398 protein-coding genes, 4 tRNA genes, 1 rRNA gene, 5 pseudogenes, 1 riboswitch and 1 other annotated feature are annotated in these 444,546 nt (G+C 52.8%); of the genes and pseudogenes, 230 read left to right on the forward strand and 178 right to left on the reverse strand.

All coding sequences use genetic code 11. The features are described 5' to 3' along the window. Positions 1-171 precede the first annotated feature (171 nt). The 3 genes from iolB to J4650_RS10660 are packed head-to-tail and all read right to left on the reverse strand — an operon-like array spanning position 172 to position 2,829. Positions 172-981 carry a 5-deoxy-glucuronate isomerase gene (iolB, locus tag J4650_RS10650; protein ID WP_000002010.1) on the reverse strand — a complete coding sequence of 270 codons (810 nt, stop codon included), beginning with the start codon at positions 979-981 and terminating at the stop codon, positions 172-174. Between the two features lie 24 nt (positions 982-1,005). Then, on the reverse strand, positions 1,006-2,511 hold the full coding sequence (iolA, locus tag J4650_RS10655) for a malonate-semialdehyde dehydrogenase IolA (RefSeq protein ID WP_000450729.1): 1,506 nt from the start codon (positions 2,509-2,511) through the stop codon (positions 1,006-1,008). A 15-nt stretch (positions 2,512-2,526) separates the two neighbouring features. Then, a complete protein-coding gene (locus tag J4650_RS10660; protein WP_071790412.1) occupies positions 2,527-2,829 on the reverse strand; it encodes a hypothetical protein in 303 nt (100 codons plus the stop codon). Positions 2,830-2,951: 122 nt separating this feature from the next. Here J4650_RS10660 and reiD point away from each other — a divergent pair, with 122 nt between their 5' ends. From reiD to iolI1, 5 genes are all read left to right on the forward strand, one after another. After that, a complete protein-coding gene (gene reiD / locus J4650_RS10665) occupies positions 2,952-3,776 on the forward strand; it encodes a myo-inositol utilization transcriptional regulator ReiD (RefSeq protein ID WP_000332219.1) in 825 nt (274 codons plus the stop codon). A 258-nt stretch (positions 3,777-4,034) separates the two neighbouring features. Continuing rightward, positions 4,035-4,955, forward strand: a complete 921-nt coding sequence (iolE, locus tag J4650_RS10670; RefSeq protein ID WP_012601329.1) for a myo-inosose-2 dehydratase — start codon at positions 4,035-4,037, stop codon at positions 4,953-4,955. A gap of 18 nt (positions 4,956-4,973) precedes the next feature. Continuing rightward, a complete protein-coding gene (iolG1, locus tag J4650_RS10675) occupies positions 4,974-5,984 on the forward strand; it encodes an inositol 2-dehydrogenase IolG1 (protein WP_000172704.1) in 1,011 nt (336 codons plus the stop codon). A 97-nt stretch (positions 5,985-6,081) separates the two neighbouring features. Beyond that, positions 6,082-7,425 carry a lysosomal glucosyl ceramidase-like type III secretion effector SrfJ gene (srfJ, locus tag J4650_RS10680; RefSeq protein ID WP_023250006.1) on the forward strand — a complete coding sequence of 448 codons (1,344 nt, stop codon included), beginning with the start codon at positions 6,082-6,084 and terminating at the stop codon, positions 7,423-7,425. After that, positions 7,426-8,259 (forward strand): 2-keto-myo-inositol isomerase IolI1, encoded by an 834-nt coding sequence (gene iolI1 / locus J4650_RS10685; protein WP_000976927.1) that lies wholly within the window; start codon positions 7,426-7,428, stop codon positions 8,257-8,259. Between the two features lie 4 nt (positions 8,260-8,263). Here the strand turns inward: iolI1 and J4650_RS10690 are convergent, their stop codons facing one another. Next, positions 8,264-9,430 carry an MFS transporter gene (locus tag J4650_RS10690; RefSeq protein ID WP_023993581.1) on the reverse strand — a complete coding sequence of 389 codons (1,167 nt, stop codon included), beginning with the start codon at positions 9,428-9,430 and terminating at the stop codon, positions 8,264-8,266. Positions 9,431-9,490: 60 nt separating this feature from the next. Then, positions 9,491-11,428, reverse strand: a complete 1,938-nt coding sequence (gene iolC, locus J4650_RS10695; protein WP_014343940.1) for a 5-dehydro-2-deoxygluconokinase — start codon at positions 11,426-11,428, stop codon at positions 9,491-9,493. A gap of 416 nt (positions 11,429-11,844) precedes the next feature. Between iolC and iolD the strand changes: the two genes are divergently transcribed. The 5 genes from iolD to iolH all read left to right on the forward strand — a co-directional run bounded on the left by iolD (position 11,845) and on the right by iolH (position 18,200). Beyond that, on the forward strand, positions 11,845-13,785 hold the full coding sequence (iolD, locus tag J4650_RS10700; RefSeq protein WP_023993580.1) for a 3D-(3,5/4)-trihydroxycyclohexane-1,2-dione acylhydrolase (decyclizing): 1,941 nt from the start codon (positions 11,845-11,847) through the stop codon (positions 13,783-13,785). Between the two features lie 180 nt (positions 13,786-13,965). Further along, on the forward strand, positions 13,966-14,988 hold the full coding sequence (gene iolG2, locus J4650_RS10705; protein ID WP_000736098.1) for a D-chiro-inositol-2-dehydrogenase IolG2: 1,023 nt from the start codon (positions 13,966-13,968) through the stop codon (positions 14,986-14,988). A gap of 72 nt (positions 14,989-15,060) precedes the next feature. Then, on the forward strand, positions 15,061-16,287 hold the full coding sequence (locus tag J4650_RS10710; protein ID WP_000661780.1) for an MFS transporter: 1,227 nt from the start codon (positions 15,061-15,063) through the stop codon (positions 16,285-16,287). A 160-nt stretch (positions 16,288-16,447) separates the two neighbouring features. Next, positions 16,448-17,263 carry a 2-keto-myo-inositol isomerase IolI2 gene (iolI2, locus tag J4650_RS10715; RefSeq protein WP_001019386.1) on the forward strand — a complete coding sequence of 272 codons (816 nt, stop codon included), beginning with the start codon at positions 16,448-16,450 and terminating at the stop codon, positions 17,261-17,263. Between the two features lie 52 nt (positions 17,264-17,315). Further along, positions 17,316-18,200 carry a sugar phosphate isomerase/epimerase IolH gene (gene iolH, locus J4650_RS10720; protein WP_000683955.1) on the forward strand — a complete coding sequence of 295 codons (885 nt, stop codon included), beginning with the start codon at positions 17,316-17,318 and terminating at the stop codon, positions 18,198-18,200. A gap of 55 nt (positions 18,201-18,255) precedes the next feature. Here iolH and yjgA read toward each other — a convergent pair whose 3' ends face one another. Next, positions 18,256-18,807, reverse strand: coding sequence for a ribosome biogenesis factor YjgA (gene yjgA, locus J4650_RS10725; RefSeq protein ID WP_000166287.1), 552 nt, complete (start codon positions 18,805-18,807; stop codon positions 18,256-18,258). Positions 18,808-18,902: 95 nt separating this feature from the next. Here yjgA and pmbA point away from each other — a divergent pair, with 95 nt between their 5' ends. The 13 genes from pmbA to J4650_RS10790 all read left to right on the forward strand — a co-directional run bounded on the left by pmbA (position 18,903) and on the right by J4650_RS10790 (position 29,041). Beyond that, positions 18,903-20,255 carry a metalloprotease PmbA gene (gene pmbA / locus J4650_RS10730; protein ID WP_000852989.1) on the forward strand — a complete coding sequence of 451 codons (1,353 nt, stop codon included), beginning with the start codon at positions 18,903-18,905 and terminating at the stop codon, positions 20,253-20,255. Between the two features lie 98 nt (positions 20,256-20,353). Beyond that, complete coding sequence (gene cybC, locus J4650_RS10735) at positions 20,354-20,740, forward strand: cytochrome b562 (RefSeq protein WP_001232231.1); 387 nt, start codon at positions 20,354-20,356, stop codon at positions 20,738-20,740. Positions 20,741-21,017: 277 nt separating this feature from the next. Continuing rightward, entirely contained in the window at positions 21,018-21,356 is a 339-nt protein-coding gene (locus J4650_RS10740; RefSeq protein ID WP_001255103.1) for a glycine dehydrogenase, read from the forward strand. 10 nt (positions 21,357-21,366) lie between these two features. Then, positions 21,367-21,729, forward strand: a complete 363-nt coding sequence (locus J4650_RS10745; RefSeq protein ID WP_000435389.1) for an SFCGS family glycine-rich protein — start codon at positions 21,367-21,369, stop codon at positions 21,727-21,729. After that, a complete protein-coding gene (locus J4650_RS10750; RefSeq protein ID WP_000975187.1) occupies positions 21,729-22,031 on the forward strand; it encodes a DUF4312 family protein in 303 nt (100 codons plus the stop codon). The genes J4650_RS10745 and J4650_RS10750 overlap by 1 nt, the downstream gene beginning before the upstream one ends. Before the next feature lie 22 nt (positions 22,032-22,053). Beyond that, positions 22,054-22,830, forward strand: coding sequence for a DUF4311 domain-containing protein (locus tag J4650_RS10755; RefSeq protein ID WP_000478578.1), 777 nt, complete (start codon positions 22,054-22,056; stop codon positions 22,828-22,830). Between the two features lie 11 nt (positions 22,831-22,841). Then, complete coding sequence (locus J4650_RS10760) at positions 22,842-23,486, forward strand: DUF4310 family protein (RefSeq protein WP_000392128.1); 645 nt, start codon at positions 22,842-22,844, stop codon at positions 23,484-23,486. A gap of 58 nt (positions 23,487-23,544) precedes the next feature. Then, the gene (locus tag J4650_RS10765) at positions 23,545-24,678 is read left to right on the forward strand and encodes an amidohydrolase/deacetylase family metallohydrolase (protein WP_023993579.1); all 1,134 of its coding nucleotides are present in this window, start codon (positions 23,545-23,547) and stop codon (positions 24,676-24,678) included. Continuing rightward, entirely contained in the window at positions 24,662-25,780 is a 1,119-nt protein-coding gene (locus tag J4650_RS10770; protein ID WP_023993578.1) for a DgaE family pyridoxal phosphate-dependent ammonia lyase, read from the forward strand. Before J4650_RS10765 ends, J4650_RS10770 begins: the two co-directional genes overlap by 17 nt. After that, positions 25,777-26,517: a KDGP aldolase family protein gene (locus tag J4650_RS10775; RefSeq protein ID WP_023993577.1), complete on the forward strand. Its 741-nt coding sequence runs from the start codon at positions 25,777-25,779 to the stop codon at positions 26,515-26,517. The genes J4650_RS10770 and J4650_RS10775 overlap by 4 nt, the downstream gene beginning before the upstream one ends. 16 nt (positions 26,518-26,533) lie before the next feature. Further along, a complete protein-coding gene (locus J4650_RS10780) occupies positions 26,534-28,447 on the forward strand; it encodes a BglG family transcription antiterminator (RefSeq protein ID WP_023993576.1) in 1,914 nt (637 codons plus the stop codon). Positions 28,448-28,524: 77 nt separating this feature from the next. Continuing rightward, complete coding sequence (locus J4650_RS10785; protein ID WP_023993575.1) at positions 28,525-28,767, forward strand: type II toxin-antitoxin system RelB/DinJ family antitoxin; 243 nt, start codon at positions 28,525-28,527, stop codon at positions 28,765-28,767. Next, on the forward strand, positions 28,757-29,041 hold the full coding sequence (locus tag J4650_RS10790) for a type II toxin-antitoxin system RelE/ParE family toxin (protein WP_023993574.1): 285 nt from the start codon (positions 28,757-28,759) through the stop codon (positions 29,039-29,041). The genes J4650_RS10785 and J4650_RS10790 overlap by 11 nt, the downstream gene beginning before the upstream one ends. A gap of 3 nt (positions 29,042-29,044) precedes the next feature. On the opposite strand, the gene nrdG is transcribed toward J4650_RS10790, so the two are convergent. From nrdG to treR, 5 genes are all read right to left on the reverse strand, one after another. After that, a complete protein-coding gene (nrdG, locus tag J4650_RS10795; protein WP_023993573.1) occupies positions 29,045-29,509 on the reverse strand; it encodes an anaerobic ribonucleoside-triphosphate reductase-activating protein in 465 nt (154 codons plus the stop codon). Between the two features lie 216 nt (positions 29,510-29,725). Continuing rightward, positions 29,726-31,864, reverse strand: coding sequence for an anaerobic ribonucleoside-triphosphate reductase (gene nrdD / locus J4650_RS10800; RefSeq protein WP_000187818.1), 2,139 nt, complete (start codon positions 31,862-31,864; stop codon positions 29,726-29,728). Between the two features lie 408 nt (positions 31,865-32,272). After that, positions 32,273-33,925 carry an alpha,alpha-phosphotrehalase gene (treC, locus tag J4650_RS10805; RefSeq protein WP_023993572.1) on the reverse strand — a complete coding sequence of 551 codons (1,653 nt, stop codon included), beginning with the start codon at positions 33,923-33,925 and terminating at the stop codon, positions 32,273-32,275. Positions 33,926-33,974: 49 nt separating this feature from the next. Further along, a complete protein-coding gene (gene treB / locus J4650_RS10810; RefSeq protein WP_023993571.1) occupies positions 33,975-35,393 on the reverse strand; it encodes a PTS trehalose transporter subunit IIBC in 1,419 nt (472 codons plus the stop codon). A 137-nt stretch (positions 35,394-35,530) separates the two neighbouring features. After that, the gene (gene treR / locus J4650_RS10815) at positions 35,531-36,478 is read right to left on the reverse strand and encodes a trehalose operon repressor TreR (RefSeq protein WP_001181297.1); all 948 of its coding nucleotides are present in this window, start codon (positions 36,476-36,478) and stop codon (positions 35,531-35,533) included. A gap of 383 nt (positions 36,479-36,861) precedes the next feature. On the opposite strand from treR, the gene mgtA reads away from it, so the two are divergent. Further along, on the forward strand, positions 36,862-39,570 hold the full coding sequence (gene mgtA, locus J4650_RS10825; RefSeq protein WP_023993570.1) for a magnesium-translocating P-type ATPase: 2,709 nt from the start codon (positions 36,862-36,864) through the stop codon (positions 39,568-39,570). A gap of 115 nt (positions 39,571-39,685) precedes the next feature. Here mgtA and J4650_RS10830 read toward each other — a convergent pair whose 3' ends face one another. The 5 genes from J4650_RS10830 to pyrL all read right to left on the reverse strand — a co-directional run bounded on the left by J4650_RS10830 (position 39,686) and on the right by pyrL (position 42,216). Beyond that, on the reverse strand, positions 39,686-40,132 hold the full coding sequence (locus J4650_RS10830; protein ID WP_000251086.1) for a transposase: 447 nt from the start codon (positions 40,130-40,132) through the stop codon (positions 39,686-39,688). A gap of 74 nt (positions 40,133-40,206) precedes the next feature. Further along, on the reverse strand, positions 40,207-40,593 hold the full coding sequence (gene ridA / locus J4650_RS10835) for a 2-iminobutanoate/2-iminopropanoate deaminase (protein WP_000047544.1): 387 nt from the start codon (positions 40,591-40,593) through the stop codon (positions 40,207-40,209). Between the two features lie 76 nt (positions 40,594-40,669). Beyond that, entirely contained in the window at positions 40,670-41,131 is a 462-nt protein-coding gene (gene pyrI, locus J4650_RS10840) for an aspartate carbamoyltransferase regulatory subunit (RefSeq protein WP_000148566.1), read from the reverse strand. 12 nt (positions 41,132-41,143) lie between these two features. Continuing rightward, positions 41,144-42,079: an aspartate carbamoyltransferase gene (pyrB, locus tag J4650_RS10845; RefSeq protein ID WP_000013055.1), complete on the reverse strand. Its 936-nt coding sequence runs from the start codon at positions 42,077-42,079 to the stop codon at positions 41,144-41,146. A gap of 35 nt (positions 42,080-42,114) precedes the next feature. Next, on the reverse strand, positions 42,115-42,216 hold the full coding sequence (pyrL, locus tag J4650_RS10850; RefSeq protein ID WP_000249504.1) for a pyr operon leader peptide: 102 nt from the start codon (positions 42,214-42,216) through the stop codon (positions 42,115-42,117). Between pyrL and J4650_RS10855 the strand changes: the two genes are divergently transcribed. Beyond that, a complete protein-coding gene (locus J4650_RS10855) occupies positions 42,196-42,336 on the forward strand; it encodes a hypothetical protein (protein ID WP_001518160.1) in 141 nt (46 codons plus the stop codon). The genes pyrL and J4650_RS10855 overlap by 21 nt on opposite strands. Here J4650_RS10855 and J4650_RS10860 read toward each other — a convergent pair. From J4650_RS10860 to arcA (J4650_RS10880), 5 genes are all read right to left on the reverse strand, one after another. Then, positions 42,306-42,794 (reverse strand): arginine repressor, encoded by a 489-nt coding sequence (locus tag J4650_RS10860; protein WP_000666051.1) that lies wholly within the window; start codon positions 42,792-42,794, stop codon positions 42,306-42,308. The two genes, J4650_RS10855 and J4650_RS10860, sit on opposite strands and share 31 nt — an antisense overlap. 186 nt (positions 42,795-42,980) lie before the next feature. Next, positions 42,981-44,384: a YfcC family protein gene (locus tag J4650_RS10865; RefSeq protein ID WP_000514424.1), complete on the reverse strand. Its 1,404-nt coding sequence runs from the start codon at positions 44,382-44,384 to the stop codon at positions 42,981-42,983. Positions 44,385-44,439: 55 nt separating this feature from the next. Continuing rightward, the gene (gene argF / locus J4650_RS10870; protein WP_000237031.1) at positions 44,440-45,444 is read right to left on the reverse strand and encodes an ornithine carbamoyltransferase; all 1,005 of its coding nucleotides are present in this window, start codon (positions 45,442-45,444) and stop codon (positions 44,440-44,442) included. 111 nt (positions 45,445-45,555) lie between these two features. Beyond that, entirely contained in the window at positions 45,556-46,488 is a 933-nt protein-coding gene (gene arcC, locus J4650_RS10875) for a carbamate kinase (RefSeq protein WP_000428751.1), read from the reverse strand. Between the two features lie 10 nt (positions 46,489-46,498). Beyond that, on the reverse strand, positions 46,499-47,719 hold the full coding sequence (gene arcA, locus J4650_RS10880; protein WP_000410844.1) for an arginine deiminase: 1,221 nt from the start codon (positions 47,717-47,719) through the stop codon (positions 46,499-46,501). A 675-nt stretch (positions 47,720-48,394) separates the two neighbouring features. Here arcA (J4650_RS10880) and J4650_RS10885 point away from each other — a divergent pair. Next, on the forward strand, positions 48,395-48,847 hold the full coding sequence (locus tag J4650_RS10885) for a YhcH/YjgK/YiaL family protein (protein ID WP_023194706.1): 453 nt from the start codon (positions 48,395-48,397) through the stop codon (positions 48,845-48,847). Positions 48,848-48,920: 73 nt separating this feature from the next. Here J4650_RS10885 and argF (J4650_RS10890) read toward each other — a convergent pair whose 3' ends face one another. After that, positions 48,921-49,925 (reverse strand): ornithine carbamoyltransferase, encoded by a 1,005-nt coding sequence (gene argF, locus J4650_RS10890; RefSeq protein ID WP_000103041.1) that lies wholly within the window; start codon positions 49,923-49,925, stop codon positions 48,921-48,923. A gap of 165 nt (positions 49,926-50,090) precedes the next feature. On the opposite strand from argF (J4650_RS10890), the gene rraB reads away from it, so the two are divergent. Beyond that, the gene (rraB, locus tag J4650_RS10895) at positions 50,091-50,507 is read left to right on the forward strand and encodes a ribonuclease E inhibitor RraB (RefSeq protein ID WP_000002940.1); all 417 of its coding nucleotides are present in this window, start codon (positions 50,091-50,093) and stop codon (positions 50,505-50,507) included. 11 nt (positions 50,508-50,518) lie between these two features. Further along, positions 50,519-51,330, forward strand: a pseudogene (miaE, locus tag J4650_RS10900) (tRNA isopentenyl-2-thiomethyl-A-37 hydroxylase MiaE). A 233-nt stretch (positions 51,331-51,563) separates the two neighbouring features. Here the strand turns inward: miaE and J4650_RS10905 are convergent. Further along, positions 51,564-52,052, reverse strand: a complete 489-nt coding sequence (locus tag J4650_RS10905; RefSeq protein ID WP_023234359.1) for a DUF3617 domain-containing protein — start codon at positions 52,050-52,052, stop codon at positions 51,564-51,566. Between the two features lie 106 nt (positions 52,053-52,158). Continuing rightward, complete coding sequence (locus J4650_RS10910; protein WP_001532041.1) at positions 52,159-52,662, reverse strand: GNAT family N-acetyltransferase; 504 nt, start codon at positions 52,660-52,662, stop codon at positions 52,159-52,161. Positions 52,663-52,856: 194 nt separating this feature from the next. Between J4650_RS10910 and J4650_RS10915 the strand changes: the two genes are divergently transcribed. Beyond that, entirely contained in the window at positions 52,857-54,044 is a 1,188-nt protein-coding gene (locus J4650_RS10915) for a YjgN family protein (protein WP_001534452.1), read from the forward strand. A 141-nt stretch (positions 54,045-54,185) separates the two neighbouring features. On the opposite strand, the gene J4650_RS10920 is transcribed toward J4650_RS10915, so the two are convergent. The 3 genes from J4650_RS10920 to pepA form a co-directional block, all read right to left on the reverse strand. Continuing rightward, a complete protein-coding gene (locus tag J4650_RS10920) occupies positions 54,186-57,041 on the reverse strand; it encodes a valine--tRNA ligase (protein WP_023993569.1) in 2,856 nt (951 codons plus the stop codon). Then, positions 57,041-57,484, reverse strand: a complete 444-nt coding sequence (holC, locus tag J4650_RS10925; protein ID WP_001523689.1) for a DNA polymerase III subunit chi — start codon at positions 57,482-57,484, stop codon at positions 57,041-57,043. Before holC ends, J4650_RS10920 begins: the two co-directional genes overlap by 1 nt. 136 nt (positions 57,485-57,620) lie before the next feature. After that, a complete protein-coding gene (gene pepA, locus J4650_RS10930; protein WP_000397158.1) occupies positions 57,621-59,132 on the reverse strand; it encodes a leucyl aminopeptidase in 1,512 nt (503 codons plus the stop codon). Positions 59,133-59,412: 280 nt separating this feature from the next. Between pepA and J4650_RS22830 the strand changes: the two genes are divergently transcribed. The 3 genes from J4650_RS22830 (at position 59,413) to lptG (ending at position 61,710) form a co-directional block, all read left to right on the forward strand. After that, positions 59,413-59,463 carry a hypothetical protein gene (locus J4650_RS22830; RefSeq protein ID WP_212724070.1) on the forward strand — a complete coding sequence of 17 codons (51 nt, stop codon included), beginning with the start codon at positions 59,413-59,415 and terminating at the stop codon, positions 59,461-59,463. Between the two features lie 64 nt (positions 59,464-59,527). Beyond that, complete coding sequence (lptF, locus tag J4650_RS10935; protein WP_000584132.1) at positions 59,528-60,628, forward strand: LPS export ABC transporter permease LptF; 1,101 nt, start codon at positions 59,528-59,530, stop codon at positions 60,626-60,628. Beyond that, positions 60,628-61,710 carry an LPS export ABC transporter permease LptG gene (gene lptG / locus J4650_RS10940; protein WP_001182242.1) on the forward strand — a complete coding sequence of 361 codons (1,083 nt, stop codon included), beginning with the start codon at positions 60,628-60,630 and terminating at the stop codon, positions 61,708-61,710. Before lptF ends, lptG begins: the two co-directional genes overlap by 1 nt. A 195-nt stretch (positions 61,711-61,905) precedes the next feature. On the opposite strand, the gene J4650_RS10945 is transcribed toward lptG, so the two are convergent. The 4 genes from J4650_RS10945 to idnD form a co-directional block, all read right to left on the reverse strand. Then, positions 61,906-62,904, reverse strand: a complete 999-nt coding sequence (locus tag J4650_RS10945; protein ID WP_001244065.1) for a LacI family DNA-binding transcriptional regulator — start codon at positions 62,902-62,904, stop codon at positions 61,906-61,908. A 63-nt stretch (positions 62,905-62,967) separates the two neighbouring features. Continuing rightward, positions 62,968-64,287, reverse strand: a complete 1,320-nt coding sequence (idnT, locus tag J4650_RS10950) for a gnt-II system L-idonate transporter (protein ID WP_023993568.1) — start codon at positions 64,285-64,287, stop codon at positions 62,968-62,970. 61 nt (positions 64,288-64,348) lie between these two features. Continuing rightward, positions 64,349-65,113 carry a gluconate 5-dehydrogenase gene (idnO, locus tag J4650_RS10955; protein WP_023993567.1) on the reverse strand — a complete coding sequence of 255 codons (765 nt, stop codon included), beginning with the start codon at positions 65,111-65,113 and terminating at the stop codon, positions 64,349-64,351. Between the two features lie 24 nt (positions 65,114-65,137). Further along, positions 65,138-66,169, reverse strand: coding sequence for an L-idonate 5-dehydrogenase (gene idnD / locus J4650_RS10960; RefSeq protein ID WP_000453354.1), 1,032 nt, complete (start codon positions 66,167-66,169; stop codon positions 65,138-65,140). 216 nt (positions 66,170-66,385) lie between these two features. On the opposite strand from idnD, the gene idnK reads away from it, so the two are divergent. Then, positions 66,386-66,916 (forward strand): gluconokinase, encoded by a 531-nt coding sequence (idnK, locus tag J4650_RS10965; protein WP_000896756.1) that lies wholly within the window; start codon positions 66,386-66,388, stop codon positions 66,914-66,916. 27 nt (positions 66,917-66,943) lie between these two features. On the opposite strand, the gene J4650_RS10970 is transcribed toward idnK, so the two are convergent. Further along, positions 66,944-67,963, reverse strand: coding sequence for an NAD(P)-dependent alcohol dehydrogenase (locus tag J4650_RS10970; RefSeq protein WP_000152563.1), 1,020 nt, complete (start codon positions 67,961-67,963; stop codon positions 66,944-66,946). Between the two features lie 222 nt (positions 67,964-68,185). On the opposite strand from J4650_RS10970, the gene J4650_RS10975 reads away from it, so the two are divergent. The 3 genes and pseudogenes from J4650_RS10975 to J4650_RS10985 all read left to right on the forward strand — a co-directional run bounded on the left by J4650_RS10975 (position 68,186) and on the right by J4650_RS10985 (position 70,495). Next, a tRNA-Leu gene (locus J4650_RS10975) sits at positions 68,186-68,270 on the forward strand. A gap of 187 nt (positions 68,271-68,457) precedes the next feature. After that, positions 68,458-69,707, forward strand: a pseudogene (locus tag J4650_RS10980) (integrase arm-type DNA-binding domain-containing protein). Positions 69,708-69,802: 95 nt separating this feature from the next. After that, positions 69,803-70,495, forward strand: a complete 693-nt coding sequence (locus tag J4650_RS10985; protein WP_023214691.1) for a SinI family restriction endonuclease — start codon at positions 69,803-69,805, stop codon at positions 70,493-70,495. A 31-nt stretch (positions 70,496-70,526) separates the two neighbouring features. Here J4650_RS10985 and J4650_RS10990 read toward each other — a convergent pair whose 3' ends face one another. Further along, positions 70,527-71,906, reverse strand: a complete 1,380-nt coding sequence (locus tag J4650_RS10990; RefSeq protein WP_001581717.1) for a DNA cytosine methyltransferase — start codon at positions 71,904-71,906, stop codon at positions 70,527-70,529. 201 nt (positions 71,907-72,107) lie between these two features. On the opposite strand from J4650_RS10990, the pseudogene J4650_RS10995 reads away from it, so the two are divergent. Further along, positions 72,108-73,206: pseudogene (locus tag J4650_RS10995) on the forward strand (IS3 family transposase). Between the two features lie 196 nt (positions 73,207-73,402). Here J4650_RS10995 and J4650_RS11000 read toward each other — a convergent pair. The 3 genes from J4650_RS11000 to J4650_RS11010 all read right to left on the reverse strand — a co-directional run bounded on the left by J4650_RS11000 (position 73,403) and on the right by J4650_RS11010 (position 76,572). Beyond that, entirely contained in the window at positions 73,403-74,119 is a 717-nt protein-coding gene (locus tag J4650_RS11000) for a YebC/PmpR family DNA-binding transcriptional regulator (RefSeq protein WP_000532939.1), read from the reverse strand. A gap of 559 nt (positions 74,120-74,678) precedes the next feature. Beyond that, on the reverse strand, positions 74,679-76,310 hold the full coding sequence (locus tag J4650_RS11005; RefSeq protein ID WP_023994342.1) for a class I SAM-dependent methyltransferase: 1,632 nt from the start codon (positions 76,308-76,310) through the stop codon (positions 74,679-74,681). A 4-nt stretch (positions 76,311-76,314) separates the two neighbouring features. Then, positions 76,315-76,572, reverse strand: coding sequence for a YjhX family toxin (locus J4650_RS11010; protein ID WP_001054380.1), 258 nt, complete (start codon positions 76,570-76,572; stop codon positions 76,315-76,317). A gap of 487 nt (positions 76,573-77,059) precedes the next feature. On the opposite strand from J4650_RS11010, the gene J4650_RS11015 reads away from it, so the two are divergent. The 3 genes from J4650_RS11015 to J4650_RS11025 all read left to right on the forward strand — a co-directional run bounded on the left by J4650_RS11015 (position 77,060) and on the right by J4650_RS11025 (position 79,599). Then, positions 77,060-77,668: a DUF1062 domain-containing protein gene (locus J4650_RS11015; protein WP_023993203.1), complete on the forward strand. Its 609-nt coding sequence runs from the start codon at positions 77,060-77,062 to the stop codon at positions 77,666-77,668. 353 nt (positions 77,669-78,021) lie between these two features. Then, a complete protein-coding gene (locus tag J4650_RS11020) occupies positions 78,022-78,933 on the forward strand; it encodes a hypothetical protein (protein WP_000556768.1) in 912 nt (303 codons plus the stop codon). A 204-nt stretch (positions 78,934-79,137) separates the two neighbouring features. Continuing rightward, positions 79,138-79,599, forward strand: a complete 462-nt coding sequence (locus tag J4650_RS11025) for a DUF302 domain-containing protein (protein WP_001654330.1) — start codon at positions 79,138-79,140, stop codon at positions 79,597-79,599. Here J4650_RS11025 and J4650_RS11030 read toward each other — a convergent pair. After that, the gene (locus tag J4650_RS11030; protein ID WP_023993202.1) at positions 79,596-80,270 is read right to left on the reverse strand and encodes a dienelactone hydrolase family protein; all 675 of its coding nucleotides are present in this window, start codon (positions 80,268-80,270) and stop codon (positions 79,596-79,598) included. The two genes, J4650_RS11025 and J4650_RS11030, sit on opposite strands and share 4 nt — an antisense overlap. A gap of 349 nt (positions 80,271-80,619) precedes the next feature. On the opposite strand from J4650_RS11030, the gene uxuR reads away from it, so the two are divergent. Next, positions 80,620-81,393, forward strand: coding sequence for a Uxu operon transcriptional regulator (gene uxuR / locus J4650_RS11035; protein WP_000841654.1), 774 nt, complete (start codon positions 80,620-80,622; stop codon positions 81,391-81,393). On the opposite strand, the gene trpS is transcribed toward uxuR, so the two are convergent. Further along, positions 81,394-82,407, reverse strand: a complete 1,014-nt coding sequence (trpS, locus tag J4650_RS11040; RefSeq protein ID WP_023994341.1) for a tryptophan--tRNA ligase — start codon at positions 82,405-82,407, stop codon at positions 81,394-81,396. A gap of 717 nt (positions 82,408-83,124) precedes the next feature. Between trpS and J4650_RS11045 the strand changes: the two genes are divergently transcribed. Next, on the forward strand, positions 83,125-83,655 hold the full coding sequence (locus J4650_RS11045; RefSeq protein ID WP_000907671.1) for an Hcp family type VI secretion system effector: 531 nt from the start codon (positions 83,125-83,127) through the stop codon (positions 83,653-83,655). A gap of 238 nt (positions 83,656-83,893) precedes the next feature. Continuing rightward, positions 83,894-84,628, forward strand: a complete 735-nt coding sequence (locus J4650_RS11050; protein ID WP_000683247.1) for an aspartate/glutamate racemase family protein — start codon at positions 83,894-83,896, stop codon at positions 84,626-84,628. A gap of 5 nt (positions 84,629-84,633) precedes the next feature. Here the strand turns inward: J4650_RS11050 and hypT are convergent, their stop codons facing one another. From hypT to mdtM, 7 genes are all read right to left on the reverse strand, one after another. Continuing rightward, entirely contained in the window at positions 84,634-85,542 is a 909-nt protein-coding gene (gene hypT, locus J4650_RS11055) for a hypochlorite stress DNA-binding transcriptional regulator HypT (protein ID WP_000383511.1), read from the reverse strand. A gap of 118 nt (positions 85,543-85,660) precedes the next feature. Next, positions 85,661-86,833 (reverse strand): beta-aspartyl-peptidase, encoded by a 1,173-nt coding sequence (gene iadA, locus J4650_RS11060; RefSeq protein WP_001113057.1) that lies wholly within the window; start codon positions 86,831-86,833, stop codon positions 85,661-85,663. Positions 86,834-86,845: 12 nt separating this feature from the next. Further along, positions 86,846-87,307 (reverse strand): YjiG family protein, encoded by a 462-nt coding sequence (locus J4650_RS11065; protein ID WP_000211979.1) that lies wholly within the window; start codon positions 87,305-87,307, stop codon positions 86,846-86,848. Beyond that, positions 87,304-87,975, reverse strand: a complete 672-nt coding sequence (locus tag J4650_RS11070; RefSeq protein ID WP_000068750.1) for a nucleoside recognition domain-containing protein — start codon at positions 87,973-87,975, stop codon at positions 87,304-87,306. Before J4650_RS11070 ends, J4650_RS11065 begins: the two co-directional genes overlap by 4 nt. An 869-nt stretch (positions 87,976-88,844) precedes the next feature. Continuing rightward, positions 88,845-90,029: an MFS transporter gene (locus tag J4650_RS11075; protein WP_000233263.1), complete on the reverse strand. Its 1,185-nt coding sequence runs from the start codon at positions 90,027-90,029 to the stop codon at positions 88,845-88,847. Positions 90,030-90,237: 208 nt separating this feature from the next. Then, positions 90,238-91,509: a DUF445 domain-containing protein gene (locus J4650_RS11080; RefSeq protein ID WP_023993201.1), complete on the reverse strand. Its 1,272-nt coding sequence runs from the start codon at positions 91,507-91,509 to the stop codon at positions 90,238-90,240. A gap of 86 nt (positions 91,510-91,595) precedes the next feature. Then, on the reverse strand, positions 91,596-92,837 hold the full coding sequence (gene mdtM / locus J4650_RS11085; RefSeq protein ID WP_001188918.1) for a multidrug efflux MFS transporter MdtM: 1,242 nt from the start codon (positions 92,835-92,837) through the stop codon (positions 91,596-91,598). 478 nt (positions 92,838-93,315) lie between these two features. On the opposite strand from mdtM, the gene J4650_RS11090 reads away from it, so the two are divergent. Both J4650_RS11090 and J4650_RS11095 read left to right on the forward strand, forming a co-directional pair. Beyond that, the gene (locus tag J4650_RS11090) at positions 93,316-94,269 is read left to right on the forward strand and encodes an Rpn family recombination-promoting nuclease/putative transposase (RefSeq protein WP_000749993.1); all 954 of its coding nucleotides are present in this window, start codon (positions 93,316-93,318) and stop codon (positions 94,267-94,269) included. A gap of 180 nt (positions 94,270-94,449) precedes the next feature. Continuing rightward, a complete protein-coding gene (locus tag J4650_RS11095; protein ID WP_023993200.1) occupies positions 94,450-95,820 on the forward strand; it encodes an NAD-dependent succinate-semialdehyde dehydrogenase in 1,371 nt (456 codons plus the stop codon). Positions 95,821-95,915: 95 nt separating this feature from the next. On the opposite strand, the gene J4650_RS11100 is transcribed toward J4650_RS11095, so the two are convergent. Next, entirely contained in the window at positions 95,916-96,059 is a 144-nt protein-coding gene (locus J4650_RS11100; RefSeq protein WP_001541460.1) for a hypothetical protein, read from the reverse strand. Between J4650_RS11100 and yjiS the strand changes: the two genes are divergently transcribed. Continuing rightward, on the forward strand, positions 96,026-96,190 hold the full coding sequence (gene yjiS, locus J4650_RS11105; protein WP_000397917.1) for a DUF1127 domain-containing protein YjiS: 165 nt from the start codon (positions 96,026-96,028) through the stop codon (positions 96,188-96,190). The genes J4650_RS11100 and yjiS overlap by 34 nt on opposite strands. A 74-nt stretch (positions 96,191-96,264) precedes the next feature. Here the strand turns inward: yjiS and J4650_RS11110 are convergent, their stop codons facing one another. The 7 genes from J4650_RS11110 to btsT form a co-directional block, all read right to left on the reverse strand. Then, a complete protein-coding gene (locus tag J4650_RS11110; RefSeq protein WP_001237617.1) occupies positions 96,265-96,966 on the reverse strand; it encodes a hypothetical protein in 702 nt (233 codons plus the stop codon). Positions 96,967-97,039: 73 nt separating this feature from the next. Further along, positions 97,040-97,372 (reverse strand): endoribonuclease SymE, encoded by a 333-nt coding sequence (symE, locus tag J4650_RS11115; RefSeq protein WP_000210980.1) that lies wholly within the window; start codon positions 97,370-97,372, stop codon positions 97,040-97,042. 325 nt (positions 97,373-97,697) lie between these two features. After that, a complete protein-coding gene (locus tag J4650_RS11120; RefSeq protein WP_023227822.1) occupies positions 97,698-98,339 on the reverse strand; it encodes a LysE family translocator in 642 nt (213 codons plus the stop codon). Between the two features lie 47 nt (positions 98,340-98,386). After that, on the reverse strand, positions 98,387-99,202 hold the full coding sequence (locus J4650_RS11125) for an AraC family transcriptional regulator (RefSeq protein WP_001627708.1): 816 nt from the start codon (positions 99,200-99,202) through the stop codon (positions 98,387-98,389). A gap of 37 nt (positions 99,203-99,239) precedes the next feature. Then, a complete protein-coding gene (gene yjiA, locus J4650_RS11130) occupies positions 99,240-100,196 on the reverse strand; it encodes a GTPase (RefSeq protein WP_023993199.1) in 957 nt (318 codons plus the stop codon). A 10-nt stretch (positions 100,197-100,206) separates the two neighbouring features. Continuing rightward, positions 100,207-100,410, reverse strand: a complete 204-nt coding sequence (locus tag J4650_RS11135) for a YbdD/YjiX family protein (protein ID WP_000460616.1) — start codon at positions 100,408-100,410, stop codon at positions 100,207-100,209. A gap of 94 nt (positions 100,411-100,504) precedes the next feature. Beyond that, the gene (gene btsT, locus J4650_RS11140) at positions 100,505-102,655 is read right to left on the reverse strand and encodes a pyruvate/proton symporter BtsT (protein WP_000379929.1); all 2,151 of its coding nucleotides are present in this window, start codon (positions 102,653-102,655) and stop codon (positions 100,505-100,507) included. Between the two features lie 366 nt (positions 102,656-103,021). Here btsT and tsr point away from each other — a divergent pair, with 366 nt between their 5' ends. After that, on the forward strand, positions 103,022-104,683 hold the full coding sequence (gene tsr, locus J4650_RS11145; protein WP_000919517.1) for a methyl-accepting chemotaxis protein: 1,662 nt from the start codon (positions 103,022-103,024) through the stop codon (positions 104,681-104,683). A gap of 169 nt (positions 104,684-104,852) precedes the next feature. Here the strand turns inward: tsr and opgB are convergent, their stop codons facing one another. The 6 genes from opgB to J4650_RS11175 form a co-directional block, all read right to left on the reverse strand. Then, positions 104,853-107,144 carry a phosphatidylglycerol--membrane-oligosaccharide glycerophosphotransferase gene (opgB, locus tag J4650_RS11150; RefSeq protein WP_017441756.1) on the reverse strand — a complete coding sequence of 764 codons (2,292 nt, stop codon included), beginning with the start codon at positions 107,142-107,144 and terminating at the stop codon, positions 104,853-104,855. Positions 107,145-107,425: 281 nt separating this feature from the next. Continuing rightward, the gene (locus J4650_RS11155; RefSeq protein WP_001090314.1) at positions 107,426-107,887 is read right to left on the reverse strand and encodes a DUF2501 domain-containing protein; all 462 of its coding nucleotides are present in this window, start codon (positions 107,885-107,887) and stop codon (positions 107,426-107,428) included. A 57-nt stretch (positions 107,888-107,944) separates the two neighbouring features. Continuing rightward, positions 107,945-108,682, reverse strand: coding sequence for a DNA replication protein DnaC (gene dnaC, locus J4650_RS11160; protein ID WP_000799924.1), 738 nt, complete (start codon positions 108,680-108,682; stop codon positions 107,945-107,947). Positions 108,683-108,684: 2 nt separating this feature from the next. Then, on the reverse strand, positions 108,685-109,224 hold the full coding sequence (dnaT, locus tag J4650_RS11165) for a primosomal protein DnaT (RefSeq protein WP_000098578.1): 540 nt from the start codon (positions 109,222-109,224) through the stop codon (positions 108,685-108,687). Between the two features lie 92 nt (positions 109,225-109,316). Next, positions 109,317-109,790, reverse strand: coding sequence for a threonine/serine exporter (locus tag J4650_RS11170; RefSeq protein WP_000511329.1), 474 nt, complete (start codon positions 109,788-109,790; stop codon positions 109,317-109,319). Next, complete coding sequence (locus J4650_RS11175; RefSeq protein WP_001674846.1) at positions 109,781-110,557, reverse strand: threonine/serine exporter ThrE family protein; 777 nt, start codon at positions 110,555-110,557, stop codon at positions 109,781-109,783. The genes J4650_RS11170 and J4650_RS11175 overlap by 10 nt, the downstream gene beginning before the upstream one ends. A 712-nt stretch (positions 110,558-111,269) precedes the next feature. Between J4650_RS11175 and J4650_RS11180 the strand changes: the two genes are divergently transcribed. Next, a complete protein-coding gene (locus J4650_RS11180; RefSeq protein WP_000936655.1) occupies positions 111,270-111,995 on the forward strand; it encodes a response regulator transcription factor in 726 nt (241 codons plus the stop codon). Continuing rightward, the gene (gene bglJ / locus J4650_RS11185) at positions 111,956-112,630 is read left to right on the forward strand and encodes a DNA-binding transcriptional activator BglJ (protein ID WP_000431547.1); all 675 of its coding nucleotides are present in this window, start codon (positions 111,956-111,958) and stop codon (positions 112,628-112,630) included. Before J4650_RS11180 ends, bglJ begins: the two co-directional genes overlap by 40 nt. Positions 112,631-112,680: 50 nt before the next feature. Here the strand turns inward: bglJ and J4650_RS11190 are convergent, their stop codons facing one another. From J4650_RS11190 to J4650_RS11200, 3 genes are all read right to left on the reverse strand, one after another. After that, on the reverse strand, positions 112,681-113,139 hold the full coding sequence (locus J4650_RS11190; RefSeq protein ID WP_000058276.1) for a YbaK/EbsC family protein: 459 nt from the start codon (positions 113,137-113,139) through the stop codon (positions 112,681-112,683). A gap of 150 nt (positions 113,140-113,289) precedes the next feature. Beyond that, entirely contained in the window at positions 113,290-114,078 is a 789-nt protein-coding gene (fhuF, locus tag J4650_RS11195; RefSeq protein WP_023993198.1) for a siderophore-iron reductase FhuF, read from the reverse strand. Between the two features lie 120 nt (positions 114,079-114,198). Further along, entirely contained in the window at positions 114,199-115,263 is a 1,065-nt protein-coding gene (locus J4650_RS11200) for a GGDEF domain-containing protein (protein ID WP_023993197.1), read from the reverse strand. Between the two features lie 250 nt (positions 115,264-115,513). Here J4650_RS11200 and J4650_RS11205 point away from each other — a divergent pair, with 250 nt between their 5' ends. After that, positions 115,514-115,750 (forward strand): DUF1435 domain-containing protein, encoded by a 237-nt coding sequence (locus J4650_RS11205; RefSeq protein ID WP_000941879.1) that lies wholly within the window; start codon positions 115,514-115,516, stop codon positions 115,748-115,750. 31 nt (positions 115,751-115,781) lie between these two features. Here the strand turns inward: J4650_RS11205 and J4650_RS11210 are convergent. The 4 genes from J4650_RS11210 to rsmC form a co-directional block, all read right to left on the reverse strand. After that, positions 115,782-115,868: transfer RNA gene (locus tag J4650_RS11210), tRNA-Leu, on the reverse strand. 31 nt (positions 115,869-115,899) lie between these two features. Further along, positions 115,900-115,986: transfer RNA gene (locus tag J4650_RS11215), tRNA-Leu, on the reverse strand. Positions 115,987-116,013: 27 nt separating this feature from the next. Further along, positions 116,014-116,100: transfer RNA gene (locus J4650_RS11220), tRNA-Leu, on the reverse strand. Positions 116,101-116,290: 190 nt separating this feature from the next. After that, positions 116,291-117,319 (reverse strand): 16S rRNA (guanine(1207)-N(2))-methyltransferase RsmC, encoded by a 1,029-nt coding sequence (gene rsmC, locus J4650_RS11225; protein WP_001272273.1) that lies wholly within the window; start codon positions 117,317-117,319, stop codon positions 116,291-116,293. Positions 117,320-117,421: 102 nt separating this feature from the next. Between rsmC and J4650_RS11230 the strand changes: the two genes are divergently transcribed. The 8 genes from J4650_RS11230 to J4650_RS11265 all read left to right on the forward strand — a co-directional run bounded on the left by J4650_RS11230 (position 117,422) and on the right by J4650_RS11265 (position 123,906). Beyond that, complete coding sequence (locus tag J4650_RS11230; protein WP_000203996.1) at positions 117,422-117,859, forward strand: DNA polymerase III subunit psi; 438 nt, start codon at positions 117,422-117,424, stop codon at positions 117,857-117,859. Then, complete coding sequence (gene rimI, locus J4650_RS11235; protein WP_001092435.1) at positions 117,804-118,250, forward strand: ribosomal protein S18-alanine N-acetyltransferase; 447 nt, start codon at positions 117,804-117,806, stop codon at positions 118,248-118,250. The genes J4650_RS11230 and rimI overlap by 56 nt, the downstream gene beginning before the upstream one ends. 21 nt (positions 118,251-118,271) lie before the next feature. Then, complete coding sequence (gene yjjG, locus J4650_RS11240; protein ID WP_000870686.1) at positions 118,272-118,949, forward strand: pyrimidine 5'-nucleotidase; 678 nt, start codon at positions 118,272-118,274, stop codon at positions 118,947-118,949. 91 nt (positions 118,950-119,040) lie between these two features. Then, positions 119,041-120,630: a peptide chain release factor 3 gene (gene prfC, locus J4650_RS11245; RefSeq protein ID WP_000175965.1), complete on the forward strand. Its 1,590-nt coding sequence runs from the start codon at positions 119,041-119,043 to the stop codon at positions 120,628-120,630. 401 nt (positions 120,631-121,031) lie between these two features. Continuing rightward, positions 121,032-121,649 (forward strand): molecular chaperone OsmY, encoded by a 618-nt coding sequence (gene osmY, locus J4650_RS11250; protein ID WP_000178963.1) that lies wholly within the window; start codon positions 121,032-121,034, stop codon positions 121,647-121,649. 128 nt (positions 121,650-121,777) lie between these two features. After that, positions 121,778-121,939, forward strand: coding sequence for a DUF1328 family protein (locus J4650_RS11255; protein WP_000490276.1), 162 nt, complete (start codon positions 121,778-121,780; stop codon positions 121,937-121,939). Positions 121,940-122,062: 123 nt separating this feature from the next. After that, positions 122,063-123,136, forward strand: coding sequence for a patatin family protein (locus J4650_RS11260; RefSeq protein ID WP_000531546.1), 1,074 nt, complete (start codon positions 122,063-122,065; stop codon positions 123,134-123,136). Next, positions 123,133-123,906 (forward strand): metal-dependent hydrolase, encoded by a 774-nt coding sequence (locus J4650_RS11265; protein WP_000119009.1) that lies wholly within the window; start codon positions 123,133-123,135, stop codon positions 123,904-123,906. The genes J4650_RS11260 and J4650_RS11265 overlap by 4 nt, the downstream gene beginning before the upstream one ends. A gap of 32 nt (positions 123,907-123,938) precedes the next feature. Here J4650_RS11265 and J4650_RS11270 read toward each other — a convergent pair whose 3' ends face one another. Both J4650_RS11270 and J4650_RS11275 read right to left on the reverse strand, forming a co-directional pair. Then, the gene (locus J4650_RS11270) at positions 123,939-124,802 is read right to left on the reverse strand and encodes a YjjW family glycine radical enzyme activase (protein ID WP_023993834.1); all 864 of its coding nucleotides are present in this window, start codon (positions 124,800-124,802) and stop codon (positions 123,939-123,941) included. After that, positions 124,774-126,324 carry a YjjI family glycine radical enzyme gene (locus J4650_RS11275; RefSeq protein WP_023993833.1) on the reverse strand — a complete coding sequence of 517 codons (1,551 nt, stop codon included), beginning with the start codon at positions 126,322-126,324 and terminating at the stop codon, positions 124,774-124,776. Before J4650_RS11275 ends, J4650_RS11270 begins: the two co-directional genes overlap by 29 nt. Positions 126,325-126,583: 259 nt before the next feature. Between J4650_RS11275 and deoC the strand changes: the two genes are divergently transcribed. From deoC to yjjJ, 5 genes are all read left to right on the forward strand, one after another. Continuing rightward, positions 126,584-127,363, forward strand: coding sequence for a deoxyribose-phosphate aldolase (gene deoC / locus J4650_RS11280; RefSeq protein ID WP_001519713.1), 780 nt, complete (start codon positions 126,584-126,586; stop codon positions 127,361-127,363). Between the two features lie 123 nt (positions 127,364-127,486). Continuing rightward, positions 127,487-128,809 (forward strand): thymidine phosphorylase, encoded by a 1,323-nt coding sequence (deoA, locus tag J4650_RS11285; protein ID WP_023993832.1) that lies wholly within the window; start codon positions 127,487-127,489, stop codon positions 128,807-128,809. Positions 128,810-128,860: 51 nt separating this feature from the next. Next, positions 128,861-130,084 (forward strand): phosphopentomutase, encoded by a 1,224-nt coding sequence (deoB, locus tag J4650_RS11290; RefSeq protein ID WP_000816454.1) that lies wholly within the window; start codon positions 128,861-128,863, stop codon positions 130,082-130,084. 209 nt (positions 130,085-130,293) lie between these two features. Beyond that, positions 130,294-131,013, forward strand: a complete 720-nt coding sequence (gene deoD / locus J4650_RS11295) for a purine-nucleoside phosphorylase (RefSeq protein WP_000224865.1) — start codon at positions 130,294-130,296, stop codon at positions 131,011-131,013. 178 nt (positions 131,014-131,191) lie between these two features. Beyond that, a complete protein-coding gene (gene yjjJ / locus J4650_RS11300) occupies positions 131,192-132,520 on the forward strand; it encodes a type II toxin-antitoxin system HipA family toxin YjjJ (protein WP_023258239.1) in 1,329 nt (442 codons plus the stop codon). A 4-nt stretch (positions 132,521-132,524) separates the two neighbouring features. Here yjjJ and lplA read toward each other — a convergent pair whose 3' ends face one another. Both lplA and J4650_RS11310 read right to left on the reverse strand, forming a co-directional pair. Further along, complete coding sequence (lplA, locus tag J4650_RS11305; protein WP_023993831.1) at positions 132,525-133,541, reverse strand: lipoate--protein ligase LplA; 1,017 nt, start codon at positions 133,539-133,541, stop codon at positions 132,525-132,527. A 33-nt stretch (positions 133,542-133,574) separates the two neighbouring features. Beyond that, positions 133,575-134,219: a YtjB family periplasmic protein gene (locus tag J4650_RS11310; RefSeq protein ID WP_000090067.1), complete on the reverse strand. Its 645-nt coding sequence runs from the start codon at positions 134,217-134,219 to the stop codon at positions 133,575-133,577. A gap of 116 nt (positions 134,220-134,335) precedes the next feature. Here J4650_RS11310 and serB point away from each other — a divergent pair, with 116 nt between their 5' ends. The 3 genes from serB to nadR all read left to right on the forward strand — a co-directional run bounded on the left by serB (position 134,336) and on the right by nadR (position 138,153). Then, positions 134,336-135,304 carry a phosphoserine phosphatase gene (serB, locus tag J4650_RS11315; RefSeq protein WP_001132983.1) on the forward strand — a complete coding sequence of 323 codons (969 nt, stop codon included), beginning with the start codon at positions 134,336-134,338 and terminating at the stop codon, positions 135,302-135,304. 83 nt (positions 135,305-135,387) lie between these two features. Next, complete coding sequence (gene radA, locus J4650_RS11320; protein WP_001029710.1) at positions 135,388-136,770, forward strand: DNA repair protein RadA; 1,383 nt, start codon at positions 135,388-135,390, stop codon at positions 136,768-136,770. Between the two features lie 150 nt (positions 136,771-136,920). Next, positions 136,921-138,153 carry a multifunctional transcriptional regulator/nicotinamide-nucleotide adenylyltransferase/ribosylnicotinamide kinase NadR gene (gene nadR, locus J4650_RS11325; RefSeq protein WP_001532645.1) on the forward strand — a complete coding sequence of 411 codons (1,233 nt, stop codon included), beginning with the start codon at positions 136,921-136,923 and terminating at the stop codon, positions 138,151-138,153. A gap of 117 nt (positions 138,154-138,270) precedes the next feature. On the opposite strand, the gene ettA is transcribed toward nadR, so the two are convergent. Then, a complete protein-coding gene (ettA, locus tag J4650_RS11330) occupies positions 138,271-139,938 on the reverse strand; it encodes an energy-dependent translational throttle protein EttA (RefSeq protein WP_000046770.1) in 1,668 nt (555 codons plus the stop codon). A 208-nt stretch (positions 139,939-140,146) separates the two neighbouring features. On the opposite strand from ettA, the gene sltY reads away from it, so the two are divergent. Both sltY and trpR read left to right on the forward strand, forming a co-directional pair. Further along, positions 140,147-142,084 (forward strand): murein transglycosylase, encoded by a 1,938-nt coding sequence (gene sltY, locus J4650_RS11335; RefSeq protein WP_000373271.1) that lies wholly within the window; start codon positions 140,147-140,149, stop codon positions 142,082-142,084. A gap of 57 nt (positions 142,085-142,141) precedes the next feature. Then, a complete protein-coding gene (gene trpR, locus J4650_RS11340) occupies positions 142,142-142,468 on the forward strand; it encodes a trp operon repressor (RefSeq protein WP_000192003.1) in 327 nt (108 codons plus the stop codon). 100 nt (positions 142,469-142,568) lie between these two features. Here the strand turns inward: trpR and yjjX are convergent, their stop codons facing one another. Continuing rightward, positions 142,569-143,084 (reverse strand): inosine/xanthosine triphosphatase, encoded by a 516-nt coding sequence (yjjX, locus tag J4650_RS11345; RefSeq protein WP_000554310.1) that lies wholly within the window; start codon positions 143,082-143,084, stop codon positions 142,569-142,571. Positions 143,085-143,132: 48 nt separating this feature from the next. Here yjjX and gpmB point away from each other — a divergent pair, with 48 nt between their 5' ends. Further along, positions 143,133-143,780, forward strand: coding sequence for a 2,3-diphosphoglycerate-dependent phosphoglycerate mutase GpmB (gene gpmB, locus J4650_RS11350; RefSeq protein WP_000942363.1), 648 nt, complete (start codon positions 143,133-143,135; stop codon positions 143,778-143,780). On the opposite strand, the gene robA is transcribed toward gpmB, so the two are convergent. Beyond that, positions 143,777-144,646, reverse strand: a complete 870-nt coding sequence (robA, locus tag J4650_RS11355) for an MDR efflux pump AcrAB transcriptional activator RobA (RefSeq protein ID WP_000371685.1) — start codon at positions 144,644-144,646, stop codon at positions 143,777-143,779. The two genes, gpmB and robA, sit on opposite strands and share 4 nt — an antisense overlap. 211 nt (positions 144,647-144,857) lie before the next feature. On the opposite strand from robA, the gene creA reads away from it, so the two are divergent. Genes creA through creD form a run of 4 tightly spaced genes read left to right on the forward strand, consistent with a single transcriptional unit; the run spans position 144,858 to position 148,864 of the window. Beyond that, positions 144,858-145,331, forward strand: coding sequence for a protein CreA (creA, locus tag J4650_RS11360; RefSeq protein WP_023993830.1), 474 nt, complete (start codon positions 144,858-144,860; stop codon positions 145,329-145,331). Positions 145,332-145,343: 12 nt separating this feature from the next. Beyond that, positions 145,344-146,033, forward strand: coding sequence for a two-component system response regulator CreB (gene creB / locus J4650_RS11365; protein WP_001187046.1), 690 nt, complete (start codon positions 145,344-145,346; stop codon positions 146,031-146,033). Continuing rightward, positions 146,033-147,457, forward strand: coding sequence for a two-component system sensor histidine kinase CreC (gene creC, locus J4650_RS11370; protein ID WP_001728172.1), 1,425 nt, complete (start codon positions 146,033-146,035; stop codon positions 147,455-147,457). Before creB ends, creC begins: the two co-directional genes overlap by 1 nt. Positions 147,458-147,514: 57 nt before the next feature. Further along, a complete protein-coding gene (gene creD, locus J4650_RS11375) occupies positions 147,515-148,864 on the forward strand; it encodes a cell envelope integrity protein CreD (protein ID WP_023226892.1) in 1,350 nt (449 codons plus the stop codon). Positions 148,865-148,921: 57 nt separating this feature from the next. On the opposite strand, the gene sthE is transcribed toward creD, so the two are convergent. The 8 genes from sthE to arcA (J4650_RS11415) all read right to left on the reverse strand — a co-directional run bounded on the left by sthE (position 148,922) and on the right by arcA (J4650_RS11415) (position 157,197). Further along, complete coding sequence (gene sthE, locus J4650_RS11380) at positions 148,922-150,007, reverse strand: fimbrial major subunit SthE (protein WP_023993829.1); 1,086 nt, start codon at positions 150,005-150,007, stop codon at positions 148,922-148,924. A 40-nt stretch (positions 150,008-150,047) separates the two neighbouring features. After that, entirely contained in the window at positions 150,048-150,605 is a 558-nt protein-coding gene (locus J4650_RS11385; protein WP_023993828.1) for a fimbrial protein, read from the reverse strand. 17 nt (positions 150,606-150,622) lie between these two features. Further along, positions 150,623-153,160 (reverse strand): fimbrial outer membrane usher protein, encoded by a 2,538-nt coding sequence (locus tag J4650_RS11390; RefSeq protein WP_001160707.1) that lies wholly within the window; start codon positions 153,158-153,160, stop codon positions 150,623-150,625. 45 nt (positions 153,161-153,205) lie between these two features. Further along, positions 153,206-153,889 (reverse strand): fimbrial biogenesis chaperone SthA, encoded by a 684-nt coding sequence (sthA, locus tag J4650_RS11395; protein WP_000680522.1) that lies wholly within the window; start codon positions 153,887-153,889, stop codon positions 153,206-153,208. Between the two features lie 70 nt (positions 153,890-153,959). Next, positions 153,960-154,505, reverse strand: coding sequence for a fimbrial protein (locus tag J4650_RS11400; RefSeq protein WP_000482235.1), 546 nt, complete (start codon positions 154,503-154,505; stop codon positions 153,960-153,962). Between the two features lie 338 nt (positions 154,506-154,843). After that, positions 154,844-155,515, reverse strand: coding sequence for a winged helix-turn-helix transcriptional regulator (locus J4650_RS11405; RefSeq protein WP_000811635.1), 672 nt, complete (start codon positions 155,513-155,515; stop codon positions 154,844-154,846). Between the two features lie 384 nt (positions 155,516-155,899). Continuing rightward, the gene (locus J4650_RS11410) at positions 155,900-156,214 is read right to left on the reverse strand and encodes a hypothetical protein (RefSeq protein WP_000749515.1); all 315 of its coding nucleotides are present in this window, start codon (positions 156,212-156,214) and stop codon (positions 155,900-155,902) included. A 266-nt stretch (positions 156,215-156,480) separates the two neighbouring features. Next, positions 156,481-157,197 (reverse strand): two-component system response regulator ArcA, encoded by a 717-nt coding sequence (gene arcA / locus J4650_RS11415; RefSeq protein ID WP_001194359.1) that lies wholly within the window; start codon positions 157,195-157,197, stop codon positions 156,481-156,483. A 95-nt stretch (positions 157,198-157,292) separates the two neighbouring features. On the opposite strand from arcA (J4650_RS11415), the gene yjjY reads away from it, so the two are divergent. The 6 genes from yjjY to thrC all read left to right on the forward strand — a co-directional run bounded on the left by yjjY (position 157,293) and on the right by thrC (position 163,563). Further along, positions 157,293-157,433 (forward strand): protein YjjY, encoded by a 141-nt coding sequence (gene yjjY, locus J4650_RS11420; RefSeq protein ID WP_001541509.1) that lies wholly within the window; start codon positions 157,293-157,295, stop codon positions 157,431-157,433. 399 nt (positions 157,434-157,832) lie between these two features. After that, entirely contained in the window at positions 157,833-158,519 is a 687-nt protein-coding gene (locus tag J4650_RS11425; RefSeq protein WP_023993827.1) for a tRNA/rRNA methyltransferase, read from the forward strand. Positions 158,520-158,732: 213 nt separating this feature from the next. Continuing rightward, positions 158,733-158,798: a thr operon leader peptide gene (gene thrL, locus J4650_RS11430; protein ID WP_001575544.1), complete on the forward strand. Its 66-nt coding sequence runs from the start codon at positions 158,733-158,735 to the stop codon at positions 158,796-158,798. Continuing rightward, positions 158,734-158,854 (forward strand) — a sequence feature (Thr leader region). Its footprint overlaps the gene before it by 65 nt. Before the next feature lie 25 nt (positions 158,855-158,879). Beyond that, on the forward strand, positions 158,880-161,342 hold the full coding sequence (gene thrA, locus J4650_RS11435; RefSeq protein WP_001264677.1) for a bifunctional aspartate kinase/homoserine dehydrogenase I: 2,463 nt from the start codon (positions 158,880-158,882) through the stop codon (positions 161,340-161,342). Position 161,343: 1 nt separating this feature from the next. After that, positions 161,344-162,273, forward strand: a complete 930-nt coding sequence (gene thrB, locus J4650_RS11440; RefSeq protein ID WP_000241685.1) for a homoserine kinase — start codon at positions 161,344-161,346, stop codon at positions 162,271-162,273. Positions 162,274-162,276: 3 nt separating this feature from the next. After that, a complete protein-coding gene (thrC, locus tag J4650_RS11445; RefSeq protein ID WP_023993825.1) occupies positions 162,277-163,563 on the forward strand; it encodes a threonine synthase in 1,287 nt (428 codons plus the stop codon). A 93-nt stretch (positions 163,564-163,656) separates the two neighbouring features. Here thrC and yaaA read toward each other — a convergent pair whose 3' ends face one another. Further along, on the reverse strand, positions 163,657-164,430 hold the full coding sequence (gene yaaA / locus J4650_RS11450) for a peroxide stress protein YaaA (protein ID WP_000906175.1): 774 nt from the start codon (positions 164,428-164,430) through the stop codon (positions 163,657-163,659). Positions 164,431-164,508: 78 nt separating this feature from the next. After that, on the reverse strand, positions 164,509-165,939 hold the full coding sequence (locus tag J4650_RS11455) for a sodium:alanine symporter family protein (protein WP_023238147.1): 1,431 nt from the start codon (positions 165,937-165,939) through the stop codon (positions 164,509-164,511). 268 nt (positions 165,940-166,207) lie between these two features. Here J4650_RS11455 and tal point away from each other — a divergent pair, with 268 nt between their 5' ends. Both tal and mog read left to right on the forward strand, forming a co-directional pair. Further along, on the forward strand, positions 166,208-167,161 hold the full coding sequence (tal, locus tag J4650_RS11460; RefSeq protein WP_000130175.1) for a transaldolase: 954 nt from the start codon (positions 166,208-166,210) through the stop codon (positions 167,159-167,161). A gap of 110 nt (positions 167,162-167,271) precedes the next feature. Then, on the forward strand, positions 167,272-167,862 hold the full coding sequence (mog, locus tag J4650_RS11465; RefSeq protein ID WP_000380372.1) for a molybdopterin adenylyltransferase: 591 nt from the start codon (positions 167,272-167,274) through the stop codon (positions 167,860-167,862). Between the two features lie 56 nt (positions 167,863-167,918). Here mog and satP read toward each other — a convergent pair whose 3' ends face one another. From satP to J4650_RS11480, 3 genes are all read right to left on the reverse strand, one after another. After that, positions 167,919-168,485, reverse strand: a complete 567-nt coding sequence (satP, locus tag J4650_RS11470; protein ID WP_000528527.1) for an acetate uptake transporter — start codon at positions 168,483-168,485, stop codon at positions 167,919-167,921. A 149-nt stretch (positions 168,486-168,634) separates the two neighbouring features. Beyond that, entirely contained in the window at positions 168,635-169,348 is a 714-nt protein-coding gene (gene msyB / locus J4650_RS11475) for an acidic protein MsyB (RefSeq protein ID WP_001103477.1), read from the reverse strand. Between the two features lie 35 nt (positions 169,349-169,383). After that, entirely contained in the window at positions 169,384-169,788 is a 405-nt protein-coding gene (locus J4650_RS11480; protein ID WP_001258086.1) for a DUF2541 family protein, read from the reverse strand. A 347-nt stretch (positions 169,789-170,135) separates the two neighbouring features. Here J4650_RS11480 and dnaK point away from each other — a divergent pair, with 347 nt between their 5' ends. The 4 genes from dnaK (at position 170,136) to J4650_RS11500 (ending at position 174,976) form a co-directional block, all read left to right on the forward strand. Continuing rightward, complete coding sequence (gene dnaK / locus J4650_RS11485; RefSeq protein ID WP_000516126.1) at positions 170,136-172,052, forward strand: molecular chaperone DnaK; 1,917 nt, start codon at positions 170,136-170,138, stop codon at positions 172,050-172,052. An 85-nt stretch (positions 172,053-172,137) separates the two neighbouring features. Continuing rightward, positions 172,138-173,277 carry a molecular chaperone DnaJ gene (gene dnaJ, locus J4650_RS11490; protein WP_001119009.1) on the forward strand — a complete coding sequence of 380 codons (1,140 nt, stop codon included), beginning with the start codon at positions 172,138-172,140 and terminating at the stop codon, positions 173,275-173,277. Positions 173,278-173,557: 280 nt separating this feature from the next. Beyond that, positions 173,558-174,505 carry a LysR family transcriptional regulator gene (locus tag J4650_RS11495; RefSeq protein ID WP_000534910.1) on the forward strand — a complete coding sequence of 316 codons (948 nt, stop codon included), beginning with the start codon at positions 173,558-173,560 and terminating at the stop codon, positions 174,503-174,505. A gap of 126 nt (positions 174,506-174,631) precedes the next feature. After that, on the forward strand, positions 174,632-174,976 hold the full coding sequence (locus tag J4650_RS11500) for a phage holin family protein (protein WP_000026889.1): 345 nt from the start codon (positions 174,632-174,634) through the stop codon (positions 174,974-174,976). 60 nt (positions 174,977-175,036) lie between these two features. Here the strand turns inward: J4650_RS11500 and J4650_RS11505 are convergent, their stop codons facing one another. Continuing rightward, positions 175,037-175,570, reverse strand: a complete 534-nt coding sequence (locus J4650_RS11505) for a glycoside hydrolase family 108 protein (RefSeq protein ID WP_001068132.1) — start codon at positions 175,568-175,570, stop codon at positions 175,037-175,039. Between the two features lie 16 nt (positions 175,571-175,586). Further along, positions 175,587-176,030 (reverse strand): transcriptional regulator, encoded by a 444-nt coding sequence (locus J4650_RS11510; protein WP_000860681.1) that lies wholly within the window; start codon positions 176,028-176,030, stop codon positions 175,587-175,589. Positions 176,031-176,410: 380 nt separating this feature from the next. Here J4650_RS11510 and J4650_RS11515 point away from each other — a divergent pair, with 380 nt between their 5' ends. The 12 genes from J4650_RS11515 (at position 176,411) to J4650_RS11570 (ending at position 190,988) form a co-directional block, all read left to right on the forward strand. Next, on the forward strand, positions 176,411-178,510 hold the full coding sequence (locus tag J4650_RS11515) for a glycosyl hydrolase family 18 protein (protein WP_023993824.1): 2,100 nt from the start codon (positions 176,411-176,413) through the stop codon (positions 178,508-178,510). 91 nt (positions 178,511-178,601) lie between these two features. Beyond that, on the forward strand, positions 178,602-181,598 hold the full coding sequence (locus J4650_RS11520) for a hypothetical protein (RefSeq protein ID WP_023993823.1): 2,997 nt from the start codon (positions 178,602-178,604) through the stop codon (positions 181,596-181,598). Between the two features lie 279 nt (positions 181,599-181,877). Then, on the forward strand, positions 181,878-182,582 hold the full coding sequence (locus J4650_RS11525) for a winged helix-turn-helix transcriptional regulator (RefSeq protein WP_000738617.1): 705 nt from the start codon (positions 181,878-181,880) through the stop codon (positions 182,580-182,582). Positions 182,583-183,011: 429 nt separating this feature from the next. Beyond that, positions 183,012-183,554 carry a fimbrial protein BcfA gene (locus J4650_RS11530; protein WP_000743357.1) on the forward strand — a complete coding sequence of 181 codons (543 nt, stop codon included), beginning with the start codon at positions 183,012-183,014 and terminating at the stop codon, positions 183,552-183,554. 100 nt (positions 183,555-183,654) lie between these two features. Beyond that, positions 183,655-184,341: a fimbrial biogenesis chaperone BcfB gene (bcfB, locus tag J4650_RS11535; protein ID WP_000739906.1), complete on the forward strand. Its 687-nt coding sequence runs from the start codon at positions 183,655-183,657 to the stop codon at positions 184,339-184,341. A gap of 4 nt (positions 184,342-184,345) precedes the next feature. Continuing rightward, positions 184,346-186,967: a fimbrial usher BcfC gene (bcfC, locus tag J4650_RS11540; protein ID WP_023993822.1), complete on the forward strand. Its 2,622-nt coding sequence runs from the start codon at positions 184,346-184,348 to the stop codon at positions 186,965-186,967. Further along, a complete protein-coding gene (locus J4650_RS11545) occupies positions 186,968-187,975 on the forward strand; it encodes a fimbrial protein BcfD (protein ID WP_000701247.1) in 1,008 nt (335 codons plus the stop codon). It abuts the gene before it with no gap. After that, positions 187,976-188,521 (forward strand): fimbrial protein BcfE, encoded by a 546-nt coding sequence (locus J4650_RS11550; protein WP_001082038.1) that lies wholly within the window; start codon positions 187,976-187,978, stop codon positions 188,519-188,521. It begins immediately after the preceding gene. A 15-nt stretch (positions 188,522-188,536) separates the two neighbouring features. Then, positions 188,537-189,055, forward strand: coding sequence for a fimbrial protein BcfF (locus J4650_RS11555; protein ID WP_001243232.1), 519 nt, complete (start codon positions 188,537-188,539; stop codon positions 189,053-189,055). Continuing rightward, positions 189,021-189,752 (forward strand): fimbrial chaperone BcfG, encoded by a 732-nt coding sequence (bcfG, locus tag J4650_RS11560; protein WP_023994349.1) that lies wholly within the window; start codon positions 189,021-189,023, stop codon positions 189,750-189,752. Before J4650_RS11555 ends, bcfG begins: the two co-directional genes overlap by 35 nt. Before the next feature lie 64 nt (positions 189,753-189,816). Further along, on the forward strand, positions 189,817-190,662 hold the full coding sequence (locus tag J4650_RS11565) for a DsbA family protein (RefSeq protein ID WP_000291393.1): 846 nt from the start codon (positions 189,817-189,819) through the stop codon (positions 190,660-190,662). 38 nt (positions 190,663-190,700) lie between these two features. Next, positions 190,701-190,988 (forward strand): hypothetical protein, encoded by a 288-nt coding sequence (locus J4650_RS11570; protein ID WP_000839833.1) that lies wholly within the window; start codon positions 190,701-190,703, stop codon positions 190,986-190,988. A 99-nt stretch (positions 190,989-191,087) separates the two neighbouring features. On the opposite strand, the gene J4650_RS11575 is transcribed toward J4650_RS11570, so the two are convergent. Further along, complete coding sequence (locus tag J4650_RS11575; RefSeq protein ID WP_001248821.1) at positions 191,088-191,537, reverse strand: transcriptional regulator; 450 nt, start codon at positions 191,535-191,537, stop codon at positions 191,088-191,090. 799 nt (positions 191,538-192,336) lie between these two features. Here J4650_RS11575 and J4650_RS11580 point away from each other — a divergent pair. After that, positions 192,337-192,498, forward strand: coding sequence for a hypothetical protein (locus J4650_RS11580; RefSeq protein WP_001658456.1), 162 nt, complete (start codon positions 192,337-192,339; stop codon positions 192,496-192,498). Between the two features lie 117 nt (positions 192,499-192,615). On the opposite strand, the pseudogene J4650_RS11585 reads toward J4650_RS11580, so the two are convergent. Further along, positions 192,616-193,014, reverse strand: a pseudogene (locus J4650_RS11585) (5'-nucleotidase C-terminal domain-containing protein); the annotation flags it as partial. 440 nt (positions 193,015-193,454) lie between these two features. On the opposite strand from J4650_RS11585, the gene J4650_RS11590 reads away from it, so the two are divergent. The 8 genes and pseudogenes from J4650_RS11590 (at position 193,455) to nhaR (ending at position 201,119) form a co-directional block, all read left to right on the forward strand. Next, complete coding sequence (locus J4650_RS11590) at positions 193,455-194,219, forward strand: outer membrane protein OmpK (protein WP_000052612.1); 765 nt, start codon at positions 193,455-193,457, stop codon at positions 194,217-194,219. Between the two features lie 20 nt (positions 194,220-194,239). Beyond that, positions 194,240-195,733 (forward strand): sulfatase-like hydrolase/transferase, encoded by a 1,494-nt coding sequence (locus J4650_RS11595; protein WP_000754366.1) that lies wholly within the window; start codon positions 194,240-194,242, stop codon positions 195,731-195,733. 103 nt (positions 195,734-195,836) lie between these two features. After that, entirely contained in the window at positions 195,837-197,033 is a 1,197-nt protein-coding gene (locus J4650_RS11600; protein ID WP_001189145.1) for an anaerobic sulfatase maturase, read from the forward strand. A 17-nt stretch (positions 197,034-197,050) separates the two neighbouring features. After that, positions 197,051-198,304, forward strand: a complete 1,254-nt coding sequence (locus tag J4650_RS11605) for a hypothetical protein (protein ID WP_000457885.1) — start codon at positions 197,051-197,053, stop codon at positions 198,302-198,304. A gap of 118 nt (positions 198,305-198,422) precedes the next feature. Then, positions 198,423-198,680 carry a hypothetical protein gene (locus J4650_RS11610; protein ID WP_023993820.1) on the forward strand — a complete coding sequence of 86 codons (258 nt, stop codon included), beginning with the start codon at positions 198,423-198,425 and terminating at the stop codon, positions 198,678-198,680. Then, positions 198,602-198,829, forward strand: a pseudogene (locus J4650_RS11615) (arylsulfatase); the annotation flags it as partial. The gene J4650_RS11610 and the pseudogene J4650_RS11615, both read left to right, overlap by 79 nt. 162 nt (positions 198,830-198,991) lie before the next feature. Then, entirely contained in the window at positions 198,992-200,158 is a 1,167-nt protein-coding gene (gene nhaA / locus J4650_RS11620) for a Na+/H+ antiporter NhaA (protein WP_023993819.1), read from the forward strand. Between the two features lie 61 nt (positions 200,159-200,219). Beyond that, on the forward strand, positions 200,220-201,119 hold the full coding sequence (gene nhaR, locus J4650_RS11625; protein WP_000062872.1) for a transcriptional activator NhaR: 900 nt from the start codon (positions 200,220-200,222) through the stop codon (positions 201,117-201,119). A gap of 54 nt (positions 201,120-201,173) precedes the next feature. On the opposite strand, the gene J4650_RS11630 is transcribed toward nhaR, so the two are convergent. The 3 genes from J4650_RS11630 to rpsT form a co-directional block, all read right to left on the reverse strand. Next, positions 201,174-203,213 (reverse strand): glycoside hydrolase family 31 protein, encoded by a 2,040-nt coding sequence (locus J4650_RS11630; RefSeq protein ID WP_023993818.1) that lies wholly within the window; start codon positions 203,211-203,213, stop codon positions 201,174-201,176. A 39-nt stretch (positions 203,214-203,252) separates the two neighbouring features. Next, entirely contained in the window at positions 203,253-204,626 is a 1,374-nt protein-coding gene (locus J4650_RS11635) for an MFS transporter (RefSeq protein WP_000099989.1), read from the reverse strand. 455 nt (positions 204,627-205,081) lie between these two features. Further along, entirely contained in the window at positions 205,082-205,345 is a 264-nt protein-coding gene (gene rpsT, locus J4650_RS11640) for a 30S ribosomal protein S20 (RefSeq protein WP_001518655.1), read from the reverse strand. A 105-nt stretch (positions 205,346-205,450) separates the two neighbouring features. Here rpsT and J4650_RS11645 point away from each other — a divergent pair, with 105 nt between their 5' ends. The 8 genes from J4650_RS11645 to rihC all read left to right on the forward strand — a co-directional run bounded on the left by J4650_RS11645 (position 205,451) and on the right by rihC (position 213,887). Next, positions 205,451-205,666, forward strand: coding sequence for a DUF2575 family protein (locus J4650_RS11645; protein WP_001726890.1), 216 nt, complete (start codon positions 205,451-205,453; stop codon positions 205,664-205,666). A gap of 7 nt (positions 205,667-205,673) precedes the next feature. Then, positions 205,674-206,612, forward strand: a complete 939-nt coding sequence (gene ribF, locus J4650_RS11650; RefSeq protein ID WP_000767311.1) for a bifunctional riboflavin kinase/FAD synthetase — start codon at positions 205,674-205,676, stop codon at positions 206,610-206,612. Between the two features lie 44 nt (positions 206,613-206,656). Continuing rightward, complete coding sequence (gene ileS / locus J4650_RS11655; protein ID WP_001674865.1) at positions 206,657-209,491, forward strand: isoleucine--tRNA ligase; 2,835 nt, start codon at positions 206,657-206,659, stop codon at positions 209,489-209,491. Beyond that, a complete protein-coding gene (lspA, locus tag J4650_RS11660; protein ID WP_000042736.1) occupies positions 209,491-209,991 on the forward strand; it encodes a signal peptidase II in 501 nt (166 codons plus the stop codon). Before ileS ends, lspA begins: the two co-directional genes overlap by 1 nt. Before the next feature lie 154 nt (positions 209,992-210,145). Then, positions 210,146-210,595 carry an FKBP-type peptidyl-prolyl cis-trans isomerase gene (gene fkpB, locus J4650_RS11665; RefSeq protein ID WP_000047269.1) on the forward strand — a complete coding sequence of 150 codons (450 nt, stop codon included), beginning with the start codon at positions 210,146-210,148 and terminating at the stop codon, positions 210,593-210,595. Positions 210,596-210,597: 2 nt separating this feature from the next. Continuing rightward, complete coding sequence (ispH, locus tag J4650_RS11670; RefSeq protein WP_001166428.1) at positions 210,598-211,548, forward strand: 4-hydroxy-3-methylbut-2-enyl diphosphate reductase; 951 nt, start codon at positions 210,598-210,600, stop codon at positions 211,546-211,548. Between the two features lie 200 nt (positions 211,549-211,748). Beyond that, the gene (locus J4650_RS11675) at positions 211,749-212,951 is read left to right on the forward strand and encodes a hypothetical protein (RefSeq protein WP_023993817.1); all 1,203 of its coding nucleotides are present in this window, start codon (positions 211,749-211,751) and stop codon (positions 212,949-212,951) included. A 15-nt stretch (positions 212,952-212,966) separates the two neighbouring features. Beyond that, positions 212,967-213,887: a ribonucleoside hydrolase RihC gene (rihC, locus tag J4650_RS11680; RefSeq protein WP_023993816.1), complete on the forward strand. Its 921-nt coding sequence runs from the start codon at positions 212,967-212,969 to the stop codon at positions 213,885-213,887. A 21-nt stretch (positions 213,888-213,908) separates the two neighbouring features. On the opposite strand, the gene J4650_RS11685 is transcribed toward rihC, so the two are convergent. The 6 genes from J4650_RS11685 to citS all read right to left on the reverse strand — a co-directional run bounded on the left by J4650_RS11685 (position 213,909) and on the right by citS (position 221,194). Further along, entirely contained in the window at positions 213,909-214,595 is a 687-nt protein-coding gene (locus tag J4650_RS11685) for a response regulator (protein ID WP_023993815.1), read from the reverse strand. Position 214,596: 1 nt separating this feature from the next. Continuing rightward, entirely contained in the window at positions 214,597-216,216 is a 1,620-nt protein-coding gene (locus tag J4650_RS11690) for a sensor histidine kinase (protein WP_001670823.1), read from the reverse strand. Positions 216,217-216,350: 134 nt separating this feature from the next. Beyond that, positions 216,351-217,652: an oxalacetate decarboxylase subunit beta gene (locus J4650_RS11695; protein WP_039515628.1), complete on the reverse strand. Its 1,302-nt coding sequence runs from the start codon at positions 217,650-217,652 to the stop codon at positions 216,351-216,353. A 15-nt stretch (positions 217,653-217,667) separates the two neighbouring features. Then, complete coding sequence (gene oadA / locus J4650_RS11700; protein ID WP_023993196.1) at positions 217,668-219,437, reverse strand: sodium-extruding oxaloacetate decarboxylase subunit alpha; 1,770 nt, start codon at positions 219,435-219,437, stop codon at positions 217,668-217,670. A 15-nt stretch (positions 219,438-219,452) separates the two neighbouring features. Further along, on the reverse strand, positions 219,453-219,695 hold the full coding sequence (locus J4650_RS11705) for an oxaloacetate decarboxylase subunit gamma (RefSeq protein WP_023993195.1): 243 nt from the start codon (positions 219,693-219,695) through the stop codon (positions 219,453-219,455). A gap of 158 nt (positions 219,696-219,853) precedes the next feature. Continuing rightward, entirely contained in the window at positions 219,854-221,194 is a 1,341-nt protein-coding gene (gene citS, locus J4650_RS11710) for a citrate/sodium symporter CitS (RefSeq protein WP_000183596.1), read from the reverse strand. A gap of 244 nt (positions 221,195-221,438) precedes the next feature. Here citS and citC point away from each other — a divergent pair, with 244 nt between their 5' ends. From citC to dapB, 7 genes are all read left to right on the forward strand, one after another. Further along, positions 221,439-222,482 (forward strand): [citrate (pro-3S)-lyase] ligase, encoded by a 1,044-nt coding sequence (gene citC / locus J4650_RS11715; protein ID WP_001181444.1) that lies wholly within the window; start codon positions 221,439-221,441, stop codon positions 222,480-222,482. A gap of 29 nt (positions 222,483-222,511) precedes the next feature. Then, the gene (gene citD / locus J4650_RS11720) at positions 222,512-222,805 is read left to right on the forward strand and encodes a citrate lyase acyl carrier protein (RefSeq protein ID WP_000691461.1); all 294 of its coding nucleotides are present in this window, start codon (positions 222,512-222,514) and stop codon (positions 222,803-222,805) included. After that, entirely contained in the window at positions 222,802-223,671 is an 870-nt protein-coding gene (citE, locus tag J4650_RS11725) for a citrate (pro-3S)-lyase subunit beta (protein WP_023993194.1), read from the forward strand. Before citD ends, citE begins: the two co-directional genes overlap by 4 nt. A 10-nt stretch (positions 223,672-223,681) precedes the next feature. Continuing rightward, a complete protein-coding gene (gene citF, locus J4650_RS11730; protein ID WP_000665573.1) occupies positions 223,682-225,202 on the forward strand; it encodes a citrate lyase subunit alpha in 1,521 nt (506 codons plus the stop codon). After that, the gene (citX, locus tag J4650_RS11735) at positions 225,202-225,753 is read left to right on the forward strand and encodes a citrate lyase holo-[acyl-carrier protein] synthase (RefSeq protein ID WP_000679050.1); all 552 of its coding nucleotides are present in this window, start codon (positions 225,202-225,204) and stop codon (positions 225,751-225,753) included. The genes citF and citX overlap by 1 nt, the downstream gene beginning before the upstream one ends. After that, on the forward strand, positions 225,731-226,639 hold the full coding sequence (citG, locus tag J4650_RS11740) for a triphosphoribosyl-dephospho-CoA synthase CitG (RefSeq protein ID WP_001103238.1): 909 nt from the start codon (positions 225,731-225,733) through the stop codon (positions 226,637-226,639). Before citX ends, citG begins: the two co-directional genes overlap by 23 nt. A 179-nt stretch (positions 226,640-226,818) precedes the next feature. Then, on the forward strand, positions 226,819-227,640 hold the full coding sequence (gene dapB, locus J4650_RS11745) for a 4-hydroxy-tetrahydrodipicolinate reductase (protein WP_000544032.1): 822 nt from the start codon (positions 226,819-226,821) through the stop codon (positions 227,638-227,640). A 126-nt stretch (positions 227,641-227,766) separates the two neighbouring features. Here dapB and J4650_RS22835 read toward each other — a convergent pair whose 3' ends face one another. Further along, complete coding sequence (locus J4650_RS22835) at positions 227,767-228,042, reverse strand: hypothetical protein (RefSeq protein ID WP_023993193.1); 276 nt, start codon at positions 228,040-228,042, stop codon at positions 227,767-227,769. A gap of 636 nt (positions 228,043-228,678) precedes the next feature. Here J4650_RS22835 and carA point away from each other — a divergent pair. From carA to caiF, 3 genes are all read left to right on the forward strand, one after another. Next, entirely contained in the window at positions 228,679-229,827 is a 1,149-nt protein-coding gene (gene carA, locus J4650_RS11755) for a glutamine-hydrolyzing carbamoyl-phosphate synthase small subunit (RefSeq protein WP_000597280.1), read from the forward strand. 18 nt (positions 229,828-229,845) lie between these two features. Continuing rightward, complete coding sequence (carB, locus tag J4650_RS11760) at positions 229,846-233,073, forward strand: carbamoyl-phosphate synthase large subunit (RefSeq protein ID WP_001126305.1); 3,228 nt, start codon at positions 229,846-229,848, stop codon at positions 233,071-233,073. 273 nt (positions 233,074-233,346) lie between these two features. Further along, positions 233,347-233,742, forward strand: a complete 396-nt coding sequence (gene caiF / locus J4650_RS11765) for a carnitine metabolism transcriptional regulator CaiF (protein WP_000333324.1) — start codon at positions 233,347-233,349, stop codon at positions 233,740-233,742. 77 nt (positions 233,743-233,819) lie between these two features. On the opposite strand, the gene caiE is transcribed toward caiF, so the two are convergent. The 6 genes from caiE to caiT all read right to left on the reverse strand — a co-directional run bounded on the left by caiE (position 233,820) and on the right by caiT (position 241,004). Continuing rightward, a complete protein-coding gene (gene caiE / locus J4650_RS11770; RefSeq protein WP_023993192.1) occupies positions 233,820-234,416 on the reverse strand; it encodes a carnitine operon protein CaiE in 597 nt (198 codons plus the stop codon). 109 nt (positions 234,417-234,525) lie between these two features. Continuing rightward, positions 234,526-235,311, reverse strand: a complete 786-nt coding sequence (gene caiD, locus J4650_RS11775) for a crotonobetainyl-CoA hydratase (RefSeq protein WP_000004383.1) — start codon at positions 235,309-235,311, stop codon at positions 234,526-234,528. Between the two features lie 53 nt (positions 235,312-235,364). Then, positions 235,365-236,918 carry a crotonobetaine/carnitine-CoA ligase gene (gene caiC, locus J4650_RS11780; RefSeq protein WP_000355805.1) on the reverse strand — a complete coding sequence of 518 codons (1,554 nt, stop codon included), beginning with the start codon at positions 236,916-236,918 and terminating at the stop codon, positions 235,365-235,367. A gap of 62 nt (positions 236,919-236,980) precedes the next feature. Beyond that, positions 236,981-238,198, reverse strand: coding sequence for an L-carnitine CoA-transferase (caiB, locus tag J4650_RS11785; RefSeq protein WP_001016212.1), 1,218 nt, complete (start codon positions 238,196-238,198; stop codon positions 236,981-236,983). A 111-nt stretch (positions 238,199-238,309) separates the two neighbouring features. Continuing rightward, positions 238,310-239,452 carry a crotonobetainyl-CoA dehydrogenase gene (gene caiA, locus J4650_RS11790; RefSeq protein ID WP_000347134.1) on the reverse strand — a complete coding sequence of 381 codons (1,143 nt, stop codon included), beginning with the start codon at positions 239,450-239,452 and terminating at the stop codon, positions 238,310-238,312. Positions 239,453-239,486: 34 nt separating this feature from the next. Next, positions 239,487-241,004, reverse strand: a complete 1,518-nt coding sequence (gene caiT, locus J4650_RS11795) for an L-carnitine/gamma-butyrobetaine antiporter (RefSeq protein ID WP_000787073.1) — start codon at positions 241,002-241,004, stop codon at positions 239,487-239,489. A gap of 480 nt (positions 241,005-241,484) precedes the next feature. Here caiT and J4650_RS11800 point away from each other — a divergent pair, with 480 nt between their 5' ends. The 7 genes from J4650_RS11800 (at position 241,485) to J4650_RS11830 (ending at position 247,354) form a co-directional block, all read left to right on the forward strand. After that, positions 241,485-242,255: an electron transfer flavoprotein FixA gene (locus J4650_RS11800; protein ID WP_000692190.1), complete on the forward strand. Its 771-nt coding sequence runs from the start codon at positions 241,485-241,487 to the stop codon at positions 242,253-242,255. A 15-nt stretch (positions 242,256-242,270) separates the two neighbouring features. Further along, positions 242,271-243,212: an electron transfer flavoprotein subunit alpha/FixB family protein gene (locus J4650_RS11805; protein ID WP_023193565.1), complete on the forward strand. Its 942-nt coding sequence runs from the start codon at positions 242,271-242,273 to the stop codon at positions 243,210-243,212. 49 nt (positions 243,213-243,261) lie between these two features. Then, positions 243,262-244,548, forward strand: coding sequence for an FAD-dependent oxidoreductase (locus J4650_RS11810; RefSeq protein ID WP_023213706.1), 1,287 nt, complete (start codon positions 243,262-243,264; stop codon positions 244,546-244,548). Beyond that, positions 244,545-244,832, forward strand: coding sequence for a ferredoxin-like protein FixX (fixX, locus tag J4650_RS11815; protein ID WP_000203736.1), 288 nt, complete (start codon positions 244,545-244,547; stop codon positions 244,830-244,832). Before J4650_RS11810 ends, fixX begins: the two co-directional genes overlap by 4 nt. Before the next feature lie 146 nt (positions 244,833-244,978). Next, a complete protein-coding gene (locus J4650_RS11820; protein ID WP_001670709.1) occupies positions 244,979-246,319 on the forward strand; it encodes an MFS transporter in 1,341 nt (446 codons plus the stop codon). Between the two features lie 88 nt (positions 246,320-246,407). After that, positions 246,408-246,638 (forward strand): YgdI/YgdR family lipoprotein, encoded by a 231-nt coding sequence (locus tag J4650_RS11825; RefSeq protein ID WP_001172089.1) that lies wholly within the window; start codon positions 246,408-246,410, stop codon positions 246,636-246,638. Between the two features lie 299 nt (positions 246,639-246,937). Next, entirely contained in the window at positions 246,938-247,354 is a 417-nt protein-coding gene (locus J4650_RS11830) for a hypothetical protein (protein WP_161460226.1), read from the forward strand. Positions 247,355-247,577: 223 nt separating this feature from the next. Here the strand turns inward: J4650_RS11830 and srfN are convergent, their stop codons facing one another. Next, a complete protein-coding gene (gene srfN / locus J4650_RS11835; RefSeq protein WP_000745961.1) occupies positions 247,578-247,868 on the reverse strand; it encodes a DUF1471 family virulence protein SrfN in 291 nt (96 codons plus the stop codon). A gap of 897 nt (positions 247,869-248,765) precedes the next feature. On the opposite strand from srfN, the gene J4650_RS11840 reads away from it, so the two are divergent. The 4 genes from J4650_RS11840 (at position 248,766) to folA (ending at position 254,261) form a co-directional block, all read left to right on the forward strand. Then, positions 248,766-250,655, forward strand: coding sequence for a sulfatase-like hydrolase/transferase (locus J4650_RS11840; protein WP_000066315.1), 1,890 nt, complete (start codon positions 248,766-248,768; stop codon positions 250,653-250,655). Positions 250,656-251,197: 542 nt separating this feature from the next. Beyond that, complete coding sequence (gene kefF, locus J4650_RS11845; protein ID WP_000600706.1) at positions 251,198-251,728, forward strand: glutathione-regulated potassium-efflux system oxidoreductase KefF; 531 nt, start codon at positions 251,198-251,200, stop codon at positions 251,726-251,728. Further along, positions 251,721-253,583, forward strand: coding sequence for a glutathione-regulated potassium-efflux system protein KefC (kefC, locus tag J4650_RS11850; RefSeq protein ID WP_023993190.1), 1,863 nt, complete (start codon positions 251,721-251,723; stop codon positions 253,581-253,583). The genes kefF and kefC overlap by 8 nt, the downstream gene beginning before the upstream one ends. Positions 253,584-253,781: 198 nt before the next feature. Beyond that, positions 253,782-254,261 (forward strand): type 3 dihydrofolate reductase, encoded by a 480-nt coding sequence (gene folA / locus J4650_RS11855; protein ID WP_000624379.1) that lies wholly within the window; start codon positions 253,782-253,784, stop codon positions 254,259-254,261. A 95-nt stretch (positions 254,262-254,356) separates the two neighbouring features. On the opposite strand, the gene apaH is transcribed toward folA, so the two are convergent. From apaH to lptD, 6 genes are read right to left on the reverse strand one after another with little or no spacing between them, the layout of a single operon-like run. Next, entirely contained in the window at positions 254,357-255,205 is an 849-nt protein-coding gene (apaH, locus tag J4650_RS11860) for a bis(5'-nucleosyl)-tetraphosphatase (symmetrical) ApaH (RefSeq protein WP_000257211.1), read from the reverse strand. A gap of 10 nt (positions 255,206-255,215) precedes the next feature. After that, complete coding sequence (gene apaG, locus J4650_RS11865; RefSeq protein ID WP_000610894.1) at positions 255,216-255,593, reverse strand: Co2+/Mg2+ efflux protein ApaG; 378 nt, start codon at positions 255,591-255,593, stop codon at positions 255,216-255,218. A 2-nt stretch (positions 255,594-255,595) separates the two neighbouring features. Then, positions 255,596-256,417 carry a 16S rRNA (adenine(1518)-N(6)/adenine(1519)-N(6))-dimethyltransferase RsmA gene (rsmA, locus tag J4650_RS11870; protein ID WP_001065397.1) on the reverse strand — a complete coding sequence of 274 codons (822 nt, stop codon included), beginning with the start codon at positions 256,415-256,417 and terminating at the stop codon, positions 255,596-255,598. Next, positions 256,414-257,403, reverse strand: a complete 990-nt coding sequence (gene pdxA, locus J4650_RS11875; RefSeq protein ID WP_000093001.1) for a 4-hydroxythreonine-4-phosphate dehydrogenase PdxA — start codon at positions 257,401-257,403, stop codon at positions 256,414-256,416. Before pdxA ends, rsmA begins: the two co-directional genes overlap by 4 nt. Beyond that, positions 257,403-258,689: a peptidylprolyl isomerase SurA gene (gene surA, locus J4650_RS11880; protein WP_000800482.1), complete on the reverse strand. Its 1,287-nt coding sequence runs from the start codon at positions 258,687-258,689 to the stop codon at positions 257,403-257,405. The genes pdxA and surA overlap by 1 nt, the downstream gene beginning before the upstream one ends. A 53-nt stretch (positions 258,690-258,742) precedes the next feature. Beyond that, positions 258,743-261,103 (reverse strand): LPS assembly protein LptD, encoded by a 2,361-nt coding sequence (gene lptD, locus J4650_RS11885; protein WP_000746116.1) that lies wholly within the window; start codon positions 261,101-261,103, stop codon positions 258,743-258,745. Between the two features lie 253 nt (positions 261,104-261,356). Here lptD and djlA point away from each other — a divergent pair, with 253 nt between their 5' ends. Next, positions 261,357-262,169 carry a co-chaperone DjlA gene (djlA, locus tag J4650_RS11890; RefSeq protein WP_001200595.1) on the forward strand — a complete coding sequence of 271 codons (813 nt, stop codon included), beginning with the start codon at positions 261,357-261,359 and terminating at the stop codon, positions 262,167-262,169. A gap of 94 nt (positions 262,170-262,263) precedes the next feature. Here djlA and rluA read toward each other — a convergent pair whose 3' ends face one another. From rluA to J4650_RS11910, 4 genes are all read right to left on the reverse strand, one after another. After that, the gene (rluA, locus tag J4650_RS11895; protein WP_000525196.1) at positions 262,264-262,923 is read right to left on the reverse strand and encodes a bifunctional tRNA pseudouridine(32) synthase/23S rRNA pseudouridine(746) synthase RluA; all 660 of its coding nucleotides are present in this window, start codon (positions 262,921-262,923) and stop codon (positions 262,264-262,266) included. Positions 262,924-262,934: 11 nt separating this feature from the next. Beyond that, positions 262,935-265,841, reverse strand: a complete 2,907-nt coding sequence (gene rapA / locus J4650_RS11900; protein ID WP_001116978.1) for an RNA polymerase-associated protein RapA — start codon at positions 265,839-265,841, stop codon at positions 262,935-262,937. Positions 265,842-266,014: 173 nt separating this feature from the next. Beyond that, the gene (gene polB, locus J4650_RS11905; RefSeq protein ID WP_000035715.1) at positions 266,015-268,366 is read right to left on the reverse strand and encodes a DNA polymerase II; all 2,352 of its coding nucleotides are present in this window, start codon (positions 268,364-268,366) and stop codon (positions 266,015-266,017) included. A gap of 43 nt (positions 268,367-268,409) precedes the next feature. Continuing rightward, positions 268,410-269,030: a YdcF family protein gene (locus J4650_RS11910; RefSeq protein ID WP_000877511.1), complete on the reverse strand. Its 621-nt coding sequence runs from the start codon at positions 269,028-269,030 to the stop codon at positions 268,410-268,412. A 517-nt stretch (positions 269,031-269,547) separates the two neighbouring features. On the opposite strand from J4650_RS11910, the gene J4650_RS11920 reads away from it, so the two are divergent. After that, positions 269,548-269,967, forward strand: coding sequence for a DUF4751 family protein (locus J4650_RS11920; protein ID WP_001103155.1), 420 nt, complete (start codon positions 269,548-269,550; stop codon positions 269,965-269,967). A 5-nt stretch (positions 269,968-269,972) separates the two neighbouring features. On the opposite strand, the gene araD is transcribed toward J4650_RS11920, so the two are convergent. The 3 genes from araD to araB all read right to left on the reverse strand — a co-directional run bounded on the left by araD (position 269,973) and on the right by araB (position 274,031). Continuing rightward, positions 269,973-270,668 carry an L-ribulose-5-phosphate 4-epimerase gene (gene araD, locus J4650_RS11925; protein WP_023993189.1) on the reverse strand — a complete coding sequence of 232 codons (696 nt, stop codon included), beginning with the start codon at positions 270,666-270,668 and terminating at the stop codon, positions 269,973-269,975. Positions 270,669-270,808: 140 nt separating this feature from the next. Continuing rightward, a complete protein-coding gene (gene araA, locus J4650_RS11930) occupies positions 270,809-272,311 on the reverse strand; it encodes an L-arabinose isomerase (RefSeq protein ID WP_000151693.1) in 1,503 nt (500 codons plus the stop codon). A gap of 10 nt (positions 272,312-272,321) precedes the next feature. Next, on the reverse strand, positions 272,322-274,031 hold the full coding sequence (araB, locus tag J4650_RS11935) for a ribulokinase (RefSeq protein ID WP_000951817.1): 1,710 nt from the start codon (positions 274,029-274,031) through the stop codon (positions 272,322-272,324). Between the two features lie 340 nt (positions 274,032-274,371). On the opposite strand from araB, the gene araC reads away from it, so the two are divergent. Further along, a complete protein-coding gene (gene araC / locus J4650_RS11940) occupies positions 274,372-275,217 on the forward strand; it encodes an arabinose operon transcriptional regulator AraC (protein ID WP_000852385.1) in 846 nt (281 codons plus the stop codon). Positions 275,218-275,335: 118 nt separating this feature from the next. Further along, the gene (locus tag J4650_RS11945; RefSeq protein ID WP_001148369.1) at positions 275,336-276,103 is read left to right on the forward strand and encodes a DedA family protein; all 768 of its coding nucleotides are present in this window, start codon (positions 275,336-275,338) and stop codon (positions 276,101-276,103) included. A 38-nt stretch (positions 276,104-276,141) separates the two neighbouring features. Here J4650_RS11945 and thiQ read toward each other — a convergent pair whose 3' ends face one another. The 4 genes from thiQ to sgrR all read right to left on the reverse strand — a co-directional run bounded on the left by thiQ (position 276,142) and on the right by sgrR (position 281,238). Continuing rightward, positions 276,142-276,849 carry a thiamine ABC transporter ATP-binding protein ThiQ gene (gene thiQ / locus J4650_RS11950; protein WP_000915973.1) on the reverse strand — a complete coding sequence of 236 codons (708 nt, stop codon included), beginning with the start codon at positions 276,847-276,849 and terminating at the stop codon, positions 276,142-276,144. Continuing rightward, positions 276,833-278,443, reverse strand: coding sequence for a thiamine/thiamine pyrophosphate ABC transporter permease ThiP (gene thiP, locus J4650_RS11955; RefSeq protein ID WP_000235631.1), 1,611 nt, complete (start codon positions 278,441-278,443; stop codon positions 276,833-276,835). Before thiP ends, thiQ begins: the two co-directional genes overlap by 17 nt. Further along, on the reverse strand, positions 278,419-279,402 hold the full coding sequence (gene thiB, locus J4650_RS11960; protein ID WP_000915326.1) for a thiamine ABC transporter substrate binding subunit: 984 nt from the start codon (positions 279,400-279,402) through the stop codon (positions 278,419-278,421). Before thiB ends, thiP begins: the two co-directional genes overlap by 25 nt. Before the next feature lie 31 nt (positions 279,403-279,433). Continuing rightward, positions 279,434-279,533, reverse strand: a riboswitch (TPP riboswitch). A gap of 46 nt (positions 279,534-279,579) precedes the next feature. Then, the gene (gene sgrR / locus J4650_RS11965; RefSeq protein ID WP_001139040.1) at positions 279,580-281,238 is read right to left on the reverse strand and encodes an HTH-type transcriptional regulator SgrR; all 1,659 of its coding nucleotides are present in this window, start codon (positions 281,236-281,238) and stop codon (positions 279,580-279,582) included. A gap of 92 nt (positions 281,239-281,330) precedes the next feature. On the opposite strand from sgrR, the gene sgrT reads away from it, so the two are divergent. Further along, the gene (gene sgrT, locus J4650_RS11970; protein WP_001248755.1) at positions 281,331-281,453 is read left to right on the forward strand and encodes a glucose uptake inhibitor SgrT; all 123 of its coding nucleotides are present in this window, start codon (positions 281,331-281,333) and stop codon (positions 281,451-281,453) included. A gap of 317 nt (positions 281,454-281,770) precedes the next feature. Further along, positions 281,771-282,052, forward strand: coding sequence for a DUF5339 family protein (locus J4650_RS11975; protein WP_000755259.1), 282 nt, complete (start codon positions 281,771-281,773; stop codon positions 282,050-282,052). A gap of 53 nt (positions 282,053-282,105) precedes the next feature. Here J4650_RS11975 and leuD read toward each other — a convergent pair whose 3' ends face one another. The 5 genes from leuD to leuL all read right to left on the reverse strand — a co-directional run bounded on the left by leuD (position 282,106) and on the right by leuL (position 286,961). Then, the gene (gene leuD, locus J4650_RS11980) at positions 282,106-282,711 is read right to left on the reverse strand and encodes a 3-isopropylmalate dehydratase small subunit (protein ID WP_000818265.1); all 606 of its coding nucleotides are present in this window, start codon (positions 282,709-282,711) and stop codon (positions 282,106-282,108) included. Positions 282,712-282,721: 10 nt separating this feature from the next. Continuing rightward, positions 282,722-284,122 carry a 3-isopropylmalate dehydratase large subunit gene (leuC, locus tag J4650_RS11985; protein WP_001140634.1) on the reverse strand — a complete coding sequence of 467 codons (1,401 nt, stop codon included), beginning with the start codon at positions 284,120-284,122 and terminating at the stop codon, positions 282,722-282,724. 2 nt (positions 284,123-284,124) lie between these two features. Next, positions 284,125-285,216, reverse strand: a complete 1,092-nt coding sequence (gene leuB / locus J4650_RS11990; protein WP_000042336.1) for a 3-isopropylmalate dehydrogenase — start codon at positions 285,214-285,216, stop codon at positions 284,125-284,127. Beyond that, complete coding sequence (gene leuA / locus J4650_RS11995) at positions 285,216-286,787, reverse strand: 2-isopropylmalate synthase (protein ID WP_000082819.1); 1,572 nt, start codon at positions 286,785-286,787, stop codon at positions 285,216-285,218. The genes leuB and leuA overlap by 1 nt, the downstream gene beginning before the upstream one ends. 87 nt (positions 286,788-286,874) lie before the next feature. After that, positions 286,875-286,961: a leu operon leader peptide gene (gene leuL / locus J4650_RS12000; protein WP_001575587.1), complete on the reverse strand. Its 87-nt coding sequence runs from the start codon at positions 286,959-286,961 to the stop codon at positions 286,875-286,877. A gap of 656 nt (positions 286,962-287,617) precedes the next feature. Between leuL and leuO the strand changes: the two genes are divergently transcribed. From leuO to mutT, 23 genes are all read left to right on the forward strand, one after another. Continuing rightward, positions 287,618-288,562, forward strand: a complete 945-nt coding sequence (gene leuO / locus J4650_RS12005; RefSeq protein ID WP_001115420.1) for a transcriptional regulator LeuO — start codon at positions 287,618-287,620, stop codon at positions 288,560-288,562. A gap of 321 nt (positions 288,563-288,883) precedes the next feature. Then, entirely contained in the window at positions 288,884-290,608 is a 1,725-nt protein-coding gene (ilvI, locus tag J4650_RS12010) for an acetolactate synthase 3 large subunit (RefSeq protein ID WP_000425604.1), read from the forward strand. A gap of 2 nt (positions 290,609-290,610) precedes the next feature. After that, positions 290,611-291,102, forward strand: a complete 492-nt coding sequence (gene ilvN / locus J4650_RS12015) for an acetolactate synthase small subunit (protein ID WP_001563086.1) — start codon at positions 290,611-290,613, stop codon at positions 291,100-291,102. Between the two features lie 283 nt (positions 291,103-291,385). Beyond that, positions 291,386-292,390, forward strand: coding sequence for a catabolite repressor/activator (gene cra / locus J4650_RS12020; RefSeq protein WP_000762392.1), 1,005 nt, complete (start codon positions 291,386-291,388; stop codon positions 292,388-292,390). Between the two features lie 605 nt (positions 292,391-292,995). Then, positions 292,996-293,454, forward strand: coding sequence for a division/cell wall cluster transcriptional repressor MraZ (gene mraZ / locus J4650_RS12025; RefSeq protein ID WP_000488296.1), 459 nt, complete (start codon positions 292,996-292,998; stop codon positions 293,452-293,454). Position 293,455: 1 nt separating this feature from the next. After that, positions 293,456-294,397: a 16S rRNA (cytosine(1402)-N(4))-methyltransferase RsmH gene (gene rsmH / locus J4650_RS12030; protein WP_000970444.1), complete on the forward strand. Its 942-nt coding sequence runs from the start codon at positions 293,456-293,458 to the stop codon at positions 294,395-294,397. Further along, positions 294,394-294,759 (forward strand): cell division protein FtsL, encoded by a 366-nt coding sequence (ftsL, locus tag J4650_RS12035; protein ID WP_000625651.1) that lies wholly within the window; start codon positions 294,394-294,396, stop codon positions 294,757-294,759. The genes rsmH and ftsL overlap by 4 nt, the downstream gene beginning before the upstream one ends. A 15-nt stretch (positions 294,760-294,774) precedes the next feature. Continuing rightward, complete coding sequence (gene ftsI, locus J4650_RS12040) at positions 294,775-296,541, forward strand: peptidoglycan glycosyltransferase FtsI (RefSeq protein ID WP_000642235.1); 1,767 nt, start codon at positions 294,775-294,777, stop codon at positions 296,539-296,541. Further along, positions 296,528-298,015, forward strand: a complete 1,488-nt coding sequence (murE, locus tag J4650_RS12045) for a UDP-N-acetylmuramoyl-L-alanyl-D-glutamate--2,6-diaminopimelate ligase (protein ID WP_000775065.1) — start codon at positions 296,528-296,530, stop codon at positions 298,013-298,015. Before ftsI ends, murE begins: the two co-directional genes overlap by 14 nt. Further along, the gene (gene murF / locus J4650_RS12050) at positions 298,012-299,370 is read left to right on the forward strand and encodes a UDP-N-acetylmuramoyl-tripeptide--D-alanyl-D-alanine ligase (protein ID WP_000626626.1); all 1,359 of its coding nucleotides are present in this window, start codon (positions 298,012-298,014) and stop codon (positions 299,368-299,370) included. Before murE ends, murF begins: the two co-directional genes overlap by 4 nt. Beyond that, positions 299,364-300,446, forward strand: coding sequence for a phospho-N-acetylmuramoyl-pentapeptide-transferase (gene mraY / locus J4650_RS12055; RefSeq protein ID WP_000964138.1), 1,083 nt, complete (start codon positions 299,364-299,366; stop codon positions 300,444-300,446). The genes murF and mraY overlap by 7 nt, the downstream gene beginning before the upstream one ends. Positions 300,447-300,448: 2 nt before the next feature. Next, positions 300,449-301,765, forward strand: a complete 1,317-nt coding sequence (gene murD, locus J4650_RS12060; protein ID WP_000796443.1) for a UDP-N-acetylmuramoyl-L-alanine--D-glutamate ligase — start codon at positions 300,449-300,451, stop codon at positions 301,763-301,765. After that, the gene (gene ftsW, locus J4650_RS12065) at positions 301,765-303,009 is read left to right on the forward strand and encodes a cell division protein FtsW (protein WP_001239803.1); all 1,245 of its coding nucleotides are present in this window, start codon (positions 301,765-301,767) and stop codon (positions 303,007-303,009) included. The genes murD and ftsW overlap by 1 nt, the downstream gene beginning before the upstream one ends. Continuing rightward, positions 303,006-304,073, forward strand: coding sequence for an undecaprenyldiphospho-muramoylpentapeptide beta-N-acetylglucosaminyltransferase (gene murG / locus J4650_RS12070; protein ID WP_023203617.1), 1,068 nt, complete (start codon positions 303,006-303,008; stop codon positions 304,071-304,073). Before ftsW ends, murG begins: the two co-directional genes overlap by 4 nt. A 118-nt stretch (positions 304,074-304,191) precedes the next feature. Next, positions 304,192-305,667 (forward strand): UDP-N-acetylmuramate--L-alanine ligase, encoded by a 1,476-nt coding sequence (gene murC / locus J4650_RS12075; RefSeq protein WP_001096072.1) that lies wholly within the window; start codon positions 304,192-304,194, stop codon positions 305,665-305,667. Further along, positions 305,660-306,580 carry a D-alanine--D-alanine ligase gene (locus tag J4650_RS12080; protein ID WP_000763894.1) on the forward strand — a complete coding sequence of 307 codons (921 nt, stop codon included), beginning with the start codon at positions 305,660-305,662 and terminating at the stop codon, positions 306,578-306,580. The genes murC and J4650_RS12080 overlap by 8 nt, the downstream gene beginning before the upstream one ends. A 1-nt stretch (position 306,581) precedes the next feature. Beyond that, entirely contained in the window at positions 306,582-307,412 is an 831-nt protein-coding gene (ftsQ, locus tag J4650_RS12085) for a cell division protein FtsQ (protein WP_000075728.1), read from the forward strand. Beyond that, positions 307,409-308,671, forward strand: a complete 1,263-nt coding sequence (gene ftsA, locus J4650_RS12090) for a cell division protein FtsA (RefSeq protein ID WP_000588463.1) — start codon at positions 307,409-307,411, stop codon at positions 308,669-308,671. The genes ftsQ and ftsA overlap by 4 nt, the downstream gene beginning before the upstream one ends. A gap of 60 nt (positions 308,672-308,731) precedes the next feature. Then, positions 308,732-309,883, forward strand: coding sequence for a cell division protein FtsZ (ftsZ, locus tag J4650_RS12095; RefSeq protein WP_000462785.1), 1,152 nt, complete (start codon positions 308,732-308,734; stop codon positions 309,881-309,883). Between the two features lie 100 nt (positions 309,884-309,983). Then, positions 309,984-310,901, forward strand: a complete 918-nt coding sequence (gene lpxC / locus J4650_RS12100; RefSeq protein ID WP_000595487.1) for a UDP-3-O-acyl-N-acetylglucosamine deacetylase — start codon at positions 309,984-309,986, stop codon at positions 310,899-310,901. A 278-nt stretch (positions 310,902-311,179) separates the two neighbouring features. Further along, positions 311,180-311,677, forward strand: a complete 498-nt coding sequence (gene secM / locus J4650_RS12105) for a secA translation cis-regulator SecM (RefSeq protein ID WP_000014336.1) — start codon at positions 311,180-311,182, stop codon at positions 311,675-311,677. 61 nt (positions 311,678-311,738) lie between these two features. Then, positions 311,739-314,444, forward strand: a complete 2,706-nt coding sequence (gene secA, locus J4650_RS12110; RefSeq protein WP_000905756.1) for a preprotein translocase subunit SecA — start codon at positions 311,739-311,741, stop codon at positions 314,442-314,444. A gap of 152 nt (positions 314,445-314,596) precedes the next feature. Continuing rightward, positions 314,597-314,992 carry an 8-oxo-dGTP diphosphatase MutT gene (mutT, locus tag J4650_RS12115; protein WP_000736058.1) on the forward strand — a complete coding sequence of 132 codons (396 nt, stop codon included), beginning with the start codon at positions 314,597-314,599 and terminating at the stop codon, positions 314,990-314,992. A gap of 33 nt (positions 314,993-315,025) precedes the next feature. Here mutT and J4650_RS12120 read toward each other — a convergent pair whose 3' ends face one another. Next, positions 315,026-316,015 (reverse strand): aldo/keto reductase, encoded by a 990-nt coding sequence (locus J4650_RS12120; RefSeq protein ID WP_023993187.1) that lies wholly within the window; start codon positions 316,013-316,015, stop codon positions 315,026-315,028. Between the two features lie 85 nt (positions 316,016-316,100). Here J4650_RS12120 and J4650_RS12125 point away from each other — a divergent pair, with 85 nt between their 5' ends. Next, a complete protein-coding gene (locus J4650_RS12125; protein ID WP_023993186.1) occupies positions 316,101-317,042 on the forward strand; it encodes a LysR family transcriptional regulator in 942 nt (313 codons plus the stop codon). Here the strand turns inward: J4650_RS12125 and yacG are convergent. From yacG to coaE, 3 genes are read right to left on the reverse strand one after another with little or no spacing between them, the layout of a single operon-like run. After that, positions 317,039-317,230, reverse strand: a complete 192-nt coding sequence (gene yacG / locus J4650_RS12130) for a DNA gyrase inhibitor YacG (RefSeq protein WP_001286419.1) — start codon at positions 317,228-317,230, stop codon at positions 317,039-317,041. The two genes, J4650_RS12125 and yacG, sit on opposite strands and share 4 nt — an antisense overlap. Before the next feature lie 9 nt (positions 317,231-317,239). Beyond that, positions 317,240-317,983, reverse strand: coding sequence for a cell division protein ZapD (zapD, locus tag J4650_RS12135; protein ID WP_000557443.1), 744 nt, complete (start codon positions 317,981-317,983; stop codon positions 317,240-317,242). Then, positions 317,983-318,603 (reverse strand): dephospho-CoA kinase, encoded by a 621-nt coding sequence (coaE, locus tag J4650_RS12140; protein WP_001270913.1) that lies wholly within the window; start codon positions 318,601-318,603, stop codon positions 317,983-317,985. Before coaE ends, zapD begins: the two co-directional genes overlap by 1 nt. 225 nt (positions 318,604-318,828) lie before the next feature. Between coaE and J4650_RS12145 the strand changes: the two genes are divergently transcribed. Beyond that, the gene (locus tag J4650_RS12145) at positions 318,829-319,872 is read left to right on the forward strand and encodes a GMP reductase (RefSeq protein ID WP_001217365.1); all 1,044 of its coding nucleotides are present in this window, start codon (positions 318,829-318,831) and stop codon (positions 319,870-319,872) included. Between the two features lie 30 nt (positions 319,873-319,902). On the opposite strand, the gene hofC is transcribed toward J4650_RS12145, so the two are convergent. From hofC to nadC, 4 genes are all read right to left on the reverse strand, one after another. After that, the gene (gene hofC / locus J4650_RS12150; protein WP_023993185.1) at positions 319,903-321,105 is read right to left on the reverse strand and encodes a protein transport protein HofC; all 1,203 of its coding nucleotides are present in this window, start codon (positions 321,103-321,105) and stop codon (positions 319,903-319,905) included. Next, the gene (gspE, locus tag J4650_RS12155; RefSeq protein WP_000650596.1) at positions 321,095-322,480 is read right to left on the reverse strand and encodes a type II secretion system protein GspE; all 1,386 of its coding nucleotides are present in this window, start codon (positions 322,478-322,480) and stop codon (positions 321,095-321,097) included. Before gspE ends, hofC begins: the two co-directional genes overlap by 11 nt. Positions 322,481-322,489: 9 nt before the next feature. Next, complete coding sequence (gene ppdD, locus J4650_RS12160; RefSeq protein WP_000414989.1) at positions 322,490-322,927, reverse strand: prepilin peptidase-dependent pilin; 438 nt, start codon at positions 322,925-322,927, stop codon at positions 322,490-322,492. 221 nt (positions 322,928-323,148) lie between these two features. Next, a complete protein-coding gene (nadC, locus tag J4650_RS12165; RefSeq protein WP_001135135.1) occupies positions 323,149-324,042 on the reverse strand; it encodes a carboxylating nicotinate-nucleotide diphosphorylase in 894 nt (297 codons plus the stop codon). A gap of 87 nt (positions 324,043-324,129) precedes the next feature. Between nadC and ampD the strand changes: the two genes are divergently transcribed. Beyond that, positions 324,130-324,693: a 1,6-anhydro-N-acetylmuramyl-L-alanine amidase AmpD gene (gene ampD / locus J4650_RS12170; RefSeq protein WP_000936326.1), complete on the forward strand. Its 564-nt coding sequence runs from the start codon at positions 324,130-324,132 to the stop codon at positions 324,691-324,693. Further along, positions 324,690-325,544, forward strand: coding sequence for a beta-lactamase regulator AmpE (ampE, locus tag J4650_RS12175; RefSeq protein ID WP_000172039.1), 855 nt, complete (start codon positions 324,690-324,692; stop codon positions 325,542-325,544). Before ampD ends, ampE begins: the two co-directional genes overlap by 4 nt. A 91-nt stretch (positions 325,545-325,635) precedes the next feature. On the opposite strand, the gene J4650_RS12180 is transcribed toward ampE, so the two are convergent. The 3 genes from J4650_RS12180 to aroP all read right to left on the reverse strand — a co-directional run bounded on the left by J4650_RS12180 (position 325,636) and on the right by aroP (position 329,529). Beyond that, positions 325,636-326,586, reverse strand: coding sequence for a family 43 glycosylhydrolase (locus J4650_RS12180; RefSeq protein WP_001622553.1), 951 nt, complete (start codon positions 326,584-326,586; stop codon positions 325,636-325,638). Next, positions 326,586-327,992, reverse strand: coding sequence for an MFS transporter (locus tag J4650_RS12185; protein ID WP_000357540.1), 1,407 nt, complete (start codon positions 327,990-327,992; stop codon positions 326,586-326,588). The genes J4650_RS12180 and J4650_RS12185 overlap by 1 nt, the downstream gene beginning before the upstream one ends. 163 nt (positions 327,993-328,155) lie before the next feature. Continuing rightward, positions 328,156-329,529 carry an aromatic amino acid transporter AroP gene (aroP, locus tag J4650_RS12190; protein WP_000969487.1) on the reverse strand — a complete coding sequence of 458 codons (1,374 nt, stop codon included), beginning with the start codon at positions 329,527-329,529 and terminating at the stop codon, positions 328,156-328,158. 562 nt (positions 329,530-330,091) lie between these two features. On the opposite strand from aroP, the gene pdhR reads away from it, so the two are divergent. The 5 genes from pdhR to J4650_RS12215 all read left to right on the forward strand — a co-directional run bounded on the left by pdhR (position 330,092) and on the right by J4650_RS12215 (position 337,778). After that, the gene (gene pdhR / locus J4650_RS12195) at positions 330,092-330,856 is read left to right on the forward strand and encodes a pyruvate dehydrogenase complex transcriptional repressor PdhR (protein ID WP_000331771.1); all 765 of its coding nucleotides are present in this window, start codon (positions 330,092-330,094) and stop codon (positions 330,854-330,856) included. A 159-nt stretch (positions 330,857-331,015) separates the two neighbouring features. Further along, entirely contained in the window at positions 331,016-333,679 is a 2,664-nt protein-coding gene (gene aceE / locus J4650_RS12200; protein WP_000003852.1) for a pyruvate dehydrogenase (acetyl-transferring), homodimeric type, read from the forward strand. Between the two features lie 14 nt (positions 333,680-333,693). Then, a complete protein-coding gene (aceF, locus tag J4650_RS12205) occupies positions 333,694-335,580 on the forward strand; it encodes a pyruvate dehydrogenase complex dihydrolipoyllysine-residue acetyltransferase (RefSeq protein ID WP_023244800.1) in 1,887 nt (628 codons plus the stop codon). Between the two features lie 200 nt (positions 335,581-335,780). Further along, entirely contained in the window at positions 335,781-337,205 is a 1,425-nt protein-coding gene (gene lpdA / locus J4650_RS12210) for a dihydrolipoyl dehydrogenase (RefSeq protein WP_001519338.1), read from the forward strand. 288 nt (positions 337,206-337,493) lie between these two features. After that, positions 337,494-337,778 carry an outer membrane protein gene (locus J4650_RS12215; protein ID WP_000765363.1) on the forward strand — a complete coding sequence of 95 codons (285 nt, stop codon included), beginning with the start codon at positions 337,494-337,496 and terminating at the stop codon, positions 337,776-337,778. Between the two features lie 37 nt (positions 337,779-337,815). On the opposite strand, the gene J4650_RS12220 is transcribed toward J4650_RS12215, so the two are convergent. Next, a complete protein-coding gene (locus tag J4650_RS12220; protein WP_023993184.1) occupies positions 337,816-338,607 on the reverse strand; it encodes a DUF2950 family protein in 792 nt (263 codons plus the stop codon). 12 nt (positions 338,608-338,619) lie between these two features. Next, positions 338,620-340,242 carry a DUF3300 domain-containing protein gene (locus J4650_RS12225; RefSeq protein WP_023993183.1) on the reverse strand — a complete coding sequence of 541 codons (1,623 nt, stop codon included), beginning with the start codon at positions 340,240-340,242 and terminating at the stop codon, positions 338,620-338,622. Positions 340,243-340,630: 388 nt separating this feature from the next. Here J4650_RS12225 and acnB point away from each other — a divergent pair, with 388 nt between their 5' ends. Next, positions 340,631-343,228 carry a bifunctional aconitate hydratase 2/2-methylisocitrate dehydratase gene (gene acnB / locus J4650_RS12230; RefSeq protein WP_023234440.1) on the forward strand — a complete coding sequence of 866 codons (2,598 nt, stop codon included), beginning with the start codon at positions 340,631-340,633 and terminating at the stop codon, positions 343,226-343,228. 39 nt (positions 343,229-343,267) lie between these two features. Here the strand turns inward: acnB and J4650_RS12235 are convergent, their stop codons facing one another. Then, the gene (locus tag J4650_RS12235) at positions 343,268-343,732 is read right to left on the reverse strand and encodes a hypothetical protein (protein ID WP_023993182.1); all 465 of its coding nucleotides are present in this window, start codon (positions 343,730-343,732) and stop codon (positions 343,268-343,270) included. Between the two features lie 416 nt (positions 343,733-344,148). After that, a complete protein-coding gene (locus J4650_RS12240; RefSeq protein ID WP_001101536.1) occupies positions 344,149-344,472 on the reverse strand; it encodes a hypothetical protein in 324 nt (107 codons plus the stop codon). Positions 344,473-344,742: 270 nt separating this feature from the next. Between J4650_RS12240 and yacL the strand changes: the two genes are divergently transcribed. From yacL to J4650_RS12265, 5 genes are all read left to right on the forward strand, one after another. Further along, on the forward strand, positions 344,743-345,105 hold the full coding sequence (gene yacL, locus J4650_RS12245) for a protein YacL (protein ID WP_000384308.1): 363 nt from the start codon (positions 344,743-344,745) through the stop codon (positions 345,103-345,105). A 234-nt stretch (positions 345,106-345,339) separates the two neighbouring features. After that, positions 345,340-346,293 (forward strand): 2-keto-3-deoxygluconate permease 1, encoded by a 954-nt coding sequence (locus J4650_RS12250; protein WP_001022089.1) that lies wholly within the window; start codon positions 345,340-345,342, stop codon positions 346,291-346,293. Then, positions 346,290-347,561 (forward strand): D-threonate kinase, encoded by a 1,272-nt coding sequence (locus J4650_RS12255; protein WP_001748934.1) that lies wholly within the window; start codon positions 346,290-346,292, stop codon positions 347,559-347,561. The genes J4650_RS12250 and J4650_RS12255 overlap by 4 nt, the downstream gene beginning before the upstream one ends. Continuing rightward, on the forward strand, positions 347,551-348,534 hold the full coding sequence (locus tag J4650_RS12260; RefSeq protein WP_000448745.1) for a D-threonate 4-phosphate dehydrogenase: 984 nt from the start codon (positions 347,551-347,553) through the stop codon (positions 348,532-348,534). Before J4650_RS12255 ends, J4650_RS12260 begins: the two co-directional genes overlap by 11 nt. Before the next feature lie 9 nt (positions 348,535-348,543). Beyond that, complete coding sequence (locus J4650_RS12265; RefSeq protein WP_000678254.1) at positions 348,544-349,311, forward strand: DeoR/GlpR family DNA-binding transcription regulator; 768 nt, start codon at positions 348,544-348,546, stop codon at positions 349,309-349,311. Between the two features lie 29 nt (positions 349,312-349,340). Here the strand turns inward: J4650_RS12265 and speD are convergent, their stop codons facing one another. From speD to J4650_RS12280, 3 genes are all read right to left on the reverse strand, one after another. Further along, entirely contained in the window at positions 349,341-350,135 is a 795-nt protein-coding gene (gene speD, locus J4650_RS12270) for an adenosylmethionine decarboxylase (protein ID WP_000734276.1), read from the reverse strand. 20 nt (positions 350,136-350,155) lie between these two features. Beyond that, entirely contained in the window at positions 350,156-351,016 is an 861-nt protein-coding gene (gene speE / locus J4650_RS12275; protein ID WP_000829968.1) for a polyamine aminopropyltransferase, read from the reverse strand. Between the two features lie 106 nt (positions 351,017-351,122). After that, positions 351,123-351,470, reverse strand: coding sequence for a YacC family pilotin-like protein (locus J4650_RS12280; RefSeq protein WP_000846613.1), 348 nt, complete (start codon positions 351,468-351,470; stop codon positions 351,123-351,125). Positions 351,471-351,671: 201 nt separating this feature from the next. Between J4650_RS12280 and cueO the strand changes: the two genes are divergently transcribed. Beyond that, complete coding sequence (gene cueO, locus J4650_RS12285) at positions 351,672-353,282, forward strand: multicopper oxidase CueO (protein ID WP_000946058.1); 1,611 nt, start codon at positions 351,672-351,674, stop codon at positions 353,280-353,282. A gap of 84 nt (positions 353,283-353,366) precedes the next feature. Here the strand turns inward: cueO and J4650_RS12290 are convergent, their stop codons facing one another. Then, entirely contained in the window at positions 353,367-355,757 is a 2,391-nt protein-coding gene (locus J4650_RS12290) for a pyrroloquinoline quinone-dependent dehydrogenase (protein WP_023993181.1), read from the reverse strand. Positions 355,758-355,962: 205 nt separating this feature from the next. On the opposite strand from J4650_RS12290, the gene hpt reads away from it, so the two are divergent. Further along, complete coding sequence (hpt, locus tag J4650_RS12295; protein WP_000683342.1) at positions 355,963-356,499, forward strand: hypoxanthine phosphoribosyltransferase; 537 nt, start codon at positions 355,963-355,965, stop codon at positions 356,497-356,499. 57 nt (positions 356,500-356,556) lie between these two features. On the opposite strand, the gene can is transcribed toward hpt, so the two are convergent. Beyond that, positions 356,557-357,219, reverse strand: a complete 663-nt coding sequence (gene can / locus J4650_RS12300; RefSeq protein WP_000651591.1) for a carbonate dehydratase — start codon at positions 357,217-357,219, stop codon at positions 356,557-356,559. A 108-nt stretch (positions 357,220-357,327) separates the two neighbouring features. On the opposite strand from can, the gene J4650_RS12305 reads away from it, so the two are divergent. Together J4650_RS12305 and J4650_RS12310 are read left to right on the forward strand one after the other, a co-directional pair. Further along, on the forward strand, positions 357,328-358,254 hold the full coding sequence (locus tag J4650_RS12305) for an ABC transporter ATP-binding protein (protein ID WP_000150619.1): 927 nt from the start codon (positions 357,328-357,330) through the stop codon (positions 358,252-358,254). Continuing rightward, positions 358,251-359,021, forward strand: coding sequence for an ABC transporter permease (locus J4650_RS12310; protein ID WP_000983418.1), 771 nt, complete (start codon positions 358,251-358,253; stop codon positions 359,019-359,021). The genes J4650_RS12305 and J4650_RS12310 overlap by 4 nt, the downstream gene beginning before the upstream one ends. 119 nt (positions 359,022-359,140) lie before the next feature. Here J4650_RS12310 and J4650_RS12315 read toward each other — a convergent pair whose 3' ends face one another. From J4650_RS12315 to J4650_RS12330, 4 genes are read right to left on the reverse strand one after another with little or no spacing between them, the layout of a single operon-like run. Then, positions 359,141-360,220, reverse strand: a complete 1,080-nt coding sequence (locus J4650_RS12315; protein WP_023993180.1) for a fimbrial protein — start codon at positions 360,218-360,220, stop codon at positions 359,141-359,143. Between the two features lie 8 nt (positions 360,221-360,228). Beyond that, complete coding sequence (locus tag J4650_RS12320; protein WP_023993179.1) at positions 360,229-362,775, reverse strand: fimbrial outer membrane usher protein; 2,547 nt, start codon at positions 362,773-362,775, stop codon at positions 360,229-360,231. A 26-nt stretch (positions 362,776-362,801) separates the two neighbouring features. After that, positions 362,802-363,485 (reverse strand): fimbrial biogenesis chaperone StiB, encoded by a 684-nt coding sequence (gene stiB, locus J4650_RS12325; protein WP_001086414.1) that lies wholly within the window; start codon positions 363,483-363,485, stop codon positions 362,802-362,804. 47 nt (positions 363,486-363,532) lie between these two features. After that, a complete protein-coding gene (locus J4650_RS12330) occupies positions 363,533-364,072 on the reverse strand; it encodes a fimbrial protein (protein WP_023993178.1) in 540 nt (179 codons plus the stop codon). A gap of 370 nt (positions 364,073-364,442) precedes the next feature. Between J4650_RS12330 and J4650_RS12335 the strand changes: the two genes are divergently transcribed. Together J4650_RS12335 and J4650_RS12340 are read left to right on the forward strand one after the other, a co-directional pair. Beyond that, entirely contained in the window at positions 364,443-364,883 is a 441-nt protein-coding gene (locus tag J4650_RS12335; RefSeq protein WP_000901960.1) for a PTS sugar transporter subunit IIA, read from the forward strand. Between the two features lie 61 nt (positions 364,884-364,944). Continuing rightward, complete coding sequence (locus J4650_RS12340; RefSeq protein WP_000245316.1) at positions 364,945-366,174, forward strand: polysaccharide deacetylase family protein; 1,230 nt, start codon at positions 364,945-364,947, stop codon at positions 366,172-366,174. A gap of 6 nt (positions 366,175-366,180) precedes the next feature. On the opposite strand, the gene panD is transcribed toward J4650_RS12340, so the two are convergent. The 9 genes from panD to thpR all read right to left on the reverse strand — a co-directional run bounded on the left by panD (position 366,181) and on the right by thpR (position 373,431). After that, positions 366,181-366,561, reverse strand: coding sequence for an aspartate 1-decarboxylase (gene panD, locus J4650_RS12345; RefSeq protein ID WP_000621526.1), 381 nt, complete (start codon positions 366,559-366,561; stop codon positions 366,181-366,183). Positions 366,562-366,655: 94 nt separating this feature from the next. Continuing rightward, positions 366,656-367,510 (reverse strand): pantoate--beta-alanine ligase, encoded by an 855-nt coding sequence (panC, locus tag J4650_RS12350; protein ID WP_000905350.1) that lies wholly within the window; start codon positions 367,508-367,510, stop codon positions 366,656-366,658. Positions 367,511-367,635: 125 nt separating this feature from the next. Further along, positions 367,636-368,427 (reverse strand): 3-methyl-2-oxobutanoate hydroxymethyltransferase, encoded by a 792-nt coding sequence (gene panB / locus J4650_RS12355; protein ID WP_023993177.1) that lies wholly within the window; start codon positions 368,425-368,427, stop codon positions 367,636-367,638. A gap of 120 nt (positions 368,428-368,547) precedes the next feature. Beyond that, positions 368,548-369,027 (reverse strand): 2-amino-4-hydroxy-6-hydroxymethyldihydropteridine diphosphokinase, encoded by a 480-nt coding sequence (folK, locus tag J4650_RS12360; protein ID WP_023993176.1) that lies wholly within the window; start codon positions 369,025-369,027, stop codon positions 368,548-368,550. Further along, on the reverse strand, positions 369,024-370,421 hold the full coding sequence (gene pcnB / locus J4650_RS12365) for a polynucleotide adenylyltransferase PcnB (RefSeq protein ID WP_204367155.1): 1,398 nt from the start codon (positions 370,419-370,421) through the stop codon (positions 369,024-369,026). Before pcnB ends, folK begins: the two co-directional genes overlap by 4 nt. Before the next feature lie 161 nt (positions 370,422-370,582). Then, a complete protein-coding gene (gene gluQRS, locus J4650_RS12370) occupies positions 370,583-371,479 on the reverse strand; it encodes a tRNA glutamyl-Q(34) synthetase GluQRS (RefSeq protein WP_000132295.1) in 897 nt (298 codons plus the stop codon). Positions 371,480-371,547: 68 nt separating this feature from the next. Beyond that, a complete protein-coding gene (gene dksA, locus J4650_RS12375) occupies positions 371,548-372,003 on the reverse strand; it encodes an RNA polymerase-binding protein DksA (protein WP_001155232.1) in 456 nt (151 codons plus the stop codon). A gap of 176 nt (positions 372,004-372,179) precedes the next feature. Then, on the reverse strand, positions 372,180-372,884 hold the full coding sequence (gene sfsA, locus J4650_RS12380) for a DNA/RNA nuclease SfsA (protein ID WP_000899412.1): 705 nt from the start codon (positions 372,882-372,884) through the stop codon (positions 372,180-372,182). A gap of 16 nt (positions 372,885-372,900) precedes the next feature. Continuing rightward, positions 372,901-373,431 carry an RNA 2',3'-cyclic phosphodiesterase gene (thpR, locus tag J4650_RS12385; protein WP_001294175.1) on the reverse strand — a complete coding sequence of 177 codons (531 nt, stop codon included), beginning with the start codon at positions 373,429-373,431 and terminating at the stop codon, positions 372,901-372,903. Positions 373,432-373,503: 72 nt separating this feature from the next. Between thpR and hrpB the strand changes: the two genes are divergently transcribed. The 13 genes from hrpB (at position 373,504) to stfH (ending at position 392,254) form a co-directional block, all read left to right on the forward strand. Next, positions 373,504-375,933, forward strand: coding sequence for an ATP-dependent helicase HrpB (gene hrpB / locus J4650_RS12390; protein ID WP_023993175.1), 2,430 nt, complete (start codon positions 373,504-373,506; stop codon positions 375,931-375,933). Positions 375,934-376,073: 140 nt separating this feature from the next. Beyond that, positions 376,074-378,596, forward strand: a complete 2,523-nt coding sequence (gene mrcB / locus J4650_RS12395; protein WP_000918127.1) for a bifunctional glycosyl transferase/transpeptidase — start codon at positions 376,074-376,076, stop codon at positions 378,594-378,596. 292 nt (positions 378,597-378,888) lie between these two features. Then, complete coding sequence (fhuA, locus tag J4650_RS12400; protein ID WP_023993174.1) at positions 378,889-381,078, forward strand: ferrichrome porin FhuA; 2,190 nt, start codon at positions 378,889-378,891, stop codon at positions 381,076-381,078. A 48-nt stretch (positions 381,079-381,126) separates the two neighbouring features. Further along, on the forward strand, positions 381,127-381,924 hold the full coding sequence (fhuC, locus tag J4650_RS12405; protein WP_023993173.1) for a Fe3+-hydroxamate ABC transporter ATP-binding protein FhuC: 798 nt from the start codon (positions 381,127-381,129) through the stop codon (positions 381,922-381,924). Continuing rightward, on the forward strand, positions 381,924-382,814 hold the full coding sequence (gene fhuD / locus J4650_RS12410; protein ID WP_023993172.1) for a Fe(3+)-hydroxamate ABC transporter substrate-binding protein FhuD: 891 nt from the start codon (positions 381,924-381,926) through the stop codon (positions 382,812-382,814). The genes fhuC and fhuD overlap by 1 nt, the downstream gene beginning before the upstream one ends. A gap of 14 nt (positions 382,815-382,828) precedes the next feature. Next, positions 382,829-384,868: a Fe(3+)-hydroxamate ABC transporter permease FhuB gene (gene fhuB, locus J4650_RS12415; protein WP_088884177.1), complete on the forward strand. Its 2,040-nt coding sequence runs from the start codon at positions 382,829-382,831 to the stop codon at positions 384,866-384,868. Between the two features lie 939 nt (positions 384,869-385,807). Then, entirely contained in the window at positions 385,808-386,368 is a 561-nt protein-coding gene (stfA, locus tag J4650_RS12420) for a fimbrial major subunit StfA (RefSeq protein WP_001090553.1), read from the forward strand. A gap of 85 nt (positions 386,369-386,453) precedes the next feature. Further along, positions 386,454-389,111 (forward strand): fimbrial biogenesis outer membrane usher protein, encoded by a 2,658-nt coding sequence (locus J4650_RS12425; RefSeq protein WP_000951677.1) that lies wholly within the window; start codon positions 386,454-386,456, stop codon positions 389,109-389,111. 17 nt (positions 389,112-389,128) lie between these two features. Continuing rightward, positions 389,129-389,881: a fimbrial chaperone StfD gene (gene stfD, locus J4650_RS12430; RefSeq protein ID WP_000982721.1), complete on the forward strand. Its 753-nt coding sequence runs from the start codon at positions 389,129-389,131 to the stop codon at positions 389,879-389,881. Between the two features lie 18 nt (positions 389,882-389,899). Then, a complete protein-coding gene (locus tag J4650_RS12435) occupies positions 389,900-390,412 on the forward strand; it encodes a fimbrial protein (RefSeq protein ID WP_001250313.1) in 513 nt (170 codons plus the stop codon). Next, positions 390,409-390,885: a fimbrial minor subunit StfF gene (stfF, locus tag J4650_RS12440; protein WP_023244813.1), complete on the forward strand. Its 477-nt coding sequence runs from the start codon at positions 390,409-390,411 to the stop codon at positions 390,883-390,885. Before J4650_RS12435 ends, stfF begins: the two co-directional genes overlap by 4 nt. Then, a complete protein-coding gene (locus J4650_RS12445) occupies positions 390,885-391,415 on the forward strand; it encodes a fimbrial protein (RefSeq protein ID WP_023993170.1) in 531 nt (176 codons plus the stop codon). Before stfF ends, J4650_RS12445 begins: the two co-directional genes overlap by 1 nt. Further along, a complete protein-coding gene (gene stfH, locus J4650_RS12450; protein WP_023243417.1) occupies positions 391,415-392,254 on the forward strand; it encodes a fimbrial adhesin StfH in 840 nt (279 codons plus the stop codon). The genes J4650_RS12445 and stfH overlap by 1 nt, the downstream gene beginning before the upstream one ends. 107 nt (positions 392,255-392,361) lie before the next feature. On the opposite strand, the gene hemL is transcribed toward stfH, so the two are convergent. Continuing rightward, positions 392,362-393,642 carry a glutamate-1-semialdehyde 2,1-aminomutase gene (gene hemL, locus J4650_RS12455; RefSeq protein ID WP_023993169.1) on the reverse strand — a complete coding sequence of 427 codons (1,281 nt, stop codon included), beginning with the start codon at positions 393,640-393,642 and terminating at the stop codon, positions 392,362-392,364. A gap of 169 nt (positions 393,643-393,811) precedes the next feature. Here hemL and clcA point away from each other — a divergent pair, with 169 nt between their 5' ends. Both clcA and erpA read left to right on the forward strand, forming a co-directional pair. After that, complete coding sequence (clcA, locus tag J4650_RS12460; RefSeq protein ID WP_000845430.1) at positions 393,812-395,233, forward strand: H(+)/Cl(-) exchange transporter ClcA; 1,422 nt, start codon at positions 393,812-393,814, stop codon at positions 395,231-395,233. 81 nt (positions 395,234-395,314) lie between these two features. Then, complete coding sequence (gene erpA / locus J4650_RS12465) at positions 395,315-395,659, forward strand: iron-sulfur cluster insertion protein ErpA (protein ID WP_001278668.1); 345 nt, start codon at positions 395,315-395,317, stop codon at positions 395,657-395,659. Between the two features lie 100 nt (positions 395,660-395,759). On the opposite strand, the gene J4650_RS12470 is transcribed toward erpA, so the two are convergent. The 3 genes from J4650_RS12470 to mtnN are packed head-to-tail and all read right to left on the reverse strand — an operon-like array spanning position 395,760 to position 397,911. Continuing rightward, on the reverse strand, positions 395,760-396,383 hold the full coding sequence (locus tag J4650_RS12470) for a TRIC cation channel family protein (RefSeq protein WP_000964234.1): 624 nt from the start codon (positions 396,381-396,383) through the stop codon (positions 395,760-395,762). Between the two features lie 36 nt (positions 396,384-396,419). Then, entirely contained in the window at positions 396,420-397,220 is an 801-nt protein-coding gene (btuF, locus tag J4650_RS12475; RefSeq protein ID WP_001118838.1) for a vitamin B12 ABC transporter substrate-binding protein BtuF, read from the reverse strand. Next, positions 397,213-397,911, reverse strand: a complete 699-nt coding sequence (gene mtnN / locus J4650_RS12480) for a 5'-methylthioadenosine/S-adenosylhomocysteine nucleosidase (protein ID WP_023993168.1) — start codon at positions 397,909-397,911, stop codon at positions 397,213-397,215. The genes btuF and mtnN overlap by 8 nt, the downstream gene beginning before the upstream one ends. Before the next feature lie 84 nt (positions 397,912-397,995). Between mtnN and dgt the strand changes: the two genes are divergently transcribed. The 3 genes from dgt to cdaR all read left to right on the forward strand — a co-directional run bounded on the left by dgt (position 397,996) and on the right by cdaR (position 402,380). Further along, positions 397,996-399,513: a dGTPase gene (gene dgt / locus J4650_RS12485; RefSeq protein WP_000146450.1), complete on the forward strand. Its 1,518-nt coding sequence runs from the start codon at positions 397,996-397,998 to the stop codon at positions 399,511-399,513. 129 nt (positions 399,514-399,642) lie between these two features. After that, positions 399,643-401,070 (forward strand): serine endoprotease DegP, encoded by a 1,428-nt coding sequence (degP, locus tag J4650_RS12490; protein WP_000753959.1) that lies wholly within the window; start codon positions 399,643-399,645, stop codon positions 401,068-401,070. 152 nt (positions 401,071-401,222) lie between these two features. Then, a complete protein-coding gene (gene cdaR / locus J4650_RS12495) occupies positions 401,223-402,380 on the forward strand; it encodes a DNA-binding transcriptional regulator CdaR (protein WP_000929458.1) in 1,158 nt (385 codons plus the stop codon). An 88-nt stretch (positions 402,381-402,468) separates the two neighbouring features. On the opposite strand, the gene J4650_RS12500 is transcribed toward cdaR, so the two are convergent. Then, entirely contained in the window at positions 402,469-402,855 is a 387-nt protein-coding gene (locus J4650_RS12500) for a DUF3461 family protein (protein ID WP_000272193.1), read from the reverse strand. A 246-nt stretch (positions 402,856-403,101) separates the two neighbouring features. On the opposite strand from J4650_RS12500, the gene J4650_RS12505 reads away from it, so the two are divergent. Next, positions 403,102-404,403, forward strand: a complete 1,302-nt coding sequence (locus tag J4650_RS12505; protein WP_000017192.1) for an MFS transporter — start codon at positions 403,102-403,104, stop codon at positions 404,401-404,403. A gap of 36 nt (positions 404,404-404,439) precedes the next feature. Here J4650_RS12505 and dapD read toward each other — a convergent pair whose 3' ends face one another. The 3 genes from dapD to map all read right to left on the reverse strand — a co-directional run bounded on the left by dapD (position 404,440) and on the right by map (position 408,998). Next, positions 404,440-405,264 (reverse strand): 2,3,4,5-tetrahydropyridine-2,6-dicarboxylate N-succinyltransferase, encoded by an 825-nt coding sequence (gene dapD, locus J4650_RS12510; RefSeq protein WP_001186673.1) that lies wholly within the window; start codon positions 405,262-405,264, stop codon positions 404,440-404,442. A gap of 29 nt (positions 405,265-405,293) precedes the next feature. Continuing rightward, complete coding sequence (gene glnD, locus J4650_RS12515) at positions 405,294-407,966, reverse strand: bifunctional uridylyltransferase/uridylyl-removing protein GlnD (protein WP_001094519.1); 2,673 nt, start codon at positions 407,964-407,966, stop codon at positions 405,294-405,296. 237 nt (positions 407,967-408,203) lie between these two features. Next, a complete protein-coding gene (gene map, locus J4650_RS12520) occupies positions 408,204-408,998 on the reverse strand; it encodes a type I methionyl aminopeptidase (protein ID WP_001018214.1) in 795 nt (264 codons plus the stop codon). A gap of 450 nt (positions 408,999-409,448) precedes the next feature. Here map and rpsB point away from each other — a divergent pair, with 450 nt between their 5' ends. The 21 genes from rpsB to tilS all read left to right on the forward strand — a co-directional run bounded on the left by rpsB (position 409,449) and on the right by tilS (position 435,111). After that, on the forward strand, positions 409,449-410,174 hold the full coding sequence (rpsB, locus tag J4650_RS12525; RefSeq protein WP_000246886.1) for a 30S ribosomal protein S2: 726 nt from the start codon (positions 409,449-409,451) through the stop codon (positions 410,172-410,174). 257 nt (positions 410,175-410,431) lie between these two features. Beyond that, positions 410,432-411,283 carry a translation elongation factor Ts gene (tsf, locus tag J4650_RS12530; protein WP_000808106.1) on the forward strand — a complete coding sequence of 284 codons (852 nt, stop codon included), beginning with the start codon at positions 410,432-410,434 and terminating at the stop codon, positions 411,281-411,283. A 144-nt stretch (positions 411,284-411,427) separates the two neighbouring features. After that, positions 411,428-412,153 (forward strand): UMP kinase, encoded by a 726-nt coding sequence (gene pyrH, locus J4650_RS12535; RefSeq protein WP_000224567.1) that lies wholly within the window; start codon positions 411,428-411,430, stop codon positions 412,151-412,153. Between the two features lie 146 nt (positions 412,154-412,299). After that, positions 412,300-412,857, forward strand: a complete 558-nt coding sequence (gene frr / locus J4650_RS12540) for a ribosome recycling factor (RefSeq protein ID WP_000622423.1) — start codon at positions 412,300-412,302, stop codon at positions 412,855-412,857. Between the two features lie 140 nt (positions 412,858-412,997). Then, complete coding sequence (gene ispC / locus J4650_RS12545; RefSeq protein ID WP_000811905.1) at positions 412,998-414,194, forward strand: 1-deoxy-D-xylulose-5-phosphate reductoisomerase; 1,197 nt, start codon at positions 412,998-413,000, stop codon at positions 414,192-414,194. 312 nt (positions 414,195-414,506) lie between these two features. After that, positions 414,507-415,265, forward strand: a complete 759-nt coding sequence (ispU, locus tag J4650_RS12550) for a (2E,6E)-farnesyl-diphosphate-specific ditrans,polycis-undecaprenyl-diphosphate synthase (protein WP_000947413.1) — start codon at positions 414,507-414,509, stop codon at positions 415,263-415,265. Between the two features lie 12 nt (positions 415,266-415,277). Then, positions 415,278-416,135: a phosphatidate cytidylyltransferase gene (gene cdsA / locus J4650_RS12555; protein WP_000922422.1), complete on the forward strand. Its 858-nt coding sequence runs from the start codon at positions 415,278-415,280 to the stop codon at positions 416,133-416,135. Positions 416,136-416,146: 11 nt separating this feature from the next. Beyond that, entirely contained in the window at positions 416,147-417,499 is a 1,353-nt protein-coding gene (gene rseP, locus J4650_RS12560; RefSeq protein WP_023993167.1) for a sigma E protease regulator RseP, read from the forward strand. A gap of 31 nt (positions 417,500-417,530) precedes the next feature. After that, positions 417,531-419,942: an outer membrane protein assembly factor BamA gene (gene bamA, locus J4650_RS12565; protein WP_023993166.1), complete on the forward strand. Its 2,412-nt coding sequence runs from the start codon at positions 417,531-417,533 to the stop codon at positions 419,940-419,942. A gap of 122 nt (positions 419,943-420,064) precedes the next feature. Continuing rightward, complete coding sequence (skp, locus tag J4650_RS12570) at positions 420,065-420,550, forward strand: molecular chaperone Skp (protein ID WP_000758966.1); 486 nt, start codon at positions 420,065-420,067, stop codon at positions 420,548-420,550. Positions 420,551-420,553: 3 nt separating this feature from the next. After that, positions 420,554-421,579: a UDP-3-O-(3-hydroxymyristoyl)glucosamine N-acyltransferase gene (lpxD, locus tag J4650_RS12575; RefSeq protein ID WP_001139265.1), complete on the forward strand. Its 1,026-nt coding sequence runs from the start codon at positions 420,554-420,556 to the stop codon at positions 421,577-421,579. 105 nt (positions 421,580-421,684) lie between these two features. Continuing rightward, positions 421,685-422,140, forward strand: a complete 456-nt coding sequence (gene fabZ, locus J4650_RS12580; RefSeq protein WP_000210741.1) for a 3-hydroxyacyl-ACP dehydratase FabZ — start codon at positions 421,685-421,687, stop codon at positions 422,138-422,140. A 3-nt stretch (positions 422,141-422,143) separates the two neighbouring features. Beyond that, positions 422,144-422,932: an acyl-ACP--UDP-N-acetylglucosamine O-acyltransferase gene (gene lpxA / locus J4650_RS12585; RefSeq protein ID WP_000565950.1), complete on the forward strand. Its 789-nt coding sequence runs from the start codon at positions 422,144-422,146 to the stop codon at positions 422,930-422,932. Then, positions 422,932-424,080, forward strand: a complete 1,149-nt coding sequence (gene lpxB, locus J4650_RS12590) for a lipid-A-disaccharide synthase (RefSeq protein ID WP_000741216.1) — start codon at positions 422,932-422,934, stop codon at positions 424,078-424,080. The genes lpxA and lpxB overlap by 1 nt, the downstream gene beginning before the upstream one ends. Continuing rightward, a complete protein-coding gene (gene rnhB / locus J4650_RS12595) occupies positions 424,077-424,673 on the forward strand; it encodes a ribonuclease HII (RefSeq protein ID WP_000569412.1) in 597 nt (198 codons plus the stop codon). The genes lpxB and rnhB overlap by 4 nt, the downstream gene beginning before the upstream one ends. 23 nt (positions 424,674-424,696) lie before the next feature. Continuing rightward, positions 424,697-428,179 carry a DNA polymerase III subunit alpha gene (gene dnaE, locus J4650_RS12600; protein WP_001294817.1) on the forward strand — a complete coding sequence of 1,161 codons (3,483 nt, stop codon included), beginning with the start codon at positions 424,697-424,699 and terminating at the stop codon, positions 428,177-428,179. 12 nt (positions 428,180-428,191) lie between these two features. Continuing rightward, positions 428,192-429,151, forward strand: coding sequence for an acetyl-CoA carboxylase carboxyl transferase subunit alpha (gene accA, locus J4650_RS12605; protein WP_000055753.1), 960 nt, complete (start codon positions 428,192-428,194; stop codon positions 429,149-429,151). A 179-nt stretch (positions 429,152-429,330) separates the two neighbouring features. After that, on the forward strand, positions 429,331-431,094 hold the full coding sequence (locus tag J4650_RS12610; protein WP_023993165.1) for a chitinase: 1,764 nt from the start codon (positions 429,331-429,333) through the stop codon (positions 431,092-431,094). Positions 431,095-431,169: 75 nt separating this feature from the next. Continuing rightward, positions 431,170-433,311, forward strand: coding sequence for a lysine decarboxylase LdcC (ldcC, locus tag J4650_RS12615; RefSeq protein WP_001021045.1), 2,142 nt, complete (start codon positions 431,170-431,172; stop codon positions 433,309-433,311). 55 nt (positions 433,312-433,366) lie between these two features. Continuing rightward, complete coding sequence (locus tag J4650_RS12620) at positions 433,367-433,756, forward strand: VOC family protein (RefSeq protein ID WP_000901088.1); 390 nt, start codon at positions 433,367-433,369, stop codon at positions 433,754-433,756. 62 nt (positions 433,757-433,818) lie between these two features. Next, on the forward strand, positions 433,819-435,111 hold the full coding sequence (gene tilS / locus J4650_RS12625; protein WP_023993164.1) for a tRNA lysidine(34) synthetase TilS: 1,293 nt from the start codon (positions 433,819-433,821) through the stop codon (positions 435,109-435,111). An 83-nt stretch (positions 435,112-435,194) separates the two neighbouring features. Here tilS and rof read toward each other — a convergent pair whose 3' ends face one another. Next, positions 435,195-435,455, reverse strand: a complete 261-nt coding sequence (gene rof, locus J4650_RS12630; RefSeq protein WP_000062330.1) for a Rho-binding antiterminator — start codon at positions 435,453-435,455, stop codon at positions 435,195-435,197. Then, positions 435,442-435,642 (reverse strand): YaeP family protein, encoded by a 201-nt coding sequence (locus J4650_RS12635; RefSeq protein ID WP_001518678.1) that lies wholly within the window; start codon positions 435,640-435,642, stop codon positions 435,442-435,444. Before J4650_RS12635 ends, rof begins: the two co-directional genes overlap by 14 nt. A 197-nt stretch (positions 435,643-435,839) precedes the next feature. On the opposite strand from J4650_RS12635, the gene J4650_RS12640 reads away from it, so the two are divergent. The 3 genes from J4650_RS12640 to nlpE are packed head-to-tail and all read left to right on the forward strand — an operon-like array spanning position 435,840 to position 437,537. Beyond that, complete coding sequence (locus J4650_RS12640) at positions 435,840-436,385, forward strand: YaeQ family protein (protein WP_001185319.1); 546 nt, start codon at positions 435,840-435,842, stop codon at positions 436,383-436,385. Then, positions 436,382-436,804: an alternative ribosome rescue aminoacyl-tRNA hydrolase ArfB gene (gene arfB / locus J4650_RS12645; protein ID WP_000560523.1), complete on the forward strand. Its 423-nt coding sequence runs from the start codon at positions 436,382-436,384 to the stop codon at positions 436,802-436,804. The genes J4650_RS12640 and arfB overlap by 4 nt, the downstream gene beginning before the upstream one ends. A gap of 31 nt (positions 436,805-436,835) precedes the next feature. Further along, on the forward strand, positions 436,836-437,537 hold the full coding sequence (gene nlpE, locus J4650_RS12650; protein WP_000252580.1) for an envelope stress response activation lipoprotein NlpE: 702 nt from the start codon (positions 436,836-436,838) through the stop codon (positions 437,535-437,537). Positions 437,538-437,610: 73 nt separating this feature from the next. Here the strand turns inward: nlpE and proS are convergent, their stop codons facing one another. The 6 genes from proS to metN form a co-directional block, all read right to left on the reverse strand. Further along, positions 437,611-439,329 (reverse strand): proline--tRNA ligase, encoded by a 1,719-nt coding sequence (proS, locus tag J4650_RS12655; RefSeq protein ID WP_023993163.1) that lies wholly within the window; start codon positions 439,327-439,329, stop codon positions 437,611-437,613. A gap of 110 nt (positions 439,330-439,439) precedes the next feature. Next, a complete protein-coding gene (gene tsaA, locus J4650_RS12660; protein WP_000093988.1) occupies positions 439,440-440,147 on the reverse strand; it encodes a tRNA (N6-threonylcarbamoyladenosine(37)-N6)-methyltransferase TrmO in 708 nt (235 codons plus the stop codon). Next, positions 440,144-440,548, reverse strand: a complete 405-nt coding sequence (gene rcsF, locus J4650_RS12665) for an Rcs stress response system protein RcsF (protein ID WP_001202315.1) — start codon at positions 440,546-440,548, stop codon at positions 440,144-440,146. Before rcsF ends, tsaA begins: the two co-directional genes overlap by 4 nt. Positions 440,549-440,666: 118 nt before the next feature. Continuing rightward, positions 440,667-441,482: a methionine ABC transporter substrate-binding lipoprotein MetQ gene (metQ, locus tag J4650_RS12670; RefSeq protein ID WP_000874215.1), complete on the reverse strand. Its 816-nt coding sequence runs from the start codon at positions 441,480-441,482 to the stop codon at positions 440,667-440,669. Between the two features lie 38 nt (positions 441,483-441,520). After that, entirely contained in the window at positions 441,521-442,174 is a 654-nt protein-coding gene (locus tag J4650_RS12675) for a methionine ABC transporter permease MetI (RefSeq protein ID WP_001287486.1), read from the reverse strand. Further along, positions 442,167-443,198, reverse strand: coding sequence for a methionine ABC transporter ATP-binding protein MetN (gene metN, locus J4650_RS12680; RefSeq protein ID WP_000594015.1), 1,032 nt, complete (start codon positions 443,196-443,198; stop codon positions 442,167-442,169). The genes J4650_RS12675 and metN overlap by 8 nt, the downstream gene beginning before the upstream one ends. A 189-nt stretch (positions 443,199-443,387) precedes the next feature. Between metN and gmhB the strand changes: the two genes are divergently transcribed. Both gmhB and J4650_RS12690 read left to right on the forward strand, forming a co-directional pair. Beyond that, positions 443,388-443,954: a D-glycero-beta-D-manno-heptose 1,7-bisphosphate 7-phosphatase gene (gene gmhB, locus J4650_RS12685; RefSeq protein WP_023993926.1), complete on the forward strand. Its 567-nt coding sequence runs from the start codon at positions 443,388-443,390 to the stop codon at positions 443,952-443,954. Positions 443,955-444,324: 370 nt separating this feature from the next. Beyond that, positions 444,325-444,546 (forward strand): 16S ribosomal RNA (locus J4650_RS12690); the annotation flags it as partial.

The raw sequence follows: 444,546 nt of genomic DNA on the forward strand, positions 1-444,546 counted from the left end.
TGTTGAACTTTTGCAGTTGCCAGACCGCAAGATGTTTTAACAAATCAAAAGGGGTTTTAATAACTGGCTTAAAGCTGAAAGCTTTCCGGAACCCCCAGCCTAGCTGGGGGTTTTCCATAGACAAAAAGCCAGCCGCAGAGGACGGCTGGCAAAGTACCACTCAACGAAGTGTTATCGCGGGTAGTCTGGTGAGTTAATCCACGCGTGGTTCTCTTCCCAGGTGAAACGCCATTTTCGTAGCGGGCCGGCCATCACGTTCAGATAGTAGTTATCGTAACCCGCGATGGTGGCAACCGGGTGGTAGCCTTTAGGTACTTTCACTACATCCCGGTTATAGACCGCCATACATTCATCCAGGCTGCGATCGTCGGTGTAGACGCGCTGTAAGCAGAATCCCTGAGGTGGATTGAAACGGTGATAGTACGTCTCTTCCAGATAGGTCTCCTGGCCTTCAACTGCCGTATCGTGCTTGTGCGCGGGCCAGGAGCTGGTATCGCCTTCATTAGTGTACACTTCAACGACTAGCAGGCTGTCGGCGAGCTGGCTATCAGGAAGGATGTTATGCACCAGGCGCTGATTGCGCCCTTTTCCCCGATGCTCTACCCCGACCTCTTGTGGCGAGATCAGACGTACCGGAAGCTCTCCGAATCCCGGCGCGCTGCATACGGCCAGCTCAAGGTCGGTTTCGGCTGTCACTTTCGCCTCCGTATGATGGGGGAGGTAAACCGAATAAGCCGGAATGCGTTCAAACGGACTCATGCGCTGACCAATCCGATAGAAAAAACTGTCGGCGGCCTTAACGCTGGCCAGCCCGGCAACCAGCACCAGACAGCGTTCACGCTCATCGGACGGCAGGGTTATCGACTCTCCAGCCTTCAACTGCCAGACATCAAAACCGACATACTCCCAGCCTGCATTTTGAGGGGAAATGTGTTGGATATTTCCCGACTCAGAGGTACAGGTACTCAGCAAGTTGGCCATAATCTTCTCCTTCCTGAAAGCGTATTAACCGAGAGTCGGCATACTGAACTCCGATACGATCTGCTGTCCGTTCGGCCAACGCGAGGTAACGGTTTTCATCCGGGTATAGAAGCGCACGCCATCCGGCCCATGGACGTTCAGGGCGCCAAACACCGAGCGCTTCCAGCCGCCAAAAGAGTGAAATGCCATCGGAACCGGAACTGGAATATTAATACCGACCATCCCGGCTTCAACCGACTGGGCGAATTCGCGCGCATAGTGACCGTTGGTGGTGAAAATCACGCTGCCGTTGCCGAATTCATGGGAGTTTACCGTGCTAATGGCGGTGGCATAATCCGGGACGCGCACAATTCCGAGAACCGGGCCAAAAATTTCTTCACGCCAGATGGTCATCTCAGGCGTGACGTTATCAAACAGAGTGCCGCCGACATAAAAGCCTTCAGGATATCCCGCCACGCTATAGTTGCGGCCATCCATGACCAGAGTTGCTCCCTCGCTCACCCCTTTGTCGATGTAACCCAACACTTTCTGTTGGTGAGCACGTGAAACAACCGGGCCCATTTCATTTTCATCTTTGCCGCGCAGCTCTCCCGGGCCGATACGTAGCGCCGCAATCAGCGGTTTCAGGCGTTCGATCAGACGGTCCGCCGTTTCATCGCCCACCGCGACCACTACCGGCAGCGCCATACAGCGTTCGCCCGCGGAACCAAATGCTCCGCCCATAATGGCGTTGACGGTGGCGTCCAGGTCTGCATCCGGCATGACGATTGCGTGATTTTTGGCGGCCCCGAAGGCCTGTACGCGTTTGCCATGGGCGCTGGCGGTGGTATAGATATGTTCCGCGACGGCGGAGGAACCGACAAAGCTGACGGCCTGTACGCGAGGGTCGCTGGTCAACAGGCTAGCCGCCTCATTGCCACAGTGAACAACGTTAAACACGCCGTCCGGCAGGCCAGCCTCCTGCAGAAGCTGCGCCATACGTAACGATGCGGACGGCACCAGTGCGGGCGGCTTCAGGACGAAGGTATTGCCGCAAGCCAGAGCAACCGGGAACATCCACATAGGCACCATTGCCGGGAAGTTAAACGGTGTGATGCCTGCCACAACCCCAAGCGGCTGCATTAATGAAAAGCTGTCAACGCCTGAGCCGACGTTAAAGGAGTACTCTCCTTTGCTGAGGTGCGGGATCCCGCAGGCAAATTCGACAACCTCTATGCCGCGCGTCAGTTCGCCAAGCGCATCTGACCAGACCTTGCCATGCTCGCTGACGATCAGCGCCGCCAGTTCGTCCCGATGCTTTTCCAGTAATACTTTGAATTCAAAAAGGATACGTGCCCGGCGTAGCGGAGTCATTTTACTCCATGCCGGAAAAGCCTCATGTGCGCTTTGAATTGCCGCCAGCATCTCCTCTCGGGTGCTCTGGGTGACCTGACGAATTACTTTACCGGTGGCCGGATTAGTCACCGGTAGCGTCTCGCCGCTGCTGCTCAGTGTCGTTTTACCATGAATAAAATTGCCGACTGTTTCCATCTCTTTTTTATCCTCTTAAACCGATGTTGACGACGTTCTGACTGAGCGGTCACAGGAAAACCTGGTTATCTTCAGCCTAAAACGCATACCGTATTCAATGTAAATTTTAGGATTAAAAATTTCAAATTTATTTTTATGAAATTTTATTTTGAAAATTTGACGACTGATTTTTATACGAGGGTATGTGCAGTAAGAAATCAAAAATCTAATTAACTTATTGATTTTTATTGTTTTTATTTGGTGTGGTATCAATGGTTGTCTGTTGTGACGAGGAAAGATTTGGAAAAAATTATGATCTATATAGCATTTTTGTTTCATTTGGTGTGGTATAAAAATTCAAATTTCAGGGGTGTTTCGGCACTACAGTTTCGGATATTGGAGGGTAAATCATGCGCTTGTGCTTCTGTCCTTCAGAACGAGAGAATAAGGCTCAGCCCCAGTTGGCGTATGTGAGTCAGGTCAGTGAGAGCAATGGTCCGTTTGTCCGGTTCATGCATATGCACCCACAGACCGTTGAACTGATTCTTATCACCGAAGGAGACGGGGAGTATTTCATTGGCGATCGCATCTACCCGGTTCGTAAAGGCGACCTGGTCATTTATAACAGCCAGGTGGTGCATGATGAGTATCTGGAAAGCGGGCGGCCAATTGGCACTATTTGTTGTGGGATTAACAATATTTCGTGTCCGGGTCTACGTGAGAATGCGCTAATACCGGATGATATTGTGCCGGTTATTCCACTGTATCACCATTATGCGACGGTGGAAAAACTGATGAGCTCCGTGTTTACCGTTATTAATCAGCATGCGGTAGAAGGGCCAGCAATGGCGCAGCTATTGACCCAGGTAGTACTCAAATACATTGAGGGAAATGTCTTATTACGCACAGGTAACGATGCCATACAGCGCCATGAAAATTTACTTGATTCAATAAAATCCTATATTGATCGCAATTTCTATGAGCCAATTCGGCTGGATACACTGGCGACGAAATTTAATGTCAGTCCTTATTATGTTTCCCATGAATTTAAACGCCGCTATGGTTATTCACCGATGGATTACCTGATAAAACGTAGGCTGGGGGAGGCGCAATCGTTACTAACCACGGATGAAGGCGGGCGCGAAAAGATCACCTCTATTGCTTATCGTGTTGGCTTTAGCAACCTTAGTCATTTTCAGAATTACTTCAAAAATAAAGTGGGGAAAACACCCGGTCAATATCGAAAGGACTATCGTAAAGCTAATTATTTATTATTTGAATATTAATGCTTGCTAAAATTTAATCGTCATGAGAATGGTCGCAATACTGCGGCCATTTTTATTTGTCGGTATATTTTATGCGTTTATCTATAGCGCGAAAAGTCTGGCAATATCATTAAAGAGTGATGATTTTTTTGTGATACCTGACGCATTTATCCCACTTCTTCAACCAGGATAGATAAAGTTTTTCAGGCTACAAAAAGTAATATGTTGTCCATCAAAGGTTAATTTGCATCGCGGTATGCAGTAAAAGCGTTTCATTAAGTGGGAGCCAGCAACATGTACAATGTAAAAAAGAGCATTAAGTTGGGGATTGCGCCTATCGGTTGGCGCAATGATGATATTCCTGAGATTGGTAAAGAAAATACATATAAACAAATACTTAGTGATGCCGCGCTCACCGGTTTTTCCGGGACGGAAGTTGGCGGTTGTTATCCGCAGGATCCTGCTGAGTTAAATAAAGAGTTAATGCTTCGCGGACTGGAAATACCAGGCCAGTGGTTTTCTTCCTTTATTATTCGCGACGGTATTGCATCTGCGATGAATGCTTTTGAACAGCATTGTGCTTATTTGCAGGCAATACATGCATATGTCGCCGTTGTTTCTGAACAAACTTATAGTATTCAAGGTATTATCGATAAGTGCGTTTATACAGAGAAGCCTAACTTCAGCGACAGCGAATGGCAGCTTTTATGCGAAGGACTTAATGCGCTTGGGAAGATTGCCAATGCGCACGGGCTGAAGCTCGCTTTCCATCATCATATGGGCACCGGTGTGCAGACTCTGCCAGAAGTGGATCGACTCATGGAGAATACCGATCCGCAATTTGTACATCTGCTGTTTGATACCGGGCATATATATGTTTCTGACGGCGATGTCATGCCGCTACTGAGTAAACATTTTGATCGTATTAAACACGTTCATTTTAAAGATGTGCGTAATGAAAAACTCAAAGCATGTCGCCTCGCGAAGAAATCATTCCTCAATTCTTTCCTTGATGGTGTGTTTACCGTCCCCGGCGATGGAAATATTGATTTTAAATCCGTATTAGCTTATCTGGTCGGGCATCAATATTCTGGCTGGATTGTTGTTGAGGCCGAGCAGGATCCTAAGAAATATAACCCATTGGAATATGCGCAAAAAGGTAAAAAGCATATTGATGAGTTACTGAAAAATTATCTTTAATTGAAAAGGAAACAGAAAATGACTTTAAAAGCAGGTATTGTAGGTATCGGCATGATCGGCTCCGATCACTTAAGACGTCTGGCCAACACCGTGTCGGGTGTAGAGGTTGTTGCCGTATGTGATATCGTCGCGGGTAGGGCGCAGGCGGCGCTGGATAAGTATGCGATCGAAGCCAAAGATTATAATGACTATCACGATCTGATTAATGATAAAGACGTTGAAGTGGTCATCATTACCGCATCAAATGAGGCGCACGCCGATGTAGCCGTTGCCGCGCTAAATGCTAACAAATATGTTTTCTGTGAAAAACCGCTAGCGGTGACGGCTGCGGATTGTCAGCGTGTGATTGAAGCAGAGCAGAAAAATGGTAAGCGCATGGTGCAGATTGGTTTTATGCGCCGCTACGACAAAGGTTACGTTCAGCTGAAAAATATTATCGACAGCGGCGAAATCGGTCAGCCATTAATGGTTCATGGACGTCATTACAATGCCAGCACGGTGCCAGAATACAAAACGCCACAGGCTATCTATGAAACATTGATTCATGAAATTGACGTTATGCACTGGCTGCTTAACGAAGATTATAAAACCGTTAAGGTTTACTTCCCGCGTCAGTCCAGCCTGGTGACCACTCTGCGTGATCCGCAGCTGGTTGTAATGGAAACCACCTCCGGCATCAATATTGTGGTTGAAGTGTTTGTGAACTGCCAGTATGGCTACGACATTCACTGCGATGTTACCGGCGAGAAAGGAATGGCGGAGCTGCCAACCGTCGCCAGCGCCGCGGTACGGAAAGCGGCGAAGTATAGCACCGACATCCTGGTTGACTGGAAACAGCGCTTTATTGATGCCTACGACATTGAGTTCCAGGATTTCTTCGATCGCCTGAACGCAGGATTGCCGCCGGCAGGCCCAACGTCATGGGATGGTTATCTGGCTGCGGTTACCGCTGATGCCTGCGTGAAGTCTCAGGAAACAGGGAATACCGAGATTGTTGAATTACCCTCAAAACCTGATTTCTACAAATAAACCTTCCGCGTATTAAAACCTTCTGCCGGATAGCGATGCTTAAGCGTCCTATCCGGCATATCACAATTTATTATCTTCTTTTATCCGGAACTTCCCTATGAAAGGCAGACTCATCTCTTCCGATCCGTATCGTCAGCAATTCCTTGTTGAGCGTGCGGTCTCTTTTTCGCATCGTCAGCGTGATTGCAGTGAATTAATCAGCGTCTTACCGCGCCACACGTTACAGCAGATTGACGGATTCGGCGGCAGCTTTACCGAAGGTGCGGGCGTGGTATTCAACAGCATGAGCGAAAAGACGAAGGCGCAATTTCTTTCCCTTTATTTTTCTGCTCAGGAACATAATTACACTCTGGCGCGGATGCCAATTCAGAGCTGTGATTTTTCCCTGGGCAATTACGCGTATGTCGATTCCAGCGCTGACCTGCAGCAGGGACGGCTCTCCTTTTCCCGCGATGAAGCGCATTTAATACCGCTGATTTCCGGGGCGTTGCGGTTAAATCCACACATGAAGCTGATGGCTTCGCCGTGGAGTCCGCCGGCGTTTATGAAAACTAATAACGATATGAACGGTGGCGGCAAGCTGCGGCGCGAATGCTACGCCGACTGGGCCGATATCATTATCAACTACCTGCTGGAATACCGCCGCCACGGCATTAATGTGCAGGCGCTCTCCGTGCAGAATGAGCCGGTGGCGGTAAAAACCTGGGACTCCTGTCTGTATAGCGTGGAAGAGGAGACAGCCTTTGCTGTGCAGTATCTGCGTCCGCGCCTCGCCCGGCAGGGTATGGATGAGATGGAGATCTATATCTGGGATCACGATAAAGATGGCCTGGTAGACTGGGCTGAACTCGCCTTTGCTGACAAAGCTAATTATAAGGGAATTAACGGGCTGGCATTCCACTGGTATACCGGCGACCATTTTTCGCAAATACAGTATCTGGCCCAGTGCCTGCCGGATAAAAAACTCCTGTTTTCCGAAGGCTGTGTGCCAATGGAGAGCGATGCCGGTAGCCAGATTCGCCACTGGCATACCTATCTCCATGACATGATTGGTAATTTCAAATCGGGTTGTAGCGGGTTTATCGACTGGAATCTGCTGTTGAACAGTGAGGGTGGGCCGAATCATCAGGGTAATCTGTGTGAAGCGCCCATTCAATACGATGCGCAAAACGACGTGCTGCGGCGTAACCACTCCTGGTATGGTATTGGCCACTTCTGCCGCTATGTGCGTCCGGGGGCGAGGGTCATGCTTTCTTCAAGTTACGATAATCTTCTGGAAGAGGTGGGATTTGTGAATCCCGACGGCGAGCGTGTGCTGGTGGTGTATAACCGCGATGTCCAGGAAAGGCGTTGCCGGGTGCTGGATGGCGATAAAGAGATCGCGTTAACGCTGCCGCCGTCAGGCGCCAGTACGTTGCTATGGCGGCAGGAGTCGATCTGAATGATGAAGCTGGGATTTAATGAAGCGACCTGTATGCGAAACTCCACGCTGGCACAGGATGTTGTGTTGGCGGAACGTTTTGGCTATGACTACATCGAAATCCGTCTGGATATGTTGCAGGAGTGGTTACAGAAACATACGTTAAGCGAGCTGGCAGACATTTTTGCCGTCGGCCACCTTAAGCCCTGGGGCTACAATTCGCTGGAAGACATTACGTTTTGTGATAGCGAAAGCTGGGCGGAGAAACGGCGGCAGTTGGCTTTCGCCTGCCATGCTGGCTCAGTGGTGGGGGGTGATTGTCTGGTCGTGGTGCCCACCATTCGTCAGGGGGGAAATTTTCCGCCGGGGGAAACGGTGAAAGATTCAGTGAAGCGTCTGCGCGAGATGGCGGCAGTGGCGGAAGAAAGCCAGATGCGGCTGGCCTTTGAGCCGATCGGTTCCGCAGGATGCTGTGTGCGCAGTCTTGCCATGGCGATGGAGATCGTAGATGCGGTCGATCGCAGTAACGTCGGGCTGGTCGTCGATGCCTTTAATCTTTACCTGCACGATCAATGGCGGGATCTGACCACGCTTCGCCAGATCCCTGTGGAAAAGATCTTCGTTTACCATATTGATGACGCCGATAATCTGCCGCTGGCAACGCTGGAGCATTGCCATCGTCTGTTTCCTGGCAACGGCGTGATCCCACTGCATGAGATCACGCATGAGCTAGTGCAGAAGGGCTATGAGGGGATCTGTTCGCTGGAACTGTTTAACCCTGGCTACTGGCAGATGGCGGCCAGCGAAGTCTTTGCGATAGGGGCGGAAAAGACTCGCCCCTTCTTAACAGCTTAACAGCTTAATGTTGCCGCAGCAGGAGATGGACAACCGCCGCGCCCAGCAGCGCGCAGGCCGCGGCCAGAAGAAAGACCTGCTGATAGCCGATAAACGGCGTCAGCAGGCCCGCTATTGGTCCGGTAAATCCGTAGGCCAGATCCTGAAACGCTGACCAGACGCCGAGGGCCGTACCACGAATCTCCGGTGGCACTCTGCGCACAACCTCTACGCCCAGCGATGGGAACATCAGCGAACAGCCGCAGCCGGTAATCGCCGCGCCAATCAGCGCAGCGCCTGCTGACGGAGCGGCCCACATTACCGCCAGTCCGGTCCCCTCTACCAGTAGTGAAAAGGTTGCGACCGTGGCGCCGCCGTAACGGTCGGGAAATTTGGCGCAGAAAAAGCGGACAGCGATAAACGCAATGCCAAACAGCGTCATCGCAAAACCGGTGTTATCCCAGTGACGCTCGTTGAACCAGAGGGCGGTAAACGCGCTTAGGGTGGCAAAACCAATGCCCTGGAGCACAAGCCCTGTTCCGGGCCGCCACACCAGGCCGACGACCCGTAGCACTGGCACGCGGGGACGGGCTGTTGGGATATTCCCCGGAATGCCATAGATGACTCCGCTGGCGATGATCGGCAACAGCACGACGAGGAGCGCCGGAAGCGCCAGGCCGGCCCTGGCGTAAAGCGACAGCCCCAGCGGCGCGCCGATAGTCAGCGCACCGTAGGTCGCCATGCCGTTCCAGGAAATAACCTGACCCGCGTGGGTCGAGCCCGCCAGCCACATCCCCCAGGTTAAATTACCGGTCAAAATGAAACTTTCACCGATGCCCAGCAGCACACGACCAACAATCAGTATGGCCCATGCGAGCAGCGGAACCGGGTGAGCGATTAGACTGACCAGCATCAGCAGACCTGATGCGGCGCAGTAGAACTGACCGGTGATAACCGTCCGACGTCCGCCTGACGTGTCGGCTTTTCGACCCGCGGCGCCCCGGGTAAGCAAGGTGGCGATAAACTGGCTACCTACCGCGATACCGATCAACAGATCGCTCAGATGCAACTGCTGCTGAACGTACAGCGGCAGCATGACTAACGGGATGCCAATAGTCAGATAGTTGAGAAACATCGCGGCGCTGATGCGAAACAGCGTGATCGATGTGGAATGTTGTGTGAGAGCTGGCATGGAATCGTCCTTGAACACGCCCCTTGTCCGATGCAGACACGGGGCGTGATGAGGCAGGCATTAACGTGCCGGGCGGTATTCGCGCCAGTAGTCGATAAGCATGCGGTATTTTTGTTTCACCGTTGCGATGAGCTGTTCATCGTTAAGCTGGCCGCCTAACCACTGGCGTGACGGTTCGCCAAAGATGGTCCGGCCGACGGCGAAACCTTTCACCCAGGGCATATCCGCTGCTGCGGCGAATCCTGACTTCAACTCGCTTTCCGGTGCGTCCAGGCCAAGTATCAATATACCGCGACATTCAGGGTCATAATGCTCAATATGCTGGCTGATTTCTCGCCAACGATCTGGGCTTAACGGCGGCAGTTTCCACCAGTCCGGCAGGATCCCCAGTTGATAAAAACGTTCCACAATCTGAGGATAGTATTGCTCATTTTGGTCTGCCGCATCGCGCGGCAAGATGACTTCCAGCAGCAGATCGTGACCAGACTGGCAGCAGGCGCGGTAAACCTCGTCAATGAGCGCCTCTTGTTCAAGACGTACCGACTCTGCATCGAGTGGATGATAGAAGACCAGACATTTCACGACGTGCTCTTGCGGCCAGCTGACAAGCTGAGAGCCAATATCGCCATGTTCCAGCTTCAGCGGATACGAACCGGGCATCTCAACCGGTCGGCCAATCCACCATCCCTGGCCGGTCACGTCGTTAAGCGCCTGCTGACCAAAGGTGGTATCGGCAAGGATGCCGCTATTATTCTGTAAACCGGCCTCAAGCGCCGCCTGACGCGCCCCTTCCAGCAGTAGCATCTTCAGGGGAGGGATCGCGGATTCACTGGCGCCGACTTCATTTGCGATATCCACCAGTTGCTTGCGATGGTCAAAGGCGAATACGCACAGCTCCGGCCAGTGCTGTTTACGGGTTGTGACCCGATGAAGGTGATTCAGCCGCGGGTCTTTGTCTGGCCGGGTGATGGATTGTTCACGCGCGAGGTAGTCGTCCAGCTCTTTTTTGGTTGGCATGGCGGGGGCACAACCGTGGCGCGATACCACTAACGCGCCGCAGGCGTTTGCATAACGGCAGGCTTGCTCCCAGCTTTCATCGTTCAGGTATCCCCGCAGCAGTCCTGACATAAAGGCATCGCCCGCGCCCAGAACGTTCAGAACGTCTACGCGAACGCCGCTATGTATCTTCACCTGCGACCAGTCATCGGCGATGTTGCCTTCAAAGACTGAGCAGCCCAGCGCGCCGCGTTTGCACACCAGTACGGCCTGGGTCAACTGACGGACGCGCCGCAGGGCGGTCAGCGTGTCGGTACTGCCGCCGGCGATATGGAATTCTTCTTCGGTCCCAACGATCAGATCGAAATGGCGCAATACCTGCTGGAGCTGTTCGGTAACCTGTGATGAGGCGATGAAACGCGTTTCACCGTCTCCTAGCGACGTCAGGCCCCACAGTACGGGGCGGTAGTCGATATCCAGCGCCCGCCGCAGCCCGTGTTTTTGCGCATACTCCAGCGCTTTAAGAACGGCGGCGCGCGTATTGGGGTGAGAAAGATGGGTACCGGTGACGGCTAATGCGCGTGAAGAAGCGATGTAATCTTCGCGGATATCCTCGGGTGTTAGCGCCATGTCCGCGCAGTTATCGCGGTAGAAGATCAGAGGAAAGGTGTCCTGATCTTTAATGCCGAGGATCACCAGCGCGGTCAGACGATCGCGATCCGACAGCAGGCACTGCGTATCCACACCAACGCGGTTTAATTCTTCACGAACGAAACGTCCCATATGCTCATCGCCGACGCGGGCCAGCATAGCGGAACGTAATCCCTGAATGGCCGTGCCGTAGGCAACATTGCCTGACGATCCCCCTAAATATTTAGCGAAAGTCGTCATATCCTCCAGCCGCGACCCGATTTGTTGACCATACAAATCAACGGCGACTCGTCCCAGACAGATAACGTCCAGCGGCTTTTGCTCACTACTGACTGCTTTATTCATTGACATATCCCCTAACAGAAGACGGTGTTATTTTTGCCCATACTAAGGTTTGGTGATTTCATTTTCAATAAAAATGGAAATAATGTTTTCATTTATTGTTTGAACAAGATCACAGAAATGGCATTTCCGGGCAACGCGCATGATCGTTTTTTGTTGTGTTTTTTGTTTTAATTGATTGATTATTAATGTGTTATTTCTTTTAAAAGCACATGGAAGATAAATTTCATTTTCATGAAAAATACGCCTAAATGGCGAAATTTTTTAACCGTTTTTTGATCTCCTTCCCATAAATGAAATATAAATTCCATATAATTGTGAGAACGGAAATTTTGATCCTATGATAAGTCTCTGTGTTTTTGGGGCTGAAGCGATGCATAAGCAGGCAACGACAGCCGAACGGTTGATAAAAGCAGGTGGGGTACATGAAAACAATCAGGTTGACCATGGCGCAGGCTTTGGTGCGCTTTCTTGATAATCAGTACATCGACGTAGACGGCAGCGAAATCAAATTTGTAAAAGGGATTTTCGCTATTTTTGGCCACGGGAACGTCGTCGGATTGGGGCAAGCGCTGGAAGAGGACTGTGGCCAACTTAGCGTTCATCAAGGGCGTAACGAACAGGGAATGGCGCATATCGCGACGGGATTTGCCCGCCAGATGCGTCGCCATCAGATTTATGCCTGCACCTCCTCAGTGGGGCCAGGGGCCGCCAATATGATCACCGCAGCGGCGACCGCGACGGCTAACCGTATTCCACTGCTTTTGCTGCCGGGCGATGTGTACGCATCGCGTCAACCCGACCCGGTTTTGCAACAGGTTGAACAAGAACACGATCTGACGTTGAGCACCAATGACGCTTTCCGTGCAGTTAGCCGCTACTGGGATCGCATTACGCGTCCGGAACAGCTAATGAGCGCCTGTATCAGCGCGATGCGGGTGTTAACCGATCCGGCGGATACGGGGGCCGTGACGCTTTGCCTGCCACAGGATGTGCAGGGTGAAGCCTGGGATTATCCGGATTATTTTTTCGCTCGCCGGGTCTATCGTCTTGAGCGTCACGCGCCGACGGAGCCGATGCTGAACGAGGCGGTTGCGCTGATTCGCCGCCACCAGCGGCCGCTGATCGTTTGCGGTGGGGGCGTGAAGTACTCGCAGGCTGAAGAGGCGCTGCTGAGATTTGCCGAACGCTGTCATCTGCCGATTGCTGAAACCCAGGCTGGCAAGGGAGCGCTCAGTTCTGCACACCCGTTGAACGTCGGCGGGATTGGCGAAACCGGTTCACTGGCGGCGAATCTGCTGGCGCAGGAGGCCGATCTGATTATCGGTGTGGGGACGCGCTATACCGATTTCACCACCTCCTCAAAGTGGATCTTCCAGAATCCCGACGTGCGCTACTTAAATATCAACGTTAGCCGCTTTGATGTCTTCAAGCTGGATGGCGTACAGATGCAGGGTGATGCTCGCGTCGCCCTGACGCAGCTTAGCGAACGGCTGGCCCAGGAGCATTATGCTTCGCAATGGGGTGAGACTATTCACCGCGTCCGCTCGCAATATATGGCGGAAGTTGAGCGCGTCTATGCTGTGGAATATAGCGGAGAGGACTTCAAACCTGAAATTGAGGATCATATGGATACTCAAAAGGTGTTTGAAGAGTTTAATGAGATTACGCGGTCGTGGCTGACCCAGACGCGCGTGTTGGGCGTGCTTAACCGGATGTTGCCGGAAAACGCGCTGGTGGTGGCGGCGGCGGGCAGCCTGCCGGGCGACCTCCAGCGTGTCTGGCAAAGCCGCGGCGAGAATGATTACCACGTCGAGTACGGCTACTCCTGTATGGGCTACGAAGTCAATGCCGCATTGGGGGCCAAACTGGCGCAGCCGGAGCGCGAGGTGTACAGCTTCGTGGGCGACGGTTCGTTCATGATGCTGCACTCTGAGTTGGTCACTTCCGTCCAGATGGGGAAAAAGATTACCGTCATTTTGCTCGATAACATGACCAACGGCTGTATCAATAATCTGCAAATGGAACACGGTATGGACAGTTACTTCACCGAGTTTCGTTTCCATCAGCAGGAGAGCGGTCGTCAGGAAGGCGGGTTTATCCCGGTCGATTTCGCTCGCATCGCTGAAGGATATGGCTGTAAAAGCTATCGCGTCACCACCATTGAACAACTGCATGAGGCGTTGGAAGATGCTCGTAAACAGACCGTGAGCACGCTGATAGACATAAAAGTGCTTCCCAAAACGATGGTGCATAAGTACCTGAGCTGGTGGCGCGTTGGTGGGGCGCAGGTATCCCGTAGCGAACGTATCCAGGCGGTAGCGCGTATGCTTGAGAAACATATCGGACAGGCCCGGCAGTACTGATTAATTTGCCGTCGTTCAGGTTGCAGAAGTGTGGTTATTGTTCTGCAACCTGAACGATACAGCGTCAACGCATTGTTTGCTTTTCAGAACGGCAAAATAAAACGATCCGTTTTTCGCAGAATTACGGATGCTTTTCTTTTGCGGTTTTAAATTTACTATTCATGAGATTAAGAGGTACGAATGAAAAAGCTTCGATGTGGTGTTATTGGCCTCGGTCGGGTAGGTAAAATGCATGTTGAGAATATGTATTTACTGCCTCAATTAGATATTATCTGCGCCGCCGATTATTTTATTGAGGAGATGAGCGATTGGCTTTATTCGGTAAATATAACTTCAGGGTATAAAAATTATCAGGAACTTTTACAGCGTGATGATATAGAGGCAGTTTTTATTTTCACCTCAACGGATATGCACGAAGAGATCGTCACGGCGGCAGCGCAGGCGGGGAAGCACATTTTTTGTGAAAAACCGCTCAGCATGAATGAAGATGAGCAGGCCTCAATGGCGGTGCTGAGAAAAGTGAAAGAGAAGGGGGTGACGCTGCAGGTTGCCTTTAACCGCCGTTTTGATCCTCAGTTTCACGAGGTCTTTGAGCTGGTGCGCAGCGGCAAGATTGGTCGGCCCCAGATGATAAAAATCACCTCCCGCGATCCGGACCTGCTACCCCATGATCTGATCAAACGTATTGGCGGTCTGATTTTTGACTTCACCATGCATGACTTTGATATGGCTCGTTTTATGATGCAGGATGAAGTCAGCGAAGTCTATGTTAAGGGCAATACGCTGATTGATCCCAGCCTGAAAAATATTGATGATGTTGATACGCTTGCGGTGATGCTGACTTTCAGAAACGGCGGCTACGCGCTCATTGATAACAGCCGTCGGGCGGTATATGGCTATGACCAACGGGTGGAGGTTTTTGGCTCAGAAGGGATGGCGTATGCGGATAACGTTAGTGAATCGACGGTGAAAGTTTTCAACAGCCAGCACTGCATAATGAAAAATCCCCTTCCTGATTTCACGGTTCGTTATCGCGAAGCTTACCGAACGGAAATATTACACTTTATTGATTCAGTCCTGCATCATACGCCGGTTGTCTGTACCGGCGAAGACGCATTATTGGCCCAGCGTATCGCTATTGCCGCGCAGCAATCATTAAAAAGCGGGCTGCCGGTGAAAATAACAAGCGATATTTATCTTTAACTGCATCTGTTAATAATGAATAAACTCTCGCACTGAAAAGTGTGAGAGCTTTTCTATACCGAGGGTAATAAAATGAAAGAAATGCAGGCAACGCTGCCCCAGACATTTTATATAAAACCAGGTAAGTTTATCTGGAGCTACCTGGGAACATTTTTATTTATGTTGGGCGGCTGTATTGAGAACAGCTGGTTATCTGCCTGGCTAAATACGCAGGGATTTGATCAAGCGCATATCGGGCAGATTTTTGCCGGATATGGGATTGTGGTCGCGATCACCTCCTGGCTATCCGGCGTCTGTGTGGACGTTTTTGGTCCTAAAAAGGTGATGGTTACCGGTTTTATCGTCTATCTTCTGGCTTCCGTCGCGTTTCTGAACTTTGCGCTACCCAGCCATGATTTTGGCGCCATTCTCGTGACCTATATGCTGCGTGGCGTGGGGTATCCGCTGGTCTGTTACTCCTTCCTGGTACGCCTGACCATCCAGTTGGATAATCACCAGCAAGGGATCGGCACCTCGCTGTTTTGGGTGGTCTATAACCTTGGTTTTACCATCATTGGGCCGGTGGTGGCGGCGTCGTTAATTCCTGCGTTGGGGCATATCAACGTGATGTGGGCCGGGATGGGCGTTGCGCTGCTGGGGGTTCTCTTCATGCTGGTGCTGGAACGCAATGAATTCATTCTGAAACCGCGAACGACGCCGGTCTTCAAAGAGTTATCTGCGGGTATCTCCATTATGTATGAACGGCCACGGATCGGTCTGGCGGTGATTGTCAAAACTATTAACGGTCTTGGCACCTATGGTTTTGTTGTCGTATTACCTCTGTTTCTGCTGGATAAGCACTTTACGCTTGAGGAATGGGCGAGTATTTGGGGGATTACCTTTATCTCTAACCAGGTCTTCAACATTATCTTTGGCTGGATGGGCGATAAAATTGGTTTTCGCCGAACCATCCAGATTTTTGGCAGCATCCTGACCGGTGTCGCTACGCTGATTGTTTACTGGGTGCCGATGATATGGGGGCATAACTATGTCGCCTTTATGCTGGCGATGTGTTTGTGGGGAGCCGGGCTGGCTGGCTTTGTGCCAATGACGCCGCTGGTGCCGATGATGGCGCCGGATAAGAAGGGGGCGGCGAACTCGGCCGTGAACTTTGGCTCCGGCCTGGGAAATTTCGTTGGGCCAGCGCTGGTCTCTGTTCTGGCAGGGTTCGGCACCGGCGTGGTGATGTATACTATGGCGGGGCTCTATTTATTCAGCGGCATCCTGGTGCAGTTTCTTAAAGTGCCTGGCGAGAAATAGCTTCAAATATTCTTCAAAAATCCCTTATAGCCTGTGATGTTCATCACTAAATTAAACCGGTTTTTATCAAGATTGATAAAGCCGGTTTTTTCACCCTACGTTAAATTGTACTAACGGATTACGGTTATTTACCCACTCATATACGTTCAGGGAGAAAATAATGAATATCGAGAAAACACGGTTTTGTATTAACCGGAAAATTGCACCGGGTCTAAGCATAGAAGCATTCTTTCGACTGGTTAAACGTCTTGAGTTTAATAAAGTGGAATTGCGTAATGATATGCCAAGCGGCAGCGTTACTGATGACTTGAATTATAATCAGGTGCGTAACCTGGCAGAAAAGTATGGACTTGAAATTGTCACAATTAATGCGGTCTATCCCTTCAACCAACTGACCGAGGAGGTAGTAAAAAAAACGGAAGGATTATTACGAGACGCACAGGGAGTCGGCGCGCGGGCATTAGTTCTTTGTCCGCTGAATGATGGAACGATTGTGCCGCCGGAGGTTACGGTTGAGGCAATAAAACGACTGAGCGATCTCTTTGCCCGGTATGATATTCAGGGGCTGGTTGAACCTTTGGGATTCCGCGTAAGTTCGCTGCGTTCTGCCGTCTGGGCTCAGCAACTGATCCGGGAAGCAGGTTCCCCCTTTAAGGTTTTGCTGGATACCTTCCATCATCATCTGTACGAAGAGGCCGAAAAGGAGTTTGCGTCGCGCATTGATATTTCTGCTATCGGGTTGGTGCATTTGTCCGGTGTGGAAGACACCCGACCAACGGAAGCATTGGCTGATGAGCAGCGTATTATGCTGAGTGAAAAGGATGTAATGCAGAATTACCAGCAGGTGCAGCGTCTGGAAAATATGGGATATCGCGGTATTTACGCTTTTGAACCTTTTTCTTCCCAGTTGGCTTCCTGGAGTGAGGCGGAAATAGAGGAACAAATTAATCGCAGCGTGTCATTGCTGTTGCAATGATACAGCTAATTTCCAGGTGACCGTTTTCAGTTTCCGCAGCGTGGTATTTACAATGAAAATTGCTTTTGATGTCGATGTTATTAAACATTTACCCATTACCCAAATGGTACGGCAGGTTTCCGAGTGGGGGTATAAATATATTGAGCAGTCGCCGCACCCGCGTATTAATCCGTTTTATAAACACCCTAAAGCTGGTCGCGATACCATGCAGGAATATAAACGCGCCTTGCAGAACTACGGTGTGGAAATCTCGTCATTTATTGTGGTTTATCGTTGGTCCGGCCCCGATGAAGAGCGTCGGCGCGCCGCGGTAACCAACTGGAAGCGGATGATTGAGATTGCCGTTGATATGGGCGTACAGGTGATTAATACCGAGCTTTCCGGGACGCCGGATGAGCCGGAGATTTGTGAAGAGATGTGGTATCGCTCCATGGAGGAACTGCTGCCGATCGTGGAACGAGAGGGAATTCGAATCGAAATTCAGTCTCACCCCTGGGATTTCTGCGAACTGAACGATGAGACGGTCGACATGGTGCAGTCTTTGCGTAGTGATAACGTGACCTATCTGTACAGCGCACCGCATGGCTTCTTTTACGATAAAGGGCAGGGCGACGTCGCAAGGATGCTGAACTATGCCGGGGCCGATCTTTCGCATGTTCTGCTGGCCGATACGCACAACCACACGCTTCCCTGCCGCTATATCATGAACCCGCCTGGCGTGAATGCGACGATTCATCAGCACATCGGGCTGGGAGAAGGTGAGGTCGATTTTGACGCGCTATTCCAGGCGCTGCGTGAAATGGATTTTGCAAACCGCACGTTTAAGGTGGGCGGTGAGGCAATTATCACCACGTCGCTGTTTGGTTATCCTGAAAAAATGAGTGTTCAGGCGGTGGAAACGCGCGAGCGGATCGAGCGGGAGCTACTCGGACGTTAAAAACGGGTGAATTTGCCTGTACCGCGCCACAGGCTGGCGCGGTTATTTGCGGCAATTACCCTTCGTTTTCCGCCAGCTCGCGCAGATACTGGAAAATCTGACGCGCTGATTTCGGCGGTTTGTTGCCTTCTTTCTCTTTCTTCGCATTGCGGATCAATGAACGAAGCTGTTGACGATCGGCGTGCGGCCACAGGGTCAGTACTTCGGCTACCGCGTCATCGCCTTCGACGATCAGACGATCGCGCAGATGCTCAAGCTTGTGAAACAGCACCACCTGCTGATTATGGCGGTTCTTCAGCTTGTCCAGCGCCTGGCGAATAGGTTCAACGTCGCGTTGGCGCAGCATTTTTCCGATAAGCTGCAACTGGCGGCGGCGTCCTTCCATTTTGATACGCTGGGCCAGTTCAATGGCGTCGCGCAGATCGGCGTCCAGCGGGATCTTATCCAGCGCGTTTTTCCCCAGATCCACCAGTTCCGCGCCCAGGCGTTTTAATTCCTCGGCATCGCGTTTAATTTCACTTTTACTGACCCAGATAATTTCATCGTCTTCGTCTTCGATGTCATCACCGGGAACGTCGTCGAGCCAGTCTTCGGGCTGCTTTGTCATGTCAGGCTCCTTAAAAAAAGAGGCTAATGTTACCAGTTAAGATGCGCACTGAAAAACGGTTCTCTGTTAGACTTCAGAGAAACTCTCTCTACATTATGGCATTTGCAATGAAAGTAATCTCACAAGTTGAAGCGCAGCGTAAGATTCTGGAAGAAGCAGTTTCGACAGCGCTGGAGTTAGCCTCAGGCAAATCGGATGGGGCGGAAGTTGCCGTCAGCAAGACCACCGGCATTAGCGTCAGCACCCGTTATGGTGAAGTAGAGAATGTCGAATTTAATAGCGACGGCGCGCTGGGCATTACGGTGTATCACCAGAACCGCAAAGGCAGCGCCTCTTCGACGGATTTAAGTCCGCAGGCGATTGCCCGTACCGTGCAGGCCGCGCTGGATATCGCGCGTTACACGTCGCCGGACCCGTGCGCAGGCGTGGCGGACAAAGAACTGCTGGCGTTTGACGCGCCGGATCTGGACTTGTTCCACCCGGCAGAGGTTACGCCAGACGAAGCCATTGAACTGGCCGCGCGTGCGGAACAGGCTTCTCTAAAGGCGGATAAACGCATCACCAATACCGAAGGCGGTAGCTTTAACAGCCATTACGGCATTAAAGTGTTCGGCAACAGCCACGGCATGTTGCAGGGATATTGCTCCACGCGCCATTCGCTCTCAAGCTGCGTCATCGCTGAAGAGAACGGCGACATGGAGCGTGATTACGCTTACACCATCGGTCGGGCAATAGCGGATCTGCAAGCGCCGGAATGGGTCGGGGCCGAGTGCGCGCGCCGCACCTTATCCCGCCTGTCGCCGCGCAAGCTCTCCACCATGAAAGCGCCGGTCATTTTCGCCAATGAAGTGGCGACAGGGCTATTCGGTCATCTGGTCGGGGCGATTGCCGGCGGCGCGGTATACCGTAAATCCACTTTTCTGCTCGACTCGCTGGGCAAACAAATTCTGCCGGAATGGTTAACCATCGAAGAACACCCGCATCTGCTAAAAGGGCTGGCGTCTTCGCCGTTCGACAGCGAAGGCGTGCGTACGGAGCGCCGGGACATTGTGAAGGATGGCGTACTGACGCAATGGTTGCTGACCAACTATTCCGCCCGCAAACTGGGGCTGAAAAGTACCGGTCATGCCGGCGGCATTCATAACTGGCGTATCGCCGGGCAGGGGCTGAACTTTGAGCAGTTGCTAAAAGAGATGGGCACCGGCCTGGTGGTGACGGAACTGATGGGCCAGGGCGTCAGCGGTATTACCGGCGACTACTCCCGCGGCGCTGCGGGATTCTGGGTTGAAAATGGTGAAATCCAGTACCCGGTAAGTGAAATTACCATTGCCGGTAATTTAAAAGAGATGTGGCGTAATATTGTCACCGTAGGTGATGATATTGAAACGCGCAGTAATATACAGTGCGGTTCGGTATTGTTACCGGAGATGAAAATCGCCGGACAATAATACCCGTCATACTTCAGGCTGCAGGCGCGTTGGCTGCCTGCAACCCGAATTATTCAGGGTATTACACTTATCGTTAATAATAAAAAAGGAAGTGAGCAATGCGTAAAAGCCTGTTAGCTATTCTTGCTGTGTCATCGCTGGTATTCGGTTCGGCTGTTTTTGCTGCCGATCTTGAAGATAATATGGATATTCTCAATGATAACCTGAAAGTTGTTGAGAAAACGGATAGTGCCCCTGAACTGAAAGCGGCATTAACCAAAATGCGCGCGGCCGCGCTGGATGCCCAAAAAGCTACGCCGCCAAAGCTGGAAGATAAAGCGCCGGATAGCCCGGAAATGAAGGATTTTCGTCACGGTTTTGACATTCTGGTCGGCCAAATTGATGGCGCGCTGAAGCTGGCGAACGAAGGTAACGTTAAAGAAGCGAAAGCGGCGGCGGAAGCGCTAAAAACCACCCGCAATACGTATCATAAAAAGTATCGTTAATTTTTGTGGGATGGCGGCTTCGCTTTATCCGTAGGTCGCCATCCGGCAAAATGTAATACCCATCACACTTTCTCACTTTATACGACAACGTCATTGTTTCGCCATTTCCTCTTTATGCCGCGATAGATCTCACACTTTCCCGGCGATAATTCATTAATGCCGCCTTTTCTGTGGCGCAGATCACCTATCCCACTCGCGTTTCCACTTCGAGGTGGAAAATAACTCGCTACAAACTTTTAACCCTTGCCGCTAGTTTTATCTCATTGCCATTAACGGGGTGAGACGCGTGGATAACGGAGCAGTAAAACACGATGCCGGTGAGCGAATTAACGAACTGGCTGAACAGGTGTTAACGCAGGTGGATGGCCTGCTGGGGCGACATCACATTGTCCCCAATGCGGTACAGACGCAAATGCTGACCTCGCACGTTCGCGCGATGGCGCACCGATCAATTACCGGCGAGCCTTTACCGGAAGTCGATGCCAGCTTGTTTGATGAAATCTCAGCCGAATCAATGGCGCTCGCCCGCGAAATCGTGGCGGCGTTTGGCAACCTTCCTGACGAAGAAGCCTGGCTATTATCGGTACATTTTGAAGTCGCGAAAGACAACCTCTAAGGAGCAAAAAATGGAACAGATTACCGTCGTGATTGGCGATCGCCTGGGTAAAGGCCAGAAAGTGGCGGCAGGCGTGGAAAAAGCGGGCGGTCGCGCGGTCGTCGTACCGGGCGTCGCGGCAGACATGAAGCTGGGCGATGTGATGAAAGCGGAAAACGCCACCTTCGGCATTTCATTTTGCGGCAGCGGCGGCGCGGGCGCTATCACCGCGCAAAACAAGCATGGCTACAAAGCCAAATATGGAATGCGGTCAGTGGATGAAGGCGTCACCGCTATCAATGAAGGCTGCAACGTGTTGGGTTTCGGCTTTATGGATAAAGAAGAGCTCGGCGAGCGCCTGGTGCAGGCGTGGCAAAAGAAATACGGCGCCTGATGATGAAAGAGCAATTCACCACCACGGTGAGAGTAAAAGGCAAGGGCGACGCCAAAGCACGCGCCTTTGCCGATGCGCTGAACCATGTTCAGTCGGCGGTGATGAGAGAGTCGCCGTATATCTTATTGCGTATTGAGCCACAGGATGTGCGGATTGTTCAGGCGCATGAGTCGGTGCGTAAAGAGGCCTTTCTGTTTTTCTTTTTGCGCCGGGAACGACGCACTTACAGCGTGGAGCTGGATGTGACCGTCAACGTGACCGCCATCAATCTCGACAGGGTGGATTTCGTCGCGAAACGCTGATTTTTATTAAAAAGGCATAGTTATGTTCCTGATAATACTAATTAAATCGCTCATTATCGGCGCGCTGGTCGGCGTAGGGGTGGGCGCTGGGGCTGCACGCATGTTTCACGCGCCAACCACGCAGGGGATGGGCGCGTTCCGTACGTTGGGCGAACTCAACTCTTGTGAAGGCGACCCGGCATCTCACTTCTCCTTTGGACTGGGTTTCTTCTTTAACGCCTGGGCGTCGTCTGTGGCGGCCGGATCGTTCACCCAGGATGTCGATCACCGCATCATCCCTAACTGGGGCGCGGCGGCGCTAATGATCAAAAATCGTAACGTCGGCGAGACGCTGCACGACCCGAAAAAAATGGCGATCGCCTGCGCCGTCATCGGCATGATCGTCGTGACGTTCCTTAACCTGACCGCCTCATCCGTGCCAGAAGCGCTACAGGTGACGGCGGTTAAGGTGCTGGTACCGGCGGCAAACCTGCTGGTCAATATCGTCATGCCTGTGATCTTCTGGTTAGCGGCGATCGACGCTGGTAAAAAATCGGGCTTCTGGGCCACCGTTTTCGGCGGCGCGGCGCAGCTCATCATGGGGAACGCCGTACCGGGGCTGGTGCTGGGTATTTTGATCGGCAAAGGCGTAGAAGAGAGCGGCTGGAACCATGTCACCAAAGTGATGATGGTCGCCATCGTTTTGCTGTTTGTGTTGAGCGGCTTCTTCCGCGGCTTCGACATGAAAATGATCGAGTCTTTCAACATGACGGTACCGAACTGGCTTGAACTGATCCACAACTCGCTCAGCGGCAAATAACGGAGGCCACAATGGAAGAGAATAAAGGTTTTTGGTATGCCGACTGGTCGTTCCCGATCTTTGTTGGCCTGCTCTCCTCCGGCGTTTTCGCCGGGACGCATATGTACTATCTGTACGGTATCGGCGCATTTAACGAAGTCGCTTTTGTGGCGATGTTGAAAGCGGGGATGGATACCGGCGTCTACGGCGCGGTCGCCGCTTTCGGCGCCAGCTTTTTATTTGCCCGCATTATCGAAGGTTCGCTGGTCGGGATTCTGGATATCGGCGGGGCAATTCAGACCGGCGTGGGCTTAGGGGTTCCGGCGTTACTGCTGGGGGCTGGCTTTGTCTTCCCGGTGGCGAACTTTATCGCTTCGCTGATAACCGGTCTGGTGATTGGCCTGGCGATTGGCTACATCATTATTCTGGCGCGTAAGTTCACCATCAATCAGAGCGACTCCACGTACGGGGCGGACGTCATGATGGGGGCCGGTAACACTTCAGGCCGTTTTCTGGGGCCGTTGATTATCCTCAGCGCCATGACGGCATCGATTCCCATTGGTCTGGGCTCTCTGGTGGGCGCGCTGCTGTTTTATATCTGGCAGAAGCCGATTACCGGCGGCGCGATTTTAGGCGCGATGATCCTCGGTTCCATCTTCCCGGTTGCGATTAGCTAACTGTTGATTTGTAGGCCGGATAAGGCGGTTGCGCCGCCATCCGGCAAAGGAGAGAGCGATGTTTGATTTACTCCTGCGCCATGCGCGTCTGGTCGATGACACGCTGACTAATCTTGCCCTGCAAGATGGCAAAATCGCGGCGTTGGGTGACGTTGATGGTCCGGCGGTGAAAACCATTGACCTGCGCGGCGAGTGTTACGTTAGTGCGGGTTGGATTGATTCTCACGTTCACTGCTACCCGACATCACCGATTTATCACGACGAACCGGACAGCGTGGGTATTGCCACTGGCGTTACCACAGTGATTGATGCCGGCAGCACTGGCGCAGATGATATTGACGATTTTTACACCCTGACCCGTCAGGCGACCACCGACGTTTATGCGCTATTGAATGTTTCACGCGTTGGGCTTATTGCCCAAAACGAGCTGGCTAACATGGCCAATATTGACGCCGATGCGGTCCGGCAGGCGGTAAAACGCCATCCGGATTTTATCGTCGGCCTCAAGGCGCGGATGAGCAGCAGCGTGGTAGGCGTTAACGGTATCACGCCGCTGGAACGCGCTAAAGCCATGCAGCAAGAAAACGGCAACCTGCCGTTGATGGTGCATATTGGCAATAACCCGCCGGATCTGGACGAAATCGCGGAGCGTCTGACGGCGGGCGATATCATTACCCATTGTTACAACGGTAAGCCGAACCGTATTCTGACGCCGGAAGGCGAGCTGCGCGCCTCGGTGACACGAGCGCTGGCGCGCGGCGTGCGTCTGGACATTGGACATGGTACCGCCAGCCTGAGCTTTGCGGTGGCGAAACGCGCTATTAGCCTGGGGATTTTACCGCATACCATCAGTTCCGATATCTACTGCCGTAACCGCATTAATGGCCCGGTGCATTCGCTGGCTAATGTGATGTCGAAATTCCTCACCATCGGCATGTCGCTGCCGCAGGTCATTGCGTGCGTGACGGCCAATGCCGCCGATAGCCTGAATCTGAAAACCAAAGGGCGTCTTCAGCCGGGTCTGGATGCCGACCTGACCCTCTTTACGCTTAAACGCCAGCCCACCGTGTTGGTAGACGCGGAAAACGACAGCTTACAGGCTGAAGAATTGCTGACGCCGCTTGCCGCGATACGCGCAGGCAAGGGCTATATGACCGAACAAGGGAGCGCGGAACATGCCTTCGATTTTTGAGAAGTATCAATTAAAACAGGTGATTAACGCCTCCGGACGTATGACGGCGCTCGGTGTCTCTACGCCGCGCCCGGAAGTGATAGACGCGGCGATGGCCGGAATGAATCAGTATTTCGAGATGAAAGATCTGGTGAATAAAACCGGTGAGTACATTGCGAAATTGTTGGAAGTGGAAGGGGCGACGGTAGTCTCCTGCGCCAGTGCGGGCCTTGCCCAGTCGGTTGCCGCGGTCCTGGTTCAGGACAGCGACTGGCTGCTGGAAAACCTGCACGTTACACCGATTGAAAATAACGAAATCGTCCTGCCAAAGGGCCACAACGTCAACTTTGGCGCGCCGGTGGGAACGATGGTGGCGCTGGGCGGCGGCAAACTGGTGGAAGCCGGTTACGCCAACGAATGTTCCGCCGCGCAGTTGGCGGCGGCGATTACGCCGCGCACGGCGGCTATTCTCTATATCAAATCTCACCACTGCGTGCAGAAAAGTATGCTCAGCGTGGAGCAGGCTGCGGTGGTGGCGCGCACGCATAATCTCCCGCTGATTGTGGACGCGGCGGCGGAAGAAGATTTGCAGTGCTACTACCGCGTGGGCGCAGATCTCGTTATCTATAGCGGCGCGAAAGCGATTGAAGGGCCGACCAGCGGGCTGGTGATTGGCAAAACGCAGTATGTTGAGTGGGTAAAACGTCAGTCAGCGGGCATTGGCCGGGCGATGAAGGTCGGCAAAGAAGGAATTGTTGGCCTGACCTGCGCCATTGAATTGTACCTGCGGGCGCAAAAAGAGAGCGGCGCGGAGATGGTAGAAAAAATGGCGCCCTTTATCGACACGTTGAACACGTTTAAAGGCGTCAGCGCCCGCGTGGTGTGGGACAGCGCCGGACGCGACATCGCGCGCACGGAAATTAAGTTTGATGAAGCCGTTACCGGCATCGCCACAGGCGACCTGGTCGACGCGCTGAAGCAAGGGGAATACGCGATTTACTTTCGCGGATACAAAGCCAACGAAGGGATTATTGAAGCGGATGTCCGCAGCGTCGATCGCGCGCAGTTAGCGATTGTGGCGCGTCGTATTGGCGAGGTGATTAATCAGGAGAAAAAAGCATGAAACTGACCCCTAACTTTTACCGCGATCGCGTTTGCCTGAACGTACTGGCCGGTTCGAAAGATAACGCCCGGGAAATCTACGCGGCGGCGGAAGGTCATGTGCTGGTTGGCGTGCTCTCCAAAAACTATCCGGATGTGGCAAGCGCAGTCGCGGATATGCGTGAATATGCGGCGCTTATCGACAATGCGCTCTCCGTCGGACTGGGGGCAGGCGATCCTAACCAGTCGGCGATGGTGAGCGAAATCTCGCGTCAGGTACAGCCGCAGCATGTCAACCAGGTGTTTACCGGCGTAGGGGCCAGCCGGGCGCTGCTGGGGCAAAATGAGACGGTGGTGAACGGTCTTGTCTCGCCGACCGGCACGCCGGGACTGGTGAAAATTTCCACCGGCCCGCTAAGCAGCCGCGCGCCGGACGGCATCGTACCCATAGAAACGGCGATTGCGCTACTCAAAGACATGGGCGGCAGCTCTGTTAAATACTTTCCGATGGGAGGACTCACCTGTCGCGACGAGTATAAAGCGGTGGCTGAGGCCTGCGCCCGCCATGATTTCTGGCTGGAACCGACGGGCGGCATCGATCTGAAAAACTTCGCCGAGATTCTGCACATCGCCCTTGATGCAGGTGTAAGCAAAATCATTCCTCACATTTATAGTTCGATTATTGATAAGGTGAGCGGCAACACCCGTGCGGACGATGTGCGTCAGTTACTCGCTATCGTCCGGTCGCGTGTCGGCTAATCATGAGGAGAGAGACGTGCGATTCCCCAACCAACGTTTAGCGCAGCTATTTGCGATGCTGCAAAACGAGACGCTGCCGCAGGATGAGCTGGCGCAGCGGTTGTCGGTCTCCACGCGTACCGTTCGGGCGGATATCGCCGCGCTGAACATGTTGCTGACGCCGCATGGAGCGCAATTTACTCTCAGCCGCGGCAACGGGTATCAACTCAAAATTGATGATCCGGCACGTTATCAATCCCTGCAAACGCAGCAATCTCCCGCCCTGGCGCGCGGTCCGCGCACCAGCCAGGAGCGGATACTCTATTTGCTGGCGCGTTTTTTAACCTCCGCCTTCTCGCTGAAGCTGGAGGATTTGGCAGATGAATGGTTTGTCAGCCGTGCGACGCTGCAGAACGACATGGCGGACGTGCGCGAGCATTTGCTGCGTTATCATCTGACGCTGGAAACGCGTCCGCGTCATGGCATGAAATTGTTTGGCGGAGAGATGGCGATTCGCGCCTGTCTGACCGACCTTTTATGGACGCTGGCGCAGCAGGAGCCCTCCCATCCGTTAATTGTTAGTACCACGCTGAACACCGAGGTGTCTCAACGGCTGCAGTCTCTTTTGCCGGATATTTTCTCTCATTGTCAAATCCGCCTGACCGATGAGAGCGAGCTGTTTCTGCGTTTGTACTGCGCGGTGGCGGTACGGCGTATTCGCGAGGGGTATCCGTTATCGGAATGCGTGGCAGAGGAGGTCGATGAAAAAGTGCGCCATGCGGCGCATGAGATTGCGGAGCTACTACAACAGCTGGCCGATAAGCCGCTGTCGGAGCCGGAAGTAAGCTGGCTGAAGGTGCATATTGCCGCCCGCCAGGTACAGGAAATTGCCCCCAGCGCCATTAATGCCGATGATGAAGAGGCGCTGGTGCGCTATATCCTCAATTTTATTAATACCCAGTACAACTATAACCTGTTGAATGATAAACAGCTTCACGCGGACTTGCTGACCCACATCAAAACGATGATCACCCGCGTGCGCTACCAGATCATGATCCCCAACCCACTACTGGAAAATATTAAGCAGCACTATCCGATGGCGTGGGATATGACGTTGGCGGCGATATCGAGTTGGGGAAAATACACGCCGTATACCATTAGCGAAAACGAAATCGGTTTTCTGGTGCTGCATATTGGCGTTGGGCTGGAACGTAGTTACAACATTGGCTACCAGCGGCAGCCGCAGGTACTGCTGGTGTGCGATGCTGGTAATGCGATGGTGCGGATGATTGAAGCGGTACTGGCGCGGAAATACCCGCAGATTGAGATTGCCCGCACTCTGACACTACGCGACTATGAGGCGCGGGACAGTATTGTGGAGGATTTTGTGATTTCCACGGCGCGGATCGGCGAAAAAGATAAACCGGTTATCATGATCGCCCCCTTTCCTACCGACTATCAATTGGAGCAGATCGGTAAGCTGGTGCTGGTGGACAGAACCCGTCCGTGGATGCTGGATAAATATTTCGATGCCTCGCATTTTCGCATCGTGGAGGGGGAAATAGATCAACAGACGCTGTTTAAAACGCTGTGCGATCAGTTGCATGAGGAAGGCTTTGTTGATGCGGCGTTTCTCGATTCGGTTATTGAACGTGAAGCTATTGTCAGTACGTTATTAGGCGACGGGATTGCCTTGCCACACGCGCTGGGGCTGCTGGCGAAGAAAACGGTGGTTTATACGGTGCTCGCGCCGCAGGGGATTGTCTGGGGTGATGAAACGGCGCACGTTATTTTTTTACTCGCCATCAGCAAAAGTGAATATGAAGAGGCGATGGCCATCTACGATATTTTCGTCACTTTCCTGCGCGAACGCGCCATGACGCGCCTCTACGCATGTCAGAATTTTACGCAATTTAAAACGGTCGCGATGGAGTGCGTGAGTCGTTTTTGAGAGGCGTTATCCAGAATTCGATGTAATGCGAATGTAATGCTAAACTGCATTACACATTCGATTCTACTGGAGGCATAATGGCCACGCTGAACGTCCGTCTGGATGACAAACTCAAAAATGAGGCTTATGCCGTGCTGGAAAAACTGAACATTACTCCAACGGAAGCCGTGCGATTACTGTTCCAGTACGTCGCGGAAACGGGGCGCATGCCAGTGAAAACCCTCACTCTTAGCGACAGTGAAGATGCATTGATTCAGACAGTTCGGGAGAGGCTGTCTAGTCCGCAAAAGGGAATCAAGGTTAGTCTGGATGAATTATGAACTGGAATTCGACCCGAGGGCCTTAAAAGAGTGGCATAAGCTGGGCGATACGGTGAAGGCTCAGCTTAAGAAAAAGTTGGCTGATGTGCTATTGAACCCCAGAATCGACTCTGCCCGTTTAAACGATCTTCCTGACTGCTATAAAATTAAGCTTAAATCGTCCGGTTATCGTCTGGTGTACCAGGTTCGGGATGACGTTGTGATTGTGTTTGTTGTTGCGGTCGGCAAGCGAGAACATTCAGCCGTCTATCACGATGCAAACAAACGGCTTTAGCGATCAACGCAAATGATGCACTACCTGGTTGCTGCTACCGCGCCAGATAAGCGCCGGGTCTTTCAGATCCTGCACAAATTTGCCATCGACCAGCACGTTGATGAGATCGACCACCTGCATCTGCGCGGCGTTGAGTTCATCGAGCTTGTAGCCGGTCCACACCCAGATATCTTTCCCAGGACACTCTGTGTGGATACGTTGTACCAGTGCCAGGATATCCGGTACGTTTTGCGGATGCAGCGGATCGCCGCCCGACAGCGAGATCCCCTGACGGTGAATGCGCGTGTCGTTCAGATCGGCAATGATCTTATCTTCCATCTCTTTGGTAAACGGCTGGCCGGAATTGAGCCGCCAGGTGCTTTTGTTGTAGCAGCCAGGGCATTCATGCACGCACCCTGACACAAACAGGGTGCAGCGGGTGCCGGGGCCGTTAACGATGTCTACGGGGTAGTATTGGTGAAAGTTCATGTTTCCTCGTTGCATTTGGCGCTGTAGCGGCGTTGGCCGCTCTCACTTACCCAGGTCACTTACTTATGTAAGCTCCCTGGGATTCGTTCGTTTGCCGCCTTGCTACAACACCAACTGCTTAGAGGAAACTCATGAAATTGGAACTATAGCCAGCGGTTGTAGGCCGGATAAGGTGTTTACACCGCCATCCGGCATTTACGCATTGCAAACGGAGAATTAACCTATCTGCCCATTGCCTAAATGCTTCACGCGGCGCTTCACTTCTTCCTGCTTGCCGGCGTTAAACGGACGCGCGTCCGGGCTGCCTAAATAACCGCACACGCGGCGGGTGACCGAGACGCGGGCGGCGTCGTGGTTGCCGCATTTCGGGCAGGTGAAACCTTTACTGGTACATTCGAACTCGCCGGTAAAGCCGCACTCGTAGCATTCATCGATCGGCGTGTTGGTGCCGTAATACGGTACATGCTGATAGCTGTAATCCCAGACATCTTCCAGCGCTTTCAGGTTGTGCTGAATGTTCGGGTATTCGCCGTAGCAAATGAAACCCCCGTTCGCCAGCGGCGGATACGGCGCTTCGAAATCGATTTTGTCGTACGGGTTAACCTTCTTCTCCACGTCGAGGTGGAAGCTGTTGGTGTAGTAACCTTTATCGGTTACGCCCGGCACCACGCCGAACTCGGCGGTATCCAGACGGCAGAAGCGGTCACAGAGGTTTTCACTTGGCGTGCTGTACAGGCTAAAGCCGTAGCCGGTCTCGTCTTTCCACTGATCCACGGCCTGGCGCAGACGCTCCACAATCGCGATGCCTTTAGCGCGAAGTTGCTCGCTGTCGTACAGGTGTTCGCCGCCAAACAGCGCGTTAATGGTTTCATGGATACCAATGTAGCCCAGAGAGATGGACGCACGACCATTTTTAAATATTTCAGACACGTCGTCGTCCGCTTTCAGCCGCACGCCGCAGGCGCCTTCCATATACAGGATAGGCGCGACGCGGGCTTTCACGCCTTCAAGGCGGGCGATACGGGTCATCAGCGCCTTCCGCGCCAGCGCCAGACGTTCATCCAGCAGTTTCCAGAATGCGGTTTCGTCGCCTTTTGCTTCCAGCGCGATGCGCGGCAGGTTAAGGCTAATCACGCCCAGGTTGTTACGCCCGTCGTGGATCTGCTCGCCGTTTTCGTTCTCCCACACGCCGAGGAAGCTGCGGCAGCCCATTGGCGTTTTGAACGAACCGGTGACTTTGACCACCTGATCGTAGTTGAGAATGTCCGGATACATGCGCTTGCTCGCGCACTCCAGCGCCAGTTGTTTAATGTCGTAGTTCGGATCGCCAAACTTGTGGTTCAAACCATCGCGGATAGCGAAGACCAGTTTCGGGAACACGGCGGTTTTGCGATTTTTACCCAGACCGGCGATACGGTTACGCAAAATAGACGCCTGGATCAGACGCGACTCCCAACTGGTGCCGAGGCCAAAACCAAAGGTAACGAAAGGCGTCTGGCCGTTAGCGGTGTGCAGCGTGTTAACTTCGTATTCCAGCGACTGGAAGGCGTCGTAGCACTCTTTTTCGGTGCGAGAACGCGCATACCCTTCGGCATCCGGAATCTGCCACTCATCGGCGGTTTTGCGATGCTTGTTGTAGCTTTCGGTGACAAACGGCGCCAGCACTTCGTCAATACGGTTAATGGTGGTGCCGCCATAAATATGGCTGGCGACCTGCGCGATAATCTGCGCGGTAACGGCAGTGGCGGTAGAGATAGATTTTGGCGGTTCGATCTCGGCGTTACCCATCTTAAAGCCCTGGGTCAACATGCCTTTCAGGTCGATCAACATACAGTTGAACATCGGGAAGAACGGCGAATAGTCGAGATCGTGATAGTGGATATCGCCGCGCTCATGCGCTTGTACTACGTCACGCGGCAACAGGTGCTGGCGGGCATAGTGTTTGGCGACAATCCCGGCCAGCAAATCGCGCTGGGTGGGAATGACTTTACTGTCTTTGTTGGCGTTTTCATTGAGCAACGCGGAGTTGGTTTGCTCTACCAGGCCGCGAATTTCCTGGTTCAGACGACCACGCTTTTCACGCTGAATGTCGCGATCGTGACGGTATTCGATGTAGGCGCGGGCAAGCTGTTTGTACGGGCCGGACATCAGTTGGTTTTCAACCGCAGTTTGGATCTCGTTAATATCCACCTGACTGCGTGCGTTCATTTGGCTGCTAACGACTTCTGCGACGGTGGCACAGTAATCTGCGTCATCGACTCCCGCTGCTTTAGCTGCACGTAGAATGGCTTCCTTAATGCGCTCTGATTTGAATGGCACTTTACAGCCATCTCGTTTCATCACATGCGGTGTCATGATCACTCCATATTTGTAAGAACAGGTTATCCACAGAGGCCGGGGAAGCCATAACAGGTTTATTCATCTCTTTTCCAACGACTTCCCGCAATCCTGACCCAGGTTATCCACAATTCACCTTGTGTCGAGTGAACAGGTGTTGTAGCAATTGTAGTCAATTAATACAACATATTGGGTCGGCGTGCATTTTAAAGTCTATATGTAGTGATTTGCATCAAGGATGTTTGCAATTTTATTGATGTAGAACAAGGTAAAAATCAGAGCGTACAGATGGCGGGCGCTGTAGCGTTTGTAAAAGATAGCAAGAAAAATCTGATTAATTATTCAACAAAAACAGACAGTAACCTGGAGCAACGCCACAGCCCGTGTCAATAGGTTTGTGGCGTTTATCCGTATAAGGACGTCGCGTTAGCGTTGTAACCACCAGATGGCTTCAAATGGGCGGAGCGTCATCGCGGCTGGCTGGCTGGCGACCTCGCCATAATTATGCAGTAGCGCCTGCCACTGTCCTTTGATATGCGGCGGATGCCACTCCTGGCACTGGTCGCTCAGATTGGCGACAACCAGCAGGGTTTGCCCCTGCCACTGGCGGCGATAACACCATACTGATGGGCTATCCGGGAGGAGATCCTGATAATCGCCCCAGATCAGTACAGGCTGGGTTTTACGTAGCGCAATCAGCTTTTGATAGGTGTAAAACACCGAGTTTTCATCGCGTAATGCCGCCGCGACGTTAACCTCCGTATAGTTATCGCACAGGCTTATCCACGGCTCGCCTTGGGTGAAACCGGCGTTTTTACCGTTGTCCCATTGCATCGGCGTGCGGCTGTTGTCGCGGGATTTACTGGCCAGAATAGCCAGCAGTTCGTCGGGGTCGCGCCCGGCGGCGCGTAGCGCGGCAAACATGTTATGGCTTTCCACGTCGCGATAATCGGTGATGCGGGTAAAGTGTGGGTTGGTCATGCCGATTTCTTCGCCCTGATAGATATAAGGCGTCCCTTGCATACCGTGCAGCGCCATCGCCAACATTTTCGCGGCTGGAACCCGGTATTCACCCTCGTCGCCAAAGCGGGAAACGATGCGCGGCTGATCGTGATTACACCAGAATAACGCGTTCCAGGCGACGTTATGCATCCCCTGTTGCCAGTGGCGGAACAACGCTTTCAGCGCCACATAATCAGGTTTTGCCAGCGTCCACTTTTCGCCATTGGGGTAATCCACCTTCAGATGATGAAAATTGAAGGTCATCGAGAGTTCGTCGCCGCTAAGCGCGGCATATTGCTGGCAGTTTTCCAGCGTGGTAGAGGACATTTCGCCTACCGTCATCAGATTACGCGGCGTAAAAACGTCACGGTTCATTTCGCGTAAAAACGTATGCGCGCGCGGTCCGTCGGTATAAAAGCGGCGTCCGTCGCCCGTCGGATCGTCAGGAAAATTCTGATCTTTGGCGATCAGGTTCACCACGTCCAGACGCAGGCCATCCACGCCGCGATCGGCCCAGAATTCGCAGACCTTTTTCAGCTCGGCGCGTACGGCGGGGTTTTCCCAGTTCAGGTCGGCCTGTTCAGGCGCGAAAAGGTGTAAATAATATTGTTCGCTCTGGCTATGCCAGCGCCAGGCGCTGCCGCCAAATTTGGATTGCCAGTTATTCGGGCAGACATCCGGCGTGCCATCGCGCCAGATATAAAACTGACGGTATGGACTCTCTTTGTTCAGCGCTTCGCGAAACCAGGCGTGCTGGGTAGAAGTATGGTTAAACACCATATCCAGGATGATACGAATACCGCGTGCTTTCGCCTGCGCGACCAGCTCGTCAAAATCATCCAGCGTGCCGTAGGTCGGGTCGATGGCCGTATAATTTGCGACGTCATAACCGTTATCCACCTGCGGCGAGATATAAAACGGCGTGAGCCAGATGGCATCTACGCCGAGTCGCTGTAGATAGTCAAGGTGCTGCGTGACGCCGCGTAAATCGCCGGTGCCGCTGCCGGTCGTGTCCTGAAAACTTTTCGGGTAGATCTGATAGATAACGCCGTTTTGCCACCAGTGGGGAATAGTCATTGTTGTTTCCTGCAAGTGCGTTGGGACGCAACTGCGCCCCGAAGAAGTATTAGACAATTTGTAATGTGCCCTGACGATGCTTACGCTGATAGATAAAGGTGGTCAGAATCACCGGGATAACGATCGCGATAACCATCGCCATCGCAAACACCTGCCAGTAAGTCGGCTGGATAGAGAGAATGCCCGGCAGGCCGCCAACGCCGATGCCGTTTGCCATTACGCCATTCAGACCACAGAGCAGACCGGCAAGGCCAGAGCCGATCATCGCGCACAGCATCGGGAAGCGATATTTGATGTTGATGCCGTACATTGCCGGTTCGGTCACCCCCAGATAGGCGGAGATCGCCGCCGGAACGGAAATTTCACGTTCATTGTGTTTACGGCTGGAGATGATAATGCCCACCACGGCGGAGGCTTGCGCGATATTCGACAGCGCAATCAGCGGCCAGACTGGCGTACCGCCCATGCTCTGAACCATCTGCATATCGATAGCGAGCGTGGTCTGGTGGACGCCGGTAATGACCAACGGGGCATACAGGAAGCCGAACAGCGCCGCGCCTATCGGGGCGAAACTGCCGGTCATCAGATAACGTACCGCAAAGGCCACGCCGTCGCCGATCATACGACCAAAGGGGCCGATAAAGGTGTGGGCGAGAAAGACGGCCAGTATCAACGAACACACCGGGACGACGACCAGGTAGAGATAATCCGGCACGATGCGTTTCAACCGCGTTTCAATAAACCCAAGCGCCAACCCTGCCAGTAGCGCCGGGATAACCTGCGCCTGGTAGCCCACTTTCTCAATGCTAAATAAGCCGAAGTTCCAGACGTCCGGCGTTTGCTGGCCCAGCAGATACGCATTCATCAACTGCGGCGACACCAGCGTCACGCCGAGCACGATACCAAGAATCGGCGTGCCGCCCATTTTTTTCACCGCCGACCAGCAGATCCCCACCGGCAGATAGAAAAAGATCGCTTCGCCGATCAACCATAAAAAATCATAAAGCGTTTTTAGCGCCGGATGCATCTGCGCCAGCGTTTGGCCGTTGCTCATCGGCACATCGCCGATCACGTTACGAAAGCCTAAGATCAAACCGCCGCTGATCAACGCCGGTAGTAGCGGAAAGAAGATCTCCGCAAAGTGGGAAATTAACTGCTCATGCCATTTCATGTTCTGGCGAGCGGCTTTTTTGGCCTGCTCTTTATCAGCATACGCTTTGCCGGTGGTCTCCAGCAGCGCGTTATAGTAATCGCCAACGTCGGTGCCAATCACCACCTGAAACTGACCAGCGTTGGTGAAACAACCTTTAACCATCGGTAATTGTTCGATCTTTTTTGGCCTGGCGTTCGCGGGCTGGTGGAGCACAAAGCGCAGGCGAGTAATGCAGTGGCTCACCGTGGCGATGTTGTCGCGCCCGCCGACCAGGTCAATCAGCCGGTCGATATCGGCTTGTTTTACTTTGCTCATCGTAAAGCCTCATGGCAGAGGAGGTATGTTATGGGTTGGCGCAAGAGTATCTCTTCAACGTTGGTTTAAAAATGGGAACGTTCCCGAAACGCAGCGACGATCACAAATTACTCGTGGTATTCCGTTTAATCAGTCACTCAGGCGAGGGTAGAAGGAATGACGATCCGGCGCGGATCGCAGCGGCCATTGATCTGTTCGATCAGCTGCGAAGCCGCCTGCCGTCCGGCTTCAGCATAGCCAGGATCGACAGTGACGATCTCCGGGTGCAGGAATTTTATCAGCGGCGTGTTCCCGACGCTTGCCAGTTGCAGCGTCTCAATACGTTGCTCCTGTAAATACTTACTGGCGCCCAACGCCAGCGTATCGGTGGCGCAGACTAACGCGGTGGTATCCGGCATGATGACGCTTGCCGTATGCTCATAGCCCTGCTTCATGGCAAGACCGGGCAGGGCGGCGACGGGATGAAGTTTATGTTTTTTGCAAAACGCCAGGTATGCGTCATGCCGACGTTTGCCGGTGGTAATATCGCTATGGGGAACGCCCAGAAAGCTAATGTTGCGGTGTCCCTGCTCATACAGCCGCTGCATAAGGATATGAATCGCGCCCTCGTCGTCGTAACAGACGGAGGCAAAACCTTGCGCATCTCTTGCCAGCAGCACCAGCGAGGCTTTCCAGGGGGCGATCAACTCTTCTGTGATGCCGGTAAAGCCAAACAGCACCACGCCATCAATGTTACGTCGTCTGAGCATGCCCAGATGTTCCATTACCAGCGTCGGCGAGAACTGACTTTCCATCATAATAGGGTCGTAGCCCTGTTCATAAAACGCAGGCAGCATGGTTTGAACCGCGAGGTTTTCAGACAACGAATCAAGGCGAGTGACGATAATAGCGACCACTTTATCGCTTTGTCCCCGCATCGCACGGGCGGAGCGGGACGGGGAGAAACCGTGTTGATTCATCACCGCTTCGACACGCTCGCGGGTACGTTCGCTTACGCCGCTTTCATTGTTAAGCACGCGGGAAACGGTTGATTTCCCTACGCCGCTCAGGCGGGCGATGTCTTTGATAGTGAGCCGGTTTTGCATCCTGTTTTCCCGTGGCATGACGCTGATGGTGATAAAAAGAGTAACTTTACTCAAGCGAAGGGCAATGGGCAAAGTCTGGTTTATCGTTGGTTTAATTACGTAACGGTATGATACCGCCATAATTGCCACAAAACTTATGGATTTATGCGTATAATCCGCGGCGCAAATTATTTACTTACCGGAGGCGACATGGACCCTGAACCCACCCCTCTCCCGCGATGGAGAATTTTCCTTTTCCGGTAAGCCTGCCTCTGCTGTCTTACCGGTGTGTAAGACAGTGACACAATAACGTCCCTGTTTTTATTTAAACATTGCTCATCGGGCAAGGCTTTGCCGCGCCTGAAGAATTTTCTGCGCCTGACTTCGGCGCGGAGGGATTACCTATGCTAAAAACCATTACCCGCCAGCTTTTTGCCCGGCTTAATCGTCATTTGCCTTATCGTCTGGTTCACCGCGATCCGCTGCCCGGCGCGCAGACCGCGGTAAATGCGACTATCCCGCCTTCGCTGAGCGAGCGCTGTCTGAAAGTCGCGGCAATGGAGCAGGAGACTCTCTGGCGCGTTTTTGATACGCACCCGGAGGGATTAAACGCCGCCGAGGTGACGCGCGCGCGTGAAAAGCATGGCGAAAACCGCCTTCCGGCACAGAAACCCTCGCCGTGGTGGGTGCATCTGTGGGTATGTTATCGCAATCCTTTCAACATCTTACTCACGATTCTTGGCGGCATTTCTTATGCCACGGAGGATCTGTTTGCCGCAGGCGTTATCGCCCTGATGGTCGGTATCTCAACGCTGCTGAATTTTGTGCAGGAAGCGCGCTCGACGAAAGCGGCGGACGCGCTAAAAGCGATGGTGAGCAATACCGCTACCGTACTGCGGGTTATTAATGAAAATGGCGAAAACGCCTGGCTGGAATTGCCCATCGATCAACTGGTGCCCGGCGATATTATTAAGCTGGCGGCGGGGGATATGATCCCGGCGGATTTACGGATTATCCAGGCGCGCGATCTGTTTGTCGCCCAGGCGTCGCTGACCGGCGAATCTCTGCCGGTCGAGAAAGTCGCTGCGACGCGTGAGCCCCGGCAAAATAACCCGCTTGAGTGCGACACGCTGTGCTTTATGGGGACGAACGTCGTGAGCGGAACGGCGCAGGCCGTGGTGATGGCGACCGGCGCCGACACCTGGTTTGGTCAATTGGCGGGGCGCGTGTCGGAACAAGATAACGAGCAGAACGCTTTCCAGAAAGGAATTAGCCGCGTCAGTATGTTGCTGATCCGCTTTATGCTGGTCATGGCGCCGGTAGTACTGATTATTAATGGTTACACGAAAGGTGACTGGTGGGAAGCGGCGCTATTTGCGCTTTCGGTAGCGGTAGGGCTCACCCCGGAAATGTTGCCGATGATCGTCACCTCCACCCTCGCGCGCGGGGCGGTGAAGCTCTCGAAACAGAAAGTTATCGTGAAGCACCTTGATGCGATTCAGAACTTCGGCGCGATGGATATTCTGTGCACCGATAAAACCGGCACTCTGACGCAGGATAAAATTGTGCTGGAGAATCATACGGATATCTCTGGTAAGCCCAGCGAGCATGTACTGCATTGCGCCTGGCTGAACAGCCATTATCAGACCGGTCTAAAAAATTTACTGGATACGGCGGTCCTGGAGGGAGTAGACGAAACCGCCGCGCGTCAGCTCTCCGGACGCTGGCAGAAAATCGATGAGATCCCGTTTGATTTTGAGCGTCGCCGGATGTCGGTGGTGGTCGCCGAAGATTCGAACGTGCATCAACTGGTCTGCAAAGGCGCGTTACAGGAGATCCTGAACGTGTGTACTCAGGTGCGCCACAACGGCGATATTGTGCCGCTGGACGACAATATGCTGCGCCGGGTGAAACGCGTTACCGACACGCTGAACCGTCAGGGGCTACGCGTGGTCGCCGTCGCGACCAAATACCTGCCTGCGCGTGAGGGCGATTACCAGCGTATCGATGAATCTGACCTGATCCTGGAAGGGTATATTGCTTTTCTCGATCCGCCGAAAGAGACCACCGCGCCGGCGCTGAAAGCGCTGAAGGCGAGCGGAATTACGGTGAAAATTCTCACCGGCGACAGCGAGCTGGTAGCGGCAAAAGTTTGCCATGAGGTTGGGCTGGATGCGGGCGATGTCGTTATTGGCAGTGATATTGAAGGGTTAAACGACGACGCGCTGGCGGCGCTGGCCGCCCGTACGACGTTGTTTGCGCGTCTGACGCCGATGCATAAAGAGCGCATCGTCACTTTGCTCAAACGCGAGGGGCATGTGGTCGGTTTTATGGGCGACGGGATTAACGATGCCCCGGCGTTGCGGGCGGCGGATATTGGTATCTCGGTAGATGGCGCGGTGGACATCGCCCGTGAAGCCGCCGATATTATCCTGCTGGAAAAGAGCCTGATGGTGCTGGAAGAAGGCGTCATTGAAGGTCGTCGTACTTTTTCTAATATGTTGAAATATATCAAGATGACGGCCAGCTCAAATTTCGGTAACGTGTTTAGCGTACTGGTGGCGAGCGCCTTTTTGCCGTTCCTGCCAATGCTGCCGCTGCACTTGCTGATTCAAAACCTGCTGTACGATGTATCCCAGGTGGCGATTCCGTTTGATAATGTCGATGAAGAACAAATTCAAAAGCCACAGCGCTGGAATCCGGCGGATTTGGGGCGCTTTATGGTCTTTTTCGGTCCGATCAGCTCGATTTTCGACATTTTGACCTTTTGCCTGATGTGGTGGGTATTTCATGCGAATACGCCAGAAACGCAAACTTTGTTCCAGTCCGGCTGGTTTGTGGTGGGATTACTGTCGCAAACGCTGATTGTGCATATGATCCGTACCCGTCGTCTGCCGTTTATTCAAAGTCGCGCCGCCTGGCCGCTGATGGCGATGACATTGTTGGTGATGGTCGTGGGAGTCTCGTTGCCGTTTTCGCCCCTGGCGTCTTACCTGCAGTTGCAGGCGCTGCCGTTAAGCTATTTCCCGTGGCTGATTGCTATTCTGGCGGGCTATATGACGTTAACCCAGTTGGTGAAAGGGTTTTACAGCAGACGTTATGGCTGGCAGTAAACACTTTCGTCGGGGATTCGCCAGCGTGCTTAATCCCCGATATCGCTAACCAGGCCAGATGCCCGTAAAGCTCGACAAGTTTTACGCGATCGGCTTTATATTTAAATTTCAGGGCTTATTCAAGCAGCTGTAGAATGCTATATGCAGGAATAAAAAAGAGGAATGTCCAGCTAAGTTTGTAAAATACATTCTCTGCTCCCGAGCCAGAACGAGAGGAGGAGATGTCCCACCGCCGGATATGTTTTGCGGATATGCGACGAAAGCGGCGAATATAGCTAATGCAATAAACTAAGTAAGGAGGAATCGCTAAGGCGGCAGTGGGTTTAGGAAACATAAGGGTAAGCAATATGGCTGCGACAATGAAGCATAAAAAGACTATCTTCGCGGTAGATTCTATCTGTTTTAATTCCTGGCGTATGCTTTCAGCATGTTTCTCCTGCCAGCGACGGAGCGTGCTGTTGCTAAATCCATATTCTTCGCATAACGCCTTATTCGGCACGCCGTTTTTAGACTGTTGCAGAAAATCGGCGATTTGCTCCTCGGTAAAACGCGCTCTTACCATTGCCGCCTCTCCATGGCTGTTGGTACCCCGAACCGGGCAAACTTGCGCCGCCCGGCGGGGATGACGTCCGGCGCTTAGCGACGAACAGCGATCGCTTCAATCTCAATTTTCACGTCTTTCGGCAGACGGGCAACTTCCACGCAGGAACGCGCCGGGAAGGTGGCGTTGTGCTCGGTGAAGAAGGCTTCGTAGGTGGCGTTGACGGTCGCGAAATCGTTCAGGTCTTTCACGAATACGGTCGTTTTCACAATGTCGCCTACTTTCAGGCCAGCGGCTTCCACGATAGCTTTAACGTTTTCCAGCGACTGACGTGCCTGAGCGGATACGTCTTCCGCTACGGCACCGGTTTTCGGATCGACCGGAATCTGACCGGAAGTGATTACCATGCTACCCAGGTCAACGCCCTGTACGTATGGGCCGATTGCTGCTGGTGCATTTTCCGTCGCAATAGTTTTGCTCATGATTTCTCCTGAATTACAGCGGTAATAGAATGTCCCCGCTCATTATAGGGAGCCGGGATCTCATAACCAACCCAAATTAGTTGGCCAGCACCACATTATGCGAAAACTCTTTTTCACAGTATTTGCATTTGAGGGCGATATCATTGGCACGTTTTTTCACTGCAAAGCTGGAGGATACCGGTTCCGCGTGGCTGATGCAGTTGCTGTTCGGGCAAACCAGCACATTATTAATACGCTCTGGCAGGCTGGGGCGTGATTTCCCGACTACGTCGTAGTTGTCGATGCGGTTAACGGTGGCCTGCGGCGCGTACAGAGCAAGTTGGTTAACCTGCTCATCGGTGAGGAAGGTGTTTTCTATTTTGATTAAGTCTTTACGCCCCATCTCGCCAGACGGGAGATTCAGACCGATAGTGATTCGCTGATCGGTCTCGGTCAATTTAAACAGACTCAGCAGTTTAAAGCCTACCTGCGCAGGGATATGGTCAATCACAGTGCCGCATTTAATGGCTTCAACCTGCAGTTTGTTATCGTGTGTCATCGCTTTTCTCCCTTACAGACTCAGTTCGCTATTCAGTACCAATGCCAGTAACGCCTGGCGAGCGAAAATACCGTTGCCCGCCTGTTGGAAGTACCAGGCGTGTGGCGTTTTATCCACATCCGTGGTGATTTCATCAATCCGCGGCAGCGGGTGCAGCACTTTCATATTTTCACGCGCGCCGTTCAGGTCGCTGGCGCGCAGAACAAACTGCGCCTTCACATTGGCGTACTCCGACGGGTCGAGACGCTCTTTCTGTACGCGAGTCATATAGAGGATGTCGACGTCGGCCATGACCTCTTCAATAGAACCATGCAGGCTCCAGGCCATTCCTTTTTCATCCAGCATATCCAGAATGTACTGCGGCATCGCCAGCGCGTCCGGCGCGATGAAATAAAAACGGTTGCCGCTAAATTTCGCCAGCGCCTGGGTTAGCGAATGCACGGTGCGGCCATATTTCAGATCGCCGACCATCGCGATATGCAGGTTATCCAGACGGCCCTGCGTTTCCTGGATGGTGAACAGATCCAACAGGGTCTGCGTCGGATGCTGGTTCGAACCGTCGCCCGCATTGAGCACCGGCACCTGACCGGAAAACTCCGTCGCCAGACGTGCCGCGCCTTCTTGCGGATGGCGCATCACAATCGCGTCCACGTAAGTGCTAATCACTGAGATCGTGTCGGCTAACGTTTCTCCTTTTTTCCCCAGCGACGTGTTGGCGCTGTCGGAGAAGCCCACTACGCTGGCGCCCAGGCGATGCATTGAAGTTTCAAACGACAGGCGGGTACGCGTGGAGGCTTCGAAAAAGCAGCTGGCGATCACTTTATGTTTCAAAAGCTCCGGCTGCGGGTTGGCTTTTAATTTCGCCGCCGTCGCCAGTACCAGATTAAGATCGTCGCGGCTGAGGTCGTTTATGGAAATGATATGTTTTTGATATAGCGGGTTAGCCATGTTTATCTCCTGACGCCTGGGCAAAAAAAAGCCCCTCAATTGAGGGGCTTGGTATTGGTTTTCAACGGAAAGAAAAACGGCAGGCCTGCGTCCTTTTTCAGACGCGGTAAGACAGAATGTCGTACACACTGAACCATGCTTCCTCCCGGCAAATTGTCCGCGATTATACTCAGCTCTGTTTGGGGATCAAGCGATTAATGCATGATTTACTCATCGCAAACGGTTCTTATGAATTTAAATTCATTTTAAGCAAATAATTAATTTGTTTGTGTACCAGCGCCGTGCGCTGAACGACCCGTGGTGCGACCCAGACAATACTGCTACCGGCAACGACGCCGAGAATTTCCGGCAATGCGTGGTAATCCAGAATTCTTGCGACGGCGCGACCATAACCTGCTGCCGTATGGATAAGGATAAATTCGCTATTATGTTCAACGCTGACGACCATTTCGGCTATTGAACGTCCGGCATCCGGCGAAGGTCGCCGCTGGGGATTTACGGAATAAATCTTTTGTCCCTTCGTGTTTCTGATTTTTATTGCGCCCAGCAGCTTGAGCAGGCGCGAAACCGTAGACTGGCTGATACCTTCAAATCCCTCATTTTGTAAATCGCGGCGAATCTCCTCCTGGGACAGGTAACTTTTTTCACTAATCAGGCGCTGACAAACCGCCAGTTGCTGTTGTTCTTTGGCGGAGTAATCATCGTATTCCTTCATAAATGCACCTTATCTTTATTATTGATATCAACGGACTGGCGAAATTCATCACATTTGTCACATTGATTGCGGATCAATCGGGCGGTTTTGCAGGAAAATGAGAAGCCGATCAAAAAAGGTGACGGCGTGCCTGATGGCGCTGTGCTTATCAGTCCTGTCGGATAAGACGCGTCGCCATCTGGCTCGTTACATCATCGCTCCGATGCTCAGTACCGCCATATTCAGCAATGTCAGGATCAGCAACAGCGGCGCGACCCATTTCAGATAGCGGACATAGGGAACCCGCGCGATCGCCAGACCGCCCATGACCACGGCGGAGGTGGGCGTAACCAGGTTCACAATCCCGGAGGCCGACTGGTAGGCGGTTACGACCAAATCCCGCTGTACGTGGGCAAAATCCGCTAACGGCGCCATAATGGGCATTGTCAATACGGCAAGACCGGAAGAGGAGGGCACCAGGAAGGAGAGCAATACTTCCAGCCAGTAGGTTACGTTTATGAAAATGGTGGTAGAGAGGCCGGAAACCAGACTTTCCGCGCTGTGCAAAATGGTGTGGGTAATCATACCGTTATCCATGACCACCACAATGCCGCGCGCGATACCAATAATTAGCGCCACGCCGAGCAAATCCCGTGCGCCGTCGATAAAGGTACTGGTGAACGCTTCCTCGCCCATCCGCGTTATCACGCCAACGATAATCGCCGCCGCCAGAAAAACGCCGGAGATTTCCGCCATCCACCAGCCGAGAACCGCCACGCCGTAAATCATCACCGCGAAAGAGGCGGCGAAGATCAGCAGCACCCATTTCCGGGTAGCCGTAAACTCCAGCAGTGTATTGGCGCGATTGCCAAGGAAATGGGCGCGATTTTCCTCCATTTTATCCGCCACGATAGAAAGCTCAGGATGGGCGCGGACTTTGCGCGCATAGCGCATTACCCAAAACACGCACAGTACGTAGCCGACAATTAACAGCAGTACGCGCATCAGCATTCCCTGAGTAAAAGGGATGCCGGCGGCGTTGGCGGCAATGACCGTGGCGAAAGGGTTAATGGTCGAACCGAGCGTGCCTATCCCTGCGCCGAGCAGTACGGTTGCCGCCGCCACTAACGGATCGAAGCGGGCCGCCATCATGACTGGTACCAGCAGCGTGTAGAAGGGCAACGACTCCTCCGCCATGCCATAGATAGTGCCGCCTGCGGCGAACAGCGCCATCAGAATGGGGATCATCCACTCATCTTTGCCGTTGAGTTTGATCGTTACCCGTTCAATACCGGCATCAATCGCCCCCGTTTTATTCACCACCCCCAGAAAGCCGCCGATAATCAAGACAAACAGCGCGACGTCAATGGCGCCGGCAGTGTAGGTTTCGTGGTTATAGAGGCCGTCAATCGGCGCCAGTAAAACAGCGGTAATCCCTTGCGGATGCGCGTCCACGGGGGCATACGTTCCCGCCACCGGCACCTCTTTTCCCAGCGTGGCGTTCATCGCCATTTGGTATTTTCCCGCCGGCACAATCCAGGTCATCACTGCGACCAGGGCAATAAGAATAAACAGGATGGTATAAGCGGTGGGAAATTTAAATTTACCCATGATGTTCTCTCCTGATATCACGGATATGCGCCGCGAGGGCGCATATCCTGTGGGATTAGTCGCCGAGCGTCGCCACCATGACCGCTTTGATGGTGTGCATCCGGTTTTCCGCTTCATCGAAGACTATCGAGCCTGCGGACTCGAACACCTCTTCCGTGACCTCCAGTCCTTTCAGGCCGTAAGCCATTTCGATTTCGCGTCCCACTTTGGTGTGCTCGTTATGGAAGGCGGGCAGGCAGTGCATAAACTTCACATCAGGATTACCGGTAGCGTTTACCACCTGCTGGTTGACCTGATATGGCGTCATCAGACTGACGCGTTCCGCCCAGGCTTCTTTGGGCTCTCCCATCGAGACCCAGACGTCGGTATAGAGGAAATCCACACCGTGAACGCCGTCTTCAACGCTCTCCGTTAAGGTGATACGAGCGCCGGTAACGCTGGCGATTTCCCGGCACTGCGCGACCAGCGCGGCATCAGGCCAGAAGGACTTTGGCGCTATCAGGCGGATATCCATGCCCATCTTCGCCGCGCCCACCATCAGCGAGTTGCCCATGTTGTTGCGCGCGTCGCCCAGGTAGGCGAAGCTCAGTTCCGGCAGCGTTTTGCCCGGCGCATGTTCCAGCATGGTCATCAGATCGGCCAGGATCTGTGTGGGGTGAAATTCATCGGTCAGGCCGTTCCAGACGGGAACGCCCGCGTATTCCCCCAGCTCTTCCACAATGTGTTGACCAAATCCGCGATATTCGATGCCGTCATACATCCGCCCCAGGACGCGAGCAGTATCTTTCATGGACTCTTTATGGCCGATCTGCGAGCCGCTTGGGCCGAGATAAGTCACCTGCGCGCCCTGGTCGAACGCGGCGACTTCAAACGCGCATCGGGTGCGGGTAGAGGTTTTTTCAAAAATCAGCGCGATGTTTTTGCCGATCAGTGTTTGCTTTTCGCATCCGGCTTTTTTTGCGGCTTTCAGCTCAATAGCCAGATCGATGAGGTGTTGGATTTCCGCCGGGGTGTAGTCAAGCAGCTTCAAAAAGTTACGATTTTTCAGTGAAATAACCATTACAATATCCTTGTTAAAATGAATTGCCTGATGGCGCTGCGCTTATCCGGCCCACGGTTATGCGCGCTCTGTAGGCCGAATAAGGCGGAAGCCGCCATCCGGTAAAAAGCCTTATGCGTCAACGTCGGCGGTTTCACACCGAATCAAAGTACCTTTCTCGCCCGCGAGAATGGCTTGCCCATCCGCCAGCGAGCCGATTCCGGCAATGCCGCGGCAATGGCTGACAAACTCAGCGCAGGCGGTCACTTTCGGGCCCATCGAACCGGCGTCGAACTGCATTTCACGAAGCAGCTCCGGCGTAACCTGCGCCAGCGGGCGTTGGGTGGGTTTGCCCCAGTCGAGATACACCGCGTCGGCATCGGTCAGAATGAGCAGCGCGTCGGCGTGAATTTGGCTGGCAAGCAGGGCGGCGGACAGATCTTTGTCGATCACCGCCTCGATACCGTGGTAGCCATCGGCTTTTTCCACGACCGGCACGCCGCCGCCGCCGTTACAGATAACCAGGTGATCGCGGCTAATCAGCGCGCGGATGGCATCGTTTTCCACAATGCGTTTCGGCTGCGGGGAGGGCACAACGCGGCGGAAGGCGTTACCGTCGGCTTTGAATACCCAGCCCTTTTCTGCCTGTAACGCACGGGCCTGCGCTTCGTCGTAAATGGGGCCGATATATTTGGTTGGATTGAGGAATGCCGGGTCGTTGGCATCGACTTCGACCTGGGTGAGCAGGACGCTGATTTCACGCTCCGGCAGATGATTCTTCAGCGCCTGTTGCAGCATGTAGCCAATCATGCCCTGGCTTTCCGCACCGAGAATATCGAGCGGGTAGGGCGTAACGTTAGCGTAGGCGCTATTTTGTAGCGCCAGCAGTCCTACCTGTGGGCCGTTGCCGTGCACTAACACCACGCGCCATTGCCGCGTAAGCTGGGCGATGGTTCTGGCCGCCAGTTCGATATTTTTACGCTGAATATCAGCCTCCAGCGGTTCGCCGCGTTTGAGCAGCGCATTGCCGCCCAGCGCGACGACCAGTGTGCGTTTGTTTTCCATAACGTCTCCTTTAAATACCATCGCGTTCCAGTGGACAGCTCATGCAGCGTGCGCCCCCGCGCCCGCGACCCAGTTCATCGCCGGGAATGGGAAGGACGGTAATGCCGGCTTTGTCGTATTTTTCGTTGGTCCAGATGTTGCGCTCATAGCCCACCACCACGCCGGGACGCAGGGTGAGCACGTTATTGGCGTCATTCCACTGTTCGCGCTCAGCTTCAAATGCGTCGCCGCCAGTGGTGATTAAGCGCACCTGATCGATGCCAAGCGCTTTTTCAAGAGCATGAACCAGCGTGCTCTCCTGGGTTCGTTTCAGACCGCCGCGTCCGTCTGGCGTCAGCGTCCAGCACTGAACGTCCGGGCGAACGACTTCCGGATAGACGGAGAAGGTGTCGATATCAATGTGGGTCATGACGGTGTCAAGGTGCATGCAGGAGCGATGTTTTGGCAGTTCAACGGCAATGACGCGTTCCGCCTGACGATGTTTAAACAATGCCTGCGCCAGGAACTCGACGCCCTGCGGCGTAGTACGTTCAGACATACCGATCAACACCGCGCCGCGGCCAATCACCAGCACATCGCCGCCCTCTAAAGTGGCGTGGTCGTAATTAATGTCCTCGTCGCCGAAATATTTAATGAAATCACCGCCTGCGAATTGAGGATGCCAGCGATAAATAGCACGTAAATTATTTGTTTCACGTTGGCGTGCAGGTTTCGCCATGGGGTTAATTGAGACGCCGTTATATATCCAGCAGGACGTGTCACGGGTAAATAGGTGATTCGGTAATGGCTTCATAATAAAGTCATTAATATCGTGAGTATCGACCACCATATTTTTTATGGAGGCGGGAATTTCGCCGTAAGTTAAACCGCCGCTTAAATGGCGAGCCAGTTCACGGTGCGGCATATCCGCCAGCCAGGCGCGAATATCTGCGGCAAAGGTGGGCCCAAGGCGATAATCGGAAATTTGCGTATCCAGTAGCCAGGCTTTAGCGTCAGCCACATCCAGCGTTTGGGTGAGCAGGTCGGTTAACAGCAACACTTCTATCCCTTGCTGGCGCAGCGTGTTGGCAAAAATGTCATGCTCTTCGCCAGCGCGCTCTACGGATAATACATCGTCAAAAAGTAATTCCTGACAATTTGAAGGGGTAAGTCTTTTTAGGCTGAGATTGGGCCGATGCAACATTACGCTGCGTAATTGACCGATTTCAGAACCGACAAAATGCTTTTCCATCATTATACCTTTTACATAATTTCAAGAATAAAGAAGGAGTGGCTGCAAATATTTAGCGTGCTTGCAGTCGCGGCGTTTCAGTTAAATTCGGGAGCAATGATTGAATTTTATTTGGGTTGTTAATGTGATGAGATTCACATCAATCAAGGAGTGCTATTTTTCTTACTTAATATATGAGCCGGGTCAGAGAAATTCAAAAAACAATAAGGCATTAAATGAATTACTACGCAGCTATATGGTTTGTTATTTTTTTATTGTTAATTATTTGTTTGCTGTATTGAATGATGTTTAAATTTTAACTCATTGAAAATAAAGTGATTATTTTTAATGGTTGCATAACTATGCGTGAGGGGGATTTTATTATCGGGGATATTTAAATAATTTAAAAATAACTATGGATAGAGAAGTCATTTATGCAGGGAGAGCGAATTGTGATCGCTAAAACGTTTTTATGTTAACGCCTTTAATATCAAAGCGTTGTTAGTGGTGGCAATTTGGCGCCGCTGGGGTTTATGCATAGGTACTGCATAAAGTTGGGCGAACTATTAACAATATAGAAACACCGCTGGCGATAAACATGCGCTGGCGCAAAATCGATGAGAGTAAGGGTAGTATGGCAGCCATTTTTCTCGTATAAAGAGAAAAATAAAACGCTGTTTTAACTAAGGGGATGCGATGATTGTTGGCAATATTGAATATCTGGAGGCCTGGCTGCCGACGGCGTTACGGCAGGCGATTGAGCACGTCAATGCGCATGTCACGGCAACGACCGCGCCAGGTAAGTATGACATTGACGGCGACAGGCTGTTTTATATGATTTCTGAAAATATGACGGAGCCGGGCGAATCGCGCAGCGCAGAGTATCACGCCCGTTATCTTGATATTCAGATTGTGCTACAAGGTCAGGAAGGGATGGCATTCAGCACCCGGCCTGCGGGAACGCCGCACACGGACTGGCTGGCGGATAAAGACATTGCATTTTTACCGACGAGCGTCGACGAGAAAACCGTCGTCCTGAACGAAGGTGACTTTGTGGTGTTTTATCCCGGCGAAGTGCATAAGCCCCTGTGCGCGGTGGGAGAACCGGCGCGGGTACGTAAAGCGGTTGTGAAAATGCTGATGGCGTAATATTTTGTGCCGGATGGCGGCGCCTGCACGTTGCGATTTTGTAGGCCAACCGCCATCCGGCATCATAACGACATTATTTAGACAGCGTCGCTACCATTACTGCTTTGATGGTATGCATTCGGTTTTCCGCTTCATCAAAGACAATGCTGGCCGCAGACTCAAAAACCTCGTCGGTCACTTCCATCCCGCCATGTAAACCGTACTCTTCGGCCATTTTTTTGCCGAGCGTGGTTTCGTCATCATGGAACGCAGGCAGACAATGCAGGAACTTAACCTGCGGATTGCCGGTTAACGCCATCATCTGGCTGTTGACCTGATAATCACGCAGCAGGGCAATACGCTCCGCCCATTTCTCTTTGGGTTCGCCCATAGAGACCCAAACATCGGTATAGATAAAATCCGCACCTTTTACGCCCGAGGCGATATCTTCGGTCAGGGTGATGGCGCCGCCGTTCTTTTTCGCCATGGCGCTGCACTCCGCCACTAACGCGGCTTGCGGCCAGCAGGCTTTTGGCGCGACCAGACGGAGATCCAATCCTGTTAACGCGGCGGCTTCCAGCATGGAGTTACCCATGTTATTACGCGCGTCTCCGGCATAGACCAACGTCATCTCGTTAAAGGCTTTACCCGGCAGATGTTCCTGCATGGTGAGCAGATCCGCCAGTAATTGCGTTGGGTGATACTCATCGGTTAAACCGTTCCATACCGGCACACCGGAATATTCAGCCAGCGTTTCGACGATCTCCTGGCCATATCCTCGATACTGAATACCGTCAAACATCCGGCCCAGGACGCGGGCAGTATCTTTGATGGACTCTTTATGGCCGATCTGGCTCCCGCTGGAACCCAGGTACGTCACGCGCGCCCCCTGATCGTATGCGGCAACTTCGAAAGAGCATCGTGTCCGGGTCGAGTCTTTTTCGAAGATGAGCGCAATATTCTTACCCACCAGCTTTTGTTCTTCTTTACCGTTTTTCTTATCGGCTTTCAGTTTGGCGGCAAGCTGCAACAGAGCAGTGAGCTCGCTGGCGGTGAAATCAAGTAACTTTAAAAAAGGTTTTTGGTAAAACGTAGACATACTTCCCTCACATGGCTTAGGCCTCTCATTGAATTAAAATTCACTTTATATGGATGATTATTCATTTGCAACCCTGTTTGATAAAACTTTTCTCGATAAGGTGGAGGCAACGTCGGCGGTATGTGACAATAAGAGTATCGGCAGGACATCTATGAGGAACGAGCTATGGCAAACCCGGAATTACTGGAAGAGCAGCGTGAAGAAACGCGCTTAATTATTGAAGAGTTACTTGAGGACGGCAGCGATCCGGATGCGCTGTACACTATCGAGCATCACCTTTCCGCTGACGATTTCGAAACGTTGGAAAAAGCCGCGGTAGAAGCCTTTAAACTCGGCTATGAAGTGACGGAGCCGGAAGAGCTGGAAGTGGAAGAGGGCGATACGGTTATTTGTTGCGACATCCTCAGCGAGTGCGCGTTGAACGCCGAACTCATCGACGCTCAGGTTGAGCAACTGATGAACCTGGCGGAAAAATATGATGTTGAATACGACGGCTGGGGAACCTATTTCGAAGACCCTAATGGCGAAGAGGGTGATGACGACGATTATGTCGATGAAGATGACGACGGCGTGCGTCACTAAAGCTGCATAGTATGACGGTACGGCAGCATCTGCTGTCGTATTTTTTTACAGGTTACGTATGAATTACCCGCAAATACTCTCTCCAGTGCTTAATTTCCTGCATTGCCCGACGCCGCAGGCGTGGATTGTCCAGGCCCGCGATCCGCAAAATCTTCCTCTTCTGCTTACCGATCACTTGATCTGCGAACTGAAGGCTGCGCAAACCGCGTTGCTGTTGGTGCGTAAATATGTCGCCGATAAATCGGGCGCCGACGCGCTGCTCGCCTGGCTGCAACCTTACGAGGCGTTCGCGTTTCGTCAGGGGCCGGAGCCGGATTTTGTTGCCCTGCATAGACAGATTAGCAAAAGCGCCATGCCGCAAACTGATGACCCCTGGGGTCGTCAGCTTATCGACCGTATGGTGTTATTGATTAAAGAGGAGTTGCACCATTTTTGGCAGGTACGCGAGGTCATGCAGGCCAGAAACATTCCTTATGTGAAAATCACCGCCAGCCGCTACGCGAAAGGAATGTTGAAAGCGGTACGCACGCACGAACCGCTCACCTTAATTGATAAGCTGATTTGCGGGGCGTATATCGAAGCCCGCTCCTGCGAACGTTTTGCCGCTCTGGCGCCCTGGCTGGATGAGGATTTACAGACGTTTTATCTCTCGCTTCTGCGCTCCGAAGCGCGGCATTATCAGGATTACCTGGCGCTGGCGCAGCAGATTTCCGCCGAGGACATTTCTGCGCGCGTGCGCTATTTTGGCGAGGTGGAAGCTGACCTTATCTTGTCGCCAGACCGCGAGTTTCGTTTTCATAGCGGCGTGCCAGCCGCCGGATAAAGGGTAAAATTAAAGATTAGCGTTTTTATCTTTTACGCTGTTGCCACCTGCGTGGTCATCCGCCCGGCATCAAACTGCTGGCGAGCAGGAAAAGTCATTTTCATGATATTCTGTCCTGAGTAAAGCCTGCCCTGAGGCAGGCAAAAAGAACTCACTCAGTGTTATATTCCCGAAAGGTGACCGTGAACAATGCCCTTTTTGCATCATCACTACGGGTTCTTGTGTTGAAATACTTACTGTTTCACGCCTTTTGACGCTTCAGAGCAGGTCTTGCCAACAAAGGTTTGTTTAATTTTGTTGATGGAGGTTGTTTTATTACCTCCTGCATCGACATCCGATTTCATGGTCATCGCAAATTCTGTATCGCTTATTTTCGTCGTTTCTACAATAGAGTGCGATTTGACATCAGGATTATTACACACAGTCTCATTGATCAGTTTGGTATCCGTACTTTCTACAAATGTTGTCGTGCAACCGCCTGCACTGGTAGAAAAACCCTTCACCATTTTCTTAGAATCTTCAGACATTTTAGGGGTGTAACACATAAGCGTCGCTATGCCCGAATTTTTTTCATCCATTAATACTTGTTTTGTATCTGGATTGATGGTGCGCATTTCTATATTTTCCATTTTCCATTCGCCGGGCTGTATATCTAATGCATATACATTAGAGATACTAATAAACATAGCGGGGAAAACAATTGCTGATAATAGGCGTTTCATTTATAACTTCCTTGAATAATAAGTGATTCCCGGATAACAGGATGTTTCCGGGATTACTTATATCAGCAAAAATAATACCTGGCGAGGATAAATAAACGCCTGGCTTTCAGAGATCCTTTAACATCCTCACTTCGCAATCGACATGTCCGGTGCAGCCGAGCGGTTCGCTAATATGTTCAAATCCTAAACGTTCGTATAGCGCAATCGCCTCGCGTAAAAAAGCCGTTGTTTCCAGATAGCAGCGTTTAAAACCCTGTTCACGGGCATGATCCAGCGCCATCAGCGCCAGCTTTTTCGCCAGCCCCTGGCCACGAATCACCGGTAAAAAATACATTTTTTGCAGTTCACAAATGTCTGGTTCGCTACAGGATAACGGCGCCACGCCGCCGCCGCCCACCACACAACCGTTTTGCTCTACCACCCAGTAGGCCGCGCCCGGTTGGCTATAAACCTGATACAGTTCATCCAGATTGGGGTCGGCAACGGTATAACCTTTATCGGCGGTAAGTCCGTATTCCGCTGAAACCTGACGGATGACACGGGCAATAGCGGTATTGTCGGCGGTAGTGATTCGGCGCACCGTGAGCGTTGGCGAGGCGACATTATTCATAATATGGCTCAATTTTTAAAATTTATTTATAGATTACTTTAATACCACCGTCTTGAGTCACGCGCAAGGAGATCCTGAATCAGACAAAATAAAAGGCGGAAAAATTAAACAAAAATAGTATCGTAGTCAAATCAGTAACAATTTACTGGTTTTTATTATTAATTCTAATAGATTGTAATTCAGGGATATGATTCATGAATAACGTTATCAGTAGTAAAGATAACCATAATCACACGTTGGTGTTTACAGGCAAGGGCGGAAAGTATTTTGTTATTTGCCTTGTGAATTTCTTGTTGACGTGTATCACGTTTGGAATCTATGCGCCGTGGGCGATGGTGAAATGTCGACGTTATATTTATACTAATATGACGCTAAACAATCAGCCTTTTGCTTACAAAGCCACGGGCGGCGCATTATTTATTAGTGTGTTGTTAGTTTTTATTATTTATATTGTTAGCCTCTCTCTTATTGAACACGGTCATCCCGGTCTCGGTTTTACGCTATTCGGCTTATTAATTGCGATTATTCCTTTTATGGCGGTGAAAGGATTACAGTATCAGGCGATGATGACTTCGCTTAATGGCGTACATTTTGGATTCCAGTGTTCCATGCGGCGCGCCTGGTGGTACATGTTCGCTCTCCCGGTACTCCTGATGGTGGCGCTTTATATTGTTCTTTATATTATCTCACTGGTAACCATCGCCGTCGGCGGTTTAGTGTTCAATATCGTTTTTCTCGGTTTGCTGGCTATTATTGGGATAGGGGTCATTAACGGTATTACCTACAGCAAATGGATGACCTTGTTTGGCAATGGCGCAAACTTTGGCATTCATCGTTTCTCGATTCAGGTTAATGTTAAAACGTGCATCAGAGGGTGCGTGTTGGCAATGTTGACCCTTTTCCCTTTTGCTGTCGTGATTGGTTATCTAATCGCGCCGGTGTTCACCGACATGATTCTTTTGAGTATGATGGGGAATGCGCAGGCAGGAGGGGCGCTTATTCTGCAATATTATGGCCAGATAATGGCATGTTATTTCCTCTATTTTCTCGCGATTATTGTGGTAACCAGTTACTTATATGTGGCGTTACGCAACCTGTTTTTAAACAATTTGTCACTGGCGAACGATTCGATTCGTTTTCATTCCTCTGTCACTGCACACGGTATGCTGTGGCGGTTACTGGTGGTGTTTGTGATTTCCGGCGTGACCTTAGGGCTGGCTTATCCGTGGTTGAAAATTTGGCTGGTGAGCTGGCTGGCGCAGAATACACAGGTCCAGGGCGATCTGGATTCGCTTGAGTTAACCAATGATGAGAAGCCGCTGGAAAACAGCCTGCTAATGTGGATTTCTCGTGGCATCATGCCTTACTTCCCGTTTATCTGATGTAAAAAGGCCGACGTTTACGTCGGCCCATAATTCATGTTGTCGGATGGCGGCGTGAATGCCTTATCCGGCCTACCGATCGCGCCATGTCAATAAGCGAACGTGTAGGCCTGGTAAGCGAAGCGCCATCAGGCTTTCAGATTACAGCGCGCTAATAACCGCCTGCTGCTCAATCAGCTTCGCTTTCGCTTCTGCGTAACCGTCCAGCTTCTCACGCTCTTTGGCAATGACCGCTTCCGGCGCGCGGGCGACGAAACCTTCGTTGGAGAGTTTGCCTTCGATACGGGCAATCTCACCTTCGATTTTCGCCACTTCTTTCGCCAGACGCGCCAGCTCATCTTCTTTGTTGATGAGGCCAGCCATCGGGATCAGCAGTTCGGCGCCGTCGATGATTTTGGTCACGGAAACCGGACCTTTGTCATCGGCTGGCAGCACGGTGATGCTTTCCAGACGCGCCAGGGTTTGCAGGAAGCTACGGTTGTCGTTAACACGACGAACGGCTTCTTCACTACAGCCGCGCAGCAGCAGTTCCAGCGGTTTGCCCGGGGCGATGTTCATTTCCGCACGAATGTTACGTACCGCAACGATCGCCTGCTTCAGCCACTCGGTATCGGCCAACGCGGCTTCATCCACCTGTGCGGCGTTATATTCCGGGAACGGCTGCAGCATGATGGTGTCGGCAGTAATACCGCAAATGACCTTCACACGCTGCCAGATGGTTTCGGTGATAAACGGAATGATCGGGTGCGCCAGGCGCAGCAGACCTTCCAGTACGGTGACCAGCGTATGGCGGGTGCCGCGCAGTTCAGACTCGGAACCCCCGGTCATCACCGGCTTGGTCAGCTCCAGATACCAGTCGCAGAACTGGTTCCAGGTGAATTCATACAGAATGCCCGCGGCGATGTCGAAGCGGAAGCTGTCCAGCGCGTCGCGGTAGGCTTTAACGGTCTGGTTGAATTCCGCCAGGATCCAACGGTCAGCCAGCGACAGCGTCATTTCGCCGCCGTTGAAGCCGCAATCCTGCTCTTCGGTGTTCATCAGCACAAAGCGGCTGGCGTTCCACAGCTTGTTACAGAAGTTACGGTAACCTTCCAGACGCTTCATATCCCAGTTGATGTCGCGACCGGTCGAGGCCAGCGCCGCCAGGGTAAAGCGCAGGGCGTCGGTGCCGTGCGGCTCGATGCCGTTCGGGAACTGCTTCTCGGTACGCTTGCGAATTTTCTCCGCCATCTGCGGCTGCATCATATTGCCGGTGCGTTTTTCCAGCAGTTCCGGCAGGGAGATGCCGTCCACCATATCCAGCGGGTCGATAACGTTACCCTTGGATTTGGACATCTTCTGGCCTTCGTCGTCGCGAATCAGACCGGTCATATAGACGGTATGGAACGGCACCTGCGGCTTGCCGTTTTCATCTTTGATGAAGTGCATGGTCATCATGATCATGCGGGCAATCCAGAAGAAGATGATATCGAAGCCGGACACCATCACGCTGGTGGGGTGGAACTGACGCAGCGCGTCGGTGTTTTCCGGCCAGCCGAGGGTGGAGAAAGTCCACAGCGCGGAGGAGAACCAGGTATCAAGAACGTCTTCGTCCTGACGAAGCGCAACGTCGGCGCCGAGGTTATTTTCCTGACGCACTTCGTCTTCGGTGCGGCCAACGTAGACGTTGCCCGCTTCGTCGTACCATGCCGGGATACGGTGACCCCACCACAGCTGACGAGAGATACACCAGTCCTGGATATCACGCATCCAGGAGAAGTACATGTTTTCGTACTGCTTCGGCACGAACTGAATGTCGCCGTTTTCAACCGCTTCCACCGCCGGTTTCGCCAGCACGTCGGCACGGACGTACCACTGGTCGGTTAGCATCGGTTCGATAACCACGCCGCCACGGTCGCCGTAAGGGACGGTCAGATCGTGCGGTTTAATTTCTTCCAGCAGGCCGAGCGCGTCAACCGCAGCGACGATGGCTTTACGGGCAGCAAAGCGTTCCAGCTTCTGGAACTCAGCCGGAATCTCGCTGGAATAAACGTCAGATTCTTCACCTTTGGTATCGAACACTTCCGCGCTTTCGCGAATGTCGCCGTCAAAGGTCAGGATGTTGATCATCGGCAGGGCGTGACGTTTCCCGACTTCATAGTCGTTAAAGTCGTGCGCCGGGGTGATCTTCACGCAGCCGGTACCTTTTTCCATATCGGCGTGTTCGTCGCCCACAATCGGAATGCGGCGGTTAACCAGCGGCAGAATAACGAATTTGCCAATCAGATCTTTATAACGCGGATCTTCCGGGTTCACGGCCACGCCGGTATCGCCCAGTACGGTTTCCGGACGGGTGGTGGCGACGACCAGGTAATCTTTACCGTCTGCGGTTTTCGCGCCGTCGGCCAGCGGATAGCGGATGTGCCACATCGAGCCTTTGGACTCGCGGTTTTCCACTTCCAGGTCAGAGATGGCGGTGCGCAGCTTCGGGTCCCAGTTCACCAGGCGTTTGCCACGGTAAATCAGGTCTTCTTTGTACAGGCGAACGAAAACTTCTTTCACGGCATTGGAAAGACCTTCGTCCATGGTGAAGCGCTCGCGCTCCCAGTCAACGGAGTTGCCGAGACGGCGCATCTGACGGGTAATGGTGCCGCCGGATTCCGCTTTCCACTGCCAGATTTTGTCGATAAACGCATCGCGGCCGTAGTCGTGACGGGTTTTACCTTCTTCAGCGGCAATCTTACGCTCAACCACCATCTGGGTCGCGATCCCGGCGTGGTCGGTGCCGACCTGCCACAGGGTGTTTTTACCCTGCATACGCTGGTAACGGATCATGGTATCCATGATGGTTTGCTGGAAAGCATGTCCCATATGCAAACTGCCGGTGACGTTCGGCGGCGGGATCATGATGCAGAAGGACTCTTTGCTTTCGTCGCCGTTAGGCTTGAAATAGCCCTGCTTTTCCCAGTGCTCGTAAAGCGGCTGTTCGATATCTTGGGGGTTATATGTCTTTTCCATTATTTCCAGGTTGCCGTATTCAGGTTAAAACCAGCCACGCGGTAGGCTTTGTAGCGTTCGCGCGCCAGTTGTTTCAAAGTTTCTTCGTAAGGGACGAAGTCTACCACTTCTGTGAAAGCGGTGGCAAAATCTGCAAAGCTTGTACGCAGGCTGATTAAAATATCGCGTGGGCTGCTGTTGCGTTTTTGCGGCCAGGCGATTTCAACCGGCGCGCCGCCGCGTGGGCCTTCGCCTGCCAGATTGTGCGGGACAAAACTTTCCGCCGGTCTCGCCCACAGCGCTTCATCCAGCCGAATGGCCTGCTTCTCATCTTCGCAGGCGATCAGCACGCGCTTGCCGGCGCGCCAACGTTCTGCGGCAATTTCACACACCAGTTGTTCAACGGCGCTTAAACCGTTGACGGTAGTGTCATTATCCAGAAGATAGAACGTCGCATTCTTCATATATGGGGCTTCTTGTGGTGGATTTAAATGCGTTGCCATGATGCCTCCCGTAGGCCGGATAAGCGCAGCGCCATCCGGCAAAACGCCTGATGGCGGCGCTAATACGCCTTATCAGGCCTACGGGGTAATCTCAAACTTACTCTTCGCCGTTAAAGCCCGCACGATTGAGCAGGAACTGCGACAGCAGCGCTACCGGACGACCCGTCGCGCCTTTCGCTTTGCCGGAGCGCCAGGCGGTGCCGGCGATATCCAGGTGCGCCCAGTTATACTTACGGGTAAAGCGTGACAGGAAGCAGCCCGCGGTGATAGCGCCGCCAGGACGACCACCAATATTCGCCATATCCGCAAAGTTGGACTCCAGTTGTTCCTGGAACTCATCGCCCAGTGGCAGACGCCACGCGCGGTCGCCCGCTTGTTCGGACGCGCCGATCAGCTCATGCGCCAGCGGGTTATGGTTCGACATCAGACCGGTAATGTGATGGCCCAGCGCAATCACGCAGGCCCCGGTTAGCGTCGCGACGTCAATGACGGCCTCCGGTTCGAAGCGCTCAACGTAGGTCAGCACGTCGCACAAAACCAGACGGCCTTCAGCATCGGTATTCAGCACTTCAACCGTCTGACCGGACATGGTGGTCAGCACGTCGCCCGGACGATACGCGCGTCCGCCCGGCATGTTTTCACAGCCCGCCAGTACGCCGATAACGTTAATCGGTAGCTGAAGCTCGGCAACCATACGCATCACGCCGTACACCGCCGCCGCGCCGCACATGTCGTACTTCATCTCGTCCATCCCTTCAGATGGCTTGATGGAGATGCCGCCGGAGTCGAAGGTCAGGCCTTTACCCACCAGCACGATCGGGCGCGCGTCTTCGGACGGATTGCCCTTGTACTCAATCACCGACATCAGCGATTCATTCTGCGAACCGTGGCCGACCGCCAGATAAGCGTTCATACCCAGTTCGCGCATTTGCTGTTCGCCGATGACGCGGGTGATGACATTTTTGCTGTAGCTGTCAGCCAACTGGCGCGCCTGTGACGCCAGGTAGGCGGCGTTACAGATATTGGGCGGCATGTTGCCGAGATCTTTCGCAGCCTTAATCCCGGCGGCGATGGCCAGACCGTGCTGAATGGCGCGTTCGCCGCTGGTGAGCTCACGGCGGGTCGGCACATTAAAGACCATCTTACGTAGCGGGCGGCGCGGCTCGCTCTTGTTGGTCTTGAGTTGATCAAAGCTATAAAGCGTCTCTTTGGCCGTTTCGACGGCCTGACGCACTTTCCAGTAGTTGTTGCGGCCTTTAACGTGCAGTTCGGTCAGGAAACAGACGGCTTCCATCGAACCAGTATCATTCAGAGTATTTATCGTTTTCTGAATAACCTGCTTATACTGACGTTCATCAAGCTCGCGCTCTTTGCCGCAACCAATGAGGAGGATTCGCTCGGAAAGAACGTTAGGAACATGGTGCAGCAACAGAGTCTGCCCCGGTTTTCCTTCCAGTTCGCCGCGACGCAGCAATGCGCTGATGTATCCGTCGCTAATTTTGTCGAGCTGTTCTGCAATCGGAGAAAGGCGACGCGGTTCAAAGACGCCCACGACAATGCAGGCACTCCGCTGTTTCTCCGGGCTACCGCTTTTTACACTGAACTCCATGCACTATGCTCCTGAATCTTAAAGACAACAGTGGTGGCTACAGCTATACTCGTCGTCTTTCAAGTTGCAGATGCGTTGGCTGCGCCTGCTCACCCCTGTCACTTACCTGATGTAAGCTCCGGGGCTCCACAGTCCTGCCGCCTGCCTGCAACTCGAAATCCATTAGAGTATAGAAATTGAAAGCTTTCGTAACTCATGTCCGCTGTTGCGGTGACTTCGTGTTAATCTTAACGTTATTACGGCATTGGCACGTCAGAACAAGTTCTGAGAGGTGAATCCGCTGAGTATAATGATCTTAGCGATGATTTCGACGACTCAAGAGAATAAATGACGTTTAAGCCATGAAACAAGCTAAATTCCAGCAAAAAAAATGGGTTTTTACGGGCGTATTTAAAGTGATAATCATAAGATATCTGGTGCGGGAGACGCTCAAAAGCCAGCTGGCGATACTCTTCATCTTACTTTTGATCTTCTTTTGTCAAAAGTTAGTGAGGATTCTCGGCGCGGCGGTTGACGGCGATATTCCCGCAAATCTGGTGCTCTCGCTTCTGGGGCTGGGCGTACCGGAAATGGCGCAGCTCATCCTGCCTTTAAGCCTGTTCCTGGGGCTGCTGATGACGCTGGGCAAACTGTATACCGAAAGTGAAATTACGGTCATGCACGCCTGTGGGTTGAGCAAAGCCGTGCTGGTAAAGGCCGCCATGGTACTGGCGTTATTTACCGGTATCCTTGCGGCGGTTAACGTGATGTGGGCCGGCCCCTGGTCGTCAAAACACCAGGATGAAGTGCTGGCGGAGGCGAAAGCGAACCCCGGTATGGCGGCGCTGGCGCAGGGGCAATTCCAGCAGGCGACCAACGGCAGCTCGGTGCTGTTTATCGAAAGCGTTGACGGCAGCGACTTCCACGATGTTTTCCTGGCGCAAATTCGCCCTAAGGGCAATGCTCGTCCTTCTGTGGTAGTGGCCGATTCCGGACACCTTACTCAGTTGCGCGATGGTTCCCAGGTTGTCACCTTAAACAAAGGGACGCGTTTTGAAGGGACGGCGTTGCTACGCGATTTTCGCATCACCGACTTCCAGAACTATCAGGCGATTATTGGCCATCAGGCCGTGGCGCTGGACCCGAACGATACTGACCAGATGGACATGCGCACGCTGTGGAATACCGACAACGATCGCGCTCGCGCCGAGCTGCACTGGCGTATCACGTTAGTCTTTACCGTATTTATGATGGCGCTGATGGTCGTGCCGCTCAGCGTGGTGAATCCACGTCAGGGGCGTGTCTTGTCTATGTTGCCCGCCATGCTGCTTTATCTGCTGTTCTTCCTGATCCAGACCTCCATTAAATCGAATGGCGGTAAAGGCAAACTGGACCCGGTTATCTGGATGTGGGCGGTCAACCTGATCTATCTGGCGTTGGCGATTGGTTTAAACCTGTGGGATACGGTGCCGGTCCGCCGCCTGCGTGCCCGTTTTCTGCGTAAAGGAGCGGTATAATGCAGCCATTTGGTGTACTTGACCGCTATATCGGTAAAACCATTTTTACCACCATCATGATGACGTTGTTCATGCTGGTGTCGCTCTCCGGGATCATCAAGTTTGTCGATCAGCTGAAAAAAGCGGGGCAGGGTAACTACGACGCGCTGGGCGCGGGTATGTACACCCTGCTCAGCGTACCTAAGGATATCCAGATCTTCTTTCCTATGGCGGCGCTGCTTGGCGCGCTGCTGGGACTGGGGATGCTGGCGCAGCGTAGCGAACTGGTGGTGATGCAGGCATCGGGTTTCACCCGTATGCAGGTGGCGCTGTCGGTGATGAAAACGGCTATCCCCCTGGTGCTGTTGACCATGGCGATCGGCGAATGGGTCGCCCCGCAGGGCGAGCAGATGGCGCGTAACTATCGTGCGCAGGCGATGTATGGCGGTTCGCTGCTTTCCACCCAGCAAGGTCTGTGGGCGAAAGACGGGAATAACTTTGTCTATATTGAACGGGTGAAGGGCGACGAGGAGCTGGCCGGCATTAGTATTTACGCTTTCAACGATCAGCGTCGTTTGCAGTCAGTGCGTTACGCCGCTTCGGCAAAATTCGACCCGGAGCATAAGGTCTGGCGTTTGTCGCAGGTGGATGAGTCCGATCTGCAAAACCCGAAACAGATCACCGGTTCGCAGACGGTGAGCGGCACCTGGAAAACGAATCTGACGCCGGATAAGTTAGGCGTGGTGGCGCTGGACCCGGATGCGCTTTCCATCAGCGGTCTGCATAACTACGTTAAATATCTGAAGTCGAGCGGACAGGACGCCGGACGTTATCAGCTCAATATGTGGAGTAAAATCTTCCAGCCGCTCTCCGTGGCGGTGATGATGCTGATGGCGCTGTCGTTTATCTTTGGCCCGCTGCGTAGTGTGCCGATGGGCGTGCGCGTAGTGACGGGGATTAGCTTCGGCTTCGTCTTCTACGTCCTCGACCAGATTTTTGGCCCGCTGACGCTGGTATACGGCATTCCGCCGATTGTCGGCGCGCTGCTGCCGAGCGCGTCTTTCTTCCTGATTAGCCTGTGGCTAATGCTGCGTAAGTCGTAATCACAGTAATCGTAGGCCTGATGGCGCTGTGCTTTTCAGGCCTACTCCGGACCCGTAGGCCTGATAAGTCCTTTCCGCCGCCATCCGGCAGATAGCATGGTATTCCTCGAATGATGTAGTGCGTAACCTGACGCGTGGCGCTTTTGGCTACGCGTTAAGCTCAGGTAAGCTGCGGGAAAAAGTAGATCAAAAAATTTATAACGTGCTGCCGTGATAAATCTGATAACCCAAATCAATCGTATTATGGTTGAGATCGTTATTTTTAATTTTGTTGAGCAACATCTGCGCGGCTCTGCGCCCGATCTCAAAACGAGGGGTAATTACGCTGGCGAGACTCGGTATCATTTGCCTGCCCATCTCCAGACCGTGGAAGCCGGCGATGGAGATCTGCTCCGGTACGGCCAGTTGACGCTCGCGGCACCACAGTAGAGCGCCCATTGCGATATCGTCATTTGTACAAAAGACGCCATCCACGTCCGGGTGCGCAGTAAGCGCATCACGCATTAGCTGTATCCCCAGATGGATAGAGGAGATAGCGCGGGGATTGATGCGCAACGGCGCCAGCCCCCGGCGCGTCATCGCATCGCAGTAGCCGTGATAACGCTGCTCATCTCGGATATCGTCTTTTGAACCCAGATAGAGGATTTTTCGCCGCTGGCGTTTATCCAGCATGGTGCTGACCATATCAAAGGCGGCCTGACGGTTATCAAACCCCACCTCCATATCTAAGCGATCACCCTGGATGTCCATGAGTTCTACAATTGGAAGGGTTGCTGAGCGCAGGAATTTGACGGTTCTGAGGGTATGATATTTTTCTGAAAGAATAATGCCGTCGATATTGTAAGACAGTAAATTGATAACGGACTCTTCTTCCGAATCGCGATTGTAATTGTAATTCGCAATGAGAGTTTGGTAGTTATGACCCGACGTTACGGATTCAATCCCGGCAAGAATGTCGGCAAACAACTGGTTCTGAAAAGAGGGGATCAGCACGCCCAGAGTGTAACTTTGCGCGTTTAACAGCATAGCTGGCGCGCGATTTGGTATGTAGTTAATTTCCTCCATGATCTGCGCAATACGCTCGCCGGTTTCCCTGGCGACTTTTTTCGGCGAGCGGATGTAACGGCTCACCGTCATTTTTGTCACGCCAGCAAGCGTAGCGATATCCTGCAAAGAAATTCTGTGATTCCTCATGTTTTCTCCAGTACCGGGGGCGGGAACGTCGCCCCCATGGTTAATTGGGCTGCGGATGATGAATTAATGCAGAACCGCATTCAGCGCCAGTACGCCCAGCAACCCCATGACAGAAATCAATGTTTCCATAACGGTCCAGGTGCGTAGGGTTTCCCCGACGCTAAGATTAAAATACCCTTTAAACAGCCAAAAACCGGGATCGTTAACATGTGATGCAATAACGCTTCCCGCGCCTGTCGCCAGTACCATTAACGCCGGATCGGCGTGGGTTACGTTAATAATCGGCAATACGACGCCCGCTGTGGTTATCGCAGCCACGGTCGCGGAACCTAACGCAATACGCAGCACGGCGGCTACCGTCCAGCACATTAATAACGGAGATAGCGAGGTGCCAGTCATTAATTGCGAGATATATTGACCCACGCCGCTATCCACCAGCACTTGCTTAAACGCGCCGCCGCCCGCGATGATAAAAACAATCATCGCAATAGCGCCAATGGACTCGCCGACGATATCCATCACCTGCTCAACCGTACGTCCATTGCGTCGCCCCAGCGTAAAAATGGCGATGATAATGGCAATAAACAACGCCACTGCTGGATTACCGAGAAATTCGAAGAAAACCCGCACGGCATTCGTTTTTGGCAGCGTGATTTCACATACCGCTGCGATGGCCATCAGAATGACCGGGATCACGGCGGCAAAAATACTGTTCCAGAATGACGGCATCTCCTCTTCACTGAATAGGTGAGGATTAAATAATCCTTCAGGCGGCGCTTTCTCAAAGCGCGCCAGCAATTTTGAAAACAGCGGGCCGGCAACAATCACGGTCGGTATGGTAATGATTAACCCATACAGCAGGGTCGTACCGAGATTTGCCTCAAAAATTGTCGCAATAGCGGTAGGGCCGGGATGCGGCGGCAGGAAGCAGTGCGTAACGGATAAGGCGGCGACCATTGGAACCCCGACATACAGCAAGGGCAGTCCCGATGAGGCCACAATCGTAAAAACGAGCGGCAACAGCAGTACGAATCCGACTTCAAAAAACATTGCCAGGCCGACGATAAGCCCGGTGATCACCAGCGCCCATTGCACGCGTTTTTTGCCGAACGTATTAATGAGCGTCGTCGCAATGCGCTGCGCTGCGCCGGTATCGGAAATTAATCTTCCCAGCATCGCGCCAAAACCGAGGATCATGGCGAGTCCGCCCAGAGTACCGCCAATTCCGTTTTGTATGGAGTGCAGGACGTCTTGCGCGCCCATCCCTTCGGCAAATCCCACCACGGCGGCAACCAGAACAAGGGCGATAAAGCCGTTAACTTTAAAGCCAATCATTAAAACCAACAGCAGCGCAACGCCTGCCGCAATAATTATTAATGGCATATTCGTCTCTCTTATTAGCGCCAAAATAGCAGCGCTTACGCGCTGCGTCGCATTTCCCTGGTCAGACGGCAACCAGCATACCGCCATCGACAAACAGCAGATGTCCGTTAACAAAGTCGGAGGCTTTTGACGAGAGAAACACCGCTGCGCCAATAAGCTCCTGGGGATCGCCCCAGCGTGCGGCAGGCGTACGTTTGCATAGCCAGGAGGTGAAGGCTTCATCTTCAACCAGCGCTTTGGTCATCTCCGTTTTGAAGTATCCCGGCGCAATACCGTTGACCTGGATATTATGACGCGCCAGCTCCACGCACATGCCGCGAGTCAGCATCTTCACGGCACCCTTCGACGCGGCGTATGGCGTAATCGTGTCGCGGCCCAGCTCGCTTTGCATCGAACAGATGTTGATCACTTTTCCTGCCTGCCGCGCCACCATACGGCGCGTAACGGCCTGAGAGACGAGAAAAACCGCGGTCTGATTTACGGCGATGACGTCATTCCACTCCTGCTCGGGAAACTCAGTAAACGGATGACGGCGCTGGATACCGGCGTTATTTATCAGGACGTCAATGATGCCGATATCTTTTTCGATATGTTCAACCGCAGCTTCAATATCCTGTTTATGGGTGACATTAAAAGGAGCGGCAATAGCCTTTATCCCTTCCTGCTGAAGTTTCGTCACGGCTGTTTCGGCGCGCTCCGGGGTGATATCGTTAACAATAATGCGCGCGCCATAGCGACCAAGACCGGTCGCCAGCAAATAACCAATTCCCTGAGCGGCTCCGGTGATAAGGATATTTTTACCTGCCAGTGAAAAAAGATCGTTCATGATAGTGTCCCTTATTTTACTTTCTCAGAAAACGAGCTGAACTTTTGCCGCCTGTGTTTTGTCTCCGGCAAAGATCAGCGCCGCTTCCAGGTCGGTAAATGGATATTCCGCGCTCAGTAACGGCAGCGGATTGATAACGCGGTTGGCAAGCCAGGAAACCGCAGTATTAAATTCGGTAGTAAAGCGGAAAGAGCCTTTCAGGGAGATCTCTTTGCTTATTACCATCATCATCGGGAAGTTGGGAACTGCGCCGCCCATGCCAACCTGCACCATCACGCCTTTTGCCCGTGTGACTTCCAGACACGTTGAGATTGAGGAAGGATGCCCAGAGACTTCAAAACTGATATCGAAATACCCTTTTTCTGCTTTCCAGCCATCGAGAGAATCATGCTGTGGGTTCACCAGCGTATCCGCGCCCATCTGCCGGGCCAGCGAGAGAGAACGGGTACTGATATCGGCACATACCACTTCCGCCGCGCCCAGCGTTTTTACCGCGCTAACAATCAGGCAGCCGATAGGGCCAACGCCGGAGATAAAGACGCGTTTGCCCTGCAGATCGCCCGCCTCATGAGCCGCATGAATGGCAACCGCCAGCGGTTCGGCAAAGGCCATGGCTTTTTCGTCCGCCTGTTCCGGCCAGGGAATGCACTGAGCGGTATCGACAGCTTTAAATCGGGTAAAACCGCCATCGACATGCGGAAAATACATGGCGCTGCCAAAGAAACGCATTTCAGTACAGTGGTTTTCTTCATGCTGCAGACAGTATTTGCAATGACCGCAAGGCTTCGATGGATTAATCGCTACCGGTTGTCCTTCACGTAATAAATCTGAGTCGCTATGAACGATTTTGCCAATCACTTCATGACCTAAAATCATTGGCGCTTTTACTGTAAAATTGCCGACTTTACCTTCCTGATAATAATGTAAGTCAGACCCACAAATGCCACCACGGGTAATTTGTACGAGTGTTCCTTTATTATTCCATTCAATATTTTGTTCCGTAACGGCAACAGCACGCTTACCCGCAACAACGCAGGATTGAGTTTTTACTTCCATAAATTCCTCACTGGTCAGGTAGTTACCCTGAACGCATTTAAGCGGTTTTATTTGTCACTATTTGTGACTTATGTCACGCTGGAAAATTGTTACACTACAATGTTACGCATAACGTGATGTGCCTTAGAGTTCTTCTCTATGGAAATTAAAAAACGTGAAATTGTCGAACGTAGAGGCGTAATATTGTGTTGTGGAATATGACTCAGAGGTATTTAAATGGCCGGGGAAAGCTATATTTTAATGGGTGTTTCAGGTAGTGGTAAGTCTTTAATAGGCAGCAAAATTGCAACATTATTTTCTGCGAAGTTTATTGACGGCGATGATCTCCATCCGGCGAAAAACATTGATAAAATGTCTCAGGGAATACCGTTAACTGATGAAGACCGTTTACCCTGGCTGGAACGATTAAATGACGCTTCATACAGTCTTTATAAAAAAAATGAGACGGGATTTATTGTCTGCTCGTCATTAAAAAAACAGTACCGCGATATTTTACGTAAGAGCAGCCCTAACGTACATTTCCTGTGGCTGGATGGCGATTACGCTACCATTCTGCAGCGAATGCAGCGTCGTGCCGGGCATTTTATGCCGCCAGACCTGCTGCAAAGTCAGTTTGACGCGCTGGAGCGACCGTGTGCCGATGAACATGATATTGCGCGTATCGATGTTAATCATGACATCGAGCACGTGACGGAGCAGTGCCGACTGGCTGTACAGGCTTTTCGTCAGGCACTCAGCGCTTCCTGATCATTGTCAAAGCGCTGAGTCAGGCGGTCAGAAGTCAGCTTTTAGCACTACACGATAGCGGGCTTTGCCGTCGCGAACGTGCTGGATAGCCTCGTTGATTTGTGACATTGCGAACAGTTCCGTGGTGGGCGCGACTTTGCTGCGTCCGGCGAATTTCATCAGTTTGCGAAGTTCATATGGCGTTCCGGTTGCCGAGCCTGAGATACTGCGATCGCCGGCAATTAATGTAAACGCCGGTACGGGCAGCGGCTTCAATACCGCCCCAACGGTATGGAAGTTGCCGCCATACGTCAGCGCTTCGAAGTAGGGCTGCCAGTCGAGATCGACGTTGACCGTGTTGATAATGAGATCGAACTGACCCGCCAGTGCTTTTAACGCTTCCGGATCGCGGCTGTTCACCACGTTATTGGCCCCCATCGCCAGCACTTCCTGCTCTTTCGATGGATTTGAGCTGAACGCGGTGACTTCGCAGCCCATCGCGTGTAACAGCTTTATGGCGATATGCCCCAGCCCGCCAATACCGATGACGCCAACGCGGCTGGTAGCAGTAATATGGTGCATCAATAGCGGTTTAAAGACCGTAATGCCGCCACATAACAGCGGGCCTGCGGACGCCATATCTATATTCTCCGGAAGAGGAATTACCCACTGCCAGCCCGCGCGAAGCTTCTCGGCAAAACCGCCACGATTGAGGATAGTGGGCACTGCGCCTTCCTGGCAGTTAATTTGATTGCCGCTGATACAGGCATCGCAGTGTCCGCAGCTGCGCGCCGTCCAGCCGATTCCAACGCGCTGGCCGACTTTTAGCCCCTTATCCTGTGCCGCGCTGCCGAGTGCGGCCACCCGACCGATGACCTCATGTCCGGCAACCAGAGGGTATTGAGAGAACCCCCATTCATTGTCGATCATCGACAGATCGGAATGGCAGATCCCGCAGTAGTCGACCCGTACCTCGACATCTTCCGGTTGGAGTTCTCCCGCGTCATATTCATAGAGTTCGAGCTCGCCGCCCGCCTCTTTGGCGGCGTAGCTTTTTATTATCGTCATTGTGTTTCCCTTAATGTGGTGTTGAACTGAAAAGTGTAGAGCATGGAGGCAAGGGACGCCCGGCGTTAATCTGCTGGAGAAGGCGGGAAGTAGCCTGATTATTCTATTTAATACTCAATGCTGCTGAAATTTTCAGCACTTAGCGAAACAGGTGTACGCTCGTGCTTGCATGGCGGCGTATGACAGGTATAATCCACAACGTTTTCCGCATACCTCTTCAGTGCCGAAGTGGCGAAATCGGTAGACGCAGTTGATTCAAAATCAACCGTAGAAATACGTGCCGGTTCGAGTCCGGCCTTCGGCACCATACAAAGCTTTTTTAAGTCTACTAAAGTCTATTTACGTATACAAAATCAATAAGTTAGATATCCTACTTCTTGTTTCAGGTCTATTAAAGTCTACTATCGTATATCAACATCTACCAACAAATGATGGTATAACTGTTGGTAGCTTCGGTTCGATTGAAATTGATACCAACAAGGGGAGGGGGATCTATGGCTCTTACTGATATCAAATTCAGAACATTAAGCCTGCAGACAAACCTTTCAAACTTACCGATGGTGAGGGGATGCACCTGTTGGTTAACCCCAATGGCTCAAAATACTGGCGTCTTCAATATCGTTTTAGTGGCAAACAGAAGATGCTGGCGTTAGGGGGTTATCCAATGGTTTCATTGGCAGAGCCTCGTAAGAGGCGAGATGCTGCAAAGAAACTGGTATCTGAAGGTATCAGATCCCTCTCAAAAGAAAAAAGAGGACAAGATTGAGAAAGCGGAGCACTAACCTTTGAGGCTGTAGCAAGAGATTGGCATGCATCCTGTAGCAAAAAATGGTCGGAGTCCCATAGTGAGCGGGTGCTTAAAAGCTTAGTGGATAATCTTTTCTCTGCGTTGGGTAAACGTAAGATTTCGGAACTGAAAACTCGGGATCTACTCGCTCCAATAAAGGTAGTAGAGGCGAGTGGGCGGTATGAAGTAGCTTCGCGTCTCCAACAGCGAACGACTGCAATCCTGCGTTTTGCGGTACAAAATGGTCTACTTGAATATAATCCAGCTCAAGACATGGCTGGCGCAATCGCTGTAGCTAAACGTGTGCATCGCCCAGCTCTGGATTTCGAACGCTTCTCCGAATTGCTCGATCGTATCGAATGCTTTAAAGGTCGAAAGTTGACTAAATTGGCAGTGAAACTAACAATGCTGGTATTCATACGTTCAAGTGAACTGCGTTTTGCAAGATGGGAAGAAATCGATTTTAAAAATGCGCTTTGGACGATACCTGCAGAACGAGAACCTCTAAAGGGTGTAAAGTACTCACATCGTGGTTCTAAAATGCGTAGCCCTCATTTTGTACCTCTAAGCCGTCAGGCACTGAAAATATTAGAAGAGATAAAACAAATCAGTGGGGATTACGAGTTGGTCTTCATTGGTGATCACCAGCCGGATAGGCCGATGAGTGAGAACACTGTTAACAAGGCTCTGCGCTCAATGGGCTACGACACTAAAACGGATGTTTGTGGACACGGGTTTAGGGCGATGGCCTGTAGTGCGTTAGTCGAATCAGGTTTATGGTCAAGGGATGCTGTTGAGCGACAAATGAGCCATCAGGAGCATAACAACGTCCGCGCTGCTTACATCTATCTTGCGGAGCATCTTGATGAACGGAGGCTCATGCTTCTGTGGTGGGCTGATTATCTTGATATCAATCTTAACGATATGGTCAGGCCGTTTGAGTTTGCAAGCAGGTGATAATTCACCTGATGTAAATGAATAGGTCATGCTAGTTTTGACTGTAACTTTTTGATTTAAAGAATTATACTGCCTTAATACATAAGGAGGTTGTGATGTCAGAGGCAGTGTTTTTCGTCGAGAATGCTGAAGAGTTGGCAAAACAGAAAATGGATAATATTAATCCTGAACTTTCTGAAAAATTCCAGCTTTTAATTAAATTTCTTTCAAGATTTCCTGAAAGTTGTTCAAATCCGCGCTCGAAACAAGTTAGAAAAAACTTTGGTAAAGCAGAACATATAGAATATTTAGCTCAAAATTTCAATGAAAGTCGGCTTCCGAAAAAGCCAACGCCACCTACTACTATCCCTGATGAGGTTGTCAGTTTAGTCCTTAATGTAAGCTTTGATATACCGCAAGAAAATCTCAATAGAATTAAAGAAGAACATCGACTCTCTATGGCTTCTGAAAACATTGTTGGAGATCTTCTGGAAAGATATCTTGCTGAAAAATTAGAGCCATGTGGATGGATATGGTGTTCAGGAACAAGTGTAAAAGCAGTAGATTTTATTCATTATGACAATGAAAAAGATGAGTGGGGTCTTCTACAAGTAAAAAATAGAGATAATACTGAGAACTCTTCAAGTAGCAAAATTCGCGACAATACGCCAATTAAAAAATGGTTTAGAACATTCTCACAAAGAGATGCTACAAATTGGGAAAATTTCCCTGACGAAGTTTCATCCAAAGACCTCAATGAAGATGATTTTAGAGCTTTTGTTGAAAGCTACTTACGAAAAATTAAATAACAATGGAAGGGGGATTCCCCTTCCTAATAATTTAGACCAACTCTCCAAATATATCCAAGTCAGAAGTGTTTTTATATCGAGAGTAACGAAAATTTGGGAATGACTCGATTTTCCTTCCATTCATATGATCTAAAATGTTTTTTCCAACAGCTAACCCTAAACCAATGGGCACAGCATTACCCAATTGTCTGTATTTATCCAGAAGTTTACCTTTGATAACCCATTCTTCAGGAAATTGTTGGATCACTTTATATTCTTGAACTGATAATGGTCTCAATTCATCTGGATGAGCAAGGTCAGTAGCTGGCATCGCTGGGTGCGTCACCAATGTGGGTGATGGACGATCCCATGCAACTCGTCGTAAGAAACCTGTTTTACCTCCGCCAAGAAAGAACGATTTACCTAATGCTTCCTTTTGCAAATCCTCAGGTAAATGTTTCCAATATTGACCTTCTTTTAAAAGTCTGTAATATTTTAATCTTTTCTCTGGGAATAGCACATGCTCATGCGTGATATTTTTTAAATTAGTTATGGTTTCACGCAACGTTATCCATTTTGGAAGGCCATATTCACCTTTTTCACTATGTGTTGGTTGTAGAAAGGGAACTCTACTGCCGTCCCGCGAACATATTATTATTACCCTTTCTCTAATTTGAGGAACGCCGAAATTAGCAGAGTTATATAAGTTAAAAGAAACAGAGTATCCTGCACTTTTTATTATTCTGATAATATAATGAAGTACTCCACCAGGCTGTTCTTCAGATTTTAAAGGTGGCAAACCTTCACCACGTTCATTGTGCGGCCTATGCTTCATTGGCGCAGATAATAACCCTCTAACATTCTCGATTACAATATACTTAGGTCTGATATCCAAGGCGACATCTAAATATTTAATGAAAACGTTCCCTCTCTCATCTTCTAGACCTAAACGTTTTCCCGCTGTTGAGAACGCTTGACACGGTGGGCCGCCCATAATCAAATCAATTTCATTACCAGAAGAAACTCCAGCTAATTTTAAAATATCCTCTGTTGTGTAATCACGAATATCTCCGATAAGGGCCATGTTGGGCCTATTAGATAAAATAGTATCTCTTGCGGCTTTATCTATTTCACTCGCTAGTAGGGTTTCAAACCCTGCTTGTTCTATACCAAGGTCTAGCCCCATAGCCCCACTGAAAAAACTTAACGCTTTTGGTTTGTTTTTTGGCTCAGAGGCCAACATGCTGTAGCTATTTTGAGCATCGCTTAGGCTATTAACAAGCATCAACTTTTCAACACTCGAACTTTTTATTAACCAAGTTCTACCGGATTGATATGCATCAATGCTCCCCTGCTTGCACATAGTTCTTACACGTTGAGGAGTTAGCTCAAGCAACTGTGCTGCTTCTGTTACGGTAATGATGTCATTCATTATCATGCATTCTTTTTGTTTCCAATTGGAAACAAAATTATGTACCAAGTGCGTTTTATAGTCAATAAAATTATTACAACGATTTGAATAACGGCTGAATAATACCAACCTGCCGCGCCTGATGACCTTCCCCCTGTAAACAGTGCCAGTCTAAACTGAAGTTTCCGGTCTTTCTTCCATCTCACAGAGAAGCGCATTGTCATGAAAAAGACCCGTTATACCGAAGAACAGATTGCATTTGCCCTGAAACAGGCTGAAACCGGCACCCGCGTCGGGGAAGTCTGCAGAAAGATGGGAATTTCTGAGGCCACATTTTACAACTGGAAGAAAAAATTTGCCGGGCCGGGCGTGACCGAACTGCGGCGTCTGCGGCAACTGGAGGATGAGGATCAGCGGCTGAAGAAGCTGGTCGCTGAGCTGAGTCTGGTCAAGGAGATGCTGCAGGAGGTACTGAAGCAAAAGTTCTGAGGCCGGCTCAGAAGCGCCAGGCGGTGACATTTTTGCTGGAGGCTTACCGTATCAGCGTCCGGCGGGGATGCGGGTTGCTGATGCAGATCAGAACCGTTTACCACTGGCAGAGCCGGTGTGACGATCGGGCGATAACCCTGCGTATCCGGGAAATAGCGGAAACCCGGATACGCTACGGTTGCCCGCGTATTCATATCCAATTGCGCCGGGGGGATGGCCTGTTAACCACAAGAAAACCCACCGGATTTATTGTCCGGAAGGCCTGAACCTGCGCAGAAAACGCCCCCGCAGACATGTCAATGCAGCACGCTGTCAGCAGCGCCCGGTTCTGACGCATGTCGATCAGTGCTGAAGTATGGATTTTGTGTCAGATAATCTGTTTAACGGGCGGCGTTTTCGGGCGCTGACTGTAGTGGATAATTTTAGTCGGGAATGCCTGGCGATCCATGCCGGAAAATCGTTAAAAGGCGAGGATGTGGTCAGAATAATGGAGGGACTGCGGGTGCCGGATAAGCGGCTGCCGGTACGAATCCAGACGAATAACAGCAGCGAGTTTATCTCAAAAAGTCTGGATAAATGGGCGTATGAACACGGCGTCATAATGAACTTCTCGCGCCCCGGAAAGCCGACAGATAACCCGTTTATTGAATCATTTAACGGCACTCTATGGGATGAATGCCTGAACATTCACTGGTTCCTGTCACTGGAAGATGCGCAGGAAAAACCCGACAACTGGCGCAGGGAATACAATCATGAGAGAACGCATTCATCATTAAATGACATGACTCCGGCTGAATTTATCCGAAGTCTCCGGAAAGACGAAGGTCTCTGATTTAGCACTGTACTGAATTTGGGCCAGGGTCAATTTGGCCGGGATCTCAAAAAATGCATGGAACTAAAACGGGTCTATTTACAGCGACTCATAAACATAAATTTAAAGATCTATATATCTGGCCAGATAGACTTTTTTATAACAGCTTTATAAATTAAACAAATCTGTCATAGAGACAGATTTGTTTAATTTATAATTAGAGGTTTGCAACGTTATGATATACTTTTTGCACATCATCATCATCTTCAAGGGCATCAACAAGTCCTTCAAAGATTTCTAAATCTTCTGGTGAAAGTTCAACTTCTGATTGAGCAATCATTTCTAATTCTGTTGTTGAAAATTCAGTAATTCCAGCTGCTTTTAGAGCTGCAATTCCTTTGTGCAGGTCTGTAGCTTCAGTATAAATAACGATGTTTCCTTCTTCTTCGGTTACATCACGAACATCAACTTCAGCATCAAGCAAAATTTCGAAAATATGGTCAGGGTCTGTTCCTTTAAATACAATCACTCCAGTATTGTCAAACATATAGCTGACAGCACCTGCCGCTCCGATATTCCCGCCTTTTTTATTAAAAATTGTGCGGATATTAGCAATCGTACGGTTAACATTAGACGTCAACGTTTCAGCGATAACCATTGAACCATTGGGTCCAAAGCCTTCATAACGCCCTTGCACGAACGTTTCATCTCCGCCACCTTTGGCTTTATCAATGGCTTTATCAATAACATGTTTTGGAACCTGTGCTTGTTTCGCACGTTCAATAACGAATTTTAAAGCTGAGTTTGATTCCGGGTCTGGTTCACCTTGTTTAGCCGCAGCATAGATTTCTACACCAAATTTTGCATATACTTTAGACGTTGCACCGTCTTTAGCCGTTTTTTTAGCAACAATATTTGCCCATTTACGTCCCACTGGAAACATCTCCTCAAAGAATTATTTACATTAATGGCAGGTTAATAACCTGCATGTTTTTCTGCCGTATTATATCATAATATATAAATTCTCGTCTATGAGAAATAAAAAGTTCCAGCTTTTACGGAGGATTACTTTGATTTTAACAATGGCTAATATGGTGGGTAAGTCATTTTTTAATTTTCTTCTGGTTCTTTTTTTATTTTTAATAATTGAATCGCAGCAATAACGTCTTATTGATGGTGGTTTCGCTCATCAGGTGAGGTGGAACGCTTGCACGTCTTGCGACATATTGTGGCAGAAACTTAATGGCGAAATTAAGAGCCTATCCCATTAGGGCTATTTTACTTGCCATTTTGGACCTGGGCAGTGCTCAAAATCCTCACGTACTACGTGTACGCTCCGGTTTTTGCGCGCTGTCCGTGTCCAAACTGGCTGCGCCAATAACGCCTGGTGGGATAGTCTCTAAGACGATATATTCCCGCCTTGAGCCGTGTTAATTTGTTGCATACTTTTAAACGGAGGTATACCTCTTGTAGGGTATACCTCCTGCTTTACGTTATCGCGCGATTAACGCAAATACGCCCCAGCCAAAGTATTCTCGCGTCCAGGTGACGTGACGTTTGGGGGCTACCGTCAGTTCTGTTCGAACCTCCTGCGCAAACTCATCGTCAGGGTTTTCCTCCAGCCAGCGGCGCATGGTCATCCACTTCGCGGCTTCATATCTGTCCCAGCCTTGCGGGTCCGCCAGCACCATTTCCACTACGTCATAGCCAAGTTGGTCAAAAAAGGCGACCAACTCGGGCAGGGGACGAAAATCGGCGACGGATGAGACGCCACAGGCGTGGGCGATCTCTTCCGTTGCGGGGATCCGACGCCAGTACGGTTCACCGATGAGAATGATCCCGCCAGGTTTGAGGCTTTTGGCCAGCAGATCTATTGTCCCCGCGACACCGCCCGCAATCCAGGTAGCGCCTACGCAGGCCGCCACGTCATATTTTTCCTCGTCGATATAACCGGCCGCGTCGTTATGAATAAAATGTACGTATTCACTGACGCCGAGCTCTTCTGCACGTTGTTTTGCCTGTGTGGTGAAGAGCGGGCTTATGTCAATGCCAGTACCTGTAACACCGTAATCGCGAGCCCAGGTGCAGAGCATCTCACCCGAGCCGCTACCGAGATCGAGAATCCGCGTGCCTGGCTTCATGCGTAACGCATGGCCCAGCGTGGCGTACTTTTCCGCTGTAAACGGATTATGGATACGGTGTTCGCTTTCGCTAATGGTAAAAATACGTGGGATATCCATTGGGTTATTCCTTTTACTGAGGGCGATTCCCTCAGCGGGAGGGGCTTTTTCAGCCAGCAGCGCAAACAGCTTGCCTGCAAAAGTCTCGCCGACCGGCCAGGTGTGACTGTCCGGGCGCTGCAACACAGTGAAGCCAGCATCACCAAGCAGGCTGATATATTCATCATCGCGCCAGGCCTTCATTTGACTGCCGAAACGGGTGGTACAGCCGTTTTCCGCTATCGCCCAGAACTGCGTTGAGCTGGTTTGGGCCTCTTCATCCCAGGCATTTTCCGTTAACAGCAGATGAGGCTCGGCAAGAAACAGGCCGTGCGGACAACGCTGCCAGCCTGGCTGCGCCATGCCCTGGCGTTTAACTTCATCGAAGGTATGCACTTCAACAAGCAGTTTGCCGTCCGGTTTCAACCACTGCGCGCAATGACTGATGAGGCTTTGCGCATCCGCAGTGCTAAAGACATTCAGTTCCCCAAACGTCATCATAATGAAATCGAAAGGTTCCGTGGGGTGGTATGTACGAATATCCTGCTGAATGTAGTCAATATTCAGGTTTGCAGCTTGTGCCTGCTGGCGAGCCCATGTGATGGATGCCGGAGAGAAATCTACGCCTGTGCAGTGAAACCCACGCTCCGCTAACAGGCGGGTATAAAAACCGGGTCCACAGCCGAGATCCAGAATGCGGGCGCCAGCGGGTAACTGACGGGTAATCCATGTTACCTGTTGCTCAATCACGGTTAGCCGACGGCTGGCCCAGTCGTGGTCCTGCGACAGATGATTTTCCAGCATGCGTTGGCTGAAGGCTGGCTCGTCCCAGGGGATTTTGCCTTCATCGGGTAATAGCCGAATGCGATGCGTTGCAAAAATAACGGCGCTGATATCCATCATCATCTCCTTAGCGATTGTCAGGCTGGGCGCGAACGTTGTTCAGCCCGGTTGTATTAATGCGGTAGGGCTGACCGTTAACGGATTTGATCAGCTTTTTGGTTTTGAGTTTTTTGAATACAGCGAGCGTGCAATCGGCGAGCAACAGCCCTTCGCGGCTATAGCACTCAACGGCGGTGACGCGGCCTGACGCATCGCGGATGTGCGTAATGCGTCCGCCTTTGGCGAGAACGTGTAAGGTACGTTGTTCCTGACGGGATAAATTCATGCTGAAGAACCTGTTTAATCATCATAGGCAAAACGTGCAAACACACTGCGGTGTCCGCATTCGATTTCGGCGCATTGATAATCAGTCCGGCCTGAAAAGGTCGGGGAACTGATTATCAGATGATGACATTCTCCAGCATCAAAGCCTCGGGTTGAGTTGAAAGGTATTTACGTCGTGAATGATAACACCTGATTTCTGTAAGTGAATAACCGGGAGTGAAAAGTGTGATCTCAAAGGGAGGATCATGCGTTTAGCGTATCAGATGAATAGCTCCCGCAATTACCATAATGAATATTGATTAAACTCATATACCCGATAATGGCCGCTTTGATAGTCTCGGCGTATCTTTTTAGCCATTGACAGGGTTGTTGCGTTGGAAATCTTTTTTTAACCCACTGAAAAATATCACTTAAATATTTTTCATACATAAACATTTATGGTCCGCTGAGTTCGGATCCGGTTTTGTATGGGTTAAAAAAGGTACGTTATGAAAGTCATATGGACTGTCACTCCTGTGGGGTATCAGCGCATAGCGAAACGTTGCCCTTCATGCAGCGTAAAACGGGACTTCACGCCTTCTGGGGCATTTCGGGTTAATTCGCAAAAGAAGGTACTCGATGTCTGGAGTATCTATAAATGCACACACTGCAATTACACCTGGAATATCTCCCTGTTCTCGCGCCTGCCAGTCAGCAAAATTAACCGCGATCTTTATGGCCGACTGATGGCGAATGATGCCGCCACGGTGCAATATTTTGCTTATGACAACGCGATCCTGAAGCGAAACAATGCTGAATTATCGGGGCAGCCTGATTTTCACATTCAGGAACGGTGGCTGGTCAGTATCGCCTCCCACAAGCAGGTCAGTGTTAGTGTCAGGATTTCCCGTTCTTTTCAGGTCAGCCTGCTGTCGATTTTGAAGAAGCAACTCCTGTTAAGCGCAGCCGAAATCAAGAGACAGATTGAAACAGGGCAAATAAGTGGCGTCACGGTGAAAATGCTTAAATCGCGAAAACTGAAGAATGCAAAATATGATTTGCAGCTCTCAGTTGAAACACTGTATGACCGGCGAAGGATTGTTCTGACCCGTCGATAAAAACAATAAGCTCACCTTACGTTTAAGTGTGCTGGTATGGCAACGACGCAACGGAATGAAAGAAGGACTAAGGGACAGGTGAGCTTTAGTTGAATAACCCTTGTCTGTGGCATTCAGTGAAGACTGAATGCCATGGATAATCCAGACGTTTTCGCACCAGTGATGATCAGCAGAATGACAAAGGGCGATGGGATATAATTATCTGTAGAGTAAATAAATATTCACGCAACACCATTAAAAAATAAGAAAAAATGGCTCACTGTTGAGCTGATATTAATACCTGAACCACTTAATTAGAGTAATGTGGCGCTATTCATAGCGTAATTTTTTCTGTTGCGGTTACAGGGGGAGGAATGCACACCTTTAGACCATACTCACTAAGGCATAGCGATCTGTTATATGAAGATATTCCGTTAGAAATACGCGAGCAAATAATCTTATTGATTATTAATACGTTAGGGAATTGCTCCTCTTTTTATGATATGACATTATACTGCTATCATAATAGTCATTCTGACGAAGTTTATCGAAGAATATGTAAAACGTTGCGCAAAGAGTATGGCTTATTCACCTTATATGCGCATTCAACGTCATATCTGGATGAAATGAGTAATCTGTTATTAAAAACAGATGATAAAAGAAAGCATATTGATACCATTGAGCTTGCTTTTAACTATATAGATACCTACCTTCGGACCTATGAAGTTACGCTTGGGTTAGAACCGGATAAGGCGATTAGTGAATTAAATAATATATTTCATGAGCATGGTTTAAAATATCGATATGAAAATGGTAGGATTGTAAGGTTGCGCAGAATAAAACGGCTTAAAAACATATGTTATTATTTGTACTCCCCTGGAGAGTATGGCTTTGTCGAATATGATCTTATGGAAGCGTATAATCGCCTGATGCTTAATGATTTTGCCTGTGTCGTAAAGGAATGTCATGCTGTCTTCAGAAGCGTTCTTCTCAGAATTCATGAGAGAAAAGGTATCGCATATCATGAACAAGATAGTTTAAATACACTAATGGCTAATCTGATGGCGAGAGGCGTTATATCTGCTGAATATGCACATAAATTTCATTTTTTAAGTAACGTGCTGGAGTCAGAAATATTTCTGCCGATGGCGCCAGAAAAATCGCATCATCACTACGCAATGATGCTCCGTATCTCTGAAGAGTTGGCCTGTAGTATTTATTATCTTACTGAGCGGAGTATATTCTTTCTTACCCAGCGGGCTGAAGAAGACAGTGTCGCGCCATAATAATGATCTCGCTGTCGCTCAGTCAGACTGGATCATCGTTATTTAAATTTGTTCAGACGTCGGAATTTTTTGTTGTGCCGTCTGTTTTTTTAGTGATGAGCTGTTCAGTGCAATAATAAGGGGTACAGTACGATGACTGATTTTTAAACTGCATATCATCTGTGTCGCATTTACTCATGGGTATTGGGTCAGGGAGAGAGAAGAATGAGCACTATTTTAAAGCCTTTTTTATTGGCAGTAACCCTGATGTTAATCTTAATAAGGCCTGGCTTTGCAACGGAGGATGGAGCGATAACCATGGTTAAAACCTACAGCGCTTATGACTATTTGCAGACCCGAGCGCGGTTGATGCACGCTGTCGCCGATCACGGTCTGGTGTTATTTGGGGAATTTGATCATGCCAGAGCGGCACAGAATGTTAACCTGAAAATGCCGCCGACAACGGTTCTGGTCTTTGGCAATCCTAAAGGCGGAACGCCTCTCATGCTGGCGCATCCCGAACTGGCACTGGATTTACCGTTTCGGGTGCTCATTAGCCAGCAAGCCGATGGGCGAACGTTAGTCAGTTATCATCCCGCTGAAACGCTGCAACGTTATGGTCTTGATGCCGCAGATATACAGGCTTTGAAAAAACTGGAACAGCTCGTTGAAAAAAGTCTCCACTAAAGCTGAAAATCGGGCGATGTGTTTGCACGGGTGATGTCGCGAATAAATGCGCTCACATCGTCCATTACCTGATGCGACAAGGCGGCATCGAACGTGGCGCTATCAGCATCACAGAACCCGTGCCGCGCATCGTACATTTTACACTGCACCCGGGGGCGCTTTTCCAGCGCCTGTCGCATGGCGAGGGGATCAAACGCCGGCTCATAACGCGCGATAATAACCAGTGTCGGACAGAGAGGCGCAAGATGAAGGTACTGGCGTATACGGGAACCGTAATAGCAAACGACGCCATCGCATAACCCACTGGCTGCACTTAGCCATGCGAGCGTTGCGCCGACGCTATATCCTACGACGATTAGCGTCTCGTACTGCGTTCTGAGCTCGTGGAGTAACGTGGTAACGACGGCGGGATCAAAGCCGACATTTGCTGAAAAGTGACGGTAAGCCTCCTGCTGCTGTTCATAGCGAAAGGGGGTATGGTGAGGAAACAGCGCGGGAATATAGATGTCGAATCCGCGCGTCATCCATTCATGGCCTGCGCGTTGGATATGAGCGTTAATACCATAAATTTCATGCAGAATAATCGCTGCCCGGCGATGGCGGCTCGACAAACTGGAGGCGTTGCTTCCCCCGGATACGCCTGGGGCGAAAAACACGGTGTCTTTTATCATAACGCGTTCTTGATACAAAGAGAGCGGCTGGATTTTCGCCGATCACGCTATGTCAGAGGCGTTGTTCCTGTCAATGTACAGACACATTTTATGGCCTGATTTTTGGTTGATAAATTTTATATTGGTAAACCAATATGCTGTTCATATTCAGGCATCAGGGCTAAAGGTGGAACATCAGTCGTGTATTGTCTATTGCCTTTCCTTTCATCTGGCCTCACTAGCGAAACGGGGCGCATTATTGTTTTGTTGGTTGACCAGTTTCGCGTTTTTGGTGTGCTACGCGTGCTATCCCTATTTACAAATGCTATAGTCTGATACCGGGAAATCGCATCGGACGGGCACGACCAATATGAAATCAAACACTTCTCAGCAAAGACCTTACCAGGAAGTGGGCGCAATGATACGGGATCTGATTGTTCAGACGCCGTACCGCCCCGGGGAGCGCTTGCCGCCGGAAAGAGAGATCGCTGAGAGGCTCAATGTGACGCGTACCGTCGTGCGTGAAGCGCTGATCATGCTGGAAATTAAAGGTCTGGTTGAAGTCCGCCGCGGCGCCGGGATCTACGTGCTCGACAGCGCGGATAATAACGAGATGGAAGGCGCTGACGTCAATCACTGTAATGACGCCGGGCCTTTTGAACTGTTGCAGGCGCGTCAGTTGCTGGAAAGCAATATCGCTGAATTTGCCGCTCTGCAAGCCACCCGCGAAGACATCATTAAAATGCGCCAGGCGTTACAACTGGAAGAGCGAGAGCTCGCCTCCAGCGCGCCGGGCGGCTCAGAAAGCGGCGATATGCAGTTTCATCTGGCCATTGCCGAAGCGACCCATAACAGTATGTTGGTAGAGCTCTTCCGTCAGTCCTGGCAATGGCGTGAAAATAATCCGATGTGGCTCCAGCTTCATAGCCATCTGGGCGATACGCTTTACCGTAAGGAGTGGCTGGTCGATCATAAGCAGATCCTCGCGGCGTTAATTAAGAAAGACGCCCGCGCAGCGAAGCTGGCGATGTGGCAGCACCTGGAAAACGTGAAGCAGCGTCTGCTGGAGTTTTCCAATGTTGATGACATCTACTTTGATGGCTATCTGTTTGAGTCATGGCCGCTGGACAACGTTGATGCCTGATTATACCTGGAATAGCGTGGGCAGGCCCAGTCCACGTTTTACTTCCTGTAACGTCTTTTGAGTGACCTCATGGGCCCGCTCGCTACCTTTTTTCAGCAATTCCATTAGCATTCCCTTATCTGCAATAAAGGTTGCCCGTCGTTCGCGTATGGGCGCGATCAGTTCTTGCAGGCAGGTCTCCAGCTCATTTTTACAGACACGGTCGCCTAATCCGCCTTGTTGATAATGTGCTTTCATCGCCGCGACTTTGGTTTTATCCGGATGGAACGCATCCAGCCACGTAAAGACGACGTTACCTTCTATTTTTCCCGGATCGCTAATTTTTAAATGACCGGGATCGGTGTACATCGCGCTGACCGCACGGTGGATGGTCTCTTCGCTGGCGGAAAGAAGCAGGGTATTGCCGAGCGATTTCGACATCTTGGCGCTGCCGTCAATGCCTGGCAGACGGCCCGTATCGCTCAGGAGCGCCTGACAGGGTCGCAATACCGGCGAGGAGAAAAGACTATTCATCTTATGAACGATCTCATTCGTTTGCTCAATCATGGGCAATTGGTCGTCGCCAACCGGTACCATTTCGGCCTTAAAGGCGGTGATATCTGCCGCCTGGCTAATGGGATACGCCATGAACCCGACCGGCAGGGAACGGGTAAAGCCTTTTTGGGCAATCTCATTTTTTACCGTAGGATTACGCTCCACTCGGGCGACGGTAACAATATTCATATACAGCACCGTTAATTCAGCGAGGGCGGGTAATGCGGATTGCAGGCAGATCGTCGTTAGCGCGGGATCGATGCCGACGGCCAGATAGTCAGCTAACACCTGCGGAATATTATCGCGGATTTTTTGCGGATTACTGCCGTTATCGGTGAGTCCCTGCAGGTCGGCAATCAGGACATACTGTTGGTGATCCTGCTGTAGCGCGACGCGCTGGCGCAGTGAACCGACATAATGGCCGAGGTGCAGCGAGCCAGTGGGGCGATCGCCAGTCAGAATGATAGGAAGGGTGTTCATTAAGGACTCCTTTATGCTTACTATAAAGCCGAAAGACGTCCCGAAACGCAGTAGCCGCCTTTCGGCGGCTACTTAAAAAGGGATAGTGATCCGTGCCGCCTTCAGGAAGGCAGCCACCAGCGGAGATGACGTTGCGTAGCGTTGGATCGTTTCGTGTTCATGTGATCTAACGTATCACGACTAAACGTAAGGGTAAAGCGGCTGGCGTGTCGTCCGGGCATAAAGTCATATCGCCTGAACAGAGAACATGTCACTGACTTTGAAACGCGATTTTATAATTTGCTGCCCAAAAATACGTGGCGCTGAAAGGCGCATTTTTGATGCAAATCATTTATTACTGTGATAACACTGCGCGCGATAAAAACATTAAATATATTCACATAGTAAATATGTTCTATTGGAATGGTTGTTTTCGATATGACAAAAGTCTAAAAAACCCATTGATGTGAAAAGGAATAAGAATTGTCTATATTCCGATTCGGTGGAATTAAGTAATTTCTCGGATAAAAATAAGAAATGATATTGATATTTCTTTTTTGATATGGTTCTTATAGCGGCTATGGTTATTCAGGAAACGATGCTTGAATGCCTGGCGTAATAGATTTCAGGTCAGTAGCGCTATTGTAAAATGGATTGTTGATGGCAGAAGGTATTTAGCAAGAATCCAGTTATAGCAGATTGTCGGTATTTAATCTGGTATACAGAGACACCAACGAAATGGCTGGAAAATGGAACGTTCTTTCATTGTTGGCGTTCCGTCCTTGTCAGCCTGCTTTGCCGCATGATAATCACGGAGGGGGGATGGACGCCATCTATTTAAAACTGGACGGTATTGAAGGCGAAAGCCGGATCAAAGGTTTTGAAAACCAAATAAAACTTATTGCTTACAACCACAACCCGACGAAACGGGAGTCCGGCGAAGCGAGAGGGACATATATTGGAGGGTTGACGCTGACAAAGCCAGTCGATCTTGCTACGCCTGGCCTCTATGAGCACTATTGTAACGGGAAAACGGTGAAAGAAGGCGTGCTGACATTATGCCGTCGTGATAAGGGCGCAATGCTGCCATTTATTATTTATACGCTCACCAATGTGCGAATTTCACGCATGAGCAATCATGGCGACGCCGAAGGCAGCGCCACGGAGACCGTGGATTTGGTTTATAGCCATATTCGCTGGGATATTCCCGCATTAGCGTCGAAAAGCAAAACACGGCGGCCCCTTCACCGGCAGGCGCTGTGGCGATGAGGACAAAACAAGCTTGCGGACTCGCAGTGGGCGATGCTGTATAGCGAAATGGCATTTAGCGGCTTGCGAAGGTCGATGAGCGCTCATGTAACCAATCGATTGCCTGAAAAGGCGATAACGCGTGGCCATTACACCCGTTATGATTTTTACGCATAGCCGCTAATAAAACGGCATTTTTTATATACACATCAAGTTGATAGTGTGTTTCTGACCTTGACGTAAATAAGCGGGAAAAGCGATGAAACACACCATTGGGATACTGGGGGGGATGGGACCTGCGGCAACGGCGGATATGTTGGAAAAATTTGTTGAATTGCGACATGCCAGTTGTGATCAACAACACATCCCGCTCATTGTCAGCTCTATCCCTGATATTCCCGATCGTACAGCATGTCTGTTATCCGGCGGGCCTTCGCCATACCGTTATCTGGAGCGTTATCTGCATATGCTGGAAGACGCCGGGGCGGAGTGTATCGTTATCCCATGCAACACTGCACATTATTGGTTTGATGATTTACAGAACGTCGCGAAAGCGCGAATGATCAGCATCCTGGACGCCACCCTGGGGGATATTCCGCCATCGGCGCGGCACGTTGGTCTGCTGGCGACCAATGCGACGCTGGCAACCGGGTTATATCAAAAGAAAGCGCTGGCGCGGGGGCTGACGTTAATTCAGCCAGAAGACGCGGGGCAGGCGTTGGTAATGCAGGCTATTTATACGCTTAAACGTGGCGATAAAACTGCGGCGCAAGCGCTGCTGCTGCCGCAAATCGATAGCCTTATTGCCCGTGGCGCTCAGGCAATTATTATGGGGTGTACCGAAATTCCGCTTATTGTGGCCGGACATGAACGCGCGATAGCGTGCCCGATGATTGATTCCACAGCGTCGCTGGTGCGCGCGGCGATTCGTTGGTATGAGTCCTGGCCAGACACCCGCGCCTCTTTGACCGGGGAACAACGCCTTACCGCCTGATGTGTTTACAGCGCGGCCTGAAGCCCACGCAGGTTGCGCCAAAATGTTTCGGCTACCTGACTCATGCGGGTATTCATGCGATAAGCATAAGCCTGGATCGGGATAACCAGTTCGTCGGCATCAAGCACTATCAGGCGCCCGTCGGTAATCTCCTGACGGATAGCATACTCGGGCAACCAGGCGATTCCGCAGCCGTCCATCGCAACCTGTTTTAACAATTCACTCATCGAAGAGACGAAAAATGTACTGAAACTCAGTTCAGCATGGCGAGTCAGGGTACGATTTATCAGCCGGCCCATATAGGAGTTCTGACTGTAATTAAGCAGGGGAAAGTGCGGCTGCTCAAGCGTATAGCGCGGCTCGCCCCGGCCATTGTTGGCGCAAACCGGAAACAGTCTCGACTCAAACAGGCGGATATTATCAAACGGCGCTTGTTGCAGGTTTTCATCGTGATAGGAAAAGATAAAATCGCTTTGCCCCTCACGTAACATATCCACCGCTTGGTCGACATCTATCGCCTCAACGGCGTAGGTAAACTGCGTCGGCATCTGCTTAACGATGGTCGGCAACAGGCCGAGGGAGAGCGAGTGGGCGGCGGCAATCTTGATTTTACGCAGCGTATAATCGCTGCCGCCGCGCAGTTCGGTCAGATTGCTTTCCAGCTGCTGTAACAGGTGGCGAACCTGAGAGTGAAAGATTTTACCCTGTTCGGAAAGCTGTAGCGGTGAGACCTGCCGGTTAAACAGTTCAACGCCCACGGCATGTTCCAGGGCGCGAATCCGCCGGCTAAAAGCGGGTTGCGATACGTTGCGGATAATGGCGGCCTGAGAGAAATTGCGGCACTTTTCCAGCGTCAGAAAATCATATAGCCATTTTGTCTCAATATTGTGCAAACCTGCTCCAGTTACATCCATTTACCGTTATCCTGTCAGCCGCCCGAAGGGGCATTCTACGTCCATTCGGGCGGCTGACAACCGCTTATCCCGTCCTCTTTCAGAATGCCGTGATGGGGCAGCCTGAAACTAGCGGGAATTACGCCGGTTCAAAGGTACCTTTTACGCAGGCTTTCCCCTCATTGACCATGCGTTTGCCGCGCGCATACACCTGCTCAATGCGTAAATCTGCGCTAAAGACGAGCAGATCCGCATCGTTACCGGGACGGATTTCGCCTTTGCCGTCCAGACTGAGGAAGGCGGCTACGCTGGTCGTCAGCGGACGCAAAGCATCGGTCAGGCTGAATCCGTAGTGGTTAACCAGCGTCTGCAACGTCTCCAGCAAACTTTCGAAGCCTGCGACGCCGATACCCGTCAGATTTCCGGCAGCGTCAAATAGCGGCTGGCTGCCGTTACCGTCTGAACTGAGCGTCACTCGGGAAAGCGGGACGCCGGCTTTTACCGCTCTGGCAATGCCCTCCGCCGGCGCGACGGGATCCGGGATACTGGTGGTAATGTCGATTACGCCGCCTTTAAGCGCAAACGCCAGCGCCTGCTCGAAAAGAGATTCGCTACGGTTGACGTGGGTAGGCAGCAGTTTACCGATCGGCACGTCGCTGTTTTCCAGGATGTCATACAGCGGCTGTAACCCTTTTTTGCTGCTGCCCATATGAAAAACGCTGACACCGGGTTTACCGCCCAGCAGGCCTCCAACGCGTGATTCAGCGGCCATGCTGGCGAGTTGATTCCCGCTGGGCGCGGCGGAACGGTGGTCGGAGACTGCGCATTTCACGCCAATGACGCGATCGATCAGCGCGACGTCTTTTTCTACCGAGCCAGTAATGGTCGGCGACGGAACGTGATAAGCGCCCGTGAGCATCCAGGCGGTGATCCCCTCCTCATTTAGCGCTCGCGTTTTGGCTAACAGCGACGCGGGATGACGGCTGACGGAGTCGGTGCCAAGCAGGCCGACGACCGTTGTTATCCCGGCTTCCGTCAGGCGGCTCAGGGAGACTTCCGGCGTCCGCGTCGTCGGCCCCGCTTCGCCGCCGCCGCCGATCAGATGAACGTGTTGGTCGATAAAGCCCGGGCACAGCATACGGCCGCTAAGATTAATCACCGCACAGTCCGGTACGATATCGCCGGGGATGTCAGCGCCGACGGCAATAATTTTGCCATTCGCGAGTAGAACATCGCAGATGCCCCGGTCTTCTGGCGCAAACAGGTGCGCACCCTGTAATAAGGTAAACTCCGCGGCGGATAAATCAGGCATGATAACTCCTTATTAAACAATAAGCTGCATGACCCAGATCGACAGCAGCGCATTGATGGCGCAGACTGCGATAATATGCGGGTAATATTTGGCGTTGACTTCGGCAGTACCGAGACAGCGGCCGACATTCTGTACCGGGTTTCCCATCAGGTAAATGGCTGGCAGTAGTACGGTAACATCGTGGCCGCTTAGCGCGCCGGCGGTAGCCAGACTGGCCGCCACGCCAACGGCGCCGCCCATACTCATCAGCGAAGCCAGAAGCACCGTAGCCGCTTCGCCGGGAAGCCCCCACAACGCCATCACGGGCTGGCAGATATGGCCTACCCAGTCGAGCAGACCGGTAATTTTCAGCGCCTGAATAATGACAAATGCCATGACCACATTGGGTAACAGGTTGGTCGTGGCGATGGTAAAACCGCGGCGTGCGCCATCGATAAACATATCCATGACATTCTTACGTACCTGAGTCGTCATGATTGGGCTCCTTGCGCAGGGTGACGGCGTTCTTCGATGTTAATCCAGATGCGCAAAAGGTTTGCGCCGATAAATTTGAATAGCAGAATGACCACCAGCGGAATGATGACTGACGTCCCCAGAAAGGCGAATACCGCAACGCCGGAGGAGAAATAGTTGGTGATAATAGCGCTGCCGCTGGTCTGCCAGGCGGCAAAAATCACTTTATCGCGTTCGGTGATTTCACCTTCCTGCGCCAGCTCTTTAGTCATACCCGCCGCGGCGTCGGTATTTTGCAGGTTGGCGATCAGCGCCAGTGAGCAAATGCCGGGAATGCCAAGCAATGGTTTCAGGATAGGCGTCATCAGTTGCTGTGCCGCCCGCAGACCGCCCAGTCCATCCGTAATCGCGATGATACCCAGAGAAAGGATAACCGACGGTGCCAGCTCCAGCGCAAAAAGGAAGCCATCTTTCGCGCCCGTTCCGCCCGCGCCGCGAAAGGTCTGCGTACCGGTCACATGACCGAATGACCCGTTGAGTACGGTAAAATCAAAAACGCGCCACCAGCCTTCGCTTCCGGAAAATACGCCGGAAAAGAAAATAATGGTGAGAAAAAACGCCAGGTATCCCTTTATCCCGACCTTTTCTGTATCAAGCGGCATGGCCGCCCCGTCCACTTGTTGCGCCATAGCGATCCCCGAATTTTTTTGATGATGTGTTGGTTGTAGCCACAGGCCAAAAAGCCCGAAACAGAAAGACCTTATCAGCCCTAAGGGTAAGGACAAAATGCAAGTATGTATCGTGCTATGCGTTTCTTGCATAGCAGCGCGAAAAATCACCATCCTCGCTACTGCCGGAGGCGCGGGGAACCGTGGACGGTATAACGCGCGGTAAAAAAGCAAAGAAACAGGTGTTGACGCAGGCCAGAGCCGGGAGCAGGAAAAAGGGGAAATAAATTTGACGTTAGTCAATTTCACGCCACTTAATTATCGTTGTTAAAAAATAGGATTTTTTAACCTAAATTTTACTTTTTTACTGTAATTTTTCACGCCTTAAGAGGAATTGTCACGGTCAGGTCAGTAGCCGCTGATGGGGCAGCTTGCGCCCTAAGAATCCTGCGGGCAGGTAATAAAAAACGAATAATCGAATTAATTTCATAATGTGATTTATTTATAATTGTGATGATTTGAGAGGGAACGATAATCATCATAATGGAATATATAGCCAAAATAATTCGAGTTGCTTAAAGGCGGCAAGGGAGTGAGTCCCCAGGCATAGATAACGATGTGACTGGGGTGAGCAACGGCCCGTCAGGGCGAGGCCCATGGATGGGCCGAGTAATCCGTAGCCAACACATAAGCCACTTGAAGTATGAAGGGTATATAAAATAATAGGCAGTTTGATAACACTAAAAACCATAGAATAAGTATAGTTTTTAGTGGCATCTTTACCCTGAAATAACGTGTTGAGGATGTGCTATTAAAAACAGCTCCGCATTGCGCCGCGAATAGCGTTAAAGATACAACCCGGTGCGGATAGCGCGGGTTTACTCTACCGCTTATTCACGTATCACAAACCGTTTTTGTTTTATCTGCTGCGCGGCGCTGATCAGCGCGGCAAAAAAGAGCGCCGCGGCGCCGCAAAGCGTGGCGTTGATAATTGCCGACGCGCCATTGCCTGACAGACTGGCGGCGAGCGGACCGAGAATTTGCCCAATACCATACGTTAGCGTCACCAGGCCTAACAAATTAATATTGCCCGGCGCGCTGAGTTGTCGGGCAAGCGGCATCACCAGCGAGGTTGTGCCCATAAACGTGGCGCCAAAACCAATACTGCTCAGTATTAACAGCAACAACGAGTCGCTGGCGAGAGACAGCAGCACGCAGGCGCTCTGGATCAACAGATTCGCGGTCAGACATGGCAGGACGCCCCAATGTTTTGCCGCCCACAGCCAGCCGAAGCAGCCGGGAATGATCGCCAGGCCGACCAACGACCAAAGGTGCGCCGTGAGTAGCGGAGAGCCCGCGCTTTTCGCCATCAGCGGCAAATAGGTAGCGACAATGATGTAGCCGAATCCGGCGAAACCGTACAACAGCGCCAGTTGCCACCAGGGCATAGGCTGATTTTCGATTCTTGCTAAGGGCGCAGGCGGCAGCGCATGAGCGCGGGGGGGAATCAATATTGCCACGATTAATAGCAATATACCGGCGAGCGCCCCGGCCCCCAGCCATAGCGAATGGGCCGAAAGCGCATAATGTAAACCGCCAATGACATATTCGTTGCCCAGTGCAATCCCGGCCCCGACGCCGGAAAAGAGCGCGGCGATCACAAACGGATGGCGGGTATGATGCAACACAATCATTGATCCAAAAATCATCATTCCCGCACTCGCGACGCCTGCCAGGAAGCGTACCAACATGACGACCGCGGGCTGAGTAAATATCGCCATAGACAGAATAAGAATACCGGTGGCGACCGCCGAAGCCAGCAGCATGGGGCGTAGACGAGAGGGGAGATGAAAAAGGCCAAAGGAAAACAGTAAGCTTCCCGCCAGGTACCCTGCATAATTGGCGCTGGCAATCCAGGAGAGCTGATTAAACGTTAGCTGCTTTTCCGCCAGCATTACCGGCAGCATGGGCGTATACAGAAAGCGGCCAACTCCCATCCCCAGCGTCAATACCATCATACCGAAAAGCGCCGTAAAAATGGGATGGCGAGGTGAAGCGCTCTGAGCATGAACCATGGTTTTTCTCTTTGCTAAAGTAAGGCAAGAATGCCGGATTGTTGTTGCAAATGATAATAAAAAGTAAAATTAATGTTTAAAATTTGCAAGAAAAGAAAGTGAGGCGCAGGCGAATAACGGATTGAGAAGAGGGACATCGGTGGGAAATGGCATTAAATTAATGCCTCCCATGTGCGGGGTTTGGCAGTTAATCTGAACGAGAACGGCGTTAGATACTGAGCAGTGCCGGTATTTGCGACAGTAAATATAACACCAGACCAATAGCGCCGCCGACCAGCGTGCCGTTCACGCGGATAAACTGCAAATCTTTACCGATATTAAGCTCAATCTGCTGCGACATATCGCGCGCATCCCAGCCTTTTACGGTATCGCTGATGTGGCGCGTCAGGAAGGCGGCGAATTCCGGCGCGACGCGGTGCGCGGCCTGTTCCAGATGACCGTTAAGCGAGGCGCGTAATGCGTCGTCGGCGATCAGCGTCTCGCCAAACCATTGTCCGGCATGAGCGATGCGCTGCTTCACCTTTGAGTCTTCGGCGTTGATATCTGTTTTTAACCACTGGCGTAGATCCGCCCAGATTTCGCCGAGATAACGGTTAAACGCCTCATCTTCCTTCAGGTAACTTTTAATGTTTTCTGCCCGGGCAGCCATTTCCGAATCATGTTTAAGTTTATCGATCAGCTTATACGTCGCGCGATCGAAGGCATGACGAATCTGATGCGCGCGGTCGTGACTGATATCATCCAGCAGAGAATTCACCGCGTCGGAGACCAGTTCAGCGCTGTGTTCTCCCAGCCATTCGGTCGGCAGAATCTTCGCTTTTAACGGATGCTCGGTTTCCAGCCAGCGTATGATCTGTCTGGCGATAAATGTTCGGGAGCTGTCACGCTGTAACAGGGCGATAAGCTGGGCGATCAGCGTATCGAGTAACACCTGGTGACGATCGTTTTTGGTCATGCTTTCCAGCATCAGGGCGCTGGTGCCGGAAAGATCCACTTTATCAATCGCCTTATGTACCGCTCGCTTGAGCAGCCGCTGAATACGGGCGTCATCGGTCAGTTCCAGAAAGCCGCTCATAATTTGCAGCAGATGCTGCCCGACCCGGCTGGCGTTGTCCGGCTGGCTGAACCAGTTTCCGATAAGCAGCGCGGGTTCATGGCGGCGGATTAGCGCGATCAGCGACTGCGTATCAAGGAACTTCTCCTGCACAAATTGCCCAAGATTTTCGCCGATTCGGTCTTTATTACGGGGAATAATCGCCGTATGTCGTGAAATAAACGGAATGGGAATGCGGCGAAACAGCGCCACCACGGCAAACCAGTCCGCCAGCGCGCCAACCATCGCCGCTTCGGCAATAGCTTTTACGCCCAGCACCCAAAAACTGGGCGGCAGGAAAAGCGTGGTTACAAACGTCGCGGCGGCTATCAGCAACAGTGAGAGCGCCAGGCGTTTGGCGCGTTTGAGTTCGGCGATTTTATTCATAGGGTTAAGGATAGAGCCAGACGGCAAGAACGTGCAAAAAACATCAGATTATCCTGTGCCGGATAAGCCTCTATCCGGCAGAGTGTTTACTTCTCAGCGGCCAGTTCTGCCGCCTCATGCTGGCGCACGCGCTGTAATAATGTCGCCAGGGTGAAGACCACAATCACCCCGGCCACCGCTGCCAGCAGGTGAAACGGCAGTCTCCCGCCGTGAAACCACAGCCAGCGGCCAACTTCGACCGACACCGCCATCACCGTCAGAATCACCATGTTCAGCGAGGCTGAAACCGTCCCTTTTGGCAAGTTGTTGGAGAAAAGCGTGAAGCGAAACAGCGTCGGGAAAATCATTCCAATGCCGAACGCGTACAGGCTGGTGCCCAGCACAGACCAAAGCCAGACGTGCGGCAGAAGAAGATTACCGAGGAGCAATGTCGCCAGCCCGCTTAACTGAATTGGTACGGCGCGCCAGATAAAACGCGGTCGGGTCGGATCTTTCACCAGGCGCACAACGATCATATTGGCCACGATCACCGCGCCGAATACGGGCACCTGCGCCCAGGCGAATTGCGAAGTACTCATCCCGCCGGCATCGATCAGGATCACCGGCGACACCGCCACCCAGCTCATCATCGGGATGTAGCTCAACGACAGCGTCGCCGCCCCGGTGAGAAAAATCGGGTTGCGAAACACATTACGAAAATCGCGCAGTACGCTCACCGCGCTGAACGGCACCGCGCCGCGTTGCACCGTTTCCGGCATCGCCAGCAGCAGGCCGCACAACGCCAACAGTCCCATCACCGCAATAATACCGAACAGCACCTTCCAGTGAACGAAGTGCATCAGCGCGGCGCCGGAGAGCGGGCCGATAACCGGAGCGACCAGCACAATGGAGGTAATAATCGCCATCAGCTTAATGGCTTTGGTTTGACCGAAGGCCTCCTGTACCGTGACGTAGCCGACCGTTGCGATAAAGCAAATGCTGGTGCCCTGCACAAAACGGGCAACCAGAAACTGCGTCATTGAGGTCGTCAACAGCGTTGCCGCGCAGGCGAGAGTAAAAATTAATGCCCCTGCAATCAGCACTGGCCGGCGGCCAATCCTGTCGGATAGCGGCCCCAGAAGCCATTGCAACGCCATTCCGCCCGCCAGATAGAGACTGACCGAGGCCGGCGCAAGACTGACGTCAGCATTAAAATCGCGCACGACGTTAATGATGCCAGGCTGAATCAGATCCGTCGTCAGATAGGCGGCAAAATCGTACAAAATCAGCGCCATCGGGAAAAATAACGTTGTGGCGCGTTGGGAGAAAAACTGAATAATCCGTTGCATAAAAAATGCGCTCCATGTCGGAGAACCCCATGATGGGATAGCGAAACTCAATACCGTCATCGTGACGTCAGGCAGGCGATGGAAACAGCGGCTGCGGATGTACTGAATTTCATGTAATCAAAAACGCTGCCGGTGAAAACACAGACAGGAAGAGACGCGTTCTGAATCTCGTCAGAACGTGTGGCGATTACAGATAACAATCAGCACATCACACCTCGGGAAATTTACGTTGCACGGAAAATATACACATTAAGTGTAATTAAATTTTGATGTTAATCAAAAGAGTTTGTCTGGTTAATAAAGATAAAGGCAGGGCGCGCAGACTGGCATTTTGCGTGTTCAGTTCCGAAAATGTATGTGCATTACAGATAACAGGATTTATCTTCCGTCGCGCCTCGCAATGCTGAAAAGGTACGGATGAGAAAGGAATTTTCAGGAGGTAGAGTCGCAGCATCCTGGTTTGGGATGACGGAGCGCCATGAAAAAATCGACGACCTCAACACCGCATGATGCGGTGTTTAAAACCTTTTTGCGCCACCCGGAAACCGCCCGCGATTTTATGGAGATTCATCTGCCGGTGTCGTTACGCCAGCTTTGCGACCTGCGGACGCTAAAGCTGGAGCCCGGCAGTTTTATTGAAAAAAATCTGCGAGCCTATTATTCCGATGTGCTTTGGTCGCTGAAAACGCGCGAGGGCGACGGTTATATTTATGTCGTGATTGAACATCAGAGCACGCCGGATGCGCATATGGCGTTTCGGCTGATGCGGTATGCGATGGCGGCAATGCAACAGCATCTGGATGCGGGGCATAAGCATCTTCCGCTGGTGGTGCCGATGCTGTTTTATCACGGTGTTGATAGCCCGTATCCTTTTTCGCTGTGCTGGCTGGATGAGTTTGCGAACCCGGAAGTGGCAAGAAGACTCTATGCCGCTGCCTTTCCGCTGGTCGACATTACGGTGGTATCGGATGATGACATTATGCAGCACCGCCGCATTGCGCTGCTGGAGCTCATCCAAAAACATATCCGCCAGCGCGACCTGCTGGGACTGGTTGAACGAATTGCTTCGCTGTTAGTTACTGGTTGCGCTAATGACAGGCAGCTTAAAGCGCTGTTTAATTATCTTATGATTCAGCACGGACATACGCCTCGTTTCACCACGTTTATTCGTGATGTGGTAGGGCATGTCCCGCACACTAAGGAGAGACTGATGACGCTGATAGAGAGGATCCGCGCAGCGGATCGCAGAAAAGGGGAACGGCAAGGAAGACAGCTCGGTCTGGAGGAAGGATTAGAAAAAGGGCTGGAAAAAGGTCAGCATGTTGCCGCATTGCGTATCGCCAGACAGATGCTGGCGGACGGACTTGACCGCGAGACTGTCCAGCGGTTCACCGGCCTTACGGCTGAAGAGCTTCAGGATGTTAGTCACTAACACGGTTCCAGTCTGAATGTTGCAGGCCCGGTGCCCGCCGGGCAACGCGCTCTATAATTATCGTTGATAACCGCACGAATATACCGAACTTTACCGATAGCGCCAGCCATCTCTACTACCCTTATTGTTCTGAGCGGCATTTACGGCTGCCTTAATGACGATAACAAGGAGACATGTGATATGGCTTACCAGACAGTGAATCCTGCCAATAATCAGCTCATTAAAGAGTATCCCCCGCACACGGACGCGGATATTGAAGCCGCGCTGCAAAAAGCTGACGCGCTCTATCACTCCGACTGGTCCAGGGGAGAGATTGACCAACGTCTGCCGGTACTGCATAAGCTGGCTGACTTGATCGACAGCCGTGTTGAAGAACTGGCAAAAATCGCCAGCCAGGAGATGGGCAAGCTCATCGAGCAGAGCCGTGGCGAAGTCAAACTGTGTGCGCAGATCGCTCGCTATTATGCGGATAACGCGAAGCAGTTTCTTGCCCCGGTGCCTTATAAAACCGAGTTTGGCGACGCGTGGGTAGAACATCATCCGATTGGCGTCATCATGGCTGTTGAGCCGTGGAACTTCCCGTACTATCAGTTGATGCGTGTGCTGGCGCCGAACCTGGCCGCAGGTAACCCGGTGCTGGCGAAACATGCCAGCATCGTACCGCACTGCGCCGAGACGTTTGCCCATCTGGTGCGTGAAGCCGGCGCGCCGGAAGGCGCATGGACCAACCTGTTTATTTCCTCCGATCAGGTGGCGAACATCATCGCTGACCCGCGCGTGCAGGGCGCGGCGCTGACCGGATCTGAAAAAGCGGGGAGCGCCGTGGCGGCACAGGCGGCGAAGCACATTAAAAAATCGACGCTGGAACTGGGCGGGAACGATGTGTTCGTCGTGCTGGACGATGCCGATCTTGAGAAAGCGGTGAAAATTGGCGTGCAGGCACGGCTCACTAATGCGGGGCAGGTATGTACGGCGGCGAAGCGCTTTATCCTGCATGAGAAAATCGCCGATCAATTCCTCAGCCAGTTCACCGAGGCGTTCAGGAAGGTGAAGGTGGGGGATCAGATGGACGCTTCTACCGAACTGGGGCCGCTGTCGTCGAAAGATGCGCTGGAAACATTGACCAGACAGGTCGAGGAAGCGGTAAAAAATGGCGCGACGCTACACATTGGCGGCAAGCCGCTGGAAAGCAAAGGCAACTTCTTTGAGCCGACCATTCTGACCCACATTACGCGTGACAACCCGGCGTACTTTGAAGAGTTCTTCGGCTCGGTGGCGCAGATGTATGTGGTGAAAGACGATGACGAGGCGGTAAAACTCGCCAACGATTCCCACTACGGCCTGGGCGGTGCGGTGTTTAGTCAGGATATTGAGCGTGCTAAACGCATGGCCTCCCGGATTGAAACCGGGATGGTTTATATCAACTGGCTGACCGACACCGCAGCGGAGCTGCCGTTCGGCGGCGTTAAGCGTTCGGGCTTCGGACGCGAGCTATCGGATCTGGGGATTAAGGAGTTTGTGAACCAGAAGCTGGTAGTGGTGCGCCGCTAATCCCTGTTGCCCCTCTGAAAACGGGAGGGGCCTGGCTTTTTTGCAGCGAAGGACGCGGATCTTAAATCAGAACGAAATAAGCGAACAAAACACCTTCAATCGCCCTCCTTATTTATCCACGTTGCACTAACCGTGCTTTTTATCCCGATATTGTTTGTACAGACATTCATGATGCCCGCATTTTCTGTTCTATGCGGAGGCCGGTATGGAATTTTACGAGAACCGCCCCAGACAACCATTCATTGGCTTTGTGCAGCTCAGACGGGCGCTAAAAAGGTGGTGGCTGCGTAAGCGAGCCTGTCAGGCGCTGCGACGAATGAGTGACGAGCAGTTAAGGGATATTGGGTTGGAAAGGAAGGATGTGGAATAGTGGATCTATTCAAGGGCAATAGTAGTTAAAGGATTTTATGATATATTACTATGCCCTTATGTTATGCATGCTCACTATTTTATATCATTAATATTAATATCATTAATCTTTTTCTCAATATATTTTTCTGGTTTCACCTTAGTTTTTTGCTCAATCGCATGATATTTTTCCTTATCAATGGTTATAGTCATTTTTTCTTTTTTGTTAAACATGCCAGGGATAATAATCGCGGCTGCAATTATCAGTAATATTATTATTGCTGCATGAATTTTGCCTTTGGGAAATGCTTTTAATAGAGTACACAGGATTGTTATACCCTTATGTATAAGATAAGGAAAAGATAGAAATAAAACAAATGGGTAAGCGAAATTTATGACATGTTTCCCATAGTAATTATTATTTATTGTTAGCGAACCAATACAGAATGCCATCACACAAAATAGAAATATTCCGAAGCATAAGAAGGATATAATGAAAGAACCTTGCATAATTCTTTTATGCAACTCTTGCAAAATACTATTTGTGAGCTTTTCCAGTTTAGTGTTATGACAAATCACTACCAACATCGCAAAAAAAATCTCAGATAAAGCAAGCGAAAATAACGTATTGAAGGCCATGTAGCTCATCAGCGTTTCGAAAAATATACTTTGCTGAAGATAGTATGGTAATAGAGCGTTGACCTCCATAAAAAAAGTACATAGAAATCCAAGGGCGACATAAGCAATTAAACCTTCACTTCTCCAAAGCGTAATGTTTTCTTTTACTTTTAGCCGCATGATTTTCCTTCACTCATTGATATGAATTATAATTAAAGCTGGCAAGGGTTCTTTGCCAGCTTATTTTATGCGTTTACTTAGAACCTGCCATCACGTCGATAAACGCCTGCACCTGCTTTTGCTTACGCGCCGATAGCTTGCTCACCTGGCGCAGCGACTGCATCAACTCGCTTTCTTCTGGTTGCGGCTGCTGTGCCGTCAGCACAATACAGCCGTTCATCACCCTCACATCGACCTGCGTACCGGTGGTAAACCCGGCGTCTTCCAGCCACTGACCTTTCAGGGTAATGGCGGGAATACGAGTGTATTCCGGGTAGCGGCTCGCATAACTCACGGTCAGATGACGGTTATTTGCCGGGAAGACTTCTGGATCGGTGGATTCTGCAATAGAATGCGGGGTAGTCATGGTCTCTATTCCTTTTCAATAGGGATTGTGATTAGCGGTGCGGGCGTGTTGGCGCACGCTCGCACCGCGCTAAATACCTGGATATATCATCAGTAAATAAAAGAAAAGTCCAGCTGAAAATCAATGAAAATAAGCCGCTGGATGAGAGGTGATATTATATTTGGTGATGAGAATAAAGCGGCTATTTAGTCGCTTTATTGGTTTCTGGGGGCAGGTTAATTTATGGCGGCGTCAGCATTATAAGAAGGAAAGGGTTCGAATGATGTAGACCCTATTCATCTGCCCGGGCAGCGTTGACCACCGTATAAAGCTGCTCCTCATCGATTTAACTGGTAATGAACTGCCACACAATCCAGCAGCCAAAGGCGATCAGAATGCCGCCGGCGGCGCGTTCAATTTTCCAGACAAGATTACCCAAGCGACGTTGACTTTGCGGCAGGGCGATAAGCGTTATCAGCAGCAGATCCCAGAGTAACACTACGCTTGTCATCCAGATTCCACATATGGCCTGCTGTGTAACGGTCACGTTTGGGCCCAGCAGGGCGGTCATTAGCGCCAGATAAAACAGAGCATTTTTCGGATTCAACAGCGATGAACCTAGCCCCAGTAATAGTTGTTTTGCCAGTGACGGACATGCCGATGCGGCGTACCGCCACTCCAGCGGCCCGGCGCGGCTTTTCAACAGTTGACGGCCCACCCATAGCAGGTAGGCGGCACCCAATAGTTCGATGATGGTAAAGAGCAGCGGCGTCTGACGTAGTAGCCCTGACCCAATCACCACCAGCAGAATATAGAGCCCATTTCCCGCCGCAATGCCGAGGCACAGCCCGACGCTGCCGCGCAGCCGATAGCGTACGGCGTAACCGACCAGCAAAAAGAAGTCCGGACCCGGGCTGAGCAGTGCCATAAAATGCGCCAGCGCCAGTGCGGGAAACGCCGGGGGAAATAACGTTGTAACCTGTTCCATAGTAACCTCAGTGATGATACTGAGGTCAGCCTATACCTGCGGATGCGCTATTTATTGTCGGATATTGATCTGTTCTGCGCGTACTGACGCGGCGTTGCCGCCGTGTAGCTGACGAAGGTTTTGTGGAAATGACTTTGATCGGCGAAACCGGTCTGATAGGCAACATCGGCAATATCGTCCCCGGCGCGCAATCGGTGCCGGGCATATTCAATGCGGGCCATATTGGTAAAGCTGACAGGAGTCAGGCCTGTATCCTGCTTAAAAGTGCGAATCAGAGTCTCCTTACGGAGCGCAAACTCCTGTGCCAGTGTGTCCAGCGTCGGCGGTTTCTGAAGGTTGCTGACTAAGCGGGCAACCAACTGGCGGCTGATGGCGCATGGCGGTTCGGCGTCGGCACTTTGTAGCGGCAGGGCGCGCAACAGGTGGATAATAAGCGCCGGAAGTCCGGCGGTTTGCTGTTGAGTAATAGACGTCACAATTTGCTGATAAAGCTGGAAAAGCTGCGGGTTCTGCAACTGTGGCTGCGTGGTATGCAGGCGGCTATCCGCCGGCAAATGGGGGAGCTGCGTCAGGCACCAGTCCGCATCGAGATACAGCATATGATAGCTGCGTGGTCGCTCGTGGAGCGGGTTACAACTGTGTGGAGATTGCGGGGGGATCAGGATCAGCTCGCCGGGGCGTAACAGATACTCTTGCCCGTTACTGATGCAGCGGGTTTCTCCGGCGATGATCGCGCCCAGCGACAGTTGCGGGTGGCTGTGGCGCTTATAGGCCTGACGGCTTTCACTGGTGGTACGTAGCTCCAGCCACGGCAGTTGTGGCAGACGCCAGAAGCGTTGGTGAATATCTCGGATAAGGGGCATACAATCTCCTGTGCGGTCCTGGCTTTTTTGCGACCGTTTACTTCCTTAACCCCGCAAACGCCGCTCTGATCTCGTCTTCCGGCAACTGGATCCCGATAAATACCAGCGTGCTGTGCGGCGTTTCGTCGCCCCACGGTCTGTCCCAGTCGGCGCTGTAGAGACGCTGCACACCCTGGAACAGCAGACGGTTGGGTTCGCCGTCGATCCACAGCATCCCTTTGTAACGCAGCAGTTTATCCGCTGATTCCAGCAGCAGGTTTTCCATCACCCGCGAAACCTCGCTGATATCCACCGGGTAATCCAGTTCCACCACAATTGACGACACATCGTTCTGTTTATCGGCAATAAAGTGGAAACGCGGTTGGCTTGCCAGCACGTTCTCTTCCAGCATAAAGCCGCTGGTATTAAACAACTGACTCAGGTCAATATCGCCGTGTACCACGGTGTAAACCGGGGCGCGGGCGTTGATACGCGCCAGCCGCTCGCGCAGTTTCTCGCTGTCGCCTGCCACGTCGGTTTTGGTCAGCAGGATACGGTCGGCGTAGCCTATCTGCGACTGGGCGATGGTGAACTGGTTCATCTGCTCGTTAGCGTGCACCGCGTCGACCAGCGCAATCACGCCGTCTAACAGGTAGCGTTCGCATAATACGTCATGGGAGAAAAAGGTCTGAATAATCGGGCCGGGGTCAGCCATGCCGGTGCATTCAATCACCAGACGGTCGAAAGTAATATCGCCGCGGTCGCGGCTGTCGAGCAGGTCTAATAGCGCATCTTCCAGCTCGTTGGAGCGGGTACAGCAGATGCAGCCGTTGGTCAGGGTTTTGATCTGTGTGGCGCGATCGCCAATCAGTTGATCGTCAACGGAGACTTCGCCAAATTCGTTTTCGATAACGGCGATTTTAAAACCATGTTGTTCGTTGAGGATATGGCGTAGTAGGGTGGTTTTGCCGGCACCAAGAAAACCGGTAAGTAGGGTAACTGCAATCGGGGTCATAGTCTCTCCATTAACAACAGCGCATACCGCCTTTGCCATCGCCGCCGTAACGTGCTTGTTGACGTTCGCGGAAGAACTCTTCATAGGTCATGTACGGCTTGTCGGGATGGTTGGTTTTCATGTGCTCGACATAGTTGTCGTAGTCCGGAATACCAATCAACATTTTTGCCGCCTGGCCGAGATATTTTTTTGCCTGACCTAAAGTATCAAACATTCTGCCGTCCTGTTAATGAATAAAGCCGGATGGCGGCTTGCGCCTTATCCGGCCTACACTAGCCGGGAGCGCTGTGCGCTACCCGGCATCAGTTTTAGTGGTGTGAAGAGATCTTCACGCCGCCTTCCGGCACGGGCACATACGGGGTTTCTTTGTCGGTACGTTTATCGCTGTTGCGTACCTTCATCCAGGTGGTGAAACCGTAGAAGATAATACTGTACACCACCACCAGGAACAGAATACTCAAACCAGCGTTAGTGTAGTTGTTCACCACGATATGGTTCATGTTGGCAATCTGCTGCTCGGTCAGGTTGGTGCCGTTGGCAATCTTCTCTTTATACAGGTTTGCCATGTAGAAGAAACCTTCCATCTGTGGGTTGGCGCTGAACAGTTTCAGGCCCAGTGCCCAGGTGGTGCAGATCAGCAGCCATACCGCCGGGATCACCGTCACCCAGATGTATTTGGTGCGCTGCATTTTGATCAGTACCACGGTGCTCAACACCAGCGCCACGGCGGCCAGCATCTGGTTAGAGATACCGAACAGCGGCCACAGGCTCTTCACGCCGCCCAGTGGGTCGACCACGCCCTGATACAGCAGATAGCCCCACAAACCGACGCAGCCTGCGGTACCGATGATACCCGCGACCAGAGAATCGGTTTTTTTCAGGAACGGGACGAAGTTACCCAGCAAATCCTGCAACATAAAGCGGCCGGAACGGGTACCCGCATCCAGCGCGGTCAGGATAAACAGCGCTTCGAACAGAATACCGAAGTGATACCAGAAGCCCATATCCGCCATCGGCAGGACTTTGTGGAACACGTGCGCGATACCTACTGCCAGCGTTGGCGCGCCGCCTGCGCGGTTCAATACTGACGGTTCACCGATATCTTTCGCAGTCTGCAGGATTTGTTCCGGGGAAATCACAAAGCCCCAGGAGCTGACGGTCGCCGCCGCATGTGCGGTAACGTCTTTCAACTGCGCCATAATCAGCGGCGCGTTTTCGCCCCCCATCTCGTGCAGGTTTGGCATGGTAATGCCCAGACCTGCCGGCGGGGTGTTCATCGCGAAGTAGAGACCCGGTTCAATGATCGAGGCCGCCACCAGCGCCATCACCGCAACAAAGGACTCCATCAGCATCGCGCCGTAGCCGATAAAACGCGCATCAGTCTCACAGGCCAGCAGTTTCGGCGTGGTACCGGAAGAGATGAGCGCGTGGAAGCCAGAGACGGCGCCACAGGCGATGGTGATGAACAGGAATGGGAACAGAGCGCCTTTCCACAGCGGGCCGGTACCGTCGACGTACTGCGTCAACGCCGGCATTTTCAGTTCCGGGTTGAGGATCACAATCCCCAGCGCCAGACCGACGATCACGCCGATTTTCAGGAAGGTAGCGAGATAGTCGCGCGGGGCGAGGATCAGCCATACCGGCAGCAGCGCGGAAACAAAGGCGTAGCCGATCAGCGCGAAGGTAATGGTGGTGTCTTTAAAGGTCAGCGCCGGGCCCCAGTACGGGTCGTGGGCAATTACGCCGCCGAAGTAAATAGACGCCACCAGCAGCACGATACCAATAACTGAGACTTCGCCTACGCGTCCCGGACGCAGGAAGCGCATGTAGATGCCCATAAACAGCGCAATCGGCACCGTTGAGCAGACGGTGAAGACGCCCCACGGGCTTTCGGCCAGCGCTTTCACCACGATTAATGCCAGCACCGCGAGGATGATGATCATGATTAAGAAGCAGCCGAACAGCGCGATGGTGCCTGGAACGGTACCCATCTCTTCTTTGATCATCTCGCCAAGAGAGGCGCCGTTACGGCGGGAAGAGATGAACAGCACCATAAAGTCCTGCACTGCGCCCGCGAGCACCACGCCCGCCAGCAACCACAGTGTCCCCGGCAGATAGCCCATCTGCGCGGCCAATACCGGCCCGACCAGCGGACCTGCGCCGGCGATGGCGGCGAAGTGGTGACCAAACAGCACGTAGCGGTTAGTCGGCACGTAGTTCAGGCCGTCGTTATTGATGACCGCCGGCGTCGCGCGCGTCGGGTCGAGTTTCATGACCTTCTGGGCGATATACAGGCTGTAGTAGCGGTAAGCCACCAGATAGACGGAAACGGAAGCGACCACGATCCACAGGGCGCTCACGTGTTCACCCCGACGTAGGGCAACGACCGAGAGGCAGAAAGCACCGATGATTCCGAGAATCACCCAGGGTATGTGCTTGAATATCTTTTTCGTATCCATAGTAAAACCTGGTTGTAAGTTTAATTATCAGCCGAAGCTGGGTGGACATTGAGTTCGTGTTTGAGGAGGTAGATTGACTGCTATGCTGAGAGGATCTTGCCAGATCATCGCGCGCGTAAAGTTAGGTAAATCAGTGAGTGGTTGTATGGCGGTTTAAGCGGTCGGACGTACCGGTAAGCGGTTTCGCAGAGGAGGGCGTGGGCTATTTTATGTGATTGAGATCACGATATAAAATGGGATGATCCTTGTTGCGCGGGGCGTCATAACGACTTCACTGAGCTAATCGTGATATTAATGGCGCGCATCCCATAAAGTTTTCCCTTTCCAGGCCGAAAATTCTGTATCTGTCTAGCGGAAAGAGAAAACATGTTAAAGCGAATTAAAATTGTTACCAGCTTACTGCTGGTATTGGCGCTATTTGGCCTTTTACAACTGACATCCGGCGGGCTGTTCTTCAACTCGCTGAAGAATGACAAAGAAAACTTCACCGTATTGCAAACCATTCGTCAGCAGCAGTCTGCCCTGAATGCAACCTGGGTGGAGCTGTTGCAAACGCGTAATACCCTGAATCGCGCGGGTATCCGCTGGATGATGGACCAGAGCAATATTGGCAGCGGCGCAACTGTCGCTGAACTGATGCAGGGGGCGACCAATACGCTGAAGCTGACCGAAAAAAACTGGGAGCAGTATGAGGCGTTACCGCGCGATCCACGTCAGAGTGAAGCGGCTTTCCTTGAGATCAAACGAACCTATGATATCTACCACGGTGCGTTGGCGGAGCTTATTCAGCTTCTTGGCGCGGGTAAGATTAACGAGTTTTTTGATCAACCGACTCAAAGCTATCAGGACGCTTTTGAGAAGCAGTACATGGCCTATATGCAGCAAAACGATCGTCTGTACGATATTGCTGTTGAGGATAACAACAGTTCCTACAACCAGGCGATGTGGGTACTGGTCAGTGTGCTGATTGCCGTTCTGGTGGTGATTATCGCCGTCTGGTTCGGCATCAAACTGTCGCTTATCGCCCCGATGAATCGTCTGATTGAAAGCATTCGCCATATCGCCAGCGGCGATCTGGTGAAACGTATTGATGTGGAAGGCTCTAACGAAATGGGGCAACTGGCGGACAACTTACGCCATATGCAGAGCGAACTGGTGCGTACCGTGGGCGATGTGCGCAATGGCGCCAACGCCATTTACAGCGGCGCCAGCGAGATTGCGATGGGCAACAATGATCTCTCTTCCCGTACTGAGCAGCAGGCAGCGTCTCTGGAAGAGACCGCCGCCAGTATGGAACAACTGACCGCCACCGTGAAACAGAACGCCGAAAACGCCCGTCAGGCCAGTCACCTGGCATTGAGCGCCTCTGAAACAGCGCAAAAAGGCGGCAAAGTGGTGGATAACGTCGTACAAACAATGCGCGATATCGCCTCCAGTTCGCAGAAAATCGCCGATATTATCAGCGTAATCGACGGTATTGCTTTCCAGACCAATATCCTGGCGCTGAATGCGGCGGTAGAAGCGGCGCGCGCAGGCGAGCAGGGACGCGGGTTCGCGGTGGTAGCCGGTGAAGTCCGTAATCTGGCCCAGCGTAGCGCGCAGGCGGCACGAGAGATCAAGAGTCTGATTGAGGATTCCGTGAGCCGTGTTGATGTGGGGTCGACGCTGGTCGAAAGCGCCGGTGAAACCATGGATGAGATCGTCAATGCAGTGACCCGCGTGACCGATATCATGGGCGAGATTGCCTCGGCGTCCGACGAGCAAAGCCGTGGTATCGACCAGGTGGGCCTGGCGGTAGCGGAGATGGATCGCGTAACGCAGCAGAACGCCTCGCTGGTGGAAGAGTCCGCCGCCGCGGCTGCGGCGCTGGAAGAGCAAGCCAGCCGTCTGACCCAGGCCGTCGCGGTGTTCCGTATTCACCAGCAACAGCAGCGTGCGCGTGAAGTGGCTGCGGTAAAAACCCCGGCAGCCGTGTCGTCACCAAAGGCCGCTGTGGCCGACGGCAGCGATAATTGGGAAACGTTTTAAGGGCGTAGTGGTGAACAGTCGGCCTACAGACGACCGTAGGCCGGATGAGATGTTCACACTTTTGCCTGATGGCGCTTCGCTTATCAGGCCTGTGCGCCAGTTTATTGATAAAGATGATGTGTAGGCCGGGTAAGGCGCAGCCGCCACCCGGCATATATGACATTCTCTTTTAACTCTCAACATTCACCACTTTGATCTCCACCATGCCAATCCCCAATTTGCGCGGCGAATGGCCCAAAATATTACCTTCGTTGGTGGCGACGGGAGCGGGCGGCGCAATGACTAAGGTATTCGCGTCCGTCGGGTTGTTGAAATGCAGCGTGATAGTGGACACATCGTGACCCAGCACCAGCGTCTGTTCTTCGTTGCCTACGCGTACCGGAATCGGGCGATTCGCGTTGTCGCCGAAGGCTTTGGCGGTGATCACCAGATCAAACTTTTTCGGCAGCGGCGCTTTATATTCGATTTTAACCTCATCGCCCAACTGCGCATTTGACCAGCGGCCCCAGGACTCTGGCCGGGAAATGCCGCTAAACTGCTTCACCTCCTCCGGCGCGCCCGCCACATTAAAGATAAAGCTATCGGCTTTATAACGAATATCGTTATCGACAATCTTTAAGGTATCGACGTTGCCTTTGTAGCGTTCCATATCGATCATCGTGTCTTTAAACGCCGTCTTACCCTGCCACTGCGCTTTATCGACATGCTGTACGGTTTGCTGCCCGCCAAGCTGCCCCTGCGAGACGCACCAGTCGGTGGAGAGCGCCAGCGCCGGCGCCCATAGCTGCGCCATTTTGTAGCAGCGATCGATCCAAACGAAATTATCGCGCGGGGCGAAGTCGGCCAACTGGAACCGTAGCGGAGCGGAGTATTCACTTTCCGGTAACGGTTCAACACGCTTATCCGATACGCGCAGTAGTAACGGCAGGCGGAAGTGGCTGCCGGAAAAAGCGATCATGTTTTTGTCCCGATCGACGGTAAAATCTTTTATCTCTTTCGGGAAATTCCACAGGCGAATGATATCCGGCTTCATCGCCAGCACTTTCTCTTTTACATTCAGGAACACTTCCGACAGCGACTGCCCGGAAAGGCTGCTACGTCCCAGACCGATAAAATTATCGCCGCCGAGAATATCCAGCACCGTTGCGCCGTTGTCCATCGTGTTGCGTTTGACCGCCAGCGTCTCCTGCTGTGGTTTATCGCCGCGCAGAATAAAAAACAGATTGTTGCGATCTTGCTTATTCAGGTATTTCCAGGCCGTATTATTCATCGCCAGATGGTCGGAAGAGACGACGATAACGGTATCTTTAAACCACGGTGACGCTTTGATTTTGTTGATAAACTCGGCGATGTTTTCCTGGCTGCAACTTACGGCGCTAAAGGACTGGTTGGGCTTACCGTCGTAATCGTAGCGTTTGCGGTTGCAGGTCCGCGAGATAAACCCGTCCGGGTGGTGAGTATCTACGGTCAGAGTAAACAGCGAAAAGCGCTGGCCTGAGCGGGAAAGCGCTTCAAATTTCTTCCATGCCTCATCAAGCACCGTATCGTCGTAGAAGCCCCAGTCGTTACGATAAGACGGGTCCGCCACCACCGTTTTTAGCTCTTCAGCGCCGTACAGATGATCAAATCCGTGTGATTTCAGGAACACGTCTTTCCCGGCAAAACGCAGGTTAGCGCCCTGCACGAAATAGTTCTGGTAGCCGGAGTTTTTCAGAATATCGCCGAGGCAGATATTCTGCGGGAAGAAGCTGGAAACCGACGCTGAGGCATTGCCCTCAAACGGCGCAAACAGCGGAATACCGCACTGGGAAGCCACCATCCCGGCGATGGTGTAATCCGTTCCCGGCAGTTGCATGGTATGGCTGAAATCCAGCCCCTCATTTTTCAGCGCGCCTAACTCTGGCGTGAGATTGGGGAACGCGTCATTATCAAAATAGGTCCGTTCCAGGCTCTCGCCGTAGATATAGACCAGATTGAGCTTCGGATTAGGAATGGTTTTTGCTGGTTCTTTATAATAAACGGCAAAATCCGGATCGCCATCGCGCATTTGTGATTTTACCAGTTCGGTGATCTGGCGAAACGCCGGGCTGGCGTCGACCGAACCTAACGCCAGCAGTAACGCCAGCAGGCTGTAACCGACATGATGAGGATGGTGACGGCGGCGGCGTAGTACCCATCCCAGCGCGCCGAATACCGCCACTAATGCCAGGGCAATGCCGATTCCCGGCAGAATATATTTGCCGACTCCCGCTCCCGTCAGACTATTCGTGAGCGTATAAAGCACTGCGTCGTTGATCCCGTCGCCGGTAAAATAGTCGCTGGCATACAGGGTAATATTCAGAATGACAAAAAGTCCCAGCACCGTGAGAGTGGCGGCAAACCACCAGGTGTTACGGCCCGCCTTCCAGGCATATATCAGCACAGAGGCGAGAAACAGAGCGACAGAGAGCAACTCGGACAACTGACGATCCTCAATAAACCAGGCTTATCGCTGGCAGGAAAAAATTTCTAACAATGTAATAGCGATGTCACATTGCTGCAATTCTAATAACTTTACACGGCGCTGTTATTTAGAATGAGTTTAGAAAGTTGGTTTTTTGATCGGCATCACTTCCTGCCATAGCGGTTAATAACAGGAAAAGACGAAGAGAAAAATCGGGTTAATGCCGTGTTGGCGGGTAAAGGGCCAAAACACGGCTTTTATCAGGGCGTCCCGGCGTGGCGCACGGTCAGAAAACGCAGTCAGGAGAGGAAATTCAGCCCTTGCTGCAACACCAGATCGCAAGCTTTGGTTTTCACCTTTTCCGCCAGCGGCGTACTGCCGATATTATTGAGGTTCAACTGCTGGCCGTCCTTCGTCTTGAGCAACCCTTGCAGGCCGTTCAGGTAGTTAGTGTCCTGCTCCTGCTGTGTGGTATCCAACCCCAACTTGTTCAGAATCTGATTTTTAACGTTTTCCACGTTGGTAGCGGACGCCAGTTTCTGTTTGGCGCAGTACTGCAAAATACCGGCGGCATTATTCATATTATCGGCGCTGAGCGACTGGGCACCTCTGCTGAGCAGACCGGTTAGCGCAGAAAGCGACATCCCGCCCTGTTGTGCGTTCGCGCCCTGAGCGCTTAACTGACTGGCGGCAATACCGCTGGTGGAAATCAGTACGCTGGCGATCGCCGCGCAGCACAGAACATGTTTCGCTGTATTCATGGTAATCACCTGTGTTATGTCAGTCAGGCGTCGTATCGCCCTGGCGCACGTTGCAATTTAATACTCTTTACCCGTCACCCGGCTGCGGTAACTGTCCCAGGTAAAATTAACCCATAAACTGTTGCCGAGACGCATACGGTCCATGACGCGTTCGCCAAGCATTTTCGTCATCTCTTCCATATTGCTGTTCGTCAACATGCCGGTGGGACGTTTTGACGAGGAACGACGATCGACAATTTGATTGATGATCACTTTTTCATAGCGAGATTCGGTCTGCACGCCGATCTCGTCGATCACCAACAGATCAACGTTACTCAGATCGTTAAGCAACTGCTCTTCGCTGGTTTCCCGATTGCTGAACGTGTCTTTCATCGCTGACATAATATCCGCTACGGTGATAATCAGTACCGACTTTCCGCGCAGCAGCAGCTCGTTACAAATAGCCGCGGCGAGATGGTTTTTACCGGTTCCCGGCTTGCCGGAAAAGACAAAGCTGGCGATATTGCCGTCAAACTCATCAACGTACTGTCGGGCTTTGCTTAACGCGTTCATTTGTCCGTCGCACTCAACCCGATAGTTATCAAACGAACAGTTCTGATGCAGCGGTCGAATGCCGGAACGGTTAAAGGTGCGCTGCATTTTCATCGCCCGGTTTTCCCGCGCCAGCGCTGCCGCCCGGATCTCGCCTTGCTCTTTCTGCCACGCCAGCAATTCTTCGCCCGTTTTAAACGCCGGCGTAATATGCGCAGGCATCATTTTTTGTAGACGCTGCATCAGGTCGCCAACATTTTTCATCGTTACCCCCTAAAACCTGGTGGAATATGATTGTCAGGTTCGCTGACGCTATTGATGTCGCGCTGCGGCATTCCGCCATTGCTGGAACGGCTGATTTGCACGCTGCGCGCCAGCTTTTGCTGCCACTGGATATGGTGAAAAACCTTACCTTCCGCCTGCCAGTAGGCGATAAACGCCGCCAGCTCTTCTGCGGTGACCGGCTCCCGAAGCGCCACGCCCCAAAGGGCGGCCTGACGCTGAAAATCCGCATCCGGTTGCCAGGCGGGATACATGGCGAATTTTCCGCAGGGAATCGCAACGGGGGCGGCTTCGGGTTCTTCGTAAAATTGCGCGTCTAACGCCACATCGCTTCCCGGACGTGATAACTTTTCTTCAAGCGCCAGCAGTTCAGCCATGCGTGCAGGCGTCACGGCATAAAAGGCAGGCGCATTATTAGCGAATACCGCCACTGCGCCGCCCGTTGACTTCGCCAGCACAGCATGATGATCGTGTAAAAGGACGTCAATACCGATGACGTCCGACGTTAAAATTCTGGAAGACATAATGTTTCTCAATATGGAACAGCAACCGAGAAGGGCGACTGTTTTTATAGTACCACACAGACCTGTAAGAACAGCAGGAGGCGTTCCACCAATCACACGCGGGGGCGTTTGCGGTACAGCCATAATCCCGGTACAGAGAGGCCAATTGAGAGCGCGCCAACAATGGAAGAGGCTTTCAGAAAATTGGTCAGCAGCGTAATCATCATCGGTTCGCTATAGCCCAGATGGCTAATTTTTACTGCGGAAATCATCGCGGTATAGGCGGAAATCCCCGGAAACATCGGGATCACGGCCGCGACGGTAAACACTTTAGGGTGAGCGAGATACCAGCGTGACCACTGAATACCAATACTGCCGACCAGCAGCGAAGCCATAAACGTCGACCATTCGATATTAAAGCCAGCGCTCATCATCAGCATACGCGAGCCATGACCCAGCGCCCCCAGTAGCGCGCACCACGGAAGCGCCCGGTGGGGAACATTAAAGACCATCGCAAACCCGACGGCGGGGATCGCAGACAAGATCATGTCCTGCATTAGCGCCAGTAAAAAGTCGATTATACCCATCCTCGTAGCCCCCATACTGTCATTGACATCACTACGCCCACACAGGTGGCCAGAGTCAACAGGCTGGCGATAGCCCAGCGCGCCAGCCCGGTATTAATATGTCCTTTAAACATATCTGCGACGGAATTAATCAGCGGAAAGCCCGGCACCAGTAGCAGTACGCTCGCCGCCATGGCGATAGTGGGCGTCTGGCTAAAGGCGGGAAGGGTGAGCATCAGCCCGGAAATCGTGGTAGCGACAAAGGCGGTAATGCAAAAATTGATCTGCGGATGTAAATGCCGCTGCGCCAGCATCTGGCGGATATACATGGCTATCATACTGGCGAAAAAGGTGATAACCGCGCCATCCCAGCCGCCATTATTCAGCTTACAAAAGCAGGAGCAGGAAAGACCGACCATAAACGCCACCAGCCAGCGCGGATAACGCAGCGGGCGGAGCTGGCTAAAGCGTTTTTCCACGCCTTTGTAATCCAGCAGACGATGTTCCGCGAGGATAACGATATGCTGAACCTCCGTGACGACGTGCATATTAATGCCGCGATCCTGGTTTTTACGTGTCGATGTCAGACATTGTCCGTCTTTAATGGTCGTCAGGACAATGGCGTTAGAGGAGATCGCGCTTTCGACGCTATCCATACCGAGCGCCAAACCGAGGCGGGTGGAAAGCTCATCAACCAGTGCGCTTTCCGCCCCGTGCTGCAATAAAAACAGCCCGCATTGAATACATAACCGTGTTACTGCTCGTTGAATTGATTGCTCTTCTTGCATGACTCGTCCTGTCCAAAAAGACATTCTATGCGCCGCCACTATGACAGAGGCTTCCTTTTTAACACGAAGCGCAGGCATGATGGCGTTGGTTAAGATCAATTTCTTGTTGATAAAAACGTCAGCCGCCAGACGCAACGCATAAGCTTCTTGAGACGTGCGCTTCGTCACAGGCAGGATATCCTTATGGGCGACGGTTCTCGTATGTCCGTTTCCAGAATAGAGGCATTATGCCAGCCTGGCCGCTCATTTTTGAATCAATGATGTGGTGAATTTTATCAACGATATGCATTAATGGTTTAACCACAATGGCGTGAGCAGCGGGCGTAAAATTAGGCATGACTTAGTGTAATTCGCAGATATTACATGGGTTTTATGGATTGTAGACAGTATTGTTGGGCTTTTGTTTTAGGACTTAGCAATATGAATAAAGAGCGAACTCATATTTTAAATTTATTAATATGATGCGTTTTCGTTAGAATTACTAATGTGCAAATTTAGTTAATTTAATTGTCTTGCTTCTGGTTTTATGAGTAACTATGCGATAGTGATTTCATGTTTTTGTGCTATGTGGATTGTAGCGCAATCAATGTTAGATATTTAAAAATAAAACAAGGATAATTAATCCACTCGGCCTATATTTCTTTGCGATCATTGTTAATAGTGTTTTTATTAATGGGGCAATGAAAAGTGGCGGCGTGGGTGCGGAGGAATTATGCTGCCAGGATGCTGCAAAAATGGACTTATTATCAGTAAAACCCCTCTTATACAGGAAGGCCTTAAAGGGGCTATAACAGGTAATTTCCCCGATTATAAACTGGCGTATTGTCGTACGATAGAAGAGCTAACGCTGCTACAGCTACGCCGAAGTAATTTAGTTATTGCTGATTTAGCAGTTAACAATGCCTCTCCCCGCGCTATCTGCGAATATTTTTATAGCTTAATCTCGCAATATCGCGACATACATTGGGTATTTCTGGTTCCTAAATCCAGCTATCCACATGCGGTTGATCTCCTGATGGGCCCCGTCAGCACCTTGCTTTCAGACGAAGAGCCAATCGAGAATCTTATTAGCGTTATCCATGCGGGAAACGCTCGCTCAGAAAGAATAAGTAAAACGTTATTATCGCCTCAGGTACCGTCTGAAATTCAGCAGGCCCACGACAGGCCGATTGTCCTTACGCTGTCTGAACGAAAAGTATTACGCCTTTTAGGAAAAGGGTGGGGCATTAACCAAATTGCGGCGTTACTTAAAAAAAGTAATAAAACAATTAGCGCCCAAAAAAATAGCGCCATGCGACGCTTATCAATACACAGTAATGCAGAGATGTATGCATGGATAAACAGTTCTCAGGGAGCCAGAGAATTGAACCTACCTTCGGTATATGGAGAAACCATGGAATGGAAAACAGAATCAGCAAGAGAAATGTTGCGCTCGTAGAAAAATGCGTGATGAGCACCATTGGTATTAAAGGGCTATTTGATGCAATGCCGGATTGCCGACATACGCTTCATATTTTTTCAAAACCATCCGCGTTTTATAAGGCTGCGCTAAAGACGCCGTTTTCTGCCGTTATTTTTTCTCTTTCTGCGTTAAGAACTGAACGCCGGACAGGATTATCCAGCCTGACGGAACTGGCGATAAATTATCCCCATATGCGGCGTCTGGTGATTGCCGATGATGATGCTGAAGCCCGCTTAATCAGCGCATTATCCCCGCTGCCGCTGGATGGGGTCATCAGCAAAGCGTCGCCGTTGGATGTTTTACAGGATGCCTTATTTACATCGCTTAATAGCGCCCGGCGGACAACGGAGCGTACAGACAATCTTTGGGAACTTCACCAGAATTGTATGCTTAGTCCAACCGAGCGGGAGATTCTGCGTTTCATGTCGAACGGCTACTCAATGCCGCAAATTGCCGTCCAGTTAGAACGTAACATTAAGACTATCCGGGCGCATAAGTTTAATGTGATGTCCAAGCTGGGCGTGAGTTCTGATGCCGGGTTACTCGATGCTGCGGATATTCTGTTATATCTGCGCGCCGGAGATGGTACCGCGCTCCAGCATCGGGTATAGCCCGCGCCGGATGCGCCGTGCTTGTTCGGGGAATCCGGGTGTCAGGCACGTTATTGGCACACGTCTACCCAGGTCGCCGATGTCAGTTCAGCCATTCTTTCCGGCGTGATGCGTACCGCGCTGTGCGTGGCGCCTGCGGCAGGCAATACTTCGTTATACCCCTTCAGAGAGATGTCGCAATAAACGGGCAGCGGGTGCTCCAGCCCAAAGGGACATACGCCGCCGACAGGATGTCCGGTTGCATTGACCACTTCATCGCTGCTCAACATACGGGCTTTTGCGCCGAAAGTGGTTTTAAGCTTCTTATTATCCAGGCGGGCATCGCCTTTCGCGACCACCAGGATAATGGTGTCTTTTACTTTAAGCGAGAGCGTTTTAGCTATCTGCCCTGGCTCTACGTTGTGCGCTTTGGCTGCCAGCTCGACAGTCGCTGTACTTTGATTTAATTCGATAATTTCAATATCGGGAGCATGATCGGCCAGAAATTGCCGTACAGATTGCAGACTCATTCTTCTCTCCTGAGACCTTACCAATAGCCACGGTAGACCCAAAAATGGCAAAACGTAATTTGGCATACGGAGAGCGCCGCTGTAAATATAATAATGTGACAGGCCAGCAGCAGTAAGCCGTGACGATAACTGAAGGCAACGTAACGCGGTTTACTTTAGCGTGCAGTCGCCGCACTGCTGTACGTCAGGTAAGCGGTAACGTTGGCAGCAGGTTCTGCGTACCAGAAGACCGTCGCGCATTACGACGGTCCGCCACAGCGGGTTATCCTGACCGTCGGATAGCTGCTTTTCAAAAAAACAGCGCTGGCGTAGCGTTGCCAGCAGGGCTTCGCCAAGCAGCGGTTTCATCTCAGTCAGATACCAGTTGATTAAATAACCGGTATTGCTCCAGATAAGTTTCGCGTTGATGTCGCCAGTCGCCTCCAGCGCCTGAATGACCGGCTGTAGTGCGGAGACTACCAGCGTTTCCATTCGTTCTTCCGGGGAACGCTCCGTTGCCAGGTTATCCTGATGCACGTCAAGCCAGAAACACGCGGCGCGCCCGGTTTCATGAAATTCAACGTGAATATGTTCTGCCGAGACATTGATAGCGCGCGCTTGCGTCAGTAATGCCAGCATCAGCGGCGGCACCATCAGCCCGATATACCATTGCGCCCACAGGGAGAGTAACGGCTTATTTTCACGTGGCAGGCCTGGCGTGTGCCGATAGATGTGATCGGAATAGGCGGCCAGCAATGAACGAAACGTCGCGGGGCGCGTCCACTGGGCAAGAGTCATCGCCGTAGGCGGCGGCGTTTCATCCAGCCGGATGAAGTCCAACAGGTGCTCACGGGTAGAGGCGATCGTCTCGCGTACTGCGTCCGCCAGCGAGGCGTCTTCCGGCTGGGGAGCGGCTCGCCAGATAATATCGTCAGCAATCGGTGCGGAACGGTAGGCCATAGCGCAGTTTAATGATGTTAATCTAAATGATAATGATTGCCAATCCTATCGATAGCGATAAACGATGGCAAGCGGTTTATGGTTAACGCTGTTGGCGTAGCACGATTACGCCAGCAGGATTCATAGGGCGCGCATGTCGTCGCTGACCAGAATGTGGTTACGTCCAAGATGCTTGGCTTCGTAGAGCGCTTTATCCGCTTTTTCGATAGCGTCTCCGATATTGCGATCCGTCAGGGGCGCAATGCCGATACTGACAGTGACATTGGTGGCGACGCTTTCGTTAAACATATGCGGGATTTTAAGATCGTATACTTCCTGTCGGATACGTTCTGCGGTAGCGCGGGCTTGCTGTGGTTCGGCGGTGGTCAGCAACACCAGAAATTCTTCCCCGCCAAAACGGCAGACAACATCGCGCGATCGCACGGCGTCCCGAATTGCCGCTGAGACGCGGATTAACGCCTGATCGCCCATCATATGACCGTAGTGATCGTTATACGCTTTGAAATGATCGATATCCAATAGCAGGACGTAGTGTTCATGGCTGCCCGACGCCTGTAACGTATCCAGCCGATTTTGCAGGCCACGGCGGTTATATAAGCCGGTTAATGGATCAAGCATACTCAGGCCATTGAGGGTTTCCCGCTCGGCCAGCAGCTTAAACATGAGCTGTTGGGCAAAGTTATCGTAGCGTTTCTGGATAACATGTTGAATAGCGATTCCCACCATTGGCAGGGCCAGCAAATAGAGAATTCGCAAACCTTGTTCATTACCGTTTAGCCACAGGCAGACCGCGACTGGCGGTAGCGAATAGAGCGTAAACGCGACGATATTCGCGGCAAAGGCTATCGAGCCGATAAACAGAACGCTAAGCAGGGAGATCAGTAAAAAAGAGAAATCATAATGGCCTAACGCCGGATACTTTAGCGCAATATGCGCCGCCCATATTCCCCCAAAGAGTAGGGAGATAAAGGGGAGATTAATTCTTTTTTGCCCATATTTCCCATGCCATATCAACAGTAATACGCTCAGGACCACTATCCCGATCATTGGCGTGCAAAATACATTGATTTGATAAAGGGGGAAAATGAGAGTAAATAGCGCCGACACGGCGTTGAGAAACAAGAAAAGACGTAAAGAAAACTGATACTTCTTAATACGAAGCGACCGCCAGGATGGTGTTGTCATGGGTAATTGTCGTTATTTATCGGTGATATACACGGAATCGGGCGCCAACATGAAAATAACGTATGAGAAAAGGTCGCCTAAAGCGAGGTGTTGTTGTTTTTACGTTAACAGTCGGACAATTTATCACCTTACTGAATACGTGTCATCAACCGTTAAGTAAAACTCATCTCTTTAGCTTTCTCCCTGGCTGACAAATGAGAAAATATATCATATGATATTGGTTATCATTATCAATTCCAGAGGTAAAACCATGTTGCAGCGGACGTTAGGCAGCGGATGGGGCGTGTTATTGCCTGGAGTGATTATCGTTGGACTGGCGTTTATCGGCCTGTCAGCTTATGCGCTGAAGCTGTTGATTGTATCAGGATTGCTACTGTCTGCGTTGATGTTGTATCACAAACAATTACGGCATTTTGTACTGCTGCCATCGTGTATGGCGCTTATTGGCGGCATGATGTTGGCAATGATGAACTGGAATCAGGGATGAAAATGAAGAGACAAAGGAAGGATAAGATAATTGGTGCGAGGGGGGGGACTTGAACCCCCACGTCCGTAAGGACACTAACACCTGAAGCTAGCGCGTCTACCAATTCCGCCACCTTCGCACAGTTATCTTACTTTTTGATATCGCCTCGTTGGTGCGAGGGGGGGGACTTGAACCCCCACGTCCGTAAGAACACTAACACCTGAAGCTAGCGCGTCTACCAATTCCGCCACCTTCGCCCAGTGCGAGCAATATCAACGTGGTTTTGGTGCGAGGGGGGGGACTTGAACCCCCACGTCCGTAAGGACACTAACACCTGAAGCTAGCGCGTCTACCAATTCCGCCACCTTCGCATACCATCAATTCTTGAAAAGAATCACTACCACGGAGGCGCATTCTAGTGGTTTTCAGCTATTCGTCAATAGTTAATTGCATGGGACAGATTGATTGCTGCAAAAATGGGCGCGAGACGTAGGTTGGATAAGACGCCTGGCGTCGCCATCCGGCACATGCAACCAGATGGCGCTGCGCTTATCAGGCCAACTATTTCTTCGCCTGACGGGTCATCACGGTACGATAAACCTTAAAGCGCCCGGTTTGCGCGATGACTTCATGGAAGCCAAAAGTCTCATCCAGAATCTTAGGATAGGGCAGAAAGGCGTTCGCCACGATGCGTAACTCTCCGCCGCTGTTCAGATGGCGCACTGCGCCGCGAATGAGCGTTTGCGCCGCATCGAGGCTGGTTTGCATTCCGTCGTGGAACGGCGGGTTGGAGATGATCATGTCAAAACGTCCTTTGACTTCCGAAAAGACGTTGCTGGCGAATACCTCGCCTTCAAGACCATTAGCGGCAAGCGTGGCGCGGCTGGCTTCCACCGCCGGCGCGCTGACGTCACACAGCGTCAGGCGCACTTTCGGCGAATGGCTGGCCAGCGCGGCGGAAAGCACGCCAGCGCCGCAGCCGACATCCAGCACTTTACCTTTGGTGTGCGGCGTCAGCGTAGACAACAGCAGTTGGCTACCGACATCCAGTCCGTCGCGGCTGAATACGCCCGGCAACGTTTTGATGGTCAGCCCGTCGATATTGTACTCGGCCCACCAGGATTCAAGACTAAACTGCGGCTGCTTTTCCAGACGACCATGGTAAAGGCCGCAACGTCGCGCGCTATCTACTTTGTTCAGCGGCGCATAGTCCGCCAGCATCTGTTCGGCGCTACGCACGCCGCTGCGGTTTTCCCCCACGACGAAAACATCGCTGCCCGACGGCATCAGCGACAAAATATTCATCAACTGGAACTGCGCTTCGGGTTTATTTTTCGGCCAGTAGTAGATCAGCGTATCGCAGTCAGCGACATCGCTGGCTTGCGCGACCAGGCTAAAACGGACGTTATCGCCCATCTGGCGGCTTAATACCTGCCAGTGGTGAAACTGTTGCGTATGCGCGCGGCTGGCGGCGCATTCAAAGCGCGCGGGCAGGTCATCCTGCAAATCTCCGGCAAAAAGAATACGGCTTTGTTCGAAATCATCACTGTGGCGCAGCAAGACTTCACTTGCCGGGGTAAAAGCAGACATGGAATGCTCCTTAATTCAGACTGGCGGCGATTATAGTAGTTTGATGGCGCAGATTCGACAGATTTGCTATATTTGCGCCCCTGATTACAGGAGCGTTTCGCTATGACATCCCGACGAGACTGGCAGTTACAGCAACTGGGTATTACGCAGTGGGCGCTGCGACGTCCTGGCGCGCTACAGGGCGAGATTGCGATTTCCCTTCCCGCGCACGTTCGTCTGATCGTGGTTGCAGAGGAATTACCCGCGCTGAACGAGCCGCTAATGCGCGATATTTTACGCGCGTTGACCGTGAGTCCCGATCAGGTTTTACCCCTGGCGCCTGAGCGCGTCGCCATGCTGCCGCAGGGCAGCCGTTGTAATAGCTGGCGGTTAGGAACTGACGCGCCGCTCCAACTCGAAGGCGCTCAGGTCACGACGCCGGCGTTTAATGAACTCCGGGCAAACCCGGCGGCACGCGCCGCACTATGGCAACAAATCTGCGAACATGAACACGATTTCTATCCTCAGCACGACCGATCTCCCCGCAGCCTGGCAGATTGAGCAACGCGCTCATGCGTTTCCGTGGAGCGAAAAAACGTTTTTCGGCAACCAGGGCGAACGGTATCTCAACCTTAAGCTGACCGCTGATGACAGAATGGCCGCGTTTGCCATTACACAGGTGGTGCTGGACGAAGCGACGCTGTTCAATATTGCCGTCGATCCGGATTTTCAGCGTCGGGGGCTGGGGCGTATGCTGCTTGAGCATCTGATTGATGAACTGGAAAAACGTGGGGTTGTAACGCTATGGCTGGAGGTACGCGCCTCTAACGCTGCCGCCATCGCGCTGTATGAAAGTCTGGGGTTTAACGAGGCGACGATTCGCCGCAATTACTATCCCACGGCACAAGGGCATGAGGACGCCATCATCATGGCGTTACCGATAAGCATGTAATAAAAGAGGCAAGGTGTAATGATGAAGTGGGACTGGATTTTCTTTGATGCCGATGAAACGCTGTTTACGTTTGATTCTTTCACCGGCTTACAGCGGATGTTCCTTGACTATAGCGTCACCTTTACCGCTGAGGATTTCCAGGATTACCAGGCCGTGAATAAGCCGCTATGGGTGGATTATCAGAACGGCGCGATTACCTCATTACAATTGCAGCACGCGCGCTTTCAAAGTTGGGCTGAACGGCTAAACGTTGCGCCGGGGCTGCTGAATGACGCTTTTATTAGTGCGATGGCGGAGATCTGTTCTCCTTTGCCGGGCGCCGTTTCGCTACTTAATGCGATTCGCGGGCAGGCTAAAATCGGTATTATTACTAACGGTTTTACCGCGCTACAACAAACTCGTCTGGAGCGCACCGGGCTGCGTGAGTATTTCGATCTGCTGGTGATTTCCGAGCAGGTTGGCGTCGCGAAGCCCGATCCGAAAATCTTTAACTACGCCCTGGAGCAGGCGGGGAATCCTGACCGCTCGCGCGTATTAATGGTTGGCGATACCGCGGAATCCGATATTCTTGGCGGCATTAACGCCGGGCTGTCGACCTGCTGGCTTAACGCGCATCATCGCGAGCAGCCCGCGGGTATTCATCCAACCTGGACTGTGGCGTCATTAAGCGAACTGGAGCAGCTCCTGTGTAAACACTGATTGCCTCCCCCAGGTTGATGGGTAAAATAGCCGCATTTTTCGTATTCAACATGCGTGGTCAAACGCCGCGCTTACTCAAGAAGATTTGACTATGACGTTGTCTCCTTATTTGCAAGAGGTGGCCAAACGCCGCACTTTTGCCATCATTTCTCACCCGGATGCCGGTAAAACCACCATTACCGAAAAAGTGTTGCTGTTCGGACAGGCGATTCAGACCGCCGGTACGGTAAAAGGCCGTGGCTCCAGCCAACATGCAAAATCTGACTGGATGGAGATGGAAAAACAGCGTGGTATCTCCATCACCACCTCGGTGATGCAGTTCCCGTATCACGACTGTCTGGTGAATCTGCTGGATACCCCGGGGCACGAAGACTTCTCCGAAGATACCTACCGTACTCTGACGGCGGTGGACTGTTGTCTGATGGTGATCGACGCCGCGAAAGGCGTTGAGGACAGGACCCGTAAGCTGATGGAAGTTACCCGTCTGCGCGATACGCCGATCCTGACCTTTATGAACAAACTCGACCGTGACATCCGCGACCCGATGGAGCTGCTGGATGAAGTCGAGAACGAGCTGAAAATCGGCTGCGCGCCGATCACCTGGCCGATTGGCTGCGGCAAGCTGTTTAAGGGCGTTTATCACCTTTATAAAGATGAAACTTATCTGTATCAGACCGGTAAGGGCCACACCATTCAGGAAGTGCGCATCGTTAAAGGGCTGAATAACCCGGATCTGGACGCCGCCGTCGGTGAAGATCTGGCGCAGCAGCTGCGCGACGAGCTGGAACTGGTGCAGGGCGCGTCTAACGAGTTTGATGAAGAGCTGTTCCTGGCAGGGGAAATTACCCCGGTATTTTTCGGTACCGCGCTGGGTAACTTTGGCGTTGACCATATGCTGGATGGTTTAGTGGCGTGGGCGCCCGCGCCGATGCCGCGTCAAACCGATACCCGCACAGTGGAAGCCTCGGAAGAGAAGTTCACCGGTTTTGTCTTTAAAATTCAGGCCAATATGGACCCGAAACACCGCGACCGCGTGGCGTTTATGCGCGTGGTTTCCGGTAAGTATGAGAAGGGCATGAAGCTACGCCAGGTCCGTACCGGCAAAGATGTGGTGATTTCCGACGCGTTAACTTTTATGGCGGGCGACCGTTCGCACGTTGAAGAAGCGTACCCGGGCGATATTTTGGGTCTGCATAACCACGGCACCATTCAGATCGGCGATACCTTCACCCAGGGCGAGATGATGAAGTTTACCGGTATCCCGAACTTTGCGCCGGAACTGTTCCGTCGTATTCGCCTGAAAGATCCGCTCAAGCAGAAGCAGTTACTGAAAGGGCTGGTGCAGCTTTCTGAAGAGGGGGCGGTGCAGGTATTCCGTCCCATCTCCAACAACGATCTGATTGTCGGCGCCGTGGGCGTTTTGCAGTTTGACGTTGTTGTCGCGCGCCTGAAAAGCGAATACAACGTTGAGGCGATTTATGAATCCGTCAACGTGGCGACGGCGCGCTGGGTGGAAAGCGCCGATGCGAAGAAATTCGAAGAGTTCAAGCGTAAGAATGAAACACAACTGGCGCTGGATGGCGGCGACAACCTCACCTATATCGCCCCCACGATGGTTAACCTGAACCTGACCCAGGAACGTTACCCTGACGTTCAGTTCCGTAAAACGCGCGAACACTGATCCCTTTCCGGGCGCGGCATCCGCCGCGCCTTCGTACTTTCCCTGCCTTTTTAACCGCTTACGGAATGTTCTTAAATCCCGCGTTTTTTCTCCGATCTGCCTGTTTTTTATACGCATCGACAAGCGATTTTAAAATTGTGATCTATATTTAACAAAGTGATGACATAAATGTCGGCTTTAATGCCTGTTCAATGCGTGAATATGAGAGCTTAAAGCTGAGATTTGTTTCAGTCACGATATTAATAACTGAAACGGAAGGGTGGCAGGCGACGCGTCGTTACAAATTCACGAATGTGATGCCAGTCATTGACTTCAGAAACCGGTGAGTTTCACCGCATTCAGCAATGCAACCTCGTGTTGCCTGAGCTCAAATTACGAGCAAACTATACAGGACAAAATCGATGACTATGACAAGACTGAAGATTTCTAAAACTCTGCTGGCCGTAATGTTGACCTCTGCTGTTGCGACAGGTTCTGCCTTTGCAGAAAACGCAACAACGGACAAGGCGCAAAGCGGAACCGAAACCGCAGGGCAAAAAGTCGATAGCTCTATGAATAAAGTCGGTAACTTCATGGATGACAGCGCCATCACTGCGAAAGTAAAAGCTGCGCTGGTAGACCATGACAATATTAAAAGCACCGATATTTCTGTCGAAACCAATCAGAAAGTCGTCACCCTGAGCGGCTTTGTAGAAAGCCAGGCGCAGGCTGAAGCCGCCGTGAAAGTGGCGAAAGGCGTAGAAGGCGTGACCTCCGTTAGCGACAAACTTCACGTTCGCGACAATAAAGAAGGTTCCGTGAAAGGTTATGCCGGCGATACGGCCACGACCAGTGAAGTCAAAGCCAAGTTGCTGGCGGACGATCTCGTCCCTTCCCGTAAAGTAAAAGTGGAAACGACCGATGGCGTCGTACAGCTCTCCGGTACCGTTGAAACTCAGGAACAAAGCGACCGCGCTGAAAGCATCGCGAAAGCCGTTGATGGCGTAAAAAGTGTTAAAAACGATCTGAAAGTTCAGTAATTCGTCGTAATTCGTCCTCCCGACGTTTGTCGGGAGGCGTAATGTGCACCACACTAAAAATATCGCGAATGAGTAGCCTGAGCGCTCATATTTAGCGGTCGACATTAACTATGGTAAAGGAGAGGCTTATGTTTCGTTGGGGCATTATATTTCTGGTTATCGCGTTAATTGCCGCCGCATTGGGTTTTGGTGGACTGGCTGGTACGGCTGCCGGCGCGGCGAAAATCGTCTTCGTCGTCGGGATCGTGCTCTTCCTGGTCAGCCTGTTCATGGGCCGTAAACGACCCTAGCAGGCATCTGTAAAGATATATTGCTATCAAGCCAGTCCAGCGGACTGGCTTTTACGGTTTTAGCCGTTAACGTTTTGCGTTACCTTGTCAGCCTGGAAAAAAATGAAAAACAGGAAGGCAGAGGTGGGCCAGCGAATACCGGTTACGCTCGGCAATATTGCGCCGTTATCATTAACACCGTTCCGGCCAGGCCGTATGGCGCTGGTCTGTGAGGGCGGGGGGCAGCGGGGCATCTTTACCGCAGGCGTGCTGGATGAGTTTATGCGTGCGCAGTTTAATCCTTTCCATCTCTACTTCGGCACATCAGCCGGTGCGCAAAATCTCTCGGCGTATCTCTGCAACCAGCCCGGCTACGGGCGCAAAGTCATTATGCGCTATACCACCAGGCGCGAATTTTTTGATCCGCTGCGATTTGTACGCGGAGGAAACCTTATTGACCTCGACTGGCTGGTGGAATCCACCGCCGCCCGGATGCCGCTGCAGATGGATACCGCAGCGCGCCTGTTCGACAGCGGAAAATCCTTTTATATGTGCGCCTGCCGGGGGGATGATTACACGCCGGGCTATTTCTCGCCGACAAAACAAAACTGGCTTGATATCATTCGCGCCTCCAGCGCCATACCGGGTTTCTACCGTACCGGCGTTACGTTAGAGGGCATCAACTATCTGGACGGTGGCATTAGCGACGCCATTCCGGTTCAGGAGGCGGCAAAGCGGGGGGCGAAAACCATTGTGGTGATCCGCACCGTACCCTCGCAAATGTATTACACGCCGCAGTGGTTTAAGCGTATGGAGCGCTGGCTGGGAGAGAGCAGTCTACAGCCGTTGGTCAACCTGGTGCAGCATCATGAAACGTCCTACAGCGCGATCCAACAATTTATTGAAAAGCCGCCGGGTAAGCTGCGGATCATTGAAATTTATCCGCCGAAACCGCTGCACAGCATGGCGCTGGGCAGCCGTATCCCGGCGCTGCGTGAGGATTACAAAACCGGGCGATTATGCGGGCGTTATTTCCTTGCCACCGTTGGTAAATTGCTCACCGCAACGCCGCCTCTCTTGCGCCATACGTCGCGGATTGCCGTGCCGGAAACGGTGGTCGTGCCTCCGGCGCCGGTGGCCAATGATACGCATGTGGCGGAGGTCATTAGCGCGCCGCAGGCAAACGACACCACATTTACCGACGAGGATCTGGCGTGAGCTGGCGCTTTATCGATACACACTGCCATTTTGATTTCCCGCCCTTTACGGGCGATGAGCGCGCCAGTATTCAGCGTGCGTGTGAGGCGGGCGTTGAAAAAATCATCGTGCCGGCGACCGAGGCGGCTCACTTTCCCCGCGTGCTGGCGCTGGCGGCGCGTTTCCCGTCGCTTTATGCTGCGCTGGGATTGCACCCCATTGTGATTGAGCGTCATGCCGATGACGATCCTGATAAGCTGCAACAGGCGCTGGCGCAGCAACAGAACGTCGTGGCGGTAGGCGAGATCGGGCTCGATCTTTATCGCGACGACCCGCAGTTCGCCAGGCAAGAGCGATTTTTAGACGCGCAACTGCAACTGGCAAAACGCTACGATCTGCCGGTGATCCTGCACTCGCGGCGCACGCATGACAAACTGGCGATGCGCTTAAAGCGCCAGGAACTGCCGCGAACCGGTGTGGTGCATGGTTTTGCCGGCAGTCTGCAGCAGGCCGAACGCTTTGTGCGACTGGGCTATAAAATCGGCGTCGGCGGCACCATCACCTACCCGCGCGCCAGTAAAACCCGTGATGTTATGGCGCGGTTGCCGCTGGACGCGCTGTTGCTGGAGACCGATGCGCCGGATATGCCGCTAAAGGGGTTTCAGGGGCAGCCGAACCGCCCGGAGCAGGCGGCGCGCGTATTTGATGCGCTCTGCGAATTACGTCCGGAGCCCGCAGAGGTGATAGCCGATACGCTGTATCGCAATACCATTACCTTGTTTCGGCTCTGATGGCATCGCAGCCGCCGTCCGGCAGGCGACGCTTACAAATATAGCGCCGGCAAAATCAGCTTCGCCACCCCACGCGCGCGCAATCCGTCAGCCAGCCGTTCCACCTCTTGCGGCGTCGCGCCTGGCCAGGCTTTCGCTTCGCCATAGACGCCATGCGCATGAAAGGCATTCAAACGCACCGGAACCTCGCCCAGCGAAGTAATAAACGCCGCCAGTGAATCAATATGCGCCGCATAGTCCACCTGATTCGGGATAACCAGCAACCGCAGCTCCGCCAGTTTTCCCTGCGCAGCAAGAAAGCGGATACTGTGCTTAATATGCGTGTTATCACGTCCGGTCAGACGGTGATGACACTCGCTCTTCCAGGCTTTCAGATCGAGCATTACGCCGTCGCAAACCGGCAGTAGTTTCTGCCAGCCGGTCTCGCTTAACTGACCATTACTGTCCACCAGACAGGTCAGCCGTTGTAACTGCGGATCGGCTTTGATCGCCGTAAATAGCGCCACAATAAACGGTAATTGCGTGGTCGCCTCTCCGCCGCTGACGGTAATACCTTCAATAAACAGCGATGCTTTACGAATATGACGCAGCACATCGTCAACGCTCATGGTCTGCGCCATTGGCGTTGCCTGCTGTGGGCACATTTTCAGGCAGGTATCGCACTGCTCGCAGACGTCCGACCGCCATACCACTTTCCCGCCATCAACGCTGAGGGCGTGATGCGGACACTGCGATACGCATTCCCCGCAGTCGTTACAGCGTCCCATCGTCCACGGGTTATGGCAATTCTTGCAGCGCAAATTGCAGCCCTGTAAGAATAATGCCAGGCGGCTGCCTAGCCCATCGACGCAGGAAAACGCAATGATCTTACTGACTAAAGCGCATCTGTTGTTCATGGCTGACTACGCGTGGCTGTCGTTCCAGGATGCGGGTATTACGTGCGGCTTCTTCTCCCAGCCAGGTGGTATTCGTGCGCGAGCCTTCGGCGCGAAATTTCGCCAGATCCGACAGGCGCACCATATAACCGGTGACGCGCACCAGATCGTTGCCGCTGACATTGGCGGTAAATTCCCGCATCCCGGCTTTGAACGCGCCAAGACAAAGCTGAACCAGCGCCTGCGGATTACGCTTGATGGTTTCGTCCAGCGTCAGAATGTCGCTGATCCCGGCATGATAAAAGGCATGGTGCGGCGCGACGGTTTGCAAATGGGTGATAGGGTCCGGTTCATCGCCATACGGCAGACGCGCGCCCGGCGTAGTGCCGATATCGGAGCTGATGCCAGACTGGGCATGGAGCAGCGCCCGTTGCTTCCAGCCATACTTCACTGGCGTATTTTCGACGAAATCCGCCAGTTGGGCGCTGATACGGTAGCCCAGCTCGTTCGCCGTTTCATTTTTGCCATAACGGGCGTTCAGGCCCGCGTTTTCGCACAGCAGGTTCACGGCTTCCGCCAGCCCGTACATACCGAACATCGGCGCAAAACGTTCGGGATCGATCAAACCTTCCTGTACAAGAAAGCTATTCTCAAAGAAATGTGACTTTTCATAGAGGAATTCACATCGTGAATTAATGATGGCGATCTGCTGTCGGCAGTAGTGCGGTAGCGTGCGTGAAAAGAAGTCATCGACAGACGTACTGCGTTCTGCCACGGCTTTCAGGTTGAGACGTACCAGCGTACTGCCGCCGCCGCCAAGCGGTAGCGAGTTATAACAACTGACGATGCCATAATGGCCTTTTGTGAAAATTGTATCATTTACAGGGCCATTGGAAATGTGTGGCTTACTACATTCACAAATGTTTTTGGCGACCTCCAGCAGCAGATCGTCCGGCGTAATTTCCGCATCGTAGATAAACGTCAGGTTAGGCGCCACCTGCTTTAGCTCGGCATCAGCGCGCAAAATCGCTCGTGTGACAGGCGTATCGGCAGGGCCAATATTGGCATGCATAAAGGCGTCTGGCAGCGTTCTGTCGAGATAACGCCAGAAACGTTTTATTCGAATATCGATCGCATCTTGTGTTAGAATTCTAACATACGGTTGCAGCAACGCATCAAGCTGGCCGAGATAAACCGGCATGGACGTCACGGAAGGAACGTGATGATACAGAATGGTGAGTAGGGATAACGCATCATCCAGATCTTTCGCGCCTTCCAGTTCCAGCCACTGTGAACCGTTAGCCAGAAATCGGGCGTAATCGGGCAACACGTAGCGCGGTTTGAAGGGGGCGTGCCCCTCAAACATATCGCAAATGACGCCTTCATCCAGCGCCTGGCGGGCATCTTCCGGCAGGGTGGGATAAGGCAGGGCGTTTTCAGCTTCCAGCGCCAGAAAATGGCGTTTTTGTTCAGGCGTGAGCACCGGGCTGGTCACAATTTGCTGGCAACGCTGCTGGAGCGCAGTTTCGCATGAGGCAGGCATCTTCGTTTCCTCTTTATGCCGGGACGATGCGCTATTGTAGAAAATGGCGGCAAACCGACTTTGATCCTGATGCGCTTATCGCTCGAAGAACAGGCGGTGACAGCGGGATAATTTGATTCAGATCTCATTACAGTAATGCAAATTTGTACGTAGTTTTCATTAACTGTGATGTATATCGAAGTGTAAACGCGAGTGAATGTTAGAATATTAACAGACTCGCAAGGTGAAATTTTATACGGCAATGCCGTTGGAGAATGTCATGACTGATTTAAAAGCAAGCAGCCTGCGTGCGCTCAAACTGATGGATCTGACCACTCTGAACGATGACGACACCAATGAAAAAGTGATCGCGTTGTGTCATCAGGCAAAAACCCCGGTCGGGAATACGGCGGCGATTTGCATTTACCCGCGTTTTATCCCGATTGCGCGTAAAACTCTGAAAGAACAAGGTACCCCGGACATCCGCATTGCAACGGTGACTAACTTCCCGCATGGCAATGATGACATCGATATTGCGCTGGCGGAAACCCGTGCGGCGATCGCCTACGGCGCTGACGAAGTGGACGTGGTATTCCCGTACCGCGCGTTGATCGCCGGTAACGAGCAGGTGGGTTTTGATCTGGTAAAAGCCTGTAAAGACGCTTGTGCCGCAGCGAACGTATTGCTGAAAGTGATTATCGAAACCGGCGAGCTGAAAGAAGAGGCGCTGATTCGTAAAGCCTCTGAAATCTCCATCAAAGCCGGTGCGGATTTCATCAAAACCTCTACCGGTAAAGTGCCGGTAAACGCTACGCCGGAAAGCGCGCGCATCATGATGGAAGTGATCCGCGACATGGGCGTTTCCAAAACCGTTGGCTTCAAACCGGCGGGCGGAGTACGTACGGCGGAAGACGCGCAGAAATTCCTCGCGATTGCAGACGAACTGTTTGGCGCTGACTGGGCAGATTCTCGTCACTACCGCTTTGGCGCATCCAGCCTGCTGGCAAGCCTGCTGAAAGCGCTGGGTCACGGCGACGGTAAGAGCGCCAGCAGCTACTAAGCTCTGATTTGCCGGATGGCGCTGCGCTTATCCGGCCTACAAATCCAGGCCTGTAGGCCGGATAAGGCGTTAACCGCCATCCGGCGATGTAAGCCTTCTACTCTTTTCCCTCAGGAGGGTACCGTGTTTCTCGCACAAGAAATTATTCGTAAAAAGCGTGATGGTCATGCGTTGAGTGACGAAGAAATTCGTTTCTTTATCAATGGTATTCGTGACAATACTATCTCTGAAGGGCAGATTGCCGCCCTGGCGATGACCATCTTCTTCCACGATATGACCATGCCGGAGCGTGTTTCGCTGACCATGGCGATGCGGGATTCCGGTACTGTCCTTGACTGGAAAAGCCTGAATCTCAATGGCCCGATTGTCGATAAGCATTCGACCGGCGGCGTAGGGGACGTGACGTCTCTGATGTTGGGGCCAATGGTAGCGGCCTGCGGCGGTTATGTGCCGATGATCTCCGGTCGCGGCCTCGGACATACCGGCGGTACGCTCGACAAACTGGAAGCGATCCCGGGCTTCGATATCTTCCCGGACGACAACCGTTTCCGCGAAATTATTCAAGACGTGGGTGTGGCGATTATTGGGCAAACCAGCTCGCTTGCACCGGCGGACAAACGTTTTTACGCCACCCGCGATATTACCGCGACGGTGGACTCTATTCCGCTGATCACCGGCTCCATCCTCGCCAAGAAACTGGCCGAAGGGCTGGATGCGCTGGTAATGGACGTCAAAGTCGGCAGCGGCGCGTTTATGCCAACCTATGAACTTTCTGAAGCCCTTGCTGAAGCGATTGTCGGCGTGGCAAACGGCGCGGGAGTTCGCACTACGGCGTTGTTAACCGATATGAACCAGGTGCTGGCTTCAAGCGCCGGTAACGCGGTGGAAGTGCGTGAAGCCGTGCAGTTCCTGATCGGTGAATACCGCAATCCGCGCTTGTTTGACGTTACCATGGCGCTATGCGTGGAGATGCTGATCTCCGGTCAGCTGGCGAAAGACGACGCCGAAGCGCGTGCCAAACTGCAGGCGGTGCTGGATAACGGTAAAGCGGCAGAAGTCTTTGGTCGTATGGTGGCCGCGCAGAAAGGGCCGAGCGATTTCGTTGAGAACTACGATAAATACCTGCCGACCGCCATGTTGAGCAAAGCGGTATATGCTGATACCGAAGGGTTTATCAGCGCAATGGATACGCGTGCGCTGGGGATGGCGGTCGTCTCGATGGGCGGCGGCCGTCGTCAGGCGTCTGATACCATTGATTACAGCGTTGGCTTTACCGACATGGCCCGTCTGGGCGACAGCATCGACGGGCAGCGCCCGCTGGCGGTGATTCATGCCAAAGACGAAGCCAGTTGGCAGGAAGCGGCGAAGGCCGTCAAAGCGGCAATTATCCTTGACGATAAAGCGCCAGCAAGCACACCTTCGGTCTATCGTCGAATTACTGAATAGTTGTATACTGATCTGATCAATTATTTTTGAAGCACTAAGTACGGAGAAGATATGAAACGTGCATTTATTATGGTGCTGGACTCATTCGGCATCGGCGCTACTGAAGACGCGGATCGTTTTGGCGACGTAGGTTCCGACACTCTGGGCCACATCGCAGAAGCTTGCGCCAAAGGCGAAGCTGACAATGGCCGTAAGGGCCCGTTGAATCTGCCTAACCTGACTCGTCTGGGGCTGGTGAAAGCGCATGAAGGCTCTACCGGTAAAATTGCCGCCGGCATGGACGGCAACGCGGACGTTATTGGCGCATACGCATGGGCGCACGAACTGTCCTCCGGCAAAGATACGCCGTCCGGCCACTGGGAAATCGCCGGCGTGCCGGTGCTGTTCGACTGGGGCTATTTCAGCGACCACGAAAACAGCTTCCCGCAGGAACTGCTGGATAAGCTGGTAAAACGCGCCAACCTGCCGGGCTATCTCGGTAACTGCCACTCTTCCGGTACGGTCATTCTGGACCAGCTCGGCGAAGAGCACATGAAAACCGGCAAGCCGATTTTTTACACCTCCGCTGACTCCGTGTTCCAGATTGCCTGCCACGAAGAGACCTTTGGCCTGGATAAACTCTACGAGCTGTGCGAAATCGCCCGTGAAGAGCTGACCGAAGGCGGCTACAACATTGGCCGCGTGATCGCGCGTCCGTTTATCGGCGACAAGGCCGGTAACTTCCAGCGTACCGGCAACCGTCACGACCTGGCCGTAGAACCGCCAGCGCCGACCGTGCTGCAGAAACTGGTCGATGAAAAACAGGGCCACGTGGTGTCCGTCGGTAAGATTGCCGACATCTACGCCAACTGCGGCATCACTAAGAAAGTGAAAGCGACCGGTCTGGACGCGCTGTTCGACGCGACCCTCAAAGAGATGAAAGAAGCGGGCGATAAAACCATCGTTTTCACTAACTTCGTTGACTTCGACTCTTCCTGGGGCCACCGTCGCGACATCGCGGGCTACGCCGCAGGTCTGGAGCTGTTTGACCGCCGTCTGCCGGAGCTGATGGAGCTGGTGGGTGAAGATGACATTCTGATCCTGACCGCTGACCACGGCTGTGACCCGAGCTGGACCGGTACTGACCATACCCGTGAGCACATTCCGGTGCTGATCTACGGTCCGAAAGTCAAACCGGGCTCTTTAGGTCACCGTGAAACCTTCGCGGATATCGGCCAGACGCTGGCGACCTACTTTGGCACATCGCCGATGGACTACGGTAAAAACATGCTGTGATACCCGTTGTCTTTTGCGCTGTAGATGCGTTGACTTCATTCGCTCACCCCGGTCACATAGTTAATCTATGCTCCCGGGGACTCACGAATTCGTCGCCTTCCTGCAACGCGAAATCCTTAGGGTATTTGACTGTTTTTGCACACGTTTTGTAGGCCTGATAAGGCGTAGCCGCCATCAGGCAATAACAACAAATTTAAAGGGAACTGAAGATGGCAACTCCACATATTAATGCAGAAATGGGTGATTTCGCTGACGTCGTATTGATGCCGGGCGACCCGCTGCGTGCGAAGCACATTGCTGAGACTTTCCTCGAAGATGTCCGCGAAGTGAACAACGTTCGCGGCATGTTAGGTTTCACCGGGACTTACAAAGGCCGTAAGATCTCCGTGATGGGCCACGGTATGGGTATCCCGTCCTGCTCCATCTACACCAAAGAGCTGATCACCGATTTCGGCGTGAAGAAAATCATTCGCGTCGGCTCCTGCGGCGCTGTGCGCATGGACGTCAAACTGCGCGACGTGGTGATCGGTATGGGTGCCTGCACCGACTCCAAAGTGAACCGTATCCGTTTTAAAGATCATGACTTCGCGGCTATCGCTGACTTCGACATGGTACGTAACGCGGTTGACGCGGCAAAAGCGCTGGGCGTAGACGCGCGCGTGGGCAACCTGTTCTCCGCAGACCTGTTCTATTCTCCGGATGGCGAAATGTTCGACGTGATGGAAAAATACGGCGTACTGGGCGTAGAGATGGAAGCGGCGGGTATCTACGGCGTTGCGGCTGAGTTTGGCGCGAAAGCGCTGACCATCTGCACCGTATCTGACCATATCCGTACCCACGAGCAGACCACTGCCGCTGAACGTCAGACGACCTTCAACGACATGATCAAAATCGCACTGGAATCCGTGCTGCTGGGCGACCAGGAGTAAGCAGCAAATCGACCCGGACGAGGTGCGTCAAGGCCTGGTCCGGGTAATGCCAGCGTTATATCCACTCTCTTCTGATAATCTATTCATCTTTCCTCTCGCTCTTTCTTTGTTTGTATTGACAATCAAAGGGCTGTGTCCTTAAATCCATTCAAGTATCTATTCATTAATCTATTCATCTATGAGCGCATTAACCGATTTGCTCTTACAGGGGCCGAGTTCCGCCGCTGAATTAAGATCATCGCTGGCCGTTAGTCAGGCGACGTTCTCTCGTCTGGTTTCCGCGCATCAGGACGTCATCCAGTTTGGTAAAGCTCGTGCTACGCGCTACGCGCTTGTTCGGCCTGTTCGCGGCGTCGCGGCCTTTCCCCTCTGGCAGGTCAATGCACAAGGACAGGCCGCTAAGTTTGGCGTTCTTTATCCGTGTTGGCCTCAGGGGAGTTGCCTGGTTGCGCTTGATACAGGTGAATGGCAATGGTTTGACAGCCTGCCATGGTATCTGACCGATCTTAGGCCACAGGGATTCCTTGGGCGAGCCTGGGGAAGGACCGTGGCTGGGTATGCGCATCTGCCTGATGACATCCGGTTGTGGCAAGAGGATGAAGTCCTGTATGCGCTGCGGGCGTATCAGGGTGAAAATGCGGGCGGCTGGATCGTGGGTGAGGAGAATTACCAGCGTTGGGTGACCGCGCCGGATGCGACGGCGATTACGCAGTCCGAAAAACTCAATCGCTATCAGCAGCTGGCGGAAGACGCGCTCGCAGGTGAGGTCATTGGCTCTTCAGCTGGTGGTGAGCAGCCTAAATTTGCCTGTTTTGCAGAAACAAGATGGGGCAATCAGAACGTACTGGTGAAATTCAGTGCGCGTGAAAGGAACGCCGTTTCTGAACGCTGGAGCGACCTCTTGATTGCCGAGTCCATCGCATTAGCCGTGCTTTCTGCCGCCAGCATCAACGCCAGCTTAGCCACGGCTATTTGCAGCGAGGGAGGACAGGTCTTTCTGGAAAGCATTCGCTTCGACTGCACCGGGATACGTGGTCGTCGGCAAATTGTTTCCCTGGAGGCGTTGCAAGGCGAGTATGCATCTTCGCCAGGCATCTGGCCGGTGGTCACGCATCGGCTTGCCGGGCAGGGCATTATAGATGCTGTTGCCCATCAGCAAATTGAGAAAATTTGGGCGTTTGGTCGGCTTATCGCCAACAGCGATATGCATGCGGGTAACCTCTCGTTTTATTACTCCGATGCCCCGATGGCGCTCGCGCCTGTCTATGATATGTTGCCGATGGCTTACGCTCCGGCGGCATCGGGCATGTTGCGCTACGCGCCTGTCGACATTCGTGTGGAGGCCACAATCGATAAGAAAGCGTGGGAATTTGCCTTGCCGTTGGCCGAGCGCTTTTGGGTGCTGGTCGCTGATGATAAACGCATCAGCGCGGGCTTTCAGGAGATTGCCCGCGCGATGGTGGGAAAATTGAAGTTAGCCGCGCAGACCATCGGGCGGCTGGCGTAGACGCTTAGCGTACAGCTTGAGCCATCCACGCAGCCAGTTCCCGCAGCTCACCTTTCTGAGCCGGGAATTCAGTAATTAAAGATTCGCAGGCCTGCTCCAACACATCCACTCGATACTGGCAGCCTTGTAAACGCTCGCCTAAGGCTTCCAGCGGTGCCGGGTTCAGGCTATCGGTAAACACCTGCGCACGGGTAATCACACCTTTCTCGACGTCAAAATGCAGCTCGACGCCGCCCCAGGTAAAACGTTCGTCCAGCAGATGGCTGAACGCCGGTGCCTGGCCGAAATTCCACTCCCAACTGCTCTGGCGCGCAAAGGTTTCGGCAAAATTCGGCAGATCCGGCGTTTTATCCGGTGAAATCACTTCCGCGTCGACGCGTTCGCCGTAATGGGCGAAAAAGGCTTCTGTGACCGCCTGGCAGACCTGTTCATGGGTGATACCCGGTAATAGCTCGGTAAGATTAGCCACGCGGGAGCGAACGGAGGTAATCCCTTTCGCCGCAAGTTTCTTTTTATCGGGATTCAGATAGTTCGCCAGACGGCTGAGGTCGGCGTTCAACAGCAGCGTACCGTGATGGAAGCCGCGATCTTTGGTTTCGCGATAGGCTGAACCGGAGACTTTGCGATCGCCGTCCGGCGTTCTTACGACCAGATCGTTGCGTCCCGAAGCATCGGCCATGACCCCCAGCGAATTCAGCGCCGCGAGCACAATATGGGTGGAGATGGTTTTATCGTATTCCGGTTTACCGGCCATAAAGGTAAAGCAGGTATTACCGAGGTCATGGAATACCGCGCCGCCGCCGCTGCTACGGCGGGCCAGACGGACGTTATCTTCTTCCATACGCCGCGTATTACACTCTTTCCACGGGTTTTGCGCGCGTCCAATGACCACCGTATCCGCGTTGCGCCACAGGAACAGCACGCGCTGGGTGGCGGGCATCTGGCGGAAAATGCACTCCTCGACCGCCAGGTTAAACCAGGGATCGTAAGAGTCAGAAATAAGCAGGCGTAATGTTGTCATAGTGGTTTTCCTTACCTTTATTAAGCCGTCATTTTACTCTTTTTCCTCACGTTCTTCCTCTTCCGGAACAGGCTTGCTGGCCGTTAGCAGGAAGGGCGACTGCTGCCAGCGGGTGCGTTTACCTTGTAGCAAGGTGCGCGTCAGCACCACGCCTATCGCCAGCGAGAGTAGCAGCATCAGGCGTAGAATGTTGGTGGTGTTATCGACCTGCTTTGCTTCGGTGGCCAGCGTGTGGGTATCCAGCGTCAGGCGCAGGTAACCCAAGGGGCCGTTTTTCCCCTGGATAGGCTCGACAATTTGTTGGTTAAAATAGCTGCCCGCTTTTTTGCCATCCAGCGCCAGCCTGTCGCGCACATTGACGCTTTCGCCAGCGCGAGTAATAAGATCGCCCTGTTCATCATAGACGCCGGCATCCAGAATACGGCTCTCTTGCGTGAGCTGACGCAGCACGGCGTTGATGCGATTTTCATCCGGTGTTTCGCTGCGCATCAGCGGGGCGATGTTGAGCGTCACCTGGCGCGCCAGCGTGCGGGCCAGCTCTTCCAGCTGCGGATTGCGCTGTCGCTGGTGGTTTTGACTAAACCATGAAGCGCCCTGCATGAGCGCGACGAGCAGCGTGAGACAGAACAATACAATGACTGCACGATGCAGCCGAAATTTCAGTTTTGCGCGAGCCATATTCCACCTGCTGAAAATTTGAGGCTTAATGTTGCCAGAAGCGATGGTTACAAGGTAGCCTCATGCGTTATTTTCCGCGGGGCGGTTACCGGCCTGAACGATTTACAGGAGCTTTAATGCCTAACATTACCTGGTGCGATCTGCCTGAAGATGTCTCTTTATGGCCTGGTTTGCCTCTTTCTTTAAGCGGCGACGAGGTGATGCCTCTGGATTACCATGCAGGCCGCAGCGGTTGGCTGTTGTATGGGCGCGGGCTGGATAAGCAGCGTTTAACTCAATATCAGACCAAACTGGGCGCCGCAATGGTGATTGTCGCCGCCTGGTGCGTGGAGGATTATCAGGTCATTCGTCTGGCGGGGTCGCTGACGCCGCGTGCGACGCGGCTGGCGCATGAGGCGCAGCTGGATGTCGCGCCGCTGGGTAAAATTCCGCATCTGCGCACGCCGGGGCTGCTGGTCATGGATATGGATTCCACGGCGATCCAGATTGAGTGTATCGATGAAATCGCTAAGCTGGCCGGTACCGGTGAGAAGGTGGCTGAAGTGACGGAGCGCGCGATGCGAGGCGAGCTTGATTTTACCGCCAGCCTGCGTAGCCGCGTGGCGACGCTAAAAGGCGCGGATGCCGATATTTTGCGCCAGGTGCGCGGGAATCTGCCGCTAATGCCAGGATTAACGCAGTTGGTGCTAAAACTGGAAGCACTTGGCTGGAAAATCGCTATCGCCTCCGGCGGCTTCACTTTCTTCGCCGACTATCTGCGTGACCAGCTACGCCTGACGGCGGCGGTCGCCAATGAGCTGGAGATCATGGACGGTAAATTTACCGGTCACGTTATCGGCGATATTGTGGATGCTGAGTATAAAGCCAATACCTTGCTTCGTCTGGCGCAAGAGCATGACATCCCGCTGGCGCAGACGGTGGCGATTGGCGACGGCGCTAACGATCTGCCAATGATCAAAGCGGCAGGGTTAGGTATTGCCTTCCATGCCAAGCCAAAAGTAAACGAAAAGACGGAGATTACGATCCGCCACGCTGACCTGATGGGCGTGTTTTGCATTCTCTCCGGCAGCATGAACCAGAAATGATTAACCTGCCCAATGGCAAGGCGACCGTAGGCCGGATAAGCGCCAGCGCCATCCGGCAACAGCGTTAACGAAAGAGGTAAAACGTGGCAAAAGCTCCAAAACGCGCCTTTGTTTGTAATGAATGTGGTGCCGATTACCCACGCTGGCAGGGGCAGTGCAGCGCCTGCCATGCCTGGAACACCATTACCGAGGTGCGCCTTGCCGCGTCGCCGACGGTGGCGCGTAACGAACGTCTGAGCGGATACGCCGGCAGTGCGGGCGTATCAAAAGTGCAGAAACTGTCTGACATCAGTCTTGAGGAACTGCCGCGCTTTTCTACCGGTTTTAAAGAGTTTGACCGCGTGCTGGGCGGCGGGGTGGTACCCGGCAGCGCCATTTTGATTGGCGGTAACCCCGGCGCGGGCAAATCAACCTTGCTGCTGCAAACGCTGTGCAAGCTCGCCGAGCAGATGAAAACGCTGTACGTCACCGGCGAAGAGTCGCTACAGCAGGTGGCGATGCGCGCGCACCGTCTCGGCCTGCCGACGGCGAATCTGAATATGCTCTCCGAAACCAGCATCGAACAAATTTGCCTGATTGCCGAAGAAGAACAGCCGAAACTGATGGTGATCGACTCCATACAGGTGATGCATATGGCGGACATCCAGTCGTCGCCAGGCAGCGTCGCCCAGGTCCGTGAAACGGCAGCCTACCTGACGCGCTTCGCCAAAACGCGCGGCGTGGCGATCGTGATGGTCGGCCACGTCACCAAAGACGGGTCGCTGGCGGGGCCGAAAGTGCTGGAACACTGTATCGATTGCTCAGTATTGCTCGACGGCGACGCCGATTCTCGTTTCCGCACGCTGCGCAGCCACAAAAACCGCTTTGGCGCAGTCAATGAGCTGGGCGTCTTCGCCATGACCGAACAGGGGTTGCGCGAAGTGAGCAATCCGTCCGCCATCTTTTTAAGCCGCGGCGATGAGGTCACTTCCGGCAGTTCAGTGATGGTCGTCTGGGAAGGCACGCGACCGTTGCTGGTGGAGATTCAGGCGCTGGTCGATCACTCGATGATGGCGAACCCCAGACGCGTGGCGGTCGGTCTGGAACAAAACCGTCTGGCAATCCTGCTGGCGGTGCTGCACCGACACGGCGGTCTGCAAATGTCGGATCAGGACGTCTTCGTCAACGTGGTCGGCGGCGTGAAAGTCACCGAAACCAGCGCGGATCTGGCTTTACTGCTGGCGATGGTCTCCAGCCTGCGTGACAGGCCGTTGCCGCAGGATCTGGTGGTGTTTGGCGAAGTGGGGCTGGCAGGCGAGATTCGTCCGGTGCCGAGCGGGCAGGAGCGTATTTCCGAGGCGGCGAAACACGGTTTTCGTCGGGCGATTGTGCCTGCCGCCAACGTACCGAAAAAGCCGCCGGAAGGAATGCAGGTGTTCGGTGTTAAAAAGCTCGCAGATGCGTTAAGCGTGTTTGACGACTTATAATTCTCTGTATGTAGTGATGTTGTATAATTTGCCGGATGGCGACGCAATGCGTCTTATCCGGCCTACGGATTGATACGGATTGATGTTGTAGGCCTGATAAGCGAAGCGCCATCAGGCAGTGTTATGCGATTTTTCCAGCAGGAGGCTCTTGTGTCATCGTTCGACTATCTCAAAACCGCGATTAAGCAGCAAGGTTGCACTCTGCAACAGGTGGCTGACGCCAGCGGTATGACCAAGGGGTATCTGAGTCAGTTACTTAACGCCAAAATCAAAAGCCCCAGCGCGCAAAAACTGGAGGCGCTACACCGTTTTCTCGGGCTGGAGTTTCCCCGCCGACAGAAAAACATTGGCGTGGTGTTCGGTAAATTTTATCCATTGCATACCGGACACATCTACTTGATCCAGCGCGCCTGTAGCCAGGTGGATGAGTTGCACATCATTATGGGATATGACGATACGCGCGACCGCGGGCTGTTTGAGGATAGCGCCATGTCGCAGCAGCCCACCGTGTCGGATCGCCTGCGCTGGTTGCTGCAAACCTTCAAATACCAAAAAAATATTCGCATCCACGCCTTTAATGAAGAGGGGATGGAGCCTTATCCGCATGGCTGGGACGTCTGGAGCAACGGCATTAAAGCGTTTATGGCAGAGAAGGGAATACAGCCGAGCTGGATCTACACTTCCGAAGAGGCTGATGCGCCGCAGTACCTTGAGCATTTAGGGATTGAGACGGTGCTGGTCGATCCTGAACGCACGTTTATGAATATCAGCGGGGCGCAAATCCGCGAAAATCCGTTTCGTTACTGGGAATATATTCCTACCGAAGTGAAGCCGTTTTTCGTGCGTACCGTCGCGATTCTGGGCGGGGAATCAAGCGGCAAGTCTACGCTGGTCAATAAGCTCGCCAATATTTTTAATACCACCAGCGCCTGGGAATATGGCCGCGACTATGTCTTTTCGCATCTGGGCGGCGATGAGATGGCGTTACAGTATTCCGACTACGATAAAATTGCGCTGGGTCATGCGCAATATATTGATTTCGCAGTAAAATATGCGAATAAAGTGGCGTTTATCGATACCGATTTCGTCACCACCCAGGCATTTTGCAAAAAATACGAAGGGCGCGAGCATCCCTTTGTCCAGGCGCTGATCGACGAGTATCGCTTCGACCTGGTGATTTTGCTGGAGAATAATACGCCGTGGATAGCTGACGGACTGCGAAGCCTGGGCAGTTCAGTGGATCGCAAAGCGTTCCAGAACCTGCTGGTCGAGATGCTGAAAGAAAACAACATTGAGTTCGTTCACGTTAAAGAGGCTGATTACGATGGCCGCTTTTTGCGCTGTGTGGAACTGGTGAAAGAGATGATGGGCGAGCAGGGATAAGAACCAATGCCTGATGCGACGCTTACCGCGTCTTATCAGGCCTACAGTTTCACAACGTACTGGAATCGCTGGGTTTGTAGGCCGGGTAAGCGCAAGCGCCACCCGGCATTCAGACATTTATTTGGCAATACGCTTGTACTTGATACGCTTCGGCTCCAGCGCCTCGGCGCCCAGCGTGCGTTTCTTGTACTCTTCGTATTCGGTAAAGTTGCCTTCGAAGAATTCCACCTTACCTTCGTCCTGATAATCCAGGATGTGGGTGGCGATACGGTCAAGGAACCAACGGTCGTGCGAGATAACCATCGCGCAGCCAGGGAACTCCAGCAGGGCGTTTTCCAGCGCGCGCAGGGTTTCGATATCCAGGTCGTTCGTCGGTTCGTCGAGCAGCAGGACGTTGCCGCCCACCTGCAGCAGCTTCGCCAGGTGCAAACGACCGCGCTCACCGCCGGACAGTTCGCCAACGCGTTTGCCCTGATCGACGCCTTTGAAGTTGAAGCGGCCTACATAGGCGCGGCTTGGCATTTCGGTATTGCCGATCTTCATGATATCCAGCCCGCCGGACACTTCTTCCCAGACGGTTTTGCTGTTGTCCATCGCGTCGCGGAACTGATCGACCGAGGCCAGCTTGACGGTTTCACCCAGCGTAATGGTGCCGCTATCAGGCTGCTCCTGACCGGACATCATGCGGAACAGGGTCGATTTACCCGCGCCGTTTGGCCCGATGATCCCGACGATAGCGCCTTTCGGTACCGAGAAGCTCAGGTCGTCGATCAGTACGCGGTCGCCGTAGGATTTACGCAGGTTGCTGACTTCAATGACTTTGTCGCCCAGACGCGGTCCTGGTGGAATAAACAGTTCGTTGGTTTCGTTACGTTTCTGATACTCAACGCTGTTCAGTTCTTCAAAGCGAGCCAGACGCGCCTTACCTTTCGACTGACGGCCTTTCGCGCCCTGACGCACCCACTCCAGCTCTTTCTCAATGGATTTACGGCGCGCCGCTTCGGCAGACGCTTCCTGCGCCAGACGCTGATCTTTCTGCTCCAGCCAGGAGGAGTAGTTGCCTTCCCACGGAATACCTTCGCCGCGGTCAAGTTCCAGAATCCAACCGGCAACGTTATCGAGGAAGTAACGGTCGTGGGTAATCGCCACGACGGTGCCTTCGAAGTCGTGCAGGAAACGTTCCAGCCACGCAACAGATTCGGCATCCAGGTGGTTGGTGGGTTCGTCGAGCAGCAGCATATCCGGCTTTTCCAGCAACAGACGGCACAGCGCCACGCGACGGCGCTCGCCGCCGGACAGTTTTTCGACTTTGGCATCCCAGTCCGGCAGACGCAGAGCGTCAGCTGCGCGCTCAAGCTGCACGTTCAGATTATGACCGTCGTGCGCCTGGATAATCTCTTCAAGCCGGCCTTGCTCTGCGGCCAGCTTGTCGAAGTCGGCATCCGGATCGGCGTACAGCGCGTACACTTCATCCAGACGTTTGAGGGCGTTAACCACTTCCGAAACGGCCTCTTCAATCGACTCGCGTACCGTGTGTTCCGGGTTTAGCTGAGGTTCCTGCGGCAGGTAGCCAATCTTAATGCCGGGCTGCGGGCGCGCTTCACCCTCGATATCTTTATCGAGACCCGCCATGATGCGCAGCAGGGTAGACTTACCGGCGCCGTTAAGGCCCAGCACGCCGATTTTGGCGCCAGGGAAGAAGCTCAGCGAGATGTTTTTCAGAATATGACGTTTCGGCGGAACCACTTTGCCGACACGATGCATGGTATAAACGAATTGAGCCACGTTGGACTTCGCCTCTATGTTTATCGTGATGGTGAATAGATTTCAAAGGCGAAGTGTAGCCTTTTTCCCTGCCTAAGCCCAGCCAGCAGATCGCACTCGCAATAAAAGTAAAAAAGTGTCCGTAACGTGGCGCAAATGGCTATGACTGGTTAGCATAAATTCATTACGCGGCATGATGCTGCATTGGATAACAATTGAGGAAGAGCTTGTGGATAGAGCCAAACCATTTGTCTGGCGTCTCGTCGCCGCCAGCGTATGCCTGCTGACCTTTTGTCACCTCGCGCGGGCCGACTCACTGGAAGAGCAGCGTAACCGCTATGCGCAGATTAAGCAGGCCTGGGACAACCGCCAGATGGATGTGGTAGAGCAGATGATGCCGGGTCTGAAAGATTATCCGCTCTACCCGTATCTGGAATACCGTAAGATCACCGACGATTTGATGAACCAACCGGCGATTGCTGTCACGCAGTTTGTGCGCGCCAATCCTACGCTTCCGCCTGCGCGTACGCTGCAATCACGCTTCGTCAATGAGCTGGCGCGTCGTGAAGACTGGCGCGGCTTGCTGGCGTTTAGCCCGGAGAAACCCGGCACCACGGAAGCGCAATGTAACTATTACTACGCGAAATGGAGTACCGGGCAAACGGAAGCGGCCTGGCAGGGCGCGAAAGACCTTTGGCTGACCGGCAAAAGTCAGCCGAATGCCTGCGATAAACTGTTCAGCGTTTGGCGGGCCTCCGGCAAGCAAGACCCGCTGGCGTACCTGGAACGTATTCGGCTGGCGATGAAAGCCGGGAATACGGGTTTGGTTACGGTGCTGGCCGGACAGATGCCGGCGGAATATCAAACGATCGCCTCAGCGATCATTACCCTCGCTAATGACCCTAATAACGTGTTGACCTTCGCACGCACCACTGGCGCCACCGATTTTACCCGCCAGATGGCGGAAGTCGCGTTTGCCAGCGTCGCCCGCCAGGACGCGGAAAATGCGCGTCTGATGATCCCCTCGCTGGTACAGGCGCAGAAACTTAATGAGGAACAAACGCAGGCGCTGCGCGATATCGTTGCCTGGCGACTGATGGGCAACGATGTGACCGATGCGCAGGCGAAATGGCGCGATGACGCGATTATGCGCTCGCAATCGACGTCGCTTATCGAACGGCGCGTGCGCATGGCGCTGGGGATGGGCGATCGTCGCGGTCTCAATACCTGGCTTGCCCGACTGCCAATGGAGGCGAAAGAGAAAGACGAGTGGCGTTACTGGCAGGCGGATTTATTGCTGGAGCGCGGTCGTGACGCCGAAGCGAAAGAGATCCTTCATGCTTTAATGCAGAAGCGCGGTTTTTATCCGATGGTCGCAGCGCAGCGTTTAGGCGAAGAGTACACGCTTAAAATCGATAAAGCGCCCGCCAACGTAAACAGCGCGTTGACGCAGGGGCCGGAGATGGCGCGTGTACGGGAGCTGATGTACTGGAACCTGGATAACACGGCGCGCAGCGAATGGGCGAATCTGGTAAAAAGCCGTAGTAAATCTGAACAGGCGCAGCTGGCGCGCTATGCGTTTAACCAGCACTGGTGGGATCTGAGCGTACAGGCGACGATCGCCGGAAAACTGTGGGATCATCTGGAGGAGCGTTTCCCGCTGGCGTATAACGATCTTTTTACCCGCTATACCCGCGGAAAAGATATCTCACAAAGCTATGCCATGGCGATTGCCCGCCAGGAGAGCGCCTGGAACCCGAAAGTAAAATCGCCGGTAGGGGCCAGCGGCTTAATGCAGATTATGCCGGGAACGGCCACCCATACGGTGAAAATGTTTTCGATTCCGGACTACCGCGGCCCCGGTCAACTGCTGGAGCCGGAGACCAACATCAACATTGGCACCAGCTATTTGCAGTATGTCTATCAGCAGTTTGGTAATAACCGTATTTTCGCCTCGGCGGCGTATAACGCCGGGCCGGGGCGCGTGCGCACCTGGCTTGGCAATAGCGCCGGGCGTATCGATGCCGTAGCGTTTGTCGAAAGCATTCCCTTTTCGGAAACGCGCGGCTACGTGAAAAACGTTCTGGCCTATGACGCTTACTATCGCCACTTTATGGGGCAGAAAGAGGCCTTAATGAGCGACTCTGAGTGGCAGCAACGGTATTAATGCAGACGGGTTATGTTATCATTTGTACTCGTGTAACAGTACAAACGGCGGTATAACATGACCCAGCATTCCCCTTATTCATCGGCTATCGCCGAACAACGTAATCAGGAGTGGCTTCGTTTTGTGGAGTTACTCCGTCAGGCATATGCAGAGGATCTGCATCTGCCTTTATTACAACTGATGCTTACGCCGGACGAGCGTGAAGCGCTGGGAACGCGCGTGCGCATTATTGAGGAGTTGTTGCGTGGCGAAATGAGCCAGCGCGAGTTGAAAACCGAGCTGGGGGCGGGCATCGCCACCATCACGCGCGGGTCAAACAGCCTGAAATCCGCGCCGGTTGAACTGCGTCATTGGCTTGAGAACGTACTGCTGAAAAACGCCTGATTTGCTTGTAGGCCGGATAAGGCGAAGCGGCCATCCGGCAACATCGCGCGAAATGCCTGATGGCGCTGTGCTTATCAGGCCTACAACATAGCGCAAATAATTATCGATACACAGCGTTATGAAACGGGCTTAACGCCAGAATCACCGCCTGGTAGTAAACGCTGGAGCGCGTTAATTTTCCGGCGGTAAATACGCCAATGGCGCCCTCTTTGCGACCAATCTCGTCAATACCGGTATAGTGGGACATCACCGGGCCAAGCGCTTCTCCCTGGCGGACTCTGTCGAGAATGACGGCGGGCAGCGGCAGCGTGGCCGATCGCGCTTCACCGCGCTGAACGCCGTTATCAATCACCACCCAACTGAAGGTGGCATCATCGTCAATTCCGGCTTCAATGGCTACCCAGAAATCAGCTTGTGGATGCAGGCGTCGCGCATTATCCACGCGATTTCGTGCGCCAGCACGCGTTTCCTCGCTTCCGAAGGGCTGCTCCGGTACGCCGCTCTCGACGGCGACGGGCGTAATATGGCACGATCCTTCGCCGAAAATCTCTTCAAATGCCTGTAGAATTGCCTGAATTTTGGCAGGATTGGTGGTCGCAGAGATAACCTGGTGCATAATTAAGCTCAGTTTTAAAAATTTATCGCAGTATAACGGAAAAAAAACATGTTACAGGTATACCTTGTTCGCCACGGTGAAACGCAGTGGAACGCCGAGCGACGTATTCAGGGACAATCGGACAGTCCCCTGACAGCAAAAGGCGAGCAGCAGGCCATGCAGGTAGGAGAACGCGCCCGCAGCCTCGGCATCACCCATATCATCAGCAGCGATTTAGGCCGCACAAAACGCACGGCGGAGATTATCGCCCAGGCGTGCGGGTGTGATATTACCTTTGACTCCCGCCTGCGCGAGCTGGATATGGGCGTGCTGGAAAAGCGCCAGATCGATTCGCTGACGGAAGAAGAAGAGGGCTGGCGTCGTCAGTTAGTCAACGGCACGCAGGATGGTCGTATTCCCGGTGGGGAATCGATGCAGGAGTTGAGCGATCGCGTTCATGCCGCGCTGGCGTCCTGTCTGGAGCTACCGCAGGGCAGCCGACCTTTATTGGTCAGTCACGGTATCGCGTTGGGCTGTCTGGTCAGTACTATACTGGGACTACCCGCCTGGGCGGAACGCCGGTTACGTTTGCGCAACTGCTCTATTTCCCGCATCGATTACCAGGAAAGTCAGTGGCTGGCGTCTGGGTGGGTGGTAGAAACCGCAGGGGACGTTTCGCATCTGGACGCCCCTGCATTGGATGAGCTACAGCGTTAACGGCGAATCGGGATCAGAAATTCGCAGCGCAGGTTGATAGGGCGATCGCCGGTTTTGGTATCTTCTGACGGATAGTATCGCTCTATATCCTGCCCTTTACGACGGGTCAGATTCAGCATTGGCATACAGGTGCCGTAAACGGTCAGGATAAAATCCTGCACGCCGGTTCCTAACCCTTCATAGGTGAACATGACGTATTCACCGCCCTGCAACAGCACAGGATGCGCCGACTGAACATAGCCATCGGCCTGCTCTTGCGGCAGTGCGGTGGTATAGAATACTTCCTGCTCATCGTCTTTCTCCATGCTGGGGCGCGTTTCATTAAGCCCATAAAGCACTGGCGGAATAGTTGGCGAATGACCGAGGAAATCATGCCAGAATTGCACGCGCATTTCGTGGCGGAAGTCGGAAATCTGTTCCAGCGAGCAGGAATAGCTCTGCGTGACGCCAAGGAGCGGCGTATCTTCCAGCGTAACGAACTGATGTTCCGGCACGGTAAACTCGCCCAGCCGTAATGGCGGGCGAATGCCAAAGGCGCTCCATTCCGAGGAGCGACGATACAGCGCTGGCGTCTGGGAAAACTGTTTCTTAAAGGCGCGCGTAAAGGTTTGCTGAGAATCGAAGCGGTACTGAAGAGCAATATCCAGAATTGGACGCGCGGTCAAACGCAGCGCCACTGCTGATTTCGATAAACGACGGGCGCGGATGTAAGCGCCAATGGCGTGGCCCGTCACGTCCTTAAACATTCTCTGCAGGTGCCACTTGGAATAGCCTGCTTTTGCCGCCACATTGTCAAGTGACAGCGGCTGATCCAGATGACCTTCCAGCCAGATTAACAGGTCGCGAATTATGCCAGCCTGATCCATAAAATATCCCCATCCTTTCAACAACGAGCACCCGATATCAGGTAAGAGGATAATAGCATTTTTTGTTCTTTTAGCATTCAGTGTTTTTTTTGAGCTTAAATGCTTTTTTTAGGCAACGTGACAGGTAATTATTCTAATCCTGTGATCTATAACCATTTTATTTTAGAATGTCTAATAATTACGCAATGTAACTTTTATGAATGGTAACAATATGAAATACAAGAGCTTAGTACTTTTCTCAATTTTGTTGCTGCTGGGGCAGAGCGCCCGCGCGGAACAAATTGGTTCAGTCGATACGGTATTTAAAATGTTCGGTTCTGACCATAAAATCGTGGTGGAAGCTTTTGACGATCCTGATGTCAAAAACGTGACGTGCTATGTTAGCCGGGCGAAAACGGGCGGCATAAAAGGCGGATTAGGGCTGGCGGAAGATACGTCTGACGCCGCTATCTCTTGCCAGCAGGTCGGGCCTATTGAACTGAGCGACAAAATTAAGAACGGCAAGGCGCAGGGAGAGGTGGTTTTCAAAAAACGCACCTCATTGATATTTAAGTCATTGCAGGTCGTGCGTTTCTATGATGAGAAACGCAACACGCTGGCGTATCTGGCCTACTCCGACAAAGTAGTCGACGGGTCGCCGAAGAACGCCATCAGCGCGGTGCCGGTCATGCCGTGGCGACAATAACAGGGAAAGAGTATGCAGCAACCGCAGGTCTGGTTAGTCGAGGATGAACAGGGAATCGCCGATACGCTCATCTACACCCTGCAACTGGAAGGGTTTACCGTTGAGCTATTCGCTCGCGGGCTGCCCGCGCTGGAAAAAGCGCGTCAGCAACGGCCGGATGCGGTGATTCTCGATGTGGGACTACCGGATATCAGCGGCTTTGAGCTGTGTCGGCAGTTGCTGGAACGCCATCCTGCGCTGCCGATTCTTTTCCTGACTGCCCGTAGCGATGAAGTGGATCGATTGCTTGGTCTGGAGATCGGCGCAGATGATTATGTCGCCAAGCCGTTCTCGCCGCGCGAAGTGAGCGCCCGCGTGCGCACGCTGCTGCGCCGGGTGAAAAAGTTTGCTGCGCCGTCGCCGGTGGTGCGTACCGGACATTTTGAACTCAATGAACCGGCGGCGCAGATCGCCTGGTTTGGTACGCCGCTCTCGCTGACGCGTTATGAGTTTCTGCTCCTTAAAACCCTGCTGCTGTCGCCGGAGCGCGTGTACTCGCGCCAGCAATTGATGGATATTGTCTGGTCTGATGCCCAGGAGACCTTCGATCGGACGGTCGATACACACATCAAAACCCTGCGCGCTAAGCTACGCGCGATCAACCCGGATCTCTCGCCAATTAACACGCATCGTGGAATGGGATACAGCCTGAGGAGCGTCTGATGCGCATCGGAATGCGTTTGCTGCTGGGCTACTTTCTTATTGTCGCTGTCGCCGCCGTGTTTGTGCTGTCTATCTTTGTTCAGGAGATAAAGCCGGGCGTCCGCCGCGCGACGGAAGGGACGCTGATTGACACCGCAACGCTGCTGGCGGCGCTGGCCCGCGACGATCTCCTTTCCGGCAACCCGACTGACGGCCAGTTGGCGAAAGCATTCGCCCAGCTGCAACATCGCCCGTTTCGCGCCAATATCAGCGGGATCGTCAAAGTGCGTAATGAATACCATGTCTACATGACGGATGCGCAGGGGAAGGTGTTGTTTGATTCGGAAAACAAAGCGGTGGGGCAGGATTATTCTCGCTGGAATGACGTCTGGCTTACGCTGCGCGGACAGTATGGCGCCCGCAGCACGGCAAAAGATGCTGCCGATCCCAATAGCACGGTGATGTACGTAGCCGCGCCGATAATCAGCGATGGACGGATTATCGGTGTCCTGTCTGTCGGTAAACCGAATGCGGCAATGGCGCCGGTGATTAAGCGCAGCGAACGGCGCATTCTGTGGGCCAGCGCCGTTTTACTGGGGATTGCGCTGGCGATTGGCGCGGGGATGGTCTGGTGGATTAACCGCTCCATCGCCCGGTTGACGCGCTATGCGGATTCCGTCACCGAAAACCGCCCGCTTGCGTTACCTGCATTAGGCAGCAGCGAGCTGCGTAAACTGGCGCAGGCGCTGGAGAGTATGCGCATTAAGCTGGAAGGCAAGAATGACATTGAGCAGTATGTGTATGCGTTGACTCATGAGCTGAAAAGTCCGCTGGCGGCGATACGCGGCGCGGCGGAGATTCTGCGTGAAGGACCGCCCGCGGATGTGGTTACCCGCTTTACAGAGAATATACTGGCGCAAAATACACGAATGCAGGCGCTGGTAGAAACCCTGCTGCGCCAGGCGCGGCTGGAAAACCGACAGGATATCCCTCTCGCGCCGGTTGCTGTTGATGAGCTATTTACGCAGCTTAGCGAGGCGCGCAGTATTCAGTTGGCGGCAAAAAAGATCACGCTTACTTTACGGCCTTCCTCGCTGGTTGTCGTCGCCGACGCGGAGCTTCTGGCGCAGGCGCTGGGCAATGTGTTGGACAATGCCATCGACTTTACGCCTGAAAATGGCGTTATCACATTAAGCGCTCAGCCGATGGGGGAGAAAGCGATCCTGCAGGTGACGGATTCCGGCTGTGGTATTCCTGATTTTGCGCTGCCGCGCATTTTCGACCGATTCTATTCGTTGCCCCGTGAAAACGGGCGTAAAAGCAGCGGGCTTGGGCTGGCGTTTGTCAGCGAGGCGGCGCGGCTCCTCAACGGTGAGGTGACGTTGTGCAACCGTCCCGAAGGCGGCGTGCTGGCCTCGTTGACACTTCACCGTCACTTCACATAACTTCAAATTCTCCCCACATCGCGTTCTTACACTGCTGGCATTGCAAAGGAGAACGCTATGTTGAAATCCCCCCTGTTGTGGAAAATGATTACGTTAGGCGGCGCCATGATCCTGCTGTTAATTCCCCTGATGATGGTACGGCACACCATCGTGGAGCGTGCTGATTATCGAAGCCATGTGGAGAATGCTATTCGTCAGAGTACCAGCGGCCCACAAAAGGTTGTCGGCCCGCTGGTGGCGATTCCGGTGACAGAGCTCTATACCGTGCTGGAAGAGGAGAAAGAGGTCCAGTATAAGCGCAGCTATCTCTATTTTTGGCTGCCGGAGTCGCTATTGGTCGAAGGCAATCAAAACGTTGAAGCGCGAAAAATAGGTATTTATCAGGGGCAGGTGTGGCATACCGATATGGCGATAAAGGCGGAGTTTGATGTGGCCCGTCTGCATGAGCTGAACAGACCGAACATTACCCTTGGAAAGCCCTTTATCGTCGTGGGCGTCGGCGATGCGCGCGGTATCAGCGCAGTAAAAGCGCCGCAGGTGAATGGTGAAACGCTCACTGTAGAACCGGGGACCGGCTTACCGGAAAGTAGAGAGGGCATTCATATCCCGCTGCCGGACAGTCAGTGGGCGACGCGCAACCTGACGTTGGCGATGTCGTTAAATTTAAGCGGAACCGGCAGCTTTTCACTGGTTCCCGTCGGGCGTAGCAGTGAAATGACCCTGACCAGTAACTGGCCGCACCCAAATTTTGTGGGGGATTTTCTTCCCGGTAAACGCGAAATCAGCGGTTCAGGATTTCAGGCCCAGTGGCAAACCAGCCGGTTTGCCACGAATCTCGGCGAACAGTTTGCTGATGCGCAAAAGGTGGATTGGGACAACTTACCAGCGTTTAGCGTCGCTGTATCGACGCCAGCCGACCAGTATCAACTGACGGACAGAGCGACGAAATATGCCATTTTGTTGATTACGCTAACGTTTATGGCTTTCTTTGTCTTCGAAACCCTGACGGGGCAGCGGTTACACCCGATGCAGTATCTGCTGGTGGGGTTATCGCTGGTGATGTTCTACCTGCTGTTGCTGGCACTGTCGGAACATATCGGTTTCACGCCAGCCTGGATCGCCGCCAGCCTGGTGGGCGCGTTGATGAATAGCGTTTATTTGCAGGCGGTGCTGAAAGGATGGCGCAATAGCGTGCTGTTTACGTTAGCGTTATTGGCGCTGGATGGCGTGATGTGGGGATTGCTGCGTTCGGAAGATAGCTCGTTGCTTCTGGGTACCGGCGTTCTGCTACTGGCGCTTGGCGGCGTGATGTTCCTGACGCGCCATCTGGACTGGTATTCGCTCTCTTGTCAGCAACGTAAGTCATTACCGCCAGTACAAGATGACGAATTACGTTTGTGGAAATAAATCTAACGGGCGCGCGCGTTAACGTTTTCCCGCGCAGCGCCAGAAAATGTGATGCCGTTAGTTATAGGTCAGGTTTAATGTTGCCGTGGCATTCGCTTGCCCGGCCGTTACCGTGGCGGCGGTTTTATAGTAGCGCGCGCTAATTTTCAGGGTGGTCGACATATTCATGGTTCCGCCGTTAACCGTCTGGCTGCCATCGGCATTGGTGGTAATCGTGTGAGTAAAGAGAGCAATTTTTTGATTGATTGGCAAACTGTCGGTAAAGAAACCGGCGTCCGGCGCCTGAATACCCAACTGTACGCCAACGCCGGTTGCGCTGGTTGGCGCGCTTGCATTGCTCAACTGGATGACTGAATTATCAGGGTTATTTCCGCTGGCAGGCTGGGCGCTTAACGATGCGGAAATAGCGGTGCCTTGTTCGCAGGTCAATAAGATATCCTGCTCGCCTGTACCCGCGGTTTGACTGTTAGCGAAACTGCCTAAATTGACGCTGCCTAAATCAACGGTGATGGCAGGTGTTTCTACCCGACATCCCATCGCTTTCATAATCAATTGCGTATTCCCTAAATACAGATGGGTCAGAACATCGCCGCCGGAGTCTTCCGTTGCGCTATCGCGAAAAGATACGCGCGCCAGTGGACTTTGGAATGTCGCGGTACCGGAGGTGATCGGACCGCCTAAGGCAACCAGTTCAACATTGTAGGCGGGAGCCATCGCATGGTGTGTTTTATTGCCATCGCCATTATGGTAGGTATTATCGATTGGCATGACATTATCGTAAGGGCCAGCATTCGTTTGGGTTTTAATCGCAATGCCCACGCCGGAAATCCCGGTGCTAAATACCGGTGTGTTGTTCCCGTCATTCGCATTGATTGTCGCTGATGTATTTGACTGCGCGCTACCGGGTTCATATAAAAAACCGACCTTATAATCGCGACTACAGCCATCCATTGTGACTTCGGAGGTGGAAACCCAGCCCGATTGCCACAACACTTCGCCTGCGGTATAGGCGTGGCTATCCACCACAAGCTGCGACGGCGGGGTGATAGTGATCGCGCCTTCATTTCCGGAACGTTTACAGGAGGCGTAACCATGACCGGAATACGCGAACAGCAGAATAAGCGCCAGATATAACCTTCTCATGAAAAATTCCTGCTTTTATACCAGGTGAAATAGAAAGATGTTATTGCCATGCGATAGTGATCGTCACAACGGACGTGAAATCCCCTGCCGTGACTTTTCCATACGGGGTATACATCCTTGCGGCGACAGGCAAATTGGCTTCATGGGTATTACTGTTGATATCCACCGTGTAAGTGACGTTGTTGGCCAGATTGACCAGACTTTTACCGTCCAGGTTAAAAAGCTGTAATCCTAAATCCTGCGCCGGATTGGCCGCGCTGTTTGCATAAATCGCAGAAGCATAATTCGGATCGGGATAAGGTACGCCGTTAAATGAAATCGCGGCTTTTGTGGTCGTTGCCGGGCAATTCGTCATTTTTATGGTAAAAGGAATGGTGGCGGTATTGCCACCGGCCACGGCGATATCCGCCCGGGCATATTGTCCAAGAGAGATCGTGTCGGGGACCGTCACGGTACACGGATCGGCATAAATTAATCCCGTAACGTTAATGTCTACGGCATCTGCGGTATTGTATGCCGCGTTGATCGAGGGCGACCATAATGCCAGACCCGTGAACGTTAACAGGGTGGCTAATGCAGCAAATCTGTTCATATTCATCTTTTATCCCACCAGAATCACTGGCATTGCTCGTGTAAGATTTCTACGCCAGAAGCGGAGGGGGAGCTCGGTATACGGTAAGAGACCTGACACCGGTCTGCTGCTGTTGGTCCCCACTTCACTAATAACCGCCCTTGTTTTTCCAGTCCGGTTAACCAGGCCTGCCCCGCATCACCAACAAAACTGCTGTGATTGTCTGGTTTTGTTAAAGACGAGACGGTCGCGCCAAAAGGAACAGGCAGATTGTTTATGCGGGTTAATACCATCAATGCCTTGTAACCAATATTGGTTTTATATTCAGCCCTGACCACCGCGCCACGGGTAGGCACCAGCGTTTTACTGGTATCAATGAGCTCAATATTTTTTCTAATGCCCGTCGTATCTAAAGAGACTTCATTACGATGGTAAGGCGAAGCATAAGGTACGACGGCATAACCCCGAAAATCGGTGTCCACGCCCGTTTCGTTATTCACGGGGACACCCGCTGCGCCAGGAGCTTTAACCAATATGATGGTGTCGTCCATTGGCTGGGATAGTGTCAGGCCATTTCGATGTAACAGTACGCCGCCCTGAACGCCATAATTCAGACGGCGCATATGATTATCGTAGCTATACCCGCCGTTAATATCCGCATACGTCCCGTTATAGGTTGCGCTCACATTACCGCTGGTGGCTTTCTCTTGAGAGGAATAACCTTCCTGAACGCTCCATGAGAGATTTTTCTGTGCCAGCGCTGTTCCGTTTAAACCGACAGTATGCGTGGTATCGCCGTCTTTCGCGGAATTCATATTGTAGGTGGCATACGTTGACGGCATAAAGGCATCTAACGGAATACTAATATTGATTGAAATTTGCTGGTCATTACTGTCTTCCGTATCGTCGTCTTCATCCTGAGAATTATCGGCGTTCAGCGTATAAGAATAGTTAATGCCATAGCTTACGTTATGCCATGTGTTGTTATAGCCAATACCTAATGATGTGGTATGAGTGTCATTCCAGTAATCTTCATTATATAAAGTGAGTGAAATGGAACCGTAGATAATGTCTTGCGACAACGACAGGTCGGTGCGATTACGTACATGATCATAGTGACTATTATCGCTATAGGTATCCAGCACATCCTCAAGAGCGTAGTAATCTTTGGTCGAATAACGGTAGCCAGCGACAGTGAAATTGGTGCCTGTTGACTGAATATCTTTGCTGTAACGAATACGCCAGGACTGTCCGGTAAGCGTATCGCTAACCACATCGCCTGCTTTAATTTTTGACCATGAGTTGGTGACGTCTAAAGACAATGCGCCCAGATCGCCAAGGTTTAAGCCTGTCCCGATGAGCGCCGCATGATAAACATCATTGCTCAGCGTACTCTCTATTCCGCCATAGGCGGTTATGCCGCCTGCTAATCCGTATAAGGCCGTCAGTTCTGCGAAGTTCTGTTGCGCGGAATGCGTATCTGATGAACGCGTGCGGCCTACCGTCAGGTCGTATTTCAGGTGGCCTTCACGCTGTAATACCGGAACGCTGGCGTAGGGCACAATGAAATGCTGTTCAGAACCATCGGATTCTTTGATGGTGACGTACAGGTCGCCCGAACCGCCGGTTGGATAAAGATCGTTGATGGCGAATGGACCCGCCGGAACGTTAGTTTTGTAGATGGTATAACCGTTTTGTTCAACGGTTACCTGCGCGCTGCTTTTGGCCACCCCGCGAATGACCGGGGCGAACCCTTTCATACTGTCCGGCAACATATCGTCATCAGAAGAGATCTGTACGCCTTTAAATGAAATACTGTCAAAGACGTCCGCGGGCGTGTTATTTTCCCCGGCGATCAGCTGTCCTTTTAAAAATTCGATATCGCGAGAAACATAGGTGTAGGCAGAATCCCAGCTATTTTGCCCATCGCTATCATGATTCCAGGTTGAGTAGTTACGAAAACGCCATGCGCCAATGTTAATACCAGGGCGCAGGTTAGCGTATTCGCTATTTTCCGTCCGGTTTTCATCAATATCGTGATCCTGCGATCCGGTAAAACTGTAGTTCAGCAAAAAAGCATTAATGCCTTCATCCCATTCGCTGGTAGGGACGAATTCTCGCGGGTCGGCGATCAACGCGATTTGAGGGATCGCTAAATCCAGCCGGTTACCGATGACATTAAACTTTGCTACAGCGCCAGCCAGCAGACTAAGATCGGTACACCCGTTTGGGTCATTTTTAAGCTCGGGGAAGTTTTCTGTTTTTACGCCCCACTGCTTGAGTTGTTCAACGCTAAGACACGGCTGTAGGGAGAGCTTATTATCTGCTGATTTTTTATTTTTAAAGGCAATATTTTTTGTTTCAACACTGGTGTTATTAATATAAATATCAACATTATAGGTGCCTTCTGCCTGCCCCCCCTTTTCGAAAACCGATAGATCGACATTCTCCACGCCCGGTTCATCATTTTCCAACGATAATGGATTAAAATGATCATGCGCTAACGCTGGTTTTATGGAGCAGCATATAAAGAGAAACGATAACGCTAATTGAGAACGGGGCTCTACTCTGGAGAATTGCACAGTAAAAGTCCTGAAAGGGTAAAAGTAAAGTGAAGTCGTTAATGGCTAGAATGAACCGGAATGCGGCTCTAAACTCATCCCATAATCGCTGATTAATCGCCACGTTACCGTGCCATGAGGGGCGGCAGTAGAACCCAATTTAAATGACGCTGATGATTTTGGCGGAACGAAGGTCGCTGATTTCACTTCATGGCTGTTAAGCGTCACACTGGCAAAGTTCATATAATAGGGAGTGGGGTTATTTACGGTAATAACATCACCTGCCGTCTGCCATTTTAATTGTTGGCTCTGGCTATCAGGCGTTGATTTTGTTAATGCTGGTGGTCGATATATAAGCTTTATTTGGGTATTAATGGAGATTTCCACGCGGTTCGCGGAGGCATTATCATCAATAGAAGGAATACCCTTAATATTGAGCCAGTACATAGACTCCCGATCTGCAGGTAGGGGGGCGCCAGAGCGAATAACCCGAATACTGTTCTTTTGCCCGGCATCAAGGCGAAAAAGAGGCGGGGTGATAATAAACGCCTGCTTATTTGTGACCTGGGGATCGGCAACCGATAACCATGACTGAACAAGATTCGCTTTGCTGTCTTTATTCTCTACATTGATTGACGACTCATCATTATTGCCGTCGAAAACCAGTCGGGTTCCGCCAACAACAATGCTGGCATGGGCAACATGGCTTGTCAGTAATACGACCAACACGGATTTCTTTATGTGTTTCATTTTTTACTCTGTAAAGATGTTTTGCGCTATGGACTGGCATCCTGCCTGTCCACATCAGGATGAGAATGCCTTACTGATACGAAACGGTATACGTAACCTGAGTGCTAACATCTCCACCGGTTACGGTTGCGGAACCATCGTTTGCCATGGCAGCGTAATAGGTAAAGTCTGCTTCCGAACCGTCGGTTGGCAGGTTTACTGCGGCATCATCCGTGTTATCTGTCACATCGCTATGTGAAGCGTTCTGAATAGAAATACCGACACCCGCGGCGCCCGTTTCCGATCCTTCGTCCGCGTTTTTGAAGTACGTTGGGTTGGAATCATCTGTTGCGCCGTGGAAGCGGAACATGGCCTGGGTTGGTACGCCAGTCCCTGCTTCCGGGCAGCTAACCAGGCTTACGGTAAACGGCACGTAATCGGTTGTGGCGCCTTTTTCCGCGATGCGTTCTTTGCTGTAATTGCCTAAATCAATGGTGGTATCCGTGGAGCCATTAACCTGAACCGTACACGCCTGATCGTAAATTTTGCCATTGAACGTAATCGTATTCTGGGCAAATACCGGTGTGGATGCTACGGCAGTTAACATTGCCAGGATGATAATTTTCTTATTAAACATATTAATTGTTGCCTGATTCTATTCGCTGAAAAATAAAGATAGCTATATAAAATAAAATATTATATTTTACTCTGTATGCGCTTCTTTCTGTTCTGTAGATAAGCAGGCGGCTATTCTACGTATATCAACTATGAACTCAATGAAAATTCTGATGCAATATTGAACGGCAGTCCAGTTTCGGACTCGGTAACAAAGTTTAATAAAATACCACTAAAGAAGTATGGTTGATGACTGGATTTATAGAGCAAGATCTCTTTTTTGATAATAGTTATTATTTCCTGGAGGATTTATTTAACTCTATATTGCTTTATTTTTAAGAGTATACGACGCTTGTCCGTTTAAAATGAAACCGGCAGGTTTCGAAGCTCTAACAGTCTTCCATGCAGTATTTTTATATAGTCCCCCGCTTTTAGTTCTGAAAGTACCTGCATGATACGGCTGCGTGAAAGCCCGGTTCTCTGCTGTATGAAGTTCTGTGCGTTGATCTCAAATCGTGAGCTTTCAGGATACGACCACAGTTCAAGTAACAGCGCTTTTATCTGGCTATAGGCGTCCTGCCCGATAAGGTTTCTGTCACGGTTAGTCATGAAAGCAATGCGGTACATCAGGATGTTCGAAATGTCACGCCAGAGATGCTTTTCATCGGCTATTTCCACAAAATCTTTTACTGGGACAGGATAATATTCACAGGTGGTTTCGGCGATAAAAAAGACGTCTGAATTCTCTTCTAACTGGTATAAGTCAGCATAGGCATCTACAAGGCCTAAAATCATTGGTGAGACACCGCAGCCCATTACAATGCTGTCGATACGCCGACATACTTTAATAGCGCCTTTAGTGATTAACAGGATGTGGGATTGATTATCAATCTTGATATCCAGTGTTTTACCGGCCGTAATAGTGACAGGGGAGATGTTTTGAATAACGTGCCGATGAATATTTAAAATGGCTTGCAGGTTTTTTTCTTTCCCTGTGGGACGATACACATTCCCGCCGTTTAACTGCTTCATATCTTCCCCATTATTATGGCTGATAAAGTGGTTGACTATTAAAAGGTAAAGATAAATTTAATATTCACTTAAAATTATAATTAAGTAAATTAAAATAGCCAACAAGAATATTTAAGTCAATGTATTCACCTTATCAATGCATGAGCGACAACGCTGTTTGTAAGGTTAACCATAGTAAATGTGATGATTTTATTTGCAATCATTTTATGACAGCTATCATAGGTACCGTGCTTAACGAGCGCGTAGAGCGTACAGGATAGCGAAGCGATGAACATCGCTGTTGGAGGATACGAATGAGAGAAAAGTACAAAATGCAGGCGGGCGGCGTTTTACTGAGCGAAATCGCCGCCTGCCGGAACTCCTCCCGGCGGGAGCCATAAGCGGTTAGCGGTACTGGACGATCAGACTTTGAATCTCCGGATGATCTTTTAACGACACGTGCCGTACCGTGGCGATTCCATTCATCAACGAAATAGCGTTTCCAGACGGTGTGGCGACTGTCTGTAAATGGGGGATATTATTCCGCAAACATGATACCTCGATATTGCGATCGTGAGGCGCAAGATTACAACCATATTCGACAATCTGGCCTTTGAAATGAATAACGCCTGCGGAGACCGGCGCGGTAGCAGCCAGCGCGGCTGATGAAGCTGACATCGCTGCACAAAACAGGTAGCAGCATAATGGTGATTTTTTCATCCTTTGAAACCTCACGTCCTGTGAGCATCCCCTTATTTTTTGGGGACTAACAAATCCCGTGTATTACTCTTTAATGTAAATACACAAACTACCTTAACTTTCGCAAGCTGAGATAAACAGCGCTATACGACAATTTTTATGTAAAAGAGTACGTCATAACGGCAGGTCAGGAGGGAAAGCGAGGCCGCTTAGCGGAAGGGGGACATAAGAAACAGCCAGTAAGAATAACTTACCGGCTGTTTTTACGGTTTGGCGCCTGGGCCGAATTAATCCTGCAGGTCGCCGCAGAAGCGATAACCTTCGCCGTGAATGGTGGCGATGATTTCCGGCGTATCCGGCGTGGATTCGAAATGCTTACGAATACGACGAATGGTAACGTCAACAGTACGGTCATGCGGCTTCAGCTCACGCCCGGTCATTTTCTTCAACAGCTCTGCGCGTGACTGAATTTTGCCAGGGTTTTCGCAGAAGTGAAGCATCGCGCGGAACTCGCTGCGCGGTAGTTTATACTGCTCGCCGTCCGGGCCGATCAGTGAACGACTGTTGATATCCAGTTCCCAACCGTTGAACTTGTAGCTTTCAACGCTACGACGCTCTTCGCTGACGGTACCCAGGTTCATGGTACGGGACAGCAGATTGCGGGCACGGATGGTCAATTCGCGTGGGTTAAACGGTTTGGTGATGTAATCATCCGCGCCGATTTCGAGGCCGAGAATTTTGTCGACTTCGTTATCGCGGCCCGTCAGGAACATCAGCGCAACGTTAGCCTGTTCACGCAGTTCACGCGCTAACAGGAGACCGTTTTTCCCTGGCAGATTGATATCCATGATCACCAGGTTGATGTCATATTCAGAGAGGATCTGATGCATTTCCGCGCCATCTGTCGCTTCGAATACATCATAGCCTTCCGCTTCGAAAATACTTTTCAACGTGTTGCGTGTTACCAACTCGTCTTCAACGATAAGAATGTGCGGGGTCTGCATGTTTGCTACCTAAATTGCCAACTAAATCGAAACAGGAAGTACAAAAGTCCCTGACCTGCCTGATGCATGTCGCAAATTAACATGATCGGCGTAACATGACTAAAGTACGTAATTGCGTTCTTGATGCACTTTCCATCAACGTCAACAACATCATTAGCTTGGTCGTGGGTACTTTCCCTCTGGACCCGACAGTGTCAAAAACGGCTGTCATCCTAACCATTTTAACAGCAACATAACAGGCTAAGACGTACCGGACACCTAATAAAACTACGCTTCGTTGACATATATCAAGTTCAATTGTAGCACGTTAACAGTTTGATGAAATCATCGTAGCTAAATGCTAGCTTTCATCACAAATTTGCAATATTCCAACTAGTTACGTAAGCCAACTAATAAATGTGATGAATCCAAAGAACAGGATCTATTTTAAATTAAATTATCCTAAATAAACAGCAGGATAACGATGTTCTGTTAACATAAACAGCAATAGTACAGATACGCAATAGTGTAGCGTCTTTTACGAAATCAAAAATGCTTTTTCAGTGATATCCGTTAAAATTTTGTAAATTTGCGAAGCGTAATATGCTTACAAACGCCAGCTAATTTCCTGTAAATTAGTCAAAAAGAGTAATGAAATGCGTGTAACAATCGTTCTTGTCGCTCCCGCCAGAGCGGAAAATATCGGCGCAGCCGCCCGGGCTATGAAGACCATGGGATTTACTGACCTGCGTATTGTCGACAGCCAGGCGCACCTGGAGCCCGCCACCCGTTGGGTCGCACATGGTTCTGGAGATATTATTGATAATATTGAGGTTTTCCAGACCCTTGCCGACGCGCTCCACGATGTGGATTTTACCGTCGCGACGACAGCCCGCAGCCGGGCAAAATTTCATTACTACGCTTCGCCCGCTGAACTGGTTCCCTTATTACAGGAAAAATCACGCTGGATGCGTCATGCCGCGCTGGTTTTTGGCCGTGAGGATTCCGGTTTGACCAATGACGAGCTGGCGCTGGCGGATGTATTGACCGGCGTGCCGATGGCGGCGGATTACCCTTCGCTCAATCTGGGTCAGGCGGTCATGGTGTATTGCTATCAATTAGCAGGTTTAATGCAACAGACCCCGGAATCCGTTGATATTGCTGATGAATCGCAGTTACAGGCGTTACGCGCGCGCCTTTTACGCCTGCTAACGACTCTGGAGGCGACCGATGACCACAAATTAACCGACTGGCTACAACAGCGAATCGGCCTGCTGGGACAGCGAGATACGGTAATGTTGCACCGTTTGGTTCATGATATTGAAAAAAAACTAACAAAATAACGTGCTGTAATTTTTAAAATAATAAGAGATTACGTCTGGTTGCAAGAGATCATAACAGGGGGAATTGGTTGAAAATAAATATATCGCCAGCAGCACATGAACAAGTTTCGGAATGTGATCAATTTAAAAATTTATTGACTTAGGCGGGCAGATACTTTAACCAATATAGGAATACAAGACAGACAAATAAAAATGACAGAGTACACAACATCCATGAACCGCATCAGCACCACCACCATTACCACCATCACCATTACCACAGGTAACGGTGCGGGCTGACGCGTACAGGAAACACAGAAAAAAGCCCGCACCTAAACAGTGCGGGCTTTTTTTTCGACCAGAGATCACGAGGTAACAACCATGCGAGTGTTGAAGTTCGGCGGTACATCAGTGGCAAATGCAGAACGTTTTCTGCGTGTTGCCGATATTCTGGAAAGCAATGCCAGGCAAGGGCAGGTAGCGACCGTACTTTCCGCCCCCGCGAAAATTACCAACCATCTGGTGGCGATGATTGAAAAAACTATCGGCGGTCAGGATGCTTTGCCGAATATCAGCGATGCCGAACGTATTTTTTCTGACCTGCTCGCAGGACTTGCCAGCGCGCAGCCGGGATTCCCGCTTGCACGGTTGAAAATGGTTGTCGAACAAGAATTCGCTCAGATCAAACATGTTTTGCATGGTATCAGCCTGCTGGGTCAGTGCCCGGATAGCATCAACGCCGCGCTGATTTGCCGTGGCGAAAAAATGTCGATCGCGATTATGGCGGGACTTCTGGAGGCGCGTGGGCATCGCGTCACGGTGATCGATCCGGTAGAAAAATTGCTGGCGGTGGGCCATTACCTTGAATCTACCGTCGATATCGCGGAATCGACTCGCCGTATCGCCGCCAGCCAGATCCCGGCCGATCACATGATCCTGATGGCGGGCTTTACCGCCGGTAATGAAAAGGGTGAACTGGTGGTGCTGGGCCGTAATGGTTCCGACTATTCCGCCGCCGTGCTGGCCGCCTGTTTACGCGCTGACTGCTGTGAAATCTGGACTGACGTCGATGGCGTGTATACCTGTGACCCGCGCCAGGTGCCGGACGCCAGGCTGCTGAAATCGATGTCCTACCAGGAAGCGATGGAACTCTCTTACTTCGGCGCCAAAGTCCTTCACCCTCGCACCATTACGCCCATCGCCCAGTTCCAGATCCCCTGTCTGATTAAAAATACCGGCAATCCGCAGGCGCCAGGAACGCTGATCGGCGCGTCCAGCGACGATGATAATCTGCCGGTTAAAGGGATCTCTAACCTTAACAACATGGCGATGTTTAGCGTCTCCGGCCCGGGAATGAAAGGGATGATTGGGATGGCGGCGCGTGTTTTCGCCGCCATGTCTCGCGCCGGGATCTCAGTGGTGCTCATTACCCAGTCCTCCTCTGAGTACAGCATCAGCTTCTGTGTGCCGCAGAGTGACTGCGCGCGTGCCCGCCGTGCGATGCAGGATGAGTTCTATCTGGAGCTGAAAGAGGGGCTGCTGGAGCCGCTGGCGGTTACGGAGCGGTTGGCGATTATCTCTGTTGTCGGCGACGGTATGCGCACGCTACGCGGCATTTCAGCGAAATTCTTCGCCGCGCTGGCGCGGGCTAATATCAATATCGTGGCGATCGCTCAGGGATCTTCTGAGCGTTCCATTTCTGTGGTGGTGAATAACGACGATGCCACCACCGGCGTGCGGGTAACGCACCAGATGCTGTTCAATACCGATCAGGTGATTGAAGTGTTTGTCATTGGCGTCGGCGGCGTCGGCGGCGCGCTACTGGAACAGCTTAAACGTCAGCAAACCTGGCTGAAGAACAAGCACATCGATCTACGCGTGTGCGGCGTGGCGAACTCAAAGGCGTTGCTAACCAATGTGCATGGCCTGAATCTGGACAACTGGCAGGCGGAACTGGCGCAAGCGAACGCGCCGTTCAATCTGGGACGCTTAATTCGCCTGGTGAAAGAATATCATCTACTCAATCCGGTGATTGTTGATTGTACCTCCAGTCAGGCGGTGGCCGACCAATATGCCGACTTCCTGCGTGAAGGGTTCCATGTGGTGACGCCAAACAAGAAAGCGAACACCTCGTCGATGGACTACTACCATCAGCTACGTTTCGCCGCCGCGCAATCACGGCGCAAATTCTTGTATGACACCAACGTCGGCGCCGGTTTGCCGGTAATCGAAAACCTGCAAAACCTGCTGAATGCCGGTGATGAACTGCAAAAATTTTCCGGCATTCTTTCCGGGTCGCTCTCTTTTATTTTCGGTAAACTGGAAGAGGGGATGAGTCTCTCACAGGCGACCGCGCTGGCGCGCGAGATGGGCTATACCGAACCCGATCCGCGCGACGATCTTTCCGGTATGGATGTGGCGCGTAAACTGTTGATCCTCGCCCGCGAGACGGGCCGCGAGCTGGAGCTTTCCGATATTGTGATTGAACCGGTGTTGCCGGACGAGTTTGACGCCTCCGGCGATGTGACCGCCTTTATGGCGCATCTGCCGCAGCTTGACGACGCGTTTGCCGCCCGTGTGGCGAAAGCTCGTGATGAAGGTAAGGTATTGCGCTATGTGGGCAATATCGAAGAGGATGGCGTGTGCCGCGTGAAAATTGCCGAAGTTGATGGTAACGATCCGCTCTTCAAAGTGAAAAACGGTGAAAACGCGCTGGCGTTCTACAGCCACTATTATCAGCCCTTGCCGTTGGTGCTGCGCGGCTACGGCGCAGGCAATGATGTGACGGCGGCGGGCGTGTTTGCCGATCTGTTACGGACCCTCTCATGGAAGTTAGGAGTTTAACATGGTGAAAGTGTATGCCCCGGCTTCCAGCGCGAACATGAGCGTCGGTTTCGACGTGTTGGGCGCAGCCGTCACACCCGTTGACGGCACGTTGCTGGGCGATGTGGTATCCGTTGAAGCAGCGGACCATTTCCGTCTGCATAACCTGGGGCGATTTGCCGATAAACTGCCGCCGGAGCCGCGTGAAAATATTGTTTATCAGTGCTGGGAACGTTTTTGCCAGGCATTGGGGAAAACCATCCCGGTGGCGATGACGTTGGAAAAAAATATGCCGATTGGTTCCGGGTTAGGGTCCAGCGCCTGTTCCGTCGTCGCTGCGCTGGTCGCGATGAATGAGCACTGCGGCAAACCGTTAAACGACACGCGTCTGTTGGCGCTGATGGGCGAGCTGGAAGGCCGTATCTCCGGCAGCATCCATTACGATAACGTCGCGCCGTGCTTTCTTGGCGGTATGCAGTTGATGATTGAAGAAAACGGCATTATTAGTCAGCAGGTGCCGGGCTTTGATGAGTGGCTATGGGTACTGGCTTATCCGGGCATTAAAGTTTCTACCGCAGAAGCACGGGCCATTTTGCCTGCGCAGTATCGCCGTCAGGATTGCATTGCGCATGGACGGCATCTGGCCGGTTTTATTCACGCCTGTTACTCGCGGCAGCCGCAGCTTGCCGCCGCGCTGATGAAAGATGTTATTGCCGAACCATACCGCGCGCGTTTACTGCCGGGCTTTAGCCAGGCGCGGCAGGCGGTGTCGGAGATCGGCGCGCTGGCGAGCGGGATTTCCGGGTCGGGGCCGACGCTGTTTGCGCTATGCGATAAACCGGAGACGGCGCAGCGCGTCGCGGACTGGCTGAGCAAACATTATCTGCAAAATCAGGAAGGCTTCGTTCATATTTGCCGGCTGGATACGGCGGGCGCACGAGTAGTGGGATAATCAATGAAACTCTATAATCTGAAAGACCATAATGAGCAGGTCAGCTTTGCGCAGGCCGTCACGCAAGGACTGGGCAAACAGCAGGGACTTTTTTTTCCGCACGATCTGCCGGAGTTTAGCCTGACGGAAATTGATGAGATGCTCAACCAGGACTTTGTCAGCCGTAGCGCAAAGATCCTCTCGGCATTTATTGGCGATGAAATACCGCAGCAAATTCTGGAAGAGCGCGTCCGCGCGGCGTTTGCGTTCCCGGCGCCGGTAGCGCAGGTAGAAAGCGATGTCGGCTGCCTGGAGCTGTTCCATGGTCCGACGCTGGCCTTTAAAGACTTCGGCGGGCGTTTTATGGCGCAAATGCTGACGCATATCAGCGGCGACAAACCGGTGACGATTCTGACCGCAACGTCAGGCGATACCGGCGCGGCGGTGGCTCACGCGTTCTATGGCCTGGAAAATGTGCGGGTCGTTATTCTCTACCCGCGCGGTAAAATCAGTCCGTTGCAGGAAAAACTGTTCTGTACGCTGGGCGGCAACATTGAAACCGTGGCGATCGACGGCGATTTCGACGCTTGCCAGGCGCTGGTGAAACAGGCATTTGATGACGAAGAACTGAAAACGGCGCAGGGGCTGAATTCAGCTAATTCGATTAATATCAGCCGCCTGTTGGCGCAAATTTGCTACTACTTTGAAGCCGTGGCGCAATTGCCGCAGGGGGCGCGTAACCAACTGGTGATCTCTGTACCCAGCGGCAACTTTGGTGATTTGACGGCAGGACTGCTGGCGAAGTCGTTAGGCCTACCGGTGAAACGTTTTATCGCCGCCACCAACGTCAACGACACGGTGCCGCGTTTTCTGCATGACGGAAAGTGGGCGCCGAAAGCGACGCAGGCGACCCTGTCGAATGCGATGGATGTCAGCCAGCCGAATAACTGGCCGCGCGTGGAGGAGCTATTCCGCCGTAAAATCTGGCGCCTGACTGAGCTGGGCTATGCGGCGGTGGATGATACTACGACACAGCAGACGATGCGCGAGCTGAAAGCGAAAGGTTATATCTCGGAACCTCATGCGGCGGTAGCGTATCGGGCATTACGCGACCAGTTAAACCCTGGCGAGTATGGCTTGTTTCTCGGAACGGCGCATCCGGCGAAGTTTAAAGAAAGCGTGGAGTCCATTCTGGGAGAAACGCTGGCCTTGCCTGAAGCGCTCGCCGAACGCGCCGATCTGCCGCTGCTTTCACATCATCTGCCTGCGGATTTTGCCGCCCTGCGTAAGCTGATGATGACCCGCCAGTAACCATTGCGCCCGGTGGCGCTGTCGCTTACCGGGCCTATGGGGTGGTGTCGATTTGTAGGCCGGATAAGGCGTAACCGCCATCCGGCGATGCCGTTACTGCTCGTAGCGTTTAAAGACCAGCTCGTCTTGTGTGGAGGTTTCTTCATCAAAGAAATACCCTTCACGGTCAAACGCGGTAAGCTGTTCCGGCTTCGTTAAGCGGTTTTCAATAATAAAACGGCTCATCAGTCCGCGCGCTTTTTTGGCGTAGAAGCTTACCACTTTAAACTTGCCGTTTTTCTCATCAAGGAACACGGGCTTAATCAGTTCGGCATTCAGTTTCTTCGGCTTCACCGATTTAAAATATTCCTCGGAGGCCAGATTCACCACCACCCGATCGCCCTGCGCCTCAAGCGCTTCGTTGAGCTTATCGGTAATGATATCGCCCCAGAATTGATAAAGATCTTTGCCGCGCGGATTCTCCAGGCGAATCCCCATCTCCAGACGATAAGGCTGCATTAAATCCAGCGGGCGCAATACGCCATACAAGCCAGAGAGCATACGCAGATGTTGTTGAGCAAAATCAAAATCCGCGTCGTTGAACGTTTCCGCCTGTAGGCCGGTATAAACATCGCCTTTGAACGCCAGAATCGCCTGGCGTGCATTATCCGGCGTAAAATGAGGCTGCCAGTCATGAAAACGCGTGGCGTTGAGATCCGCCAGTTTGTCGCTAATTCCCATCAGCCTGGAAATTTGCGGCGCCGAAAGCTGGCGGGCCTGTTGAATAAGCTGCTGGCTGTGATCCAATAGCTCCGGCTGGGTATAGCGGGTCGTGGCCAGCGGGCTTTGATAATCAAGCGTTTTTGCAGGTGAAATCAGAATCAGCATATCCAGTCCTTGCAGGGAATTTTCTGCGACTTTAGCAAAAAAACGCCGCAGAGTTGACCGATGGTTGCGATTGTCGGCTTAATCGCGCGATGCCGCATCCCAGGTATCTGGCGCCAGTTGTGGTTCGATATCCGGGAAGCGCCGCGGATCGAACTGCGGTCTTACGCCCAGTTTCCGTTGTCGCAGATAATCGCCGGCGAGGGTATACACCACCGGTGAGAGCAACAAAATCGCCGTCAGATTGGTAATAGCCATACAGGCCATGATCATGTCAGCAAGCTGCCATATCAGCGGAAAACTGATGAGCGTACCGGCGATGACCATGCCAAGCGTCGCAAGGCGTAATAGCCAGATGGCCTTTGCGTTATGTAACCGCAGAAAAAACAGATTGTTCTCGGCGTAAATATAGTTGGCGACGATAGAACTGAACGCGAACAGAATGACGATAAGCGCGACAAAACTGGCGCCCCATTCACCGGTCAACGAAACCATTGCATGTTGGAGAAGCTGAATGCCTTCTGTTGACGAATGGGACGCGTGATTCCCCGCCAGCAGGATAATCATCGCGCTGGCGGTACAGATGATAATGGTGTCGCTGAATACGCCAATCATTTGCACAATCCCCTGCGCGACAGGGTGAGGGGGATACGACGTTGCCGCTGCGGCCGCATTAGGCGTTGACCCCATTCCCGCTTCATTAGAGAACATCCCACGCTGAAAACCGCTGGTAATAGCCTGGGTGAGCGTATATCCGGCTGCGCCTGCCGCGGCTTCCTGCCAGCCAAATGCGCTTTTGACTATCGAGGCGATAACGCCAGGCATTTGCTCAATATGCCAGAGGCAAATGAATACGCTGCCGGCGACCCACAATAACGCGATGATGGGAATCAGCCATTGCATCAGGCGGGCGACGCCTTTGATGCCGCGAATGATAATTAACAGGGCACAGAACGCCAGAACAATGCCGGAGATAAGCGGCGGAATGTTGAAGGCGAAATGGAGCGCGCGTGAGACGGCATTCGCCTGCACGCTATTAAAAATCAACCCGTAGGCGACGAGCAGAAAGAGGGCGAAAACCACGCCCATCCAGCGCATTCCCAGTCCGCGCGCCATATACCACGCCGGGCCGCCGCGGAACTGGCCTGTCGGGTCACGTTCTTTATAAAGCTGGGCAAGCGAACACTCGGCGAAGGAGGTCGCCATGCCAATGATGGCCGAGACCCACATCCAGAATACCGCGCCGGGACCGCCTGCGGCGATAGCCAGCGCCACGCCGGCCAGATTACCGCTGCCAATCCGCGCCGCGAGGCTGGTACACAGCGCCTGAAATGACGTCAGGCCGCCTGGCTGCGGGCTAAGGCTGCCTTTCAGACTGCGGCTAAATTGGCGAATATAACGAAATTGAATGAATCCGGTACGCCAGGTAAACCAACATCCTGCGCCGAGCAGCAGGTAAATCATTACCGAGCCCCAGAGTATTTCGTTAATAAAACTGAAAAACTCAGGCATTAACGTCCCTCTTGTTGATGCCGGCACGCTTTGATAATCCTGTATAAGCGTGACCCATGATGTAGATGACCTTGTCAGACTAATATTAACGGCAGTTTACCATAAATACGGCGGTATCCTTTAATTGCGCATCAACCGTCGGCAGATACGCAAACAGTGCACAAGGGCAGCCAGGTGCATGTAGGCGGTTGCGCTGTGAGTGCGTCGTGTTATCATCAGGGTAGACCGGTTACATCCCCTAACAAGCTGTTTAAAGAGAAACTCTATCATGACGGACAAATTGACCTCCCTTCGTCAGTTCACCACCGTAGTGGCTGATACCGGAGATATCGCGGCAATGAAACTGTATCAGCCGCAGGATGCTACAACTAACCCTTCTCTCATTCTTAACGCAGCGCAAATCCCGGAATATCGTAAGCTGATTGACGATGCTGTCGCCTGGGCGAAACAGCAGAGCAGCGACCGCGCGCAGCAGGTTGTTGACGCGACCGATAAGCTGGCGGTGAATATTGGCCTGGAGATCCTGAAGCTGGTGCCGGGGCGTATTTCTACCGAAGTTGACGCGCGTCTGTCTTATGACACCGAAGCGTCTATCGCCAAAGCAAAACGTATCATTAAACTCTACAATGATGCGGGTATCAGCAACGATCGTATCCTGATCAAGCTGGCGTCCACCTGGCAGGGCATTCGTGCAGCCGAACAGCTGGAAAAAGAAGGCATCAACTGTAACCTGACGCTGCTGTTCTCCTTCGCGCAGGCGCGTGCGTGCGCCGAAGCGGGCGTCTACCTGATCTCGCCGTTCGTAGGTCGTATTCTTGACTGGTATAAAGCCAATACCGACAAGAAAGACTATGCGCCAGCTGAAGATCCGGGCGTGGTTTCCGTAACGGAAATCTACGAGTACTACAAACAGCATGGTTACGAAACCGTCGTTATGGGCGCAAGCTTCCGTAACGTAGGCGAAATTCTGGAGCTGGCGGGCTGCGACCGTCTGACTATCGCACCGGCATTGCTGAAAGAACTGGCGGAAAGCGAAGGGGCGATTGAGCGTAAGCTCTCTTTCTCCGGCGAAGTCAAAGCGCGCCCGGAACGCATTACCGAAGCCGAGTTCCTGTGGCAGCATCACCAGGACCCCATGGCGGTTGACAAACTGGCGGATGGTATCCGTAAGTTTGCGGTAGACCAGGAAAAACTGGAAAAAATGATCGGCGATCTGCTGTAATCATTAACGCGTGGCCCTGATATGGGTCACGCTACCTCTTCTGAAACCTGTCTGTCCTTCCCTTCGCAGTGTATCATTCTGTTTAACGAGACTGTTTAAACGGAATAATCATGGATACCTTACGTATTGGCTTAGTTTCTATCTCCGACCGCGCTTCAAGCGGCGTTTACCAGGATAAAGGCATTCCTGCGCTTGAGGAGTGGCTCGCTTCTGCGCTGACCACGCCTTTCGAGGTTCAGCGGCGCTTAATTCCTGATGAACAGGAAATTATCGAGCAAACGTTGTGTGAACTGGTTGATGAGATGAGCTGTCATCTGGTGCTGACCACTGGCGGTACCGGTCCGGCGCGTCGCGACGTCACGCCGGACGCGACCCTTGCCATCGCCGACCGTGAAATGCCAGGTTTTGGCGAGCAGATGCGCCAGATCAGCCTGCGCTTTGTGCCGACCGCCATTCTTTCCCGCCAGGTGGGCGTTATCCGTAAACAGGCGTTAATTCTTAATCTGCCTGGACAGCCAAAATCGATCAAAGAAACGCTGGAAGGCGTAAAAGCGGACGATGGCAGCGTTAGCGTGCCGGGCATTTTTGCGAGCGTGCCGTATTGCATACAGCTGCTTGACGGGCCGTATGTCGAAACCGCGCCGGAAGTGGTTGCCGCTTTCCGTCCAAAGAGCGCCAGACGTGAGAATATGTCGGACTGACCGGAAAATACTGATAGTAGGGTTATTCCTCCCGGTGCGGGAGGAATAAAAGAGATTTAGTGCGCCTCGCCGATTGGCAGAATAGTGCGGCCAAATTGCTCGTTTAGCACTTCACCCATCGCCAGATAAATAGCGCTGGCGCCGCAAACCAGACCAACCCAGCCTGCGATATGGATAGTTGCTTCGTTACCGGTGATATTGCCGACCGCCAGCAGAGCGAACAGTACGGTCAGGCTCAGGAAAACAAATTGCAGCGCGCGGGCGGCTTTCAGCGTACCGAAGAACATAAACAGCGTGAACACGCCCCACAGACCTAAATAAGCGCCGAGTAGCTGAGCGTCAGGCGCATCCGTCAGGCCCATTTTCGGCATCAGCAGGATAGCGACCAGCGTCAGCCAGAACGAACCGTAAGAGGTAAAGGCCGTTAAACCAAAGGTATTGCCTTTTTTATACTCCAGCAGACCGGCAAAAATTTGCGCGATACCGCCGTAGAAAATCCCCATCGCCAGAATAATACCGTCCAGGGCGAAAAAACCGGCATTGTGCAGGTTAAGCAGAATGGTGGTCATGCCGAAGCCCATCAGGCCCAGCGGTGCCGGATTAGCCAACTTAGTGTTGCCCATAATTCCTCAAAATCATCATAATTGAATGGTGAAATAGTTTCCCAGAATAACGAGTTCCGTATTCGGGGCGCGGCATAATAATCAGGGGGAAGAGGACTGTCTATGATCTAATAAGGGGGAAAAGAAAATATTTCCCCCTGTGAGGGCATTCACGCCTGAACGGCTGCCATCATTCGTCGCAGGCAGGCTATTTGCAACACCGCCGGAATAGTCACGCGATACGCGCTGCCGCTCATCGCTTTGACGCCGTTTAACGCCGCGCCGACCGGGCCGCCAAGACCTGCGCCGCGCAGCAATCCGTGGCCCAGGATGCTCATTGCGGCATGGGTACGCAAAATGCGGGTAAGCTGGGTGGAAAGCAGGTGGGAGACCCCTTTTGCCAGACTGCGATCTTTCATGAGCAGCGGCAGCAGTTCTTCCAGTTCAGAAACTTTGGCGTCTACGGCTTGCAGAAATTCCTGCTTATGCGCCGCGTCCATCTTCTGCCAGGTATGACGTAAAAAATGCTCCAGCAGTTGCTGTTCTATTTCAAACGTCGACATGCTTTTATCTGCTTTGAGTTTTAGCCGTTTTGCGACATCCAGCAGAATCGCGCGGTACTGTTTTCCGTGTCCGCGCAATTTGTTGGCGATACTGTCGCCGCCGTAATGCTGAAACTCGCCGGCAATGAGCTGCCAGTTACGGCGGTGTTGCTCCGGGTGACCTTCCATCGCTTTGAACAGCTCGTTATGGCTAAGAACGCTCGACAAGCGAGCTTTGCCCTTTTCGTTATGCGTCAGCAAACGGGCGAAATCGGCGAGTTGTTCTTCGCTACAATGCTGAAGAAAGTCTAAATCCTCGTCGTGTAAATAGGTGACGTTCATTTTCAGTCTGGCTTTTGGAATAGAAATAACAGCGATTAATCGTCGCCAATGACTTTAAGTCTCGCCATATCGGAAGAATTTACCGTATGGCCTGAGAAGGTAATCTTTGATACGCAGCGTTTGTTGTCGTTATCGCTATTAATATTGATCCAGCCTGTCGTCTGGCCTTCTTTGATTGAGGAAGGGACGTTCAGGCTTTGGCTGGCGCTACGCGCAGTTTTAAAATAGACGGATGCGCCGCTAAGTTCGATGTCGCCGTGATCCGCCGTGAGTTGAATGCGCTTCACGATGCGGCAGACGGGAATTTTCAGCGTGAGATCGTTCGTTTCATTTCTGGGCATGGCAATAACACCCAGTATTTTATGGTCGTTCGCGTGCGCGACGCTACTTAACGCCAGGCCGAAAAGCAGGCCGGCGGAAATCGTTAACACAGATCGCATGGAATTTCTCTTTGACGGGTTCAATAAGCAATACCGTCTATCATACTCTGCTCATGGCAACGATTCAGTTTTGTAATCTTTTCTTTTTATTACAATTTTTATGTGAATGGTATTCGTTATTTAATTTATTTCATGAATGTTTATCTGTCTGGTTTTCCATCGCGCCCTCTCGTCACTAAAAAATTTTTTCATCTCCCCCTTGATGACGTGGGTTACGACCCCATCTTGTAGTCAACCGCAGTGGTGAGTCTGAAAAAAAACGATTCAGGGTAGTTGAAACCGCACGTTTCGCCCTTATTACAGATTCACAACCACATGATGACCGAATTTTTAGTGGAGACGTTTAGATGGGTAAAATTATTGGTATCGACCTGGGTACTACCAACTCTTGTGTAGCGATTATGGATGGAACGCAGGCACGCGTGCTGGAGAACGCCGAGGGCGATCGCACTACGCCTTCTATCATTGCTTATACCCAGGATGGTGAAACTCTGGTTGGTCAGCCGGCTAAACGTCAGGCAGTGACAAACCCGCAAAACACCCTGTTTGCGATTAAACGCCTGATTGGCCGCCGCTTCCAGGACGAAGAAGTTCAACGTGACGTTTCTATCATGCCGTACAAAATCATCGGCGCCGACAACGGCGACGCATGGCTTGATGTGAAAGGTCAGAAAATGGCGCCGCCGCAGATTTCTGCCGAAGTGCTGAAGAAAATGAAGAAAACGGCTGAAGATTATCTGGGCGAACCGGTAACTGAAGCGGTTATCACCGTACCGGCTTACTTTAACGATGCGCAGCGTCAGGCTACCAAAGATGCTGGTCGTATCGCGGGGCTGGAAGTTAAACGTATCATCAACGAACCGACTGCCGCAGCGCTGGCTTACGGTCTGGATAAAGAAGTCGGCAACCGTACTATCGCGGTTTACGACCTCGGTGGTGGTACTTTCGATATCTCTATTATCGAAATCGACGAAGTTGATGGCGAAAAAACCTTTGAAGTTCTGGCAACCAACGGTGATACCCACCTGGGTGGTGAAGACTTCGATACCCGCCTGATCAACTACCTCGTTGACGAGTTTAAGAAAGATCAGGGCATTGACCTGCGTAACGATCCGCTGGCCATGCAGCGCCTGAAAGAAGCCGCAGAAAAAGCCAAAATCGAGCTGTCTTCTGCGCAGCAGACCGACGTGAACCTGCCGTACATTACCGCAGATGCCACCGGTCCGAAACACATGAACATCAAAGTGACTCGTGCGAAACTGGAAAGCCTGGTTGAAGATCTGGTGAACCGTTCTATCGAGCCGCTGAAAGTCGCACTGCAGGACGCTGGCCTGTCCGTGTCTGATATCAACGACGTGATCCTCGTCGGCGGTCAGACCCGTATGCCAATGGTGCAGAAAAAAGTGGCTGAGTTCTTTGGTAAAGAGCCGCGTAAAGACGTTAACCCGGACGAAGCTGTGGCTATCGGCGCAGCGGTACAGGGCGGCGTGTTGACCGGTGATGTGAAAGACGTACTGCTGCTGGACGTTACCCCGCTGTCTCTGGGTATCGAAACGATGGGTGGCGTGATGACTCCGCTTATCACCAAAAACACCACCATCCCGACCAAGCACAGCCAGGTGTTCTCTACTGCGGAAGACAACCAGTCTGCGGTAACCATCCATGTGCTGCAGGGTGAGCGTAAGCGTGCGTCTGATAACAAATCTCTGGGTCAATTCAACCTGGATGGCATCAACCCGGCGCCGCGCGGTATGCCGCAGATCGAAGTCACCTTCGATATCGATGCTGACGGTATCCTGCACGTCTCCGCGAAAGATAAAAACAGCGGCAAAGAGCAGAAGATCACTATCAAGGCGTCTTCTGGTCTGAACGAGGAAGAAATTCAGAAAATGGTTCGCGATGCAGAAGCGAACGCTGAATCCGACCGTAAGTTCGAAGAGCTGGTTCAGACCCGTAACCAGGGCGACCATCTGCTGCACAGCACTCGTAAGCAGGTTGAAGAAGCAGGCGATAAACTGCCGGCTGATGACAAAACCGCTATCGAGTCTGCCCTGAGCGCGCTGGAAACTGCCCTGAAAGGCGAAGATAAAGCCGCTATCGAAGCGAAAATGCAGGAACTGGCGCAGGTTTCCCAGAAATTGATGGAAATCGCTCAGCAGCAACATGCGCAGCAGCAGGCTGGCTCCGCTGACGCTTCTGCAAACAACGCGAAAGATGACGACGTTGTCGACGCTGAGTTTGAAGAAGTAAAAGATAAAAAATAATCGCCCTTTGAACGGGTAATTACTGGCACGGGCGAAGAGGTTTCCTCTCCGCCCGTGTATGCATGTTAAGGGCAGATAAAAAGAGATGGCGAAAAGAGATTACTACGAGATTTTAGGCGTTTCCAAAACAGCGGAAGAGCGTGAAATCAAAAAGGCGTATAAGCGCCTGGCCATGAAATATCATCCGGACCGCAATCAGGGGGATAAAGAGGCCGAAGCTAAGTTTAAAGAGATTAAAGAAGCCTACGAAGTGCTGACCGATGCGCAAAAACGCGCAGCCTACGATCAGTATGGTCACGCCGCGTTTGAACAAGGCGGGATGGGCGGCGGATTTGGCGGCGGCTTTAATGGCGGCGCTGATTTCAGTGATATCTTTGGTGACGTTTTTGGCGATATCTTTGGCGGCGGGCGTGGTCGCCAACGTGCGGCGCGTGGGGCTGATTTGCGTTATAACATGGATCTCACCCTGGAAGAAGCGGTGCGTGGCGTGACCAAAGAGATCCGTATTCCGACGCTGGAGGAGTGCGACGTTTGCCACGGCAGCGGCGCGAAAGCTGGTACGCAACCGCAAACCTGTCCGACCTGTCATGGTTCTGGTCAGGTACAGATGCGCCAGGGATTCTTTGCTGTACAGCAGACCTGCCCACACTGTCAGGGACGCGGTACGCTGATCAAAGATCCGTGCCATAAATGTCACGGTCATGGGCGTGTTGAAAAGAGTAAAACTCTGTCCGTTAAAATCCCGGCGGGCGTGGATACCGGCGATCGTATTCGTCTGGCAGGCGAGGGCGAAGCGGGCGAGCATGGCGCACCGGCAGGCGACTTGTACGTTCAGGTCCAGGTGAAACAACACCCTATTTTCGAGCGTGAAGGCAATAATCTTTATTGCGAAGTGCCGATCAACTTTGCGATGGCGGCGCTGGGCGGTGAAATTGAAGTGCCGACGTTAGATGGTCGCGTGATGCTGAAAGTACCGAGCGAAACACAAACGGGCAAGCTGTTCCGTATGCGCGGCAAAGGCGTGAAGTCCGTACGCGGTGGCGCGCAGGGCGATTTGCTGTGCCGTGTGGTGGTTGAAACGCCGGTCGGTCTGAGCGAAAAACAGAAGCAATTGCTAAAAGATCTTCAGGAAAGTTTTGGCGGCCCGACGGGAGAGAAAAACAGCCCGCGTTCAAAAAGCTTCTTTGACGGCGTGAAAAAATTCTTTGACGATTTGACTCGCTAATCTTTTTCCCGTTGTATTTTTCTTCAGCCCGGGTGTATATCCGGGCTTTTTTCTGCCTGTACGCGCCCAGGCTTCTGTTAAACGCATCGTATCCTCTCATTTGTTGATATTTTGTTTTTACTGATAAACAAATTGATGTTAATCAGCAGTTTTGTATACGCTTATTCTTTAAAAAAACGTGATGTGATGACATTAATGATTGCTTTTTTAGATGCTGTGAATTGATTTATCTTGAGTATTATCTATATTGCTTTTTTTAGTTTCCGGAGGCAGACAGCGAATGGGATCGAAAGGTGCCAACAAGAGCTTTGATTATAATTTAATCAAAATTCTTGACGCTGTTATTTTGTCAGGAAATGCGGCTATGGCGGCAAAAAAGTTAGGCATTACACCGGCTGCCGTTTCTCTGGCGTTAAAGCGCCTGCAGAGTTATTACCCGGAAGAACTGTTTAGCAGAGGGAAAGGCGGGCTCATCCCCACAGCTAAGGCTGTCGACATTCACCAAAATTTCAGTCAGGTGATGAAACTGGTGGATGACACATTTCTCTGTAATAGCAAAAAAGATGAAGCGTTCCAGATAACGTTATTAGGCAGTGATATTGTTGAAAGCTATTATCTTTCTCAGCTCTATAACAGCGATATATTTGACCGTATTTTGATAAATCATTTCACTGTCAGAAATATGAGTCGGGAGCATATCAGCGAACTTCTGTTTACTGCGCAAGGCGATCTGTTGATTAGTGCCGAACCTTTGCTGGAGTCCGGCATAGAGAATCAAATTATTGATAGTTTTAAATCATTTGTTTGTATCTGTAGCAGTAAACACATGCTGAGTACCCTCTCACAACTGTCGCTACATCATTTTTATTCTTCGCGTCATGCGTTATATCAGCCGGGGATGGGGGCTTCAGTGATATATCATGATAGCGAGTTATTTAAGGATGAGCTTTACTATACTGGCAGGCGTATTGTCGGCTATCGCAGTGATTCGATTAGCGGTTTGATGAGCATGATCGAACGAACCTCATTGATTGCATTGATGCCTTTGAAATTAGCGCTTTTTTATAAAAATCATCGTAAATATGACATTAAATTTATTCAGCCTCCGCCCGAACTGGCTTTGAAGTCAGTTCAGGTCTATGCATCCTGGAATAAAAATAGTAGAAATATATCGACGATTAATGAGATGGTAAGTATGTTACAAACGCTTTCCTCCTTCCGTCGCTAATACACCTCATTTTTACGCTTTGATTTAATATGGTTTTAAATGATGTGCTTTGATTTTTACCCTTCTGACAGGGCGCTTACACTCCTTGTGTTAATTATTCATTTATAATGATTTCGGAGTGTTAAAATGTCTATTCCCAACCATGTGTCGACAACGGAAGTTGTGCTATTGGAGCTAGAGATCTTACTCACTATTATTTCGATTGGCGCGTGGGGAGGCTTTGTCAGCTATCTTTTACGCAAAGATAAGACAGAATATAATAGTTCTCATGAAAGTATTAAATATTGCTTAACGCAGATCGTGATTTCCTGCTTCACCAGTTTCTTGTTAAGCGCGATTGCGATCGAAAAAGAATGCAGTTTCAACATTGTTCTGTTGGCGGCAGGCTTAGGCGGTGTTTTCGCGAGTCCGATCTTAAAGATTCTTGGGCGGCGGATTAAAAAAATTATCGAAGGTAATAATTCAGATTAATTATCATTCGCAGTATCAGGCTCATCCGTGAGCCTTTTACGCGTCTTTTTTCAGCCGGGTCTAGGTCACTCTATTCTTGATCCAGCCATAAATAAATTGTTCGTTATTGTGGTTTTTCTCAGCAACGTTTAAGTAGTACGTGCCCTGACTGCAATTGAGGGCTTTCACCAAAACGGCTTCCCCTTCCTGGCCTCGCCAGGCCAAATAATGTTCGAGAGCGGCAAGCGTCCGCGGGCCAATATTGCCATCCACATGAATATCCGGGTAGCGTTTACCTTCGTGATTAAAGACGTTCAACCAGCGTTGCAGCCACGCGCTGGGGTGGTAAGCGCCTATGTTGACTGCCGCATCGCACAGCTCGAAGGAGACTGGCCACGATAGCGTCGAGATGACGTCAAAACCTGGTTTTATCCAGTAATCCTCTTCAAGAATCGCGTAGGCTTCAGCGTGGGTCAGATCCCGCATATCGCCAGCATATCCATGCGCTCGCGCCGTGGCTTCGGTAATGCCCCAATGGGTGGCGCCGCCTTTATCTTTAGGGTTAAATACGTAACCGCCTTCAAGCGCAATAATTCCATCTATAATTGGATTCATCTTCCCTTTCCTTCGCTTAGTGAATATGCAGGTACATGAGAGAACCTAACGTTACTGAAAATACGGTCGTCAGGGCGGCGATGGTTTGCCGTACAATCTGTTTTTTTCTTCCCTTTGTTTCGCTATCCGTCGCGATAATGGCGATATCACTATTCACTTTGAGACCTTGTCTTGGAATGGTAATAAAAAGATCGTTAATACCAAGCGCTTTAAGGTCACGTCTGATTAAATAGAGAATCTGCGTTAGATTTGCATCATTAACATAGTGGCTTCGACTTCCCCATAACGCAGTGGTTATTTTTTGTCGCTCGATAATCTCCAGATGAGCATTCTCGATGATGAAACTGAGACATTTGGCTCTCATCGCAGTCATTTTAATAACCTGTGAATTTGAGACCGTCCTCAGTTCATATTTACCTTCATTGTAAATGCAATTGCTATTAATGATATAAGTTTTCATAACGTCTTCCTTTAGAAATGTACATCCTGGTTGTCTGTGGTGACTATATTGTATGAGAAATGTCTTAATCCAATAAATGTCACTGGTTTTATTGTATTGTCATTGTCTATAGCGAGTGTAATCACATTATTTCATTGTAATTAAATGATATTTAATTACATGATAAATGATATTTACTATGTTCTCACCAGAACGGAATAAGCGGGCGCTGAGAGGTGTTGTTTTCTCTTCGTTAGACGGTGTTGTTAACCTCATTTTTATGATTTTTATATCATCTAAAAAGATGATGTTTTGTGATTAGCTATTTTTTATGCCTGTAACGATTATGGACCCCGCAGAACGAGCTGCGACAATTTTGAAACGTAAAAGGAAATTTGAAAATGGCTACAAGCAAACTGATTCAAGGCGATACAATTACTGAAACTACTCATGCAGCGAATGGTTTTGACCCTGCAACAAGCGATGATAAAATAAGCTATACTTCCGCTCGTGTTGCGAAACCGGTATACAATAAATATAAAAATTCCACGACTAAACCGAAGGTATTCGGTTATTACACCGACTGGTCACAGTATGACAGCCGTCTGCAAGGCAATATGTCCCAACCGGGCCGTGGTTATGATTTAACCAAAGTTTCACCGACGGCTTATGACAAACTGATTTTTGGCTTTGTTGGCATCACCGGTTTCAGAAAAATTGATACAGAAGACCGCGATGTCGTAGCAGAAGCGGCAGCGCTGTGCGGCAAAGTGAAATATGAGCCGACCTTCCTCGACCCATGGGGCGACTTCCAGTCTTATATCAACCTCGGCTTTGATGTCAGCGGCTGGGATGTGGATCCGAAGACTGTAACTCAGTCTAACGCCAAGGGTCTGCTGGGCGCGCTGCGTGATATGCAGGCAAAAGCGAAAGCCGCAGGTCACACGCTGGCGCTCTCCATGAGTATCGGCGGCTGGAGCATGAGTAACGGGTTCCACGAAACCGCCGCTTCTGACTCTTCTCGTAAAATCTTCGCCAAAGGCGTGGTGAAACTGTTCAAACAGTTCCCGATGTTCAGCGAAGTGGATATTGACTGGGAATACCCGAACAATGAAGGGGCGGGCAACCCGTTTGGTCCGGAAGATGGCGCTAACTACGCGCTGCTGATTGCCGAACTGCGTAAACAGCTGGATTCCGCGGGTCTGAGCAATGTGAAGATCTCTATTGCCGCTTCTGCTGTCACTACTATTTTTGACTATGCGAAAGTAAAAGATCTGATGGCTGCCGGCCTGTATGGCATCAACCTGATGACCTATGACTTCTTCGGTACGCCGTGGGCGGAAACGCTGGGCCACCACACCAACCGCAAAGCGCTGGAAGAGGGCGGCTGGGCTGTCGAAACTATCGTTGATCACCTGCTGGCGGAAGGTTTCTCCGCTGACCGTATCAACATCGGTTATGCCGGCTATACCCGTAACGCTCGTCAGGTAGAAATTGAATCCCTGTCGCCGCTGAAAGGTTCTTACAACCCAGGTTCAGGCCCTACTACCGGTTCCTTCGAATCCGGCACCAGCGAATGGTATGACGTCATTTATAGCTACCTGGATCTGGAAAACCAGAAAGGCCGTAACGGTTTCAACGTTTACACCGACCAGGTCGCTGATGCTGACTACCTGTATAGCCCGGAATCCAAACTGTTTTTATCCCTGGATACGCCGCGTACTGTCAAAGCAAAAGGCGAATATGCAGCGAAACTGGGCCTGGGCGGCGTGTTTACCTGGACTATCGATCAGGACAACGGCGTGCTGGTTAACGCCGTGCGTGAAGGTCTGGGTTATGAAATCGAATCTGAAGTTATCGATATGGAACCGTTCTACTTTGAAGGTATCAATGTAGAAAAAGATGAAGAGCAGAGCGACAGCGACGACGCGCAGAAGGTCAACCACGCGCCGAAAGCGGCGATTGAACTGATGGTTGTAGGCGGATCTACGGTACAGCTGTCTGGCGCAGGTTCTTCTGATGAAGATAACGATGAGCTGTCCTTTAGCTGGGGCGTGCCTTCTCAAATCACTGTGGCAGACAAAACGGCTGAAATCATTGAGGTTGTGGTACCGGAAGTTAGCGAAAAAACAGCCTTCCAGTTCACCCTGTTTGTACGCGACTGCTACAACGAACCGTCCTCTCAACAGCGCTTTGTTCTGACGGCTGTGCCTGCGCTATCTCAGGTTCAACCGGAACCGGAAGAGGAAGAAGAGATTATCGTTCCTGTACCGGACGAGGAAGAAGATACCACGCCGGCTGAGGATGATACGCCAGCAGATGACAAAACGTCACCTTACGCGCAGTGGGATGCTTCTACCGTTTATGGCGCAAACTGGGGTTCTTTCGAAATCGTTAGCTGGAAAGGCCATAACTATCAGGTGAAATGGTGGTCTATGGGCAACCAGCCTGACCTGAACTGCGGTGTCGGCGGTGCATGGACCGATCTTGGCGCTTACTAATACACGGTATTAAGACGATGTATTGGGCTTCATGATTCAAGCCCCGGTTTACCGGGGCTTTTCTCCACCAGGGACAGAGGAAGAGTAGACCATGACCATTTCCATTCACGCCAGCGCATTTGACGTCAACAGCTGGTATCAAAAAATCACCTTAACTTTCATCAATGAGAGCGGTAATGCGGTCGATATGAACCATGCCGCAATATCATTCACGGCTTCCGGGCACATCGATCCATGGGGAAATAGCGGCGGTACGCTCAAAGGGAACCTGCCGCTTACGCTGAATGAGAGTTCGTATGGCACGCTGGAAACTAACAACATCATCATTAATAACAGCGATGCATTACTTCTTCAGCCGGGCGAACGCGGGACGCTCTCTTTCAGCCTCGCGGCGACGCAGGTGCCGGTAAAAATGTCCGCCATCACCTTGACGCTGGCGTCATCGTCATCCGAAGACGCAGAGTCTGAAACCCCATCCGATCAGGAGACGCCAGCGATACCCGCTGCAGACGAACAACCCGCCGAACCCGATGCGCCGGAAAAGGATAACGACCTTCAGGAACGCGGCCTTACGCTTAACGTTAGCGAGTTGAATACCGCGAGTTGGTATCAACGCGTCACCTTTACGCTGACCAACCTCTACGCCCAGGCGGTAGATCTCAATCAGCTTCAACTGAATTTTACGGCCAGCGCGCACCCCGATCCCTACAGTCCGTTTCAGGGAACAATGCTGGGGAATCAGGCTGTGACGCTGGCCAGCGATGGGGGATGGCCCATCGAGAAGAATACCATCACCATTAATCATGACGGCGCGCTGATGCTGGCGGCGGGGGATACCGCCGAATTACAGTGCTATCTGGCTGCCACGCAGATGCCAGTTGCCATCAGCGATTTGAGCGCGACGTTGGCCCATGACCCTGCCCGTCAGGGAAAAATTTGTGTTCATTTTCCTGCCATGACGCAGACCGTGGCGCTCAAACCGGCGATTGAGCTGCTGTTTCCTGCCGGCGAAACCCGGCGCTTTGTCGGTGAGTGGGGAGAGGTTCTGACAATAGGCGATCTTAGCGCAGGAACGTATCGGCTTACCGTACCGGTACTGGCGAATGATGAGATGCAAATCGCGCCAGTCGAGTCCTCTTTTACCGTTACGCTGCAATCCGGCGATGCCGCCGCGCAGGTCCAGGTATCCTGTCTGCCGATTGTCTATTATGCCAGCGCGCGTCTGATGATTGACGCCCCTGCGCTTGGTCATGCGAAATTGACCGTTGAGATCGCCGATGCTACGCAAGCGGATGAGCGTACCGTCACGCTGATCGCCAACCAACCGCAGTTAATCACCCGGCTACTGGCGGGGCATCATTATACGGTCAATCTGCAGCCTGCGATGATTAATAACCGCTTTATATCGGCCCCCATACAGCTTACGGGGTTTATCCCTGCTGCGGCGCAGGTTGCCGAGGTTGCTGTCGCTTACCAACAGTCAGCGCTCGACACGGCGAGTTTCGTGACGGTGGATGCCACTATACTGGGTCTGCCCGATGGCGTCGCGCCGCAGCGTTATCTGTTCAGCAGCGGTAAATATCAATACTCATTAATGCTGGAGAGCGGCAGCGATCGGCAGACGTTGGCATTACGCTTTGCGCCCGGGCTGTATGATGTTCAGACGGACGATATTTTCATCGACAGTGTGCCGTGGCGTTGTGAACAGGCCGGGCCGCTACGGTTGTTGCAAAAGGTCAACCATGTGGCGCTGGAGTTTCTGCCCGGCGTGACGCTACAGGTAAAAGGTTGGCCTGATTACCTTGCTCATGGCGGCGTGACGGTTAACGCGCCAGAGACGGTTTCTCTTTATCGCGATATACCGTTTAGCGCGTTGTTTAAATACGATGGTTTTGACGGCGGCGGCGATCCGGTTCCGGCCGCGGAGGTTGACGTGAACGGGGATGGTTTTCTGGATTACGCGACGTTACCGATCCATAAAACCGTTGCGCTGGTGCGCCAGATAGAAAAAGAAGCCGGGCGTAGCGTCATGCCGGTAATGGTCATTTATACCGCGAATGCCAGCGGCGGTAGCGCGCTGGCGGATTTACAGGATGCGCAAAAGCTACGTAACCATTTTGGTAACTTTATTACCCAGTGTCTGGCGGCGCAGTCATACAAAGATGAGACGCATCCTGTCCCGGCCACCTTTGTGCTTAATCCGGATTTTCTCGGGGCGCTACAGCAAGGACCGTATGGCTATACCGTAGTACGGCAAAAAAACAGTGTGCCGGTGAATGCCCAACTGGCGGCGGCGATACAAGCATTACCGGCGATGGCTGGCTTTATCGCGCCTTCGTTGCCGACGTTTAGCGACGATCTCTACGGCTATATTCAGGCGGTGAACTATCTTGTTCGTCAGTTTGCCCCGGATGTGGCTTTTGGCTGGCAGACGAATGTCTGGGCGACAGGAACGGCGGACTGGGTGCTGCGCGATACCGCTGATCCGGTAGCTGAAGGGCAGGCGATCGCCGGATTTATTCATGAACTGGGCGTTTACAGCGGAGAATATGCGCCGGACTTTATTGCGTTTGATAAATTTGAGCGTGACTGTTTCAGTCCTGATGCGCTTGCCCACTATGGCTGGAATGCGACATGCTGGCTTAATTACCTGGCGATGGTCAAACAGGTGACGAAAGCGCTGCTGACGCCCGCCATGCTGTGGCAAATCCCTGGCGGCCATATGCCTACAGTAGAAGAGGGCGTCAGTAAAATCAGCGCTGCGCACTTTGCATCCGGCGGAACCTTTTTTATGGGTGACGCCCGTATTGGCAGCGATCCTGACACGCTCTCTTTGCAGCTACTCAATACGGCCTTAAATAGCGCGACTTACGGCGTCCCGACCGTCGGCGACTTTTTACGTAAAGATAAAGGGTATGACTGGGGCCAGATGCAGGCGCTGAACCTACCGGACTTTAACGTCTTTTCGATCTTATGGGGCGGTGGTTCTACTATCAGTATTACGACAATCCATTCTAACGGTGAAGACGGCGGCTGGCTGGCGGATAAAATGGTAGAGTATTATGCTGCCCCTCGCTATTTCAGATAATATCACTGCTTATTTGCATTAATCTGGACTATTAGTTTGAGATTCGAAGGCGCGTGCTTTCGAATCTCTTTTCTTGCGCCCCTGACCTCTCATTCTTTATGCGTAATTCGTTATTAATTTTCTGTAATCATTTTGTATTAAGAATTGTCTTAATCTTAAAAATATTGCGTATTAGTGCCTTGTGAATACAGAAATACTGCATAGCGATGTTATTTATTATTAATTTAAGTACTTTTTGAGAGGTTATACTGTGACGCTACATTGAGTAGACAACCGTTAATGAAAAAAATGATGAACGACGCTTTTGCTAAAGATAATAATGAGAATTCATTACACTCTTTTCTTTTTTCTCAGCAGGCTAAACCTCACGCGGCAATTGATGCCTTATTTTCGGCCTTGTTGCCATTTGGTCAACCGTTTACGCTGGGTATCGGCGATGAGTTTTATTTACAGGCAAATGATGAACACTACATTGTATTACTGGAGTCAGGCGTTGTTTCTTTCTGTCATGATGACAAACGACTCCATATATCTTCATCGTTTGCGCCATCGGTCGTGGGTATGGTTGACAGCTATGGCGCTACCTATAACGTCCCCGCGCGACCGGAACACTTTTTGCTCGCAGAAACGGTTTGTACCGGTAGATTTGTTCGCCTGCCGGATTTTATAAAAATCGCCGATGAATGCGATTTGTGGCACGACGTGGCCCGTTGTCTGGCTTACCGTCTGATGGTGATGAGCGCGCGCGATCGTGAATTAGTCGGCGTCGATTCTTATCTGAAAGTTCGGGCGTTGCTGACTGAAATCTGGGCTTATCCACAGGCCTACCGGGAAAGCATTATCGTGTTGAATTTTATTCAACGGCGTACCGGGATATCGCGCAGTCGGACTATGAAGATTCTGTCTGAACTAAAAAAAGGCGGGTATATCCATATTGATAATGGGCGGCTGACGGCGCTCGGAAAACTACCAGTGGCGTATTAATGTACTATACGCAACGATATATTTACATATCTCGACTGAATTTGCCTGGTATCGTTAATAGAATGTTTTACTGAAGGTTGTTATGAAAGCTATTTTTAAAAAGTCAATATGGCTAAAGGAGATAGGCCGAACGACTGGTGTAAAGTTAATATAAAACAAGAAGTTATGTCTAGTCCTATAAAACCAAATGTCGATGATTGCAACTTGCCGTTGGCTTGCTAATAATTAATAACATCGTTATCTCATTATAACGTAAAGATTAACTCACGACGTTGAGTGGCTGTTTTATTGCCTCTGACATTTATATCAGAACAAGAAGACACTTTTTTTCGCATAAGAAAAAGTCGTGATATTGCTGTGAAGAAATATCAGCAGCCGTTTCGTTAAAAAATCTGATTACCCTCATTTTTATATTTAAAAGGAGCTTGAATGAAAAAGCCTGTACTAGCATTAATGGTCTCTGCAATTGCCTTTGGCGGAATGTTGTCCACCGCGCAAGCGGATACTACAACCGTCACTGGCGGTACGGTAAATTTTGTCGGACAGGTCGTTGACGCCGCCTGTTCTGTTTCCGCTGACTCTGTCGATCAGACCGTGACATTAGGCCAGGTTCGCGCCAGTAAATTAACCGAGGCCGGTATGGTGGCGAATCAAAAAGAAGATTTCACCATTAAACTGGAAGACTGCGATACTCAGACCAGCCAGAATGCGGCGGTGATTTTTAATGGCCAACAGGACGCAAACCAGCCGGGGTCGCTGGCGAATACCGCTGGGGCAGGTTCGGCGACGAATGTGGCATTACAACTTTATGGACCAGATGGCCAGGCGCTGAATATCGGTGAATCGTCCAGTACTGTTACCTTGAACGATGGCGAAAACGTTATTCCGCTTAGCGTGGATTATATCGCTACCGGTACGGCGACTGCCGGTAATGTTACCGCGACGGCGACATTTAGCATGGTTTATTCCTGATTCCTTATCGGGATTTTTTTCTCGTCTGTTGGGAGGCGAGAAAGGGGCGTTACGCGCGTCACTGCGCGTAACAAACCGACGGCATCAGGATATTACGCAGATGAAAAAAAACTTACCGATTTTCCTTCGATTATTGCTACTGCTGTCGGCGGCCGGCCTGTCGTTTGCCGCGCAGGCGGGAGGCATTGCGCTGGGCGCGACCAGGGTGATTTATCCGCAGGGAAGTAAGCAAACCTCCTTGCCGATTATTAATTCTTCTGCCAGCAATGTTTTTTTAATTCAGTCATGGGTCGCCAATGCCGATGGTTCACGCTCGACGGATTTTATCATTACGCCGCCTCTCTTTGTGATCCAGCCTAAAAAAGAAAATATATTACGTATTATGTATGTCGGGCCGTCATTACCGACCGATCGCGAAAGCGTATTTTATTTAAACAGTAAAGCGATACCCTCTGTCGATAAAAATAAATTGACCGGCAACTCCCTGCAAATTGCGACGCAAAGCGTGATTAAGCTATTTATTCGCCCGAAAAATCTGGCGGAGGCGCCAGCTCATGCCCCGTCGACGCTTCGCTGCCGTAACGAGCGCGGCCAGCTAACGATTACTAACCCTTCGCCGTACTACGTTTCGATGGTTGAACTGTACAGCGCGGGGAAAAAACTGCCGAATACTATGGTACCGCCGAAAGGCGCGATCACTCTCCCGGCGACGCCCGGCCAGGTATCTTTGCGCACGGTAAACGATTTTGGCGCAACGACGCCAGCACGCGTTTGTCCAGCTTCATGATGTTATGCGTAATCAGCTTTTCATGACGCGATATTACTCCAGCGTAACTAAACCCGTATTAACCCCGCTGGCGTTGGCTATCGCATTGGCGCCTGCGCCGGGGTGGGCGGAAAACTATTTCAACCCGGCATTTCTGTCTGACGACCCGTCTGCGGTGGCCGACCTATCGACCTTTTCCCGTAATGCCCAGGCGGCGGGGATGTATCGCGTTGACGTTTACCTGAACAATACGTTTCTCGCGACCAGAGACATTGCCTTCCAGGCGGTGAAGACGACGGGAAAAAGCGTGCCCACCGATGACAGCGGATTACGCGCCTGCCTGACGCCTGAAATGCTTAAAAATATGGGAGTAAACACCGGGGCGTTTCCACTGTTGGCGAAGGCGGCGGCGGGAAGTTGCCCGGATCTCGCCAGTGCGATACCGGCCGCCCGGACCCGCTTTGATTTTGCGCAGCAACGTCTCGACATTAGCATCCCGCAGGCGGCGATGGTTGCCAGCGCCAGAGGCTATATCCCACCGCAATACTGGGATGAAGGTATTAACGCGTTGCTATTGAATTACACCTTTACCGGTGCGAATAGTCAGGATCGGAGCCCAGGCGGCAGTGCGGAGAACAGCTATTTTCTTGGATTGAATAGCGGCCTTAATCTGGGGGCCTGGCGGTTACGCGACTACTCCACATGGAACGCGAATAGCGGCGATCAGAATAGCGACAGCGACTGGCAGCACATCAGTACTTATCTGGAACGTGATGTGGTCTTTTTGCAGGGAGAACTGACGGCAGGCGATAGTTATACCCCCTCCGCATTATTCGACAGCCTTCCTTTTCGCGGGCTACAACTGGCGTCTGACGACAATATGTTGCCAGACAGCATGAAGGGCTTCGCGCCGACCATTCACGGCATTGCCAGAAGCAACGCGCAAGTGACCATTCGGCAAAACGGCTACATCATCAATCAGCGCTATGTGCCGCCCGGGGCATTTACTATTAATGATCTCTATCCTACCGCCGCCAGCGGCGATTTGACTGTGGAAGTCAAAGAGTCCGACGGTTCTATTAATCGTTATAACGTGCCCTATTCCGCCGTGCCGATTCTACAACGAGAAGGGCGGCTGAAGTATGCGGCGACGGTGGCGGAGTATCGCAGCGATAGTAGTCAAAAAGAGAAGGTGAAATTCAGTCAGGCGACCTTGATATGGGGGTTACCGCATGGTTTTACGCTGTATGGCGGAACACAACTTTCCAGTCATTATCACGCGTTGGCGATCGGCAGCGGCGCAAATCTGGGCGACTGGGGCGCGGTGTCGCTGGATGTCACCCAGGCTACCAGTACGCTGGCGGATAATAACACCTACCAGGGGCAATCGCTGCGTTTCCTGTATGCCAAATCGCTTGCACAGTCAGGAACCAATTTACAGCTTATGGGCTATCGCTATTCAACCTCGGGCTTTTACACGTTGGATGATACCACGTGGAAACGGATGAGCGGCTATGACGATGACAATCGGACTGACAGCGATAAAAGCAGGCCGGAATGGGCGGATTATTACAACCTTTATTACACCAGAAGGGGGAAAGTACAACTCGATATCAATCAACAGCTAGGCGGGTTAGGATCGATTTTTATTACCGGCAGTCAGCAAAGTTATTGGCACACTGATGAAAAGGATTCTTTGTTGCAGGTGGGATACAGCGATACGCTGGCGGGGATTGCATGGAGCGTTTCTTACAACAATAACAAATCCGCAGGCGATGCGGAGCGCGATCAAATTTTCGCGCTGAATATCTCGGTGCCGCTAAGTCAATGGCTGCAACACGATGATGAAGTCACGCGCCATCACAATGTTTACGCTACCTTTAGCACCAGTACGGACAAACAGCATAACGTTACGCAGAATGCGGGCCTTAGCGGCACACTGCTGGACGAAAACAATCTTAGTTACAACATACAGCAAGGTTATCAGAATCACGGTATTGGCGAAAGCGGCGCCGCCAGTCTGGAATACGATGGCGCGAAAGGCAACGCCAACATTGGCTATAACGTTAGCGATAACGGCGATTACCAGCAGGTGAATTATGGCCTGAGCGGCGGCCTGGTGGCGCACGCGCATGGAGTGACACTAAGCCAGCCGCTGGGCAATACCAATATTTTGATTGCCGCGCCGGGCGCAGCCAACGTCGGCGTTGTCGACCAGCCGGGTATTCATACGGACGCGCGTGGCTATGCGGTGGTGCCGTATGCGACAACATATCGCCAAAACCGTATGGTGCTGGACGTTAACGCCATGGCTGATGATGTCGATATTGATGACGCGGTGACTCGCGTTGTGCCGACCGAAGGCGCGCTGGTTCTGGCCCGCTTTAAAGCGCGAGTCGGCGCGCGTGCCCTGGTAACGCTGAATCATAACGGTAAGCCTGTACCCTTTGGCGCAACGGTGACGGTGAATGATCGCCATGCGGAGGCGATTGTTGACGAAGCCGGGGAGGTCTATCTTTCCGGGTTGTCAGCGCAAGGCGTTCTGCACGTTCGCTGGGGGAACCTGCCGGATCAACAGTGCGTCGCGTCCTATCATCTCTCTTCCTCCCGTCAGATTCTGAGTCGACAACATGCGGAGTGTCATTAAATGAAAATACCTCTTTTATTTGCTCTGCTGGCGGGAAGTGTCGTATCGCAGTACGCCTTCGCAGACGTGTGTAAAAACGTTAACGGCGTGCCTTCCAGTATTAATTACGATTTAACGACCACTCTGACGGCAGAACAAAACCAGGTGGGAAAGACGGTTCAACTGGAAAAAAGCCAGGAAGTTAATGTACAGGCGGTGTGTCCCGCCGGCGCGTCGACCTATAGCCAGACTTATCGCTCCTATGTGTCGCCATATCCGGTCGTAGAAACGAGCGGTAACTGGAAATATTTAAAGCTGGACCCGGACTACCTTGAAGGCGGAATGCGAATTGAGGATTCTTCGGCGGGCGATATCTATCCGCCAATGAACAACGTTCTGATGGGATATGATGAAAATGTGAAAGCGGGTCAACCGTTTTACGTTCGTGACTCAAATCTGGAGTTTCAGCTCAAAATTGTTAAACCGTTCGTCGGCACGGTGAATATTAGTCCTAAGACTATGTTCAATGTTTATGTCATGACCGCCGCAGGCGATCCGCTGACAGATGTCGTGTACAGCATTCTTTATAGTGGAACGGTGACCGTACCGCAAAGCTGTGAAATCAACGCCGGACAAACGATTCTGGTAAATTTCGGCGCATTATACAGCGGCAATTTCAACCATGCAGGCCAAAAGCCGGAGGGGGTACGAGCGAAAAAATTCAGCGTACCGGTAAAGTGCAGCGGTCTGGATTCGCAGGTCAATTTAACAATGCGTCTTATCGCTACGCCGGATAGCCACGTTCCCCAGGCTATCGCTTCGGATAATGCCGATGTCGGCGTAGTGGTCGAAACCGATGAAGGAAACGCGCTTATCCCCAATGATGTACAGAGCGTCGCGCCTTTTATCACCGATAGCGCCGGACGCGCTAACATCACATTGCAAGCCTACCCGGTGAGTACAACAGGCGAAACGCCAGCGGAAGGGGCGTTTACCGCACTGGCCAGCCTGCGAGTGGACTTTGACTAAATGAACAGATCACACTGCGCTCTTTTTGCCATGGGACTAATGCTGTGTCCACAAATCAATGCCAGCGCTGACGACCTCGCTTATAACCTCGAATTTACCGGCACTATTGTGGCGCAAACCTGCGACATAGATATCTCCAGCCTCAGTCAAAGTATTGATTTAGGACAGTTTGCGGTTGGCGACTTTCCTTCGACAGGAACAACGACAAAATTTAAGCCCTTTAATATCAACCTCAAAAATTGTTCCCGAGGAATTGCCGGGGCGAAGATCTGGTTTACCGGCGAACCCGATCCGGACAATCCCGCGCTACTGGCGATAACCGACACCGGGATGGGAAGCGGAAACATGTTAGCAAGCGGGGTTGGGGTGGAAATTCTGAATGATGATCAGGATACCATCAGTATCAATAATGCCGACTCGGTGGTCTATCCGTTGAAAGCCGGACGCAACACGCTGTCTTTTTATATTCGCTATAAATCGACCCGGCCGACGGTCACGTCCGGGAACGCGACGGCGGTCATGTATTTCGATATGCAGTATGAATGAGGAGCCATCGTAATTATGCGTAACGATATCCTGTACGGCATCGGGATGCTGCTGGCGGCATCCGGCGTCCAGGCGCACGATGGCCGGGTCTATGTTTCCGGAACCATCACGGACAATACGTGTTCGCTCTCTCCTGGCTCGGAAAATATTAACGTGGCGATGGGCGCGGTTTCTCAACGGCAGTTTTATCGCGCAGGCGACGGTTCCGCATGGCAACCTTTTGCTATCGATTTACAGAACTGCGGCAGCACTGCCAGCGGCGTAACGGTCAGTTTTAGCGGTGCGGCGGACAGTCGTAATACGGATTTATTGGCGCTTACCGCAGGGGAAAGCGACGCTTCAGGCATTGGGATTGCGCTTTATGATCAAAATAAAACCTTAATCCCACTGGGGCAGGAGAGTGATGTGGTGACGCTTAGTCCGGGTCAGGCGTCGGCGCATCTGCAATTTTACGCGCGTTATCTTGCTGATGGCGGCGCGGTAACGCCCGGGGACGCCAATGCCTCCGCCACCTTCATTCTTGCCTATGAATAAGTTCTTTTTACGCTGCGCGATATATTGGTGCTTGCTTCCCATATCATGGGCGCAGGCTGGCGTGGTAATTGGCGGTACTCGCTTTATCTATCATGCGGGCGCCCCGGCATTAAGCGTACCGGTAAGTAACCATTCAGAAGCGTCCTGGTTAATTGATACGCATATTTTACCTGGTGGCCGCTGGCCTGGAACCAAAAACGAAGGGAATATCACGCCCTTCGTGGTCACGCCGCCATTATTTATGCTTTCAGCGCGCCAGGAAAACTCAATGCGGGTGGTTTATACCGGCGGACCGCTACCCGCCGACAGGGAAAGTCTGTTTACCTTGAGTATCGCCGCTATTCCCTCCGGTAAACCGGAAGCGAACCGTGTACAAATGGCGTTTCGTTCGGCTTTAAAATTGCTCTATCGCCCTGAGGGACTCGCCGGCAATCCGCAGCAGGCCTACCGGCATCTGATCTGGTCGCTTACCCCCGATGGCGCGACGGTACGCAATCCGACACCCTATTACGTTACGCTCTTTTTATTACGCGCTAACGAGCGCGCCCAGGACAACGCCGGGGTCGTGGCTCCCTTTGCAACGCGTCAAACGGACTGGTGCTGGCACACGGTTCGCTGCACTGTGCGCTGGCAAAGTATTAATGACTATGGGCGGGTAATGCCAGCGCAAACCGTGGATCTGACGCGTATTCATTAACCTATTTTTCAGGCGTCTCCCGATAGCGGGAGGCTTTCCGATCTTATCGAACGAGACTTTTATTATGTATTATCACGCGTTAAAACTTTCCCGACTGGCGATGTTGACGTTGGCAGGCGTTGCCGTATCCGCCTCGGCAATCGCCGCCGATTCTGCCCCGACGTCGCAAATTGGCCCGACGGCGGAAGCCTACATCGTCAGTCATCCGGATAAAGTGGGAGAGGTGGTGGCAACGTATTTGGCCGAACATCCGGAATTTTTGGTCGCCGCCAGCGAGACATTGCATCAGCGTCAGCAGATTGCGCAACAACAGGCGTATGTTCAACTGGCATTACAGTATCGTGCTGAGTTGCTCAGTAGCAGCAGTCCTTCCGTTGGACCAAACGAGGCAAAAGCGGCGGTGGTGATGTTCTTTGATTACCAGTGCTCGTGGTGTAGCAAAATGGCGCCTGTGGTCGAAAACCTGATTAAGGCGAACCCGGATACCCGGTTTATTTTCAAAGAGTTTCCTATTTTTTCCTCCCGCTGGCCGGTATCCGGACTGGCGGCAAGAGTCGGCGAACAGGTATGGCTCACCCAGGGCGGGGCAAAATATCTCGACTGGCATAATGCGCTTTATGCCACAGGGAAGGTGGAAGGCGCGTTAACGGAACACGATGTCTATACCCTGGCGCAACATTATCTAACGCCGACGCAGTTGGCCGCCGTAAAAGAAGCGCAAAGCAGCGGTGCAGTACATGATGCGCTCCTCACTAACCAGGCACTGGCGCAGCATATGGATTTTAGCGGCACGCCTGCTTTTGTCGTCATGCCTCAGACGCAAAACGGTGATGTAAAACGGGTGACCGTGATCCCGGGAAGCACGACTCAGGATATGTTGCAAATGGCGATTCAGAAAGCGAAGGGGTGATATTCGCTCAGAGGAGAACGCACAGGAGTGAAAGTAAAATGAAGTCTATGCGTTGCGTCATACCGGTGATTTTACTTTCCTTTATCGTTCATGAAGGGACAGCGAAACCGACCGCTCAGATTCATTTTATGGGATCGGTTGTTGAGGCAGGCTGCTGGAATGACGTGGGAACCTTAGAAATTCAATGCCATAATAAAGAGGGAGTTGAACGTTATATTATTGTCGAGAATATTATCACGCCGATATCGTCTCCTCATGCAACGGTAAAACGAGATTATTTGGATGAAGATAAGCAATTAACAGTGCTACGCATTGTCTATGACTGAACCGCGTAGCAGACCGCAGGTGGTGTCCCGTCAGTGTCGTGTGAGGATATTATGAAAAATGTTCTCACCTTCCCGGGACACGGTCTACAGACTTTATCTTCAGATAAACGGCGCTAAAAAGAAAAGCACGATCAATAAAAAAAGAGTGGGAATACCAATGGATATAATTTTATTACATCGGTGAGTATGATATTGAATAGCTTGTGGCGGTATGTCAGCAGCGTCAATGATAAATCTTTCATCGATTTTTATCCCCTGCCTGGGGAGCGTAACGAACAGTTCGAAAAGCCCGATTTGTTGTAAATCTCGTCGCAGCAGATAAAGAAGTTGCGTCAAATTAGCATCGCTAACAAATTGACTTCGCTCTCCCCAAACTGCGTACGCGACACCTTCACGGATAATCAATTCCTGATGTGCGTTTTCTATTAAATAGCTCAGGCACCAGGCCCGCATAAATGTCATTTTGAACGCTGCATTGCTGCGCAAGGACGTGATTTCCCTTAATGATTCATTGTAAATAAACTCATTATTTATTTTATGCTGTCTCATGATTACTCCATTTGTGCTTTCAGGCCATGACATCCCACTTGTTCCGTATAGTCAGCATCGTTGCAACGTGTCCGCTATGCTATGAGCAAGGATAGGTTGGGGCGACAGGCCTGAAAAATCAACTGTCATTAAATTGGCTAAATTGTTTAAGTGAAATAAATGTTATTGTGTTATTGTTTTTGTGTTCTTTCTATAAGCATGTTGATTCTGTTTTATCAATATTTAATGAGGTATGCATATAACGCGTCGTTTAAGGATTATCAAACCATGTTTTTGAGCGGCAAATAATATGTATGTCATTATTTTTTATTCAGTTGATGAGAATTGTCTGTTGTGATTCATTAATTTGAAAATGCGGTTAGCTACAAAAAATGACATAAAAATAATATTTTTCCACCGTTTATGATTAATTTTATTAAGTGTTGCTATGATTTTAGGTTAAGCATTTTTTATGTGCTTGAATGGTAATTTATGTTACCTGGTATAACGTTTATTTCGGTCTGTTGGTCGGTCTTATGGATGCTATAGGATATAGATAAAAAGAACTAAATAAATATTCGATGATGGCTTGCTTTCTCAGGATGAAATTTTATGAGCTGATGGCGATATAAAATATTTTTATGATTTTTTTTGTTATGGAGTTATACATGATAACTATGCTGCACATCTTCGGAATATTACGTTGGACGGGCAGAGAAATTGCCTCTGCATTGCAGAAGTCTCATAACGTATAGTCTGGAGAACATTATGTACGTAAACCAAACAGTCCTCACTCGCCATGCCTGCACCAAGAGCGCCGATGAATCAGAAAATTGATACCGATAACGCGATGGTGCAAAACCATAACGCCATATACCAACAGCTCCTCGACCAAATTCGTGAGGACAATACATATACACATGCCGTTATTACCCTTAATCCTTATGGCACCGCGCCGTTAAGCCTTTATCCTGGTGTCTGAGTTGAAAGCAGCGAACCGGGTATCGTGGAGTTTCTGGTTTTTGACAACGGTAATTACCGTTCCCGCGAAGATAATATCAATCTGCCGCCACCGGATAACGACCGCATGAGAGTTGTTTTATTTACTGATGTCGTCAACACGCATGGTGTGATCCAGAACGATGTTATTGATATGTTCCATATAATCAGCAATTGCCTGCGAGGTTTACAGCCCTTTAATGTCTTTGACATTTTTACCTTTCGTGAAGCCTGATCCGCCACGGCCTTTATCGATAAAGGAGTCCAGCGCGACGGTACTGAATGTATTGTCTGCGACCTGTTTACCTTTGATATCAAATTCGACAATACGCTGTCCCAGCGGTTTTGTGCTGTAGTGTTTGAATTTGGCCGTTTTCGACACATGCAGCATGCCGTTCTTCGGATCGGCTGCATGAGACATCATCGCCTTCAGATCTTTACCGCTAATTTCCACGTTCATTACGTCGTTAGTAAAAGGATACATACTCAGAACATCGCCGAGCAGGTAATCATCGTCATATCAATAATGGTGTGATGGAGGGCACCGTTGTAGTGATGGCTGAGCTGGCAGGTTTTCAGGTATTGCTTACAGCGATAGAGTTGCACTCCTGAGGGGGAAATGACCGTTTCGGATCACCCCCTGAGTTACGGAACAGCGGGGCAAATCACATCAATCTTTGCTATCAGTTATCCAAAAGGTAAAGCTTAGTACAACACTAAATCTGCTGTATGACCTAAAAAGATGAAGTGTTGATTTAATAATAAACATTGAGTTATTTTTTATAAAAAAACATTTCTCGACACATTATTTTTAAATACTTTTATCCTGCGTGATGTGAGATTTATATCACTATTCTATAACTAGATTTGGTTAAACTTCGACACCGGAGTAAAACATATTCATTGATGAATAAAATATAACTATGGGAAATATATTCAATGTCTCTGATAAAGCGAACAGTATTATTTAGTCTCTTACTTACAATATCTACTGTTTTTAGCCATTCTGTACATGCACTGGAATATAAGAATTCATTTGGATCAATTAATGCCGGTTATGCTGACTGGAATAGTGGATTCGTCAATGTACATCGTGGGGAGGTGTGGAAAGTAACTGCTGACTTTGGTGTCAACTTCAAAGAGGCAGAATTCTATTCATTTATTGAAAGCAACGTGTTAAATCACGCTGTTGCTGGAAGAAATCATACTGTTTCTGCCATGACTCATGTACGACTCTTTGATTCAGATTATACTTTCTTCGGCAAGATATATGGTCAATGGGATAACTCATGGGGCGATGACCTCGATATGTTTTATGGTGCGGGGTATTTAGGTTGGAGCGGGAGTTGGGGGTTCTTCAAACCCTATATTGGTCTGCATAATCAATCTGGTGATTATGTCTCGCAGAAATATGGGCAGACAAGCGGCTGGAATGGCTATGTTATTGGCTGGACTGCAGCCTATAATTTTAATTTATTTGGTGAAGATTTTGTTTTATCTGACTGGAATGAAATCGAACTAGATAGAAATGACGCTTATACGGAGCAGCAATTCGGTCGAAATGGATTAAATGGTGGATTAACACTGGCATGGAAATTTTATCCCCGCTGGAAAGCTACTGTGACATATCGTTATTTCGCGAACAAACTAGGTTATGACGGATATGGAGACCAGATGATTTATATGGTCGGATATTCATTTTAAATAAAATCAAAGGAGTTGAAATGAAAAAAACAGTCATTGCCAGCATGATTGGACTGGCGCTTTGTGCGACAAGTACGTTATCTGTCGTGCACGCGGCTGCCGAAAAACGCCCGAACTTAGTTTTTATTGTGGCAGATGATCTTGGCTATGGTGATTTGGCGACTTACGGTCACCAGATAGTGAAAACCCCGAATATTGACCGCCTGGCGAAAGAAGGGGTCAAATTCACTGAATACTATGCGCCGGCTCCTTTGTGTTCTCCTTCCCGCGCCGGGATGTTAACAGGCCGTATGCCCTTCCGCACCGGTGTACGCTCCTGGATCCCTGAAGGTACTAATGTTTCTATTGGACGTAACGAATTGACCATAGCCAATCTGCTGAAACAGCAGGGTTACGATACCGCGATGATGGGTAAACTGCATCTCAACGCCGGGGGCGATCGTACCGATCAGCCGCAGCCGAAAGAGTTAGGTTTTGATTACTCTCTGGTGAACCCGGCTGGCTTTGTGACCGATGCTACGCTGGATAATGCCAAAGAGCGCCCGCGTTACGGCGTCGTCCACCCAACCGGCTGGATGCGTAACGGCAAACATATTGATCGTGCCGATAGCATCAGCGGCGAATTTGTCAGTTCTGAAGTGGTGAACTGGCTAGATAACAAGAAAGACGACAAACCGTTCTTCTTATACGTTGCCTTTACGGAAGTTCACAGCCCACTGGCCTCGCCGAAAAAATACCTCGATATGTATTCACAATACATGAGCGAATACCAGAAGCAGCATCCCGATCTGTTCTACGGCGACTGGGCGGATAAACCGTGGCGCGGTACCGGTGAATATTACGCCAATATCAGCTATATGGATGCGCAAGTCGGTAAAGTACTGGATAAAATTAAAGCGATGGGGGAAGAAGATAATACCATTGTCATCTTCACCAGTGATAACGGCCCGGTGACGCGTGAAGCGCGTAAAGTCTACGAGCTGAACCTCGCAGGCGAGACTGACGGTCTGCGCGGACGTAAAGATAACCTGTGGGAAGGCGGTATTCGCGTTCCGGCAATTATCAAATACGGTAAACACATTCCACAGGGCGTCGTTACCGATACGCCTGTGTATGGTCTGGACTGGATGCCGACGCTGGCGAACATGATGGATTTCAAACTGCCTACTGATCGTACATACGACGGGCAATCGCTGGTTCCGCTGTTGGAGCAGAAAACGTTAAAACGTAATAAGCCGCTGATCTTCGGTATTGATATGCCGTTCCAGGATGATCCGACCGATGAATGGGCGATCCGCGACGGTGACTGGAAAATGATCATCGATCGTGAAAATAAACCTAAATACCTCTATAACCTGAAAAAAGATCGGTTCGAAACGCTGAACCAAATTGGCAAACAGCCTGAAATTGAAAAACAGCTGTATGGCAAGTTCCTGAAAATGAAACAGGACATCGATAACGACTCGTTAATGAAAGCCCGTGGCGACAAACCAACGCCGGTGACCTGGGGCTAAAAGGATAATTATAAAAAATTAAGTATGCCACTTAGGGCTCTGCCCGCCTGATTCAGCGCCCTCGTGCTGAGTCAGGTTCTTTTATTTTAGGGATACGGAAAATATGCAACGGAAAAGCTGTCAGGTAATGATCAAACCGACCGGGTCGGTGTGTAATCTTGATTGTAAATATTGCTTCTATCTGGAAAAGGAAATGCTCTATCCCGATAGAAAAAACCATTACAAGATGACGGAAGAAACGCTGGCGTTGTTTGTGCAACAGCATATTGCGGCGCAGGACGTGGATGAAGTGATTTTTGCGTGGCAGGGTGGGGAACCGACGCTGATGGGGCTGCCATTTTACCGCCAGGCTGTAGCGCTCCAGCAACGTTATGCTAATGGAAAAGCCATCGTTAATACTTTTCAGACCAATGGCATTCTGATTGATGATGAATGGGCGAGATTCTTCAGGGCGCATGACTTTCTGGTTGGTATTTCGATTGATGGCGATGCGGCGCTGCACGACGAATGGCGAGTAACTCGCGCAGGGCAACCTACCCATCATAAAGTTGAACAGGCGATAAAATGCCTGGCGAGTCATGGCGTTGAATTTAATACTCTCACGGTGGTGAGTCAGAGCAATATGCTGCACCCGCAGCGGGTTTATGCGTATCTGAAATCTATCGGCAGCCGCTATATGCAGTTTATTCCGCTAGTGGAAAGAGCGGCAAATAAAGACGGAATGCTGGCGCATCCGCAGGACGAGCAAACCGCAGTAACCCCCTGGTCAGTGGACGGATTACAGTTTGGAAAGTTCCTGAATGCCATTTTTGATATCTGGATCCGCGAAGATATTGGTGATATCGGCATTCAACTCTTTGAACAAACGCTGGCGGCATGGTGTGGACTCCCCCCTCAGGTTTGCGTTTTTGCGCCCGTTTGCGGTAGCGCTTTTGCAATGGAAATGAATGGCGATGTGTATAACTGCGATCATTTCGTTTACCCGCAATATAAGCTCGGCAATATTAACGACACGCCGCTGCGTCAGATGAATAATAGCGCGCAAAACCAGCAGTTTGGTCTCGATAAAAGCCGCACGATGGCGCAGGAATGCCATACCTGCCCGTGGCAATTCGCCTGTTATGGCGGTTGCCCTAAACACCGCTTTTTGCCTTCGGCTTGCGGACCGATGAAGCAAAACTATCTTTGTGCCGGCTATCAGTGCTTTTTCTCTCATACCGCGCCAATGATGAAAGCGATGAAAACCCTTTACGTAAATAACCTGTCACCGGCGGAGATCCGGTCTGTTTTTTTTAAGTAATGCTCAAGGAGGAACGCATGTTTGCCAATATTAATGTGGACTGCTGTAAAACGCCGGGATGTAAAAATCTGGGCGTGTTGAACAGTCCGGATTATGTCCGCCAGGGAAAAGATGTTCTTTGTCGGGAATGTGGTTTCCTGTTTCCTGTTATTTCCGCTGGGGCGTTAAATCTTTTTCGCCACACGGTAAACCGGGGATGGAAAGGCCTGGTCAAACAGTGTCCTGCCTGCGGCAGCACCTCATTAAAGAAATACGGCTTCTCGACTCAGGGCGAACACCGCATGGCGTGTAGTCAGTGTCGGAAAACGTTCATCGTCCCCGAAAAGGCAAAAAGCGATTGCCGACAGGACGAGCTGGCAACCCTAATTGAGGAAGGGACGTCGCTTGCCGGGATCCGCTCACAGCTGAAATTAGACAGCACAGGTCTTAACCGGGCGCTGTTTAAACTATCCCGTAATGCAAACCTTGCAGAGCGATGCCAGCAGTTTCCGGCCTTCGATATCGCACTCAGCACCCGCGCTTTCAGGGTGAACTATAACGGTGGAGACAGCAGCCTGTATGTTCTGGTGACGGCAGAAGAACAAAGCGGAAGGGTGGTGGCGATTTCGTCAAATTATTCAGCACAGCCGCTGGATAAAGCCTGGCAGTATCAGTCGTATTATGAAGAACGGCTACCTCCGGGAACGCTGGCGCATATGGTGCAACGTAAGGAAGCGATTACAGCGCGCCGCGAAACTTTATTTGATATCGATTACGGTCCGGCCTCGTTATATAAGAATGACTCCGGAATGATCGTAAAGCCGGTGTTGCCTGCCTACCGCCATTTTGAACTGGTGCGGATGCTGACGGACGAACGCTCCTTAAACGTTCAGCATTACCTCGATCATGAATGCTTTATTCTGGGGGGATGCATGATGGCGAATATGCCGCATGTCCATCAGGGCCGTTGCCATATTTCATTTGTCAAAGAACGCGGTACGACGCCGCTGCAAAAAGATATTCCGCCACGCCTGTTTTTAAGCGGCGGTATCCGTAACAATGTCTGGCGTACTTTTTCTACCCGCGATTATGCTATGGCGGTGTGTAATCTCACCGGTAATAAAAAAATTACCCAGCAACGCTATGCTACGTTACAAGGCGCGACGGCGTTCATTAATTATCTGTATGCGCATCCTTTTTTGGCGCAGCTTAATCGTCTGTCACCGGCAAATGTGACGGCAACGCTGGATTATCTGAAGTATGAATATAATCAATCCCGTAAGGTCGGATAACGCATCGCATGCCGTGTGATAGAGCTGAGTCGATGGCTTTTGATTATCAGTACAACCCTCTCCAGCGTATCTATTTCGTTGTTCCAGCAAGGAACGACAACGATATACTGGAGAGATCATGGGGCCGTTCAAACATCAAAAGAATACGCTTCCTACCCCGTGTCTTGCCGTCAATCAGAGGCTTGATAAGCAAAATGCGATGGTGCTCAACCATACGGCGATTTATGAGCACAGCCTCAGCCAGATTACAGAAAGTAATACAGTACAAAATGCGCTGATTATTCTTAATCCGTTTATGGCCGCGCCATCTCTTGCCAGCCTGGCGAGAGCGATATTATCGATCCGCAGGCGGGCAGCGAGGCGATGGGGCTGCTAATTTTACAGGAGATTGCGCCTACGGAGAAAACCGTGCTTTTTGAAGCGACCATGACGTCAGGTTACTACAAAAACGCGGAAACGAACGGGGAAGGCTATCGCTACGATATTACCAGTTTCCGGGTGTATAAAATGGATCTGTACGCGTAGCGGTCTATCATCAATGACTGACTGCACTAAAAAAGTCCGGCGTAAGTCGGACTTCATTTCGTAAAAAACGAGCTATTCATCATATATAATCTAATTTTAACGATGAGTCAGGCGAGGTAAGATAGTAGATCCGAAGAATTCACCTGATTGAGAGAATAAAAAGTGAAACATCTGCACCGATTTTTTAGCAGCGATGCCTCTGGGGGCATCATTCTCATCATCGCCGCTGCGCTGGCTATGCTGATGGCCAATATGGGCGCGACCAGTGGATGGTATCATGATTTTCTGGAGACGCCGGTTCAGCTACGGGTTGGGGCGCTTGAGATCAACAAAAACATGCTGTTGTGGATCAACGATGCGCTGATGGCCGTGTTTTTCCTGTTGATTGGCCTGGAAGTTAAGCGCGAACTGATGCAAGGCTCGTTAGCCAGTCTGCGCCAGGCCGCTTTTCCGGTGATTGCCGCCATCGGCGGGATGATTGTACCGGCATTGCTCTATCTGGCCTTTAACTACTCCGATCCGGTCACTCGCGAGGGCTGGGCTATTCCTGCCGCGACGGATATCGCCTTTGCGCTGGGCGTGTTGGCGCTGTTGGGCAGCCGGGTTCCGCTGGCGCTGAAAATATTCCTGATGGCGCTGGCGATCATCGATGATCTCGGCGCCATCGTTATTATCGCACTGTTTTATACCAGCGATCTTTCTATCGTCTCGCTGGGCGTGGCGGCGTTCGCGATTGCCGTGCTGGCGCTGCTGAACCTGTGCGGCGTCAGACGGACTGGGGTATATATTCTGGTCGGGGCAGTGCTGTGGACGGCGGTACTGAAGTCCGGCGTTCACGCGACGCTGGCAGGCGTCATTATCGGTTTCTTTATTCCGCTGAAAGAAAAACACGGTCGCTCGCCGGCGAAGCGTCTGGAGCATGTTCTGCACCCGTGGGTCGCGTACCTGATCCTGCCGCTCTTCGCTTTTGCGAATGCTGGCGTTTCTCTTCAGGGCGTCACGATTGACGGTCTGACCTCCATGCTGCCGTTGGGAATTATTGCCGGTCTGCTGATTGGTAAGCCGCTGGGGATTAGTCTGTTTTGCTGGCTGGCGCTGCGTTTCAAGCTGGCGCATCTGCCGCAGGGGACCACTTATCAGCAAATCATGGCGGTCGGCATTTTGTGTGGCATTGGCTTTACGATGTCCATCTTTATCGCCAGCCTGGCATTTGGCAATGTCGATCCGGAACTTATTAACTGGGCGAAATTGGGCATTTTGATTGGTTCATTGCTCTCCGCAGTGGTGGGGTATAGCTGGTTGCGCGCGCGTTTGAACGCGCCGGCATAATCAGTACGAAGGAAAGGGGGAGCGATGTATCGCTCCCTTGCGACATTGAACAGGGAGAGAAATGAGCATGTCTCATATTAACTACAACCATCTTTATTATTTCTGGCATGTCTATAAAGAAGGTTCTGTCGTGGGTGCCGCAGAGGCGCTTTTTCTGACGCCGCAAACCATTACTGGTCAAATTAAAGCCCTGGAAGAGCGTTTACAGGGGAAGCTATTTAAACGTAAGGGACGCGGTCTTGAGCCCAGCGAACTGGGCGAGCTGGTTTTTCGCTATGCGGACAAAATGTTTACGCTAAGCCAGGAGATGCTGGATATCGTCAATTACCGCAAAGAATCAAACCTGTTGTTTGATGTCGGCGTCGCCGATGCTTTATCCAAGCGTCTGGTCAGCAGCGTTCTGGATGCGGCGGTGGTGGTGGACGAACCCATACATCTGCGTTGCTTCGAGTCCACGCACGAAATGTTGCTCGAACAGCTCAGCCAGCACAAGCTGGATATGATTATCTCCGACTGCCCGATAGATTCCACGCAGCAGGAGGGGCTATTCTCAGTCAAAATCGGCGAATGTAGCGTCAGTTTCTGGTGTACGAATCCACTTCCCGAAAAAGCGTTCCCTGCCTGCCTGGAAGAGCGACGTTTGCTGGTGCCGGGACGGCGCTCGATGCTGGGGCGTAAATTGTTGAACTGGTTTAATTCGCAGGGGTTGCAGGTTGAGATCCTCGGCGAATTTGATGACGCGGCCTTAATGAAGGCGTTTGGCGCGACGCACGATGCGATTTTTGTGGCGCCGAGCCTTTATTCGCTGGATTTTTATGCCGATGAGTCGGTAATAGAGATTGGGCGCGTGGAGAATGTCATGGAAGAATATCATGCGATTTTTGCCGAGAGAATGATCCAGCATCCGGCGGTGCAGCGTATTTGCAATGCGGACTACTCGGCATTGTTTAAGCTACAGTAGACGTACCTACCGTAATACTTCCGGCTGCGGAACTAGCCCGCAGCCGGAATCATTCTACAAGTTCAGCAGGCTACGGTACTGCCCACCTTCGCGGATAAACACCGGAATTCTGTTCAGTGGCGTAGCGTACTGCAGCGTCTGCCCTCCTGAATAGCTTTCACCGGTCGCAAGATCCGTCCATGTTTCCCCTTCTGGTAGCCAGACATCACGTTCGCGCATACCTTCATGCATGACGGGGGCGATCAGCAGGTCAGGACCAAAACAATACTGGTCGGTGATTGCCCAACTTGTTTCCTGTTCGGGGAATTCAAAGAACAGGGGGCGCATCACTGGCGTATTGTGCTTATGGGTTTCCTCCATCAGCGCTTTGATATAGGGCTTGAGTTTTTCTCGCAACGCCAGGCAACCTGTCAGTACCTCGCATACTTCCTCACCGTAGCTCCAGACCTCGTTCGGCGCACCTGTAGGGCACTGGGCGATACCATCCCGGTACGGTTGCGCGGGTAAAATTTGCGGATCGCGGTTGCCGTGCAGACGCATCACCGGACTAAAGACGCCCCACTGGAACCAGCGAATCAGCAATTCATGGAATTTCGGGTCGTGAATATTACCGCCATGAAAACCGCCGATATCCGTCGTCCACCACGGTATCCCCGCGATTCCCATATTGAGTCCGGCGGCAAACTGGTTGCGCAGCGATCTAAACGAGGAGTGAATATCCCCTGACCAGACCAGCGCGCCGTACTTCTGACTGCCGGCCCAGGCGCAGCGTAGCAGGTTGATAACCTGGTCTTCGCCATCGGCTTTCATGCCGTCAAAAAAGGTTTTAGCGTACATACGTGGGTAGATATTGCCCACTTCCAGTACCGGCCCGGCATGGTAGCGATAGTTGTCGTAGTCGTAAACGCTGAACTCAGGTTCGGCTTCATCTAACCAGAATAACTTCACGCCTTTATCGTAATAGTTGCGTTTGGCTTTGCCCCAGACGTAGTCGCGCGCGCCCGGATGAGTCGCATCAAAGTAAGTGGTATTGCCGAGGAAATCCATATTGATCGGCAAGCCACGTTCCGTTTGTACCAGCCAGCCGTTTTCGCGCATCTCCCGATAGCTTTCGGTACGGTTATCCACCGTCGGCCAGACGGAGACCATCAGCTCAATTCCCAGCGATTTCAGCTCGGCAATCATGGCATCAGGATCGGGCCAGTCGCGCGCATCGAACATCCAGTCACCCTGATTCGGCCAGTGAAAGAAGTCGATTACGATCACTGAGATAGGCAGATTGCGGCGCTTATATTCGCGGGCGACCTCCAGCAGCTCTTCCTGCGTACGATAACGGAGTTTGCACTGCCAGAAGCCCATGGCGTAGTCCGGCATCATCGGCGGCGTGCCGGTAGCCAGCGCGTAAGCCCGGCTAATTTCTGCCGGGGTATCGCCAGCCGTGATCCAGTAGTCCAGCTGTTCGCTGACCTGCGCTTCCCATTCGGTAACGTTTTGGGCAAAGGTTACGCGTCCGACTGCCGGGTTGTTCCATAAAAATCCGTAGCCCAGACTGGAGAGCATAAACGGTACTGAGGCCTGGGAGTTACGTTGCGCCAGCTCAAGCACGCATCCTTTGAGATCCAGGTTGGCCTGTTGATACTGCCCCATACCATAAATTTTTTCCCCTTCGGTGGCTTCGAAGCGGGCTTTCAGTGAATATTTCCCACCCTGAATAGGGCGGAACTCGCGTCCCTCAAGGTTGAGTGCGCTGACGTACTGGCCGTGAGATGATTCATCCTCGCCAATTTCGCCCCGCAGGCGCCAGAACTCCTGCAACAGGGGTTTGTGTGGATGGCGGTAAAAGGTAACCTGTCCTTTTTGATTGACGATAGCGATAATTTTGCCGTTGGTCAGCGTTGCCTGGTGGTGCTCATAATCAATGTGGCACTGGCTTTCTGCGACTGGCTCAGTCAATGCCCAGTCTTCATTTCTCATTACCGGCAGATGACGGCCGCTGCGTACGCGCAGGCTGTTCTCGCCCCAGGGTTCAATCCATAAATAGCGATCGTTTTGCTGCCAGACCAGACGACGCGGGTCTTGTTGCATAAATGGCATGGTGGTGCCTCCCATATTCGAGGGTGAAGGTAAAGAACGTTATGAGTTGACGGTTTCCAGATCGTGGCGAATCTTCTCTTCCATCGCTTCGTATTTGCGAAAGAAAAGTAGTGGGATCGCTGCGAGCGCGAAGAGTAGGGCGGGTGCCCAGATAAAGGCCCAGATAATGCCCTCCAGACCCGCAGCACTCTGGGCATGGTTGGGGACATAGCCAAAACTGTTCATGATCCAGGCGGCGAAAGCGGTGCCGAGGCCACTACCCATCTTGATGCAGAAGGTGCTGCCGAAGGCGATAAGAATGCCGGTAGCCTTAATACCGGTCTTCCAGGCGCCGAAATCGACGGCGAAGCCCAGCATGGCAAACGGCATTGAGCAGGCGATACCGCTGCCGATATTGCCGAGTATCCAGGCGGCGATGAGGAAAGTAATGTTGTCCGCTGCCAGCCACATCATGACGCCGCCAAACGTGGCGACCAGCAGACCGCCTACCCATATCCAGGTTTTAGCCAGGTATTTGCTAAAGAAGGGGATAGCGATGATAAACAGGATCTGAATCGTCGCCAGGCTGTTAATCAGCGGTACCAGATCTTTACGGTCGAGGTTGTAGGTCAGATAATAGACAATGGTCGTGTTGCGCTGCTGTAGGGCAATCCAGAAGATCAGATTAGCCAGCACCATCAGGATCCACGGCCAGTTACCTTTCATCGCCGCGAAACTTTTTTTCATCGGCAACTTAGGTTCATGCTGTATTTTATCCGTATCCATTTCACGAATGTTTTTAAACGCAAAGAGCGTTAGCGCGCAGGATATAATGGCAAACGTAATTGCCGTATAAATAAAACCAGCGTGATCATCACCGTTACCTAAAAAAGCGACTAACGGCAAGGCGGTCGCGTTCATTAATAAAACCCCAATTTGCCCACCGGTCATTCGCCAGGAATTTAAAACCAGTCTTTCCTTGGGAGATAAGGTCATCAGGGGTAATATTGCACTGAGTGGTGTATTAAGTCCGGTAAATAGAATGCTGGCAATCATATAAGATATTGCTGCATAGATGGCTTTTCCTGTCATACTGATATCAGGAGACCAAAATGACAGCGCGCTGAATACCGCAAAAGGCAGCGGTAACCATAAAAACCAGGGGCGACATTTACCGTAGCGTGAACGCGTTTTATCGATGATGATCCCCCATATGGGGGCGTCTATGCCATCGATAATACGCGCCAGCAGCAGGATAACGCCTGCTACGGCAAGGCTAATGCCCGCAACGTCTGTGTAGAAATATAAAATGTACGTTGAACCGAAGCAGTACAGCAGATTACCCGCCACATCCAAAGAGCCGTAGCTAATACGCTGTAGTAAAGACAATGATGCTGACCCGGAAGGCTGGGTATCCTCAATGACAGAACTCATAATGATAACTCCGATATTGGTACGATACGCCCAGAAAAACAACCTCTACTTTCTAAGCAAGTTTTGAATATTATTTTTATGTCGTTTTTGAATTTAACCTCAGATTAAAATGAGTAAGTAAGGTGTACATGAAAAGTAGTTAACCCGACGGCATCAATCAATTATTAAATCTTACATCAGGATTGCGTTTATTAGTTTTTGAATGAGCGATGTTTTTATTTGCTAAGGTGGTCACAGTTTTTTCAGTAATGAAATAAGAAAAGGAAAACAGTGAAAGAAAATAACTTTCAAGTATTACGTGACTGAGGGAGGGATAGCTGAAAAAATAGGCTGGTCAGGAAGAGCGTGAACGAGTGAGATCAGCGCCAGCGGTTGACGAGCAAAACGGCAGATAGCAGGCATAAAAAAACCCGCTTTACGCGGGTTTTTTTACAAAGCTGATAACAAGCAGGCGATTAAGCCAGTTTGTTGATCTGTGCAGTCAGGTTAGCTTTATGACGTGCAGCTTTGTTTTTGTGGATCAGACCTTTAGCAGCCTGACGGTCCACGATCGGTTGCATTTCGTTAAATGCTTTCAGTGCAGCAGCTTTGTCGCCAGCTTCGATAGCTGCGTATACTTTCTTGATGAAAGTACGCATCATAGAGCGACGGCTTGCGTTGTGCTTACGAGCCTTTTCAGACTGAACGGCGCGCTTCTTAGCTGATTTGATATTAGCCAAGGTCCAACTCCCAAATGTGTTCTATATGGACAATTCAAAGGCCGAGGAATATGCCCTTTTAGCCTTCTTTTGTCAATGGATTTGTGCAAATAAGCGCCGTTTAAATTGCAGCACTCGTTGCGTAGTGATGGCGCAGGATTCTACCAGCTTGCGTGCTGTGAATACAGCCTTTCCATGAGAAAAATTGCATTAAGCGGCGGGTTTTGGGGCGGAGTTTGCCGCATGGCGATGAAAAGCATCTTCTTTATGTTTCATCAGGGCAATAGTCGGTTAACCTTGACCGCTGTACAAGGTATACTCTTGCGATTTTCACTGTTTTGAGTCAGACATGAAGCTGATACGCGGCATACATAATCTCAGTCAGGCCCCGCATGGGTGTGTGCTGACCATTGGTAATTTCGACGGCGTACATCGGGGGCATCGCGCTCTACTGCAGGGTTTGCAGGAAGAAGGACGCAGACGCGGTCTGCCGGTGGTGGTCATGATTTTCGAACCGCAGCCGCTGGAGCTGTTCGCGACGGATAAAGCGCCCGCCCGCCTGACGCGCCTGCGTGAAAAACTGCATTACCTTGCGCAGTGCGGCGTGGACTATGTGCTGTGCGTGAAATTCGATCGCCGCTTTGCCGCTTTGACGGCGCAAACGTTTATCAGCGAACTGCTGGTGGAGCGACTTGGCGTGCAATTTCTTGCCGTCGGCGATGATTTCCGCTTTGGTGCTAGCCGCGCGGGCGATTTCTTGTTATTACAGAAGGCGGGGGCGGAGTATGGTTTTGCGGTTTCCAGCACCCAAACCTTTTGTGAAGGCGGCGTGCGTATCAGTAGTACCGCAGTGAGACAGGCGCTGGCGGAGGATAACCTGGCGCTTGCCGAAAGCCTGCTGGGACATCCCTTTACTATTTCCGGGCGTGTCGTTCATGGCGACGAGCTGGGACGTACCATTGGCTTCCCGACGGCGAACTTACCGCTGCGCCGTCAGGTCTCCCCGGTCAAAGGGGTCTATGCGGTGGAAGTCACCGGGCTTGGCGATAAGCCGTTACCCGGCGTAGCGAACATTGGCACTCGTCCAACGGTGGCTGGCGTGCGTCAACAACTGGAAGTGCATCTGCTGGACGTTGTAATGGACCTCTACGGTCGCCATATAGATGTAATACTGCGTAAAAAGATACGTAATGAGCAGCGATTTGCGTCGCTTGATGAGCTAAAAGCGCAAATCGCACGCGATGAGTTAACGGCCCGCAAGTTTTTTGGGCTAGCCGGGCAGGTGTAACCCTGACGGTGTTTATCAAACCGAAATACGGAACCGAGAATCTGATGAGTGACTATAAATCGACCCTGAATTTGCCGGAAACAGGGTTCCCGATGCGCGGCGACCTCGCCAAGCGTGAACCGGGAATGCTGGCGCGTTGGACCGATGATGATCTGTACGGCATCATTCGTGCGGCCAAAAAAGGCAAAAAAACCTTCATTCTGCATGATGGCCCTCCATATGCGAATGGCAGCATTCATATTGGTCACTCAGTTAACAAGATTCTGAAAGACATTATCGTGAAGTCCAAAGGACTGTCGGGATTTGACTCGCCTTACGTGCCGGGCTGGGACTGTCACGGTCTGCCTATCGAGCTGAAAGTCGAGCAGGAGTTCGGTAAGCCGGGCGAGAAATTTACTGCCGCTGAATTCCGCGCTAAGTGTCGCGAATATGCCGCCACTCAGGTTGACGGCCAGCGTAAAGACTTCATTCGTCTGGGCGTGTTGGGCGACTGGTCGCATCCGTACCTGACCATGGACTTCAAAACCGAAGCCAACATCATCCGCGCGCTGGGCAGAATTATCAAAAACGGTCATCTGCACAAAGGCGCTAAGCCGGTGCACTGGTGCGTTGACTGCCGTTCCGCGCTGGCGGAAGCGGAAGTTGAATATTACGACAAAACGTCGCCGTCTATCGACGTGGCGTTCCGCGCCGTCGATCAGGATGCGGTGAAAGCGAAGTTCGGTCTGCCGGGCGTGAGCGGCCCTGTGTCGCTGGTTATCTGGACCACCACGCCGTGGACACTACCGGCTAACCGCGCCATCTCCCTGGCGCCGGACTTTGATTATGCGCTGGTGCAGATTGACGGCCAGGCGGTGATTCTGGCGAAAGATCTGGTTGAAAGCGTCATGCAGCGTATTGGCGCGGCTGAATACACCATTCTCGGCACCGTTAAAGGCGCGGAGCTGGAACTGCTGCGCTTTACCCATCCGTTTATGGGCTTTGACGTGCCGGCGATCCTCGGCGATCACGTCACCCTGGACGCCGGTACCGGCGCGGTACATACCGCCCCTGGTCACGGCCCGGATGACTACGTGATCGGTCAAAAGTATGGCCTGGAAACCGCTAACCCGGTTGGGCCGGACGGCGCTTACCTGCCTGGCACATATCCAACGCTTGACGGTGTTAACGTCTTCAAAGCGAACGATATCGTTATTGAACTGCTGAAAGAAAAAGGCGCGCTACTGCATGTCGAAAAAATGCAGCACAGCTATCCGTGCTGTTGGCGTCACAAAACGCCGATCATTTTCCGCGCGACCCCGCAGTGGTTCGTCAGCATGGATAAAGAAGGGCTTCGTCAACAGTCCCTGAAAGAGATCAAAGGCGTTCAGTGGATCCCGGACTGGGGTCAGGCGCGTATTGAATCAATGGTCGCTAACCGTCCTGACTGGTGTATCTCACGTCAGCGTACCTGGGGCGTACCGATGTCGCTGTTCGTGCATAAAGAAACGCAGGAGCTGCTGCCGATTGAGCGTACTCTGGCGGCGATGGAAGAGGTAGCGAAACGCGTCGAAGTTGACGGTATCCAGGCGTGGTGGGATCTCGACCCGAAAGAGATCCTCGGCGAAGATGCTGATCAATACGAGAAAGTTCCGGACACGTTGGACGTTTGGTTTGATTCCGGTTCCACCAGTTACTCCGTGGTTGACGCACGTCCGGAATTCGCCGGTCATGCTGCCGATATGTATCTGGAAGGGTCTGACCAGCATCGCGGCTGGTTTATGTCCTCCCTGATGATTAGCGTGGCGATGAAAGGCAAAGCGCCATACCGCCAGGTACTGACTCACGGTTTCACCGTCGATGGTCAGGGGCGCAAGATGTCCAAGTCCATCGGTAACACCGTGTCGCCGCAGGATGTGATGAATAAACTGGGCGCGGATATCCTGCGTCTGTGGGTGGCGTCTACTGACTATACCGGCGAAATGGCGGTCTCTGACGAGATCCTGAAACGTGCTGCCGACAGCTATCGCCGTATCCGTAATACCGCGCGCTTCCTGCTGGCGAACCTCAATGGCTTCAATCCGGCCACCGATATGGTCAAACCGGAAGAGATGGTGGTGCTGGACAGGTGGGCGGTGGGCTGCGCGAAAACGGCGCAGCAAGAGATTCTGAAGGCATACGAAGCTTACGACTTCCATGAAGTGGTACAGCGCCTGATGCGCTTCTGCTCCGTTGAAATGGGCTCGTTCTACCTCGACATCATCAAAGACCGCCAGTACACCGCGAAGGCCGATAGCGTCGCGCGTCGTAGCTGCCAGACTGCGCTGTATCATATCGCAGAGGCGCTGGTTCGCTGGATGGCGCCGATCATGTCCTTCACGGCTGATGAAATCTGGGGCTACCTGCCGGGCGAGCGTGAAAAATATGTCTTCACCGGCGAATGGTACGACGGGTTGTTTGGCCTGGAAGAGAATGAAGAATTTAATGACGCATTCTGGGACGATGTCCGCTATATCAAGGACCAGGTCAACAAAGAGCTGGAAAATCAGAAAGCCAATGGCATCAAATCGAACCTGGAAGCAAAAGTGACGCTGAAATATGCTGACGATGCTAACGGTACGATCAAGAAGCTAAAACTGTTGGGTGAAGAGGTCAGATTTATCTTCATTACTTCCCAGTTCGTGATTTCTGAGCAAGCAGGGGGTATTGATGATGAAAATATTCAGTACAATGCTGGTAATACGACAGTTCAGGCAGTGGTAACGCGTGCCGAGGGTGATAAGTGTCCGCGCTGCTGGCACTACACTACTGATGTCGGCAAGGTGGCGGAACATGCAGATATCTGCGGACGCTGTGTCAGCAACATCGCCGGTAATGGCGAACAACGTAAATTTGCCTGATGAGTAAACCACTCTGTTCAACAGGACTACGCTGGCTATGGCTGGTAGTAGTCGTGCTGATTATCGATTTGGGCAGCAAATACCTGATCCTCCAGAATTTCGCTCTGGGGGATACGGTAGGGCTGTTTCCGTCGCTTAATCTGCATTATGCGCGTAACTACGGCGCGGCTTTTAGCTTCCTGGCGGATAGCGGCGGCTGGCAGCGCTGGTTCTTTGCCGGGATTGCGATAGGGATCTGCGTAATTCTTTTGGTGATGATGTATCGCTCGAAAGCGACGCAGAAGCTGAATAACATCGCTTATGCGTTAATCATCGGCGGCGCGCTGGGTAACCTGTTCGACCGCCTGTGGCACGGCTTTGTTGTCGATATGATCGATTTTTACGTCGGCGACTGGCATTTCGCGACGTTCAACCTTGCCGATAGCGCGATCTGTATCGGCGCGGCGCTGATTGTACTGGAAGGCTTTTTGCCGAAGCCGACAGCGAAAGAACAGGCATAAGCGTAAATACCGGGTGGCGCTTATCCGGTTTTGTAGGCCTGATAAGCGCAGCGCCATCAGGCAAACGTGGTGCCGGATGGCGGTGAAAACGCCTTATCCGGCCTACGGTTTTATCGTTCTTTGTGCCTCCGGGCAAAACACGTGAGCAATTTGCATGTCTAAATCCGTACAGAGCAACAGCGCGATCCTCGTTCACTTCACCCTGAAACTGGATGATGGCTCAACGGCGGAATCTACCCGCAATAACGGCAAGCCAGCCCTGTTCCGTCTTGGCGATACCTCGCTTTCCGAAGGTCTGGAGCAGCAGCTTCTGGGGTTGAAAGAAGGGGAAAAGAAAGCGTTTTCGCTGGAGCCTGACGCCGCGTTTGGCGTCCCCAGTCCGGACTTGATCCAGTATTTCTCGCGCCGTGAGTTTATGGCGGCGGGCGAACCGGAAGTCGGGGCGATTATGCTTTTTACCGCAATGGATGGCAGCGAAATGCCTGGCGTGATTCGCGAAATCAACGGCGACTCGATTACCGTTGATTTTAACCATCCGCTGGCCGGGCATACCGTTCACTTTGATATTGAAGTGCTGGAAATCGATCCGGCGCTGGAGGCATAAACATGCAGATCCTGTTGGCCAACCCACGCGGTTTTTGCGCCGGGGTAGACCGCGCTATCAGCATTGTTGAAAATGCGCTCGCTATTTACGGCGCGCCAATTTACGTTCGGCACGAAGTCGTGCATAACCGCTATGTAGTGGACAGCCTGCGCCAGCGCGGGGCGATCTTTATAGAGCAAATTAGCGAAGTGCCGGATGGCGCCATTCTGATCTTCTCCGCTCATGGGGTTTCCCAGGCGGTGCGTAACGAGGCGAAAAGCCGCGATCTTACCGTTTTTGACGCCACCTGCCCGCTGGTGACGAAAGTCCATATGGAAGTGGCGCGCGCCAGCCGTCGCGGTGAAGAATCTATTCTCATCGGCCACGCCGGGCACCCGGAAGTGGAAGGCACCATGGGCCAGTACAGCAACCCGGAAGGGGGGATGTACCTGGTTGAGTCGCCAGAGGACGTCTGGACGCTGAATGTCAAAAATGAAGGCAAGCTCTCCTTCATGACGCAAACCACGCTTTCCGTGGACGATACGTCCGATGTGATTGATGCGCTGCGTAAACGCTTTCCGAAAATCGTTGGCCCGCGCAAAGACGATATTTGCTATGCCACTACTAATCGTCAGGAAGCGGTGCGGGCGCTGGCGGAGCAGGCTGACGTGGTGCTGGTGGTCGGCTCGAAAAACTCTTCTAACTCTAACCGATTGGCGGAACTGGCCCAACGGATGGGAAGAACCGCGTTTCTTATCGACGATGCGGCGGATATCCAGGAGGCGTGGGTGAAAGAAGCCGCCTGCGTCGGCGTTACCGCTGGCGCTTCCGCGCCGGATATTCTGGTGCAGAATGTTATTGCGCGTCTGCGCGAGTTTGGCGGCGGCGAAGCCGTCACGCTTGAGGGGCGCGAAGAAAATATTGTTTTTGAAGTGCCGAAAGAGCTGCGTGTGGATGTTCGTGAGGTCGAATAAGATTTCATAATTCAGAAATCTGCCTGATGACGCTACGTTGACCAGATCTTAAGAATTTCTTTTGATATTCAATGTGCGACAGGAAGAATAAGGCGTAGTCGTCATCCAGTGCTAATGCCCCACCTTTTTGCTATTCATCTGAAAAACCAGCACAATCGTTGCTGGTTTTTTGGGTTGTAATGCCTACAGGGATAAGGGAAATGGGCAAAATAAAATATGGATTGCCAACGTTACTCGCCATCGGCTTTTGGATGGACGCAACAAGCGCCACGGTGCTGGAGCTACCCGCCTGGGAGCGAAACTATACCGGAACTATCGCGGGGAAACCGGTAAACGTTAATATCACGCGATTTGGTAACTCTCTTAATGGGTATTACTGCTATGAACCTTGCAATCAGCACAAGGCAGTGATTGTTCTACGCGGCTCGCTTCAGGATAAAGAGGTACATCTTGAAGAACGCGTAAAGGCGCTTTCGGGTTACTGGAATGCGGAAATCTCCAGCAGTGAGATTAAAGGCGAATGGACGTCCGCAGATAAAAAACGACATTTTCCTGTTGCTCTTATCTACCTCAAACCTAAAAACTCCCTTGATATTGTGCTGGTCACGAACACGAATGATGCAGGGGGTTACGACCCTTCCAAAGAGATTGATTGCGGCAATACGCCGGCCATTTCGGCGATAAAATTATACCGTGATGGTAAACTCATACAGACCTTAGATACCGCCTCGGTGGGCACTTGTAGCCCGTTTATGCCTCAATGGGGGGATGTCAATTTTGATGGCTACCCGGATCTGTCGATTGTAACAGAGTTACTTGCTGGGCCGGATGCTCCAGTACAAACATGGCTCTATGACCCCGCCAAACAGCGTTATGTTGATGCGCCCGCGTCTTTTCAGGAAATCACTTCACCAGAGATCGATGCTGAACATAAACAGATTGTCAGCTATTGGCGCGGCGGTTGCTGCAGCCATGGCGTCAATGTGTATCGCTGGAAAGGAAAAACGATTGAACTGATCGATCGCGGTGAAAGCTACTTTCAGCCTGTGATAAGTAAAGGCAAAATGTATAACTGCTACATGACACCTTCCTACGCTGATGGGCGTATTATTTATCCGCTAGTACGTAAAAATGGTCATTTGACGCCGCCTCTTAGCCTTGATGGGACGTGTCAACCTTTTTGGCTAATCGGTAATGTTCGTACCGTGATTCAGGCAGAAAAACCCGGCGCTGAGCCCGAATCGCTTGAGATTCAGTGGCAGGAAAACAAAGCATCGCCAGGGCGTTTTTGCCCATTAGTTCCGTTTATCGAAGGTGATAAGCTAAGTCCGCGTCTGGTGACGGATGACGATGTGCCTGATACCTGTATCAGTCGCGCTGAGTATGAAGATATAAAACAATAGGTCAGGAGAGCGTTAATGACAGCATCCCTACACATTATTCTTGATACCGATCCGGGCATTGATGACGCGGCTGCGATTGCCGCTGCGCTGTTCGCCCCCGAGCTTGATCTGCAACTAATAACCACCGTTGCCGGCAACGTTTCGGTCGAAAAAACCACCCGTAATGCGTTGCAGCTTCTGCATTTCTGGGACGCCGATGTGCCACTTGCACAAGGGGCCGCGACGCCGCTGCTGCGTCCGTTACGCGATGCGGCATACGTCCACGGCGAATCCGGTATGGAAGGCTATGATTTTGTCGACCATCAGCGCCAACCGTTGGCGAAGCCTGCGTTTATCGCTATCCGGGATGTGTTGATGAACGCCCCGGAGCCCATGACATTAGTGGCGATTGGGCCATTGACCAATATTGCGTTGCTACTGATGCACTATCCGGAGTGCGCGTGTAACATTCGCCGTCTGGTGTTGATGGGCGGTTCCGCAGGGCGCGGCAATTTTACGCCTAATGCTGAATTTAACATTGCTGTCGATCCGGAGGCCGCGGCGCTGGTGTTCCGCAGCGGTCTGGAGATTGTGATGTGTGGGCTGGACGTCACGAATCAGGCAATGCTCTCGCCAGATTTTCTGAGTAAACTGCCCGCGCTGAATCGCACCGGTAAGATGTTGCACAGCCTGTTCAACCATTATCGCAGCGGTAGTATGCGCACTGGCGTCCGGATGCACGATCTTTGCGCGATCGCCTGGCTGGTGCGTCCGGAGCTTTTTACCCTGCAATCCTGTTTTGTGGCCGTAGAAACGCAGGGGCAATATACCGCCGGTACCACGGTGGTAGATATTGAAGGGCGTCTTGGGCAGCCCGCCAACGCGCAGGTGGCGCTGGCGCTGGATGTGGACGGTTTTCGTCAGTGGGTGGCTGAGGTGTTTGCCTATGCGCCGTAATTACATGTTGGCGCCATAATCTCATACTTTGCCGCGATAGAGTCTCTCCGGCCTGCCCACTTTCCCGTAGCTGATCTCCGCTTCGAGAAAGTTATTTTTCACGCCTTGTTCCAGATAGTGTCGGGCAGTGGTTTTACTGCTGCCCAGAATTTGCGCCAGAGTGTCTGCTGTATGTACTGCCTGCGGGTCGGCGAATATTTGTCGTACCCGGTTGAAGGTGTTTTCATCAATTCCCCGCAGTCCGCTATTCGGTTCTGCGGTTTGTTCTTTGGCCTGGATATTAAATAAGGCATCAACGTGCGTCTGGTTTGCCTGCTCACTGGAACGTAACGAACTGCGGTAACGGGTGAACCGCTCCAGGGTATGCTGCAGGCGCTGATAATGTACCGGCTTAATCAGATAATCGAATACGCCCATGCGTAAGGCATCGCTGATGGTATCCATATGATTGTCGGCGGTAATGAAAATAATTCGCCCCGTGTAGTTGGTGCTGATGGTATGACGAATTAAATCGATCCCTTTGCCATCGGGTAAAAAATTATCCAATAGAATTAACTGTGGTTGATAGAGGCGTATTTGCTTCTTCGCACTTTCCAGTTTGTCTGCGATGCCGACGATTGAAAACTGGGGAAAAATCTTGATGGTGTCCACCAGGATTTCCGCTAGCATCGGTTCGTCTTCAACGATGAGTGTCGTAATGCTATCCATGTTATTCTTCTCTGGTAAAAGGGATATAGAGGGTAAAAATGGTGCCAAAAGGATTATTGTTATCGACGATAATGTCACCATTGGCCTGCTTGACGTAGCTGTGCACCAACCATAATCCAATTCCGTGATCGCCGTTGTTGTGGGTGGTCACTCCACGCTCGAAAATATGCTGGCGGATATTTTCGTCAATACCACATCCCTGATCGGCAACTTCAATAATGACTTCATTACCTTCGCTGTTGATCAGGCACTCAATCTGTCGCGAGCCTTCGCGATTGAGCAGGGTGGCGTTATAGGCGTTGTCCAATAAATTGCCAACAATCGAAATCCATTCATTATGCGAGAGCGATGACGGCAGGTGTTCAACAAAGCTTGAAGGATCGAAAATCAGCTCCAGCCCCAGCTCTTTTGCCCGATAATATTTACCGATTAATAGCCCCGCAAGGTGGTGGTCGCGGAAATTATGGGAAATAAAATCGAGTACTTTCTGGTGGCTTTCCGACTGCTGCTGAATCAGCGCCAGCGCATTATCGTAGCGCTTCAGGAACAGCAGTCCGGCAATGGTGGAAATAAGGTTGCGATGCTCATGCTGCACGGCGCGCAGGTTATCGGCGTATTGCCGCACCTGACTTAACTGCAGGCTGAGTGTATTGATATCGTCTTTGTTGCGAAAGCTAATAACCCAGCCCTGAGGCTGGTTGTCAATAATGACCGCCATGCGACTGGCGATGACTTTCATTTGGTTAAAGGTGACGATCTCATCTTTTTTGTTTTTTTGCGGCGCATCGTAAAAGAAGGCCTCCGGCAACACGACATGGTGGATTGCATAGCCAATGAGTTCAGACTCCGGTTGGCTCAGATTCAGTAAGCGGCGAGCCGTTTGGTTAATGGCGGTAATACGGTGATGGGAGTCAATGGCGATCAACCCTTCAAATACCGACTCAAACAACACGCTTTGCTGAATTAATAGTTGTGAAAGCTGCTGCGGCTCCATGTTAAGCATCTGCTTTTTAATATGCAGCGAGAAGCGGCGGGCACAGTACAACAGTACCAGCAGCAGTAACGCCATCGGGAACAGCAACGAGCTGATTTGTAAGTTAAGCCAGCTCTCCAACTGTTCCAGAGTATAGCCGACGGAAACAATACCGATGACTTTACCGGTACTGTCCTGAATCGGGGATTTACCACGTAGGGAAGAGCCTAATGAACCTTTGCGCACCGATACGTAGCTTTTAGCGTTATACAGCGCGTCGTCGCTATCGCCGCCCTCCATATATTTGCCGATCTCATCCGGGTTGACGTGATACAGTCGCTGACCTTTTTCGTTGCCAACGGTAATGTAAGTCGCATCCGAAAACGAGCGCATTGGGTCAATCAACGCTTTGATGCGTGACAAATCATGCGCTTCTACGGCTTCAACTAATTCTGGCATAGCGGATATTTGCATTGCCTGAATAAGCGCACGTTGGCCCACCTGATAATGCAGGCGTTCTTTCGTGATATCGGTCAGATACCAGGTGATTGCCAGCATCACGATGGTGGATGTAAACAGGATCAGTAGAAATATCCGGTTTTGAAACGAGTGTCTGGCAAACCAGCGTGTAATTTCCCGTATAAACATATTGGTATTTAAATATTTAATTACGGTATTTTCTTGCATTCGGCATCACCGGAACCTGAACCAGTTCATACTTACTTTTCTTTCAGAAAAAATTTGGATGAAAATGGGATACGACATGCGTATCCCATCCACTATTACATCGCCAGCACGTATTTCAGCATCACGCCCGCGGCAATGGCCGAGCCAATTACCCCCGCCACGTTCGGCCCCATCGCGTGCATCAGCAGGAAGTTCTGCGCGTCTGATTCCAGCCCCACTTTGTTCGATACGCGGGCCGCCATCGGCACCGCCGACACCCCCGCCGAACCGATAAGCGGGTTGATTTTGTTCTTACTGCACAGGTTCAGCAGCTTCGCCATCAGTACCCCGGCCGCCGTCCCGATACCAAAGGCAACCACCCCCAGCAGCAGAATGCCCAGCGTCTGCGGTTGCAGGAACTTGTCCGCCACCAGTTTTGCGCCAACGGAAAGCCCGAGGAAAATGGTCACGATATTAATCAGCCCGTTCTGTACCGTGTCGCTCAGGCGCTCCACCACGCCGCTTTCGCGCATCAGATTGCCAAAGCAGAACATCCCCAGCAGCGGCGCGGCGTCCGGCAGCAGCAGCGCCACCAGTAGTAACAGCACCACCGGGAAGAGGATTTTTTCCCGCTTACTCACCGTGCGCAGCTGCACCATGCGGATTTTGCGCTCTTTCTCGCTGGTCAGCGCGCGCATAATCGGCGGCTGGATTAACGGCACCAGCGCCATATACGAGTACGCCGCCACCGCGATGGCCCCCAGCAGCTCCGGCGCCAGCTTGCCCGACAGGTAAATCGCCGTCGGGCCGTCCGCGCCGCCGATAATGCCGATGGCCGCCGCCTGCGGCAGGGTGAAGCTGATAAGGCCGAAGTAGTTCAGCGTCAGCGCCCCCAGCACGGTGGCGAAGATGCCGAACTGCGCCGCCGCGCCGAGCAGCAGGGTGCGCGGGTTGGCCAGCAGCGGGCCGAAGTCGGTCATCGCCCCCACGCCCATAAAGATGACCAGCGGCGCGACGCCGGAGCCAATCGCCACTTTATAGAACAGCGCCAGCACCCCCGGCGTGTAGCCCATGTCCACCGCCAGGTTCTCCATCTGGCCCTGCACCGACGGTAGCGCCAGCGCTAATGCCTCTTTAATGGCGTGCACGTCCGGCGCGCAGTTCAGCTTCGCGGCAATCACCGCCAGCTGCCCGGCGTCGTGATGCGCCAGCAGGCTTTCCAGCGCGGTCAGCGCCATGCCCGCTTCCGGGATGTTGGAGAGCAGCCCGCCGAAGCCTATTGGCAACAGCAACAACGGTTCGAACTTCTTCGCTATCGCCAGCCACAGCAGCAGCAGGCTGACCAGCAGCATGATGGCCTGGCCTGTGCCAAGGTGCATCAGCCCCATGCCCTGAAGCAGGGCGTTCAGACTTTCCATTTCCGCTCCTCGTCCTTACGCCAGCGTCATCAGGGTGTCGCCGACGGAAACCGCATCCCCGGACTTCACCGCGATACCGCGTACCGTCCCGGCCTGCGCGGCGCGGATTTCGGTTTCCATCTTCATGGCTTCCAGAATCAGCAGCACGTCGCCTTCCGCTACGCTCTGCCCTTCGGTGGCTATCACTTTCCAGATATTGCCCGCCAGCGGCGCGGTGACCGGGGTGCCGGCGCCTGCCGGGGCGGTGGCAGGAGCAGAAGAGGCAGCAGGTGCAGCCGCAGTGAGCTGGCTGATATCGCCGCCGTCGCTGACTTTCACCACAAAGGCTTTGCCTTCCACTTCCACGGTGTAGATACCGGAAGCTGCGGCTTTTGCCGGGGCAGCGGCAGGCTGCGCGGCTTCCGCCTGCGGCAGTGGCTCAAACGCCGCCGGATTATGGCGGTTCTCAAGGAATTTGAGGCCGATTTGCGGGAACAGCGCCACGGTGAGCACGTCGTCAATGGCGTTTCCCGCAAGCTGAATGCCCTTCTCCTGCGCCTGGCGCCTGACGTCCGCTTCCAGTTCAGCCAGCTCCGGCTTCAGCAGATCCGCCGGACGGCAGGTCACCGGAGCGCCCCCTTCCAGCACGCGGGCCTGTAACGCGGCGTTAACCGGCACCGGCGTGTGGCCGTATTCGCCTTTCAGTATCCCGGCGGTTTCCTTCGCGATGGTTTTGTAGCGCTCGCCGGTCAGGACGTTGAGCACCGCCTGGGTGCCGACAATCTGCGAGGTCGGGGTCACCAGCGGGATAAAGCCGAGGTCCTCGCGCACGCGGGGGATTTCCGCCAGCACCTGGTCCAGTTTGTCCGCCGCGTTCTGCTGCTTCAGCTGGCTTTCGAGGTTAGTGAGCATTCCGCCCGGCACCTGGGCCACCAGAATACGGCTGTCGTAGCCTTTCAGCTGGCCTTCAAAGGCGTGATACTTTTTGCGCACCTCGCGGAAGTACGCGGCGATGTTTTCCAGCTTCAGGATATCCAGCCCGGTGTCGTGTTCCGTGCCGACAAGCGTTGCCACCAGCGCCTCGGTGGCCGGGTGGCCGTAGGTGGCGCTCATCGAGGAAATCGCCGTGTCCACGCCGTCGACGCCCGCTTCGATGGCTTTCAGCAGGGCCATCTCCGCCATCCCGGTGGTGGCGTGACAGTGCAGGTGCAGGCGCACCTCAAAACGTTTTTTGATTTCGCTGACCAGCTCAAAAGCGGCCATCGGGGTGAGAATGCCGGACATGTCCTTAATCGCAATGGAATCGACGCCGGTTTCCAGCAGTTGCTCTGTTAAATCCAGCCAGGTCTGCAACGTGTGCGCCGGACTGGTGGTATAGCTCAGCGTGCCCTGGGCGTGCGCGCCGTGGCTGCGCACCGCCTGCAGGGCGGCTTTCATATTGCGCGGGTCGTTCATGGCATCGAAGACGCGGAACACGTCCATGCCGTTTTTCACCGCCCGCTCAACAAAACGCTCCACCACATCATCGGCGTAGTGGCGATAACCGAGCAGGTTCTGGCCGCGCAGCAACATCTGCAGCGGGGTTTTGGGCATGGCTTTTTTGAGTTCGCGCAGGCGCAGCCACGGGTCTTCGCCGAGGAAACGGATACAGGCGTCAAAGGTGGCGCCGCCCCAGCACTCCAGCGACCCGTAGCCCACGTCATCGAGCTGAGCGGCAATCGGCAGCATATCGTCAAGGCGCAGGCGGGTGGCGAACAGGGACTGGTGGGCGTCGCGCAGGACGACATCGGTAATGGCAATAGTCATGGATCCCTCCGTGAATTAAGGGTTAAGGCGGCGATGGTGGTGGATAGCGGCGGCAATCACCGGCTTTAAGCGGGCGAAGTCGTCCACGACGGGAACGGCGCGCGGTGCGGGCGCGGCGACGGGTTCCGGGAAGAAGCGAGTAATCACGGCAGACATGCCGCGAATGGCAAAGATGAGCAGGAACAGAAAGCTCAGTACGAACCCCATCCCTAAAAACATCAGGGTGAAACCTTCACCCAGTAGTACAGCTTCATTCATGAATCATTTTCCATAATGAGAGGCACGACGGTGGCCTTGACGACAACCTTCCTGGTGAATCCGGCTAAGGAGTAGAGTGGATTTCCCTTGGCCACCTCTGGCTTTGGCCTCTACTTTTCTCCAGGTCGTTTGCGGCAAAGACACCGCCGTGCGTTTTTTTACACCATCATGCTGAACACGATGCTGGCGATAACCAGCACAATACCGCCGCCCAGACGAGAGGAAATTTGTGCATATGAAATGAGGTTCATACGGTTACAGGCGGAGAGCACTTCCAGATCGCCGGAGCCGCCGCGGTTGGCCATACAAAGACCCGCAGTAATGGATGATTCAATCGGGTAGAAGCCAATCAACCAGCCCCCGATAGCTGCGCCAACGACTGCGCCGACCACAATGATTGCGGCGATAACGACGTTCGCGAACGTCAGGGCATCGATAATCTCTTGCAGATCGGTGTAGCAAACACCCACACCGACCATCAGCACCCACAGCAGTTGTTTGGAGAAGAAGTCAGAAAGACGTTTCGCCCCGGCTTTAATCTCCGGTGAGCAAAGACCTGATGCGTTCAGCGCAGCAACAATCAGAACCATCCAGGCGAAGTAGTGAATAGAGACGCCGCCGATGCTTGGCAGAATTTTCTTGGCAACAACATAGGCCAGCAGGAAGCAGGTGGTGGATAACACCATGCCAACCGCCGTTTCACGATGGGTAATCTGACCGGCCTTTTCATCATCTTCGGTTTTGAAGGAAGCCTTACGAACCAACTCACCTTCACCGCTAAGCCAGGTGTATTTTTTGCCTATCATATCGAGGAGGGCGGCGAAAATAATGGCGAAGATATTCGCAATGGTCAGAATAGCAATAGCCGTTGAGTAATACTCTTCGCGAGAACGTCCGGTAACCGAGTGATAAATTTCAGACAGAGGCACGGCGCCCGCGCCGTTACCACCGCCCATAATCGGCAGAACGTACAGCATCATGATACGGTCGACCGGGATACCGAAGCACAGACCAATGACGATACCGAAAAGGGACGCGCCGACAATCCCGGCGAGGATGGTTGGGATATAGCCCAGCAGTGATTTTAATAGCAGCTTACGGTTTACCGACAGGATCGCGCCTGTGATCAACACTGCGATAAACAGGTTAAGGAAGTTGCTTTTATCCATTACGTTGCTGATCGCATCAATTTCTTTCTGCGTAAATATGCCAGCATAGACAAAATAAGCCGCAACCAGAAATATCATAACCGGTGCGCCACCAATATATTTATTGAAGATCGGTAAACGTTTGCCGATTTCACCAAAAATGGCCCCCATAACAAACATAAGAGCAAAACCACCGACTAAGTCAGTCGGTATAGCGTTATAGAAATGAGACAGTAATAAAGTAATTAATGCAAAAGCATAAAGCGGTAGCGGCATACCAAAGATTTTGAATCTGAGTAAATCGCCAGCCCCCTTTTTCTCCGTCGCCGAAGCCTGGGTCATGTTGGTCATAAACATTTTCCTGTGTATTGATGGGTAACAAGACCCGCGCATACTAATAAATTCAATGAACCGTGAGATGTGACTATCTTCACTGAATGGTTGTGTTTTTAATTAATTTAATTATTTTTATTAACTCTGGTTAATTAAGGAAATAAAAACCATAAAGCTTATAAAAGCAAGGGGGAAAGTGTGATGTCTATTCCAGACGAGTAATACAAACGCTGGCGAAATATGCGGCGTTATTTGCTGACGGATGCAGAATAGAGTGAATCTAATATTTAAACGCATTTATTTGCAAAAGGATGTATTGCGTCGCGAGTCGGTCGCCATGTTTCTGGAGGGCGTGGGACTCGCCCTGGAAGATGATTGTGAAATCGCGGTATGCGCATATTGGCAGGGTGAGATAGTTGGATGCGGCTCGCTGGCCGGAAACGTACTGAAATGCATCGCCGTTTCCCCGGTTTTACAAGGGGAAGGGCTCAGCCTCAAACTGCTGACTGAGCTGCTTACATTGGCCTATGAGTTAAACCGCAGCGAGCTTTTCCTGTTCACTAAGCCGCAAAATCGGTTGCTGTTTTCTGGCGCGGGGTTTTGGCCCATTGCGCAGGCAGGTGAGCTGGCGGTGTTAATGGAGAACAGCAGTGAACGGTTAGCGCGCTTTTGTCGCCAACTGGCGCTTTATCGTCAACCGGGAAAAACGATCGGCGCCATCGTCATGAACGCCAATCCGTTTACCTTGGGCCACCGTTATCTGGTGGAACAAGCAGCGGCAGCCTGTGACTGGCTGCATCTATTTGTGGTCAAAGAAGATGCTTCATTTTTTTCCTATACCGACCGTTGGGCGCTGATCGAACAAGGAATCGCGGGTATTGACAACGTCACGTTGCATTCCGGCTCCGCTTATATGATCTCGCGTGCGACGTTTCCCGGCTATTTCCTCAAAGAAAAAGGGGTTGTGGACGACTGCCATTGCCAGATCGATCTGCAACTCTTCCGTGAACATCTGGCTCCAGCGCTGGGGATTACCCATCGTTTTGTCGGCAGTGAACCGTTTTGTCCTCTGACCTGTGCCTATAACCAGCGAATGCACGACATTTTGCACGATCCGAAGCGTAGCGGCCCGGTTATTGAGGTCGTCGAGCTGGCGCGGGTGGAGAAAAACGGCACGGCTATTTCCGCCTCTCGCGTCAGAAAACTGTATAGCGAACGTAATTGGCCGGCAATAAGCGCGTTGGTGCCTGCTGGCACCCTGGCATATCTGCAGCGGCATGCCGCCAGACACACTGAAACCATATGACGTAACACCGTTAACAAGGAACATAACTAATGAAAATCATTAAAGATGCCCTGGCAGGCACGCTGGAATCCAGCGATGTGATGATCAGGATTGGTCCATCCAGCGAGCCAGGAATTCGGCTGGAGCTAGAGAGTCTGGTGAAGCAGCAGTTTGGCGCGGCGATTGAGCAGGTGGTTCGGGAAACGCTGGCGAAGCTGGGCGTTGAACGCGCGCTGGTTAGCGTCGATGACAAAGGCGCGCTGGAGTGTATTTTACGCGCCCGAGTGCAGGCGGCGGCGTTACGCGCTGCAGAACAAACGGAAATTCAATGGAGTGCGTTATGAGACCACGTCGCAGTATGTTGTTTATCCCCGGCGCAAATGCGGCCATGTTGAGCACCTCGTTTGTCTATGGTGCGGACGCGGTGATGTTCGACTTAGAAGACGCCGTAGCGTTACGTGAGAAAGATACCGCCCGTCTTTTAGTCCATCACGCGCTTCAACATCCGTTCTATCAGGATGTTGAAAAAGTGGTGCGCATTAATCCACTGAACACGCCGTTTGGTCTGGCCGATCTTGAAGCCGTCGTGCGTGGTGGCGCGGATATCGTGCGTCTGCCGAAAACCGACAGCAAAAACGATGTGCTGGAGCTGGAAGCGCAGGTCGAACGGATCGAACGTGAATGTGGACGCGCGGTCGGCAGTACCAGGCTGATGGCGGCGATCGAATCAGCGAAAGGCGTGGTCAATGCCGTCGGCATCGCCACCTCCAGCCCGCGCATGGTGGCAATTGCGCTGGCGGCATTTGATTACGTGATGGATATGGGCACCTGCCGGGGCGATGGCACCGAGCTGTTCTACGCCCGCTGCGCAGTGCTGCATGCGGCGCGCGTTGCGGGTATTGCCGCCTATGATGTCGTTTGGTCGGATATCAATAATGAAGAAGGCTTCCTGAAGGAAGTGCAGTTGGCGAAAGGGCTTGGTTTTAACGGTAAGTCCTTAGTGAACCCACGTCAGATTGAGCTGTTACATCAGGCTTATTCTCCGACACGTAAAGAAGTTGAGCATGCGTATGAGGTGATTGCCGCCGCTGAAGAGGCTGAGTCTCGCGGTCTGGGCGTCGTTTCACTCAACGGCAAAATGATTGACGGCCCGATTATCGACCACGCGCGTAAAGTGGTGGCGCTGTCGGCTTCCGGTATTCGTGATTAAGGAAGGAACCATGAAAGAGACTGTAACCATGCTCAACCAGCAATATGTCGTACCGGAAGGATTACAGCCCTACCAGGGGGTAACAGCGAACAGCCCGTGGCTTGCCAGTGAAACGGAAAAGCGTCGGCGTAAAATTTGTGACTCGCTTGAAGAGGCTATCCGTCGTTCCGGGCTTAAAAATGGCATGACGATATCCTTCCACCATGCGTTTCGTGGTGGCGACAAAGTTGTCAATATGGTGATGGCGAAGCTGGCGGAAATGGGATTCCGCGATCTGACGCTTGCCTCCAGCTCATTAATTGATGCCCACTGGCCGCTTATCGAACACATTAAAAATGGCGTGGTGCGGCAGATTTACACCTCCGGGCTGCGCGGCAAGTTAGGGGAAGAGATCTCCGCTGGCCTGATGGAAAACCCGGTACAGATCCACTCTCACGGCGGCCGCGTAAAGCTGATTCAGAGCGGTGAGCTGAATATTGATGTCGCTTTCCTCGGCGTGCCGTGCTGCGACGAATTTGGTAATGCGAACGGCTTTAGCGGCAAGTCACGCTGCGGCTCTTTGGGGTATGCGCAGGTTGATGCGCAGTACGCTAAATGTGTGGTGCTCCTGACTGAAGAGTGGGTCGAATTCCCCAATTATCCGGCCAGTATCGCGCAGGATCAGGTTGATTTGATCGTACAGGTGGACGAAGTAGGGGATCCGGAAAAAATCACCGCGGGCGCGATTCGTCTGTCCAGCAACCCGCGTGAACTGTTGATCGCCCGGCAGGCGGCCAATGTGATCGAACACTCAGGTTATTTTTGTGATGGTTTCTCACTGCAAACCGGCACCGGTGGCGCATCTCTGGCGGTCACCCGTTTCCTGGAAGACAAAATGCGTCGGCACAACATTACGGCGAGTTTTGGCCTGGGCGGGATCACCGGCACCATGGTGGATCTGCATGAGAAAGGGTTGATCAAAGCGCTGCTGGATACGCAATCATTCGATGGCGATGCGGCCCGTTCGCTGGCGCAGAATCCACATCATATTGAAATCTCAACCAATCAATACGCGAACCCCGCCTCTAAAGGCGCGGCATGCGAACGCCTGAACGTGGTGATGCTGAGCGCGCTGGAAATTGACGTGAATTTCAACGTTAACGTGATGACCGGTTCAAACGGCGTACTGCGTGGCGCATCGGGCGGCCATAGCGATACGGCAGCAGGTGCGGATCTGACTATTATCACTGCGCCGCTGGTGCGCGGGCGTATTCCTTGCGTGGTAGAAAAGGTGCTGACTACCGTCACGCCAGGGGCAAGCGTTGATGTGCTGGTTACCGACCATGGTATTGCAGTGAACCCTGCGCGTCAGGATCTGCTTGATAACCTGCGTGCTGCGGGCGTGGCGCTGATGACCATCGAACAACTGCAACAGCGCGCTGAGCAACTGACCGGTAAACCGCAGCCGATTGAGTTTACCGATCGGGTGGTGGCTGTGGTGCGTTATCGCGACGGTTCAGTGATTGACGTGATTCGCCAGGTTAAAGGCTGATGAAGGGCACAGACCTGCTGTACCAGGGCCAGGCAGTTACGCTGGAGGAGATGCTACAAGCGCGCGATAAACGTGCCGCCAGGCAGCGTCAGGCGTTGAACTGCTATCGGCTACCGTTGATTTCCCTCACGCTGGTTGCACCGGGCGCCGTTAAAAACTCAGCGGTCTGGCGGCGTGTCGCCGATTACGCAATTGCCGAAATACTGGCGCTTTGCGAACAGAAGGAGTGGGTCAACGTCTGGGAAATGCAGGTAAATGAACGCAGCGGCCCGGAATGGATGGCAGCGGTCTGTGCGCCGGCAATGGCGTTGAAACAGCACATGTCGACACTAGAGATGAGCCATCCGTTAGGGCGGCTTTGGGACATCGACATTATTGATAGCGACGGTAAGTCGCTATCACGCCGTGAACTCGGGCATCCTGCCCGGCCATGTTTGATATGCCAGCAGGATGCTCATCTCTGTGCCCGGGGCAAGCATCACACCCTTGACCTTTTGTTGGATGAAATTGCACGAAGGATTGAATGCTATGAACGTGAGCGTTGTGACTGAACGGCGTACGCCAGCGTACTCATCGCTGGCGGCTGGCGAACTTAATGGGTTGGTTGCAAGAGCGCTGCTGACGGAAGCCAGGCTGACACCAAAACCCGGTCTGGTCGATATTCGTAATTCGGGAGCGCATAGGGATATGGATCTGGCGGCATTTGAACGTAGCACTACCGCCATTGCTCCGTGGATGGAAAAGTTTTTTATCATGGGCAACAACACGGCGGCGCTGGCGGCAGAAAATGTCCTGGTGATGCTGCGTCCGCTGGGGATGGCCTGTGAGAACGATATGCTACAGGCGACCAATGGTGTGAATACCCATCGCGGGGCGATTTTCGCTTTTGGCCTGTTGAGCGCAGCGATTGGCCGACTTCTCGCGCGGGGAGAACCGTTGGAGCAAAATCGTATCTGCGACCAGGTTGCCCGCCTGAGTCGGAATATTGTTGCCCACGAGCTCTCAGCAAAAAAAGCGGGAAAACTGACAAAGAGTGAAACCCATTTCCAGTGTTATGGCCTGTCGGGCGCGCGGGGAGAAGCGGAAAGCGGTTTTCGAACCGTCAGAACGCAGGCTTTGCCGGTGTTTAACCGGGTCGTGCAGGAGCATGACGATACCCATCTTGCCCTGCTGCAAACATTGTTGCATCTGATGGCGTGGAATGATGATACCAATCTGGTGTCACGGGGAGGCCTGGAAGGGCTTTACTACGTGCAGCAGCAGGCACAAAAATTGTTGTGGCAAGGGGGCGTATTGGTTGAGGGGGGCATTGAAGCGATGCAGTCCCTCGATGATGAACTCATCCTGCGTAACTTAAGCCCTGGCGGTAGCGCGGATTTACTGGCAGTGACCTGGTTTTTAAGTCATTTTCCTGCCGGTTCCCTCTATCCTGAGTAAGTTTCTCTTCTTTCATTCTCTCCAGCAATGATTCATCCTGCGGGATGAATCATGTCTTTTACTGATATCGCTCCCTGTTTATCATTAATTTCTAATTATCGGCGATTTTAGATGGCGGCCTCCGGGCGCGCTGGTTACTCTGAAAACGGTTTACGCAATTTTTACAAAAGAGAATAGCTATGCATGAAGCACAAATCCGCGTCGCCATTGCCGGCGCTGGTGGCCGCATGGGACGGCAGTTAATCCAGGCCGCCATGGCGATGGAAGGTGTTCAGCTGGGTGCCGCGCTGGAGCGCGAAGGCTCTTCCTTGCTGGGCAGCGATGCTGGCGAACTGGCAGGGGCGGGAAAGTCCGGCGTGATCGTTCAAAGTAGCCTTGAGGCGGTAAAAGATGATTTTGACGTTTTCATCGATTTTACCCGTCCGGAAGGCACGTTGACGCATCTGGCGTTTTGCCGCCAGCATGGTAAAGGGATGGTGATTGGTACTACCGGCTTTGACGACGCCGGTAAACAAGCCATTCGCGAGGCGTCGCAAGAGATTGCGATCGTTTTCGCCGCAAACTTTAGCGTCGGCGTTAACGTCATGCTCAAGCTGCTGGAGAAAGCCGCGAAGGTAATGGGCGACTATAGCGATATTGAAATTATTGAAGCGCACCACCGCCATAAAGTGGATGCACCGTCGGGTACGGCGCTGGCAATGGGCGAGGCAATCGCCGGGGCGCTGGATAAAAATCTGAAGGACTGCGCGGTCTACTCGCGTGAAGGTTATACCGGCGAGCGCGTACCGGGCACGATTGGCTTTGCAACCGTACGCGCGGGCGACATCGTCGGCGAACATACCGCGATGTTTGCCGATATTGGCGAGCGCGTAGAGATTACGCATAAAGCTTCCAGCCGCATGACGTTTGCAAATGGCGCGTTGCGATCGGCGTTATGGCTAAAAACGAAGAAAAATGGGCTATTTGACATGCGGGACGTGCTGGGGCTGGATGTATTATAGCGACTAAATACCTTCGTGATGTGGTTGTGGTAATCAAGATTAATTGATTACAAAGGGCAATATATTATTGCCCTTTTGTTTTTGCCCCCCCGGTTATTCGGCCAGATAAATAACGCCTTTCGCCATTCATGTTTCGACAGTTTCTTCGCCCACGACATGTTCTGCCGTTGTTTTCGCGTTAAGAACAGTCAGTTTAAAGACATCCGGGCCAACGGCATCCATTTGCGTGACGTAATTGCCATTACGATAAATGCGGTTAATTGACCTTTCAGGCGCATCGGTACGGGTCATTACGTTCAACGGGAAAAAATTACTGCCTGAACTGACATTAGTCATATTCAGCCGCAGCGGCTTACCGTATGCAAAATGCACCTCGACCAGACTGATAAGACTGATATCCATCGGGGGGTAGTGCTGTTCCACGTGGGCGTTTTATCTCTTTTGTTTCAATAGGTTGGCTTTTTTATGCTGTAGTGAGGCTGGTTGTGGTCCAATCGTATGCGCTAGTCTTAAAGAAAAAGAAGCTGGATCTTCATATCGCGATTGTAATTGTTATTACATTGTCTTAATTTGCTGTTTTTGTTGATTTTATAATGCATTTGATTTGTTTTTTATATTTTTAAAATATTGATTTTTAAAATGTTTTTGTTGTTAATTTGCTTAATTTTGAATTTTTATGCATTTAATGGCATTGATGGCTATTAAGTGAGTTTTTATCGTTGTTTTTTGTTGTTTTAATGTGAAATTTGACCATTTGGTCCACTTTTTATCATGCCAGCCAGTTTTTTGCGAACTCAAGGAAGCGCAAGCGTTTTCTATCGTCACTTAGTTGATCTTTTTGCCTCTTAAACAGAATAACTTCCTTATAATGTGCAAAATAACATAAAAAATACCCGCTTTAAGTTGACTTTTATCCGGCTTAACTTCAGAATGCCGCCGTTTGCCAGAAATCCACGGGTAAGCAAATTTGCATTGCTTCATACTGACTGAATGAATTAATATGCAAATAAAGTGAGTGAATATTCTCTGGAGGGTGTTTTGATTAAGTCAGCGCTATTGGTTCTGGAAGACGGAACCCAGTTTCACGGTCGGGCCATAGGGGCAACAGGTTCGGCGGTTGGGGAAGTCGTTTTCAATACTTCAATGACCGGTTATCAAGAAATCCTCACTGATCCTTCCTATTCCCGCCAAATCGTCACTCTTACTTATCCCCATATTGGTAATGTCGGCACCAATGAAGCCGATGAAGAATCTTCTCAGGTTCATGCGCAAGGTTTAGTGATTCGCGATCTGCCGTTGATTGCCAGCAACTTCCGTAACACCGAAGACCTCTCTTCTTACCTCAAACGGCATAACATTGTGGCGATTGCTGATATCGATACCCGCAAGCTGACCCGACTGCTGCGTGAGAAAGGCGCACAGAACGGCTGCATCATTGCAGGCGATAGCCCGGATGCGAAGCTGGCGCTGGAAAAAGCGAAAGCATTTCCTGGACTGAACGGTATGGATCTGGCGAAAGAAGTGACCACGGCGGAAACCTACCGCTGGACGCAGGGTAGCTGGACGCTGAAAGACGGTTTACCGGAAGCGAAATCTGAGGATGACCTGCCGTTCCATGTGGTGGCCTATGATTTCGGCGCCAAGCGCAACATCCTGCGTATGCTGGTGGATCGCGGCTGCCGCCTGACGGTGGTGCCAGCGCAAACCTCTGCTGAAGAGGTGCTGAAAATGAATCCGGACGGCATCTTCCTGTCAAACGGCCCTGGCGACCCGGCTCCGTGCGACTACGCGATTACTGCTATCCAGAAATTCCTCGAAACCGACATTCCGCTATTTGGCATCTGCCTCGGTCATCAGCTACTGGCGCTGGCGAGCGGTGCGAAGACCGTTAAGATGAAGTTCGGCCATCACGGCGGCAACCATCCGGTAAAAGATATGGACAGAAACGTGGTAATGATCACCGCGCAGAACCACGGTTTTGCGGTGGATGAAGACTCGCTGCCAGCCAACCTGCGCGTGACCCACAAGTCGCTGTTCGACGGCACCCTGCAGGGGATTCATCGTACCGACAAACCGGCGTTCAGCTTCCAGGGTCACCCGGAGGCGAGCCCAGGCCCGCACGATGCGGCGCCGCTGTTCGACCACTTTATCGAGCTTATTGAGCAATACCGTCAGTCCGCGAAATAATCAGGAGTAATAAGAGCCATGCCAAAACGTACAGATATAAAAAGCATCCTGATTCTGGGCGCGGGCCCGATTGTTATCGGTCAGGCGTGTGAGTTTGACTACTCCGGCGCTCAGGCGTGTAAAGCGCTGCGCGAAGAGGGTTACCGCGTTATTCTGGTGAACTCCAACCCGGCCACCATCATGACCGACCCGGAAATGGCCGATGCCACCTACATCGAGCCGATTCACTGGGAAGTGGTGCGCAAAATCATTGAAAAAGAGCGTCCGGATGCAGTGCTGCCGACCATGGGCGGCCAGACGGCGCTGAACTGCGCGCTGGAACTGGAGCGGCAGGGCGTGCTCGAAGAGTTCGGCGTCACCATGATTGGCGCCACCGCCGACGCCATTGATAAAGCCGAAGACCGTCGTCGCTTCGATATCGCGATGAAGAAAATTGGTCTCGACACCGCGCGTTCCGGTATCGCGCACACTATGGAAGAAGCGCTGGCGGTTGCCGCTGACGTGGGCTTCCCGTGCATCATCCGTCCGTCCTTTACCATGGGCGGCACCGGCGGCGGTATCGCTTACAACCGTGAAGAGTTCGAAGAAATCTGCGAACGCGGTCTGGACCTCTCGCCAACCAACGAGCTGCTGATTGATGAATCGCTGATCGGCTGGAAAGAGTACGAGATGGAAGTGGTGCGTGATAAAAACGACAACTGCATCATCGTCTGCTCTATCGAAAACTTCGATGCGATGGGTATCCACACCGGTGACTCCATCACCGTGGCCCCGGCACAGACGCTGACCGACAAAGAATACCAAATCATGCGTAACGCCTCGATGGCGGTACTGCGTGAAATCGGCGTCGAAACCGGCGGTTCTAACGTCCAGTTCGCAGTGAACCCGAAAAACGGTCGTCTGATCGTTATCGAAATGAACCCGCGCGTCTCCCGCTCCTCGGCGCTGGCGTCGAAAGCCACCGGCTTCCCGATTGCCAAAGTAGCCGCCAAACTGGCGGTGGGTTACACCCTCGACGAACTGATGAACGACATCACCGGTGGCCGTACGCCGGCCTCCTTCGAGCCGTCCATCGACTATGTTGTCACCAAAATTCCGCGCTTTAACTTCGAGAAATTCGCCGGTGCCAATGACCGTCTGACCACTCAGATGAAATCGGTCGGGGAAGTGATGGCGATTGGTCGCACGCAGCAGGAATCCCTGCAGAAAGCGCTGCGCGGCCTGGAAGTGGGCGCCACCGGTTTCGACCCGAAAGTGAGCCTCGACGACCCGGAAGCTCTGACCAAAATCCGCCGCGAGCTGAAAGATGCGGGCGCTGATCGTATCTGGTATATCGCCGATGCCTTCCGTGCGGGCTTGTCTGTGGATGGCGTCTTTAACCTGACCAACATCGACCGCTGGTTCCTGGTGCAGATTGAAGAGCTGGTGCGTCTGGAAGAGAAAGTGGCTGAAGTCGGGATTACTGGCCTCAACGCCGACTTCCTGCGTCAGCTCAAGCGCAAAGGGTTTGCCGATGCGCGTCTGGCGAAACTGGCGGGCGTACGCGAAGCGGAAATCCGCAAACTGCGTGACCAGTATGACCTGCATCCGGTCTACAAGCGTGTGGATACCTGCGCGGCGGAATTCGCCACCGATACCGCCTACATGTACTCCACTTATGAAGATGAGTGCGAAGCGAACCCGTCCATTGACCGCGATAAAATCATGGTCCTCGGCGGCGGCCCGAACCGTATCGGCCAGGGCATTGAGTTTGACTACTGCTGCGTACACGCCTCGCTGGCGCTGCGCGAAGACGGTTACGAGACCATCATGGTCAACTGTAACCCGGAAACCGTCTCCACCGACTACGACACTTCCGACCGTCTGTACTTCGAGCCGGTGACGCTGGAAGACGTGCTGGAAATCGTGCGCATCGAGAAGCCGAAAGGCGTTATCGTGCAGTACGGCGGCCAGACCCCACTGAAGCTGGCGCGCGCGCTGGAAGCGGCAGGCGTGCCGGTTATCGGCACCAGCCCGGACGCCATCGACCGTGCGGAAGACCGTGAACGCTTCCAGCATGCGGTTGACCGTTTGAAGCTGAAGCAACCGGCCAACGCCACCGTCACCGCCATTGAACAGGCTGTCGAAAAAGCGAAAGAGATCGGCTACCCGCTGGTGGTACGTCCTTCTTACGTGCTGGGCGGTCGGGCGATGGAAATTGTCTATGACGAAGCCGATCTGCGTCGCTACTTCCAGACGGCGGTCAGCGTCTCTAACGATGCGCCGGTGCTGCTGGACCGCTTCCTTGATGACGCGGTTGAAGTGGACGTGGACGCTATCTGCGACGGCGAAATGGTGCTGATTGGCGGCATTATGGAGCACATTGAGCAGGCGGGCGTACACTCCGGCGACTCCGCCTGTTCCCTGCCGGCCTACACGCTGAGCCAGGAGATTCAGGATGTGATGCGCCAACAGGTGCAGAAGCTGGCCTTCGAGTTGCAGGTGCGCGGCCTGATGAACGTGCAGTTTGCGGTGAAAGACAACGAAGTCTATCTGATTGAAGTCAACCCGCGTGCGGCGCGTACCGTACCGTTCGTCTCCAAAGCCACCGGCGTTCCGCTGGCGAAAGTGGCGGCGCGCGTGATGGCCGGCAAATCGCTGACCGAGCAGGGCGTGACCCAAGAAATTATCCCGCCGTACTACTCGGTGAAAGAAGTGGTGCTGCCGTTCAATAAATTCCCCGGCGTTGACCCGCTGTTAGGGCCGGAAATGCGCTCCACCGGGGAAGTGATGGGCGTGGGCCGTACCTTTGCGGAAGCGTTCGCCAAGGCACAGTTGGGCAGTAACTCCACCATGAAGAAACAGGGCCGTGCGCTGCTCTCCGTCCGCGAAGGCGACAAAGAGCGCGTGGTGGATCTCGCCGCCAAGCTGCTGAAACAGGGCTTTGAGCTGGATGCCACCCACGGTACGGCGATTGTGCTGGGCGAAGCCGGTATCAACCCGCGTCTGGTGAACAAGGTGCATGAAGGTCGTCCGCACATTCAGGACCGTATCAAGAATGGCGAATACACCTACATCATCAACACCACCGCAGGTCGCCGCGCGATTGAAGACTCCAGGGTGATTCGCCGCAGCGCGCTGCAGTACAAGGTGCATTATGACACCACGCTGAACGGCGGTTTTGCCACGACGATGGCGCTCAATGCTGATGCCACCGAGAAGGTAACCTCGGTGCAGGAAATGCACGCGCAGATCAAAAAGTCGTAAACAAAGGGTTCGGCGGATATTGCTCTAACCGGACCTGTAATATAATGTTGAAAGGGTTTCTGTAAAGAAACCCTTTTTTTATCTTGCGTAAGGTCATTCCTGGAGAAGTCCGTTTCCGTAACCACATTTTCAATGTAATAAGCACGATATTGCTCACACTAATCAATATTTAAGTCGCATACTATCTTGCATATCCACAATTTTAATATGGCTTAGTTTTTATTAGTTTGGACAGGCCGTAGCCAGATTTTTAATTTGTGAAATGGTGTGCTTATGTGTGAAAAATATGTTGAAAGACCGCTTTATTTGTTAATTGCTGACTGGATGATGGCAGAGAACCGATGGATCACTGCCAGGGAGATTTCCCGTCAATTTGATATTGAACATTGCAAAGCAATTAATACGCTCTCCTATATTCTGTCAGAAGTGGGGGAAATTGTTTGTGAAGTGAAGATGATCCCTAACCAAATTGCAGGACGAGGCTGCCAGTGCCAGCGTCTGGTGAAAGTCGTGAGTATCGACTCTCAACTCTATCGCCGATTGAATCATAATTTGCAGGAAAGAAAAGTGAGCGTGGCGAAAGCGCCGCGACTGTCTGCCGTTCCCCCCACAGAGCTAAACCGTGAGCAGAAATGGCAGATGATGCTCTCCAAGAGTATGCGTCGCTAATTGTCTGTTTAACCTGATGGCGGGGTAAACGGTAATTGACGCGTAGGCCGGATAAGCGTGAGCGCATCCGGCATCAATTACTGTGCTGATTTTGGCTTCACGTCCGTCGTGCCTTTCAGGCGCGGCCGGTTTTCTTCGACCTGCGTTAACGGCTTCGTTTCAGATAACCCCGTTCGACAACGGATCGCAAGATCCTGATATTCTTTGGTATTGAGGCGTTTCCAGTGCAGCTCCTGGTCCGTAACCTGGCGTAGTACGCGCGCCGGTGATCCCACCAGCAGTTGCCTTGCCTCACCCTGAAATCCGGCTTTGACAAAACTCATGGCGGCGACAATGCTCTCTTCGCCAATCACTGCGCCGTCCATAATGACGCTATTCATGCCGACCAGGGCGTCCCGTCCCACCACGCAGCCATGTAGAATAGCGCCGTGGCCGATATGGCCGTTTTCATGCACGATGGTATCGGTATCGCAGTAGCCATGCATAATGCAGCCATCCTGCAGATTAGAGCCTGCCTCCAGGATCAGGCGACCATAATCCCCACGCAATGACGCGAGTTGGCCAATATAAACACCGGCGCCCACGATGACATCGCCAATCAGCACGGCGCTGGGATGGACAAACGCGTCCGGATGCACCACCGGGATCAGTCCTTCAAAGGCGTAATAGCTCATAGTTGTACCTCGCTTTTTTTGCCGGATGGCGGTGTAAACACCTTATCCGGCCTACGGTTGCGCATGTGCTGTAGGCCGGATAAGCGAAGCGCCATCCGGCATAGTCACATTAACGACCTTTCCACACCGGATCGCGTTTTTCGGCAAATGCCTGCGGTCCTTCGAGCGCATCTTCTGAATGCAGTACCGACGGATAATGCTTCAGCACGCCGCTGCGGATGTAGCGGTAGCCTTCTTCTACCGGCATTTCGCTGGTCGCGCGATAAATCTCTTTCAGCGCCGCGATAGCCAGCGGGGCGCTATTGACCAGTTGTTGCGCCAGTTCGCGCGCGCTATCCATCAGTTCGCTCTGGCTGACAACGCGGTTCACGACTCCCCAACGCAGCGCTTCTTCGGCGCTCATTCGTCTGCCGGTCATTACCATTTCGTTGACGATAGCCGGTGGCAGCAGCTTAGGCAGACGCAATACGCCGCCGCTGTCAGGCACGATGCCGAGCTTTGCTTCCGGCAGCGCGAAGCTGGCGTTTTCGGCGCAGACAATAAAGTCCGCCGCCAGCGCCAGCTCAAAACCGCCGCCAAACGCGTAGCCGTTCACCGCGGCGATAACCGGCTTATCGAGGTCAAATATTTCGGTTAAACCAGCAAAGCCGCCGGGACCAAAATCGGCATCCGGCGCTTCACCTTCCGCTGCCGCTTTTAAGTCCCAGCCAGCAGAAAAGAATTTCTCCCCGCCGCCGGTAATGATTGCTACGCGTAATTCCGGATCGTCACGGAAATTAAGAAAAGCTTCACCCATTGCAAAGCTGGTTTTGGCGTCAATGGCATTCGCTTTAGGTCGGTCGAGGGTAATTTCCAGGATCGGGCCGTTACGGGTCAGATGTAATGACTCACTCATAGTTCATCTCCAGATAAATAGTTTTCCGGCGGGAGGGATTCCTGCCGGAAGGTTTATTTCAGATTTTTTTTGATTATTTTTCCTGAACAGTTGCGCGGCAGGTCGGTTCTGATCTCCATAAAAGAGGGAACCTTGAACTTCGCCATATTGTTTTCGCAGAAGCTGAAAAACTCGGCTTCGCTTAATGTTTCACCTTCATTAAGGACAATAAACGCTTTAATGGCTTCATCACGGATCGCGTCTTTAATACCAACCACCACAATGTCCTGAATTTTCGGATGCGCAGAAATAATATTTTCCAGCTCGACGCAGGAGACATTTTCTCCGCCGCGTTTAATCATGTTGCAGCGCCTGTCGACGAAATAAAAATAGCCATCCTCATCCTGGTAACCCGAATCACCGGTATGTAACCAGCCCTCTGGTTCCAGCGCCCTGGCGGTTGCCTCCGGCTGCATGTAATACTCTTTGAAGATAGTCTTGCCGGGGATGCCTTTAATACAGATTTCGCCAATTTCTCCGGCGGGCAGCGGGCGATTTTGATCGTCGCGAATTTCAGCTTCATAGCTAAAACCCACGCGACCAATGGAAGGCCAGCGCCGTTTGTCTCCGGGACGGTCGCCAATAATTCCGACAATGGTTTCAGTCATACCATAAGAGGTCAGCAGCCTGACGCCAAAGCGTTCGGTAAAGGCGTCTTTTTCCTGCGCGGATAGATTGAGATAGAACATCACTTCGCGCAGATGATGCTGCCTGTCCGTTGGCGCGGCGGGCTGGACCATCAGCGTGCGGATCATCATCGGAATGCACTCGGTCACCGTCGCCTGATATTTACGTACCTGATCCCAGAAGGCCCTGGCGCTGTACTTCTCTAGCAGCACAAAGGTGCTGCCGGCGGAAAAGGCTGGCATTGCGGCGGTACACTGACAGTCGATATGAAAAGCGGGCATCACCGTCATGTACACGTCATCATCGCGCAGGGCGATTTGCCAGGCAGAGTAGTAGCCTGCAAAACGCAGGTTATAGTGGGTAATCACCACCCCTTTTGGACGCGAGGTGGTACCGGAGGTAAACAGAATTTCCGCCGTATCGTCAGTGGATAACACGGGCGTATAGCACAGCGTGGCCGACTGGCGTGCTTGTAGTTGGGTAAAGTGGCTCACGCCGTCGTCAGCCGGAAGCTGCTCGCCAATCAGACAGATATGATTAAGCGGAGTGCTATTGTCCTGGCGTATTTCACGGTACATAGGATAAAACTGGGCGCTGGTAACCAGCAGACTCACCTGGCTGTTTTGCAGGATCCAGGCGCTTTCTTCGCCCAGTAAGCGGGCATTAATCGGCACCATAATGGCGCCGATTTTTGCCAGTCCAAACCAGCAAAAGATGAATTCCGGACAGTTATCCAGATGCAGCGCGACCCTATCACCCTTGCGGATCCCTAAGGAATAAAAAAGGTTCGCCGTGCGGTTAATCTCTTCATTGAGCGAAGCATAGCTAAACTGCCGAACGATTCCCTCACAGGATTCGAAAATTAACGCCGTTTTATCTCCGTACACCCCGGCCAGGTCGTCCCACATCTGACGTAAGTTTTGTCCGCCAACGATATCCATATTGCTTTATCCACTGAAATCAGGCGTGAGCGCTAACCGGAAAACCGATTAGCGCATCGCGTTTAATCCTCAACTTTGGCCAGGCCTTTGCCGACCAGTTCCTTAATATCTGCTTCGCTATAACCAATGTTTTTCAGAATGGCGGCGGTATCCATGCCGTGTGACGGCATGCCACGCCAGATTTTCCCCGGGTTGTTTTTAAATTTCGGCATGATGTTCGGCCCTTTACAGGTGCGACCGTCCATTGTTTGCCACTGAGTAATCGATTCGCGGGCAACGTACTGCGGGTTACCTTCCAGTTCCGGAATGGTGAGCACCTTCGCACAGGCGATATTCAGCTCAGCAAAACGCGCCTGAACGTCGGCGATGGTGTGTGTTGCCAGCCAGGCGTCCAGTTTCTCTTCGACGAGCGGGCCGTAAGGGCATTCCACGCGATGGATGAGCTGCGTGCCTTCCGGAACTTCCGGCGTACCGAGAATGTGGGCCAGGCCAATATCTTTAAAACACTCGTTGATTTGCGTGATGCCGACCAACTCCATGACGATGTAACCATCGGCGCATTTATACAGGCCGCAACCGGCGTAGTAGGGGTCTTTCCCTTTCGTCATACGTGGACAGATTTCGCCGCCGTTGAAGTAGTCCATCATGAAGTACTGACCCATGCGCAGCATCACTTCGTACATGGCGATATCGATGCTTTCACCTTTACCCGTTTCGCGTACTTTGTGCAGGGCTGCCAGCGCGGCTGTCGTCGCGGTCATCCCGGAGAAGTAATCGGCGGTATACGGGAAGGCTGGCATCGGTTGGTCAACGTCGCCGTTTTGGATCAGATAACCACTGAATGCCTGCGCGATGGTGTTATACGCCGGAAGATTGGTGTACTCCTCGGTACCATACTGGCCGAAGCCGGAAAGGTGGGCAATGACCAGTTTCGGGTTATGTTCCCACAGCACTTCATCAGTAATACCACGGCGGGCAAAGGCCGGGCCTTTACTGGCTTCAATGAAAATATCGGTGGTTTCCATCAATTTCAGAAACGCTTCCCGACCTTCATCTTTGAAAATATTCAGCGACAGGGCGTGCAGGTTGCGGCGTGAGAGCTGCGGGTAGTTAGGCTGTACGCGGATGGTATCGGCCCATGCGACGTTTTCAATCCAGATAACCTCGGCGCCCCATTCGGCGAACATCTGTCCGGCGAATGGACCGGCGATTTCGATTCCTGAAAAAACAACGCGTACCCCAGCAAGCGGGCCAAAGGTTGGCATTGGTAAATGATTCATCATTTTTCTCCTGGCATTTTTTGCGGTATGTAGGCCGGATAAGCACAGCGCCATCCGGCATGATTGCCTGATGGCGACGCCCCGCGTCTTATCAGGCCTACAAGGGATCGATTAGCGGTATTGCTTGAGTACCGCACGACCCAACGTCAGGATCTGCATTTCGTCAGAACCACCAGAAACACGGTCAACGCGCAGGTCACGCCAGAAACGCGTGATGCGGTGGTTGCCCGCGATACCAACACCTCCCAGTACCTGCATGGCGGTGTCTACCACTTCAAACGCGGCGTTGGCGCAGAAGTATTTGCACATTGCCGCGTCGCCGGAGGTAATAGTGCCGTTATCTGCTTTCCACGCGGCTTCCAGCAGCATATTTTTCATGGAGTTCAGTTTGATCGCCATATGCGCAAACTTCTCCTGAATCAGCTGGAAACGGCCAATAGCTTCACCAAACTGCACGCGCTGATTAGCGTAACGCGCAGCGTCTTCAAAAGCGCACATTGCGGTACCGTAGTTGGTCAGCGCGACGAGGAAGCGCTCATGGTCAAACTCTTCTTTCACGCGGTTGAAGCCGTTACCTTCCCGACCGAACATGTCTTTCTCGTCCAGTTCAACGTCATCAAAGGTGATTTCACAGCAGCTATCCATGCGCAGACCGAGTTTCTCCAGTTTGTTGACCTTGATACCCGCTTTGCTCATGTCCACAAACCACTCGGTGTAAACCGGTTTATCCGGCGATGCACCGTCTCTCGCCATGACCACGATGTACGGGGTATAGGCGCTACTGGTGATAAAGCACTTACTGCCATTGAGATAAACCTTACCATTTTTGCGTGTATAAGTGGTTTTCAGACTACCAACATCCGATCCCGCTCCCGGTTCAGTGATAGCAGAGTTCCACATCTGCTTACCGGTGCCCCGGAACGCCATGATTTTATCAATTTGCTCCTGAGTTCCTTCACGCAGGAAAGTGTTAAAACCTCCCGGCAATTGGTACAACACGTAAGTTGGTGCGCCAAGACGTCCCAGCTCCATCCAGACGGCGGCGACGGTAACAAAACCCGCTTCCAGACCGCCGTGTTCCTCCGGGATCAGCAGGCTATCAATACCCATATCCGCCAGCGCTTTTACAAAACGCTCAGGGTAGACGCTGTCACGATCGCACTCGGCAAAATAAGCTTCCCAGTTCTCACTGGCCATCAGTTCGCGAATACCGGCGACAAACAGCTCCTGTTCGTCATTTAAGTTGAAATCCATCTTTCAGCCTCTTGATCAATTGGGTTAATAAGAATTACTTGTCTTTCCAGTGCACTTTGGCGTCTTTAATAAAGGACAGCGTCACCATAATGTTGACGAAGAACAGCGGACATCCTCCGGCGATAATCGCGGTCTGAATCGGCTTCAACCCACCCAGCGCCAGCAGAACGATACCGATGATGCCGACCAGCACTGACCAGCCGATACGCACTAACAGAGGCGGCTCTTCACCATCGCGAACTTCGCGACAGGTCGACATCGCCAGGGTGTAAGAGCAGGCGTTAATCAGCGTGACGGTGGCAATAAAGCAGAGGATGAAGAAGCCCCACATGGTGGCGGTGCTGAGCGGCAAGGCGGCCCAGGTTTCGATAATGGCGCGCGCCACGCCGTGTTGCTCAATCAGTTGCGGAATGTTGAGGATGTTTTTATCCATCAGCAGCAGCGTGTTACTGCCAAGGACAGTCCACAGGATCCAGGTAGACGCGGTCAGACCCATCACCATCCCGAAGCACAGCTCACGTACGGTACGACCACGGGAAATACGGGCCAGGAAGATACTCATCTGGATGGCGTAAATAACCCACCACGCCCAGTAGAAAACGGTCCAGCCCTGCGGGAAGCCGCCTTTACCGATGGCGTCGGTATAGAACAGCATCCGTGGCAGATGCATTAACAGCATCCCGACGGAGTCGGTGAAGTAGTTCATGATGAAGCTGGCGCCGCTGACGATAAACACCCAGCCGAGCATCAGGAAGCTCAGGTAGCTACGCACATCGCTGGCGATTCTGACCCCTTTTTGCAGGCCGCAGGCCACGCAAATCGCGTTCAGAATGATCCAGCAGGTAATGATGATGGCATCCAATTGCAGCGTATGCGGAATACCGAACAGCCATTGCATACACTCGGTGACCAGCGGGGTAGCCAGACCGAGGCTGGTGCCCATCGCGAAGATCAGCGCCACCAGGTAGAAGTTATCGACGATGGTACCGAACAACCCTTTCGCATGCTTTTCACCGACGAGCGGTACCAGCGTGGAGCTGGGGCGGATGACATCCATCTTGCGTACAAAGAAGAAGTAGGCGAAGGCCACGGAAAGGAAGCTATAGGTTGCCCACGGCAGCGGCCCCCAGTGGAACAGGCTGTACGCCAGGCCTATCTCTTTCGCGCCCGTGGAATTTGGTTCCAGGCCGAACGGCGGGGTGGAGATATAGTAGTAGATCTCAATAGAGCCCCAGAACAGAACCGCAGCGGATGTACAGGAGGCGAACATCATGAAAATCCAGCTGGCGGTGCTAAACTCCGGTTTTTCGTCACCTAATCTCTTTTTGGCATAGGGGCCAAAAACCAGCCAGAACCAGCCGAAGAGCATGACGACCATATACCATTCAAATGCCCAACCCCAGACGTTGGTGACATAACTGAATACCGCATTAATAACGACGTTAGCGGCATCAAGATCTCTGACTGTTAGCCAGCAAAGTATCCCGACAATTATTAATGGCGGAAAAAAAACCTTCGGTTCAATTCCCGATTTTTTCTTTTCATTTTTCATAAGTGAATTCCAGTGTGAAAACGAAATTTATTTAGCGTGCCAGTCCATGAACGTTTGTTTATTTATTATTAATGATTTGTTGATAAGTTTTTAACCTCTGGGACGCCTCAATGAGTAACTCATGATGGGTATTCACTTCGGGTGATTCTGTTATCTTCGTCACACTTTTTTGCGTTGATTATTTTGTGTTTAAATTTTGATTTTTGCTTTATTTATCAATTGATTGGTTGTGGTTTTTTAACTTTTTTAAGTATCTGACGTTCAATATTGTTGAGCCAGCAAACAATATTGAAAATTTTCATATTTGGCATATTTCTTTCAATATTGGTGAGGTGCGTAACACTATTGAAAGTTACGAATATCAATGTGTGACATTTTCAATATTGGTGATTAAGGTTTTATTTCCGAATTAAAGAGCGTGATATCTGTATTTAACACCGCCGATATAAATACGTTTCCTTCATGATTTCTGGAGATGCAATGAAGATAATTACTTGCTACAAATGCGTACCTGATGAGCAGGATATTGCGATTAATAATGCTGACGGAACACTCGATTTCAGCAAAGCGGATAGCAAAATCAGCCAATATGATCTGAATGCAATTGAAGCTGCTTGCCAGTTAAAACAGCAGTTGGGAGACGCTCAGGTTGTCGCCATGAGCGTTGGCGGCAAAGCGCTGACCAATGCAAAAGGGCGCAAAGATGTCCTCTCTCGTGGCCCTGATGAACTGATTGTGGTCATCGACGATCAATTTGAGCAGGCGCTGCCGCAACACACCGCTACCGCGCTGGCCGCTGCCGCGCAAAAATCAGGTTTCGATCTACTTATCTGCGGCGACGGTTCTTCCGATCTTTATGCTCAGCAGGTTGGTTTGCTGGTGGGCGAAGCGCTGAACATTCCGGCGATTAACGGCGTGAGTAAAATCCTCTCTCTTACCGACAGCACATTGACGGTAGAACGCGAACTGGAAGATGAAGTTGAAACGCTGAGCATCCCGCTCCCGGCGGTGATCGCGGTTTCCACCGACATTAACACCCCACAAATCCCTTCGATGAAAGCCATTCTTGGCGCGGCGAAAAAACCGGTTCAGGTCTGGTCGCCTGCGGATATCGGGCTGAACAGCGTCCCCACGTATTCCGCACAACAGGTTGCCGCACCGAAGCAGCGCGAGCGTCAGCGTGTGGTGATTGAAGGTGACGGTGAAGAACAAATCGCCGCGTTTGTCGAGAATCTGCGCAAAATCATTTAATTATCAGGGGATGTTATGAACAAATTTTCCAGTGTCTGGGTATTCAGCGATACCCCTTCTCGTCTGCCCGAACTGATGAGTGGCGCGCAGGCTGTAGGTGAAAAAGTTAACGCGTTCGTACTGAACGAAGCAGACAGCGCGACAGCATGTCATTTGGGCGCCGATCATGTCTGGCTGCTCAGCGGCAAACCAGAAGACCGCATGATCGAAGACTACGCTGCTGCGATGGCTGAGACTATTCGTCAGCATAGCGAGGGCGGCGCGGTGCTGCTGCCGAATACGCGTCGGGGCAAGCTGTTGGCGGCAAAGCTGGGCTATCGCTTGTCGGCTGCGGTTTCCAACGACGCCAGCGAAGTCGCCCTGCAGGATGGAAAAGCGGCGGTCAAACATATGGTCTACGGCGGTCTGGCGATAGGGGCAGAGACCATCGCTTCGCCGTTTGCCGTGATCACACTCAGCAGCGGAACGTTTGACGCACAAGACCCGGACACTTCTCGCAGCGGCGAGATGCATACCGTGCAGTGGCAGGCTCCGGCCATTACCGTGACCCGCACCGCAACCCAGGCGCGTCAGAGCAACAGCGTTGACCTCGACAAAGCGCGTCTGGTGGTCAGCGTGGGACGTGGCATCGGCAGCAAAGAGAATATCTCGCTGGCCGAAGCGCTGTGCCAGACGATTGGCGCCGAGCTGGCCTGCTCTCGCCCGGTGGCGGAAAACGAGAAGTGGATGGAGCACGAGCGCTACGTCGGTATCTCCAACCTGATGCTCAAGCCTGAGCTGTATCTGGCGGTGGGGATCTCCGGGCAGATCCAACACATGGTTGGTGCCAACGGCGCGCAGACGATTTTCGCCATCAACAAAGATAAAAACGCGCCAATCTTCCAGTATGCAGATTTTGGCATCGTTGGCGATGCGCTGAAGATCCTGCCTGCGCTGACGGCTGCCTTAGCGCGATAAACCATTTCGGGCAGGATGCGAATGTATCCTGCCGCTGACAGGAGTACGTATGTCCGAAGATATCTTTGATGCCATCATCGTGGGTGCAGGTCTGGCTGGTTCGGTTGCGGCGCTGGTGCTTGCTCGCGAAGGTGCACAGGTGCTGGTTATCGAGCGCGGCAATTCTGCTGGCGCGAAGAATGTCACCGGTGGGCGTTTGTATGCACATAGCCTGGAACGCATCATTCCCGGCTTTGCGGATCAGGCCCCCATTGAACGCATGATCACCCACGAAAAACTCGCCTTTATGACCGACAAAGGGGCGATGACGATGGATTATTGCAACGGCGAGGACGCCGCATCGTCGCAAGTTTCTTATTCCGTTTTGCGCAGTAAATTTGACGCCTGGCTGATGGAGCAGGCCGAAGAGGCGGGGGCACAACTGATCACCGGTATTCGCGTGGATAACGTTGTTCAGCGTGATGGCAAAGTCGTGGGCGTGGAAGCCGATGGCGATATTCTGGAAGCCAAAGTCGTAATCCTCGCTGACGGGGTGAATTCTCTGCTGGCTGAAAAGCTGGGCATGGCCAAGCGTGTTGAGGCATCGCATGTTGCCGTCGGTGTGAAGGAACTGATCGAATTGCCGAAGTCGGTCATTGAAGATCGTTTCCAGTTACAGGGCAACGAAGGTGCCGCCTGTCTGTTTGCCGGGGCGCCAACCGATGGTCTGATGGGCGGTGGCTTCCTGTATACGAATGAAACAACCCTTTCCCTGGGGCTGGTCTGCGGTCTTCATCATCTGAAAGACGCGAAAAAATCGGTCCCGCAAATGCTGGAAGATTTCAAACAGCATCCGGCAGTTGCGCCGCTGATCGCCGGTGGCAAGCTGGTGGAATATGCCGCGCACGTTGTACCCGAGGCGGGAATGAATATGCAGCCTGAACTGGTGGGCGATGGCGTACTGATTGCCGGAGACGCTGCCGGCATGTGTATGAACCTCGGCTTTACCATCCGGGGTATGGATCTCGCCATATCCGCAGGCGAAGCGGCGGCGAAGACGGTGCTTTCGGCGATGAAGCGTGACGATTTTAGCAAGCAGTCGTTGGGTGAATACCGTCAGCATCTGGACGAAGGTCCGATGCGCGATATGCGCATGTATCAGAAACTGCCGGCTTTTCTTGATAATCCCCGCATGTTTACCGCTTATCCCGAAATGGCGGTCAATATCGCGCGCGACCTGTTCACCGTGGATGGCTCCGCTCCGGTGCCAATGCGTAAAAAAATCCTGCGCCATGCGAAGAAAGTGGGCTTCATCAACCTGATGAAAGATGGCCTGAAAGGAGTGACCGTATTATGACATCTCCCGTTAATGTGGACGTCAAACTGGGCGTCAATAAGTTCAATGTGGATGAAGACAGTCCGCACATCATTCTCAAAACCGATCCTGATAAACAGGCGCTGGAGGTGCTGATTAAGGCCTGTCCGGCGGGACTGTATAAAAAGCAGGACGACGGCAGTGTTCGTTTTGATTACGCCGGGTGCCTGGAGTGCGGAACGTGCCGGATCCTCGGCCTTGATACGGCGCTGGAAAAATGGGAATACCCGCGCGGGACGTTTGGCGTGGAGTTCCGCTACGGCTAATAAGTACGAAGTTGTGCCCCCGTTGGCCGGATAAGATGCGGTAGCGTCGCCATCCGGCAATCATGTGGCGCCAATGCCGGATGGCGGCGGAAACGCCTTATCCGGCCTACAGATGCGCTTTGCCCGTGTTGAAACAGGACATCACCATGCAGCAGCCCAGGAACTTTGATGACCTTAAATTCTCCTCCATTCATCGCAGAATTATGCTGTGGGGAAGCGGCGGCCCGTTCCTTGATGGCTACGTGCTGGTGATCATTGGCGTGGCGCTGGAACAACTGACGCCGCTATTGCACCTTGATGCTGAATGGATTGGCGCGCTCGGCGCGGCTACGCTTGCCGGACTGTTTATCGGCACCTCGTTGTTTGGCTATATTTGCGATAAAGTCGGGCGGCGTAAAATGTTCCTGCTTGATATTATCGCTATCGGCGTTATCTCCGTGGCGACCATGTTTGTTTCCACGCCGCTTGAATTACTGGTGATGCGCGTTTTAATTGGCATTGTTATCGGCGCGGATTACCCTATCGCTACTTCCATGATTACGGAGTTTTCCAACACCCGCCAGCGCGCGTTCTCCATCGGTTTTATCGCCGCGATGTGGTACGTCGGCGCGACCTGCGCCAACCTGGTGGGTTACTGGCTGTATGACATGGAAGGCGGCTGGCGCTGGATGCTTGGCAGCGCCTTTATCCCGTGCTTAATCATTTTGATTGGCCGCTTTGACCTGCCGGAATCGCCACGCTGGCTATTGCGAAAAGGACGGGTAAAAGAGTGCGAACAAATGATGATCAAACTGTTCGGCGAACCGGTCTGCTTTGACGATGAGCCGCCGCAGGAGACCCGCTTCCTGCAGCTGTTTAACCGCCGTCATTTCCCGTTTGTACTGTTCGTTGCGGCTATCTGGACCTGTCAGGTAATCCCGATGTTCGCTATCTATACCTTTGGGCCGCAGATCGTCGGGTTACTCGGCTGGGAGCAGGGGCGCAACGCGGCGCTCGGCAATGTGGTGATTAGCCTCTTTTTTATGCTGGGCTGTATACCGGCGATGTTCTGGCTAAACAGTATTGGCCGTCGCCCTCTGCTTATTGGCAGCTTCGCCATGATGACTATCGCGCTGGCGCTGCTGGGGCTGGTGTCAAATCTGGGCATCATACTGGTCGTGGTGGCGTTTGCGGTATACGCCTTCTTTTCCGGCGGACCGGGCATACTGCAATGGCTTTATCCTAATGAACTCTTCCCTACGGATATTCGCGCTTCGGCCGTGGGGGTCATCATGTCATTAAGCCGTATTGGAACTATTATATCCACCTGGGCATTACCGATTTTTATTACTCGTTACGGTATTAATAACGTCATGCTGATTGGCGCGTTGATTTCGTTAGTCGGGCTTGGCGTATCGGTGATGTTTGCTCCGGAAACTCGCGGCTTGACGCTAACACAGACCGGAAACATGACTTTGCGCGGAACGCCATCGGATAACCCTCGTTAAGAGTGTTCTGCATTTCTCCCTGCTTTTCGCCAATAACGCTACAGTTAACAGTCACATGCTAAAACAACTGAAAAGCAGGGAGAACACCATGCAAAAACGTCTTATGACCGCACTGTTTACCGCAGCAACACTATTCACCGTCGCAGGATGCTCTTCTAACCAGGCGGTTGAAACCACGGATGGCAAAACTATTGTCACCGACGGGAAACCCGAAGTCGATAACGATACCGGTATGGTGTCTTACAAAAACGCCGCCACCGGGAAAACCGAACAGATTAACCGCGATCAGCTGAAGAATATGAGCGAGCTGGATAATTAATTCAATTTTTTCTGGTTAGCCGCGCAATAATATTCTCTCTTTATGCGCATCCATTTATTCCCATGCGAATAAACGGATGCCTGAACAGGCAGGGACGCCGGAAAACGTCGAAATACGTTAGACCGTTCGCCCGCGTTCCCGCTTTCCCCACCGCGCTGCCCGCTTACATGAGGTTACACTCATCGACATTTCTCTGAACGGCGGCTCAACATTTCCCGGAAAAAAACATATCGCAGGGCATTTATCCTTATGATTAGGTATAAATGATGAGGTATAAGGAACAGGAGTCTGTAATGAAACTGAAACTAATACCTTTTTATTTTCTCGCGCTATTTTCTGCCGCCTCCGGGGCTACGGAGATAAACGCCTGCAAAGACCTGATCGGAACATGGAAAACCACGGCAGATAACCCGCCTTATACCATGACAATATTGCCGCCAGTAGAAGGCTGCGGGGAAAAATGTGTGAAACTGAACGTGCAGTATGAACTTGACGTGACTCACCGCAACGCGCTTTATTGCCATGAAGGACAAGAGGGGGTAAAAGGGCAGGGACCCATGGTGATAGCATTTGAAGGGGCGTATGGTGGACACGCTATTGGAACCTATAACCGACAGCTGCAATTACTTTGGGCTGGCGTAATACCGAAAAATAAAAAGGGGAAATGGATAACGAAAATGGAGAATTACTGGTTCAGGCAGGTAAAAGCGCACTAAATATTACCTTAAAACAGCCCGCAAAACCGTCTTATTCACGAAGGGCTTACTGCCTGCGCGCGCACATTCCAACGGCTTGCCTGCCCCGGATGAACTGTTGATAAAAAAGAGGGCCAGCATCTGTTTCCAGACGGCCCTGAGTGGATTGTGACGTAACATGGCACCTTGCTGGCGCTCTCTTATTATTTCATGCCTGTGCCCTCGTTATGGCGCAATCAGAGCTTTATTTCGTCGCATCGTTATAAACTTCGGCAACGGCTTCAAAATTCGGACCATGCTCACGTGCAGCGATAATATGATAATATTTTCCGCCTTTCGCATCGGCTAATTCTGACAGTTTTTCGCGTAGATCAGAGGGTGAGGAAATCTGCCCGCCACTCTGGGACACATTTATGGTGCCGACCTTAACCAGTTTGAAGTGGCTGATTTCTTGTTTAGAGACCTGCTCTGCCGCAAGTGTGCTGAATGAAGCAACCGTTGCCAGTAATGCGGCGGCAATAATGCGTTTTTTCATAGTTCTGTTCCTGTTGCATTGATGATAAGGTTTGCGCAATATCAGTAATCCGTAACGAAATTATTTATCCCCTTCATACTTCAGGTTGCTTATGGGTTGGCTACGGATTACTCGGCCCACCCATGGGCCTCGCCCTGACGGGCCGTCGCACGCGACGTTCAAATCTGCTCCCGGCAAATTTGTCGCTCACCTCAGTCACATAATTATCTATGCTCCTGGGGACTCACTCCCTTGCCGCCTTTAAGCAACTCGAATTATTTTGGGTAATAACCTCGGTTGATTATCTGAAAATAGCCTTATTTGGTGTGACCGTCTTATATCTTGTTATAGTCACCTCTTTATGTTGTTGTCAATGTAAAATAATGCACTGCCAGCTAAAAAGAAACTTAACCCCCTGTAAATAATAGTTTTTATATTATTTCTTTTAATGGCGTAATTTTTATTGAATCACGCGGCAATACGCTAGTTTTATTCATAAGCAACATAACAGAATTGAGTTATGTTTTAATTTCCCAGAGTGATATTACCGGTTGTATGTCTATGGTTGCGCGGCCTGTTACTGATAGTGTTTCTTTCGGGGCGATTTTATTGTAGCGGCATAGGGTAATCACCGTAGTTGAAGGGAAAAGGCACGAACACAGAGCTATAGAGTATGTTTAATAATGTATTTTTTTATGAAGTAATGTCTGCAGTTGTATCTCTAAAATAAAAACAATGAACTTTTCATCTAAATAATTTTTCAATGAATTATGCTCATTTATTAATATATTTCTAATTTGAAATACAAATCAATTTATAACACATATTCTTACCCGGAAGGCATTGATACATATCCACGCTTCCTCGTACAGTAATAAATGAATATGTGATAAAGTTACTGACTACAGGTATAATAATATGAGTAATAAAAAAAATCTGTCCGCAGAAGAGACGGATCTTACGCGTAGGAAACTGTTAACCAGCGCCGGTATTCTTGCCGCCGGCGGTATGCTATCCGGCGCGGTAAAAGCTGATGAAAAATGTGCCGTCAAGGCGAAACCGGCGTGGGATAAACCGTTTACCGGCGAAATCCCGGAAAAATTGCCAGAAGGATATAATATTCTGTTAGTCGTGACCGACCAGGAGCGTTTTTTTCCTACGTTTCCTTTCCCGGTACCCGGCAGAGAGCGGCTCATGAAAACGGGGGTGACATTCTGTAATCATCAGAATACCAGTAATGTCTGTACGCCTTCCCGCTCCGTATTGTATACCGGCTTACATATGCCCCAGACAAAGATGTTTGATAATCTGGGATTACCCTGGATGCCTTATGACCTTGACCCCGCTCTTGGAACCACAGGCCATATGATGCGGGAACTGGGATACTATACGGCCTATAAAGGTAAGTGGCATCTTACAGAAAAACTGGAGAAGCCTTTGCCTGACGAAAAAGATGAGGATATTGATGTCGGGGATATTCCTGAACCAGAATTACATAAAATTATGGAAAAATATGGTTTTGCTGACTATCACGGCATCGGCGATATTATAGGCCATAGTAAAGGCGGCTATTTTTATGATTCAACCACCACGGCTCAGACTATAAATTGGTTAAGATGCAAGGGGCAGCCCTTGAATGACCAACACAAGCCCTGGTTCCTGGCCGTTAACCTCGTTAATCCTCATGACGTCATGTTTATTGATACCGATAAAGAGGGAGAAAAGGTACAGTGGCGTGGCGAGTTGGATCAGGATGATAATACCCTGGCGCCCACGCAGCCGCCGGAAAATGAACTTTATCAGGCAAGCTGGCCGAACTATCCGCTGCCGGCAAACAGGCATCAATCATTCAATGAGCAGGGAAGACCGCCGGCGCATCTTGAATACCAGACGGCGCGCGCTGCGCTGGAAGGGCAGTTTCCTGATGAAGATCGTCGTTGGCGTAAACTGCTTGACTACTATTTCAACTGTATCCGCGATTGTGATACTCACCTTGATCGGATATTAAATGAACTTGATGCCCTCAAGTTAACTGATAAAACGATTGTTGTATTTACTGCCGATCATGGCGAATTAGGCGGAAGCCATCAGATGCACGGTAAAGGCGCCTCCGTTTATAAAGAACAGATCCATGTACCGATGATTATTTCCCACCCGGCGTACCCCGGTAATAAGAAATGTCAGGCGTTGACCTGTCATCTTGATATCGCGCCGACATTAGTTGGGCTGACCGGTTTGCCGGAAGAAAAACAGCACCAGGCGTTAGGCAACCGCAAAGGCGTTAATTTTAGCGGATTGCTAAAAAACCCGGAGGGCGTTGCGGTTAATGCGGTGAGAAATGCCAGCTTATATTGCTATGGCATGATCTTGTATACCGATGCCCATTATCTCCACCGCGTTATCGCGCTACAAAGAGATAAACAAAAAACGGTGGCGCAAATCAAGCAGGAAATATCCCATTTGCATCCTGATTTTAGCCATCGTTCAGGGACGCGGATGATTAACGATGGCCGTTATAAGTTTGCGCGTTATTTCTCGCTAAGGGAGCATAATACGCCGGAAACCTGGGAGGATCTTATTAAGTACAACGATCTTGAACTTTACGATCTTAAAAATGATCCCGATGAGAACCATAACCTTGCTGCTGATAAACAGAAATATCAGGATCTCATTCTTACGATGAATGAAAAACTGAATAAAATTATCAAGGACGAAATTGGCGTGGATGACGGCAGTTTTATGCCGGATGCGGCCCATGAGCCGTGGGATCTTACTATTGAGCAGTTTAACCGCATGGCGAAAGATTAAGTGCCTGGCCCATTAGGCTATTTTATTCGCCATTTTGGGACCGGGCAGTGCTCAAAATCCTCACGTACTACGTGTACGCTCCGGTTTCTGCGCGCTGGTCGGCCCCAAACTGGCTTCAACAATTACGCCTACTGGGCCAGGCTCTAAGTGTTTGACCCATTAGGCTATTTTATTCGTCGGCGATCTGGCATCCAGCGTGTCTGGAGGTTCAGATGCTGTTGGCGCTGCGCTTATTGGGTCTGTATCATCATGTAATCGATTGATATTACAGTCATTACAGGCAAATTTAGCGCAGCGCCGCCCGGTAAGAAGGCCTTAAACCGATTTAAGGCTACTATCATCACCGACCTTTCCACACCGGATCGCGCTTTTCCGCAAACGCCTGCGGCCCTTCGAGGGCATCTTCGGGGAGCAGGATGGCGTCAACTCCTGGCTGGCGTTAATTCAATTTTTTCTGGTTAGCCGCTCAATAATATTCACTATTAGCCTGGCGAATTTGTCACTACACTTTGTAATAAAAAACAGATCATCACAGGCTAATCATGATCCTCATTATTTATGCGCATCCGTATCCGCATCATTCTCATGCGAATAAGCGGATGCTTGAACAGGCAGGGACGCTGGAAAACGTCGAAATACGTTCGCTTTATCACCTCTATCCCGATTTCAATATTGACGTTGCCGCCGAGCAGGAGGCGCTGTCGCGCGCGAGTCTTATCGTCTGGCAGCATCCGATGCAGTGGTACAGCGTCCCTCCTTTACTCAAATTATGGATGGATAAAGTCCTCACCCACGGCTGGGCTTACGGTCATGGCGGTACGGCATTGCATGGTAAACATCTGCTGTGGGCGGTAACGACCGGCGGTGGTGAAAACCACTTTGCTATCGGCTCCCATCCCGGATTTGACGTCCTTTCTCAGCCGCTACAGGCGACGGCGCTCTATTGTGGCCTCAAATGGCTGCCGCCGTTTGCCATGCACTGCACGTTCATTTGCGATGACGACACCTTACAGGCGCAGGCGCGTCAGTATAAACAGCGTTTATTGGCATGGCAGGAGGTGAATCATGGATAGCCATACTCTACTGCAGGCGCTGATCTATCTTGGTTCGGCGGCGCTGATTGTGCCGATTGCGGTACGTTTGGGCTTAGGATCGGTGCTGGGGTATCTGATTGCGGGTTGCATTATCGGCCCCTGGGGGCTACGGCTGGTGACGGACGCCGAATCTATTCTGCATTTTGCGGAAATCGGCGTCGTGCTGATGTTGTTTGTTATTGGGCTTGAGCTGGACCCGCAACGGTTATGGAAGCTGCGCGCCTCGGTATTTGGCGGCGGCGCGTTACAGATGGTGGTCTGCGGCGGACTGATTGGTCTGTTCTGTATGTTTCTTGGCTTGCGTTGGCAGGTGGCGGAACTGATTGGCATGACGCTGGCGCTTTCGTCCACGGCTATCGCCATGCAGGCAATGAATGAGCGTAACCTGACCGTTTCACAAGTAGGACGTAGCGCATTCGCAGTGCTCTTGTTCCAGGATATCGCGGCGATCCCGCTGGTGGCGATGATTCCGCTGCTGGCCGCCAGCGGCGCATCCACCACGCTTGGCGCGTTTGCGCTGTCGGCGTTGAAAGTCGCAGGCGCGTTGGCGTTGGTGGTGCTGCTGGGACGCTACGTCACGCGCCCGGCGCTGCGCTTTGTCGCGCGTTCTGGTTTGCGGGAAGTGTTCAGCGCCGTGGCGCTATTTCTGGTGTTTGGTTTCGGCCTGTTGCTGGAAGAGGTTGGGCTGTCAATGGCGATGGGCGCGTTCCTGGCGGGCGTTCTGCTGGCGAGCTCGGAATACCGTCATGCGCTGGAAAGCGATATTGAACCCTTTAAGGGGTTGCTGCTGGGGCTGTTCTTTATTGGCGTCGGCATGTCGATTGATTTCGGCACGCTGGTGGAGAATCCGCTGCGCATTCTGCTGTTGTTGGCCGGTTTTCTGGCAATCAAAATCGTCATGTTGTGGCTGGTCGCGAGGCCGCTGGGCGTACCGGCAAAACAGCGTCGCTGGTTTGCCGTCTTATTAGGCCAGGGAAGTGAGTTTGCGTTTGTGGTTTTTGGCGCGGCGCAAATGGCAGATGTACTTGAGCCGGAATGGGCAAAAGCGCTGACGCTGGCGGTCGCGCTGTCGATGGCGGTAACGCCGATTTTTCTGGTGCTGCTGACGCGCATGGAGAAGACCGCGACGGGGGAAGCGCGCGAGGCGGATGAAATCGACGAAGAGCAACCGCGGGTTATTGTGGCCGGGTTTGGACGATTTGGGCAGATAGCCGGGCGTTTGCTGCTGTCTAGCGGGGTGAAGATGGTGGTGCTCGATCACGATCCCGATCATATCGAAACGCTGCGTAAATTCGGCATGAAGGTTTTTTATGGCGACGCGACGCGTATGGATTTACTGGAATCTGCCGGAGCGGCGAAGGCGGAGGTATTGATTAACGCCATTGACGATCCGCAAACCAATTTGCAACTGAGTGAACTGGTGAAGTCGCATTTCCCGCATCTGCAGATTATCGCCCGTGCCCGTGATGTCGATCATTACATTCGCCTGCGCCAGGCTGGTGTGGCGATGCCCGAACGTGAAACCTTCGAAGGCGCGCTCAAAAGCGGACGACAGGCGCTGGAAGCGCTGGGGCTGGGGCGTTATGAAGCCCGCGAGCGCGCGGATCTGTTCCGTCATTTTAATACCCGGATGGTGGAAGAGATGGCGAAAGGGGAAAACGATCCGTTATCTCGCGCCGCCGCCTATAAACGTACCAGCGCGATGTTGAGCGAAATTATTACCGAGGACCGGGAGCATCTGTCGTTGATTCAGCGCCATGGCTGGCAGGGAACGGCTGAGGGCAAACATTCCGGGGAGGTGGCCGATGAACCCGAGGTCAAACCGTCAATCTAAAGTAAAAAATGTGATGTTCTGCAAACTTTACTGCTAATTGGCTGTTTTTGAACTACTGTAATGCTGGCGCTCCACATCAAATGAGTGGCGTCGCCAGCAGAACGAAAAATTTTCGTGCTCATCCTCTTTTCGTCAGTCGACGAAAGATTGCGCTTTACGTATAGTGGCGGCAATTTTTTTTGTATCAGGAAATAATTAATGATCAGTCTGATTGCGGCGTTAGCGGTGGATCGCGTCATCGGTATGGAAAACGCCATGCCGTGGAACCTGCCTGCCGATCTCGCCTGGTTTAAACGTAACACGTTAAATAAACCTGTCGTCATGGGACGTCACACCTGGGAGTCCATCGGACGCCCCTTACCGGGACGTAAAAATATTGTTATCAGCAGCCAGCCGGGCACCGACGATCGCGTGCAGTGGGTGAAGTCTGTCGATGAGGCGATTGCCGCTTGCGGCGATGCGCCGGAAATTATGGTCATTGGCGGCGGGCGCGTGTACGAGCAGTTCCTGCCAAAGGCGCAGAAGCTTTATCTGACGCATATTGATGCGGAAGTCGAAGGCGATACCCATTTTCCGGATTATGAACCGGATGACTGGGAATCGGTATTCAGTGAGTTTCACGATGCCGACGCGCAGAATTCTCACAGCTATTGTTTCGAGATTCTGGAGCGTCGTTAACGCTGTAGTGCCGGATGGCGGCGAAACGCCTTATCCGGCCTACTCTTGAGCCAGATGTAGGCCTGATAAGCGTAGTGCCATCAGGCATAAACCTATCAGGCGTTGACCGCTTCGCCTTCGCCCATATCCATCTGGCGGTTTGACGGCTGCACAAAATACTGTTTATCTTCCCAGCGTAAACAGGTCAACTCCCCGCCCCAGCAGCAGCCGGTATCCAGCGCGTAAATACCTTCTGGCGTCCCTTTCCCTTCCAGCGACGCCCAGTGCCCGAACGCAATACTGTAAGCCTCGCTCACCGGCCCCGGAATGGCGAACCACGGCTTCAGCGGCGCAGGGGCATTTTCCGGCGACGCTTTACTGTACATATCCAGTTGACCGTTAGGAAAGCAGTAACGCATACGGGTAAAGGCATTAGTAATAAAGCGTAGCCGCGCCAGACCGCTTAACTCCGGCGACCAGTTATTCGGCATATCGCCATACATCGCGTCGAGGAAAAAGGGGTACGAGTCGCTCGACAGCACCGCTTCAACATCGCGGGCGCACTCTTTTGCCGTCTGCAAATCCCACTGTGGGGTAATACCCGCATGCGCCATGACCAGCTTTTTCTCTTCATCTACCTGCAACAGCGGCTGACGGCGTAACCAATTCAACAGCTCATCGGCGTCCGGCGCTTCAAGAAGCGGGGTCAGCCGGTCTTTAGGTTTGTTGCGGCTAATCCCGGCGAATACGGCCAACAGGTGTAAATCGTGATTCCCCAGCACCAAACGCACGCTATTGCCAAGCGATTTGACGTAGCGTAACACGTCCAGCGAACCGGGACCGCGGGCGACCAAATCGCCAGTCAGCCACAGAGTGTCTGTATCTGGCGTAAATTCCACTTGCTGTAATAAGGCGATCAGTTCGTCGTAGCAACCGTGAACGTCGCCGATGAGATAAGTTGCCATTGTTATAATTTTAGTGAATGAGTGTAGGGACGGCGAGTCGAAACACGGGAATGTCGATGGTAAAGGCGTCGCCATTTTCATCGATCATTTCGTAATGACCCTGCATGGTGCCCAGCGGCGTTTCAATTACCGCGCCGCTGGTGTACTGATACTCTTCGCCAGGCGCAATGCGCGGCTGGACGCCAACCACACCTTCGCCCTGGACTTCAGTTTCACGGCCATGACCATTGGTAATCAGCCAGTAGCGGCCCAATAGCTGCACTGGCGCCCGACCCAGATTGCGGATGGTTACGGTATAGGCAAAAACGTAACGTTCATCGTCAGGTGAGGATTGCGCCTCAATGTAGACGCTTTGCACCTGAATACACACTCTGGGCGAATTGATCATGTTTAACTCTCCTTCAAAGGCGCGTTTTCCGACAGATAGTTGGCCATCTGGCAGTACTGCGCGACAGAGATATTTTCCGCGCGCATTGCCGGGTCAATACCCATTTCCGTCAACGTCTCAACGCTAAAAAGATTGCCGAGACTATTACGGATCGTTTTACGGCGCTGGTTAAAGGCCTCGGTGGTAATACGGCTCAACACGCGAATATCTTTAACCGGGTAAGGCATTGTTGCGTGTGGAACCAGACGCACCACGGCGGAGTCCACTTTGGGCGGCGGCGTGAAGGCGGATGGCGGCACTTCAAGCACCGGGATCACCTGACAGTAATATTGCGCCATCACGCTTAAACGACCATACGCTTTGCTGTTCGGCCCTGCAACCAGACGATTTACCACTTCTTTTTGCAACATAAAGTGCATGTCGGCAATGGCATCAGTATAGCTAAAGAGATGGAACATCAGCGGGGTGGAGATATTATAGGGCAGATTGCCGAACACACGCAGCGGTTGGCCCAACTGCGCAGACAGTTCGCCAAAGTTCATGGTCATGGCGTCCTGCTGATAAATAGTCAGCTTCGGCCCTAAGAACGGATGGGTTTGCAAGCGCGCCGCCAGATCGCGGTCAAGTTCAATGACCGTGAGCTTATCCAGTCGTTCGCCGACCGGCTCCGTCAGCGCCGCCAGACCGGGGCCGATTTCAACCATCGCCTGGCCTTTTTGCGGATTAATAGCAGAAACAATACTGTCGATCACAAACCGATCGTTGAGAAAGTTTTGCCCGAAGCGTTTACGGGCTAAATGGCCCTGATGGACTCGATTATTCATTGGGTATTAACAATCATTTTGATGGCGAGATTAAGCGCCGTAATAAAACTGCCGACATCCGCTTTTCCACGACCTGCCAGTTCAAGCGCGGTGCCGTGGTCAACGGAGGTTCGAATAAAAGGTAGGCCGAGCGTAATATTCACTCCCCGACCGAATCCCTGGTATTTTAGCACGGGCAGGCCCTGATCGTGGTACATCGCCAGCACCGCGTCGGCATTATCGAGATATTTGGGCTGAAACAGCGTATCAGCAGGTAGCGGCCCGTTGAGTTTCATCCCCTGCGCCCGCAGCTCGTCGAGCACCGGAATGATGGTGTCTATCTCTTCCGTGCCCATATGACCGCCTTCGCCCGCGTGCGGATTCAGGCCACAGACAAGAATGCGCGGTTCGGCAATACCAAATTTGGTCCGCAAATCGTGATGCAAAATAGCAATCACTTCGTGCAAAAGCGCAGGGGTGATGGCGTCTGCAATCGCCCGTAGCGGCAGATGCGTGGTCGCCAGCGCCACGCGAAGTTCTTCGGTTGCCAGCATCATCACGACTTTTTTCGCCTGCGAACGCTCTTCGAAAAACTCGGTATGACCGGTAAACGGAATGCCTGCGTCGTTAATAACGCCTTTGTGCACGGGGCCTGTGATCAGCGCGGCAAATTCACCGTTCAGACAGCCATCACACGCTCGCGCCAGCGTCTCTACCACGTAGGGGCCATTTTCTACCGTCAACTGACCGGGGATGGCAGGCGCGCGCAGCGAGACCGGCAATAGGGTCAGCGTTCCCGCGGGCTGCGGCGCAGCGGGGACATCAGGCGAGTAAGGGAGAAGTGAGAGGGGCAGGCCGAGCATGGCGGCCCGCTCCGTCAGGAGCGCGCCGTCCGCACAGACGACCAGTTCAATCGGCCACGCGCGTTGCGCCAGTTGGACGACAAGATCGGGGCCAATCCCGGCGGGTTCGCCGGGAGTGATAACAACGCGTTGCGCACTGCTCATTAGTTACTCAAAATCTTAACGTAAGCGCTGGCGCGCTGTTCTTGCATCCAGGTCGCCGCTTCTTCTGAGAACTTACGGTTCATCAGCATACGATAAGCGCGATCTTTCTGCGCCGCATCGGTTTTGTCTACCTTACGCGTATCCAGCAATTCGATCAGATGCCAGCCGAAAGAGGAGTGTACCGGCGCGCTTATTTGGCCTTTATGCAGCTTCGTCAGCGCGTCGCGGAACGCCGGATCGAAAATATCTGGCGTAGCCCAACCCAAATCACCGCCCTGGTTAGCGGAGCCCGGGTCCTGAGAGTACTCTTTCGCCGCAGCGGCAAATGTGGTTTTACCACTCTTAATGTCAGCCGCGATTTCTTCCAGCTTCAGGCGCGCCTGCTGATCGTTCATGATCGGCGACGGCTTAAGCAGAATATGACGAGCGTGAACTTCGGTCACGGAGATACTCTGGCTCTGACCGCGCAGGTCGTTTACTTTCAGAATGTGGAAACCGACGCCGGAGCGAATCGGGCCGACAATGTCGCCTTTCTTCGCGGTGCTCAGCGCCTGGGCGAAAATCCCCGGCAGCTCCTGGATACGGCCCCAGCCCATCTGACCGCCTTTTAGCGCCTGCTGGTCGGCAGAGTAGGTAATCGCCAGTTTGCCGAAATCTGCGCCGTTACGCGCTTCTTCAACAATGCTTTCCGCCTGGCGCTGCGCGTCGTTAACCTGCTCGGAGGTTGGGTTTTCCGGCAGAGCAATCAGGATATGGCTCAGGTTCAGCTCGGTGCTGGCATCGTTTTGGGTGCCAATCTGTTTTGCCAGCGCGTCAACTTCTTGCGGCAAAACGGTGATACGGCGACGAACCTCGTTGTTGCGCACTTCAGAGATAATCATCTCTTTACGAATTTGGTTACGGTAGGTTGAATAGTTCAGCCCATCGTAAGCCAGACGGCTGCGCATCTGATCCATCGTCATATTGTTTTGTTTGGCGATGTTGGCGATGGCCTGATCCAACTGCTCATCCGTGATCTTCACCCCCATCTTCTGACCCATCTGCAGGATAATTTGATCCATAATCAAACGTTCCAGGATCTGGTGACGCAGCGTGGCGTCGTCCGGAAGCTGCTGACCTGCCTGACCCGCGTTGAGTTTGACTGATTGCATTAAGCCATCAACGTCGCTTTCCAGCACGACGCCATTATTGACGACGGCTGCGACTTTATCGACTACCTGGGGGGCAGCGAAACTGGTATTCGCGATCATGGCGATACCGAGAAGCAGCGTTTTCCAGTTCTTCATACTTTTTCCATTTCAATTAACCGCAATGCGGATTACGTTGTAAATCAATCAGATTACATAGAGCTTTGGTACGGCAGAATGTTCGAACGCAACATTTCTTGCGTGCCGAGGCCGTAGTTAGAGCTCAAACCGCGCAGCTCAATGTTGAAGCCAATCGCGTTATCATAAATCGCGTGTTGTTTATCGTTATCCCAACCGTTCAGCTTACGTTCGTATCCGACGCGGATCGCATAGCAGCAAGAGTTGTACTGCAAGCCGAGCATCTGGTCTGCAGGTTTGCTCGAATTGGTATCGAAGTAGTACGCGCCGACAATCGACCAGCGATCGGCAATCGGCCAACTTGCCACCGCGCCCACCTGGTTGATGCCGTTTTTATACTGCTCTGCCGTGGAATAATACGAAGGCAACGTAGCCTGAATATATTCCGGGCTGGCATAGCGGTAGTTCAACTGTACCAGACGATCCTGATCCCGACGGTATTCGAGGCTGCTGCTGCTGGTAGCGACGCTATCCAGACGGGTATCGTACTGCACTCCGCTACGCAGCCCCCAGCGTTCTGAAATACGCCAGTAAGTGTCGCCTGCCCAAACCAGCGAACCGGTTTTGTCGTCATTCTCCCATTTAATGTTGTCATCGCCGGTGCGAGACTCCGTGAAATAGTAGATTTGACCAACAGAAACGTTAAAACGTTCAACGGCGGCATCATCATAAATGCGTGTTGTGACGCCGGTCGTGACCTGGTTGGCGGAAGCAATACGGTCGAGACCGCCATAAGTGCGGTCGCGGAACAGGCCGTTATAGTCGGATTGCAGCAAAGAAGAATCGTAGTTATAGATGCCGCTCTGGTCGCGGTACGGCACATACAGGTACTGCACGCGTGGTTCCAGCGTCTGGGTATACCCCGGCGCCAGCATCGCCATATCGCGTTCGAAGATGAGCTTACCGTCGACTTTAAACTGCGGCATGACGCGGTTAACCGAATCTTCCAGCTTATTTTTATTGTTTGGATCGCTGTTATAGCTGTCCAGATTCGTTTGCTGATAGTGCGTCGCCATCAGCTTCGCTTCGGTGTTCAGGCTGCCCCAGCGGTTGGAGAGCGGCAAATTAATGGTTGGCTCCAGGTGGACGCGGGTCGCTTCCGGCATATTGTCTTTGGTGTTGACGAAATGTACCGCCTGGCCGTAAATCCGGGTATCAAACGGCCCGAGATCGTTATGGTAGTAGTTAACGTCTAACTGCGGCTCCGCAGAGTAGCTGCTGGTGTTTTGATCGTTAAAGACCTGGAATTGTTTGGTCGACACCGTAGCGTCAAAGTTTTGTACGGCGTAGCCGACGCTGAATTTCTGCGTTGCGTAACCGTCGGTACTGGAACCGTACTTACTGTCGAAATCGTTAAAGTAGCTGGAGTCGCTGACTTTGGTGTAATCGACGTTAAAACGCCACACCTGATCCATCACGCCTGAGTGCTGCCAGTAGAATAACCAGCGGTGCTTATCGCCCTCTTTGGGATGATCGTCCTCGTAGACTTTATCAGAAGGCAGATAATCTAATTCCATCAACCCGGCGCCTGCCTGCGTGAGATAACGGAATTCGTTCTCCCACATAATATTGCCGCGGCGGTGCATATAGTGCGGGGTGATGGTGGCGTCCATATTGGGCGCGATGTTCCAGTAATACGGTAAGTAGAACTCGAAATAGTTCTTGGTCGTGTATTTCGCGTTCGGGATCAGGAAACCTGAGCGACGTTTGTCGCCGACGGGTAGCTGTAAATAGGGGCTATAAAAGATCGGAACCGGACCTACTTTAAACCGGGCGTTCCAGATCTCCGCAACCTGTTCTTCACGGTCATGGATGACTTCACTCCCCACCACGCTCCAGGTATCGGAGCCAGGCAGACAGGAGGTAAAGCTGCCGTTTTCCAGAATGGTATAGCGGTTTTCGCCGCGCTGCTTCATGAGATCGGCTTTACCGCGCCCCTGACGGCCCACCATCTGGTAATCGCCTTCCCAGACGTTCGTGTCTTTGGTGTTCAGGTTCGCCCAGCCCTTCGGCCCTTTAAGGATGACCTGATTATCATCATAATGCACATTACCCAGCGCATCGACGGTGCGTACAGGTTCCGGCTGACCTTCCGCCTGCTTCTGATGAAGCTGCACTTCATCCGCTTGCAGGCGGCTATTCCCCTGCATAATGTCCACGTTGCCGGTAAAAACGGCATCGTCCGGGTAGTTACCTTTAGCGTTATCGGCATTGATAGTAACCGGCAGATCGTTGGTATCGCCTTTTACCAGAGGACGATCGTAGCTCGGCACGCCCAACATACACTGTGAGGCGAGATCGGCTGCCAGCCCCTGATGACTATAAAGGGCGCTGGCGATCATGGTGGCCAGAAGAGTGGGAATACGTTTTTTCATACGTTGTATTTATTGTTCCATCATCGGTAGCGTTGCGCGTGACAAACGGTCACAGCCTAACTTACTCATCTTCGCTGCGCCAGTGTTAATCCTGCCGTTTAGCGTCTGTGGTGTTAGGCACGGCATTGAATGACAGGTATGATAATGCAAATTATAGGCGATGTCCCACAATTGACCGTAGCCTTCATTCGCAGAAAAGCACCTTATTTTGTGGGAGATAGCCTCACCGATAGCGTAACGTTTTGGGGAGTCTATGCAGTACTGGGGAAAGATAATTGGCGTCGCCGTAGCCCTGATGATGGGCGGCGGCTTTTGGGGCGTGGTCCTGGGTCTGCTGGTGGGCCATATGTTCGACAAAGCCCGCAGCCGAAAAATGGCGTGGTTTGCCAACCAGCGGGAACGGCAGGCGCTGTTTTTTGCCACCACCTTTGAGGTGATGGGCCACTTAACCAAATCAAAAGGACGGGTGACGGAAGCGGATATTCATATCGCCAGTCAGTTGATGGATCGTATGAATTTACACGGCGATTCACGTACTGCCGCGCAGAACGCCTTTCGGGTCGGAAAAGCGGATAATTACCCATTACGTGAAAAGATGCGGCAGTTTCGTAGCGTCTGCTTCGGGCGTTTTGATCTGATCCGGATGTTTCTGGAAATTCAGATCCAGGCGGCGTTTGCCGATGGCTCGCTACACCCTAATGAGCGGGAAGTGCTGTATGTGATTGCGGAAGAGTTAGGTATTTCCCGCGTACAGTTCGATCAGTTTCTGCGCATGATGCAGGGCGGCGCGCAGTTTGGCGGCGGTTATCATCAACAGTCCGGCGGCGGCTGGCAGCAGGCGCAGCGCGGCCCGACGCTGGAAGATGCCTGTAATGTGCTGGGGGTTAAAACCACCGACGATGCAACCACCATTAAACGCGCTTATCGCAAACTGATGAGCGAGCATCATCCGGACAAACTGGTCGCGAAAGGTTTACCGCCGGAAATGATGGAAATGGCGAAGCAAAAAGCGCAGGAAATTCAGAAAGCGTATGAGCTAATCAAAGAACAGAAAGGGTTCAAGTGATTGAATTGCCGGATGCGGCTAGCGCCTTATCCGGCCTACGTTAATGAATGTAGGCCGGGCAAGCGAAGCGCCCCGGCATAAATTGGCTCCGAATTTAAAAATCTGCCGGGACTTTAAACGTCATGCTGTTACCGTAAGCGGGATGGGTAATGGTCAGCATTTCGGCGTGTAACTGCAAACGCGGCGCCAGCGACAACGCTTCCGGCGAAGCGTAAAACCGATCGCCTAAAATCGGGTGGCCTAACGCCAGCATATGCACACGAAGCTGATGCGAACGCCCGGTGATCGGTTTGAGCACCACGCGGGCGGTATTATCCGCCGCAAACTCCACCACGTTATATTCCGTTTGCGCCGGTTTGCCGGTTTCATAACACACTTTCTGCTTTGGCCGGTTCGGCCAGTCGCAGATGAGCGGTAAGTCAACCAGTCCTTCCGCCGGGGAGGGATGCCCCCATACGCGCGCCACATACTGCTTTTTCGGCTCCCGTTCGCGGAACTGGCGTTTTAGCTCCCGTTCCGCGGCTTTGGTCAGCGCCACTACAATCACGCCGCTGGTGGCCATATCCAGACGATGCACCGACTCTGCCTGCGGGTAGTCGCGCTGGATACGCGTCATAATGCTGTCTTTGTGCGCTTCCAGACGCCCCGGCACGGACAACAGGCCGCTGGGCTTATTGACCACCATAATGTGCTCATCCTGATACAGGATAACCAGCCAGGGTTCCTGCGGCGGATTGTAGTTTTCCATCCCCATGTACGGCTCCGTTATTGGTGCGTGACGACGATAAGACGCAGCGCGTCCAGACGCCAGCCTGCCTGATTCAGGCTTTCCAGTACCTGCTGACGGTTGCTGTCGATAGCGGCAAGTTCGTCGTCGCGAATGTTCGGGTTGACGGCGCGCAGCGCTTCCAGACGCGACAGTTCCCCGGACAGTTTTTCATCCGCCTCGCGACGCGCGTTATCAATCAGCGCTCTGGCGGACTTTTCAATCTGCGTCTCGCCCAGTTGCAAAATGGCATGGACGTCCTGTTGCACGGCGTTAACCAGTTTGCTGCCGGTGTGGCGATTCACGGCGCTGAGCTGACGGTTGAAGGTTTCAAACTCGACCTGGGCGGCCAGATTGTTGCCGTTTTTATCTAACAGCATACGTACCGGCGTCGGCGGCAGGAAGCGGTTCAGTTGTAGCTGTTTCGGCGCCTGCGCTTCCACGACGTAAACCAGTTCGACCAGCAGCGTGCCGACTGGCAGCGCTTTATTTTTCAACAGCGAAATGGTGCTGCTGCCGGTATCGCCGGAGAGGATCAGATCCAGTCCGTTACGGATGAGCGGATGTTCCCAGGTAATAAACTGCGCATCTTCGCGAGACAGGGCTACGTCACGTTCGAACGTGATAGTACAGCCGTCTTCCGGCAGGCCGGGAAAATCCGGCACCAACATGTGGTCGGACGGCGTCAGCACGATCAGGTTGTCGCCGCGATCGTCCTGGTTAATGCCGACGATATCGAACAGGTTCATGGCGAACGCGATCAGGTTGGTGTCGTCGTCCTGTTCTTCAATGCTTTGTGCGAGTTGTTGGGCTTTTTCACCACCGTTGGAGTGGATCTCCAGCAGGCGGTCGCGGCCCTGTTCTAACTGGGCTTTTAGCGCTTCATGTTGCTCGCGGCAGGATTTGATCAGATCGTCAAACCCGTCGGTTTCTTCAGGCGCGGCCAGATAGTTAATCAGACTGGCGTAGGCTGAATCATAAATCGCGCGACCGGTCGGGCAGGTGTGCTCAAAGGCGTCCAGCCCTTCGTGATACCAGCGAACCAGCACCGACTGGGCGGTTTTTTCCAGGTACGGGACGTGGATCTGGATATCATGCGCCTGGCCGATACGATCCAGACGACCAATACGCTGTTCCAGCAGATCCGGGTTAAACGGCAAGTCGAACATCACCAGATTGCTGGCAAACTGGAAGTTACGTCCTTCAGAGCCGATTTCGGAACATAACAGTACCTGCGCGCCGGTATCTTCTTCGGCGAACCAGGCGGCGGCGCGGTCGCGTTCGATAATCGACATGCCTTCATGGAACACGGCGGCGCGGATGCCTTCGCGTTCGCGCAGCACCTGCTCCAGCTGTAACGCGGTGGTCGCCTTAGCGCAGATCACCAGCACTTTTTGCGAACGATGGCTGGTCAGATAGCCCATCAGCCACTCAACGCGCGGGTCGAAGTTCCACCAGGTGCCGGTATCGCCTTCGAACTCCTGATAAATTTGTTCCGGATAGAGCATATCGCGGGCGCGATCTTCCGCGCTTTTACGCGCGCCCATAATGCCGGAGACCTTAATGGCGGTCTGATACTGGGTCGGCAGCGGCAGTTTTACCGTATGCAGTTCACGTTTCGGGAACCCCTTGACGCCGTTACGGGTGTTGCGGAACAGAACGCGGCTGGTGCCGTGGCGATCCATCAGCATCGACACCAGCTCATCACGGGCGGCCTGCGCGTCGTCGCGATCGCTATTAGCGGCCTGTAACAGCGGTTCAATATCCTGTTCGCCGATCAGATCGCCCAGCCTGTTCAGTTCGTCGTTGCTGAGTTTATTGCCCGCCAGCAGCATGGCCACCGCATCGGCGACAGGGCGGTAGTTTTTCTGTTCTTCGACAAACTGTTCGAAATCGTGGAAACGGTTCGGATCGAGCAGGCGCAGACGGGCGAAATGGCTTTCCATCCCCAGCTGTTCTGGCGTGGCGGTCAGCAGCAGCACGCCCGGCACGCGTTCAGCTAACTGTTCGATGGTCATATATTCACGGCTCGGCGCATCGGTACTCCACACCAGATGATGCGCTTCGTCGACCACCAGCAAATCCCACTCGGCGTCGCACAAATGTTCCAGACGCTGCTTATTACGGCGGGCGAAATCCAGCGAACAGATCACCAGTTGTTCGGTTTCAAACGGGTTATACGCGTCGTGCTGCGCTTCGGTATAGCGTTCGTCATCGAACAGCGCGAAGCGCAGGTTGAAACGGCGCAGCATTTCTACCAGCCACTGGTGTTGCAGGGTTTCCGGCACGATGATCAATACGCGTTCCGCCGCGCCGGATAATAACTGTTGATGCAGAATCATCCCGGCTTCAATGGTTTTACCTAAGCCCACTTCATCCGCCAGCAGTACGCGCGGCGCGTGGCGACGACCCACATCATGAGCGATATTAAGCTGATGCGGGATCAGGTTGGTCCGCTGACCGCGCAGGCCGCTGTATGGCATCCGGTACTGCTCGCTCTGAAATTTACGGGCGCGATAGCGCAGCGCGAACCGATCCATTCGATCGATTTGACCGGCGAACAGACGATCCTGGGGCTTACTGAAAACCAACTTGCTGTCGAGCAGAACTTCGCGCAACGTCACATTGGTCTCTTCGGTATCCAGGCGGGTGCCGACATAAACAAGCAGGCCATTTTCTTCTTTTACTTCATCGATATGTAGCTGCCAGCCTTCATGGCTTGTAATCGTATCGCCAGGGTTGAACATGACGCGGGTCACGGGAGAATCACTGCGCGCATACAGGCGGTTTTCCCCCGTGGACGGGAAAAGTAAGGTGACGGTTCGCGCATCCATCGCAACAACGGTTCCAAGTCCCAGCTCGCTTTCTGTATCGCTGATCCAGCGTTGACCAAGTGTAAAAGGCATATGTGTTCGGCTCTATATCTTTAATTGCAGGCATTACTCGCCATTCCCAGGCGACAGCACTGGATAATTGCGAGTATACGACCCCGCTACCAGGCTAATGTGGTAGTGGCGTTAATTAGGTCCAGGAATGGAAAGGGCGCTATGGTACTGGAAGGCGGCGCTTTCGTCACGCGTCAAAATAGCCCCAGTTGCCCGGTCAGTAGTGTAGCAAAATTATCTTCAACGAAGGGAAGAATTCCTTCCGCCACGGGTTGTAGCTGGCGGGTAAGATAGTGTTCGTAATCCAGCGGCGACTGCTGGTAATCCACGGGCTCGGGGCCGTTAACAGTCCAGACATATTTTATGGCGCCGCGATTCTGATACTGCGCCGGACGACCCTGCTTCAGGTTTTGTTCATCCGCCAGCCGGGCGGCGCGAACGTGCGGCGGAACGTTACGTTGGTACTCATGTAAAGGGCGACGCAGACGCTTACGATAAACCAGCTGTGCGTCCAGTTCGCCCGCCATCAGTTTATCGATAGTCTCACGCACATAGTCTTGATAAGGTTCATTGCGAAAAACACGCAGATACAGCTCCTGTTGAAAGCGCTGCGCCAGCGGCGTCCAGTCGGTCCGCACCGTTTCCAGACCTTTAAATACCATGCGCTGGCTGTCGCCTTCCTGAATCAGGCCCGCGTAGCGTTTTTTACTGCCAGTATCCGCGCCGCGGATGGTCGGCATCAGAAAACGGCAAAAGTGGGTTTCAAACTCCAGCTCCAGCGCGCTGGTCAAATTTTGCTGTTGTAACGTCTGCGCCCACCATTCGTTCACGTGACGCACCAGCCTGTGCCCGATTTCCGCCGCATCGGCTTCTGAATGCGCGCGCCGGAGCCAGACGAAAGTGGAATCGGTATCGCCATAAATCACGTCATAACCCTGCGCCTCAATCAGCGCTTTGGTCTGGCGCATAATCGCATGACCGCGCATGGTGATTGACGACGCCAGACGGGGATCGAAAAAGCGGCAGGCCGTGGTGCCGAGTACGCCATAAAAGGCGTTCATAATGATTTTAAGCGCCTGCGAGAGCGGTTTATTGCCCTGACGTTTGGCTTCATCGCGCCCGTGCCAGATTTGGCTAACAATTTCCGGCAGGCAGTGCTTTTCTCGTGAAAACCAGGCGTCAAGGAAACCTTCGGTACTGTGTTCCGGATCCGGCTGCGCCATGCCTTCGACCAGCCCGACGGGATCAATCAAAAACGTGCGGATAATCGACGGGTACAGGCTTTTATAATCCAGCACCAGTACTGAATCGTATAATCCGGGTTGTGAATCCATTACGTAGCCGCCGGGACTTGCCAGCGGCGGCACTTCGCCGAGATTGGGCGCGACATAGCCGGCGCGGTGCATTCGCGGAAAGTAAAGATGCCCGAATGCGGCGACTGAACCGCCGTGGCGATCGACCGGCAGGCCGTTGATCGTCGCGCGTTCCAGCAAAAACGGCATGATCTCGGTTTTATGGAAAATGCGCGTGACCAGCTCGCAGTCTTTCAGGTTGTAGGTGGCGAGGGCGGGTTTATCCTGGGCAAAGCGGCGATCGATCTCATCCATACGATCCCAGGGGTTATCAATGGATTTTCCTTCGCCGAGCAGTTCCTGCGAGACGGCTTCCAGCGAAAAAGACGAAAAATTCCAGAACGCGGATTTAAGCGCGTCGATACCATCGATAATGACTCGCCCTCTGGCCTGGGCGAAAAAAACGCCGTTTTTGAAGCCATGTTCGCGCCACTCCAGTTCGCTATTGTCTCGCCCCAGCCGTAAAGGGATACGGTAGCGTTCGGCATGTTTTTGCAGCATACGCAGGTCGAACTGCACCACGTTCCAGCCGATGATGACGTCAGGATCATGCTCGGCAAACCAGGCGTTGAGTTTTTCCAGCAGCTGCGGGCGGCTGGCGACATACACAAGCTCGAAGTCCAGTTGGCGGTCATCGCCATTCGCCGGGCCCAGCATATAAACGGTACGCTGACCGCATCCTTCCAGACCAATGCAATACAGTTCGCCGTGTCGCGTGGTTTCGATATCCAGCGAGACCCATTTTAGCGGCGGTCGATAGTCGGGGTGGGGTTTAAGACGCGCATTGCGGATAACGCCGTTGCGCATCTCGCCGTCTACCCAAACGGGCGACGTAATAAAACGCTCCATCAGGTAACGTTCCGGCGGGCGTACATCCGCTTCATAAACGGTGACGCCGTTTTCGCGCAGCAGTTTCTCCATCCGCATAAGCTGGCGGTGAGTGCGGCAATACAGACCGGATACCGGCTGACGATGAAAGTCTCGCAGCTGGAGCGGCGTCAGGCGATAGTCTTTTTCCGCCTGTAGCAGCGAGGCGGCGCGGGAGGTCTGGCTGGTCGGAATAAACGCCACGGACTCTTGCGGTGCCAGCGTTGCCTGCACAGGGCCGTTGTCTGTCGCCAGCCAGAAAGAGACCTCCGTCCCTTGCGGCGTATCCCGCCAGTGCCGGGTTAAAATGAAACCTGCCTGCGCCACGATGATTACCTGTCTAAAAAATTCACGCTAATTATAACCTGTTTTAGGGGGTAATACTGTTATTTTGTACAGGCATATAACGTAAAAGCCGATATCCGCTGTAATAAAAAGTTTCTCGCAGTAAGAAGCGGGTTTTCGCCCACCAGGATTTATAGCGGGTGGATCGCGTGGGTGATGAGCGGCTATCGATACCATTATCCTGAGCGATAGTTTTCAGACGCAGCATATGCAGCGGATCGCTGACCAGTAACGCTGTGCGCCATTGTTGTTGTCGCAGGATCTGTTTTGCGTAACGAATATTTTCGCGCGTCACGGTAGAGCGCTCTTCAATAAAAATCGCCTTAGCCGGAATCCCTTTTTCCAGAACGTATTGACGGGCTATCGCCGCGTCGGAAACCGTTGCGCCAGCGCCGTAGCCGCCGGTTAATACCAACGCGCGGACAATGTGTTGTTGGTAAAGCCAGATGGCATGATCCAGTCTGGCCTGAAAAACGGGAGAAGGCGTTTTTCCGCTAACACCTGCTCCTGCGACAATCGCGCAGTCAGCTACGCGCGTCTGGTTTTGCTGACTGAACTGATAAATAGCGATGGCATTATGGATAAACACCGTAGCCATAATGAGAATTATGCCTGCCGCGATTCTGATGATGTAGCGATATTTCATGAATGAGTTCGTTCCCCGTGACGGGTGTAATGGATATTTTAACGATAAAATGGCTTTTAGCGTCAGATATTTTTGCTGACGTATATTTATCAATATAATGATGCCGGTATATACAGCAGATATAATTATCCTATAACTGCTAATTTTAAATCATGTTTATTTACAGTTTTTACCCATGTATTAGCCGTTTTGTGTCAAGTCTGTTTTCATACATTCAGTATTTTTCAGAAAGGCGCTTGTTCGAATCTGTTACTTATTTCTCGGATTAACAAAAAAGCGATATTTTTTGTTTGTTTTAATTAATGAAAAGTGTAACAATTTCATTTGGAACATCCGCACCGTCAGGTAGAAATATAATATTCCAATTGGCCGCTATGGTTAAATAAAAATGGATTACAGTGCGAATTCGTCGGGAACTCTCTGCATAATTTAATTTTTATTTTAGAATATAATTTTATTTTGACTTTCGGGTGCGGGTGTTTTTATCAAAATTTGTGGTATTCGGGAATGATCTTTTATGAATGTGAGTATGCAGGCGCGTCTGGTAGGGAGCGACCGTTATCTTTTCGTCAATACTCAACGCGCTAACCCTTCCATAAAAACCGTGAGTCGATTTTTTGAGTATAAAACATGGACAGAACAAATTTGGCGTACCGAGATTATTGAAAACGGCAATGCTTTTTTTCACTGGCAAGGACACGACAGAAAAAACGGACATCGGGATACCATTATTAATTATCTGTTAAATGGGCAACGCTGGCAGTCAACAATCGAAGATTATATTTTCTTCCATGCGCTGGAAGGAAAAGCGTGGCAGGGACATTATGATAATATTATTGAATATGTGAGTTCTGATCATTACGTCTATCAAAGCGCATTTGCTGAATATATCACCGACCAGATTCATCAACGCGCCCCCAATGGGACGCGTTTTTAGAGGCATTACTGCCCGTAATAGGCTTTTGCGCCGTGTTTGCGTAGATAGTGTTTATCCAGCAGGGATTGCTGCATGTCGGGCAACTGCGGCGCAAGCTGGCGGCAGAAGATCCCCATATAGGCCACTTCTTCCAGCACGATGGCGTTATGCACGGCATCCTCGGCATTTTTACCCCAGGCAAACGGGCCGTGCGAATGGACAAGCACGCCGGGCATTTGAGCGGCGTCAATACCTTGTTTTTCAAAGGTTTCAACAATGACATTGCCCGTTTCCCATTCATACTCGCCATTAATTTCCGCCTCGGTCATTTTGCGAGTGCAGGGAATCGTACCGTAGAAATAGTCGGCATGGGTGGTTCCCGTCGCCGGAATCGGCTGGCCCGCCTGCGCCCAGATAGTCGCGTGGCGCGAATGGGTGTGTACGATGCCGCCGATAGTCGGAAATGCCTGATATAACAAACGGTGGGTTGGCATATCGGACGACGGTTTCTTATGACCTTCAACGACTTCACCGGTCTCCAGGCTGACCACCACCATATCGTCAGCGGTCATGACGCTATAATCGACGCCGGACGGCTTAATCACCAGTACGCCGCGTTCGCGATCGACGGCACTAACGTTACCCCAGGTGAGGGTGACCAGGTTGTGTTTTGGCAGCGCCAGATTAGCTTCCAGTACCTGGCGTTTGAGATCTTCTAACATTGTTTTCTCCCTGCCGGATGGCGCTTCGCTTATCCGGCCTACGAGCGACGGTGTGCCGGATGGCGACATAAATGCCTTATTCGGCCTACAGGACCGTAGGCCTGGTAAACGCAGTGCCACCGGGCATTCAGACTTCACTTTTAGCGTTTTAAACCGTAATACACCTCGTTCCAGCGCAGCGCGTCCTTAAAGGCCGGCAGACGGGTATCGTTATCAATTACCGCGATTTCGATATCGTGTATTTCTGCGAACTGGCGCATATCGTTCAGATCCAGCGCGTGGCTGAAGACGGTATGGTGCGCGCCGCCAGCCAGAATCCACGCTTCGGAGGCGGTCGGCAGATCCGGCTGCGCCTTCCACAGCGCGTTAGCCACCGGCAGTTTCGGCAGGGAGTGCGGCGTTTTTACGGTGTCAATGCAGTTGACCAGCAGGCGATAACGATCGCCGAGGTCGATCAGGCTGGCGACGATCGCCGGGCCGGTTTGGGTATTGAAAATCAAACGCGCCGGATCTTCCTTGCCGCCAATGCCGAGGTGCTGGACGTCGAGGATCGGTTTCTCTTCCACTGCGATGGACGGACACACTTCCAGCATGTGCGAGCCGAGCACTAGATCGTTGCCTTTCTCGAAGTGGTAGGTGTAATCCTCCATAAATGAGGTGCCGCCCTGCAGACCGGTTGACATCACTTTCATAATGCGAAGCAGAGCGGCGGTTTTCCAGTCGCCTTCGCCCGCAAAGCCGTAGCCCTGTTGCATAAGACGCTGTACGGCCAGACCCGGAAGTTGTTTCAGGCCGTGCAAATCTTCAAATGTCGTCGTAAAGGCGTGGAAGCCGCCCTGTTCCAGGAAACGCTTCATACCGAGTTCAATACGCGCCGCCTCCCGCACGTTCTGGCGTTTATCGCCGTGGATTTGGGTTGCGGGCGTCAGGGTATAGCTGCTTTCATACTCGTCAATCAGAGCGTTGATATCGCCGTCGCCGATAGAATTCACCACCTGCACCAGATCGCCGACCGCCCAGGTATTGACCGAAAAGCCAAATTTGATTTGCGCGGCCACTTTATCACCGTCAGTCACTGCGACTTCACGCATATTGTCGCCGAAGCGGCAGACTTTTAGCTGGCGGGTATCCTGTTTAGAGACCGCCTGGCGCATCCAGGCGCCGATACGCGTATGGGCCTCTTTATCCTGCCAGTGACCAGTGACGACCGCGTGCTGCTGGCGCATCCGCGCGCCGATAAAACCGAACTCACGACCGCCGTGCGCAGTCTGGTTCAGGTTCATAAAGTCCATATCGATGCTGTCCCACGGCAGGGCGGCGTTAAATTGGGTATGGAATTGCAGTAGTGGTTTGTTAAGAATACTCAGCCCGTTGATCCACATTTTGGCCGGGGAGAAGGTGTGCAGCCAGACCACCAGCCCCGCGCAGCGATCGTCATAATTGGCGTCACGACAAATGGCGGTAATCTCATCCGGCGAGGTGCCCAGCGGTTTTAATACCAGTTTACATGGCAGTTTGGCTTCGGTATTCAGCGCGTTGACCACATGCTCGGCATGTTGAGTGACCTGACGCAGGGTTTCTGCGCCATACAAATGCTGGCTGCCAATCACAAACCATACTTCATAATTATCAAAAATCGTCATTGTCGTGTCCTTAATGAGTCAGGATTGCCTGATTGGCCGGGGTCGTTGGCGCCGGCGCGGCAGTCGGAAGATAATGTTGTTCTGCGCTTAGCGCCCACTGCTGGTAGCGGCGGTAAAGCTGTTCGAGGCGTTGCGCCTGTTCAGGGCGGGGACGCAGAGTGCGTTCTACCGCGCTTGCCATGCTTTGCTGGGCGGCAGGAATATCGGCATGGACTTTCGCAGCGACGGCGGCAAAGATAGCGGCGCCTAATGCGCAACACTGGTCGGAAGCGACGATCTGCAACGGACGATTCAGTACGTCGCAGCAGACCTGCATAATGACCTGATTTTTACGGGCGATGCCGCCAAGCGCCATCACGTTATTGACCGCGATACCCTGATCGGTAAAACACTCCTGAATGGCGCGCGCGCCGAAGGCGGTCGAAGCGACCAGACCACCAAACAGCGCTGGCGCGTCGGTGGCGAGATTGAGATCGGTAATGACGCCTTTCAGACGCTGATTAGCGTTTGGCGTGCGGCGACCGTTAAACCAGTCGAGCACCACCGGCAGGTGATCCAGGGACGGATTTTTCGCCCAGGCGTCGGTGAGCGCTGGCAGTAACTGCTTCTGGCTGGCGTTAATCTGGGTTTTCAGTTCTGGGTGCTGCGCGGCAAGTTGCTCCAGCGGCCAGCTCAACACGCGGCTAAACCAGGCGTAGATATCGCCGAAAGCAGATTGGCCCGCTTCCAGACCGATAAAGTTCGGCACCACGCTGCCGTCAACCTGACCGCAAATGCCTTTCACGGCGCGATCCCCGACGCTCTGTTTATCCGCAATCAGAATGTCGCAGGTAGACGTGCCGATGACTTTCACCAGCGTATTGGGCTGTGCGCCCGCGCCGACCGCGCCCATGTGACAGTCGAACGCGCCGCCGGAAATCACCACGCTTTCCGGCAAGCCGAGGCGCTGCGCCCATTCGGCGCACAGGGTGCCCACGGGCAGATCGGCGGTGAAGGTTTCGCTAAATAACGGGTAGCGCAGATGACGGTTAATACACGGATCGAGTTCATCAAAGAAGCTCGCAGGCGGCAGACCGCCCCAGCTTTCATGCCACAGTGTTTTGTGCCCGGCGCTGCAGCGGCCACGGCGGATATCCTGCGGGCGAGTGGTGCCGGAAAGCAGCGCCGGCACCCAGTCACACAGTTCAATCCACGAGACGGCGGCCTGCGCGACGGCGCTATCCTGACGGGTAACGTGCAGAATCTTCGCCCAGAACCATTCGCTGGAGTAAATGCCGCCAATATAGCGGGAGTAGTCGACCTTGCCTGGCTTATGGCACAGACGAGTGATTTCGTCGGCCTCTTCCACCGCGGTGTGATCTTTCCACAGCACAAACATCGCATTCGGGTTCTCGGCGAACTCCGGACGCAGCGCCAGGACGTTACCGTCGGCGTCAATCGGCGCTGGCGTAGAGCCGGTGCTGTCAACGCCAATGCCAACGACATTTGCGCGTTGCGCGGCGCTTAATTGTGCCAGAACGGCTTTCAGCGCGGCCTCCATTGACTCCATGTAGTCGCGCGGATGATGACGGAACTGGTTGTTCGGGCCGTCGCAATAACGGCCTTCTTGCCAGCGCGGATACCACTCTACGCTGGTGGCGATCTCGTCGCCGGTGGCGCAGTCCACTGCCAGAGCGCGCACTGAATCACTGCCAAAATCGAGGCCAATTGCAATTGCCATCGTCTTACTCCATCCAGAAAAACAGGTATGGAGAAACAGTAGAGAGTCGCGGCAAAAACCGTCAGGCAGGATTCGCTAATCTTATGGACAAAAATGCTAATGCTTTGCAAAGTGTGACGCTGTGCAAATATTCAATGTGGACATTCCAGCCATAGTTATAGACACTTCTGTTACTTAATTTTATCGCCTGAACTGTACGCTTTTGTTACAAAGCGCTTTTCACAAGCGGGGTTGATACGTGCTTTCATCAAGCGCAAGGTCTTGCGGAGACGTAAGCACTGTCGTCCTGTTCAATATGGACAATTTGTTTCTTCTCTGAACATCGGGGGGTAGAGAAATCATGGCTGAAACGCAAAATGATCCGCTATTGCCGGGATATTCATTTAATGCCCATCTGGTCGCCGGACTGACGCCAATTGAAGCGAATGGATATCTGGATTTTTTTATCGATCGTCCGTTGGGCATGAAGGGATATATTCTTAACCTGACCATCCGCGGAGAGGGCGTCATTAATAATAATGGCGAGCAGTTTGTCTGTCGGCCTGGCGATATATTATTGTTTCCGCCGGGCGAGATTCATCACTATGGACGGCATCCGGACGCCAGCGAGTGGTATCACCAGTGGGTTTATTTCCGGCCTCGCGCCTACTGGCAGGAGTGGCTGACCTGGCCGACAATCTTTGCCCAGACAGGATTTTTCCGCCCGGACGAGGCGCGCCAGCCGCATTTCAGCGAACTGTTCGGGCAGATCATCAGCGCCGGGCAAGGGGAAGGCCGCTATTCTGAGCTACTGGCGATCAATCTGCTGGAGCAGTTGTTGCTCAGACGTATGGCGGTAATTAATGAGTCGTTGCACCCGCCGATGGATAGCCGTGTGCGCGATGCCTGCCAGTATATCAGCGACCATCTGGCGGACAGTCATTTTGATATCGCCAGCGTCGCCCAGCATGTCTGCCTGTCGCCCTCCCGGTTATCGCATCTGTTCCGCCAGCAGTTAGGCATTAGCGTATTGAGCTGGCGCGAAGATCAGCGTATCAGCCAGGCGAAACTTCTGCTTAGCACTACGCGAATGCCGATAGCGTCCGTTGGGCGCAATGTTGGATTTGACGATCAGCTCTATTTTTCGCGGGTATTTAAAAAATGCACCGGGGCCAGTCCTAGCGAGTTCAGGGCCGGATGTGAATAAAAAGTGAATGATGTGTCCACAAAGATGTCATAAGCCGTAACTATTCGGATAATTGACGGCTTGACGAAGGGGGACGGGGTAAGCAGAATCCCTGCTTCATCACGCTGACGGACACACTATGCAAGCACTGCTGGAACACTTTATCACCCAATCCACTCTGTATTCGCTTATCGCCGTGTTGCTGGTCGCCTTCCTGGAATCGCTGGCGCTGGTGGGGTTGATTTTACCCGGCACGGTACTGATGGCGGGGCTGGGCGCGCTTATCGGCAGCGGCGAGCTCAATTTTTGGCATGCCTGGCTGGTGGGTATTATCGGCTGTCTGATGGGCGACTGGATTTCGTTCTGGCTGGGGTGGCGCTTTAAAAAGCCGCTACACCGCTGGTCTTTTATGAAAAAGAACAAGTCGCTGCTGGATAAAACCGAACACGCGCTGCATCAGCACAGTATGTTCACGATCCTGGTCGGACGTTTTGTCGGTCCGACGAGGCCGCTGGTGCCGATGGTGGCAGGGATGCTGGATCTTCCCGTAGCGAAATTTATTGGGCCGAACTTGATTGGCTGTTTGCTGTGGCCGCCGTTTTATTTCCTGCCGGGCATTCTGGCGGGAGCGGCAATCGATATTCCTTCCGATATGCAGAGCGGAGATTTCAAATGGCTGCTGCTGGCGACGGCGTTACTGCTGTGGGTCGGAGGCTGGCTATGCTGGCGGCTGTGGCGCAGCGGCAAAGCGGCAGTCGATCGTTTAACCGCGTATTTCCCCCGCAGCCGTTTGCTGTATCTGGCGCCGTTGACGCTCGGGATCGGCGTGGTCGCACTGGTGGTGCTGGTTCGCCACCCGCTGATGCCGGTATATATCGATATTCTGCGCAAAGTTGTGGGTTACTAACGATTCCTTTGCCGGATGGCGGCTTCGCCTTATCCGGCCTACAAAATATGGGATTTGATGCCCAATAGCGCTGAGGCGCTGGCTTGACCGCTTAGTAGCTCGTCTGTTTTGCCTTGCCACGCAATGCGTCCGTCGGCCACGACGATTGACCGGGGCGCAATTCGCGCCGCATCTTCCACGCTGTGCGAGACCATCAACAGCGTAAGCTGTCGCTCGCGGCAGATATCGCTGACCAACGTCAGCATCTCCTGACGCAGCGCGGGATCGAGCGCGGAGAACGGTTCATCCAGCAGCAGTACCGGCTGTTCACGTACCAGGCAGCGCGCCAGCGCTACCCGCTGACGCTGGCCGCCGGACAGCTCGCCCGGCAAACGCGCCATCAGACTCTCAATGCCCATCTGACGTGCGATAGCGTCCCGTTTTTCCCGCTGGCTGGCGTTGAGCGTTAACCCGGGGTTTAGACCCAGACCGATATTTTGCTGCACATTCAGGTGGCTGAATAAATTATTCTCCTGAAACAGCATTGAGACCGGACGGCGTGAGGGCGGCGTAAGCGTATGATCTTCGCCGGCAATCAGTAGCGTACCGCTGGCAGGTGCAAGAAAACCGGCAATTAAATTCAACAACGTGCTTTTCCCCGCGCCGCTGGGGCCAAGAATCGCCACCTGCTCGCCGCGTTCTACCGCCAGCGTAAAACGCATCGGCAAATGATGGTAAAGCCAGGTGATATCAATCAGTTTTAGCATGTCGGCCCGGTAGTTTCTCTATGAGGGTAAATAACGTAAAGCAGAGCAGCAATAGTATCAGCGCGGTCACCGCGCCGTCCTGGCTGCGGTAGGAGCCGATCTGCTGATACAGATAAAACGGCAGCGTGCGGAAATTGTCATTGCCGAAAAGCGCGACGACGCCAAAATCACCGATAGAAAGTACGCAGGCAAACGCCAGCGCCTGCGCCAGCGGACGTTTCAGCGCCCGCAGTTCCACGACCTTTAACCGCGACCAGCCTTCAATTCCTAATGACTGGCACAGCATTCCATAACGGGCGGTAATATCGCGCATTGGGTTTTCCAGGACTTTTAGCGCGTAGGGGATTGCCATCAGCGCATTGGTGAAAATCACGATGCCGTCGGCGGATTCCGGTAAGCCAACGCTGTTATTGAGCAGTAAAAAGAAGCCTGTCGCCAGCACGATCCCCGGCATCGCGAGGATCAACATCCCGCTGAGTTCCAGCGTTTGTCCGGCGAATAGTTGCTGGCGTTGGCGTAGCTCGCGGCTACTCCACAGTAGCATCATGGTCAGCACCACACACAGAACGCCCGCCGCCAGCGCAATGCGTAGCGATGTCCAGACAGCCTGCCACAGAATGGGTTGCGCCAGCACCTCCAGCAGGCTGCGGTTGATGCCATCGACCACCACGGCGACCAGCGGCGGAAGCAGCAGCAGCAGCGCCAGCACGATTAATAAGGCGTCCGTCAGACGGCTGTGGAGACGATCGTCAGGATCGCGCCAGCCCTGCGTCAGCGTCATCCCCGGTGCAATCGCTTTGCTCAACCGTTGGCTTAGCAGTACCAGCGCCAGGCAGCAGACCATCTGGATTAATGCCAGCATCGCCGCGCGGGCGGGATCGTAGTCATAACTGAGCGCCTGAAAGATAGCCAGTTCGATAGTGGTGGCCTGCGGGCCGCCGCCGAGCGACAGAACCGTTGCGAAACTGGCGAAGCAGAGCATAAAAATCAGCGCCGCGACGGGCGGAATTTGGCGGCGCAGCCACGGCCATTCGACAAAACGGAAAAAATGCCAGCCGCGCATACCGAGCTGGGCGGCGAGCTGGCGCTGCTCGCCGGGAATGCTTTCCAAAGATTGCAGCAACAAACGGCTCGCCATTGGCAGGTTAAAAAAGACGTGCGCCAGTAAAATGCCCTGCAAGCCGTAGGGGGAGAATGTCCACTGAAGCCCCAGCATCTGCCACAGCGAGGCCAGCCAGCCCTGACGGCCATACACGCTAAGAATGCCGAACACGGCAACCAGTACCGGCAGAATCAGCGTCATGGCGCACAGACGCAGCAGCGCCAGACGTCCAGGAAAACGGCGTCGATAAAGCGCGCGGGCGAGAAAAACCGCCGGGACCACAGACAGCACTGCGGACAGAAACGCCTGCCAGAATGAGAAGCGCACCACATGCCACAGATAGCTATCCCGCCAGATTGTCGACCACGCGCCCGACGGCGCGTTCAACCAAAGCGCCAGAAAGGCCGCCAGCGAGACGGTTATCATCAGCGCGGCGGCGCACAGCCCCGGAATCAGCCAGCCGGGAATTAACGGCTGACGGCGCGTTGCCATTCGCTAATCCATGCCTGGCGTTGTGCTGCCACTTGTTGCGGCGTGAATTCCAGTGTTGTGGCGGGTTTTGCCAATGATTCAAACCCTGCTGGTAGGGCGACGTCCGCTACCGGGTACATCCAGTTGCCGGTGGGTATGGCGTTCTGAAACGCCGGAGAAACCATAAATTTGAGGAATTTCTCCGCCAGTTCCGGCTGCTTACTGGCGACGGTACGCGCCGCGACTTCTACCTGTAAGTAATGGCCTTCGCTGAAGTTCGCGGCGGCGTAATTGTCCTTCTTCTCTTCAATAATGTGATACGCCGGAGAGGTGGTGTAACTGAGCACCAAATCGCTTTCACCTTTCAGAAATAAACCGTAGGCCTCGCTCCAGCCTTTCGTCACCGTCACCGTTTTGGCCGCCAGTTTTTGCCAGGCCTGCGGCGCGTTATCGCCATAGACTTTGCGCATCCACAGTAACAGCCCCAGCCCTGGCGTACTGGTACGCGGGTCCTGATAAATTACCCGCCATTTTTGATCGCTCTCGACCAGTTCTTTCAGGCTTTTCGGCGGATTTTTCAGCTTGCTTTTATCGTAGACAAAGGCGAAATAGCCGTAATCGAACGGCACAAATGTGTCGTTTTTCCAGCCGCCGGGCACCTTGACCGCTTCATTCGCCACGCCGCTTTTGGCAAAAAGTTTAGTTTGCGTGGCCGCTTCCAGCAGATTATTGTCCAGCCCCAACACCACATCGGCTTTGCTGTTCTTCCCCTCCATCCGCAGGCGGTTGAGCAGCGAAACGCCATCCTCCAGCGCCACCAGTTTCAGCTCGCAGTTGCAATCGGCTTCAAACGCTTTTTTCACCGCCGGGCCTGGCCCCCAGTCGGCGGCGAACGAGTCGTAGGTATAGACGGTGAGAACGGGTTTGGCGAAAGCAGGCGCCGCGCACAGGAGTAAAAGTGGAAGATATTTTTTTAACACTTTGCACCTCAGTTAAAGAGTGGCAAAGGACTTGAGAGGTAGCCTCAAATCCCTTCGCCGGCATTATCCGGATCAGGTTCGACGGGTATTTTCTCAGCGCGCGCATGAGCGCGGCACCCCGTTGAGTTCGGCGTTAGTGTAGTGATTTTGTTGCCGGGCAGCAATCAAGAGCTGGCGTTAAGGATCTGGCGGCGCAAACCACGCCGATTTAAAATCAAACCAGCCGAGGGTATTCATGCGCAGCCCGCGCATACTGCGCTGTCCCTGGATAATCAGCCAGTGGTGGATCAACGGCACAATCGCTTTGTTGGCCAGCAGTTGCTGGCACCAGTTCGCCAGGTTCATCTCGCCAGCGCGCCACTGCGCGGCGTCGCCCTGCCAGTCGCGCGGAATGCAGTTCTGCAAGAGCGGTACTTCGCACAAGTGCGCGAACAGCGAGAAATCCAGCGGCAGCGTAAAGTTAGCGCTATTGAGCCAGATATCGCTTTCGATCTCGCCGGCGTGCCATTGATCGTAGTCGATCTCCTGAATATGCAGATGCACCTGATGTTCAGCCAGAAGCGCGCTCATGATACGGGCGATAACCCGGTGCTCAATGTGTTCGCGATAGAAGGTCAGCGTGAGGGTTTCCAGCCCGGCGGGTTTTTCGCCCGGGCCTGGACGGGCGTGATGCCAGCGCGGTAAAAGCCCATAGGCCGGGAACCAGAGCTGCTGTAGCGGTTCATCGGCATGATAGAGTAAATTGGTGGGGGAGAGGACGTGGCTTACCCATTCTCTGACCTGCGGATGTGCGCCGCGCGGCGTTCTGGCGTCGAATAGTAGGTAATAGCACCCCTCTTCCAGTCGGCTTTCTATCGCTTTTTCACCGCCTTGTATCGGCCCTTCCAGCATCAAGCCGCAGGCCGGTTCTTCACTGATATCCGGCAGTACCCAGACGTTCACTTCGTCTATCAACGCCCGATAGCCGAAGTAATCATCAAAGGCGAGTATCTTGAGCTGGTTTGGCGTATTACGCCGCACGGCATAAGGCCCGGTGCCGATAGGGTGGCTGGCGAAATTAGCCAGCGTTTCCCACTCCCGCGGCAAAATCATCGCCGGGACCTGGCCCAGCAGCCACGGCAACCAGCGATCCGGCTGGGAAAGATGAATATCCAGCGTCCACGCGGTAGGGGAGTCTATCTTTGTGATGTGCGAGTAAAGCGGAAGCGTATTGATACGCGTCAGCGAGGAGATGACATCTTCCATCTCCAGCTCGCGGCCATGATGAAAATGAATGCCGGGGCGCAGGTAGAAGCGCCACAGTAAAGGGGAAATTTGCTGCCAGTGGTGCGCAATATCCGCTTCTAGTTCCCCGTTTTCCTCATTTACCCGCGTGAGCGAACTGAAAATTTGCCGGGCAATATGAGTTTCCGAGCGACGTAATGCGGTTCCCGGCAGGAGATTGTGCATCGGACGATAGTAAAGAACCCGCAGAATATGCCGCCCCTGGCGGAAGCTGCGTCCCAGATGGGAAATCAGCATTTGCCTGACAGCGCTTTTATCGCCGACCAGTTGTACCAGTTGATCGATTCGATCTTGTTCCAGCAGGTCTTCCGCCCGCTGCTGTTGCAGCGCCAGTCCGGTATACAGGAACGTCAGACGCGAACGCTTTCCGCGTCCAACCTCGGCTTCCCATGTTAGCCAACCGCGCGCCTGCATCGTATTTAGCAGCGTACGCATATGGCGACGCGAACAGTTCAGCAGATCCGCCAGCTCATTAAGCGTGGTGTCTTGCGTTTTACCGTCACAACATTGCCAGAGACGGATAAATTGTTGTTGCAGGCGACCTGAGGGCATAAAAGGGGAACTCCGATGAAAAACTCAGCAATTTTATTATCCCTATATTAGGCCAATAATATCTTTCGATGAAGCAAGAGGAAGAGGTCACTATGCGCCAGTTCTGGTTGAGATATTTTGCCGCGACGGAAAAAACGTCCTGGCTGGCTTGCCTGAGCGCGCCGCAGCGCTTAAAAATGCTCGCGGAACTGATGCAGTGGGAGGCGACCGATTGAAGCCAATTGCAGACATCATGTGTGACTGAGTATTGGTGTAGGCGATAGCCTAAAATCACCCGCCAGCAGATAATATCTGCTGGCTTTTTTTATTTCGGCTGTTTCTGGATGACGACGATGGGACGGCGTCTCAACGGGATTTATGCGGCGGTTTCTGTGGTCACGCGGGGGTGAGCGGGCGAGTAAAAGACGTGTAATGTTGCGTGACAAGCGCCATTTTGCATGGTACTGAAACAGACTTTTTTTATTTTTATCATCGCTAATCTTATACGCGTTATCGCATGGTGCTTTAACGTGTTTAGTACAAAGGAATGATAATGAAAAAGGTTTTTTTGCTTGCAGCGCTTTTTGCTATGTCCAACTCCTCTTTCGCGGCAATGGCTGAAAGTTGTCAGCAATATTTTAATGATATTGATGCCCTGGTTGAGCAGGCTGCAGCAACGAGTGAACAGGCAAAACAGCAAGTTGACGCGATGAAGCCTCAACTCGAAGCGTCAAAAAAACAGTTGGAAACTGTAGCTGCATCCGACCAGGATGCTGCGTGTAAGCAGGCTCTGGCGTCAATGGTTCAGATTAAACAGGCTCTGGGATTAAAATAAGATAGATACCAGCAATAAGCGATGAGTATCGCTTATTGCTGGTCGTTTTGGTATCAACGCATAAACTCAGGCTGCTTGTCTTCGTACTCGGCAATCGCGTCTTCGTGCTGCAGCGTCAGCCCAATGCTGTCCAGACCGTTCAACATGCAGTGGCGGCGGAAGTCGTCGATTTTAAAGCTATAGGTTTTATCGCCTGCTTTCACCACCTGTGCTTCCAGATCCACTTCAAAATGAATCCCCGGATTGGCTTTCACCAGAGCAAACAGCTCATCGACCTGTGCGTCGCTCAGGGTTACCGGCAGCAGTTGGTTGTTAAAGCTGTTGCCGTAGAAAATGTCGGCGAAGCTTGGCGCGATCACCACTTTAAAGCCGTAATCGGTCAACGCCCACGGCGCGTGTTCGCGTGAAGAGCCGCAGCCAAAGTTTTCCCGCGCTAACAGAATCGACGCGCCTTGATATTCCGGAAAGTTCAGCACGAATTCCGGATTTGGCTGTTGGCCCTTTTCGTCCAGGAAACGCCAGTCGTTAAACAGATGGGCGCCAAAACCGGTGCGCGTAACCTTCTGCAAAAACTGTTTAGGGATAATTGCATCGGTATCGACGTTGGCGGCATCCAGTGGGACAACCAGGCCGGTATGCTGGGTAAATTTCTCTGCCATGGTAGTTTCCTTATTTGATGCTGCGAATGTCGGCGAAGTGGCCGGTAACGGCGGCAGCGGCGGCCATCGCCGGGCTGACTAAATGCGTGCGACCCCCGCGGCCCTGACGGCCTTCAAAGTTACGGTTGCTGGTGGATGCGCAGCGCTCGCCCGGGTTCAGGCGGTCATTATTCATGGCCAGGCACATGGAACAGCCCGGTAAGCGCCATTCAAATCCTGCTTCGATAAAGATCTTGTCCAGACCCTCCGCTTCCGCCTGCGCTTTCACCGGACCTGAACCCGGCACCACCAGTGCCTGTACGCCCGGCGCGACTTTGCGCCCTTTGGCGACTTCCGCCGCCGCGCGCAAATCTTCAATGCGCGAATTGGTACAAGAGCCGATAAAGACTTTATCGATAGCAACGTCCGTTAACGGTACGCCCGGCTGTAAGCCCATATAAGCCAGCGCTTTTTCGGCGCTGGCGCGTTCAACCGGATCGCTAAAGGAGGCGGGATCGGGGATGATGTCGGTGACGGAAATCACCTGGCCCGGATTCGTGCCCCAGGTCACCTGCGGCGCGATCTCTTCTGCTCGCAGGGTGACGACAGTATCAAAAGTCGCGCCGTCATCGGTTTTCAGCGTTTTCCAGTACTTGACGGCTTCGTCAAAATCGCGGCCCTTCGGCGCGTGCAAACGCCCTTTTACGTAGTTGAAAGTGGTTTCATCCGGGGCGACCAGACCGGCTTTGGCGCCCATCTCAATCGCCATATTGCACAGAGTCATGCGGCCTTCCATACTCAGCGCGCGGATAGCGTCGCCGCAAAATTCAACCACGTGCCCGGTGCCGCCGGCGCTGCCGGTTTTACCGATGATCGCCAGCACGATGTCTTTGGCGGTAATGCCCGGCGCGGCGTTGCCCGTGACTTCAATCTTCATGGTTTTAGCGCGCCCCTGTTTCAGGGTTTGCGTCGCCAGTACATGTTCTACCTCAGAAGTGCCGATGCCGAAGGCCAGCGCGCCAAACGCGCCATGGGTGGCGGTGTGGGAGTCGCCGCAGACGATGGTCATGCCCGGCAGGGTGACGCCCTGTTCCGGCCCCATCACATGGACGATGCCCTGATATGGGTGATTCAGGTCATACAGTTCGACGCCGAATTCGTTACAGTTCTTAATCAGCTCCTGCATCTGGATACGCGCCATTTCACCGGAGGCATTAATGTCTTTGGTCTGCGTCGAGACGTTGTGATCCATCGTGGCGAAGGTTTTCCCTGGCTGACGTACCGGACGATGGTGCGCGCGCAGACCATCAAACGCCTGCGGCGAGGTGACTTCATGCACCAGGTGGCGGTCGATGTACAGCAGCGGCGTTTCGTTTGGCGCCTCAAAGACCACGTGGGCATCAAATAATTTTTCGTATAACGTTTTGGCCATGATTACACCCCTTCTGCGACATAGCGGGCGATAATATCGCCCATCTCATCGGTACTGACTGCGGCAGCGCCCCTGGCTAAATCGCCGGTGCGAACGCCCTCTTCTAATGCGCGATTGATCGCCTGTTCAATGGCTGTTGCCGCATCGTTGGCATCCAGGCTGTAGCGCAGCAGCAGCGCCAGCGACAGGATCTGCGCAATTGGGTTGGCGATATTTTTCCCGGCGATATCCGGCGCGGAGCCGCCAGCCGGTTCATACAGGCCAAATCCTTGCTCGTTCAGGCTGGCGGAGGGCAACATCCCCATTGAGCCGGTGATCATGGCGCATTCGTCGGACAGAATGTCGCCGAACAGGTTAGAGCACAGCAGTACGTCAAACTGCGACGGGTCTTTAATCAACTGCATGGTGGCGTTATCGATATACATGTGCGCGAGTTCCACATCGGGATACGTTTTCGCGACATCATTGACGATCTCACGCCACAGGATAGAGCTTTGCAGTACGTTGGCTTTATCAATAGAGGTGACTTTACGGCGGCGTTTACGCGCCGATTCAAAGGCGATACGGGCAATGCGCTCGATCTCAAAGCGGTGATAAACTTCGGTATCAAAGGCTTTTTCGTACTGACCGCTGCCTTCACGGCCTTTTGGTTGTCCGAAATAGATCCCGCCGGTCAGCTCGCGCACGCACAGGATATCGAAACCGTTAGCGGCGATATCGGCGCGCAACGGGCAAAATGCTTCCAGTCCCTGATACAGTTTCGCCGGACGCAGGTTACTGAATAATTTGAAATGTTTGCGCAGCGGCAGCAGAGCGCCGCGCTCTGGCTGGCTTTCCGGGGGCAAATTTTCCCATTTCGGGCCGCCGACGGAGCCAAACAGAATGGCATCCGCCTGCTCGCACCCTTCAACGGTGGCTTTCGGCAGTGGATGACCATGATTGTCGATAGCAATACCGCCGACGTCATAGCGGCTGGTGGTGATACGCATATCAAAACGGCTGCGTACCGCATCCATAACTTTCAGGGCTTGCGCCATGACTTCCGGGCCGATACCGTCGCCCGGCAGTACGGCAATATGATAGTTCTTCGACATTACACGGTTTCCTTGTTGTTCTCTTTATTTTGAGCTTTGCGTTGCAATTCTTTTTCAACTTCGGCGGCGCGCCAGATATTGTTCAGTACGTGCACCATCGCTTTGGCGGAGGATTCGACGATATCCGTCGCCAGCCCGACGCCGTGGAAGCGGCGACCATGATGGTTCACGACGATATCGACCTGACCCAGCGCGTCTTTGCCCTGGCCTTTGGCGTTCAGGTCGTATTTAACCAACTCAACGTCGTAGCCAGTGATGCGGTTAATCGCCTGATAGATGGCGTCGACCGGGCCGTTGCCGTTCGCCGCTTCGGCCTTGATCTCTTCACCACAGGCCAGCTTCACGGAAGCGGTGGCGATATCGCTGGAGCCGGACTGCACGCTGAAGTAATCCAGACGGAAATGCTCTGGTTCTTCTTGCTGTTTATTAATAAACGCCAGCGCTTCCAGGTCATAGTCGAACACCTGGCCTTTTTTGTCCGCCAGCTTCAGGAACGCGTCGTACAGGTGGTCCATGTTGTAGTCTGTGTCCTTGTAACCCATCTCTTCCATGCGATGTTTCACGGCGGCACGGCCAGAGCGGGAGGTCAGGTTCAGCTGTATCTGGTTCAGACCGATGGACTCTGGCGTCATGATTTCATAGTTTTCGCGGTTCTTGAGGACGCCATCCTGGTGGATGCCGGAAGAGTGGGCGAAAGCGCCGCTGCCGACAATCGCTTTGTTGGCCGGGATCGGCATGTTACAGATCTGGCTGACGGTCTGGCTGGTGCGCCAGATTTCGTGGTGATTGATGTTGGTGTGTACGTTCATGATGTCTTTGCGCACTTTAATCGCCATGATCACTTCTTCCAGTGCGCAGTTACCGGCACGTTCTCCGATACCGTTCATCGCGCCTTCAACCTGACGCGCGCCCGCATGTACTGCCGCCAGCGAGTTGCCTACCGCTATCCCTAAATCGTCGTGGGTATGAACGGAGATGATGGCTTTGTCGATATTGGGGACACGTTCATACAGGCCGGAAATGATTCCCGCGAACTCAAACGGCATGGTATAGCCCACGGTATCGGGAATATTAATGGTTCTCGCGCCGGCGTTTATAGCGGCTTCCACCACGCGCGCCAGATCGTCAACAGGCGTCCGGCCAGCATCTTCGCAGGAGAACTCTACGTCATCAGTGTAATTACGCGCCCGCTTAACCATGTATACCGCGCGTTCGATGACCTCATCCAGCGTGCTGCGCAGCTTGGTGGCGATGTGCATTGGCGAGGTGGCGATAAAAGTATGGATGCGAAACGCGTCGGCGACCTTCAGCGCCTGTGCCGCGACGTCGATGTCTTTTTCTACACAACGCGCCAGGGCGCAAACGCGGCTGTTTTTGATGGTGCGGGCGATGGTTTGGACAGATTCAAAATCACCCGGAGAAGAGACCGGGAAGCCTACTTCCATGACATCAACACCCATGCGCTCAAGGGCCAGGGCAATCTGCAGCTTCTCTTTCGCGCTCAGGCTGGCCTGTAACGCTTGTTCGCCGTCGCGTAAGGTCGTATCAAAAATAATGACTTGCTGGCTCATGATGTGGTCCTTGTCTCCAGGGGCGCCTTGCGTCAGGCATAAAAAAACCCGCGCAACGGCGCGGGTTTTGTTTGACTTCGAGCTGACTTAATGTTGAATGCCGCCCACCGGTCTACCGCGCACAATAAATGCGTTGAGTAGTAGTAGCCCAGTGAAACGAACGATATGTGACATTAATTCAGCTCCAGCGAATGCGTTATGCTTTTAGTGGTACTGGATATGCCGTTTAATGTCAACTCTATTTTCTGTCGCCATTGCATTTTGTTGACGATATCCGGATACGTACTTTAGCTAATTGTGCTGGGCTGCGCGTCCAATAAAGGATAAAAGAACGAGTGGACATTCATACTTTTCATTGTTTGAAATATTTAGGCATTTTTGTTTGCAAATTGGTTAGGGGAATGGCCTGTTAAAGGTATGCTAAAGGTTTGGTTTATCTTTTTGATTTGTTTTATATTTTAACAAATAACCTTGTTTACTTAATGGATAAGGATAAAGTTATTGATAAATTAATGTTAACTTTTTAGCTATTAATAATATAAACATTTAATTGAAACTTAAATGATCATTCACTTGGTGTATGATTGTGTATTCGCCATAGTTATGGTTATATTGCTTGCGTAATTTAAACATTATGAATCGCAATGGTGTGACTCAGGACACATTATGCTTGCGCTGGCATTCTATTTGTCTCTGTCAGCGTCTTTATGTTTTCCGAATTTTAACGCTTTCCCTTTTTCTTATTTTATATGCATGGTAAATCATATTTTCAGGAATTATTTCTGCCTTCAGCCAGAAAAAGGGAGTTAAGCGTGACAGTGGAGTTAAATATGCCAGAGGTCAAAACCGAAAAGCCGCATCTTTTAGATATGGGCAAACCACAGCTTCGCATGGTTGATTTGAACCTATTGACCGTGTTCGATGCGGTAATGCAAGAGCAGAATATTACGCGCGCCGCCCACACGCTGGGAATGTCGCAGCCTGCGGTTAGTAACGCCGTAGCGCGTCTGAAGGTTATGTTTAATGACGAACTTTTTGTTCGATATGGACGAGGAATTCAGCCGACTGCCCGTGCATTTCAGTTATTTGGTTCAGTCCGTCAGGCGTTGCAATTGGTGCAAAATGAATTGCCGGGATCGGGGTTTGAGCCGACCAGCAGCGAACGTGTATTCAATCTTTGCGTGTGCAGTCCGCTGGATAATATCCTGACGTCACAGATTTATAATCGTGTAGAAAAAATTGCGCCAAATATTCATGTCGTTTTTAAAGCGTCGTTGAATCAGAATACTGAGCATCAGTTACGCTATCAGGAAACCGAGTTCGTTATTAGTTATGAAGAATTCCGTCGTCCTGAGTTTACCAGCGTACCGCTATTTAAAGATGAAATGGTTTTAGTCGCCAGCCGAAAACACCCGCGTATTAGCGGCCCGCTACTGGAAGGCGATGTTTATAATGAACAACATGCGGTTGTTTCTCTCGATCGTTATGCGTCATTTAGTCAGCCGTGGTATGACACGCCGGATAAACAGTCGAGCGTGGCTTATCAGGGCATGGCGCTTATCAGCGTTCTGAACGTGGTTTCGCAGACGCATTTGGTCGCTATTGCCCCGCGCTGGCTGGCGGAAGAGTTTGCGGAGTCGCTGGATCTGCAAATATTGCCGTTGCCTTTAAAACTGAATAGCCGGACATGCTACCTTTCCTGGCATGAAGCGGCTGGGCGTGATAAAGGGCATCAATGGATGGAAGATTTATTAGTTTCTGTTTGTAAGCGATAAAACCGGGCAGAATAAATCAGAAACAAATTCTGGTTTATTCTGCTTTTTAGCGTATATCAAAAATTTTATGCTGAATTAACGGTGAGCGATTCTTTTCGTCGCTGTGAAAAATAGATGAATTGCTGTAAGTCTGCATTTATAAGCGATTATTTATTACCTGGTGTGATTCAGACGGAGTATTTCTCCATTTCTTCTCTTCTTGCCTCCTGATTATTCTAACCTTCCCCATCTTTACGTCATTCCACCCAATTGCCAGGCGTGATAGCGAGCGGTTAAGGTGTCCGTCAAACCGTGATGACAGGTATAAAGTGGAGGCAAGCCGTGGAGATGTTGTCTGGAGCCGAGATGGTCGTCCGATCGCTTATCGATCAAGGCGTAAAGCAGGTGTTCGGCTATCCTGGAGGCGCAGTGCTTGATATTTATGATGCGCTACATACCGTTGGAGGGATCGATCATGTGCTGGTGCGTCATGAGCAGGCCGCGGTGCATATGGCGGATGGCCTGGCGCGAGCCACTGGCGACGTTGGCGTGGTGCTGGTGACTTCCGGACCGGGAGCGACCAATGCGATTACCGGGATTGCTACGGCCTATATGGATTCCATTCCGCTGGTGATTCTTTCCGGCCAGGTCGCCACCTCATTGATTGGCTATGATGCCTTTCAGGAGTGCGACATGGTGGGGATTTCCCGACCGGTGGTCAAACATAGCTTCCTGGTCAAACAGACGGAAGATATTCCCCTGGTGCTTAAAAAGGCCTTCTGGCTGGCGGCAAGCGGACGTCCTGGGCCGGTGGTCGTGGATTTGCCTAAAGATATTTTGAATCCGGCGAAAAAAATGCCGTATGCCTGGCCGGAGACGGTCAGTATGCGCTCTTACAATCCCACAACATCAGGACATAAAGGACAAATTAAGCGTGCCTTGCAAACGCTGGCGTCGGCAAAAAAGCCGGTGGTCTACGTTGGGGGAGGGGCGATAAGCGCGGCCTGCTATGCGCCGCTGCGCCACATCATTGAAACCTTTAACCTGCCGGTGGTCTCTTCATTAATGGGACTGGGCGCGTTTCCTGCTACTCATCGCCAGTCGTTAGGAATGCTGGGAATGCATGGCACTTATGAAGCCAATATGACCATGCATAACGCCGACGTGATTTTCGCTGTTGGCGTACGATTTGACGACCGCACGACGAATAATCTCGCTAAATATTGTCCGAACGCGACGGTATTACACATCGACATTGACCCGACGTCCATATCCAAAACGGTTAACGCTGATATCCCGGTGGTAGGCGATGCCCGCCTGGTACTGGAACAAATGCTGGAGCTACTGGCGCAGGATGCGCCGTCTCAGCCGCAGGATGATATTCGCGACTGGTGGCAGCAGATAGAGAGCTGGCGCGCCCGTCAGTGCCTGAAATATGACGCGGAAAGCGAAAGCATTAAACCCCAGGCGGTGATTGAAACCCTCTGGCGTCTGACGAAGGGCGACGCTTACGTGACGTCCGATGTAGGACAACACCAGATGTTTGCCGCTCTCTATTACCCGTTCGATAAACCACGTCGCTGGATTAATTCCGGCGGGCTCGGCACGATGGGTTTTGGCCTACCGGCTGCGCTGGGCGTTAAAATGGCCCTGCCGAAAGAAATGGTGGTCTGCGTGACCGGCGATGGCAGCATACAGATGAACATTCAGGAGCTGTCGACAGCCTTACAGTATGAACTGCCGGTACTGGTTCTGAACCTGAACAACCGTTATCTGGGGATGGTGAAACAGTGGCAGGATATGATCTATTCCGGTCGCCATTCTCAGTCTTATATGCAGTCGTTACCGGATTTTGTGCGCCTGGCGGAAGCCTATGGCCATGTCGGGCTGCAGATTAACCGTCCGGATGAGCTGGAAAGTAAACTCAGCGAAGCCCTTGAGCATGTGCGTAATAACCGACTGGTGTTCGTCGATGTCACCGTTGATGGCAGCGAGCATGTCTATCCGATGCAGATTCGCGGGGGCGGGATGGACGAAATGTGGTTAAGCAAAACGGAGAGGACCTGATGATGCGCCGGATTTTATCGGTATTACTGGAAAACGAATCTGGGGCGTTATCGCGGGTTATCGGCCTCTTTTCGCAACGCGGATATAATATTGAAAGCCTGACCGTCGCGCCGACAGACGATCCGACGTTGTCGCGCATGACTATCCAGACGGTAGGCGATGAAAAAGTGCTTGAGCAAATTGAAAAACAACTGCACAAGCTGGTTGATGTGCTGCGCGTCAGCGAGCTGGGACAGGGAGCGCACGTTGAGCGGGAAATCATGCTGGTGAAAATCCAGGCCAGCGGCTACGGACGGGAAGAGGTGAAGCGTAATACGGAAATTTTCCGTGGTCAGATTATTGACGTTACGCCAACGTTGTATACCGTTCAACTGGCGGGCACCAGCGATAAACTGGATGCTTTTCTGGCCTCGCTGCGCGACGTGGCGAAAATTGTTGAAGTGGCGCGTTCAGGCGTCGTCGGGCTTTCGCGCGGCGATAAGATTATGCGCTGAGCTGATTCGCCGGATGACGACGCGCTTGCGTTTTATCCGGTCTACAGGCTGATATCTGGCCCAGGTCCGATAAGCGTAGCGCCATCAGGCAGGTTTGCCGGATATCAGCCAACAGGAATTATCGCCCAACCCAATATCACCGGTTGGGCTTTTTTTTGCGAAATCCGTGGTAACCCGGAATAAAAGCGGTTGCCGGAGTGATCAAACTGCGCTTAGATGTTAACGATTTTAACCCATGCCGACATAAAGGTTATGGTTTGTACAATTTACACAAGGGGCAATTGTGAAACTGGATGAAATCGCTCGGCTGGCCGGTGTCTCGCGCACAACTGCAAGCTACGTTATAAACGGTAAAGCAAAGCAATACCGCGTGAGCGACAAAACCGTAGAAAAAGTCATGGCGGTAGTGCGTGAGCACAATTACCATCCTAACGCTGTGGCTGCCGGGCTGCGTGCTGGACGCACACGTTCCATTGGTCTGGTGATCCCGGACCTTGAAAACACGAGCTACACCCGTATCGCAAACTATCTTGAGCGCCAGGCACGCCAGCGTGGCTACCAACTGCTGATCGCCTGTTCTGAAGATCAGCCGGATAACGAAATGCGCTGCATTGAGCACCTTTTGCAACGCCAGGTGGATGCAATCATTGTTTCAACTTCGTTACCGCCGGAGCATCCCTTCTATCAACGCTGGGCCAACGATCCGTTCCCCATCGTCGCGCTCGACCGCGCGCTGGATCGCGAACATTTCACCAGCGTGGTCGGCGCCGATCAGGATGATGCCGAGATGTTGGCGGAAGAGCTGCGTAAATTCCCGGCGGAAAAGGTGCTTTATTTGGGCGCGCTGCCGGAGTTGTCCGTCAGTTTCCTGCGCGAACAGGGGTTCCGCACCGCATGGAAAGACGATCCGCGGGAGGTGAATTTCTTATATGCCAACAGCTATGAGCGCGAAGCCGCCGCGCAGTTGTTTGAGAAATGGCTGGAAACGCATCCTATGCCGCAGGCGCTCTTTACGACATCGTTCGCGCTATTACAGGGCGTGATGGACGTTACGCTGCGGCGCGATGGAAAACTGCCCTCGGATTTGGCGATTGCGACCTTCGGCGATCATGAGCTGCTGGATTTTCTGCAATGCCCGGTACTGGCGGTGGCGCAGCGTCATCGTGATGTCGCGGAACGCGTGCTGGAGATTGTGCTGGCAAGTCTTGATGAACCGCGTAAACCGAAACCCGGCTTAACGCGTATTCGGCGAAACCTGTATCGTCGCGGCATTCTGAGCCGTAGCTAAAGGACCGGCGGTAAAAGACTCTCTCTTCTGCCGCCGTCAAACAAATGCGTATCAGTAAAAATATCCCTTAAATAATTAAGATTATTCCTTAAAATTATCCGAAAATTCTTTTTTATTACCTTTCTTTTGTCCGAAATCGTCCATATTCCACTAATTAAGACGTAACGAGTCTTTTCCTTTGTCTTGTTTTGTTACAAGCAGGCAAGAAATCGTCGAATTAACAGCCACTTTTTGTCTTTGGCGCGACAGTCGCTCGTAGGCGCTGGTATAGCAGGCGCCGCACACGTTAAACAGGCACTGTTAACACGGTGCAATATGTCCTAAAATGCCGCTCGCGTCGCAAACTGACACTTTATATTTTTCTCGGATTATATTGAGTCCGTTTTAAACGGCGGTGGGTCTTTGGTTTTTTTCTTACAAATATTCATAACGTTAATTTGGCTTGCACGCTGGGTGGAAATTAATCAACGCAGATATTCGCCGTAAACATTGGCTTTTTTACTTAGGTAAGCGTTGTGACTTGCTTGACAAGCTTTTCCTCCGCTCCGTAAACTCCTTCGAGTGGGAATTTGTGGGATAAAGTGGTAAGAAGGGGTGAGACTGGCATGTTCCGGGGGGCAACGTTAGTCAATCTCGACAGTAAAGGGCGCCTGACCGTGCCGACCCGTTATCGGGAGCAACTGATCGAGAGCGCTACCGGTCAAATGGTATGTACCATTGACATCCATCACCCATGCCTGCTGCTTTACCCCCTGCCTGAATGGGAAATTATTGAGCAAAAGTTATCTCGTCTGTCGAGCATGAGCCCGGTAGAACGTCGCGTACAGCGTTTACTGTTGGGCCATGCCAGCGAATGTCAGATGGATGGTGCAGGTCGATTACTGATCGCGCCAGTTCTGCGGCAACATGCCGGACTGACGAAAGAAGTGATGCTGGTTGGACAGTTCAACAAATTTGAGCTGTGGGATGAAACGACCTGGTATCAACAGGTCAAGGAAGATATCGACGCTGAACAGTCAGCTACCGAAACGTTATCGGAGCGGCTGCAGGACTTGTCTCTATAAGATGATGGAAAATTTTAAACACACTACGGTACTGTTGGATGAAGCCGTTAATGGGCTGAATATTCGTCCGGATGGTATCTATATTGATGGCACATTTGGTCGCGGCGGCCACTCGCGCCTGATCCTCTCGCAACTGGGCGAAGAGGGGCGCTTGCTGGCGATCGATCGCGATCCGCAGGCGATCGCCGTTGCACAGACCATTAATGATCCTCGCTTCTCCATCATTCATGGACCTTTTTCCGCGCTGGCTGATTATGTCGCCGAGCGCGAGCTTACCGGCAAGATTGACGGGATCCTTCTCGATCTTGGCGTCTCTTCTCCGCAGCTTGACGATGCGGAGCGCGGTTTTTCATTTATGCGCGACGGTCCGCTGGATATGCGAATGGACCCGACGCGCGGCCAGTCTGCCGCCGAGTGGTTACAAACGGCGGAGGAGGCGGATATCGCCTGGGTGCTGAAAACATTCGGCGAGGAGCGTTTTGCCAAACGTATTGCTCGCGCCATTGTTGAGCGCAATCGCGAACAGCCGATGACCCGCACCAAAGAGCTGGCGGAAGTGGTTGCGGCGGCGACCCCGGTAAAAGACAAATTCAAACATCCCGCGACCCGTACCTTCCAGGCGGTGCGCATCTGGGTAAACAGTGAACTGGAGGAGATAGAGCAGGCGCTAAAAAGCTCGCTCAGCGTACTGGCCCCAGGCGGGCGGCTTTCAATCATCAGTTTCCACTCGCTGGAAGACCGTATTGTGAAACGCTTTATGCGTGAGCAAAGCCGCGGTCCGCAGGTGCCGGCGGGATTGCCGATGACGGAAGCGCAGCTCAAAAAACTGGGCGGTCGTGAGTTACGAGCGTTAGGCAAGTTGATGCCGGGTGAAAAAGAGGTAGCTGAAAATCCTCGGGCCCGTAGTTCAGTTCTGCGTATCGCAGAGAGGACGAACGCATGATCAGCAGAGTGACAGAAGCCCTAAGCAAAGTGAAGGGATCGATAGGAAGCAACGAGCGCCATGCCTTGCCTGGCGTGATCGGTGACGATCTTTTGCGGTTCGGGAAGCTGCCACTCTGCTTGTTCATTTGCATCATTTTAACGGCGGTGACGGTGGTCACGACGGCGCACCATACTCGTTTACTCACCGCGCAGCGTGAACAACTGGTTCTGGAGCGCGATGCATTGGACATTGAATGGCGCAACCTGATCCTTGAAGAAAATGCGCTCGGCGATCACAGCCGGGTGGAGCGGATCGCAACGGAAAAGCTGCAAATGCAGCATGTTGATCCGTCCCAAGAAAATATCGTAGTGCAAAAATAAGGATAAACGCGACGCATGAAAGCAGCGGCAAAAACGCAAAAATCGAAGCGCCAGGAAGAACAGACCAACTTCATCAGTTGGCGTTTTGCGTTGCTGTGCGGCTGTATTTTACTGGCGCTGGTTTTTTTACTTGGACGCGCGGCGTGGCTACAGATTATCGCCCCGGATATGCTGGTGCGTCAGGGCGATATGCGTTCGCTGCGTGTTCAGGAAGTCTCCACCTCACGCGGTATGATTACCGATCGTTCCGGGCGTCCACTGGCGGTCAGCGTACCGGTTAAGGCGATCTGGGCCGACCCTAAAGAAGTTCATGACGCCGGCGGCATCAGCGTCGGCGATCGCTGGAAAGCGCTTTCTACTGCGCTCAATATTCCGCTCGATCAGCTCTCCGCCCGTATCAACGCCAACCCGAAAGGGCGTTTTATTTATCTGGCGCGCCAGGTAAATCCTGACATGGCGGACTACATCAAAAAACTCAAACTGCCGGGGATTCATTTGCGTGAAGAATCACGCCGCTACTACCCGTCAGGAGAAGTAACCGCTCACCTCATCGGTTTTACCAACGTCGATAGTCAGGGGATTGAAGGCGTTGAAAAGAGCTTTGATAAGTGGCTTACCGGTCAGCCTGGCGAGCGAATCGTGCGTAAAGACCGCTATGGCCGCGTGATTGAGGATATCTCCTCCACTGACAGTCAGGCAGCGCACAACCTGGCGTTAAGCATTGATGAACGCTTACAGGCGCTGGTTTACCGCGAACTGAACAACGCGGTGGCGTTTAACAAGGCGGAATCCGGTAGCGCGGTGCTGGTCGATGTCAATACCGGTGAAGTACTGGCGATGGCGAATAGCCCTTCCTATAACCCCAACAACCTTGCCGGTACGCCGAAAGACGCGATGCGTAACCGTACCATCACCGACGTGTTTGAACCGGGTTCTACGGTTAAGCCGATGGTGGTGATGACTGCGCTTCAGCGCGGTATCGTCAACGAAAATACGGTGTTGAATACCGTTCCATACCGAATTAACGGCCACGAAATTAAAGACGTGGCGCGCTACAGCGAATTAACCCTGACCGGGGTTCTACAGAAGTCGAGTAACGTCGGTGTATCCAAACTGGCGTTAGCGATGCCGTCCTCAGCGTTAGTAGATACTTACTCACGTTTTGGGCTAGGAAAGGCGACCAATTTGGGGTTGGTCGGAGAACGCAGTGGCTTATATCCTCAAAAACAACGGTGGTCCGACATAGAGAGGGCCACCTTCTCTTTCGGCTACGGGCTAATGGTAACGCCGTTACAATTAGCGCGAGTCTATGCAACGATCGGCAGCTATGGCATTTATCGCCCGCTGTCGATTACCAAAGTTGATCCGCCTGTACCCGGCGAACGCATCTTCCCTGAATCCACCGTACGCACCGTGGTGCATATGATGGAAAGCGTAGCGCTGCCGGGCGGCGGCGGCGTGAAGGCAGCGATTAAAGGCTACCGTATCGCGATTAAAACCGGTACGGCGAAAAAAGTGGGGCCGGACGGTCGCTACATCAACAAATACATTGCTTACACCGCAGGCGTCGCGCCTGCGAGTCAGCCGCGCTTCGCGCTGGTGGTTGTCATCAACGATCCGCAGGCGGGTAAATACTACGGCGGCGCCGTTTCCGCGCCGGTATTTGGTGCCATCATGGGCGGCGTTCTGCGCACCATGAACATCGAACCGGACGCGCTGGCAACGGGCGAAAAAAATGAATTCGTAATTAATCAAGGCGAGGGAACAGGTGGCAGATCGTAATTTGCGCGACCTTCTTGCTCCGTGGGTGGCTGGACTACCCGCGCGAGAACTGCGAGAGATGACGCTCGACAGCCGTGTGGCTGCGGCGGGCGATCTCTTTGTGGCAGTGGTGGGTCATCAGGCGGACGGGCGTCGATATATCCCGCAGGCGATAGCGCAAGGCGTAGCTGCCATTATTGCAGAGGCGAAAGACGAGGCGGCCGACGGTGAGATTCGCGAAATGCACGGCGTACCGGTCGTCTATCTCAGCCAGCTCAATGAGCGTTTATCTGCGCTGGCGGGCCGCTTTTACCATGAGCCATCTGAAAACATGCGTCTGGTGGCGGTGACCGGCACCAATGGCAAGACCACCACCACCCAACTACTGGCGCAGTGGAGCCAGTTGCTCGGCGAAACCAGCGCAGTGATGGGAACGGTAGGCAACGGACTGTTGGGTAAAGTGATCCCGACGGAGAACACAACCGGTTCCGCTGTGGATGTTCAGCATGTGCTGGCCAGTCTGGTTGCGCAGGGCGCGACCTTCGGCGCGATGGAAGTCTCTTCTCACGGCCTGGTGCAGCATCGCGTGGCGGCGTTGAAATTTGCCGCCTCCGTGTTTACTAATTTGAGCCGCGACCATCTCGACTATCATGGCGATATGGCGCATTACGAGGCAGCAAAATGGATGCTTTATTCCACCCACCATCACGGTCAGGCAATCGTCAACGCCGATGATGAAGTTGGACGCCGCTGGCTGGCGTCGCTACCCGATGCGGTCGCGGTTTCAATGGAAGGGCATATCAACCCTAACTGTCACGGTCGTTGGCTGAAAGCGGAGGCGGTGGAGTACCACGACCGCGGAGCGACGATTCGTTTTGCTTCAAGCTGGGGTGAAGGCGAAATCGAAAGCTGCCTGATGGGCGCGTTTAACGTCAGCAACTTACTGCTGGCATTGGCGACGCTGCTGGCGCTGGGCTATCCGTTAACGGATTTGCTGAAAACCGCCGCGCGTTTGCAGCCGGTTTGCGGGCGTATGGAAGTGTTCACTGCGCCAGGCAAACCGACGGTGGTGGTGGATTACGCGCACACACCGGATGCGCTGGAAAAAGCGTTGCAGGCGGCGCGCCTGCACTGCGCCGGAAAATTGTGGTGCGTCTTTGGCTGTGGCGGGGATCGTGACAAAGGTAAGCGCCCACTCATGGGGGCCATTGCCGAAGAATTCGCGGATATCGTCGTGGTGACTGACGATAACCCGCGTACCGAGGAGCCGCGCGCCATTATCAACGATATTCTGGCCGGAATGCTGGACGCCGGGCAGGTCAGGGTAATGGAAGGCCGCGCTGAGGCGGTAACCAATGCCATTATGCAGGCAAAAGACAATGACGTCGTGCTGATTGCAGGTAAAGGGCACGAGGATTACCAGATTGTCGGCACGCAGCGTCTTGATTATTCAGACCGCGTGACCGCAGCGCGTTTGCTGGGGGTGATCGCATGATTAGCGTAACGCTCAGCAAAATTGCCGATGTCCTTGGCGCCGAACACCGCGGGGCGGATCTCACGTTCGATACGGTCATTACCGACACACGGAAAGTGACGCCGGGATGCCTGTTCGTGGCGCTGAAAGGGGAACGCTTTGATGCGCATGATTTTGCTGATAAAGCAAAAGCGAACGGCGCTGGCGCCCTGCTGGTCAGTCGTCCTCTGGATATCGATCTCCCGCAGGTGATTGTAAAAGACACGCGTCAGGCATTTGGCCAACTGGCCGCCTGGGTACGTATGCAGGTACCGGCGCGGGTGGTGGCGTTAACCGGTTCGTCCGGCAAAACCTCGGTCAAAGAGATGACCGCCGCGATTCTTAGCCAGTGCGGAAATACTCTGTATACCGCAGGCAATTTTAACAACGACATCGGCGTGCCGATAACGCTGCTGCGCTTAAACCATGATTATGACTATGCGGTAATCGAGTTAGGCGCTAATCACCAGGGAGAAATCGCCTGGACCGTTAGCCTGACGCGCCCGGAAGCGGCGCTGGTCAATAACCTGGCGGCGGCGCATCTGGAAGGCTTCGGCTCGTTGGCCGGCGTGGCGAAAGCGAAAGGCGAAATCTATACCGGTTTGCCTGAGAACGGTATCGCGATTATGAATGCCGATAATAATGACTGGCTGAACTGGCAAAGCATTATTGGCGATCGTCAGGTGTGGCGATTTTCGCCGAATGCGGCAAACAGCGACTTTACCGCTGCGAATATCCACGTGACGTCACACGGTACCGAATTTACCCTGCAAACGCCGATGGGCAGCATTGATGTGCTGCTGCCGTTGCCGGGGCGGCACAATATTGCCAACGCGCTGGCGGCCGCTGCTTTATCAATGGCGGTGGGGGCGACGCTGACGGCGATTAAAGCAGGGCTGGCGGCGTTAAAAGCCGTACCCGGGCGTCTGTTCCCGATTCAACTAAGTGAAAACCAACTGGTACTGGATGACGCTTATAACGCCAACGTCGGTTCGATGACCGCCGCAGTGCAGGTCCTTTCTGAAATGCCCGGCTACCGCGTGCTGGTGGTAGGCGATATGGCCGAGCTGGGCGCAGAAAGCGAAGCGTGCCACCTCCAGGTTGGCGAGGCCGCAAAAGCGGCGGGTATTGATCGCGTGTTAAGCACCGGAAAACTCAGTCAGGCTATCAGCCACGCCAGCGGCGTCGGCGAACATTTTGCCGATAAAGCCGCGCTCATTGCGCGTTTACACGCTCTGCTTCAGGAGCAACCGATGATGACTATTTTAGTGAAAGGATCACGCAGCGCCGCGATGGAAGATGTGGTTCATGCGTTACAGGAGAAAGGTTCATGTTAGTTTGGCTGGCCGAGCATTTGGTCAAATATTATTCCGGCTTTAACGTCTTTTCTTATCTGACGTTTCGCGCCATCGTCAGCCTGTTGACCGCGCTGTTCATCTCTTTATGGATGGGCCCGCGTATGATCGCTCGTCTGCAAAAACTCTCTTTTGGCCAGGTGGTACGTAACGATGGCCCGGAATCGCACTTCAGTAAACGCGGTACGCCGACGATGGGCGGCATCATGATCCTGACGGCGATTGTGATTTCCGTTCTGTTATGGGCTTACCCGTCTAACCCGTACGTCTGGTGCGTGCTGGTGGTATTGATTGGCTACGGCATTATCGGTTTTGTCGATGACTACCGCAAAGTGGTGCGGAAAGATACCAAAGGGCTGATTGCGCGCTGGAAATATTTCTGGATGTCGGTTATCGCGCTCGGCGTGGCCTTTGCGCTTTATCTCGTCGGGAAAGACACGCCCGCGACCCAACTGGTGGTGCCGTTCTTTAAAGATGTTATGCCGCAATTGGGGCTGTTTTACATTCTGCTGTCCTACTTTGTCATCGTCGGTACGGGTAACGCCGTAAACCTGACCGACGGGCTTGATGGTCTGGCGATTATGCCGACTGTTTTCGTTGCCGCCGGCTTTGCGCTGGTGGCCTGGGCGACCGGGAACATGAACTTCGCCAATTACCTGCATATTCCGTATTTACGCCATGCGGGCGAGCTGGTGATTGTCTGTACGGCGATTGTCGGCGCGGGATTAGGATTCTTGTGGTTTAACACCTATCCGGCGCAGGTTTTTATGGGCGACGTCGGATCGCTGGCGTTGGGCGGCGCGTTGGGCATTATCGCCGTGCTGCTGCGTCAGGAGTTCCTGCTGGTGATCATGGGCGGCGTCTTTGTGGTGGAAACTCTGTCGGTCATCCTGCAGGTGGGTTCCTTTAAACTACGCGGACAGCGTATTTTCCGTATGGCGCCTATCCATCACCACTATGAACTGAAAGGCTGGCCGGAACCGCGCGTGATTGTGCGCTTCTGGATTATTTCGCTGATGCTGGTGCTGATTGGCCTGGCAACGCTGAAGGTACGTTAATCATGGCTGATTACCAGGACAAAAACGTCGTCATTATCGGTCTGGGCTTAACCGGACTCTCTTGCGTGGACTTTTTTCTCGCCCGCGGCGTGACGCCGCGGGTGATGGATACTCGCGTGACGCCGCCGGGTCTGGATAAGCTGCCGCAAGAGGTTGAGCGTCACGTTGGCGGCCTGAACGACGAGTGGCTCTTAGCGGCGGATTTAATCGTCGCCAGCCCTGGTATTGCTCTGGCACATCCCTCTCTTAGCGCTGCCGCCAGCGCTGGAGTGGAAATTGTCGGCGATATCGAACTGTTTTGCCGCGAAGCGCAGGCGCCGATTGTGGCCATCACCGGCTCGAACGGCAAAAGCACCGTGACCACCTTAGTGGGCGAGATGGCGAAAGCGGCGGGCGTCAATGTCGGCGTTGGCGGCAATATCGGTCTTCCGGCGCTGATGCTGCTGGATGCCGATCGCGAATTGTACGTGCTGGAATTATCCAGTTTCCAACTGGAAACTACCTCAAGTTTGCAAGCGGCGGCGGCAACAGTGCTCAACGTCACTGAAGATCATATGGACCGGTATCCGTTTGGTTTGCAACAGTACCGGGCGGCGAAACTGCGCGTCTACGAGAAGGCGAAAGTGTGCGTAGTGAATGCCGATGATGCGTTGACGATGCCGGTTCGTGGGGCCGATGAGCGCTGCGTCAGCTTTGGCGTCAATATGGGTGATTATCACCTTAATCGTCAGCAGGGCGAAACCTGGCTGCGAGTCAAAGGCGAGAAGGTGCTGAACGTGAAAGAGATGAAGCTTTCCGGGCAGCATAACTATACCAATGCGTTAGCGGCGCTGGCGCTGGCGGATGCCGTAGGTCTGCCGCGCGCCAGCAGTTTGAAGGCGTTGACGACATTTACCGGTCTGGCGCATCGCTTCCAGCTGGCGTTGGAGCATAACGGCGTACGTTGGATCAATGACTCGAAAGCGACCAACGTCGGCAGTACCGAAGCGGCGCTAAACGGTTTGCATGTGGACGGTACGCTGCATCTGCTGCTGGGCGGCGACGGTAAGTCGGCAGACTTTTCTCCGCTGGCGCGCTATCTGACCGGCGACCGTATCCGCCTGTATTGCTTTGGGCGCGATGGCGCGCAGCTTGCCGCACTGCGTCCGGAAATCGCCCAACAGACTGAGACGATGGAAGAGGCGATGCGTTTGCTGGCGCCGCGCGTTCAGCCGGGTGATATGGTGCTGCTGTCGCCCGCTTGCGCTAGCCTCGATCAGTTTAAAAATTTTGAGCAACGGGGCGATGTCTTTACCCGTCTGGCGAAGGAGTTAGGTTGATGCGTTTATCTCTCCCCCGTCTGAGAATGCCGCGCGTACCAGGCTTTGGCCTCCTGGCCTGGCTGTTTGCGGCGCTTAAAGGCTGGGTGATGGCTTCGCGCGATAAAGACGCCGACAGTCTGATCATGTATGACCGCACGCTGCTATGGCTGACCTTCGGGCTGGCGGCGATTGGTTTTGTCATGGTGACGTCGGCCTCCATGCCAGTCGGGCAGCGCCTGGCGAACGATCCGTTTTTGTTTGCCAAACGTGATGCGCTCTATATCTTCCTGGCATTTTGTCTGGCGATGGTCACGCTACGTTTGCCCATGACCTTCTGGCAAAAATACAGCACGACGATGCTGATTGCGTCGATCATTATGCTGCTTATCGTGCTGGTCGTCGGGAGCTCGGTTAACGGGGCGTCGCGCTGGATTGCGCTGGGGCCGCTGCGTATTCAGCCTGCGGAGTTTACCAAGCTGTCGCTGTTCTGCTACCTCGCGAACTATCTGGTGCGTAAGGTTGATGAAGTGCGAAATAACCTGCGCGGCTTTTTAAAACCAATGGGCGTGATTCTGGTGCTGGCGGTGTTACTGCTGGCGCAGCCTGACCTCGGGACAGTGGTCGTACTGTTTGTCACCACGCTGGCGATGCTGTTTCTCGCCGGGGCGAAATTATGGCAGTTCATCGCCATTATCGGGATGGGCATCTCGGCGGTGATTCTGTTAATCCTCGCCGAACCGTATCGTATTCGCCGCGTTACCTCGTTCTGGAACCCCTGGGAAGATCCGTTCGGCAGCGGTTATCAGCTGACGCAGTCGCTGATGGCTTTTGGTCGCGGTGAGATATGGGGGCAAGGGCTGGGGAATTCGGTGCAGAAACTGGAGTATTTGCCGGAGGCGCACACCGATTTCATCTTCGCCATTATTGGGGAAGAACTGGGTTATATCGGTGTGGTATTGGCGCTTTTAATGGTATTCTTCGTCGCTTTTCGCGCGATGTCGATTGGCCGTAAGGCATTGGAGATTGACCACCGTTTTTCCGGATTTTTAGCGTGTTCTATCGGTATCTGGTTTAGTTTCCAGGCGCTGGTAAACGTTGGCGCGGCCGCGGGGATGCTGCCGACCAAAGGTCTTACGCTGCCGCTGATCAGTTATGGCGGGTCGAGTCTGTTGATTATGTCGACGGCCATTATGTTTTTATTACGTATTGATTATGAAACGCGTCTGGAAAAAGCGCAGGCGTTTACACGAGGTTCTCGATGAGTGGTCAACCGAAGCGGTTAATGGTGATGGCGGGCGGTACCGGCGGGCACGTGTTCCCCGGACTGGCCGTTGCGCATCATTTAATGGCCCAGGGCTGGCAGGTTCGCTGGCTGGGTACCGCCGATCGTATGGAAGCGGATTTAGTGCCGAAGCATGGCATCGATATTGACTTTATTCGGATCTCCGGTCTGCGCGGTAAAGGCGTAAAAGCGCTTCTGGCGGCGCCGCTGCGGATTTTTAACGCCTGGCGGCAGGCGCGGGCGATCATGAAGCGGTTTAAGCCGGATGTCGTGCTGGGAATGGGCGGTTATGTTTCCGGCCCCGGCGGTCTTGCCGCCTGGTCATTGGGTATTCCGGTCGTTTTGCATGAGCAAAACGGTATCGCCGGGCTAACCAATCAGTGGCTGGCCAGAATCGCGACCACGGTGATGCAGGCGTTTCCCGGTGCGTTTCCGAACGCGGAAGTGGTGGGTAACCCGGTGCGTACCGACGTACTGGCGTTGCCGTTGCCGCAGGTGCGTCTGGCCGGTCGTGACGGCCCGATTCGCGTGTTGGTGGTCGGCGGTTCTCAGGGGGCGCGAGTCCTGAACCAGACGATGCCGCAGGTTGCCGCCAGACTGGGCGATACGGTTACAATCTGGCATCAAAGCGGAAAAGGCGCGCAGCTCACGGTAGAGCAGGCATATGCCGGGGCGGGACAACCGCAGCATAAGGTAACGGAATTTATCGATGACATGGCCGCCGCCTATGCGTGGGCGGATGTAGTGGTATGTCGTTCCGGCGCTTTAACGGTGAGCGAGATCGCCGCCGCCGGGTTACCGGCGATATTCGTGCCGTTTCAGCATAAAGACAGGCAGCAGTACTGGAATGCGCTGCCGTTAGAAAACGCCGGCGCAGCTAAGATTTTTGAGCAGCCGCAGTTTACTGTAGAGGCTGTCGCCGACACCCTGGCGGGGTGGTCGCGCGAGGCGTTGTTAACCATGGCGGAGCGTGCCCGCGCGGTATCCATTCCGGATGCTACCGAACGCGTCGCCAGTGAAGTCAGCCGGGTTGCCCGGACATAATTTGTGGCGGTGCCTTTTGCATCGCAGGGTTTTTCTACCCTCAATAATTTGGGTTGCAGGCAAGCCAACGCATCTGCAATTTGAAGTATGGCGGGTATTGGAGTTAATGGCGTAAAGAATGAATACACAACAACTGGCAAAACTGCGTTCCATCGTGCCCGAAATGCGTCGCGTTCGGCACATTCACTTTGTCGGCATCGGTGGTGCTGGTATGGGCGGTATTGCCGAAGTTCTGGCCAATGAAGGGTATCAGATCAGTGGTTCCGATTTAGCGCCGAATCCGGTGACCCAGCAGTTGACGAGCCTGGGGGCGACGATTTTCTTTAACCATCGTCCGGAAAATGTGCGTGATGCCAGCGTGGTCGTCGTTTCCAGCGCAATTTCCGCGGATAACCCGGAAATTGTCGCGGCGCATGAAGCGCGTATTCCGGTTATTCGCCGTGCGGAAATGCTGGCGGAACTGATGCGTTTTCGCCACGGCATCGCCATTGCCGGGACGCACGGAAAAACCACAACGACCGCGATGGTGTCCAGTATTTATGCCGAAGCGGGGCTGGACCCGACTTTCGTGAATGGCGGACTGGTGAAAGCCGCAGGCGTTCATGCGCGTCTGGGCCATAGTCGTTACCTGATTGCCGAGGCAGATGAGAGCGACGCATCCTTCCTGCATTTGCAGCCGATGGTTGCGATCGTCACCAACATCGAAGCCGACCATATGGATACCTATCATGGCGACTTTGAAAATTTAAAGCAGACGTTTATTAACTTCCTGCATAACCTGCCGTTCTACGGTCGCGCGGTAATGTGCGTCGACGATCCGGTCATCCGCGAGTTGCTGCCGCGGGTGGGGCGTCAGACCACGACGTATGGCTTTAGCGAGGATGCTGACGTCCGTGTAGAAGATTATCAGCAGATAGGGCCGCAGGGGCACTTTACGCTGTTGCGCCAGGGAATGCCGGATCTGCATGTCACGTTGAATGCGCCGGGTCGCCACAATGCCCTGAATGCCGCCGCGGCAGTGGCGGTAGCGACCGAAGAAGGCATCGACGATGACGCTATCCTGCGCGCGCTGGAAAGCTTCCAGGGGACCGGGCGTCGTTTTGACTTCCTCGGCGAGTTCCCGCTTGAGCCGGTGAATGGTAAAGCCGGGACGGCGATGCTGGTGGATGACTATGGCCATCATCCGACCGAAGTAGACGCCACCATTAAAGCTGCGCGAGCAGGGTGGCCGGATAAAAACCTGGTGATGCTGTTTCAGCCGCACCGTTACACGCGCACGCGCGATCTGTATGACGATTTCGCCAATGTGCTGACCCAGGTCGATGCGCTGCTGATGCTGGACGTTTACCCGGCGGGCGAAGCGCCGATTCCGGGCGCGGATAGCCGTTCTTTATGTCGTACGATTCGTAATCGGGGAAAAATTGACCCGATTCTGGTTTCCGATCCGGCTCAGGTTGCGACAATGTTAGCGCCGGTGCTGACGGGTAACGACTTGATATTAGTGCAAGGCGCAGGAAATGTTGGCAAAATTGCGCGTTACTTATCTGAAATCAAGCTGAAGCCGCAAATCCAGGAGGAAGAGCAACATGGCTGATAAAATCGCGGTCCTGTTGGGCGGAACCTCTGCGGAGCGGGACGTTTCGTTAAATTCCGGCGCGGCAGTGTTGGCCGGGTTACGTGAAGGCGGTATTGATGCGCATCCCGTCGATCCGCAAGAGGTCGATGTCGCGCAGCTTAAAGCAATGGGCTTTCAGAAGGTCTTTATTGCGTTGCATGGCCGCGGCGGTGAAGATGGCACCTTACAGGGAATGCTTGAACTGCTCGGCCTGCCTTATACCGGCAGCGGCGTGATGGCCTCGGCGCTTTCCATGGATAAACTGCGCAGTAAATTGCTGTGGCAGGGCGCAGGCTTACCGGTTGCGCCGTGGGTCGCGCTGACGCGCGCTGAGTTTGAAAAAGGCCTTAGCGAAGAACAAAAAGCGCGAATTTCGGCGCTGGGTTTACCGCTGATCGTCAAACCCAGCCGTGAAGGCTCCAGCGTCGGTATGACGAAAGTAGTAGAAGAAAATGCTTTACAGGGTGCGTTATCATTGGCTTTTCAGCATGATGACGAAATACTGATTGAGAAATGGCTGTGCGGTCCGGAATTTACGGTGGCGATAGTTGGCGAAGAAATTTTACCGTCAATTCGTATCCAACCGGCAGGAACCTTCTATGATTATGAGGCGAAGTATCTCTCTGATGAGACTCAGTATTTCTGCCCTGCCGGTTTAGATGCGTCCCAGGAAGCCGCGCTACAGTCTCTCGTCCTGCAGGCATGGAAAGCTTTAGGCTGCACGGGATGGGGGCGTATTGACGTCATGCTGGACAGCGATGGTCAGTTTTATCTGCTGGAAGCCAATACTTCTCCGGGGATGACCAGCCATAGTCTGGTGCCGATGGCGGCGCGTCAGGCGGGAATGAGCTTCTCGCAGTTAGTGGTACGAATTCTGGAGTTGGCGGACTGATATGTCGCAGGCTGCGCTGAACACGCGAAACAGTGATGAAGAGACGCCTTCTTCACGCCGCAATAATGGAACGCGTCTTGCAGGAATTTTATTCCTGCTGACGGTACTGTGCACCGTGTTTGTTAGCGGGTGGGTCGTGTTAGGGTGGATGGAAGATGCGCAGCGTTTACCGTTATCAAAGCTGGTATTAACCGGCGAGCGTCACTACACGCGTAACGATGATATCCGTCAGGCGATACTGGCTCTGGGCGCGCCGGGAACCTTCATGACGCAGGATGTGAACATTATCCAGAGCCAGATTGAGCGTTTGCCGTGGATTAAACAGGCCAGCGTCAGAAAACAGTGGCCTGATGAATTGAAGATTCATCTGGTTGAATATGTGCCGATTGCGCGTTGGAATGATCAACATATGGTCGATGCTGAAGGGAACACCTTCAGCGTGCCGTCAGACCGCATCGGCAAACAGGTTTTACCCATGTTGTATGGCCCGGAAGGCAGCGCGAGTGAAGTGTTGCAGGGATACCGCGAGATGGGGCAGGTGCTGGCTAAGGATAAATTCACTCTGAAGGAAGCGGCGATGACCGCACGTCGCTCCTGGCAATTGACGCTTAATAACGGCATTAAGCTCAATCTCGGCAGGGGCGATACGATGAAAAGGTTGGCTCGCTTTGTAGAACTCTATCCGGTTTTACAGCAGCAGGCGCAAACCGATGGCAAACGGATTAGCTACGTTGATTTGCGTTATGACTCAGGTGCGGCAGTTGGCTGGGCGCCGCTCCCCCCTGAGGAATCTAATCAGCAACAGAATCAGGCACAGGCAGAACAACAATGATCAAGGCGACGGACAGAAAACTGGTAGTAGGACTGGAGATTGGCACCGCGAAGGTTGCCGCTTTAGTAGGGGAAGTTCTGCCCGACGGTATGGTCAATATCATTGGCGTGGGCAGTTGCCCATCGCGGGGTATGGATAAAGGCGGGGTGAATGACCTTGAGTCAGTGGTGAAATGCGTTCAGCGCGCCATTGACCAGGCGGAATTGATGGCTGATTGCCAGATCTCCTCGGTATATCTGGCGCTTTCCGGCAAACATATTAGCTGTCAGAATGAAATTGGCATGGTGCCCATTTCCGAAGAGGAAGTGACGCAGGAAGATGTGGAAAACGTCGTGCATACTGCGAAGTCAGTGCGCGTGCGCGATGAGCATCGCGTGCTGCATGTGATTCCTCAGGAGTACGCCATTGACTACCAGGAAGGCATTAAAAATCCGGTCGGTCTTTCCGGCGTGCGTATGCAGGCGAAAGTACATTTGATTACCTGCCACAACGATATGGCAAAAAACATTGTCAAAGCTGTTGAACGTTGTGGTCTGAAAGTTGACCAACTGATATTTGCCGGACTGGCGGCCAGTTATTCCGTGTTAACGGAAGATGAACGTGAACTGGGCGTCTGTGTCGTGGATATCGGCGGTGGTACAATGGATATCGCCGTTTATACTGGCGGCGCGCTGCGTCATACCAAAGTGATCCCTTACGCGGGGAACGTGGTGACCAGCGATATCGCTTATGCCTTTGGTACGCCGCCGAGCGATGCTGAAGCCATTAAAGTCCGCCACGGTTGCGCGCTGGGTTCCATCGTCGGTAAAGACGAGAGCGTTGAAGTACCGAGCGTAGGCGGGCGTCCGCCGCGCAGCCTGCAACGCCAGACGCTGGCGGAAGTGATTGAGCCGCGTTACACCGAGCTGCTCAATCTGGTCAACGAAGAGATATTGCAATTACAGGAACAGCTTCGCCAACAAGGGGTAAAACATCACCTGGCGGCGGGGATTGTGTTAACCGGCGGCGCGGCGCAAATCGAAGGGCTTGCTGCTTGCGCTCAGCGCGTGTTTCATACGCAGGTGCGTATCGGCGCGCCGCTGAATATCACCGGTCTGACGGATTATGCCCAGGAGCCGTATTACTCAACGGCGGTGGGATTGCTTCACTACGGGAAAGAGTCCCACTTAAACGGTGAAGCAGAAGTGGAAAAACGTGTTACGGCATCAGTTGGCTCGTGGATCAAGCGACTTAATAGCTGGCTGCGAAAAGAGTTTTAATTTTTATGAGGCCGCCAGATATTACGGCCTCAGGCGACAGGCACATGACGGAGAGAGATTATGTTTGAACCTATGGAACTAACCAACGACGCGGTGATTAAAGTCATCGGCGTCGGTGGTGGCGGCGGTAACGCTGTTGAACACATGGTGCGCGAGCGCATCGAAGGTGTTGAATTCTTCGCGGTGAATACCGACGCTCAGGCGTTGCGTAAAACGGCGGTTGGCCAGACCATTCAAATTGGTAGCGGCATTACCAAAGGTCTGGGCGCCGGCGCTAACCCGGAAGTCGGTCGTAACGCGGCGGACGAAGACCGTGAAGCGCTGCGTGCGGCGCTTGAAGGCGCAGACATGGTATTTATCGCGGCAGGCATGGGCGGCGGTACCGGTACCGGCGCGGCGCCTGTGGTTGCTGAAGTGGCAAAAGATTTAGGTATTCTGACCGTTGCCGTGGTGACTAAACCTTTCAATTTTGAAGGTAAAAAGCGCATGGCATTTGCGGAGCAGGGTATCACTGAGCTGTCCAAGCATGTGGACTCGTTGATCACCATCCCGAACGACAAGCTGCTGAAAGTGCTGGGCCGTGGTATCTCCCTGCTCGACGCGTTCGGCGCGGCTAACGACGTGCTGAAAGGCGCGGTTCAGGGCATCGCAGAGCTGATCACCCGCCCGGGTCTGATGAACGTCGACTTTGCTGACGTGCGTACCGTGATGTCTGAAATGGGCTACGCAATGATGGGCTCCGGCGTGGCGAGCGGTGAAGACCGTGCGGAAGAAGCGGCTGAAATGGCTATTTCTTCTCCGCTGCTGGAAGATATCGACCTGTCCGGCGCGCGCGGCGTGTTGGTCAACATTACTGCGGGCTTCGACCTGCGTCTGGATGAGTTCGAAACCGTCGGTAACACCATCCGTGCCTTTGCGTCGGATAACGCCACCGTGGTTATCGGTACCTCTCTGGACCCGGATATGAACGACGAACTGCGCGTGACCGTTGTTGCCACTGGAATTGGTATGGACAAGCGTCCTGAAATCACTCTGGTCACCAATAAACAGGTGCAGCAGCCGGTGTTGGATCGTTATCAGCAGCACGGTATGGCGCCGCTGACGCAGGAGCAAAAAACGGTCGCGAAAGTGGTTAACGACAATACACCACAGGCGGCGAAAGAGCCGGATTATCTGGATATCCCCGCATTCCTGCGTAAGCAAGCTGATTAAGAATTAGCTGGAATTTGGGATTCTGGGCTCTTTGTGCTAAACTGGCCCGCCGAATGTATAGTACACTTCGGTTGGATAGGTAATTTGGCGAGATTATACGATGATCAAACAAAGGACACTTAAACGTATCGTTCAGGCGACTGGCGTCGGTTTACACACCGGCAAAAAAGTCACCCTGACATTACGCCCTGCGCCGGCCAATACCGGGGTCATCTATCGTCGCACCGACTTGAATCCACCGGTAGATTTCCCGGCCGATGCCAAATCTGTGCGTGATACCATGCTCTGTACGTGTCTGGTGAATGAGCATGATGTACGGATTTCAACCGTTGAGCACCTGAACGCTGCTCTGGCGGGCTTAGGTATCGATAACATCGTTATTGAGGTTAATGCCCCGGAAATCCCGATCATGGATGGCAGTGCCGCTCCGTTTGTCTACCTGCTGCTTGATGCCGGTATTGATGAACTGAACTGCGCCAAAAAATTCGTACGCATCAAAGAGACTGTTCGGGTTGAAGATGGCGATAAATGGGCTGAATTCAGACCGTACAATGGTTTTACGTTGGATTTCACCATCGACTTTAACCATCCGGCGATCGATTCCAGCAGCCAGCGCTACGCGATGAACTTCTCTGCGGATGCGTTCATGCGCCAGATCAGCCGTGCGCGTACCTTCGGTTTTATGCGTGATATCGAATATCTGCAGTCCCGCGGCCTGTGCCTGGGCGGCAGCTTCGATTGTGCCATCGTTGTTGACGATTATCGCGTATTGAACGAAGACGGCCTGCGTTTTGAAGATGAATTCGTTCGTCACAAAATGCTCGACGCGATCGGTGACTTGTTCATGTGTGGTCACAATATTATTGGTGCGTTTACCGCGTATAAATCCGGTCACGCATTGAATAACAAATTGTTACAGGCAGTCCTGGCAAAACAGGAAGCCTGGGAATTTGTGACCTTCCAGGACGACGCAGAACTGCCGTTGGCTTTCAAAGCGCCTTCGACGGTACTGGCATAACGACATACGCTGTCGTATAAAATTCGACTGGTTAACCTGGCACTCTCTCCGGCCAGGCGAGCCAGTCGTTTTTTTTACTATCCTTTATCTGCGCTTTCCTTAATACAGCCATTTTGGCAGAGTTAAATGGAAACACGGCGCGTTCGCTGTTTTCTTAGCCGATTTTCACCTTAGCTTCTCGTCATTACTGCTGTAGCGCGTACGCTTTAATGATAAGATTTGTGCGCAAATTGTTTTGATTCCGTAAGCCCATGAGGGGCATATCAGGTGGCAATGACGTGAGTGGAATACTGACGCGCTGGCGACAGTTAGGCAGACGATACTTCTGGCCGCATCTCTTATTAGGGATGGTCGCGGCGAGTTTTGGTTTGCCCGCGCTCAGTAACGCCGCTGAAACCAATACGCCTGCAAGGACGACCGCCAGCACCGCGTCTAAAGTTAACTTTAGCCATCTTGCGCTGTTAGAAGCCTCTAACCGTCGTCCCAATTTCACCGTAGATTACTGGCATCAGCACGCTATTCGCACGGTGATTCGCCACCTTTCTTTTGCAATGGCGCCGCAAACGCTGCCCGTTGCCGACGCGCCGTCGCCATTACAGGCGCATCATATCGCCTTACTGAATACGCTCAGCGCGATGCTCACGCAGGAGGGCACGCCGCCGGCGATTGTTCGCCGCCTCTCCCTGGCGTATTTTGCGCCACAAACCGCATTTAGCATCCCGGCCTGGATAAGTCAGGCGCAGGGTATCCGCGCCGGTCCGCAACGTCTCAGCTAACGAAAAAAGACCCTTTTACTTTATTTGTAGCTCCGCGGCGCGGGGCATTTGAGACTTTATTATGCTAATCAAATTATTAACCAAAGTATTCGGTAGCCGTAACGATCGTACGCTGCGTCGTATGCGTAAGGCCGTCAGCCTTATTAATGCGATGGAACCGGAGATGGAAAAACTCTCCGATGACGAACTGAAAGCGAAAACCAACGAATTTCGCGCCCGTATTGAAAAAGGCGAAAGCGTAGAGAGCCTGATTCCGGAAGCGTTCGCGGTGGTGCGTGAAGCCAGTAAACGCGTCTTTGGGATGCGTCACTTCGACGTTCAGCTATTGGGTGGTATGGTGCTCAACGATCGCTGTATCGCCGAAATGCGTACTGGTGAAGGTAAAACGCTGACCGCAACGCTGCCAGCCTACCTGAACGCGCTGTCCGGCAAAGGCGTTCATGTGGTAACCGTGAACGACTATCTGGCGCAGCGTGACGCCGAAAATAACCGCCCGCTATTCGAATTCCTCGGTATGTCCGTTGGTATCAACCTGCCAGGTATGCCTGCGCCAGCCAAACGTGAAGCTTACGCTGCCGACATCACTTACGGCACTAACAACGAATACGGTTTTGACTACCTGCGCGACAACATGGCGTTCAGCCCGGAAGAGCGCGTGCAGCGTAAACTGCATTATGCGCTGGTGGATGAGGTTGACTCCATCCTGATCGATGAAGCGCGTACGCCGCTGATTATTTCCGGCCCGGCGGAAGATAGCTCGGAAATGTACAAAAAAGTGAACAAAATCATTCCGCACCTGATTCGTCAGGAGAAAGAAGATTCTGACACTTTCCAGGGCGAAGGCCACTTCTCCGTTGATGAGAAAGCGCGCCAGGTTAACCTGACCGAACGCGGTCTGGTGCTGATTGAAGAGCTACTGGTGCAAGAAGGCATTATGGATGAGGGCGAGTCGCTCTACTCGCCTGGCAATATTATGCTGATGCATCACGTCACCGCCGCGCTGCGCGCGCACGCGCTGTTTACCCGTGACGTGGATTACATTGTGAAAGACGGCGAAGTCATCATTGTTGATGAACATACCGGTCGTACCATGCAGGGGCGTCGCTGGTCTGACGGTCTGCACCAGGCGGTAGAAGCGAAAGAAGGCGTTGAAATTCAGAATGAAAACCAGACGCTGGCGTCTATTACCTTCCAGAACTACTTCCGTCTGTATGAAAAGCTGGCCGGTATGACCGGTACGGCGGATACTGAAGCCTTCGAATTTAGCTCTATCTATAAGCTGGACACCGTCGTTGTTCCGACCAACCGTCCGATGATCCGTAAAGATTTGCCGGATCTGGTCTACATGACCGAAGCGGAAAAAATCCAGGCCATTATCGAAGATATTAAAGAGCGTACCGCGAACGGTCAGCCAGTGCTGGTCGGGACGATTTCTATCGAGAAATCTGAAGTGGTCTCCAGAGAGCTGACCAAAGCGGGCATCAAACATAACGTACTGAACGCAAAATTCCACGCCAACGAAGCAGGCATCGTTGCGCAGGCTGGTTATCCAGCGGCGGTCACTATCGCTACCAACATGGCGGGTCGTGGTACCGATATTATGCTGGGCGGTAGCTGGCAGGCGGAAGTCGCCGCGCTGGAAGCGCCGACGGAAGAACAGATTGCGCAGATTAAAGCGGACTGGCAGGTACGCCATGACGCGGTTCTGGCTGCCGGCGGTCTGCATATCATTGGCACCGAGCGCCATGAATCCCGCCGTATCGACAACCAGCTTCGTGGCCGTTCCGGTCGCCAGGGCGATCCGGGTTCTTCCCGTTTCTACCTGTCGATGGAGGATGCGCTGATGCGTATTTTCGCCTCCGATCGTGTCTCCGGTATGATGCGTAAACTGGGGATGAAGCCGGGCGAAGCGATTGAGCACCCATGGGTGACGAAAGCTATCGCTAACGCGCAGCGTAAAGTAGAAAGCCGTAACTTCGATATTCGTAAGCAACTGCTGGAATATGATGATGTGGCGAACGATCAGCGCCGTGCAATTTATACCCAGCGTAACGAACTGCTGGATGTGTCTGACGTGAGCGACACCATTAACAGCATTCGCGAAGATGTCTTTAAGGCGACTATCGACGCCTACATTCCGCCGCAGTCGCTGGAAGAGATGTGGGACATCCCGGGTTTGCAGGAACGCCTGAAAAACGACTTCGACCTGGAGATGCCGATTGCCGAATGGCTGGATAAAGAGCCGGAGCTGCATGAGGAGACGCTGCGTGAGCGCATCCTGGCGCAGTCCATCGAGGTGTATCAGCGTAAAGAAGAGGTGGTTGGCGCTGAAATGATGCGTCATTTCGAAAAAGGCGTGATGCTGCAAACGCTTGATTCCCTGTGGAAAGAGCACCTGGCGGCGATGGATTACCTGCGTCAGGGTATTCATCTGCGCGGCTATGCGCAAAAAGATCCGAAGCAGGAATACAAGCGCGAATCCTTCGCTATGTTCGCCGCGATGCTGGAATCGCTGAAATATGAAGTGATCAGTACCCTGAGCAAAGTCCAGGTACGTATGCCTGAAGAGGTCGAAGCGATGGAAATGCAGCGTCGCGAAGAGGCGGAGCGCCTGGCGCAGATGCAGCAGCTAAGCCATCAGGATGACGATGCCGCCGTGGCTGCCGATCTGGCCGCCCAAACTGGCGAACGTAAGATTGGACGTAACGATCCTTGCCCTTGTGGTTCCGGTAAGAAATACAAACAGTGTCACGGTCGCCTGAGCTAATGCGATAAACTTACCGGCCTGATAAGACATAATGTTGTTGCCATCAGGTCGGTGCTGGCATTATTGCCGAAGGGCGCTACGCTTATTCGGCCTGGCATTGAACACAGATAAAAAGGCGCAGGCGACTGCGCCTTTTTTATGGATGCAACAAGATGAAAAAACTGCAAATCGCGGTTGGGATTATCCGCAACCCGAACGACGAAATTTTTATTACCCGACGCGCCGCTGATGCGCATATGGCGAACAAGCTGGAATTTCCGGGCGGAAAAATTGAAGCCGACGAAACACCTGAGCAGGCGTTGATCCGGGAGCTACAGGAAGAGGTGGGGATTACGCCAACACAGGTGACATTATTCGACACTCTGGAATATCAATTCCCGGATAGACACATTACGCTGTGGTTTTGGCTGGTTGAACGCTGGGAGGGCGAACCGTGGGGGAAAGAAGGACAGCCGGGACGGTGGATCGCGCAAAACGCGTTGAATACGGACGATTTTCCGCCGGCCAATGAACCGATTATTCGTAAATTACGCCAATTTGCGCCTTAGTGGGGGATCGCAACACGATCCCCATCGATCTTATTAGCGATTTAATGTCGACATAATTTCCGGCCAGTAGCGTGGGCCGGCCGCGGCGTCGTGAGGAAAAACCGCCTCAATTGCCGCCAGCTCCTGCGGGCTTAGGGTCAGTGATAACGCGCCGAGGTTTTCATCCACCCTGGCGCAGTGGCGGGTGCCGGGAATGGGAACGATGTGCCTGTTGCGGGCCAGCAGCCAGGCCAGCGCTAATTGTGCGGGGGTACACTCTTTTTCGCGTGCCATTTGTTTTATTGCTTCAGCCAGACGTAAATTGTGCGAGAAGTTCTCACCCATGAACCTGGGATTTGTGCGACGGAAGTCATTCGCAGCAAAATCTTCTGGCGTTTTAATCGTACCGGTCAGAAATCCGCGTCCCAGCGGGCTGTAAGCGACGAATCCTATACCCAACCGTTCACAGGTGGAAAGTGCTGAAATTTCCGCTTCGCGGGACCAAAGCGAATACTCACTTTGCAGCGCGGTAATAGGGTGAACGTTATGGGCGCGTTCCAGCGTTTGCGTTGATGCTTCGGATAGCCCGAGATAACGCACTTTTCCCTCGCGCACCAGGTCCGCCATTGCACCGACAGTCTCTTCTATGGGAACTGATGGATCAACGCGATGTTGATAGTACAGATCGATATGATCAACCCCCAGGCGTTGCAGGCTTTGCTCACAACTACGGCGAACGTACTCCGGTCTGCCATTGACGCCACGCGCCATAGGGTTAGCAGGGTCGAGAACGATACCAAATTTCGTCGCTAAAAATACCCGATCGCGACGATCGGCGATGGCTCTTCCGACTAACCTTTCATTGGTATAAGGGCCATACATATCTGCGGTATCGAGCAGTGTTACCCCCTGATCTAACGCATAATGTAGCGTCTTAATTGAGGTGCTGTCGTCATGAGCGCCGTAAAATGCGCTCATGCCCATACATCCCAGTCCGATGGCTGACACTCGCGGTCCGTTTGCGCCTAATGTACGATATTGCATACTGCCTCCATGAGGATATTTTGTGCATGGCAGGTAGTCTATACCTGGCGTATAACATGAAAAATAGGGGGAATAAGCATGGTTTATGAAGGCTGGCTTAATAATGCGTCATGATGTGATGTCCATATTGCATGCTTTTTGCATGATTGCTGAAAACCATAGCTTCACGCGGGCAGCGGCGCAGTTACATATTTCCACGTCGGCGTTAAGTCAGAATATGCGCCAACTGGAGGATGAACTTGGCGTGAAATTGTTGAACCGAACCACCCGGCGTGTCGGTTTGACAGAAGCAGGACATGCCTTTCTTGCCAGTATCAGACCCGCATTGGCCCATATTGATGAGGCGATGGAACATGCCCGCCAGAGCCGCGATATACCCGGAGGGACATTACGCCTGACCGTACCGCGCACGGCGGCCACGCTTCTGTTACAACCTAATCTCGCCGGTTTCATGCGCGATTATCCCGATATTCGGCTGGATATCGATGTGAATGACGGTTTTGTGGATTTAATTAACGAACGCTTTGATGCCGGTATTCGCTTTGGCGATGCGGTACAACTTGATATGAATGTCGTTCCGCTCGGTGATGTTTTACGCCCGGCGATCGTAGCATCCCCTGCATACCTTGCGCGTTTTGGCACGCCGCTGCATCCGCAGGAACTCATCAATCACCGCTGCCTTTGTCATCGTTTTACGCGTGAGAGCGGGCTATATCGGTGGGAGTTTGTTCATGGAGCGCAACGGCTGGAAATTACGCCGGAAGCCGCGTTAATGGTGAATGATAAAGCGTTGCGTCTCTCCGCCGCGCGTGATGGGGTAGGGCTAACCTACGTTTTTGAACAGGATGTCCACGAAGACTTACAGGATGGGCGGTTGTGTTCCGTGCTTGAGGAGTGGCTGCCTGCGGCGGACCGGTTTTATTTGTATTATCCCGGCCGCGCGCATATGGCGCCAAAACTACGCGTATTTATTGATTATTTTTGTCATAAGGCGATATTGCCGTCTCAACAGAGCCATCACTGTTAGCGCTCTTCGCTCCAGTCGTCGCTATCAGACTGGTCGCCGCTGCTGGCGATTCGTTTCTCTTCGGCGGCCCATTCGCCCAAATCAATTAACTGACAGCGTTTAGAACAAAATGGGCGGAAGGGGCTAATTTCCCCCCAGACGACCGGTTTACCGCAGGTCGGACAGTTTACGACGGTCACGTCAGACATTTTTACTCCTTAGCAACAGGCCAGTTCAAAATCAAGACGCTCCGGCACCAGACCATTTTCACTATCCAGCGGCATAAAGCGAATGGCAAAACGGCTCTTATGGCCGGAAATTTGCGGATAAAGTTGTGAATCGAGCGTCAGCATAAGACGCAGCAAATCGGCGTCGTCCCCGTTATCCTGATAAAAACCGTTCAGGCTGGTTTGCTTACGGAAAGGCGCTGAATTACGGATCAGATCAAGCACCAGCGTCAGCGCCTGGGTGAGGGGATTCAGGCTGGCAAGCCAGGTTTCAATCTGGGCGTCGCGCTGCGCCTGTTGTAGGTGCAACCAGATATGCAGAGTGGGTAAATCGAAACTGCAACAGCCGCCAGGAATACTTAAGCGTTGACGCACAAGGGCAATCAAGCGATCTTCGCGTAGCTGCTGGCCAATCCTCGGGGCGGAGATCAGCACGCTGCCCGCGGATTTTAACTGCTGGCGCAGGGCTTCAATACGGTCTTGATCGACGCCGGGAACCTCAACCCAGGCCTGTAATTTACGCTGCTGGCGCTCCAGTTCTTTCAGCAGTTCGGTACGGACTTCGCCCCGTTCGAACACATCCAGTAGATCGCTGATGTTACGGAAAAAATGCAGTGCGCCAGCATGGTCTGCAATTGGCAGGTTGATGGAGAGCTGTTGGATCAAAAACTCTATGCGCAGCCACGTACGCATCTTCTCATTGAGAGGGTGTTCAAATAGGACCTGGGTGTGCATTACGGTTTTTCCTGTGAGACAAACTGCGACGCGAGCTTAAGATAACTGGCGTGCAGGCGGGCCACATCTGATGCGATAGCATCCGGTGCGCCGTTATTATCAATAACATCGTCCGCCACGGCAAGGCGCGCTTCACGCGTCGCCTGCGCAGCGAGAATGTGTTCAACATGCTCGCGCGTAACATCATCACGCTGCATTGTGCGTATGAGCTGCGTTTCGGGCGTCACGTCAACCACCAGTACGCGGTTGGCTTTTTGATACAGCCTGTTTTCAACCAGCAGAGGCACAACCCATAACACATAGGGCGACGTAGCCTGTTGAAACTGTCGTTGGGTTTCCTGCTGAATTAAGGGGTGAAGCAGGGCGTTAAGCCAGGCTTTTTCTTCCGGATGCGAAAAAATACGCTCACGCAGCGCCCGGCGACGTAACGTGCCGTCGGCGGCGATAAGTTCAGAACCAAAATGTTCCGCTATTGCGTTCAGGGCGGGCTGCCCTGGCTCAACCATCTGGCGCGCGATAATATCCGCGTCGATGACGGTTATTCCGAGGTCAGCGAAGGCATCAGCGACGGTACTTTTACCGCTGCCAATACCGCCGGTTAAGGCTACGGTATACCTCATATCTCCAGCTTCCGGAATTTTAGTTTGATAATCAAAAGGTTAAATTTTAAACATACAAAGACGATACGCTCTGAGCATTAACCTACTATTCGCCAGGTAAATTTATGGGATTGTAACGTAAAAAAAGAGAATTTCGCAGTCTTGTACGGCCATGATTAGTGCGTATGATAGCGTCACTGGAGTTGTGAGTTTCGATTTTTCGCCATTAACCCCAGGAATCCGTACATGCGTATTGAAGAAGATCTGAAGTTAGGTTTCAAAGACGTTCTTATCCGTCCTAAGCGTTCTACCCTCAAAAGCCGTTCCGATGTCGAACTGGAACGTCAATTCACCTTTAAACACTCAGGTCAGACCTGGTCTGGCGTACCGATTATCGCGGCCAATATGGATACCGTCGGGACGTTTGAAATGGCGCAAGCATTGGCCGGGTTTGATATTCTGACTGCTGTACATAAACATTATACCGTTGAAGAATGGGCAGCTTTTATCAACACGGCCTCGGCTGATGTTCTGAAGCATGTGATGGTTTCCACCGGGACCTCTGATGCTGATTTCGAAAAAACCGTGCAGATTCTGGCGCTGAATCCTGCGCTGAACTTTGTCTGTATTGATGTGGCCAATGGCTATTCAGAACATTTTGTGCAGTTCGTCGCGAAAGCACGTGAAGCATGGCCGACAAAAACAATCTGCGCAGGCAATGTGGTAACGGGCGAGATGTGCGAAGAGCTTATCCTCTCCGGCGCCGATATCGTGAAAGTGGGAATTGGTCCTGGCTCCGTATGCACGACGCGTGTAAAAACCGGCGTTGGTTATCCGCAACTGTCGGCGGTTATCGAATGCGCTGACGCGGCGCATGGCCTGGGCGGCATGATCGTCAGCGATGGCGGCTGCACCATGCCAGGCGACGTAGCAAAAGCCTTCGGCGGCGGTGCGGATTTCGTTATGTTGGGCGGCATGCTGGCGGGTCACGAAGAGAGCGGCGGCAGCGTGGTAGAAGAGAACGGCGAGAAATTTATGCTGTTCTACGGCATGAGTTCGGAATCTGCGATGAACCGTCATGTCGGTGGCGTTGCGAAATACCGCGCGGCAGAAGGTAAAACGGTTAAATTGCCGCTGCGTGGGCCGGTGGGCAATACTGCCCGCGATATCCTGGGCGGTCTACGCTCAGCCTGCACTTATGTCGGCGCGTCTCGCCTGAAAGAGTTGACCAAACGCACCACCTTTATTCGGGTGCAGGAACAAGAAAACCGCATTTTCAATAGCCTCTAATATTCTGGCTGGCGTACATGTGCGCCAGCCTTATCCCATCCCGCTCATCGCGTTTCCCAGATGAAAAATCGGCAAATACATCGCCACCACCAGCGTACCGATAATTAAGCCGGTGATGATCAATAACGCCGGTTCCAACAGCGACGCCAGATTATCGGCCAGCGCCAGCGTAGTTTCACTGTGGTGACGGGCAAGGTTATGCAGCATGATATCGAGTGAGCCGGACGCTTCGCCCGTTCTGACCAGTTGCAGGCATAGCGGACTAAATTCCTGGGTATTTTTTAGCGCCAACCAGACCGGATTGCCCGCGGCGATCTCCTGATGTACCTGCGTTAAACGCTGTGACCAGTAAGGGCAGCCGAGACTCTCGATAGCGCTTTCCAGTCCCTGAAGAAAAGGAATGCCTGCGCTTTGGGTTAATGCCAGTACGGTGAATATTTGCGCTAGTTTCTGGCCTCTTATCAGGCGACCCATAACGGGAAGCCGTAGCAGAAGACGCTGCCGCTGCGCTTGCCAGGACGGCTTTTGTTTTACCCTGCGGTGAGCGATAGCAACGAGCATCGTCAGGAACAAGATGAGCCAACCCCATGCCGACCCCCATTGCGCTATCGCGATAATACCGCGCGTCAGAAGAGGGAGCGGGGTATTGAAGCTACGGTAAATGGCGGCAAATTCCGGCAGGACAAAGTGCAGCATGGCGAAAACGACCAGGGCGGCCATTGTCAGAATAATGGCGGGATAGCGCAGCGCCTTTTTCACGCTAACCGTAATCTGCCGTTGCGCTTTTTGCTGACGAGCCAGTTCAAAGCAGCATTCGGCCAGTTTGCCGGTCAGTTCTCCGGTGCGGATCATCGTTTGGTAGAGCGGCGGAAATACCTGCGGCCAGGATACTAATGCGCTGGAAAAAGGGACGCCCTGTTCAAGCTCGTGAGCCAGCGTGCGCAACAGCGCTTGCCATTGTCGGTGGGGATGCTGTTTCGCAAGGAGTTCCAGCCCTTCAGAAAGCGTCAGCCCGGCATGAATGAGCGTGGCCAACTGATGAATAATTTCAGCGCTTTGCTCTTCTTTCCACAGTGCGGCATTAACGCCTATGCGCTTGATGCGAAGCGGCATAATGCGCTGATGTTGCAGGGTGATGATCAGCGCCAGACGATTGTCCACCCATACAACGTCTTGTTCCAGTTGACCTTTATCGTTAACGCCTTGCCAGCGCCAGAGCTGTTTAACGCTCATGGGGCATTCCCAGAACGCGCAGTATCTCTTCAAAGGACGTCATGCCTTGCTCAACGGCGCGACAGCCATTTTCAAAAAGCGTCCCTGTACCGGTCTGTTGGAGGTGGGCTTCCAGTGCTTGCGCCGATGCGCCGCTCGCAATTAACTGACGTAATGCCGGGGTAACAGTTAACACTTCGAATAACGCGGTTCGGCCATAAAAGCCGTGGTAGCAATGCTGACAGCCGCTTGCCTGCCAGCGCGGTAGCGCGCTGGGCCAAAGATTGGGCGATAGTACCACGGGATCGCTCAGGCGCTGTTTGCAGTGCGGGCAAAGCTTCCTTACCAGGCGTTGCGCTACCACCAGCGTAAGCGCCGATGAGATCATCCAGCGTGCTACGCCCATTTGCTGCAAACGTATCAGGGTTTCGCTGGTGGAGTTCGTATGGAGCGTTGAAAGTACCAGATGGCCCGTTTGTGCCGCCTTAATGGCGATTTCTGCGGTGTCGCCGTCACGAATTTCACCTACCATGATGATGTCAGGGTCCTGGCGTAATAGCGCACGCAGCACATTTTGAAAGGTGAGCCCGGCGCGGGGATGGATCTGCGTCTGGTTAATCCCATCCAGTGGAATTTCTATCGGATCCTCAACGCTACAGAGGTTGATACCCGGCGTATTCCGGGTTTGTAGCGCGCTGTATAGCGTGACCGTTTTTCCGCTACCGGTGGGGCCAGTCACCAGTACCAGCCCCTGAGGTTGCTGTAGGGCTTGTCTAAAAGCGGTAAGTTGTGCCCCGTACATGCCCAGCGTGTCCAGATCCAGCGTTTGTTCAACCTGATGCAACAACCGTAAGACGACTTTTTCGCCTTCTTTACAGGGAAGCGTGGCGATACGAAAAGAGATGCTGTCTCCCGCCAGGTCAACGGTAAATTGCCCGTCCTGCGGCAGCCGATGTTCAGCGATGTCCAAATTTCCCAGGACTTTCAATCTGGCCGTCAGTGCAAGCCCCGTCTCTTTGGCGATGTCCTGCAGAATATGAAGAACGCCATCGATGCGGAGTCTTATTCGGTAGCGGCTGGCGCCGGGTTCGAGATGGATATCAGAGGCGCGTTTCGCCATCGCCGAGCGTAATGTCTGATTGAGAAGCTGGGCTGCGGTTTCTCCGCCTTTCGCGGCGTTTGCCGAGGGTGCCTGATCCGGCTTATGCCGATGATTTTCCATTTGCTGGCGAGTCCAGCACACAATATCAATCTGTTTTTGCGTGGCGAAATGCAGAGCGTCCAGTAACGCATGAGAGGGCGCGTCGACCACCGCAACAGTGATACTGTTGCTGGCGCTATTGATCAGTACAGCCTGATGACGTTGACACAAGGTGTTGAGCTGAGCGTCTTTCATCTTGTCTCCTTAGTTGGCGTCAAAACGGAAGACATCTTCACAAGCCTGTTGTAACGCGCTGTCGCTTTGAATATTGCAGTTACGCGTCCAGCCAGTAATGCCGTTAGCATTGTCCCAGGCGGGCGTCATGATGACGCTAAGCCCGCTCAGACTCTCCTGGCCGGTAAGCGTGATGACGCCTTTTTCCACGCTCATGCCCGAAACATAACGGGTGATGACGGGCGAGGGGATACCGTTGACGCCCGCATCGCATGTGCTCGTCCCACCATGTTCCAGAGCGCAGAGTTCGACGGCGGTACGGTAGGGGACAAACGTTTGCAACATATCCGTCAGCGCCGCTTTACGCAGATAGTTCTGGTAAGCCGGAATGCCAATGGCGCTTAAAATGGCGATGATGCCAATAACGACCATCAGTTCGATAAGCGTGAAACCGCGTTGTTTTTCCATTGTTCGCTCCTTGAGTTAGCTGGCGCTACTGTGGCAAACGAGGAAAGAGCGGGCGAGCGGCAAAAGGTAAAACGGGAAGGCGGATTCTGAAGATTTTTGCTGCGTTACATGACACGGCAACGTTATTGCGAGGCGCTACGAATATTTTACCGAATCACGACGCGGATCTACGGACAGGTGATTTATAGACCCGACGGCGCAGCGCCATCGGGTGGAGAAGATCAGCAAAAACGCATGGAGAGATCGAGCGCGCGCACATGCTTGGTCAGCGCGCCAACGGAGATGAAATCCACCCCGGTTTCAGCAAATTCGCGTAAGGTTTCCGCGGTGACGTTGCCGGATACTTCCAGCCGCGCCTGGCCGTTGACGCGTTTCACCGCCTCGCGCATCTGGTCGGTGTTGAAATTATCCAGCATGATAATATCCGCGCCTGCTTTCAGCGCATCGTCCAGTTCATCCAGATTTTCGACCTCGACTTCTACCGGCACGTCCGGATGTAGCCAGAACGCTTTTTCCACCGCCTGACGAACCGAACCGGAGGCGATGATATGGTTTTCTTTAATCAGGAACGCGTCAGTGAGGCCCAGACGATGATTGGCGCCGCCGCCGCATAAAACCGCATATTTGAGCGCGGTGCGCAGACCCGGCAGCGTTTTACGCGTGTCGAGCAACTGGGTTTGGGTGCCAGCCAGCAGTCCAACGTAGCGGCGTACTTCACTGGCGACGCCGGAAAGGGTCTGGACAAAGTTTAGCGCCGTGCGCTCGCCGGTCAGCAATACGCGAGCCGGGCCGTTCAGTTCAAACACTGTTTGGTTGGCGTGAATGGCGTCGCCGTCATCGACATGCCAGGTGAGGCGCACATCATCGCCCGCCAGTTGGATGAAGACCTCTTCAACCCAGCGCTTGCCGCAGAAAACGCCGTCTTCACGAGTGATCACCGTGGCATGGGCTTGCGTATCTGCCGGCAAAAGTTGCGCGGTGATATCGTTGCCAGCATCGACTTCTCCACCTAAATCTTCACGCAGCGCCTGAGCAACGGCGGCAGGGATATCGAGATTAATGCGTTCCAGTAGCGCGTCACGTCGGTCGTCTGGGTTATAACGGCGAGGCGGCATGATAAAACTCCAAATTGCTAACGAATCATAAGGTAGAAACATGCTACTCTGAAGCAGCTATAAGCACCACTCAAAAGGAGACTCTGCATGTTGCCAGATAAGGGTTGGTTGGTAGAGGCGCGACGCGTCCCTTCTCCGCATTATGATTGCCGTCCGGATGACGAAAAACCGTCCTTGCTGGTGGTGCATAACATTAGCCTGCCCCCCGGCGAGTTTGGCGGTCCGTGGATCGATGCATTATTCACCGGAACGATAGATCCAGACGCCCATCCTTTTTTTGCAGAAATCGCTCATCTTCGTGTTTCGGCCCATTGTCTGATTCGTCGCGACGGTGAAATCGTCCAGTATGTGCCTTTTGATAAGCGTGCGTGGCATGCGGGCGTATCAAACTATCAGGGGCGGGAACGTTGTAATGATTTCTCCATTGGTATTGAGCTGGAGGGGACGGATACGCTGGCTTATACCGATGCGCAGTATCAGCAGCTAGCCGCCGTGACGCGCACGCTTATCGCTTGCTATCCGGCGATCGCCGACAATATGACCGGACACTGCAACATTGCGCCTGACCGCAAAACGGACCCTGGCCCTGCCTTTGACTGGCCGCGCTTTCGCGCTTTGGTAGCCCTCTCGTCGCACAAGGAGATGACATGACGCTGTTTACGACATTACTGGTGCTGATTGTCGAGCGCCTGTTTAAGCTGGGCGAGCACTGGCAGCTCGATCATCGGCTGGAGGCGCTATTCCGTCGGATTACGCATTTTTCGATGTTGCGCACGATGGGAATGACGGCGATCGCGATGGTGGTGACTTTTCTACTGCTCCAGGCGCTAAAAGGGCTGCTATTTAACGTGCCGACGCTGGTGGTGTGGATTCTCCTGGGCGTGCTGTGTATCGGCGCGGGCAAAGTGCGAGTACATTATCACGCCTGGCTGAAAGCGGCGTCCCGTAACGATCCGCATCCTTGCGAGGCGATGGCCAGCGAGCTTACGCTAATCCACGGCGTGCCGCCGGATTGTAATGAGCGTGAATTTTTGCGTGAGCTGCAAAATGCGTTGTTATGGATAAATTTCCGTTTTTACCTCGCACCGCTATTTTGGTTTATCGTTGGCGGTCCATGGGGGCCGGTAACGCTGGTGGGCTATGCGTTTTTACGGGCCTGGCAGACCTGGCTGGCGCGCTATCAGACGCCGCACCAACGTTTGCAATCCGGCATTGACGCTATTCTTCATGTGCTGGACTGGATTCCGGTACGTCTGGCGGGCGTAGTGTATGCATTACTGGGGCATGGCGAGAAAGCGTTGCCGGCCTGGTTTGCCTCGCTGGCGGATCTGCATACTTCGCAGTATCAGGTGCTCACACGTCTGGCGCAGTTCTCACTGGCGCGTGAACCGCATACTGACAAAGTAGAAACCCCCAAAGCGGCGGTGTCGATGGCGAAGAAGGCCTCGTTTGTGGTGGTGGTGATTATTGCGTTGCTCACCATTTATGGGGCATTAGTGTAATGTTGTGCCGATGGCGCTAACGCTTACCGGGCCTACAGGTTTTTCCATTGTAGGCCGCATAAGCGTTAGCGCCACCGGGCAGTGCAACGGCTTAGATCGTATCGGCTGGCGGCACGCCAAAATCAGGCATCCCGTTTTCGTCCCAGCGCACCCGTTTCAGACGCGTATGGCGGTTGGGATCGTACAACGGATCGCCTTCAATTTCGGTGTAATTTCTCGCGTGGTACACCAGTACATCTTCACCTTCCGGCGTTTGCGTAAAGCTGTTATGTCCCGGCCCATACTGGCGATTTTCATAGCTGGTGGTAAAGACCGGGCGCGGTGATTTATGCCAGTTGGCCGGATCGCGCGGATCGTCGTTTACGTTAATCCACAGTAATCCCATACAGTAGTTTTCATCGGTGGCGCTGGCCGAATAGCTAATAAACAGCTTGTCGCCATGCACCACGACGGCCGGACCTTCGTTAACCCAAAAACCCCGACACTCCCAGTCGTACTCTGGCTTACTGAGTCTTACCGGCTCGCCTTTAATCGTCCACGGATTTTCCAGTTCAGCCAGATAAATATTTGAGTTACCGGCAATATCCGGCGCTTTTTGCGCCCACAGATACCACTGCTTTCCCTGATGATAAAAAGTGGTGGCATCGAGGGCGAAGGTATCAAACGGTGTTTTAATTTGACCTTTCTCCGTCCACTTGCCGGTGAGTGGGTCGGCATCGGCGCACCCCAGGGCAAACATGCGGTGCTGGAACATTCCCAGCTTATCAAGCGCTTGAGTATGGGTAGCGGCAAAATAGATGTACCACTTACCGTTGATGCGGTGCATTTCCGGTGCCCAGATAAGCTGGCTCATCGGGCCTGTTTTCGGTTTGCGCCAGACGACAACGGGGTCGGCGGCGCGCAACCCTTCCAGCGAATTAGCCCGGCGGATTTCCAGTCTGTCATATTCCGGTACGGAGGCAATAAAGTAGTAATCGCTGCCGTCGCGTAAAATAAACGGATCGGCACGTTGTTCAATAAACGGGTTTGGCCAGTTTGCCATCAGGCTTTCCTTACGCTTTCAGCGGCGTTGAGCTCCTGCAACTCACTCAATTCGCGGTAATTAGTGCGACGTTTTTCCAAATCGTCCTGGATTTTTTTCATCAGTTCACGGTCAACTTTCAGCAGACGTACCACGCCTGCGGTAATCAGATAGCCAACGCCAGGGATAACGGTAAACAACAGCATAATACCGTTCATCGCCGAGGCGCTTTGCGCTTTGGCGCTGGCGTCATAACCGTACCAGGAGAGCAAAAAGCCGACCATCGCCCCGGCAATCGCCAGGCCCAGTTTGAGGAAGAACAGGTTACCGGAGAAGCTAATACCGGTAATGCGTTTGCCGGTTTTCCATTCGCCGTAATCATCGACGTCCGCCATCAGCGACCAGTGCAACGGGGAAGGGATCTGATGCAGAATATTGAGCAAGAAGTAGAGCGCCACTATCATCACGGTGGCTTTCGGGTCAAAGAAATAGAATGCGCAGGAGAAAATCGCCAGCGCGATATTGGTCCAGAAAAATACCTTCAATTTACACCAGCGATCGGTTAAGACTTTTGCCAGCATACTGCCGATCATCATACCGACCACGCCAAGACTAATAAAAAGCGTAGCGAAATGGGTGCTTTGTCCCATCACCCAGGTGACGTAATACATGGTCGCCGCCATACGGATAAACCCCGGGCAGACGTTACATAAGGTCAATAGCAGAATGCGTACCCATTGATCGTTTTTCCACACGTCTTTGAAATCATTCTTCATATCATCGTGCGTCGGAACGGCAGGGCGAACGCGTTCGCGGACGCTGGCAAAGCAGAACAGAAACATACCCATGCCGATAATCGCCAGCACGGTCATCGCCAACTGATAGCCTTTGGCTTTGTCGCCGCCGCCAAACCAGTCCACCATCGGCAATAGCGTTAACGATAGCAACAGCGTCGCGATGCCGACTAATACGAAGCGATAAGCCTGACAGGCCACGCGCTCTTTTGGATCGTTGGTGATCACGCCGCCCAGTGAGCAATAGGGAATATTGATGGCGGTGTAGGTCACGGAAAGCAGAAAATAGGTGACGAAAGCATAGACAACTTTGCTGTTATAGCCCCAGTCCGGCGTCGTGAACATCAGCACGCTGAACAGCGCGTAGGGAAATGCAATCCACAGTAGCCAGGGGCGGAAACGACCATATTTACTTTGGGTGCGATCGGCAAGCGCGCCCATCACCGGATCGGTAACGGCATCGATAACGCGTACTGAAAGGAGTAAAACACCGACTAACGCCGGGGCAAGACCAAAAATATCCGTATAAAAATAATTAACAAACAGCATGATAGCGCCAAAAATAATGTTACATCCGGCGTCACCCATGCCATACCCGATTTTCTCTCTTACCGAAAGTCTGCCCTTATCCATTGAGACTTCTCCCCATCAGATGATGGCGGTAATTATTCGCCTGCGAGCTTTTTTTTGCGTAGCAGGATCACGCCGCTGATATGGATAAAATGGTTATACGTGGGAAACTGTGAGGCAGATAACACCCTCCCCGGACGGGGAGGGCGGAAAAGTAACGTCACGATCAGTGGGCTTTCACCGTTTTTGCCGTTTTTTCTTTACACAGGTAGCCGACGCCCAGGATGAGCAGCCATACCGGAATCAGCCACACGGAGATCGCCATACCTGGCGTCATCAGCATAATGATCAATACCGCCGCCATAAACAGCAGGCAGAGAACATTGCCGAACGGATAAAACAGGGCCGGGAAGCGGGTTTTCACGCCCTGCTGCTGTTTCGCGCGACGGAACATCATATGGGCAAGGCTAATCATCGCCCAGTTAATGACCAGCGCGGAGACCACCAGCGCCATCAGCAGTCCGAATGCGGACTCTGGGGCCAGGTAGTTGAGCAGCACGCACAACGCCGTCACGACGGCGGAAACCAAAATGGAGCTCACCGGCACGCCGCGTTTGTCGACGTTCAGCAGCGCTTTCGGCGCATTTCCCTGCTGGGCCAGACCGAACAGCATACGGCTGTTGCAGTAAACGCAGCTGTTATAAACCGATAGCGCGGCGGTGAGAACCACGATATTCAGCGCATTGGCGACAAACGTATCGCCCAGCTCATGGAAGATAAGGACAAATGGGCTGGTATCGGCGGTGACGCGAGTCCATGGCAGCAGCGAAAGCAGAACCGCCAGCGAGCCGATATAAAAAATCAGGATGCGATAGATAACCTGATTGGTAGCTTTGGGAATGCTCTGTTCCGGGTTATCGGCTTCAGCGGCGGTGATCCCTACCAGCTCCAGTCCGCCGAACGAAAACATAATAATGGCCATCATCATCACCAGCCCGGTCCAGCCATGCGGCAGAAAGCCGCCCTGTTCCCACAGGTTGCGCACGGTGGCCTGCGGACCAGCGGTATCGCTGAAGAGTAACCACGCGCCAAACAGAATCATAGCGATGACGGCGATCACTTTAATAATGGCGAACCAAAACTCCATCTCACCGAACACTTTAACGTTGGTCAGGTTGATGGCGTTGATAATCACAAAGAAGGCTGCCGCAGAAGCCCAGGTGGGGATCTCCGGATACCAGAACTGGATATATTTACCCACTGCGGTCAGTTCCGCCATGGCAACTAATACGTACAGCACCCAGTAGTTCCAGCCGGAAGCGAATCCGGCAAAGCCGCCCCAGTATTTATAGGCGAAGTGGCTAAAAGAGCCGGCGACCGGTTCTTCAACCACCATCTCTCCCAGCTGGCGCATAATCAGAAAGGCAATAAAGCCTGCAATCGCATAGCCCAGGATAATTCCTGGCCCCGCCGACTGAATAACGGAGGCGCTTCCCAGGAACAAGCCTGTCCCTATCGCGCCGCCCAATGCGATAAGCTGAATATGGCGGTTTTTCAGGCCGCGCTTGAGCTGCTCGCCGTGCTGCTGACTGTCCATTATAAAACCTCGTGTATCGGGCGCGGTTTATTCATAACGCGCTTATTTTGAACGATGCAGTAGTGCGTGTGTAAGTTTGCAATTCCGCTTTTTGTATTGATTTATTTACAGATTCGTTTTTTTAAATGTCACTTCAACTCTTTCGTCTTGATCAGAATAATGGTATGTGGCCGCGAATGCACCTGCTTTGTGCAGGGGTGATGACGAGTTGCGTAAAAAGAAAGCACTTGTAAATACCTCCTTTTATTTTCCCTTCTAAAGGTTGATTTGTTTTTATTCATTATTTATGCATAAAAATGCATTTAATCTGCTGTTGAATCGGTTCAGATGAGATTTTTTATCGTTTCAAATACGTTAAATCTACCTCCTGGTGGGTAAATTTAACATTTGTGCACAGTTACAGTTTTGAAACATGATTTCTGTAAAATTGTTAAAATGTGCCTCCTTTACTGATTTCAATCAAAACCTGTATGGACAGAAGGTGAATACTTTGTTACTTTAGCGTCACAGACATGAAATTGGTAAGACCAATTGACTCCGGGCAAATGGCTTAAGACAGGAAATCATGGCCTACAGCAAAATCCGCCAACCAAAACTCTCCGATGTGATCGAGCAGCAGCTGGAGTTTTTAATCCTTGAGGGAACATTGCGTCCCGGAGAAAAACTCCCACCGGAACGTGAACTGGCAAAACAGTTCGACGTCTCCCGTCCCTCCTTGCGCGAGGCGATTCAACGTCTCGAAGCGAAGGGATTGTTGCTTCGTCGTCAGGGCGGCGGAACCTTCGTGCAGAGCAGCCTGTGGCAGAGCTTTAGCGACCCGCTGGTGGAACTGCTCTCCGATCACCCTGAATCCCAGTTTGACCTGCTCGAAACGCGCCATGCTCTGGAAGGCATTGCGGCTTATTACGCGGCGCTGCGCAGCACCGATGAAGATAAAGACCGTATTCGCGAGCTGCACCACGCTATTGAGCTGGCGCAAGAGTCCGGCGATCTGGATGCCGAGTCCGAAGCCGTGCTCCAGTATCAAATCGCCGTCACCGAAGCGGCGCACAACGTGGTATTGCTTCATCTGCTAAGGTGTATGGAGCCGATGCTGGCGCAAAACGTGCGGCAGAACTTCGAATTGCTGTATGCGCGTCGGGAGATGCTGCCGCTGGTGAGTACGCATCGCACCCGTATATTTGAAGCCATTATGGCCGGAAAACCAGAAGAAGCGCGTGAAGCGTCACACCGACATCTGGCGTTTATCGAAGAGATTATGCTGGACAGAAGCCGTGAGGAGAGCCGTCGTGAACGCGCTTTACGCCGCCTGGAACAGCGCAAGAATTAGTTTTTTCTGGCAGAACGTTAACCAGAAGATGTTGTGAATAACGCGCAAAAATGTGCGCGGCAACTAAACGCAGAACCTGTCTTATTAAGCTTTCTGACGAAAGTTTAATGGGACAGGTTCCAGATAACTCAACGTATTAGATAGATAAGGAATACCCCCATGTCAGAACGTTTCCAAAATGACGTGGATCCGATCGAAACTCGCGACTGGCTACAGGCGATCGAATCGGTCATCCGTGAAGAAGGTGTTGAGCGCGCTCAGTATCTGATTGACCAACTGCTTTCTGAAGCTCGTAAAGGCGGCGTGAAAGTCGCGGCAGGCGCAGGGGCCAGTAATTACATCAACACTATTGCCGTTGAAGACGAACCGGAATACCCGGGTAATCTGGAGCTGGAACGTCGCATTCGTTCTGCGATCCGCTGGAACGCCATCATGACCGTGCTGCGCGCGTCTAAAAAAGACCTTGAGTTGGGCGGCCACATGGCGTCCTTCCAGTCTTCCGCCACGATCTATGATGTCTGTTTTAACCATTTCTTCCGTGCGCGCAACGAACAGGATGGCGGCGACCTGGTGTACTTCCAGGGCCACATCTCTCCGGGCATCTACGCTCGCGCGTTCCTGGAAGGTCGTCTGACCCAGGAACAGATGGATAACTTCCGTCAGGAAGTTCACGGCAATGGCCTCTCTTCCTATCCGCACCCGAAACTGATGCCGGAATTCTGGCAGTTCCCGACCGTCTCTATGGGTCTGGGCCCAATCGGTGCTATCTACCAGGCGAAATTCCTGAAATATCTGGAACACCGCGGCCTGAAAGATACCTCTAAACAAACCGTTTACGCCTTCCTCGGCGACGGCGAGATGGATGAGCCGGAATCCAAAGGCGCGATCACCATCGCCACCCGTGAAAAACTGGACAACCTGGTCTTTGTTATCAACTGTAACCTGCAGCGTCTTGACGGCCCGGTCACCGGTAACGGCAAGATTGTTAACGAACTGGAAGGCATCTTTGCAGGTGCTGGCTGGAACGTTATCAAAGTCATGTGGGGCGGTCGTTGGGATGAACTGCTGCGTAAAGACACCAGCGGTAAGCTTATCCAGCTGATGAACGAAACCGTTGACGGCGACTACCAGACCTTCAAATCCAAAGACGGCGCTTACGTACGTGAGCACTTCTTCGGTAAATACCCGGAAACCGCCGCGCTGGTGGCCGACTGGACCGATGAGCAGATTTGGGCACTGAACCGCGGTGGTCACGATCCGAAGAAAGTCTACGCGGCACTGAAAAAAGCGCAGGAAACCAAAGGCAAAGCGACCGTAATCCTGGCCCATACCATTAAAGGTTACGGCATGGGTGACACCGCGGAAGGTAAAAACATCGCTCACCAGGTTAAGAAAATGAACATGGACGGCGTGCGTTACGTCCGCGATCGTTTCAACGTGCCGGTTGCCGATGCTGATCTCGAAAAACTGCCGTACATTACCTTCCCGGAAGGTTCTGAAGAACACAAGTACCTGCATGAACGCCGTCAGGCGCTGCATGGCTACCTGCCAAGCCGTCAGCCGAACTTCACCGAGAAGTTAGAGCTGCCTCAACTTTCAGATTTCGGCGCGCTGCTGGAAGAGCAAAGCAAAGAGATTTCCACTACGATCGCTTTCGTGCGTGCTCTGAACGTGATGCTGAAGAACAAGTCGATCAAAGATCGCCTGGTACCGATCATCGCCGACGAAGCGCGGACTTTCGGTATGGAAGGTCTGTTCCGTCAGATTGGTATCTACAGCCCGAACGGCCAGCAGTACACCCCGCAGGACCGTGAGCAGGTTGCCTACTACAAAGAAGACGAGAAAGGCCAGATTCTGCAGGAAGGTATCAACGAGCTGGGCGCAGGCGCATCCTGGCTGGCTGCGGCGACCTCTTACAGCACCAACGATCTGCCGATGATCCCGTTCTACATCTACTACTCCATGTTCGGGTTCCAGCGTATCGGCGACCTGTGCTGGCAGGCTGGCGACCAGCAGGCTCGCGGCTTCCTGATCGGCGGGACTTCCGGTCGTACTACGCTGAACGGCGAAGGTCTGCAGCACGAAGATGGTCACAGCCACATTCAGTCGCTGACTATCCCGAACTGTATCTCTTACGACCCGGCTTACGCCTATGAAGTGGCTGTCATCATGCATGATGGTCTGGAGCGTATGTACGGTGAGAAACAAGAGAACGTTTACTACTACATCACCACCCTGAACGAAAACTACCACATGCCGGCCATGCCAGCAGGTGCCGAGGAAGGTATCCGTAAAGGTATCTACAAACTCGAAACCCTTGAAGGTAGCAAAGGTAAAGTTCAGCTGCTGGGCTCCGGTTCTATCCTGCGTCACGTGCGTGAAGCGGCACAGATCCTGGCGAAAGACTACGGCGTAGGTTCTGACGTGTACAGCGTAACCTCCTTCACCGAACTGGCGCGTGATGGTCAGGATTGTGAGCGCTGGAACATGCTGCACCCGCTGGAAACCCCGCGCGTACCGTACATCGCTCAGGTGATGAACGACGCTCCGGCAGTGGCATCTACTGACTATATGAAACTGTTCGCCGAGCAGGTTCGTACTTACGTACCGGCTGACGACTATCGCGTACTGGGTACGGATGGCTTCGGTCGTTCCGACAGCCGTGAGAACCTGCGTCACCACTTCGAAGTTGATGCTTCTTATGTGGTTGTTGCAGCGCTGGGCGAACTGGCTAAACGTGGCGAAATCGACAAGAAAGTGGTAGCGGATGCGATTACCAAATTCAACATCGATGCAGATAAAGTTAACCCGCGTCTGGCGTAAGAGGTAAAAGAATAATGGCTATCGAAATCAAAGTACCGGACATCGGGACAGATGAAGTTGAAATCACCGAGATTCTGGTCAAAGTGGGCGACAAAGTGGAAGCTGAACAGTCGCTGATCACCGTAGAAGGCGACAAAGCCTCTATGGAAGTCCCGTCTCCGCAGGCTGGCGTCGTGAAAGAGATCAAAGTCTCTGTCGGCGACAAAACCGAGACTGGTGCACTTATCATGATTTTCGATTCCGCCGACGGTGCAGCTGACGCTGCACCTGCTAAGGCAGAAGAGAAGAAAGAAGCGGCTCCGGCAGCAGCACCTGCTGCGGCAGCGGCGAAAGACGTTCACGTTCCGGATATCGGCAGTGACGAAGTTGAAGTGACTGAAGTGATGGTGAAAGTGGGCGACACCGTAGAAGCTGAACAGTCGCTGATCACCGTCGAAGGCGACAAGGCCTCTATGGAAGTTCCTGCTCCGTTTGCAGGCACCGTGAAAGAGATCAAAGTGAACACCGGCGACAAAGTCTCTACCGGCTCTCTGATTATGGTCTTCGAAGTGGCGGGTGAAGCAGGCGCAGCAGCACCAGCGAAAGCGGAAGCCGCTCCGGCTGCGGCTGCTCCAGCAGCGACGGGCGTGAAAGACGTTAACGTACCGGACATCGGCGGTGACGAAGTTGAAGTCACCGAAGTGATGGTCAAAGTCGGCGATAAAGTTGCCGCTGAACAGTCGCTGATCACCGTCGAAGGCGACAAAGCCTCCATGGAAGTGCCTGCGCCGTTCGCGGGCACCGTGAAAGAAATCAAAATCAGCACCGGCGATAAAGTGAAAACCGGTTCTCTGATTATGGTCTTCGAAGTAGAAGGCGCAGCGCCTGCGGCCGCTCCGGCTAAACAGGAAGCGGCGGCACCGGCTCCGGCGGCGAAAGCTGAGAAGCCTGCTGCCCCGGCTGCCAAAGCCGAAGGCAAATCTGAGTTCGCTGAAAACGACGCGTACGTTCACGCTACTCCGCTGATTCGCCGCCTGGCGCGCGAGTTTGGCGTAAACCTGGCGAAAGTGAAAGGCACCGGTCGTAAAGGCCGTATTCTGCGCGAAGACGTTCAGGCTTACGTGAAAGACGCAATCAAACGCGCGGAAGCTGCGCCGGCTGCTGCGGGCGGTGGTATCCCGGGGATGCTGCCGTGGCCGAAAGTGGACTTCAGCAAGTTTGGTGAAGTTGAAGAAGTGGAACTGGGCCGTATCCAGAAAATCTCTGGCGCGAACCTGAGCCGTAACTGGGTGATGATCCCGCACGTTACGCACTTCGACAAAACCGATATCACCGATCTGGAAGCGTTCCGTAAACAGCAGAACGCCGAAGCTGAGAAGCGCAAACTGGATGTGAAATACACGCCAGTGGTCTTCATCATGAAAGCGGTTGCCGCTGCTCTGGAACAGATGCCGCGCTTCAACAGCTCTCTGTCCGAAGACGGTCAGCGTCTGACCCTGAAAAAATACATCAACATCGGCGTGGCGGTTGATACCCCGAATGGCCTGGTGGTTCCGGTCTTTAAAGACGTGAATAAGAAGAGCGTGACCGAGCTGTCTCGTGAACTGACCACCATCTCCAAAAAAGCGCGTGATGGTAAGCTGACCGCTGGCGAAATGCAGGGTGGTTGCTTCACTATCTCCAGCATCGGCGGCCTGGGAACTACCCACTTCGCGCCGATTGTTAACGCGCCGGAAGTGGCTATCCTCGGCGTTTCTAAGTCGGCGATGGAGCCGGTGTGGAATGGGAAAGAGTTTGTGCCGCGTCTGATGATGCCTATCTCTCTTTCCTTCGACCACCGTGTGATCGATGGTGCTGATGGTGCGCGTTTCATTACCATTATCAACAATATGTTGTCTGACATTCGCCGTCTGGTGATGTAATGAAAAAGCCGGCCCGACGGCCGGCTTTTTTTTGATAATCTCATGGAGTTTGTGAGGTTATTAGCGAAAGCGATAATTCGTGATCCGTTTGTTGTTTCAAAATTGTTAACAATTTTGTAAGATACGGGCGGATAGAACGACCCGGTGGATGATGGGCGATCAAGTACCCCGGACCGCCGGATACAAATAAAGAGGTCATGATGAGTACTGAAATCAAAACTCAGGTCGTGGTACTTGGGGCGGGCCCGGCAGGCTATTCTGCCGCTTTCCGTTGCGCTGATTTAGGTCTGGAAACCGTAATTGTAGAACGCTACAACACCCTTGGCGGTGTTTGTCTGAACGTCGGCTGTATCCCTTCTAAAGCGCTGCTGCACGTAGCAAAAGTTATCGAAGAAGCCAAAGCGCTGGCTGAACACGGTATCGTCTTCGGTGAGCCGAAAACCGATATCGACAAGATTCGTACCTGGAAAGAGAAAGTGATCACGCAGCTGACCGGCGGTCTGGCGGGTATGGCCAAAGGCCGTAAAGTGAAAGTGGTCAACGGTCTGGGTAAATTCACCGGGGCGAACACCCTGGAAGTGGAAGGCGAAAACGGCAAAACCGTGATCAACTTCGACAACGCGATCATCGCGGCAGGTTCTCGTCCGATCCAATTACCGTTTATTCCGCATGAAGACCCGCGCGTATGGGATTCTACCGACGCTCTGGAACTGAAAGAAGTGCCGAAGCGTATGCTGGTCATGGGCGGCGGTATCATCGGTCTGGAAATGGGTACCGTATACCACGCGCTGGGTTCAGAGATTGACGTGGTTGAAATGTTCGACCAGGTTATCCCGGCGGCTGATAAAGACATCGTTAAAGTCTTCACCAAGCGCATCAGCAAGAAATTCAACCTGATGCTGGAAACCAAAGTGACTGCCGTTGAAGCGAAAGAAGACGGTATCTACGTTTCGATGGAAGGCAAAAAAGCCCCGGCTGAAGCGCAGCGTTATGATGCGGTTCTGGTGGCGATTGGTCGTGTGCCGAACGGTAAAAACCTCGACGCGGGCAAAGCTGGCGTGGAAGTTGACGACCGTGGCTTTATCCGCGTGGACAAACAGCTGCGCACCAACGTGCCGCACATCTTTGCTATCGGCGATATCGTCGGTCAGCCGATGCTGGCGCACAAAGGTGTTCACGAAGGCCACGTTGCCGCTGAAGTTATCGCTGGTAAGAAACACTACTTCGATCCGAAGGTTATCCCGTCTATCGCTTACACCGAGCCAGAAGTGGCATGGGTTGGCCTGACCGAGAAAGAAGCGAAAGAAAAAGGCATCAGCTATGAAACCGCCACCTTCCCGTGGGCAGCTTCTGGCCGTGCTATCGCTTCTGACTGTGCAGACGGTATGACCAAACTGATTTTCGACAAAGAATCTCACCGCGTGATCGGCGGGGCGATTGTCGGCACCAACGGCGGCGAGCTGCTGGGTGAAATCGGTCTGGCGATCGAAATGGGCTGTGACGCGGAAGACATCGCGCTGACCATTCATGCGCACCCGACTCTGCACGAGTCCGTCGGTCTGGCTGCTGAAGTGTTCGAAGGTAGTATTACCGACCTGCCGAACCCGAAAGCGAAGAAGAAATAATCTTCTGTAGGTGGCAATGCGCCACCCGATACAAAAAAGCGGCTTTACAGCCGCTTTTTTTATGCATGGCAAATCAGATGTGTCAAATGATGGCGAAGGATAACGAAACCGCAAAATTTATCGTTTCCGCAGCAGTACGTTTTTCAAAGCTTATGCCGTCGGTAGTGCCTTTGTCTGTCATTTTCGACCAACTAATTGTTTCATAAGAAATACCTCTCCTTACTTTGTCATCATCCTGAAATTGGTAACGCTATAAAATAATAGTGAGCTAATTATGAGGTTTGATATATGAAACTTTTTCTGACAACAGCAGCGCTAACTGCGACCTTGATTTCCGGCATGGCATTTGCCAGCGATCCCGTCATCCCCTGGGCGACTAACAGCGGCGGTACGGAAAGCACGCATATTGCGGCAATGGGCGAGGATTTGAATGCGCAGCATCAGCAGATCACCCACACGCATGAAGGCGTATGGGCGGCCAATTCCGGCAGCATTCAGGCTGATGAAGCCGCGCTGACCAGCAACAAGCCGCCGGTACAAGGCCACCCGGAATTGATGCCGCATCAGGGCTAATGATCACGGCCTGGCGATAACGCCAGGCGCTTACGGGTTATTCGGCGACCTGCCACTGCGCGTCTGGCGCAAAACGCGTGATAGCCTGAACTTTACTCTCCGTCTCCTTGCCTAAATCCGCCTGATAAATACGATCGTCCTGGTTGACCATAAAACTCATCACCCCGGTTTCGCCGTAATGCATCGGCCAGGCCAGAAGCGCCGCGCCGTGACCGTCGTTATCGCTGATAATACGGAAATGGTAGCCGTGGTAACCCTCGTCTGGCGCTGCGGGACTAAAGTTTGGGCCTAACGGACTGGGGACGTCGCCTGCTTTGGTTGGCCAGTACAGGCCATCTTTTTGGCCTTCGCTACTGATTATCCTGTGCGCCCAGCGATGGTTTTGTAAGTAATAGTCCTGCTGCGCATCAACGTAAGCATGCATGGCCTGTAAGGTAGAAAGTTCATTTCGCCCAATAGTACGGGTGAGGATCTCATTCCCGGCTGCCGCCATATCAAAGCGCCAGCCGCCAGTCTCTTTCACCATGGGCACCGGGAGCTGCCAGTCTTCTCGCCCGACATTCAGGTGCGCCGTATTGTCTTTTTGTACAATGCGATGGCCTTCGCGCCAGTCACGATTGAAGCGGGCCACGGCCTCGGGATCGGCACCTTCCGGCGGCAGAAATTGCCGCCAGTCATCGCCCAGTAGCGCGGTAAGCTGCGTTTCGTTTTTTCCGGCTACCGCCGTGGCGAAGGCGCTGGCGGCCGCTTCCGGGGAGGGGAACCGTTCCTGCGCGTAGCCCAGCAAGGGTAACGACAGTAACAGAGCGCTTAACATAACCTTTTTCATTATCTGCTCCGGTTAACGGCGATGAAATTCATGATGTTCAGAAAAATGTTCCCGCGCGGCGGCGCGTTGCTCGGTGTTTAAGTGACTGCCGCGACGACTTTCCAGGCCGCGTAGCTGTTGCGATTGCCATGACGGCGATCGACTGTCGTTCCCGCTAAACACATTGGCGTGCATATTCTGGCGAAATGCCTGACGCTGTTGCGGCGTAGAGGATTCAATACGCTGGCGGGCGGTGTCTCTCTGCTGTTGTGAAACAGGGTGCTGCTGGGCTTTAGCCTTCAGCTCGGAACGATGCTGCTGCGTGGTGGATTTATTCAGTGTCTGCTGCGCCGCCTCGCGACGACTGCTGTTTTGTGTTCCGTCATAGCCACGGTAATTATTACGCTGGGCAATTTGATTTAACTGCTGCGATGCCGCTTTGCGCTGTCTATCGCGGGATGTCTCGCCTGACAGGTTAGCGGGTGATGTATGGCTGCGCTGTTGGAATTGCGTCATGGCCGCCTGGCGCTGACTGTCGCGAGACACTGGCGCTTGCTGCGTTGTGCTTAACCCGCCGCTAACATTGGTGGGATGGAACCGTTGCGCAACGGTATTATTCGGATAGGGGACGCCATTGCGCCAGGCGGGATTATGCTGCCAGCCCATCGTTTGGCCCGGCAGGTTTTGCCCGGATATCCGGTTGAAATTATTGACATTGATGTTGATATTATCGCCATTATGTTGATAACCGTTACCACCATGATGGTAATCATCATCATGATGGTCGTCGTCATGGTGGTGATGATCGTCGTCATCCCAGTCTATGCTGCTGAACAACGCATAGGTGGTGGCGACGCCCAGACTATAACCAAAACCTTTAACAAAACTATCGGCAAACTGCTGCCCCGGAGGGGGCGGTAAATACACCGGCGGATAAGCGGTATTGGGCCAGGCGCCATACACCGTCGCGGGGTTATAGTTCGGCACGTACACCACCTGCGGATTCGCGGGTTCAATTTTGATGACGGTCGACGGTGTCGCTGGCGTACTGGCGGATGTGGTGGTTGTCGTCGTGACGGCGGTAGAAGCGCTGGACTTCGGCACGCTGGTGACGGTTTGCTGTGGCGTGGATTTTAGCGAACCGGTTTGTTGAGCGAGCAGACGCAGCCTTTGCACCGCATCCATCACATCCTGTGGCTGGGCTAAGAACGCATCGCCCAGGTTTTGCACCCATTGCGGATTCTCGCCCATAAGCGCCATCAACTGGGGAAAGGCGACCAGCGATTTGACGCTGGGGTCCCACGGTTGGCTGGCCACCGCCTGAATAGCGGCATCGCCCTGCAGCGTGGGGTTATCCCGCGACCACTGGACGGCCTGAACCACGTTCGCCGGGTAGGTGGAGGCCATGAGCACCTGCGAAAGCAGGGCATCGGGATAAAGCGCGACAGGCGCGACCCATTGATCGATTTGCGCAGTGGTAAAGGTCGTTTTCGCGACAGGCGCGGGCACAGCGGTCTGCGTTTGCTCAGGGGCGGGAGCTGCCGCCTGCGCGGGCGCTTCGGGAGCGCGGCTTTTAACATACAGTACGCCCGAAGCGGCAAATAACCCGGCACTGCACACAAGGGCAATGAGATGGGGTTTAAAGGGCAACGTCATTTTATCTCTCCCGATTCCAGAGAATCGCTATGGTCATTATGCCTGCCGCCGACGGGGTGCAGTTTGGCGTGAGTATAAAGGGACGATAGTTTAATTTTTAGCTAATGTTGGGATCGGTAACGTTACGTGACGATCAAAGCACGAAATGAGGTAAGCATTTATGGCTGCAGCTCCCGTCTCAGTAGAGCATTAGACCATCCTTAACGATTCAGCCACTTTTTTATGTTGCTTTTTTGTAAACAGATTAACACTTAAAGAAAATCCTGTTATTGTGCCTTATGCGGTACCGGGCATTTACCCTACTAACTACTGTCTCACAGGAGCGTGAAGAGAATCGCCCATCAACAAAAGCGCCGCATTATGACAATGAGAGCGAGGAGATATCGTCGTGCTAGAAGAATACCGTAAGCACGTAGCTGAGCGTGCTGCCCAGGGGATTGTGCCGAAACCTTTAGACGCAACCCAAATGGCTGCGCTTGTCGAGCTGCTGAAGACCCCGCCTGTGGGCGAAGAAGAATTCCTGTTAGACCTGTTGATCAACCGCGTTCCTCCTGGCGTAGATGAAGCCGCTTATGTTAAAGCCGGTTTTCTCGCTGCTGTCGCGAAAGGCGACACCACCTCCCCGCTGGTCTCCCCAGAAAAAGCCATTGAACTGCTGGGCACCATGCAGGGTGGTTACAACATTCATCCGCTGATTGATGCGCTGGACGATGCGAAACTGGCGCCGATTGCTGCCAAAGCGCTGTCCCACACTCTGCTGATGTTCGATAACTTCTACGACGTAGAAGAGAAAGCCAAAGCGGGCAATGAATATGCCAAACAGGTGATGCAATCCTGGGCCGACGCCGAATGGTTCCTGAGCCGTCCGCCGCTGGCGGAAAAAATCACCGTCACCGTTTTCAAAGTGACCGGCGAAACGAATACCGACGATCTCTCTCCGGCGCCGGATGCGTGGTCGAGACCGGATATTCCGTTACATGCGCAGGCGATGTTAAAAAACGCCCGTGAAGGCATTGAGCCGGATCAGCCAGGCGTTGTCGGCCCCATCAAACAAATCGAAGCATTGCAGAAAAAAGGCTACCCGCTGGCTTACGTGGGTGACGTGGTGGGCACCGGTTCTTCCCGTAAATCCGCGACCAACTCCGTGCTGTGGTTCATGGGCGATGACATCCCGAACGTGCCGAATAAGCGCGGCGGCGGTTTGTGCCTTGGCGGCAAAATTGCGCCTATCTTCTTTAACACCATGGAAGATGCGGGCGCGCTGCCGATTGAAGTTGACGTTTCTAACCTGAATATGGGCGATGTGATTGACGTCTACCCGTACAAAGGCGAAGTACGCAATCATGAAACCGGCGAGCTACTGGCAACCTTCGAACTGAAAACCGACGTGCTGATCGACGAAGTGCGTGCTGGTGGTCGTATCCCGCTGATTATCGGCCGTGGCCTGACCACCAAAGCGCGTGAAGCGCTGGGGCTGCCGCACTCAGACGTTTTCCGTCAGGCAAAAGACGTGGCGGAAAGCAGCCGTGGCTTCTCGCTGGCGCAGAAAATGGTCGGTCGCGCCTGCGGCGTGAAAGGTATCCGTCCGGGCGCGTACTGCGAACCGAAAATGACCTCCGTCGGTTCTCAGGATACTACCGGCCCGATGACCCGCGATGAGCTGAAAGACCTGGCCTGTCTGGGATTCTCCGCCGATCTGGTCATGCAGTCGTTCTGTCACACCGCAGCCTATCCGAAGCCGGTTGACGTCACCACGCACCACACGCTGCCAGACTTCATTATGAACCGTGGCGGTGTCTCTCTGCGTCCGGGCGACGGCGTGATCCACTCCTGGCTGAACCGTATGCTGCTGCCGGATACCGTCGGTACCGGCGGTGACTCCCATACCCGTTTCCCGATTGGTATCTCTTTCCCGGCGGGCTCCGGTCTGGTGGCGTTTGCCGCCGCGACCGGCGTGATGCCGCTGGATATGCCGGAATCCGTGCTGGTGCGCTTCAAAGGCAAAATGCAGCCGGGCATCACCCTGCGCGATCTGGTACACGCCATCCCGCTGTACGCCATCAAACAGGGCCTGCTGACCGTTGAGAAGAAAGGCAAGAAAAACATCTTCTCTGGCCGCATCCTGGAAATCGAAGGTCTGCCGGATCTGAAAGTGGAGCAGGCGTTTGAGCTGACCGATGCTTCCGCCGAGCGTTCCGCTGCCGGTTGTACCATCAAGCTGAACAAAGAGCCGATTGTTGAATACCTGACCTCCAACATCGTCCTGCTGAAGTGGATGATCGCCGAAGGCTACGGCGACCGCCGTACGCTGGAACGTCGTATCCAGGGCATGGAAAAATGGCTGGCGGACCCGCAGCTGCTGGAAGCCGATGCTGACGCAGAGTACGCGGCGGTGATCGATATCGATCTGGCGGATATCAAAGAGCCAATCCTGTGCGCGCCGAACGATCCGGACGACGCGCGCCTGCTGTCTGACGTGCAGGGCGAGAAGATCGACGAAGTGTTCATCGGTTCCTGCATGACCAACATCGGCCACTTCCGCGCGGCTGGTAAGCTGCTGGATAGCCACAAAGGCCAGTTGCCAACCCGCCTGTGGGTAGCGCCGCCAACCCGTATGGACGCTGCGCAGCTGACCGAAGAAGGTTACTACAGCGTGTTCGGTAAGAGCGGCGCGCGTATCGAAATTCCGGGTTGTTCCCTGTGTATGGGTAACCAGGCGCGTGTGGCCGACGGCGCGACGGTCGTCTCGACTTCAACCCGTAACTTCCCGAACCGTTTAGGTACCGGTGCGAACGTCTTCCTGGCTTCTGCGGAGCTGGCGGCGGTGGCGGCGCTGATCGGCAAACTGCCGACGCCGGAAGAGTACCAGACCTACGTGGCGCAGGTGGATAAGACGGCGGTGGATACTTACCGTTACCTGAACTTCGACCAGCTTTCTCAGTACACCGAGAAAGCGGACGGCGTGATTTTCCAGACTGCGGTGTAACAGAGACGGGCCCGGATTTCCGGGCCCGAATGGCGCTTCTTATTTATTATTACGCTTCACTTCCCGTAGCCCCGGCAAATACGTAATTACCCCGCCCATTATTGCCCCGGCTACAATCGCTGGAATAAGCATAATCAATACTTCACCATATATTAATGGTAGTATGCTTATGTCAAAACCATATCGCGCAAAATTAAACAGCGTCGTGATCAGACCACCTGCAATGGCGCAAAGGATCATCCTGTTAATTATTTTTTGATATAATTTCAGGGGTATCAGCGCGCAGGCGACACCGGTTAACCATGCGGGGAGGAGACTGTATATCCAGCCGGTAATAATCACTAATTCTGGTATTGTTCTGCAGAAATACAACAAAAATGAGTCTGGTCCGCCAATAATGGCGGGTAAAAAGTTTATGACACCTATCGCGGTGGCTGCGCCTATTAACGGCCCAAGCAGAATAAACCAACCGCTATGATAAATTATTCGTCGAAATACAGACATAATGTATCCTTCCTTAATTTTCCTTCAACCGTCTGACAAAAAATACAACTCACTACGGCTTCTCTGCTGATATCGCCCATTGCTGGAGTTCAGTTGAAAAGTGCTTATCAAGTAGCCAACAATTTCATGACAACGACCCGGATGATAAGGAAGCGTCTGAAAGACTAGCAGGCGTCGGCGTGGGCAGGGTATTGATGATTTCTGAAAAAACGCCAGAGGGACGCCGGGCTGGTAATGCTATAACTGGATGAGGGTCAGCCGTTTTTAACGACTGCGCTCTTCCGGCGCATAATAAAAGGTCATCTAAACGGCGCGCTGCCTGATGTGAAATTTGTCGTCGAGTTTTCGCTTAACGGAGATTAAGTGTATGTAAGCGTGATGGATGAGGGAAATTTTCTTGCAGCTATTGGTAATGCCTATATCCCCAGCACTTCCGGCACCAGCTCTTCCAGTTGCCTGACCAGTTCAGGGTCCATATAGCGATAATCGTCGGGGATATCGAGTACGTGCAGGGGCTTATTTTCAATAATACGACGATATTCAGCCATCAACCGGTCTTTATGTTTCTGCTCCATAACGCAGATAACGTCAGCCCACTGAAGTAACCCGCACGACACGCTTTTTTTGGCGTTGCGGCTGGTGCCAGCGGAACGGACGCTAAGGCCAGGATAGCGGCGGAACACCTGCTCCGCCGTGGGGCTGCGCCATTGATTTCGGCTGCATATGAAAAGCACATTCATTAAATAAATACTCTTCCAGATCGCGCTTCGCTAACGGCGAGTTTGTGAATCGTGGAGACTTAATACCCCACGGTGCGGCACGTAGCACTTTGTCGGAGTGCGTGTAGATATATTGAAGCGCTAGAGTGACTTTCTGTATGAATAATAAACTGTTTTGGCATTTTTATTTTATCTTTTGTGCGCCCCGCTGTTTTTCTTTCACCGTGCTGCGATAATTACCTTAAGGCGCAATGCGGTATTGGCGCATTGCCAGGGCAGAGGAAAACAATTATGGATTACGAATTTCTGCGCGACGTTACCGGAGGGGTAAAAGTACGAATGTCGATGGGCCACGAGGTGGTCGGTCACTGGTTTAATGAAGAGGTTAAAGACAACCTCTCGCTACTGGATGAAGTAGAACAAGCCGCGCGTACGGTCAAAGGCAGCGAACGCTCCTGGCAACGAGCAGGGCATGAATACACGATCTGGATGGACGGCGAAGAGGTGATGATTCGCGCCAATCAGCTGGATTTTTCCGGCGATGAGATGGAAGAGGGGATGAGTTATTACGATGAAGAGAGTTTATCCCTGTGCGGCATGGAGGATTTTCTGCGGGTCGTCGCCGCGTATCGGGAATTCGTCAGTAAAGCCTGACCCTCTCTTCGTTATTGTCCCACAACGCCAGTCGACGGACAGTTGGGGGCGGTAGCGGAAACGAAATCACCACACATTCCAGCCGGGAGTATCCCGGCTTTTTTATAGCAGAATGATTTTTTGATTTTTATTAATCATTTTAAAACTGTGATCTGACGCGTTTGTGATCTTAATTTGATTGAATATAATCGTTATGATTTTATTCAATCACAACAAGCAACAGGCGGTAAGACCATGAACATCAAAAAAGCAATAGAGCGCGTACCCGGCGGCATGATGGTCGTACCGCTCGTTATTGGCGCAGTCATTAACACCTTCGCCCCGCAGGCGCTTGAGATCGGCGGTTTTACCACCGCCTTATTTAAAAACGGCGCGGCGCCGCTAATTGGCGCTTTTCTGCTGTGTATGGGAGCCGGTATCAGTGTGAAAGCCGCGCCCCAGGCGTTATTGCAGGGCGGGACGATTACGCTCACCAAGTTGCTTGTCGCCATCGGCATTGGCCTGGGCGTGGAGCATCTTTTCGGCGCGGAGGGTATTTTTGGCCTGAGCGGCGTGGCGATTATCGCGGCGATGAGCAATTCAAATGGCGGACTTTATGCTGCGCTGGTAGGCGAATTCGGCAATGAGCGCGACGTCGGCGCTATCTCTATTTTGTCTCTTAATGATGGCCCTTTCTTTACGATGATTGCGCTGGGCGCGGCAGGGATGGCGAACATTCCCATTATGGCGCTGGTGGCGGTGCTGGTTCCGCTGGTTGTCGGCATGATCCTCGGCAATCTTGATCCTCATATGCGCGATTTTTTGACCAAAGGCGGCCCGCTGCTCATTCCTTTCTTTGCTTTTGCGCTGGGGGCGGGCATCAACCTGGAAATGTTACTGCAAGGCGGACTTGCCGGAATTCTGCTCGGCGTGCTGACAACGTTCGTTGGCGGTTTCTTTAATATTCGCGCAGATCGTCTGGTTGGCGGAACTGGCATTGCCGGGGCGGCAGCCTCCAGCACCGCGGGTAATGCCGTTGCGACGCCGCTGGCTATTGCGCAGGCCGACCCTTCGCTCGCCGAGGTGGCCGCTGCTGCCGCTCCGCTGATTGCCGCCTCGGTGATCACCACGGCAATCCTGACGCCAGTGTTGACCTCCTGGGTTGCGAAAAAACAGGCGCGCCAGGCTTCTTTGGAGAAAAACGCATGAAAATGATGGTTATCGCCGATGATTTTACCGGATCGAATGATACCGGCGTCCAGTTGGCGAAGAAGGGGGCGAGAACGGAAGTCATGTTGAGCGCGTCGCAAAAACCGTCCCGCCGCGCCGATGTGTTAGTCATTAACACCGAAAGCCGGGCGATGCCCGCAGATCAGGCGGCATCTGCCGTTTATGCCGCGCTTTCCCCGTGGTGTGAGACATCGCCAGCGCCGCTGGTGTACAAAAAAATCGACTCTACATTTCGCGGCAATATCGGCGCCGAAGTGACGGCGGCCATGCGCGCCAGTCAGCGAAAACTGGCCGTTATCGCCGCCGCGATCCCTGCGGCCGGACGCACGACGCTTGAAGGAAAATGTCTGGTTAATGGCGTCCCGCTACTGGAAACCGAATTTGCCAGCGATCCGAAAACGCCCATTGTCTCTTCCCGCATTGCCGAGATAGTGGCGTTGCAAAGTGAGATCCCTGTGTATGAAGTCTTTTTGCAGGATGTCCGACGCGGTGGGTTAAGCGCCTTACTTACGGCTTATGCGGCTGAGGGCGAAGGGATTATCGTCGTGGATGCGGTGGAAGAGCGGGATCTGACGTTGATTGCGCAAGCGGCGTGCGAACAACCGTCGATGCCGCTGCTCGTCGGCGCAGCTGGTCTGGCGAATGCGTTGCCGGTTGAACTTTTTATGCAAGACCGGCAGCGGCTGCCGGTACTGGTGGTGGCCGGTTCGATGAGCGAAGCCACGCGACGTCAGGTGGATAATGCGCTGTGCCGGGGACGTGCGGAGGTCGTGGATATCGATGCCGCGCGCATGGTGTCGGATAGCGCGGAGCAGGAAATCGCATCTGTCGTAGAGCAGGCCTGCGCGCTGTTAAGTCAGCATCGACATACGATTTTACGCACCAGCCGTCGCGCAGAAGATCGACAGTTAATCGACGCGCTGTGCGAAAAATCCGCGATGAGCCGTCAGCAATTGGGCGAGCGACTGAGTCATCGGCTTGGCGTCGTCACGTTAAACATTATCGAGCAGGCGCGGATTGGCGGGCTGTTTCTGACCGGCGGCGATATCGCTACCGCCGTCGCCGGCGCGCTTGGCGCTGAAGGTTATCGCATTCAGAGCGAGGTGGCGCCCTGTATTCCCTGTGGAACGTTTGTAAACAGCGAAATTGACGATCTGCCGGTCATTACCAAAGCGGGCGGATTCGGTTCAGACAGTACGTTGTGTGACGCGCTTTATTATATTGAGGAGATGTATTGTGGAGACTAAAACCGTTGCCATTACCATGGGCGATCCAGCGGGCATTGGGCCGGAAATTATTGTTAAAGCGCTAAGCGAAGACGGTCTCAACGGCGCGCCGCTGGTGGTTATTGGATGCCTCGCAACGTTGAAACGTTTACAGGCGAAGGGCATCACGCCGAACGTCGAGTTACGGGCCATTGAACGGGTCGCCGAAGCGCGTTTTGCGCCCGGCATCATTCATGTGATTGATGAGCCGCTGGCGCAGCCGGAGGCGCTGGAGGCCGGGAAAGTTCAGGCGCAGGCGGGGGATTTAGCGTATCGCTGCGTGAAGCGCGCCACCGAGTTAGCGTTACGGGGCGACGTACAGGCTATCGCTACCGCGCCGCTGAATAAAGAGGCGCTGCACCTGGCGGGGCACAACTATCCGGGCCATACCGAGCTGCTCGCGACCCTGACCCATAGCCGCGATTACGCGATGGTACTTTACACCGATAAACTAAAAGTGATTCACGTTTCAACGCATATCGCGCTGCGTAAATTCCTTGATACGTTAAGTACCGCGCGTGTCGAAACGGTGATTGGCATTGCTGATACTTTCCTCAAGCGTGTGGGTTACGTTAAACCGCGTATCGCCGTGGCAGGCGTGAATCCTCATGCGGGCGAGAATGGCCTGTTTGGCGATGAAGAGACGCGTATCCTGACGCCAGCCATTACCGATGCCCGCGCAAAAGGTATGGACGTTTATGGGCCGTGCCCGCCGGATACTGTATTTCTCCAGGCTTATGAGGGACAGTATGATATGGTGGTGGCGATGTATCATGACCAGGGGCATATCCCGTTGAAATTGCTTGGCTTTTATGATGGCGTGAATATCACCGCAGGGCTGCCGTTTATCCGGACTTCTGCCGATCATGGCACCGCATTTGATATCGCCTGGACGGGAAAAGCAAAATCTGAGAGCATGGCCGTATCGATCAAACTGGCAATGCAACTGGCATAATTCCCTGTTATGAAAGGACAACACCGTCTGGATCTCATTGTGGCGTATCTGAAAAACCATACGCTGGTTACGGTAGAACAGCTGGTTGAGGCGGTTGACGCATCGCCAGCCACTATCCGTCGCGATTTGATCAAGCTGGATGAGCAGGGCGTGATCAGCCGTAGTCATGGCGGCGTGGCGCTGCGGCGTTTTGAACCCGCCCAGCCCACCACCAATGAAAAACAACTGCGATCGCCCGCTGAAAAACGGGCGATCGCACGCGTTGCCGCATCGCTGGTGAATGCTGGCGATGCCGTCGTGCTGGATGCCGGTACGACAATGATGGAGCTGGCGAAATGCTTAACCCATCTTCCGCTGCGGGTCATCACCGTCGATCTGCATATTGCGCTGTTTTTAGCTGAGTTCCGGCAAATTGAAGTGACGATTGTCGGCGGTCGTATCGATGACAGCAGTCAGTCCTGTATCGGTGAGCATGGGCGTAAGCTGTTGCGCAGCGTTTATCCGAACATCGCGTTTATGAGCTGTAATTCATGGGGGGTAAAAACGGGCGTGACGACCCCAACGGAAGATAAGGCCGGGCTTAAACAGGAGATTATTGCTAATGCGCAGCGCAAAGTGTTGCTGGCGGACAGCAGTAAGTATGGCGCGCATTCGCTCTTTAATGTGGTGCCGCTTGAGCGCTTTAATGACGTGATTACCGACGTCAATCTGCCGCCGTCAGCGCAGGTTGAACTGAAAGGGCGCGCTTTTGCGCTAACGCTGGTGCAGCCGGAGTGACAGCGCCGTCAGGCGCTGTCAGTGATGAATCAGACCGCAGAAATATTGCGGCCGTAGTAAATCTCGCGCATCTCTTTCCACAGCGCGGCGGTGATCTCCTGGCGTTCGGTTTCAGTGAGATCTTCCGGTTTGGTGTGAAACATGTAGTGCTTAAGATCGAACTCTTTAAGCAGCATCTTGGTATGGAAAATATTTTCCTGATACACGTTTACATCCACCATGTCATACAGCGACTTCATATCTTCCGACATAAAATTCTGAATAGAATTAATCTCATGATCGATAAAGTGCTTCATACCGTTGACGTCGCGCGTAAAGCCGCGCACGCGGTAATCGATGGTGACAATATCGGACTCTAGCTGGTGGATCAGGTAATTGAGCGCTTTTAGCGGTGAAATCACCCCGCAGGTTGACACTTCGATGTCGGCGCGAAAGGTGCATAGCCCGCCTTCCGGATGGCTTTCCGGATAGGTATGCACGCAGATATGGCTCTTATCGAGGTGCGCCACCACGGTTTCCGGCAGCGGGCCGGGATGTTCGGTTTGATCGATAAGTTTCGGGTCGATCGGCTCTTCGCTAACCAGAATCGTGACGCTGGCGCCCTGGGGTTCATAATCCTGACGGGCGATGTTCAGGATGTTCGCGCCGATAATGGAGCAGGTCTCCGACAGGATCTCGGTCAGTCGGTTGGCGTTATAGAGTTCATCGATATAGGCGATATAGCCATCGCGCTCTTCTGCGGTTTTGGCGTAGCAGATATCGTAAATACAAAAACTCAGGCTTTTCGTCAGATTGTTAAAGCCATGCAGTTTCAGCTTTTTCAATTTTTATCACCTCCTTAACGTCACTGTGCGGACAGTGCGTCATGTAGATATTGCGGTAGCGCAAATGCAGCGGCATGAATAGCCGGGTTGTAATAGCGACATTTGAGGCCGGCGGCATGAAAACGCGCCTGAATAATTTCGCTCGACAGGTGACGAAGAGCATCGTTGTCCGTCGCCCAGGCGAAGGTCATAATGCCGCCGTAATAGGTCGGAATCGCCGCCTGGTAGAAGCCGACATCGCTGAAGTAATGACTCAGCTTGCGGTGGCTATCGAGCGCTTCATCCTGTTGCAGGAAGCACACGCCGTTCTGGGCGACAAAAATGCCGCCCGGATTCAGGCAACGCTTACAGCCTTCATAAAAGGCGGAGGTAAACAGGCTTTCGCCGGGGCCTATCGGATCGGTACAGTCGGAAATGATCACATCAAAGGTCTGATGGGTCTGATTGACGAAATTCACGCCGTCGTCGATTACCAGCGTAAAGCGCGGATCGTCGTAGCTGCCGGCATTGTGGTTAGGTAAATACTGGCGGCAAAACGAGACTACGCCAGCGTCTATCTCTACCATGGTGATGGTTTCGACGTTTTTATGCCGGGTAACTTCACGTAGCATTGCGCCGTCGCCGCCGCCGATAATCAGAACGTGTTTCGCATGACCGTGCGCCAGCAGCGGGACGTGGGTCATCATTTCATGATAAATAAACTCGTCGCGTTCGGTGGTCTGTACCACTCCGTCCAGCGCCATCACGCGGCCAAAAGCGGCGTTTTCAAAGATGATTAAATCCTGGTGGTCGGTTTTTTCATGATACAGAACGTTGTCTACGGCAAAGTACTGACCAAACTGGTCGTGTAGCGTTTCATGCCACATCGTATTTTCGGCCATTGGCTGATACCTCCATTGTTAACACCCGTAAAAAAAGGGCGCAACATCATAGCTAACAATGACCGTGGATGCACGGTCATTATTTCAGCAATAGGATCGCGGAGGATTATTTAACGTAGGCTAACAGGCTCAGAGAATCGCGGGCCAGAGCTTTGCATTTTTTAGCGACCGGAATACCGATGCCGCTAAGATCGCGGTAGCTGTCTTCGCCCAACGATTTCATATCGAAGGTGTCGTAGTTACTCAGGTCCCACTGATTTTGCTGGGCAAAAAAGACCAGCGCACGGCGAATCTGACTGTTGGGTAAATTTTGGTAACCACAGTCATTTTTCAGAAAAACGAAAACTGCCGTTAAATCGGCCATATCTTCAGCTTCGGATTCAGTAAGCGCATAGCTATTTGCGCATAAGGCCATCAGGCTGCCAAACAACACGGGTCTGAAAAACGTCTTCATTGCTTCTACCACGGCATCAGGGAAAGTCAACGTTAGCATACTGAGAACGTAGCGACGACTTTTATTATCAGGATTGGCCGCGGCGTTTTCATTCTTATTGTATTGCTGTCAGGAATGGTAAAGACGTGTTGCTGGCTTGACCTTCCCGTTAGGGCAGGGTCTAAGCTTAGACACCCGCCTGTTCATTATAAGGAAATGATTATGTTACGCCGTGATTTCTTAAAATATTCAGTGGCGCTGGGGGTTGCATCAGCGCTGCCGCTGTGGAGCCGCGCCGCTTTTGCCGCCGAACGTCCCGCGTTGCCTATTCCTGACCTGTTAACGGCAGATGCGAGCAACCGTATGCAGTTAATTGTTAAAGCCGGACAGTCCACATTCGCCGGTAAGAACGCGACAACCTGGGGCTACAACGGTAATTTGCTGGGGCCAGCGGTACAGCTTCACAAAGGAAAAAGCGTGACCGTTGATATCCATAACCAACTGGCCGAAGACACGACGCTTCACTGGCATGGTCTGGAGATTCCAGGCATCGTCGACGGCGGTCCGCAGGGGATTATTCCCGCAGGCGGAACCCGCACGGTGACGTTTACGCCGCAGCAACGCGCCGCGACCTGCTGGATTCATCCGCACAAACACGGCAAAACCGGGCGCCAGGTGGCGATGGGCCTTGCCGGGCTGGTGCTGATTGAAGATGACGAGATTCGCAAATTGCGCCTGCCGAAACAGTGGGGCATCGACGATGTGCCGGTGATCATTCAGGACAAACGCTTCTCCGCCGATGGCCAGATTGATTATCAACTGGATATTATGACCGCCGCCGTCGGCTGGTTTGGCGATACGCTGCTGACCAATGGCGCTATCTATCCGCAGCATTCCGCGCCGAAAGGCTGGCTACGTCTGCGCTTGCTAAATGGCTGTAATGCGCGCTCGCTGAATATCGCCGCCAGCGATAATCGCCCGCTTTATGTGATCGCCAGCGACGGCGGCCTGCTGGCGGAGCCGGTGAAAGTCACCGAACTGCCGTTATTAATGGGCGAGCGTTTTGAAGTGCTGGTGGATATCAGCGACGGGAAAGCCTTTGATCTGGTGACCCTGCCGGTCAGCCAGATGGGAATGGCGATCGCTCCGTTTGATAAACCGCATCCGGTGATGCGTATCCAGCCGCTGCGGATTACCGCCTCCGGTACGCTGCCGGATACGTTGACGACGATGCCGGCGCTGCCGTCGCTGGAAGGGCTGACGGTGCGCAACCTGAAACTGTCGATGGACCCGCGTCTTGATATGATGGGGATGCAAATGCTGATGAAGAAATATGGCGCTCAGGCGATGAGCGGCATGGATCATGACAGCATGAACGCGCATATGCAGGGCGGCAATATGGGGCATGGCGAGATGGATCATGGCAACATGGATCACAGCGGGATGAATCATGGCGCGATGGGCAATATGAATCACGGCGGAAAATTCGACTTCCATAACGCTAACTTTATCAACGGCCAGGTCTTTGATATGAACAAACCGATGTTCGCGGCGCAAAAAGGCCGACATGAACGTTGGGTGATTTCCGGCGTGGGTGACATGATGCTGCATCCTTTCCATATTCACGGCACCCAGTTCCGTATTTTGTCAGAGAACGGCAAAGCGCCAGCGGCGCACAGAACGGGCTGGAAGGATACGGTACGCGTTGAGGGTGGTATCAGCGAAGTGCTGGTCAAGTTCGATCACGACGCGCCGAAGGAACATGCCTATATGGCGCACTGTCATCTGTTAGAACATGAAGATACGGGAATGATGTTAGGATTTACGGTCTGACCGATGTCTGCGACGCAGGCCGGGTAAGGCGAAGCCGCCACCCGGCACCCGGCACAATGCCCGGCATACGCCGGGCATTAATGGTTATTTCGCGTCGTCAGGCAAAGCATAGGCCACGATATAGTCGCCCATCTTCGTACCAAACGAACCGTGGCCTCCGGCAGAAACGACCACGTACTGCTTACCGTTTACCTCATAGGTCATCGGCGTTGCCTGGCCTCCGGCGGGTAAACGTCCCTGCCACAGTTTTTCCCCGTTGCTCATGTTATAAGCGCGCAGGTAGTTGTCGGCGGTCGCGGCGATAAACAGCACGTTACCGGCGGTTGAGATTGGCCCGCCCAGCATGGGCATCCCCATGTTGAACGGCACCGGAACCGGCATCGGGAACGGCATACTGTCGCGCGGCGTCCCTATACGTTTCTTCCACACGATTTCATTGGTCTTCAGATCCAACGCGGAAATATAGCCCCAGGCCGGTTGTTTACACGGCAAACCAAACGGCGAAAGGAACGGATTCAGCGTGACGCCGAATGGTACGCCGTACTGTGGCTGAATACCCGCTTCTGTACCGGTACCTTTCGCGTCTTTCGGCGGCTCCATCGGATTACCCGGGCCGCGTGGGATCAGTTTCGAGACAAACGGCAGCGCCATCGGGTTAGCGATAGCGACCTGACGGTCTGGATCGACGGAAATACCGCCCCATTCAAACATCCCCAGGTTGCCAGGGAATACCAATGTCCCCTGCTCGGACGGCGGGGTGAAGATACCTTCATAGCGCAACTGGTGGAACATAACGCGGCACACCAGTTGGTCGAACATGGTCGCGCCCCACATATCCGCGCCGGAGAGATCTTTTTTCGGGCGGAAGGTTAAATCAGAGAACGGCTGAGTTTTGGCGACGTAATCGCCTTTTGCCGCGCCCTGCGGGACCGGTTTTTCCGGGGCGGGCACAACCAACTCGCCATTACGTCTGTCCAGCACAAAGATATTACCGGTTTTCGCTGGTGCATAGATAACCGGAACGGTAGTACCGTCAACGGTAATATCCGCCAGCGTCGGCTGTGCCGGCAGGTCCATATCCCACAGATCGTGATGGACGGTCTGATAACTCCAGGCCAGTTTCCCGGTGGTGGCATTCAGCGCCAGGATGGAGCTGGCATAACGCTCCTGCTCCGGCGTGCGGTTACCGCCCCAGATATCCGGCGTGGTCACGCCCATCGGCAGATAGACCAGATCCAGTTTCGCATCATAGGCGGCAGGCGCCCAGGAGTTCGGCGAGTTAAAGGTAAAAGCGTGCTCATCGGCTGGAATCGCGTTCGGATCTTTCGCCCCCGGATCGAAGGCCCACAGTAGTTTACCGCTATTAACATCAAAACCACGGATAACGCCGGACGTTTCGCGGGTAGAGAAGTTATCCGTGACCGAACCGGCAATGACAATCGTTTTATCGGTGATAATCGGCGGCGACGTCGGTTCATACAGTCCCGGCGTGGTGTCCGGCATATTGGTTTGCAGATTCAGGACGCCTTTGTTGGCGAAGGTTTCACACAGCTTGCCGGTTTCGGCATTCACCGCGAAAAGGCGACCGTCGTTGACCGGGAGGATAATACGGCGCGGACAGTCGGCGATGACCCCCGGCGAGGCGGTATCCGCTTTGGCCTCATGATAAGAGACGCCGCGGCAGGTCACATGCTGGAAAGACGAATCGGTCTTCAACTGAGGATCAAAATGCCACTTCTCTTTACCGCTGGCGGCGTCCAGCGCGAACAGACGCTGGTGAGCCGTACACAGATAAAGCGTATCGCCGACTTTAATCGGGGTCACTTCGTTGGTGATTTCACCTGGATCGTTGGGTTGTTTCAGATCGCCGGTGCGGAAGACCCACGCTTCTTTCAGTTGGTGAACGTTATCCGCAGTGATCTGTTTCAGCGGTGAATAGCGTTGGCCTTCCTGATTGCGTCCATAGGCCGGCCAGTCTTCGTCGGCGATCGACGAGCTTGTTGCGGCGGGCGTGGCGTCGGCGCGAAGCGTACCGTTGATCTCCTGCGGGTCGTTGAAGCCAGCCCAGGTCAGAATGCCGCCGCTAATCAGCAGCGCCACGACCAGCGCCGCCACTGCGCCGCTGGAAGGAACCACCAGCCGATGCCAGACAAACGGCAATATTAGCCAGATGCCGAAAAACACCAGAATATCGCTACGCGGCGTGAGCGCCCAGAAGTCGAACCCGACTTCCCACACGCCCCAAATCATTGTCGCCAGCAGCAGGGCGGCATACAGCCACAGTGCGGCACGTTTACTGCGCCATAGCAATCCGGCCACAACCAGCATCACGAGGCCCGCGATGGGGTAGTACCAGGAACCGCCAATAGCAACCAGCCAGACACCTCCGATAAGAAGATACAGCCCACAAAGTGCTGCAAAGAGGGCCGTCAGCGTCACGAGTAATCGTGGCGATCGTGCGTTATTTTCTGCCATAAAAAGACACCATCCCAAATTGTTAATTTTTTAGTAGCAATTAAGTATAGGAATTAACATGTGTGATCGTCATCACAAAATGAGCTTTCTTATCAAATGCCGCGAATGAATACGTTTGCTGTTATACTGCGTGCCTTGCGCGTCAATGCGGCGTTATTAGTCACCGGCATTGAGTGATTTGTTTTTAAATCATATGGTTATAAATATGAAACATACTGTTGAAGTCATGATCCCCGAAGCGGAGATCAAAGCACGTATTGCCGAGCTGGGTCGTCAGATTACCGAACGTTATAAAGACAGCGGCAGTGAAATGGTGCTGGTAGGTCTGTTGCGTGGCTCATTTATGTTTATGGCGGACCTGTGCCGTGAAGTCCAGGTTCCTCATGAAGTCGATTTTATGACCGCCTCCAGTTATGGTAGCGGCATGTCCACCACACGCGACGTGAAAATCCTCAAAGATCTGGATGAAGATATTCGTGGTAAAGACGTGCTGATTGTCGAAGACATTATTGATTCCGGTAATACGCTGTCGAAGGTCCGTGAAATCCTGGGCCTGCGCGAGCCGAAATCGCTGGCGATTTGTACGCTGCTGGATAAACCTTCTCGCCGCGAAGTGGACGTGCCGGTTGAGTTCGTTGGCTTTTCGATTCCGGACGAATTTGTAGTCGGTTACGGTATCGACTACGCTCAGCGTTATCGCCATCTACCGTATGTTGGTAAAGTGGTGCTGCTGGACGAGTAAGCGCAGAAATGCCGGATGGCGTCGCTAAAGCGACTTATCCGGCCTATAGCTAATGGCTTATTGGTGGGGAATGTATTTCAGACTTAGGGCGGAAATACCCTTATGATAGCCGTTCTCCAGCGTTTCTCTGTTGGTGGCGGTGACGTCAAGATCGCGCAGCAGGCCATCATTGATACTGTACGCCCAGCCGTGAATGGTCACATTCTGACCGCGTTTCCACGCTGACTGCATAATGGTGGAATGCCCCAGGTTATAGACCTGTTCCATGACGTTCAATTCATAGAGCGCGTCCAGACGTTGCTCTTCGGGCATTTTTCCCAACAGCGAGCTATGTTTAAGCCAGATGTCGCGGATATGCAGCAGCCAGTTATTAATCAAGCCCAGCTCAGGGTTTTCTACCGCAGCCTTGATACCGCCGCAACCGGAGTGGCCGCAAATGATAATATGCTCAACTTCCAGAACATCTACCGCATACTGAACCACGGAGAGACAGTTCAGATCGGTGTGAATAACCAGGTTAGCCACATTACGGTGAACAAACAATTCGCCCGGTTCAAGCCCGGTTAAACGCTCTGCGGGAACGCGGCTGTCGGAACATCCAATCCATAGAAAGCGCGGTTTTTGCGCTTGCGCCAGTTTCTCAAAAAATCCGGGGTCCTCTTCCACCAGCATTTTTGACCATAGTGCATTGTTGCTGATGAGTGTATCTATGTCTTTCATGGAAGTTAACGACCTGTAACCAAATAAGTGCGTTGGGCTAATATAGGGCAACTCCGTAATTATTTAAACCATATATAAAGTGTAAGAACGTAAAGTAAGTGAGAATTTATGACCATTGCGCTGGAACTTCAACAACTTAAAAAAACCTATCCCGGCGGCGTTCAGGCGTTGCGCGGCATAGATTTGCAGGTCGAAGCGGGGGATTTTTACGCGCTTCTGGGGCCAAATGGAGCAGGGAAATCGACCACCATCGGTATTATCAGCTCATTGGTTAATAAAACGTCCGGGCGCGTTAACGTTTTTGGTTACGACCTGGAAAAAGACGTGGTTAACGCCAAGCGACAGCTTGGACTGGTGCCACAGGAGTTTAACTTTAACCCGTTTGAAACGGTGCAACAGATCGTAGTGAATCAGGCGGGTTATTACGGCGTGGAACATAAAGAGGCGGTTTTACGTAGCGAAAAGTATTTAAAACAGCTCGATCTGTGGGAAAAACGTCATGAACGCGCGCGGATGCTCTCCGGTGGGATGAAGCGCCGCCTGATGATCGCCCGCGCGCTGATGCATGAGCCTAAACTATTGATTCTCGATGAGCCGACGGCGGGCGTCGATATCGAATTGCGTCGCTCGATGTGGGGATTCCTGAAAGACTTAAACGCCAAAGGCACCACCATTATTCTCACCACCCACTATCTGGAAGAGGCGGAAATGCTGTGCCGCAATATCGGTATTATTCAGCACGGCGAGCTGGTGGAAAATACCTCCATGAAAAATCTGCTTTCAAAGCTGAAATCGGAGACGTTTATTCTGGATTTAGCGCCAAAAAGCCCGCTACCTAAGCTTACGGGTTATCAATATCGTCTGGTGGATACCTCGACTCTGGAGGTGGAAGTGTTACGCGAGCAGGGGGTTAACAGTGTCTTTAGCCAACTGAGCGAGCAGGGGGTTCAGGTATTAAGTATGCGTAATAAAGCCAACCGTCTGGAAGAACTGTTTGTGTCGCTGGTGCATGAAAAACAAGGAGATCGCGCATGATGCAGCTTTACTGGGTTGCCCTTAAAAGCATCTGGGCGAAAGAGATCCACCGCTTTATGCGGATCTGGGTGCAAACGCTGGTGCCGCCTGTCATCACCATGACGCTCTATTTTATTATTTTCGGTAACCTGATTGGTTCGCGCATCGGCGAAATGCATGGTTTTAGCTATATGCAATTTATTGTGCCGGGCCTGATTATGATGGCGGTCATTACTAACTCCTACGCGAATGTCGCGTCGTCATTTTTTAGCGCCAAGTTTCAGCGCAATATTGAGGAACTGCTGGTCGCGCCGGTGCCAACGCACGTGATCATCGCCGGATTTGTCGGCGGCGGCGTAGCGCGCGGGCTATGCGTAGGGATTCTGGTGACGGCGATTTCGCTCTTTTTCGTGCCTTTCCAGGTGCATTCCTGGGTATTTGTCGCGCTAACGCTGATTCTGACCGCGATTCTGTTCTCGCTGGCCGGACTGCTGAACGCCGTGTTTGCGAAAACCTTTGACGATATCAGTCTGATCCCGACCTTTGTGCTGACGCCGCTGACCTACCTCGGCGGGGTATTTTACTCGCTGACGCTGCTGCCGCCGTTCTGGCAAGGGCTGTCGCACCTGAACCCGATCGTCTACATGATCAGCGGTTTCCGTTATGGTTTTCTGGGTATCCATGATGTGCCGCTGGTGACAACGTTTGGCGTACTGGTGATCTTTATCGCTGCTTTCTATCTGCTGTGTTGGTCGCTGATCCAGCGCGGGCGCGGGTTGCGCAGTTAAGCGCTGACTGGGGAGATGGGGCGTTGGGTTGCACTTCGCTTCACCCCATCTACGGGCCCGTAATATCAATGGGTTACGGGGCTGTAGGTGGGAGGGCTTGCTGAAACCCAACGCTTCTCTCAGCGAATCTGAATCTCCAGCGTGGCGGTAGCCTGGTATTCTCCGGTGTGGGGAACATGTCCGGTGGTATTGACCGGCGCGGCGGTGAACTCGGTGCTGCCTTTACCGTCGGCGTAATCTTCAATCGGCAATTCGGCGCTGCCGCCGGGAACGATGGTATTATCGTATTTATCGGAAATCCGTATCCCCAAATTCTCATTGTCGGTTTTCAGGTAGTCCGGGTTGTGCGGATCGGTTGCGCCATTTAATGACATTGACAGGTTGGTGCCGTCCGCCACGTTGCTACAGGTAAAGTTTACCTGAGTGGTGACGTGCGAGTTCTGCGGACTGTCGCCGAGGTTACGAATATCTTTGCCCTCAATATCCGGTAGCCTGACCTCAATAACCTGCCCGGCGTTGATGGAACAGGACTGCGGCACGGTAATAGTTCCGGACATGGTGACGTGCGCCATCGGTGGAACGGAAGGGGGAATATTATCTCCGCTGCTGCCCGGCGTTTTTGACAAATAGAGATTCATAATCGTCGTCTCAGGAATGGTGATTTCACCTACCAATGGGTGAGTAATATAAATACGCACGTTACCCTTATTCCCTGCGGACATTTTGTTTATGTCCGCGCCCGTACACCCGCCTGCGGTGGGGTCCTGATTACTGATCGCTGAAAAGGGAACGGGGATATACTGTTTCAGGTTACCGACGATGTAGGTTTCCGTACCAATCTCCAGCTTACCCGCGACCAGAACATAAAAATCCATCTGTTGCCCATTGCTACCCGCTTCGCTGTACGTTCCTTTTTGTGTTAAATCGCCGGTCGTGGCGGTGAAATAGTTAACGCCCTGATAATCTTTATTATCGCAGTCGCACTTGGCGCTGTATTCGCCGCCGACCGACCAACTCTCTTTGACTATTTTCCCTGCCTGGTTCTCATCCGTATCGGTAATGGTCTGGTCAAGGGGAAAAAAGAAATTATGCGTGCCGCTGGTGGGTTGACACCAGCCGCTTCCGTTGCCCATCGTTCCGTCTGCCAGCGCATGGCCTGAAAATAGCGACAGCGCCAGCAGCATCCATAAATTCTTCATTGTGTTCCTCACTGGCAGACGGCGTTCGCCATCACTATGCCGTTCATATTTTTGCTGATATCCAGGCGGTAATCCGCGCGGCAAGAGGCGCTTCCCCAGTTCACCAGCAGCAGGCCCTCTTCCGGCAGGCCGCTGAGGAAGACCTGGCCTTTATCGCCGACGATACTGGCCAGGTTCGCATCCTGCCCATCGACGCTTGCCGTCGCGCCAAAGGGCACGGGCTCGCCATTGCTGCGCGTCAGCGTTAACAACACGCGATAGCCCTTATGCGTGTCATACGCCGCGCGCACCACCGCATTACGCGTCGGGTAGACGGTCTGGTTGTTGAGCGGAATATCCACGTTGTCAGCAAACGTGCTGCTGTCGAGCGAGATATCGTAGCGATAATACGGCGTGACGTTGGGGATCACCGTATAACCCCGGAAGTCGGTGGCGACGCCGGTCTGGTTTTCAACCGAAACGCCGCTGGCGCCGGGCGCTTTAATTAAAATCGCCGCGCCGGTAATCGGCTGGCTCAGGGTAATACCGTTTTCGTGCGCCAGAATGCCGCCGCTGATGCTGTAGCTGACCTGTTGGCTATCTGGCGACTGATTGTAACCGGCGTTGAGATTGGCATAAGTGCCTTTGTAGCTGGCGTTTACCCCGCCGGAATCACCGTCTTGTGTGCTGTGGCTCTGCTGTAACGACCAGTTCAGGTTTCTGTCACGCAGCGCGGTGCCGCTAAGGGTGGTGCTGTTCACCGTGGCATCATGCTTACGCGTGTTCAGCATATAGCTGGCGTATAGCCTGGAATCGAACACCGTAAACGGAACGTGCAGCGACAGCGTGAACAGCCGATCGTTCTGGTTATAACGATCGTCGTCGTTATCATCATCGTCATTGTCCGATCGGTACTGGTAGGTGTTTTTGTTATAGCTGTAGCTCAGCGTATAGCTCACCGGACCCCAGCTATTGTTGTAGCTGGCGCTCAGGGATTCCATCTGCTGCGCGCTGTGCCAGTAATCTTCTTTTACCCAACTTAGCGTTAAGGAACCGAGCGTATCGCTAATTTGCTGGTTGACCGAAGCTTCGAAACGATTATGGCGCTTGCCGTAGTTATCATAAAAATCGTCGTCCGGGTTGATCACCTCGCTCAGCGAATTGTAGTTTTCGCTGGCGTAACGATAGCCGGCCAGCGAAAACGTGGTGCCCGTACTGACGACGCCCTTGCTGTAGCGGACGCGCCAGGATTGCCCGATTTCTTTGCGGCCATCGTCAAATTTGGCGTGCGACCAGATGCCGTCCAGGGAAATGGCCCCCAGCATCTGCATATTTTGCCCGACGCCGAAGGCGACGGACTGGTATTTATCGCCGGCAATCTGGCTGCCGCCGTACAGGGTGATGCCCCACGGCAGGCCGTACAGCAGGGTCGCCTGGCCGAAGTCGTCCAGCGTGTGGTTGTTATAATCGCGATATTTACCCACGGTCACGCTGTATTTTGCCCGTCCGGTACGCTGCAGAATCGGCAGCGAAGAGTAGGGCACGATAAAGTGCTGTTCGCTGCCGTCGGTTTCTTTTACCGTCACGTCATAGTCGCCGTTGCTGCCGGTGGGAAACATATCGTTGATTTCAAATTCGCCCGGCGAAACGGCGGTCTGATAGGCGATATAGCCGTTTTGCCGCACGATAACCTGCGCGTTTGAGCGGGCGATGCCGCGAATCGTCGGGGCGTAACCACGCTGGCTGTTGGGCTGCATTTGATCGTCAGAGGTGAGCTGGAGGCCGCGAAAAGGTACGCTGTCGAACACGTCGGATGGCGTATTGCTGTCTCCGGCGGTGAACTGGCTTTTCAGCGCGATAATGTCGCGCTGTAAATAGTTATAAACGCTGTTCCAGCTACCGCTCTCGCCGTTATTTGAACTCCAGTTACTGTAGTTGCGAAAACGCCACGGCCCGAGGTTAAAACCCGGCTGGAGAGCGAGATACTTCGATTCCGCATCGTCGGAATCCTCACTGGATCCGTACTCTTTATAGCCGCTGAAACTGTAGTTCAGCATTAGCGCGGTAATCCCCTCCTGCCACTTTTCCGGCGGCACGTAGCCGCGCGCGTTGTTGGCGATGTAGAGTTGCGGGATGCTTACTGATAATGTCTGTTGCTGAAAATCAAACCGCTGGCTGGCGCCGGGGATAACGCTGAGATCGACACAACCTTTTTCACTCTCCAGGGTTGGAAAAAGGTCGGTTTTGACGCTGTTATCTTTTAGTTCCTGGAGCCGTAAACAGCCCTGTAATGCCTGTTGACCGTCACTGAGCGTCGTGAGTTGAAAATCAACGTTTCGCGCGCCGATTTCTGTTTTATTGATATTGATAGTGACGTAATAGGTGCCTGGCAGCTGGCTTTTGTCGTTATCAAATGTCGACAGATCGACGCTTGTGCGACTCGCCTGCCCATGGTTTTCAATAAATGCCGGATTGAAATAGTCGCGCGCCCATGCAACGTGTGCGAACGTGCTGCCCAGCGCGATACACACAGCGCAGCGCGATAAATAAAATACCCGGTGTTGCCTTTTGCGCATCGGCACTCTCATCCCTGTCACTCTTCTCAAGGCGTTTGTTTATGTTCGGGGCCAGTACCGCCAAAATCGTTGATGATAGACCAGACAATCGGGCCGCTGGCGGCGGCAGGCAGCGTATACTGCGCGTTGCCGAAAGGCGCCACATAGCGCGGGGCTTTCACTTTTTGACTGCCAACGGAAAGGGTGGCGAAGTTCATATAATAGGGCGTGGGGTTCTTCACGGTGAGCGTGCGACCCTGACGCGACCACGTTAACCGATCGGCAACCTCTTCTGGTTTTTGGGTTAACGCTTTTGGCCGGTAAATCAGCTTAAATTCCGCTTTAACGGCCAGCATGAGCGTGTTGTGTTTATTGTCCGGATTGCTGCTGGGAATCGATTTAATATCCAGCCAGTACATCGACTCGCGATCTTCTGGCAAATTACCGCCGGTACGGATAATTCGCAGTACGTTTTTTTGCCCGCCATTAAGGCGAAAAAGCGGCGGGGTGACCATAAACGGCGCATCACCGCTCGCCCCGGTTTCACTGATCGATTGCGCCCAGGACTGAATTAAATAGGGAACGTTGTCGCTATTGCTTATCGATATGGACGCATCTTTGGCATCGCCGTGAAAAATAACCCGCGTTGTGCCGATGTTTATCCCTGCGGCATGCGCCAGCGAACCGCACAACAGGCAACAAAGCAACCCTGCTTTAGCCAATGAATTCATTGATGACCTCAATAAACAAAGGGGCCAGCCGACGCTGGCCGCCAGGATCAGTTATATTGCAGATAGAATGTTGCGGTTGCATCGACCGTTCCCGACTTAACGGGAACCGCGGTGGAGATATAGCGGGCGGTGAAAGGCATTGAGAGTTCCGTCACCCCCTCTGTTGTAGGGAGGTTGACTGGGGCAGACCATGCCTGAAGATCGTTAAAGGTCATAGGGGTGCTAGTTTTATCAAGAATTTGCACGCCAATATTCTCAGCATCATCCTCATTTTTCAGGATGGTCGCATCGGTTCCGTCGAGTGTGCCTTCAAAGCGCGCCTGTACACTGCTGTAGACGTTTGCGTCGCAGTTTTCGAGTTCGATGGTGAAGTCTGTATCCCCTGCCGTCTGCCCTGCGGCAGTGAAAAGAGAGGCAAATTCTTCCTGTAATGTCACCTCTACTGAATCCGTTTTTACCGTACAGGCGTTTTGCTTAATGAGGCCGGTGATATGTACGGTGCCGTCTTTGGCGGTGTCTGCCAGCGCGGCGGGGGAGAGGGTGATGGCAGCCAGTGCCACAGTGAGTGTTTTTAAGGTGAGTTTCATTATCTTTGATCCTTTAAGATATTATAAATATTGACATAGTAACAATATCTATAGTGTGGGAAGTTATTGTTCTTTTTATTGCCGAATGAGTAAATATAATGTCCGATGATTTTTGCGGCGCGAAGAAAAATTCAGAATACATAAATATGAAATATTTATAATATATATTTAATCAATTATTTTGGTGAGTGTTTGTTTAATTGAATCGCCGTGGTTACCCTTTAATGGGCCAGATTCTATGAAGGCTGCTAACAATTTTAAAAATAATGCAAATTTTTTTTGAATAAAAAATGATCGTGGTCATAGTGTGTTGTCGGCCAAAAAAACATGCTGACATCATGCAGGATTGGAGCTCAATGGAGGAGAAGTTATGCTGGGATGGGTCATTTCCTGTCATGACGATCGGGCGCAGGAAATGCTCGAAGGTCTTGAAAAGAAGTATGGGCCGTTGGCGCAGTGTCGGGCGGTCAATTTCTGGCGTGGGTTAAGCGTAAATATGCTCAGCCGCATGATGTGTGACGCCCTCCATGCCACCGACTCCGGTGAAGGCGTGATATTTTTAACCGACATTTCCGGCGCGGCGCCTTATCGTGTAGCGTCGCTGATGAGCCATAAACATTCTCAATGTGAAGTTATTTCCGGTGTTAGCTATTCATTGATGGAGGAAATGATTACCTGGCGAGAGTCAATGAGCAGTTCAGCATTTCGCGACCAGATTGTCGCGCTTGGCGCGCCGGATGTCACCAGTCTCTGGCATCAGCAGCAGAAAAATCCGCCTTTTGTATTGCTGCATGATTCGTATGAGTTTTGATCAATACCATTGACGACGCTTTTGCTACAATGACGGCGTTTTTTCGCCTCGGTTATGATATATGGTTATGCGCGTTGTTCTTATCTTGCTGTTCTTTTTCGCCGGTAATGTGTTGGCTGCCTTGCCCGCTCGTTATATGCAAACGACGAAAGATGCCGCCATCTGGTCGCAGATTGGCGACAAAATGGTGACCGTAGGGAATATCCGCGCCGGACAAATTCTTTCCGTAACGCCTGTTGCGGCTGATTATTATGCCTTTAAATTCGGCTTCGGTGTGGGCTTTATCGATAAAGGCCATCTGGAATCCGTGCAGGGAAAACAAAAAGTGGAAGATGGCCTGGGCGATCTTAACAAGCCGCTCAGCAATCAGAATCTGGTGACCTGGAAGGACACGCCGGTGTATAACGCGCCGGACATCAGTAGCGCCCCGTTTGGCGTATTGGTGGATAATTTGCGTTACCCCATTATTAGCAAGCTGCAAGGCCGGCTACACCAAACCTGGTATCAGATCCGTATTGGCGACAGGCTGGCTTATGTCAGCGCCATGGATGCGCAGGAAGACAACGGCATTCCGATTTTGACCTATCATCACATCTTACGTGATGAAGAGAATACTCGTTTTCGCCATACGTCCACCACGACTTCGGTTCGGGCATTCAGCAACCAAATGACCTGGCTTCGCGATCGCGGCTATGCCACGTTGACGATGTACCAACTGGAGGATTACATCCATAACCGCGCCAATTTCCCGGCGCGCGCGGTGGTTATCACCTTTGACGATGGCCTTAAATCGGTGAGTCGCTATGCGTATCCGGTATTAAAGCAGTACGGTATGAAAGCGACGGCATTTATTATCTCATCGCGTATTAAGCGCCATCCGCAAACATGGAATCCCAGGTCGCTGCAATTTATGAGCGTGTCCGAATTGCGCAAGATAAGCGATGTTTTTGATTTTCAGTCGCATACCCATTTTTTACACCGGGTAGATGGGCATCGTCGCCCGATTTTATATAGCCGCAGCTACCATAATATTCTGTTTGATTTTGAACGCTCGCGGCGGGCACTCGCACAGTTTACTCCGCACGTATTTTATCTTTCTTATCCCTTTGGCGGTTATAACGCGACCGCGATCAAAGCAGCAAAAGACGCCGGTTTCCATCTGGCGGTCACCACGGTGAGAGGGAAGGTGAAGCCGGGGGATAATCCGATGTTGCTCAAAAGGCTGTATATTCTGCGCACGGATTCGCTGGAAACCATGTCGCGGCTGATCAGCAACCAGCCGCAGGGATAAGGACTATCAGGCAACCTGTACCGGAATAGCTTTCGCGGTGCGCTTCATTTCGTTGTCGCCTTCAAAATAGGCCACTTTCGGACGCCATGTACGCGCTTCTTCATCAGACATGGTGACGAAGCTGGCGATAATCACAATGTCGCCAACTTCAGCGCAGTGCGCCGCCGCACCGTTCACCGAGATGATTCTGGAGCCGCGTTCAGCCGCAATCGCATAGGTTGAGAAACGTTTCCCATTGGTCACGTTCCAGATATCAATCGCTTCGTTTTCCAGAATACCGGAGGCATCAAGGAAATCCTGGTCAATGGCACAGGAACCTTCGTAGTGCAGGTCCGCCTGCGTGACTTTTACGCGGTGGAGCTTGCCTTGCAGCATGGTGCGAATCATAACTTCTTTACCCTGTCGTTTACCTTGGCTAAGCAGGCGCTTGTGGCCTGCTTTGGAAATTCTCAGGCAGTATTGCCCGATTTTTAACCCCTGTCTACTGGGCTAATGTAACGCTTTGATTATCGATCAGACGCGCCTGACCCAGCCAGGCGGCGGCCAGAATCACTGCGCGTTTGCTGGTTTCCGTCAGCTCCTGCAGCGTGTCGGCATCACGAATTTGAATGTCGTCGGCACGGAAGCCTTTTTCATTCAGTTCCTGTTCGGCAATGGCAATAATCTCTTGCAGCTCACGATTACCCGCAATCAGTTTTTCAGCGATGCTATTCATCACGTTGTGTAGACCCGGCGCAATTTTGCGCTGCTCTGCGGTCAGATAACTGTTACGTGAGCTGAGCGCCAGACCGTCTTTGGCGCGAATAATCGGCACGCCGACGATCTCAATGTCATAACTCATATCCGCCACCATTTTGCGGATCAGCGCCAGTTGCTGGAAATCCTTCTCGCCAAAGCAGGCGATATCCGGCTGGATCAGGTTGAACAGCTTGCTGACGATAGTCGAGACGCCGCGGAAGTGGCCCGGACGGCTGGCGCCTTCCAGCATGGTAGAGAGGCCGGGAACATCAACGTACGTCTGGCCTTCCAGCCCCTGCGGGTAGATTTCCTCAACGGCTGGCGCAAAGACATAATCGACTTTGCGTTTGTTCAGCTTTTCACAATCTTCCTGCAGCGTGCGCGGATAACGCACCAGATCGTCCGGCCGGTCAAACTGCATCGGGTTGACGAAAATGCTGACGATCACCACATCAGCCCGGGCTTTTGCCTCATCGACCAGCTTCATATGGCCGTCGTGCAGGTTGCCCATGGTGGGAACCAGTGCGACGCGTTTACCTTCCTGACGCAGACGACGAATATGCTGGCGCAGCAGCGGCAGGGTTTCAATGATTAGCACAACAAAACTCCTTGAGTTGCTTGATGATCCTGCCCGATGGCGCTGCGCTTATCAGGCCTACATCCGTTGAGGATCTGTAGGCCGGATAAGACGCGTCGCGTCGCCATCCGGCACGGTCAGAAAAATTAGTGGAAGCTGTGTTCTTCGCCCGGATAAACGCCGGACTCCACTTCAGCCATATACTGCCGTACGGCGGCGCGCATGTCGCCCGCCTCGGCAAGGAAATTTTTCGCGAATTTGGGAATATGGCCGCCGGTGATGCCAAACGCATCGTGCATCACCAGGATCTGACCGTCGGTGACGTTGCCCGCGCCGATGCCGATCACCGGAATCGACAGCGCTTCCGTGACGCGCTTCGCCAGCTCAACCGGCACGCACTCCAGCACCAGCAGTTGAGCGCCAGCGGCTTCTAAAGCCAGCGCATCATCCAGCAGTACCTGCCCGGCGTCGCCGCGGCCCTGAATTTTATAGCCGCCGAAGATATTCACCGACTGTGGCGTTAGCCCCAGATGACCACAAACCGGCACGGCGCGTTCGGTGAGCATTTTCACCGTATCAACCAGCCAGGCGCCGCCTTCAATTTTGACCATATTGGCCCCCGCACGCATCACGATAGCCGCGTTTTCAAACGCCTGTTCCGGCGTGGCGTAAGCCATAAACGGCAGGTCGGAGAGCAGCAGGCAGTTCGGCGCGCCACGTCGCACGGCACGAGTGTGGTAAGCGATATCTTCCACGGTGACAGGCAGAGTGGAGTCATGCCCCTGAATCGTCATGCCCAGCGAGTCGCCAACCAGCATCACATTGATACCTTCGTCGGCAAATAACTTAGCGAAGCTGTAGTCGTAGGCGGTAATTGTCGCGAAGCGTTTTTTCTCTTGCTTGCATTTCTGCAGCAGTGAAATGGTGGTGGGTTTCATAACGTTTCCTGATGGTAAAAGTTATATTTCCCGGCATTCTAACAGTCATATTCAGGGGGGCAATTGATTTAAGCAATCGTTTGGCGCTAAAGCAGTAAACGCTAAAGGGGAGGCGATGTTTTACCAGTGGGCGGGTTTTGCAGCATCAAGATGGGTGAGATGCTGATGCAGGCTGATACCATCCGGAAAGATCAGATCAGGAGCGATTTCGAATAACGGCCACAGCATAAAACCGCGGTTTTTCATGTCGTAGTGCGGTACGGTCAGACGGTCGGTGTTAATGATTTCATCGCCAAACAGCATAATGTCGAGGTCCAGCGTGCGCGGCCCCCAGCGTTCGGCTTTGCGCACACGGCCCTGTTGCAGCTCAATGCGCTGGGTATGGTTAAGCAATTCTTCGGGGGCGAGGGCGGTATCCAGCGCCACCGCGGCGTTCAGGTAATCGGGCTGATCCTGTGGGCCAAGCGGCGGCGTGCGGTAAAACGAAGACACCGTGACGATACGGCTATCGGGAATGTCGGCGATAGCCTTCAGGGCGGCATTGACCTGCTCCAGCGGAGAGGCCAGATTACTGCCAAGCGCGATATACGCGATCGTCATACGGTGCCCTCGCGGCGCGGCGCGCGTTTGCGCGGACGTGAACGACGGCGGCGTGGAGCAGGATCGTCGTCCAGCTCGTTGAGCATCCCTTTTTGTTCCGGCGGCGCGGAAGCCTGAAACTCGGCCCACCACTGCGCCAGACGTTGCAGTTCAGTATTATTTTCCACCTGAGCGCGCAGCTCCAGCAAATCAAACGCGGCGCGGAATTTGGGATGTTCCATCAGCTTCCAGGCGCGTTTGCCCTGACGACGGGACATGCGTAACTGAAGCTGCCAAATATCACGGGTCAGCGTGGTAAGGCGTTTCGGGATCGCCAGTGAACGGCAGGCCTCATCCAGCACGTCATTCATGGCCAGCGCGAAAGCATCGTAATAGGCAAGGCCGCTCTCCTGAGCGATTTTTTGCGCCATCTCCAGCAGCGGATACCAGAACATGGCGGCAAACAAAAATGCCGGGTTAACGCGCATCTCGTTACGGATGCGGTTATCTGTATTCTTCAACACCTGCGCAATGATGCGTTCCATTGCGCTGTCGCCGTTTTCGGTGAAATAACGCGTAATGGTAGGAAACAACGGCTGGAAGAGGTGGTATTCCCGCAGTTGTTGATAGGTTTCAAAACCGTTCCCCGCCTGCAACAGCTTCAGCGACTCTTCGAACAGGCGCGCGGGAGGAATGTCGTTTAGCAAGGTTGCCAGACGCGGGATTGGCTCAGCCGTTTCAGGGCTGATACGCATATTGAGCTTCGCAGCGAAACGCACGGCGCGCAGCATTCGAACCGGATCTTCGCGGTAGCGCGTTTCCGGATTGCCGATCAGGCGAATCACGCCTTCTTGCAGATCCTGCATTCCGCCGACGTAATCGCGCACGGTAAAATCCGCTACGCTGTAGTAAAGGCTGTTGATGGTGAAATCGCGGCGCTGGGCATCTTCTTCGATAGAGCCGAAGATATTATCGCGCAGCAGCATACCGTTTTGCCCACGCTGGGAGGTCGTACGGTCGCTTTCACTGCCTTCATGATGACCACGAAACGTTGCCACTTCGATAATTTCCGGGCCAAACATCACGTGAGCCAGGCGGAAACGACGCCCCACCAGACGGCAATTGCGGAATAATTTCCGTACCTGATCCGGTGTTGCGTTGGTGGTCACGTCGAAATCCTTCGGCTTTTTGCCGAGCAGGAGATCGCGGACGCCGCCGCCGACCAGGTAGGCTTCATAGCCCGCTTTGTTCAGCCTGTACAGTACCTTGAGGGCATTTTCACTGATATCTTTGCGGGAGATAGCGTGCTGTTCACGCGGGATAATCGTCATATGTGGACGGGCGACGGCTTGTTCTGCCTCGCTCTCCTCGCGGCTTAACACCTTACGGCAAAAATTAGCGACTCGGGTAAAAATAGCGCACCTCGGTAGTGTCATACATTAATAAGATCAACTTACTCTATGTCTTTCGCATTACGGCAGACGGGCGTAAGAGAGCAACGCGACCTGGGCTGTAAGCATCATTAACGCCGCAGCAATGCGAAAGACGATGAGCAAAAATAGCGGCTAATCATAGCTCAGCGAGACGCATTTGAGAATGCCGGATTTACATTAGCCGATGTGGGTACGGCTGTAAGCCTCCAGTGCGCCACTGCAAAGCGCAGCAACTCCTCAACAGACATCTCCTGCCACGCTACGACGTCGCGTTGGCCTAAAAAGCGCAATGCCTGGACCAGTACCGGGCGCGGATCGCCTGTCGCAAGCGCAGGGGCATGATTTTGCTTGGAAAGTTTAGCGCCTTGTTCGTTGAGCGCCAGCGGAAGGTGCACGTAACCTGGCGCACGCCAGCCAAACTGTTTATACAGAGAAAGTTGTCGGACAGTGGGTTCGATTAAATCTGCGCCGCGGACGATCTCCGTCACCCCCTGAAAATGATCGTCGACCACCACGGCCAGATTATAAGCAAACAGTCCGTCGCGGCGGTGGATAATAAAATCTTCGCTCGCCAGCTGTGGGTCAGCCTGGATATCGCCGCGCAAGGCATCATGGAAATGCATCACTGGATGCTGCTGTTTAATTCTGACGGCGGCATTCTCCGGCCCGTGGCATAACGTCCGACAATGGCCGTCGTAAATACCGCCCAGACGTTGAATGCGCGAGCGGGGGCAAGTGCAGTAGTAGCTCAGTCCCTGCTCGTGAAGCCAGGCCAGCGCCTCGCGATAAGCCTCATGACGCTGTGATTGCCATAAGACCTCGCCATCCCAGTGCAGGCCGTAATGTTCCAGCTGGCGCAGAATGGTCGCTGCGGCACCGGGAACTTCACGTGGGGGGTCGATATCCTCGATGCGAACGCGCCAAATTCCGCGTTGCGCACGGGCTTGTAGATAGCTGCCGAGGGCGGCGATTAACGAGCCGAAATGCAGTTCGCCGGATGGCGACGGCGCGAAACGGCCAATATAGTGTGAGTCAGTCATGCTGCGGGCAATAAAGAATAAGGCGGGAAAACTCCCGCCTGTCATAAATAGGGTAGAAACGAACGGGATTAACCCGCCATCTGTTTTTCGCGAATTTCAGCCAGCGTTTTGCAGTCGATGCACAGATCGGCTGTTGGACGCGCTTCCAGGCGGCGGATACCAATCTCCACCCCGCAGGACTCGCAATAACCGAAGTCTTCATCTTCCACTTTCTTCAGCGTCTTCTCGATCTTTTTGATCAGTTTGCGCTCACGGTCACGATTACGTAACTCCAGGCTAAACTCCTCTTCCTGCGCGGCGCGATCGACCGGATCGGGGAAGTTGGCGGCTTCGTCCTGCATGTGCGTCACAGTGCGATCGACTTCATCCCGGAGTTGATTACGCCATGCTTCAAGAATACGCTTGAAGTGCGATAGCTGGGCTTCGTTCATATACTCTTCGCCCGGTTTCTCCTGGTACGGCTCCACCCCAGCGATGGCGAGAATACTCAGGGACGATGTTTTACGGTTTTGCCCTTCTTGCATGTTGCTTCTCCTTAACACGCACTATCGATCCCCATGTTCGGGGGAAAATCAGGTCGCTATAAATAGCAGATGCTTTTCCGGATAGCAATTATCTAAACGTAACACTTGACAACCCTGTGAGGAAAAGCGTATTTACGCACGCGGCCAGAATACTTAATAATCAGGCTGTTATTCCACTACAACGTTATGGGTACTGGTTCGTTCAGTTCCATTTTTTGGGCTGAAAGTTCTGCTTTATAAGCTAAAACTTCCACGCCTTTATTCTGAGCCTCGCTCAATAGCTGCGCGTATTTTATATCGATATGACGTGCGGGGGAAAAACGTGTAATGGCGGAGTGCAGCACCGCGAACACCACCACTGCGCGATGACCTGCCGCCGCAACGCCCATCAATTCCCGAAGATGTTTTTGCCCTCGTTCGGTGATGGCGTCGGGAAAATAACCGTTTTCTTTTTCCGCTAACGTGACCGATTTCACTTCAATATAGCAGTCCGGGCGGAAATCTGCCTGTAACATAAAATCTATACGGCTGCGCTCGGCGCCATATTTGACTTCACTTTTCAGAATATTGTACCCCGCCAGCGCCGGCAGGCGATTCTCCTGAATCGCTTCTTTCGTTAGCTGGTTCGCCCGCAGCGTATTCACGCAAATGAATGCGCCGGATTGCGTTTCAGTCAATTCCCAGGTATGCGGATATTTGCGTTTAGTATTTTCTGATGTCGAATACCAGACGGTATCGCCAGGCGTGGCGCAGCCGGTCATCGCGCCGGTATTAGGACAGTGCAGCGTAAGCGTTGTACCGTCAGGGGTGATCACATCGGCTAAAAAACGTTTATAGCGCTGAATCAGCGTAGCGCGTTGTAAAGGGGGGGAGAATAGCATCGACATTCCTTCATTATTATTCGCCCAGCGTCCAGCGCTGCAGCTCGGCATAGCGGGTACGGCCTTGCCCATACGAAGAGGCGTAAAGCGCAAACGACGTGACCGGAAATGACCAGCAAAAGCCCGGCGGCGGGATAGCCACCGTATGGCTGGCGTCGCGCAGCAGCGTAATATGCGGGTGAAAAGGCTGCGGGCTTTGGTAACAACCGCTGCGGGCGGCCTGCGCGCGCAGCATATTAGCCAACTGCAACAACCCGCGCGGCGGCTGGCGCATCCCCAGCCACACCACGCGTGAACGCAGCCACTGACCGGCGTCATCCAGATGTAGCGTAAAGCCCGGCTGGCGAATTCGTCCGGCCAGTTGCGCAAGCGCGCGCTGCTTATCGTTACTGACGTCGCCTAAAAAGGCCAGCGTCAGGTGCAGGTTCGCCGCTGCCACGGGGCGTCCGTCTTCAGACGCAAAATGGGCGGCGCGCCAGGCGATAATTTGCGCGCGCGCGTCGTCGGGTAAGTCAATCGCAAAAAACAGCCGTTTTGGCTCAGACATAGGGATACTCGGTTATGGATTAACACGATGCTACAATGCGGCGCAAAGAAAGTTAACCCCGTGGAGCCGTTTGTGACGTCATTGCCCGTTGCCGCCGTATTGCCTGAATTGTTGACAGCCCTAAAAATCGCGCCGCAGGTTTTGTTGTCCGCGCCTACCGGGGCGGGGAAATCCACCTGGCTGCCGTTGCAACTCCTGCAACAGGGGCCGGTTGCTGGAAAAATCCTCCTGCTTGAACCGCGTCGTCTGGCGGCGCGTAATGTCGCGCAGCGTCTGGCGGAAGCGTTGAATGAAAAGCCTGGCGAAACGGTAGGTTACCGGATGCGCGCGCAAAGCTGCGTGGGGCCGCGTACCCGGCTGGAAGTGGTGACCGAAGGCGTATTGACCAGAATGATTCAGCGCGATCCCGAATTACGCGGCGTGGGGCTGGTGATACTGGATGAATTTCATGAGCGCAGTTTACAGGCGGATTTAGCGTTAGCGCTGTTGCTGGATATCCAGCAAGGGCTCCGTGACGATCTCAGGCTGTTAATCATGTCTGCGACGCTGGATAACGACAGGCTTTGTCAGCGACTGCCTGATGCGCCGACGATCGTCTCGGAGGGGCGCGCGTTCCCGGTGGAGCGACGTTATCAGCCGCTTGCGGCGCATTTGCGTTTTGATGAAGCCGTCGCGATGGCGACAGCGGAACTGCTGCGCAATGAAAACGGTTCGCTGCTGCTATTTTTACCCGGCGTAGGCGAAATACAGCGCGTTCATGAACATCTGGCGTCGCGGGTAGGGAGCGATGTCCTGCTTTGTCCGCTGTATGGCGCATTGTCTCTGGAAGCGCAACGCAAAGCGATTGTTCCCGCCCCCGTCGGGATGCGTAAAGTGGTGTTGGCGACTAACATTGCCGAAACCAGTTTGACGATTGAAGGGATTCGTCTGGTTGTCGATAGCGCTCAGGAGCGCGTGGCGCGATTCGACGCGCGAACGGGACTGACGCGGCTGGTTACGCAGCGTATCAGTCAGGCATCAATGACGCAGCGCGCGGGGCGCGCCGGACGACTGGCGCCGGGTATCTGTTTACATCTGCTGGCCAAAGAACAGGCGGAGCGGGCGGCGGCGCAAAGCGATCCGGAAATCTTACACAGCGACCTTTCCGGTTTATTGATGGAGGTGTTGCAGTGGGGATGTCACGATCCGGCATCGCTTTTCTGGCTGGACAGGCCGCCGGAGGTGAATCTTCAGGCCGCCCGCCGTTTATTATTGATGTTAGGTGCGCTGGAGGGCGAGCGGTTAAGCGCGCGGGGCCGGAAAATGGCGGCAACAGGTAACGATCCGCGCCTGGCGGCGATGTTAGTCAACGCCGGCGAGGGCGATAGCGCCGCCACTGCCGCCATGCTCGCGGCCATCCTTGAGGACCCGCCGCGCGGCGGCGGTACGGATTTAAGCGTAGTATTTTCGCGGCGACAGCCGGGCTGGCAGCAGCGTAGCCAGCAGCTTTTAAAACGGCTGCAGGTGCGTAATGGCGAGCCGGATAGCGCGCTTATTATGCCGCTGTTGGCCAGAGCGTTTAGCGACCGCATCGCGCGGCGTCGTGGTCAGGAAGGGCGCTATCAGTTAGCCAATGGTATGGGCGCGATGTTAGATGCGGATGACGCGTTGGGACGTCATGAATGGCTGATCGCGCCGCTGTTACTGCAAGGTAGCGCCTCGCCGGACGCCCGAATATTGTTGGCGCAGCCGCTGGATATTGCCTCGCTGATTCAGGCGTGTCCTGATTTACTGCGCCAGTCCGACACGGTTGAATGGGACGAGGCGCAGGGAACGTTGAAAGCATGGCGCAGAATGCGTATTGGACAGTTGACGGTTAGCGTTCAGCCACTGGCGAAGCCGTCTGAAGAGGAGCTTCATCAGGCGATGCTGAACGGCATCCGCGATAAAGGTCTGTCCGTCCTTAACTGGACGCCGGAAGCGGAGCAGTTCCGTCTGCGTCTGCACTGTGCGGCGAAATGGCTGCCGGAATATGACTGGCCTGCCGTGGATGAGGCGTCGCTGCTGGCGACTCTGGAAAATTGGTTGCTGCCGCACATGACAGGCGTACAGTCGTTACGGAGTCTGAAATCTCTGAATGTGACTCAGGCGTTACGGGGACTGCTTGACTATGCCATGTTGCAACGTCTGGATAGTGAACTGCCTGGGCATTACACTGTGCCGACGGGAAGCCGAATAACGATTCGTTATCATGAAGATAACCCGCCCGCGCTGGCGGTCAGAATGCAGGAAATGTTTGGCGAAGCGAAGACCCCAACCATCGCTCAGGGCCGCGTGCCGCTGGTGCTGGAACTGCTTTCGCCAGCGCAGCGACCGCTACAGATTACGCGCGATTTAAGCGCTTTCTGGCAGGGGGCGTATCGCGAAGTGCAAAAAGAGATGAAGGGCCGTTACCCCAAACATGTCTGGCCGGACGATCCGGCGAATACGGCCCCAACGCGGCGCACGAAGAAGTATTCGTGACGTGTTATACGTTGCCTCCAGGCCAGATAAGGCGTTAATCGCCATCCGGCAAAAGGGTAAATTGAGAGATTTCTTCTTCTGTCGTCTGGCGGAAGAATAGAGAATCGGGCCTTTGCGCCTGTATGTTGCGGAGAAAAAGCATGGCGGGGAATGACCGCGAGCCGATTGGACGTAAGGGGAAACCGTCACGTCCTGTGAAACAAAAGGTGAGCCGTCGTCGGCAGCATGACGACGATTATGATGATGACTATGAGGATGAAGAACCGATGCCGCGTAAAGGTAAGGGCAAAGGGCGTAAGCCTCGTGGCAAGCGTGGCTGGCTGTGGCTATTGCTAAAACTGTTTATCGTTTTTGTGGTGCTGTTCGCCATTTACGGCGTCTATCTGGATCAAAAAATCCGCAGCCGTATCGATGGCAAGGTCTGGCAGCTTCCGGCGGCGGTATATGGTCGGATGGTGAACCTTGAGCCAGACATGCCTGTCAGCAAAAACGAGATGGTGAAATTGCTGGAAGCGACGCAGTATCGTCTGGTGACGAAGATGACCCGTCCCGGCGAATTTACCGTGCAGGCCAATAGCATTGAGATGATCCGTCGTCCGTTTGACTTCCCGGACAGCAAAGAAGGGCAGGTGCGCGCGCGGCTGACGTTCAGTGACGGGCGTCTGGAAACCATCGTCAATCTGGATAACAACCGCCAGTTTGGCTTCTTCCGTCTCGATCCGCGGCTTATCACCATGCTTTCTTCGCCAAATGGCGAGCAGCGTTTATTCGTCCCGCGCAGCGGTTTCCCGGATCTGCTGGTCGATACGCTGTTGGCGACGGAAGACCGTCATTTCTATGAGCATGATGGCATTAGTCTTTACTCTATCGGGCGTGCGGTGCTGGCCAACCTGACGGCGGGACGTACGGTGCAGGGGGCCAGTACGCTGACCCAGCAGCTGGTGAAGAACCTGTTCCTCTCCAGCGAAAGATCATACTGGCGTAAAGCGAATGAAGCCTACATGGCGCTGATCATGGATGCCCGTTACAGTAAAGATCGTATTCTTGAGCTGTACATGAACGAGGTCTACCTCGGTCAAAGCGGGGATAATGAAATTCGCGGTTTTCCGCTGGCGAGCCTGTATTACTTTGGTCGTCCGGTAGAGGAACTGAGCCTCGATCAGCAGGCGTTACTGGTGGGGATGGTAAAAGGGGCGTCGATTTATAACCCGTGGCGCAACCCGAAACTGGCGCTGGAGCGTCGTAACCTGGTGTTACGCCTGTTACAGCAGCAGAAAATCATCGATCAGGAACTCTATGACATGCTGAGCGCGCGTCCGCTTGGCGTACAGCCGCGCGGCGGCGTTATCTCACCGCAGCCAGCGTTTATGCAGATGGTTCGTCAGGAACTGCAGGCGAAGCTGGGGGATAAAATTAAAGATCTCTCCGGCGTGAAGATCTTCACCACCTTTGACTCCGTGGCGCAGGATGCCGCAGAAAAAGCCGTTGTCGAAGGCATTCCGGCGTTGAAGAAGCAGCGTAAATTGAGCGATCTGGAAACTGCGATGGTGGTGGTGGATCGCTTTAGCGGCGAGGTGCGCGCGATGGTTGGCGGGGCGGAGCCGCAGTATGCCGGCTATAACCGTGCCATGCAGGCGCGCCGTTCCATCGGGTCGCTGGCGAAACCGGCGACCTATCTGACCGCGTTAAGTCAGCCGAACTTATACCGTCTGAACACCTGGATTGCCGATGCGCCGATTTCTCTGCGCCAGCCGAATGGTCAGGTCTGGTCGCCGCAGAACGACGATCGTCGCTACAGCGAAAGCGGGAAAGTGATGCTGGTGGATGCGTTAACTCGCTCAATGAACGTACCGACGGTCAATCTGGGGATGGCGTTAGGTCTACCGGCAGTAACCGATACCTGGACGAAGCTCGGCGTGCCGAAAGATCAGCTCAATCCGGTTCCGGCTATGCTGTTAGGAGCGCTGAACCTGACGCCGATCGAAGTGGCGCAGGCGTTCCAGACTATCGCCAGCGGCGGAAATCGCGCGCCGTTATCAGCGCTGCGTTCGGTTATTGCGGAAGATGGTAAGGTGCTGTACCAAAGTTATCCGCAAGCTGAACGCGCCGTACCGGCACAGGCGGCTTACCTGACGCTCTGGACAATGCAGCAGGTCGTCCAGCGTGGTACGGGGCGTCAGCTTGGCGCAAAATATCCGGGTCTGCATCTGGCGGGTAAAACCGGGACGACAAACAACAATGTCGATACCTGGTTTGCCGGTATCGACGGCAGCCAGGTGACTATCACCTGGGTAGGCCGTGATAACAACCAGCCGACGAAATTGTACGGCGCCAGCGGCGCGATGGCGATTTACCAGCGCTATCTGGCGAACCAGACGCCGACGCCTTTAGTTCTGACGCCGCCGGAAGATGTGGTGGATATGGGCGTTGATTACGACGGTAATTTTGTCTGTAGCGGCGGTATGCGCACTCTGCCGGTCTGGACGGACGATCCAAATACGCTGTGCCAGCAGGGCGAGATGATGCAGCAGCAACAGCAGCCGTCAGGCAATCCGTTCGATCAGTCGTCTCAGCCGCAGCAGCCTGCGCAGCAACAGCCGCCGAAAGAAGAGAAGAGCGACGGCGTTGCCGGCTGGATTAAGGAGATGTTCGGCGGCAATTAATCACGGTAATAGTACCGGGTGGCGCTGTGCTTACCCGGTCTACACCGTTACGACTCCATTATGTGCGACGTAGGCCGAATAAGACGCTTACGTCGCCATCCGGCAAATCCTCCATAAATAACATTTCAGTCTAATTTATTAACCCTTCCTTTTCATCTGGTTATTTCTTAACCCCTTAGTTTTCGTAGGGCCGCGTATCGCTTGCCATTGCGACGATATTTCGCCTATCATGCTGCGGTTATAATAATAATTATCGTTTACGTTATCATTCACTTTCATCAGAGATATACCAATGGCGCGTCTTAAAACTGCTCAGCCAAACTCCTCACTGCGTAAAATCGCAGTTGTAGTAGCCACAGCGGTTAGCGGCATGTCTGTCTATGCACAGGCGGCGGTTCAACCGAAAGAAGAAACCATTACCGTAACCGCAGCGCCTGCCGCGCAGGAAAGTGCCTGGGGACCGGCTCCGACCATCGCCGCGAAGCGTTCCGCCACCACCACCAAAACTGATACACCTATCGAAAAAACGCCTCAGTCGGTTTCGGTGGTCACTAACGAAGAGATGCAGATGCATCAATTCCAGTCAGTAAAAGAAGCGTTGGGTTACACGCCGGGCGTAACGGTAAGCAGTCGCGGCGCTTCCAATACCTATGACTTCGTGATTATCCGTGGCTTCTCTTCCGTCGGCCTGAGCCAGAATAACTATCTGGATGGCCTGAAATTGCAGGGTAACTTCTACAACGATGCGGTTATTGATCCCTACATGCTTGAGCGTGTTGAGTTGATGCGTGGCCCAACGTCCGTTCTCTACGGTAAGAGCAACCCGGGCGGTATCATTTCGATGGTTAGCAAGCGGCCGACTACTGAGCCGCTGAAAGAAATTCAATTCAAAATGGGGACGGACAATTTGTTCCAGACCGGTTTTGATTTTAGTGATTCCCTGGATGACAACGGTGAGTTTTCATATCGTCTGACGGGGCTGGCGCGTTCGACAAATGAGCAGCAAAAGAGTTCTGAGTCGCAGCGCTATGCGATTGCGCCCTCTTTTACCTGGCGTCCTGATGAGAAAACGAATTTTACGTTCCTTTCTTATTTCCAGAACGAACCAGAGACCGGCTACTACGGCTGGCTGCCGAAAGAGGGAACGGTTGAACCGTTACCGAATGGTAAACGCTTGCCAACAGATTTCAATGAAGGGGCGTCAAACAACACCTATTCTCGTAACGAGAAAATGGTGGGATACAGTTTCGAGCATGGCTTCAACGACACTTTTACCGTGCGCCAGAATTTACGTTTTGTCGAAATGAAAACCGCGCAAAAAAGCGTCTATGGCACGGGGATTGCGGCGGACGGCCATACGCTTAACCGCGGTACTATCGTTGACAACGAGCGTTTACAGAATTTCAGCGTAGATACACAACTGGAAAGTAAATTCGCGACCGGCGATATTGATCATACGTTGCTGACGGGTGTCGATTTCATGCGTATGCGTAATGATATTAACGCGACGTTTGGTAGCGCGCCGTCAATCGATCTCTATAACAATTACCATCCTGAATACTTTGCTTTCGGCGGCGCTGAGCCGTACCAGATGAACGAAAGTAAACAAACAGGCCTTTATGTTCAGGATCAGGCGGAATGGAATAAGTGGGTATTTACTCTCGGCGGCCGTTATGACTGGTCTAAACAAGCGACAACGGTGCGTCAGAATTCCACTACGCCGACAGAAGGATATATTGAACGTAATGACCACCAGTTCACCTGGCGCGGTGGCGTAAACTACGTATTCGATAATGGAATTTCACCTTACTTCAGCTATAGCCAATCTTTCGAGCCAAGCGCCTTCGATTTGTGGAGCACCCCACGCGTTTCTTACAAGCCGTCAAAAGGCGAGCAATATGAAGCAGGGGTGAAATATGTACCGAAAGACATGCCGGTTGTTGTTACGGGTGCCGTTTATCAGCTGACCAAAACCAATAACCTGACCGCCGATCCAACCAACCCATTAGCGCAGGTGCCGGCAGGCGAAATTCGTGCGCGAGGTGTAGAGCTGGAAGCCAAAGCAGCATTGACGGCTAACATCAATATGACGGCGTCTTACACTTATACTGATGCTGAGTACACGAAAGACACTAACCTGAAAGGGAATACGCCAGAGCAGGTGCCTGAACACATGGCGTCGTTGTGGGGCGATTACACCTTCAACGATGGTCCGTTGTCAGGTTTAACGCTGGGAACAGGCGGTCGTTTTATTGGTTCCAGTTACGGCGATCCGGCCAATAGCTTCAAGGTAGGCAGCGCAGCGGTGATGGATGCGGTCGTCAAGTACGATCTGGCGCGTTTTGGTATGGCGGGCTCCAGCATTGCGGTTAACGTTAATAATCTGCTCGACCGCGAATACGTCGCCAGCTGCTTCCAGACCTACGGCTGTTTCTGGGGCTCAGAACGTCAGGTCGTTGCAACGGCAACCTTCCGTTTCTAATTTCTTTTTGGGCACGGCTTGCCGTGCCCGTTTTACAAGTTGGCTGCGATGCAGGAAAACCACATTCATTCCGATACCACCTTTGCGCTGCGAAGCGTCGCCTTTCGTGTGCCGGGCCGCACGCTTTTACACCCCCTCTCGTTAACGTTTCCCGCAGGTCGCGTCACCGGACTTATCGGCCATAATGGTTCCGGTAAATCCACGCTGTTAAAAATGCTGGGCCGCCATCAGCCGCCTTCCGAAGGGGATATTCTGCTCGACAATCAGCCGCTGGCGAGCTGGAGCAGCAAGACGTTTGCCCGCAAAGTTGCCTATCTGCCTCAACAATTGCCACAGGCGGAAGGAATGACGGTGCGCGAACTGGTGGCGATTGGCCGCTATCCGTGGCACGGCGCGCTGGGACGCTTTGGCGTCGCGGACCGGGAAAAAGTAGACGAGGCGATTACGCTGGTCGGCTTAAAACCGCTGGCGCATCGTCTGGTAGACAGTCTTTCCGGCGGCGAGCGCCAGCGCGCGTGGATTGCCATGCTGGTCGCGCAGGACAGCCGTTGTCTGCTGCTGGATGAGCCGACGTCAGCGCTGGATATCGCCCATCAGGTGGACGTGCTGGCGCTGGTGCATCGCTTAAGCCAGCAGCGCGGGCTGACGGTGGTTGCGGTGCTGCACGATATCAACATGGCGGCCCGCTACTGTGATTATTTAGTCGCGCTACGCGGCGGTGAAATGATTGCGCAAGGAACGCCTGCGGAACTGATGCGCAGTGACACGCTGGAGAAGATTTACGGTATCCCGATGGGTATCCTTCCGCATCCGGCGGGCGCGGCACCTGTGAGTTTTGTGTATTAATGCGTGATTTATATCCTCTGACTCGCCGCCGTTTATTAACGGCGATGGCGCTCTCGCCGCTGCTGTGGCAAATGAATACGGCGCAGGCTGCCGCTATCGATCCCCGCCGGATTGTGGCGCTGGAGTGGCTGCCGGTTGAGCTGCTGCTGGCGCTCGGTATTACGCCTTATGGCGTGGCGGATGTGCCAAATTATAAGCTGTGGGTTAGCGAACCGCCGTTGCCGGATTCGGTGATTGATGTGGGTCTTCGCACTGAACCCAATCTCGAACTACTGACGGAGATGAAGCCGTCGTTTATGGTCTGGTCGGCAGGGTACGGACCCTCGCCGGAGAAACTGGCGCGGATCGCGCCGGGGCGCGGGTTCGATTTTAGCGACGGCAAAAAGCCGCTGGCGGTAGCCCGACGCTCGCTGGTTGAACTGGCGCAGACGCTGAATCTGGAAGCTGCGGCAGAAAAACATCTGGCGCAATACGATCGCTTCATCGCCAGCCAGAAGCCGCATTTTATCCGCCGCGGGGGGCGTCCGTTACTGATGACGACGCTTATCGATCCGCGGCATATGCTGGTGCTCGGCCCGAATTGCCTGTTCCAGGAGGTGCTGGACGAGTATGGCATTGTCAATGCCTGGCAGGGTGAAACCAACTTTTGGGGCAGTACGGCGGTCAGTATCGATCGGCTGGCGATGTATAAAGAAGCGGATGTGATCTGCTTCGATCACGGGAATAGCACCGATATGAACACGCTGATGGCAACGCCGCTGTGGCAGGCCATGCCGTTTGTCCGCGCCGGGCGTTTTCATCGGGTGCCCGCCGTTTGGTTCTATGGCGCGACCCTCTCCACGATGCACTTTGTCCGCATCCTGAATAACGTGTTGGGAGGCAAAGCGTGAGCAGAAAACGTGAAATGCCGGATGGCGGCGCGAAAAGCGTCTTATCCGACCTACGGTTCGGGCGCTTTGTAGGCCGGATAAGGCGAAGCCGCCATCCGGCGTTGCTGTTATTGGCGCTGTTTGTTGCCGCCTGCTGGCTGACATGGGTTAACTTCTCCGTTGCGCTACCGCGCAGCCAGTGGCAACAGGCTATCTGGTCACCGGATATCGACATCATTGAGCAGATGATTTTTCATTACAGCCTGCTGCCAAGACTGGCGATTTCGCTACTGGTGGGCGCGGGACTTGGGCTGGTAGGCGTCCTGTTCCAGCAAGTATTACGTAACCCGCTGGCGGAACCGACCACGCTGGGTGTGGCGACCGGCGCGCAATTGGGGATCACGGTGACTACGCTTTGGACGATTCCCGGCGCGCTGGCCACGCAGTTTGCCGCCCTGACGGGAGCCTGCATTGTCGGCGCGCTGGTGTTCGGCGTGGCGTGGGGCAAACGCCTGTCGCCAGTGACCCTGATCCTCGCCGGGCTGGTGGTTAGCCTCTATTGTGGCGCAATCAACCAGTTACTGGTGATTTTCCACCACGATCAGTTGCAAAGCATGTTTTTATGGAGCACCGGAACGCTAACGCAAACCGACTGGAGCGGCGTGCAGCGTCTGTGGCCGCAGTTGCTGGGCGGTGTGATGCTCACGTTATTGTTGTTACGCCCGATGACGCTGATGGGGCTGGATGACGGCGTTGCGCGTAATCTGGGTCTGGCGCTGTCGTTAGCGCGTCTGGCGGCGCTGTCGCTGGCGATTGTGTTGAGCGCTCTGCTAGTCAACGCGGTGGGCATTATCGGTTTTATCGGCCTGTTTGCGCCGCTGCTGGCGAAAATGCTTGGCGCAAGACGTCTGCTGGCGCGCCTGATGCTGGCGCCGCTCATTGGGGCGCTTATTTTGTGGCTATCCGATCAGATTATCCTTTGGCTAACCCGCGTATGGATGGAGGTTTCCACCGGGTCAGTGACGGCGTTAATCGGCGCGCCGCTGCTCCTGTGGCTGCTGCCGCGGCTTAAAAGCATGAGCGCGCCGGATATGAACGCCAGCGATCGTGTGGCAGCGGAACGTCGGCACGTTCTTGCTTTTGCCGTTGCCGGTGGCGCGCTCCTGCTGCTGGCAACATGGGTCGCCCTCTCTTTTGGTCGCGACGCGCACGGCTGGACGTGGGCGAGCGGAACGCTGCTTGAAGAACTGATGCCGTGGCGCTGGCCGCGGATACTGGCGGCGTTAATGGCGGGCGTCATGCTGGCGGTGGCGGGCTGCATTATTCAGCGTCTGACCGGTAATCCAATGGCCAGCCCGGAAGTGCTGGGGATCAGTTCCGGAGCCGCGTTTGGCGTGGTGTTGATGCTGTTTTTGGTGCCGGGGAATGCCTTCGGTTGGCTACTGCCTGCCGGAAGCCTGGGCGCGGCGGCGACACTGCTGATTATTATGATAGCCGCCGGGCGCGGCGGTTTCTCGCCGCAACGGATGTTGCTGGCGGGGATGGCGCTCAGCACCGCGTTTACCATGCTGCTAATGATGCTCCAGGCGAGCGGCGACCCGCGGATGGCGGAAGTATTGACCTGGCTCTCAGGATCTACCTATAACGCCACTGGCGGGCAGGTTACGCGAACCGCGATCGTGATGGTGATTTTGCTGGCCATTGTGCCGTTGTGTCGCCGCTGGTTAACGATTTTGCCCCTGGGCGGCGATGCCGCGCGTGCGGTGGGCATGGCGCTTACGCCGTCGCGTATCGCGCTGCTGGCGCTGGCGGCGTGTTTGACGGCAACCGCGACGATGACCATTGGGCCGCTGAGTTTCGTTGGACTGATGGCGCCGCATATTGCGCGGATGCTCGGTTTTCGCCGGACGATGCCGCATATGGTCATCTCGGCGCTGGCAGGGGGCGTTTTACTGGTCTTTGCCGACTGGTGCGGCAGGATGGCGCTATTTCCGTATCAGATCCCGGCGGGACTGCTTTCAAGCTTTATTGGCGCGCCGTATTTTATCTATTTGCTACGTAAACAGAGCCGGTAAAAAAAGGCTATGCCACATTTATGTCGGGTGGCAGCCATGCTCAACCCGACCTACAAATTACACAATATCAATATGTTGTGGCAATATTTTGTAGACCTAAAAATAGCTGAACGCTATCAGGTGCGAGAGCTGTCCTGTCACGTTTTATCGAGGGAATTCTGCTTTTATTTTCAGCAAGAAGCAGGTGTTATTTCTGTATCGATAAGTCATGTGCTATTTCAGTGGCGCGCCGCTGTCTCCTGAACAGGGTGACTAATTTCAACATATCCAGGCCCGAAACGTTGATGATAAATTGCGGCATGATCTATCCAATAATAAGAATTACCGGTTTCGGTATTAAGCCTTTTTAAATATTAAGATGCGGATGCCGCATCTTTAATGCATCTCGTAAATCAATTTTAATTTAATAATAAATTTTCATTATAAAACTTCGATAATAAAATATTATTTTTTTATCGAAGTAATAAAAAACAACTCTATTAAAATAAATTAATTGCCACGAGTAAACAAAAAAAATGTAATTTAGCATTTTTTGTTTTTTTTAATGAAATTTATACCAAAAATAAATGTTACGCGTCATTGCTATATATTCAGTACTGTAATTCTGATCTTTTTTTATTCATTTTGACATGTTTATTGCTTTTTTGGCTCTCCCGTCTTGCTTGCTTTGTTTGTTTTTTGAACGGTAAAAATATTTATTATTTAATTCTGATAATCCTTTAAATAAAAAACACTTGTCTTTGGGTTTTTAATGGAAAATACTTCACCGCGCCTAAGGGATGTTATTTATTAACGTGTTGTTTGCTTCTTTTGAATGTTGCATCGGCAATTTCATAACTCGTCATATAATATATATCTACTAATATAAACATGGGGTATTGAGTATAACTCCGTGTGAATAGCGTAAAAATACTCACCAACTTTTAATAAGGATGAAAAATGAATACAGCAGTAAAAGCTGCGGTTGCTGCCGCACTGGTTATGGGTGTTTCCAGCTTTGCCAATGCTGCAGGCAGTAATACTGGTACGGTTACTTTTACCGGTACTATTGAAGATTCACCGTGTTCAATCGTGGTTGGCGACGAACACCAGACCGTTAACCTGGGCCATATCGGTACCGGTTCTCTGATGGGCGGTAAAGAATCTTCAAAAGTCGATTTCCATATCGGTCTGGAAAACTGCGCATTCACCACTGAGAAAGAAGCATCTACCGTTTTCTCTGCCATCGGTAACGAATCCAGCGCTAATCCGGGCAGCGTTGCGCTGATGCGTATCGGCGGCGGCGAAATGGCGGGTTCCAGCATTGTCATCGGCAACCACCTGGGTTCCGCGATCAAATTGGGCGACGCTTACAGCGAAAATCTGACGATGAACGGCAGCGTTGCGGCGGCGAAACAGACTCTTAACTTCAAAGCCTGGGTGAAAGGCGATTCCGCTGCCAGCACTATCGATACCGGCGAATTCAGCAGCACCGTAAACTTCACGATCAGCTATCTGTAAGTGAAATATCATCCTGCGGCAGTCTGCCGCAGGATAATGCTTAAAGTAAAAAAATAGATTATATATTTCAGGGATAGATTGTCTGATGGCTCACTATAAAAAATTTCGTCTGAGCACGCTTGCGGCCGTGGTGGGTATTGTTCTGGCTGTCGGTCCGGAAAATAGCTATGCGGAAGCGCCCATTCAATTTAATACCCGATTTCTTGATGTTAAAGATGATGCCAGCCTGGATCTCTCCCGTTTTTCCCGTAAAGGCTACATTATGCCGGGGAGCTATCATCTCCAGGTGTTGGTCAATCAGAGTCAAATTGCCCAGGATAATGTTATTACGTATTCCGTTGATAATAACGATCCTGATAACACCTATCCCTGTTTATCGCCTGAACTGGTATCGCTGCTGGGGTTAAAACCTGAAATAGCAGATAAAATGATCTGGATAAATGCCGGTCAGTGTCTGCAACCAGATCAACTGGAAGGGATGGAAACCCAAACGGATTTAAGCCAGTCAACGCTGACGGTGATTATTCCGCAGGCCTATCTGGAATACAGCGATGAAGAGTGGGATCCACCTTCCCGCTGGGATGAAGGGATTCCCGGCGTATTATTTGACTACAACGTTAACAGCCAGTGGCGACATGCTGAACATGATGACGGCGATGAGTATGACATCAGCGGCAACGGCACGGTGGGTGCCAACCTCGGCGCGTGGCGTTTGCGCGCGGACTGGCAGGCTAACTATCGTCACGAAAATGACAGCGAAGATAAAGACAACTTTGGCTCCAGTTCCGAACAGAACTGGGACTGGAACCGCTATTACGCCTGGCGGGCGATCCCACAGCTCCGGGCGCAGCTAACGCTGGGCGAAGGATCGCTGGAATCCGATATTTTCGACGGCTTTAACTATGTTGGCGGCAGCCTTATCACCGACGATCAGATGTTACCGCCTAATCTGCGCGGCTACGCCCCGGATATATCAGGCGTGGCGCGCACCAACGCCAAAGTCACCGTGACCCAGCGCGGGCGGGTGATTTATGAGTCGCAGGTCCCGGCAGGGCCGTTTCGCATTCAGGATATTAATGAAACGGTATCCGGCGATCTACACGTCAAAATTGAAGAACAAAGCGGTCAGGTGCAGGAATATGACGTCAGCACCGCCTCCATTCCGTTTCTGACCCGTCCCGGCCAGGTGCGCTACAAGTTAGCAGCCGGGCGACCGCAGGACTGGGATCACAATATGGAAGGCGGCTTTTTCACCTCAGCCGAAGCCTCCTGGGGGATCGCTAACGGCTGGTCGCTGTACGGCGGTGCCATCGGTGAGCAGGATTATCAGGCGCTGGCGTTAGGACTGGGGCGCGATCTGGCGCTGCTGGGCGCGTTTTCCGTCGATGTCACCCATTCCCGTGCGACGCTGCCAGAGGGTAGCGCCTACGGCGACGGCACCATTCAGGGTAACTCGTTCCGTGCCAGCTACGCTAAAGATTTTGATGATATAGACAGCCGTCTGACGTTTGCTGGTTATCGCTTTTCCGAAGAAAACTACATGACGATGGACGAGTTTATCGATACGCATAATGACGATAACGATCGTCAGCGCACCGGCCACGATAAAGAGATGTATACCCTGACGTACAGCCAGAACTTTTCGGCAATAAACGTCAACGCCTATATCAACTACACCCATCGCACCTACTGGAATCAACCTAACCAGGACAGCTATAACCTGACGCTGTCGCACTATTTCGATGTCGGTGAGGTGCGCGGGATCAGTCTGTCGGTGAACGGTTTTCGCAACGAATATGACAATGAGCGTGATGACGGCGTGTACGTCTCGCTCAGTATTCCGTGGGGCAACAACCGCACGCTGAGCTACAACGGCTCCTTTAGCGATGACAACAACAGCAATCAGGTCGGCTATTACGAGCGCATTGACGATCGCAATAACTACCAGATCAACGCTGGTCGCGCGGATAACGGTGCGACTCTCGACGGCTACTACCGTCATCAAGCGAGCTATGCCGACATTGACGTCAGTGCGAACTATCAGGAAGGCGACTATACCTCCGGCGGGCTGAACATCCAGGGCGGCGCGACGCTGACTGCTAAAGGCGGGGCGCTGCACCGCACCAGCGTCAACGGCGGCTCGCGGCTGCTGGTGGATGTCGGCGATGAAGCGAACGTACCCATCTCCGGCTACAGCACGCCGGTATATACCAACGCGTTTGGTAAAGCCGTCATTGTCGACGTCAACGACTACTACCGCAACCAGGTGAAAATCGACATTACCCAGTTGCCGGAAGACGCGGAAGCAATCCTCTCCATCGCTCAGGCGACCCTGACGGAAGGGGCGATCGGTTATCGCCGCATGGAGGTGCTCAGCGGTAAAAAAGCCATGGCCAGTATCCGCCTGCGCGATGGCGGCACGCCGCCCTTCGGCGCAGAGGTTTACAACAGTCGCCAGCAACAGTTAGGGATCGTAGGTGAAGACGGCAGCGTTTATCTGATCGGCATTAACCCCGGCGAGCGGTTGCAGGTGACATGGGAAGGTAAAACGCAGTGTGAAGCGGCGTTGCCCGATCCGCTGCCGGGCGATCTGTTTAGCGGCCTGTTGCTGCCGTGCATCGGCGACGCTTCATCACCTGAGGCAACGCAGCCCGAAGAGAAACCATTACTCCAGCTTCATACGCAGCGGCGGACGTCTTCGACGCAACCCGAAGCGCTCTCTTCTCGTTATCCAACACATTGATTCAGGAAACCGCATTCATGATGCCATTAAAACGTTATAACCTGGCCGCTGTTTTGCTGCTTTTGCTGGGCGGCTACGGTAGCGCCCAGGCTGCCATCGCGCCCGATCGCACCCGCCTGGTGTTTCGCGGCGAAGATAAATCGATAAGCGTCGATCTGAAAAACGCCAACAGCAAACTGCCCTATCTGGCGCAGTCCTGGGTGGAAGATGAGAAGGGCGTCAAAATCACCTCGCCTTTAATCGTCGTCCCACCGGTCCAGCGCATTGAGCCGTCGGCAATCGGACAGGTCAAAATTCAGGGGATGCCGGCGCTGGCGTCGCTCCCTAAGGATCGGGAAACCCTTTTTTATTACAACGTGCGCGAAATTCCGCCGCAAAGCGACAAGCCCAATACGCTGCAAATCGCCCTGCAAACGCGCATCAAAGTTTTTTACCGCCCGCAGGCGCTATCGAAAATCGATATGCAGCATCCCTGGCAATACAAGATCACCCTTCAGCGTCAGGGCAATGGCTATCAGGTGAGCAATCCGACCGGTTACTACGTGGTGTTAAGCAACGCCAGCAACCGCATGGACGGCACACCAGCCAGAGGCTTTAGCCCTTTAGTGATTGCACCAAAAAGCAACGTGACGCTGGGAGGGGACGCCAGTGAATTAGGTCACTCGCCTGTGCTGACTTACGTCAACGATTATGGCGCGCGGTTACCGCTGATTTTTAACTGTACTGACAACAGTTGTGCGGTAGATGAAGCAAAAAGCAGAAAGTCGTAACCGACAAGGAGACGCAAGATGAGGCAATGGCGGTTACGGCTGGGCACGGTAACGTGTGCGGCCATGCTGAGTGCGGTCAGTATGCCGCTGGCAGCGGGAAGTAAGACGGTCAACATGACGCTGACGATAGTCGTTAATGCCGCGCCGCCCTGTACTGTGACCGGCGGTGAGGTGGAATTTGGCAATGTGTTGACGACGAAAGTGGATGGGGTGAATTACCGGCAGGCGGTGGGCTATCGCCTGAGCTGTAACGGCAGAGTGAGCGATTACCTGAAGTTACAGATTCAGGGGAATGCGGTGACTATCAATGGCGAGTCGGTATTGCAAACCGATGTCGATGGATTGGGTATCCGTCTGCAAACCGCCACGGATGGCGCGCTGATTTCACCCGGCAATACGCAATGGTTGTCATTTCAATACAGCGGCGGCAGCGGTCCGGCCATTGAGGCGATTCCCGTCAAAAATAATGGCGTAACGTTAACAGGTGGCGCGTTTAACGCAGGCGCCACGTTGGTGGTGGATTACCAATGAAAAAAATAGTTTTGACGATGTTAATGGGGGGCAGCCTTGCCGCACAGGCAGCCGATAATCTTAAGTTTCACGGCACATTAATTTCACCGCCGAATTGTACGATTAACAATGATCAGACGATCGACGTTGAGTTCGGTAACCTGCTGATTAATAAAATAGATGGTACGCGTTATGCGCAGAATGTTCCGTATGAGATCACCTGTGATTCAACGGTGCGCGATGAGACGATGGCGATGACCCTGACGCTAAGCGGTTCCGTGAGTGATTTTAATCCGGCGGCGGTAAACACCAGCGTGGCGGGGCTGGGGATTGAACTCAGGCAGAACGACCAACCCTTTACGTTGGGGTCCACCATTACTGTAAATGAGCAGTCGGCACCTGTTCTGAAAGCCATACCGGTTAAAAAGAGCGGAGCCTCGCTGACAGAAGGTGACTTCGATGCGACGGCAACATTACAGGTGGATTATCAGTAATGGTTAAAAAACAGACGTTATTACACGGCGTGGTCTTCATCCTCTGTGGGGCGCTGATATTGCCGGTCTCAGCGGCAGATAACCTGCATTTTTCCGGTAGCCTGGTGGCCAGTCCTTGCACGCTCACGATGCAGGGGACGGGGATTGCCGAAGTCGATTTTTCGTCGCTTGACAGTTCTGATTTCACTCCCGACGGCCAGTCTGCTCGTAAGCCTTTGGTGTTTGAACTCACGGATTGCGATTCGGCGCTGAGTAACGGGGTGCAGGTGACTTTCACTGGAACCGAAGCGACCGGAATGCGCGGTATCCTGGCCATCGATAGCCATTCAGGTGCTTTTGGGATCGGGATTGGTATTGAAACGCTATCCGGCGTTCCCGTGGGCATTAATAACGAAAGCGGTGCGGTATTTACGCTGGTGACGGGGAAAAATACGCTAAGCCTGAATGCCTGGGTACAACGTCTTCCCGGCGAGGACCTGATTCCGGGAACGTTCTTCGCAAGCGCACTAGTTACCTTTGAGTATTTATGATGAGAAGCATACAGATTTTATTTTTACTGTTGGCGGTCGTTTGTTGCCGTTCAATAGCGGCGGGACCCATGCTGAAAGCGACGTTTTCAAGCACCACGATGTATTATGGTATTGGCCCTAATAGCGACAAATCTATTGTGGCGGAGGTGACGATAGCGACTCCGGAGGGAGTGTACTATGGCTCCTGGAACCTTTCGGGACATCGTAAAGGAGAAACGCTAACCGCAGACTCCTGGTCTGGGCCAGAACCTGCGCCGAAGGTTGTATTGAAGGATTTTGATAACACTGTTTCGCGATCTGCGTGCAAGAATCTTCCCTCGAACTGGAGGGGGTGTGGTTCTTTTACCCTGGAGATTACGGTACAAAGCGATGATTATGGTTGCCCCTGGCTGGCGTCGAGCCATATCGTTGCTACCACTTTTATCACTAACGAAACGTATTCCCCGCCGGATACGCGCAGCTCAGTTTGCCCGAAAGTTCCCGTTGATACTTTTGATATCTCCTGGGATGCGAACGTTTCGAAACAGAAAACAACCCTCATGCTTGATGCCACCGGTGGCACGGTGAATCGCACGTTACATACCTATTTGATGGAGGGGGGGAAACTGTGCGATGGCAGCAAATTTGACAACCGTGGCGCTTATTGCCGTTTTGTCTCATCGGGTATTACGCTCAATGTGCTGGGCTGCGACCAGTCGAGCGTCACGACCAGCGCCGTTGATCATCCGATAACCGATGTTGAGCTTCATGACATTAATGTAGCGGTGAACACCCGCAACATTGGCTCCGGGCAGTTCACGTCGACCTGTAGCTTCCAGTATATTATTGATGAGCTTTAGGGGGGCTGGGTGTTTGGCGAAGATTCACGCTAACCTGGTATGAACCAAAAAAAAGCCGGGTGGCGGCTTCGCCTTACCCGGCCTACGTTGTTTCTGGACGTTCTCTTTTACAGTTTCGCAAACACCCGACGCGCGGCGTCGATGGTGTTATTGATATCTTCTTCACTGTGCGCCACGGACATAAAGCCTGCTTCGAACGCGGACGGTGCCAGATATACGCCTTCCTCCAGCATCAGGTGGAAGAAACGCTTAAAGCGTTCCACGTCGCACGCCATCACGTCCTGATAGCAGGTTACGCTATCAGCGTCGGTGAAGAAAATCCCGAACATGCCGCCGACATGGTTAACCACCAGCGGAATATTCGCTTCTTCGGCAGCTTCCAGCAAACCTTCCGCCAGACGGGTGGTGAGCTCATCCAGCGTTTCATGAATGCCGGGCTGGGCGACTTCATTCAGGCAGGCGAAACCGGCCGCCATCGCAATCGGGTTGCCGGAAAGGGTGCCCGCCTGGTAAACCGGGCCCGTCGGCGCCAGCGCATCCATTACATCGCGACGACCGCCAAACGCGCCTACCGGCATCCCGCCGCCGATGATTTTACCCAGACAGGTCAGGTCCGGCACGACGCCGTAGTAATCCTGGGCTCCGGCCAGCGCTACGCGAAAACCGGTCATTACTTCGTCGATAATCAGCAGCGCGCCGAACTCATCGCACAAGGCGCGCAGACCTGGCAGAAATTCCGGCAGCGGCGGGACGCAGTTCATATTGCCCGCTACGGGTTCGACGATGATACAGGCGATTTCCTGCGGATATTGTTCAAACGCCGCGCGCACTGACGTCAGATCGTTATAAGTGCAGGTCAGCGTATGTTTCGCGAAATCTGCCGGCACGCCCGGCGAGTTCGGCTGACCGAGCGTCAGCGCGCCAGAACCGGCTTTGACCAGCAGACAGTCTGCGTGGCCGTGGTAGCAGCCTTCGAATTTGATAATCTTATCGCGGCCAGTAAAACCACGCGCCAGGCGAATCGCGCTCATCGTCGCTTCGGTGCCGGAGTTCACCATGCGCACCATGTCCATGGTCGGCACCAGGTTGGTCACCAGTTCCGCCATTTTTACTTCCATTTCGGTTGGCGCGCCGAAGCTTAAACCGCGCTCCGCAGCTTCGATCACCGCATTGCGGATAGCCGGATGGTTATGCCCCAGTACCATTGGCCCCCAGGAACCGACATAGTCGATATATGCTTTGCCATCGACATCGTACAGATACGCGCCGTCCGCTTTTTCGATAAACAGCGGGGTGCCGCCCACGCCAGTGAAGGCGCGAACAGGGGAGTTCACGCCGCCGGGGATCAGCTCGCGGGCCGCGCTATAGAGATTTTCAGACTTACTCATGGAAAGATTCCTGGTTCGTAGAAAAAGTGAATACCCGCTATTCTAAGTTATTCAGAGAAGGTTATGAAAGTTTTACGCATTTGAAACAATACGATTTGCAGGGGATTTTCGCGGCGTTGGCGAGTAGAATGCCGACTTTAGATTTGTATTACCAATTAATGATCTTCTGATGAAAACAGACACTTCCACCTTTTTAGCTCAGCAAATTGTGCGTTTACGGCGCAGAGATCAGATTCGCCGGTTAATGCAGCGGGATAAAACGCCGCTGGCCATCCTGTTCATGGCGGCCGTTGTCGGCACGCTTACCGGACTGGTTGGCGTCGCCTTTGAAAAGGCGGTTTCCTGGGTACAAAACATGCGCATTGGCGCGCTGGTTCAGGTCGCGGACCATGCGTTTTTGCTTTGGCCGCTGGCCTTTATCCTTTCGGCGTTACTGGCGATGGTCGGCTACTTTTTGGTGCGAAAATTTGCGCCGGAAGCCGGCGGCTCGGGTATCCCGGAAATTGAAGGCGCGCTGGAGGAGTTACGTCCGGTGCGCTGGTGGCGCGTGTTGCCGGTGAAGTTTATCGGCGGGATGGGAACGTTGGGCGCAGGAATGGTATTAGGGCGCGAAGGGCCAACGGTGCAAATCGGGGGCAACCTGGGGCGCATGGTGCTGGATGTTTTTCGTATGCGCAGCGCCGAAGCGCGGCATACGTTGCTGGCGACCGGCGCGGCGGCGGGGCTCTCTGCGGCGTTTAACGCGCCGCTGGCGGGTATCCTGTTCATTATTGAAGAGATGCGCCCGCAGTTTCGCTACAACCTGATTTCGATTAAAGCGGTGTTTACCGGCGTCATCATGTCGAGCATTGTGTTCCGCATATTTAACGGCGAAGCGCCGATTATTGAAGTCGGCAAACTGTCTGATGCGCCGGTTAACACACTGTGGTTATACCTTATCCTCGGCATTATTTTTGGCTGCGTCGGGCCGGTATTTAATTCGTTGGTGCTGCGTACCCAGGATATGTTTCAGCGCTTTCATGGCGGCGAAATTAAAAAATGGGTGCTTATGGGCGGCGCGATCGGCGGCCTGTGCGGTATTCTGGGGTTGATTGAGCCGGAAGCGGCAGGCGGCGGATTTAACCTTATTCCTATCGCCGCGGCAGGTAATTTTAGCGTCGGGCTACTGCTGTTCATCTTTATTACCCGGGTGGTCACAACGCTGCTTTGCTTTTCTTCCGGCGCGCCGGGGGGCATTTTCGCCCCGATGCTGGCGCTGGGAACGCTGCTTGGTACGGCCTTCGGTATGGCGGCGGCAGTGCTTTTCCCGCAGTATCACCTGGAGGCCGGTACCTTTGCGATTGCCGGGATGGGGGCGCTGATGGCGGCGTCGGTGCGCGCCCCGTTGACAGGGATTGTGCTGGTGCTGGAGATGACCGATAACTATCAGCTCATTTTGCCAATGATTATCACCTGTCTTGGCGCGACACTATTAGCCCAGTTTTTGGGCGGGAAACCGTTATACTCAACCATCCTGGCGCGCACTCTGGCGAAGCAGGATGCGGAACAGGCGGCGAAAAACCAGAATGCGCCTGCGGGCGAGAATACTTGAACGAATTACCAGGGTATTAGATAATGACTGCCAATATTGGGTGAAAATTTATCCAATTACCGATGTCGTTTGGAGCAAAATATGAGTGATGACGTAGCGCTGCCGCTGCAGTTTACCGACGCAGCAGCGAATAAAGTAAAAAGTCTTATCGCTGACGAAGATAACCCGAATCTGAAACTGCGCGTGTATATCACCGGCGGTGGTTGCAGCGGCTTCCAGTATGGTTTTACCTTTGACGATCAGGTTAACGAAGGGGATATGACCATCGAAAAACAGGGCGTTGGCCTGGTGGTTGACCCGATGAGTTTGCAGTATCTGGTGGGTGGTTCGGTAGATTATACCGAAGGTCTGGAAGGTTCCCGCTTCATTGTAACCAACCCGAATGCGAAAAGTACCTGCGGGTGTGGCTCTTCCTTCAGCATTTGATTGCTGTTCGTTGTGCCGGATGGCGACGCGAGCGTCTTATCCGGCCTACAGGAAAGATGTTCCAGGCCCGATAAGCGTAGCGCCATCGGGCAAAACAATATCAACGTCCGTTTTCATCCAGGGCAAACGTCGGCAATTTCAAATGCCAGCGAATGGCCGCCAGCCGAATGAACAGCGTGACCACCATACCCATCATGCTGGCGCTTTCCAGCGGTACTGAAAACGTATAAAACGCGGTGGCGTGAACAATCCCGCCGATAATACAGGCCGTGGCATAGATTTCGGTGCGTAGGATCATGGGGATCTCGCGTGCCAGAACATCGCGAATAATCCCGCCGCCGACGCCGGTAATCACGCCCATACAGACAGCCACTAATGGCCCCGTTTCAGCGAGGAAGGCTTTATTCACCCCAATGCCGACAAACACCGCCAGCCCGACCGCATCCAGTACCGGCAACATCCATTTCGGTAGACGTCTTGGCTGGCGAACCAGTAGGATGGTCAGCATACTGGTGACCATGGCGACGACCAGGTCGGTAGGATCTTTAACCCAGAATACCGGGCCGTTATCCAGCGCCATATCGCGGATTGTCCCGCCGCCGACGGCAGTAACGACGCCGAGCACCAGGACGCCGAACGGATCCATACGTAATTTCCCGGCCAGCAACACGCCAGAGATAGCAAATACAGCCGTGCCTACAATATCCAGCCAATAGACGAGCATTGTCGAATCCCCACTGGGAGCCTGGTAAGACAGGCTCTAATTCACCTGTGAAAGCGCATTACAGAGTTGTTTTGCGGCGAGGATAATACGCGGGCTTGCGCGTTCAAACCAGTCGCTGTTAAGCGGAATAACCGGAATTTTTAACAGGTTTCCCCAGTATTGTTCAATTTTGAGAATTTCGCCCGCTTTTCCGGCCACGATAATGGCCTGGGGATGCCTTGCCAGCACCTGCTCACGGCTGACTTGCGGCCACGGCACGCGGCTGTCAGCAAAGACGTTTTCTCCGCCGCAGGTCGTCAAAACCTGATGTTGAATAGACCCTTTACCACTGGTAAACAGAGGATTCATGCCAAACTGAAGAAAGACGCGCTTTTTAGCTTTACCGGCATACTCGGCGTTGAGCGCGGCGTACTCGTTTAGCAATGTCTGCGCTGCCTGCTGAGCCTTTTCCGGCTGCGGGCTCCAGGCGGCCAGTTGACGGAGCGTGTCGGCGATCTGTTCGATGCTTACCGCGTCCACCCACATGACCTTAATACCTAATGACGTCAGTTGGTTTACCTGGCGTTCCGCATTACCGCCGCGCCAGGCGACGACCAGATCCGGCTTCAGCGCCACAATGCGTTCCAGATTCATTCCCTGCCAGGTAGAGACCTGTTCTATTTTTTGCGCTTCGGGCGGGTAGTCGGAATAGCTGCTGACGCCAACGGGCGTAATCCCGGCGGCAAAAGCAAGCTCCGTATTGGCGGGAGAGAGGGTAATGACGCGCGGCGCAGCGTAAAGCCACACCGGGAGCGTAAGCAGCAGGGCGACCAGCGCCCTGAACATTTGCTTAGCCATGCGCCAGTTTCTGTACCAGCGTTTCGACCATCAGAGTCGACTGTTTCGCCGCCACCGCGAGGAATTCGTCAAAGCTGAGGTGCGATTGCTGATCGGCCACGTCAGAGATAGCGCGTACCACCACGAACGGCACGTTGAAGTTATGGCAGACGTGGGCGATAGCGGTGGCTTCCATCTCTACGGCGACCGCGTCGGGGAAGTTATGCCGGATTTTCGCCAGCCCGACGGAGCCGTTAATAAACGCGTCGCCGCTAACAATAAGGCCGCGTACCGCGTTCAGATTCAGATCCCTGATGCAGGATTCCGCGGCGGCGATCAGCTTATCATCGGCCTTAAATCCAGCCGGACAGCCCGGTAATTGCCCGTATTCATAGCCGAAAGCGGTCACATCAGCGTCGTGGTAACGCGCTTCGTCAGAGACGACGATATCGCCGACCTTCAGCGTGGACGCCAGACCGCCTGCGGAACCGGTATTGATGATCACGTCCGGCTTGCAGTGCTCCAGAAGCAACGTTGCGCCCAGCGCCGCCGCGACTTTACCGATACCGGATTTCAGCAACGTCACTTCGGTGCCGTTCAACTGGCCAGTGTAAATTTCGCAGCCGCCCAGCGTAATCGTCTGACGGTTGTCAATTTTGTCACGCAGCAGCGTAACTTCTTCTTCCATTGCGCCAATGATGCCGATTTTCATAGATTTACTCGCGATAAGTCAGTTTTGGGGGCATAGTTTATCATGCGCTTATGGGGAAGCGCATTTCTCAGGCGGGGAGAGGATATGGCATCGATCGATTTCCGAAATAAAATTAACTGGCATCGTCGTTATCGTTCACCGCAGGGTGTAAAGACGGAGCATGAGATCCTGCGGATTTTTGAAAGCGATCGCGGGCGGATTATCAACTCTCCGGCTATACGCCGTTTGCAGCAAAAAACGCAGGTTTTCCCGCTGGAGCGCAATGCCGCGGTGCGTACTCGTCTGACGCATTCGATGGAGGTGCAGCAGGTGGGGCGTTATATCGCGAAAGAGATTTTAAGCCGCCTGAAAGAGCAAAACCGGCTGGAGGAGTACGGTCTGGATGCGCTGACCGGTCCCTTTGAAAGTATTGTAGAAATGGCCTGCCTGATGCACGACATCGGTAATCCGCCGTTCGGTCATTTTGGCGAAGCGGCGATCAATGACTGGTTTCGTCAGCGGCTGCATCCGGAAGATGCGGAAAGCCAGCCGCTCACGCATGATCGCTGTGTGGTTTCCTCGCTACGGTTACAGGAAGGCGAAGAAAATCTGAACGATATTCGCCGCAAAGTACGTCAGGATATCTGCCATTTTGAAGGCAATGCACAGGGAATTCGTCTGGTGCATACGCTCATGCGGATGAATCTTACCTGGGCGCAGGTTGGCGGAATTTTAAAATATACCCGTCCGGCATGGTGGCGAGGGCCGGTGCCGGATTCCCATCGCTATTTAATGAAGAAACCGGGCTATTATCTTTCTGAAGAGAAGTATATTGCGAGGTTACGTAAAGAACTGCAGTTAGCGCCTTACAGTCGCTTTCCATTAACGTGGATTATGGAAGCCGCAGATGATATTTCTTATTGTGTCGCCGATCTTGAAGACGCGGTAGAGAAAAGAATCTTTAGCGTTGAGCAGCTTTATCACCATTTATATCACGCGTGGGGCCACCATGAGAAGGATTCGCTGTTTGAGCTGGTGGTAGGAAATGCGTGGGAAAAATCACGCGCCAATACATTAAGCCGCAGTACCGAAGATCAGTTTTTTATGTATTTACGGGTAAATACATTAAATAAACTGGTGCCCTATGCCGCTCAGCGTTTTATTGATAATTTGCCGCAGATTTTTGCCGGTACCTTCAATCAGGCGTTACTGGAAGATGCCAGCGGTTTTAGCCGCCTGCTTGAACTCTATAAGAATGTGGCGGTTGAACATGTGTTTAGCCATCCGGATGTAGAACAGCTTGAACTACAGGGATACCGGGTGATCAGCGGGTTATTAGATATCTATCAGCCGCTATTAAGCTTGTCGCTTAACGACTTTCGCGAGCTGGTGGAAAAAGAACGGTTGAAACGCTTCCCCATAGAATCGCGCTTATTTCAGAAACTTTCTACGCGCCATCGTTTGGCCTACGTGGAAGTCGTCAGTAAATTACCCACGGATTCGGCGGAGTACCCGGTACTGGAATATTATTATCGCTGTCGGTTGATTCAGGATTATATCAGCGGGATGACTGACCTTTACGCATGGGATGAATATCGGCGTTTGATGGCGGTCGAACAGTAAATGGACTTTTGTAAAGATGGACAATAAATTTTTACTTTTTCCAGAAACTTTATTCCGGAACTTCGCGTTATAAAATGAATCTGACGTACACAGCAATTTTGCGTTACCTGTTAATCGAGATTGAAACACATGAAAAAAACCACATTAGCAATGAGTGCACTGGCTCTGAGTTTAGGTTTGGCATTGTCGCCTCTGTCTGCCACGGCGGCTGAAACGTCCTCTTCAGCAATGACTGCCCAGCAGATGCCAAGCCTGGCACCGATGCTCGAAAAAGTGATGCCATCGGTGGTCAGTATTAATGTAGAAGGTAGCACCACGGTGAATACGCCGCGTATGCCGCGTAATTTCCAGCAATTCTTTGGCGATGACTCCCCGTTCTGCCAGGACGGTTCTCCGTTCCAGAATTCTCCGTTCTGCCAGGGCGGCGGTAACGGCGGCAACGGCGGTCAACAACAGAAATTCATGGCGCTGGGCTCCGGCGTAATTATTGACGCCGCGAAGGGCTACGTCGTCACCAACAACCACGTGGTTGATAACGCCAGCGTGATTAAAGTACAGCTTAGCGATGGGCGTAAATTCGATGCTAAAGTGGTGGGCAAAGATCCGCGTTCTGATATCGCGCTGATTCAAATTCAGAATCCGAAGAACCTGACGGCGATTAAGCTGGCGGACTCCGACGCGCTGCGCGTGGGGGATTATACCGTCGCTATTGGTAACCCGTTTGGTCTGGGCGAAACGGTGACGTCAGGTATCGTTTCGGCGCTGGGGCGTAGCGGCCTGAACGTAGAAAATTACGAGAACTTTATTCAGACCGACGCCGCGATTAACCGCGGTAACTCCGGCGGCGCGCTGGTGAACCTGAACGGTGAGCTGATCGGTATTAACACCGCGATTCTGGCGCCGGACGGCGGCAACATCGGTATCGGCTTCGCTATCCCCAGTAACATGGTGAAAAACCTGACGTCGCAGATGGTGGAATACGGCCAGGTGAAACGCGGCGAACTGGGGATCATGGGGACTGAGCTGAGCTCTGAGCTGGCGAAAGCGATGAAAGTCGACGCCCAGCGTGGCGCGTTCGTCAGCCAGGTGATGCCGAATTCGTCCGCAGCGAAAGCGGGTATCAAAGCCGGGGATGTCATTACCTCGCTGAACGGTAAACCGATCAGCAGCTTTGCGGCGCTGCGCGCTCAGGTCGGCACTATGCCGGTCGGCAGCAAAATCAGCCTCGGTCTGCTGCGTGAAGGTAAAGCGATTACGGTTAATCTGGAACTGCAGCAGAGCAGCCAGAGTCAGGTTGATTCCAGCACCATCTTCAGCGGGATTGAAGGCGCTGAAATGAGCAATAAAGGCCAGGATAAAGGCGTTGTGGTGAGCAGCGTGAAAGCGAATTCACCCGCCGCGCAAATTGGCCTCAAAAAAGGTGATGTGATTATCGGCGCTAACCAGCAGCCGGTGAAAAATATCGCCGAACTGCGTAAGATTCTCGACAGCAAGCCGTCGGTTCTGGCGCTGAATATTCAGCGTGGTGATAGTTCTATTTATTTGCTGATGCAGTAATCACCTTTGTCCCCCTTCCGCCATGGAAGGGGGCAACACTTTTCTGTGAAACCCCCCACAACTCCATACTTATTTGCACCGTTTTGTGCATTTGCACAATGTCGAGACCTGTCATCTTCCTTATGCTTGTGCTCTGCTCACAGGAGGGATTTATGGCTGGCTGGCATCTTGATACCAAAATGGCGCAGGATATCGTGGCGCGCACTATGCGCATCATCGATACCAATATCAACGTAATGGATGCCCGCGGGCGTATTATCGGCAGCGGCGATCGGGAACGTATTGGTGAATTGCACGAAGGCGCGCTGTTAGTGCTGTCGCAGGGCCGGGTTGTGGATATTGACAACGCCGTGGCGCGACACCTGCACGGGGTGCGTCAGGGGATTAATCTTCCCTTACGTCTTGAGGGCGAAATTGTCGGCGTGATCGGCCTCACCGGCGAACCAGAGCATCTGCGTAAATATGGCGAACTGGTGTGTATGACTGCCGAAATGATGCTGGAGCAGTCGCGGTTAATGCACCTTTTGGCGCAGGATAGCCGTTTGCGCGAAGAGCTGGTGATGAACCTGATTCAGGCCGAAGAAAATACGCCGGCGCTGGTGGAATGGGCGCAGCGTTTGGGGATCGATTTGAACCAGCCGCGTGTGGCGGCGGTGGTGGAAGTCGACAGCGGCCAGCTTGGCGTCGATAGCGCAATGGCGGAACTTCAGCAGTTGCAGAATGCGCTTACCACGCCGGAGCGTAACAACCTGATAGCCATTGTTTCTCTCACCGAGATGGTGGTGCTCAAACCCGCCTTAAACTCGTTTGGTCGCTGGGATGCTGAAGATCATCGTAAGCGCGTAGAGCAGCTTATCTCGCGAATGAAAGAGAATGGTCAGCTACGTTTTCGCGTGGCGCTGGGCAATTACTTTACCGGGCCGGGCAGTATTGCACGTTCATACCGCACGGCGCGCACTACGATGATGGTCGGCAAACAGCGGATGCCAGAAAGCCGCAGCTATTTTTATCAGGATTTGATGCTGCCGGTTCTGTTAGATAGCCTGCGTGGCGGCTGGCAGGCCAATGAGCTGGCGCGCCCGCTGGTAAAACTCAAAGCGATGGATAACAACGGGTTATTACGTCGGACGCTGACGGCGTGGTTTCGCCATAATGTCCAGCCGCTGGCGACCTCTAAGGCGCTGTTTATTCATCGTAACACGCTGGAATATCGGCTAAATCGTATTTCGGAACTGACCGGGCTGGATTTGGGAAATTTTGACGATCGGCTGTTGCTGTATGTGGCGCTACAACTGGATGAACAGCGTTAAGCCCGGCGGCGCTACGCTTATCAGGCCTACCGGGATATATCTGTAGGCCGGATAAGGCGTAACACGTCGCCATCCGGCAACACACAGCTTACTTACGGGTAAGCTTGTCCAGATCGGCTTCGATTTCACTGATCTTATTCGCGACGACGCTTTCCAGATGGCGCAAGTCGTCGAGGATCTTACGTTTGAGATCGAGTTCTGAGCGGTCGCGCTGGCAGATTTGGTCCAGCTCGTCAATCACATAGCGTAGGTTAGGGCTAATCTCCTGTACTTCTTTATAACCCTGACCGATGCCATCGGCCACCACCGTTTTACGCTGGCGTGGATACTTAAACTTCACGCTTTTAGCAAAGAATTCACCTCTATCCTTTTGAAAATAGATTTTCAGGATATCGTTATTGGCTTCTTGCCGCAGGCTGTAACGATCGATTTCCTCAGGATTGGTAATGCCCAGACTTTTTAGATTGTCATACATAGCGGTATCCTTCATCACACTATAACTTTTGAATAATTAACGAAAAATTGGTTTTTCGCCACCAATGTATACAAAAAAAGCGTAGTTGATCGCAGAAGACGTCTCGGCAACGTCATGAGCAAAAGGGCGGCGGTTATTGATAGCTTAAGTAATTCAACGCGATATTCCGTTTATAGAGAAAGCGTTTGAGGTCAGTGTGGGAAATTGACCGGAGGCAGTGGTCGATAACCTTGAGAGGCGGAGTCTATGTCCGGAACGTATAATGCTACTATTCGCCGGGTGGTGGTTTCCGCCTGGATAGGAAACTCCATTGAATATTATGATTTTCTATTATACGGCCTGGCAAGCGCGCTGGTATTTGGCCCGCTTTTTTTTCCTGGCGCCAGCCCATTGACTGCAACGTTATCTTCTTTTGCCAGTTTCGGCGTGGGATTTATCTCCCGACCGCTGGGCGCGCTATTTTTTGGCAACAGGGGGGATACGCTTGGGCGTAAAAACACGTTATTAATCACGTTAGGCGGGATGGGCGCGGTCACGTTTCTCATCGGTTGCCTGCCTTCTTACGCCAGTATCGGCGCGCTGGCGCCTGCTTTACTGGTTATTCTGCGTTTTCTACAGGGATTTATGGTTGGAGGTGAATGGGGAGGCGCCATGTTGATGGTCGTGGAATATGCTGCTGGAAAGCACCGGGGGCGGTTAAGCGCGCTATCGCAAACAGGAGGACTCACGGGACAATTATTGGCGACAGGCGTATTTATAGTCGTGACCCAATTACCGAAGGAGGCGTTGTTATCGTGGGGATGGCGTATTCCTTTTCTGCTCAGTGCGCTTTTGGTGTTGCCTGGATTATATATGCGTCATCGTCTGGATGAGACGCCTGTCTTCCGTGCGTTTAAAAAGCAGCAGGCCATTAATCATAGGCAGCAAAGAGAAGAAAGGCCGGTGGTCAAAGTAGTACGAGAACAATGGCGCAGCATTTTGCTGATTATAATTCTGCGTTTTGCGGAAAGCGTTCCCTTTTTTCTTGCCACCGTCTTCGCGGTTTCCTGGGCGACGACGCAGCTTGGGATTGCCAGCCTGACTATTCTGTACATTGTAATGTTCACCTGTCTGCTGGCGTATCCCATGCACGTGCTATTTGGCATCATGTCGGATCGGCGTGGCTGCCGTCAGGTGTATATTTTCGGCGCGCTTTTTGTCGCGGCAATGGCTTTTCCCTTTTTCTGGCTGCTGGAAAGCCGTTCGCTCATACTGATGACAATGGGCTACGTTCTGCTTATTAACATTGGTCATAATTCACTGAATGCCGTGCAACCTTCTTTTTTCGCCGGACTGTTTCATCCGCCTGTACGCTACAGCGGTTCATCAATTGGCGCTCAGTTGGGGGCGGTTGTGGCAGGGGGATTCACGCCGTTTATCGCTAAAGCGTTAAGCGCAGTCTATGATAACAGTTGGACTTTGGTTGCCGGTTATGTCGTTTTGACTGCGCTGGCTTCGGCGTTTGCGGCAAAGATTGCGCCGGAAACCGTGTTACCGCATTCGCCGTAATGCAAAGGGGGGCTGTCGCCCCCGCTTTTCACTCGCTTAATCAATAGTGCGCAATAATTCGTTAATGCCCACTTTACCACGCGTTTTGGCGTCGACTTTTTTCACGATCACCGCGCAGTACAAACTGTACTTACCGTCTTTTGACGGCAGGTTGCCGGAAACGACCACGGAGCCCGCCGGTACGCGGCCATAGTGAACTTCACCGGTTTCGCGATCGTAGATTTTGGTGCTCTGGCCGAGGTATACGCCCATGGAAATGACGGAACCTTCTTCGACAATGACGCCTTCCACGACCTCAGAACGCGCGCCAATAAAGCAGTTGTCTTCAATGATGGTCGGGTTAGCCTGCAGCGGCTCCAGTACGCCGCCGATACCCACGCCGCCGGAAAGGTGAACATTTTTACCAATCTGCGCACAGGAACCCACTGTCGCCCAGGTGTCAACCATGGTGCCTTCGTCAACGTAGGCGCCGATGTTAACGTAAGACGGCATCAGCACGGTGTTGCGGGCGATAAATGCGCCCTGACGAACGGCCGCAGGCGGAACGACGCGGAAGCCTTCTTTCTGAAAACGCGCTTCGTCGTAATCAGCGAATTTCATCGGGACTTTATCGAAGTAGCGGCTTTCCGCACCGTCGATAACCTGGTTATCGTTAATACGGAAAGAGAGCAGAACCGCTTTCTTCAACCACTGGTGAGTGACCCACTGACCGTCGATTTTTTCTGCGACACGCAGCGCGCCGGAATCAAGTAGAGAAATGACCTGGTTTACTGCCTCTCGGGTCACGGTATCTACATTAGCCGGCGTAATATCGGCGCGGCGCTCAAAAGCGGTCTCAATAACGTTCTGTAACTGCTGCATTGTTAAACTCTTTCATATAAATAAACACACTACCCTTTATCGTTTGGATTGAGGGCCGCTGTCAACCGTTGTTGCACCTCAAGTTGCAGCACATTATTAAGTGCGCGCCGATCCGCTGTGGCGATTATGAATAAATCTTCTACTCGTTCACCAATGGTTGTAATTCGGGCGCCATGAAGCGAAATTCCCAGATCGGCAAAAATTTGTCCGACCCTGGCCAGCAGACCAGGCTGATCGAGCGCGATCAATTCCATGAATGATTTTCTGTCGGTATGGGTGGGCAAAAAATTGACTTCCGTTTCAACCGTAAAGTGCCGTAACTTTGCCGGTTGCCGACGCGGCTGCGGCGGCTGCCAGCTACGCTGCGTAATGGTCTGTTCAAGACCGGTGCGAATAACGTCATGGCGATCCGCCGCCAGCGGGCTGCCGTCTGGTTCCAGAACGATAAACGTATCCATTGCCATGCCGTCGCGAGTGGTAAAGATCTGCGCGTCATGGACGCTTAAATTACGCCTGTCCAGCTCGGCGCAGACGGCGGCAAACAGATAGGGTCTGTCCGGACTCCAGATAAAAATTTCGGTTCCGCCGCGCGTGGCCTGCGGACTGAGCAACACTAACGGTTGGCGCAGATCGTGCTGCAATAAATGGCGTGCGTGCCAGGCGAGCTGATTTGGACTATGACGAACAAAATAGTTAGCGCGACAGCGGGTCCAGATTTTGTGCAGCGCGGCTTCATCAATATTGTCCATTCGCAGCAGCGCCAGCGCCTGAAGCTGATGGTGACGCACGCGCTCACGCATATCCGGCGTATTTTGCATTCCACGCCTGAGCTGTTTTTCAGTGGCGAAGTACAGCTCGCGCAGCAGGCTCTGTTTCCAGCTATTCCACAAGGTTTCGTTGGTCGCGCAGATGTCCGCGACGGTCAGGCAGACCAGAAAACGCAGCCGTGTTTCGGTTTGCACCTCTTCGGCAAACTGCTTGATGACTTCCGGATCCTGGATGTCGCGGCGCTGGGCGGTGACTGACATTAGCAGGTGTTGGCGCACCAGCCACGCGACCAGTTGCGTTTCGCGTGAGTTCAAACCGTGCAGTTCGGCGAAGGTGAGTACATCCTGCGCGCCCAGTACGGAATGGTCGCCGCCGCGTCCTTTCGCAATATCGTGGAACAGCGCGGCGATCAGGATCAGTTCCGGATGGGGAAGCCGCGGCCAGAGATCGACGCATAGCGGATGGCGCTGGCGCGTCTCTTCTTTCGCAAAGCTCTCCAGTTTGAGCATTACGCGGATGGTGTGTTCATCCACCGTGTATGCGTGGAACAGGTCAAACTGCATTTGTCCGACGATGTGCGACCACTGCGGCATATAAGCCCACAGTACGCTGTGGCGATGCATGGGCAGCAGGCCGCGGCTGACCGCGCCGGGATGGCGCAGCATACTAAGAAACAGAGTGCGCGCCTCCGGGATGTAACACAGCGGTTGGCTCAGGTGGCGGCGGGCGTGGCGCAAGTGGCGTAATGTCGTAGAGTAAATGCCGGTGATCGCGCTATTGCGCACCATCATATAAAACATGCGCAGGATCGCTTGCGGTTCGCGGATAAACAGCGTGTCGTCACGCAGATCAATAAGCGTGCCGCGCAGTTGAAACTCATCGTCAACAGGACGCGGTTTTTCATCCGCAGGCAGCGCCAGAATCGCCTCGTCAAATAGCTGAAGCAGCATCTGATTAAGTTCGCTCACCCGACGCGTAACCCGGAAGTAGTCTTTCATCATTCGCTCAACCGGATCATTGCCCTCGCCGCTGTAGTTAAGGCGTTGAGCGACGCTTAACTGGCGGTCGAACAGCAGGCGGTTATCGTAGCGGCTGACCACCAGATGTAGCGCAAAGCGAATGCGCCACAGGATATGCAGGCATTCGTTGAGCTCCGCGCGCTCAGCCGGGGTTAAAAAGCCGAATCCCACCATCTCATCGAGCGAGGTAGCGCCGAAGTGACGTCGGGCGACCCACTGTAACGTATGGATATCGCGCAGGCCGCCGGGGCTGCTTTTAATATCCGGCTCCAGATTATAGCTGGTACCGTGATAGCGCTGGTGGCGCTGGTTCTGCTCTTCTACTTTGGCGGCGTAAAATTTGTCGGACGGCCAAAAACCTTCGCTGAAAATATGTTTTTGCAGTGCCAGAAACAGAGCGACATCACCGATCAGCAGGCGCGTTTCGATGAGGTTTGTCGCAACGGTTAAATCAGACAGACCTTCCAGCAGACACTCTTCCAGCGTACGTACGCTATGCCCGACATCCAGCTTGACGTCCCATAATAAAGTCAGCAGCTCGCCGACCTTTTGCGCCTGTTCATCGGGTAGCTTTTTGCGGCTTAAAATGAGCAGATCAATATCGGAAAGCGGATGCAGTTCGCCGCGTCCATAGCCGCCGACGGCGACCAGCGCCAGATCGGCAATCTGACCGAAACCGGCCTCAATCCACAGGCGTTGCAATAACTGGTCGATAAATTCGGTTCGGGCTTCAATAAGCTGTTCAGCACAAATGCCGCTGTCAAATGCCTCTCCCAGCCAGTGTTGAAAGATGTCGATGCGGGCTTTGATACCGGCGACGGTCAGTTCAGCGCGCGGCCAGACGCCAGGGTTTTGCGGCTGGTCAGGGAGGGTGGGGAGTGCGGTATTCGCGTGCTGTTCAGGAAGAGTATTCATATGCGCCACCCATTAAAAAGCCGGATGGTAGCGTGAACGCCTTATCCGGCCTACGTATTTACTCTTCATCCTTCAAGTTGCTTCTACGTTGGCTGCGCTCGTTCACTCCAGTCACGTACTTATGTACGCTCCTGAAGATTCACTCTCTTGCCGCCTTGAGGCAACTCGAATGATTTTGAGTAAAGGTGTAATTTGTAGGCCTGATAAGATGCGAAGGCATCGCCATCAGGCAAAACATTATTCGTCGTGTGTGATGATCGCCGGGATGGTGTCATCTTTACGCAGCGTCAGAATTTCACAGCCGTTTTCCGTTACCACAATAGTATGCTCGTACTGAGCAGACAAGCTGCGGTCTTTGGTTTTTACCGTCCAGCCGTCTTTCATGGTGCGGATACGGTAATCCCCGGCGTTCAGCATCGGTTCAATGGTAAAGGTCATGCCAGGCTGCAACACGACGCCGCCATCGTCTGCATCATAATGCAGCACCTGCGGTTCTTCATGGAAGCCGCGACCAATACCGTGTCCGCAGTATTCACGTACCACGGAGAAACCTTCGCCTTCGGCATATTTCTGGATGGCGGCGCCAATGGTGCGCAGGCGGATGCCCGGTTTCACCATTTTGATGCCCAGATACAGGCTCTCTTGCGTGACGCGGCACAGACGCTCGCCCAGAATGGTCGGTTTGCCGACGATAAACATCTTCGAGGTATCGCCGTGGAATTCATCTTTAATCACGGTCACGTCGATGTTGACGATATCACCATCTTTCAGATGTTTAGCGTCATCCGGAATGCCGTGGCACACCACTTCATTAATAGAGATACAGACGGATTTCGGATAGCCGTGGTAGCCGAGGCAGGCGGAGATCGCGTGTTGTTCGTTAACTATGTAATCGTTACAGATACGGTCCAGTTCGCCGGTGGTGACGCCCGGTTTGATATACGGTTCGATCATTTCCAGCACTTCGGCTGCCAGACGGCCCGCGACGCGCATTTTTTCGATGTCTTCAGATGTCTTGATAGAGATAGCCATGAATTCTGTCCATCAGTGCCGATGATTTCGGCAATAATTGTGTAAGTGCTGACAATGGTATCAGTCAGGGGTGTACCCTGCCAAATTGAGAATCATTCTGAACTTCGCCTTTCGTGCCACAGGTGCGTTGGCGACATTTTTTCACCCCAGTCACTTACTGGCCGTAAGCTCCCGGGAATTCAAAAATTTGCCGTCTGCCTGTAACACGAAATTCATCGTTCAATTCAGCACTGAGTGCCAACAATTATTGGTGTCGGTGGCGTATTTGTGGTATAAAGCGCGCCGGACTTCCGATCCATTCGAAGACTACACACGATGGACGGGAGCGACAAATCTCACTTTGTGTAACAACACACACGTATCGGCACATATTCCGGGGTGCCCTTTGGGGTCGGTAATATGGGATACGTGGAGGCATAACCCCAACTTAATCTATAGAGGTTTTAAATCATGGCAACTGTTTCCATGCGCGACATGCTCAAGGCTGGTGTTCACTTTGGTCACCAGACCCGTTACTGGAACCCGAAAATGAAGCCTTTCATCTTCGGCGCGCGTAACAAAGTTCACATCATCAACCTTGAGAAAACTGTACCGATGTTCAACGAAGCTCTGGCTGAACTGAACAAGATCTCTGCTCGTAAAGGTAAAATCCTTTTCGTTGGTACTAAACGCGCTGCAAGCGAAGCGGTGAAAGAAGCTGCTAACAGCTGCGACCAGTTCTTCGTGAACCATCGCTGGCTGGGCGGTATGCTGACTAACTGGAAAACAGTTCGTCAGTCCATCAAACGTCTGAAAGACCTGGAAACTCAGTCTCAGGACGGTACTTTCGAAAAGCTGACCAAGAAAGAAGCGCTGATGCGTACTCGTGAGCTTGAGAAACTGGAAAACAGCCTGGGCGGTATCAAAGACATGGGCGGTCTGCCGGACGCTCTGTTCGTTATCGATGCTGACCACGAGCACATTGCTATCAAAGAAGCGAACAACCTGGGTATCCCGGTATTTGCTATCGTTGATACCAACTCTGATCCGGACGGCGTTGACTTCGTTATCCCGGGTAACGATGACGCAATCCGTGCTGTTAGCCTGTACCTGGGCGCTGTCGCTGCAACCGTTCGTGAAGGCCGTTCTCAGGATCTGGCTTCCCAGGCGGAAGAAAGCTTCGTAGAAGCCGAGTAATAAGGCTTGATAACTCCCTAAAATAGTTCGAGTTGCAGGAAGGCGGCAAGCTCGAGAATTCCCGGGAGCTTACATCAGTAAGTGACCGGGATGAGCGAGTGAAGGCAACGCGCCTGCGGCTCGAAATATGAAGGGGAGAGCCCTTATAGACCAGGTAGTATCACGTTTGGTTAGGGGGCCTGTATATGGCCCCCTTTTTCACTTTTATATCTGTGCGGTTTGATGCCGGGCAGATCAAATCTTTCGAGGATTTTAGAATGGCTGAAATTACCGCATCCCTGGTAAAAGAGCTGCGTGAGCGTACCGGCGCAGGCATGATGGATTGCAAAAAAGCGCTGACTGAAGCGAATGGCGACATTGAGCTGGCAATCGAAAACATGCGTAAGTCCGGCGCTATCAAAGCGGCGAAAAAAGCAGGCAACGTGGCTGCTGACGGCGTAATCAAAACCAAAATCGACGGCAACGTCGCTTTCATTCTGGAAGTTAACTGCCAGACTGACTTCGTGGCTAAAGATGCTGGCTTCCAGGCATTTGCTGACAAAGTGCTGGACGCCGCTGTTGCTGGCAAAATCACTGACGTAGAAGTCCTGAAAGCGCAGTTCGAAGAAGAGCGCGTTGCTCTGGTAGCGAAAATCGGCGAGAACATCAATATTCGTCGCGTCGCTTCCCTGGAAGGCGACGTTCTGGGTTCTTACCAGCACGGTGCGCGCATCGGCGTTCTGGTTGCCGCTAAAGGCGCTGACGAAGAGCTGGTTAAACAGCTGGCGATGCACGTTGCGGCAAGCAAGCCGGAATTCGTTAAGCCGGAAGACGTGTCTGCTGACGTGGTAGAGAAAGAGTACCAGGTACAGCTGGACATCGCGATGCAGTCCGGTAAGCCGAAAGAAATCGCAGAGAAAATGGTTGAAGGCCGCATGAAGAAATTCACCGGCGAAGTTTCTCTGACTGGTCAGCCTTTCGTCATGGAACCGAGCAAATCTGTTGGCCAACTGCTGAAAGAGCACAACGCTGACGTGACTGGCTTCATCCGCTTTGAAGTGGGCGAAGGCATTGAGAAAGTCGAGACTGACTTTGCAGCAGAAGTTGCTGCGATGTCTAAGCAGTCCTGATTTTCCTGAGGAGCCGCCTGAGGGCGGCTTCTTTTTGCGCCTCTCTTGTAAAATCAGCCGACGCCTGGCGTCTGCGCTGAAATGCGACGTACAATGTCGCCGGAATTAACTCATATCAATCGTTGACAGTCTCAGGAAAGAAACATGGCTACCAATGCAAAACCCGTCTATAAACGCATTCTGCTTAAATTAAGCGGCGAAGCTCTGCAGGGTACGGAAGGCTTCGGTATTGATGCAAGCATACTGGATCGTATGGCTCAGGAGATCAAAGAACTGGTTGAACTGGGTATTCAGGTTGGTGTGGTGATTGGCGGTGGTAACCTGTTCCGTGGCGCGGGTCTGGCAAAAGCGGGGATGAACCGCGTTGTGGGCGACCACATGGGCATGTTGGCCACCGTCATGAACGGCCTGGCAATGCGTGATGCGCTTCACCGCGCCTATGTGAACGCCCGCCTGATGTCGGCAATTCCTTTAAACGGCGTGTGCGACAACTACAGTTGGGCCGAGGCGATTAGCCTGCTGCGTAATAACCGTGTTGTGATTCTGTCTGCAGGTACGGGTAACCCGTTCTTCACTACCGACTCTGCGGCCTGTCTGCGCGGGATCGAAATTGAAGCGGATGTCGTACTGAAAGCGACCAAAGTGGATGGCGTATTCACTGCCGATCCGGCAAAAGATCCTTCCGCGACCATGTACGATCAGCTGACCTACAGCGAAGTGCTGGATAAAGAGCTGAAAGTGATGGATCTGGCGGCGTTCACGCTGGCTCGTGACCACAAACTGCCGATTCGTGTTTTCAACATGAACAAACCGGGCGCGCTGCGTCGTGTGGTGATGGGCGAAAAAGAAGGGACGTTAATCACGGAATAATTCCCGTGAGCGCCAAATACGGGTAAGATTCTGTTCTATTGACGGGTCTTATTACCTGGCAGAAATTAAACGAGACTATACTTAGCACATCTTTATATTGTGTGACCGTCTGGTCTGACTGAGACTAGTTTTCAAGGATTCGTAACGTGATTAGCGATATCAGAAAAGATGCTGAAGTACGCATGGAAAAATGCGTTGAAGCGTTCAAAACCCAAATCAGCAAAGTGCGCACGGGTCGTGCTTCTCCCAGCCTGCTGGATGGTATTGTCGTAGAATACTATGGCACTCCGACCCCGCTGCGTCAGTTGGCAAGCGTAACGGTAGAAGACTCCCGTACCTTAAAAATTAACGTGTTTGACCGTTCTATGGGGCCAGCCGTTGAAAAAGCGATCATGGCGTCAGACCTCGGTTTGAATCCAAGCTCTGCGGGCACCGACATTCGCGTTCCGCTGCCGCCGCTGACCGAAGAACGTCGTAAAGATCTGACGAAAATTGTCCGTGGCGAAGCGGAGCAGGCGCGTGTCGCCGTTCGTAACGTCCGTCGTGATGCGAACGATAAAGTAAAAGCTCTGCTGAAAGATAAAGCGATCAGTGAAGATGACGATCGTCGCTCTCAGGAAGAAGTACAGAAAATGACCGACGCGGCAATTAAGAAAGTTGATGCGGCGTTGGCAGATAAAGAAGCAGAACTGATGCAGTTCTGATTGATCTGTACGCAGATATAAACTCATTCCACCGCTAACCTGGCGGATGAGTGGTGTACAAAGCGCCGCGCAGAAGACATTATCAGGTCTCCTGTGCGGCGTTTTGCTTTTTATTCCGTTTCAACACTTCTGGACGTTTCATGAAGCAATTAACCATTCTGGGCTCGACCGGCTCTATTGGTTGCAGCACACTGGACGTGGTGCGCCATAATCCTGATAGCTTCCGCGTTATCGCGCTGGTGGCGGGTAAAAATGTCGCCCGCATGGCGGAGCAGTGCCTGGAGTTCTCGCCGCGTTATGCCGTGATGGACGATACGTCGAGCGCAGAACAGCTCAAAATAATGCTTCAGCAGCATGGCAGCCGCACCGAGGTTCTGAGCGGTCAGCAGGCTGCCTGTGAGATGGCGGCGCTTGATGAGGTCGGGCATGTGATGGCGGCCATTGTGGGCGCGGCTGGTTTACTGCCGACCCTGGCGGCGATTCGCGCAGGGAAGACGATTCTGCTGGCGAATAAAGAATCGCTGGTGACCTGCGGGCGGCTGTTTATGGACGAAGTAAAACGCAGCAACGCCCGGCTTTTACCCGTCGATAGCGAACATAACGCGATTTTTCAGAGTTTGCCGCAATCTATTCAGCATAATCTGGGATACGCTGACCTTGAGCAAAATGGCGTAACGTCGATTTTGCTTACCGGGTCTGGTGGCCCGTTTCGTGAAACGCCAATGTGCGATCTGGCAGCGATGACGCCGGATCAGGCATGTCGTCATCCGAACTGGTCGATGGGGCGAAAAATCTCCGTCGACTCCGCCACCATGATGAATAAAGGTCTGGAATACATTGAAGCGCGTTGGTTATTTAATGCCAGCGCACGTCAGATGGAAGTGTTGATCCATCCGCAATCGGTCATTCATTCGATGGTGCGTTATCAGGACGGCAGCGTCCTGGCGCAGCTTGGAGAACCTGACATGCGTACGCCTATTGCGCATACGATGGCATGGCCGAATCGCGTCACGTCCGGCGCGCAGCCGCTTGATTTTTGCAAACTCAGCGCGCTGACGTTTAGCGCGCCAGATTATCAGCGTTATCCGTGCCTGAAGCTGGCGATGGAGGCGTTTGAGCAAGGTCAGGCGGCAACGACGGCGCTCAATGCGGCAAACGAAATCACCGTTGCCGCGTTTCTGGCGCAACAGATTCGTTTTACCGATATCGCCGGGCTCAATTTAGCGGTGCTGGAGAGGATGGATTTACAGGAACCGGCAAGCGTTGAGGACGTATTGCAGGTTGACGCCATCGCGCGTGAAGTAGCCAGAAAACAAGTGATACGGCTCTCACGCTGACGATTATCCCGCGACAGAAGATCGTGCTATTTGTTAGCGTTGGGCTTCGGTGATATAGTCTGCGCCACCTGATCGCAGGTTTTTGGCTTTTTTCGGTCAGGTTAGCCGTGGTTTTACACGGCTTTTTTGTGGATACACAAAATCATTCAGGGCGCATCGGGACGGCAGGCGAATACGTTCCCGGCGTGCGCAGACAGCGCACGACAGGGGCGATGACGCGCAGTCATCCGCGAAGCGAATCGAAGAGAATGTGTATAAAGGCTTCAGTATTCCTGAGTACCGCTAAATCCTTTCAGGGACAAAAAACGCGTTATGTTGTCTGCAACTCAACCAGTAAGCGAAAATTTGCCAGCGCATGGCTGCCGTCATGTTGCAATAATTATGGATGGCAATGGTCGCTGGGCGAAAAAGCAAGGGAAGATCCGGGCCTTTGGGCATAAAGCCGGGGCGAAGTCCGTCCGGCGAGCGGTCTCTTTTGCTGCCAATAACGGTATTGATGCGTTAACGCTGTATGCCTTTAGTAGTGAAAACTGGAACCGACCGGCGCAGGAAGTGAGCGCGTTAATGGAGCTGTTTGTGTGGGCGCTGGATAGCGAAGTCAAAAGCCTGCACCGCCATAACGTTCGCCTGCGTATTATCGGCGATATCAGCCGATTCAACTCACGTTTACAAGAACGTATTCGCAAATCAGAAGCGCTTACCGCCCATAATACGGGGCTAACGCTGAATATCGCTGCGAATTACGGCGGACGTTGGGATATTGTCCAGGGAGTCCGACAACTGGCGGAACAGGTGCAGGCTGGAGTGCTGCGCCCCGATCAGATTGATGAAGAGAGACTAGGCCAGCAAATCTGTATGCATGAGCTGGCGCCTGTGGATTTAGTAATTAGGACTGGGGGAGAGCATCGCATTAGTAACTTTTTGCTTTGGCAAATTGCCTATGCCGAACTTTACTTTACGGATGTTCTTTGGCCCGATTTCGATGAACAAGACTTTGAAGGTGCGCTGCATGCCTTTGCTAATCGAGAGCGTCGTTTCGGCGGTACCGAGCCTGGTGATGACAAAGCCTGATGGGGGTTGCTTTTGCTGAAGTATCGCCTGATTTCTGCTTTTGTGTTAATACCCGCGGTCATCGCTGCGCTTTTTTTATTGCCGCCGGTGGGGTTCGCCATTATTACGCTGGTTGTCTGTATGCTGGCCGCGTGGGAATGGGGACAGTTAAGCGGTTTCGCCGCGCGTTCACAGCGGGTTTGGCTGGCGGTGCTGTGTGGTCTGTTATTGGCGCTGATGCTATTTTTGTTGCCTGAGTATCATCACAACATTCGTCAACCGCTGGTTGAGATGTCGCTTTGGGCATCGTTAGGATGGTGGGTTGTCGCGCTACTGCTGGTGCTATTTTATCCCGGTTCGGCGGCAATCTGGCGCAACTCAAAAACATTGCGTCTCATTTTCGGTTTGTTAACTATTGTGCCATTTTTCTGGGGCATGCTGGCGCTGCGCGCCTGGCACTATGACGAGAATCATTACAGTGGCGCAATATGGCTACTCTATGTCATGATCCTGGTCTGGGGAGCGGACTCTGGCGCGTATATGTTTGGTAAATTATTTGGCAAACATAAGCTGGCGCCGAAGGTTTCCCCGGGTAAAACCTGGCAAGGGTTTATCGGCGGGCTTGCTACGGCTGCCGTGATCTCATGGGGTTACGGTATGTGGGCGAATCTGAATGTTGCGCCTGTTATCTTGCTGATTTGCTCTGTGGTGGCGGCTCTGGCTTCTGTACTGGGCGACCTCACCGAGAGTATGTTTAAGCGCGAAGCAGGAATTAAGGATAGCGGCCACTTGATTCCAGGCCATGGCGGCATTCTGGACCGAATTGACAGCCTGACGGCTGCCGTACCGGTCTTTGCTTGCCTGTTGTTACTGGTGTTCAGGACGCTCTAACGGAAGGTTTTATGCTGAGTATTCTCTGGAATCTGGCTGCATTCATCATCGCACTGGGCGTGCTGATCACTGTGCATGAATTTGGTCATTTCTGGGTTGCCCGGCGCTGCGGTGTGCGAGTTGAGCGCTTTTCCATCGGTTTTGGCAAAGCGCTCTGGCGTCGTACCGATCGGTACGGCACCGAGTATGTCATCGCCCTGATCCCGCTGGGCGGCTACGTCAAAATGCTGGATGAACGCGCCGAACCGGTAGCGCCGGAATTGCGTCGTCACGCCTTCAATAACAAAACGGTGGGCCAGCGCGCCGCAATTATTGCCGCAGGTCCGGTTGCGAACTTCATTTTTGCTATCTTTGCTTACTGGCTGGTCTTTATCATCGGCGTCCCTGGCGTTCGTCCGGTCATTGGCGAAATAACGCCCAACTCGATTGCTGCGCAGGCGCAAATTGCGCTTGGTACGGAACTTAAAGCCGTTGATGGTATCGAAACCCCTGATTGGGATGCCGTGCGTTTACAACTGGTGTCCAAAATTGGCGATCAGCAGACGACGGTGAGCGTCGCGCCGTTTGGTAGCGACCAGCGGCAGGACAAAACGCTTGATTTACGTCACTGGGCATTTGAGCCTGATAAGCAAGATCCTGTATCTTCTTTAGGGATTCGGCCCCGCGGGCCACAGATTGAACCGGTACTGTCAGAAGTGCAGGCGAATTCCGCAGCCAGTAAAGCGGGTTTGCAAGCGGGCGACAGGATCGTTAAAGTCGATGGTCAGCCGTTAACGCAGTGGATGAAATTCGTGACGTTTGTACGCGATAATCCCGGTAAGCCGTTAGCGTTAGAGATTGAAAGGCAGGGGAGCGCCTTGTCGTTGACGTTAACGCCGGATACGAAATCGGTTAACGGAAAGGCGGAAGGGTTTGCAGGCGTGGTGCCTAAAATTATTCCTCTGCCGGAAGAGTACAAGACTATACGCCAGTATGGGCCCTTCAGCGCCATCCTCGAAGCCACGGATAAGACGTGGCAGTTGATGAAGCTGACGGTCAGTATGCTGGGTAAATTGATAACCGGTGATGTGAAACTGAACAACCTCAGTGGGCCGATTTCTATCGCTCAGGGGGCTGGGATGTCAGCGGAGTTCGGGGTGATTTATTACCTGATGTTCCTTGCGCTAATCAGCGTGAACTTAGGGATAATTAACCTGTTTCCGCTGCCCGTTCTTGACGGGGGTCATCTGCTGTTCCTGGCGATTGAAAAGCTTAAGGGCGGGCCGGTATCCGAGCGGGTTCAAGACTTTAGTTATCGCATTGGCTCGATTTTGCTGGTGTTGTTAATGGGGCTTGCACTTTTCAATGATTTCTCTCGGTTGTAAGAGAGTTAGTTAGGAAGAACGCATAATAACGATGGCGATGAAAAAGTTGCTCATAGCGTCGCTGCTGTTCAGCAGCGCCACCGTATACGGTGCTGAAGGGTTCGTAGTGAAGGACATTCATTTCGAAGGCCTGCAGCGAGTCGCCGTTGGTGCGGCTCTCCTCAGTATGCCGGTGCGCACAGGCGACACGGTTAATGATGAAGATATCAGTAACACCATTCGCGCTCTGTTCGCCACCGGCAACTTTGAGGACGTCCGCGTCCTGCGCGATGGTAATACCCTTCTGGTTCAGGTAAAAGAACGTCCGACCATTGCCAGCATCACTTTCTCCGGGAACAAGTCGGTGAAAGATGACATGCTCAAGCAAAACCTCGAAGCGTCTGGCGTACGTGTTGGCGAGTCTCTGGATCGCACCACGTTGTCTGATATCGAAAAAGGTCTGGAAGACTTTTACTATAGCGTAGGTAAATACAGCGCCAGCGTTAAGGCGGTCGTCACGCCGCTACCGCGCAACCGTGTTGATCTTAAACTGGTGTTCCAGGAGGGCGTATCGGCGAAGATCCAACAGATCAACATCGTCGGTAACCATGCCTTTAGCACCGAAGAACTCATTTCTCATTTCCAACTGCGTGACGAAGTGCCGTGGTGGAACGTCGTCGGCGATCGTAAATACCAGAAACAGAAGCTGGCGGGCGACCTTGAAACCTTGCGCAGCTACTATCTGGATCGCGGCTACGCGCGTTTCAATATTGACTCCACGCAAGTGAGTCTGACGCCGGATAAGAAAGGGATCTACATCACCGTCAATATCACCGAAGGCGATCAGTACAAGCTTTCCGGGGTTCAGGTGAGCGGTAACCTGGCCGGACATTCCGCTGAAATTGAGAGCCTGACCAAAATCGAGCCAGGCGAACTCTATAACGGCACCAAAGTGACCAAAATGGAAGATGATATCAAGAAGCTTCTGGGGCGCTATGGCTATGCCTATCCGCGCGTTCAGTCGCAGCCTGAAATCAATGATGCCGACAAAACCGTTAAATTACGCGTAAATGTGGATGCGGGTAACCGTTTCTACGTGCGTAAGATTCGCTTTGAAGGGAACGACACGTCTAAAGACTCCGTTCTGCGTCGCGAAATGCGTCAGATGGAAGGCGCATGGTTGGGCAGCGATCTGGTCGACCAGGGTAAAGAACGTCTGAACCGTCTGGGTTACTTTGAAACCGTCGATACTGATACTCAGCGTGTTCCGGGCCGTCCGGATCAGGTTGATGTGGTGTACAAGGTGAAAGAGCGCAACACCGGTAGCTTTAACTTCGGTATCGGTTACGGTACAGAAAGCGGCGTTAGCTTCCAGGCCGGCGTTCAGCAGGACAACTGGTTAGGTACCGGTTATTCCGTGGGGATTAACGGTACCAAAAACGACTACCAGACCTACAGCGAACTGTCCGTTACTAACCCATACTTTACCGTTGACGGCGTGAGCCTCGGTGGTCGTATCTTCTATAACGACTTTGAAGCGGATGATGCCGACCTGTCCGACTATACCAACAAGAGTTACGGTACGGATGTGACGCTTGGCTTCCCCATCAACGAGTACAACACGTTGCGTGCTGGTCTGGGTTATGTCCATAACAAACTGTCCAACATGCAGCCGCAGATCGCGATGGATCGTTATCTTGAATCGATGGGCGACCCTGATGCCAGCGATTTTGCTGCCGACGACTTCACCTTTAACTACGGCTGGACCTATAACAAGCTTGACCGTGGTTATTTCCCGACGGACGGCTCGCGAGTCAACCTGACGGGTAAGGTGACGATCCCAGGTTCCGACAACGAATACTACAAAGTGTCGCTGGATACCGCGACCTATGTGCCTATCGATAACGATCACAAGTGGGTGGTTCTGGGGCGTACTCGTTGGGGTTACGGCGATGGTTTAGGCGGCAAGGAAATGCCGTTCTATGAGAACTTCTATGCCGGTGGTTCCAGTACCGTGCGTGGTTTCCAGTCGAATACTATCGGCCCGAAAGCGGTCTATAAAAATGGCGCCCACACTAGTTGGGACGATAATGATGATTACGAAGACTGTACTCAGGAATCAGGCTGTAAATCAGATGATGCGGTAGGTGGTAATGCCATGGCTGTCGCCAGCCTGGAATTTATTACCCCGACGCCGTTCATCAGCGAAAAGTATGCCAACTCGGTTCGTACCTCCTTCTTCTGGGATATGGGTACCGTTTGGGATACGAACTGGGATCCGTCATCTGCGCCGTCAGATGTACCGGATTACAGCGATCCAGGCAACATCCGTATGTCCGCGGGTATCGCATTACAATGGATGTCCCCATTGGGGCCGTTGGTCTTCTCCTACGCCCAGCCGTTTAAAAAGTACGATGGAGACAAAGCCGAGCAGTTCCAGTTTAACATTGGTAAAACCTGGTAATTGTTCACTGCAAAGGAATGCATTGGTAGTGTAGCGATGACTTTTGGCGATGCCCCCAGGGATCGCCAGGCCACGCAAAGAGCTGTACCTTCGGGTGCAAATGGGATGGTAAGGAGTTTATTGTGAAAAAGTGGTTATTAGCTGCAGGTCTTGGTTTGGCGATGGTAACGTCCGCACAGGCTGCTGACAAAATTGCAATCGTCAACATGGGTAATCTGTTCCAACAGGTTGCGCAGAAGACGGGTGTATCCAATACACTGGAAAACGAATTTAAAGGCCGTGCGGCTGAACTGCAAAAAATGGAAACCGATCTGCAATCTAAAATGCAGCGTCTGCAATCCATGAAAGCAGGTAGCGATCGTACTAAGCTGGAAAAAGACGTGATGTCTCAGCGCCAGACTTTCGCACAAAAAGCGCAGGCTTTTGAGAAAGATCGCGCTCGTCGTTCCAACGAAGAACGCAACAAACTGGTGACTCGTATCCAGACTGCGGTGAAAAAAGTGGCTAACGACCAGAGTATCGATCTGGTGGTAGACGCAAACACCGTTGCTTACAACAGCAGCGATGTGAAAGACATCACCGCTGACGTACTGAAACAGGTTAAATAAGTAATGCCTTCAATTCGACTGGCTGACTTAGCAGAACAGTTGGATGCAGAATTACACGGTGATGGCGATATCGTCATCACCGGCGTTGCGTCCATGCAATCTGCAACAACAGGCCACATTACGTTTATGGTAAATCCTAAGTACCGTGAACACTTAGGTTTATGCCAGGCTTCTGCGGTTGTCATGACGCAGGACGATCTTCCTTTTGCCAAGAGCGCGGCGCTGGTAGTTAAAAATCCCTACCTGACCTACGCGCGCATGGCGCAAATTTTAGATACTACGCCGCAGCCCGCGCAGAATATCGCGCCAAGCGCCGTGATTGATGCGACGGCAACGCTGGGTAGCAATGTTTCAGTCGGCGCGAATGCGGTGATTGAATCTGGCGTACAACTGGGCGATAACGTGGTTATCGGCGCAGGCTGTTTCGTCGGAAAAAATAGCAAAATCGGGGCGGGTTCACGCTTGTGGGCGAACGTAACGATTTACCACGACATTCAGATCGGTGAGAATTGCCTGATCCAGTCCAGTACGGTGATCGGCGCGGACGGTTTTGGCTACGCTAACGATCGTGGCAACTGGGTGAAGATCCCACAACTGGGCCGGGTCATTATTGGCGATCGTGTCGAGATCGGCGCTTGTACCACCATTGACCGTGGCGCGTTGGACGATACTGTGATCGGTAATGGTGTTATCATTGATAATCAATGCCAGATTGCACATAACGTTGTGATTGGCGACAATACGGCGGTAGCCGGTGGCGTCATTATGGCGGGTAGCCTGAAGATTGGCCGTTACTGCATGATTGGCGGCGCCAGCGTGATCAATGGGCATATGGAAATATGCGACAAAGTCACGGTAACTGGCATGGGTATGGTGATGCGTCCTATCACTGAACCTGGCGTCTACTCCTCAGGCATTCCGCTGCAACCCAACAAAGTATGGCGTAAAACTGCTGCACTGGTGATGAACATTGATGATATGAGCAAGCGTCTCAAAGCGATTGAGCGCAAGGTTAATCAACAAGACTAACGTTTCGCCTTGTAGTTGCCATTCTTTTCCGGCCTGTCACATTCATACGATTGCGGCAGGCCGTGTTATTATTGCCTTTTTGTATATTTGGACAGGAAGAGTATTTTGACTACTAACACTCATACTCTGCAGATTGAAGAGATTTTAGAGCTTCTGCCGCACCGTTTTCCGTTTTTACTGGTCGATCGCGTGCTGGACTTTGAAGAAGGTCGTTTTCTGCGTGCGGTGAAAAATGTCTCCGTCAACGAGCCGTTTTTCCAGGGGCACTTCCCGGGCAAACCGATTTTGCCAGGCGTGCTGATTCTGGAAGCGATGGCGCAGGCAACCGGTATTCTGGCGTTTAAAAGCGTTGGTAAACTGGAACCTGGCGAACTGTATTATTTCGCGGGTATTGATGAAGCGCGCTTTAAGCGTCCGGTGGTGCCAGGCGATCAGATGATCATGGAAGTCACTTTCGAGAAAACGCGCCGTGGCCTGACCCGCTTTAAAGGGGTTGCGCTGGTCGACGGTAAAGTTGTGTGCGAAGCAACCATGATGTGTGCTCGTAGCCGGGAGGCCTGATTCGTGATTGATAAATCCGCCTTTATTCATCCTACCGCCATTGTGGAAGATGGCGCTGTAATTGGCGCTAATGCCCACATTGGTCCCTTTTGTATTGTTGGGCCGCAGGTCGAAATTGGTGAGGGAACCGTACTGAAGTCTCATGTGGTCGTGAATGGTCAAACCAAAATCGGCCGCGACAACGAGATTTATCAGTTTGCCTCCATCGGTGAAGTGAACCAGGATCTGAAATATGCGGGTGAGCCGACCCGTGTGGAAATTGGCGATCGTAACCGCATCCGCGAAAGCGTCACCATTCATCGTGGTACAGTGCAGGGCGGTGGGTTGACGAAGGTGGGTAGCGATAACCTGCTGATGATCAATGCGCATGTCGCACATGATTGTACGGTAGGTAATCGCTGTATCCTCGCCAACAACGCCACGCTGGCGGGGCACGTATCAGTCGATGATTTTGCGATCATCGGCGGTATGACGGCAGTTCATCAATTCTGCATTATCGGTGCGCATGTGATGGTCGGCGGCTGCTCCGGCGTGGCGCAGGATGTCCCTCCGTATGTGATTGCGCAGGGTAACCATGCGACGCCGTTCGGGGTAAATATCGAAGGGCTGAAGCGTCGCGGCTTTAGCCGTGAAGGGCTGGTGGCGATTCGTAATGCCTACAAACTGTTGTACCGCAGTGGTAAAACGCTCGACGAAGCGAAGCTGGAAATCGCTGAACTTGCTGAAAAGCATCCGGAAGTGAAGGCGTTTACCGAGTTCTTTGAGCGTTCAACGCGCGGTCCGATTCGTTAATGGCGGCACAGCGTCCTTTAACGATTGCCCTGGTCGCCGGTGAAACGTCCGGCGATATTCTTGGCGCAGGCTTAATTCGTGCGCTGAAAGCGCGCGTACCCAACGCCCGCTTTGTGGGCGTTGCGGGGCCGCGTATGCAGGCCGAAGGGTGTGAAGCCTGGTACGAAATGGAAGAGCTGGCGGTCATGGGCATTGTTGAAGTGCTCGGACGTTTACGCCGTTTGTTGCATATCCGCGCCGATCTGACCCGCCGTTTTACCGAACTCAAGCCCGATGTCTTTGTCGGGATTGATGCCCCTGATTTCAATATTACCCTCGAAGGTAATCTGAAAAAGCAAGGGATTAAGACCATTCATTATGTCAGCCCGTCCGTTTGGGCCTGGCGACAGAAACGCGTTTTCAAAATAGGCAGATCCACCCATATGGTGCTGGCTTTTCTGCCTTTCGAAAAAGCGTTTTACGATAAATTTAACGTCCCGTGCCGCTTTATCGGTCACACCATGGCGGATGCCATGCCGCTGGACCCGGATAAAAATGCGGCGCGCGACGTGCTGGGTATCCCGCATGACGCCCATTGTCTGGCGCTACTGCCAGGCAGCCGTGGCGCGGAAGTGGAAATGCTCAGCGCCGACTTCCTGAAAACCGCACAATTGCTGCGACAGCGCTATCCCGATCTGGAAGTGGTAGTGCCGCTGGTGAACGCGAAACGCCGCGAGCAGTTTGAAAAAATTAAAGCGGAGGTTGCGCCGGATCTCGCCGTTCATTTGCTGGACGGCATGGCGCGCGAGGCGATGATCGCCAGCGACGCGGCTCTGCTGGCCTCGGGTACGGCGGCGCTGGAGTGTATGCTGGCAAAATGCCCGATGGTAGTGGGGTATCGTATGAAGCCCTTCACTTTCTGGCTGGCGAAACGTCTGGTGAAAACGGAGTATGTGTCTTTGCCTAACCTGCTGGCGGGAAGAGAATTAGTCAAAGAGCTGTTGCAGGAAGAGTGCGAACCGCAAAAACTCGCCGAAGCGCTGTTGCCGCTACTGGCGAACGGTAAAACCAGCCATGCGATGCACGACACCTTCCGTGAACTGCATCAGCAGATCCGCTGTAATGCCGATGAGCAGGCGGCAGATGCCGTCCTGGAGTTAGCACAATGATCGAATTTGTTTATCCACACACCCATTTAGTGGCGGGTGTGGATGAAGTGGGCCGTGGCCCGCTGGTGGGCGCCGTAGTGACCGCCGCCGTGATCCTCGATCCGGCTCGCCCGATCGTCGGTCTGAATGATTCCAAAAAATTGTCTGAAAAGCGTCGTCTGTCATTGTATGACGAGATTAAAGAAAAGGCGTTAAGCTGGAGTCTGGGACGCGCGGAAGCGCATGAAATTGATGAGCTGAATATTTTGCACGCCACCATGCTCGCCATGCAGCGCGCTGTCGCTGGTCTTCATATTGCGCCAGAATATGTGCTGATCGACGGCAATCGCTGTCCGGAACTGCCTGTGCCGTCAATGGCCGTGGTGAAAGGCGACAGTCGCGTGGCGGAGATTAGCGCGGCGTCTATTCTGGCGAAAGTCACCCGCGACGCAGAAATGGCGGCGCTGGATATCGTTTTTCCTCAGTATGGCTTTGCGCAGCACAAAGGCTATCCAACCGCTTTTCATCTGGAAAAGTTGGCCCAGTATGGCGCGACGGCGCACCACCGACGCAGTTTTGCGCCTGTTAAACGCGCTCTGGGACTTGTGTCCTGATTCTTGTATCGAGAAATCTGAAGATGTCTGAACCACGTTTCGTTCACCTGCGGGTGCACAGCGACTACTCTATGATCGATGGGCTGGCGAAGACCGGGCCGCTGGTGAAAAAGGCGGCCTCATTAGGTATGCCTGCGCTGGCGATCACCGATTTTACCAACCTCTGCGGTCTGGTGAAGTTCTACGGAGCGGGTCATGGCGCGGGCATTAAACCCATCGTCGGGGCGGACTTTAACGTTCACAACGAACTGCTGGGAGATGAGCTGACTCATCTGACGGTACTGGCGGCGAATAATACGGGATACCAGAACCTGACGTTGCTGATCTCGAAAGCGTATCAGCGCGGCTACGGCGCGGCAGGCCCGATTATCGAGCGCGACTGGCTGGTAGAGCTTAAAGAAGGTTTGATCCTGATTTCCGGCGGACGCATGGGCGACGTAGGCCGCTGTCTGCTACGCGGCAACCAGGCGCTGGTGGAGGAGTGCGTTGCTTTCTATGAAACGCATTTTCCCGATCGCTACTTTCTGGAACTGATCCGCACCGGCAGACAGGATGAAGAGACCTATCTCCATGCTGCGGTTGAACTGGCTGAGGCACGTGGTTTGCCGGTTGTTGCGACAAACGATGTCCGTTTCCTTGAAAGCGATGATTTTGACGCCCATGAGATTCGTGTCGCGATCCACGACGGTTTCACCCTTGACGATCCTAAACGTCCACGCAATTATTCACCGCAGCAGTATATGCGCAGTGAAGAAGAAATGTGCGAGCTGTTCTCCGATATTCCGGAGGCGCTGGAAAATACGGTGGAGATTGCCAAACGCTGCAACGTAACGGTGCGTCTGGGTGAATATTTCCTGCCGCAGTTCCCGACCGGCGATATGACCACCGAAGATTATCTGGTCAAAAAAGCGAAAGAGGGGCTGGAAGAGCGTCTGGCTTTCCTGTTTCCGGACGAAGAAGAGCGCAAAAAGCGTCGCCCGGAATATGACGAGCGTCTGGATATTGAACTACAGGTTATCAACCAGATGGGGTTCCCTGGCTACTTCCTCATCGTGATGGAGTTTATCCAGTGGTCAAAAGATAACGGCGTGCCGGTAGGGCCGGGACGTGGTTCCGGGGCTGGTTCGCTGGTGGCCTACGCGCTGAAAATTACCGACCTTGATCCGCTGGAGTTTGACCTGCTGTTCGAACGTTTCCTGAACCCGGAACGTGTCTCGATGCCTGACTTCGACGTCGACTTCTGTATGGAGAAACGCGACCAGGTGATTGAGCACGTCGCAGACATGTACGGGCGTGATGCGGTATCGCAAATTATCACCTTCGGTACGATGGCGGCGAAAGCCGTTATCCGCGATGTGGGCCGCGTGCTGGGGCATCCGTACGGTTTTGTCGATCGTATCTCGAAGCTGGTGCCGCCCGATCCGGGCATGACGCTGGCAAAAGCCTTTGAAGCGGAACCGCAACTACCGGAAATTTACGAGGCGGACGAAGAGGTCAAAGCGCTGATCGATATGGCGCGTAAGCTCGAAGGTGTCACGCGTAACGCCGGTAAGCACGCTGGCGGCGTGGTCATCGCGCCGACCAAAATTACCGACTTTGCGCCGCTGTACTGCGATGAAGAGGGCAAGCATCCGGTTACCCAGTTTGATAAAAGTGACGTGGAATATGCCGGGCTGGTGAAGTTCGACTTCCTCGGTTTGCGTACGCTGACCATCATCAACTGGGCGCTGGAGATGATCAACAAGCGGCGCGAGAAAAACGGCGAGCCGCCGCTGGATATCGCCGCCATTCCGCTGGACGATAAAAAAAGCTTCGACATGCTGCAGCGCTCGGAAACCACGGCGGTCTTCCAGCTTGAATCGCGCGGCATGAAAGATCTGATCAAACGTCTGCAGCCGGACTGCTTTGAAGATATGATCGCGCTGGTGGCCCTGTTCCGTCCCGGCCCGTTGCAGTCAGGGATGGTAGATAACTTTATCGACCGTAAGCACGGTCGTGAAGAACTCTCTTACCCGGACGTTCAGTGGCAGCATGAAAGCCTGAAGCCGGTACTGGAGCCGACCTACGGCATCATTCTGTATCAGGAACAGGTGATGCAGATTGCCCAGGTACTTTCCGGGTATACTCTCGGCGGCGCGGATATGCTGCGTCGTGCGATGGGTAAGAAAAAGCCGGAGGAGATGGCCAAACAGCGTTCCGTTTTTGAAGAGGGCGCGAAAAAGAACGGTATCGACGGCGAACTGGCGATGAAAATCTTTGACCTGGTGGAGAAATTCGCCGGTTACGGGTTTAACAAATCGCACTCCGCCGCTTATGCGCTGGTTTCTTACCAGACGCTATGGCTAAAGGCGCACTATCCGGCAGAGTTTATGGCGGCGGTGATGACTGCCGATATGGACAACACCGAGAAGGTCGTCGGCCTGGTGGACGAGTGCTGGCGGATGGGACTGAAAATTCTGCCGCCGGATATTAACTCCGGATTATACCATTTCCACGTTAATGATGAGGGCGAGATCGTCTACGGTATCGGCGCGATCAAAGGCGTCGGCGAAGGGCCGATCGAAGCGATCATCGACGCGCGTAATCAGGGCGGCTATTTCCGCGAACTGTTTGATCTGTGCGCGCGGACCGATACCAAAAAGCTCAACCGCCGGGTGCTGGAAAAGCTGATCATGTCCGGGGCGTTCGACCGCCTGGGGCCGCACCGCGCCGCGCTGATGAACTCATTGGGCGATGCGCTGAAAGCCGCCGACCAGCACGCCAAAGCGGAAGCTATCGGTCAGGCGGATATGTTCGGCGTACTGGCGGAAGAGCCGGAGCAAATCGAGCAATCCTATGCCAGCTGCCAGCCGTGGCCGGAGCAGGTGGTGTTAGATGGGGAACGTGAAACGTTGGGGCTGTACCTGACGGGCCACCCCATCAATCAGTATTTAAAAGAAATTGAGCGCTATGTCGGCGGGGTAAGGCTCAAAGACATGCATCCGACAGAACGTGGTAAAGTCACCACGGCTGCGGGGCTCGTGATTGCCGCAAGGGTTATGGTCACCAAGCGCGGCAATCGTATCGGCATCTGTACGCTGGATGACCGTTCCGGGCGTCTGGAAGTGATGTTATTTACCGACGCGCTGGATAAATACCAGCAGTTGCTGGAAAAAGACCGCATACTTATCGTCAGCGGACAGGTCAGCTTTGATGACTTCAGCGGGGGGCTTAAAATGACCGCCCGCGAAGTGATGGATATTGACGAAGCTCGCGAAAAATACGCTCGCGGGCTTGCTATCTCGCTGACGGACAGGCAAATTGATGACCAGCTTTTAAACCGACTCCGTCAGTCTCTGGAACCCCACCGCTCGGGGACCATTCCAGTACATCTCTACTATCAGAGGGCGGATGCGCGTGCGCGGCTGCGTTTTGGCGCAACGTGGCGTGTCTCTCCGAGCGATCGTTTACTTAACGATCTGCGTGGCCTCATTGGTTCGGAGCAGGTGGAACTGGAGTTTGACTAATACAGGAATACTATGAGTCTGAATTTCCTTGATTTTGAACAGCCGATAGCAGAGCTGGAAGCGAAAATCGATTCTCTGACTGCGGTAAGCCGCCAGGATGAGAAACTGGATATTAATATCGATGAAGAAGTCCATCGCCTGCGCGAAAAAAGCGTAGAACTGACGCGCAAAATCTTCGCCGATCTCGGCGCATGGCAGGTAGCCCAACTGGCGCGCCATCCGCAGCGTCCGTACACCCTGGATTATGTCCGTCTGGCGTTTGATGAGTTTGATGAGCTGGCGGGCGATCGCGCCTATGCTGATGACAAAGCCATCGTCGGCGGTATCGCGCGTCTGGAAGGGCGGCCGGTGATGATCATTGGTCATCAGAAAGGTCGTGAAACCAAAGAAAAAATTCGTCGTAACTTTGGCATGCCAGCGCCGGAAGGCTACCGCAAAGCGCTGCGCCTGATGGAAATGGCTGAACGCTTCAACATGCCGATTATCACCTTCATCGACACCCCGGGCGCTTACCCTGGCGTGGGCGCGGAAGAGCGTGGTCAGTCTGAAGCCATCGCCCGCAACCTGCGTGAGATGTCTCGTCTGAACGTACCGGTCATCTGCACCGTGATTGGCGAAGGCGGCTCCGGCGGCGCATTGGCGATTGGCGTGGGTGATAAAGTGAATATGCTGCAATACAGCACCTATTCCGTTATCTCCCCGGAAGGTTGCGCCTCTATTTTGTGGAAGAGCGCCGACAAAGCGCCATTGGCTGCTGAAGCAATGGGCATCATCGCGCCGCGTCTGAAAGAGCTGAAGCTAATCGATTCCATCATTCCGGAGCCGCTGGGCGGCGCGCACCGTAATCCGGAAGCGATGGCGGCATCGCTAAAAGCGCAGCTGCTGGAAGATTTAGCCGATCTCGATGTGTTAAGCACCGATGATTTAAAAAACCGTCGTTACCAGCGTTTGATGAGCTACGGTTACGCCTAATCATTTACCTCATTTTTCCCAGGAGGCCGGATAATCCGGCCTCTTTTTTTTGGACGAGGAAAAATGAGACGCCGATGAGTTGATGTGATTAAACGCAACGGCATGTTCTCCCTGACACTGTAGCAACTGCCAGGCGTGTGGCCAGGGCAGGCAGTGAACTACCCTTCAAGGAGAAAATTATGGGATTGCAAAAAACACTGGCGCTCAGCGCCGTGGCGGCAGGAATCATGTTGAGCTTATCCGGTGCGCAGGCCGCGCCGCTGCTTAGCAGTAGTGAGCCAATGACCATCAACGCCAGCGATCTGGCGGCGAAAGAGAAAGCGCTGACGGATTTTCCGTTAATGGAGGCCGTGAAATCCTCTATCCAGACGTTGGATAACAGCGCGGTCGAACAAATCGAACCGGGGCGCGCCGCTAACCCGGCAAACGTAAAACGCGTTGAAAGTATTCTGAAAGAGGCCGACTGGGATTATCTGTTCCCGATGCGCGCGCCGGAATACACTTACTCTAACTTCCTGAAAGCGATAGGTAAATTCCCGGCGGTTTGTGGTACCTACACCGATGGACGCGATAGCGACGCTATCTGCCGTAAAACCCTGGCTACTATGTTTGCGCATTTTGCCCAAGAGACGGGCGGTCACGAAAGCTGGCGTGACATTCCGGAATGGCGTCAGGCGCTGGTCTATCTGCGCGAAGTCGGCTGGACTGAAGGGCAGAAAGGCGGCTACAACGGCGAATGTAACCCGGATGTATGGCAGGGCCAGACCTGGCCGTGCGGTAAAGATAAGGACGGCGATTTCCTCAGCTATTTTGGTCGCGGGGCAAAACAGCTTTCTTATAACTACAACTATGGGCCTTTCTCTGACGCGATGTATGGCGACGTTCGCCCTCTGCTGGATAAACCCGAGCTGGTGGCGGATACCTGGATGAACCTGGCGAGCGCCGTCTTCTTCTTTGTGTATCCGCAGCCGCCGAAGCCGTCTATGCTACATGTGATTGACGGTACCTGGCAGCCAAACGATCGCGATAAAGCAAACGGCCTGGTATCAGGTTTCGGCGTCACCATTCAGATCATCAATGGCGGCGTGGAGTGCGGCGGCGCAGATGAGAATGCGCAGTCGCTTAACCGTATCGCCTACTACAAAGAGTTTGCCAACTACCTGAAAGTGCCGGTGCCGGCTGACGAAGTGTTGGGCTGTAAAAAGATGAAGCAGTTCGATGAAGGCGGCGCTGGCGCGTTACCGATCTATTGGGAACAAGACTGGGGCTGGAGCGCCGATACTGCGGACGGTAAAACCTATTCCTGCCAGTTAGTGGGATATCAGACGCCGTATACCGCCTTTAAAGAGGGCGACTACACGAAATGTGTACAGCATTATTTCAACGTTAATGTCGTCGATGATAGCGGAACCACTGAACCGGATGTCACGCCAACTCCGGCGCCAGTGACGGATGAAAACGTGGCGCCAGTCGCGCGCATTGCCGGACCGGTCGGGGCGGTGGAAGCTGGTAGCCCGGTTTCACTCAGCGCGGAAGGATCGACCGACGCGAATGGCGACAAGCTCACCTATACCTGGATGTCGCAGGATGGCAAAACGCTGAGCGGCCAGGATAAAACCGTTGTGATTTTCAACGCGCCGGATGTCACTCAGAACACCCAGTATGTGGTGAATCTGACCGTTAGCGACGGTACGCTCTCCAGTACAGCGGTTTATACGCTGAATGTGAAAGCGAAGGCCGCCGCTGCGGATGACGAAGATAAGACCACCAGCTATCCTGCCTGGAGCAGCAGCCAGAAATGGAATCCGGGCGACATCGTCAACAGTAATGGCGCATTGTACCAGTGCAAACCGTTCCCGGAAGGCTCATGGTGTAATGTTGCGCCTGCCTACTATGAGCCCGGTGTAGGGATTGCCTGGGCCGATGCATGGAACGCATTGTAATAAGATAAATCCTGTCGGTGCTTTGCATCGGCAGGATTGTTACTATGCTTATCTCAGGTTTTTTCAGGAGAAAGCATGAACATCATCGCCATTATGGGGCCGCACGGGGTTTATTATAAAGATGAACCCATCAAGGAGCTTGAGCGTGCATTACAATCCCTGGGATTTCAAATTATCTGGCCGCAAAATAGCGTTGACTTGTTGAAGTTTATTGAACATAACCCGCGCATCTGCGGCGTTATTTTTGACTGGGATGAATACAGTCTCGACCTTTGTAGCGAAATCAACCAGCTAAATGAATACCTTCCTCTCTACGCCTTTATCAATACCAACTCCACGCTGGACGTTAGCGTTCACGATATGCGCATGGCGCTGTGGTTTTTTGAGTATGCATTGGGGCTGGCTGAAGATATCGCGACGCGCATTCATCAATATACAAACGAATATCTCGATAATATTACGCCGCCGTTTACCAAAGCGCTGTTTACCTACGCCAAAGAAGGAAAATATACCTTTTGTACGCCGGGTCATATGGCGGGAACGGCGTATCAGAAAAGCCCGCCAGGCTGTCTGTTTTATGACTTTTTTGGCGGCAATACCTTAAAGGCCGATGTGTCGATTTCGGTGACTGAACTGGGATCGCTGCTGGATCACACCGGGCCGCATCTGGAAGCGGAAGAGTATATCGCCCGTACTTTTGGCGCCGAGCAGAGTTATATGGTGACGAACGGTACGTCGACCTCGAATAAAATTGTCGGTATGTATGCCGCGCCTGCGGGAAGTACGCTACTTATTGATCGTAATTGCCATAAATCGCTGGCGCATTTGCTGATGATGAGCGATGTGGTGCCTCTCTGGTTGAAGCCGACGCGCAATGCGCTCGGTATTCTCGGCGGTATTCCTAAGCGTGAATTTACCCGCGACAGCATTGCGCGTAAGGTGGCGGAAACCGCGCAGGCGCAATGGCCAGTTCATGCGGTTATCACCAATTCTACTTACGATGGTCTGCTGTATAACACTAACTGGATCAAGCAGATGCTGGACGTTCCCTCGATCCATTTTGACTCCGCCTGGGTACCCTATACCCATTTCCATCCGATCTACCAGGGGAAAAGCGGGATGAGCGGCGATCGGGTGCCCGGAAAAGTGATTTTCGAAACGCAATCCACCCATAAAATGCTGGCGGCTTTTTCGCAGGCGTCGCTTATTCATATCAAAGGGGAATATGACGAAGAGACGTTTAACGAAGCGTTTATGATGCACACTTCCACATCGCCGAGCTATCCCATTGTCGCCTCTATCGAGACCGCGGCGGCGATGCTGCGCGGCAATCCAGGGAAAAGATTGATTAATCGTTCGGTGGAGCGGGCGCTCCATTTTCGTAAAGAGGTACAGCGGCTACGTGAAGAGTCCGATAGCTGGTTCTTTGATATCTGGCAGCCGGAAGAGGTTGATGAGGCCGAATGCTGGCCGGTCACGCCGGGAGAAACCTGGCATGGCTTCACCGATGCCGATGACGATCATATGTTCCTCGATCCGGTTAAGGTGACAATCCTGACGCCGGGGATGGATGAACAGGGCAACATGAGCGAAGAGGGGATACCCGCCGCGCTGGTGGCGAAGTTCCTCGATGAGCGAGGCGTAGTGGTGGAAAAAACCGGGCCGTATAATCTGCTGTTTTTGTTCAGCATAGGGATTGATAAGACCCGTGCGATGGGGCTGCTGCGCGGACTGACGGAATTTAAACGCGCCTACGATCTTAACCTGCGCGTCAAAAATATGTTGCCGGATCTGTATGCGGAAGATCCGGATTTTTATCGCAATATGCGCATTCAGGATCTGGCGCAGGGGATCCATAAACTGATCCGCCAGCACGATCTTCCGGGGCTGATGCTGCGGGCGTTCGAGGTTTTACCGGAGATGATCATGACCCCGCACCAGGCCTGGCAGCGTCAGATCAAAGGCGAGGTGGAAACCGTGGCGCTCGATCAACTGCCAGGGCGCGTTTCCGCGAATATGCTCCTGCCTTATCCGCCAGGCGTTCCGCTGTTGATGCCCGGCGAGAGGATTACGCAACAGAGTCGGGCCGTGCTCGATTTTCTGCTGATGCTCTGCTCGATTGGCCAGCATTATCCCGGTTTTGAAACGGATATTCACGGCGCGAAACGGAATGAAGACGGGGTGTACCAGGTACGAGTCTTAAAACACGCCTGCTAGCTTGCCTGACGGGAATGTGACGAGTAACGTACTGATAATCAATAAAGGAGACGCTATGCTGGGATTAAAACAGGTTCATCACATCGCGATCATTGCGACAGACTATGCGGTGAGCAAGGCGTTTTATTGCGATATTCTGGGGTTCGATCTGCTAAGCGAAGTCTGGCGGGAAGAGCGTGACTCGTGGAAGGGCGATTTGGCGCTAAACGGGCAGTATGTGATTGAGCTTTTCTCTTTTCCCTTCCCTCCGGCGCGTCCAAGCCGACCTGAAGCCTGTGGCCTGCGCCATCTGGCTTTCAGCGTGGAAAATGTGGAAAACGCCGTTGCGCATCTGGAAAAGCATCAGGTTAAGTGCGAACCGATACGCATCGATCCGTATACCGGGAAGCGCTTTACTTTTTTCAACGATCCGGACGGTTTACCGCTTGAGCTGTATGAGCAGTAAGGCTTGTCATTAAGACGCTCGCCAGGTAACGTTGCCGGGCTAAGTCACTATAAGCATGGATCATGACCACTCTCACGTTGAATACCTCGTTACTCTCTTCTCGCCGTATTCTGGCTGCCTTTAGCGGTGGCCTGGATTCTACGGTGCTTCTGCATCAACTGGTGTTGTGGCGAGAACGCCACCCTGACGTTACGCTGCGTGCTATCCATATTCATCACGGTTTAAGCCCTCATGCTGATAGCTGGGTGCGGCATTGCGAAACCATATGCGAACGCTGGCAGGTTCCGCTGGTAGTGGAGCGGGTGACGCTGGCAGATAATGGCCTGGGTATCGAGGCCCATGCGCGTGAAGCGCGCTACCGGGCGTTCGCACAGACGCTATTGCCTGGCGAAGTGCTGGCAACCGCGCAGCACCTTGACGATCAGTGTGAAACGTTCCTGCTGGCGTTAAAGCGCGGCAGCGGTCCGGCCGGACTTTCCGCGATGGGAGAACGCTCGCCTTTTGCCGGAACTCTGCTTCTTCGCCCGCTGTTGAGAGAAACGCGGAAGACGCTGGAACAGTGGGCTGTGCGTCATGGCTTATGCTGGATTGAAGATGAAAGCAATCAGGATGACGCCTACGATCGCAATTTTTTACGCCTGCGCGCGCTTCCGCTCTTGCAGCAGCGCTGGCCGCATTTTCCTGCGGCGGTAGCCCGTAGCGCGACGCTCTGCGCCGAGCAAGAAAGGCTGCTGGACGAGCTTCTGGCCAGCGATCTTACGGACTGTATCACGGCGGAGGGAACATTGCGGCTCTCTCCATTAATGTCGATGAGCGATGTACGGCGGGCGGCGATTTTGCGTCGCTGGCTGGCGATGCGTAATGCGCCGATGCCCTCTCGCGACGCGCTGGAACGTATCTGGCAGGAGGTGGCGCTGGCGCGCGACGATGCCTCTCCCTGTTTACGCTTTGGCGATCGCGAGATTCGCCGTTATCAGTCGCAACTGTGGTGGATTAAATCCGTGGCCGGACAACACGAAACGACGGTCGCCTGGCCCGTCTGGCAAACACCGCTGGCGCTGCCTGCCGGCTTAGGGACGGTACAGCTCGTTCCTGGCGGCGAACTGCGCCGACCGCGAGAGGAAGAATCCGTCAGCATTCGGTTTAAGGCGCCAGGGTTGCTACACATTGTGGGACGTCACGGCGGACGTAAATTAAAGAAAATCTGGCAGGAGCAGGGGATCCCGCCCTGGCGACGAGATACCACGCCGCTGTTGTTTTACGGCGAAACGCTGATTGCGGCTGCGGGTGTTTTTGTGACGTGTGAGGGAGCAGCAGAAGATAAAGAAGGGGTGAGTCTGGTTTGGCATGCCTGATGGCGCTGCGCTTATCAGGCCTACGTATCGCATGGAACGTAGGCCGGATAAGGTGCTTGCACCACCATCCGGCAACAAAATACTCAGGATTCGCTAACTACCACGGTACCAATTTCCGGGTGGCTGAAACTGGCGATTTTATCGAGACGAAGCTCACAAGACTCGCCGGAAACCTCGGCAAGCAGATATTCTACATTTTTACGTAAGATCAAATCGTTCGCTTTTGCCTGCAAAACCTCGCCATCTTTTAACGTTAGCGTCAGTATTAAATGATGCATGCAGGCAAGCTCAAGACTATCGTAGTCATCGCAATTAATGGGTTGATACGTTTCATTCATTGACATAATCGCTCACCAGTAAGTTCGCGGCAGCATAAGCTGCCTTTTCCCTGACCGACTCTGAAAGGGCGCTATCTGCCGCCACTTCATTAAGCACTTTCAATACACAACCCAGCGCATCCGGGACATACCCTAAGTCTCCGCTGGCGATTTCCGCATACCGCTTGCGTACTAACTCACAATATTTTTCCACACGCCCTCCTGTCAGCATTCTGACTTAACCGTGGATGCAAGTCTAAGCCTACGAAGTTAAATCTTGTTTAGCAAGGTGACTATACCATACTCATTTGCGCAATATCAGCGCCTGACGCGAGTGGGTAAAAGATTCGTTAACAGCCTTTTAGCGCGGTTTTCGCTACAATGGGCGCCTGATTCGAAAGGAGTTTTCTCATGGCGCTTAAAGCGACAATTTATAAAGCCGTCGTCAATGTGGCTGACCTTGATCGCAACCGGTTTCTGGATGCGGCATTGACGCTGGCGCGTCACCCTTCTGAAACGCAGGAGCGCATGATGCTGCGCCTGTTGGCATGGATAAAATATGCTGATGAACGGTTGCAGTTTACACGCGGGCTCAGCGCGGAAGATGAGCCGGAGGCCTGGCTGCGTAACGATCATCTGGGCATCGATCTCTGGATAGAGCTGGGGCTGCCGGATGAGCGCCGTATTAAGAAAGCCTGTACTCAGGCGAGCGACGTCGCGCTCTTTGCTTATAACTCCCGGGCGGCGCAAATCTGGTGGCAGCAGCATCAAAGCAAGTGCGCGCAGTTCGCTAACCTGTCCGTCTGGTATCTGGATGACGGGCAACTGGCGCAGCTCAGTGAATTTGCCGATCGTACCATGACGCTACAGGCGACGATTCAGGACGGCGCAATCTGGCTTTCTGATGCTCGGAATAATCTGGAAATACAGCTAACCGCCTGGCAACAGCCCTCATGATTGCCATCTCCCGGACGGTCTCCATAGCCGACAATGAGCTGGAAATTACGGCCATTCGCGCGCAGGGCGCGGGTGGTCAGCACGTAAATAAGACCTCTAGCGCGATTCATTTGCGCTTTGACATTCGGGCCTCTGGCCTGCCAGAGTATTATAAACAGCGTTTGCTGACGGCCAGCCACCATCTGATAAGCGATGATGGCGTCATTATCATTAAGGCGCAGGAGTTCCGGAGCCAGGAGCTCAACCGGGACGCGGCTATCGCCAGGCTGGTTGCCGTCATAAAAGAATTAACCGCGGAGCAGAAAAGCCGTCGCGCAACCCGTCCGACGCGTGCCTCGAAAGAGCGCCGCTTGTCCTCAAAGGCGCAAAAATCTTCTGTAAAGGCGCTTCGCGGCAAAGTTCGTCGTCCACTGGATTGACGGGCAGGAATAGCAATTTCATAAGGATTTTATGGTGAGAACAGCAATATTGTCAGTAGCGGCAGCCTGTACGCTATTTGCATTGATAGGGTGTAATAACCGTGCGGAAGTTGACGCCCTGCAACCTGCGCAGGCGGCGGAATTAAAACCCATGCAGCAAAGCTGGCGCGGCGTGCTGCCCTGTGCGGATTGTGAAGGTATTGAAACGTCACTGTTTCTGGAAAAAGACGGCACATGGGTGATGAACGAGCGCTATCAGGGCGTGCGCGAAGAACCTTCCTCTTTTGCGTCATACGGTACCTGGGCGCGGACGGCGGATAAACTGGTGTTAACCGACAGCAATGGCGAGAAATCGTATTATCGCGCGAAAGGCAATGAGCTGGAGATGCTCGACAGAGAAGGCAATCCGGTGGCTTCGCAGCTTAATTATACGCTTGTGCCTGTTACCGCCAGCCTGCCGGTAACGCCAATGCCGCTGCGTGGTATGTATGTATACAGGGCCGATGCGGCGACCTTTACCGATTGCGCGACCGGAAAACGGCTGCCGGTCGCCAGTAACGCCCAGCTTGAGCGCGGCTATCTGGCGGCGAAAGGTGAAGCGGAAAAACCGGTGCTGCTGACGGTAGAAGGGCATTTTGTGTTAGCCGCGAATCCGGACACGGGCGAGCCGGTAAAAACGCTAATAGCTGATAAAAATGTGAAGTTTGCGCCGGGTAAAGATTGCACTCACTAATAAAAGGCCTCGCAGGGTGCGAGGCCTTTACATATCTGCCGGATGGCGCCGGGCAATCCCAACAAAATGTCGTTTAGCCTTTAATCGCCTTGACCAGATAATCAACGATATCGCCGGTTTTAATCAGCGATTTTTCACCGCTACGACGGTATTTATACTCAATATCGTCGTTATCCAGGTTGCGATCGCCAATCACGATAGTATGTGGAATACCAATCAGCTCCATATCGGCAAACATCACGCCCGGGCGCTCTTTACGGTCGTCCACCAGCACTTCAATGCCCTGCGCGCGCAATTCGCTGTACAGCTTTTCCGCCAGCTCCTGCACACGGAAGGATTTGTGCATATTCATCGGCAGAATAGCGACCTGGAAAGGCGCAATGGCGTCAGGCCATACAATGCCGCGCTCGTCAAAGTTCTGCTCGATAGCCGCGGCAACGACACGTGTTACGCCGATACCGTAGCAGCCCATTGTCAGGATCTGGTTACGGCCATCTTCACCCTGAACGGAGGCTTTCAGCGCTTCTGAGTACTTGGTACCTAACTGGAAGATGTGACCCACTTCGATACCGCGTTTGATAAGCAACGTTCCCTGACCGTCCGGACTCGGATCGCCGGCGACTACGTTACGGATGTCGGCAACAACAGGCGTCGCCACATCGCGATCCCAGTTAATACCAAAGTAGTGTTTACCGTCGATGTTAGCGCCAGCGGCAAAATCGCTCATGGCGGCAACGGTACGATCGATGATGACCGGAATCGGCATATTGACCGGGCCGAGGGAGCCAGGGCCGGCATTAATCACGGCGCGAATCTCTTCTTCAGTAGCGAAGGTCAGCGGGCTGGCAACGTGCGGCAGTTTTTCCGCTTTAACTTCATTCAGTTCATGATCGCCGCGAACCAGCAGAGCCACCAGCGGAGACTTGCTGTCTTTCACCGCTTTAACCAGCAGCGTTTTTACCGTTTTTTCAATTGGCAGGTTGAATTGTTCCACCAGCTCCGCGATGGTTTTGGCATTTGGCGTATCGACCAGAGTCATTTCCTGCGTCGCCGCTGCGCGCGGCGTTTGCGGCGCGATAGCTTCAGCCAGTTCAATGTTAGCCGCGTAATCAGAAACATCAGAGAAAACGATATCGTCTTCGCCACTTTGCGCCAGCACCTGGAATTCATGCGAGGCGTTGCCGCCGATAGAACCGGTATCGGCCTGTACCGCGCGGAAATCCAGCCCCATACGGCTGAAGATACGGCTATACGCGGCGTACATGGCGTCATAGGTTTCCTGCAACGACTCCTGAGAGGTGTGGAAAGAGTAAGCATCTTTCATCAGGAATTCGCGCGAACGCATCACGCCAAAGCGCGGACGCACTTCATCACGGAATTTGGTCTGGATTTGGAAGAAGTTCAGCGGCAACTGCTTATAAGAGCTGAGTTCATTACGCACCAGATCGGTGATAACTTCTTCGTGGGTCGGGCCGAGTACGAACGGACGCTCGCCACGGTCGACAAAACGCAGCAGTTCCGGACCGTACTGTTCCCAACGACCACTCTCTTGCCACAGGTCGGCTGGCTGAACGACTGGCATCGACACCTCGATAGCACCGGCGTTGTTCATCTCTTCACGCACGATGTTTTCGACTTTTTTCAGGACGCGCAGGCCGGTCGGCAGCCAGGTATATAACCCGGAGGCGAGCTTGCGGATCATCCCGGCGCGCAGCATCAGCTGGTGGCTGATAACCTCGGCGTCGGCAGGTGTCTCCTTCAGAGTGGAGAGCAGGTATTGGCTAGTACGCATGTTGTTACGGTTCCAGTTGAACGATCGAACAGGCTCAATGTGAGCCTGATACAAAAAAAGTGATTTAGTTTACCAGCGTGCAAGAGATGTCAAAAGAGAAGGGCGTGAAATTACCGTGGTTCCAGCGCAAACACTTCAAATCCGGTGTTAACTACACGCCAGCGCACGTTAAAATCATGCAGCCAGACGGCATAGGTTTTGCCCGTCTCTTCACCCTTACGATAAGCCGGGCGAGGATCTTGCGCCAGCACATCGCAAATAAATGTCCGTAGCTGCGGATAACGCCTTTCCAGCGTCGTAAGCTGTTGAGCCACCTCAGCGGTAAAACTCACGGGCATTTCAGCTATCGGCGCCTGTTGCGCATAGCTGGCGGCGGCGTCCGGTAAGGCCTCGGCAAACGGTAAATACGGTTTAATATCCACGACCGGCGTGCCATCCACCAGATCCAGACTGCCTAATTTCAGAATTACGCTCTCTTTCCGGCACTCGATACCTTTTAGCGCAACGAGCGACATGCCAATCGGATTGGGGCGGAACGTGGAGCGCGTGGCAAAAACGCCCATTCTGGCGTTACCGCCAAGACGGGGCGGACGAACTGTCGGCCGCCAGCCGCCGTCCATCGTCTGATGAAAAACGAAAAGCACCCACAAATGGCTGAACGCTTCCAGGCCGCGAACGGCATCGGCCTGGTTGTAAGGCGCTATCAGATGCAGTTCGCCGCAGGCGCTTTTGACCAGACCAGGCTGGCGCGGAACGGCGAATTTTTCTTTATAGGGGGAGCGAATAACGCCGATTTGTTCAAACTGAAAGCTGCTCATTTCGCCGAAATATTCAGGGCGGACCCGATACAAACCGCCTGACGATAGCAGCCTGGCGTGCCGCTGGTAATTTCACAGCTGTGCAGCAGGACGGCGTTGGCTTTCATTTTAGATGCATTAATCTGCATACGCTTGCGCGCAGTTGGAATGTTAGGCGGAGAGTCTTGATTTGTCGCCTGGCAGGATTCGCCGCTAACTTCGCCAAGATCGCGGAAAGGTTTGCCGACTAAGTCTTCAGCATTGGTGTAAATCCTGACGGGAGCGGCACGCGGCGCTTTAGGTTTCTCCGGCTCCGCTTTTGGCGGGGTTGCGGTGCTTTGAACGGGTTCAACAGGGGATCTGCTTAGCATGGAACAACCGCCCAGCATGAGTGCCAATAAACAGATCGGTAAAGCACGCATAATATTTCCTCAATGAATGTTCTAATTGCCAGATATTGAATCAGGAGCTTGCATAAATGACAAGACGGGCAATAGCCCGTCCTGAATAATATTACAGATTGTGGAATCAGCCTAAAACTTACCAGCCTTTCACCGCGCCGCCATTAAAAACTTTATTTGCGGCTTCGTACACTTCATCAGACTGGTAAGCCTGAACGAATTTTTTCACATTCTCGGCGTCTTTGTTATCTTCACGCGTCACGATAAGGTTAACGTACGGAGAATCTTTATCTTCAACGAAGATACCGTCTTTCGCTGGCGTCAGGCCAATCTGGCTGGCGTAAGTCGTATTGATGACCGCTAACGCGATCTGCGCGTCATCCAGCGAACGCGGCAACTGCGGCGCTTCCAGCTCAACAATTTTCAGATTTTTCGGGTTTTCCACGATATCCAGCGAGGTAGGAAGCAGACCGACGCCGTCTTTCAGTTTAATCAGTCCTACTTTTTGCAGCAGCAACAGGGAACGACCAAGGTTGGTCGGGTCGTTAGGCACAGCGACCTGGGAACCGTCCTTGAGCTCATCCAGAGATTTGATTTTTTTGGAATATCCTGCAATGGGATAGACAAAAGTCTTACCAACGGAAACCAGTTTGTAGCCGCGATCTTTGATTTGCTGATCCAGATACGGTTTGTGCTGGAAGGCATTGGCATCGATGTCGCCTTTGCTCAGCGCTTCATTAGGCAGAACATAATCATTAAAGGTCACCAATTCCACGTCCAGGCCGTATTTTTCTTTCGCGACTTTCTGCGCGACTTCGGCAACTTGCTGCTCTGCGCCAACGATTACGCCGACTTTAATATGATTTGGATCTTTTTCATCCTGACCGCAACCCGCAAGTGCCAGAGAACCAATCAGAGCACCCACTGCCGCAAAGGTTTTGAATTTGAACGCCATGCTTATTTCCTTAATGAGTATTTGTGTTGTGTTTAACGTTACTTATGCGTGACAGCCCTGACGATGCGATCGCCGGATAACTGAATTAAATAAACCAGAACGACAAGTAATACCAGCACCGTATTCATCACGGTAGCATTGTATCCAATATAACCGTACTGATAGCCGATTTGACCGAGGCCGCCTGCGCCGACAGCGCCGCCCATTGCGGAGTAACCGACCAGGGTGATCAGTGTAATGGTTGCCGCATTCACCAGACCAGGCAGCGCTTCCGGTAAAAGGATTTTACGTACAATTTGCAGCGGCGTGGCGCCCATCGCTCGCGAGGCTTCAATCAGCCCGGCAGGGATCTCTAACAACGCATTTTCCACCATACGGGCGATAAAAGGCGCGGCGCCGACGGTCAGCGGTACAATTGCGGCCTGCAAACCAATGGAGGTGCCGACAATTATTCGGGTAAAAGGAATCATCCACACCAGCAGGATGATAAAGGGAATCGAGCGGAAAATATTGACCACCGCAGAGAGGGAGCGATACAGCCGGGCGTTCTCCATAATCTGCCCCGGGCGCGTAACATACAGCAATACGCCAACCGGCAGGCCAATCACGAAACCGAAGAAACCGGAGACAAAGGTCATCGCCAGCGTTTCCCAAACGCCACGAACCAGTAACCACATCATTGCCTCAGACATAACCCAGTACCTCTACTTTCACATGGTGATCCTGCAGCCAGGCAATTGCGGCTTGCGTCTCTTCTTGTGTGCCGTGCATTTCCGTTAGCATAATGCCGAACTTCACACCGCCCGCGTAATCCATCTGCGCGCTAATAATATTATTGTTCACGTTGAAACGACGCGCGGTTTCAGAAAGCAGCGGGGCATCCACAGACTGCCCGGTGAACTCCATGCGCAGCATCGGCACGCTGTCAGTTTCCGGCGACGCTTTCAAACGCGCCTGGTAATCTTCCGGAATGTCCAGGTGCAGAGTGGACTGAATAAACTTCTGCGCCAGCGGCGTTTTAGGGTGCGAGAAGACTTCGCTGACCGTATCTTGCTCAATAAGCTCACCATTACTGATGACGGCAACGCAGTCGCAGATACGTTTTACGACATCCATTTCATGAGTGATAAGCAGAATCGTCAACCCCAGACGACGGTTGATATCTTTCAGCAATTCCAGAATCGAACGGGTCGTCGCGGGATCAAGCGCGCTGGTGGCTTCATCGCACAGCAACACTTTTGGATTACTGGCTAACGCGCGGGCAATCGCGACACGCTGTTTCTGACCGCCGGAAAGATTTGCCGGATAGCTGTCGTGCTTGTCGCCAAGACCGACTAAATCCAGCAGCTCTGTGACACGGCGTTTGATCTCTTCCTTTGGTGTGTTATCCAGTTCCAGCGGCAACGCGACGTTGCCAAACACGGTACGGGAAGAGAGCAGGTTAAAATGTTGGAAAATCATGCCGATTTGACGGCGAGCTTTGGTCAACTCAGACTCTGAAAGCGTTGTCAGCTCCTGACCGCCGACCATTACGCTTCCTTCAGTAGGACGTTCAAGTAAGTTTACGCAGCGAATGAGCGTACTTTTACCGGCGCCGGAGGCGCCAATGACGCCGTAAATTTGTCCGGCAGGCACGTGCAGGCTGACATTGTTCAGCGCCTGAATGGTGCGCGCCCCCTGCTGGAACACTTTGGTAATATTCGAAAGTTTAATCATTGATTCTTTATTATCGTAATGAAATGAGCGGAGGCATTTTCGTCTGCCTAATACGGTCAACGCCGTCAACAGAATGGATGTTAAGGCATCCAGACGTCTAAATCAATCAGGCTTTATACGATGAGCACTTTCTTGCCTGCTGAAACATGCGATACTAGCGCCACTTGCTTTACTCAGGAGCTATAAAAGGTGGCAAAGTCTGTACCCGCAATTTTTCTCGACCGTGACGGCACCATTAATGTGGATCACGGCTACGTACATGAAATCGATGCATTCGAGTTTATAGAAGGTGTTATTGACGCGATGCGCGAGCTAAAAAAAATGGGCTATGCGTTGGTGGTGGTGACGAACCAGTCCGGAATCGCGCGCGGCAAATTCACTGAGGCGCAGTTTGAAACGTTAACCGAATGGATGGACTGGTCGTTGGCGGATCGCGATGTTGATTTGGACGGCATCTATTATTGTCCTCACCATCCGCAGGGCAGTATAGAAGAGTTCCGTCAGGTATGTGATTGCCGCAAGCCGCATCCAGGAATGCTTATCTCGGCGCGTGATTTCCTGCATATCGATATGGCGGCCTCTTATATGGTGGGAGACAAGCTGGAAGATATGCAGGCGGCAGCGGCGGCAAATGTCGGGACAAAAGTGCTGGTGCGTACGGGCAAACCGGTCACGGCAGAAGCAGAAAACGCGGCGGACTGGGTGTTAAACAGCCTTGCCGATCTGCCATCGGCGATAAAAAAGCAGCAAAAATAAGCGTTATGGATAAAAGATGAGCGGTTAAAACAAAAATGCATTTTTCCGCTTGTCTTCCTGAACCGACTCCCTATAATGCGCCTCCATCGACACGGCGGATGTGAATCACTTCACACAAACAGCCGGTCGGTTGAAGAGAAAAATCCTGAAATTCAGGGTTGACTCTGAAAGAGGAAAGCGTAATATACGCCACCTCGCGACGGTGAGCTGAAAGCCGCGTCGCACCTGCTCTTTAACAATTTATCAGACAATCTGTGTGGGCACTCGAAGATACGGATTCTTAACGTCCTCGGACGAAAAATGAATACCAAGTCTCAAGAGTGAACACGTAATTCATTACGAAGTTTAATTCATTGAGCATCAAACTTTTAAATTGAAGAGTTTGATCATGGCTCAGATTGAACGCTGGCGGCAGGCCTAACACATGCAAGTCGAACGGTAACAGGAAGCAGCTTGCTGCTTTGCTGACGAGTGGCGGACGGGTGAGTAATGTCTGGGAAACTGCCTGATGGAGGGGGATAACTACTGGAAACGGTGGCTAATACCGCATAACGTCGCAAGACCAAAGAGGGGGACCTTCGGGCCTCTTGCC

Origin of the sequence: Salmonella sp. 32120201201600049SM (assembly GCF_017572835.1) — a bacterium.
Lineage (GTDB): Bacteria > Pseudomonadota > Gammaproteobacteria > Enterobacterales > Enterobacteriaceae > Salmonella > Salmonella enterica.

Coding starts and splice junctions, on each gene's coding strand:
- iolB (WP_000002010.1), bottom strand. CDS start 981: ATGGCCAACTTGCTGAGTACCTGTACCTCTGAGTCGGGAAATATCCAA.
- iolA (WP_000450729.1), bottom strand. CDS start 2,511: ATGGAAACAGTCGGCAATTTTATTCATGGTAAAACGACACTGAGCAGC.
- J4650_RS10660 (WP_071790412.1), bottom strand. CDS start 2,829: ATGAAACAAAAATGCTATATAGATCATAATTTTTTCCAAATCTTTCCT.
- iolG1 (WP_000172704.1), top strand. CDS start 4,974: ATGACTTTAAAAGCAGGTATTGTAGGTATCGGCATGATCGGCTCCGAT.
- srfJ (WP_023250006.1), top strand. CDS start 6,082: ATGAAAGGCAGACTCATCTCTTCCGATCCGTATCGTCAGCAATTCCTT.
- iolI1 (WP_000976927.1), top strand. CDS start 7,426: ATGATGAAGCTGGGATTTAATGAAGCGACCTGTATGCGAAACTCCACG.
- J4650_RS10690 (WP_023993581.1), bottom strand. CDS start 9,430: ATGCCAGCTCTCACACAACATTCCACATCGATCACGCTGTTTCGCATC.
- iolC (WP_014343940.1), bottom strand. CDS start 11,428: ATGTCAATGAATAAAGCAGTCAGTAGTGAGCAAAAGCCGCTGGACGTT.
- iolD (WP_023993580.1), top strand. CDS start 11,845: ATGAAAACAATCAGGTTGACCATGGCGCAGGCTTTGGTGCGCTTTCTT.
- iolG2 (WP_000736098.1), top strand. CDS start 13,966: ATGAAAAAGCTTCGATGTGGTGTTATTGGCCTCGGTCGGGTAGGTAAA.
- J4650_RS10710 (WP_000661780.1), top strand. CDS start 15,061: ATGAAAGAAATGCAGGCAACGCTGCCCCAGACATTTTATATAAAACCA.
- iolI2 (WP_001019386.1), top strand. CDS start 16,448: ATGAATATCGAGAAAACACGGTTTTGTATTAACCGGAAAATTGCACCG.
- iolH (WP_000683955.1), top strand. CDS start 17,316: ATGAAAATTGCTTTTGATGTCGATGTTATTAAACATTTACCCATTACC.
- yjgA (WP_000166287.1), bottom strand. CDS start 18,807: ATGACAAAGCAGCCCGAAGACTGGCTCGACGACGTTCCCGGTGATGAC.
- pmbA (WP_000852989.1), top strand. CDS start 18,903: ATGGCATTTGCAATGAAAGTAATCTCACAAGTTGAAGCGCAGCGTAAG.
- cybC (WP_001232231.1), top strand. CDS start 20,354: ATGCGTAAAAGCCTGTTAGCTATTCTTGCTGTGTCATCGCTGGTATTC.
- J4650_RS10745 (WP_000435389.1), top strand. CDS start 21,367: ATGGAACAGATTACCGTCGTGATTGGCGATCGCCTGGGTAAAGGCCAG.
- J4650_RS10750 (WP_000975187.1), top strand. CDS start 21,729: ATGATGAAAGAGCAATTCACCACCACGGTGAGAGTAAAAGGCAAGGGC.
- J4650_RS10755 (WP_000478578.1), top strand. CDS start 22,054: ATGTTCCTGATAATACTAATTAAATCGCTCATTATCGGCGCGCTGGTC.
- J4650_RS10760 (WP_000392128.1), top strand. CDS start 22,842: ATGGAAGAGAATAAAGGTTTTTGGTATGCCGACTGGTCGTTCCCGATC.
- J4650_RS10765 (WP_023993579.1), top strand. CDS start 23,545: ATGTTTGATTTACTCCTGCGCCATGCGCGTCTGGTCGATGACACGCTG.
- J4650_RS10770 (WP_023993578.1), top strand. CDS start 24,662: ATGCCTTCGATTTTTGAGAAGTATCAATTAAAACAGGTGATTAACGCC.
- J4650_RS10775 (WP_023993577.1), top strand. CDS start 25,777: ATGAAACTGACCCCTAACTTTTACCGCGATCGCGTTTGCCTGAACGTA.
- J4650_RS10785 (WP_023993575.1), top strand. CDS start 28,525: ATGGCCACGCTGAACGTCCGTCTGGATGACAAACTCAAAAATGAGGCT.
- J4650_RS10790 (WP_023993574.1), top strand. CDS start 28,757: ATGAATTATGAACTGGAATTCGACCCGAGGGCCTTAAAAGAGTGGCAT.
- nrdG (WP_023993573.1), bottom strand. CDS start 29,509: ATGAACTTTCACCAATACTACCCCGTAGACATCGTTAACGGCCCCGGC.
- nrdD (WP_000187818.1), bottom strand. CDS start 31,864: ATGACACCGCATGTGATGAAACGAGATGGCTGTAAAGTGCCATTCAAA.
- treC (WP_023993572.1), bottom strand. CDS start 33,925: ATGACTATTCCCCACTGGTGGCAAAACGGCGTTATCTATCAGATCTAC.
- treB (WP_023993571.1), bottom strand. CDS start 35,393: ATGAGCAAAGTAAAACAAGCCGATATCGACCGGCTGATTGACCTGGTC.
- treR (WP_001181297.1), bottom strand. CDS start 36,478: ATGCAAAACCGGCTCACTATCAAAGACATCGCCCGCCTGAGCGGCGTA.
- mgtA (WP_023993570.1), top strand. CDS start 36,862: ATGCTAAAAACCATTACCCGCCAGCTTTTTGCCCGGCTTAATCGTCAT.
- J4650_RS10830 (WP_000251086.1), bottom strand. CDS start 40,132: ATGGTAAGAGCGCGTTTTACCGAGGAGCAAATCGCCGATTTTCTGCAA.
- ridA (WP_000047544.1), bottom strand. CDS start 40,593: ATGAGCAAAACTATTGCGACGGAAAATGCACCAGCAGCAATCGGCCCA.
- pyrI (WP_000148566.1), bottom strand. CDS start 41,131: ATGACACACGATAACAAACTGCAGGTTGAAGCCATTAAATGCGGCACT.
- pyrB (WP_000013055.1), bottom strand. CDS start 42,079: ATGGCTAACCCGCTATATCAAAAACATATCATTTCCATAAACGACCTC.
- J4650_RS10855 (WP_001518160.1), top strand. CDS start 42,196: ATGTCGTACACACTGAACCATGCTTCCTCCCGGCAAATTGTCCGCGAT.
- pyrL (WP_000249504.1), bottom strand. CDS start 42,216: ATGGTTCAGTGTGTACGACATTCTGTCTTACCGCGTCTGAAAAAGGAC.
- J4650_RS10860 (WP_000666051.1), bottom strand. CDS start 42,794: ATGAAGGAATACGATGATTACTCCGCCAAAGAACAACAGCAACTGGCG.
- J4650_RS10865 (WP_000514424.1), bottom strand. CDS start 44,384: ATGGGTAAATTTAAATTTCCCACCGCTTATACCATCCTGTTTATTCTT.
- argF (WP_000237031.1), bottom strand. CDS start 45,444: ATGGTTATTTCACTGAAAAATCGTAACTTTTTGAAGCTGCTTGACTAC.
- arcC (WP_000428751.1), bottom strand. CDS start 46,488: ATGGAAAACAAACGCACACTGGTCGTCGCGCTGGGCGGCAATGCGCTG.
- arcA (WP_000410844.1), bottom strand. CDS start 47,719: ATGGAAAAGCATTTTGTCGGTTCTGAAATCGGTCAATTACGCAGCGTA.
- J4650_RS10885 (WP_023194706.1), top strand. CDS start 48,395: ATGATTGTTGGCAATATTGAATATCTGGAGGCCTGGCTGCCGACGGCG.
- argF (WP_000103041.1), bottom strand. CDS start 49,925: ATGTCTACGTTTTACCAAAAACCTTTTTTAAAGTTACTTGATTTCACC.
- rraB (WP_000002940.1), top strand. CDS start 50,091: ATGGCAAACCCGGAATTACTGGAAGAGCAGCGTGAAGAAACGCGCTTA.
- J4650_RS10905 (WP_023234359.1), bottom strand. CDS start 52,052: ATGAAACGCCTATTATCAGCAATTGTTTTCCCCGCTATGTTTATTAGT.
- J4650_RS10910 (WP_001532041.1), bottom strand. CDS start 52,662: ATGAATAATGTCGCCTCGCCAACGCTCACGGTGCGCCGAATCACTACC.
- J4650_RS10915 (WP_001534452.1), top strand. CDS start 52,857: ATGAATAACGTTATCAGTAGTAAAGATAACCATAATCACACGTTGGTG.
- J4650_RS10920 (WP_023993569.1), bottom strand. CDS start 57,041: ATGGAAAAGACATATAACCCCCAAGATATCGAACAGCCGCTTTACGAG.
- holC (WP_001523689.1), bottom strand. CDS start 57,484: ATGAAGAATGCGACGTTCTATCTTCTGGATAATGACACTACCGTCAAC.
- pepA (WP_000397158.1), bottom strand. CDS start 59,132: ATGGAGTTCAGTGTAAAAAGCGGTAGCCCGGAGAAACAGCGGAGTGCC.
- lptG (WP_001182242.1), top strand. CDS start 60,628: ATGCAGCCATTTGGTGTACTTGACCGCTATATCGGTAAAACCATTTTT.
- J4650_RS10945 (WP_001244065.1), bottom strand. CDS start 62,904: ATGAGGAATCACAGAATTTCTTTGCAGGATATCGCTACGCTTGCTGGC.
- idnT (WP_023993568.1), bottom strand. CDS start 64,287: ATGCCATTAATAATTATTGCGGCAGGCGTTGCGCTGCTGTTGGTTTTA.
- idnO (WP_023993567.1), bottom strand. CDS start 65,113: ATGAACGATCTTTTTTCACTGGCAGGTAAAAATATCCTTATCACCGGA.
- idnD (WP_000453354.1), bottom strand. CDS start 66,169: ATGGAAGTAAAAACTCAATCCTGCGTTGTTGCGGGTAAGCGTGCTGTT.
- idnK (WP_000896756.1), top strand. CDS start 66,386: ATGGCCGGGGAAAGCTATATTTTAATGGGTGTTTCAGGTAGTGGTAAG.
- J4650_RS10970 (WP_000152563.1), bottom strand. CDS start 67,963: ATGACGATAATAAAAAGCTACGCCGCCAAAGAGGCGGGCGGCGAGCTC.
- J4650_RS10985 (WP_023214691.1), top strand. CDS start 69,803: ATGTCAGAGGCAGTGTTTTTCGTCGAGAATGCTGAAGAGTTGGCAAAA.
- J4650_RS10990 (WP_001581717.1), bottom strand. CDS start 71,906: ATGAATGACATCATTACCGTAACAGAAGCAGCACAGTTGCTTGAGCTA.
- J4650_RS11005 (WP_023994342.1), bottom strand. CDS start 76,310: ATGATGATGGATATCAGCGCCGTTATTTTTGCAACGCATCGCATTCGG.
- J4650_RS11010 (WP_001054380.1), bottom strand. CDS start 76,572: ATGAATTTATCCCGTCAGGAACAACGTACCTTACACGTTCTCGCCAAA.
- J4650_RS11015 (WP_023993203.1), top strand. CDS start 77,060: ATGAAAGTCATATGGACTGTCACTCCTGTGGGGTATCAGCGCATAGCG.
- J4650_RS11020 (WP_000556768.1), top strand. CDS start 78,022: ATGCACACCTTTAGACCATACTCACTAAGGCATAGCGATCTGTTATAT.
- J4650_RS11025 (WP_001654330.1), top strand. CDS start 79,138: ATGAGCACTATTTTAAAGCCTTTTTTATTGGCAGTAACCCTGATGTTA.
- J4650_RS11030 (WP_023993202.1), bottom strand. CDS start 80,270: ATGATAAAAGACACCGTGTTTTTCGCCCCAGGCGTATCCGGGGGAAGC.
- uxuR (WP_000841654.1), top strand. CDS start 80,620: ATGAAATCAAACACTTCTCAGCAAAGACCTTACCAGGAAGTGGGCGCA.
- trpS (WP_023994341.1), bottom strand. CDS start 82,407: ATGAACACCCTTCCTATCATTCTGACTGGCGATCGCCCCACTGGCTCG.
- J4650_RS11045 (WP_000907671.1), top strand. CDS start 83,125: ATGGCTGGAAAATGGAACGTTCTTTCATTGTTGGCGTTCCGTCCTTGT.
- J4650_RS11050 (WP_000683247.1), top strand. CDS start 83,894: ATGAAACACACCATTGGGATACTGGGGGGGATGGGACCTGCGGCAACG.
- hypT (WP_000383511.1), bottom strand. CDS start 85,542: ATGGATGTAACTGGAGCAGGTTTGCACAATATTGAGACAAAATGGCTA.
- iadA (WP_001113057.1), bottom strand. CDS start 86,833: ATGCCTGATTTATCCGCCGCGGAGTTTACCTTATTACAGGGTGCGCAC.
- J4650_RS11065 (WP_000211979.1), bottom strand. CDS start 87,307: ATGACGACTCAGGTACGTAAGAATGTCATGGATATGTTTATCGATGGC.
- J4650_RS11070 (WP_000068750.1), bottom strand. CDS start 87,975: ATGGCGCAACAAGTGGACGGGGCGGCCATGCCGCTTGATACAGAAAAG.
- J4650_RS11075 (WP_000233263.1), bottom strand. CDS start 90,029: ATGGTTCATGCTCAGAGCGCTTCACCTCGCCATCCCATTTTTACGGCG.
- J4650_RS11080 (WP_023993201.1), bottom strand. CDS start 91,509: ATGAATAAAATCGCCGAACTCAAACGCGCCAAACGCCTGGCGCTCTCA.
- mdtM (WP_001188918.1), bottom strand. CDS start 92,837: ATGCAACGGATTATTCAGTTTTTCTCCCAACGCGCCACAACGTTATTT.
- J4650_RS11090 (WP_000749993.1), top strand. CDS start 93,316: ATGAAAAAATCGACGACCTCAACACCGCATGATGCGGTGTTTAAAACC.
- J4650_RS11095 (WP_023993200.1), top strand. CDS start 94,450: ATGGCTTACCAGACAGTGAATCCTGCCAATAATCAGCTCATTAAAGAG.
- yjiS (WP_000397917.1), top strand. CDS start 96,026: ATGGAATTTTACGAGAACCGCCCCAGACAACCATTCATTGGCTTTGTG.
- J4650_RS11100 (WP_001541460.1), bottom strand. CDS start 96,059: ATGGTTGTCTGGGGCGGTTCTCGTAAAATTCCATACCGGCCTCCGCAT.
- J4650_RS11110 (WP_001237617.1), bottom strand. CDS start 96,966: ATGCGGCTAAAAGTAAAAGAAAACATTACGCTTTGGAGAAGTGAAGGT.
- symE (WP_000210980.1), bottom strand. CDS start 97,372: ATGACTACCCCGCATTCTATTGCAGAATCCACCGATCCAGAAGTCTTC.
- J4650_RS11120 (WP_023227822.1), bottom strand. CDS start 98,339: ATGGAACAGGTTACAACGTTATTTCCCCCGGCGTTTCCCGCACTGGCG.
- J4650_RS11125 (WP_001627708.1), bottom strand. CDS start 99,202: ATGCCCCTTATCCGAGATATTCACCAACGCTTCTGGCGTCTGCCACAA.
- yjiA (WP_023993199.1), bottom strand. CDS start 100,196: ATGACCCCGATTGCAGTTACCCTACTTACCGGTTTTCTTGGTGCCGGC.
- J4650_RS11135 (WP_000460616.1), bottom strand. CDS start 100,410: ATGTTTGATACTTTAGGTCAGGCAAAAAAATATCTCGGCCAGGCGGCA.
- btsT (WP_000379929.1), bottom strand. CDS start 102,655: ATGGATACGAAAAAGATATTCAAGCACATACCCTGGGTGATTCTCGGA.
- tsr (WP_000919517.1), top strand. CDS start 103,022: ATGTTAAAGCGAATTAAAATTGTTACCAGCTTACTGCTGGTATTGGCG.
- J4650_RS11155 (WP_001090314.1), bottom strand. CDS start 107,887: ATGAATACAGCGAAACATGTTCTGTGCTGCGCGGCGATCGCCAGCGTA.
- dnaC (WP_000799924.1), bottom strand. CDS start 108,682: ATGAAAAATGTTGGCGACCTGATGCAGCGTCTACAAAAAATGATGCCT.
- dnaT (WP_000098578.1), bottom strand. CDS start 109,224: ATGTCTTCCAGAATTTTAACGTCGGACGTCATCGGTATTGACGTCCTT.
- J4650_RS11170 (WP_000511329.1), bottom strand. CDS start 109,790: ATGGGTATAATCGACTTTTTACTGGCGCTAATGCAGGACATGATCTTG.
- J4650_RS11175 (WP_001674846.1), bottom strand. CDS start 110,557: ATGCAAGAAGAGCAATCAATTCAACGAGCAGTAACACGGTTATGTATT.
- J4650_RS11180 (WP_000936655.1), top strand. CDS start 111,270: ATGCTGCCAGGATGCTGCAAAAATGGACTTATTATCAGTAAAACCCCT.
- bglJ (WP_000431547.1), top strand. CDS start 111,956: ATGGAAAACAGAATCAGCAAGAGAAATGTTGCGCTCGTAGAAAAATGC.
- J4650_RS11190 (WP_000058276.1), bottom strand. CDS start 113,139: ATGAGTCTGCAATCTGTACGGCAATTTCTGGCCGATCATGCTCCCGAT.
- fhuF (WP_023993198.1), bottom strand. CDS start 114,078: ATGGCCTACCGTTCCGCACCGATTGCTGACGATATTATCTGGCGAGCC.
- J4650_RS11200 (WP_023993197.1), bottom strand. CDS start 115,263: ATGACAACACCATCCTGGCGGTCGCTTCGTATTAAGAAGTATCAGTTT.
- J4650_RS11205 (WP_000941879.1), top strand. CDS start 115,514: ATGTTGCAGCGGACGTTAGGCAGCGGATGGGGCGTGTTATTGCCTGGA.
- rsmC (WP_001272273.1), bottom strand. CDS start 117,319: ATGTCTGCTTTTACCCCGGCAAGTGAAGTCTTGCTGCGCCACAGTGAT.
- J4650_RS11230 (WP_000203996.1), top strand. CDS start 117,422: ATGACATCCCGACGAGACTGGCAGTTACAGCAACTGGGTATTACGCAG.
- rimI (WP_001092435.1), top strand. CDS start 117,804: ATGAACACGATTTCTATCCTCAGCACGACCGATCTCCCCGCAGCCTGG.
- yjjG (WP_000870686.1), top strand. CDS start 118,272: ATGAAGTGGGACTGGATTTTCTTTGATGCCGATGAAACGCTGTTTACG.
- prfC (WP_000175965.1), top strand. CDS start 119,041: ATGACGTTGTCTCCTTATTTGCAAGAGGTGGCCAAACGCCGCACTTTT.
- osmY (WP_000178963.1), top strand. CDS start 121,032: ATGACTATGACAAGACTGAAGATTTCTAAAACTCTGCTGGCCGTAATG.
- J4650_RS11255 (WP_000490276.1), top strand. CDS start 121,778: ATGTTTCGTTGGGGCATTATATTTCTGGTTATCGCGTTAATTGCCGCC.
- J4650_RS11270 (WP_023993834.1), bottom strand. CDS start 124,802: ATGAACAACAGATGCGCTTTAGTCAGTAAGATCATTGCGTTTTCCTGC.
- J4650_RS11275 (WP_023993833.1), bottom strand. CDS start 126,324: ATGCCTGCCTCATGCGAAACTGCGCTCCAGCAGCGTTGCCAGCAAATT.
- deoC (WP_001519713.1), top strand. CDS start 126,584: ATGACTGATTTAAAAGCAAGCAGCCTGCGTGCGCTCAAACTGATGGAT.
- deoB (WP_000816454.1), top strand. CDS start 128,861: ATGAAACGTGCATTTATTATGGTGCTGGACTCATTCGGCATCGGCGCT.
- deoD (WP_000224865.1), top strand. CDS start 130,294: ATGGCAACTCCACATATTAATGCAGAAATGGGTGATTTCGCTGACGTC.
- yjjJ (WP_023258239.1), top strand. CDS start 131,192: ATGAGCGCATTAACCGATTTGCTCTTACAGGGGCCGAGTTCCGCCGCT.
- lplA (WP_023993831.1), bottom strand. CDS start 133,541: ATGACAACATTACGCCTGCTTATTTCTGACTCTTACGATCCCTGGTTT.
- J4650_RS11310 (WP_000090067.1), bottom strand. CDS start 134,219: ATGGCTCGCGCAAAACTGAAATTTCGGCTGCATCGTGCAGTCATTGTA.
- serB (WP_001132983.1), top strand. CDS start 134,336: ATGCCTAACATTACCTGGTGCGATCTGCCTGAAGATGTCTCTTTATGG.
- trpR (WP_000192003.1), top strand. CDS start 142,142: ATGACCCAGCATTCCCCTTATTCATCGGCTATCGCCGAACAACGTAAT.
- yjjX (WP_000554310.1), bottom strand. CDS start 143,084: ATGCACCAGGTTATCTCTGCGACCACCAATCCTGCCAAAATTCAGGCA.
- gpmB (WP_000942363.1), top strand. CDS start 143,133: ATGTTACAGGTATACCTTGTTCGCCACGGTGAAACGCAGTGGAACGCC.
- robA (WP_000371685.1), bottom strand. CDS start 144,646: ATGGATCAGGCTGGCATAATTCGCGACCTGTTAATCTGGCTGGAAGGT.
- creA (WP_023993830.1), top strand. CDS start 144,858: ATGAAATACAAGAGCTTAGTACTTTTCTCAATTTTGTTGCTGCTGGGG.
- creB (WP_001187046.1), top strand. CDS start 145,344: ATGCAGCAACCGCAGGTCTGGTTAGTCGAGGATGAACAGGGAATCGCC.
- creC (WP_001728172.1), top strand. CDS start 146,033: ATGCGCATCGGAATGCGTTTGCTGCTGGGCTACTTTCTTATTGTCGCT.
- creD (WP_023226892.1), top strand. CDS start 147,515: ATGTTGAAATCCCCCCTGTTGTGGAAAATGATTACGTTAGGCGGCGCC.
- sthE (WP_023993829.1), bottom strand. CDS start 150,007: ATGAGAAGGTTATATCTGGCGCTTATTCTGCTGTTCGCGTATTCCGGT.
- J4650_RS11385 (WP_023993828.1), bottom strand. CDS start 150,605: ATGAATATGAACAGATTTGCTGCATTAGCCACCCTGTTAACGTTCACG.
- sthA (WP_000680522.1), bottom strand. CDS start 153,889: ATGAAACACATAAAGAAATCCGTGTTGGTCGTATTACTGACAAGCCAT.
- J4650_RS11400 (WP_000482235.1), bottom strand. CDS start 154,505: ATGTTTAATAAGAAAATTATCATCCTGGCAATGTTAACTGCCGTAGCA.
- J4650_RS11405 (WP_000811635.1), bottom strand. CDS start 155,515: ATGAAGCAGTTAAACGGCGGGAATGTGTATCGTCCCACAGGGAAAGAA.
- J4650_RS11410 (WP_000749515.1), bottom strand. CDS start 156,214: ATGAAAAAATCACCATTATGCTGCTACCTGTTTTGTGCAGCGATGTCA.
- arcA (WP_001194359.1), bottom strand. CDS start 157,197: ATGCAGACCCCGCACATTCTTATCGTTGAAGACGAGTTGGTAACACGC.
- yjjY (WP_001541509.1), top strand. CDS start 157,293: ATGACTAAAGTACGTAATTGCGTTCTTGATGCACTTTCCATCAACGTC.
- J4650_RS11425 (WP_023993827.1), top strand. CDS start 157,833: ATGCGTGTAACAATCGTTCTTGTCGCTCCCGCCAGAGCGGAAAATATC.
- thrA (WP_001264677.1), top strand. CDS start 158,880: ATGCGAGTGTTGAAGTTCGGCGGTACATCAGTGGCAAATGCAGAACGT.
- thrB (WP_000241685.1), top strand. CDS start 161,344: ATGGTGAAAGTGTATGCCCCGGCTTCCAGCGCGAACATGAGCGTCGGT.
- thrC (WP_023993825.1), top strand. CDS start 162,277: ATGAAACTCTATAATCTGAAAGACCATAATGAGCAGGTCAGCTTTGCG.
- yaaA (WP_000906175.1), bottom strand. CDS start 164,430: ATGCTGATTCTGATTTCACCTGCAAAAACGCTTGATTATCAAAGCCCG.
- J4650_RS11455 (WP_023238147.1), bottom strand. CDS start 165,939: ATGCCTGAGTTTTTCAGTTTTATTAACGAAATACTCTGGGGCTCGGTA.
- tal (WP_000130175.1), top strand. CDS start 166,208: ATGACGGACAAATTGACCTCCCTTCGTCAGTTCACCACCGTAGTGGCT.
- mog (WP_000380372.1), top strand. CDS start 167,272: ATGGATACCTTACGTATTGGCTTAGTTTCTATCTCCGACCGCGCTTCA.
- satP (WP_000528527.1), bottom strand. CDS start 168,485: ATGGGCAACACTAAGTTGGCTAATCCGGCACCGCTGGGCCTGATGGGC.
- msyB (WP_001103477.1), bottom strand. CDS start 169,348: ATGAACGTCACCTATTTACACGACGAGGATTTAGACTTTCTTCAGCAT.
- J4650_RS11480 (WP_001258086.1), bottom strand. CDS start 169,788: ATGCGATCTGTGTTAACGATTTCCGCCGGCCTGCTTTTCGGCCTGGCG.
- dnaK (WP_000516126.1), top strand. CDS start 170,136: ATGGGTAAAATTATTGGTATCGACCTGGGTACTACCAACTCTTGTGTA.
- dnaJ (WP_001119009.1), top strand. CDS start 172,138: ATGGCGAAAAGAGATTACTACGAGATTTTAGGCGTTTCCAAAACAGCG.
- J4650_RS11495 (WP_000534910.1), top strand. CDS start 173,558: ATGGGATCGAAAGGTGCCAACAAGAGCTTTGATTATAATTTAATCAAA.
- J4650_RS11500 (WP_000026889.1), top strand. CDS start 174,632: ATGTCTATTCCCAACCATGTGTCGACAACGGAAGTTGTGCTATTGGAG.
- J4650_RS11505 (WP_001068132.1), bottom strand. CDS start 175,570: ATGAATCCAATTATAGATGGAATTATTGCGCTTGAAGGCGGTTACGTA.
- J4650_RS11510 (WP_000860681.1), bottom strand. CDS start 176,030: ATGAAAACTTATATCATTAATAGCAATTGCATTTACAATGAAGGTAAA.
- J4650_RS11515 (WP_023993824.1), top strand. CDS start 176,411: ATGGCTACAAGCAAACTGATTCAAGGCGATACAATTACTGAAACTACT.
- J4650_RS11520 (WP_023993823.1), top strand. CDS start 178,602: ATGACCATTTCCATTCACGCCAGCGCATTTGACGTCAACAGCTGGTAT.
- J4650_RS11525 (WP_000738617.1), top strand. CDS start 181,878: ATGAAAAAAATGATGAACGACGCTTTTGCTAAAGATAATAATGAGAAT.
- J4650_RS11530 (WP_000743357.1), top strand. CDS start 183,012: ATGAAAAAGCCTGTACTAGCATTAATGGTCTCTGCAATTGCCTTTGGC.
- bcfB (WP_000739906.1), top strand. CDS start 183,655: ATGAAAAAAAACTTACCGATTTTCCTTCGATTATTGCTACTGCTGTCG.
- bcfC (WP_023993822.1), top strand. CDS start 184,346: ATGCGTAATCAGCTTTTCATGACGCGATATTACTCCAGCGTAACTAAA.
- J4650_RS11545 (WP_000701247.1), top strand. CDS start 186,968: ATGAAAATACCTCTTTTATTTGCTCTGCTGGCGGGAAGTGTCGTATCG.
- J4650_RS11550 (WP_001082038.1), top strand. CDS start 187,976: ATGAACAGATCACACTGCGCTCTTTTTGCCATGGGACTAATGCTGTGT.
- J4650_RS11555 (WP_001243232.1), top strand. CDS start 188,537: ATGCGTAACGATATCCTGTACGGCATCGGGATGCTGCTGGCGGCATCC.
- bcfG (WP_023994349.1), top strand. CDS start 189,021: ATGCCTCCGCCACCTTCATTCTTGCCTATGAATAAGTTCTTTTTACGC.
- J4650_RS11565 (WP_000291393.1), top strand. CDS start 189,817: ATGTATTATCACGCGTTAAAACTTTCCCGACTGGCGATGTTGACGTTG.
- J4650_RS11570 (WP_000839833.1), top strand. CDS start 190,701: ATGAAGTCTATGCGTTGCGTCATACCGGTGATTTTACTTTCCTTTATC.
- J4650_RS11575 (WP_001248821.1), bottom strand. CDS start 191,537: ATGAGACAGCATAAAATAAATAATGAGTTTATTTACAATGAATCATTA.
- J4650_RS11580 (WP_001658456.1), top strand. CDS start 192,337: ATGAATCAGAAAATTGATACCGATAACGCGATGGTGCAAAACCATAAC.
- J4650_RS11590 (WP_000052612.1), top strand. CDS start 193,455: ATGTCTCTGATAAAGCGAACAGTATTATTTAGTCTCTTACTTACAATA.
- J4650_RS11595 (WP_000754366.1), top strand. CDS start 194,240: ATGAAAAAAACAGTCATTGCCAGCATGATTGGACTGGCGCTTTGTGCG.
- J4650_RS11600 (WP_001189145.1), top strand. CDS start 195,837: ATGCAACGGAAAAGCTGTCAGGTAATGATCAAACCGACCGGGTCGGTG.
- J4650_RS11605 (WP_000457885.1), top strand. CDS start 197,051: ATGTTTGCCAATATTAATGTGGACTGCTGTAAAACGCCGGGATGTAAA.
- J4650_RS11610 (WP_023993820.1), top strand. CDS start 198,423: ATGGGGCCGTTCAAACATCAAAAGAATACGCTTCCTACCCCGTGTCTT.
- nhaR (WP_000062872.1), top strand. CDS start 200,220: ATGAGCATGTCTCATATTAACTACAACCATCTTTATTATTTCTGGCAT.
- J4650_RS11630 (WP_023993818.1), bottom strand. CDS start 203,213: ATGCCATTTATGCAACAAGACCCGCGTCGTCTGGTCTGGCAGCAAAAC.
- J4650_RS11635 (WP_000099989.1), bottom strand. CDS start 204,626: ATGAGTTCTGTCATTGAGGATACCCAGCCTTCCGGGTCAGCATCATTG.
- ribF (WP_000767311.1), top strand. CDS start 205,674: ATGAAGCTGATACGCGGCATACATAATCTCAGTCAGGCCCCGCATGGG.
- ileS (WP_001674865.1), top strand. CDS start 206,657: ATGAGTGACTATAAATCGACCCTGAATTTGCCGGAAACAGGGTTCCCG.
- lspA (WP_000042736.1), top strand. CDS start 209,491: ATGAGTAAACCACTCTGTTCAACAGGACTACGCTGGCTATGGCTGGTA.
- fkpB (WP_000047269.1), top strand. CDS start 210,146: ATGTCTAAATCCGTACAGAGCAACAGCGCGATCCTCGTTCACTTCACC.
- ispH (WP_001166428.1), top strand. CDS start 210,598: ATGCAGATCCTGTTGGCCAACCCACGCGGTTTTTGCGCCGGGGTAGAC.
- J4650_RS11675 (WP_023993817.1), top strand. CDS start 211,749: ATGGGCAAAATAAAATATGGATTGCCAACGTTACTCGCCATCGGCTTT.
- rihC (WP_023993816.1), top strand. CDS start 212,967: ATGACAGCATCCCTACACATTATTCTTGATACCGATCCGGGCATTGAT.
- J4650_RS11685 (WP_023993815.1), bottom strand. CDS start 214,595: ATGGATAGCATTACGACACTCATCGTTGAAGACGAACCGATGCTAGCG.
- J4650_RS11690 (WP_001670823.1), bottom strand. CDS start 216,216: ATGTTTATACGGGAAATTACACGCTGGTTTGCCAGACACTCGTTTCAA.
- J4650_RS11695 (WP_039515628.1), bottom strand. CDS start 217,652: ATGGAAAGTCTGAACGCCCTGCTTCAGGGCATGGGGCTGATGCACCTT.
- oadA (WP_023993196.1), bottom strand. CDS start 219,437: ATGACTATTGCCATTACCGATGTCGTCCTGCGCGACGCCCACCAGTCC.
- J4650_RS11705 (WP_023993195.1), bottom strand. CDS start 219,695: ATGAATGAAGCTGTACTACTGGGTGAAGGTTTCACCCTGATGTTTTTA.
- citS (WP_000183596.1), bottom strand. CDS start 221,194: ATGACCAACATGACCCAGGCTTCGGCGACGGAGAAAAAGGGGGCTGGC.
- citC (WP_001181444.1), top strand. CDS start 221,439: ATGCAGAATAGAGTGAATCTAATATTTAAACGCATTTATTTGCAAAAG.
- citD (WP_000691461.1), top strand. CDS start 222,512: ATGAAAATCATTAAAGATGCCCTGGCAGGCACGCTGGAATCCAGCGAT.
- citE (WP_023993194.1), top strand. CDS start 222,802: ATGAGACCACGTCGCAGTATGTTGTTTATCCCCGGCGCAAATGCGGCC.
- citF (WP_000665573.1), top strand. CDS start 223,682: ATGAAAGAGACTGTAACCATGCTCAACCAGCAATATGTCGTACCGGAA.
- citX (WP_000679050.1), top strand. CDS start 225,202: ATGAAGGGCACAGACCTGCTGTACCAGGGCCAGGCAGTTACGCTGGAG.
- citG (WP_001103238.1), top strand. CDS start 225,731: ATGAACGTGAGCGTTGTGACTGAACGGCGTACGCCAGCGTACTCATCG.
- dapB (WP_000544032.1), top strand. CDS start 226,819: ATGCATGAAGCACAAATCCGCGTCGCCATTGCCGGCGCTGGTGGCCGC.
- J4650_RS22835 (WP_023993193.1), bottom strand. CDS start 228,042: ATGGATATCAGTCTTATCAGTCTGGTCGAGGTGCATTTTGCATACGGT.
- carB (WP_001126305.1), top strand. CDS start 229,846: ATGCCAAAACGTACAGATATAAAAAGCATCCTGATTCTGGGCGCGGGC.
- caiF (WP_000333324.1), top strand. CDS start 233,347: ATGTGTGAAAAATATGTTGAAAGACCGCTTTATTTGTTAATTGCTGAC.
- caiE (WP_023993192.1), bottom strand. CDS start 234,416: ATGAGCTATTACGCCTTTGAAGGACTGATCCCGGTGGTGCATCCGGAC.
- caiD (WP_000004383.1), bottom strand. CDS start 235,311: ATGAGTGAGTCATTACATCTGACCCGTAACGGCCCGATCCTGGAAATT.
- caiC (WP_000355805.1), bottom strand. CDS start 236,918: ATGGATATCGTTGGCGGACAAAACTTACGTCAGATGTGGGACGACCTG.
- caiB (WP_001016212.1), bottom strand. CDS start 238,198: ATGAATCATTTACCAATGCCAACCTTTGGCCCGCTTGCTGGGGTACGC.
- caiA (WP_000347134.1), bottom strand. CDS start 239,452: ATGGATTTCAACTTAAATGACGAACAGGAGCTGTTTGTCGCCGGTATT.
- caiT (WP_000787073.1), bottom strand. CDS start 241,004: ATGAAAAATGAAAAGAAAAAATCGGGAATTGAACCGAAGGTTTTTTTT.
- J4650_RS11800 (WP_000692190.1), top strand. CDS start 241,485: ATGAAGATAATTACTTGCTACAAATGCGTACCTGATGAGCAGGATATT.
- J4650_RS11805 (WP_023193565.1), top strand. CDS start 242,271: ATGAACAAATTTTCCAGTGTCTGGGTATTCAGCGATACCCCTTCTCGT.
- J4650_RS11810 (WP_023213706.1), top strand. CDS start 243,262: ATGTCCGAAGATATCTTTGATGCCATCATCGTGGGTGCAGGTCTGGCT.
- fixX (WP_000203736.1), top strand. CDS start 244,545: ATGACATCTCCCGTTAATGTGGACGTCAAACTGGGCGTCAATAAGTTC.
- J4650_RS11820 (WP_001670709.1), top strand. CDS start 244,979: ATGCAGCAGCCCAGGAACTTTGATGACCTTAAATTCTCCTCCATTCAT.
- J4650_RS11825 (WP_001172089.1), top strand. CDS start 246,408: ATGCAAAAACGTCTTATGACCGCACTGTTTACCGCAGCAACACTATTC.
- srfN (WP_000745961.1), bottom strand. CDS start 247,868: ATGAAAAAACGCATTATTGCCGCCGCATTACTGGCAACGGTTGCTTCA.
- J4650_RS11840 (WP_000066315.1), top strand. CDS start 248,766: ATGAGTAATAAAAAAAATCTGTCCGCAGAAGAGACGGATCTTACGCGT.
- kefF (WP_000600706.1), top strand. CDS start 251,198: ATGATCCTCATTATTTATGCGCATCCGTATCCGCATCATTCTCATGCG.
- kefC (WP_023993190.1), top strand. CDS start 251,721: ATGGATAGCCATACTCTACTGCAGGCGCTGATCTATCTTGGTTCGGCG.
- folA (WP_000624379.1), top strand. CDS start 253,782: ATGATCAGTCTGATTGCGGCGTTAGCGGTGGATCGCGTCATCGGTATG.
- apaH (WP_000257211.1), bottom strand. CDS start 255,205: ATGGCAACTTATCTCATCGGCGACGTTCACGGTTGCTACGACGAACTG.
- apaG (WP_000610894.1), bottom strand. CDS start 255,593: ATGATCAATTCGCCCAGAGTGTGTATTCAGGTGCAAAGCGTCTACATT.
- rsmA (WP_001065397.1), bottom strand. CDS start 256,417: ATGAATAATCGAGTCCATCAGGGCCATTTAGCCCGTAAACGCTTCGGG.
- pdxA (WP_000093001.1), bottom strand. CDS start 257,403: ATGAGCAGTGCGCAACGCGTTGTTATCACTCCCGGCGAACCCGCCGGG.
- surA (WP_000800482.1), bottom strand. CDS start 258,689: ATGAAGAACTGGAAAACGCTGCTTCTCGGTATCGCCATGATCGCGAAT.
- lptD (WP_000746116.1), bottom strand. CDS start 261,103: ATGAAAAAACGTATTCCCACTCTTCTGGCCACCATGATCGCCAGCGCC.
- djlA (WP_001200595.1), top strand. CDS start 261,357: ATGCAGTACTGGGGAAAGATAATTGGCGTCGCCGTAGCCCTGATGATG.
- rluA (WP_000525196.1), bottom strand. CDS start 262,923: ATGGGGATGGAAAACTACAATCCGCCGCAGGAACCCTGGCTGGTTATC.
- rapA (WP_001116978.1), bottom strand. CDS start 265,841: ATGCCTTTTACACTTGGTCAACGCTGGATCAGCGATACAGAAAGCGAG.
- J4650_RS11910 (WP_000877511.1), bottom strand. CDS start 269,030: ATGAAATATCGCTACATCATCAGAATCGCGGCAGGCATAATTCTCATT.
- J4650_RS11920 (WP_001103155.1), top strand. CDS start 269,548: ATGAATGTGAGTATGCAGGCGCGTCTGGTAGGGAGCGACCGTTATCTT.
- araD (WP_023993189.1), bottom strand. CDS start 270,668: ATGTTAGAAGATCTCAAACGCCAGGTACTGGAAGCTAATCTGGCGCTG.
- araA (WP_000151693.1), bottom strand. CDS start 272,311: ATGACGATTTTTGATAATTATGAAGTATGGTTTGTGATTGGCAGCCAG.
- araB (WP_000951817.1), bottom strand. CDS start 274,031: ATGGCAATTGCAATTGGCCTCGATTTTGGCAGTGATTCAGTGCGCGCT.
- araC (WP_000852385.1), top strand. CDS start 274,372: ATGGCTGAAACGCAAAATGATCCGCTATTGCCGGGATATTCATTTAAT.
- J4650_RS11945 (WP_001148369.1), top strand. CDS start 275,336: ATGCAAGCACTGCTGGAACACTTTATCACCCAATCCACTCTGTATTCG.
- thiQ (WP_000915973.1), bottom strand. CDS start 276,849: ATGCTAAAACTGATTGATATCACCTGGCTTTACCATCATTTGCCGATG.
- thiP (WP_000235631.1), bottom strand. CDS start 278,443: ATGGCAACGCGCCGTCAGCCGTTAATTCCCGGCTGGCTGATTCCGGGG.
- sgrR (WP_001139040.1), bottom strand. CDS start 281,238: ATGCCCTCAGGTCGCCTGCAACAACAATTTATCCGTCTCTGGCAATGT.
- sgrT (WP_001248755.1), top strand. CDS start 281,331: ATGCGCCAGTTCTGGTTGAGATATTTTGCCGCGACGGAAAAAACGTCC.
- J4650_RS11975 (WP_000755259.1), top strand. CDS start 281,771: ATGAAAAAGGTTTTTTTGCTTGCAGCGCTTTTTGCTATGTCCAACTCC.
- leuD (WP_000818265.1), bottom strand. CDS start 282,711: ATGGCAGAGAAATTTACCCAGCATACCGGCCTGGTTGTCCCACTGGAT.
- leuC (WP_001140634.1), bottom strand. CDS start 284,122: ATGGCCAAAACGTTATACGAAAAATTATTTGATGCCCACGTGGTCTTT.
- leuB (WP_000042336.1), bottom strand. CDS start 285,216: ATGTCGAAGAACTATCATATTGCCGTACTGCCGGGCGACGGTATCGGC.
- leuA (WP_000082819.1), bottom strand. CDS start 286,787: ATGAGCCAGCAAGTCATTATTTTTGATACGACCTTACGCGACGGCGAA.
- leuL (WP_001575587.1), bottom strand. CDS start 286,961: ATGTCACATATCGTTCGTTTCACTGGGCTACTACTACTCAACGCATTT.
- leuO (WP_001115420.1), top strand. CDS start 287,618: ATGCCAGAGGTCAAAACCGAAAAGCCGCATCTTTTAGATATGGGCAAA.
- ilvN (WP_001563086.1), top strand. CDS start 290,611: ATGCGCCGGATTTTATCGGTATTACTGGAAAACGAATCTGGGGCGTTA.
- mraZ (WP_000488296.1), top strand. CDS start 292,996: ATGTTCCGGGGGGCAACGTTAGTCAATCTCGACAGTAAAGGGCGCCTG.
- rsmH (WP_000970444.1), top strand. CDS start 293,456: ATGATGGAAAATTTTAAACACACTACGGTACTGTTGGATGAAGCCGTT.
- ftsL (WP_000625651.1), top strand. CDS start 294,394: ATGATCAGCAGAGTGACAGAAGCCCTAAGCAAAGTGAAGGGATCGATA.
- ftsI (WP_000642235.1), top strand. CDS start 294,775: ATGAAAGCAGCGGCAAAAACGCAAAAATCGAAGCGCCAGGAAGAACAG.
- murF (WP_000626626.1), top strand. CDS start 298,012: ATGATTAGCGTAACGCTCAGCAAAATTGCCGATGTCCTTGGCGCCGAA.
- mraY (WP_000964138.1), top strand. CDS start 299,364: ATGTTAGTTTGGCTGGCCGAGCATTTGGTCAAATATTATTCCGGCTTT.
- murD (WP_000796443.1), top strand. CDS start 300,449: ATGGCTGATTACCAGGACAAAAACGTCGTCATTATCGGTCTGGGCTTA.
- ftsW (WP_001239803.1), top strand. CDS start 301,765: ATGCGTTTATCTCTCCCCCGTCTGAGAATGCCGCGCGTACCAGGCTTT.
- murG (WP_023203617.1), top strand. CDS start 303,006: ATGAGTGGTCAACCGAAGCGGTTAATGGTGATGGCGGGCGGTACCGGC.
- murC (WP_001096072.1), top strand. CDS start 304,192: ATGAATACACAACAACTGGCAAAACTGCGTTCCATCGTGCCCGAAATG.
- J4650_RS12080 (WP_000763894.1), top strand. CDS start 305,660: ATGGCTGATAAAATCGCGGTCCTGTTGGGCGGAACCTCTGCGGAGCGG.
- ftsQ (WP_000075728.1), top strand. CDS start 306,582: ATGTCGCAGGCTGCGCTGAACACGCGAAACAGTGATGAAGAGACGCCT.
- ftsA (WP_000588463.1), top strand. CDS start 307,409: ATGATCAAGGCGACGGACAGAAAACTGGTAGTAGGACTGGAGATTGGC.
- ftsZ (WP_000462785.1), top strand. CDS start 308,732: ATGTTTGAACCTATGGAACTAACCAACGACGCGGTGATTAAAGTCATC.
- lpxC (WP_000595487.1), top strand. CDS start 309,984: ATGATCAAACAAAGGACACTTAAACGTATCGTTCAGGCGACTGGCGTC.
- secA (WP_000905756.1), top strand. CDS start 311,739: ATGCTAATCAAATTATTAACCAAAGTATTCGGTAGCCGTAACGATCGT.
- mutT (WP_000736058.1), top strand. CDS start 314,597: ATGAAAAAACTGCAAATCGCGGTTGGGATTATCCGCAACCCGAACGAC.
- J4650_RS12120 (WP_023993187.1), bottom strand. CDS start 316,015: ATGCAATATCGTACATTAGGCGCAAACGGACCGCGAGTGTCAGCCATC.
- J4650_RS12125 (WP_023993186.1), top strand. CDS start 316,101: ATGAAGGCTGGCTTAATAATGCGTCATGATGTGATGTCCATATTGCAT.
- yacG (WP_001286419.1), bottom strand. CDS start 317,230: ATGTCTGACGTGACCGTCGTAAACTGTCCGACCTGCGGTAAACCGGTC.
- zapD (WP_000557443.1), bottom strand. CDS start 317,983: ATGCACACCCAGGTCCTATTTGAACACCCTCTCAATGAGAAGATGCGT.
- coaE (WP_001270913.1), bottom strand. CDS start 318,603: ATGAGGTATACCGTAGCCTTAACCGGCGGTATTGGCAGCGGTAAAAGT.
- J4650_RS12145 (WP_001217365.1), top strand. CDS start 318,829: ATGCGTATTGAAGAAGATCTGAAGTTAGGTTTCAAAGACGTTCTTATC.
- hofC (WP_023993185.1), bottom strand. CDS start 321,105: ATGAGCGTTAAACAGCTCTGGCGCTGGCAAGGCGTTAACGATAAAGGT.
- gspE (WP_000650596.1), bottom strand. CDS start 322,480: ATGAAAGACGCTCAGCTCAACACCTTGTGTCAACGTCATCAGGCTGTA.
- ppdD (WP_000414989.1), bottom strand. CDS start 322,927: ATGGAAAAACAACGCGGTTTCACGCTTATCGAACTGATGGTCGTTATT.
- nadC (WP_001135135.1), bottom strand. CDS start 324,042: ATGCCGCCTCGCCGTTATAACCCAGACGACCGACGTGACGCGCTACTG.
- ampD (WP_000936326.1), top strand. CDS start 324,130: ATGTTGCCAGATAAGGGTTGGTTGGTAGAGGCGCGACGCGTCCCTTCT.
- ampE (WP_000172039.1), top strand. CDS start 324,690: ATGACGCTGTTTACGACATTACTGGTGCTGATTGTCGAGCGCCTGTTT.
- J4650_RS12180 (WP_001622553.1), bottom strand. CDS start 326,586: ATGGCAAACTGGCCAAACCCGTTTATTGAACAACGTGCCGATCCGTTT.
- J4650_RS12185 (WP_000357540.1), bottom strand. CDS start 327,992: ATGGATAAGGGCAGACTTTCGGTAAGAGAGAAAATCGGGTATGGCATG.
- pdhR (WP_000331771.1), top strand. CDS start 330,092: ATGGCCTACAGCAAAATCCGCCAACCAAAACTCTCCGATGTGATCGAG.
- aceE (WP_000003852.1), top strand. CDS start 331,016: ATGTCAGAACGTTTCCAAAATGACGTGGATCCGATCGAAACTCGCGAC.
- aceF (WP_023244800.1), top strand. CDS start 333,694: ATGGCTATCGAAATCAAAGTACCGGACATCGGGACAGATGAAGTTGAA.
- lpdA (WP_001519338.1), top strand. CDS start 335,781: ATGAGTACTGAAATCAAAACTCAGGTCGTGGTACTTGGGGCGGGCCCG.
- J4650_RS12215 (WP_000765363.1), top strand. CDS start 337,494: ATGAAACTTTTTCTGACAACAGCAGCGCTAACTGCGACCTTGATTTCC.
- J4650_RS12220 (WP_023993184.1), bottom strand. CDS start 338,607: ATGAAAAAGGTTATGTTAAGCGCTCTGTTACTGTCGTTACCCTTGCTG.
- J4650_RS12225 (WP_023993183.1), bottom strand. CDS start 340,242: ATGACGTTGCCCTTTAAACCCCATCTCATTGCCCTTGTGTGCAGTGCC.
- J4650_RS12235 (WP_023993182.1), bottom strand. CDS start 343,732: ATGTCTGTATTTCGACGAATAATTTATCATAGCGGTTGGTTTATTCTG.
- J4650_RS12240 (WP_001101536.1), bottom strand. CDS start 344,472: ATGAATGTGCTTTTCATATGCAGCCGAAATCAATGGCGCAGCCCCACG.
- yacL (WP_000384308.1), top strand. CDS start 344,743: ATGGATTACGAATTTCTGCGCGACGTTACCGGAGGGGTAAAAGTACGA.
- J4650_RS12250 (WP_001022089.1), top strand. CDS start 345,340: ATGAACATCAAAAAAGCAATAGAGCGCGTACCCGGCGGCATGATGGTC.
- J4650_RS12255 (WP_001748934.1), top strand. CDS start 346,290: ATGAAAATGATGGTTATCGCCGATGATTTTACCGGATCGAATGATACC.
- J4650_RS12265 (WP_000678254.1), top strand. CDS start 348,544: ATGAAAGGACAACACCGTCTGGATCTCATTGTGGCGTATCTGAAAAAC.
- speE (WP_000829968.1), bottom strand. CDS start 351,016: ATGGCCGAAAATACGATGTGGCATGAAACGCTACACGACCAGTTTGGT.
- J4650_RS12280 (WP_000846613.1), bottom strand. CDS start 351,470: ATGAAGACGTTTTTCAGACCCGTGTTGTTTGGCAGCCTGATGGCCTTA.
- cueO (WP_000946058.1), top strand. CDS start 351,672: ATGTTACGCCGTGATTTCTTAAAATATTCAGTGGCGCTGGGGGTTGCA.
- J4650_RS12290 (WP_023993181.1), bottom strand. CDS start 355,757: ATGGCAGAAAATAACGCACGATCGCCACGATTACTCGTGACGCTGACG.
- hpt (WP_000683342.1), top strand. CDS start 355,963: ATGAAACATACTGTTGAAGTCATGATCCCCGAAGCGGAGATCAAAGCA.
- can (WP_000651591.1), bottom strand. CDS start 357,219: ATGAAAGACATAGATACACTCATCAGCAACAATGCACTATGGTCAAAA.
- J4650_RS12305 (WP_000150619.1), top strand. CDS start 357,328: ATGACCATTGCGCTGGAACTTCAACAACTTAAAAAAACCTATCCCGGC.
- J4650_RS12310 (WP_000983418.1), top strand. CDS start 358,251: ATGATGCAGCTTTACTGGGTTGCCCTTAAAAGCATCTGGGCGAAAGAG.
- J4650_RS12315 (WP_023993180.1), bottom strand. CDS start 360,220: ATGAAGAATTTATGGATGCTGCTGGCGCTGTCGCTATTTTCAGGCCAT.
- J4650_RS12320 (WP_023993179.1), bottom strand. CDS start 362,775: ATGCGCAAAAGGCAACACCGGGTATTTTATTTATCGCGCTGCGCTGTG.
- stiB (WP_001086414.1), bottom strand. CDS start 363,485: ATGAATTCATTGGCTAAAGCAGGGTTGCTTTGTTGCCTGTTGTGCGGT.
- J4650_RS12330 (WP_023993178.1), bottom strand. CDS start 364,072: ATGAAACTCACCTTAAAAACACTCACTGTGGCACTGGCTGCCATCACC.
- J4650_RS12335 (WP_000901960.1), top strand. CDS start 364,443: ATGCTGGGATGGGTCATTTCCTGTCATGACGATCGGGCGCAGGAAATG.
- J4650_RS12340 (WP_000245316.1), top strand. CDS start 364,945: ATGGTTATGCGCGTTGTTCTTATCTTGCTGTTCTTTTTCGCCGGTAAT.
- panD (WP_000621526.1), bottom strand. CDS start 366,561: ATGATTCGCACCATGCTGCAAGGCAAGCTCCACCGCGTAAAAGTCACG.
- panB (WP_023993177.1), bottom strand. CDS start 368,427: ATGAAACCCACCACCATTTCACTGCTGCAGAAATGCAAGCAAGAGAAA.
- folK (WP_023993176.1), bottom strand. CDS start 369,027: ATGACGATCGCGTATATCGCGCTTGGCAGTAATCTGGCCTCTCCGCTG.
- gluQRS (WP_000132295.1), bottom strand. CDS start 371,479: ATGACTGACTCACACTATATTGGCCGTTTCGCGCCGTCGCCATCCGGC.
- dksA (WP_001155232.1), bottom strand. CDS start 372,003: ATGCAAGAAGGGCAAAACCGTAAAACATCGTCCCTGAGTATTCTCGCC.
- sfsA (WP_000899412.1), bottom strand. CDS start 372,884: ATGCTATTCTCCCCCCCTTTACAACGCGCTACGCTGATTCAGCGCTAT.
- thpR (WP_001294175.1), bottom strand. CDS start 373,431: ATGTCTGAGCCAAAACGGCTGTTTTTTGCGATTGACTTACCCGACGAC.
- mrcB (WP_000918127.1), top strand. CDS start 376,074: ATGGCGGGGAATGACCGCGAGCCGATTGGACGTAAGGGGAAACCGTCA.
- fhuA (WP_023993174.1), top strand. CDS start 378,889: ATGGCGCGTCTTAAAACTGCTCAGCCAAACTCCTCACTGCGTAAAATC.
- fhuC (WP_023993173.1), top strand. CDS start 381,127: ATGCAGGAAAACCACATTCATTCCGATACCACCTTTGCGCTGCGAAGC.
- fhuD (WP_023993172.1), top strand. CDS start 381,924: ATGCGTGATTTATATCCTCTGACTCGCCGCCGTTTATTAACGGCGATG.
- fhuB (WP_088884177.1), top strand. CDS start 382,829: ATGCCGGATGGCGGCGCGAAAAGCGTCTTATCCGACCTACGGTTCGGG.
- stfA (WP_001090553.1), top strand. CDS start 385,808: ATGAATACAGCAGTAAAAGCTGCGGTTGCTGCCGCACTGGTTATGGGT.
- J4650_RS12425 (WP_000951677.1), top strand. CDS start 386,454: ATGGCTCACTATAAAAAATTTCGTCTGAGCACGCTTGCGGCCGTGGTG.
- stfD (WP_000982721.1), top strand. CDS start 389,129: ATGATGCCATTAAAACGTTATAACCTGGCCGCTGTTTTGCTGCTTTTG.
- J4650_RS12435 (WP_001250313.1), top strand. CDS start 389,900: ATGAGGCAATGGCGGTTACGGCTGGGCACGGTAACGTGTGCGGCCATG.
- stfF (WP_023244813.1), top strand. CDS start 390,409: ATGAAAAAAATAGTTTTGACGATGTTAATGGGGGGCAGCCTTGCCGCA.
- J4650_RS12445 (WP_023993170.1), top strand. CDS start 390,885: ATGGTTAAAAAACAGACGTTATTACACGGCGTGGTCTTCATCCTCTGT.
- stfH (WP_023243417.1), top strand. CDS start 391,415: ATGAGAAGCATACAGATTTTATTTTTACTGTTGGCGGTCGTTTGTTGC.
- hemL (WP_023993169.1), bottom strand. CDS start 393,642: ATGAGTAAGTCTGAAAATCTCTATAGCGCGGCCCGCGAGCTGATCCCC.
- clcA (WP_000845430.1), top strand. CDS start 393,812: ATGAAAACAGACACTTCCACCTTTTTAGCTCAGCAAATTGTGCGTTTA.
- erpA (WP_001278668.1), top strand. CDS start 395,315: ATGAGTGATGACGTAGCGCTGCCGCTGCAGTTTACCGACGCAGCAGCG.
- J4650_RS12470 (WP_000964234.1), bottom strand. CDS start 396,383: ATGCTCGTCTATTGGCTGGATATTGTAGGCACGGCTGTATTTGCTATC.
- btuF (WP_001118838.1), bottom strand. CDS start 397,220: ATGGCTAAGCAAATGTTCAGGGCGCTGGTCGCCCTGCTGCTTACGCTC.
- mtnN (WP_023993168.1), bottom strand. CDS start 397,911: ATGAAAATCGGCATCATTGGCGCAATGGAAGAAGAAGTTACGCTGCTG.
- dgt (WP_000146450.1), top strand. CDS start 397,996: ATGGCATCGATCGATTTCCGAAATAAAATTAACTGGCATCGTCGTTAT.
- degP (WP_000753959.1), top strand. CDS start 399,643: ATGAAAAAAACCACATTAGCAATGAGTGCACTGGCTCTGAGTTTAGGT.
- cdaR (WP_000929458.1), top strand. CDS start 401,223: ATGGCTGGCTGGCATCTTGATACCAAAATGGCGCAGGATATCGTGGCG.
- J4650_RS12500 (WP_000272193.1), bottom strand. CDS start 402,855: ATGTATGACAATCTAAAAAGTCTGGGCATTACCAATCCTGAGGAAATC.
- J4650_RS12505 (WP_000017192.1), top strand. CDS start 403,102: ATGTCCGGAACGTATAATGCTACTATTCGCCGGGTGGTGGTTTCCGCC.
- dapD (WP_001186673.1), bottom strand. CDS start 405,264: ATGCAGCAGTTACAGAACGTTATTGAGACCGCTTTTGAGCGCCGCGCC.
- glnD (WP_001094519.1), bottom strand. CDS start 407,966: ATGAATACTCTTCCTGAACAGCACGCGAATACCGCACTCCCCACCCTC.
- map (WP_001018214.1), bottom strand. CDS start 408,998: ATGGCTATCTCTATCAAGACATCTGAAGACATCGAAAAAATGCGCGTC.
- rpsB (WP_000246886.1), top strand. CDS start 409,449: ATGGCAACTGTTTCCATGCGCGACATGCTCAAGGCTGGTGTTCACTTT.
- tsf (WP_000808106.1), top strand. CDS start 410,432: ATGGCTGAAATTACCGCATCCCTGGTAAAAGAGCTGCGTGAGCGTACC.
- pyrH (WP_000224567.1), top strand. CDS start 411,428: ATGGCTACCAATGCAAAACCCGTCTATAAACGCATTCTGCTTAAATTA.
- ispC (WP_000811905.1), top strand. CDS start 412,998: ATGAAGCAATTAACCATTCTGGGCTCGACCGGCTCTATTGGTTGCAGC.
- ispU (WP_000947413.1), top strand. CDS start 414,507: ATGTTGTCTGCAACTCAACCAGTAAGCGAAAATTTGCCAGCGCATGGC.
- rseP (WP_023993167.1), top strand. CDS start 416,147: ATGCTGAGTATTCTCTGGAATCTGGCTGCATTCATCATCGCACTGGGC.
- bamA (WP_023993166.1), top strand. CDS start 417,531: ATGGCGATGAAAAAGTTGCTCATAGCGTCGCTGCTGTTCAGCAGCGCC.
- lpxD (WP_001139265.1), top strand. CDS start 420,554: ATGCCTTCAATTCGACTGGCTGACTTAGCAGAACAGTTGGATGCAGAA.
- lpxB (WP_000741216.1), top strand. CDS start 422,932: ATGGCGGCACAGCGTCCTTTAACGATTGCCCTGGTCGCCGGTGAAACG.
- rnhB (WP_000569412.1), top strand. CDS start 424,077: ATGATCGAATTTGTTTATCCACACACCCATTTAGTGGCGGGTGTGGAT.
- dnaE (WP_001294817.1), top strand. CDS start 424,697: ATGTCTGAACCACGTTTCGTTCACCTGCGGGTGCACAGCGACTACTCT.
- accA (WP_000055753.1), top strand. CDS start 428,192: ATGAGTCTGAATTTCCTTGATTTTGAACAGCCGATAGCAGAGCTGGAA.
- J4650_RS12610 (WP_023993165.1), top strand. CDS start 429,331: ATGGGATTGCAAAAAACACTGGCGCTCAGCGCCGTGGCGGCAGGAATC.
- ldcC (WP_001021045.1), top strand. CDS start 431,170: ATGAACATCATCGCCATTATGGGGCCGCACGGGGTTTATTATAAAGAT.
- J4650_RS12620 (WP_000901088.1), top strand. CDS start 433,367: ATGCTGGGATTAAAACAGGTTCATCACATCGCGATCATTGCGACAGAC.
- tilS (WP_023993164.1), top strand. CDS start 433,819: ATGACCACTCTCACGTTGAATACCTCGTTACTCTCTTCTCGCCGTATT.
- rof (WP_000062330.1), bottom strand. CDS start 435,455: ATGTCAATGAATGAAACGTATCAACCCATTAATTGCGATGACTACGAT.
- J4650_RS12640 (WP_001185319.1), top strand. CDS start 435,840: ATGGCGCTTAAAGCGACAATTTATAAAGCCGTCGTCAATGTGGCTGAC.
- arfB (WP_000560523.1), top strand. CDS start 436,382: ATGATTGCCATCTCCCGGACGGTCTCCATAGCCGACAATGAGCTGGAA.
- nlpE (WP_000252580.1), top strand. CDS start 436,836: ATGGTGAGAACAGCAATATTGTCAGTAGCGGCAGCCTGTACGCTATTT.
- proS (WP_023993163.1), bottom strand. CDS start 439,329: ATGCGTACTAGCCAATACCTGCTCTCCACTCTGAAGGAGACACCTGCC.
- tsaA (WP_000093988.1), bottom strand. CDS start 440,147: ATGAGCAGCTTTCAGTTTGAACAAATCGGCGTTATTCGCTCCCCCTAT.
- rcsF (WP_001202315.1), bottom strand. CDS start 440,548: ATGCGTGCTTTACCGATCTGTTTATTGGCACTCATGCTGGGCGGTTGT.
- metQ (WP_000874215.1), bottom strand. CDS start 441,482: ATGGCGTTCAAATTCAAAACCTTTGCGGCAGTGGGTGCTCTGATTGGT.
- J4650_RS12675 (WP_001287486.1), bottom strand. CDS start 442,174: ATGTCTGAGGCAATGATGTGGTTACTGGTTCGTGGCGTTTGGGAAACG.
- metN (WP_000594015.1), bottom strand. CDS start 443,198: ATGATTAAACTTTCGAATATTACCAAAGTGTTCCAGCAGGGGGCGCGC.